The sequence below is a fragment of the Streptomyces sp. NBC_00878 genome, assembly GCF_026341515.1.
Lineage (GTDB): Bacteria > Actinomycetota > Actinomycetes > Streptomycetales > Streptomycetaceae > Streptomyces.
Map to the genome: position 1 here is coordinate 2,584,308 of NZ_JAPEOK010000001.1, position 461,373 is coordinate 3,045,680.

368 protein-coding genes, 1 tRNA gene, 3 rRNA genes, 14 pseudogenes and 2 riboswitches (2 of these 388 running past the window's edge) are annotated in these 461,373 nt (G+C 69.9%); of the genes and pseudogenes, 145 read left to right on the plus strand and 241 right to left on the minus strand.

Features of this window, described 5'->3' with window-relative positions; translation table 11 throughout:
- Positions 1-448, plus strand: the 3' portion of a protein-coding gene (locus OHA11_RS10555; RefSeq protein WP_323186546.1) for a transposase. Its footprint begins 155 nt before the window's first position; 448 of the gene's 603 nt are visible here — the last part of the coding sequence; its start codon lies off the left edge, out of view; it ends in the stop codon at positions 446-448.
- Between the two features lie 151 nt (positions 449-599).
- Here the strand turns inward: OHA11_RS10555 and OHA11_RS10560 are convergent.
- A pseudogene (locus OHA11_RS10560) lies at positions 600-1,523 on the minus strand (ISAzo13 family transposase); the annotation flags it as partial.
- Positions 1,524-1,666: 143 nt separating this feature from the next.
- On the opposite strand from OHA11_RS10560, the gene OHA11_RS10565 reads away from it, so the two are divergent.
- From OHA11_RS10565 to OHA11_RS10585, 5 genes are all read left to right on the plus strand, one after another.
- Positions 1,667-3,346, plus strand: a complete 1,680-nt coding sequence (locus OHA11_RS10565; RefSeq protein WP_266494512.1) for an ISAzo13 family transposase — start codon at positions 1,667-1,669, stop codon at positions 3,344-3,346.
- A gap of 546 nt (positions 3,347-3,892) precedes the next feature.
- Positions 3,893-4,489, plus strand: a complete 597-nt coding sequence (locus OHA11_RS10570; protein ID WP_266494514.1) for a TetR/AcrR family transcriptional regulator — start codon at positions 3,893-3,895, stop codon at positions 4,487-4,489.
- 109 nt (positions 4,490-4,598) lie between these two features.
- Positions 4,599-4,781 (plus strand): NAD(P)-binding domain-containing protein, encoded by a 183-nt coding sequence (locus OHA11_RS10575; RefSeq protein ID WP_266494516.1) that lies wholly within the window; start codon positions 4,599-4,601, stop codon positions 4,779-4,781.
- A gap of 32 nt (positions 4,782-4,813) precedes the next feature.
- A complete protein-coding gene (locus OHA11_RS10580) occupies positions 4,814-5,185 on the plus strand; it encodes a hypothetical protein (RefSeq protein ID WP_266494519.1) in 372 nt (123 codons plus the stop codon).
- A 235-nt stretch (positions 5,186-5,420) separates the two neighbouring features.
- Complete coding sequence (locus OHA11_RS10585) at positions 5,421-6,128, plus strand: nitroreductase (RefSeq protein WP_266494521.1); 708 nt, start codon at positions 5,421-5,423, stop codon at positions 6,126-6,128.
- A gap of 234 nt (positions 6,129-6,362) precedes the next feature.
- Here the strand turns inward: OHA11_RS10585 and OHA11_RS10590 are convergent, their stop codons facing one another.
- A complete protein-coding gene (locus OHA11_RS10590) occupies positions 6,363-6,641 on the minus strand; it encodes a hypothetical protein (RefSeq protein ID WP_266507876.1) in 279 nt (92 codons plus the stop codon).
- 33 nt (positions 6,642-6,674) lie between these two features.
- Between OHA11_RS10590 and OHA11_RS10595 the strand changes: the two are divergent.
- Positions 6,675-7,223, plus strand: a pseudogene (locus tag OHA11_RS10595) (transposase family protein); the annotation flags it as partial.
- 170 nt (positions 7,224-7,393) lie between these two features.
- Here the strand turns inward: OHA11_RS10595 and OHA11_RS10600 are convergent.
- From OHA11_RS10600 to OHA11_RS10630, 7 genes are all read right to left on the minus strand, one after another.
- On the minus strand, positions 7,394-8,665 hold the full coding sequence (locus OHA11_RS10600; protein WP_266494523.1) for an IS110 family transposase: 1,272 nt from the start codon (positions 8,663-8,665) through the stop codon (positions 7,394-7,396).
- A gap of 710 nt (positions 8,666-9,375) precedes the next feature.
- Positions 9,376-11,070 (minus strand): adenine deaminase C-terminal domain-containing protein, encoded by a 1,695-nt coding sequence (locus OHA11_RS10605; RefSeq protein WP_266494525.1) that lies wholly within the window; start codon positions 11,068-11,070, stop codon positions 9,376-9,378.
- A gap of 134 nt (positions 11,071-11,204) precedes the next feature.
- A complete protein-coding gene (locus OHA11_RS10610; RefSeq protein ID WP_266494527.1) occupies positions 11,205-12,254 on the minus strand; it encodes a nucleoside hydrolase in 1,050 nt (349 codons plus the stop codon).
- Positions 12,251-13,297 carry an ABC transporter substrate-binding protein gene (locus OHA11_RS10615; RefSeq protein ID WP_266494530.1) on the minus strand — a complete coding sequence of 349 codons (1,047 nt, stop codon included), beginning with the start codon at positions 13,295-13,297 and terminating at the stop codon, positions 12,251-12,253. The genes OHA11_RS10610 and OHA11_RS10615 overlap by 4 nt, the downstream gene beginning before the upstream one ends.
- A complete protein-coding gene (locus OHA11_RS10620) occupies positions 13,294-14,304 on the minus strand; it encodes an ABC transporter ATP-binding protein (RefSeq protein ID WP_266494531.1) in 1,011 nt (336 codons plus the stop codon). The genes OHA11_RS10615 and OHA11_RS10620 overlap by 4 nt, the downstream gene beginning before the upstream one ends.
- A gap of 118 nt (positions 14,305-14,422) precedes the next feature.
- Positions 14,423-15,211, minus strand: a complete 789-nt coding sequence (locus OHA11_RS10625) for an ABC transporter permease (RefSeq protein WP_266494533.1) — start codon at positions 15,209-15,211, stop codon at positions 14,423-14,425.
- The gene (locus OHA11_RS10630) at positions 15,208-16,032 is read right to left on the minus strand and encodes an ABC transporter permease (RefSeq protein WP_266494536.1); all 825 of its coding nucleotides are present in this window, start codon (positions 16,030-16,032) and stop codon (positions 15,208-15,210) included. The genes OHA11_RS10625 and OHA11_RS10630 overlap by 4 nt, the downstream gene beginning before the upstream one ends.
- Before the next feature lie 143 nt (positions 16,033-16,175).
- Here OHA11_RS10630 and OHA11_RS10635 point away from each other — a divergent pair, with 143 nt between their 5' ends.
- Positions 16,176-17,165: a LacI family DNA-binding transcriptional regulator gene (locus OHA11_RS10635; protein WP_266494546.1), complete on the plus strand. Its 990-nt coding sequence runs from the start codon at positions 16,176-16,178 to the stop codon at positions 17,163-17,165.
- A gap of 107 nt (positions 17,166-17,272) precedes the next feature.
- Here OHA11_RS10635 and OHA11_RS10640 read toward each other — a convergent pair whose 3' ends face one another.
- A complete protein-coding gene (locus tag OHA11_RS10640) occupies positions 17,273-18,256 on the minus strand; it encodes an SMP-30/gluconolactonase/LRE family protein (protein ID WP_266494548.1) in 984 nt (327 codons plus the stop codon).
- A 651-nt stretch (positions 18,257-18,907) separates the two neighbouring features.
- Between OHA11_RS10640 and OHA11_RS10645 the strand changes: the two genes are divergently transcribed.
- Complete coding sequence (locus tag OHA11_RS10645; RefSeq protein WP_266494550.1) at positions 18,908-20,752, plus strand: hypothetical protein; 1,845 nt, start codon at positions 18,908-18,910, stop codon at positions 20,750-20,752.
- A gap of 122 nt (positions 20,753-20,874) precedes the next feature.
- On the opposite strand, the pseudogene OHA11_RS48320 reads toward OHA11_RS10645, so the two are convergent.
- A pseudogene (locus OHA11_RS48320) lies at positions 20,875-21,012 on the minus strand (DUF6299 family protein); the annotation flags it as partial.
- Between the two features lie 169 nt (positions 21,013-21,181).
- Here OHA11_RS48320 and OHA11_RS10655 point away from each other — a divergent pair.
- The 8 genes and pseudogenes from OHA11_RS10655 to OHA11_RS10690 all read left to right on the plus strand — a co-directional run bounded on the left by OHA11_RS10655 (position 21,182) and on the right by OHA11_RS10690 (position 26,897).
- Entirely contained in the window at positions 21,182-21,394 is a 213-nt protein-coding gene (locus tag OHA11_RS10655; RefSeq protein ID WP_266494553.1) for a DUF5999 family protein, read from the plus strand.
- 174 nt (positions 21,395-21,568) lie between these two features.
- Positions 21,569-21,850 (plus strand): annotated as a pseudogene (locus OHA11_RS10660) (2-aminobenzoate-CoA ligase); the annotation flags it as partial.
- Positions 21,851-21,945: 95 nt separating this feature from the next.
- A complete protein-coding gene (locus tag OHA11_RS10665) occupies positions 21,946-22,788 on the plus strand; it encodes a PaaX family transcriptional regulator C-terminal domain-containing protein (RefSeq protein WP_266494554.1) in 843 nt (280 codons plus the stop codon).
- 83 nt (positions 22,789-22,871) lie between these two features.
- Positions 22,872-23,765, plus strand: a complete 894-nt coding sequence (locus OHA11_RS10670; protein WP_266494556.1) for a sulfotransferase — start codon at positions 22,872-22,874, stop codon at positions 23,763-23,765.
- Entirely contained in the window at positions 23,762-24,223 is a 462-nt protein-coding gene (locus tag OHA11_RS10675; RefSeq protein ID WP_266494558.1) for a hypothetical protein, read from the plus strand. Before OHA11_RS10670 ends, OHA11_RS10675 begins: the two co-directional genes overlap by 4 nt.
- Positions 24,220-25,494, plus strand: coding sequence for a glycosyltransferase family 4 protein (locus OHA11_RS10680; RefSeq protein WP_266494561.1), 1,275 nt, complete (start codon positions 24,220-24,222; stop codon positions 25,492-25,494). Before OHA11_RS10675 ends, OHA11_RS10680 begins: the two co-directional genes overlap by 4 nt.
- On the plus strand, positions 25,491-26,066 hold the full coding sequence (gene cysC / locus OHA11_RS10685) for an adenylyl-sulfate kinase (protein WP_266494564.1): 576 nt from the start codon (positions 25,491-25,493) through the stop codon (positions 26,064-26,066). The genes OHA11_RS10680 and cysC overlap by 4 nt, the downstream gene beginning before the upstream one ends.
- A gap of 378 nt (positions 26,067-26,444) precedes the next feature.
- Positions 26,445-26,897 carry an ATP-binding protein gene (locus OHA11_RS10690; RefSeq protein ID WP_266494566.1) on the plus strand — a complete coding sequence of 151 codons (453 nt, stop codon included), beginning with the start codon at positions 26,445-26,447 and terminating at the stop codon, positions 26,895-26,897.
- A 100-nt stretch (positions 26,898-26,997) separates the two neighbouring features.
- Here OHA11_RS10690 and argF read toward each other — a convergent pair whose 3' ends face one another.
- Both argF and OHA11_RS10700 read right to left on the minus strand, forming a co-directional pair.
- Positions 26,998-28,005 (minus strand): ornithine carbamoyltransferase, encoded by a 1,008-nt coding sequence (argF, locus tag OHA11_RS10695; protein WP_266494568.1) that lies wholly within the window; start codon positions 28,003-28,005, stop codon positions 26,998-27,000.
- Between the two features lie 236 nt (positions 28,006-28,241).
- A complete protein-coding gene (locus OHA11_RS10700; RefSeq protein WP_266494570.1) occupies positions 28,242-29,468 on the minus strand; it encodes an arginine deiminase in 1,227 nt (408 codons plus the stop codon).
- A 140-nt stretch (positions 29,469-29,608) separates the two neighbouring features.
- Here OHA11_RS10700 and OHA11_RS10705 point away from each other — a divergent pair, with 140 nt between their 5' ends.
- The gene (locus OHA11_RS10705; RefSeq protein ID WP_266494572.1) at positions 29,609-30,745 is read left to right on the plus strand and encodes an SPFH domain-containing protein; all 1,137 of its coding nucleotides are present in this window, start codon (positions 29,609-29,611) and stop codon (positions 30,743-30,745) included.
- Positions 30,742-31,635: a hypothetical protein gene (locus OHA11_RS10710; protein ID WP_266494574.1), complete on the plus strand. Its 894-nt coding sequence runs from the start codon at positions 30,742-30,744 to the stop codon at positions 31,633-31,635. The genes OHA11_RS10705 and OHA11_RS10710 overlap by 4 nt, the downstream gene beginning before the upstream one ends.
- Before the next feature lie 216 nt (positions 31,636-31,851).
- Here the strand turns inward: OHA11_RS10710 and OHA11_RS10715 are convergent, their stop codons facing one another.
- From OHA11_RS10715 to OHA11_RS10725, 3 genes are all read right to left on the minus strand, one after another.
- The gene (locus OHA11_RS10715; RefSeq protein ID WP_266494576.1) at positions 31,852-34,398 is read right to left on the minus strand and encodes a polynucleotide kinase-phosphatase; all 2,547 of its coding nucleotides are present in this window, start codon (positions 34,396-34,398) and stop codon (positions 31,852-31,854) included.
- The gene (locus OHA11_RS10720) at positions 34,395-35,993 is read right to left on the minus strand and encodes a 3' terminal RNA ribose 2'-O-methyltransferase Hen1 (RefSeq protein WP_266494577.1); all 1,599 of its coding nucleotides are present in this window, start codon (positions 35,991-35,993) and stop codon (positions 34,395-34,397) included. Before OHA11_RS10720 ends, OHA11_RS10715 begins: the two co-directional genes overlap by 4 nt.
- Before the next feature lie 516 nt (positions 35,994-36,509).
- Positions 36,510-37,259 (minus strand): IclR family transcriptional regulator, encoded by a 750-nt coding sequence (locus OHA11_RS10725; RefSeq protein WP_266494580.1) that lies wholly within the window; start codon positions 37,257-37,259, stop codon positions 36,510-36,512.
- A 49-nt stretch (positions 37,260-37,308) separates the two neighbouring features.
- On the opposite strand from OHA11_RS10725, the pseudogene OHA11_RS10730 reads away from it, so the two are divergent.
- From OHA11_RS10730 to OHA11_RS10760, 7 genes and pseudogenes are all read left to right on the plus strand, one after another.
- Positions 37,309-37,578, plus strand: a pseudogene (locus tag OHA11_RS10730) (cupin); the annotation flags it as partial.
- Between the two features lie 26 nt (positions 37,579-37,604).
- Positions 37,605-37,934: a hypothetical protein gene (locus OHA11_RS10735; protein WP_266507878.1), complete on the plus strand. Its 330-nt coding sequence runs from the start codon at positions 37,605-37,607 to the stop codon at positions 37,932-37,934.
- Between the two features lie 68 nt (positions 37,935-38,002).
- Complete coding sequence (locus OHA11_RS10740) at positions 38,003-38,569, plus strand: hypothetical protein (protein ID WP_266494583.1); 567 nt, start codon at positions 38,003-38,005, stop codon at positions 38,567-38,569.
- Entirely contained in the window at positions 38,566-39,693 is a 1,128-nt protein-coding gene (locus OHA11_RS10745) for an NAD(P)-dependent alcohol dehydrogenase (RefSeq protein ID WP_266494586.1), read from the plus strand. The genes OHA11_RS10740 and OHA11_RS10745 overlap by 4 nt, the downstream gene beginning before the upstream one ends.
- A 23-nt stretch (positions 39,694-39,716) precedes the next feature.
- Positions 39,717-41,174 (plus strand): aldehyde dehydrogenase family protein, encoded by a 1,458-nt coding sequence (locus OHA11_RS10750; RefSeq protein ID WP_266494589.1) that lies wholly within the window; start codon positions 39,717-39,719, stop codon positions 41,172-41,174.
- Positions 41,175-41,247: 73 nt separating this feature from the next.
- On the plus strand, positions 41,248-41,772 hold the full coding sequence (locus tag OHA11_RS10755) for an SgcJ/EcaC family oxidoreductase (RefSeq protein ID WP_266494591.1): 525 nt from the start codon (positions 41,248-41,250) through the stop codon (positions 41,770-41,772).
- A 508-nt stretch (positions 41,773-42,280) separates the two neighbouring features.
- On the plus strand, positions 42,281-42,592 hold the full coding sequence (locus OHA11_RS10760; protein WP_266494593.1) for a response regulator transcription factor: 312 nt from the start codon (positions 42,281-42,283) through the stop codon (positions 42,590-42,592).
- 210 nt (positions 42,593-42,802) lie between these two features.
- Here OHA11_RS10760 and OHA11_RS10765 read toward each other — a convergent pair whose 3' ends face one another.
- Positions 42,803-43,729, minus strand: a complete 927-nt coding sequence (locus tag OHA11_RS10765; protein WP_266494595.1) for an LLM class F420-dependent oxidoreductase — start codon at positions 43,727-43,729, stop codon at positions 42,803-42,805.
- Between the two features lie 236 nt (positions 43,730-43,965).
- On the opposite strand from OHA11_RS10765, the gene OHA11_RS10770 reads away from it, so the two are divergent.
- On the plus strand, positions 43,966-44,130 hold the full coding sequence (locus OHA11_RS10770; protein ID WP_266494597.1) for a hypothetical protein: 165 nt from the start codon (positions 43,966-43,968) through the stop codon (positions 44,128-44,130).
- A gap of 91 nt (positions 44,131-44,221) precedes the next feature.
- Here OHA11_RS10770 and OHA11_RS10775 read toward each other — a convergent pair whose 3' ends face one another.
- The 4 genes from OHA11_RS10775 to OHA11_RS10790 form a co-directional block, all read right to left on the minus strand.
- Entirely contained in the window at positions 44,222-44,683 is a 462-nt protein-coding gene (locus OHA11_RS10775) for a DUF6099 family protein (RefSeq protein ID WP_266494598.1), read from the minus strand.
- Positions 44,684-44,875: 192 nt separating this feature from the next.
- Complete coding sequence (locus tag OHA11_RS10780) at positions 44,876-45,208, minus strand: nucleotide pyrophosphohydrolase (protein ID WP_266494600.1); 333 nt, start codon at positions 45,206-45,208, stop codon at positions 44,876-44,878.
- Positions 45,205-46,398: an ATP-binding protein gene (locus OHA11_RS10785; RefSeq protein ID WP_266494602.1), complete on the minus strand. Its 1,194-nt coding sequence runs from the start codon at positions 46,396-46,398 to the stop codon at positions 45,205-45,207. Before OHA11_RS10785 ends, OHA11_RS10780 begins: the two co-directional genes overlap by 4 nt.
- 217 nt (positions 46,399-46,615) lie before the next feature.
- Positions 46,616-47,005 (minus strand): cell division protein SepF, encoded by a 390-nt coding sequence (locus OHA11_RS10790; RefSeq protein ID WP_266494604.1) that lies wholly within the window; start codon positions 47,003-47,005, stop codon positions 46,616-46,618.
- A gap of 277 nt (positions 47,006-47,282) precedes the next feature.
- Between OHA11_RS10790 and OHA11_RS10795 the strand changes: the two genes are divergently transcribed.
- Positions 47,283-51,491, plus strand: coding sequence for a bifunctional nitrate reductase/sulfite reductase flavoprotein subunit alpha (locus tag OHA11_RS10795; RefSeq protein WP_266494606.1), 4,209 nt, complete (start codon positions 47,283-47,285; stop codon positions 51,489-51,491).
- A 486-nt stretch (positions 51,492-51,977) separates the two neighbouring features.
- On the opposite strand, the gene OHA11_RS10800 is transcribed toward OHA11_RS10795, so the two are convergent.
- Positions 51,978-53,474 (minus strand): MFS transporter, encoded by a 1,497-nt coding sequence (locus OHA11_RS10800; protein WP_266494608.1) that lies wholly within the window; start codon positions 53,472-53,474, stop codon positions 51,978-51,980.
- A 198-nt stretch (positions 53,475-53,672) separates the two neighbouring features.
- Between OHA11_RS10800 and OHA11_RS10805 the strand changes: the two genes are divergently transcribed.
- From OHA11_RS10805 to OHA11_RS48505, 5 genes are all read left to right on the plus strand, one after another.
- Complete coding sequence (locus tag OHA11_RS10805; protein ID WP_266494610.1) at positions 53,673-54,128, plus strand: MarR family winged helix-turn-helix transcriptional regulator; 456 nt, start codon at positions 53,673-53,675, stop codon at positions 54,126-54,128.
- 252 nt (positions 54,129-54,380) lie between these two features.
- On the plus strand, positions 54,381-54,875 hold the full coding sequence (locus OHA11_RS10810; protein WP_266494612.1) for a hypothetical protein: 495 nt from the start codon (positions 54,381-54,383) through the stop codon (positions 54,873-54,875).
- Positions 54,876-55,028: 153 nt separating this feature from the next.
- Positions 55,029-55,229: a hypothetical protein gene (locus tag OHA11_RS10815; RefSeq protein WP_266494615.1), complete on the plus strand. Its 201-nt coding sequence runs from the start codon at positions 55,029-55,031 to the stop codon at positions 55,227-55,229.
- Between the two features lie 178 nt (positions 55,230-55,407).
- Positions 55,408-57,597 carry an ATP-binding protein gene (locus OHA11_RS10820; protein WP_266494616.1) on the plus strand — a complete coding sequence of 730 codons (2,190 nt, stop codon included), beginning with the start codon at positions 55,408-55,410 and terminating at the stop codon, positions 57,595-57,597.
- Positions 57,598-57,627: 30 nt separating this feature from the next.
- Positions 57,628-57,885 (plus strand): trypsin-like serine protease, encoded by a 258-nt coding sequence (locus OHA11_RS48505; protein WP_353962949.1) that lies wholly within the window; start codon positions 57,628-57,630, stop codon positions 57,883-57,885.
- Here the strand turns inward: OHA11_RS48505 and OHA11_RS10825 are convergent.
- Together OHA11_RS10825 and OHA11_RS10830 are read right to left on the minus strand one after the other, a co-directional pair.
- Positions 57,869-58,588 (minus strand): DinB family protein, encoded by a 720-nt coding sequence (locus OHA11_RS10825; RefSeq protein ID WP_266494619.1) that lies wholly within the window; start codon positions 58,586-58,588, stop codon positions 57,869-57,871. The genes OHA11_RS48505 and OHA11_RS10825 overlap by 17 nt on opposite strands.
- A 447-nt stretch (positions 58,589-59,035) precedes the next feature.
- On the minus strand, positions 59,036-59,329 hold the full coding sequence (locus OHA11_RS10830) for a putative quinol monooxygenase (RefSeq protein ID WP_266494622.1): 294 nt from the start codon (positions 59,327-59,329) through the stop codon (positions 59,036-59,038).
- 355 nt (positions 59,330-59,684) lie between these two features.
- Between OHA11_RS10830 and OHA11_RS10835 the strand changes: the two genes are divergently transcribed.
- The 4 genes from OHA11_RS10835 to OHA11_RS10850 all read left to right on the plus strand — a co-directional run bounded on the left by OHA11_RS10835 (position 59,685) and on the right by OHA11_RS10850 (position 63,888).
- Complete coding sequence (locus OHA11_RS10835) at positions 59,685-60,713, plus strand: sugar ABC transporter substrate-binding protein (RefSeq protein ID WP_266494624.1); 1,029 nt, start codon at positions 59,685-59,687, stop codon at positions 60,711-60,713.
- 144 nt (positions 60,714-60,857) lie between these two features.
- A complete protein-coding gene (locus OHA11_RS10840) occupies positions 60,858-61,853 on the plus strand; it encodes an ABC transporter permease (protein ID WP_266494627.1) in 996 nt (331 codons plus the stop codon).
- Positions 61,850-62,686 carry an ATP-binding cassette domain-containing protein gene (locus OHA11_RS10845; protein WP_266494629.1) on the plus strand — a complete coding sequence of 279 codons (837 nt, stop codon included), beginning with the start codon at positions 61,850-61,852 and terminating at the stop codon, positions 62,684-62,686. Before OHA11_RS10840 ends, OHA11_RS10845 begins: the two co-directional genes overlap by 4 nt.
- A 119-nt stretch (positions 62,687-62,805) precedes the next feature.
- Complete coding sequence (locus OHA11_RS10850) at positions 62,806-63,888, plus strand: LacI family DNA-binding transcriptional regulator (protein WP_266494631.1); 1,083 nt, start codon at positions 62,806-62,808, stop codon at positions 63,886-63,888.
- Positions 63,889-63,945: 57 nt separating this feature from the next.
- On the opposite strand, the gene OHA11_RS10855 is transcribed toward OHA11_RS10850, so the two are convergent.
- A complete protein-coding gene (locus OHA11_RS10855; RefSeq protein ID WP_266494632.1) occupies positions 63,946-64,881 on the minus strand; it encodes a LysR family transcriptional regulator in 936 nt (311 codons plus the stop codon).
- A gap of 87 nt (positions 64,882-64,968) precedes the next feature.
- On the opposite strand from OHA11_RS10855, the gene OHA11_RS10860 reads away from it, so the two are divergent.
- The gene (locus OHA11_RS10860) at positions 64,969-66,309 is read left to right on the plus strand and encodes an aspartate aminotransferase family protein (RefSeq protein WP_266494634.1); all 1,341 of its coding nucleotides are present in this window, start codon (positions 64,969-64,971) and stop codon (positions 66,307-66,309) included.
- A gap of 233 nt (positions 66,310-66,542) precedes the next feature.
- Positions 66,543-69,836, plus strand: coding sequence for a GH92 family glycosyl hydrolase (locus OHA11_RS10865; RefSeq protein ID WP_266494636.1), 3,294 nt, complete (start codon positions 66,543-66,545; stop codon positions 69,834-69,836).
- 189 nt (positions 69,837-70,025) lie between these two features.
- On the opposite strand, the gene OHA11_RS10870 is transcribed toward OHA11_RS10865, so the two are convergent.
- The 3 genes from OHA11_RS10870 to OHA11_RS10880 all read right to left on the minus strand — a co-directional run bounded on the left by OHA11_RS10870 (position 70,026) and on the right by OHA11_RS10880 (position 74,034).
- Positions 70,026-72,653 (minus strand): glycoside hydrolase family 97 catalytic domain-containing protein, encoded by a 2,628-nt coding sequence (locus tag OHA11_RS10870; protein ID WP_323186547.1) that lies wholly within the window; start codon positions 72,651-72,653, stop codon positions 70,026-70,028.
- Between the two features lie 272 nt (positions 72,654-72,925).
- Positions 72,926-73,171, minus strand: coding sequence for a DUF397 domain-containing protein (locus OHA11_RS10875; protein WP_266494642.1), 246 nt, complete (start codon positions 73,169-73,171; stop codon positions 72,926-72,928).
- Positions 73,168-74,034 (minus strand): helix-turn-helix transcriptional regulator, encoded by an 867-nt coding sequence (locus tag OHA11_RS10880; RefSeq protein ID WP_266507080.1) that lies wholly within the window; start codon positions 74,032-74,034, stop codon positions 73,168-73,170. The genes OHA11_RS10875 and OHA11_RS10880 overlap by 4 nt, the downstream gene beginning before the upstream one ends.
- Positions 74,035-74,181: 147 nt before the next feature.
- On the opposite strand from OHA11_RS10880, the gene OHA11_RS10885 reads away from it, so the two are divergent.
- The 5 genes from OHA11_RS10885 to OHA11_RS10905 all read left to right on the plus strand — a co-directional run bounded on the left by OHA11_RS10885 (position 74,182) and on the right by OHA11_RS10905 (position 80,108).
- Positions 74,182-74,742: an ATP-binding protein gene (locus OHA11_RS10885; RefSeq protein ID WP_323186548.1), complete on the plus strand. Its 561-nt coding sequence runs from the start codon at positions 74,182-74,184 to the stop codon at positions 74,740-74,742.
- Positions 74,743-75,089: 347 nt separating this feature from the next.
- Positions 75,090-75,335: a hypothetical protein gene (locus tag OHA11_RS10890; RefSeq protein ID WP_266494645.1), complete on the plus strand. Its 246-nt coding sequence runs from the start codon at positions 75,090-75,092 to the stop codon at positions 75,333-75,335.
- 192 nt (positions 75,336-75,527) lie between these two features.
- Positions 75,528-75,965, plus strand: coding sequence for a hypothetical protein (locus OHA11_RS10895; RefSeq protein WP_266507084.1), 438 nt, complete (start codon positions 75,528-75,530; stop codon positions 75,963-75,965).
- Positions 75,966-75,971: 6 nt separating this feature from the next.
- Positions 75,972-79,880, plus strand: coding sequence for an AAA domain-containing protein (locus OHA11_RS10900; RefSeq protein WP_266494647.1), 3,909 nt, complete (start codon positions 75,972-75,974; stop codon positions 79,878-79,880).
- A 27-nt stretch (positions 79,881-79,907) separates the two neighbouring features.
- Positions 79,908-80,108, plus strand: coding sequence for a hypothetical protein (locus tag OHA11_RS10905; RefSeq protein ID WP_266494650.1), 201 nt, complete (start codon positions 79,908-79,910; stop codon positions 80,106-80,108).
- Between the two features lie 399 nt (positions 80,109-80,507).
- On the opposite strand, the gene OHA11_RS10910 is transcribed toward OHA11_RS10905, so the two are convergent.
- The 3 genes from OHA11_RS10910 to OHA11_RS10920 form a co-directional block, all read right to left on the minus strand.
- On the minus strand, positions 80,508-81,254 hold the full coding sequence (locus OHA11_RS10910; protein WP_266494651.1) for a DJ-1/PfpI family protein: 747 nt from the start codon (positions 81,252-81,254) through the stop codon (positions 80,508-80,510).
- A gap of 225 nt (positions 81,255-81,479) precedes the next feature.
- Positions 81,480-81,911, minus strand: a complete 432-nt coding sequence (locus tag OHA11_RS10915) for a hypothetical protein (protein WP_266494652.1) — start codon at positions 81,909-81,911, stop codon at positions 81,480-81,482.
- Positions 81,912-82,109: 198 nt separating this feature from the next.
- Positions 82,110-82,289, minus strand: a complete 180-nt coding sequence (locus tag OHA11_RS10920) for a hypothetical protein (RefSeq protein ID WP_266494654.1) — start codon at positions 82,287-82,289, stop codon at positions 82,110-82,112.
- Between the two features lie 384 nt (positions 82,290-82,673).
- On the opposite strand from OHA11_RS10920, the gene OHA11_RS10925 reads away from it, so the two are divergent.
- Positions 82,674-83,129, plus strand: a complete 456-nt coding sequence (locus OHA11_RS10925; RefSeq protein ID WP_266494656.1) for a hypothetical protein — start codon at positions 82,674-82,676, stop codon at positions 83,127-83,129.
- A gap of 469 nt (positions 83,130-83,598) precedes the next feature.
- Here the strand turns inward: OHA11_RS10925 and OHA11_RS10930 are convergent, their stop codons facing one another.
- Positions 83,599-84,486 (minus strand): universal stress protein, encoded by an 888-nt coding sequence (locus OHA11_RS10930; RefSeq protein ID WP_266494659.1) that lies wholly within the window; start codon positions 84,484-84,486, stop codon positions 83,599-83,601.
- Between the two features lie 57 nt (positions 84,487-84,543).
- Here OHA11_RS10930 and OHA11_RS10935 point away from each other — a divergent pair, with 57 nt between their 5' ends.
- Positions 84,544-84,708: a hypothetical protein gene (locus OHA11_RS10935; RefSeq protein ID WP_266494660.1), complete on the plus strand. Its 165-nt coding sequence runs from the start codon at positions 84,544-84,546 to the stop codon at positions 84,706-84,708.
- 131 nt (positions 84,709-84,839) lie between these two features.
- Here OHA11_RS10935 and OHA11_RS10940 read toward each other — a convergent pair whose 3' ends face one another.
- Positions 84,840-86,180: a class I SAM-dependent RNA methyltransferase gene (locus OHA11_RS10940; RefSeq protein WP_266494663.1), complete on the minus strand. Its 1,341-nt coding sequence runs from the start codon at positions 86,178-86,180 to the stop codon at positions 84,840-84,842.
- Positions 86,181-86,382: 202 nt separating this feature from the next.
- Positions 86,383-88,437, minus strand: a complete 2,055-nt coding sequence (locus OHA11_RS10945) for an APC family permease (RefSeq protein ID WP_266494664.1) — start codon at positions 88,435-88,437, stop codon at positions 86,383-86,385.
- A 448-nt stretch (positions 88,438-88,885) separates the two neighbouring features.
- Between OHA11_RS10945 and OHA11_RS10950 the strand changes: the two genes are divergently transcribed.
- Together OHA11_RS10950 and OHA11_RS10955 are read left to right on the plus strand one after the other, a co-directional pair.
- The gene (locus tag OHA11_RS10950) at positions 88,886-89,557 is read left to right on the plus strand and encodes a TrkA family potassium uptake protein (RefSeq protein ID WP_266494666.1); all 672 of its coding nucleotides are present in this window, start codon (positions 88,886-88,888) and stop codon (positions 89,555-89,557) included.
- A complete protein-coding gene (locus OHA11_RS10955; protein WP_266494668.1) occupies positions 89,557-90,234 on the plus strand; it encodes a TrkA family potassium uptake protein in 678 nt (225 codons plus the stop codon). The genes OHA11_RS10950 and OHA11_RS10955 overlap by 1 nt, the downstream gene beginning before the upstream one ends.
- Before the next feature lie 164 nt (positions 90,235-90,398).
- Here OHA11_RS10955 and OHA11_RS10960 read toward each other — a convergent pair whose 3' ends face one another.
- From OHA11_RS10960 to OHA11_RS10990, 7 genes are all read right to left on the minus strand, one after another.
- Positions 90,399-91,118, minus strand: a complete 720-nt coding sequence (locus OHA11_RS10960; RefSeq protein ID WP_266494669.1) for a DUF3159 domain-containing protein — start codon at positions 91,116-91,118, stop codon at positions 90,399-90,401.
- Positions 91,119-91,121: 3 nt separating this feature from the next.
- Entirely contained in the window at positions 91,122-91,520 is a 399-nt protein-coding gene (locus tag OHA11_RS10965; protein WP_142192678.1) for an OB-fold nucleic acid binding domain-containing protein, read from the minus strand.
- Between the two features lie 157 nt (positions 91,521-91,677).
- Positions 91,678-92,361: a response regulator gene (locus tag OHA11_RS10970; protein WP_266494674.1), complete on the minus strand. Its 684-nt coding sequence runs from the start codon at positions 92,359-92,361 to the stop codon at positions 91,678-91,680.
- Entirely contained in the window at positions 92,358-94,916 is a 2,559-nt protein-coding gene (locus OHA11_RS10975; protein ID WP_266494677.1) for an ATP-binding protein, read from the minus strand. The genes OHA11_RS10970 and OHA11_RS10975 overlap by 4 nt, the downstream gene beginning before the upstream one ends.
- A 210-nt stretch (positions 94,917-95,126) precedes the next feature.
- Complete coding sequence (locus OHA11_RS10980; RefSeq protein ID WP_266494680.1) at positions 95,127-95,831, minus strand: ABC transporter ATP-binding protein; 705 nt, start codon at positions 95,829-95,831, stop codon at positions 95,127-95,129.
- A 59-nt stretch (positions 95,832-95,890) separates the two neighbouring features.
- Positions 95,891-97,105, minus strand: coding sequence for an alginate lyase family protein (locus OHA11_RS10985; RefSeq protein ID WP_266494682.1), 1,215 nt, complete (start codon positions 97,103-97,105; stop codon positions 95,891-95,893).
- Between the two features lie 141 nt (positions 97,106-97,246).
- Positions 97,247-97,900, minus strand: coding sequence for a hypothetical protein (locus OHA11_RS10990; RefSeq protein ID WP_266494685.1), 654 nt, complete (start codon positions 97,898-97,900; stop codon positions 97,247-97,249).
- Positions 97,901-98,119: 219 nt separating this feature from the next.
- Between OHA11_RS10990 and OHA11_RS10995 the strand changes: the two genes are divergently transcribed.
- On the plus strand, positions 98,120-98,686 hold the full coding sequence (locus OHA11_RS10995; RefSeq protein ID WP_266494687.1) for a TetR/AcrR family transcriptional regulator: 567 nt from the start codon (positions 98,120-98,122) through the stop codon (positions 98,684-98,686).
- Between the two features lie 186 nt (positions 98,687-98,872).
- Here OHA11_RS10995 and OHA11_RS11000 read toward each other — a convergent pair whose 3' ends face one another.
- Genes OHA11_RS11000 through OHA11_RS11010 form a run of 3 tightly spaced genes read right to left on the minus strand, consistent with a single transcriptional unit; the run spans position 98,873 to position 100,738 of the window.
- Positions 98,873-99,634: a DUF3710 domain-containing protein gene (locus OHA11_RS11000; protein ID WP_266494690.1), complete on the minus strand. Its 762-nt coding sequence runs from the start codon at positions 99,632-99,634 to the stop codon at positions 98,873-98,875.
- 1 nt (position 99,635) lies between these two features.
- Positions 99,636-100,157, minus strand: a complete 522-nt coding sequence (dut, locus tag OHA11_RS11005; RefSeq protein WP_266494691.1) for a dUTP diphosphatase — start codon at positions 100,155-100,157, stop codon at positions 99,636-99,638.
- Positions 100,154-100,738, minus strand: a complete 585-nt coding sequence (locus OHA11_RS11010; protein ID WP_266494697.1) for a PaaI family thioesterase — start codon at positions 100,736-100,738, stop codon at positions 100,154-100,156. The genes dut and OHA11_RS11010 overlap by 4 nt, the downstream gene beginning before the upstream one ends.
- A 58-nt stretch (positions 100,739-100,796) precedes the next feature.
- Between OHA11_RS11010 and OHA11_RS11015 the strand changes: the two genes are divergently transcribed.
- Entirely contained in the window at positions 100,797-101,261 is a 465-nt protein-coding gene (locus OHA11_RS11015) for a DUF3093 domain-containing protein (RefSeq protein WP_266494698.1), read from the plus strand.
- 185 nt (positions 101,262-101,446) lie between these two features.
- Here OHA11_RS11015 and OHA11_RS11020 read toward each other — a convergent pair whose 3' ends face one another.
- From OHA11_RS11020 to OHA11_RS11035, 4 genes are all read right to left on the minus strand, one after another.
- Entirely contained in the window at positions 101,447-102,343 is an 897-nt protein-coding gene (locus tag OHA11_RS11020) for a hypothetical protein (protein ID WP_266494700.1), read from the minus strand.
- Positions 102,344-102,356: 13 nt separating this feature from the next.
- Positions 102,357-102,653 (minus strand): DUF4193 domain-containing protein, encoded by a 297-nt coding sequence (locus OHA11_RS11025; RefSeq protein WP_005481602.1) that lies wholly within the window; start codon positions 102,651-102,653, stop codon positions 102,357-102,359.
- Positions 102,654-103,046: 393 nt separating this feature from the next.
- Complete coding sequence (locus OHA11_RS11030) at positions 103,047-104,288, minus strand: HAMP domain-containing sensor histidine kinase (RefSeq protein ID WP_266494702.1); 1,242 nt, start codon at positions 104,286-104,288, stop codon at positions 103,047-103,049.
- Positions 104,289-104,294: 6 nt separating this feature from the next.
- On the minus strand, positions 104,295-104,948 hold the full coding sequence (locus OHA11_RS11035) for a response regulator transcription factor (protein ID WP_266494705.1): 654 nt from the start codon (positions 104,946-104,948) through the stop codon (positions 104,295-104,297).
- Between the two features lie 390 nt (positions 104,949-105,338).
- Here OHA11_RS11035 and OHA11_RS11040 point away from each other — a divergent pair, with 390 nt between their 5' ends.
- Positions 105,339-105,512 carry a hypothetical protein gene (locus tag OHA11_RS11040; RefSeq protein WP_266494708.1) on the plus strand — a complete coding sequence of 58 codons (174 nt, stop codon included), beginning with the start codon at positions 105,339-105,341 and terminating at the stop codon, positions 105,510-105,512.
- Positions 105,513-105,766: 254 nt separating this feature from the next.
- Here the strand turns inward: OHA11_RS11040 and OHA11_RS11045 are convergent, their stop codons facing one another.
- Entirely contained in the window at positions 105,767-106,579 is an 813-nt protein-coding gene (locus OHA11_RS11045; protein ID WP_266494711.1) for an inositol monophosphatase family protein, read from the minus strand.
- Positions 106,580-106,587: 8 nt separating this feature from the next.
- Positions 106,588-107,715, minus strand: a complete 1,128-nt coding sequence (locus OHA11_RS11050) for a ferrochelatase (RefSeq protein WP_266494714.1) — start codon at positions 107,713-107,715, stop codon at positions 106,588-106,590.
- A gap of 162 nt (positions 107,716-107,877) precedes the next feature.
- Between OHA11_RS11050 and OHA11_RS11055 the strand changes: the two genes are divergently transcribed.
- From OHA11_RS11055 to sepH, 3 genes are all read left to right on the plus strand, one after another.
- The gene (locus OHA11_RS11055; RefSeq protein ID WP_266494716.1) at positions 107,878-109,119 is read left to right on the plus strand and encodes an MFS transporter; all 1,242 of its coding nucleotides are present in this window, start codon (positions 107,878-107,880) and stop codon (positions 109,117-109,119) included.
- Complete coding sequence (locus tag OHA11_RS11060) at positions 109,079-110,398, plus strand: D-arabinono-1,4-lactone oxidase (protein ID WP_266494718.1); 1,320 nt, start codon at positions 109,079-109,081, stop codon at positions 110,396-110,398. Before OHA11_RS11055 ends, OHA11_RS11060 begins: the two co-directional genes overlap by 41 nt.
- 411 nt (positions 110,399-110,809) lie before the next feature.
- A complete protein-coding gene (sepH, locus tag OHA11_RS11065; RefSeq protein WP_266494721.1) occupies positions 110,810-111,892 on the plus strand; it encodes a septation protein SepH in 1,083 nt (360 codons plus the stop codon).
- A gap of 155 nt (positions 111,893-112,047) precedes the next feature.
- Here the strand turns inward: sepH and OHA11_RS11070 are convergent, their stop codons facing one another.
- Positions 112,048-112,875 carry a sulfurtransferase gene (locus OHA11_RS11070; protein ID WP_266494725.1) on the minus strand — a complete coding sequence of 276 codons (828 nt, stop codon included), beginning with the start codon at positions 112,873-112,875 and terminating at the stop codon, positions 112,048-112,050.
- Between the two features lie 309 nt (positions 112,876-113,184).
- Here OHA11_RS11070 and OHA11_RS11075 point away from each other — a divergent pair, with 309 nt between their 5' ends.
- Positions 113,185-114,000 carry a VOC family protein gene (locus OHA11_RS11075; protein ID WP_266494728.1) on the plus strand — a complete coding sequence of 272 codons (816 nt, stop codon included), beginning with the start codon at positions 113,185-113,187 and terminating at the stop codon, positions 113,998-114,000.
- Positions 114,001-114,051: 51 nt separating this feature from the next.
- On the opposite strand, the gene OHA11_RS11080 is transcribed toward OHA11_RS11075, so the two are convergent.
- Genes OHA11_RS11080 through OHA11_RS11095 form a run of 4 tightly spaced genes read right to left on the minus strand, consistent with a single transcriptional unit; the run spans position 114,052 to position 119,418 of the window.
- Positions 114,052-114,708 carry a thymidine kinase gene (locus OHA11_RS11080; RefSeq protein WP_266494730.1) on the minus strand — a complete coding sequence of 219 codons (657 nt, stop codon included), beginning with the start codon at positions 114,706-114,708 and terminating at the stop codon, positions 114,052-114,054.
- 53 nt (positions 114,709-114,761) lie between these two features.
- Entirely contained in the window at positions 114,762-115,949 is a 1,188-nt protein-coding gene (locus OHA11_RS11085) for an alkaline phosphatase family protein (RefSeq protein ID WP_266494732.1), read from the minus strand.
- Positions 115,949-116,536, minus strand: a complete 588-nt coding sequence (locus OHA11_RS11090) for a DUF5998 family protein (RefSeq protein ID WP_143638176.1) — start codon at positions 116,534-116,536, stop codon at positions 115,949-115,951. Before OHA11_RS11090 ends, OHA11_RS11085 begins: the two co-directional genes overlap by 1 nt.
- A gap of 41 nt (positions 116,537-116,577) precedes the next feature.
- Positions 116,578-119,418 carry a bifunctional GNAT family N-acetyltransferase/acetate--CoA ligase family protein gene (locus OHA11_RS11095; RefSeq protein WP_266494737.1) on the minus strand — a complete coding sequence of 947 codons (2,841 nt, stop codon included), beginning with the start codon at positions 119,416-119,418 and terminating at the stop codon, positions 116,578-116,580.
- A gap of 214 nt (positions 119,419-119,632) precedes the next feature.
- Between OHA11_RS11095 and OHA11_RS11100 the strand changes: the two genes are divergently transcribed.
- A complete protein-coding gene (locus OHA11_RS11100) occupies positions 119,633-119,914 on the plus strand; it encodes an HPr family phosphocarrier protein (protein WP_266494739.1) in 282 nt (93 codons plus the stop codon).
- 217 nt (positions 119,915-120,131) lie between these two features.
- On the opposite strand, the gene OHA11_RS11105 is transcribed toward OHA11_RS11100, so the two are convergent.
- The 4 genes from OHA11_RS11105 to OHA11_RS11120 all read right to left on the minus strand — a co-directional run bounded on the left by OHA11_RS11105 (position 120,132) and on the right by OHA11_RS11120 (position 125,052).
- Positions 120,132-120,827 (minus strand): GntR family transcriptional regulator, encoded by a 696-nt coding sequence (locus OHA11_RS11105; protein ID WP_266494742.1) that lies wholly within the window; start codon positions 120,825-120,827, stop codon positions 120,132-120,134.
- Between the two features lie 284 nt (positions 120,828-121,111).
- The gene (locus tag OHA11_RS11110) at positions 121,112-121,885 is read right to left on the minus strand and encodes a M23 family metallopeptidase (RefSeq protein ID WP_266494745.1); all 774 of its coding nucleotides are present in this window, start codon (positions 121,883-121,885) and stop codon (positions 121,112-121,114) included.
- 12 nt (positions 121,886-121,897) lie between these two features.
- Positions 121,898-122,058, minus strand: a riboswitch (cyclic di-AMP (ydaO/yuaA leader).
- Positions 122,059-122,305: 247 nt separating this feature from the next.
- The gene (locus OHA11_RS11115; protein ID WP_266494747.1) at positions 122,306-123,694 is read right to left on the minus strand and encodes a pitrilysin family protein; all 1,389 of its coding nucleotides are present in this window, start codon (positions 123,692-123,694) and stop codon (positions 122,306-122,308) included.
- Positions 123,691-125,052, minus strand: a complete 1,362-nt coding sequence (locus tag OHA11_RS11120; protein ID WP_266494750.1) for a pitrilysin family protein — start codon at positions 125,050-125,052, stop codon at positions 123,691-123,693. Before OHA11_RS11120 ends, OHA11_RS11115 begins: the two co-directional genes overlap by 4 nt.
- Before the next feature lie 373 nt (positions 125,053-125,425).
- Here OHA11_RS11120 and OHA11_RS11125 point away from each other — a divergent pair, with 373 nt between their 5' ends.
- A complete protein-coding gene (locus tag OHA11_RS11125; RefSeq protein WP_266494753.1) occupies positions 125,426-127,885 on the plus strand; it encodes a DNA topoisomerase (ATP-hydrolyzing) subunit A in 2,460 nt (819 codons plus the stop codon).
- Here OHA11_RS11125 and OHA11_RS11130 read toward each other — a convergent pair.
- A complete protein-coding gene (locus OHA11_RS11130; protein WP_266494755.1) occupies positions 127,882-129,063 on the minus strand; it encodes a GTP-binding protein in 1,182 nt (393 codons plus the stop codon). The two genes, OHA11_RS11125 and OHA11_RS11130, sit on opposite strands and share 4 nt — an antisense overlap.
- A gap of 322 nt (positions 129,064-129,385) precedes the next feature.
- On the opposite strand from OHA11_RS11130, the gene OHA11_RS11135 reads away from it, so the two are divergent.
- Both OHA11_RS11135 and OHA11_RS11140 read left to right on the plus strand, forming a co-directional pair.
- Entirely contained in the window at positions 129,386-129,889 is a 504-nt protein-coding gene (locus tag OHA11_RS11135; protein WP_266494758.1) for a DUF6082 family protein, read from the plus strand.
- Between the two features lie 343 nt (positions 129,890-130,232).
- Complete coding sequence (locus OHA11_RS11140; RefSeq protein WP_266494761.1) at positions 130,233-130,469, plus strand: hypothetical protein; 237 nt, start codon at positions 130,233-130,235, stop codon at positions 130,467-130,469.
- Between the two features lie 243 nt (positions 130,470-130,712).
- Here OHA11_RS11140 and OHA11_RS11145 read toward each other — a convergent pair whose 3' ends face one another.
- A complete protein-coding gene (locus OHA11_RS11145) occupies positions 130,713-131,879 on the minus strand; it encodes a citrate synthase/methylcitrate synthase (RefSeq protein WP_266494763.1) in 1,167 nt (388 codons plus the stop codon).
- 106 nt (positions 131,880-131,985) lie between these two features.
- Here OHA11_RS11145 and OHA11_RS11150 point away from each other — a divergent pair, with 106 nt between their 5' ends.
- The 4 genes from OHA11_RS11150 (at position 131,986) to OHA11_RS11165 (ending at position 136,683) form a co-directional block, all read left to right on the plus strand.
- A complete protein-coding gene (locus OHA11_RS11150) occupies positions 131,986-133,245 on the plus strand; it encodes a citrate synthase (RefSeq protein ID WP_266494766.1) in 1,260 nt (419 codons plus the stop codon).
- Positions 133,246-133,297: 52 nt separating this feature from the next.
- Positions 133,298-134,248 carry a sucrase ferredoxin gene (locus OHA11_RS11155; RefSeq protein ID WP_266494770.1) on the plus strand — a complete coding sequence of 317 codons (951 nt, stop codon included), beginning with the start codon at positions 133,298-133,300 and terminating at the stop codon, positions 134,246-134,248.
- Between the two features lie 72 nt (positions 134,249-134,320).
- Positions 134,321-136,006 carry a sensor histidine kinase gene (locus tag OHA11_RS11160; protein ID WP_266494772.1) on the plus strand — a complete coding sequence of 562 codons (1,686 nt, stop codon included), beginning with the start codon at positions 134,321-134,323 and terminating at the stop codon, positions 136,004-136,006.
- Positions 136,003-136,683: a response regulator gene (locus OHA11_RS11165; protein WP_266494775.1), complete on the plus strand. Its 681-nt coding sequence runs from the start codon at positions 136,003-136,005 to the stop codon at positions 136,681-136,683. The genes OHA11_RS11160 and OHA11_RS11165 overlap by 4 nt, the downstream gene beginning before the upstream one ends.
- A 120-nt stretch (positions 136,684-136,803) precedes the next feature.
- On the opposite strand, the gene OHA11_RS11170 is transcribed toward OHA11_RS11165, so the two are convergent.
- Positions 136,804-137,859 carry an ABC transporter substrate-binding protein gene (locus OHA11_RS11170; protein ID WP_266494778.1) on the minus strand — a complete coding sequence of 352 codons (1,056 nt, stop codon included), beginning with the start codon at positions 137,857-137,859 and terminating at the stop codon, positions 136,804-136,806.
- A gap of 228 nt (positions 137,860-138,087) precedes the next feature.
- A complete protein-coding gene (locus OHA11_RS11175) occupies positions 138,088-138,861 on the minus strand; it encodes a hypothetical protein (RefSeq protein WP_266494781.1) in 774 nt (257 codons plus the stop codon).
- 160 nt (positions 138,862-139,021) lie between these two features.
- Between OHA11_RS11175 and OHA11_RS11180 the strand changes: the two genes are divergently transcribed.
- Entirely contained in the window at positions 139,022-139,714 is a 693-nt protein-coding gene (locus tag OHA11_RS11180) for a response regulator (RefSeq protein ID WP_266494784.1), read from the plus strand.
- A gap of 97 nt (positions 139,715-139,811) precedes the next feature.
- Here the strand turns inward: OHA11_RS11180 and OHA11_RS11185 are convergent, their stop codons facing one another.
- The 6 genes and pseudogenes from OHA11_RS11185 to OHA11_RS11210 form a co-directional block, all read right to left on the minus strand.
- Entirely contained in the window at positions 139,812-141,404 is a 1,593-nt protein-coding gene (locus tag OHA11_RS11185; RefSeq protein ID WP_266494787.1) for a cation acetate symporter, read from the minus strand.
- Positions 141,401-141,895, minus strand: a complete 495-nt coding sequence (locus tag OHA11_RS11190) for a DUF485 domain-containing protein (protein WP_266494790.1) — start codon at positions 141,893-141,895, stop codon at positions 141,401-141,403. Before OHA11_RS11190 ends, OHA11_RS11185 begins: the two co-directional genes overlap by 4 nt.
- A 104-nt stretch (positions 141,896-141,999) precedes the next feature.
- Positions 142,000-142,686, minus strand: a complete 687-nt coding sequence (locus OHA11_RS11195; RefSeq protein WP_266494793.1) for a response regulator transcription factor — start codon at positions 142,684-142,686, stop codon at positions 142,000-142,002.
- On the minus strand, positions 142,683-143,834 hold the full coding sequence (locus OHA11_RS11200; RefSeq protein WP_266494795.1) for a sensor histidine kinase: 1,152 nt from the start codon (positions 143,832-143,834) through the stop codon (positions 142,683-142,685). Before OHA11_RS11200 ends, OHA11_RS11195 begins: the two co-directional genes overlap by 4 nt.
- Before the next feature lie 12 nt (positions 143,835-143,846).
- Positions 143,847-143,939, minus strand: a pseudogene (locus OHA11_RS11205) (DUF1453 domain-containing protein); the annotation flags it as partial.
- Between the two features lie 252 nt (positions 143,940-144,191).
- Entirely contained in the window at positions 144,192-146,315 is a 2,124-nt protein-coding gene (locus tag OHA11_RS11210; RefSeq protein WP_266494797.1) for a type IIA DNA topoisomerase subunit B, read from the minus strand.
- Between the two features lie 439 nt (positions 146,316-146,754).
- Here OHA11_RS11210 and OHA11_RS11215 point away from each other — a divergent pair, with 439 nt between their 5' ends.
- Positions 146,755-146,985, plus strand: a complete 231-nt coding sequence (locus tag OHA11_RS11215) for a hypothetical protein (RefSeq protein ID WP_266494798.1) — start codon at positions 146,755-146,757, stop codon at positions 146,983-146,985.
- 111 nt (positions 146,986-147,096) lie between these two features.
- Here the strand turns inward: OHA11_RS11215 and OHA11_RS11220 are convergent, their stop codons facing one another.
- The 7 genes from OHA11_RS11220 to OHA11_RS11250 form a co-directional block, all read right to left on the minus strand.
- Positions 147,097-147,912: a serine protease gene (locus OHA11_RS11220; protein WP_266494801.1), complete on the minus strand. Its 816-nt coding sequence runs from the start codon at positions 147,910-147,912 to the stop codon at positions 147,097-147,099.
- Between the two features lie 132 nt (positions 147,913-148,044).
- A complete protein-coding gene (locus tag OHA11_RS11225; RefSeq protein ID WP_266494803.1) occupies positions 148,045-149,592 on the minus strand; it encodes an RNA polymerase sigma factor in 1,548 nt (515 codons plus the stop codon).
- Between the two features lie 400 nt (positions 149,593-149,992).
- Positions 149,993-150,880: a FadR/GntR family transcriptional regulator gene (locus tag OHA11_RS11230; protein ID WP_266494805.1), complete on the minus strand. Its 888-nt coding sequence runs from the start codon at positions 150,878-150,880 to the stop codon at positions 149,993-149,995.
- A 162-nt stretch (positions 150,881-151,042) separates the two neighbouring features.
- The gene (locus OHA11_RS11235; RefSeq protein WP_266494806.1) at positions 151,043-152,806 is read right to left on the minus strand and encodes an ATP-binding cassette domain-containing protein; all 1,764 of its coding nucleotides are present in this window, start codon (positions 152,804-152,806) and stop codon (positions 151,043-151,045) included.
- Positions 152,807-153,033: 227 nt separating this feature from the next.
- Complete coding sequence (locus tag OHA11_RS11240; RefSeq protein WP_266494808.1) at positions 153,034-153,792, minus strand: NUDIX hydrolase; 759 nt, start codon at positions 153,790-153,792, stop codon at positions 153,034-153,036.
- Between the two features lie 128 nt (positions 153,793-153,920).
- Positions 153,921-155,996 (minus strand): glycogen debranching N-terminal domain-containing protein, encoded by a 2,076-nt coding sequence (locus OHA11_RS11245; protein ID WP_266494810.1) that lies wholly within the window; start codon positions 155,994-155,996, stop codon positions 153,921-153,923.
- 607 nt (positions 155,997-156,603) lie between these two features.
- Complete coding sequence (locus OHA11_RS11250) at positions 156,604-158,190, minus strand: DUF4192 family protein (RefSeq protein ID WP_266494811.1); 1,587 nt, start codon at positions 158,188-158,190, stop codon at positions 156,604-156,606.
- Positions 158,191-158,691: 501 nt separating this feature from the next.
- Between OHA11_RS11250 and OHA11_RS11255 the strand changes: the two genes are divergently transcribed.
- Positions 158,692-159,780 (plus strand): M20 family metallopeptidase, encoded by a 1,089-nt coding sequence (locus OHA11_RS11255; protein WP_266494813.1) that lies wholly within the window; start codon positions 158,692-158,694, stop codon positions 159,778-159,780.
- Here OHA11_RS11255 and OHA11_RS11260 read toward each other — a convergent pair.
- The gene (locus OHA11_RS11260; protein WP_266494814.1) at positions 159,721-160,485 is read right to left on the minus strand and encodes a TetR/AcrR family transcriptional regulator; all 765 of its coding nucleotides are present in this window, start codon (positions 160,483-160,485) and stop codon (positions 159,721-159,723) included. The two genes, OHA11_RS11255 and OHA11_RS11260, sit on opposite strands and share 60 nt — an antisense overlap.
- 177 nt (positions 160,486-160,662) lie before the next feature.
- Between OHA11_RS11260 and OHA11_RS11265 the strand changes: the two genes are divergently transcribed.
- From OHA11_RS11265 to OHA11_RS11290, 6 genes are read left to right on the plus strand one after another with little or no spacing between them, the layout of a single operon-like run.
- Positions 160,663-162,333 carry an ABC transporter substrate-binding protein gene (locus tag OHA11_RS11265; RefSeq protein WP_266494815.1) on the plus strand — a complete coding sequence of 557 codons (1,671 nt, stop codon included), beginning with the start codon at positions 160,663-160,665 and terminating at the stop codon, positions 162,331-162,333.
- Between the two features lie 16 nt (positions 162,334-162,349).
- The gene (locus OHA11_RS11270) at positions 162,350-163,315 is read left to right on the plus strand and encodes an ABC transporter permease (protein WP_266494816.1); all 966 of its coding nucleotides are present in this window, start codon (positions 162,350-162,352) and stop codon (positions 163,313-163,315) included.
- Positions 163,312-164,196, plus strand: a complete 885-nt coding sequence (locus tag OHA11_RS11275; RefSeq protein WP_266494817.1) for an ABC transporter permease — start codon at positions 163,312-163,314, stop codon at positions 164,194-164,196. Before OHA11_RS11270 ends, OHA11_RS11275 begins: the two co-directional genes overlap by 4 nt.
- Positions 164,193-165,176 carry an ABC transporter ATP-binding protein gene (locus OHA11_RS11280; protein ID WP_266494818.1) on the plus strand — a complete coding sequence of 328 codons (984 nt, stop codon included), beginning with the start codon at positions 164,193-164,195 and terminating at the stop codon, positions 165,174-165,176. The genes OHA11_RS11275 and OHA11_RS11280 overlap by 4 nt, the downstream gene beginning before the upstream one ends.
- Complete coding sequence (locus tag OHA11_RS11285) at positions 165,173-166,153, plus strand: ABC transporter ATP-binding protein (RefSeq protein ID WP_266494819.1); 981 nt, start codon at positions 165,173-165,175, stop codon at positions 166,151-166,153. The genes OHA11_RS11280 and OHA11_RS11285 overlap by 4 nt, the downstream gene beginning before the upstream one ends.
- Positions 166,143-167,981 carry a prolyl oligopeptidase family serine peptidase gene (locus OHA11_RS11290; RefSeq protein ID WP_266494820.1) on the plus strand — a complete coding sequence of 613 codons (1,839 nt, stop codon included), beginning with the start codon at positions 166,143-166,145 and terminating at the stop codon, positions 167,979-167,981. The genes OHA11_RS11285 and OHA11_RS11290 overlap by 11 nt, the downstream gene beginning before the upstream one ends.
- A 234-nt stretch (positions 167,982-168,215) precedes the next feature.
- Here OHA11_RS11290 and OHA11_RS11295 read toward each other — a convergent pair whose 3' ends face one another.
- The 4 genes from OHA11_RS11295 to OHA11_RS11310 form a co-directional block, all read right to left on the minus strand.
- A complete protein-coding gene (locus OHA11_RS11295) occupies positions 168,216-169,115 on the minus strand; it encodes an alpha/beta fold hydrolase (protein WP_266494821.1) in 900 nt (299 codons plus the stop codon).
- 118 nt (positions 169,116-169,233) lie between these two features.
- Positions 169,234-170,283, minus strand: a complete 1,050-nt coding sequence (locus tag OHA11_RS11300; protein ID WP_266494822.1) for a tartrate dehydrogenase — start codon at positions 170,281-170,283, stop codon at positions 169,234-169,236.
- 70 nt (positions 170,284-170,353) lie between these two features.
- On the minus strand, positions 170,354-171,235 hold the full coding sequence (locus OHA11_RS11305) for a LysR family transcriptional regulator (protein WP_266494823.1): 882 nt from the start codon (positions 171,233-171,235) through the stop codon (positions 170,354-170,356).
- Positions 171,236-171,347: 112 nt separating this feature from the next.
- Positions 171,348-172,580: a cytosine permease gene (locus OHA11_RS11310; protein ID WP_266494824.1), complete on the minus strand. Its 1,233-nt coding sequence runs from the start codon at positions 172,578-172,580 to the stop codon at positions 171,348-171,350.
- Here OHA11_RS11310 and OHA11_RS11315 point away from each other — a divergent pair.
- Positions 172,574-173,610 (plus strand): annotated as a pseudogene (locus OHA11_RS11315) (SDR family oxidoreductase). The gene OHA11_RS11310 and the pseudogene OHA11_RS11315 overlap by 7 nt on opposite strands.
- 90 nt (positions 173,611-173,700) lie before the next feature.
- Here the strand turns inward: OHA11_RS11315 and OHA11_RS11320 are convergent.
- Entirely contained in the window at positions 173,701-175,860 is a 2,160-nt protein-coding gene (locus OHA11_RS11320; RefSeq protein ID WP_266494825.1) for a RecQ family ATP-dependent DNA helicase, read from the minus strand.
- A gap of 345 nt (positions 175,861-176,205) precedes the next feature.
- Here OHA11_RS11320 and OHA11_RS11325 point away from each other — a divergent pair, with 345 nt between their 5' ends.
- Positions 176,206-176,835 carry a hypothetical protein gene (locus OHA11_RS11325; protein ID WP_266494827.1) on the plus strand — a complete coding sequence of 210 codons (630 nt, stop codon included), beginning with the start codon at positions 176,206-176,208 and terminating at the stop codon, positions 176,833-176,835.
- Between the two features lie 311 nt (positions 176,836-177,146).
- Here the strand turns inward: OHA11_RS11325 and OHA11_RS11330 are convergent, their stop codons facing one another.
- From OHA11_RS11330 to OHA11_RS11340, 3 genes are all read right to left on the minus strand, one after another.
- Entirely contained in the window at positions 177,147-177,776 is a 630-nt protein-coding gene (locus OHA11_RS11330; RefSeq protein ID WP_266494829.1) for a hypothetical protein, read from the minus strand.
- A gap of 68 nt (positions 177,777-177,844) precedes the next feature.
- The gene (locus OHA11_RS11335) at positions 177,845-178,546 is read right to left on the minus strand and encodes a ribonuclease HII (protein ID WP_266494831.1); all 702 of its coding nucleotides are present in this window, start codon (positions 178,544-178,546) and stop codon (positions 177,845-177,847) included.
- Between the two features lie 95 nt (positions 178,547-178,641).
- Entirely contained in the window at positions 178,642-179,265 is a 624-nt protein-coding gene (locus OHA11_RS11340; protein WP_266494833.1) for a TetR/AcrR family transcriptional regulator, read from the minus strand.
- Between the two features lie 212 nt (positions 179,266-179,477).
- Between OHA11_RS11340 and OHA11_RS11345 the strand changes: the two genes are divergently transcribed.
- A complete protein-coding gene (locus OHA11_RS11345) occupies positions 179,478-181,025 on the plus strand; it encodes an MFS transporter (protein WP_266494835.1) in 1,548 nt (515 codons plus the stop codon).
- 134 nt (positions 181,026-181,159) lie between these two features.
- On the opposite strand, the gene OHA11_RS11350 is transcribed toward OHA11_RS11345, so the two are convergent.
- Positions 181,160-182,833, minus strand: coding sequence for a DUF4153 domain-containing protein (locus OHA11_RS11350; protein ID WP_266494836.1), 1,674 nt, complete (start codon positions 182,831-182,833; stop codon positions 181,160-181,162).
- Between the two features lie 251 nt (positions 182,834-183,084).
- Complete coding sequence (locus tag OHA11_RS11355) at positions 183,085-184,002, minus strand: ADP-ribosylglycohydrolase family protein (RefSeq protein ID WP_266494838.1); 918 nt, start codon at positions 184,000-184,002, stop codon at positions 183,085-183,087.
- A 72-nt stretch (positions 184,003-184,074) separates the two neighbouring features.
- On the opposite strand from OHA11_RS11355, the pseudogene OHA11_RS11360 reads away from it, so the two are divergent.
- Positions 184,075-184,474: pseudogene (locus OHA11_RS11360) on the plus strand (transposase); the annotation flags it as partial.
- A gap of 18 nt (positions 184,475-184,492) precedes the next feature.
- Here OHA11_RS11360 and OHA11_RS11365 read toward each other — a convergent pair.
- From OHA11_RS11365 to OHA11_RS11375, 3 genes are all read right to left on the minus strand, one after another.
- Positions 184,493-184,720 (minus strand): hypothetical protein, encoded by a 228-nt coding sequence (locus OHA11_RS11365; protein WP_266494839.1) that lies wholly within the window; start codon positions 184,718-184,720, stop codon positions 184,493-184,495.
- A gap of 88 nt (positions 184,721-184,808) precedes the next feature.
- Positions 184,809-185,468, minus strand: coding sequence for a histidine phosphatase family protein (locus tag OHA11_RS11370; protein ID WP_266494841.1), 660 nt, complete (start codon positions 185,466-185,468; stop codon positions 184,809-184,811).
- Positions 185,469-185,550: 82 nt separating this feature from the next.
- A complete protein-coding gene (locus OHA11_RS11375) occupies positions 185,551-186,156 on the minus strand; it encodes a YdbC family protein (RefSeq protein WP_266494843.1) in 606 nt (201 codons plus the stop codon).
- Between the two features lie 155 nt (positions 186,157-186,311).
- Here OHA11_RS11375 and OHA11_RS11380 point away from each other — a divergent pair, with 155 nt between their 5' ends.
- Positions 186,312-186,845: a TerD family protein gene (locus OHA11_RS11380; protein ID WP_266494845.1), complete on the plus strand. Its 534-nt coding sequence runs from the start codon at positions 186,312-186,314 to the stop codon at positions 186,843-186,845.
- Between the two features lie 82 nt (positions 186,846-186,927).
- On the opposite strand, the gene OHA11_RS11385 is transcribed toward OHA11_RS11380, so the two are convergent.
- Both OHA11_RS11385 and nrdR read right to left on the minus strand, forming a co-directional pair.
- A complete protein-coding gene (locus OHA11_RS11385) occupies positions 186,928-189,822 on the minus strand; it encodes a vitamin B12-dependent ribonucleotide reductase (protein WP_266494846.1) in 2,895 nt (964 codons plus the stop codon).
- Positions 189,823-189,970: 148 nt separating this feature from the next.
- Positions 189,971-190,522: a transcriptional regulator NrdR gene (nrdR, locus tag OHA11_RS11390; RefSeq protein WP_266494847.1), complete on the minus strand. Its 552-nt coding sequence runs from the start codon at positions 190,520-190,522 to the stop codon at positions 189,971-189,973.
- A 541-nt stretch (positions 190,523-191,063) separates the two neighbouring features.
- Here nrdR and lexA point away from each other — a divergent pair.
- A complete protein-coding gene (lexA, locus tag OHA11_RS11395; protein ID WP_266494848.1) occupies positions 191,064-191,843 on the plus strand; it encodes a transcriptional repressor LexA in 780 nt (259 codons plus the stop codon).
- 121 nt (positions 191,844-191,964) lie between these two features.
- Here lexA and OHA11_RS11400 read toward each other — a convergent pair whose 3' ends face one another.
- From OHA11_RS11400 to OHA11_RS11420, 5 genes are all read right to left on the minus strand, one after another.
- Entirely contained in the window at positions 191,965-193,995 is a 2,031-nt protein-coding gene (locus OHA11_RS11400; RefSeq protein WP_266494849.1) for an ATP-dependent DNA helicase, read from the minus strand.
- Between the two features lie 112 nt (positions 193,996-194,107).
- Complete coding sequence (locus OHA11_RS11405; protein ID WP_266494850.1) at positions 194,108-195,718, minus strand: IucA/IucC family siderophore biosynthesis protein; 1,611 nt, start codon at positions 195,716-195,718, stop codon at positions 194,108-194,110.
- Positions 195,719-196,363: 645 nt separating this feature from the next.
- Positions 196,364-197,242 carry a GNAT family N-acetyltransferase gene (locus tag OHA11_RS11410; RefSeq protein ID WP_266494853.1) on the minus strand — a complete coding sequence of 293 codons (879 nt, stop codon included), beginning with the start codon at positions 197,240-197,242 and terminating at the stop codon, positions 196,364-196,366.
- Between the two features lie 39 nt (positions 197,243-197,281).
- A complete protein-coding gene (locus tag OHA11_RS11415) occupies positions 197,282-199,411 on the minus strand; it encodes an IucA/IucC family siderophore biosynthesis protein (protein WP_266494856.1) in 2,130 nt (709 codons plus the stop codon).
- 233 nt (positions 199,412-199,644) lie between these two features.
- Positions 199,645-201,153, minus strand: coding sequence for a diaminobutyrate--2-oxoglutarate transaminase family protein (locus tag OHA11_RS11420; protein WP_266507086.1), 1,509 nt, complete (start codon positions 201,151-201,153; stop codon positions 199,645-199,647).
- A gap of 638 nt (positions 201,154-201,791) precedes the next feature.
- Between OHA11_RS11420 and OHA11_RS11425 the strand changes: the two genes are divergently transcribed.
- Positions 201,792-203,015 (plus strand): serine protease, encoded by a 1,224-nt coding sequence (locus tag OHA11_RS11425; protein WP_266494859.1) that lies wholly within the window; start codon positions 201,792-201,794, stop codon positions 203,013-203,015.
- A gap of 193 nt (positions 203,016-203,208) precedes the next feature.
- A complete protein-coding gene (locus OHA11_RS11430; RefSeq protein WP_266494862.1) occupies positions 203,209-204,429 on the plus strand; it encodes a serine protease in 1,221 nt (406 codons plus the stop codon).
- Between the two features lie 95 nt (positions 204,430-204,524).
- Here the strand turns inward: OHA11_RS11430 and hflX are convergent, their stop codons facing one another.
- The 6 genes from hflX to miaA all read right to left on the minus strand — a co-directional run bounded on the left by hflX (position 204,525) and on the right by miaA (position 212,716).
- Positions 204,525-206,018, minus strand: a complete 1,494-nt coding sequence (hflX, locus tag OHA11_RS11435; RefSeq protein WP_266494865.1) for a GTPase HflX — start codon at positions 206,016-206,018, stop codon at positions 204,525-204,527.
- A 184-nt stretch (positions 206,019-206,202) separates the two neighbouring features.
- Positions 206,203-207,720 carry a M1 family metallopeptidase gene (locus tag OHA11_RS11440; RefSeq protein ID WP_266494866.1) on the minus strand — a complete coding sequence of 506 codons (1,518 nt, stop codon included), beginning with the start codon at positions 207,718-207,720 and terminating at the stop codon, positions 206,203-206,205.
- Positions 207,721-207,882: 162 nt separating this feature from the next.
- Positions 207,883-210,015: a bifunctional (p)ppGpp synthetase/guanosine-3',5'-bis(diphosphate) 3'-pyrophosphohydrolase gene (locus OHA11_RS11445; RefSeq protein WP_266494868.1), complete on the minus strand. Its 2,133-nt coding sequence runs from the start codon at positions 210,013-210,015 to the stop codon at positions 207,883-207,885.
- Positions 210,016-210,187: 172 nt separating this feature from the next.
- Positions 210,188-211,057 carry a diaminopimelate epimerase gene (gene dapF, locus OHA11_RS11450; RefSeq protein WP_266494870.1) on the minus strand — a complete coding sequence of 290 codons (870 nt, stop codon included), beginning with the start codon at positions 211,055-211,057 and terminating at the stop codon, positions 210,188-210,190.
- A 90-nt stretch (positions 211,058-211,147) separates the two neighbouring features.
- Positions 211,148-211,669, minus strand: coding sequence for a hypothetical protein (locus OHA11_RS11455; RefSeq protein ID WP_266507087.1), 522 nt, complete (start codon positions 211,667-211,669; stop codon positions 211,148-211,150).
- Between the two features lie 108 nt (positions 211,670-211,777).
- Positions 211,778-212,716: a tRNA (adenosine(37)-N6)-dimethylallyltransferase MiaA gene (gene miaA / locus OHA11_RS11460; RefSeq protein ID WP_266494872.1), complete on the minus strand. Its 939-nt coding sequence runs from the start codon at positions 212,714-212,716 to the stop codon at positions 211,778-211,780.
- 272 nt (positions 212,717-212,988) lie between these two features.
- Here miaA and OHA11_RS11465 point away from each other — a divergent pair, with 272 nt between their 5' ends.
- Both OHA11_RS11465 and OHA11_RS11470 read left to right on the plus strand, forming a co-directional pair.
- Positions 212,989-213,183, plus strand: coding sequence for a gliding motility protein (locus OHA11_RS11465; RefSeq protein WP_323186549.1), 195 nt, complete (start codon positions 212,989-212,991; stop codon positions 213,181-213,183).
- Positions 213,184-213,207: 24 nt separating this feature from the next.
- Positions 213,208-213,498, plus strand: coding sequence for an antitoxin (locus OHA11_RS11470; RefSeq protein ID WP_266494878.1), 291 nt, complete (start codon positions 213,208-213,210; stop codon positions 213,496-213,498).
- Between the two features lie 318 nt (positions 213,499-213,816).
- Here the strand turns inward: OHA11_RS11470 and OHA11_RS11475 are convergent, their stop codons facing one another.
- Together OHA11_RS11475 and miaB are read right to left on the minus strand one after the other, a co-directional pair.
- Positions 213,817-214,572: a class III extradiol dioxygenase subunit B-like domain-containing protein gene (locus OHA11_RS11475; protein ID WP_266494880.1), complete on the minus strand. Its 756-nt coding sequence runs from the start codon at positions 214,570-214,572 to the stop codon at positions 213,817-213,819.
- Between the two features lie 211 nt (positions 214,573-214,783).
- Positions 214,784-216,304, minus strand: coding sequence for a tRNA (N6-isopentenyl adenosine(37)-C2)-methylthiotransferase MiaB (miaB, locus tag OHA11_RS11480; RefSeq protein ID WP_266494882.1), 1,521 nt, complete (start codon positions 216,302-216,304; stop codon positions 214,784-214,786).
- Between the two features lie 137 nt (positions 216,305-216,441).
- On the opposite strand from miaB, the gene OHA11_RS11485 reads away from it, so the two are divergent.
- Positions 216,442-217,440 (plus strand): TAXI family TRAP transporter solute-binding subunit, encoded by a 999-nt coding sequence (locus tag OHA11_RS11485; protein WP_266494885.1) that lies wholly within the window; start codon positions 216,442-216,444, stop codon positions 217,438-217,440.
- A 183-nt stretch (positions 217,441-217,623) separates the two neighbouring features.
- Here the strand turns inward: OHA11_RS11485 and OHA11_RS11490 are convergent, their stop codons facing one another.
- Entirely contained in the window at positions 217,624-219,027 is a 1,404-nt protein-coding gene (locus tag OHA11_RS11490) for a HAMP domain-containing sensor histidine kinase (protein ID WP_266494888.1), read from the minus strand.
- Between the two features lie 9 nt (positions 219,028-219,036).
- Positions 219,037-219,723, minus strand: a complete 687-nt coding sequence (locus OHA11_RS11495) for a response regulator transcription factor (protein WP_266494891.1) — start codon at positions 219,721-219,723, stop codon at positions 219,037-219,039.
- 278 nt (positions 219,724-220,001) lie between these two features.
- Between OHA11_RS11495 and OHA11_RS11500 the strand changes: the two genes are divergently transcribed.
- The 8 genes from OHA11_RS11500 (at position 220,002) to OHA11_RS11530 (ending at position 226,367) form a co-directional block, all read left to right on the plus strand.
- Positions 220,002-220,778 carry an amino acid ABC transporter ATP-binding protein gene (locus tag OHA11_RS11500; protein ID WP_266494894.1) on the plus strand — a complete coding sequence of 259 codons (777 nt, stop codon included), beginning with the start codon at positions 220,002-220,004 and terminating at the stop codon, positions 220,776-220,778.
- An 83-nt stretch (positions 220,779-220,861) separates the two neighbouring features.
- Entirely contained in the window at positions 220,862-221,710 is an 849-nt protein-coding gene (locus tag OHA11_RS11505; RefSeq protein ID WP_266494897.1) for a glutamate ABC transporter substrate-binding protein, read from the plus strand.
- 86 nt (positions 221,711-221,796) lie between these two features.
- Positions 221,797-222,465 (plus strand): amino acid ABC transporter permease, encoded by a 669-nt coding sequence (locus OHA11_RS11510; protein WP_266494899.1) that lies wholly within the window; start codon positions 221,797-221,799, stop codon positions 222,463-222,465.
- Positions 222,462-223,370 (plus strand): amino acid ABC transporter permease, encoded by a 909-nt coding sequence (locus OHA11_RS11515; RefSeq protein ID WP_266494902.1) that lies wholly within the window; start codon positions 222,462-222,464, stop codon positions 223,368-223,370. The genes OHA11_RS11510 and OHA11_RS11515 overlap by 4 nt, the downstream gene beginning before the upstream one ends.
- 175 nt (positions 223,371-223,545) lie before the next feature.
- Positions 223,546-225,141 carry an FAD-dependent monooxygenase gene (locus OHA11_RS11520; protein WP_266494905.1) on the plus strand — a complete coding sequence of 532 codons (1,596 nt, stop codon included), beginning with the start codon at positions 223,546-223,548 and terminating at the stop codon, positions 225,139-225,141.
- Between the two features lie 80 nt (positions 225,142-225,221).
- Entirely contained in the window at positions 225,222-225,293 is a 72-nt protein-coding gene (locus tag OHA11_RS48325) for a putative leader peptide (RefSeq protein WP_322747027.1), read from the plus strand.
- A gap of 79 nt (positions 225,294-225,372) precedes the next feature.
- Positions 225,373-225,912, plus strand: coding sequence for a cysteine dioxygenase (locus tag OHA11_RS11525; protein ID WP_266494908.1), 540 nt, complete (start codon positions 225,373-225,375; stop codon positions 225,910-225,912).
- A 41-nt stretch (positions 225,913-225,953) separates the two neighbouring features.
- A complete protein-coding gene (locus OHA11_RS11530) occupies positions 225,954-226,367 on the plus strand; it encodes a rhodanese-like domain-containing protein (RefSeq protein ID WP_266494911.1) in 414 nt (137 codons plus the stop codon).
- Positions 226,368-226,810: 443 nt separating this feature from the next.
- On the opposite strand, the gene recX is transcribed toward OHA11_RS11530, so the two are convergent.
- Together recX and recA are read right to left on the minus strand one after the other, a co-directional pair.
- A complete protein-coding gene (gene recX, locus OHA11_RS11535) occupies positions 226,811-227,839 on the minus strand; it encodes a recombination regulator RecX (protein ID WP_266494914.1) in 1,029 nt (342 codons plus the stop codon).
- A gap of 3 nt (positions 227,840-227,842) precedes the next feature.
- Complete coding sequence (gene recA / locus OHA11_RS11540) at positions 227,843-228,970, minus strand: recombinase RecA (RefSeq protein WP_266494917.1); 1,128 nt, start codon at positions 228,968-228,970, stop codon at positions 227,843-227,845.
- Positions 228,971-229,276: 306 nt separating this feature from the next.
- On the opposite strand from recA, the gene OHA11_RS11545 reads away from it, so the two are divergent.
- Positions 229,277-229,489, plus strand: a complete 213-nt coding sequence (locus OHA11_RS11545; protein ID WP_266494920.1) for a hypothetical protein — start codon at positions 229,277-229,279, stop codon at positions 229,487-229,489.
- Positions 229,490-229,644: 155 nt separating this feature from the next.
- Here OHA11_RS11545 and OHA11_RS11550 read toward each other — a convergent pair whose 3' ends face one another.
- Both OHA11_RS11550 and OHA11_RS11555 read right to left on the minus strand, forming a co-directional pair.
- Positions 229,645-230,904 carry an AI-2E family transporter gene (locus tag OHA11_RS11550; protein ID WP_266494928.1) on the minus strand — a complete coding sequence of 420 codons (1,260 nt, stop codon included), beginning with the start codon at positions 230,902-230,904 and terminating at the stop codon, positions 229,645-229,647.
- A 60-nt stretch (positions 230,905-230,964) separates the two neighbouring features.
- Positions 230,965-231,159 (minus strand): DUF3046 domain-containing protein, encoded by a 195-nt coding sequence (locus OHA11_RS11555; RefSeq protein ID WP_266494931.1) that lies wholly within the window; start codon positions 231,157-231,159, stop codon positions 230,965-230,967.
- An 80-nt stretch (positions 231,160-231,239) separates the two neighbouring features.
- On the opposite strand from OHA11_RS11555, the gene OHA11_RS11560 reads away from it, so the two are divergent.
- Positions 231,240-232,184 (plus strand): hypothetical protein, encoded by a 945-nt coding sequence (locus tag OHA11_RS11560; RefSeq protein ID WP_266494934.1) that lies wholly within the window; start codon positions 231,240-231,242, stop codon positions 232,182-232,184.
- A 190-nt stretch (positions 232,185-232,374) separates the two neighbouring features.
- Here the strand turns inward: OHA11_RS11560 and OHA11_RS11565 are convergent, their stop codons facing one another.
- From OHA11_RS11565 to OHA11_RS11575, 3 genes are read right to left on the minus strand one after another with little or no spacing between them, the layout of a single operon-like run.
- Positions 232,375-232,683, minus strand: a complete 309-nt coding sequence (locus OHA11_RS11565) for an AzlD domain-containing protein (protein WP_266494936.1) — start codon at positions 232,681-232,683, stop codon at positions 232,375-232,377.
- Positions 232,680-233,441 (minus strand): AzlC family ABC transporter permease, encoded by a 762-nt coding sequence (locus OHA11_RS11570; RefSeq protein ID WP_266494938.1) that lies wholly within the window; start codon positions 233,439-233,441, stop codon positions 232,680-232,682. The genes OHA11_RS11565 and OHA11_RS11570 overlap by 4 nt, the downstream gene beginning before the upstream one ends.
- Entirely contained in the window at positions 233,375-234,307 is a 933-nt protein-coding gene (locus tag OHA11_RS11575) for an AraC family transcriptional regulator (RefSeq protein ID WP_266494941.1), read from the minus strand. The genes OHA11_RS11570 and OHA11_RS11575 overlap by 67 nt, the downstream gene beginning before the upstream one ends.
- Positions 234,308-234,614: 307 nt before the next feature.
- On the opposite strand from OHA11_RS11575, the gene OHA11_RS11580 reads away from it, so the two are divergent.
- The 3 genes from OHA11_RS11580 to OHA11_RS11590 all read left to right on the plus strand — a co-directional run bounded on the left by OHA11_RS11580 (position 234,615) and on the right by OHA11_RS11590 (position 241,448).
- Positions 234,615-239,657, plus strand: coding sequence for an ATP-dependent helicase (locus tag OHA11_RS11580; protein WP_266494943.1), 5,043 nt, complete (start codon positions 234,615-234,617; stop codon positions 239,655-239,657).
- Positions 239,658-239,771: 114 nt separating this feature from the next.
- The gene (locus OHA11_RS11585; RefSeq protein WP_266494969.1) at positions 239,772-240,572 is read left to right on the plus strand and encodes an Fpg/Nei family DNA glycosylase; all 801 of its coding nucleotides are present in this window, start codon (positions 239,772-239,774) and stop codon (positions 240,570-240,572) included.
- Positions 240,573-240,683: 111 nt separating this feature from the next.
- Entirely contained in the window at positions 240,684-241,448 is a 765-nt protein-coding gene (locus OHA11_RS11590; protein ID WP_266494972.1) for an SDR family NAD(P)-dependent oxidoreductase, read from the plus strand.
- A 206-nt stretch (positions 241,449-241,654) separates the two neighbouring features.
- On the opposite strand, the gene OHA11_RS11595 is transcribed toward OHA11_RS11590, so the two are convergent.
- The 10 genes from OHA11_RS11595 to OHA11_RS11640 all read right to left on the minus strand — a co-directional run bounded on the left by OHA11_RS11595 (position 241,655) and on the right by OHA11_RS11640 (position 257,020).
- A complete protein-coding gene (locus tag OHA11_RS11595; protein ID WP_266507088.1) occupies positions 241,655-241,921 on the minus strand; it encodes a hypothetical protein in 267 nt (88 codons plus the stop codon).
- Between the two features lie 234 nt (positions 241,922-242,155).
- Complete coding sequence (locus OHA11_RS11600; protein ID WP_266494975.1) at positions 242,156-242,626, minus strand: Dps family protein; 471 nt, start codon at positions 242,624-242,626, stop codon at positions 242,156-242,158.
- A 337-nt stretch (positions 242,627-242,963) separates the two neighbouring features.
- Positions 242,964-243,338, minus strand: a complete 375-nt coding sequence (locus OHA11_RS11605; RefSeq protein ID WP_266494978.1) for a helix-turn-helix domain-containing protein — start codon at positions 243,336-243,338, stop codon at positions 242,964-242,966.
- Between the two features lie 109 nt (positions 243,339-243,447).
- Complete coding sequence (locus OHA11_RS11610; protein WP_266494980.1) at positions 243,448-243,993, minus strand: CinA family protein; 546 nt, start codon at positions 243,991-243,993, stop codon at positions 243,448-243,450.
- Positions 243,990-244,745 (minus strand): CDP-diacylglycerol--glycerol-3-phosphate 3-phosphatidyltransferase, encoded by a 756-nt coding sequence (pgsA, locus tag OHA11_RS11615; protein ID WP_266494982.1) that lies wholly within the window; start codon positions 244,743-244,745, stop codon positions 243,990-243,992. The genes OHA11_RS11610 and pgsA overlap by 4 nt, the downstream gene beginning before the upstream one ends.
- Positions 244,742-246,241, minus strand: coding sequence for a 30S ribosomal protein S12 methylthiotransferase RimO (gene rimO, locus OHA11_RS11620; RefSeq protein WP_266494984.1), 1,500 nt, complete (start codon positions 246,239-246,241; stop codon positions 244,742-244,744). The genes pgsA and rimO overlap by 4 nt, the downstream gene beginning before the upstream one ends.
- Before the next feature lie 112 nt (positions 246,242-246,353).
- Positions 246,354-247,202 carry a helix-turn-helix domain-containing protein gene (locus tag OHA11_RS11625; RefSeq protein WP_266494986.1) on the minus strand — a complete coding sequence of 283 codons (849 nt, stop codon included), beginning with the start codon at positions 247,200-247,202 and terminating at the stop codon, positions 246,354-246,356.
- A 289-nt stretch (positions 247,203-247,491) separates the two neighbouring features.
- Positions 247,492-250,263, minus strand: coding sequence for a DNA translocase FtsK (locus tag OHA11_RS11630; protein WP_266494989.1), 2,772 nt, complete (start codon positions 250,261-250,263; stop codon positions 247,492-247,494).
- Between the two features lie 286 nt (positions 250,264-250,549).
- Entirely contained in the window at positions 250,550-251,236 is a 687-nt protein-coding gene (locus OHA11_RS11635) for a two-component system response regulator (RefSeq protein ID WP_266494991.1), read from the minus strand.
- Positions 251,237-251,533: 297 nt separating this feature from the next.
- Positions 251,534-257,020, minus strand: coding sequence for a HAMP domain-containing protein (locus OHA11_RS11640; protein WP_266494994.1), 5,487 nt, complete (start codon positions 257,018-257,020; stop codon positions 251,534-251,536).
- Positions 257,021-257,341: 321 nt separating this feature from the next.
- Here OHA11_RS11640 and OHA11_RS11645 point away from each other — a divergent pair, with 321 nt between their 5' ends.
- Positions 257,342-260,089 (plus strand): SpoIIE family protein phosphatase, encoded by a 2,748-nt coding sequence (locus OHA11_RS11645; RefSeq protein ID WP_266507090.1) that lies wholly within the window; start codon positions 257,342-257,344, stop codon positions 260,087-260,089.
- A gap of 73 nt (positions 260,090-260,162) precedes the next feature.
- On the opposite strand, the gene OHA11_RS11650 is transcribed toward OHA11_RS11645, so the two are convergent.
- From OHA11_RS11650 to OHA11_RS11695, 10 genes and pseudogenes are all read right to left on the minus strand, one after another.
- Positions 260,163-260,235: transfer RNA gene (locus OHA11_RS11650), tRNA-Thr, on the minus strand.
- Between the two features lie 84 nt (positions 260,236-260,319).
- Entirely contained in the window at positions 260,320-260,982 is a 663-nt protein-coding gene (locus tag OHA11_RS11655) for a DegT/DnrJ/EryC1/StrS aminotransferase family protein (RefSeq protein WP_266507092.1), read from the minus strand.
- Between the two features lie 114 nt (positions 260,983-261,096).
- Positions 261,097-261,213 (minus strand): 5S ribosomal RNA (gene rrf, locus OHA11_RS11660).
- 94 nt (positions 261,214-261,307) lie between these two features.
- Positions 261,308-264,430, minus strand: a 23S ribosomal RNA gene (locus OHA11_RS11665).
- A gap of 322 nt (positions 264,431-264,752) precedes the next feature.
- Positions 264,753-266,280: ribosomal RNA gene (locus OHA11_RS11670) — 16S ribosomal RNA — on the minus strand.
- The 16S, 23S and 5S rRNA genes sit together here, the layout of an rRNA operon.
- 537 nt (positions 266,281-266,817) lie before the next feature.
- Complete coding sequence (locus tag OHA11_RS11675) at positions 266,818-268,503, minus strand: ribonuclease J (RefSeq protein WP_266494997.1); 1,686 nt, start codon at positions 268,501-268,503, stop codon at positions 266,818-266,820.
- 135 nt (positions 268,504-268,638) lie between these two features.
- Entirely contained in the window at positions 268,639-269,538 is a 900-nt protein-coding gene (dapA, locus tag OHA11_RS11680; RefSeq protein ID WP_266494999.1) for a 4-hydroxy-tetrahydrodipicolinate synthase, read from the minus strand.
- Between the two features lie 208 nt (positions 269,539-269,746).
- Positions 269,747-270,196, minus strand: a pseudogene (thyX, locus tag OHA11_RS11685) (FAD-dependent thymidylate synthase); the annotation flags it as partial.
- Positions 270,197-270,199: 3 nt separating this feature from the next.
- Positions 270,200-271,126, minus strand: a pseudogene (locus OHA11_RS11690) (HNH endonuclease); the annotation flags it as partial.
- Positions 271,106-271,396: pseudogene (locus OHA11_RS11695) on the minus strand (FAD-dependent thymidylate synthase); the annotation flags it as partial. The pseudogenes OHA11_RS11695 and OHA11_RS11690, both read right to left, overlap by 21 nt.
- A 230-nt stretch (positions 271,397-271,626) precedes the next feature.
- Here OHA11_RS11695 and OHA11_RS11700 point away from each other — a divergent pair.
- Positions 271,627-271,866: a hypothetical protein gene (locus OHA11_RS11700; protein WP_266495002.1), complete on the plus strand. Its 240-nt coding sequence runs from the start codon at positions 271,627-271,629 to the stop codon at positions 271,864-271,866.
- A gap of 151 nt (positions 271,867-272,017) precedes the next feature.
- Positions 272,018-272,578 carry a hypothetical protein gene (locus tag OHA11_RS11705; protein WP_266495005.1) on the plus strand — a complete coding sequence of 187 codons (561 nt, stop codon included), beginning with the start codon at positions 272,018-272,020 and terminating at the stop codon, positions 272,576-272,578.
- 81 nt (positions 272,579-272,659) lie between these two features.
- On the opposite strand, the gene OHA11_RS11710 is transcribed toward OHA11_RS11705, so the two are convergent.
- The 5 genes from OHA11_RS11710 to rpsO form a co-directional block, all read right to left on the minus strand.
- Positions 272,660-273,112 carry a hypothetical protein gene (locus tag OHA11_RS11710; protein WP_266495007.1) on the minus strand — a complete coding sequence of 151 codons (453 nt, stop codon included), beginning with the start codon at positions 273,110-273,112 and terminating at the stop codon, positions 272,660-272,662.
- Between the two features lie 5 nt (positions 273,113-273,117).
- Positions 273,118-273,870 carry a 4-hydroxy-tetrahydrodipicolinate reductase gene (gene dapB, locus OHA11_RS11715; RefSeq protein WP_266495009.1) on the minus strand — a complete coding sequence of 251 codons (753 nt, stop codon included), beginning with the start codon at positions 273,868-273,870 and terminating at the stop codon, positions 273,118-273,120.
- Between the two features lie 44 nt (positions 273,871-273,914).
- Entirely contained in the window at positions 273,915-275,294 is a 1,380-nt protein-coding gene (locus OHA11_RS11720; protein ID WP_266495012.1) for a pitrilysin family protein, read from the minus strand.
- Complete coding sequence (locus OHA11_RS11725; protein WP_266495015.1) at positions 275,291-277,516, minus strand: polyribonucleotide nucleotidyltransferase; 2,226 nt, start codon at positions 277,514-277,516, stop codon at positions 275,291-275,293. The genes OHA11_RS11720 and OHA11_RS11725 overlap by 4 nt, the downstream gene beginning before the upstream one ends.
- Before the next feature lie 279 nt (positions 277,517-277,795).
- Positions 277,796-278,083 (minus strand): 30S ribosomal protein S15, encoded by a 288-nt coding sequence (gene rpsO / locus OHA11_RS11730; RefSeq protein ID WP_217234539.1) that lies wholly within the window; start codon positions 278,081-278,083, stop codon positions 277,796-277,798.
- Positions 278,084-278,417: 334 nt separating this feature from the next.
- Here rpsO and OHA11_RS11735 point away from each other — a divergent pair, with 334 nt between their 5' ends.
- From OHA11_RS11735 to OHA11_RS11765, 7 genes are all read left to right on the plus strand, one after another.
- Entirely contained in the window at positions 278,418-278,714 is a 297-nt protein-coding gene (locus OHA11_RS11735) for a DUF397 domain-containing protein (RefSeq protein WP_266495019.1), read from the plus strand.
- A gap of 441 nt (positions 278,715-279,155) precedes the next feature.
- Complete coding sequence (locus OHA11_RS11740; RefSeq protein ID WP_266495021.1) at positions 279,156-283,403, plus strand: SCO5717 family growth-regulating ATPase; 4,248 nt, start codon at positions 279,156-279,158, stop codon at positions 283,401-283,403.
- Positions 283,404-283,783: 380 nt separating this feature from the next.
- Positions 283,784-285,637, plus strand: coding sequence for an ABC transporter substrate-binding protein (locus OHA11_RS11745; RefSeq protein WP_266495024.1), 1,854 nt, complete (start codon positions 283,784-283,786; stop codon positions 285,635-285,637).
- Positions 285,638-285,739: 102 nt separating this feature from the next.
- Positions 285,740-286,807, plus strand: coding sequence for an ABC transporter permease (locus OHA11_RS11750; RefSeq protein WP_266495026.1), 1,068 nt, complete (start codon positions 285,740-285,742; stop codon positions 286,805-286,807).
- Between the two features lie 23 nt (positions 286,808-286,830).
- Positions 286,831-287,778, plus strand: coding sequence for an ABC transporter permease (locus OHA11_RS11755; protein ID WP_266507094.1), 948 nt, complete (start codon positions 286,831-286,833; stop codon positions 287,776-287,778).
- Positions 287,775-288,782: an ABC transporter ATP-binding protein gene (locus OHA11_RS11760; protein ID WP_266495028.1), complete on the plus strand. Its 1,008-nt coding sequence runs from the start codon at positions 287,775-287,777 to the stop codon at positions 288,780-288,782. The genes OHA11_RS11755 and OHA11_RS11760 overlap by 4 nt, the downstream gene beginning before the upstream one ends.
- Entirely contained in the window at positions 288,782-289,831 is a 1,050-nt protein-coding gene (locus tag OHA11_RS11765) for an ABC transporter ATP-binding protein (RefSeq protein ID WP_266495030.1), read from the plus strand. The genes OHA11_RS11760 and OHA11_RS11765 overlap by 1 nt, the downstream gene beginning before the upstream one ends.
- Positions 289,832-289,880: 49 nt before the next feature.
- On the opposite strand, the gene OHA11_RS11770 is transcribed toward OHA11_RS11765, so the two are convergent.
- The 9 genes from OHA11_RS11770 to rimP form a co-directional block, all read right to left on the minus strand.
- Entirely contained in the window at positions 289,881-290,837 is a 957-nt protein-coding gene (locus tag OHA11_RS11770; RefSeq protein ID WP_266495033.1) for a bifunctional riboflavin kinase/FAD synthetase, read from the minus strand.
- A gap of 137 nt (positions 290,838-290,974) precedes the next feature.
- Positions 290,975-295,216, minus strand: coding sequence for a procyclic acidic repetitive family protein (locus OHA11_RS11775; RefSeq protein WP_266495036.1), 4,242 nt, complete (start codon positions 295,214-295,216; stop codon positions 290,975-290,977).
- Between the two features lie 246 nt (positions 295,217-295,462).
- Positions 295,463-296,368, minus strand: a complete 906-nt coding sequence (gene truB, locus OHA11_RS11780; protein ID WP_266495038.1) for a tRNA pseudouridine(55) synthase TruB — start codon at positions 296,366-296,368, stop codon at positions 295,463-295,465.
- Positions 296,365-296,820: a 30S ribosome-binding factor RbfA gene (gene rbfA / locus OHA11_RS11785; RefSeq protein WP_266495041.1), complete on the minus strand. Its 456-nt coding sequence runs from the start codon at positions 296,818-296,820 to the stop codon at positions 296,365-296,367. Before rbfA ends, truB begins: the two co-directional genes overlap by 4 nt.
- Positions 296,821-296,910: 90 nt before the next feature.
- Positions 296,911-297,207, minus strand: a complete 297-nt coding sequence (locus OHA11_RS11790) for a DUF503 domain-containing protein (protein WP_266495043.1) — start codon at positions 297,205-297,207, stop codon at positions 296,911-296,913.
- A 364-nt stretch (positions 297,208-297,571) separates the two neighbouring features.
- Complete coding sequence (infB, locus tag OHA11_RS11795) at positions 297,572-300,733, minus strand: translation initiation factor IF-2 (RefSeq protein ID WP_266495045.1); 3,162 nt, start codon at positions 300,731-300,733, stop codon at positions 297,572-297,574.
- 162 nt (positions 300,734-300,895) lie between these two features.
- The gene (locus OHA11_RS11800; protein WP_266495047.1) at positions 300,896-301,177 is read right to left on the minus strand and encodes a YlxR family protein; all 282 of its coding nucleotides are present in this window, start codon (positions 301,175-301,177) and stop codon (positions 300,896-300,898) included.
- 169 nt (positions 301,178-301,346) lie between these two features.
- On the minus strand, positions 301,347-302,342 hold the full coding sequence (nusA, locus tag OHA11_RS11805) for a transcription termination factor NusA (protein ID WP_266495049.1): 996 nt from the start codon (positions 302,340-302,342) through the stop codon (positions 301,347-301,349).
- A 2-nt stretch (positions 302,343-302,344) separates the two neighbouring features.
- On the minus strand, positions 302,345-302,863 hold the full coding sequence (gene rimP, locus OHA11_RS11810; RefSeq protein ID WP_266495052.1) for a ribosome maturation factor RimP: 519 nt from the start codon (positions 302,861-302,863) through the stop codon (positions 302,345-302,347).
- A gap of 206 nt (positions 302,864-303,069) precedes the next feature.
- On the opposite strand from rimP, the gene OHA11_RS11815 reads away from it, so the two are divergent.
- The 3 genes from OHA11_RS11815 to OHA11_RS11825 all read left to right on the plus strand — a co-directional run bounded on the left by OHA11_RS11815 (position 303,070) and on the right by OHA11_RS11825 (position 305,171).
- Positions 303,070-303,666: a hypothetical protein gene (locus tag OHA11_RS11815; protein ID WP_266495055.1), complete on the plus strand. Its 597-nt coding sequence runs from the start codon at positions 303,070-303,072 to the stop codon at positions 303,664-303,666.
- A complete protein-coding gene (locus OHA11_RS11820; protein WP_266495057.1) occupies positions 303,663-304,160 on the plus strand; it encodes a ferritin-like domain-containing protein in 498 nt (165 codons plus the stop codon). Before OHA11_RS11815 ends, OHA11_RS11820 begins: the two co-directional genes overlap by 4 nt.
- 117 nt (positions 304,161-304,277) lie before the next feature.
- Entirely contained in the window at positions 304,278-305,171 is an 894-nt protein-coding gene (locus tag OHA11_RS11825) for an aminoglycoside phosphotransferase family protein (protein ID WP_266495060.1), read from the plus strand.
- A 12-nt stretch (positions 305,172-305,183) separates the two neighbouring features.
- On the opposite strand, the gene OHA11_RS11830 is transcribed toward OHA11_RS11825, so the two are convergent.
- The 14 genes from OHA11_RS11830 to OHA11_RS11895 form a co-directional block, all read right to left on the minus strand.
- Entirely contained in the window at positions 305,184-305,393 is a 210-nt protein-coding gene (locus OHA11_RS11830) for a ferredoxin (RefSeq protein ID WP_266495063.1), read from the minus strand.
- 5 nt (positions 305,394-305,398) lie between these two features.
- Positions 305,399-306,643, minus strand: a complete 1,245-nt coding sequence (locus tag OHA11_RS11835; protein ID WP_266495065.1) for an NADH-ubiquinone oxidoreductase-F iron-sulfur binding region domain-containing protein — start codon at positions 306,641-306,643, stop codon at positions 305,399-305,401.
- Positions 306,640-307,221, minus strand: a complete 582-nt coding sequence (locus OHA11_RS11840) for a ferric reductase-like transmembrane domain-containing protein (protein WP_266495068.1) — start codon at positions 307,219-307,221, stop codon at positions 306,640-306,642. Before OHA11_RS11840 ends, OHA11_RS11835 begins: the two co-directional genes overlap by 4 nt.
- On the minus strand, positions 307,218-308,414 hold the full coding sequence (locus OHA11_RS11845) for an FAD:protein FMN transferase (protein ID WP_266495070.1): 1,197 nt from the start codon (positions 308,412-308,414) through the stop codon (positions 307,218-307,220). Before OHA11_RS11845 ends, OHA11_RS11840 begins: the two co-directional genes overlap by 4 nt.
- Complete coding sequence (locus OHA11_RS11850; protein ID WP_266495072.1) at positions 308,411-308,749, minus strand: hypothetical protein; 339 nt, start codon at positions 308,747-308,749, stop codon at positions 308,411-308,413. The genes OHA11_RS11845 and OHA11_RS11850 overlap by 4 nt, the downstream gene beginning before the upstream one ends.
- A gap of 144 nt (positions 308,750-308,893) precedes the next feature.
- Entirely contained in the window at positions 308,894-310,588 is a 1,695-nt protein-coding gene (locus OHA11_RS11855) for a proline--tRNA ligase (protein ID WP_266495074.1), read from the minus strand.
- A 155-nt stretch (positions 310,589-310,743) separates the two neighbouring features.
- A complete protein-coding gene (locus OHA11_RS11860; RefSeq protein ID WP_266495077.1) occupies positions 310,744-311,313 on the minus strand; it encodes a GNAT family N-acetyltransferase in 570 nt (189 codons plus the stop codon).
- A 161-nt stretch (positions 311,314-311,474) separates the two neighbouring features.
- Positions 311,475-312,323 (minus strand): GNAT family N-acetyltransferase, encoded by an 849-nt coding sequence (locus tag OHA11_RS11865; RefSeq protein WP_266495079.1) that lies wholly within the window; start codon positions 312,321-312,323, stop codon positions 311,475-311,477.
- A 310-nt stretch (positions 312,324-312,633) separates the two neighbouring features.
- The gene (gene ispG / locus OHA11_RS11870; RefSeq protein WP_266495082.1) at positions 312,634-313,791 is read right to left on the minus strand and encodes a flavodoxin-dependent (E)-4-hydroxy-3-methylbut-2-enyl-diphosphate synthase; all 1,158 of its coding nucleotides are present in this window, start codon (positions 313,789-313,791) and stop codon (positions 312,634-312,636) included.
- Between the two features lie 166 nt (positions 313,792-313,957).
- Positions 313,958-315,262: an RIP metalloprotease gene (locus tag OHA11_RS11875; protein ID WP_266495084.1), complete on the minus strand. Its 1,305-nt coding sequence runs from the start codon at positions 315,260-315,262 to the stop codon at positions 313,958-313,960.
- On the minus strand, positions 315,259-316,539 hold the full coding sequence (gene dxr, locus OHA11_RS11880; protein ID WP_266495087.1) for a 1-deoxy-D-xylulose-5-phosphate reductoisomerase: 1,281 nt from the start codon (positions 316,537-316,539) through the stop codon (positions 315,259-315,261). The genes OHA11_RS11875 and dxr overlap by 4 nt, the downstream gene beginning before the upstream one ends.
- Positions 316,540-316,709: 170 nt before the next feature.
- Positions 316,710-319,451 carry a preprotein translocase subunit SecA gene (gene secA / locus OHA11_RS11885; protein ID WP_266507096.1) on the minus strand — a complete coding sequence of 914 codons (2,742 nt, stop codon included), beginning with the start codon at positions 319,449-319,451 and terminating at the stop codon, positions 316,710-316,712.
- A 425-nt stretch (positions 319,452-319,876) separates the two neighbouring features.
- Positions 319,877-321,823 carry an acyl-CoA dehydrogenase family protein gene (locus OHA11_RS11890; protein ID WP_266495088.1) on the minus strand — a complete coding sequence of 649 codons (1,947 nt, stop codon included), beginning with the start codon at positions 321,821-321,823 and terminating at the stop codon, positions 319,877-319,879.
- Positions 321,824-321,968: 145 nt separating this feature from the next.
- The gene (locus OHA11_RS11895) at positions 321,969-322,775 is read right to left on the minus strand and encodes an endo-1,4-beta-glucanase (RefSeq protein ID WP_266495089.1); all 807 of its coding nucleotides are present in this window, start codon (positions 322,773-322,775) and stop codon (positions 321,969-321,971) included.
- Between the two features lie 325 nt (positions 322,776-323,100).
- Here OHA11_RS11895 and OHA11_RS11900 point away from each other — a divergent pair, with 325 nt between their 5' ends.
- Both OHA11_RS11900 and OHA11_RS11905 read left to right on the plus strand, forming a co-directional pair.
- Positions 323,101-324,108, plus strand: a complete 1,008-nt coding sequence (locus OHA11_RS11900; protein ID WP_266495091.1) for a LacI family DNA-binding transcriptional regulator — start codon at positions 323,101-323,103, stop codon at positions 324,106-324,108.
- A 119-nt stretch (positions 324,109-324,227) separates the two neighbouring features.
- A complete protein-coding gene (locus OHA11_RS11905; protein ID WP_323186550.1) occupies positions 324,228-326,324 on the plus strand; it encodes a TIM-barrel domain-containing protein in 2,097 nt (698 codons plus the stop codon).
- A 64-nt stretch (positions 326,325-326,388) separates the two neighbouring features.
- Here the strand turns inward: OHA11_RS11905 and OHA11_RS11910 are convergent, their stop codons facing one another.
- The 7 genes from OHA11_RS11910 to OHA11_RS11940 form a co-directional block, all read right to left on the minus strand.
- Positions 326,389-327,108, minus strand: a complete 720-nt coding sequence (locus OHA11_RS11910; RefSeq protein WP_266495093.1) for a hypothetical protein — start codon at positions 327,106-327,108, stop codon at positions 326,389-326,391.
- Between the two features lie 156 nt (positions 327,109-327,264).
- Positions 327,265-329,508 carry a glycoside hydrolase N-terminal domain-containing protein gene (locus OHA11_RS11915; RefSeq protein ID WP_266495095.1) on the minus strand — a complete coding sequence of 748 codons (2,244 nt, stop codon included), beginning with the start codon at positions 329,506-329,508 and terminating at the stop codon, positions 327,265-327,267.
- Positions 329,505-331,556 (minus strand): beta-galactosidase, encoded by a 2,052-nt coding sequence (locus tag OHA11_RS11920; protein ID WP_266495097.1) that lies wholly within the window; start codon positions 331,554-331,556, stop codon positions 329,505-329,507. The genes OHA11_RS11915 and OHA11_RS11920 overlap by 4 nt, the downstream gene beginning before the upstream one ends.
- Positions 331,553-333,784: an exo-alpha-sialidase gene (locus OHA11_RS11925; RefSeq protein ID WP_266495100.1), complete on the minus strand. Its 2,232-nt coding sequence runs from the start codon at positions 333,782-333,784 to the stop codon at positions 331,553-331,555. Before OHA11_RS11925 ends, OHA11_RS11920 begins: the two co-directional genes overlap by 4 nt.
- Positions 333,785-333,957: 173 nt before the next feature.
- On the minus strand, positions 333,958-334,899 hold the full coding sequence (locus tag OHA11_RS11930) for a carbohydrate ABC transporter permease (protein ID WP_266495102.1): 942 nt from the start codon (positions 334,897-334,899) through the stop codon (positions 333,958-333,960).
- Positions 334,900-334,904: 5 nt separating this feature from the next.
- Entirely contained in the window at positions 334,905-335,867 is a 963-nt protein-coding gene (locus tag OHA11_RS11935) for a sugar ABC transporter permease (RefSeq protein ID WP_266507100.1), read from the minus strand.
- Between the two features lie 208 nt (positions 335,868-336,075).
- Positions 336,076-337,758 (minus strand): extracellular solute-binding protein, encoded by a 1,683-nt coding sequence (locus OHA11_RS11940; protein WP_266495105.1) that lies wholly within the window; start codon positions 337,756-337,758, stop codon positions 336,076-336,078.
- 396 nt (positions 337,759-338,154) lie between these two features.
- On the opposite strand from OHA11_RS11940, the gene OHA11_RS11945 reads away from it, so the two are divergent.
- Positions 338,155-341,106, plus strand: a complete 2,952-nt coding sequence (locus OHA11_RS11945; protein WP_266495108.1) for a glycoside hydrolase family 3 C-terminal domain-containing protein — start codon at positions 338,155-338,157, stop codon at positions 341,104-341,106.
- 117 nt (positions 341,107-341,223) lie between these two features.
- Here OHA11_RS11945 and OHA11_RS11950 read toward each other — a convergent pair whose 3' ends face one another.
- The 3 genes from OHA11_RS11950 to OHA11_RS11960 form a co-directional block, all read right to left on the minus strand.
- Positions 341,224-342,669 carry an aldehyde dehydrogenase family protein gene (locus OHA11_RS11950; RefSeq protein ID WP_266495110.1) on the minus strand — a complete coding sequence of 482 codons (1,446 nt, stop codon included), beginning with the start codon at positions 342,667-342,669 and terminating at the stop codon, positions 341,224-341,226.
- Positions 342,670-342,945: 276 nt separating this feature from the next.
- Positions 342,946-344,682 (minus strand): PucR family transcriptional regulator, encoded by a 1,737-nt coding sequence (locus OHA11_RS11955; RefSeq protein WP_266495112.1) that lies wholly within the window; start codon positions 344,680-344,682, stop codon positions 342,946-342,948.
- A 275-nt stretch (positions 344,683-344,957) separates the two neighbouring features.
- Positions 344,958-347,072, minus strand: coding sequence for an ATP-binding protein (locus tag OHA11_RS11960; RefSeq protein ID WP_266507102.1), 2,115 nt, complete (start codon positions 347,070-347,072; stop codon positions 344,958-344,960).
- Positions 347,073-347,451: 379 nt separating this feature from the next.
- Between OHA11_RS11960 and gabT the strand changes: the two genes are divergently transcribed.
- The 3 genes from gabT to OHA11_RS11975 all read left to right on the plus strand — a co-directional run bounded on the left by gabT (position 347,452) and on the right by OHA11_RS11975 (position 350,390).
- Positions 347,452-348,786 carry a 4-aminobutyrate--2-oxoglutarate transaminase gene (gene gabT, locus OHA11_RS11965; RefSeq protein ID WP_266495115.1) on the plus strand — a complete coding sequence of 445 codons (1,335 nt, stop codon included), beginning with the start codon at positions 347,452-347,454 and terminating at the stop codon, positions 348,784-348,786.
- A gap of 584 nt (positions 348,787-349,370) precedes the next feature.
- Positions 349,371-349,994 (plus strand): phosphatase PAP2 family protein, encoded by a 624-nt coding sequence (locus tag OHA11_RS11970; protein WP_323186551.1) that lies wholly within the window; start codon positions 349,371-349,373, stop codon positions 349,992-349,994.
- 39 nt (positions 349,995-350,033) lie between these two features.
- Positions 350,034-350,390 carry a hypothetical protein gene (locus OHA11_RS11975; protein WP_266495121.1) on the plus strand — a complete coding sequence of 119 codons (357 nt, stop codon included), beginning with the start codon at positions 350,034-350,036 and terminating at the stop codon, positions 350,388-350,390.
- Positions 350,391-350,393: 3 nt separating this feature from the next.
- Here OHA11_RS11975 and tnpA read toward each other — a convergent pair whose 3' ends face one another.
- On the minus strand, positions 350,394-350,822 hold the full coding sequence (tnpA, locus tag OHA11_RS11980; RefSeq protein WP_266495124.1) for an IS200/IS605 family transposase: 429 nt from the start codon (positions 350,820-350,822) through the stop codon (positions 350,394-350,396).
- Between the two features lie 50 nt (positions 350,823-350,872).
- On the opposite strand from tnpA, the gene OHA11_RS11985 reads away from it, so the two are divergent.
- The 4 genes and pseudogenes from OHA11_RS11985 to OHA11_RS12000 all read left to right on the plus strand — a co-directional run bounded on the left by OHA11_RS11985 (position 350,873) and on the right by OHA11_RS12000 (position 355,973).
- Positions 350,873-351,934, plus strand: coding sequence for a transposase (locus OHA11_RS11985; RefSeq protein ID WP_266495127.1), 1,062 nt, complete (start codon positions 350,873-350,875; stop codon positions 351,932-351,934).
- A gap of 622 nt (positions 351,935-352,556) precedes the next feature.
- Positions 352,557-354,314: a group II intron reverse transcriptase/maturase gene (ltrA, locus tag OHA11_RS11990; RefSeq protein ID WP_266495129.1), complete on the plus strand. Its 1,758-nt coding sequence runs from the start codon at positions 352,557-352,559 to the stop codon at positions 354,312-354,314.
- A 92-nt stretch (positions 354,315-354,406) separates the two neighbouring features.
- Positions 354,407-354,601 (plus strand): annotated as a pseudogene (locus OHA11_RS11995) (zinc ribbon domain-containing protein); the annotation flags it as partial.
- A 205-nt stretch (positions 354,602-354,806) separates the two neighbouring features.
- Positions 354,807-355,973: an McrC family protein gene (locus OHA11_RS12000; RefSeq protein ID WP_266495132.1), complete on the plus strand. Its 1,167-nt coding sequence runs from the start codon at positions 354,807-354,809 to the stop codon at positions 355,971-355,973.
- 36 nt (positions 355,974-356,009) lie between these two features.
- Here the strand turns inward: OHA11_RS12000 and OHA11_RS12005 are convergent, their stop codons facing one another.
- The 8 genes and pseudogenes from OHA11_RS12005 to OHA11_RS12040 form a co-directional block, all read right to left on the minus strand.
- Positions 356,010-357,809, minus strand: a complete 1,800-nt coding sequence (locus tag OHA11_RS12005; protein WP_266495134.1) for a chitinase — start codon at positions 357,807-357,809, stop codon at positions 356,010-356,012.
- Positions 357,810-357,904: 95 nt separating this feature from the next.
- Positions 357,905-358,126: pseudogene (locus tag OHA11_RS12010) on the minus strand (hypothetical protein); the annotation flags it as partial.
- A 26-nt stretch (positions 358,127-358,152) separates the two neighbouring features.
- Complete coding sequence (locus tag OHA11_RS12015; RefSeq protein ID WP_266495137.1) at positions 358,153-359,580, minus strand: FAD-binding oxidoreductase; 1,428 nt, start codon at positions 359,578-359,580, stop codon at positions 358,153-358,155.
- A 66-nt stretch (positions 359,581-359,646) separates the two neighbouring features.
- Entirely contained in the window at positions 359,647-360,447 is an 801-nt protein-coding gene (locus OHA11_RS12020) for an ABC transporter permease (protein WP_266495139.1), read from the minus strand.
- On the minus strand, positions 360,448-361,377 hold the full coding sequence (locus OHA11_RS12025) for an ABC transporter permease (protein ID WP_266495142.1): 930 nt from the start codon (positions 361,375-361,377) through the stop codon (positions 360,448-360,450). It abuts the gene before it with no gap.
- On the minus strand, positions 361,377-362,537 hold the full coding sequence (locus tag OHA11_RS12030; RefSeq protein WP_266495149.1) for an ABC transporter ATP-binding protein: 1,161 nt from the start codon (positions 362,535-362,537) through the stop codon (positions 361,377-361,379). The genes OHA11_RS12025 and OHA11_RS12030 overlap by 1 nt, the downstream gene beginning before the upstream one ends.
- 158 nt (positions 362,538-362,695) lie before the next feature.
- The gene (locus tag OHA11_RS12035; RefSeq protein WP_266495152.1) at positions 362,696-363,940 is read right to left on the minus strand and encodes a spermidine/putrescine ABC transporter substrate-binding protein; all 1,245 of its coding nucleotides are present in this window, start codon (positions 363,938-363,940) and stop codon (positions 362,696-362,698) included.
- A gap of 50 nt (positions 363,941-363,990) precedes the next feature.
- Positions 363,991-365,529 carry a gamma-aminobutyraldehyde dehydrogenase gene (locus tag OHA11_RS12040; RefSeq protein WP_266495155.1) on the minus strand — a complete coding sequence of 513 codons (1,539 nt, stop codon included), beginning with the start codon at positions 365,527-365,529 and terminating at the stop codon, positions 363,991-363,993.
- A gap of 207 nt (positions 365,530-365,736) precedes the next feature.
- Here OHA11_RS12040 and OHA11_RS12045 point away from each other — a divergent pair, with 207 nt between their 5' ends.
- Positions 365,737-366,294, plus strand: a complete 558-nt coding sequence (locus OHA11_RS12045; protein WP_266495158.1) for an NADAR family protein — start codon at positions 365,737-365,739, stop codon at positions 366,292-366,294.
- A gap of 281 nt (positions 366,295-366,575) precedes the next feature.
- Here the strand turns inward: OHA11_RS12045 and OHA11_RS12050 are convergent, their stop codons facing one another.
- Complete coding sequence (locus tag OHA11_RS12050; RefSeq protein WP_266495159.1) at positions 366,576-367,334, minus strand: DUF4190 domain-containing protein; 759 nt, start codon at positions 367,332-367,334, stop codon at positions 366,576-366,578.
- Positions 367,335-367,434: 100 nt separating this feature from the next.
- Between OHA11_RS12050 and OHA11_RS12055 the strand changes: the two are divergent.
- Both OHA11_RS12055 and OHA11_RS12060 read left to right on the plus strand, forming a co-directional pair.
- Positions 367,435-368,528: pseudogene (locus tag OHA11_RS12055) on the plus strand (adenosine deaminase).
- A gap of 17 nt (positions 368,529-368,545) precedes the next feature.
- Positions 368,546-369,229: a glycerophosphodiester phosphodiesterase gene (locus tag OHA11_RS12060; protein ID WP_266495162.1), complete on the plus strand. Its 684-nt coding sequence runs from the start codon at positions 368,546-368,548 to the stop codon at positions 369,227-369,229.
- Between the two features lie 82 nt (positions 369,230-369,311).
- Here OHA11_RS12060 and OHA11_RS12065 read toward each other — a convergent pair whose 3' ends face one another.
- Together OHA11_RS12065 and OHA11_RS12070 are read right to left on the minus strand one after the other, a co-directional pair.
- Positions 369,312-370,982 carry an RNA polymerase sigma factor gene (locus OHA11_RS12065; RefSeq protein WP_266507104.1) on the minus strand — a complete coding sequence of 557 codons (1,671 nt, stop codon included), beginning with the start codon at positions 370,980-370,982 and terminating at the stop codon, positions 369,312-369,314.
- A 38-nt stretch (positions 370,983-371,020) separates the two neighbouring features.
- Complete coding sequence (locus OHA11_RS12070; RefSeq protein WP_266495164.1) at positions 371,021-372,295, minus strand: alginate lyase family protein; 1,275 nt, start codon at positions 372,293-372,295, stop codon at positions 371,021-371,023.
- Between the two features lie 277 nt (positions 372,296-372,572).
- Between OHA11_RS12070 and OHA11_RS12075 the strand changes: the two genes are divergently transcribed.
- Positions 372,573-373,751 carry a serine hydrolase gene (locus OHA11_RS12075; RefSeq protein ID WP_266495165.1) on the plus strand — a complete coding sequence of 393 codons (1,179 nt, stop codon included), beginning with the start codon at positions 372,573-372,575 and terminating at the stop codon, positions 373,749-373,751.
- 26 nt (positions 373,752-373,777) lie between these two features.
- On the opposite strand, the gene OHA11_RS12080 is transcribed toward OHA11_RS12075, so the two are convergent.
- The 3 genes from OHA11_RS12080 to OHA11_RS12090 form a co-directional block, all read right to left on the minus strand.
- Positions 373,778-374,401 (minus strand): hypothetical protein, encoded by a 624-nt coding sequence (locus OHA11_RS12080; RefSeq protein WP_266495167.1) that lies wholly within the window; start codon positions 374,399-374,401, stop codon positions 373,778-373,780.
- Positions 374,398-375,249, minus strand: coding sequence for a hypothetical protein (locus OHA11_RS12085; RefSeq protein WP_266495168.1), 852 nt, complete (start codon positions 375,247-375,249; stop codon positions 374,398-374,400). Before OHA11_RS12085 ends, OHA11_RS12080 begins: the two co-directional genes overlap by 4 nt.
- 129 nt (positions 375,250-375,378) lie before the next feature.
- Complete coding sequence (locus OHA11_RS12090) at positions 375,379-377,160, minus strand: substrate-binding domain-containing protein (RefSeq protein WP_266495170.1); 1,782 nt, start codon at positions 377,158-377,160, stop codon at positions 375,379-375,381.
- 807 nt (positions 377,161-377,967) lie between these two features.
- On the opposite strand from OHA11_RS12090, the gene OHA11_RS12095 reads away from it, so the two are divergent.
- The 5 genes from OHA11_RS12095 to OHA11_RS12115 all read left to right on the plus strand — a co-directional run bounded on the left by OHA11_RS12095 (position 377,968) and on the right by OHA11_RS12115 (position 383,075).
- On the plus strand, positions 377,968-378,729 hold the full coding sequence (locus tag OHA11_RS12095) for a DeoR/GlpR family DNA-binding transcription regulator (RefSeq protein WP_266495171.1): 762 nt from the start codon (positions 377,968-377,970) through the stop codon (positions 378,727-378,729).
- An 81-nt stretch (positions 378,730-378,810) separates the two neighbouring features.
- Positions 378,811-380,166: a sugar ABC transporter substrate-binding protein gene (locus OHA11_RS12100; RefSeq protein ID WP_266495173.1), complete on the plus strand. Its 1,356-nt coding sequence runs from the start codon at positions 378,811-378,813 to the stop codon at positions 380,164-380,166.
- A gap of 79 nt (positions 380,167-380,245) precedes the next feature.
- Entirely contained in the window at positions 380,246-381,208 is a 963-nt protein-coding gene (locus OHA11_RS12105; RefSeq protein WP_266495174.1) for a carbohydrate ABC transporter permease, read from the plus strand.
- The gene (locus OHA11_RS12110) at positions 381,205-382,089 is read left to right on the plus strand and encodes a carbohydrate ABC transporter permease (RefSeq protein WP_266495176.1); all 885 of its coding nucleotides are present in this window, start codon (positions 381,205-381,207) and stop codon (positions 382,087-382,089) included. The genes OHA11_RS12105 and OHA11_RS12110 overlap by 4 nt, the downstream gene beginning before the upstream one ends.
- Complete coding sequence (locus OHA11_RS12115; RefSeq protein ID WP_266495178.1) at positions 382,086-383,075, plus strand: zinc-dependent alcohol dehydrogenase family protein; 990 nt, start codon at positions 382,086-382,088, stop codon at positions 383,073-383,075. Before OHA11_RS12110 ends, OHA11_RS12115 begins: the two co-directional genes overlap by 4 nt.
- Positions 383,076-383,370: 295 nt before the next feature.
- Here the strand turns inward: OHA11_RS12115 and OHA11_RS12120 are convergent, their stop codons facing one another.
- From OHA11_RS12120 to OHA11_RS12130, 3 genes are all read right to left on the minus strand, one after another.
- Positions 383,371-384,534 carry a PotD/PotF family extracellular solute-binding protein gene (locus tag OHA11_RS12120; protein ID WP_266495180.1) on the minus strand — a complete coding sequence of 388 codons (1,164 nt, stop codon included), beginning with the start codon at positions 384,532-384,534 and terminating at the stop codon, positions 383,371-383,373.
- 207 nt (positions 384,535-384,741) lie between these two features.
- Positions 384,742-385,962, minus strand: coding sequence for a cell wall metabolism sensor histidine kinase WalK (locus OHA11_RS12125; protein WP_266495182.1), 1,221 nt, complete (start codon positions 385,960-385,962; stop codon positions 384,742-384,744).
- Positions 385,959-386,612, minus strand: coding sequence for a response regulator transcription factor (locus tag OHA11_RS12130; protein WP_266495184.1), 654 nt, complete (start codon positions 386,610-386,612; stop codon positions 385,959-385,961). Before OHA11_RS12130 ends, OHA11_RS12125 begins: the two co-directional genes overlap by 4 nt.
- Before the next feature lie 189 nt (positions 386,613-386,801).
- On the opposite strand from OHA11_RS12130, the gene OHA11_RS12135 reads away from it, so the two are divergent.
- Complete coding sequence (locus OHA11_RS12135) at positions 386,802-387,362, plus strand: hypothetical protein (RefSeq protein WP_266495186.1); 561 nt, start codon at positions 386,802-386,804, stop codon at positions 387,360-387,362.
- 119 nt (positions 387,363-387,481) lie between these two features.
- Here the strand turns inward: OHA11_RS12135 and OHA11_RS12140 are convergent, their stop codons facing one another.
- Positions 387,482-388,921, minus strand: a complete 1,440-nt coding sequence (locus OHA11_RS12140; RefSeq protein ID WP_266495188.1) for a gamma-aminobutyraldehyde dehydrogenase — start codon at positions 388,919-388,921, stop codon at positions 387,482-387,484.
- Between the two features lie 163 nt (positions 388,922-389,084).
- On the opposite strand from OHA11_RS12140, the gene OHA11_RS12145 reads away from it, so the two are divergent.
- The 7 genes from OHA11_RS12145 (at position 389,085) to OHA11_RS12175 (ending at position 396,395) form a co-directional block, all read left to right on the plus strand.
- Positions 389,085-389,606 (plus strand): Lrp/AsnC family transcriptional regulator, encoded by a 522-nt coding sequence (locus OHA11_RS12145; RefSeq protein WP_266495190.1) that lies wholly within the window; start codon positions 389,085-389,087, stop codon positions 389,604-389,606.
- Positions 389,591-390,985: an aspartate aminotransferase family protein gene (locus tag OHA11_RS12150; RefSeq protein ID WP_266495192.1), complete on the plus strand. Its 1,395-nt coding sequence runs from the start codon at positions 389,591-389,593 to the stop codon at positions 390,983-390,985. The genes OHA11_RS12145 and OHA11_RS12150 overlap by 16 nt, the downstream gene beginning before the upstream one ends.
- Positions 390,986-391,254: 269 nt before the next feature.
- Positions 391,255-391,995: an ABC transporter ATP-binding protein gene (locus tag OHA11_RS12155; protein ID WP_266495194.1), complete on the plus strand. Its 741-nt coding sequence runs from the start codon at positions 391,255-391,257 to the stop codon at positions 391,993-391,995.
- The gene (locus OHA11_RS12160) at positions 391,977-393,836 is read left to right on the plus strand and encodes a hypothetical protein (protein WP_266495196.1); all 1,860 of its coding nucleotides are present in this window, start codon (positions 391,977-391,979) and stop codon (positions 393,834-393,836) included. Before OHA11_RS12155 ends, OHA11_RS12160 begins: the two co-directional genes overlap by 19 nt.
- A gap of 155 nt (positions 393,837-393,991) precedes the next feature.
- Positions 393,992-394,399 (plus strand): VOC family protein, encoded by a 408-nt coding sequence (locus OHA11_RS12165; protein ID WP_266495199.1) that lies wholly within the window; start codon positions 393,992-393,994, stop codon positions 394,397-394,399.
- A 23-nt stretch (positions 394,400-394,422) separates the two neighbouring features.
- Positions 394,423-395,556 carry an LOG family protein gene (locus tag OHA11_RS12170; RefSeq protein ID WP_266495202.1) on the plus strand — a complete coding sequence of 378 codons (1,134 nt, stop codon included), beginning with the start codon at positions 394,423-394,425 and terminating at the stop codon, positions 395,554-395,556.
- A gap of 188 nt (positions 395,557-395,744) precedes the next feature.
- Positions 395,745-396,395 (plus strand): LAETG motif-containing sortase-dependent surface protein, encoded by a 651-nt coding sequence (locus OHA11_RS12175; RefSeq protein WP_266495204.1) that lies wholly within the window; start codon positions 395,745-395,747, stop codon positions 396,393-396,395.
- 209 nt (positions 396,396-396,604) lie between these two features.
- Here OHA11_RS12175 and OHA11_RS12180 read toward each other — a convergent pair whose 3' ends face one another.
- From OHA11_RS12180 to rpsB, 10 genes are all read right to left on the minus strand, one after another.
- Positions 396,605-397,396 carry a maleylpyruvate isomerase family mycothiol-dependent enzyme gene (locus tag OHA11_RS12180; RefSeq protein ID WP_266495207.1) on the minus strand — a complete coding sequence of 264 codons (792 nt, stop codon included), beginning with the start codon at positions 397,394-397,396 and terminating at the stop codon, positions 396,605-396,607.
- Positions 397,397-397,406: 10 nt separating this feature from the next.
- A complete protein-coding gene (locus tag OHA11_RS12185) occupies positions 397,407-398,438 on the minus strand; it encodes an ABC transporter ATP-binding protein (RefSeq protein WP_266507106.1) in 1,032 nt (343 codons plus the stop codon).
- A gap of 50 nt (positions 398,439-398,488) precedes the next feature.
- Entirely contained in the window at positions 398,489-400,090 is a 1,602-nt protein-coding gene (locus OHA11_RS12190; protein ID WP_266495209.1) for an iron ABC transporter permease, read from the minus strand.
- A 101-nt stretch (positions 400,091-400,191) separates the two neighbouring features.
- Positions 400,192-401,271 carry a thiamine ABC transporter substrate binding subunit gene (locus OHA11_RS12195; protein WP_266495212.1) on the minus strand — a complete coding sequence of 360 codons (1,080 nt, stop codon included), beginning with the start codon at positions 401,269-401,271 and terminating at the stop codon, positions 400,192-400,194.
- 79 nt (positions 401,272-401,350) lie between these two features.
- Positions 401,351-401,456: riboswitch (TPP riboswitch) on the minus strand.
- 102 nt (positions 401,457-401,558) lie between these two features.
- On the minus strand, positions 401,559-402,665 hold the full coding sequence (gene rlmN / locus OHA11_RS12200) for a 23S rRNA (adenine(2503)-C(2))-methyltransferase RlmN (RefSeq protein WP_266495215.1): 1,107 nt from the start codon (positions 402,663-402,665) through the stop codon (positions 401,559-401,561).
- A gap of 109 nt (positions 402,666-402,774) precedes the next feature.
- On the minus strand, positions 402,775-403,914 hold the full coding sequence (locus tag OHA11_RS12205; RefSeq protein WP_266495218.1) for a phosphatidate cytidylyltransferase: 1,140 nt from the start codon (positions 403,912-403,914) through the stop codon (positions 402,775-402,777).
- On the minus strand, positions 403,914-404,471 hold the full coding sequence (gene frr / locus OHA11_RS12210; RefSeq protein WP_266495220.1) for a ribosome recycling factor: 558 nt from the start codon (positions 404,469-404,471) through the stop codon (positions 403,914-403,916). Before frr ends, OHA11_RS12205 begins: the two co-directional genes overlap by 1 nt.
- A gap of 120 nt (positions 404,472-404,591) precedes the next feature.
- On the minus strand, positions 404,592-405,362 hold the full coding sequence (gene pyrH / locus OHA11_RS12215; protein WP_266495222.1) for a UMP kinase: 771 nt from the start codon (positions 405,360-405,362) through the stop codon (positions 404,592-404,594).
- 198 nt (positions 405,363-405,560) lie between these two features.
- Positions 405,561-406,397, minus strand: coding sequence for a translation elongation factor Ts (tsf, locus tag OHA11_RS12220; protein WP_266495225.1), 837 nt, complete (start codon positions 406,395-406,397; stop codon positions 405,561-405,563).
- A 152-nt stretch (positions 406,398-406,549) separates the two neighbouring features.
- Positions 406,550-407,503, minus strand: coding sequence for a 30S ribosomal protein S2 (gene rpsB, locus OHA11_RS12225; RefSeq protein WP_266495227.1), 954 nt, complete (start codon positions 407,501-407,503; stop codon positions 406,550-406,552).
- A gap of 280 nt (positions 407,504-407,783) precedes the next feature.
- On the opposite strand from rpsB, the gene OHA11_RS12230 reads away from it, so the two are divergent.
- On the plus strand, positions 407,784-408,443 hold the full coding sequence (locus OHA11_RS12230) for a M23 family metallopeptidase (protein ID WP_266495230.1): 660 nt from the start codon (positions 407,784-407,786) through the stop codon (positions 408,441-408,443).
- On the opposite strand, the gene OHA11_RS12235 is transcribed toward OHA11_RS12230, so the two are convergent.
- The 19 genes from OHA11_RS12235 to proS form a co-directional block, all read right to left on the minus strand.
- Entirely contained in the window at positions 408,440-408,886 is a 447-nt protein-coding gene (locus OHA11_RS12235) for a PPOX class F420-dependent oxidoreductase (RefSeq protein ID WP_266495232.1), read from the minus strand. The two genes, OHA11_RS12230 and OHA11_RS12235, sit on opposite strands and share 4 nt — an antisense overlap.
- Before the next feature lie 143 nt (positions 408,887-409,029).
- Entirely contained in the window at positions 409,030-409,587 is a 558-nt protein-coding gene (locus tag OHA11_RS12240; RefSeq protein ID WP_266507107.1) for a TetR/AcrR family transcriptional regulator, read from the minus strand.
- A 225-nt stretch (positions 409,588-409,812) separates the two neighbouring features.
- Positions 409,813-410,649, minus strand: a complete 837-nt coding sequence (whiG, locus tag OHA11_RS12245; RefSeq protein ID WP_266495235.1) for an RNA polymerase sigma factor WhiG — start codon at positions 410,647-410,649, stop codon at positions 409,813-409,815.
- A gap of 272 nt (positions 410,650-410,921) precedes the next feature.
- Positions 410,922-412,022, minus strand: coding sequence for a DNA-processing protein DprA (dprA, locus tag OHA11_RS12250; RefSeq protein ID WP_266507108.1), 1,101 nt, complete (start codon positions 412,020-412,022; stop codon positions 410,922-410,924).
- Between the two features lie 134 nt (positions 412,023-412,156).
- Positions 412,157-413,782: a YifB family Mg chelatase-like AAA ATPase gene (locus tag OHA11_RS12255; protein WP_266495237.1), complete on the minus strand. Its 1,626-nt coding sequence runs from the start codon at positions 413,780-413,782 to the stop codon at positions 412,157-412,159.
- Entirely contained in the window at positions 413,782-414,153 is a 372-nt protein-coding gene (locus OHA11_RS12260; protein ID WP_266495240.1) for a YraN family protein, read from the minus strand. The genes OHA11_RS12255 and OHA11_RS12260 overlap by 1 nt, the downstream gene beginning before the upstream one ends.
- A gap of 159 nt (positions 414,154-414,312) precedes the next feature.
- Positions 414,313-414,621: a DUF2469 domain-containing protein gene (locus OHA11_RS12265; RefSeq protein ID WP_055510545.1), complete on the minus strand. Its 309-nt coding sequence runs from the start codon at positions 414,619-414,621 to the stop codon at positions 414,313-414,315.
- A gap of 55 nt (positions 414,622-414,676) precedes the next feature.
- Positions 414,677-415,153 (minus strand): NUDIX hydrolase, encoded by a 477-nt coding sequence (locus OHA11_RS12270; protein ID WP_266507110.1) that lies wholly within the window; start codon positions 415,151-415,153, stop codon positions 414,677-414,679.
- Positions 415,154-415,256: 103 nt separating this feature from the next.
- Positions 415,257-416,003 carry a signal peptidase I gene (gene lepB, locus OHA11_RS12275; protein WP_266495248.1) on the minus strand — a complete coding sequence of 249 codons (747 nt, stop codon included), beginning with the start codon at positions 416,001-416,003 and terminating at the stop codon, positions 415,257-415,259.
- A gap of 80 nt (positions 416,004-416,083) precedes the next feature.
- Positions 416,084-417,037 carry a signal peptidase I gene (lepB, locus tag OHA11_RS12280; protein ID WP_266495256.1) on the minus strand — a complete coding sequence of 318 codons (954 nt, stop codon included), beginning with the start codon at positions 417,035-417,037 and terminating at the stop codon, positions 416,084-416,086.
- Entirely contained in the window at positions 416,922-418,007 is a 1,086-nt protein-coding gene (lepB, locus tag OHA11_RS12285) for a signal peptidase I (RefSeq protein WP_266495258.1), read from the minus strand. Before lepB (OHA11_RS12285) ends, lepB (OHA11_RS12280) begins: the two co-directional genes overlap by 116 nt.
- Positions 418,000-418,758 (minus strand): signal peptidase I, encoded by a 759-nt coding sequence (lepB, locus tag OHA11_RS12290; protein ID WP_266495260.1) that lies wholly within the window; start codon positions 418,756-418,758, stop codon positions 418,000-418,002. Before lepB (OHA11_RS12290) ends, lepB (OHA11_RS12285) begins: the two co-directional genes overlap by 8 nt.
- A 47-nt stretch (positions 418,759-418,805) precedes the next feature.
- A complete protein-coding gene (gene rplS / locus OHA11_RS12295; RefSeq protein ID WP_266495262.1) occupies positions 418,806-419,156 on the minus strand; it encodes a 50S ribosomal protein L19 in 351 nt (116 codons plus the stop codon).
- A gap of 135 nt (positions 419,157-419,291) precedes the next feature.
- A complete protein-coding gene (trmD, locus tag OHA11_RS12300; RefSeq protein WP_266495264.1) occupies positions 419,292-420,113 on the minus strand; it encodes a tRNA (guanosine(37)-N1)-methyltransferase TrmD in 822 nt (273 codons plus the stop codon).
- Complete coding sequence (rimM, locus tag OHA11_RS12305) at positions 420,113-420,727, minus strand: ribosome maturation factor RimM (protein WP_266495266.1); 615 nt, start codon at positions 420,725-420,727, stop codon at positions 420,113-420,115. Before rimM ends, trmD begins: the two co-directional genes overlap by 1 nt.
- A gap of 136 nt (positions 420,728-420,863) precedes the next feature.
- The gene (locus tag OHA11_RS12310) at positions 420,864-421,103 is read right to left on the minus strand and encodes an RNA-binding protein (protein ID WP_003973401.1); all 240 of its coding nucleotides are present in this window, start codon (positions 421,101-421,103) and stop codon (positions 420,864-420,866) included.
- A gap of 2 nt (positions 421,104-421,105) precedes the next feature.
- Positions 421,106-421,525 (minus strand): 30S ribosomal protein S16, encoded by a 420-nt coding sequence (rpsP, locus tag OHA11_RS12315; RefSeq protein WP_266495269.1) that lies wholly within the window; start codon positions 421,523-421,525, stop codon positions 421,106-421,108.
- 332 nt (positions 421,526-421,857) lie between these two features.
- Entirely contained in the window at positions 421,858-422,454 is a 597-nt protein-coding gene (locus OHA11_RS12320) for a hypothetical protein (protein ID WP_107021810.1), read from the minus strand.
- Between the two features lie 260 nt (positions 422,455-422,714).
- A complete protein-coding gene (gene proS, locus OHA11_RS12325) occupies positions 422,715-424,127 on the minus strand; it encodes a proline--tRNA ligase (protein ID WP_266495278.1) in 1,413 nt (470 codons plus the stop codon).
- 213 nt (positions 424,128-424,340) lie between these two features.
- Here proS and OHA11_RS12330 point away from each other — a divergent pair, with 213 nt between their 5' ends.
- Entirely contained in the window at positions 424,341-425,216 is an 876-nt protein-coding gene (locus OHA11_RS12330) for an SAM-dependent methyltransferase (RefSeq protein WP_266495280.1), read from the plus strand.
- A 228-nt stretch (positions 425,217-425,444) separates the two neighbouring features.
- Here OHA11_RS12330 and ffh read toward each other — a convergent pair whose 3' ends face one another.
- The 5 genes from ffh to OHA11_RS12355 all read right to left on the minus strand — a co-directional run bounded on the left by ffh (position 425,445) and on the right by OHA11_RS12355 (position 433,132).
- The gene (ffh, locus tag OHA11_RS12335) at positions 425,445-426,998 is read right to left on the minus strand and encodes a signal recognition particle protein (RefSeq protein WP_266495282.1); all 1,554 of its coding nucleotides are present in this window, start codon (positions 426,996-426,998) and stop codon (positions 425,445-425,447) included.
- A 198-nt stretch (positions 426,999-427,196) separates the two neighbouring features.
- Entirely contained in the window at positions 427,197-429,644 is a 2,448-nt protein-coding gene (locus tag OHA11_RS12340; RefSeq protein ID WP_266495284.1) for a [protein-PII] uridylyltransferase, read from the minus strand.
- 22 nt (positions 429,645-429,666) lie between these two features.
- Entirely contained in the window at positions 429,667-430,005 is a 339-nt protein-coding gene (locus OHA11_RS12345) for a P-II family nitrogen regulator (RefSeq protein WP_217457948.1), read from the minus strand.
- The gene (locus OHA11_RS12350; protein WP_266495289.1) at positions 430,002-431,342 is read right to left on the minus strand and encodes an ammonium transporter; all 1,341 of its coding nucleotides are present in this window, start codon (positions 431,340-431,342) and stop codon (positions 430,002-430,004) included. The genes OHA11_RS12345 and OHA11_RS12350 overlap by 4 nt, the downstream gene beginning before the upstream one ends.
- A gap of 314 nt (positions 431,343-431,656) precedes the next feature.
- Complete coding sequence (locus OHA11_RS12355) at positions 431,657-433,132, minus strand: hypothetical protein (protein ID WP_266495292.1); 1,476 nt, start codon at positions 433,130-433,132, stop codon at positions 431,657-431,659.
- A 438-nt stretch (positions 433,133-433,570) separates the two neighbouring features.
- On the opposite strand from OHA11_RS12355, the gene OHA11_RS12360 reads away from it, so the two are divergent.
- Positions 433,571-434,224 (plus strand): bifunctional DNA primase/polymerase, encoded by a 654-nt coding sequence (locus tag OHA11_RS12360; protein WP_266495294.1) that lies wholly within the window; start codon positions 433,571-433,573, stop codon positions 434,222-434,224.
- An 82-nt stretch (positions 434,225-434,306) separates the two neighbouring features.
- On the opposite strand, the gene ftsY is transcribed toward OHA11_RS12360, so the two are convergent.
- The gene (ftsY, locus tag OHA11_RS12365) at positions 434,307-435,518 is read right to left on the minus strand and encodes a signal recognition particle-docking protein FtsY (protein WP_266495296.1); all 1,212 of its coding nucleotides are present in this window, start codon (positions 435,516-435,518) and stop codon (positions 434,307-434,309) included.
- 434 nt (positions 435,519-435,952) lie between these two features.
- Between ftsY and OHA11_RS12370 the strand changes: the two genes are divergently transcribed.
- Complete coding sequence (locus tag OHA11_RS12370; protein ID WP_266495299.1) at positions 435,953-436,927, plus strand: LLM class flavin-dependent oxidoreductase; 975 nt, start codon at positions 435,953-435,955, stop codon at positions 436,925-436,927.
- On the opposite strand, the gene OHA11_RS12375 is transcribed toward OHA11_RS12370, so the two are convergent.
- From OHA11_RS12375 to OHA11_RS12390, 4 genes are all read right to left on the minus strand, one after another.
- A complete protein-coding gene (locus tag OHA11_RS12375; RefSeq protein WP_266495301.1) occupies positions 436,924-438,342 on the minus strand; it encodes a sugar porter family MFS transporter in 1,419 nt (472 codons plus the stop codon). The genes OHA11_RS12370 and OHA11_RS12375 overlap by 4 nt on opposite strands.
- 233 nt (positions 438,343-438,575) lie before the next feature.
- The gene (locus OHA11_RS12380) at positions 438,576-442,328 is read right to left on the minus strand and encodes an AAA family ATPase (RefSeq protein ID WP_266495304.1); all 3,753 of its coding nucleotides are present in this window, start codon (positions 442,326-442,328) and stop codon (positions 438,576-438,578) included.
- Positions 442,329-442,529: 201 nt separating this feature from the next.
- The gene (locus OHA11_RS12385) at positions 442,530-442,727 is read right to left on the minus strand and encodes a hypothetical protein (RefSeq protein WP_055616188.1); all 198 of its coding nucleotides are present in this window, start codon (positions 442,725-442,727) and stop codon (positions 442,530-442,532) included.
- A 392-nt stretch (positions 442,728-443,119) separates the two neighbouring features.
- Positions 443,120-443,401, minus strand: a complete 282-nt coding sequence (locus OHA11_RS12390) for an acylphosphatase (protein ID WP_266495307.1) — start codon at positions 443,399-443,401, stop codon at positions 443,120-443,122.
- Between the two features lie 254 nt (positions 443,402-443,655).
- Between OHA11_RS12390 and OHA11_RS12395 the strand changes: the two genes are divergently transcribed.
- Together OHA11_RS12395 and OHA11_RS12400 are read left to right on the plus strand one after the other, a co-directional pair.
- Positions 443,656-444,669 (plus strand): CAP domain-containing protein, encoded by a 1,014-nt coding sequence (locus tag OHA11_RS12395; RefSeq protein WP_323186552.1) that lies wholly within the window; start codon positions 443,656-443,658, stop codon positions 444,667-444,669.
- Positions 444,670-444,806: 137 nt separating this feature from the next.
- Entirely contained in the window at positions 444,807-445,196 is a 390-nt protein-coding gene (locus tag OHA11_RS12400) for a helix-turn-helix domain-containing protein (protein WP_266495311.1), read from the plus strand.
- On the opposite strand, the gene mutM is transcribed toward OHA11_RS12400, so the two are convergent.
- The 8 genes from mutM to recG all read right to left on the minus strand — a co-directional run bounded on the left by mutM (position 445,169) and on the right by recG (position 452,811).
- On the minus strand, positions 445,169-446,029 hold the full coding sequence (gene mutM / locus OHA11_RS12405) for a bifunctional DNA-formamidopyrimidine glycosylase/DNA-(apurinic or apyrimidinic site) lyase (protein WP_266495313.1): 861 nt from the start codon (positions 446,027-446,029) through the stop codon (positions 445,169-445,171). The genes OHA11_RS12400 and mutM overlap by 28 nt on opposite strands.
- Positions 446,030-446,189: 160 nt before the next feature.
- Positions 446,190-447,134, minus strand: a complete 945-nt coding sequence (gene rnc, locus OHA11_RS12410) for a ribonuclease III (RefSeq protein WP_266495315.1) — start codon at positions 447,132-447,134, stop codon at positions 446,190-446,192.
- Positions 447,135-447,153: 19 nt separating this feature from the next.
- On the minus strand, positions 447,154-447,327 hold the full coding sequence (gene rpmF / locus OHA11_RS12415; RefSeq protein ID WP_028802425.1) for a 50S ribosomal protein L32: 174 nt from the start codon (positions 447,325-447,327) through the stop codon (positions 447,154-447,156).
- A gap of 2 nt (positions 447,328-447,329) precedes the next feature.
- Positions 447,330-447,983, minus strand: coding sequence for a DUF177 domain-containing protein (locus tag OHA11_RS12420; RefSeq protein WP_266495318.1), 654 nt, complete (start codon positions 447,981-447,983; stop codon positions 447,330-447,332).
- 126 nt (positions 447,984-448,109) lie between these two features.
- A complete protein-coding gene (locus OHA11_RS12425; RefSeq protein WP_266495320.1) occupies positions 448,110-449,207 on the minus strand; it encodes a cell division initiation protein in 1,098 nt (365 codons plus the stop codon).
- A gap of 110 nt (positions 449,208-449,317) precedes the next feature.
- A complete protein-coding gene (gene coaD, locus OHA11_RS12430) occupies positions 449,318-449,797 on the minus strand; it encodes a pantetheine-phosphate adenylyltransferase (RefSeq protein ID WP_266495322.1) in 480 nt (159 codons plus the stop codon).
- Positions 449,798-449,826: 29 nt separating this feature from the next.
- Positions 449,827-450,444: a 16S rRNA (guanine(966)-N(2))-methyltransferase RsmD gene (gene rsmD / locus OHA11_RS12435; RefSeq protein ID WP_266507112.1), complete on the minus strand. Its 618-nt coding sequence runs from the start codon at positions 450,442-450,444 to the stop codon at positions 449,827-449,829.
- Positions 450,445-450,600: 156 nt separating this feature from the next.
- Entirely contained in the window at positions 450,601-452,811 is a 2,211-nt protein-coding gene (gene recG, locus OHA11_RS12440) for an ATP-dependent DNA helicase RecG (protein ID WP_266495325.1), read from the minus strand.
- Between the two features lie 163 nt (positions 452,812-452,974).
- Here recG and OHA11_RS12445 point away from each other — a divergent pair, with 163 nt between their 5' ends.
- Complete coding sequence (locus tag OHA11_RS12445) at positions 452,975-454,819, plus strand: HSP90 family protein (protein WP_266495328.1); 1,845 nt, start codon at positions 452,975-452,977, stop codon at positions 454,817-454,819.
- On the plus strand, positions 454,816-457,800 hold the full coding sequence (locus OHA11_RS12450; RefSeq protein ID WP_266495330.1) for a tetratricopeptide repeat protein: 2,985 nt from the start codon (positions 454,816-454,818) through the stop codon (positions 457,798-457,800). Before OHA11_RS12445 ends, OHA11_RS12450 begins: the two co-directional genes overlap by 4 nt.
- A 15-nt stretch (positions 457,801-457,815) precedes the next feature.
- On the opposite strand, the gene OHA11_RS12455 is transcribed toward OHA11_RS12450, so the two are convergent.
- Positions 457,816-459,642, minus strand: a complete 1,827-nt coding sequence (locus tag OHA11_RS12455) for a DAK2 domain-containing protein (RefSeq protein ID WP_266495332.1) — start codon at positions 459,640-459,642, stop codon at positions 457,816-457,818.
- Between the two features lie 248 nt (positions 459,643-459,890).
- Here OHA11_RS12455 and rpmB point away from each other — a divergent pair, with 248 nt between their 5' ends.
- Entirely contained in the window at positions 459,891-460,076 is a 186-nt protein-coding gene (rpmB, locus tag OHA11_RS12460) for a 50S ribosomal protein L28 (protein ID WP_004924906.1), read from the plus strand.
- Between the two features lie 180 nt (positions 460,077-460,256).
- Here rpmB and thiD read toward each other — a convergent pair whose 3' ends face one another.
- Positions 460,257-461,075 carry a bifunctional hydroxymethylpyrimidine kinase/phosphomethylpyrimidine kinase gene (gene thiD / locus OHA11_RS12465; RefSeq protein WP_266495335.1) on the minus strand — a complete coding sequence of 273 codons (819 nt, stop codon included), beginning with the start codon at positions 461,073-461,075 and terminating at the stop codon, positions 460,257-460,259.
- A protein-coding gene (locus tag OHA11_RS12470; RefSeq protein WP_266495337.1) for a thiamine-phosphate kinase crosses the window boundary here: on the minus strand, positions 461,072-461,373 show its end. The gene runs 664 nt beyond the window's last position; only the last 302 of its 966 coding nucleotides appear in the window; the start codon falls outside the window, past its right edge; it ends in the stop codon at positions 461,072-461,074. The genes thiD and OHA11_RS12470 overlap by 4 nt, the downstream gene beginning before the upstream one ends.

A 461,373-nucleotide genomic window follows, 5' to 3' on the forward strand; every position in this document is an offset into this window, starting at 1 on the left:
CTCTGTGGCGGGTGTGGTCTGCTTCAGGAGCGGCGAACGATCGCGTCTGATCTACCGGTTGCACGTGTACCGGGGACGGAAGGGCGAGGCGAAGAGCTTCGGATGGCAGGACTACCGCGACCTGATCGTCGTAGCGCACAACCAGCTCAAGGCCCCCGTGGTCTGGGTCTGGGACAATCTCAACGTCCACCTGGTCGACGAGCTCGCGCTGTTCTTCGTGGAGAACGAGGAGTGGCTGACGGTGTTCCAGTTGCCGTCGTACGCTCCCGAGCTCAATCCGCAGGAGGGCATCTGGTCGCTGGTCAAGCGCGGCCTGACCGACTTCGCCGCCGCCAACCTCGACCACCTGTCCCGCGTCATGAAGCGCAAGCTCAAGAAGATCCAGTACCGGTCAGACCTGATCGACGGCTGCCTCACCGAGACCGGACTGATCATGAGTGCCGGATGACCGACCGGCCCGCCACCACGAGTTCAACCTCAGTACTCCTCGAAGCTCTCCTACCGGATCAACACCCGGGACCGGCGGCCGACGCGACAGATCACAGCCAAGGTCATCACACTGCACCCCTCGATAGTTCAGTAGTCAAGCAACGGAATTGGGTCCCGGGCGGTAGGTGACAAACAGTGATCTGCAGGCCCGTCCGGGAGGCGAGAGCGGCCAGTTCACTCTTCCAGGCCCGGGTGCGGTAGCCGTTGGAGCCGCCCGCGTCCGCGGTGATCAGAAGACGGGTGGCGTGCGGGTAGTCGTGCCGGCCGCGGGCCGTCCACCAGCGGCGGATCGAGGCGACAGCGAATTCGGCGGTGTCATGGTCGGTGCCGACGCTGACCCAGCCGGTGTTCGCCGCGAGGTCATAAATGCCGTACGGAATGGCCTTGCCCGGTCCCTGCCGGTCCAGGAAGTCATGCGTCTTGACCAGCACCGGTTCGCCCGACGGCTGCCACTCACGCCCGGCATTCTTGTAGTCGCCGACCAACTCCTTCTTCTTGGTGTCCACGCTGATCACCGGATCCTCCGCGCCGATGTGGTTCTTGGCCTGGTCGTTGATGTAGCGGAACTGGGCATCACGGTCCGGGTGCTGTGCGCCCTCGATCGTCTTCGCGTTGGCCTGCAGACTGAAGCCCTCCTCCCGCAGCAGGTTCCCGACCGTGTCCGCGCTCACCTTGTGCCCCTGACGGGTGAGCGCGGCGGCGAGCTTCCTCGTCGACCTGGTCGTCCAGCGCAGCGGCGATACCGGATCCCCGCGCACATCCGGCTCAACCAGCGCCAGCAGGGCCGGGCGCAGCCCCGAGTCCACCTCGGCGGCCCTTTTGCGTCCACCGCCGGGACGGCGCACCCGCCCCAGCGGACTCTCGCCCGCTTCCAACTCACCCACGCCCTTGCGGACCGTGGTCTCGCTGACCTGAGCCGCCTGCGCGACCACCCGGACACCGCCGTGCCCCAGGACCCGGGCCTCGGCCCCCATCAGCAACCGACGCTGCCGTTCGTCCAAGTGCGGGAACAACACTCCGAACTTCACAGCCAGTTGGTCACAAGTCGGGTCAGGGATGCGCGCATACCACGTGAACGAGCCCAGATGCCGGAAGCAACAGGTTGATTCTCTGCAAGCCCTAAGGGCCCGTAAAGAATCAACACGTTGCTTCACGGTCTCACTGTCGTTGGTGTGGTATGCGCATACCGAGCGAGGTTCGTGACCAACTTGCCCTGAGATTCGGGGTGTTGTTCCCTCATCTGAATGAGCGGCAGCAGCGGCTGGCGCTGGCCGCCGAGGCCCGGCTGCTGGGGCACGGCGGGGTCCGGGCCGTCGCGCGTGCCGCGGGGGTGAGCGAGACGACGGTGCGGAAGGGGGTCTTCGAGCTGGAGGGCGGCGAGGGCCCGTTGCCCGATGGCCGGGTCCGCCGGGACGGCGGCGGTCGCAAGAACGCCGAGGAGCTTGACCCGCTGCTGGTTCCGGCATTGCTGGCGCTGGTCGAGCCGGACGAGCGGGGCGATCCGATGTCGCCGCTACGGTGGACGACGAAGTCGCTGCGGTCTCTGGCCGGGGAGCTCACCCGGCAGGGCCATGCCACGTCGGCGCCGACCGTGGGCAGGCTGCTGCGGGAGAACGGTTTCAGCCTGCAGGCCAATGCCAAGACTCTTGAGGGCGCTCAGCACCCCGACCGGGACACGCAGTTCCGGTACATCAACGACCAGGTCAAGGACCATCAGGCGGGTGGCGAGCCGGTGGTCAGCGTGGACACGAAAAAGAAGGAAGTCGTCGGGGAGTTCAAGAATGCCGGACGCGAGTGGCGGCCGGCCGGTGATCCGGTGCGGGTCGACGTCCATGACTTCCCCGGTGACGCACTGGGCAAGGCCCTGCCTTACGGCATCTACGATCTGGCGGCGAACACCGGCTGGGTCAGCGTCGGTACCGATCATGACACCGCGGCCTTCGCGGTCGAATCGATCCGCCGCTGGTGGAGCGGGCAAGGGCGCTTCGACTACCCGCGGGCCACCCGGCTCCTGATCACCGCCGATGCCGGCGGTTCTAACGGCTACCGCACCCGCGCCTGGAAGACCGAACTCGCATCATTCGCCGCCGAGACGGGCCTGGCCGTCACGGTCTGCCACATGCCTCCGGGCACATCGAAATGGAACCGGATCGAGCACCGGCTGTTCTCCGCGATCACGATGAACTGGCGCGGCCGCCCGCTGACCAGCTACGAAGTCATCGTGCAGACCATCACCGCGACCACCACACACACCGGCCTGAGCGTCCACGCCGAACTGGACCCCGGCAGCTACCCCACCGGGGTGAAGGTCAGCGACGTCGAGCTGAACGCGGTGCCGCTGACCGGCCATGCCTTCCACGGGGAATGGAACTACACCGTGCACCCCCGGACCGCCGAGTCGGCGCACTCCGACAGCCCTGCCGCCGGCCTCGACCGCGGGGCACTGTCGCACCCCGCCCTGACCGGCATGACCAGCACCGCACTGACCGCGCTGGCCGAGGCCCTGGCGACCGAATGGCAGGCGCTGCACGCACCGGACCGCACCACCCGGCGCGACGGCGGCGAACGGCGCCGGGCCCCGGGCGGCGGCCGCAGGGCCAAACTGGACCTGGCCGACCGAGTCCTGGCCACTGTGCTGCAACAGCACCTCGCCCTGCCGCCCACCGTGCTCGCCCGCCTGTTCACCGTCAGCAAGGACACCATCCGCGAGGCCACCGGCGAGATCAGACACCTCATGGACCAGCACGGACACACCCATGGCCCCGCAGCGGCACACCTGACCACCCTCACCGGCCTCTTCGTCTACGCCGCGACACACGGCGCCGCCCTCATACCACAGGCAAAACCCTCACCTTGATTCTTTACGGGCCCTAAGTCCGGGATCCCCAGCTTGGTGTCCGGACGGCAGAACGCGCACGCCCAGCAGTGCATCCTCGCTGGCCGCGTTCAGTCTCGCGAGCAGAATGCGGTGCAACCCGTCGAAGACCGCGGCACCGGTTTCGGCCCCGGCGACCGCTCGGGCCAGGGCGGCAGCAGTGATTCGATCGGCTCCCACAAGTCGTCGTCCACGATCCACGGCCGAGTCGTCACACCCACCCGAACGGTCAGATCGTCACAACAGTCACGCCCGAGCAGGGCACTTCAACAAGATCCTGTTACGAGCGCTACGTATCCATCCTGTTGGTGCGGGCGATCCGGCTCGCTGCCCTAGAGGTGTCGTTCGGTGAGGTATGTGACACCTCTGCGGTACATCCGCAGCGTGCAACCAGGGGACTCGGTCGCTCACGCCCTCCAAGTGGCATCGGCCGAGTTGACCGGATGCTGCCTCCGTTTTACACTCAATCCCGTACGGAGGCAGCCTCCGTTTTGTCATGCCGCGGCATCGCGTCAGGTAGGAGGGTGTGTGAACGTCGAAGGGCAGCAGGGGCGCAGGCCCCGTGCGGATGTCCAGCGCAATCGTGCGGCCCTCCTGGAGGCGGCGCAGCATCATTTCCTGCGATTCGGGGTCGGCGCCTCGCTGGAGGCGGTGGCCAAGGAGGCGGGCGTCGGTCCGGGCACGCTCTACCGGCACTTCCCCACCCGGGAGGCACTGCTGGCGGCCGTGTTGCAGACGCGCTCCGAGGAGTTGATGGCCCGCCGGGCGGACATCGCGCAGCTCGGCGACGCCTCGGAGGCGCTGCGACAATGGCTGCGGGCCATGGAGGAGTACTTCAGCGCCTTCAGTGGACTGCCGGAACCGCTCATGACCGCGGCCAGGGCACAGAAGCCGGACAATCCACTCACCCTGCCCTGCGACCTCCTCATCGGCACCACTGACGAATACGTGCGGGCCGCGCAGCTCGCGGGGCACGCGAGAGCGTCGGTGACGGGCTACGACCTCTTCCTCGCGGCCGTTTCCGTGGCCTGGATCAAAGGCACCGACGCCACCGACGAGGCGTCGCTGGACCGTCTGCGCGCACTCATCGAAAGCGGATACCGCGAGCGGGACAACCAGGCGTAGCCCCCGGCAGGGGAAGACAGGGCCGGGCCTGCCGATCAGTCGGCCAGGAGTCGCACGGTCAGCACCCTTCCCCCGCCAGGGGAGTGGCGCACTTCGAGAGGGACAAATCATGGGAATTGGCGTTATCGGCACTGGCGCGATCGGGAAGACGCCGGCGCGCACGTTCAGCGCGGGCGGCCGCGACGTACAGGTGGCGAACTCCCGAGGTCCGGAAACCATCGATGCTGAGGTGCTGGAGTTCGGGGCGCAAGCGGTACGGGCAGCCGACGCGGTGCAGGCAAGGACGTGGTGATCCTGTCTGTTCCCTTCGGGCGAATCCCGACGATGGCGGGACTCTTCGCCTCCGTGCCCGGTGAGACCGGGGTCATCGACACTTCCGACTACTACCCCCAACTGAGCGGCCCCATCGAGGCGGTGGAGGGCGGCCAGGTGGAGAGCCTGTGGGTGGCCCAGCAGCTGGGGCGGCCCGTGGTGAAGGCATGGAACGCCGTCCTGGCCGACACCTTGCAGACCAAGGGCCTACCGGCGGGCGCCCCGGACCGCATCGCGCTCCCGGTGGCCGCCGACATTGACGAGGCCCGGCGCGTGGCCATGGGCCTGGTGGACGAGAGCGGCTTCGCCCCCACCTCGACGCCGGCACCTTGGCCGACTCCTGGCGTCAGCAGCCGATGGCACCCGCCTACTGCACCGAGCTGAGCCTTGAGGACCTGGGGCCGGCCCTTCAGGCAGCCGACCGGGCCTTGGGCCCCGCGCAACCGTGATCGCCAGATGGAGCGTTTCGCCGCCCTCACCGCCACGCCCACGCTTCAGGAGGTCGTCGAACTCAACCGCTCCCTCCACCGCTGACACACCCGGCACTGCCGCCACATCCTGCTCCCCCTGTGAGCGAGTCGCGCTCACGGGAACCGAACACACCTTCAGAGGAATCGCCTTGCCCACCACAGCCATACCCTTCACCGACCTCGCCCGGTCCCGGCGCTCCGTGCGGAGGTTCCTGCCTGCTCCGGTGTCCCCTGCGGACATCCGCGGTGTGCTGGAAGACGCGCAAAGCGCCCCATCGAACTGCAACACCCAGCCGTGGACGGTGCACGTCGTCTCCGGTGCGGCCCGGGACGCCCTGAGCAAGGAACTGCTCCAGGCCGATGAGGAGGGGCGGTCCTCCTACGACTTCACCTTCGACTACGCCGACTTCGGCGAGGGCACCTACCTGGACCGAGCGCACGACCAAGCCGCGACCCTCTACCAGGCCATGGGCATACCACGCTCGGACCGGACGGCGAGGAAGGCCGCGGCCCGGGAGAACCTGAACTTCTACGGCGCACCTCACGTCGCCTTTCTCTTCATGCCAGCCTTCGGCGACGGGGTGCGGGCCGCCGGGGACATCGGCATGTACGCCCAGAACTTCCTGCTCTCGCTGACAGCCCGTGGCCACGACGGCATCCCGCAGACCATGCTCGGGTTCTACGCCGACACCATCCGCGAGGCCCTGGGGGTCCCCCAAGACCTCAAGCTGCTGTTCGGCATCTCCTTCGGCACCGCCGACCAGGCCGCACCTGCCAACAGCTTCCGCATGGGACGGGTTCCGCTGAAGCAGAGCGTCGTCCTGCACGAAACCCCAGGAGTCCTCGACGAGCAATAACTGCTCTCTGCCGACGGTAAGCGGGGTCACCTCCGAATCCCTGCGGCAGAAGCGCACTCCATCGTCCCGCCCCAAGCCCCTGGGTGACGTCAAAGCAAACCCATATCGCGAAACCCGTCAGGCGGTGACTCACACAGTCACCTCGAAACGACTCCCGCACTGAGATACAAAGTCAACTCCGCCATGGGGCGGTTCGACATGGTACGGACCCGATCAAGCATTTGGCCGTAGCCATCACGGAAGCGCGGTCACCACGAATGGGACAACCCATGGCTCGCTCGACGCCATGATCTGTTCGAGGTGGCGCTGGCGGACCCGGCCATCAATGTGCCGGGCATACAGGCAATGCAAGATCGCCTGCTGAGTTCTGGTCAGTGACCGTTGCCAGTCGGGCTCCGGCTCCTCGTTGAAGATCCGCGAGGGGATGGCAACGGTCTCTCCCTGCACCTCAACCTCGAAGGGCTGCACCGGCGTGAGCCTGGCGTCCGGCATGACCGCCAGGACGCTCTGCACGTCACCGGCAAGAGTAGGGGGCGAGCCCCTCGCTCCTCCTCCACCGTGTGCCGGGTCATCCAACGGCTGGGGCCGCTGCTCGCGATCGAGCCCGCCTCCCGCCCGGCCGATGCCCCAGAACGCATGTGGATCGTGGACGGCACGCTGATCCCGCTCCGCGACCGGACGGTGGCCGCATCCAGCCGCAATTACCGGTTCTCGGCGAACGTGCAGGTCATCGTGGACGCGGACACGCGGCCGGTGATCGCGGCAGCGCGTCCGGTGCCAGGCACCACGGCGGACGCTCACGCCTGGCGCGCGTCCGGGCTGAGCCGACACTGTGAGGGCGTGACGGTGCTCGGCGACGGCGCCTACCTCAACTGCGGCATGGCAGTGCCGCACCGAAAACGCCCGGGACGGGGTCTGCTTCCGGGCGAGGAGGACGACAATGCCGCCCACCGCAAGGTCCGCGCCCGCGTGGAACATGTCATCGGCCGCCTGAAGACCTACAAGATCCTCCGCGACTGCCGGCAGCGCGGCGACGGCCTCCACCACGCCGTCCAGGCCGTCGCCCACATGCACAACCTCGCCCGCGCAACATGAACGGACAACCCGCTTCCAGGCCCTGGCCTGCCCGAACACGGCCTTGTACAACACCCTTTAGTTGAAAGGCATGGTCTTCGGTTGGTCAACAGGACCGGCAGGTCCGTTCCGCGGAGAGCCCCGGAGTGCTTACGCGGATGCTGACACGAAAAGTTGAGTGAGTGTGCTGGTCAGGCCGTTGCTGCGATGGGCTCGAAGCGGACGGTGAGGCCGAGGCGGTTGGCTTCCTTGGTCATGCGGCGCATGGCGCGTTCGGGGTCGCGGCGGGTGAAGTAGTCGGCGCCGAGGTCCTGGTAGCGGGTCTTGTGGCGGAGGATGTGCCAGATCGCGACGGCGAGTTTGCGCATCACCGCGACCAGGGCCCGCTGCCGTCCGCGGCGGGCGGCGATGCGCCGGTAGTAGGCGCTGAGGTAGCAGTCTTTGTTCCGGGTCACCGACATCGCGGCGATGCCCAGCAGCCGTTTCAGGTTGCTGTTGCCGTTGCGGGTACGGGCGGACTTGGTGACGCCGGCGGATTCGTTCATACCCGGGCAGACCCCGATCCAGGAGGCGAGATGGCCGGCGGTCGCGAACTGGGCCATGTCCCCACCGGTCTCAGCGATGATGATCTCAGCCGCCGCGGGGCCGATGCCGGGGATGGTGTCCAGGTTCTCGACGTCCTTGTTGTGCTCCAGACGGGTCAGCAGCGCGGTGATCCGCTGGTCCAGCTGGCCGGCCGTGGCAGCGAGGTGGTCGATCTCGTCGAGGTAATGCCGGCACATGAACGCGTGGTGCTCGGTGAACGTGCCGTCCAGTGCCTCAACCAGGGCCGGGATCTTACTGCGGGCCCGCCGGATGGCCAGGTCGGCCAGCGCCCGGGGGTCACGCTCGCCGTCGATCAGCGCGTTGATGATGGCGCGTCCGCCGGCCCCGGTGATGTCGCTGAGCACCGAGGACAGCTTCATCCCGGTGTCCTCGAGTTCCTTCTCCAGCCGCTGGGCCTCCTGCCCGCGTGCCGTGATCAGCTGCGTGCGGCGGCGGGTCAGATCCCGCAGTTCGCGGATCTCCCGCTCGGGCACGAAGGAACCCATCACCATCCCCGAGGCGCCCGCCCGGGCCAGGAACGCGGCGTCGCTGGGGTCGCTCTTGCGCCCCCGGATGCCCTTGAGACGGGCCGGGTTGACCAGCATCAGGTTCAGGTGCGGCTGCAAGGTGTAGTAGGTGTGGCGCCAGTAGTCCGAGGTCGCCTCGAGCACCACCACCTCGCCCCGGCGCTCGAGCAGCCAGGCCAGCAGCCGCCGGATCTCGGCCGGGGTGGTGGCGAACCGCTCGGTCTCCAGCGTCCAGGTCCCGGGCCGCTTCACGCACGGCGTGCGTACGCACGCCAGCAGGAACCGCTTGCCCAGATCCAGCCCCGCCGCCCGCAGATAGAGGACCTCGTCCTTCACATCCTGTCTGGCCATCGCTGTGTCCCTCCCGCACGCGTGCCGATCGAACGGGCGCCCGGAGGGATCCGGGAAGCCGCTGAGTCTGACACACGCGCTGCCGGTCACCGCGGTGGCCGTGGCGCAAACCGAAGTCCGCTGGCGGATCCCCATCGCCATCCTGTTGGGCGAGCTGACCGGCATCACAGAATCTTCGGCTTACCGGGCGCCCGCCCCGATTTTCCCCTCACCGAGGAGGCCAGCGCAGCCGGCCTGGCGAACCTGTTGGCAAATCCGCGGGGCGAAGCAATTGTCGCGTGAGTCCCAGCGACACGCCGGGTTTACGGCGTGTCGCTGGGACTCACGGCCCACTTGCTGGAGGTCTGACGGGATTCGACAACAGCATCTGCTTACGCGCTTCGGGGCTTTGTGTGCGTGCCGGTGTTGTCGCCGCCCTGTTCCGCCGAGGCGTGCGCAGGGCGCCGTGAAGCAGGGCGTGTTGTTCCAAGCCGCAATTCCTTTGTGTCCCACGCTCCCTGCGGCGTCGAGGTCCCCGCGCCGGACATGGATGTCCACGAGGACAATGCGGCTCAGTGCCAGGGACCTTGTTCGTCCCGTCTCCCGAAGCGCCACCGCTCGCTCGGCCTGCGTCAACGCCTGACGTTGTTGCTCCAGGTCGCGCAGGATCAGCGCCGATTCACTGGCGAGGGCCGCAGCGTCAAAGGGACTCAGCCAGGGGTGCGCCGCATCTACCGAAGCGTCAGAACGGCCGGCTCCCAAGCCCGGTCGACCACCCGCACCAGCCCCAGGTCGGTCAGCTTCACCTGCGGGGAGACCGGGAGAGTCATGGTCGAGATGGACATGAACGCGTTCCGGTGCACCCAGCCCCAGCGGTGCAGGGCCTCGCGGATCGCGGCCGCGTCGTGGGCCACCTCGTCGGCGGGACGGTCGGACAGGACCCCGGCCACCGGCAGCGGCAGGTGTACCGGCTCATCGCCCTCCGCGATCACGCAGATCCCCCCGTGTGACGCGATGACACGGTTGGCGGCCTCGCGTAGCGCCGCGGCCGTCGTGGCGGTCACCGTCAGGTTGTGGCTGTCGTGCGCGTACGTGGTGGCGACCGCACCGTCGGACAGCTCGAAACCGACCACGGGAGCCATCGTGCGCCGCCCGCTGCGGTGGTGGCGTTCGAACACCGCCAGTACCGCGGTACGGCCCTCCCACTGCACGACACCGTCCCGCACCGGAAGGACGACCTCGGCGGGCTCGGTGAACGTGTCCACCGGATTGACCCGCAGGGCCCGGAAGACGTGCTCGCCGTCCGGCAGGTCCACCGTCCAGGCACAGCCGTCCGCGTCCAGCGGGTCGAGGTGGACGGAGTCGGCGAAGGGGTTGCCGGACAGGTGTGCGGGGGCGCTCTCCGCGACCCGCTCGCCGCCGCAGACGACCATGACCGGCGTGAAGTCGGTCAGGTCGCGCAGCAGCACCAGATCCGCACGCCGTCCGGGGGCCACCACCCCGCGGTCGTCCAGGCCGAGGCGGCGGGCCGGGTGCAGGGTCAGCGCGCGGAGCGCCGTGAGCGGGTCCATGCCTGCGCCGACGGCAACCCGCGCGATGTGGTCGAGGTGGCCGCGCTCGACGATGGCGTCCGCCGCGAGGTCATCGGTGACCAGGCAGAAGTCCGGCTGCACCGGCAGCGCGGCAAGCCGGCTCACCAACTCCGGGGTGAGGCACTTCTCCTGGAGCATCAGCAGCATGCCGAGCCGGGCCTTCTCGACCGCGACCTCCGGGGAGTTCTTGGTGTGGTCGGAGTCGATGCCCGCCCACAGGTACTCGCCCAGGTCGTCGCCGGAGAGATTGGGGCAGTGCCCGTCCAGCCGTACGCCCTTGGCACGCGCCACGGCGACGATCTCGCGCATCCGGCGGCTGCCGTCGACCACGGCCCGGTAGTCCATCACCTCGCCGAGCGTGGTGACACCCTCCCAGTCCAGCATGTCGGCGATGTCGTCGGCGCCGAGCACCGCACCCGCCGTCTCGAAGCCCTCCAGGGCCGGTACGCACGAGGGCACCGCCCAGTGCATGGACTGCCGGGCGCCGCGCCCCTGTTCGATCATCCAGGCCATGGCCTCGCGCCCGGCGACGTTGACGATCTCGTGCGGGTCGGCGAGGACCGTCGTGGTGCCGCGGGGCAGCGTGATCCGCGCGAACTCGCGCGGTGCGAGCAGCGAGCTCTCGATGTGCATGTGCGCGTCGACGTAACCGGGCGCCACCAAGAGGCCGTCGGCCTCGATGACTTGGCCGGCGTCGATCTGTGTGCCGGGGCGCAGCAGGGCGCGGATCAGGTCGCCGGTGATGGCGACATCGGCAGCGGTCTGTTCCCCGGTGTGTACGGAGACCACGCGGGCTCCGCGGATCAGCAGGTCACAGTGGCTGGGCGCAGGCATCGACGGTTCTCTCGTTCGGTCGTCAGCTTCGGTCGTCGGCTTCGGTGGTGAGCGCCGGTCGTCGGGTTCGCTGCGTCGGGTCGGCGGACGTGTCAGCGTCCGCGGATCGCGGCGGCGGAGGCCCGATGCCGGCCTCAGCGAATGGGCTCGTGGGCATCGGCGCCGTAGTGGCGCAGCAGGCGGGAGACGAGGAAGGCGCGGAAGGCGTCGGTGTCGACGCCGGTGGCCACCTTGGCGTTGTGCGGCTGCCCGGTGCGTCCGTGTACGTCGGCGATCAGCTTGCCGCGGGAGAACTCGCCGCCGCACTCCACCGTCACCCAGGCGTCGGTCCACTCGATCAGGTCGGCGCGTACCGTGGCGGCCACCGCCAGCGCGTCGTGGACCGCGCAGGCGGCGACGCCGTGGCGCTGCTCGTACCGGGTGGCGAGGTGGTCGAGCATCCGGCCCGCCGCACCGGTGGCGGGCGCGCCGTCGGCCAGCAGCTGTTCGATGTCGGCCCGGGTCGTCAGCGCCTTGCGGGTCACGTCGAGCCCGACGATCCGCAGCGGCACCCCGGCCTCGGTCACGAACCGGGCGGCCTCGGGATCGGCGAAGAAGTTGAACTCGGCCGACGGCGTGACATTGCCCGGCGCGAAGGCCGCCCCGCCCATCAGCACGATCTCCTTGATCGACGAAGCGGCCTCCGGGTGGGCGTGCAGCAGCGCGGCGATGTTGGTGAGCGGTGCCGTGGCGATCACGGTGGTGGCCGCGGGCCCTCGGTCCCCCAGCTGGGCGGCCAGCCAGGCGACGGCGTGCGCCGGGTGCGGCGTACGCGCCGACGCGGGGAGGTGTACGCCGCCGAGCCCGCCCTCGCCGTGCACGGGTTCGTCCGGGATGCGGACGGCGCGGGCGATGGGCCCCGCATGCCCGCGCACCACGGGCACCTGCGGGTCCACCCCGATCAGATCGCACAGTCGCAGCGCGTTGTCGACGACCTGCCCGATCCCGACGTTCCCGGCGACGGTGGTGATGCCGGTGACATCGAGCTCGGGCGATGCGAAGGCCAGCAGCAGCGCGACGGCGTCGTCGATACCGGGGTCGCAGTCGATGACGACCGGCTGCGCGACCGGCTGCTCAACAGGTTGCTCGACCAGCCGCGCGACCAGTGGCTCGACCGGTAGCTCGACCGGCTGCGGGTGTGTCACCCGGACACCTCGCGCTGGAAGCGGTCGACCCACTCGTCGTTGTTCTTCACGGCCAGTTCCAGGTCGGGGACGGTGAAGCCGGCCGCCGCGGGGTCGGTCGCCGCGTCGCCCACCACCTTGGTGATGTCCGAGGGAATCTTCGCGTCCTCGTTGACGGGCTTGTCGTGGAAGGTCGCCGCGGCCTTCTCCTGGACCTTCGCCGACAGCAGGTAGTTGATGAACTTCTCCGCGCCCTCCTTGTTGTGCGCGCCCTTCACCAGCTGCGCGGTGTTGGAGACCACGTACCGGCCCTTGTCGAGGGGCGCCCAGGCGATCGGCTTGCCCGCCTTGGCCGGGTCGATGGCGAACAGGTCGAGCGCCGGGGCCATCTCCACCTCGCCGCGGTCGAGCAGGCTGATGAGTTCGGTGCTGCGGCTGAAGTACTTCAGTACGTTCGGGGAGTTGGCGGCGAGCTTCTTGAACGCCGTGTCGGTGTCCTCGGGGCCCGAGCCGTAGGTCGCCGCGGTGGCGTAGAGGAAGGGCACTCCGGCGCTGGTCGAGATGTCGGGGATGGCGATCTTGCCCTTGTGCTCGGCGTTCCAGAGGTCCTTGATGCCGGGCGCCTTGTCGAACTTGTCGGTGCGGTAGAGCATGCCGAGCAGCTGGTACGTGTACGCGGGTGCGTAGCCGTCCTTGTCCTTGGCGAAGTCGTGGATCTTGTCGAGGTTGGGGAGGGCCGACGGGTCGATCTTGTCGAACAGGCCCTGCTCACGGCCCCGTTGGGCGAACAGGTCGGAGAGCATGGCGACGTCGACCGTCGGGTTGCTGCGGTTGATCTTGAGCTTGGTGAGGCGCTCGGCGTTGTCGCCGCTCTCGACCTCGACGTCGATGCCGGTCTCCTTCTCGAACGGCTTGACGATGTTCTTCTCGAACAGGTCGGCGCCGAAGCCGAAGGTGGAGACGGTCAGTTTCTTGGGGTCCTGTTCCCCCGCGGCCGATCCGGCGCAGCCGGCCAGCGGGAGGACCAGCGCGGTGGCGGCGGCAGTGGTGGCGAGTCGTCTCATGAGGTGGGCAGCTCCTGCTTCGTCCGGGGGAGGTCGATGGTGTGCGCGGCGGGGAGATGGAGGCGCACCTGCCGGCCGGTGTGCAGCTCGAAGTCGCTGCTGGTGGCCAGGACGGTGCGGCCCTCGGACACGGCGGTGACGACGCAGTCGGTGCCGCGGAACCGCACGGCGGTGAGCACGGCGTCGACCGTGGTACCGCCGGAGGGTGTGGAGTTGGCGGATTCGGGGGTGAGCACCTCGACGTGCTCCGGCCGGATGGTGACCGTACGGCCGTCCGGCAGTTCGACGAAGTTCTCGTAGCCGAGGAATTCGGCGACGAAGCGGTTGGCGGGGGCGCGGAACACCTCGCGCGGGGCGCCCTGTTGGGCGACCGTGCCCTGATCGAGGATGACCATGTCGTCGGCGAGCTCCAGGGCCTCCTCCTGGTCGTGGGTGACCAGGATCGCGGTGAGCCCGGTCTCCTTCTGGATACGGGCGAGTTCCTGGCGCATCTGGATGCGCAGCCGCGCGTCGAGGTTGGACAGGGGCTCGTCGAGGAGGAGTACCGAGGGGCGTACGGCGACGGCGCGGGCCAGTGCGATGCGCTGCTGTTGGCCGCCGGACAGCTGCTTGGGCTTGCGGCCGGAGAGGTGCGACAGGCCGACCAGCTCCAGCGCCTCGCCCGTGCGGGTGCGCAGTTCGCCGTCCGGGATGCCCCGCATCCTCAGTCCGAAGGCGACGTTCTTCTCCACGGTCATGTGCGGGAAGAGCGCGTACGACTGGAAGACCATGCCGATGTTGCGGCGCTCCGGGGGGAGCCTGGTGGCGTCCTCGCCCTCCAGCAGAATGCGGCCCGCGGTGGGCTCCAGGAACCCGGCGATCATGCGCAGGGTGGTGGTCTTGCCGCAGCCGCTGGGGCCGAGCAACGCGGTGAACTCCCCACGGCGCACGGTCAGATCGAGCTCCCGTACCGCTGGCGTGCCCGCGAACTCCCGGGAGACGGCGTCGAGTTGAACCACCGGCGTCATCGTCGTGCTCCTATCGCTTTTCTGCCGTTTCGTACTGTCGTTGCGTGCTGCCGTTTCGTACTGTCGTTGCGTGCTGCCGTTGCGTGCTGCCGTTGCGTACGGTCGTTGCGTGCTGTGCTCACCGACTGAAGACCTTGTTGAATCCGACGAGGCGCTCCGTCAGCAGGGCCGCGCCGACCGTGGCGGCGAGCAGCAGGGTGCTGACCGCGGCCACCATGGGGTCGTAGGAGAACTGGACGTAATTGAGCATCTCGACGGGCAGTGTGGAGATACCGGGCCCCTTGAGCAGCAGTGACAGCGGGACGTTGTTGAACGAGGTCAGGAAGGACAGGACGGCCGCCGATACGATGCCGGGCGCCATCACCGGCAGCGTGATCGCGAAGAACGTCCGCAGGGGTCCGGCGCCGAGGCCCCTGGCGGCCTCTTCCAGGGCGGGGTCCGACAGGGCGAGCGAGGCGCCCGTGACGCGTACCGCGTAGGGCAGCAGCAGGACGGTGTGGCCGATCAGCAGTGCGCCGAGCGCGGTGATCCGCATGGTCACCATGAGCTGCTGGAAGAGCGCGAAGCCCAGGACCAGTTCGGGGACGATCGCGGGTGAGAGGAAGAGCGTCTCGACCGCCTTGTGGCCGCGGAACGTGTGGCGTTGCACGGCCAGGGCCACCGGGATGCCCAGCACCAGCGCGAACAGGGTGGCCGCCGCGGCCACCAGCAGACTGGTCAACAGGCCCTGCTGGAACGTGGAGTTGGACAGCGCCTGGTCGAACCAGCGCAGCGAGAAGCCGGGCGGCGGGAACTCGACGGTGTCGCCGGACGAGAAGCCGATGGCGACGACCAGCAGGATGGGCCCGAGCAGAAAGGCCATGGCCAGGGCGGACAGGAGGGAGAGAACGGGGCGTCGGCGTATCACGACGTGGCCACCTTCACCGATATCCGGCCCGAGGCCCAGCCGACCACGAGCACCAGTACGGTCATGATCAGTGCGACGGCGCTGGCCCCGCCCCAGTCCAGCTTCACGTTCGCGTAGTCGTAGAGCAGCGTCGCCAGGGTGCGGTTGCGGGAGCCGCCGAGCAGCAGCGGTGTGGTGAAGGCGGTGACAGCTCCGGCGAACACCAGGGTCCCTCCCACCAGTACGCCGGGCAGGGCGAGCGGCAGCACGATCTGCCTAAAGGCCCGGCCGGGGCTCGCGCCGAGGCCGCGGGCGGCGTCTTCGAGGCCGGGGTCGATGTGCGACAGCGAGCTGTACGAGGTGAGGATCATCAGCGGCATGAACAGTTGGGTGAGACCGGCGACCAGGGCGAACTCCGTGTAGAGCAGCTCGGGCGGACGGTCGGTGACTCCGGTCGCCAGGACGGCATCGCTGATGAGGCCGTTGCGGCCGAGGATGACCAGCCAGGAGAAGGTCCGCACCACCGTGCTGAGCAGCAGCGGGAAGACCGCGAGCGCGAGCAGCAGGCCCTGGCGGCTCTTGGGAGCTCGGGCGATGAGATAGGCCGTCGGGAAGCCGAAGACCAGACAGACGAGGGTGACGGTGACGGCCACGCGTACGGTCCGGGCGAGCACGCCCAGTACGTAGCTGTCGGTGAGCATGGTGCCCAACTTGCCGAGCACGTCGGGGTGGTCGGCGGCGGGCGGCGCGAAGAGCGTCACGACGAAGGGGAACGCGAAGCCGAAGGCCAGCAGGGCCAGGCCGGGCGCGAGCAGCAGCCCCAAGGTGGCCTTCCGGGACATACTCACACCCCCTCTCAGAGATTCCTACAACCGGTTGCTGCAACCGGTTGCAACAACCGGTCGACGTGGACGATACTTTCGGCCGGATCGAGGCGTCAACGCGCTCGTGTAAAGATCCCGTTACGCACACACTGGGGGGCGAGATGGTGACGCTGGCTGACGTCGCGCGCGCGGCGGGGGTGTCCAAGGCGACCGCGTCACGCGCGCTGAGCCGGCCCGACATGGTCGCGGCGGACACCCGCGAACGGGTGCTGGTCGCCGCCGGGACCATGGGTTTCGAGTTCAACGCGAGCGCCCGGGCGCTGACCACCGGCCGGACCGGCCTGATCGGCGTTCTGGTCCCGAGCCTCGCCAACCCCTACTTCGCCCCGATCGTGACCGGCGTGCAGCGTGCGCTGTCCCAGCACGGCGACAACATCCTGCTCGCCGTCTCCGAGGGTTCGCAGAGCAGTGAGCACGAGCTGGCGGGGAAGCTCGCCTCACGCGTCGACGGGCTCGTCTTCATAGCGCCGGTGAGCCCGGACTCGGCGATCAGGGGGTTCACTTCGAAGCTGCCGGTCGTCACCGTGGACCGCACCGTGCCCGCGGTGCCCGGCGTCCTGATCGACACCCCCGGCGGCGTCGCGGACATCGTCACGCACCTGGCAGGCCTCGGTCACCGGGCCATCGCCCATGTGGGCGGCCCGGATGGCTCATGGATGGCCGCACAGCGCAACAGCGCGGTCGAGGAGGCCGCCCGCCGAAGCGGTGTCGACCTCACGGTGCTCGGTCCCGTCGCCCCCCGGATCGACGCGGGGCTGGCCGTCGCCGAGCGCATCGCCGCCGAACGGAGCGTCACCGCGGTGGTGGCGTACAGCAGTTACCTGCTGCTCGGCCTGCATCTGGGGCTGCGCGACGCCGGTGTGCGGGTCCCCGAGGACATCAGCCTGGCCGCGTCGGACGACCTGACCTCGATCAGCACGGACCGGCCCGACACCACGGCGCTACGGGTCCCGCTCGAAGAGGCGGGCATCGCGGCGGTCCGCCTGCTCCAGGAGACGAAACCTCCCAAGCGCGCCCGACGGCTGCGCATCGCCACCGAGTTGATCGTCGGCGGCTCCACCGCTCGCGCACCGGTCCGGAGCCCCGGGTAGGAGGACGGGTGCCGTTTCCCGGATGAGCGGTGGAGGGTGGGGCTCCGGTCGGCCGGAGCCCCACCCTCACCTCCGTGTCAGACACCTCTGTGTCAGACACCTCTGTGTCAGAGGGAAACCGCCACCCCGTTGTACGTCGTCTCCGGTGTCGGGGGCGTCGTGAAGCGTGCGTTGACCAGGTACAGGCGGTTGCCGAAGCGGGCCGCAGTGGTGGGCACGTCGAAGCGTGGGTCGGTGATCGTGGTGCGCAGCGTGGCGGTGGTGGCCCCGGCGTCGAGGTCCCACACGCTGATGAGGTTCAGGCGGTTCTGAACGACGTACAGGGTGCGGCCGATGCGGACCAGACCGTCGCCGTTGACGACGCTCGCCTGGCCGACCAGCGTGATCTTCGTGGCGTTGCCGGTCTTGAGGCTCACGTTGTACAGCTCGCCCGGCGTGCTCTTGACGACGATGAGGCCCTGCCCGTCGGGGGTGGCGACTATGCCGTTGGCGTTGTTCACGTCGGGGGTCTGCGTCCAGTCGCCGGTGAGCGGCAGGGCGCGGATCTCACCGGAGCGGCCGCGCGGGACACCGTGGAGCACGGCGTCGCGCGAGTCGGTGAACCAGGCGCGGTCCTTGTGCAGGATGACGTCGTTGATGAAGTGGCCGGTGGCCTCGGTGAGTTGGTGCGTGGCCACCAGCTCACCGGTACGGGAGTCGACAACCCGGGCCACCCCGGTGTTGCCCGCGATGTAGAGCAGGCCGTCGTCGTCCAGCTTCAGGCCGACGGAGACCTGGCCGGTGCCGCCCGCGTAGAGGACCTCGCCCTCGCCGGTGCGCAGGTCCGTGCGGAAGACGGCGCCGTTGGCACGCGAGCCCATGTAGGCGTACGGCTTGCTGCCGATGGTGATGCCCTCGGGGAGGAAGCCGTTCGGCAGCTGGAACTCCGTCGGCCAGGTGGCCTTCGCCCGTGCGGCGCTCGCGGTGCCGGCGCCGGCCGCCGCCAGACCGAAGGTGGCGAGTGCGGTGCCGCCGAGGAAGGTGCGGCGGGAGGGCTGGGGGTGCGGTCGGGGGTGGACAGGGGGTTGGGGGTGAGGGTGGTTCCGGGTCATGGTTTCCGGGCCTCCGTGGCGTGTGGGGACTAAGCCAACTCGGTCAACTCTGCTGATTCCACAAGGAGTTGAGAGATTCGTTGACGGTTGTGTTGACGGTTCCGTTCGCTCGTAACGGACTATCGCGCAACGGCGTTCCCGTGAACCCCCTATGTTTGCTGTCGATCCCCTGTCACTTTCGCCTCGCGGGCACCGCTCGTTCCGCCCGTACCGCGCGGCGGCTCCGCGCCCGGTGTTTTCTGGTTCCAAGGCACGATCGACGACCAGCTCCCTCGTCCGGGGCGGCGGCAGGCGCAGCACCCGCCGGTCCTGGGTGCGGGACGTCCCGTCTTCCTGGGTCACATATCGAAGGTGGACACCTGTCAAAAAAGCAGACAGGTGTCAAAAAGGATCAATGCGCGACGGTCGGGCCGGACGGTCGCGCGGCACGTGACGGCCCCGACCGCGGTTCGTTGGACCGGTCACTGAACCGGGCGGGCGGTTTCCGGCGTACGGCAGAAAGGCTGAGCGGGGTCACGTGTGTGGCCTGGTAGGGCTGTTCCTACTCACCGTCTGTGGACGTCGAGCAGTGAACGTCACCGGCGAGAACCGCATCTACCTCTCCAACAGCAACCCGTCCGCCCCGCCCGCACTGCCCCAGGAACCGACTCCATGCACGTACAGCCGTTCTCCGTGGTCGCCTCGGCACCCTCCGGACCGGACTGCGTCAGCGAAGCCCCCCGGAAGCCCGCGCACCGGCCCCTTCGGCTGCGGGCGGGCCGCGTCCCGGTGCTCGCGGTCCTCGCCGTCCTCCCGCTGTACGGGGTGTGGGCCACGCTTCTCGCGACGGGCGGCGGCGATCTCGCGGCCCAGTACGCCTGGGCGGGATTCTTCGCCCGGAACCCGGACACGGCGTACGGACTGTTCTGGTACGGCGGTACGCACACCGCCAACTACAGCGTGCTGTCACCTCCGTTGATGGCCGTGCTGGGCGTACGGACCGCCTCCGTGCTGGCCGGGGTGGCCGCCACCTGGCTGCTGGGCTCGCTACTGGAGCGGACCGTCACCAGGTCGCCGCGGTGGCCCGCGCTGCTCGGCGCTTTCGGGCTGTGGGCCAACGTCGCCTCGGGGCGCACCACGTTCGCCCTCGGGCTGGCCTTCGGACTCGTCGGCCTCCTGGCCGTGGCCGGGCGTCCGGAGCGGCCGGTGCGGCTGACCGCGGGCGCCCTGGGAGCGCTGCTGGCCACCCTGGCCAGTCCGGTGGCCGGGCTCTTCCTGCTCGTGGCCGGTGCCGGGTATCTGCTCGACCGGCAGTACGCCAAGTGCCTCGCCCTCTCCTTGCCGCCCGTCGCCGTCTGCGCTTCGACGGCACTGCTGTTTCCTTTCCAGGGCGAGCAGCCCATGCCCGCGTTCCGCACGGTGATGCCCCTGCTGCTGTCCGGCGCCGTGGTGTGGGCGGCTCCCCGCGCGTGGCGGGTCGTGCGGGGCGGGGCGGTCCTGTACGCCGTCGGGGTCGTGCTGACCTGTCTCGTGCCCTCACCGATCGGCACCAACGTGGAGCGGCTCGCGGCGCTCTTCGCTCCCGCAGTACTGCTCGCGTGTGTGCGGGGCGCGGCCGGGTCCGGTGACCACCCCCGGCCCTCCGCACGGCAGACCTCCTGGCGGCTGACCTCCGTGCGGCGGACCGTCGCACACTGGGCCGCCGCGCACCGGAACACGGCCCGCTGGACCGGCCCGCTCGCTCTCGCACTCGCCATGTCGGTCGCTTGGCCCGCCATAACGACCGCCATCGACCTGCGGGTCACCGCGTCCGTACCGGCCTGGGCCACGCACACCGACGGGGTGCTCGCCAAGCTCGACCGGCTCAACGCGAATCGCAACCGGGTCGAGGTGGTCCCCGCCCGTGATCACCGCGAAGCCGCACTCTTCGCACCGCACGCGCAGCTGATGCGGGGCTGGAACCGGCAGTTGGACGTCGAGCGGGGGCGGCTGTTCTACGAGGCCGCGCTCGACGCTCCGCGCTACCACGCCTGGCTGCGCCACTGGGCCGTGGGATACGTCGTCGTACCCGACGGAACACCCGACGGTCCCGCCAGGCACGAGGCCGCCCTCGTCGCCTCCGGGCAGGACTGGCTGGTGCCCGTGTGGCACGACGCGTACTGGAGGATCTACCGCGTCAGGGACGCGGAGCCGCTCGTCTCGGCGCCGGCCCGGGTGGTGCGGGCGGGTGAGGCGGCCGTGGTGCTGAGGGTGCCGCGGGCCGGGACGGTGACCGTCCGGGTCCGGTACTCGCCGTGGCTGCGGGCCGCAGGGGCCTGCGTACGGCCGGACGGACCCTGGACGCGGCTGACCGTGCGGCGGGCGGGGTTGTACCGGCTGGACTCCAGCTATGTGAACGGGCCCTCGGACGAGGGCGGTTGTCCACCGGCCGAGGGGAACGCCCGACAGGGGTCACGGTCGCATGTGGCGACACCGAGTTGGGCCCGCCCGCCGCGTCTCCTGGGACGCGGCGGGTAGGCGCGGCGGTGGTCAGGTGCGCCTCGACGGTCAGTCGACGAGCGTGACGTCCTGGCGCTGGCGCGCGTGGAACTGTGGTCCGGCAGCGGAAGCCCGCCGCCGGACCGCAGTTCCATCACCGTGGCCTCGACACGGGCCGCGCCCGGCTTGAACCGTCCCGGCCCCGTCCGGTCGGTGTTCGTCCAGGGGTGCTCGGCGCCGTCGCAGACCGCGGTGGTGCCCCCGACGTACCGGCCCGGTGTGCTCGTGCGCGTGATCATCACCCCATTGGTGGCGAGTCCGCACCATCCGTCCTGGGCGCGTCCGAGTGTTGTCCGCGTGTTGTCACGCTTCCCTCCCCGCTGTTCCGATGAGTTCGCGACGGGCGCATGGTCTATCCATACGGGCGACAACAACGCCGCCCCAACTCATCGCACGTGGAGGTACACCATGTGTTCCCACCAGTCTTCGTGCCCGTCCCCCGACCGCTCCGCGCGCGCCGACCAGGCCGAGGCGCACATCGTCTCCTCGCACCCCGAGCAGGGCTGGTACCTGCTGTGCGACGGCTCGATCGTCTTCGACGACACCGGCGCGCTGCTGCCCGACGGGCGGGTCGTCGCCCCGCATCGGGTGCCGGCCGAGCAGCTGACGATCGCGGCCTGACGCCCCCTCATCCGCTCTGACAGCCGCTCCGACAGCCGCTCCGACAGCTGCTCCGACAGCTGCTCCGAATAGAACAGCAAGGACGAAGCACCGCAGTATCGCGACGCATTGACTGCCGTCATGATGGCGATACGCTCCTGGTGCGACCCCACCACGACAAGGGGGCGGACCGCCATGAAGCCGAGGAATCCCCAGCCCGGAAACCCCCACCCCCAGGACGTCGACACCTTCGCGCGTGACCGTCTCCCGCCGCGCGACCAGTGGCCCGAGCTCCGCTTCGACCTCCCCGAGCCGCGCTGTCCCCAGCGCCTCAACTGCGCCGCCGAGCTCCTCGCCCTCCCGGCCGCGGACCGCCCGGTCTTCCGTACGGCCTCCGGTGACACCTGGATCTACGGCGAACCGCGCACCCGGGTCGACCGCGTAGCGCACGTCCTGACCGCCGCACCCGGTGTGGTGACGTCAACCCGGCACGCACGGAAGGCGATTCCGTACGAACGGAAAGTGATCTCCTGCCCTCGGATGGCGATGCGGCGTGACGGTGACGATCTAGAGTGATCAACGTGTCCGAGCAGCACACTCCCCGGTCCCTCATCGTCACCTTCTACGGCGCGTACGGCCGCTTCGCCCCTGGCCCCGTACCCGTGGCCGAACTGATCCGGCTTCTCGCCGCGGTCGGCGTGGACGCGCCCTCCGTGCGCTCGTCGGTGTCCCGGCTCAAACGCCGCGGGCTGCTCCTGCCGGCGCGCACGGCGTCGGGCGCGGCCGGGTACGTGCTGTCGCCGGACGCGCGGCAGCTCCTCGACGACGGCGACCGGCGGGTCTACGCGGCCTCGTCCCCCGAGGACGACGGCTGGGTGCTCGCCGTGTTCTCGGTGCCGGAATCCGAGCGGCAGAAACGTCACGTACTGCGCTCCCGTCTGTCCGGCCTCGGTTTCGGGACGGCCGCCCCCGGGGTGTGGCTCGCGCCGGCCCGCCTCTACGAAGAGACCCGCCACACGTTGGAACGGCTGCGTCTCGACGCGTACGTGGAGCTGTTCCGCGGCGAGCACCTGGGCTTCGCGGCGACGGCGGACGCGGTCGCCCGCTGGTGGGACCTGGCCGCGATCGCCAAGCAGCACGAGGCGTTTCTCGACACCCACGCGCGCGTGCTGCACGACTGGGAGGCGCGGGCGGACACCCCCGAGGAGGAGGCGTACCGCGACTACCTGCTCGCCCTGGACACCTGGCGCCACCTCCCGTACGCCGACCCCGGACTGCCTCCCGCCCTGCTGCCCGAGGACTGGCCGGGTGCCCGCTCGGCCGCCGTCTTCCGGGCGCTGCACGAGCGGCTGAGGGACGCGGGGGCGGCCTTCGCGGGCGTACCGGAGAACCACCCCAAACCGGAAACCACGTGACGCCAGTCACACTTTGGGCCGCTAAGGCAACGCTCAGGCTGCTCAGTCCCTCTTCTCATGTTTCTTACCTAGCGTCGTGACGCATGAGTCTGATGCGCAGTCTGAACCGGGCGCTGTCCGCCACCACCGGCCTCCAGGTGCGTAGGGCGGCACCCGTCGCACCGCCCCGGCGCAAGGAGGCCGCCGTGAAACCCGGGAAGCGGCCCACGCCGGTGTACCGATGTCCCGGGCCCGGGGACCTCGCGACGGACCGGCTGCTGCGGGAGCCGGTCTTCATCATGTCTCCCGTGCGTTCCGGCTCGACCCTGCTGCGGATGCTCCTGAACGCGCACTCACGGCTCCACTCCCCGCACGAGCTGCACATCCGCCGCCTGGAGGTCGACTTCGGCAGCAAGCTGTCGCAGCGCGCCATGAGCGCCCTCGACCTGGAGCGCGGCGATCTGGAGCACCTGCTCTGGGACCGGGTCATGCACCGCGAACTGGTCAGGTCCGGCAAGGACTTCATCGTCGAGAAGACACCCAGCAACGCGTTCGTGTACGGGCGCGTCCGGGACTGCTGGCCCGACGCCCGCTTCGTCTTCCTGCTCCGCCACCCGGTGTCCATCGCCCGGTCCTGGCACGAGGGCGACCCCGGCAAGCGCACCTTCGACGAGGCCGCGGCCGACGCCCTGCGCTACATGAAGGCCGTCGACAACGCCCGCAAGGGGATCACCGGCGGCCACACCCTGCGCTACGAGGACATCACCGCCGACCCCGAGAAGGAGCTGCGCCGGCTCTGTGCCTTCCTGGACGTGGACTTCGAGCCGTCGATGCTCGACTACGGGAAGAAGGACGACACACAGGTCGTGAAGGGCCTCGGCGACTGGCGGGACAAGATCCGCAGCGGCCAGGTGCAGAGCGGCCGGGCGCTGCCCGCCGAGGACGAGATACCGGAGATCCTGCGACCGATGTGCGAGGCCTGGGGCTACACCTCGTGAAGCCGCACGCCGAGATAGCGGAGGTCTGGCCGCGCGAGGGGCGCGTCAGACTCGTCGGACACATCCACGGGCGGCCCGCCGAGGGCGAGTGGCGGCTGCTGCTCACCCGCCGCGGCCACGCGGGCCGGCGCCTCGACTATCCCGCGCTGGTGAAGGGCGACCGCTTCGAGGGCGAGCTGCCCCTCGCCGACCTGGCGGCGGCGACCGACACCGCCGAGATCGGGGCCGGAGTCGAGGGCGGAGTCGGGTCCGGAGTCGGGGGCGAGGTCGAGGAGTGGGACATCCATCTCACGGACGGCGAGGTGGAGTTGCGGGCCGGACGGCGGCTCGACGACATCCACGGCAAGAAGCGGATCATGGTCTTTCCCGAACAGCGGGTAGCCGGTATCGGCGTGCGCCCGTACTACACAGTGAAGGACAACCTTTCGCTGGAGTGCCGCACGGGAGCCACGATATGACGGTCGATCAGCTCGGGAAGCGCCCGAAGGTCCGCTATCTGCTCCTGCACGCGTACGGCCGCGGCGGCACCATCCGCACGGTGATGAACCAGGCCAACTCCCTGGTGCGGGCGGGCTGGCAGGTCGAGCTGGTGAGCGCGCTGCGCCGCCGTGACGAGCTCCAGTTCCCGCTCGATCCGCGGGTGACGGTCACGACGGTCGTCGATCAGCGCGAGGAGACCCACACCCCGCCGTCGGGCATGGTCGGGCGCTGGCAGGACTGGCGCCGCGGGCGGCTCACCGAGCAGCCCGCGCGGCACGTCCCGCAGGGCGAGTTCGGCCACCGCTACTTCAACCGGTACGTGGAGCGGCGGCTGATCGCGTACCTCTCCTCGCTGCGTGACGGGATCCTGGTGACCACGCGGCCCGCGCTCAACTTCCTTGCCGCGGAGCACGCGACGGGCGGCGTGGTGCGCGTCGCGCAGGAACACATGAACCATGGCACGCACAAGCACGACGTACGGCAGCGCATCCGGGAGACGTACGGGCGCTTCGACGCGGTCGCCGTCCTGACGGAACGGGACCGCGAGGAGTACGAGCAGTTGCTGCCCTGCACCCGGGTCGTCCGCATCCCCAACGCCGTGCACTCCCTCGACCAGGTCCCCTCCGACCACCGCTCGAAGATCGCGGTGGCGGCGGGACGGCTCTTCCCGCAGAAGGGCTTCGACCTGCTGATCCCGGCATGGGCGAAGCTCGTCGAGGCGTACCCCGACTGGCAGTTGAGGATCTACGGCAGCGGCGAGAGGAAGGCCGAGCTGCGAGGACTCATCGAAGAACACCACCTCTACAACCACGTGTTCCTGATGGGCCACACGGACCGGCTCGACGACGAACTCGCCAAGGCCTCCTTCTACGTGCTCAGTTCGCGGTTCGAGGGACTGCCGATGGTGATGATCGAGGCCATGAGCCACTCGCTTCCGGTGGTGAGCTTCGACTGTCCGACCGGGCCCTCGGACGTGCTCACGCACGGAGTCGACGGTCTGCTGGTCGCCCCGGAGGACCCCGACGCGCTCGCCGACGCCATGGCCAAGCTGATGGGCGACCGGGCGTTGCGCGCGGACATGGGCGTCGCCGCCGTACTGACGGCAGCCTCGTACGGCCCGGACGCCGTGCACCCCCGCTGGGAGGCCCTCTTCAGCGAACTCCACGAAGTGCGCGAGCTGCGCAGGCTCCACGAACTTTCCGATCAACGACACCGCGTCACGGGTGCCTCGAAGGGACAGCGCGCATGATCACCACGGCCAGGGGCCACCGTCGGCAGCCCCCCGCGGCTCGGGGAGCCACGATCTGGCTCACCGGGCTGCCGAGCGCGGGCAAGACGACCATCGCCCGCCTCCTCGCCGGCCGGCTGCGGTCCGAGGGGCACCGCGTGGAGGTCCTCGACGGCGACGAGGTCCGCCGCTTCCTCTCCGCCGGCCTCGGCTTCTCCCGCGAGGACCGCAACACCAATGTGCAGCGCATCGGCCTGGTCGCCGAAGTCCTTGCACGCAACGGGGTGTTGGCGGTGGTACCGGTCATCGCGCCGTACGCCGACAGCCGCGAGGCGGTGCGCAAACGGCACGAGGCGAGCGGTACGCCGTACATCGAGGTGCACGTCGCCACACCGGTCGAGGTGTGCCGCGAGCGCGATGTGAAGGGCCTCTACGCGAGGCAGGCGGCGGGGCGGCTGACCGGGCTCACGGGGATCGACGACCCGTACGAGCCGCCGCCGGCCCCCGCGCTGTCCCTGGAGACACAGTCGCAGACACCCGAGGAGTCGGCGGACGCGGTGCACGCGGTCATGGCGGCGAGGGGGCTGGTGTAACGACGGGTGCGTGAGTAGGTACGAGTGCGTACGTACGGGCTGAGCTGTACGTACGAGTGCGTACGTACGGCTGAGTGCGGGCGCCCGCAGTCCGTCCAAGCAGGGCCGCTGGCGGCCGGGCACGTTGATGCCTGGCCTCCAGCGGCCCTGCTTGCCTTTTTGCCATCGAGACCGCCGTCATGGATGCGCAACAACGCGGGTCACGGAGTCACGACTCGTCGATAGGCGCGTAACGACGGGTGCCGAGCGCGGGAGGCGGACCGTTTCCCTGGGTAGACAGCCCGATACCAGGCCGAACGTCCCTAATAGGGGCTGCCGAACGCCTCTGTCCGGTTGCGTCGTACCATTCGTCAAGTTGAAAGCAGGACATCCTGCTCCATGAACGGACCCGCCTTGCACGAACCCCACGCTCCAGCCTCCTGGCGCATCGCACTGCCGCACACCGCCGCGGCAGTGCCCGTCGCCCGTGCCCTGGTCCGTACCGCACTCGCCGAGCTGGAACACGCCGCCGACAGCGACACCGCCGAGCTGCTCACCGCCGAGCTCGTGGCGAACGCCGTGGAGCACACCAAGGGCGACCGGCCCATAGAGCTGGTCGTGGAGCTGCTGCCGACCGGCTGTCAGGTGGAGGTGCACGACCCCGACCCGGCCCCGCCGGGCAATCTCACGGTCCCCGACCCGCCGGGCGAGCCCGACCCCTGGCAGGAGCACGGCCGCGGCCTGCTGCTGATCCGCACCCTCAGCTCGTCGTGCGGACACCGCCCCACGGACTCCGGGAAGGCGGTCTGGTTCCGGCTGCCGGTGATTCCGCACCAGCGGAATCCGCTGTAACGACAGCGTCACCGCCGCACCCCTCAGGCACTCGGGCACTCGGGCACTCGGGCACTCGGGCACTCGGGCACTCGGGCACTCGGGCGAGGGTCGCCACCGCTCAGGCGAGGGTCGCCACCAGCATTGCCTTGATCGTGTGCAGCCGGTTCTCCGCCTCGTCGAAGACGACCGAGCGGTCCGACTCGAAGACCTCGTCGGTGACCTCCAGCGAGTCCAGGCCGTGCCGCTCGTGGATCTCGCGGCCGACCTTGGTGCCCAGGTCATGGAAGGCCGGCAGGCAGTGCAGGAACTTGACGTCCGCGTTGCCGGTGGCCCGCAGGACGTCCATCGTCACGGCGTACGGGCCGAGGGCGACGATGCGCTCGTCCCAGACCTCCTTGGGCTCTCCCATGGACACCCAGACGTCGGTGGCGACGAAGTCGGCGCCCGCAACCCCCTCCGCGACGTCCTCGGTGAGCATGACCCGCGCCCCGCTGCGCACGGCCAGCTCGCGCGCCCGCTCGACGATCTCCTCGGCGGGCCAGTAGGCCTTCGGCGCGACGATCCGTACGTCCATGCCGAGCAGCGCGCCGGTGACCAGGTACGAATTGCCCATGTTGAAGCGCGCGTCGCCGAGGTAGGCGAAGGCGATCCCGTTCAGCGGCTTGCTGGTGTGCTCGGTCATCGTGAGGACGTCGGCGAGCATCTGGGTCGGGTGCCAGGCGTCGGTCAGACCGTTGTAGACGGGTACGCCCGCGTGGGCGGCCAGTTCCTCGACACCCTCCTGACTGTCCCCGCGGTACTGGATCGCGTGGAACATCCGGCCGAGCACCCGCGCGGTGTCCTTCACGGACTCCTTGTGCCCCATCTGCGAACCCGACGGGTCGAGATACGTGGTGGAGGCGCCCTGGTCCGCGGCCGCGACCTCGAACGCGCAGCGCGTGCGCGTCGAGGTCTTCTCGAAGATCAGCGCGATGTTCCGGCCCCGCAGGTACTGGGTCTCCGTCCCGGCCTTCTTCGCCGCCTTCAGCTCTGCGGCGAGCTCGATCAGACCGCGGAACTCCTCCTCCGTGAAGTCCAGCTCCTTCAGGAAGTGGCGGCCGGCGAGGGCGTACGGGACTGTCGCCATGGGGGCGCTCCAGGGTTACGTAAACAGGGACTCTTGGAATTCTATACGATGGTTCACATTTCTATACGTAATCATTTTCGAGACGTTGGCCTCATTTTCGAAGCGCCATGCCATGCGACCGCCGGGCAGCCAGCCACCGGCCGCCCGTCGCACCGATGCGACCACTGACCGACCACTGACCAACCGCCAGCTGACCGCTGACCACTGACCACTGACCACTGACCACTGACCGACCGCTAGCCGACCGAATCCCGTACCACCGGACAGCTCATACAGCGCGGCCCGCCCCTCCCCCGCCCCAGCTCGCTCCCAGGGATCTCGATCACCTCGATGCCCTGCTTGCGCAGATGCGTGTTCGTGGTCTGGTTCCGCTCGTACGCGACGACGACGCCCGGCTCGACCGCGAGGACGTTGCAGCCGTCGTCCCACTGCTCGCGCTCGGCGGCGTGGACGTCCTGCGTGGCGGTCAGCACCCGGATCCGGTCGAGCCCGAGCGCGGCGGCGATCGCGCGGTGCATGTGCTCCGGCGGATGGTCGGTGACCTTCAGCTCCTTGTCGCCGACGCCCGGTTCGATGGTGTACGAGCGGAGCATCCCGAGCCCCGCGTACTGGGTGAAGGTGTCGCCGTCGACCATCGTCATCACCGTGTCGAGGTGCATGAGGGCGCGCTTCTTGGGCATGTCGAGGGCCACGATCGTCTGCGCCGAGCCGGTGGCGAACAGCTTGTGCGCGAGCATCTCCACGGCCTGGGGCGTCGTCCGCTCGCTCATCCCGATCAGCACGGCGCCGTTGCCGATCACGAGCACGTCGCCGCCCTCGATGGTGGACGGGTAGTCGGCCTGGCCCTCGGACCACACGTGGAACGGCTCGTTCTGGAACAGCGGATGGTGCCGGTAGATCGCCTCGAAGTGCACGGTCTCGCGCTGCCGGGCGGGCCAGCGCATGGCGTTGATGGAGACGCCGTCGTAGATCCAGGCGGAGGTGTCGCGGGTGAAGAGGTGATTGGGGAGAGGACCGAGGAGGAAGTCGTCGAGGTCCATGACATGGAAGCGCACGGAGGTCGGCTCGGGGTGGGCCTCCAGGAACTCCCGCTTGGTCATCCCGCCGACCAGCGCCTCCGCCAGTTCGCCCGCGGGCAGGGCCTCGAAGGAGGCCCGGAGATGGTCGGTGGCCAGGGGCCCGTACTCCTTCTCGTCGAAGACCCTGTCCAGGACGAGCGATCTGGCCGCCGGGATCGCCAGGGCCTCGGTCAGCAGGTCACCGAAGAGGTGGACAGTGACCCCGCGGTCGCGGAGCACGTCGGCGAAACCGTCGTGCTCCGCGCGGGCCCTGCGCACCCACAGCACGTCGTCGAAGAGCAGGGCGTCCTTGTTGCTGGGGGTGAGCCTTTTGAGCTCAAGATCCGGCCGGTGCAGGATGACGCGGCGCAGCCGCCCGGCTTCGGAGTCGACGTGGAATCCCATGACTCCATCCTGACCACCGGTGACCGTCTTCACCCCCTGGTCGACCGTTTCCGCGATTTCTCGTTCTCGTCCTCTTGACGATTAGGAGTGGTGGCGATTATCGTCGTATTGACGAAAAACACGGAGGGGGTCGCACACACATGGCCGACATCACCCGGCGCCTGGGCTGGCGCCATCTGCGCGGTGCGCCGACGGCACACGTCCGGCACCACCGGGGCGGCAAGCTGCTGCACGACGGGCCGGGACTCAGCTTCTGGTTCCGCGCGCTCACCGCGGCGGTCTCCGAAGTGCCGGTCGACGACCGGGAGTTGGCGATGACCTTCCACGCCCGTACGTCCGACTTCCAGGACGTGGCGGTACAGGCGACGGTCACCTACCGGGTCAGCGACCCGGCACTCGCCGCCGCCCGGCTGGACTTCTCCATCGACCCGGACACCGGAGTGTGGCGGGGCGCGCCACTGGAACAGCTGGGCACGCTGCTCACGGAGACGGCCCAGCAGCACGCACTCGACGTGCTCGCCCGTACGACGCTGTCGGCGGCCCTGGTCGACGGGGTGGCGGCGGTCCGCGAGCGCGTCGCCGTCGGCCTGGGCGCGGAGCCCCGTCTGCCGGCCACCGGTATCGAGGTGGTCGCGGTGCGCGTGGTGGCGCTGCGCCCGGAACCCGAGGTGGAGCGCGCCCTGCGCACGCCGGCCCGGGAACTGATCCAGCAGGAGGCCGACCGGGCCACGTACGAGCGCCGGGCGGTGGCCGTCGAGCGGGAACGGGCCATCGCCGAGAACGAACTGGACAGCCAGATCGAACTCGCCCGCCGTGAGGAGCAGTTGGTCGACCAGCGCGGTACGAACGCCCGCCGCGAGGCGGAGGAGCACGCGGCGGCGGACGCGGTACGGGCGGGTGCGGAGGCGGCCCGGACGGTACGGCTGGCTCAGGCGGAGGCCGAGCGGTCGGTCAAGCTGGCGGAGGCGGAAGCGGAGCGGTCGGTCAGGCTCACCGACGCCAAGGCGGCGCGCACCGTGAAGCTCGCCGATGCCGAGGCCACCCGGTCCGTTCGGCTCGCTCGCGCGGAGGCCGAGGGTGCGCGCGAGGTGGGCGAGGCCCGGGCGCAGGCCCAGGCGGCGTGGCTGCGGGTGCACGGCGAGGTGGACGTCGCGACCCTGCACGCCCTCACCGGGACGCGGCTCGCGGAGAACCTGCCGAACATCGAGAGCGTGACGGTGTCGCCGGACGTACTCACGGGGCTGCTCGCCAGGTTCGGGACCGGAGAGCGGGCGTGAGTCTCGCACCACGGGTCGTGGTGGTCCATCGGACCACGGAGTACGCCGAGTTGGTGGCCCACCACGGCACGCACGGACAGGCCGCCTTCTTCCTCTCCTCCCGGGGCCGGGACATCGAGGAGGTCGCCGAGCGCCATCGCCGCACCCGGCGCGCGCTGACCGACGTGACCTCGGCGATTCCGCTGACCTGGCGTCAGACGCTGGTGGAACGGCGGGACTTGGACCGTTTCCTGTTCGCGCCGGAGGACGTGGTGGTCGTGGTCGGCCAGGACGGTCTGGTGGCGAACGTCGCCAAGTACCTCGTCGGCCAGCCGGTGTTGGGCATCGACGCCGACCCCGGCCGCAACCCGGGCGTCCTGGTCCGGCACCGGCCGGCGGACGCGCCGACGCTGCTCCCGGCGGCCCTCACCAGCACCGTCGACGAACTCACCATGGTCGAGGCCGTCGCCGACGACACGCAGCGGCTGGTCGCACTCAACGAGATCTATCTCGGCGCCGTCGGACATCAGACGGCCAGATACCGCCTGGACCTGGCGGGCGACGGGGGTGTCGTCGAGGCCCAGGCGTCCTCCGGGGTGCTGGTGGGAACCGGCACCGGGGCGACCGGATGGATCCGGTCGGTGTGGCAGGAGCGGGGCAGTTCCCTGCCGCTGCCACGCCCCACGGAGGACCGCCTGGTGTGGTTCGTCCGCGAGGCGTGGCCGTCACCGGCGACCGGCACGTCCCAGATCGCCGGCCAGCTCTCGGCCTCGTCCCACCTCAGCCTCACCGTCGAGTCCGAACGGCTGATCGCGTTCGGGGACGGGATGGAGGGGGATGCGGTGGAGTTGACCTGGGGACAGACCGTGCGGGTGGGGGTGTGCGGGGAACGGTTGCGGTTGGTGGGCTGAGACACCCACCCGCCGCGCGGTGGCTGGAGCAACTCACCCGCCGCGCGGCGGCTGGAGCAGTCCGGGCCGGGCCGGCATCCGGTGGGACGCCAGGCCCGAATCCGGGGACCAGTAATTCCGGTAGTGCCGGTAGTGCCGGTAGTGCCGGTAATTCCGATAGTGCCGGTAATTCCGGTGGGGAGGCCGCCACGCAGCCTCCCCACCATCGGCGGATGCCTACAACCGCGGGTCCACCGGCTCCGACTCCAGCGCCAGCACCCCGAACACCGCCTCGTGCACCCGCCACAGCGGCTCCCCCTCCGCGAGCCGGTCCAGGGCCTCCAGGCCCAGGGCGTACTCACGCAGGGCCAGCGAACGCTTGTGGTTGAGGAAGCGGCCGCGGAGGCGGTCGAGGTTCTCGGGACGGGTGTACTCCGGGCCGTAGATGATCCGCAGGTACTCCCGGCCCCGGCACTTGATACCGGGCTGGACCAGTCGGCCGTTGCCGCCGCGCACCACGGCCCGGTCGGGCTTGACGACCATGCCCTCGCCGCCGCGGCCGGTCATCTCCAGCCACCAGTCGACACCGGCCCGCACCGACTCGGGGTCGCCCGTGTCGACGAAGAGGCGCCGGGTGGTCTGCAGGAGCCCGGACGGGTCGCCCGCCACCAGCCGGTCGATCAGGCCGAGCTGCTCCTCGTGCGGCACGGCCGCGAGGCTCCGGCCCCGCACGGCGAGGATCTGGAAGGGCGCGAGGCGGACACCGTCGAGACCGGACGTGGGCCAGCAGTAGCGCCGGTACGCGTCGGTGAACGAGGCGGCGTCGACGGCCCGTTCGCGCTGCTTGGCCAGCAGGTCCTGGACCTCGACGCCACGCGCCGCCGCCCCTTCGAGCGCCGCCACGGCTCCCGGGAAGACCGCCCCCGCGGCAGCGCCCACCGCGGCGTACTGCGAGCGCAGCAGCCCGGACGCCTTGAGCGACCAGGGCAGCAGCTCGGCGTCGAGCAGCATCCAGTCCGTCTCCAGCTCCTCCCACAGACCGGCCTCCGTGACGGCGGCCCGTACCCGCCCGAGGATCTCCTCGGTGACGGCGGCGTCGTCGAAGAAGGGGCGCCCGGTACGGGTGTACAGCGAGCCCGACACGCCACCGCCTGCACCGAACCGCTCGCGCGCGGTCTCCTCGTCCCGGCAGACCAGCGCCACCGCCCGCGACCCCATGTGCTTCTCCTCGCACACGACCCGCGCGACCCCGTCGGCCTCGTACTGCGCGAAGGCCTCGACCGGGTGCTCCAAGTAGCCCTCCGCCTTGGAGGTCGCGGTGGGCGCCATCGTCGGCGGCAGGTACGGCATCAGCCGCGGGTCGACGGCGAAGCGGCTCATGACCTCCAGGGCCGCGGCCGCGTTCTCCTCGCGTACGGAGACACGTCCGGCGTGCCGGGTCTCGACGACCCGGCGGCCGTGCACGTCCGCGAGGTCCAGCGGACGCCCCTCGTGTCCGCCGGGTGCCTCGGAGGCCAGCGGCCTGGTCGGCTCGTACCAGACCCGCTCGGCCGGTACCTCGACGAGTTCACGCTCCGGCCAGCGCAGCGCGGTGAGCTTGCCGCCGAACACGGCACCGGTGTCCAGGCAGATGGTGTTGTTCAGCCAGGTGGCCTCCGGGACGGGAGTGTGGCCGTAGACCACGGCCGCCCGGCCCCGGTAGTCCTCGGCCCACGGGTAGCGCACCGGCAGCCCGAACTCGTCGGTCTCACCGGTGGTGTCGCCGTACAGCGCGTGCGAGCGCACCCGGCCCGACGTACGCCCGTGGTACTTCTCGGGCAGTCCGGCGTGGCAGACGACGAGCCGGCCGCCGTCGAGGACGTAGTGGCTGACCAGCCCGTCCACGAACTCCCGTACCCGCAGCTTGAATTCGTCGCTCTCGCCCGCCATCTGCTCGATGGTCTCGGCGAGGCCGTGGGTGTGCTGGACCTTGCGGCCCTTGAGGTAACGCCCGTACTTGTTCTCGTGGTTGCCCGGCACGCACAGCGCGGCGCCCGAGCCGACCATGGACATCACCCGGCGCAGGACGCCCGGGGTGTCCGGGCCGCGGTCGACGAGGTCGCCGACGAAGACGGCCGTACGGCCCTCGGGGTGGACGCCGTCCCCGTACCCCAACTTGCCGAGCAGCGACTCCAGTTCGGAGGCGCAGCCGTGGATGTCGCCGATGATGTCGAACGGACCGGTGAGGTGGGTCAGGTCGTTGTACCGCTTCTCGGTGCGGACCTCGGCGCTCTCGGCCTCCGCCACACCTCGCAGGATGTGCACCTTCCGGAACCCCTCGCGCTCCAGGTTCCGCAGGGAGCGCCGGAGTTCACGGGTGTGGCGGTGGATGACACGGCGCGGCATGTCGGCGCGGTCGGTGCGCGAGGCGTTGCGCTCGGCGCACACCTCCTCGGGCACGTCGAGCACGATGGCGATGGGCAGCACGTCGTGCTTCCTGGCGAGTTCGATCAGCTGCTTACGGCTCTCCTGCTGCACGTTGGTCGCGTCGACGACCGTGCGCCGGCCCGCCGCGAGGCGCTTGCCCGCGATGTAGTGCAGGACGTCGAAGGCGTCGCCGCTGGCGCTCTGGTCGTTCTCGTCGTCGGCAACGAGGCCGCGGCAGAAGTCCGACGAGATCACCTCGGTCGGCTTGAAGTGCTTGCGTGCGAAGGTGGACTTGCCCGAACCGGAGGCGCCGATCAGCACGACGAGGGACAGGTCGGTGACGGGCAGGGTACGAACCTTGTTGTCGGTGCTGGTCATGCGGCCTTCTCCTCCTTCGTGTTCTGGTCCTTCGTGTTCTGGGCGCTCACCGTGAAAACGGCCATCTGCGTGGGCGGTCCGACCTCGGGGTCGTCCGGTCCGACCGGCACGAACTCCACGCCGTACCCGTGCCGTTCGGCCACCGTCCCCGCCCAGCCGCGGAACTCCTCTCGCGTCCACTCGAAGCGGTGGTCGCCGTGCCGGACGTGGCCGGCGGGGAGGGTCTCCCAGCGGACGTTGTACTCGACGTTCGGCGTCGTCACGATCACGGTCCTGGGGCGCGCCGAACCGAACACCGCGTACTCCAGGGCGGGCAGCCGCGGCAGGTCGAGGTGCTCGATGACCTCGCTCAGCACGGCGGCGTCGTACCCCTTGAGCCGCTTGTCGGTGTAGGCGAGCGAGCCCTGGACGAGCTTGACGCGCTCGGACTGCCGCTCGCCCATCCGGTCCAGCTTGAGCCGCCGGGAGGCGATGGTGAGCGCCCGCATCGAGACGTCGACACCGACGATCTCGGTGAACCGCGTGTCCTTGAGCAGCTCCTGCACCAACTGGCCCTGCCCGCACCCCAGATCGAGCACCCGCGCGGCATCGGTGGTCTGCAGCGCGCCGACGATCGCGTCGCGTCGCTGGACGGCGAGCGGTACGGGCTTCTCCTCCGTGTCCGTCTGCTCGTCGACGGCGTTGTCGATCTCCTCGACCGCGCTGTCGTCCGTCTCGGCGAGCCGTACGAGTTCGAGGCGCTCCATGGCCTCCCGGGTCAGCGACCAACGGCGCGACAGATAACGGCTGGTGATCAGCTTCTGCTCCGGGTGGTCCGGCAGCCAGCCCTCCCCGGCCCGCAGCAGCTTGTCCACCTCGTCGGACGACACCCAGTAGTGCTTGGCGTCGTCGAGCACCGGCAGCAGGACGTACAGATGCCGCAGCGCGTCGGCGAGCCGCTGCTCACCCTCCAGTACGAGACTCACGTACCGCGAGTCGCCCCACTCGGGGAACTCGGCGTCCAGCGCCACGGGTTCGGCACTCACCGTCCAGCCGAGCGGCTCGAACAGCGCCCGTACGAGATCGGCGCCGCTGTGGCTTGTTTGCTCCGCCTCCGGGACGCTACAGCCGGAGGCGAGAGGACGACCGTGCTCACCCCTTCGGGCCTCCGCGCGCTCGTCCTCTCGCCTCCGGCGCACCCCTGCGGCTCCGCTGGCCGGCAGCGCGGGCACCTCGACGCGCAGGGGCAGCGGGCGCGCGGGCAGGTCGGGCTTCGCCTGGCAGGTGCCCTTCATCGCGCTGGAGAACACGCTGCTCAGCGCCACGGCGAGCAGGGACGAGGCGGCGTACGGCCGGTCGTTGACGTACTGCGCGAGAGCTGCGTCCGGGGCCCCGCCGCGGCCCTTGCCCTTGCCGCGCCGGACCAGTGCCACCGCGTCGACCTCCAGCAACAGCGCCGCCGTACAGCGCTCCACGCTCGCCTCGGGGTAGACGACATGCGCCTTGCCGTAGGAGGTGGAGAACGCCTGCGCCTTGTCGGGATGCTTGTGCAGCAAAAACCCGAGGTCGGTCGCGGGGTGCTCTGGGGTGCCGGTGGTACTGATCGTCAGGAACACTGTGGGTATGCCTCGAAACGTCTGCTGAGCTGCGGATACTTGTCGTACGGTCCACTACGGTGCACATTCCGTGCACACACGCCGAATACCAGGGAACCGCAACGATTGGGAGAGCGCGCCTCGGCGATCACTGCTCCGGAGCTGCCCTCGCCCTCGTAGTGACGCGCACGCCACGCAGCGATCAGCCGGCCACGCGGCGCCCCTTGTTCAGCGCGCCTCCACAACGTACAGCGAACATCCCTCACGTACTCAGGCATTTTCCCTCCCCCGCACACGCTCGGCCGCCGGCACCAGAGCCGCCTCCGGCAGGCCGGTCGGAGCCGTGAGGCCGTACAACTCCACGAACGAAGCAGGAGCATTCCCCCAGTCGACCTCCCACACCAGACAGCCGTAGGTGTCGCGCGCTGACCGCCCTGGCGCCGTGCGACATCGTGCAGATGACACGACTCCTCATCGATTCACACACGTAAATCACCTGTGGGGTGGAGTCGCGGACGTGGCCCGGCCGACGCGGTGTCAGCTCGGCAGGTGCTCGGCCAGTTCTCGGGTGAGAGCGGCGGCGGCGAGTTCCAGTTCGGAGCGCAGCTCTTCCAGGCGGACCCGGTTGAAGCGGACCGAGGGGACCGCCAGGGCGATAGCGGCCAACGGGTTCTGGTGCGGGGCGAGTACCACGCTGATTCCGACAACCCCGGTTTCTGTCTTCTGGTCGTTGACGGCGAATCCGCGCTTGCGGATGAGTGCGAACTGCTTGCCGAGTACGTCCAGGTCAGGGTGGTCGGGATCGTCCTCGTACAGCGCTCTGAGCGCATCCTTGTCAAGGGCCGCGAGGAGCGCCATTCCGCCCGACGCCTTGTGCGCGGGCAGGACGCGGCCCGTGCGGTCGCCGACACGGAGAACCTGGTCGCATTCCACCGAGGCGATGAAGCGGATCTCCGTCCCGGCCCGGACCTGGAGGTTGGCGGTCTCGTGCACCCGCGCGGCGAGCTCACGCAGGTGCGGGGTGCCGATCTGGCGCAGGAGACTGATCGGCCCATGGCTGATGAGGGTCGGCCGCAGCGTCTCGCCGGGCCGGTACCTGCGGTCGTCGCCCTGGACGGCGAAATCGCGGTAGACGAGCATCGCGAGCAGCCGGTGCGCGGTGGAACGCGACACGTTCAGACGCTCGGCGGCGTCGGTGACCCGCAGCGATCCCTCCTGCTGCAGGAGCTGCGCCAGTTGCAGGGCGTGGTCGACGGACTCGATCGCGTAGGCCGGTTTGTTCTTCACAGTAGAAAAACGTATCCCGACTGGCGGAATAGCTCCACCATCCTTGGCTATGAACGACTTCACGGGCAGCCCGGCGGGAGTGGCGGTGCCCCAAGGGCCCGGCCAGCCGGAACCGACCGCGGACCTCCGAGCGCTCTATCAGGGGTTCGAGCGCGAACTGCTGGTCCCGCTGTGGACCGAGATCGGTGAGCTGATGCCCGCCGAGCCGATGCCGAAGACCTCGGCGCACCTGTGGCGGTGGGATCGGCTGCCGCTCGCCGAGCAGGCCGGCGAGCTGGTACCGGTCGGCCGGGGCGGGGAGCGGCGCGCGATCAGCATCAGGTCGTCACCGCCCAGGGCCGCACCGTGCCCGCATCCGAGATCCCGTGGCTACGGGCACGGGAAGCCGGCATCCACGCGATCGACCTGCTCGCCGGGAGCGACTTCGAGGCCCTGCCACCCGGAATGCGCGAAGCACTGCTCCTGGACGTGACCACGCACCGCTCCGCCCGCCACGGCGGGCCCTCGGTCCTTCTGCTGTCCACCGACGGCGGTGGCCCGTGGAAGATCACCGGCACCGAACCAGAGGTCACGGTCAGCGCCGGCCGAGCGGACCTGACCCGCTGGGTCACCGGCCGAGGCGCCGACGGACCGACAGCCGAACGCCCGCTCCCGGAGCTGGGCCGATGGCTGTGACCGCAGCGGACACCCTCCGACATCACTGGACATCACCACGCAAATCCCCCGAACAGAAGGACAGCCCCATGACCATCACCGAGCCGCCCACCGCCCAGCGCGTCGACACCTCACATCCCAACCCCGCGCCATGGAGCGTCTGGGTGACCCACCACCGCCTCCCGGCCGCGCTGCTGGCGGGCCTGGTCGCCACCCAGATGGCCACGATCGTCGGCTACTTCCTGCCGGGGGTCGGACTGGCCAAGCTCGACTGGAACATGGTCAACGGCGCCGTCTACACCCCGGGCGCGTCCCCGATGGCGCAGTTCGTGTCCGGCGGCTTCTTCCACTACCTCGACGGCATCGTGTTCACGGTGCTGTTCGTCGTGGCCGTGCACCCCCGGCTGCCGTGGCGCGACACCGCGGCCGGCAACCTGGCCAAGGCCCTCGTCTTCGGCACGGCCTTGGCCCTCGTCAGCCTCGTCTTCATGACCCCCCGCGTCTACGGTCCCGCGCTCGGCGCCGACGCCGGGTTCTTCAGCCACCACTTCGGCTGGAAGTTCATCGTGTCCGTCTTCGTGTGGCATGCGGTCTACGCGGTCCACCTCGGCCTGATCTACAACCCGTCGGCGCAGTCCCCGGACACCGAACGATGAGCGTGGACCCGGTGACCAGGGCGACCGCGGCCGTGGTGGAGGGAACCGGCGCCCCGTTCACCGTCACCGACATCGTCCTGGACTCCCCCAGGTCGCACGAGGTCGTCGTCCGGGTCGAGGCGGTCGGCATGTGCCACACCGACCTGTCCGTGCGATCGGGTGCCACGCCGTTCCCGCTTCCCGGAGTGCTCGGGCACGAGGGCGCCGGCACGGTGGAGGCCGTGGGCCCGGAGGTCACCAAGGTGGCGCCCGGGGACAAGGTGCTGATGACGTTCAGCTCCTGCGGGTCGTGTATCGCCTGCGTGACGGGCCGCCCGGTGCAGTGCGCGCACTGGCCGGCGCTCAATCTCCTCGGCGGCAGCAGGCTCGACGGGTCCGCCACGATCCGGCGCGACGGGGACGACCGGCCGCTGCACGGGCACTTCTTCGGCCAGTCCTCGTTCGCCTCGCACGCGATGGCCCATGAACGCAACGTCGTCAAGGTCGCGCCGGACACGTCCCTGGACATCCTCGCCCCGCTGGGCTGCGGCGTGCAGACCGGGGCCGGCGCGGTGTTCAACGTGCTGCGCCCACGAGCCGGCGGCGCGCTCGTGGTCTTCGGCGCGGGCGCAGTCGGGCTGTCCGCCGTCATCGCCGCGAGGCTCACCCCGTTGACGAAGATCATCACGGTCGACCTGCACGACGCACGACTCGACCTGGCCCTACGACTTGGGGCCACCGACGTCGTCAATCCCCGCCGCGCCGATGCCGTCGAGGCAGTTCGTGACATCACCGGCGACGGAGCCGACTACACCCTGGAGACCACCGGCAACACTCAGGTTCTCCGCCAGGCCGTGGACGCGCTGGCCGTCGACGGCACGTGCGGTGTGATCGGAGCCCCGCCGTTCGGAAGCGAGGTGGGCCTGGACGTACCCCGGATGCTGGTGCGCAACCCGCACATAGTGGGCGTCAACCAGGGTTCCTCGGTACCGGACCAGTTCCTGCCCGCTCTCGTCGAACTGCACAGAGAAGGCCGGTTCCCCGTCGAGCAACTCGTCGAGCACTTCGCGTTCGACGACATCGAGAACGCCGCCAAGGCCGCGCACCACGGTGACGTCATCAAACCCGTACTACGACTGCCGTGATCCACGAAGAGGAAGGACCAACGATGTCCACTTCCGCACCGCACGCCAGAAACTTCATCGACGGCCGGTGGGTCGACTCCGCCACGGTCGGCGAGTCGAGAAATCCCGCGACCGGTGAAGTCCTGGGCACCTTCGCCGACGGCGGAGCCGACGAGGCGACGGCCGCGATCGCCGCCGCCCGCCGGGCCTTCGACACCGGGGACTGGTCACGCAACCGCGACCTGCGCGCCGCCACGCTCTTCGAGCTGGCCGACCGGATGGCTGCCCGCCGGGACGAACTGGTCGAACTCCTGGCCAGAGAGAACGGCAAGGTCCTCGGGGAGGCCGCGTTCGAGATCGACCTGACCATTCCGAAACTGCGCTACTACGCGGCCCTCGCCCTCACCGATCTCGGCAGCGCCGCCGAGAGCAAACCCGGCCTGTACTCGATGGCGCTGAAGGAGCCCGTCGGGGTCACGGGCGTCATCGCGCCCTGGAACTCCCCGGTCGTCCTCGCGGTGCGCTCCTTCGCCCCCGCCCTGGCCGCCGGCTGCACGGTCGCGCTCAAACTGCCCGGCCAGACCGGCCTGACCAACGGGCTGCTCTACGAGATCATCGCCGCCACCGAGAGCCTGCCCGCCGGCGTCCTCAACGCGTTCACCGAATCGGGCAACGACGGCGCACCCCTGCTGGTCTCCTCACCCGACGTCGACGTGGTCAGCTACACCGGCAGCACCAAGGTCGGCAGGCTGATCATGGCCGAGGCCGCGGCCACCCTCAAGCCGGTGTCACTGGAGCTCGGCGGCAAGAGCCCGATGATCGTCTTCGACGACGCCGACCTCGACGCCGTGGTCCCGGTACTGACCAAGGCCGTGACGACCTTCGCCGGCCAGTTCTGCATGACGGGCAGCCGGGTCCTCGCCCAGAGCGGGATCGCCGACGCGCTCCGCGAACGCCTGTCCGCCGCGCTGTCCGCCGTCAAAGCGGGCCCCGGCGACGACCCGACCAGCGAGATAGGTCCCATGATCGACCGCGCCAGTGCCGAGCGCGTCGACCGGTTCGTCCAGGACAGCGCCGCCTACGGGAAGACCTTGGTACGCGGCGGACTCGTCACCGAGGGTCCCCTGGCCGGTCAGGCGTTCTATCTGCCCAGTCTGGTCGAAGTCACCGACCCCACCGGCCCGATCGTGCAACAGGAAGTGTTCGGCCCGGTCGCCACCTTCGAGGTCTTCGAGACCGAGGCCGACGCCGTCACACTTGCCAACGCCACCGAGTACGGCCTCGCCGCCAGCATCTGGACCCGCGACGCCGACCGCCCCCTGCGGGTGGGACGCGAACTCAAGGCGGGCACCGTGTGGACGAACACCTGGGCCGTCGTCCTCGACCAGTTCGCGGAAGGCGGCTTCAAGCAGAGCGGCGTGGGCCGGCTCAACGGCCGCCGTGGACTGGAGGAATTCCAGGAGATCAAACACCTCGTCCACCTCGCACCCCGGACCGCCTGAAACCACCGCCGACCACAACCACCCCGCTCAGAGCCGAGCACGGCCCTGGGCGTCCTCCAGAAAGAGTCACGTCATGACAAGCCGTCGTACCGTACTCCGCAAGAGCGCCGCCGTGACCCTCGGCGCCGCCGCCCTCGGCACGTTCGTCCCCGCTGCCTCCGCAGAGGCCCAAACGTCGGATGCGCATCGGCAGAACCGACTCAAGACACAGCAGTGCGCCGAGATCGTGGAAGTACTGAAGAACTACGAGCGCTCACTCAACGCCAGTGATGTCGCAGGCGTGGTGCGGCTGTACACCGACGACGCCGTGTTCCTGCCGCCGCAGGCCCCGACCGCGGTCGGCATCGATGCCGTCCGGGCGACGTACGCGGGCCTGTTCCAGACGCTCCGCCTCAGCCTCACCTTCGAGGTCGCCGAGGTGAACGTCGTGTCTCCCGACTGGGCGTTCCTGCGAAGCTCCTCGACCGGCACCGCCACCGTCCTCGCCAACGGCACACAGCTCCCGAGCAGCAACCACGAACTGTTCGTCCTGCACAGGAATCACACCCACTGGAAGCTCGCCCGCTACAGCTTCTCGTCGGTCCTGCCGTCGGCATAGCCAACTACGGTTGCCGCTCCAACAGTTCGACGTTCACGTCGACAACTTGTGGGCTCCGACGCACCGGAGCCCACAAGGGTGGCCGGGCTGTACTGCGGCGGCGCTTGGCGAGGCGGCAGGCCCGACGCCATCAAGACGGCGTCCATGAAGTCGAGCAGGCGTCGGCAAGTGGTCGACTCGGGCAAAACAGGGTTCGCCCACGGTCGGTACGGTCCACCTGCTGGCCGCGCTGCTCGAAGCACTCGCGGTCGACTCGGAGGCGGGGGACGAGGGCCGGACGGTCGGACGGCTGCTGGCCGCCGCGCGGGTGGACACCGTCGCGTTGCGGGCGGAGCTGGGTCCGCGGCCGGGCGCGTGACATCGGGGGCCGCCGAACTGCGGCCCTCCCCGCCGCGGCTACCGTTCCTTCCGGCGGATCCGTGGTGCCGGGGCAGAGGCGAGCGCCCTGCGGGCCGGGGCGAGCGGCTTCCTCCTCAAGAACACCGGTCCCGCCGAACTGATCCGTGCCGTGCAGCTCGCGGCGAAGGGCGAACCGGTCCTCGCGCCCCGGATCACCCGTCAACTGCTCGAACGGCACGTGCGGTCGGGCCGTGACACCGAGGCCGCCCTGCGCAGGACCGAGGAACTGACCCCGGCCGAACGGGATGTCCTGCGGCTGCTCGGCACAGGCCTGTCCAACGCGGAGATCGCCGACCAGCTGTACATGAGCGCCGGTACGGTCAAGGCCCACATCAGCCGGATCCTGACCCGCACCGGCTGCGCCAACCGCGTCCAGGCAGCCGTCCTGGCCCACGACGCGGGTCTGCTCACCGGCTGTTGAGGCAGCCGCAACACAGGCACCGGCACCGGCACCGGCACCGGCACCGGGGACGCTCGCGGCGTCGGTCCCGTCTTCCGTCCCGGTCCCGGCCCGGTCGAGGAGTTCCGTCGGCCGGGACCGGGACGAAGTCGCGATGGGCACCGGTCGGCGGATGGCGGGGAGCGCGGCAACTCCGGTCACCTGCGGCTGGAACGGCAGCTGGGACCGCAGCTAGGACCGCAGCTGAGACTGCACCTGGGAGGAGATCAGGTCCAGGTGGTCCAGATCGTCGAGGTCGAGGATCTGGAAGTAGATCCGCTGGGCGCCCGCCGCCGCATACCGGCCGATCTTGTCGACGACCTCCGCCGGGGAGCCTGCCAGGCCGTTCGCCTTCAACTCCTCGACCTCGCGGCCGATCGCGGCGGCACGGCGGGCGACCTCCGCGTCGTCCTTGCCGACACAGGCGACGAGCGCGTTGGAGTAGACGAGGTCGGTGCCCTTGCGGCCGGCCTCCTCCGCGGCAGCCCGCACCCGGCCGAACTGGCGCTCGCTGTCCTCCACCGACGCGAACGGCATGTTGAACTCGTCGGCGTAGCGGCCCGCGAGGCGCGGCGTGCGGGTGGCGCCGTGGCCGCCGATGAGCACCGGCACCTTGGACTGTGCGGGCTTGGGCAGCGCGGGCGAGTCGGCGAGCTGGTAATACGTGCCGTCGAAGCTGAAGGTGTCGCCGACCTTCGTCTCCCACAACCCGGTGACGATCGCCAACTGCTCCTCCAGGCGGGCGATCTTCTCTTTCGGGAAGGGGATGCCGTATGCCTTGTGCTCCTCCTCGAACCAGCCCGCGCCCAGGCCCAGTTCGACGCGGCCGCCGGACATCTGGTCGACCTGGGCGACCTGGATCGCCAGGACGCCGGGCAGGCGGAACGTACCGGCGGTCATCAGTGTGCCCAGGCGGATGCGCTTGGTCTCGCGGGCGAGTCCGGCGAGGGTGATCCAGGCGTCCGTGGGGCCCGGGAGGCCGTCCACGGAACCCATGCGGAGGTAGTGGTCGGAGCGGAAGAAGGCGTCGAAGCCGAGGTCTTCGGTGGCCTTGGCGACAGCGAGAAGGGTGTCGTAGGTGGCGCCCTGCTGGGGCTCGGTGAAGATGCGAAGATCCATGCCTCCATCCTGCACGGTCGAACGTCGGTCAACCCCATCGGTCCCGCCGGTCCGCGTCGTCCCCGGTCGGGTGAAAATCCGTCAATCGCATGCCTGGGGCGGGCCTGGGCCAGTGACCCGCCTGTGCGGTGATCGTTGGCTCGGGCGGAGCCGGACCGCCCGGCACCCGTCGCCGGCGGTCGGCCGGTGCGTTGCTGGTTCTCCCTGTGGGGAGGGCGAAGGCCGAGGAGGCCGTCATGTCCCAGGAAGCTGTTCCCTCGTCGCAGCCCAAGGGGTTGCTGCAGCAGATGGAGGAGCTGATGGCGGCGCTCAACGCGGATCTGTCGCAACTCGACGCCGACTTCCAACAGTCGGCCGAGCGTCCGACTCCGGCCCCGGCCGAGGGGGCCGACCAGGCCTGACGATTTCGCCCCTGCCGCCCCTACCCTCTCCCGCTCGTGCGAAGCCGAGAGTGGGGGAGGGTAGGGGCGGCAGGGGCGAAACAAACGCCCCCTACCCCGCCGCCGCCCCCTGATCCCGTACCGCGAGTCTTCGGAGCATCTCCAACACCCGGTCCCGGGACTCGTCCGCCGCGTCGATGGCCTCCATGCACTGCCAGTACGTCCCCTCGTCGTCCGCCGCGCACGCGATCCCGACGAGGGCTATGCCGACCTCGCCGAGGAGCCCGCCGAGGTCGAGCAGCGCCAAGCGCGCATCGCCGAGCTCGGTGAGCTGGGCCGCCCGCAGCCTCCCCACATCGAGCACCGGCGCGTCCAGGACCCCGCATCCCCGACCCGCCAGTTCGGTCAATCCCAGTGCCTCGCCCCGTAATTCGGGCGGCCCGGACACCGCCAGCCGACTGCCTATCGCCTGGGCGAGGGCCTGTGCCTGCCAGGCCTCCGCCATGATCCCGGGAGCGTCCCCGCTCCCTATCAGGGCACACCTGCTCGCGCTGATGAGTCGCACCGCGTCCATGCGCTGACCCCGTCTGTCCCGACGCGCTATTCACACGCCTGCCCGAACTCCGCCTGTCCACTACCCAGAGTGAGGTGCCTCGGGACGAAAAGCCAGAGGAAGTCTGAAATCTGTGGACACTGAGTTGGATGTGGAGAGATCGATAACTCCGGAGTGTGACAAACAGGGTTTCGGAGTCCCCTCCGAGGGCGGTCAGGGCTCGTCCCCCACCGGAAACCTCCGTTCATTCCGGTCGATTTTCGCATCGAGCGCCGCAAGGACATCGATACCGAGCACCTCGCACACCTGCAGCAAGTACGCGAGCACGTCGGCGACTTCGTCCGTCACACGAGGAGCCCGCTCCGGGTCGTCCATCACCCGGGCCGACTCCTCGGGCGTCAACCACTGGAAGATCTCGACGAGTTCGGAGGCCTCCACACTGAGCGCGGCGACGAGGTTCTTGGGCGTGTGGTACTGCTGCCAGTTCCGCGCCGCCGCGAACTCGGCCAGCCTGCGCTGCAACGTCGCCACATCAAGTTCGGTCACGGTGCAAGGTCTACCACCGTCACCCCGTCCACCCCCGCCGCCCAGGACGCGTCGCTCACGGCTCCCACCAGCCGGATGTGCCCGCGCTCGCACATCCGCGCCGCCAGCCGTACGAGCCCCTCCCGCTGCCGTACGTCCAGATCGCGGTCGAACCCGTCGGCGAGCACGGTGAGCGTCTGCAGTGCCGCGGGCACCTCCCCCGCCGTGTCGACCTCCAGCACGCCCGGCCCGGTGAGCAGCACCAGGGCCAGCGCGAGGTATCTCAACTCCCCGTCCCCCAGCCGCCCGAGCGGCGTGCGCAGCCCGTCGCCCCGGTCCAGCAGTGCCTGGACCGTCCCATCAACCCCATCAACCCCATCAATCCCGCCGGTCCCGCCGGCCTGCCGCTCGGCCAACAGGTCGCGGACCGGTCCCGCGCATCCCGCGCGAACCGCGTCGACCAGCAGCCCGTGCCGCCGCCCGCACTCCGACCGCGTACGCCACAGCACTTCGGCGAGGTTGTCGCAGCCGCGCAGCAGCCGTCCCGCGCCGAGCGGTACCGCCGTACGCATCGAGCGGGGCAGCGGGTCACAGGCGAAGACCGACCGCAGCGCGACCACCATCTGCTCGGCGGCGGCGAGGACTTGACGCTGGCCATCCGTCTTTCCGGCGACGCGCAGCGGCAGGAGCGGCGTACCGAGACGGTCGTCGGGCAGCGGCGCCCGGGTCACCGGGGCCGAGCCCGCCGTGTACCAGGCCGCCTGCACGGCACGCCGGCTCGGGTCGCGCAGGGCGGTCTCCAGCAGGGTCAGCCCGCCGGCCGTCAACCGCTCGCCCACGATGCGCAGTTCGGGCTCTGCCTGCACGGCGACGTCGAGCCGTACGGGCCCCTCGGGGCCGTCCGCCGTACAGCCGATGCGGAAGCCGCGCCGCCGCTGGGCGTCGGGGCGGGCCCGCTCGGGCACGCACGCGACCGGGTCCGGGAACACCTCCTCCAGTTCGGCGCCGCCGCCGAGCCGGGCGAGGGCCTCGTACGCCCGCAGGGCACTCGACTTGCCGCTGCCGCTGGGTCCGGCGAAGAGGCTGAGCGGTCCGAGCGGGAATCCGGCGCGGCGGTGCGCGGCGAACGCGGAGAGCCGCAGTTCGGTGACGCTCGGCCGGTCTGGACGTACCTCGGCCTCCGCGGGGGATCCGAGAGATGACACGGTCATATCCGGACGGTAGGGCTCCGCCACCGGGCGGAACCGTTTCGTCCGGGAAACCTTCCTACGATCGGGGGACCGGTTCGAGGGGTGGCCGGTTCGAGGGGTGGCCGGATCGAGGGGTGGATCGAAGGCTTCCGCCCCGGACGCCAGAAATCGCACCCCCGGAATCGCACCCCCGGCATCACGCCCCGCCCGTCATACCCCGCCCGTCATACCCCTCACGTCACACCCCGGGAAGCCCCGCCCCCTCCATCAGCCCCCGCACCTCGGTTCCGGGTGGCGTGAGCAGGAACACGTTCCGGTCGACCCGGTGCATCCCGCTCGCGAGGCCGAAGACGACGCCCGTACTGAAGTCGAGTACGCGTTTGGCGACGTCCGTCTCGGCGCTGGTGAGGTCGAGGAGGACCGGAACTCCGGCCATCAAGGTCTCGGCGACCTCGCGGGCGTCCCCGAAGACGCTGACCCGGAGTACCACGAAACGGCGTCGCGGCTCTGTCTCCGCCTCCGGAATCGACCGGTGGTCGACCGCCGAGGGCCAGGCGTCGCGGCCGCGCAGCGGTACGACCTGGGCGAGCCCTTCCCACTGTTCATCGGTGACGTCATGGCTGTTCACCGGTTCACCCCGCCCTGACTCGCACTGATTCCCTGCACCGGTCAATTCTTGCGCATGATCACCCGTTCGGCCCAACGCGACACGGTCCGCAGCGGCCCGCGCTCCTATGGGTCCCCTCACACTCACGGGTCCCCCCACGTCACACCCATGGGTCCCCTCACACCTCGCCGACGGCGGTTGTGTGGCGTGTGTAACTCCTCATGATCGCGTCACGTGACACAGGCGTAACGGGCAATTCGTACGCTCGGGAGCCGAGTTTCCCGGCGAAAGGCAGCGTGTGAGCGCCACCACCCCCACGACGCAGGTGCGCACGGTCTGCTCGTACTGCGGTGTGGGCTGCGGCATGGTCCTCGACATCGGAATGGGCCCCGACGGACGGCGTACGGTTCTGAAGGCGTCCGGGGACAAGGCGCACCCGGCGAACCGCGGCCGGCTGTGCACGAAGGGCGCGACCACCGCCGACATGCTCGCCGCGCCGGGACGGCTGGCCACCGCCCTCGTACGGGACGACCGCGGGGCGGAGCCGGTCCTGGCGCCCGTGGACGCGGCGATCGCCGAGACCGCGCGGCGGCTGCGCGCGATCATCGACGAGCACGGTCCCGACGCCTTCGCCTTCTACGTCTCCGGGCAGCTGAGCCTGGAGGCCCAGTACCTGGCGAACAAGCTGGCCAAGGGCTTCGTACGGACGAACCAGATCGAGTCGAACTCGCGGCTGTGCATGGCGAGCGCGGGCACCGGCTACAAGCTGTCGCTCGGGGCCGACGGGCCGCCCGGCTCGTACCAGGACTTCGAGAAGGCGGACGTCTTCCTCGTCATCGGCTCGAACATGGCGGACTGCCATCCGATTCTGTTCCTGCGGATGATGGACCGGGTGAAGTCGGCGGGCGCGAAGGTGATCGTCGTCGATCCGCGGCGCACCGCCACCGCCGACAAGGCCGATCTCTTCCTGCGGATCAAGCCGGGGACCGATCTGGCCCTGCTGAACGGGCTGCTCCACCTCCTCCACGAGAACGGGCACACCGACCCCGACTTCATCGCGGCCCACACCGAGGGCTGGGAGGCCATGACCGGCTTCCTCGCCGACTACCCGCCCGCGGCCGTCGCGGAGACCACCGGCATCCCGGAGGCCGACATCCGCGAGGCCGCGCGGCTGATCGGCGAGGCGGGCGAGTGGATGAGCCTGTGGACCATGGGACTCAACCAGTCCACACATGGCACCTGGAACACGAACGCGCTGGTCAACCTGCATCTCGCCACCGGGGCGATCTGCCGCCCGGGATCCGGGCCCTTCTCGCTCACCGGGCAGCCCAACGCCATGGGCGGCCGCGAGATGGGGTACATGGGACCCGGTCTGCCGGGGCAGCGGTCCGTACTCGTCGACGACGAGCGCGCCTTCGTCGAGGAACTGTGGGAGCTGCCGCCCGACACCCTCCGCAAGGACGGGGTCGGCAAGGGCACGATCGAGATGTTCCAGAAGATGGCCGACGGCGAGATCAAGGCCTGCTGGATCATCTGCACCAACCCCGTCGCCTCGGTCGCCAACCGCCGGACCGTCATCGAGGGGCTGGAAGCCGCCGAGTTCGTCGTCACGCAGGACGTCTTCGCCGAGACCGAGACCAACGCGTACGCGGATGTCGTGCTCCCCGGCGCGATGTGGACCGAGACCGAGGGCGTCCTCATCAACAGCGAGCGCGATCTCACGCTCGCCCGGGCCGCCGTAAACCCGCCCGGCGAGGCACTCGCGGACTGGCGGCTCATCGCGCGGGTGGCCTGCGCGATGGGGTACGAGAAGGGGTTCTCGTACGAGAGCGCGGAGGAGATCTTCGAGGAGATCAAACGCGCGTGGAACCCGAAGACCGGGTGGGATCTGCGCGGTGTGACGTACGAGCGGCTGCGGGAGACGTCCGTGCAGTGGCCGGCCGCGCGGGAGGACGGGTCCGACCGGAACCCGATCCGGTACGTCGACTCCGGAAGCCCCGTTTTTCCCACGGCCAGTGGGCGGGCCGTGTTTCACGCGCGGCCTCATCTGCCCGCCGCCGAGATGCCGGACGACGACTTCCCCTTCGTGCTGAACACCGGGCGGCTTCAGCATCAGTGGCACACGCTCACCAAGACGGGGCGGGTGGCCAAGCTCAACAAGCTCAATCCCGGGCCGTTCGTGGAGGTGCACCCGGAGGATGCCGCGGTGCTCGATGTCGCCGACGGTGACCGGGTCGAGGTTGCCTCGCGGCGGGGGCGGGCCGTGTTGCCCGCGGTGGTGACGGACCGGGTGCAGAGGGGGTGTCTGTTCGCGCCGTTCCACTGGAACGATCTGTTCGGGGAGTACCTCAGCGTCAATGCCGTCACCAGTGACGCCGTTGATCCTTTGTCGTTTCAGCCGGAGTTGAAGGTGTGTGCGGTGTCGGTGGTGAGGGTTTCTTCCCCCACCCCACCCCTTCCCGAAAGCGGGGCGCTGCCCCGGACCCCGCTGGGGGCTCTGCCCCCAGGCCCCCGCTCCTCAAACACCGGAGGGGCTGAAAATTCCAGTGGCGCCGGAGGGGCTGACATTTCCGGGGCCGGCCTTGCCGGTGCTGCCCTCGGCCTCGCGCCCGCCCCTCCCCCCGTCCTCACCGCCCAGGAACGCCAGTACCTCACCGGCTTCCTCGCCGGGATTCCCGCGGGCGCCCCCGGTGTGCCCGTGCTCCCGCCGGACGCGCCCTTCAGCCCCGACCACGCCCTGTGGGTGAACGGCGTCCTCGCCGGGATGTACTCACGGACGGCGGACACCCCCCAAACCCCGGCCACTCCCCTCCGCGAGGTCGTCGTCCTCTGGGCCTCGCAGACCGGCAACGCCGAGGAGTTCGCGGTCGCGGCGGCCGAGCGGATCACCGCGACCGGGCACCGGGCGACGCTCCTCGGGATGGACGACGCCGACCCGGGCTCGCTGCCGCCGGGGGCGGATCTGCTGCTGATCACAAGCACGTTCGGCGACGGTGACGCGCCCGACAACGGCTCCGGTTTCTGGGCAGCACTGGCCACTCCCCAGTCGCCCCGCATGGACGGCGTGCGCTATGCCGTCCTGGCCCTCGGCGACTCCTCGTACGACGACTTCTGCGGGCACGGTCGCCGACTCGACCGGCGACTGGACGAGTTGGGCGGGGTACGGCTCGCTCCGCGCACGGACTGCGAGCCGGACTACGGGTCCTCCGCGCAGGCCTGGCTCGACCAGGTACTCACCGCGCTCGTGCCCGATCAGGGGCCGGGGCCAGGGCCGATGTCGGGGCCGGGGCCGGGGCCGGGGGGCCAAGTGTCCGCTCCTGCCCCGTCGGCTCCGAGCGCTCCGTCGGCGTCGACGTCGGCCTCGGCGTCAGCCTCGGCGTCGAGGAAGCCCGCCCCCGTCACCGCCCGCCTCACCGGCAACCGGCTGCTCAGTCTGCCCGGCGCGGGCAAGGAGGTACGTAGGTTCACCTTCGACACTCGGGACAGCGAGACCCCTCTGACGTACGAGGCCGGGGACGCGCTCGGCGTGCGGCCGGTCAACTCGCCCTCTCTGGTACGGGAATGGGTGAAGGTCACCGGGCTGGACGGCTCAACCACCGTGGAGGTGAACGGAGTTGGCCGTACCTCCCTCGCCGACGCGCTGGGCCGGCATCTCGACATCACCAGGATCACCCCGGACCTGCTGCGCTTCGTGGCCGAACGGACCGGTGACAACCGGGAGTTGAAGAAGCTGCTGCGTCCGGACAACAAGGACGGGCTGGCCAAGTGGAGTTGGGGGCGGCAGGCCGTCGACGTCGTCACCGAGCACCCCGTACGGGCGAGCGCCCAGGAGTGGGCCGGGATCCTGAAGCGGCTCCAGCCACGCCTGTACTCCATCTCGTCCAGCCCGCTCGTCGACCCGCACCTCGTGTCGCTGACGGTCTCGGTCGTGCGGTACGAGAACCTCGCCGGACAGGCCCGGGGCGGTGTCTGCTCGCCCTTCCTCGCCGACGCCGAAGTGGACACGCCGGTACCGGTGTTCGTGCAGCGCTCCCCGTACTTCAGGCCGCCGGCCGATCCGGCGACCCCGATGGTGATGGTCGGACCCGGCACCGGAGTCGCGCCGTTCGTCGGTTTCCTTCAGGAGCGGCGCGCCCTCGGCCACCGGGCGCCGAACTGGCTGGTCTTCGGCGAGCAGCACCGGGCCACCGACTTCTACTACGAGGACGAGCTGACGGCATTCCTCGACGACGGCACCCTCACCCGCCTGGACACGGCGTTCTCCCGCGACCAGCGCGCCAAGGTCTATGTCCAGGACCGGATGCGCGAGCACGGTCCGGAACTGTGGTCCTGGCTCCAGGGCGGCGCCCGCTTCTACGTCTGCGGGGACGCCTCCCGCATGGCCAAGGACGTCGACCAGGCCCTGCGGGACGTCGTCGTCACGCACGGCGGCCTGAGCGAGACCGAGGCCACCGCGTACGTGAAGCAACTCGCGGCGGACAAGCGGTACGTGCGGGATGTCTACTGACAGCTCTTGGCTTCCCGTGCCGTGTACGTGACAGAGACCAGGCCGTCGGCAGGCGGCCTGCGGACACCCTCGAAGGTGTCGTCGCCCGACGAGGCCCCCGCGCAGTGGCACCGGCTGCTGACCCTGCTCGCCGACATCAGCCTCTTCCTCGGTACGCGTCCGGTGTGGGCGCAGGCCGCGAGCCACCGCCCCCTCGTGGCCGCCGCCGTCGCGGCCTGCCACCAACCTCGGCGGCGCCGGCCCGCGGCCCCACTTCACCCTGACCACCGGTCAGGGACCACCGGTCAGGGCATGTCCCGCTACTGGTCGGTGGCACGGGGCCCGGCCGTCCTCGCCCGCCGTGCCTCGGCAACGTACGAACGCTCCGGATGTCAGGGGCGTACGGGGCGAGCCCCAACCTCGGAGTCGGGGCTCGATCTCCGTGGTCAGGGCTCGGCCTCAGTGGGCCTGACCAACCCCTCCGTGGTCAGGCCACTGGCTCTGCGGTCAGGCCTTGACCTCGGACTCGGACTCGGTCTCGGACTCGGCCGCTTCGGACGTTGCCTGCGGTGCCGTGCCGGGCTCCGGCTGGGCGGCCGTCTTCGGGACCGGGATGAAGAAGGCGAGGGCCGCGGCCGCGAGGGCCACACCGCAGCCGATCAGCATGGCGGCCCGGAACCCATCCTCGGACGGCAGGGCGAAACCGGCGAAGTCCGTGGTCATCTGGGCCAGGACGACCGCGATCACGGCGGCGGACACGGAGCTGCCGATCGAGCGCATCAGTGTGTTGAAGCTGTTGGCGGAGGCGGTCTCCGACTGGGGCACCGCGCTCATGATGAGGGCCGGCATCGCTCCGTACGCGAAGCCGACGCCCGTGTTGGCCACGATGGTCGCGGCGAGCAGCCCCCAGGGGGAGTCGGTGCCGATCATCGGCAGCGAGATGCCGTAGCCGAGGGAGATGATCAGGGCTCCGACGGTCAGGGTGACCTTGGGTCCCGAGGCGGCCGAGAGCTTGGCTCCGATCGGGGACATCACCATCATCATCAGGCCGGCGGGGGCCATCCACAGGCCCATGGCCAGCATCGACTGGCCGAGGCCGTAGCCGGTGGCCTCGGGCAGCTGCAGCAGCTGGGGCACGACCAGCGACTGGGCGTACATCGCGAACCCGACCAGGATCGAGGCGGCGTTCGTCATCAGCACCTGCGGGCGGGCGGTCACGCGAAGGTCGACCAGCGGCTCACGCGTCCGCAGCTCCCACCAGCCCCAGGCCAGCAGGACGACGACCGCGGTGCCGAGCAGTCCGAGGGTGGTGCCGCTGCCCCAGCCCCAGTCGGCGCCCTTGGAGACGCCGAGGAGCAGACAGACGAGTGCGACGCCGAGGCCGGCCGCGCCGAGCAGGTCGAAGCTGCCCGCGGCGGTGTTCTCCTTGCCCGCGGGCACGACGAACCAGATCAGGGTGGCGACCGCGAAGGCCAGGACGGCGACGACCCAGAACAGCACGCGCCAGCTGGCGTTCTCGGCGATCGCCGCGGAGAACGGCAGGCCGAGCGCACCGCCCACCCCCATGGACGCGCTCATGATCGCGATGGACGAGCCCAGCTTCTCCGCCGGCACGACGTCGCGCAGGAGGCTGATGCCCAGCGGTACGACGCCCATGCCCAGGCCCTGCAGACCGCGTCCCGTGATCATCGGGATCACCGAGGAGGACAGGGCGCAGACGACCGAGCCCACGATGAGCGGTATCAGCGAGATCAGCAGCATGCGGCGCTTGCCGTACATGTCGCCGAGGCGCCCGGCGACGGGCGTCGCGACCGCCGCGGCCAGCAGGGTGGCGGTGATGACCCACGACGCGTTCGAGGCGCTGGTGTCGAGCAGCGTCGGCAGTTCCCCGATCAGGGGCACGACCAGGGTCTGTGTGATCGCGGCCACGATGCCCGCGAAGGCGAGGATGCCGACCACACCGCCTGAGCGGGACTCGGCCTTGGAACTGTCAGGACTTTCCACTGGGGGTTCTCCCTCTTGCGCTTCCGGACCATGGCGGGCTCGACGCACCGGTCAGCCGGAATGCGACCTGCATGGGATGTGCACAATACACGCCTAGTGCATCATGCATATTTCGCGGTGGGTGCGGGGCGGACCGAGAGGGCCGCCTGCCCCCAGCGGGACGCCGATCCAGGAGCCGAGGAACCGAGGAAGCCACGCATGGACAAGCCCACCGCCCTGATCGAGTTCGAGGCCATGCTGCTCGGGCGCCACATGTACCTGCTCACCCCGCACGCACGCGGTCTCCATGGGCGGCTCGACCGCAGCGCCTATCTGCTGCTCAGCCGCATCCGGGCGGAGGGGCCGATGTCCATCGGCCGGCTCAGCGACGCCTTCGGCCTGGACGTCTCCACTCTCAACCGGCAGACCGCCGCCATGCTGCGGGTCGGCGTCGTCGAGCGCATCCCCGATCCGGACGGGGGCGTCGCCCGCAAGTTCGCCATCACCGCCGAGGGCGAGCGGCGTCTGAGCTCCGACCGCGCCGAGAACGTCGCCGGACTGGAGAAGGTGGTGGCCGACTGGACGCCCGAGGACGTCACGGAGTTCGCGGCCCTGCTCAGCCGCCTCAACCGCGACCTCGAACACCACGACGGGCGGCTCTGGCCGCGGAGTTGAGCCCGGGGCGCCCGATCAACCCTTCAACTCCCGCGGTTGAGCCGTGAAATCGGTTTCACGACGCCTCACACGTCCCATTCCGCCGTTCCAGGGGCAGGCCGTCCGCGCAGGTCACCGCACGTGCGGGCGTTCCAGCTTCCCGCGATCCGCGGCCGCCGTAGCCGCTGGGACGGTTCGTCGCGCAAGCTGCGGTCGTCGGACGAAGAGACCCCACAGAGTCGAACGAAGAGACCCCACAGAAAGGAACAATCCGTGTCCAGTGGACCGAACAGCGTGGATCGGCAACTCGACCCCAGGGCTCCCGCACGCGAACACTTCGAGGTGGTGTGGCGAACCTCACCCGGCGGCGCGCTGAAGAAGGCGGGGCTGCTGGCGCGCGAGATCTTCAGCATCACACTGGGCCTGCATTCCGCCAACGAGGTCCAGCCGAAGGGCATCGACATCCGCGTGCAACGGGGACCGCTCGTCGCGGAGTTCACCTATGGAGACGACCGGGAACTGGCGCGACGGCACACCGCGCTGGTGGAAAACCGGCTCTCCGCCTGCACCGTGGGGGAATTCCTCTCCTTCCTCCGCGAGACGGCCACCACCCTGTCAACACGATCCGGCAGAGTCGCACACACATCGACAGCCGACCCCGGACCGACTCCGCCTCCCGACCGCCGCGGAGAGACAGACCGGCCGACCGTCCTGGAAAGCACGTGCGCATCGGTCCGCACCAGGTCTGCCACTCCGAGCACTCCGTGAGCATCGGACCGACGAGGACGCAACCGGAATGGACGAATCACTCTCTCTTGGGTTGTAGGCCACCGGCCCACGACCCACCGCCCGAACCACCTGAAACGATCAAAACGCCTGTGCCGCTCTAAACGCCCGAACCAGCGTAGGAGACCTAGCCCTATGTCCGACACCTCGATTCCCGTGACCCGGCGCCTCAACCGCCGGATCATGGTGCTCGCCGTGGCCGACACGGCTCCCGCCCTCGCCTACTGGACCCCGGCCCGCATCAAGGCCGTCGGGAAGTCCGTGGGCCTCGGCCCGACCGGACCGACGACCACGCCGTGGCAGGGCATACCGACCGACGACGTGTCCCGCGGCTGACCTCTGTGCGCCGGGCAGAGCCCTCCTACGTTCGGCTTCGCCGCCGTCACCGAGATCCCGTGCCCACACACTGAACCAGTCCCAATTCGCCGGATCCGGGCAGCGCCTGGTGCTGGAAATGGTCCCGCAGCAAGCCGATCTGACGGTCGAATTGTGGTCGGAGGAAAGTGGAAAACCTGTGGCTGGAAGCGATGTGAATCTGATGCGGGAACGGGTCCAGCGGGCCCGCGACCGAGCCTTCGTGGGACGGTCGGCCGAACTGACCTCGTTCCGTTCGATGCTGTCGGGGGACGACCACGCACCTGCCGTGCTGTACGTGTACGGGCCCGGCGGGATCGGCAAGACGATGCTGCTGCGCCGGTTCGCGGCCGAGGCGCGCGCCGTCGGCCGGGAGGTACTGCAGATCGACGGCCGGATCACGCGCCCCACGTCGGAGGCGTTCGAGAAGGAGGCCCGTACGGTCCTCACCGGCGAGCACAGCGTGCTGCTCGTCGATACGTTCGAACGCTGTCAGGTGCTGGAGAACTGGCTCCGGGAGAGGTTCCTGCCGCAGATGCCGGCCGGTGTGGTGGTGGTGATCGCGGGTCGGCACGCACCCGATGCCGAGTGGACCTCCGACCCGGGGTGGGTGGACCTGGTCCGCCCCATGGCGCTGCGCAACCTCACTTCCGTGGAGGCCACCTACTTCCTGGTCTCCCGCGGGGTCCCCCACCACGCGCATGAGGCATTGCTGGCGTTCACCGGCGGTCATCCCCTTGCCCTGGCCCTCGCCGCCGCCGTACCGATGGAGGAGGGCGGCACCGCCCGCTGGGAGCCGGGACGGGACGTGATCGCCACGTTGCTCTCCCGTCTGGTCGGCGAGGTCCCCTCCCCGTTGCACCTCCGCGCCCTGGAGGTCTGCGCCCGTGTGTACACGACGACCGAGACATTGCTGCGGGCGGTGTTCGGTGAGGAGGCCGCGCCGATGTTCGCCTGGCTGCGCTCCCTTTCCTTCATCGAATCCGCCCAGAACGGCTTGTTCCCGCACGAGGTCGTCCGCGAGGCCTTGGAAGCGGATCTGCGCTGGCGTGACCCGGAGGGATACGCGGAACTGCACAGACGCCTCAGCCGCCATCTGTTCGACCGGATCCGTACGTCCCCCCAGAACGGGACGCTGTCCGCCGTCGGCTCGTTTCTCTACCTGTACCGGACCGAGCCGTACATGTCGGACTACAACAGCTGGCGCAGCCAGGGAGAGTTCCGGCTGACCACCTGCGAGCGGGCGGACCACACCGCCGTCCTGGCGCTGATGGCCGAGGTGGAGGAACCGGAGTCGGTGGACATCGCGCGGTACTGGCTGCATCGGCAGCCCGAGGCGTTCCGGGTGATCCGTACCATGAAGGACGACCGGATCGTCGGCGTCTCGGTCTGGCTGCGGCTGACCGACCCCTCGGACGGAGATGCCGACCCGGTGGTCGCCGCGGCCTGGGCGCATGCGCGAAGCAATGCTCCGCTGCGCGACGGAGAGCATCTGGCGGTGGCCCGCTTCGCGGTGACGGCACCGCAGTACCCCAAGATCTGTCCCGTGGAGAATCTCCACCAGTGGCGGGCGCTGGCCGAGATCGCGCAGGCCGAGGGCCGGGTGGCCTGGGCCTACGTCACCGTACGGTCCATGAATTTCTGGGCGCCCTACCTCAGCAGCCTCGGCATGGACCCCCTCGTCGAGCGACCGCGCATCGGGCACCTCACCTACACGCTGTTCACCTGCGACTGGCGCGCCCAGTCGGTATGGGCATGGGCGGAGGAGAAGACACGGCTGCTGTTGAACCGCGTCACCGGCGCGACAGGATCGACGGCACCCGAACCCCTCACGGAACGCGGAGGGACCAGCGAGTACATCGTGTTGTCCCGGCCGGACTTCAACACCGCCGTACGGGAAGCGCTGCGCACGGTGAACCGGCCGGCCGAAATAGCGGCGAACCCGCTGTGCCGCAGCCGGCTGACGGCCGGTCAGGACGGCCGAGCGCTGCCTGAGTTGCTGACGCAAGCCGTCGAGGATCTCCGCGCACAGCGCAACGGCGAGAAGTACTACGGAGCCGTGGCGACGACCTACCTGTGCGCCGGCATCCCCACCCAGCAAGCGGTCGCCCAGCGACTCGGACTCCCCTTCAGCACGTACCGCAGACACCTCGCCGCCGGAATCGAGGCGCTGTGCGACGCACTGTGGCACCAGGAGATCCACGGCCCGGGGGCGGCACCCCCACCGCGCCTCCGCTGCCCGCGACCGCCGACCACCAGAGGCAGTGAACCGAGAGACACGGCAGCGACGGTGAACGCGGCTCCCGCACTGCTGAAAGTGAGCAGGAGTGAGCAGCCATGGCCCTGTTGAGCGAGCGCCTGCGCGCATCAGCATGGCCGCGTGGTCGACAGGCGGCATGGCCGGTACCAGTGTTCCGGAACCGTGATCGGCAGCAATTGGGTTCTGACGGCCGCGCACTGCATCACCACCACCGGCGCCAACGTGGGCAACAGCTACATCGGACAACGGCTGGGGCGTAAGGGCCGACGGGAATCTTTCACTCGCGTTGATCCCGGCTCACTCCCGGTGGCCGGAGGCGTGTGGATCGGGAACGCTGTTGGACCCTCGCAGCGCTCCCGGCCTACCCGGGAGGGCTGAAGCGCGCCCGCCACAGGTCGCGGAGCAACGCGATCTCGGCCATGTGGTGGATGAATTCGAGGTTGTCCCCCGCCAGCACGTCGATGTAGGGGCACTCGGAGTCGTTGCTGTACGGGTACCGCGAGAAGCCGACCGTGTCGAGCTGCTCGTCGGTGACGGCGCCGACGCTGTCGCGCCAGCGGTCGATCACCGCCCAGAACCGCTCCAGTGTCAGGGCGGCGGAGGGCGTGAAGTCGACCATCAGCTTCGGGTCCTGCCGACGTTCGCCGAAGGTCCACTCCCATGCGCCCGCGAACTGGGAGTGCAGGTGTCCCAGCCGCCACGCGATGTTCGTGACCGGCACCGTGTCGGGCTCCGGCTCACCGGTGTGGGCGAGGACCCGCTCGACCCGCTCGACACTCACGCTCCAGTCATCGGCGATCTTGGCGACGGACATGCCGTCGGCGGCCTGCCGGGCAACCTCGGCGTACTCGTTCGCCGGGATGTCCGGGGCGCCCAGATCGAGCACCCACTCGCCGGGCCCGAACGCCCTGGGCGTCGCAACCTCACCCCGACGCCGCATCGACCAGCCACCGGGCACCGGCTCCCACAGGTGCTCCTCATCACTGAGCCCCGTCAGCCGCACCTGGGCCATCTCCCTGGCGCGGTCGAACTGGTCGAGCAGCAAGCCCAAGCGGTCGGGCCGCGCGTCCTCTGTCGCCATGCCTGGTTCCCTTCGCGGTCGCGTCTCGTCCCCCGTTGCTCCCAGGGGGAAGCTAACGGCTCGCCTCACGGGGCGCGACCGGATTTCCTCGCACCCCGCTGAAAGTGGGCACGAGTGAGCAGCCACAGGCCTGTTGAGCGAGCGGATGCCCGCATCAGCAGGGCGGCGTGGCCAATCGGTGACACGGCCCGGTACGGACACGGCAGAGGTCAGGTCCTTGGCCGCCAGCAACATCCCGCCGTACGCGCGTGACTGACGGTGTCACAACTCGCACCACCCCGAGTCCGCGCCGGACGACAGTGACAAGGTGACCGACGCCGGCGGCGGCGAGGTCGGCCGACAGCCCTCGCTCAAGGACCGCCCCGCTCTGCCCTCCACCGTGTTCTGCCTGTCGCTCGGAGCGTCGGCCGACAGCAGAACGCGGCCGGGTCGTCGGGACCGGGACCGTCACGTCAACGGATCGAGGAAGGTCAGCACCGAGGCGTCCTCCTTGATCAGCGGGGCGATCGCGGTGTTGAACGGGCCGCCGTAGGAGGCTTTCAGATGTGCCTGGAAGGCGTCCTCGTCCCGGTACGCCTCGAAGATCCAGTAGGCGCGCGGGTCGGACGCCTTGGTGTAGACGTCGAAGGCGAGGTTGCCGTCCTCCTCGCGCACCTTCCGGGCGTACTCCAGGATCAGGCGGGCGACCTCGTCCTCGGCACCCTCTCGGGCGGTGAACTCGGCGAGCAGGGTCTTGGGCACGGTGTGACGCCCTCCGTTGTCGGGACCATCCGTGTGACGGCACCGACAAGGGGTGTCATCGTTGACTTGTGTCATCGATGACACAAGGTGGGCCGATGATGAAGCCATCCGCCCCATGCGTCAACAGGCCCCGGAGAGCACGGCCGTCGGGCGGCCGCCGGCCCACGAGAGCCGCGTACGGACGAGGGCCGCGAGCGTTGCCGATTTGTGACGAGTTCAAGCCATTGACGTTCCGCGAGGCGGAGTCCATCATCCTGGCAACCCAGTGTCAACGATGACATAAGTCAACGATGACAGCTCAGAACGGCATGCTCCGATGTCGGCCGCGCCGCTCGCAATCCCGCAGGAGTCGTTCATGTCCAGCACCTTGCGTCCGCCCCTCTCCCTCCTCAGAGTCGCCGCGTGCACGGGAATCGCCGCGCTCACCCTCACGGCCTGCGGGTCCGGCTCCGGTTCCGGATCGGGTTCCTCCTCCTCCGGTTCGGGCGATGTCAAGGTCGGTCTGATCACCAAGACCGACACCAACCCGTTCTTCGTGAAGATGAAGGAGGGTGCCGAGAAGACGGCGAAGACCGAGGGCGTCGAACTCATGACCGCGGCCGGCAAGTTCGACGGCGACAACGCCGGTCAGGTCACGGCCATCGAGAACATGGTCGCCGCCGGCGTGAAGGGCATCCTGATCACCCCGAGCGACTCCAAGGCCATCGTGCCCGCGATCGCGAAGGCCCAGGCCAAGGGCGTCCTGGTCATCGCCCTGGACACGCCGACCGAGCCGGAGAGCGCGGTCGACGCCCTTTTCGCCACCGACAACGTCAAGGCCGGCGAGCTGATCGGCGAGTACGCCAAGGCCGCCATGAAGGGCAAGACCGCGAAGATAGCCACCCTCGACCTCGCGCCGGGCGTCTCCGTCGGCGTCCAGCGGCACGACGGCTTCCTGAAGGGCTTCGGGATCGCCGAGAAGGACCCGGCGGTGGTCTGTTCCCAGGACACCGCCGGCGACCAGGCCAAGGGCCAGACCGCGATGGAGAACTGCCTCCAGAAGGAGCCCGGCATCAACCTGGTCTACACGATCAACGAACCGGCTGCCCTGGGCGCGTACACCGCGCTCAAGGCCAAGGGCCGGGAGAAGGACGTCCTGATCGTCTCCGTCGACGGCGGCTGCACCGGAACCCAGGCCGTCAAGGACGGCAAGATCGCCGCCACGTCCCAGCAGTACCCGCTGAAGATGGCCGCCGAGGGCGTCAAGGCCGTCGTGACGTACGCCAAGGACGGCAAGAAGGCGTCCGGTTACACCGACACCGGCGTCACCCTGATCAGCGACAAGGCGCAGGACGGCGTCACGTCCGAGGACACCGTCTACGGCCTGGAGAACTGCTGGGGCTGAGTCGCCCGAGGGCCGTACGACAGCGACTCCCTCTGAGCGGGGCGGCCGCCCCCTCTCCTCCCCCGCCCGGGGGCGGCCGTCCCTCGTCCCCTCGTCCTCCGACCAGGGCGGACCAGGACTTGTGTCTTCCGACAAGGACTCCGTATGACAGCCACGACCACGCCGTACGCCGACCTCAAAGCACCGACCACGGCCCGCCGACTGCTCACGGCGCCGACCACCGGCCCCCTGGTCGCCCTCCTCCTGGCCTGCGCCTTCTTCTCCTTCTCGACCGACCAGTTCCTCACGGGCGGCAACTTCTCGCTGATCGTGCAGCAGGTGATGGTCGTCGGCACCCTCGCCATCGGACAGACCCTGATCATCCTCACCGCGGGCATCGACCTGTCGTGCGGTGCCGTGATGGCGTTCGGCAGCATCGTGATCGCCAAGATGGCCGCCGAGGGTTCCGTGCCCCCGCTCGTCGCCATCGCCCTGGGCCTGGCCGTCTGCGGCGGCTTCGGGCTGCTCAACGGGCTGCTGGTGCAGAAGATCCCGCTGCCGCCGTTCATCGTCACCCTAGGCATGCTCAACGTGGCGTTCGCCCTGACCCACATCTACTCCGAGGAGCAGACGGTCACCAGCCTGCCCGGCCCGCTGACGGCCCTCGGGCAGACCTTCCCGCTCGGCCGCACCGACATCACCTACGGCTCCCTGGTCACCATCGCCCTGTTCCTGCTCCTGGCCTACGCGCTGAGCAGCACCGGTTGGGGCCGGCACGTCTACGCGCTGGGCGACAGCCAGGAAGCGGCGCGGCTGAACGGCATCCGCACCTCCCGGCTGACCATCGGCGTCTACACCGTGGCCGGGATCCTCTACGGCATTGCCGCCCTGCTGCTCATCTCCCGCACCGGAGTCGGCGATCCTCAGGCGGGGCAGACCGACAACCTCGACAGCATCACCGCCGTGGTCCTCGGCGGCACCAGCCTCTTCGGCGGACGCGGATCGGTCCTGGGCACCTTCATCGGTGTCCTCATCGTCGGCGTCTTCCGCAACGGCCTGCAGCTGATGGGCGTCGCGTCCATCTACCAGACCCTGATCACCGGAGTCCTGGTCATCCTCGCGGTGACCGTCGACCAGCTCTCCCGGAAGAAGGCCCGATGACCGCCACCTCCTCCCCCGCCCCCGTGCTGCAGGCCCGCGGTCTGGTCAAGCGCTACGGTCACGTCACCGCCATCGACGGCGCCGACTTCGACCTGCTGCCCGGCGAGGTCCTCGCCGTCATCGGCGACAACGGAGCCGGCAAGACCAGTCTGATCAAGGCCCTGACCGGCGCGCTGATCCCCGACGCCGGCGAGATACGGCTGGGCGGTGAACCCATCCAGTTCTCCGGCCCGCAAAGTGCGCGCGCCCACGGCATCGAGACGGTCTATCAGGACCTCGCCGTGGCCGCCTCCATGGACATCGCCTCGAACATCTTCCTCGGGCGCGAACTTCGCCGCCCCGGCGTCCTCGGCACCGTCTTCCGCATGCTGGACAAGAAGCGCATGCGCCAGGAGGCCGCCGAGCACATGGCCGACCTGAAGATCGGCCTGCGCTCGCTGACGCAGTCGGTCGAGACGCTCTCCGGCGGACAGCGGCAGGCCGTCGCGGTCGCCCGTTCGGTTGCCTGGGCCCGCAGCGTCGTCGTCATGGACGAACCCACCGCCGCCCTCGGCGTCAAGGAATCCGGTCAGGTCCTGGACCTCATCCGGCACGTCCGGGACAAGGGCATGCCGGTCGTCCTGATCAGCCACAACATGCCGCACGTCTTCGAGATCGCCGACCGGATCCACGTCCACCGGCTGGGCCGCCGCGCTGCCGTGATCAAGCCCTCCGACTACTCCATGGCGGAGGTGGTCGCCATCATGACGGGCGCACTCACCGTCGACGAGGCCGGAGATACTGTCGTAGCGGATTCCAAGGCGGCGAAGGCCGCGGGCGTCCAGGCCAACTAGCGTCGACGTCCGGGCCAACCGATGTTGGCGTTCAGGCCAACCGACGTACGACTGAAGCACTCACGGGTTCCGGCCGAGGCCGCGGCCGGAACCGACGAGCACAGGAGACACCTTCCTCCATGGCAGCGAACCGCCGCCCCACCCTGGCCGACGTCGCCCGAGAAGTGGGCGTCAGCGCCAAGACCGTCTCCCGCGTCCTCAACGAGGACGGCCCCGCTTCGGCCCAGACCAGGGAACAGGTCCTCGCCGCCGTGGCCAAGCTCGGCTTCCAGCCGAACCTGATGGCCCGTAACATCCGCGTCGGCGGACCCGACACCACCATCGGACTGGTCATCCCGGACCTCGGCAACCCCTTCTTCGGAGCCGTGGCACGCAGCATCGAGGACACCGTCCGCGACCGCGGCCTGACCCTGCTCCTGGGCTCCTCCGCGGACGATCCGGACCGCGAACGCGCCCTGACGGACACGTTCCTGGCCCGCCGCATCAGCATCCTGATGGTCGTGCCGTCCGTCGGCGCCGACCACTCCCATCTCAAGACGGACCGCGCCGCCGGCCTGCCCGTCGTCTTCCTCGACCGTCCGGGGTCGGGCCTGTCCACGGACAACGTCGTCAGTTCCAACCGTGCGGGCGCCCACGGCGGCGTCGCCCACCTGATCGCCCACGGCCACCGCCGCATCGGCTTCGTCGGCGACCTGCCCACCAGGCTCTACACACGCCGGGAGCGACTGGCCGGTTACCGCGCCGCACTGCGGGAGGCCGGCATCCCCTACGACCGCTCCCTCGTCACCAACGCCCATGACCAGCACGGGGCTTCCGCCGCCACGTCCCAGCTGCTGGGCACGGAGGATCCCCCCACCGCTCTGTTCGCCGGCAACAACATCGTCGCGCTGGGCATAGTCACCGAACTCGCCCGCGGCAACCGGAAGGACGTCGCCGTCGTCGCCTTCGACGACGTGGCACTCGCCGAGGCGCTCGAACCGGCCCTGACCGTCGTCGCCCAGGACGCCGAGGAAATCGGCAGAACGGCGGCGAGCACGGCCCTGGCCCGCCTGGACGGCGACCGCACCCGGTCCCGCACCATCACCGTCCCCACCCGGCTGATCGTCCGGGGGTCGGGCGAGCGAACCGCCCAGGGGGTACTGCCGCATGCCGCGCCGACCACGTCGGTCCTACGGGTGTTGGACGAGCACATCGGTGCGTGAGGACATCGGTGCGTGAGGACATCGAGCCCCCGGCAGCCGCAGTTGTTCAGCACCACCTCACGGATCAGTCGGACCGGGGGTTCCAGTACCGGCCAGGGGCAGGGGCAGGTCCGGATGGTGGCGCAGCGCGTCCAGGACGACGCGTACCGCCGCGCGAGGTGGTGAGCCGCGGCGGACCGCGGCCGTGATCGTACGCGTCACGGGAGTCGCGAGTTCCCTGGTGGCGACGCGATAGCGGCGGTCGACCGCCAACCCGGGCAGCAGCGCGATCGACAGCCCGGCCTCGACGTGCTGCAGGGTCATCATGTAGTTGCCGAACCGGCACACCACCCGCGGCTCGAACCTCGCTTGACGGCACAGTCGCAGCGCGAGATTCGCCATGTACGACTGTGGCATGTCGAACGCCCACGGCTCGTCCGCCAAGGCCGCGAGGTCCGCGGCGCCGCGCCCGGCCGCGGGGTGCCCGGGCGGAACCACCAGCAGGACCGGGTCCGTTGCCAGCGGCACGAGGTCGATGTCCGGCCCCAGCGGCAGTTCGTCGAAGTCGGTCGTCGTGATGATGATGTCCGCGTCGCCGCCCCGCAGCGCGGGCAGGCTGGCGTGCGGCTCCAGTTCCAGCAGCTCGATGTCGAGGTGCGGATGCTCGCGCGCCAGACGGGTCGCCGCCGGCACGGCCATGGTGTGGATCGCGCTCTGGAACGCCCCCAGCCGTACCAGCCCGGCCGGTTCCTCGCCGAACCCGCGCAACTCCGCCTCGACGCTGTCCATGTGGTCGAGGATCTCCCGCGCCCGCCGCGCGAGGATCAGCCCGGCCGGAGTCAGCCGCACCCGGCGTCCTGTTCGTTCCAGCAGTTGAGTCCGCGTCTCGGCCTCCAGCACGGCGAGCTGCTGAGACACGCTCGACGGGCTGAGGTTGGCGGCTTGGGCGACCGCCCGGACGGTGCCCAGCGTGTCCAGCCGGCTCAGCAGCCGCAGTCTCCAGGGGTTGATCACATCCTCATTGTTGTGCGGTTCAGGCGAACAGGACAGCCGGAATTGTGTGATGGACGTGTCGCTCAACCGCGGCCTACCGTCGGGGACATGGCTGCTTCGACCACCGCTCCTCCGTCCACGGAAGCCTTCTGGGCCGACGCCGAGAGGCATCTCGTGCGCTACGGCGGCGAATTCACCCGTGAGATCATCGACCGCGCCGCCGGGAGTTTCCTGTTCACCGCGGACGGCCGGCGGATCCTCGACTTCACATCGGGCCAGATGAGCGCGATCCTCGGCCACTCGCACCCGGAGATCGTCGCCACCGTCCAGCGGCAGGCCGCGACCCTCGACCACCTCTTCAGCGGCATGCTCAGCCGCCCGGTGGTCGACCTGGCCCGGCGGCTGGCCGACACGCTGCCCGCGCCACTGGAGAAGGCACTGCTGCTGACGACCGGCGCCGAGTCGAACGAGGCGGCCCTTCGGATGGCGAAGCTCGTCACCGGCAGGCACGAGATCGTCTCGTTCGCGCGGTCCTGGCACGGCATGACCCAGGCCGCCGCATCCGCCACCTACAGCGCGGGGCGCAAGGGGTACGGCCCGGCCGCGCCCGGAAACTTCGCCATCCCCGTGCCGAACGCCTACCGGCCCGACTTCACCACGGCCGACGGCTCGCTGGACTGGCGCCGCCAGCTGGACTTCGCCTTCGACCTGATCGACGCCCAGTCGACCGGCAGCCTGGCCGCGTGCCTCGTAGAACCGATTCTTTCCTCAGGCGGAATCATCGAGCCACCGGTCGGGTATTTCGCGGCCTTGCACGAGAAGTGCCGGGAGCGCGGCATGCTGTTGATCCTCGACGAGGCCCAGACCGGCCTCTGCCGCACCGGGACCTGGTACGCGTTCGAGCGCGACGGAGTCGTCCCCGACATCCTCACGCTGTCCAAGACACTCGGTGCCGGACTCCCCCTCGCGGCCGTGGTCACCAGTGCCGAGATCGAGCAGGAGGCGTACGAGCGCGGTTTCCTGTTCTTCACCACGCACGTCGCCGACCCGCTGGTGGCAGCGGTCGGCAACACCGTCCTCGACGTCCTGATCGGCGAGAAGCTCGACGAGCGTGCGCGGTCGCTCGGCGCGTTCCTCCGCCGCGGTCTGGAGGACATCGCCGGGCGTCACTCGGTCGTCGGCGACATCCGGGGCCGGGGCCTGCTGGCCGGGCTCGAACTCGTCGTCGACCGCGAGACGAAGCGGAGCTCGGACGAGCTGGGTGCCCGGGTCACCCGGCGCTGCCTCGAACTCGGCCTGCACACGAACATCGTCCAACTGCCCGGCATGGGTGGAGTTTTCCGCATCGCCCCGCCGCTGACCGCGACCGAGGACGAGCTGTCACTCGGCCTGACCATTCTGGAAAAGGCGATCGCCGACACATGCGCCGCACTCCGCGTGGGCGTGTGATCCGGTAGCCCCCGGCCACGACCACCGGTCGCACCGGCGCCGAGTCATCTCGCCGCACGCCTTCCCGCCCTGCTCAGGAGGACGACGGCACCGCGCCCGAGCGCCCGCACGCGCCGCAGGTCGGCGAACTCAGCCGCGTACGACGACGTTTGGACCATTGACAGCGATCCGGCCGACATGGCAGGTTCTCGTTCTGCCCCACCTGAGACAACGTTGTCAAGGAGGTCTGCCCGATGCGGCTGCCCGTCAGACGGATCACGGCCCGCGCAATCGCCGTGGGCGTCGGCTTGCTCGTACCAGGTCTGCTGTTCGGGGGTGTACTTCCACCCCTCGCGGCCGCCGCCGAGCCGGTCTCCGACCCCGCCGCGCTGGTGAACCCCTTCATCGGCACCCAGAACTTCGGGAACACCTTCCCCGGGGCCGCCGCCCCGTTCGGCATGGTCCAGGTCAGCCCGGACACCGGCGGCCAGGGCGGATACGACTACCAGCAGGACAAGATCCACGGGTTCAGCCAGACCCACCTCTCCGGGGTCGGCTGCGGTGTCTCCGGAGAGCTGCCCATCATGCCGACCACCGGCGCGGTCGACAGCGTGAACCCGGACACGTACCGCTCCAAGTTCTCGCACGACGACGAGGAAGCCACCCCCGGCTACTACCGGGTGGGGCTGTCGACGTACGACATCGAGGCCGAGCTGACCGCCACGCAGCGCACCGGCTGGCAGCGGTACACCTTCCCGGCCACCGGCGCGGCGAACGTGCTGTTCAACACCGGCAAGGCCAACCAGAACGTGTTCGACTCCGAGGTGCACGTGGTCGGCGACCGCACGGTGGAGGGGCGGGTGCGGGCCGGCGGGTTCTGCGCCGGGAAGGACCGGCACACCGTCTACTTCACCGCCACCTTCGACCGGCCCTTCAAGGATCACGGCACCTGGCGCGGTTCAACACCCAAGCCGGGCACGCGCGATGCCGAAGGGGACGGCGCCAATGGTGCCTGGGTGACCTTCGACGCGACCGACGACCGGGACGCCGTCGTGAAGGTGGGCCTGTCGTACACCGGCATGGACGGTGCCCGGAAGAACCTCGCGGCGGAGACCGGCGACTCGTACGACTTCGACGCCACGCGCGCCGCACTGCGCACCACCTGGGAGAAGCAGCTCTCCTCGATCAAGATCGGCGGAGGGTCCCCAGAGCGGCAGAAGGTGTTCTACTCCGCCCTCTACCACGCCCAGTTGCACCCGAACCTGGCCGGTGACGTCGACGGCCGGTACCAGGGGTTCGACGGCGCGGTGCACACCGCCTCCGACTTCACGCCGTACCAGAACCTGTCGCTGTGGGACACCTACCGGCCGCAGAACCAGCTGCTGGAGATGCTGGAGCCAGGCGTCGCCCGGGACGTCGCGCTGTCCGTCCTCGCTATCGGCAAGGACGGCGGATGGCTGCCCCGGTGGGCCCTCGCCAACAGCGAGACCAACATCATGACCGGCGACCCCGTGACGCCGTTCCTCGTCGAGGCATGGTCGAAGGGCATGCTGGCGGGGCACGAGGACGAGGCGTACGCGCTGCTGAAGAAGAACGCGACCAGCACCCCGCCCGCCGACTCCCCGTACAACGGCCGTTCCGCCGTGGACCAGTACAGCGCGCGCGGCTACGTCCCCTCCGGCCTGAAGCTGGGCAAGGACTGCGCGGACAAGGGCGGCGACAACGACTGCACCCACCCGGCCTCGGCGACCCTGGAGTACGCGGCGGCGGACGCGTCACTCGCCCTGATGGCCAGGGCGCTCGGGCACGACTCCGACGCACGGACGTTCGCGTCCCGCGGCCAGTGGTACCGCAATCTGTGGGACTCCTCGATCGGCCAGTTCCGGCCCCGCACGACCGCGGGGACGTGGCTGACGCCGTACGACCCGGTCGAGGCGGGCCACCAGTTCCACGAGGGCGGCGCGTACCAGTACCAGTGGCTCGTGCCGCAGGACCCCGCCGGTCTCGTCGACCTGATGGGCGGCCGGAAGGCCACGGAGAAGCGGCTCGACTCCTTCTTCGCCTACGACAAGCTGCTCACCGACCCGGCGGGCACAGCGCGCAAGGACTGGATCTCCCAGCCGTACGACTACTACGGCAAGCCGACCTACAACCCGAACAACGAGCCCGACCTCCACGCGCCCTACATGTATCTGTGGGCGGGCGCCCCGGCGAAGACGGCGACCGTGGTGCGCGCCGCGATGACGCTGTTCACCAACGGCCCCGACGGCATGACCGGCAACGACGACCTGGGCACCATGTCGGCCTGGTACGTGTTCTCCTCGCTCGGCCTCTACCCGACGATGAGCGGCGGCGACTTCATGGCGCTGTCCAGCCCGCAGTTCGACTCGGCGGCCGTCACGATCGGCCGGTACGGGAAGCGGCAGGGCGGCACACTGACGATCAACGCGCCGGGGGCGAGCGACGCCAACCGCTACGTACAGCAGGTGTCGTTGGACGGCCGGGACGTCAAGCGCACCTGGCTGGACTGGGACAAGGTCGCGCACGGTGGCTCGCTGACGCACCGGCTCGGTACGACCCCGTCGGCCTGGGGCACCGGTGCGGGTGCCCAGCCACCGTCGGTCAACCAGGCGGACGCCGACGGCCGACGCCAACTGGACGCGTCCCTGCGGAGCTCCTCCGACGTCGTCCCGGTCGACGACCAGGCGCAAACCGCCCACCTGACCCTGGACGTCCTCGGCCAGGCCCCTGGCGAACTGCGGGCGTCGGTAACGGCGCAGGCGCCCACCGGCTGGCAGGTGAAGACAACTCCGCGCTCACCGCTGCGAATCCGGTCCGAGCACCTACCTGTGCAGAAGACGGTGTCCGTAGAGGTGACAGTGCCTCCCGGCACAGCCACCGGGTCCTACCCGGTGCGTTTCACGGTGGAGGCGAAGGGAGCGGGCCAGGTCACCCGGGAGGCCACCGTCGAGGTGCGCCCGGCGGCGAAGTGCGCGACGGCCACGGACGAACAGTGCGCGGTGGACCTGAGCAAGGACATGGCGCACGACGGGACGGCCACCGCGGAGGCGTCCGGCCAGGGTGACTTCGACGGTGGCGGCTGGAGTTACGACGCCGGCCTGCTGCCGGCCGCCGGTCCCGTCACCTGGGACGGCGTGAAGTACGAGGCTCCGGACCCGACCGGCACCGCCGCGAACTTCGTCGAGGCCCGCGGCCAGACGCTGCTCCTGCCCGCCCGCAGCCACGGCACCCTGCGCCTGGTGGCGGCATCGCACAACGGACCGGTGACAACCGCACTGACCGTCCGATATGCCGACGGCACCAGCGCCGAACTCCCGCTCAAGGTAGGCGACTGGGCCGGTTCGACCCCCGAGGGCAGCACCGTGGTCCTGGACATGCCCCACCGGATCAAGTCCGGCCAGGGCGTCGACGGGCCGCCGGTACGGCTGTTCGGCAGCTCCATCAAGGTGGACGACGCCAAGGTGATCCGCTCGTTGACACTGGCGGACGATCCGCGGGTGGAGGTGTACGCGATCACGCTGTCGTAGGCGGCGTAGGCGGCTTGGGCAGCGCAGGCGGCTTGGGCGGCTTGGGCGGCTTATGAAGGCAGCCGCCGGAAGCCGCCCCCAGCACCCCCATGCGCCTCCTCTCCAGCCGCCGGGCTGGAGAGGAGGCGGGGTGTTTCATGGCCGCACGGGAAGCGAAGGCGAAACGGCCCCGGTCAACCGGTCACTCGGTCACCCGGCCCGCTGGAGCCGGGTGTCGCCCCAGTCGGCGTGGTCGTAGTTGGCGCCGTCGCCGCCGTCGGTGACCCGCAACGTCAGCTTCTGTACGCCCGTGATGTCGACGTCGATCAGTACCGCGGCGTCCTCGCGGGTGAGCACTCCGGTCCTGGCCAGAACCTCGCCGTCGCCGAGCACCTCGAAGGCCACCGAGCCCGTACCGCTCGCCTCGTCGTCGATGCCGACCGACGCGGTGAAGCGGGTGTACGCACCGCCGGTGTCCACGGTGACCTCACTGGCGGCGTGGGTCCCCAGCCCCTTGTCGTACTCCTTCCCGCGGATGCGCAGCGGGCCGCCGTCGGTACCGCCGGTCTCCCCGTTGGAACGGTCGCGCTCCACGGGGCCCCAGCCGTTGCTCTGCTGGACGAACGGCAGATCACTGACGTAGTCGACGCCCGGCGGCTTGACGAAGATCCGTACGGTCCGCTCGGTGCGCAGCGCGGGCGCGTCGGATCCCTCGGCGGGGGCGCGGTAGGTGACGGCCACCACGACGTCGTGGTAGCCGGGCGCCGCGTCGGCGGGAACGCGGACCTTCCAGTCGGCGGCCAGCGGCCGGCCCGTCGGCAGCTCGGCGGCGTGCGCGTCCTCGCCCTCCAGGGTCCAGCCCGAAGGGGCGGTGGCGGCGACGGTGACGTCCCGCACCGGGCCGAACTGGTCGACGAGGAACCGGCCGGACAGGTCCACGGACCCGCCTGCCTCCGCCTGCGTCCGCTCCGGGGTGGCGCTGAACGTCGTCAGGGGCAGGCGGTCCACCGGCTTGTCGCAGGTCTGGCTGCCCGGTCTGGCCGGACAGACCAGGGCGGCGAACCCGCCGTTTCGGACCGTCGGCACGTCAAGGGTGTCGCCGCGGTCCACGATCCGGCTCTCCCGCACCAGTCCGTCCGACCCGTCGCGCACGACATCGACACGCCACCTCCCCCTGCCCAGGAAGTCCAGCGGGACCTGCTGGGTGCGCGGGTCTCCCGCGGTGACACCGCCGAGGAACCAGCGCTTCGCGCTGCGCCGGGCGAACGTCGCCCCCTCGCCGGGGCTCCCGGCCAGCAGCCGGGTCTCGTCCCAGACGGTGGGCACCTGGTCCAGGAACCGCTCCAGCTCCGGCCGCCGGCGATAGGCGTCGACCGATCCCGCGTAGTTCTGGAACCCGGACTCGTAGACCACGGACAGCGCGAGCTCGGCGGCCTCGGACGTGTTGCGCTGCCCGAACTGGAAGCCCATGGGGGTGTAGTCCATGGAGCCGACCACATTGCGGGTGAACGGGAGGGTCGTGACGTCGCCGATGGACACGTTGCCCTGTTCGGCTCCGTAGACCGCCTCCATCCCCATGACGTGGGGCCAGGTGCGCTGGATCCCGTGCGGGATGGTCGAGCCGTGGAAGTTGACGAGCAGGTGACGCTTCGCCGTGTCGGCGAGGATCTCGTCGTACCAGCGGTAGCGGTCCCGGGATTCGGAGTCCATGAAGTCGATCTTCAGTCCGGCCGCGCCCCACTCCTGTATGCGTGAGAGGTTCGTCTCCCGCTCCTCGGGCGTGTCCAGGTCCGTCCAGTGCATCCACAGCAGGATCTTGACGCCCCGTCGGTTGGCGTGCTCGATGAGCTTGGGCATCCAGTCGGTGGTCTTCCAGCCGTCATCGACCAGCGAGTACTCCCAGCCGTGGGCCGCGCTGTAGTCCACGAACCGCTTCTGCGTCTCCAGGCTGCGCTGCGCCTCACTGAATCCCGCGAGCCAGGACCAGGCGACCTTCCCCGGCCGGATCCAGGAGGTGTCACCGATCTTCGAGGGCGGCGCGAGGTCGTCCACCAGTGTCGACTCGGTGACCGTGTCCAGGCCGCCGACGACCGCGGTGCGCCACGGTGTCTCCAGCGGACCGTCGAAGGCGATCTCCTCATCGGCGAGCCGGACCTCGTAACGGCCGGTCCCTGTCTGGTGGGCGAGTCGGCTGCCCGCGTAGCGCCCGTCCACGTCCGACTCGGTGAGCAGCACGTAGGAGTCGTTCACCTGGAACAGCGAGGGACTGCCGAAGTCGCCGGTGGCGGCGCCCGCGGCGGTCGTCCGGGTGCGCGGCCGCTCGTAGTTGACGGTGTACGGCAGGAGCCAGGCGGGGGCGTCGGAAGGAAGCTGAAAGGCCGAGGCCTCGCGGCGCACCGTGCCTTGGCCCGCGTCGGGCAGCACGTAGCGGTAGGCGATCCCGTCGTCGGCGACCCGCACGACCAGGTCCATCCGGTGGCCTTCACGGTCGGCGAAGGCCAGCCGGGTCTCGTTCATCCGCGCGGTGCGTTCGCGGCGCTTGCCGGTCGTGGTCGAGTACCGCTCGGTCACCGCCCGGACGGTGCTGCCGACGTTGCGCAGCCCGGAAGAGAAGTCCGCGGAGTCCGTGACGATGCCGACGGGAGCCGGCTCCAGCACGGTCGTGGTGCCCCGGCGGACGGTCAGCGACAGGGCACCGCTTGCCCCGTCCAGGGTGACGGCGGCGGACAGGCCTCCGGCGCGGTGCGCCGTCGGCTGGGCCACCGTCCAGGCACTGTCCCGAGGCTCGGCGGCCTGTACCGGAGGTGAGAGCGCTCCCGCGCCCAGAACCGCGCTCAATACCGCAACAAACAACTTCAGCATCCAAAAAACCTCAGCTTCCATGTGAGTTGTTGGGGACCATTGGGGCCGAGGTGATGCTGGCAACGTTGTCAGTTGCTGTAAAGACCTCGCGTCAAAACAACCGACGCAGGCTTCGCCCGGAGATCGCCGCCGGCCGCTGGGCACCGCCTGCCCGCGAAGAGGTACACGCGTAGCCAGCAGGCCTGACGACAAAGAACCGCCCCTGCAACTTGTCAGGAGCGGTTCGTCAACGACCCGTCAGGTAAGCCCTATCGACCAGCGAAGCCGACGAACGCGGTCCAGGCCGCCGCGTCCACCGCAATGCCATGGCGGGCTATGTCCTTGGAGTCGCGCACGTGGACGACGTAAGGGCAGACGGCGACCTCGACGCACTCGCCGCCGCTGCCGGTGCTGAAGCTGGACTTGCGCCACTGCATGGCGACCTCAACGCACTCGCCTCCATCGCCCGTGCTGTAACTGCTCTTGAACCAAGCCAGTTCGGGCTCAACGCTCATGTCTCTCCCAGCAGCTTCTCTACGTATGCCAGTGACTCACTCGGCGTGAGGGCCTGTGCTCGGAGAATCCCGTAACGGGCCTCAAGCTCCCGAACCTTCGACTGCCCTGAGTAGAGTCGGCTGTCGCCTTGCACCTCTGCATAGGCGATCCTCCGCCCTTCAGGTGTATCGATCAAGGTGAACGGGCCACCCAGTGCGCCGTGGTCCTCGCGACTGACCGGCATGACCTGGATCTCGACGTTCCGCTTATGGCCGATGAGCAGTACCTGCTCCAACTGGCCCCGCAGTACTTCCTTACCCCCGAGGGGCCTCTGGAGCACGGACTCTTCCAAGACGAAGCTCATCAGCGGCGCGGGCTTGCGCGCATAGATCTCCTGCCTCGCCAGGCGTGCGCTCAGCCCTTGCTCGATCCGGTCCTCGTCAAGCAGCGGGCGGCGGATGGAGAACACCGCTCGGGCGTACTCCTCGGTCTGCAACAGGCCCGGCATGGCGTACATCGCGTACACGTGAAGCTCAACCGCCTCCCCCTCCAACCTCGCCGCATCCCGAAAGAAGGCCGGATACTGCGCCCGCGCAACCTCCTCCTTCATCTCCTGGAGGACACCGCCCGCGTCCAGGACCTCGTCCGCCTTGTCGATGAACTTCGGCGGCGGCACCCGGCGACCCTGCTCGTACGCGGCGATGGTCGACACCGAGTAGCCCGTCATCGCCCCGAACTCGGGCCGCTCCAGCCCCGCCCGTACCCGGAACCGCTTCAACTGGCGCCCGAAGACGCGCAGGATGCCAGACCCGGCCCCCGCCTCCCGCTCGCCCTCCTCCGCCCCGGGCTCCTCCTCGGCAGCCGATCCCACCGGCTCACTCATGTCCCGCACCGCCTCCCCGGCCAACGCGGCCCCGCGTCGACCGTCACGCTCCGCTCCGCCTACACCCGCACACCAGCCACGTACAGCGACCGTCCGTGTGCGCGTCGTATCTCGTCACCGTAAAACCGCCACGTCAGCGTGGACCACATGAACAACGAAACTTCCCCCTCCCCGGGGGTTCGACCGCATGCCCCGACGCAGACGGACACGAACCCGGCGCCGAAGCAGACCGTCGATCCGCCCCCCGCGTCGCACCACACCCACAAGGCACGCCAACACCCCAGCCCCATCCGCGAGTTCTCGATGCGCTTCACGTCCTCCACGCGTGGGGCGCGTCTCGCCCGGCGTCTCGTCTCGCACTGGCTGGACGCCTGGGGCCACCCGTACACCGGTGAGGCCAACCAGACGCTGACGCTGATCACTTCGGAGCTGGCCACCAACGCCGTACGGCACGGGAATGTCGCCGGGCGGGACTTCCATGTCCGGCTGACCGAGACCGGCGACGGACCGCGCCCGCGCGTCCTGCGTGTCGAGGTCACCGACACCCGCGCCGAACGCGTACCGCTGCTCAGTTCCCACGAGCCGCCCGGCGACGAGGAGTCCGGTCGCGGTCTGCTCATCGTGGCGCGCCTGGCGGCGCGTTGGGCGGTCGCCCCGCGCGTCGGTGCACCGGGAAAGACCGTGTGGGCGGAGCTGTACCCGTCTTGAGGGCCTGATCCGCGAAGGTGGGCGGATCGTGGTTCGCGGGGCGGGCCGAATCGGGAATATGCCTGGCATGGGGGTATCACGCACACGTAGGGCGGCCGTGGTCTTTCTCGCTCTGCAGACGGTGAGCGCGGGGCTGGCGCTGTGGCTGTCCGAGCAGTTCCAGGTGGCCCGGCCGGCCGCGACCGCCGTCGCGCTGGTTCCGGCCCTGCCCGGTGCGTTCCTGGCCTGGATCGCGTACCGGGACGATCGCGCCGAGGCCGCCGCGGACACGGACGCGAAGGCCAGGACGCTGGCCGCGGCGGTCACCGCGGCCGAGACCCGCCGGCGTGCCCAGCTGATCGGTCCCGGTGCCCACCGCATCGATCTGGATCGCCGGGTTCACGGGCGGGCTCGTGGGCGGACTGTACTTCGCCACCGGTGCCGGCCGTCGCTACGTGGTCTTCCTCTGCTGCTCCCGTGGCCGACTGCCCTGGCGGCTCGGTGCCTTCCTCCACTGGGCCTACGGGGCGGGCCTGTTGCGGATCTCCGGCACGGCGTACCAGTTCCGCCACCGGGAACTGCAGGACTGGCTCACCGCCCGCCCCCGCGGGTAGCGGTCCCGCCGCTCGGCCGGCCGCGCGCTCCCCGCCGAGAGACACCTGCCCCGCTCGCGGTCAAGCACTTTCCCGCCAACGCCTGACGGGTTTTCGGAACTCCCGCGCCGGGTGTCGGACCCGCCGACTAACGTCAGTCGCTCATGCCTCCGTCAGGAGCGCGGCACATCGAGGGGAAGCGCTGTGACCACCATGCCCGAGGACCGGACCGGGTACCGGATCTCGATCGTCGACGAGGACCCGTTGCGTGCGCGCCGGGAAGCGCGCGAGTTGCTCGCCGGGATCGCCGACGTCGATCCGGGGGCGGCCCTGGACGTTCCCCGGCAGCGCACGGCGCACGGCGCGATCGCGATGGACGAGATCGTGATGGAGAAGGGCGGGCTGTCGGCCGACACCATCGGGGTGGTGATCAGCGCGGGTTCACTGGTCGCCGCAGGGGTGCAGATCTGGCTGGCGCGTGTGCCGCAGCGGACGATTGTCGTGAAGCGGCCCGACGGCGCGACCCTGCAGATCACGGGCAAGGAGGCCCGCGAGGACGACGAGCGGATCGAGAGGTTCCTCGCGGGCGGCGACGAGACGCCCCGCCCCACGGGCGACGACGGCCTCGGCGACACCCCCGCGGCGGGCTGAGCGCGGATGACCGACAACGACCGGTTCGCCATGCTCGTCGGCGTGTCCACGTACGACAGCGACGCGTACCAGGATCTGCCGCCGGTGCGCGCCGATCTGCACTACATGCGGGCGGTGCTGCAGAACACCGAGATCGGTATGTACAACGACTGCGCGATGGTCTCCGAGCCGACCCGCGCGGAGATGCTGCACGCCGTCGAGACGTTCCTGAACGCGCGGCAGCCCAGCGAGACCGCCCTGCTGTACTTCAGCGGGCACGGGGAGTTCTGCGAGGACGACAACCAGCTGTACTTCCTGACCCGGGACGCCGACCCCGACGATCTGCCGGGTACGGCGGTCCCGGCGGAGTTCCTGGAACGGATGCTCCAGTCGTGCCGTGCCTCCTCGAAGCTGGTGCTGCTTGACTGCTGTTCCAGCGGCTCCGTCGTACAGGGCTGGACCGCGAAGGGGCCTGCGGAGGAACCCGCGCGGCCCGCGCCGAGCACCCTGCTGCGGCCGACCGGCGTGTACTTCATCACCGCCTCCGACGCCCTCCAGTCCGCGTCCGCGATGGCGCCGCCAGGGTCCAGCCTCGGCACGTCCCGGTTCACCGGGGAGATCGTGGAGGGGCTGCGCAACGGGCGGATCAAGGGCGGCGGCTGGATCACGCCGGACGACCTCTTCGACTACCTGACCACGCAGATGGTGCGCGACGGCGTACCGGAGGAGCAGCGCCCCACCAAGTCCACGTTCAGGGCCACGCGGAGCCTGCCCTTCGCCCGGTCGGTGGCGCGCCCGGTGCACATCCCGGCGCTGCCCCGCGACGCGGCCGAGATCGCCCAGCGCTCACCCGCCCTGCTGAAGGCCCGGGAACTGGCCGCGCTGGACGCGCGCGACGGCGTCGACCGGCAGCGGCTGCTGCGGTACTACGCGCACTGCCTCACCGCCCAGGCGGCGGCCGGCATGCGGCCGGACCGGGACAGCGGGCGCGACGAGAAGTACTTCCTGCTGAGCCAGGGCGAGGAGACCATCCAGTCGGGGCGGGGCTCCACCTTCCCCGCCCCCGGGAAGCTGCCGAAACCGCAGGGCAGGCCGGCCGGTGCGGGCGGCGGTGACTCCGGGGCGCGGCAGGAGTACTGGTACGGCTATCCGGCGATCACGCTGCCCGTGCGGGACGGCGGTGGCCGGGGGCGCCGTACGGCGGTGGAGCTGGCGCCGCTGCTCATCCAGCAGATGGAACTCGCGCCGGACGAGGAGGGCCGAGACGTGCTCCGGCCCAGCGGGGTGCCATCCCTGCACACCGGTGTCGTCTCGGAACTGCTGGACGCGGGGGACGCGGCCGACCTCGTCGCGCGCTGGCAGCCGGCCTGGCAGGAGGGCAACGACGCGCAGATGCTGCGCGCGGTAAGGGAGTTGCTGGAGGAGCTGGGGCTGCCGGAGCTGGAGCCGCTGGACCCGTCCGCGCTCAGCGAGCGGACGGTGATGCAGGCGCTGCGGCCCGGCGCGCACAACGCGGCCGTGCTGCTGGTGCCTTCGGGCGTGGAGGCCAAGGCCACCGAGGCCCTGGTGAGCAACCTGCTCGAGATGTCGACGCGGACCGGGCAGATCCCCGGCACCGCCCTGGACGCGCTGCTGAGCGGCGGGGAGGGCGGGGCGCGGGCCGCGTCCGCAGCCGTGGTGGCTCCGGGGCCGTGCAACGAGAGCCAGGAGCTGGTGATCTCGTCGGCGATGTCACGGCCACTGACGGTGGCGACCGGGCCGCCCGGTACAGGCAAGAGCGAGGTCGTCACGGCCGTCGTCACCACCTGTGTCGCCGCCGGACAGTCCGTACTGATCGCCTCCACGAACAACGAGGCCGTGAACGTCGTCGCCGAACGCTGCGACGACATCGCGCCGGGCCTGCTGATGCGCACGGGCAACGCCGAGGCTCTTGAGCGGGAGGCGGCGAAACTGGAGCGGCTGCTCGGTGAGCCCGCTCAGGCCCCGCGGCGCGGATCGGCCACCGTGGGCGGCGAGTTGCGCACCACCCGGGGGACGGCCGACGGGCTGCGGGCGGAGGCGGCCCGCCACGTCGGTGAGGAGGGGCGGCTGCTGGAGCTGCTCCGGGACCGGGAGGAGCGCGCGACGGCGCTGGAGCTGCCGCTGCCGCTCCTGGAAGGCGTCTGGTCGGCTGCGGACGAGGACGGCGTGGCCGTTCTGGGGCGCTGGGAGGACAGGGCGCGGAAGGTGGCCGGGGCTCCCTGGTGGCTGCTCGGTCCGTGGCGCCGAGGGCGGGCGCTCGCGTCACTGGTCTCGGCGGTGGCCGATCCCTCAGAGGCCGATCCCTCAGAGGAGGACCGACCGTCGTGGCCGGCGTGGGCGACCGGGCGGCCGGTGCCGGCCGAGCTGCTGGAGTCGCTGGCGGACGCGGTGGCCGTGGAACGGGAGGTGCGGAAGCTCGTCCCCCGGCACCTGGCATGGGACGAGGACGGGCTGAGGCAGTCGCGGCTTGCGGCGGCGGGCGCGCTGTCCGAACTGTCGGCCGAGCTGTCCCGGGCGGTGTCCACCGAGGCGCTGACGAGGGCGCGCGGGCTCATGGGCCAGCGTCTCCAGGCGCTCCGGGGCCGCTCGGGCTACCAACGGAGCCAGAAGAACCTGATGGCGCACATCAAGGGATGGGCCATCAGCACCCACTCGGTGCGGCAGTTGGAGCTCACCCCGAAGCTGTTCGACCTCGTCGTCATCGACGAGGCGAGCCAGTGCTCCATCCCCTCGGTGCTGCCGCTGCTGTTCCGGGCGCGCCGGGCACTGATCATCGGCGACCCGATGCAGCTGGGGCACATCCCCGGCGTGTCACCGCAGCAGGAGCAGCAGGCGCGGGTCAGGGCCGGGCTGAGCGCGGCGCAGCTGGAGGATCACCGGCTCACGTACCACGTGTACTCCTCGTACCACGCGGCCGAGCAGCACGGCGACTTTGCGCTGCTCCTCGACGAGCACTACCGGTGCCATCCGCGGATCGCCGATGTCGTCAACGGCTACTGCTACGCGGGCCAGTTGCGGGTACTCACCGACGTTCGGCGGCAGATCCCGGCCCTCGACCCGGTGGCTGCGGCCGATCCGGCGCCGGTGCTGGGCTGGGTCGACGTACCGCACGGCGAGTCGGCGCGGGGCGGGGAGGGCCGGTCCTGGCGCAACGCGGCGGAGGCGGAGGCCGTGCGGCGGGTGGTGGACGAACTGCTGGCGCGGCTGCCGCAGGACGCCACGGTGGGGGTGGTCACCCCGTTCCGGGCGCAGAAGGAGACCCTGGCGCGGGTGTGGCGCGACGACGACCGGGTCCGGGTCGGCACGGTGCACGCCTTCCAGGGCGGGCAGCGCGACGTGATGGTGCTGAGCCCGGTGGCCACGCACAACACACCGCCGAGGACCACACACTGGGTCGCCGGCCAGGTCAACCTGTGGAACGTGGCGGTGACTCGGGCGAAGTCGCAGCTGATCACCGTCGGCGGTCACGCGTTCTGGCAGGGGCAGAGCGGTCTGCCGACCCTGCTCGCGGGACGCTCGGTGCTACTGGGGGCGGACGCGCGCGAGGACGGCGGGCAGGTGGGCACGGCCACCCCGGTGACCGGCTTCCGGGAGGAACTCGCCGACCGGCTCCAGCAATACCTCGCCGAGCGCGGGATCGCCGACCTGGAACGGGCGGCGATGGTCGGCGGACACCCGGTGGACCTGCTGTTCACCGAGGCCGGACAGAACACGGCGGTACTGATCGACCCCGGCCCGCCGCCCGCCGCCGACCCGGCCCGGCACCTGCGGCTGACGCACGCGCGGGGCGACCTGCTGACCGGGCTGCCGTCCGGGGGCTACGGGGCGAAGGCGTGCCCGGTGGGCCGGACAGTGCGGGTTCCGGCGTGGCGGATCCTGGCGGGCGAGGAGGTGCTGGCGCCGTTGTTCGACTGAATGGACGTGTTCCCCAAAGGAGCGCCGATGTTCTCTGACAGGACGACGTCCGAACGACCGATGACCGCCGACGACGTGATGCTCTTCGACTTCGAAGCCCAGCGGTACTACCGGGAGGAAGGAAGGTTCACGATCGAGACCGACCGCGACCCCGACCACAAACGGCTCAAGCACCACGCGAAGGGCGTCGGGCTCTCCCTGGCCCTGAAGCACCTGCACCAGAGCTGAGTGGCGGTCCGGACATCGCGGCTCCCTTTCGGCACTGCCCGCGCGCTTTCCCTTCCCCATCAGGGTCCGCGAACGCCAATGCAGGTGAAAAGAGAGCCCTTTCGGTCCGAATGGCTGAAGTGCCCAAGTACCTGGTGACGGTGTGACGCAAGTTGCACGCTTCGTGATGCTCGGTGGTCGGACGCGCCAGGTGGACGGCACACATGGGGAACTGAGCGGCACTCAGCGAGCTGCCTCGGGACCGTCTGCCGTGCGCCGACCAGTTCGATGACCGGGTTGTTGTCGCCCGGCTGTTCCACGATGGGGCGCGAGGCTTGAACCACCGCATACTCGGTCTGACGGTGCGGTTCTCCGGAGTCCCCCGGCCGGGGCCGGGGATGATGGGTCACGGCCCGGTGCTCACGGGGAGGTGGCCGGCGTCCGGAGCACCGTTCCTCGGCGCTCGAACTCCAGGATCGACTCCGCGTGAGTGGCGGCAGCGCTTCCCAACTCGCGTTCCACCAGCCACAGGGCGCCGTCGATGCCGGAGGAGACTCCTCCGGCTGTCACCAGGTCACCGTCGTCGACAACTCTCTGATCCACGACCCGGGCTCCCTGCTGGCTGAGGTAGCTCCTGGCCAGGTGGTGCGTGGTGCATGTACGGCCCGTAGTCAGACCGGCGGCGGACAGCACGATCACTCCCGTGCAGATGCCGAGGATCGTCACTCCGGCTTCATGCGCCGCGCGCAGCGCGGACGGCAGCTCTCCTTTGCCGATCTCCGCCCAGACGCCGGGGCCGTCGCGCCGGCTGAAGCCACCGCCGGGTACGACGACCAGATCGGCGTCGTGCGGGGCCCAGGCCTCTGCTGCCACCTTCGTGCCGAAGCTGTAGGTCACCTCGGCCGCCTCCCCGCCGGTCACCAGCTTCACCGTCACCGGATGGGCCCGGGCGGCCAGGGAGAAGACCTCGAACGGGCCGAAGACATCCAGCTCTTCCACTCCGTCGAAGGTGACGATGTGGACGCGCAGTGCTTCACCGCTGTCGCCGCGAGCGCGCCCGGGGGCTGCCGCGTGGGCTACCGCGTGGGCTGCACCGGCTGCGAGCGGGGTCGTCGAGAGGGCACCGACCGCCGCCGCCGAGGACTGCAACAGACTTCTTCTTCTCACGCGTGCCGAACCACCTTCGTCCGAAGTTTTGTGCCCCGACCGGCCGACAACCTCACGTGGCGGTCAGCGGGTTTCGAGGTGCACTGTCGAACCAGTAGTCGGTCGCCGGCGGGTTCGAGTTCCCGCATCTTCGGGCCAATTTCCTTTGCTGCGGCGGAACTTGAGGGAACGCGGCAGGCGTCACACGGTCGCCGACGTCGGCGTACTCCTCCGTCACCCGGGCGTTCATGGCCTCCAGCAGCACGGGCATCGGGAGCGTCCGCGCGTCGTGTCCCCGGATCCTGCCGGGCGATGCTCCGGTGTCGCACGGCGCATCCGCGACGACTTGATGAGCGGTTCGCACAGCTGTTTGCACCGCACGGGGGCGCCCGCCTCTGCCACCTCCGCCGGCACCCGCTGGTAATCGGCCGACAGATCCCCAAGTCCGGCCGCGTCCTTGCGGTAGGGCAGCACCCGTCCCGGCTCCGCGCCGCCGACCATGGCCGGATTCTCCTCCCCGGCCGCCTCGTCCTCGGCGGGCAACTGCCCCACGACCTGCTCCGCCGAGACGACGCGGGCCAGCTCGGCCTCGGCGTCCGTCAGCTGCTTGCCCAGCAGTTCGACCTGGTCGGCGAGGTAGGCGCGGCGTGCACCGATCCGCTCCAGTATCGGGTCCACCGGTCCCCCTGCCGCTCGCGTGACGCCAGCGCTACGGATCGTAGGCGCACCCGAACCAAGCGGGCAGGAAGAACAGACATCCGCCCACGGACCCATAACAGATGATCAAGCCCGGCGATCATGCCGCTCTGCCAGCACGAGTACACCCAGCCATCACCACTCCAGACCCCTGACCAACCACTTCAGGATGAAACGGGCTCACTGTCGCATCGGGACGTCGTCCGTACGCTCGCCCTCCGCTTGAGATGGTTCGGTCCTGGGCACGTCCGGGTGCTGTTCCATGGCGCTGCGCTCGTCCGGCTCGTTGCGCTCCCCCTCGGCCTGCGACGGGGTACGCGCGTACAGCCAGCGGTCGTAATCCGAGGCTCCGGATTTCATGACGGGCCTCCTTCGCTTGTTAACCCCATGCTCCACCTTCGGCCGTGACACGGCGAGAGACACTCGAGAAACGGGGCACTACTGCCCACCGTCATCATCGGACGCTACGACGCCTTCTGCCGCCCCGGACTACGCCCATGCTGGCCGCGCCACGCACCTACACCGTCAGCGCCGACGAACAGGAAACCTGGGCCAGTGCCCTGCAGCGGCGCCGACTGCCTGGCTGGGCGGGTTCTCGCGGCCGCTGCCGCAAAGGCCGAAAGGCCTGCTCGTCGGATGGTCCGACCAGCCGCGTCCAGCCCTCAGCCTTGCGGGCCGAGGGAGACAAGGCCAGCGCGACATCCAGCCGCCTCCTGAACGAGGATGGGAGGGAGGAGCGGAGCGATGGCACGGATGTTCGTCGACGGTGATGACCTGGTCGTGCACCTGACGTGGCGGGAAAAGGCAGCCGCGCGCGGCGGCGACCTGCGCGTGCCGCTGACGGCGGTGTGCCGGGTGACGGTCGAACCCGACTGGTGGCGTGCCCTGCGTGGAGCCCCGCAGCGCGGCATCTCGATTCCCGGGACCCTGTGCATCGGCACGCGCAGCCACCACGCCGGGACGGACTTCGTGGCCATACGGTCCGGCAGACCCCTCGTGTGCGTCGAGCTCCGGCCCTCCGCTCCTTTCCGCCTCCTTGCCGTCTCCGTTCCCACCCGTGCCGAGGCGCAGGCCACAGCTCAATGGCTCGGCCGAACCGCACCGAAGATCGACACATCCACGCCCTGGCGGCAGCCGCTTCCCGTACCCGCGGAGAACTCTGCCCCGCGACGTCTTGCACCTCACACGTACGGGCCATAGCGGGCGAGTGGACCGTTGTGCGGCGCCGCTTGCAGGCGAGACCGTTTTCTCCGCCCAGGCGGCCTCCGCCACCACTGGATCGGGCGTCTTCGGGCAGCAATCCGCCGACGACGACGGCTGCGCTGTCCCGCTCGGATTCACTGATCCACACCTCGGCCTGGCAGGGTTGCCACAGCGAAGGGGCGCTGACCAGGCGTGCTTCCATGGTCGGCACTGCCCGCCTGGGCCCACTCGCCTGCGAGCGGTACGTCCACGTCATGAGTGCGCGACGCCCGCATCCGAACACAAGGCGTGATGTGTGGCCCATGGCGACCCGCCACGCGGCAACCGGCCCGCACGCGCCGCAGATCGTGCGGGCCCGGACACGCCCCACGGGGGCATGGCCGGAGCCAGCGGGGCGGCCGGCGCTACGCGGGATTCACCGAGTGACTCGGGCCCGCCTGGTGACGGCCACGGTCGGACCACCATGTCACTCCTGTTGCGGAACCACCGCCACCGGGCAGTCGGAGTGGTGCAGCACCGTGTGTCCCACCAGGCCGAGCTGAGGTCCGAGGTGGCCGCGAGGCCGACGGGCCCCGATGACCAGGAGATCGCCCGTCTTCGACCGGGCCACCAGCGCATGGCGTGCGGAGCCCTCAACCAGCGCACGGTGCACGATCACGCCGGGATACTCCTTGGCGAGGCCGTCCAACGCCTCGTCGAGCAGAGCCTCGGCACTGTCCTCCTCGGCATGGGCGGGCTCCCCGGTCAGCAGCGGGTGCGGCGCCGTCCGGTGCGCCGGGCGACGCCAGGCCCGTACGGCCTCGACCTCCCACCCGCGTACCGCGGCCTCCCGGAAGGCGTACCGGACCGCTGCCGGCGCTGTGGCACCGGTTCCGACACCCAGAACGATACGGCCGACGGCGGATTGTCTGTTCTGCGCCCGGCCGCGTACGACGACGACCGGGCAGGGAGCCCGGGCAGCGAGGGCGAGACTGACCGAGCCCAGCAGGAGTTCCCTGATCGGGCCCCGGCCTCGTACACCGGTCACGACGGCGCTGGCGCGCAGTGCCTCGCGCAGCAGCGCCGACACGGGATCCTCCGGTACCACGCCCGTGCTGATCTCCAGCATCGGCGCGCGCAGCCCGGCACGACGGGCTGCTCCCGCCACGACGCTCTCCACGAGATCATGTCCGGTCACCGCATCCGAGACAACCCCGGGTGTGTCCGCCAGGGACGCGCCCTCGTACCGCTCCCAGAGCGAGGCGTGGACGACCCGCAGCGGCACCCCGTGGCGGACCGCCTCGTCCACAGCCCAGTCGACGGCGCGGAGGCTGGACTCCGAGCCATCGACACCCACAACCAGGGGTAGCGCCATGGTTCCCACCGCCTTCAGAGCGCCGAGATGCCCTCTTAGTCTCCCTCCGCCAGGCCGATGCGTCTCGTGCACCGGCAGGGAGGCATCGAGCAGCCGGACAGCGTCGGCGTCATCACCGGGCCGGTTCGTTCACCAGGGCTGCCCGACCCCTTGACGCAGTCCCGGTGGTGGAACCACGACGGGCTCATCCGGGACGCGGCCCCCTATCCGCGCTGCTGGTGACAGCAACCGGGCGGCCCTCCAGTTCGGCCACCGCGACTCCGGTCACAATCGAGGGGTGACTGGTGAGATGATCGCCGCGCCGATGTCCCGTGGTCAGGTCCCAGACCCACCTGCTGGGCCCACTCGCCAGGTCAGGAGCCCTTCGCCACCGGCTCAAGAATCGCCACGCACTCCACATGATGCGTCATGGGAAACAAATCAAACGCCCGCAACGTCCGCACCCGATACCCCCCGTCCCGGAAGTACCCCAAGTCCCGTGCCAGCGCCGCCGGGTCGCAGGCCACGTACGCGATCTTGCGGGCTCCGAGTGACGCCAGGTGCTGGACCGTCTTCTTGCCGGCGCCGGCGCGGGGCGGGTCGAGGACGATGAGGTCTACCTCGGTGATGCCGGTGCGCGGGAGGACCGCCTCGACCTTGCCCTGTTCGATGCGGACGCGGTCGAACGCGGCGAGGTTGTGCTTGGCGTCCTCCACCGCGCGCTTGCCGGACTCGATGCCGAGGACCGCGCCCTTGTCGCCGATGCGGTCGGCGAGGGCGCCCGCGAAGAGGCCGACGCCGCAGTAGAGGTCGAGGGCCATGTCGCCCTTGCGCGGGAGCAGGCCCTGCATGACGGCCTTGACGAGCGTGTCGGCCGACTTCGGGTGGACCTGCCAGAAGCCGCCGCTGCCGACCCGGTACGTACGGTCGTCGGCGCGTTCGCGCACGAAGGCGCGGCCGTGGACGCGGTGGATTCCGCCGTCGTGCTCCTCGACGCGCATGACGGAGACGGGCTTGTCGAGTTCGACAAGGGGCAGGCGGGCGCCGGGCCGCGGTTCGAGGATCACCATCCGGTCCTGCGAACCGGTCGCCGCGATCGCCTCGACCGACTCCATGCCGGACCAGTCGCGCTCCTCGATGCCCAGCTCGGAGATCCCGGGCGCGGCGATCATGCAGTGCTCGATGGGCTCGATCTCGTGCGAACGGTGGCGGCGCAGACCGGCGTTGCCGTCCTCGTCGACCGCGTACTGCACGCGCGTACGCCACGCGGGCACCTCACCGGCGGGCAGCTTGTCGCCCTCGGCCGGCATCACCGTGCCGTCCCAGCCGGCCTCCTCCGGGGTGAGGCCCGCGAGCCGCTGGAGCTGCTCGGCGATGACCTCGCCCTTGAGGCGCCGCTGCGCACCCGGCTTGGCGTGCTGCCAGTCGCAGCCACCGCAGCGGCCGGGACCCGCGTACGGGCAGGGCGCCTCGACGCGGTCCTTGGACGCCTCCAGGACCGTCACCGCGTCCGCGCGCAGGAAGCGCGAGTCCTCCTCGCCCTCCGTCACCCGTGCGACGACCCGCTCACCGGGCAGCGCGTGCCGTACGAAGAGGACCTGACCGGCCTCGGTACGGGCGACGCAGTGCCCGCCGTGCGCGACGGGGCCGATCTCGACCTCGTACTCCTGACCCACGAGCGACCCCGCCGGCGATTTCTTCGGTTCTGCCTGCATGGCGGGGTGACTCCAGATGCGAAAGGGGGAACGGCCGGACAACAGCCCACCAGTCTACGTGGACGCCACCCGACCGCTCACCACGAGCCCGCGGGCCCGTCGGTCCGAGGGCCGATCGCGCCCCCGACCCTTGAGCCGTCGGCCTCTCAGCCCCTCGGCCCCCCGCCTTCCAAACCCCTGGGCCTCTCAGCCCCTCAGCCCCTCAGCTCTTAGTCGGAGACGACGGTTCCTTCGGCCGGTCCTCTGCCGGTCCACGCCGCACGGAACCCGGCGCGTTCCACTCCTGCCGCTTGCGGGCCCGCTTCTTGGCCACCTCGGAGGACTCCAGCTGATACGGCACCGACGTCACCATCACGCCCGGCGTGAACAGCAGGCGCCCCTTGAGCCGCAGCGCGCTCTGGTTGTGCAGCAGGTGCTCGTACCAGTGGCCGACGACGTACTCGGGGATGATCACCGACACGACGTCGCGCGGGGACTCCTGCCGCAGCCCCTTCACGTACTCGATGACCGGCCGGGTGATCTCGCGGTACGGGGAGTCGAGGACCTTCAGCGGCACGGTGATGCCGCGCCGCTCCCACTCCTCGCGCAGGGCCTTCGTCTCGGCCGGGTCGACGTTGACGCTGAGCGCCTCCAGGCTGTCGGAGCGCATCAGCTTGGCGTACGCGAGGGCCCGCAGCGTCGGCCGGTGGATCTTCGAGATCAGTACGACGGAGTGGACGCGGGAGGGGCGCACGCTGTCGTCGGAGGGGCCCTCGGGCGCGGCGATCTCCTCGGTGACGCGGTCGTAGTGCTTCCGGATCGCGGACATCGTCGCGTAGAAGATCACCATGCCGAGCAGTGCGACCCAGGCGCCGTGCGTGAACTTGGTGACGAGGACGACGACCAGCACCAGGCCCGTGAAGAAGGCGCCGAACGCGTTGATCGCCCGGGAGCGGATCATGTGGCGGCGCTTGGCCTGGTCCTTTTCGGTGGCCAGGTGACGGTTCCAGTGCCGGACCATGCCGGTCTGGCTCAGCGTGAAGGACACGAACACGCCGACGATGTAGAGCTGGATGAGGCGGGTCGAGTCGGCGCCGTAGATCCAGACCAGCATGATCGCCGCGCCCGCGAGCAGCACGATGCCGTTCGAGAAGGCGAGCCGGTCGCCGCGGGTGTGCAGCTGGCGCGGCAGGTAGCGGTCCTGCGCGAGGATCGAACCGAGCAGCGGGAAGCCGTTGTACGCGGTGTTCGCGGCCAGGAAGAGCACGAGGGCGGTGGCCGCGGCGAGCACGATGAACAGGAAGCTGCCGTCGCCGAACACGGCCTCGGCGACCTGGGAGATCACCGGGTTCTGGACGTAGTCGGCGCCGACGGCGACGCCGTTCTGCAGCAGGTCTTGGGCCGGGTACTCGGCCATGCGCACGTCGGTCGCCATGGCCAGGCCGATGATGCCGCAGAACATGGTGACGGCGAGCAGGCCCATGGCGGCGAGGGTGGTCGCCGCGTTCTTGGACTTGGGCTTGCGGAAGGCGGGGACGCCGTTGGAGATCGCCTCGACGCCGGTGAGCGCGGCACAGCCGGAGGAGAAGGCCCGCAGCAGCAGGAAGACGAGGGCGAAGCCCGCGAGTCCCTGGTGCTCGGCCTTGATCTCGAAGTCGGCGGTCGGCGCCTTCATGGTGTCGTCGAGGACGAACCCACGGAAGGCACCCCACGCGATCATCAGGAAGACGCCCACCACGAAGACGTACGTCGGGATCGCGAAGAGCTTCCCGGACTCCTTGACCCCGCGCAGGTTCATCAGCGTGAGCAGCACGATCACGGCGACCGCGCAGGGCACCTTGTGCTCGACGACGAACGGGATGGCCGAGCCGAGGTTCTCGATGCCGGACGCGATCGACACCGCGACGGTCAGGACGTAGTCGACGAGCAGCGCGCTGGCGACGGTGAGGCCGGCCTTGGGGCCGAGGTTGGTGTTGGCCACCTCGTAGTCGCCACCGCCGCTGGGGTAGGCGTGCACGTTCTGCCGGTACGAGGCCACGACGGTGAACATCAGCACGACGACCGCGACCGCGATCCAGGGGCTGAAGTGGTAGGCCGACACGCCCGCGATGGAAAGGACGAGCAGCACTTCTCCGGGGGCGTACGCCACGGAGGAGAGCGGGTCGGAAGCGAAGACGGGGAGTGCGATGCGCTTCGGCAGGAGCGTCTCTCCCAGCCGGTCACTGCGCAGTGCGCGCCCGATCAAGATCCGTTTGGGCACGTCGGTCAGTTTGGACACGCAGAGGATCGTAAGCGGTCGAACACGGCCACGCCCACCCTCCCCCACCCTCGGTGTCGTTCAAAGGACAGAACGCCCGTCCTTCGTCTGCCTTCGTCCGCCTTCATCTGCCCTACGAGTGAAATCCCGTACGGGCCCGGCGGAGGATTCCACGGCCGGGCAAACCTGCATGCCTATATGAAAAAAGCCAGAACTTTGCCGCCCTCTCCCCCTTCACGGAGGTTCCATGCATGCCACCGCGGAACTCATCGGCGCCGCCGCCGGACTCGTAGGTCTGGGGATCCTCACCCTCCTCAGCGTGCGCAGCATCAGCCGCCGTTGATCGTCGGGAACCTGCGGGCGAACGTGCACGGGGGTGCCCCCGGCGGACCGCGCGTGTGTAGCTTGGGCGTCGGTCTGAGACCCTGTTTCAGCCTGAGCAGTAACTTTTCACACCGGAAGGACGGTCGTGCACATCGTCATCATGGGTTGCGGGAGAGTGGGTTCCGCTCTTGCCCAGACCCTGGAGCAACAGGGGCATACGGTCGCCGTGATCGACCAGGACCCCACCGCCTTCCGACGACTGGGCTCCGGGTTCGGCGGCCGTCGTGTCACCGGCGTCGGCTACGACCAGGACACCCTGCGCGAGGCGGGCATCGAGGACGCCGGCGCCTTCGCCGCCGTGTCCAGCGGTGACAACTCGAACATCATCGCCGCCCGGGTGGCCCGCGAGATGTTCGGCATCGAGAACGTCGCGGCGCGTATCTACGACCCGCGCCGCGCCGAGGTCTACCAGCGGCTGGGCATCCCGACGGTCGCCACCGTGCGCTGGACCGCCGATCAGATGCTGCGCCGGCTGCTGCCGTCGGGCGCCGAGCCGCTGTGGCGCGACCCCACCGGCGGGGTGCAGCTCGCCGAGGTGCACGCGTCCACGACGTGGGTCGGCCAGCGGATCAGCCGGCTCCAGGAGGAGACCGGCGTACGCGTGGCCTTCCTCACCCGGCTGGGCGAGGCGGTCCTGCCCACCTCCCAGACGGTGCTGCAGGAGGGCGACCTGGTGCACGTGATGATGCGTACGGACGACGTCGAGAAGGTCGAGGCGTCGTTCGCCGAGGGCCCTGAAGAGGAAGGCGGTCACTGATGAGGGTCGCCATTGCCGGTGCCGGCGCGGTGGGCCGCTCGATCGCGGGCGAGCTCCTGGAGAACGGGCACGAGATCCTGCTGATCGACAAGGCGCCGACCGCCATCTCGGTGGAGCGCGTCCCGCAGGCGGAGTGGCTGCTCGCCGACGCCTGCGAGATCACTTCCCTGGACGAGGCCGCGCTGCAACGGTGCAACGTGGTCATCGCGGCGACGGGCGACGACAAGGTGAACCTGGTCGTCTCGCTCCTCGCCAAGACGGAGTACGGGGTTCCGCGGGTCGTGGCCCGCGTCAACAACCCGAAGAACGAATGGCTGTTCACCGAGGCGTGGGGCGTGGACGTGGCCGTCTCGACCCCGCGTCTGATGTCGGCCCTGGTCGAGGAGGCGGTGAGCGTCGGCGATCTGGTCCGCCTGCTGCGCTTCAGCCACGGCGACGCCAACCTCGTCGAACTGACCCTGCCCCCGGAGTCCGCCCTCGCCGGCACCCAGGTCGGCGAAGTGGCGTGGCCCGAGGACACGTCCCTCGTCACCATCATCCGCGGCACGCGCGTCCTCACCCCCACCCACGAGGACTCCCTGGAAGCGGGCGACGAACTCCTGTTCGTGGCGGCTCAGGCCCGCGAGGAACAGTTGGAGGACCTGTTGTCGGTACGCCGCCAGGACGCGACGGGCTGACGACCGGACATACGTGAAGGGGGGCGCCCGGAAATCTCCGGGCGCCCCCCTTCAGCCCGTCCGGCGTTTGAGGACGAGGCCGTTCAGGCCGATAGCGGGGGTCTGGGGGCGGTAGCCCCCAGCGGCCCACACAGGCACCGGGTGCCTAATCGGCAGGCCCGTGCCTAATCCGCAGACCGAGCGGCAGCTTCCCGCTCCTTCTCCGCGCGCTCCTCCGCCTCCATCTCCGCGAAGACATCGATCGGCGGCGGCGCCTTCGCCAGGAAGACCCAGGTCAGCCACACCGCGAGCAGGAAGGGCGGGATCTTCAGAGCGATCAGGACCCAGCCGAGCTGAGTCGTGTCGGCCCACCAGTACAGCGGAAACAGAATCGCGCACTTGGCGAGCAGAATGAGCCCCCAGGCCCAACTGGCCTTCGCGTACGCCTTCTTGCGGCCGGGGTTGCGCGTGCGCCAGGAGAGGTTCTCCTTGAAGACCGGCCCGAGAATCAGCCCGATCAGCGGCACCCCGGCGAGGGTCGTGATGATGTACGCGAGGGCGAGTCCGAGCGTGTAGAGCATGCCGGGCAGATAGAAGTCCTTCGCGTTGCCCGTCATCATCGCGAAGACCACGCCGAAGGCGACACCGAAGACACCGCTGAAGGCGTGCTTGACGGTGTCCTTCATGACGAGGCGGACCACGACGAGCAGGATCGACACACCGAGGGCCGCGATGGCCGCCGAGTGCAGGTCCTTGTTGATCGTGTAGATCGTGACGAAGAGCAGGCCCGGCAGGACCGTCTCGATCATGCCCCGCAGACCGCCGAACGCCTCGAAGAGCGCGGCCTCGGTCACTGCCCGCGAATCCCGCTGGGCGTCTTCGGTCGGCTTGTCGAGCGACGTCACCGGCTACTCCCGTCCGAGGGGTCTGAGTTCGTATTTGGGATTGAACAGCACCCGGCGGCCCCGGCTCATCGAGATCCGGCCCGATGCGATCAGCTTGCGCCCCGGTTCTATCCCCACTATGGAGCGCCTGCCGAGCCACACCACGTCCAGTGCGGCCGAACCGTCGAACAGCTCGGCCTCCAGGGCCGGGACACCGGCCCTCGGGCGCAGCGTGACCGTGCGCAAGGTACCAGTAACCGTGACCACCTGTCGGTCGCGGCAGTCACCGATGCGCGTACAGCCCGCGGTCTCGGCGTCCTCGCGCAGCTCCTCCGACTCCAGGTCCTCCTGGGACGAGGAGAGCCGGTCGAGCATCCGCCGGAACCGGCCCGCCGGCTTTTCGGAACGAGGCACAGCACTCATGCCTGAAAGCGTACCGGGGAGCGCTGACACGTACGTACCCGCACGACCCGGCACTCGAACACACACGCCCGAAGCCATCGCTCGCACGCCTGAAGCCATCGCTCGCACGCCCGAAGCCACCGCTCGCGTGCCCGGACACACCTGTCGGACTCGCGGCTCACCTCTCGAACCGATACCCCATCCCCGGCTCCGTAATGAAGTGCCGGGGATGCGAAGGATCCGACTCCAGTTTCCGGCGGAGCTGGGCCATGTAGACCCGCAGATAGTTCGTCTCCGTGCCGTAGGAGGGGCCCCAGACCTCCTGGAGCAGCTGTTTCTGGCCGACCAGGCGGCCGGTGTTGCGGACCAGCACCTCCAGGAGGTGCCACTCGGTCGGGGTGAGGCGCACGTCTCGGCCGTCCCGGTTGACCTTCTTGGCGGCCAGGTCGACGGTGAAGTCCTCGGTCTCGACGATCACGTCGTCCTCGCCGCCCCCGGTGGGCTCGGCACGGCGGACGGCGGCCCTCAGGCGGGCGAGCAGCTCGTCCATGCCGAAGGGCTTGGTCACGTAGTCGTCGGCGCCCGCGTCGAGGGCCTCGACCTTCTCGTCGGAGGTGTGCCGGGCGGACAGCACCAGGATCGGCACGCGGGTCCAGCCGCGCAGCCCCTTGATCACCTCGACGCCGTCCATGTCGGGCAGACCCAGGTCGAGCACGACGACATCGGGGTGCCGGGCGGCCGCGAGCTGGAGCGCGGTGGCGCCGTCGGGGGCCGCGTCGACCTCGTACTTGCGTGCCTTGAGGTTGATCACGAGGGCTCGGGTGATCTGCGGCTCGTCGTCGACCACGAGGACGCGGGTCATGAAGCCTGCCTTTCCGGTTGTACGAGTTCGGAGACGGCCGCGAGTGGTGCCGGGTGGGCCGGGCCCGCTCTGAGGGTGAGAACCATGGTGAGGCCGCCGCCTGGAGTGTCCTCGGCGTCGAGGGTGCCGCCCATGGCCTCGGCGAAGCCGCGGGCGACCGCGAGGCCGAGGCCGACACCGGCGCCGCGCGGGACGTCCCCGTAGCGCTGGAAGGGCGCGAAGATACGGTCCTTCGCCTCGTCCGGGACGCCGCGGCCACGGTCCACGACCCGGACCTCCACGCGGTCGCCGAGCGCGCTGGCGGAGACGAGGACCCGCTCGTCGGCGGGGCCGTACTTGACGGCGTTCTCGACGATGTTGGCGACGGAGCGCTCCAGGAGGCCCGGGTCGACGGCGACCATGGGCAGGGTCTCGGGGATCTCCAGCTCGACGCTGTTCTCCGGTACGCCGCCCAGCGCCATCGGCACGACCTCGTCGAGGTCGATCTCGCGGATCAGCGGCGTGACCGTGCCGGTCTGCAGTCGGGACATGTCCAGGAGGTTGCCGACCAGGTGGTCGAGCCGGTCGGCGCCCGCCTCGATGCCTTCCAGGAGCTCGGCCTCGTCCTCCTCGGACCAGGCCACGTCGTCGGACCTGAGGGACGACACGGCGGCCTTGATCGCGGCCAGCGGGGTGCGCAGGTCATGGCTGACGGCGGCCAGCAGCGCCGTACGGATGCGGTTGCCCTCGGCGAGTGCGCGGGCCCGCTCGGCCTCCTCCTGGAGGCGCTTGCGGTCCAGCACGACGACGGCCTGGGCGGCGAAGGCGGCGAGCACCCGGCGGTCCTCGGCGGGCAGGACCCGGCCGGAGAGGGCGAGGGCGGTGTGGTCGCCGACCGGCACGTCCACGTCCGCGTCGTCGGGGAGCGTCGGCGGGTGCGGGCCGACGCTGCCCGCGCAGGTCCACGGGTCGACGTCGCTCTTGCGCTCCAGCAGGGCGGCCGACTCCATGCCGAAGGTCTCGCGGACCCGCTCCAGCAGGGCGTCCAGGCTGGTCTCGCCGCGCAGGACGCTGCCTGCCAGGAAGGAGAGGATCTCGGACTCGGCACGCAGCCGGGCCGCCTGGTGGGTGCGGCGGGCCGCCAGGTCCACGACGGAGGCGACGGCCACCGCGACACCCACGAAGATCACGATGGCGACGACGTTCCTGGGGTCGGCGATGGTCAGCCGGTGCAGCGGCAGGGTGAAGTAGTAGTTCAGCAGCAGCGAGCCGAAGGCCGCCGAGGCGAGCGCCGGGAGCAGCCCGCCGAGCAGCGCCGCCGCGACGACCAGAGCCAGGAAGAGCAGCATGTCGTTGGCGAGCCCGAGGTCCGTGTCGCCGTGGGTCAGCAGCAGCGCGAGGAGGGCCGGGCCGACGATGCCGACCAGCCAGCCCGCGATGATCCGGGACCGGCCGAGCCGCGCTCCCCGGGCGACCGGCAGTCCGCGCCCCTTGCCGGCCTTGTCGTGCGTGACGATGTGTACGTCCAGGTCGGGCCCCGACTCCCGGGCGACCGTGGCGCCGACGCCGGGGCCGAACACGTACTGCCAGGCCTTGCGCCGCGAGGAGCCCAGGACGATCTGGGAGGCGTTGACGCCGCGTGCGAACTCCAGCAGCGCGGACGGGATGTCGTCGCCGATGACGTGGTGGAAGGTGCCGCCCAGGTCTTCGGCGAGGGTGCGCTGGACGGCGAGCTCCTTGGGCGAGGCGGCGGTCAGGCCGTCGCTGCGGGAGATGTAGACGGCGAGCACCTCGCCGCCCGCGCCCTTCTCCGCCAGCCGTGCCGCGCGGCGGATCAGCGTACGGCCCTCGGGTCCGCCGGTCAGTCCCACGACGATGCGTTCGCGGGCCTGCCAGGTGGAGCGGATGCCGTGCTCGCCGCGGTACTGCTGGAGGTATGCGTCGACACGGTCGGCGACCCAGAGGAGGGCCAGTTCGCGCAGGGCGGTGAGGTTGCCGGGGCGGAAGTAGTTGGACAGGGCCGCGTCGACCTTGTCGGGCTTGTAGATGTTGCCGTGCGCCATCCGGCGCCGCAGCGCCTGTGGCGACATGTCGACCAGCTCGATCTGGTCGGCCCGCCGTACGACCTCGTCCGGGACGGTCTCCTGTTGCCGCACACCGGTTATCGACTCGACGACGTCACCGAGGGACTCCAGGTGCTGGATGTTGACCGTCGAGACCACGTCGATTCCGGCGGCGAGGAGTTCCTCGACGTCCTGCCAGCGCTTGATGTTCCGTGAGCCGGGGATATTCGTGTGGGCCAGTTCGTCCACCAGGGCGACGGCCGGGGCGCGCTCCAGTACGGCGTCGACGTCCATCTCGGTGAAGACGGTGCCCCGGTAGGCCAGCTCCTGGCGCGGGATCTGCTCCAGACCGTGCAGCATCACCTCGGTGCGCGGCCGGTCGTAGTGCTCGACGAAGGCCACCACGCAGTCCGTACCCCGCTCGACACGGCGATGCGCCTCGGACAGCATCGCGTACGTCTTCCCGACGCCCGGTGCCGCACCGAGATGGATCCGAAGCTTGCCGCGTCCCATGGCCCCATTGTCTTCCCAAACGCACTGCGTACGCTGCGTCGACCTTACGGCCAGCAATCCGGGCGAATGGGGTACGGGGCGGGGTGCGGGGCGTCTTTGACAGAACCCTGACGCGTCGGGACAGCGCCCTACCCGCCTCAGCGGGCCCCTGTGCTTCCGGGCCCCTGTGCTTCCGGGCCTCTGTGCTTCCGGGCCTCTGCGCTTCTGGCCTCAGTGCTCCACGATCTCGCCGTCGCTCAGTTCCAGGACCCGGTCGGCCAGGTCCAGGAGGGCCGCGTCATGGGTCGCGACGAGCGCGGTGACCCGCTCACTGCGGACGACGGCCCGCAGCAGCTCCATCACCGCGATCCCGGTCTCGGCGTCGAGCTGGCCGGTGGGCTCGTCGGCGATGAGGAGCGCGGGCTCGTTCGCGAGAGCGCGGGCGATCGCCACGCGCTGCTGCTGGCCGCCGGAGAGCTCCCCGGGCCGCTGCGCGGCGTGGTCGGCCAGCCCGACCAGGGAGAGCAGCAGCTCGACGCGCTCCTCGCGCTCGCGGGGATCGGCCCGGCGCAGCCGCATCGGCACTCCCACGTTCTCGGCGGCCGTCAGGATCGGGATGAGTCCGAAGGACTGGAAGACGAAGCCGATACGGTCCCGGCGCAGCTCCAGCAGCCCGTTCTCCCCGAGCCCGGAGAGGTCGAGCCCGTCGACGGTGATCCGTCCCTCGTCGACCTCGTCGAGCCCGCCGACGAGGTTGAGCAGCGTCGTCTTGCCGGACCCCGACCGCCCCTTGAGGGCGACGAGTTCACCGCGAGGTATGTCGAACGAGACGCCGCGCAGGGCGTGTACGGCGGTGGCGCCGCTCCCGTACGAGCGGTGGACGTTCTCCACGCGCACCATCGTGTCCGTGCCGACCTGGCTGACGACCTGGCTCATGACCCTCCCCCGTGGACCGGGCGCCAGTATCACCGTCCGGCGCCCGGCCGGGCAACGGTTCAGCTCGGGTTGTCGCCGTGCGTGAGCGTCTCCCAGGCGACGAAGAGGTTGTTGCTCCCCGCCGGACGGTTCTGCTGCGTCAGCCGGTCGGTGTTGGTCATGGCGTGGCCGAGGCGGTTGCTCAGGGCGTTGTGGCCGACCTCCGTGATCGGCCCGAGCCCGAGGTGCAGCGAGCCGCCGCACAGCCAGCTCGGGGGCGCCTCGCCCAGCTGGTACTTGGCCTGGAAGCCGAGCGCGTGCCGCAGCCGCTCGCCGACGTCGGTGCCGTACAGGTCCTGGCCCTGGATGCGGCTGGTCTCGGCGACGTGCGAGATCGCGGAGATGCCGTATCCGGTGTGCGTGAGGTCGCGGCAGGTCTCCTGGGTGAGCCCGTTGACGAAGGTCGACTGCCCCTGCCAGTAGTTGATGATCTTCTGAGCGGTGTCGAGGTTCTGGCTCGGCACGGTCTTCGGCAGCGCGCCGTCGGAGGACAGGTACACGAACGCGGCCGTACGGGTCCTGAACTTCGCCATGGCCTTGTCGTACGACGCCTTGTCCTCCAGGAAGACGGAGATGCCGAGGGAGGCCTCCATCATCGACAGCTCCCAGTTGCCGTTGGAGTTCGAGCCGTTGATGATCTCCGGGAGGTACACGGTGCGCAGCATGGTCGCGAAGCGGCCCGAGTTCGCCCAGCCCCCGTCGTACGTGTACTTGATGATCTCGGCGGCCTTGGGCCACGACGAGCCCGCCCAGCCGGTCTGCAGCGGGGCGTTGCTGTTGGTGTGGTCCTGGATCGTGGCGGACCAGGCGTCCATCAGCTGGATCGCCTTCTGCGCGTAGCGCGCGTCCCGCGTGATGTACCAGGCGAGGGCCTGGGTGTACGCGGCGATCGCGTCCTCGCGCTCGTCGGTGCAGCCGTTGTTGGGGTTCGAGTACGAGCCGCACTCGACGACCGCGCGGGGTTTGGGTATGCGCGACAGCGAGGCGTACGGGCTCGCCATCATCTGGTCGTACGCGCCCTTCCAGGGCTGCGCGCCGGCGTTGACCTGCTGCCGGGCGAAGTCCAACTGGCCGCGGGAGACGGTGACTCCGGGGTGCGTGAAGGTGGCGGGCGCCGCCTCGGCGCGGTCGGCGGCGGGCCAGGCGAGGACTCCGGCCAGGAGGCCGGCAACGGTGGCGAGGAGTGCGAGGCGTGATCTGCGGCGGTGACGTGGAGGTACCGGGGTGTTCGGCATTGCGGGGGACATCCGTTCTCTTATGTGAACACGGAATGCCTTTATGAACACAGGCGTTGGCGGTGACCATAGGTACGGACCAATTTCACGTCAAGAGAAAAGGCAGAAGAAAAGAACCGACCGCGCCGCGTACTGCAGCGCTCAGTCCTTGACCGTGAAGCCGTACTCCCCGCCGAGCGCACCTTGCGGGTCCTGGTGGGTCATGCCGCCCGTCGCGGGCCTGCCGATCGGGGCCGCCTCGAAGAGGGCGGACTTGTCGATGTTGCCCGGGTCCCAGTGGTTGTTGCCCGGGATGTTCGCATGCCCGTAGTGACCGCCTTTGCTCATCCACACCGAGCGGGGGCGGTTGGTCGCGTCGGCGCCCGAGGTCGCGAGGCGGCCCGCCGGGAAGATGTCCGGGATCCGCCAGGAGCGGATCGCGGCCATCACCAGATCGAAGTTCGGCCCCGGCTTCCAGGTGGCCGTGAACGGCTTGGCCGCCCGCCCGAGTACCTCGATCTGGATGCAGACCTTCCCGACCCGGTTGGTCCTCGTCGAACCGTCGTTCCGCAGCGCACGGGCGCTGGAACCCAGCGGGCCGAACTGGCCCAGCCGGTCCGTGGTCGGGTCGTACAGCAGATGCGGCTCGGCGGACTTGCGGATCAGATCCGCCGCCACGGAACGGAACGCGTCGTCACCCGTGCCGCTCTCCGTGGTGTGCCAGACGACTCGGCCGGGGACCGACGGATGGTCCATCGCGCCTCCGATGCTGCCGTCGCCCAGCCGCTGCGCCTTCTCGATCCAGTTCGTACCCATTCCGGGTCCCCCGTGCTCCGTTGCCAAGATCGGTAAGTTGTCGGTGGTACACGCGAGTTGACGGTTCGGCGCCCGCTATGGACGGTTCAGCGCCCGCTCTGCCCTGGGTGACGCAGCGTAACCACCCGCAAGTTCCGGCCAGGGCGCTTCTTCACTCGTTCAGCGCAACGAATCAACCCCGCCTTGACGGCGGAAAACTGTAAGTGGCTAAGTACTCACATGCAGACCGAACGACGCCGCCACCTGTCCACCGCCGACGAACGCCGCGAGTCGGTCCTCCGCACCGCCATCGGGGCCTTCGCCTCGCGGGGGTACTTCGGCACGACGACCACGGAGGTGGCCAAGGCCGCCGGGATCTCCCAGGCGTACGTCTACCGGCTGTTCCCGAACAAGGAGTCCCTGTTCGCCGCGGTCGTCGAGCACTGCTTCGCCAAGGTGCGCGAGAGCCTGGAAGCGGGTGTGGCCCAGGCGGAGGGCAGCTCCCCGGAGGCGGTGCTCTCGTCGATGGGCGACGCCTACGCCTACTTGATCAGCGACAACGACCTCCTGCTCGTCCAGCTGCACGCCCAGGCGGCCGCGGTCTCCGTACCCGCGATCCGGGACACCGTACGAGCGGGGTACGCGCGCACCGTGGAGTACGTGCGCGGCGCCTCCGGGGGCGACGACCGGCAGGTCCAGGAGTTCTTCGCCGTCGGCATGCTCTGCCATCTCGTGGTGTCGCTGGGGGCGGAGGAAGTGGACGCCCCCTGGACGCGCACGCTCACGGCGGGCATCCGACACCACTGACGAGCCGGCCCCGGGCGGGACGAGGAACCAGGAACGAGTGATCGGCCACTCAAGCTCGCGCCGCGCGGGAACCAAGGACTGGCGCCGCGCAGGAACCGAAGCCTCGTGCCGCGCAGGAACGGCGTTGGGCCGCGCTCCCCGAGGGGAGTGCGGCCCAACGCCGTACTTCCGTGTACGCGGCTGCGGCTACCGGACCTCGGTGATCTCCGGTCCGCGCTGCAACTGCCCCATGCCGCCGGAGAAGCGGGAACCGGCCTGCTCCTCCTGCTGGACACCCTCGGCGACCATCTGCGCGTCGTCCGGCAGCTTCAGGACGATCGGGTCGCGCGGAGCCATCGGGCCCTCACCGCGGACCACCACGGTGTCCCGGAAGATCTGCTCCAGCAGACCGGCGGCCTGCGGCTGCACCGCGCCCTGCCCGGAGATCACTCCGCGCAGGAACCAGCGAGGACCGTCCACGCCGACGAACCGGACGACCTGGAAGCCACCCGTCCCGTCCGGCAGCTGCACCGGTACCTGGGCGCGCAGCTCCCAGCCCAGCGGGCCCTCGACCTCGTCGATGACACCGCCCTGCTGGGTGATGCCGGTGGCGATCTCCTCGCGCACCTCGCCCCAGATGCCCTCGCGCTTGGGAGCGGCGAAGGCCTGCAACTGGACGGCGCTGTCCTTCAGCACCACGGTCGCCGCGACGATGGCGTCACCCGCGACCTCCACCCGAAGCTCCATGCCGTCGACCCCGGGTACGAAGATGCCACCCAGGTCGACCCGGCCCTCGGCCGGATCACGGACCTCGGTGCTGTCCCAGGGACCGTCGGGGCGCGGCTCGGGCTCGAGCTTCACGCGCTCGCGCTCCGCACCGTCCGCCTCAGTGCCGACACTGTCGACGACCTGCTCGGCCTCGCCCGCCGCGTCCTCGGCGGCACTGCCCTTCTTGCGACGTCCGAACACGTCACTGTCCTTCCCGGTCGGATACGACCGATGCGTATCGATTCCCACCCGCTGTGCCGCCCACGGCGGCATGCCCGCCGGTGGACCCGAAGCCCCCCGCGGCCCGCGCCGAGTCGGGAAGCTCCGCCACCTCCTGGAAGCGCACCTTCTCGACCTGCTGGACGATCAGTTGGGCAATCCGGTCGAAGCGCTCGAACCGCACGGACTCGCGCGGGTCGAGATTCACCACGATCACCTTGATCTCCCCACGGTACCCGGCATCAACCGTCCCCGGGGCATTCACTAGGGCGACACCGCAGCGAGCGGCAAGCCCGGAACGGGGGTGCACGAAGGCCGCGTACCCCTCGGGCAGCGCGATGCACACACCCGTGGGCAGCACGGCCCTCTCACCTGGTTCCAGTACGTGGCTCTCCGTCGTCCGGAGGTCCGCGCCCGCGTCACCGGGGTGCGCGTATTCCGGAAGCGGTACGTCCGGATCGACGCGCTTGATCAGCACGCCCACGGGAGTCGGGGCCGGGGTCACGGGTTCACCTCGAAGGCACGGGCACGGCGGACCTGGTCGGGGTCATCCATAGCGGCACGGATCTCCTCCGGGCGGCCGTTGTCGATGAAGTGCTCGACCTTCACTTCGAGGAAGAGGGCGTCCGCGCGGACGGCGAGGGGTCCGTCCGGGCCGCCGATCCGTCCGGTGGCGGACGAGTAGATCTTGCGCCCCGCCACCGCCGTCACCTCGGCCTCCAGGTACAGCACGGTGCCGACGGGCACGGGCCGTACGAAGTCGGTCTCCAGCCGTCCGGTCACGGCGATGCTGCGCAGCAGCCAGTTCAGCGAGCCGAGGCTCTCGTCGAGGGCGCTCGCGAGCACTCCGCCGTGCGCGAGACCGGGAGCGCCCTGGTGGGCGGGCTTCACGGTGAACTCGGCGGTGATGCTCACCCCTTCGCCCGCGCGGGCCTCCAGGTGCAGTCCGTGCGGCTGCTCGCCGCCGCAGCCGAAACACTGGCCGTAGTGCGCGCCGAGCAGTTCGCCCGGGGCGGGCGCGTCGGGGTGCCGCACCGGCGCCACGGCGTCGGCCGGGGGCCGCAGAGCTGAAGATGTACCACTCACAGGCGCAGACCTTACCTCCGCGTCAGGGCCGCGCACGCACCGTGGCAGGCTAGGCCTTATGCAGCTTTCCGCCTCGCCGTACGAAGAACGTCTGACCGCTCCGCGTTCCTGGTGGTTCATCAGCCTGCTGGTGGGTCTCTCGATGGCCCTGATCCTGCTGCCGTTCGGCACGCTGCCCCTGCTGGGCGGCTTCGTCGGCGGCACGGCGGTCGCGGCCGTGATGGCGAGTTCGTACGGCTCCGTGCGGATCCGCGTGGTGGCCGGCTCCCTGATCGCGGGCGACGCGAAGATCCCGGTCTCGGCCCTCGGCGAGGCCCACGTCCTCGACCCCGAGGAGACCCGCGCCTGGCGCACGTTCAAGGCCGACACCCGCGCCTTCATGCTCCTGCGCTCCTACATCCCCACGGCGCTCCGCGTGGAGGTCACCGACCCGACGGACCCGACCCCGTACCTGTACCTGTCGACGCGCGAGCCGGAACGCCTGGCAGCGGCCCTCGAAGCGGCACGGACGACAACGCCATAGACGAGCCTGGACCCGGCTTCCGGCTTCCGGCTTCCGGCTTCCGGCTTCCGGCTTCCGGCTTCCGGCTTCCGGCTTCCGGCTTCCGGCTTCCGGGCGAGCCTTGGCCGTGCTCGCGCTCGCGTTCGTGTCCCGTACGGAAACTTTCCCTTCCGCGGGTCAGAACTTTGCCTGCCGCGGCCAGGAGGTCAGCGCCCCAGCTCCTTGGGGATCTCGCCGATGCGCAGGGGGTCGGTGGGCTTCTCCAGAGGCGGCAGCGACGGAAGCGCGTCCCACGGCACCTGGACCTTGCGGAGGTCCTTGCGGATGCGCTCCGCGAGCTTTCTCGTGTCACGGCGGTTCATGACCGCCCCGACCGCGGCGCCGACCATGAACGGCATCAGGTTCGGCAGGTTTCTGACCATGCGCTTCATGATCTGCTGGCGCAGCTCGCGCTTGAGCTGGCCCCCCAGGGCCGCGTTGATCGTCGACGGCTTGGTCACGTCGATTCCGCGCTCCTCCGACCACGAACTCAGATACGTGGTGCTGCGCTGCTTCAGACTGCCCGGCGGCCGCAGGCCATAGACCTCGTACAACTCGGCGATCAGCTTCATCTCGATCGCGGCGACGCCGGTGATCTCCGCGGCCAGCTCGGTGGGCATCGCCGGCGGTACGGGCATCATCGCGGCGGCGCCGATTCCCGCGCCGACCGTGGACGTCGCGTTGCACGCGCCCGCCACGAGCTTGTCCGCGAGCTGCTCGGGGCCGAGGCCCGGGAACTGCCTGCGGAGCGTCGCGAGGTCGCGTACGGGGATGCGCGGGGCGTTCTCGATGAGGCGGTCGGTGAGGTACGCCAGGCCCGCCCTGGCGCGGCTGCCGCCCTTGCGGACGCCTTCCTTGACCCCGTGGCCGACCGCGGCCGCCCTGCGTTTTGCGACAGACGCCTTCGGAACCGGCACCTCCAGGGCACCGGAGGCGCCTGTCGCGTCCACTGCTTCGAGCGAGGCCGGGTGGCCTCGCTCGTCGTCACGCATGCCGTCCGGAGACGGACCGGCCGCTCCCTGGTCACGAAAGCGGCGCTTCCAGGGCGGGGTCGAGCCTGTCACGGCCGACCCTGCCTCAGTCGCAGTCGCGGCAGATCGGCTGGCCGTTCTTCTCGCGGGCCAGCTGGCTGCGGTGGTGGACCAGGAAGCAGCTCATGCAGGTGAACTCGTCCTGCTGCTTCGGCAGGACCCGGACGGCCAACTCCTCGTTCGAGAGGTCCGCACCGGGCAGTTCCAGGCCTTCTGCGGCCTCGAACTCGTCCACATCGACCGCCGAAGTCGACTTGTCGTTCCGGCGAGCCTTCAGTTCTTCAAGGCTGTCCGAGTCGACGTCGTCGTCGGTCTTGCGTGGGGTGTCGTAATCCGTTGCCATGTCGCTCTCCCCCTCTGGGTATCTACGGTGTCTCCAGCGCACGTAACGCGTGAGAGGCCGGACTTGTGCCCGACCTGAGGCGGAGATTTTGCCTCACATCAAGGTCTGTTACTCAATCGACACCCAATCGGACCCCTCAAGAGTGATCGGCTTGGATGGCGAACGGGACCGTACACGGTCCGAATGCCGCACTTCAAAGGCGTCTCACCGTGTACTTCCCGTGATCTGGACCCCCGAAAACCCGGATTTTCCCGGCTTTACGACAGCCCTCTTGATCACGGAGAGTAGATGGCCGGAAATTCGCCCTTGTGATCGATCACACACGAGGCGACCCTCTGCAAGCCCAGAAAATTCCGCGCAAAGCGAACATCCTCGCGTGTCGGCGACATGGTCTCAGACAGGCAGGGTGACTCGCATCACCAGCCCACCTCCCTCGCGCGGTTCCGCGGCGATGTGACCGCCGTGTGCACGGGCCACCGACCTGGCGATCGACAGGCCCAGACCCACGCCCTTGTCACTGCCCGTCCGCTCCGTGCGCAGTCGCCGGAAAGGCTCGAAAAGATTGTCGATCTCGTACGCGGGGACCACGGGCCCCGTATTGGAGACCACGAGGACCGCCTGACCGTGCTGCACCTCTGTGGTCACCTCGACCCAGCCGTCCTCCGCCACGTTGTACCGCACGGCGTTCTGAACGAGGTTCAGGGCGATCCGCTCCAGGAGGACGCCGCTGCCCTGGACGACCGCGGCGGCCCGCTTCCCGCGGATCATGACGCCCTTCGCCTCGGCCTCACCGCGCACCTGGTCGATGGCCTGCGAGGCGACCTCGGCGAGATCGACCGGCTTGCGTTCGACGATCTGGTTGTCACTGCGGGCGAGCAGCAGCAGGCCCTCGACGAGCTGCTCGCTGCGCTCGTTCGTGGCGAGCAGCGTCTTGCCGAGCTGCTGGAGCTCCACGGGCGCACCCGGATCGGACAGGTGCACCTCCAGGAGCGTGCGGTTGATCGCGAGGGGCGTCCGCAGCTCGTGCGAGGCGTTCCCCACGAACCGCTGCTGGGCCGTGAAGGCCCGCTGCAGCCGCTCCAACATGTCGTCGAAGGTGTCCGCCAGCTCCTTGAACTCGTCGTCGGGACCGTCCAGTTCGATCCGCCGCGACAGGTCCGAGCCCGCCACCGCGCGCGCGGTGCGCGTGATCCGGCCGAGCGGGGACAGCACCCGGCCGGCCATCGCGTAGCCGAAGGCGAACGCGATGACGGCAAGGCCCAGCAGGGCGAGGAGCGAGCGGCTGAGGAGGCCGTCCAGGGCGTGCTGCTGCTGGATGGCGGTGCACTCCTTGAGGATCGCGTTCACCTCTTCGTTGCTCCTGGCGCCGCTCAGCTGGGGGCAGGTCTCGCTGTAGAGCTTGAGGTCGGTGCCAGTCACCTGGAAGGAGACGCCACTGCCCTGGCGGAGTGCCTGGGCCGCCAACAGGTAGATGATCGACAACAGCAGGATCCCGGCGATCAGGAACATCCCGCCGTACAGCAGCGTGAGCCGTATCCGGATGGTCGGACGCAGCCAGGGGAACGGCGGCTCCGGTTTCCTCGGGTCCCAGGTGGGCTTCGGGGGTGCCTTGGGAGGAGCGGGTGTCGTGGTCATCGAATATCAGATCCGGTAACCGGAACCGGGCACCGTGACGATGACCGCGGGCTCACCGAGCTTGCGGCGCAGGGTCATCACCGTGACGCGCACGACGTTGGTGAACGGGTCGGTGTTCTCGTCCCAGGCCTTCTCCAGGAGCTGTTCGGCGGAGACGACGGCGCCCTCGCTGCGCAGCAGCACCTCCAGGACGGCGAACTCCTTGGGCGCGAGCTGGACCTCCTTGCCGTCGCGGAAGACCTCGCGGCGGTTGGGGTCGAGCTTGATCCCGGCCCGCTCCAGCACCGGCGGCAGCGGCAGGCTCGTACGCCGGCCGAGGGCACGCACGCGTGCCGTCAGCTCGCTGAACGCGAAGGGCTTGGGGAGGTAGTCGTCGGCGCCGATCTCCAGGCCCTCCACCCGGTCGCTGACGTCTCCGGAGGCCGTGAGCATCAGCACGCGCGTGGGCAGGCCGAGCTCGACGATCTTGCGGCAGACGTCGTCGCCGTGCACGAGGGGGAGGTCGCGGTCGAGGACGACCACGTCATAGTCGTTGACGCCGATGCGCTCCAGGGCGGCCGCACCGTCATACACGACGTCGACGGCCATGGCCTCCCGGCGCAGTCCGGTGGCCACCGCATCGGCGAGCAGCTGCTCGTCCTCGACGACGAGTACGCGCACGTCGCTTGTCCTTCCTCTGTCCACCCGCGTAGCGCCTTCTCGGCGCACACGGGCAGGGTCTGTCGCGGGTTGAGTCTCCATCCTGCCCTTTTCGGCCATAAGTCGGCTGTAAGGCGGAGGCGGGGGCCGGGAATGCGAGATTTTCTCGCGCGGTTGAGGTTTCCGTGGAAGGGAGCGGGGGGAGGACGGCTTTACACCCCGCGATCACGCTCTGCTTGTGCCGCACCACCATGCGGTATGCCATGGTCCGCTTCCGCAGGGCGGGCGTGGGTGTCCGGCGCCGTCGCCGCCCAGCAGGGGCAGCGCTGGGCATCCTGGAGACGTGATCGCCCCTTCCGAACGGCACACCCCCGTGCCACCGACCCACGACCCAGGACGAGGGGGCGCAGCATGGACGCATTCACCGCAGGACTTCTGCAGCGCATAAGGGCGACCGAGTCCGACCTGACGATGGCTCGCGAGACCGGCGACGACTTCCTCGCGGAGGTCGAGCAGGCAGAGCTCGACGACCTGCACCGCCTCGCCGCCGAGCACGGTGTACAGCTCGGCGCGACACGCGTCTGATCAGCTCGCACGAGAGCGGGCCCCGGCATCGATCCAGTGCCGGGGCCCCTCTTTTTGGGGCTCGGTTCGCCTCCGGGGCGCTACAGCCTGTGTCGAGAGGGTGACCGTGCTCGACCCTCCTTCGTCGGGCCTCCGCGCGCTCACCCTCTCGACACAGGCGCGCCCCTTCGGCTCACTCGCCGCTGATGTGTACGCGGTTCACCTGTCGCCGTTGTTGTACTCGGTGTCAGCCGGGCATGGGCGATCACGCAGCGTCAGTCGTGCCAGGCGCCCAGCTCTTCCAGGCGGGCCTGGAGGGGCTCGAAGAGGCCGGGTGGGGCCGCGACGGTCAGGTCGGTCGAAAGGGGCTCTCCGGGGCGTCCACCGGTCAGCGCGCCCGCCTCGCGGGCGATCAGGTCACCGGCGGCGTAGTCCCAGGCGTTCAGCCCGCGCTCGTAGTACGCGTCCAGGCGGCCCGTCGCCACGTCGCACAGGTCGATCGCCGCCGAGCCGGCCCGTCGGATGTCCCGGACCTCGGGGATCAGGTGTGCGACCACCTCGGCCTGCCGGGCCCGCCGTTCGGCGCGGTAGCCGAAGCCGGTGCCGACGAGGGCCATCCCGAACGCGGGGGCGGGCCGCACGCGCGCGGGGCGGTCGTTCACGTACGCGCCCTCCCCCAGGACGGCTCGGTAGGTCTCCGCGCGCATCGGGGCCTGCACCACGCCGACGATGGTCTCGCCGTCCTTGCGGGCCGCGATGGAGACCGACCAGTTGGGCAGCCCGTACAGGTAGTTGACCGTCCCGTCGATCGGGTCGATCACCCACTGGACGCCGCTGCTGCCCTCGACACTGGCGCCCTCCTCGCCGAGCACGCCGTCGTCCGGCCGGCGGTCGGCCAGCAGACCGGTGATCAGCTTCTCGGACGCGATGTCCATCTCGGTGACGACGTCGACTGCGCTGGACTTGGTGGCGGCGACGCCGAGGTCGTCGGGGCGGGTGTCGCGCAGGAAGGCGCCCGCGCGGTGGGCCGCGTCGAGCGCGATCTCCAGCAGCTCGGCCTTCAGCTCGTCGTTGACTGTGGTGGTCACGTCGCTCCTCACGCGTACGGGCTGTCGGCGCCCGCGGCCGCGGGCTTGGGGGTGCGGGCCGGGCAGCAGCCCACGGGGCACAGCTGGTGGCTCGGGCCCAGGGCGCCGAGGGCGCAGGGCGTCACGTCCCGGCCGCTCTCGGCGTCGGCCCGCTCCAGGACGAGCTCGCGGATCGCGGCGGCGAACCGCGGGTCGGCACCCACGGTGGCCGAGCGGCGCACCGGCAGACCCAGCTCCTCGGCCTTCGCTGTGGCCTCCGTGTCGAGGTCGTAGAGGACCTCCATGTGGTCCGAGACGAACCCGATGGGCGCCATCACGACGGCCGGGACATCGGCGCCGTGCAGCTCTTCCAGGTGGTCGCAGATGTCCGGCTCCAGCCACGGGATGTGCGGGGCGCCAGAACGCGACTGGTAGACGAGCCGCCAGGGGTGGTCGATCCCGGTCCGCTCGCGCACGGCGTCGGCGACGAGCTGCGCGACGTCCAGGTGCTGCTTCACGTACGCCCCGCCGTCGCCGTGGCCCTCGGCCGGGCCCGACGTGTCCGCAGAGGCGTTCGGGATCGAGTGCGTCGTGAAGGCGATGTGCGCGCCCGCCCGGACCTCCTCGGGGAGCTCCGCGAGCGACGTCAGGAGGCCCTCGATCATGGGCTCCAGGAAGCCGGGGTGGTTGAAGTAGTGCCGCAGCTTGTCGATCCGCGGCGCCTGCAGACCCTCGCCCTCCAGGGTGGCCAGGGCCCCCGCGAGGTCCTCGCGGTACTGCCGGCAGCCCGAGTACGAGGCGTACGCGCTCGTGGCGAGGACCAGGACGCGGCGGTGGCCGTCGGTGACCATCTCGCGCAGGGTGTCGGTCAGATACGGGCCCCAGTTCCGATTGCCCCAGTACACGGGCAGGTCCAGGCCGTGGTCCGCGAAGTCCTTGCGGAGGGCGTCCAGGAGGGCGCGGTTCTGGTCGTTGATGGGGCTGACCCCGCCGAACAGGAAGTAGTGCTGCCCGACTTCCTTCAGGCGTTCCTTGGGGATACCCCGTCCACGCGTCACGTTCTCCAGGAACGGGACCACGTCGTCGGGGCCTTCGGGACCGCCGAACGAGAGCAGGAGCAGGGCGTCGTAAGGGGTGGCATCGAGCGCGTCTCGCATATCTCGATCCTGCCACCCGGCTCTGACAGCCGGACAACGGCGGGGTGCCGGACAACGGGCGGACGGGGTGCCGGGCGAAGTCCGCATATGCGTTAGGGTCGCCTGACTCGTCAGCTGTCTCAGTCGCAATCACCCCTTACCGGATCGTCACCGGAGATCCTCGTGCCCAGCCCCTACCGTGCCCTGTTCGCCGCCCCCGGCTCCAAGGGCTTCACCACCGCGGGCCTCCTCGGCCGGATGCCGCTGTCGATGATGGGCATCGGCGTGGTCACGATGATCTCGCAGCTCACCGGGCGGTACGGGCTCGCGGGCGCGCTCTCGGCGACCATCGCGCTGTCCGCCGCGGTGCTCGGCCCGCAGATATCCCGCCTGGTGGACCGGCACGGGCAGCGGCGCGTACTGCGGCCCGCCACACTGTGCGCGCTCGCCGCGTCCGCCGGGTTGCTGCTGGCCGCACACTTCGACTGGCCGGACTGGGTGCTGTTCCTCTGCTCGGCCGGCATCGGCTGCGTACCGAGCGTCGGCGCGATGACCAGGGCACGCTGGTCGCTCCTCTACCGGGACAGGCCCGAACTGCACACCGCGTACGCCTTCGAGTCCGTCGTCGACGAGATCTGCTTCATCTTCGGGCCGATCATCTCCATCGGTCTGTCCACCGTGTGGTTCCCGGAGGCCGGGCCGCTGCTCGCGGCCTGCTTCCTGGCGGTCGGCGTCTTCTGGCTGACCTCCCAGCGCGCCACCGAGCCCCCGCCGCATCCGCGCGAGCAGCACACGGGCGGCTCGGCCCTGCGCTCCGCCGGGCTGCAGGTCCTGGTGGGCACCTTCGTGGCGACGGGGGCGATCTTCGGGGCGGTCGATGTGGTCACCGTGGCCTTCGCCGACGAGCGAGGTCACAAGGGGGCCGCGAGCGTCGTCCTGGCCGTGTACGCGGCGGGCTCCTGTGTGGCGGGGGCCGTGTTCGGACTGCTGCGCCTCGGCGGAGCGCCCGCCCGCAAGTGGGTGCTGGGCGTATGCACCATGGCCGTGAGTATGATCCCCCTCCTACTGGTCGGAAACTTGCCGTTCCTGGCCGTGGCGCTGTTCGTTGCGGGCCTGTCCATCGCGCCGACGATGATCACGACGATGGCCCTCGTCGAACTGCACGTACCACGCGCGAAACTGACCGAGGGCATGACGTGGGTGAGCACCGGGCTCGCGGTCGGGGTCGCGCTCGGCTCCTCCCTGTCCGGCTGGGTGATCGACACAGCCGGGGCGCGGGCCGGGTACGGGGTTCCGGTCGCCGCCGGTGCCGTCGCGGTCGCGGTCGGTTTCCTCGGGTACCGCCGGCTCAGCAGACCGGCGCCGGGTCGGGGAGGCACCCTTGTTGAGCACCATAACGAGCGCGAAGAACGGCACGTGGCGTAACTGGGGCGGAACGGTCACGGCCCGCCCCGCGCGGGAGGTCACGCCGGCCTCGGTCGAGGAACTGACCGCGGCCATACGCGAGGCCGCCGAGGAAGGGCTGACGGTGAAGGCCGTCGGCAGCGGACACTCCTTCACGTCGATCGCCGCCACCAACGGCGTGTTGATCCGCCCTCAACTGTTGACCGGCATCCGCAACATTGATCGCGACGCCATGACGGTCACGGTCGAGGCCGGCACCCCGCTCAAGAGACTCAACATGGCCCTCGCGCGCGAGGGCATGTCGCTCACCAACATGGGCGACATCATGGAGCAGACGGTCTCCGGCGCCACCAGCACCGGCACCCACGGCAGCGGCCGAGAGTCGGCCTCGATCGCCGCCCAGATCAGGGGACTTGAACTGGTCACGGCGGACGGTTCGGTGCTGACCTGCTCCGAGAAGGAGAATCCGGACGTCTTCGCGGCGGCCCGCATCGGCCTCGGCGCCCTGGGCATCGTCACCGCGATCACCTTTGCAGTGGAGCCCGTCTTCCTGCTCACGGCCCGCGAGGAGCCGATGCCCTTCGACGAGGTCACCGGCCGCTTCGACGAACTCTGGGCCGAGAACGAGCACTTCGAGTTCTACTGGTTCCCGCACACGGCGTCCACCAACACCAAGCGCAACAACCGCAGCGCGGGCCCGGAGCAGCCCGTGAAGCCGCTGGCGGGCTGGTTCGACGACGAGTTCGTGGCCAACGGCCTCTGGCAGGTGGCCAACATGGTCGGCCGTGCGGTGCCCGCGACCGTTCCGACCATCGCCCAGATATCCACCCGGGCCTGGTCCTCGCGGAGGTACACGGACATCCCTTACAAGGTCTTCACCTCGCCCCGCCGGGTGCGGTTCGTGGAGATGGAGTACGCCGTCCCGCGCGCCGCTCTGGTGGACACGCTGCGGGAACTCAAGGCGATGGTCGACCGATCGAGGTTCAGGATCAGCTACCCGGTCGAGGTCCGCACCGCCCCGGCGGACGACATCACCCTGTCCACCGCCTCCGGTCGGGACAGTGCCTACATCGCCGTGCACATGTTCCGGGGCACGCCCTACCAGGCGTACTTCACCGAGGCCGAGCGCATCTTCACCGCGCACGAGGGCCGGCCGCACTGGGGCAAGGTGCACACGCGCGACGCGGAGTACTTCGCCGGCGTCTACCCGCACTTCGGCGAATTCACCGAGCTGCGGGACCGACTCGACCCGCAACGGCTGTTCGCGAACGACTACTTGCGCCGGGTGCTGGGCGAGTAAGCACGAAACGACCAGTTCCGTTTGCGGTGAACTCGTGAAGCACGCCACGCCTCATGGTCACCGGGACGTCGCCATCGGTGGCCAACTCCCGCCCCCGGACACAAGTTCGGTGGCGTGCCGATCCACGCAAGTGGCCCGAATGGAGTACTGTTGCGAGCCCTGGGTCCGGACACTCGCCAGGGCGTCCGGGGCCTTCCAGGACCGCCGGGAGGGGGCTCGTTGCACAGGGTGATGGAGTTCGTCACTTAGCGTTGCGAATAGGTAACCGTGCCATAACGGCGATCCCGGGCCACCGCCCGACACGCCGGGCAACTCGGCAAGGTTGTGGCAGGCTGCACCCGGGCAGGCCACACTCGACTAGCGGAAGCAGCGACGCACGTGACGTCGGCAGGCACCACCCGGGAGGTCCCCATGCCCGAACTGCGTGTCGTGGCCGTCTCTAACGACGGCACACGGCTGGTGCTGAAGGCTGCGGACAGCACGGAGTACACGCTTCCGATCGATGAGCGTCTGCGCGCCGCCGTACGCGGCGACCGTCCCCGCCTCGGCCAGATCGAGATCGAGGTGGAGAGCCATCTCCGCCCCCGAGACATCCAGGCGCGTATACGTGCGGGAGCGTCCGCCGAAGAGGTCGCCCAGCTCGCGGGTATCCCCGTCGACCGGGTACGCCGCTTCGAGGGGCCCGTACTCGCCGAGCGCGCCTTCATGGCGGAGCGAGCCCGGAAGACCCCTGTCCGCCGCCCAGGCGAAACCACCGGTCCCCAGCTCGGCGAGGCGGTGCAGGAGCGGCTCCTGCTGCGCGGCGCCGACAAGGAGACCGTCCAATGGGACTCCTGGCGCCGTGACGACGGCACCTGGGAAGTCCTGCTGGTCTACTTGGTGGCGGGCGAACCGCACTCGGCGAGCTGGACGTACGACCCGCCCCGGCGGCTCGTCCAGGCCGTGGACGACGAGGCGCGCTCGCTGATCGGCGAGTCCGACGACCTCGCCGCGGCCGAGCCCAGCTTCCCGTTCGTGCCACGCATCGCCCGGCTGCCGCGCGACCGTCCGATGGACCGCGCCCTGGACCGGCAGACGGAACGGCCGAGCCTGCCCCCGCCGATGCCCGAGCTGGAGTCGGAGGAGACCGCCGGCGAGCGGGACTCTCTCACCAGCCTCCTGGAGGCCGTGCCCAGCTTCCGCGGCGACATGGTGGTGCCCGAGCGTCCCTCGACCGCTCCCGCCGCCTCGACCACCTCCACCACGGAGCGTCCCGAGGCGGAGGAACCACTCGACCCGGAGCCCGAGGCGGAGGAGCCCCCGGCTCCCGCGGCCTCGGCGGGTTCCGCCTACGCGGACGTCCTCATGCCGCGTTCGGTGAGCAGTCACCGCGACCGGCTCGTCGGCGCCACCGACCGGCAGGCGGAGGCGGACGGCGTCCGTCCGGGACGTAGAGCGGCCGTACCGAGCTGGGACGAGATCGTCTTCGGGACCCGCAGGAAGAAGCAGGACTAGGAATGCCGGAAAGGGCTCGCACCACCTCGGTGCGAGCCCTTTCCGCTGCCGTGCGCCGTTCCCGACGGACCCGTACCGCGTCCGTATCCGCCACCGCTTCCGCTTCCGCTTCCGCCGAGCCGATGGCGATGGCGATGGCGATGGCCTCCATGGGGCTACTGCGGGTCCGGGCCCGTCGCCACCGGGCGGCCGTCGTCCTGGGACCACTCCGACCAGGAGCCCACGTACAGCGCGGCCGGGATGCCCGCGACCGCCAGCGCGAGGACCTCGTGCGCGCCGGAGACGCCCGAGCCGCAGTAGACGCCGACCTCGGAAGTGCCGGTCGCGCCCAGCGACTTGAAGCGGTCGGCGAGGTCCGCGGCGGGGTGGAAGCGGCCGGATTCCGCCACGTTCTCCGTGGTGGGCGCGGAGACCGCTCCGGGAATGTGCCCACCGACGCGGTCGATCGGCTCGACGTCGCCCCGGTAGCGCTCGGCGGCCCGGGCGTCGAGGAGCAGACCGGTGCGGGCCAGCGCCGCCGCACCGTCGGCGTCGAGGAGGGGCAGCGCGCCGGGGGCGGGTACGAAGGTGCCGGCGGCCGGAGTCGGGCTGCCGGACTCGACCGGGCCACCCCAGGCCGCGAGGCCGCCGTCAAGCACACGCACCGACGGATGACCCGTCCAGCGCAGCAGCCACCAAGCTCGCGCGGCGGCCCAGCCGAGCCCTCCGTCGTACACGATCACATCACGGTCCTCGGACACCCCGGCCGCCCGCACAGCCGCTCCGAAGGCCTCCATGTCGGGCAGCGGATGGCGGCCCGCCGATCCGGCCGGAGCGGCGAGTTCCGAGTCCAGGTCCACGTAGACGGCCCCCGGAATGTGCGCCTCCTCGTAGGCGGAGCGCAGGTTCGGACCGCCGAGCTGCCAGCGGATGTCCAGGACGACCGGCGGGTTCGGGCCCGCCAGGTCGCTCGCGAGTTCGGGTGCGGAGATGATGGCGTTCATGGCCACCATCCTTGCGCACGGGGTGGCCGCATCGTCCAGGTCCGGCTACTCTGCTCGGCCGGACCGACCACGCGGTGTGCGGGCTCGGCCACGCGCTGTATGCCTGATGGACACCGGCAGGCAATGGCACGGAAACGGATGGGAACCAGCAATTCGGGCATCCTGCCGCAATAGGCCACTCGGCCGAGGCGCGCCGTGCCCCTGGTGGTGCGAACATCGGCACCGGGCGCGGAAAGCGCGCGGCGGCGGAACGCGCGGTTCGGAAGCGGAAGTGAAGCGGCCCCACGAGGCGCCGAGGAGAGGTTGACGATGACCGAGGCACGGGGGTCGGCCGGCCTGAACGGCACTGCGTACGCGCCCGGCACACCCTGCTGGGTGAGCCTGATGGTGCACGGGATGGCCGCGACCCAGGAGTTCTACGAGGAGCTGTTCGGCTGGGAGTTCCAGCCGGGCCCGCAGCACCTCGGCTCGTACGTGCGGGCGCAGCTCGACGGCCAGGAAGTGGCGGGCATCGGTCAGCTCCCGCCCGACCGCCAACTGCCCATCGCCTGGACGCCCTACTTCGCCTCGGACGACGTCGACCTGACGGCGGAAACGGTCCGGCACTGCGGCGGCACCGTCGGCGTCGGCCCGCTCGACGCCGAGGACGCCGGCCGACTGGCGATCGCCTCGGACCCGGCGGGCGCCGTCTTCGGCGTCTGGCAGGCCGCGGCCCATCTCGGTACGGGCATCACCGGCGTCCCCGGCACCCCCACCTGGAACGAGCTCATGACCCGCGACTCCGCCGGTGTCGCCAAGTTCTACGAGACGGTCTTCGGCTTCGAGGAGGAGCCCGTCGTCTCCGCCGACTTCGACTACATCACCCTCCACATCGAGGGGCGCCCGGTGGCCGGCATCCACGGCGTCGGCAACGCCCTGCCGCGTGACCGGGGACCCCACTGGATGACGTACTTCGAGGTCGCCGACGTGGACGTCTCCCTCGTCCGCCTCCTCGACCTGGGCGGCCACGTCCTCAAACCGGCCAGGGACACCCCGCACGGCCGTATCGCCAGGGTGGCGGACCCGGAGGGTGCGGTGTTCTCGGTGGTGCGGACGAGCGATGGGAGCGGCGTCGGCGCTCTTTGAGATTTGAGAGCGGGGCAGTCCCCTGATGCCTTGAGGGGGGTGCGCAGTCCCTCAGGTCCGGGACACCGCGTCCACCGGCAGCACGTCCGGGGACAGCACGCCCGCGCAGGCGGTGGCCGCGGTCATCCGCTTGCGGTGGTGTCTGCGGCACAGGACCTCGTAGCCGATGTCCTCCGACTGGTCGACGTCCCCGACGACGACCTGGGCGCCCTCGACGACCATGTGGCCGCCTATGGTGCGGGCGTTGTGGGTGGCGCGGGCGCCGCACCAGCAGAGCGCCTCGACCTGGAGGACCTCGACCCGGTCGGCGAGTTCGACAAGGCGCTGGGAGCCGGGGAAGAGCTTGGAGCGGAAGTCCGTCGTGATGCCGAAGGCGAAGACGTCGATGCCCAGGTCGTCGACCACGCGGGCGAGTTGGTCGATCTGCTCGGGGGCGAGGAACTGCGCCTCGTCCGCGATGACGTAGTCCGCGCGGCCGCCCCGCGAGAGGTGGTCCACCAGGTACGCGTACACGTCCTGGTCGTCCTCGACCTCCACCGCGTCCGTGACCAGGCCGAGGCGGGAGGACAGCTTGCCCTCGCCCGCACGGTCGTCACGGGTGAAGATCATGCCCTGCAGGCCCCGGGCCGAGCGGTTGTGCTCGATCTGGAGAGCCAGTGTCGACTTCCCGCAGTCCATGGTTCCGGAGAAGAACACCAGCTCGGGCATGGGAAGTTGAGCACCTTTCGGCATGAAGGATTCACTGGAGGGGACGGGGAGGGTCAGGAACGTATTTCCAGAAGCGGGATGTGCTGCTCCACCGATGTCATCGAGCCGTGGTTGCCGACCATCGCCGACTCCTTCGGCTCCCGCTCGGACGCGATGATCAGTACGTCGTCGCGGGCGGCCGCGACCACGTCGCCGATGCGCGCGTACACCCGCTCGTCGATCTGCGGGCCGAACCAGCCCGCCGCGATCGCCTCGTCCCGCGACGCCACCCAGAACTGCTCGCCGAGCACCTCGCGCCAGCAGGTCAGGACGTCCGACTCGGCGCCCGGGACCGCGTAGACGTGCCGGGCGCGGCCCTCGCCCCCGAGCAGGGCGACTCCGGCGCGCAGCTCCCAGTCCTCGTCGAAGTCGATGCGGTGCTGCTCGTCGAAGGGGATGTCGATCATGCCGTGGTCCGCGGTGACGTACAGGGCCGTGCGCGGGGGAAGTTGCTCGGCCAGCCGCTGGACCAGCCGGTCCACGTACATGAGTTGTCCGCGCCAGGGGTCCGAGTCGACGCCGAAGCGGTGGCCCTTGCCGTCGACCTCCGCGTAGTACGTGTAGACCAGCGAGCGGTCACCGGCGGCCAGTTGCTCGGCCGCGAGGTCCATACGGTCCTCGCCGGTCAGCCGCCCGTGGAACGTGCCGCCGCTGAGGGCGACCTTGGTCAGCGGGGTGTTCTGGAAGTGTGGTGACGACACCTGGGCCGTGTGCACACCCGCCGCGTCGGCCAACTGGAACACGGTGGGGTACGGCTGCCAGGTGCGCGGCTGCGTCCACGGCTGCCAGCGGAGCTGGTTCATCAGCTCGCCGGTCTCCGGGTTGCGCGCGGTGTAGCCGGGCAGGCCGTGCGCGCCCGGCGGCAGTCCCGTACCGACCGAGGCCAGGGAGGTCGCGGTGGTGGCGGGGTAGCCCGCTGTGATCGGGCGGCCGGTGCCGCCGCGCGAGCTGCCCAGGAGAGAGCTCATGAACGGGGCCTCGTCCGGGTGCGTCTTGAGCTGCTCCCAGCCGAGGCCGTCGATCAGGAAGACGCAGTTCCGGTCGGCCGGGCTCAGTTCCGTGAGCGAGGCGGTGACGTCCGGGACGTCCATGCCCGCGGCCAGAGTGGGCAGCAGGTCGGCGAGCGAACCGGCCCCGTACTCGGGTACGGGAGCGGAGTCGAGGGAGAGCGGTTCCGGGAGGTCCCAGACTTGCTGGGACATCAGCGGGTGACGTCCGCGGTCGCCTCGGAGAGCGACTGCGCGAAGGCGAGCGTCTGCCGCACGGCGTCCGGGCCGTCCCCGGCCTCGCTGACGCGCAGGCTCAGGTCGTCCGCCGTCGAACTGCCCGTGTACCCGTGGTCCGCCTCGCAGTTGGGGTCGCCGCAGGCGGCGGGCTCCAGGTCGATACGGGCGACCGCGCCCCAGCCGATGGTGAGAACGACCTCGCGGGGCAGCGTCCCCGGAACGTACTTCTCCGGATTGGCGACGACCCGGCTGAGCACGACCGACGAGATTCGGCCAAGCTTCACGGACTCGGTCGACGTGGTCGCGTAGGGAGTCGGGGACGTGCTGTCCGCCGCCTGCTCGTCGGTGTGGCTCACGATGAATCGGTTTCCCGTGAGGACCAGCACCGTCACATGCCGACGCACCTCGTTGGCGTCGAAGGTCGTCTCCTGATGGACCAGATACGACCGGATGGGCTCGCCGCCCACAGCGGCCTCCACCGCCTCGGCCACGAGGGCCGGGTAGTAGCCGCTGCGCTCGATCGCCGCTCGCAGCCCCTGGGTCGTCGTACTGGTCTTGGCCATAGCGTCCATCCTACGGGGGCGCACTGACTGCGAGGCACCGCTCAGTACACAGGAAGCCTGCGCGGACCGAAGTCGTCGCGGGCGGGCGGCGGTGCGAGCCGCACGGAGGCGCCGAGCGCGCTCAGCCCGCGCGGGGCGACGACGACGGGCTCCAGGGACACGGAGACGACCTCCGGGTGGTCGTCCACAAGGCGTGACAGGCGCAGCAGCAGTTCCTCCAGGGCCGCCGTGTCCGCCGGTGCCGAGCCCCGCCAGCCGAAGAGGAGCGGCGCGGTCCGGATCGACCGGACCAGCGAGGCCGCGTCCCGGTCGGTGACCGGAATCAGTCGGTGCGCGGTGTCCCCGAGCAGCTCGGACGGGGCCCCCGCGAGCCCGAAGGAGAGCACCGCTCCGGCCGCCGGGTCGATGACCGCCCGTACGACCGTGTCGACCCCGCGCGGTGCCATCGCCTGCACCACCGGGCGCAGTTCCTCGGGCTTCCCGAAGAGGCTGGTCAACTCGGTGTACGCCCTGCGCAGTTGCTCCTCGTCCGCCAGATCCAGCCGTACGCCGCCCAGGTCGGCGCGGTGGCGCAGGTGCGGGGCGGTGGTCTTGAGGGCCACGGGGTAGCCGAGGCGCTGCGCCGCGGCGACGGCCTCGTCGGGCGTGGGCGCGGGCAGGGCGCGGCGTACGTCGATGCCGTACCGCCCGAGGAGGGTGCGGGTGTCGTCGGGGCCGAGGGTGAGGCCGCCCATGGCCCCGTTCCCCAGCAGGGCGTCGATCTGCTCGGCCGCTCCCTTCTCGTCGATGTCCTCGTACTCGGGCACGCGTCCGGGGTCGGCGGCCTCGCGGCGCCACTGGCCGTACCGCACGGCTTCGGCGAGGGCGCGGACGGCTCGCTCGGTGGCGGGGTAGGCGGGGATGAGACGGGAGTCGGCCTCGGGCTCGGGTGCTTCCGCCGCTGTCGGCGGGCGGTCCGCCGGGCGGATGGGGTGGGTGCTGCCCGAGAAGGCGGGGGCGGGACGAGCGGCCCGGGGCGCGGTGCCGGCCGCCGCGGACAGCGCCTGAGCGATCCCGCCCAGCTCGACGTGGACCACGAGGACCGGCTTGGCCGGAGCCGCGGCGGAGGCCGAGCGCAGCGCCTCCGCCAGGGCCGCTTCGGCCGCCGGCGTCTCCCCCACCGCCGGAATCACGGTGACCACGACGGCGTCACAGGCGTCGTCGGCCAGCGCGTGCGCCAGCGCGGCGCGGAAGTCCCCGGCCGAGGCGGCCGTGGTCAGGTCCACCAGGGGCAACGGCCGCAGCCCCTCGGAGAGGCACGCGTCGTACGTCAGCAGCCCGAGCGACTCGGAGTTCCCGAGGATCGCCACCCGGGGCCCGGCAGGCAGCGGCTGGCGGGCGAGCAGCAGTCCCGCGTCGACCAGCTCCGTGATCGTGTCCACCCGGATGACCCCGGCCTGCCGGAGCAGCGCCGACACCGTCGTGTGCGGCAGGCGGGTGGCCCGTACGGCATGTCCCTGGGGCGCGGCCCCGCCGTGCCGTGCGCCCTGGACGACGACCAGGGGCTTGGCCGCCGCCGTGCGCCGCGCGAGGCGGGTGAACTTCCTCGGGTTCCCGATGGATTCGAGGTACATGAGGGCGACATCGGTGTCGGGGTCGTCGTACCAGTACTGAAGGACGTCGTTGCCGGACACATCCGCGCGGTTGCCCGAAGAGACGAACGTCGAAACGCCGGTCACGCCCGTGACCCCGCCGCCGCGCCGCTCCAGCCGGGAGAGCAGGGCGATACCGATGGCACCGGACTGGGCGAACAGGCCGATCCGACCGGCGCGCGGCATCTCGGGGGCGAGCGAGGCGTTGAGCCGCACCTCCGGGGAGGTATTGATGACTCCGAAGGCGTTCGGTCCGATGATGCGCATCCCGTACGTGCGCGCCTGGCGCACGAGCTCGCGCTGGCGCTCCCTGCCCTCGGGGCCGCTCTCTGCGTATCCCGCGGCGACCACGACGAGCCCCTGCACCTGGTGTTCGCCGCACTCGGCCACGACTTCGGGGACGCGGTCGGCCTGGACCGCGACGACGGCGAGGTCGACGGGCTCGGGGATGTCGCGGACGGAGCGGTACGCCGGAACTCCGTCGAGCTCCTTCTCCTGAAGTGCCCCGTTCACCGCGTACAGGCGCCCGGTGAATCCCGCGTCGCGGAGGTTCTCCAGGACGCTGCGGCCCACTCCCCCGGGTGCGCGGCCCGCGCCGATGACGGCGACCGAACGGGGAGCGAGGAGCCGGGCCACTGAGCGCGCCTCCGCCCGCTGCTCCCGCGCGCGCTGCACGGCGAGCGAGCGGTCGGTGGGTTCGAGGTCGAACTCCAGGCGTACGACGCCGTCTTCGAAGTGGCGCTTCTGCTGGTACCCGGCGTCCGTGAACACCTTGATCATCTTGGTGTTCGCGGGCAGCACCTCGGCGGCGAAGCGGCGGATGTCGCGCTCGCGGGCGACGGCCGCGATGTGCTCCAGCAGGGCCGACGCCACGCCCCGGCCCTGGTGGGCGTCCTGCACGAGGAAGGCGACCTCGGCCTCGTCCGCGGGGGACGACGAGGGGAGACCGTCGGCGTTGATGCGGTCGTAGCGTACGGTGGCGATGAACTCGCCGCCCACCGTGGCCGCGAGTCCCACCCGGTCCACAAAGTCGTGGTGGGTGAAGCGATGGACGTCCTTGGCGGACAGGCGCGGGTACGGCGCGAAGAAGCGGTAGTACTTCGACTCGTCGGACACCTGCTCGTAGAAGCTGACCAGGCGGTCGGCGTCGTCGGCCGTGATGGGCCGGATGCGCGCGGTCCCACCGTCGCGCAGCACGACATCGGCCTCCCAGTGAGCTGGGTACTCGTGCCGGTCCGGCGAGGTCTGCATGGGCCCCAGAGTACGGCTCGGGTCCGACAACGGCGGGTCCTCGTCCCGGGGGTTCAGGTCCCGACGACGACGGGCTCGCGTCCGGCAAGGGCGCGAGGCAGTCTTGGGGGCTGAAGCCGCCTCGGGCCCCGGTCCCGCACCCGCTCGGGGCGCGCTTCGCACCATATGGAACAATGGTCTAGACAACCGTGAGACATCTGAAGGGCAGCATCACATGGCTGAGCGCCGCGTCAACGTCGGCTGGGCCGAGGGCCTTCACGCCCGTCCCGCCTCCATCTTCGTCCGGGCCGCCACGGCCTCCGGCGTCCCCGTGACGATCGCCAAGGCCGACGGCAACCCCGTCAACGCCGCCTCCATGCTCGCGGTTCTCGGCCTGGGCGCGCAGGGCGGCGAGGAGATCGTCCTCGCCTCCGACGCCGAGGGGGCGGACACCGCGCTCGACCGCCTGGCGAAGCTGGTCGCCGAGGGTCTTGAGGAGCTCCCCGAGACCGTCTGAGTGTGGCCCTCCGCGCCCGAGCCGGCGGCACTTTCGCGGACCTGGTGACCAAGCGGGGTTCCACAATTGACGTGACGGTGTTCTTCGTTTCAAGACCCGTCCCACTCACACAACGAAGGGCCCGCCTCACAAATGAGGCGGGCCCTTTGCTATTCCTGATTATGGGCAGCGGAAATAATCTCCCGCGAATTACATCTCTTTGTATACGGCGCCACTGTTAATGCCGCAGGCCTGCCGTGTTTACAGGATGTTGCGAAGTCCTCACACGCTCCACGCGGTCACCGCCGCCGGGAAAGCGCAGCCGATGAGCGGCCGTCGCCCGCTCGGTGTGCAGCGCCGTGATCGACCTGGCCCGGTCGCTGTCGCCGCGCGCGACGGCGTCCACGATGGCGCCGTGCTCGCCCCAGGACTCGGCGGGGTGGGCCGGCGCCTCGACCGAGTACATCCAGGCGATCTTGTGCCGCAGCTGGGCGAGCGTGGAGGTCAGCGCGGGGCTTCCGGAGGCCTGGGCGAGCGTCTCGTGGAACCAGGCACCGAGCGAGCGCAGATCCTCGCTGTTGCCTCTCCTGGCCCTCTCCTGCCCCAGCCTGACCAGGCCGCGCAGCACCTTGAGGTGCGCCTCGGTGCGGCGCTGGGCGGCGCGCGCGGCACCCAGCGGCTCCAGCAGCATGCGCATCTCCAGGAGGTCGGAGGCCTCCTGTTCGGTGGGCTCCGCGACGCACGCGCCCGCGTGCCGACGCGTGACGACGAAGCCTTCCGCCTCCAGGGTGCGCAGCGCCTCACGCACGGGGACCCGCGAGACGCCGTACCGGCGCGCGAGCAGTTCTTCGGTGAGCCGGCCGCCGCGCTCGTAGACACCCGCGACGATGTCGTCACGGATCGCCGTGCATACCGAGTGCGCGGGAATACGCATGACCGGACCTCCGCCTTAACCCCCGCGAAACGCGGTCGATTGACGCCTGTTCGGTGACTCTATTGCAGAGAACGGGAAATTCCGATGGGAGGCCGGAATCCATGGATATTTTTTGGACACACTTCGCTTCTGAACAGGCAGTCGTCCGGTGGCGAGTCGGGCGGAGAGTTCGGAAAGTGGCGAGAAGCGGTCGGGCCGCGACGGGATGCCGTCAGGACGCGGTCTGGATGCCCGAAGGCCCCGGCTAGGTGAGCCGGGGCCTTCGGGAGGTATGCCGCGCGTCGTCAGACGTTCACGCCATGCTGGCGGAGGTACCCGAGGGGGTCGATGTCCGAGCCGTACTCCGCGGTCGTCCGCGCCTCGAAGTGCAGGTGCGCCCCGGTGACGTTGCCGGTCGCCCCGGAGAGGCCTATCTGCTGGCCCGGGGTGACCGTCTGGCCGACCGAGACACCGAGGGACGACATGTGCCCGTACTGGGTGTAGGTACCGTCGTTCATCTTGATGACGACCTGGTTGCCGTACGAGCCGCCCCAGCCGGCCTCCACGACGGTGCCGGAGCCCACCGCGTGCACGGTGGTACCGCTCGCGGCGTGGAAGTCGATACCGGTGTGGCTGCCGGAGGACCAGACCGCGCCACCCGCCTGGTAGCCGGTGGAGACGTACGAACCGGCGATGGGCGAGGTGTAGGTGTTCAGCAGGCGCTTGCGCTCGGCCTCGCGGGCGGCGCGGGCCTTGGCCTCGCGCTCCTTCTTGAGCTTCTCCGCCGCCTCCTTGGCGCGCTCCTTCGCGGCGGCCTCGGCCTTCTCGCGGGCCGCGGCCTCGTCGGCGGCCTGCTGCTGGGCGGCAGCCTGCGCGTCGATCTCATCGGCGAGCGAGTCGCCGATGGTGATCGCCTGGGTGAGGGTCTGCTCGGCCGGGCTCTCGGCGGCGAACGAGGGAGCAGCCAGGGTGCCGACGACACCGGTGGTGGCGAGTGCGGCGACGCCAACGGTCCTGTTGGTGTTGTGCTTCATGCGGCTGGGACGACGGTGCTTCCCGGTGGCGCGGGTGAACGCCATGAAGTGGCTGGTCCTTTCCTTCCTTCTCGCCTACCGGGTTAGCTGACGGGTTCGGAGCAGGAAGGTCTCCTACGGACCCCCTTCGGGAAGGGCGTCCGATTCACCCCAGGGACTACGTATGGGTCCCCGGCTCCCCTGGCTCGCGCCGTACGGGGACTCGGCGATGACTGTCCGGTGCCGCGGACGCGGCGCACTGCCTGACGAACAGCCGGACCGACGCTAAGCGGGGTGTCTTTCAATCAACAAACGGATCAAGACTTTTGTAGCGCACGCCACAGGGCAGACAGGCAACCTCCCTATCAATACGGACAACTTGCGGGTCGAGGTCGAAGTCCGGGCAAGTCGGGGCCGAGGTCCGGGCGAAAGAGAGAACCCAGGAGACTCTCCGGTCTCCTGGGTTCTCCACGGACGGTCGCTGTCCTACTCCGCTGTCACCACGCTGACTTCACCGATTCCGAGGGCCCTGACCGGCTCCTCGATCTGCGCGGCGTCCCCGACGAGGACGGTCACCAGCCGGTCCACCGGGAAGGCGCTCACGGCCGCCGCGGTGGCCTCCACGGTGCCGGTCGCGGCGAGCTGCTGGTACAGCGTCGCCTGGTAGTCGTCCGGCAGGTGCTGCTCGACCTGGTCGGCGAGGGTGCCCGCGACGACGCCCGCCGTCTCGTACTTCAGGGGCGCCACACCCACGAGGTTCTGCACGGCGACGTCCCGCTCGGCGTCGGTGAGGCCCTCGGCCGCGAGGGTGCGCAGCACCTTCCAGAGGTCGTCGAGCGCCGGGCCGGTGTTCGGGGTGTCCACGGAGCCGCTGATGGCGAGCATCGCGGCGCCCGTCCCGTCCGGCGCGGAGCGCAGGACCTGACCGAACGCCCGCACACCGTAGGTGTATCCCTTTTCCTCGCGCAGGACGCGGTCCAGGCGGGAGGTGAGGGTGCCGCCGAGGCAGTACGTGCCGAGCACCTGGGCGGGCCACACACGGTCGTGCCGGTCGGCGCCGACGCGGCCGATGAGCAGCTGCGTCTGGACGGCTCCGGGACGGTCGACGATGACCACGCGGCCCGTGTCGTCGGCGGTCACCGGCGGAATGGGCCGGGCCACGGCCGGCGAACCGGTCCAGGTGCCGAGCGTGTCCCCGAGCAGCGCGTCGAGGTCGACACCGGTGAGGTCGCCGACGACGACGGCGGTCGCCGTGGCGGGGCGTACGTGCCTTTCGTAGAAGGCGCGTACGGCCCCCGAGTCGATCTTGGCGACCGTCTCTTCGGTGCCCTGGCGCGGGCGCGACATGCGCGAGGTCGCCGGGAACAGCTGCCGGGAGAGCTCCTTGGCGGCGCGGCGCCCCGGGTTGGCGGTCTCGTGCGGGATCTCGTCGAGCCGGTTGCGCACCAGCCGCTCGACCTCGCTGTCCTCGAAGGCGGGTGCCCTGAGGGCGTCGGCGAGCAGGCCGAGCGCCTTGGGGAGCCGTGAGACGGGGACTTCGAGGCTGAGCCGTACGCCGGGGTGGTCGGCGTGCGCGTCGAGGGTGGCGCCGCAGCGCTCCAGCTCGGCGGCGAACTCCTCGGCGGAGTGCTTGTCGGTGCCTTCGGAGAAGGCACGCGCCATGATCGTGGCGATGCCGTCCAGGCCCTGCGGCTCGGCCTCCAGCGGTGCTGCCAGGAGGATTTCGACGGCGACGACCTGCTGGCCGGGGCGGTGGCAGCGCAGCAGGGTCAGGCCGTTGTCGAGCGCGCCGCGCCCGGGTGCCGGGAAGGCCCAGGGCCGGGCCTCGCCGGCCTGGGGCTGCGGGTGGAAGTCCATCGTGGCGAGCTCGGTCACTTGGCCGCCTCCTCGTCGGTGTCGTCAGCGGCGTCGGTGTCCTGGGCCTCTTCGGCGACGGTCGGTTCGTAGACCAGCACCGCGCGGTTGTCGGGGCGCAGGCGGGCCTTGGCGACCTCCTGGACCTCCTCGGCCGTGACGTCGAGGACGCGCTGGACGGCCGTCAGGGCGAGCTGCGGGTCGCCGAACAGCACCGCGTACCGGCACAGTTCGTCGGCGCGGCCCGCGACCGTGCCGAGACGGTCCAGCCACTCGCGCTCCAACTGGGCCTGGGCGCGCTCCATCTCCTCGGCCGTGGGGCCCTCCTCGGCGAACCGGGCGAGCTCCTCGTCGACGGCGGTCTCGATCACCGGGACCTCGACGTCGCCGGACGTCTTCACGTCGAGCCACCCCAGGGAGGGTGCTCCCGCGAGGCGCAGCAGGCCGAACCCGGCGGCCACGGCGGTGCGGTCGCGGCGTACGAGCCGGTTGTAGAGCCGGGACGACTCGCCGCCGCCGAGCACGGTCAGGGCAAGGTCCGCCGCGTCGCACGCGCGCGTGCCGTCCTCCGGCAGCCGGTAGGCGGCCATCAACGCGCGGGCCGGGACCTCCTCCTCGACGACCTCGCGCAGTTGCCCGCCGATGGTCTCGGGCAGGGAACCGTCGCGCGGGGCGGGCTTGCCGTCGTGGCCCGCGATGGAGCCGAAATACTTCTCGACCCAGGCGAGCGTCTGCTCCGGGTCGATGTCTCCGACGATCGACAGAACGGCGTTGTTGGGCGCGTAGTAGGTGCGGAAGAACGCGCGCGCGTCCTCCAGGGTGGCCGCGTCCAGGTCCGTCATCGACCCGATCGGTGTGTGGTGATAAGGGTGGCCCTCCGGGTAGGCGAGGGCGGTCAGCTTCTCGAAAGCGGTGCCATAGGGGACGTTGTCGTAACGCTGCCGGCGCTCGTTCTTGACGACGTCCCGCTGGTTCTCCATGGACTCGTCGTCGAGCGCGGCGAGCAGCGAGCCCATGCGGTCGGCCTCCAGCCAGAGCGCGAGCTCCAGCTGGTGCGTGGGCATGGTCTCGAAGTAGTTGGTGCGCTCGAAACTGGTCGTGCCGTTGAGCGAACCGCCCGCGCCCTGCACCAGTTCGAAGTGGCCGTTGCCCTTCACCTGGCCCGAGCCCTGGAACATCAGGTGCTCGAAGAGGTGGGCAAGTCCGGTGCGGCCCTTGACCTCGTGGCGCGAACCGACGTCGTACCAGAGGCACACCGCCGCGACCGGGGTCAGGTGGTCCTCGGAGAGCACCACACGCAGGCCGTTGGCCAGGCGGTGCTCGGTCGCTGTCAGGCCGCCGGAACCGGCCTCAGCTGTGGCCGTGTGACCCATGGGCATGTACGTCCCTTCGATCGCGGAAAACTGCTGAATTCCTGCTAGTCGTGCCACTGTATGCAAGCGCGCGGACAGCTGGCGAAGTTCCCGCGACGCGTACGCCGAGAGCGAGCACGCGGGCGCCGCCGCAAGGACGTACGGTCGTGCGGCCGCACGGCCTCCGAAGCCCTGTGCGGGCACGCGGATTCACCGCTTCCGAGGCCTGTGGAAACGGCCGAGGACGCGGCCCGCGACGCCTGTTGGGGCAGCCCTGCAAGCGGCCCTGGAGGTCCGTACGGACGGGTCGTGGTCCGCGTTGTCAGTACGCCGGTCCACAATGGAGCCCGTCAGAACCCGTTCATGCCCCGGCAGAGACTGTGAAGGAGTCGCAGCAGCGATGGCCCGCCGCAGCACGAAGACCCCGCGACCCGATGACGACGCCGACTTCGAGGAGCGCATCCTCGACATCGACGTCGTCGACGAAATGCAGGGCTCCTTCCTCGAGTACGCGTACTCGGTCATCTACTCCCGAGCCCTGCCGGACGCCCGCGACGGCCTCAAGCCGGTGCACCGCCGCATCGTCTACCAGATGAACGAGATGGGGCTGCGCCCCGACCGCGGCTATGTGAAGTGCGCCCGCGTCGTCGGCGAGGTCATGGGTAAGCTCCACCCCCACGGCGACGCGTCGATCTACGACGCCCTGGTCCGCCTGGCCCAGCCGTTCTCCATGCGCCTGCCCCTGGTCGACGGCCACGGCAACTTCGGTTCGCTGGGCAACGACGATCCGCCGGCCGCCATGCGGTACACCGAGGCGCGGATGGCCGACGCGACCTCCCTGATGACGGAGTCGATCGACGAGAACACGGTCGACTTCAGTCCGAACTACGACGGCCAGGAGCAGGAGCCGACGGTCCTCCCGGCCGCGTACCCGAACCTTCTGGTCAACGGCTCGTCGGGTATCGCGGTCGGCATGGCGACGAACATGCCGCCGCACAACCTCGGCGAGGTCATCGCCGCCGCCCGTCACCTGATCCGCCACCCCGGCGCCGATCTCGAGACGCTCATGAAGCACGTCCCGGGCCCCGACCTGCCCACGGGCGGCCGCATCGTGGGCCTCACCGGCATCAGGGACGCGTACGAGACGGGCCGGGGCACGTTCAAGATCCGCGCGACGGTGTCCGTGGAGAACGTGACGGCGCGCCGCAAGGGCCTCGTCGTCACCGAGCTGCCGTTCACCGTCGGCCCGGAGAAGGTGATCGCCAAGATCAAGGACCTGGTCGGCGCGAAGAAACTGCAGGGCATCGCGGACGTCAAGGACCTCACCGACCGTGCGCACGGCCTGCGCCTGGTCATCGAGGTCAAGAACGGCTTCGTGCCGGAAGCCGTCCTGGAGCAGCTCTACAAACTGACGCCGATGGAGGAGTCCTTCGGCATCAACAACGTGGCGCTGGTGGACGGCCAGCCGCTCACGCTGGGCCTCAAGGAGCTCCTGGAGGTGTACCTCGACCACCGCTTCGAGGTCGTGCGCCGCCGCAGTGAGTTCCGCCGCGGCAAGAAGCGGGACCGGCTGCACCTGGTCGAGGGCCTGCTGGTGGCCCTGATCGACATCGACGAGGTCATCCGCCTCATCCGCTCCAGCGAGAACTCCGCGCAGGCCAAGGAGCGCCTGATCGAGCGCTTCTCACTGAGCGATGTCCAGACGCAGTACATCCTGGACACGCCGCTGCGCCGCCTCACCAAGTTCGACCGCATCGAGCTGGAGACCGAGCGCGACCGGCTCAACGGCGAGATCGACGAGCTGACCGGCATCCTGGAGTCGGACACCGAGCTGCGCAAGCTGGTGTCGTCCGAACTGGCCGCGGCGGCCAAGAAGTTCGCCACCGGGCGGCGTACGGTTCTGCTGGAGTCCGCCGGTTCCACCGCCACGACCGTGCCGCTCCAGGTGGCCGACGACCCGTGCCGCGTACTCCTGTCGTCGACGGGACTTCTCGCGCGTACGGCCAACGGTGACCCCTTCGGGGAGAGCGACGGCAAGCGCGCCAAGCACGACCTGATCGTCTCCGCCGTCCCGGCGACGGCCCAGGGCGAGATCGGTGCGGTCACGTCGGCCGGCCGGCTGCTGCGGATCAACGTCATCGACCTGCCACGGCTGCCCGAGACCGCGGCGGCGCCCAACCTCTCCGGGGGCGCGCCGATCTCGGAGTTCCTGACCCTGGAGGGCGACGAGGGCGTCGTCTGTCTGACCACGCTCGACGAGTCGTCGCCGGGACTCGCGATCGGCACGCAGCAGGGTGTCGTCAAGCGGGTGGTCCCGGACTATCCCTCCAACAAGGAGGAGCTGGAGGTCATCACGCTCAAGGACGGTGACCGGATCGTCGGCGCGGCCGAACTGCGCACGGGCGAGGAGGACCTGATCTTCATCACCGACGACGCCCAGCTGCTGCGCTACCAGGCCTCCCAGGTCCGCCCCCAGGGCCGGCCCGCGGGCGGTATGACGGGCATCAAGCTCGCCGACGGCACCAAGGTGATCTCGTTCACGGCGGTGGACCCGGCCGTGGACGCGGTGGTGTTCACGGTGGCGGGCTCGCGCGGCACGCTTGACGATTCGGTCCAGACGACAGCCAAGCTGACGCCCTTCGACCAGTACCCGCGCAAGGGCCGTGCCACGGGCGGCGTGCGCTGCCAGCGGTTCCTGAAGGGCGAGGACTGCCTGAGCCTCGCGTGGACGGGCCCCGCGCCGGCCCGGGCCGCGCAGAAGGACGGAACGCCCGCGGAGCTGCCGGAGATGGACCCGCGGCGGGACGGCTCGGGCGTCTCACTGGCGAAGACGGTTTCGGTGGTGGCGGGGCCGGTCTAGGTGACGGCGGGCCCGGTCCAGCCGAAGGGACCCGGCAGGCTGGAATCCTGGGCCCACTCGTCCGGCTCCGACTCTTGCCCCGGCTCCGGATCCGGCTCCTGTCCGGGCTCCCGTACAGGCTGCTGCACGTAGCGGAGGACGCCCCACATGCTGTGCTCGTCGGCGTGTGGGGCGTCTTCTTTGCACGCCTCCAGCTCCTTGCCGAGGGCGAGGGTGTCGATGCCGGAGCCGATGAGGACGAGCTGGGTGAGGCGCTCGCCCGGTGCCCAGGGCTCCGGGTAGAAGCGCAGGAAGCGGCCGACGGCGTGCACGGCGTACCGGTTGTGGGGGTCGGCGGCGCCGAAGTCGACGTACCCCTTGATTCGGTAGAGGCCTTCGGGCCTGCTGTCGAGGAAGTCCATCAACCGCCGGGGGCTGAAGGGCACTTCGGAGGTGAAGGCGACGGACTCGTAGGCGGAGTGCAAATGGCTGTGATGGCCGTGTTGCTCGCGGGGGCCGTGGGGGCTGTCATGCGCACCCTCGTCGTGCCGGTGAAGGTCGTCGAAGGAGAGCTGCCCGATGCGCTCCTCCGTAGGCCTGCGGTCGAAGAGGAACTCCGGGTCGATGCGTCCGTAGGAGGCGGGCACGACGGCGGCGGCGCGGTCGGTGAGCGACCGGACGACGCGGATCACACGGTCGGGATCCGTCGCACGGTCCGCCTTGTTGACGACGACCAGATCGGCGAGGGCGAGGTGCCGGTCGATCTCGGGATGCTTCTGGCGGGTGGCGTCGAACTCGGCGGCGTCGACGACCTCCACGAGCCCGCCGTAGACGACGCGCGGGTTCTCGCTGGCGAGGAGCATCTTCACCAGCTCCTGGGGCTCGGCCAGCCCACTCGCCTCGATGACGATGACGTCGATACGGGCCGACGGGTGGGTGAGCCGGTCGAGGAAGAGATCGAGCTCACTGGCGTCCACGGCGCAGCACAGGCACCCGTTGCCCAGAGAGACGGTGGAGTCGCCGAGTGCCCCGGCCACGGCCATCGCGTCGATCTCGATAGCACCGAAGTCATTGACGATCGCCCCGACTCGGCTGCCTCCGCTGCGGTGCAGGAGGTGGTTGAGCAGGGTGGTCTTGCCGGAGCCCAGGAACCCGGCAAGGACGATGACCGGGATCTGCCGGGGGCTCGACTGACTCAACGCGCGACCTCTCTCACACCAATGCGTGCACCGGCTCGCGGACCGGCTCTCACGGCGGGGAACCAATGCCGAACCAGGATACGAGCCGGTGGAAAGCCCTCGCGGTGAACGGTTGTTAGCGGCGCTCGCGGGGCACACGTCTGGCATGGCGCCGAGTTGCGCGACCCGCGCTTCCCTCTGTGCGCCTCCTCTCCGCCTCCCTGCCGATCAGAGCCGCTCGGCACCCTGGGAGACGGCAAGCGCGCCGCCCACCGCTCGCCGGTCCGCTCCCTGGCGACCCACACCGACGACCGGCGGACGGTCGCCTGATTCGGGGGTTGGCATGGCCACACAGAGTTTGTGGAAGGGGCGGCTCTCCGCCGCCCGGGCGAGGCTCGCGTCTGCGGCGGGCGCCGTCGCGGTCGCGGGGAACCGGCACAGAAAGCGCGCTGCCCTAACGGAACAGCACCGGCTCCATTTCGACCTGCTCTGCAAAGCCATGGACGATCCCGCCCTCGCCGCCGTCCTCAACACGTACGACAGCGATGTCTCCCCCGAAAAGCAACGGCAGTACCTGTTCGCGAACGCCCTCTACGTCAACGCTCTTTACTTCCACCGGATCGGAGCGATGACCCAGCGAGAGCTCCACGGGCATTTCCGGATTATGTGCCAGAACAGGATATTCCAGGAATACTGGGCAGCCACCCAGCACCACCGGGAGAGCCTGCCGGACTCGTCGGAAGAGGCCGAACTGGGCCAGATGATGGACGACTTGATACAGGAGCAGGCCGACTCGGACACCGACGAGTGGTGGGTTGTGGGGGAGCCACCCGAAGGATCCTCCTGACCCTGTCGGCGCGCGGTGACCTCACATGTCGTAAGGAAACCGCGCACACCACCCGCGCATGCCACGCGCCAAGGTCTAGTCGATGCACACCTATCACCCCAACGCCATCTCCGGTCAAGCGAAGCAGGAGAGATTCACCCGCCTCATATGCGTTTCGGGCCCCACGAGCACCAGGAGACCGAATACTATGTCGCCTGCCCACTCTGGGCGCTCCGACGAACACCCCCGCGCTCGGAGATACACCGCCTCCGACGACCACCGATCTCGGAGTCAAACACGCTCCGGGAACACCCCATTCAGCTCGGAGGACGCCCATCACCGAGCTAAAGGCTGGTATCTATCCGTGAAGATCGTGCGACGTGTCGGGGCTTCACCACGCGAGCGCGGAAGCGCTACTGGGCAGTCGTGCCCCGACATCTTCGAGCTCAGCGATGGCAGCTTCGCTGTCATCGGGCGAGAGGCCACCAAGGAACTCGACCCCGAGCTCCCGCCCGACGCCGCACGAGCAGACTATGAGCGGATCGTGATCATCACCCGCGACACCCTGGTGCGCGCGAAGGCGGACATTCCCGACGCTTGAGTTCCTTGAAGATCGGGGATCTGCAGCGGCTCCACTCCACTCGACGCGAAAGTCGCTGAGAACGTCGAGAGGCAAGCTCCACCTCGCATCCCAACTCATGTGGTTGAGACGCTCCCGGCCCGGCATCGAAACGATGCCGGGCCCGTCACGTGTCACGGCTGGCGCCCCGCCCACATATGCAACCCGGTCTTCGAGCATGTGCTCGCCGGCCTTCGCCGCAACCGACCGCCCTCCACACCACGCCTAAGCCACCGCGGGCACCGCAACCGGCGCCCCCGGCCCCACATACCGCGCCGCCGGGCGAATGATCTTCGGGTCCTCCGCCTGCTCAAGGATGTTGGCGCTCCAGCCGACGACGCGGGCCGCGGCGAACGTCGGAGTGAACATTGTGCGGGGCAGGCCGCAGAGTTCCATGACGACCCCCGCGTAGAACTCCACGTTCGTGTGGAGTTCCCGGCCGGGCTTGAGCTCCGCGAGGATCGCTTCCACGCGGCGTTCGACCTCGACCGCGAAGTCGACCAAGGGGCCGCCGAACTGCTGGGCGATGCCGCGGAGCATGCGCGAGCGGGGGTCCTCCGTGCGGTAGACGGGGTGACCGAAGCCCATGATGCGTTCGCCCGCGAGGACGCGTTCGCGGATCCAGGAGTCGATGCGGTCGGGAGTTCCGATCGCGTCGAGGGTGTCCAGAGCCCGGCTCGGGGCACCCCCGTGGAGCGGACCGGAGAGGGCTCCCACCGCGCCGACGAGACAGGCCGCCACATCCGCCCCTGTCGACGTGATCACCCGCGCCGTGAATGTTGATGCATTGAATCCATGGTCAATGGTCGAGATCAAGTATTGCTCGATCGCCCTCGCCCGGCCCTCGTCCGGTTCCGAACCCGTCAACATGTAGAGGTAGTTGGCGGCGTAGGGCAGATCGTCACGCGGCTCGATCGGTTCGAGGCCCCGCCCGAGCCGGTGGAGCGCCGTCAACAGGGTCGGCACGGCCGCCGACGCCGCGAGCGCATCCGCTCGACGCTGCTCGGCGTCAATGTCGTACACCGGCCGGAACCCCCGCGCCGCACCGAGCAGTGACAAAGCGGTCCGCATCCCGGCGAGCGCCCCGGACCCCCCGCTGGCCGCGGCGATCGCGGGCAGTACGGCCCGCACTTCCACCGGCAACCGCCGCAGTTCCGCGGTCCGCGCGGCGAAGGCGGAACGCTGTGCCGCGTCCGGCAGTTCACCGTGTACCAGCAGATGCCACACGTCCTCGAAGCCACGGGTCCGCGCGAGGTCGACGGCGGAGTACTGGCGGTAGTGGTAGAACCCCTCGAGCCCTCTGACGTCACCCAGCACAGTGTTGGTGACGACGACGCCCGCGAGTCCTCGCGGTACGTCGACAGAGGCGGTCGCGGCCCGGTTGATCGACATGTTTTCCTCCCTGGACTTGATTCAACTGTCCATGCTTGACTCAATGCCCGTCAATATTGATTGAATCAACACTAAGCTGTACGGATACACGGATACGGTGACGCTCATGACGGATCAAGAACTGGCCCCCGCGCTCGAAGGACGGCGGATCAGCACCAAGCAAGCCGCCGAACTGCTCGGAGTGAAGTCCGAGACGGTGTACGCGTACGTGAGCCGCGGCCAGCTCAGCAGCCGACGCAGTCCGGGCAGCCGGGGCAGCACCTTCGATGCCAAGGAGGTGGAGGCGCTCGCGCGTCGCAACAGGCGTGAGCCGGCCGAGAGTTCACCGGGCGCGGGCAAGCTCTCCGTGCGCACCCGGATCACCTTGATCGACAAGGACCGGTACTACTTCCGGGGAGTCGACGCGACCGAACTGGCCGCGCGCCACTCCTACGAAGAGGTCGCCGAGTGGCTCTGGACCGGCGTCCTGCGCCCCGGCGCCACGTTCACGGCGCCCGAGGCCTCCGTCGCCGTCGCCCGCCGCGCCGTCGACGCGCTGCCCGAGCACACCGGGCCGACCGACCGGCTCCGCGTTGCGGCCATCGCCGCGGCGACCGCCGACCCGCTGCGCTTCGACCTCTCCGAGGAGACCGTGCTCGGCACGGCCCGCACGCTGATCCCCACGCTTGTCGCCGCCCTGCCGCCCAAGCGGCACGACCATCGGGACGGGAGCTCACTCGCGCACCGCCTGTGGGGACGGCTCAGCGGCCGCGAAGCCGACGAGGCATCCCTGCGCACCCTGGACACGGCCCTCGCGCTGCTCGTCGACCACGACCTGGCCGCCTCGACACTGGCGGTCCGGGTCGCCGCCTCGGCCCGCGCCCACGCGTACGCCGCGGTCTCGGCGGGCCTCGGCGTCCTCGAAGGCCCTCTGCACGGCGCGGCCAGCGGCCTGGCGCACCGGATGCTCCTCGACGTCCTGGACCGCGGTACGGCGGCCCCGGTGGTCGCCGACGAACTGCGCGCCCGACGCCGCGTCCCGGGGCTCGGCCACCGCCTCTACCCGGGCGAGGACCCACGCGCGCGCGTGCTGTTCGCCCTCCTGGAGGACATCCCAGACGCCGCCCCCGCCCTGGCGGCGGCCCGCGACATCGTGGACACCACGGCCCGCCACGTCCCCCTGCACGCCAACGTCGACCTGGCCCTCGCCGTCCTCACGGCCACGTCCGGCATGCACGCCTCGGCGGGCGAGACGATCTTCGCCGTGGCCCGCACGGCCGGCTGGATCGCGCACACACTGGAGGAGTACGAGGAGGCCCCCCTGCGCATGCGCCCGAGCGGACACTACGTAGGCGCGCGACCGCCTCAGCCACTTCCGGAGCAGTGACACCACTCGCCCCGGAAGTCACCCCCTGCCAAGTCAGGTTAGGCTCACCTCTGTGAGTACGTGCGCGAAGGTCTCACGGGATCTGGAGGAGCCCCTCGCGGGGACTGCCGCCACCGCGAGGACGTGGCTGCTGGTCGAACAGCCCGGCCCCTGGGGTGCCAGAGCGCTGACATCGAGCCACCTGGACCCCGCACTCGGCCGAGCGCTGGAGCAGGCCGCAGAGGGCACCGGCGTACGCATCGCGCTGATCCGCCGCCCGGGCCGCCACGCCGACTGCCACACGGCCGCCGAGCGCCAGGTGTACGCGGCCCACACAACTCCGGGAAAAGTATGGCTGCACAGGGCCACCACGTCGGACCCCGAGCGACTACTCGAACTCGACTTCGCCGAGCTCGGTGACGGCCTGCCGCGGACCTTCGACGCAGCCCTCGACGGCGGCCCGCACACCGGCGACCCGCTCGCGCTCGTGTGCACCAACGGCAAGCGCGACCGCTGCTGCGCCCTCCTCGGCCGCCCTCTCGCCGCCGAACTCGCCGCCTCCGGAGCGGACGGCATATGGGAGGTCACGCATCTGGGGGGCCACCGCTTCTCCCCCACCCTGCTGGTGCTGCCGTTCGGATACGCGTACGGGCGAGCCGAGGCCCACGCCGTCAAGGAGATCCTCCAGGGCGTACGGGAAGGCCGTGTCGTGACCGAAGGGTGCCGTGGGAGCTCTGCCTGGGAGCGGCCCGGGCAGGCCGCCGAACTGGCCGTGCGCACGGCGGCGCACGAGGACGCCGCGGGCGCGCTGAGCGTCGTCCGTACGGAGGGTTCGGCGCCCCGCTGGGAGGTGACGGTCGCCCACACCGACGGCCGCCGCTGGCTCGTCACCGTCGCCCAGGGCGCGGCGCTGCCGCCCCGCCCCGAGAGCTGCGGCTCGGCTCTCGGCTCTCCGGCCCGGATGGACGTGCTGGCAGTGCGCGAGCTGTCCCGTACGGCTGTCGCACAGCCCGCGGCCCACTGACCACCACTCCCAAACAAGATCCACGCCACACCCCCTTAGGCACCGCGCACCCCTCCCCGTACCGTCATAGGCATGAGCCCCACTCCCCCTGCACGACGACTCCGCCTGGGCATGCCGAAGCGGATGTTCTCGCAGGTGCTGCTGATGCAGGTGGCGATCGCCGCCGGAGTCGCTGTCCTCGCGACCGGCTTGTTCCTGGCTCCGCTGAGCGAACAGCTGGACGACCAGGCGATGCGCCGCGCTCTCGCGATCGCGCAGACCACGGCGGCGCAGCCGCGGCTCGCCGAGGAGATGCTGTCCACGCCGGCCTCTGCCGACGGGCCCGTGCAGACCGAGGCGGAACGGATCCGCAAGGCCAGCGGAGCCGAGTACGTCGTGGTGATGAACGTCCGGGGCACGCGCTGGTCGCACACGAACCCCGCCGAGATCGGCGGGCACGTCTCGACCGACCCGAGGTCCGCTCTGGCCGGCCGGGAGGTCATGGAGATCGACAGCGGCACCCTGGGCCGCTCGGCGCGCGGCAAGGTGCCGTTGCGGGACGGCGACGGCCGCATCGTGGGTGCGGTCTCGGTCGGCATCGAGTACGACAGCGTGCGCGCCCGCCTCATCCACGCGATCCCCGGGCTCTTCGCGTACGCGGGAGGAGCCATGGCCGTCGGCGCGCTGGCCGCCTATCTGATCTCACGGCGGGTGCAACGGCAGACCCGTGACCTGGCCTTCTCGGACATCGCCGGGCTTCTGGCGGAGCGCGAGGCGATGCTGCACGGCATCAGGGAGGGCGTCGTCGCGCTGGACCGCGGAGGCAGGATCCGGCTCCTCAACGACGAGGCCCGGCGCCTGCTCGGAATCGGCGACGAGGCCGTCGGACAGCCCCTCGACACAGCGCTCGGAGAGGGCCGTACGACCGATGTGCTGGCCGGGACCGTCACCGGAACCGATCTGCTCACCGTCCGCGGCCAGCGTGTCCTGGTCGCCAACCGCATGCCCACCGACGACGGCGGTGCCGTCGCCACCCTGCGCGACCGCACCGAACTGGAGCAGCTGGGCCGCGAACTCGACTCCACACGCGGCCTGATCGACGCCCTGCGCGCCCAGGACCACGAACACGCCAACCGCATGCACACCCTGCTCGGGCTGCTGGAACTGGAGATGTTCGACGACGCCGTGGAATTCGTCGGCGAGGTGGTCGGTGACCACAGGGCGACCGCGGAACAGGTCACGGAAAAGATCCATGACCCGTTGCTCGCCGCCCTGCTGGTGGGCAAGGCCACCGTCGCGGCGGAGCGCGGAGTGGCCCTGTGGATCTCGGACACGACGCTGTTCCCTGACCGGTTGATCGACCCGAGAGGGCTGGTCACCATCGTCGGGAACCTCGTCGACAACGCACTCGACGCCGCCGCGGGCACCCTCCACGCGCGCGTGGAGGTCGAATTGCGTGCGGAAGGGCGCACGGCCGTCCTCAGGGTGCGGGACACAGGGCCCGGAATCCCCGCCGAACAGCGCGAGTTGATCTTCACGGACGGGTGGTCCACCAAGAAGCCCCCGGCCCACCGGAAGCGCGGAATCGGCCTCTCCCTTGTGCGCAGGCTCGCCGAACGGCAAGGGGGCAGCGCCCGGGTCTCGGAGGCGGACGGCGGAGGCGCCGAGTTCACCATCGTGCTCCCGGAGGCACTGGCCGAGCCGGGACTCGCACCGGAACCCACGCCCGGCCTCGTGCTGGAGAGTGCCACCACGACCATCAACGAGGAGTCGCGATGATCGAGGTACTGGTCGTGGACGACGACATCCGGGTCGCCCGGGTCAACGCCGCCTATGTGGAGAAGGTCGCGGGCTTCCATGTCGCGGGCGAGGCGCATTCCGCGGCGGAGGCACTGCGGCAGCTGGAGGCACTGCCCCGGCTGGATCTGGTGCTCCTCGACCACTATCTGCCGGACGAGACGGGCCTCGCGGTCGTCCAGGAGATGCGCAGACGTGGTCACCAGACCGACGTGATCATGGTGACCGCGGCCCGTGACGTCTCCACGGTCCAGGCGGCGATGCGGCAGGGCGCGCTCCAGTACCTGGTGAAACCATTCGCCTTCGCCGGACTGCGCGCCAAGCTGGAGGCGTACGCGGACCTGCGCCGCACCCTCGACGGCGGCGGCGAGGCCGAACAGGCCGAGGTCGACCGGATCTTCGGCGCTCTGTCAGCGGGCTCGGAGCCCGGACTGCCCAAAGGGCACTCCCCCACCACCGCGGAGGCCGTACGGCGGGCCCTGGTGACCGCGGAAGGCCCTCTGTCGGCCCAGGAGATCGCCGACCGGACGGGGCTGAGCCGCCAGACCGCCCAGCGCTATCTGAAGCTCCTGGAGCGCACGGGACGGGCCACGCTGACCCTGAAATACGGTGACGCGGGCCGCCCGGAGCACCGTTACATCTGGGCGACCCGCGCCTGAGGACACGGCCACAGAAGGGGGGAAGGGACCGCGCCCCGCCTCAGTACGGCTGTCAGGGGAGTACAGCCGTACGAGGAGCTGTCCGGCGGTTCGCGAGGAGTCGGTCGGCGGTTGAGGAGCTCAGTCCACGACCTTCTCGACGAACTCGGTGGTGTACGTCTTGCCGAGGTCCACGTCCGCTTTCTTGACGGCGGGGTTGAACGCCTTGAGCACCTTCTCGACGGTCTCGGGACCGTCCTCGGGCATCACGCCGTCCTGGGTGAACATCGGCAGGGTGCTCTGGATCGCGCCCGCGTAGAGCGTCTCGTTGCCCCCCGAGTAGTCGTCCGGCATCTCGTCGGCGATCTCTCTGGCGCTGTGCGCGGCCATCCACTTGAGGGTCTTCACGAAGGCGTTGGCCAGCTTCTGGACCGTCTCCTTGTTGTCGTTCACCCACTCCGTCTGCATGTAGAGGCTGGACGACGGGTACGCGCCGCCGAGCGCCTCGTCCGAACCCGCCGGCGTGCGCATGTCGAGGATCACCTTGCCGGTGTTGGCGGCCAGGATCGTGGCGACGGTCGGGTCGGTCGTCATGCCGCCGTCGATGGTGCCCTTCTTGAGCGCCGAGATGAAACTCTCTCCCGCGCCGACCGGAACGGTCTTGAACTCGCTGACGGGCACACCGTTCTTGACGGCGAGGTACTTGGTGAGGAAGTCGGTCGAGGAGCCGACGCCGGTGACACCGAGCTTCTTGCCCTTGAAGTCCTCCGGTGAAGCGATCTCGGTCGCCGCCTTGTTGGAGACGATCTGGACCTCGCCGGGCGCGTGCGAGAACTGCACGACCGACTGGACGTCCTCGCCCTTGACCTGCAGATCGAGGGTGTGGTCGTAGAAACCGACGGCTCCCTGGACCTCCCCGGAGACGAGCGCGGTCTCGGCGTCCACACCGGCCGGCTCGCCCAGCAGTTCCACGTCGAGGCCCTCGTCGTCGAAGTGGCCGAGCCGCTCGGTCAGCATCGCCGGCAGGTAGATGACCTTGTCCAGGCCGCCGACCATGATCTTGACCTTCTCCCCCTTGCCGCCCCCTTGGCCTGCGGCGGACGCCGATCCGGCCCCGTCATTGACACAGGCGGTAAGCGTGGAGAGGACAAGCAGGCCGGCGGCTGCCAGCACCCCGTGTCTGGGGGTCTTGGGCATGTTCGTTCACGTCCTTGTGAAGAAGGCGGTGCGGGGAAAACAGGTGCCCTGGAGAGGCCGGTGACGGGGGACCGGTGCTCTGCCGGAAAGGCCGGTGAGGAAGGCAAACCGGTGTCCAGGAGAGGGCTGTCGGCGAAATGGGCCTCTTGGGGAGGCGCTTTACAAATCAGGCTCCTAGGAGGGGCGTTCGGCCCATGTGTGCCCTCAGGAGGGCGATCAGCTCTCGGACTACGACGGCTCCCGCCGGAAGGTGCGGCGCAGCGCGATGCCCTTGGCCATACCGATGGACTCGCCCGGGATCGCGCCGATCAGGGCGAAGCCGAAGCCGGCCTGGCGGCTCGTGAAGGTCCGTGGCGTGGCGGACCCGATGACCACCTGGCGCGTCACCCGACGGTCGCTCGCTTCCAGGCCCCGCACGCGGGAGACCGTAGGAGCCCGCTTGGTGATCGCGGCGGCGGCCGGCGCGGTGAGCGTCCCGGGGGTGACGTCAGGCCGCATCGGCGGCATCCCTCTCGCGGGTGATGCGGACCTCTTCGTCGGGGTCCTCCCAACGCTCGCGGTAGACGGTGATGACCGTGGCCGCAGACTCACCGACCCGTCTTCGCGCGCTCGCGGCAGATCGTTGTCGAGGACCCGTTGCACGGTGATAGGACCCGCCGTCAACACGACACACTCGTCCGAGAGGGGCATGAAGTCCCTGGGGGTGTGGGTGACGAAGACGACCGAGTCACGCGGGCCCTGCCCCTCCCTCTGGTCGAGCGATTCGTCCGGCACGAGGGCCTCGCGCTCCAGGGGGTCTTCGAGGCCGCTGACGAGGGTCGGGGCGGCCGAAGTCGGGGTGGCCGGCCTGCCGCAGCCCGTGGGATCCACCACGGCCACGAACCCGCCACGTCCCACGGTCGGACCGAGCCCGCTGACGGCCGTGTGCATTTCCTTCGCCAGAGTTGTGAAGACCTTGCGCACGCCTCGCGGTGCGAGGGCGGGGCCGGTGTCTGCGCTCATGCCCCGCGACCGTAGCCGTGGCCTGCGTCGTGGCATCAGTCTTGTGTGCGCAAGGCGCTCTTCTGCCTGCAGAAGGGTGTTGTGCTCTTTCTGCTCGCTCCACAACACTGGGGCCGACAGCACGAGCTCACCGCTCGCCCGGGCTCGGAGAGAGAGGCCGATGATTGACGTCCTGGTCGTGGACGACGACTTCCGTGTCGCCGAAATCAACGCCAAGTTCGTGGGAAAGGTTCCCGGCTTCCGGGTGGCCGCCCACGCGCACAGCGCTGCCCAGGCCCTGGATGCGGTGGGCCGCGAGCCCGTCGACCTGATCCTGCTCGACCACTATCTGCCCGACCAGACTGGCCTCGAACTCGTCCAGCGGATGCGGGAGCTGGGCATTGGCGCGGACGTCATCATGATCACCGCAGCCGGTGACGTGGAGACCGTACGGGCCGCGATGCGGCTGGGTGCCCTGCACTACCTGGTCAAGCCGTTCACGTTCGCCGCGCTGCGCACGCGGCTCGAGTCGTACGCCGCGCTGCGCCGCACCGTCGACAGAGTCAGCGACCAGGGCGTGGCAGGACAGGAGCAGGTGGACCGCATGTTCGGCGCACTGCGCACTGCGCCCGCCCCGTCCTCGCCGGGCCTGCCCAGCGGTCATTCGGAGCCGACCACGGACCTGATCTGCACCGTCCTCCACCAGGCCGGCCACCCGCTCTCGGCCCACGAGGTCGCCGCCGAGACAGGCCTCAGCCGCTCCACCGCCCAGCGCTACCTGCGCTACCTGGAACAGGCCGGCCGTCTCCGTCTCTCACTCAAGTACGGGGACACGGGGCGTCCGGAACACCGCTACGCGTGGGTAGCGCCCTGAGGCGGTGCCCCCTGCCGGAGCGCCTTGCGGGAAGGCATCCCGCCGGTCGGCCTCGCCAGCCGGACCGCCTCGCCCGCAGGTTCATCCTTCCCGTCGGTCAAACCGCCCCTGCCCCCGTGAGCGCCCGCACCTCGGTTTCGGCATGCTTGGCCTCGTCCGGCGGCTCCGCCGAGGTGACCGTGCCGAGCCAGCCCGCGAGGAAACCCAGCGGGATCGACACCAGGCCCGGGTTCTCCAGCGGGAAGTACTGGAGGTCGGCACCGGGGAACAGCGACGCGGGACTGCCCGACACCACAGGCGACAGCACCACGAGCACCAGGGCCGGCACCAGTCCCCCGTACACGGACCACACCGCGCCGCGCGTCGTGAAGTTCCGCCAGAACAGCGAGTACAGCAGCACCGGCAGATTCGCCGACGCGGCGACGGCGAAGGCGAGTCCCACCAGGAAGGCCACATTGAGGTCGCGCGCGAGCAGACCCAACGCGATGGCGATGACACCGACACCGACCGCCGCGGTCCGGGCCACGGCCACCTCGCTGTGCGGCTTAGCACGCCGCCGTCGCAGCGACGCGTACAGGTCGTGGGCCACAGACGCGGAGGAGGCGAGCGTGATCCCCGCGACCACCGCGAGGATCGTGGCGAAGGCGATCGCGGCGACGATCGCGAACAGAACCGTTCCTCCGGTGGAACCCGCGCCGCCGCCCAGATCGAGCGCCAACAGCGGAACCGCCGTGTTCCCGGCCGCGTTCGACCCACGGACGGCATCCGGACCGACGATCGCCGCCGCCCCGAACCCCAGCACGATCGTCATCAGGTAGAACCCGCCGATCAGGCCGATCGACCAGACGACCGAACGGCGCGCGGCGCGCGCGGTCGGCACGGTGTAGAAGCGCGACAGGATGTGCGGCAGCCCGGCCGTGCCCAGCACGAGCGCCAGTCCCAGGCTGATGAAATCGAGGCGCGCGGTCCAGTCCCCGCCGTACTTCAAACCCGGCGCGAGAAACGACGTCCCGTGCCCGCTCCGCTCCGCCGCCGTACGCAGCAACTGGTCGAAGTCCCCGTGGAACCGCACCAGGACGAGCACGGTCAGCGCGATCGCTCCGCCCATCAGCAGGACCGCCTTGACGATCTGGATCCAGGTGGTGGCCCGCATCCCTCCCATCGACACATAGACGACCATGAGCGCCCCGACACCGATGACCGTCCAGGCCTGGGCCGCCTCGCTCGTGCCCCCGAGCAGCAGCGCGACCAGGCTGCCCGCGCCCACCATCTGCGCCACCAGGTACAGCACGGACACGGTCACCGAGGACGTTCCCGCCGCGATCCGCACCGGCCGCTCGCTCATACGGGCCGCGACGACGTCCGCGAGCGTGAACCGCCCGCAGTTGCGCACCAGTTCAGCGACGAGGAACAGCACGACCAGCCAGGCGACGAGAAAGCCCACCGAATACAGCAACCCGTCATAGCCGAAGAGCGCGATCAGACCCGAGATGCCGAGGAAGGAGGCGGCGGACATATAGTCACCGGCGATGGCAAAACCATTCTCCATGGGCGAGAAAAGCCGTCCGCCCGCGTAGAACTCCTCCGCCGAACCATGCCGGTGGCGGCTCACCCAGGTCGTGATTCCCAGGGTGACCGCGACGAACGCGCTGAACAGCAGCAGCGCCAGCGTCTGATGGTTCCCGGTCACCGCTCACCACCCGCGACGCTTCGCGTCAGCTCCTGTGTGTCCCAGCGCAGATCGAGCGCGGCCCGGTCTCTGCGCAGCCGGGCATGCCGCGCGTACGCCCAGGTGAACAGGAACGTCGTGAGGAACTGTCCGAACCCCGCGAGCATCGCCACGTTCACCGCGCCGACGACGGGCCGCGCCATGAAGTCCGGAGCCGTCGTCGCCGTCACCACATAGCCCACGTACCAGGCGAAGAAGACGGCTACGGCCGGGACCACGAACCTCCGGTACCGGCTGCGCACCTCCTGGAAGGCCGCGCTGCGCTGCACCTCCAGATAGATGTCGGCCGTGCGGGCGGTTCGGTCCTCGTGCTCCCCTCGCGCGGGCGGCACGGCAGGAGCGGGCGCACCCGTACTGTCCAACTCGCCCCAGCCGGAGGCGAGCGCGTCGTACCAGGGGTCGTCGAACCGGACCTTTCCGGAGCCGGAGTCGGGACCGTCGTACTTCTCCACCGAACTCTCCTTGTCCGCTGCCCGTTTCGGCCGCGTGCCCAAGGATGGACAGAACGGGAAGATCCCAGACTCTTCTCTCCGCGCTCTTCACCCCATCAGGTGACTCACCCCCCTGGTGGCCGCACAAGTCCCTTCCCGAAGGCGTAACGGACCGCCTGCGCACGGTCCTTGAGCCCCGTCTTGGCGAACAGGTTGTTGATGTGCGTCTTCACGGTGGCCGTCGAGACATGGAGCTTGCGGGCGATCTCCTGGTTGGTCAGACCGTCGGCGATCAGCACGAGCACCTCCGTCTCCCGCCCGGTGAGCCCGTCCGGTGCCTCGGTGCCCTCCTCGGGAACCGTGGGCTCCGGCTCGGACAGCCGTTCCAGCAACCGCCGTTGAATGCTCGGCGAGAGCCCGGCGTCCCCGGACAGCACGCTGCGCACGGCCCGTACGATCTCGTCGCCGCCCGCGTCCTTGGTGAGATACCCACGGGCCCCCGCTCTGAGCGCGGGAAACAGCGACGCGTCGTCCGCGTACGTGGTGAGCACCACGACCTGCGTGCGGGGGTGCTCGGCCCGGATGCGTCTGGTTGCCTCCACTCCGTCGCAGCGGGGCATGCGCAGGTCCATCAGCACGACGTCGGGATCGAGCTCGGCCACCAGTCGTACGGCCTCGTCTCCGTCGGCGGCGGCCCCGACGACCTCGACCCCCGGCAGCAGCCCGAGCAGCATCACGATGCCCTCGCGGACCACGGTCTGGTCGTCCGCCACGACGACACGGGCCGGTGCCCCGCCTCCCTCCTCCGTCATACAGGCACCTTCAGCATCACCACGAACCCCTCCTCGTACGGCCCGGCCTCCAGCGAGCCGCCCAGCAACTCGGCCCGCTCCCGCATTCCGAGCAGACCGTATCCGGCACCGGAGTGCGTGAATTCACCCGGCGGCGCTCCCGAATCCCTGACGTTCAAGGTCACTTCGTGCTCGCCATAGTCCAGCCGTATGCGGGTCTTGGCGCCCGGCGCGTGCTTCCGGACGTTCGTCAGGGCCTCCTGGGCAACCCTGCGCAGTGCCTGCGACGCCTCGGCCGGCAACGGCCGCCGTTCACCCGTGACAGTGACGTCGGCGCCGCCGGTGTCGGCGACCAGTTCACTCAGGAACTCCTCCAGCGGTGACAACTCACCACGCAGCGCGGAGAGCGCTTGCCGGGTCTCGGCGAGGCCCTCCCGGGCCATTCCCCGTGCCGCCACGACCCGATCGAGGACCTGGTCCCTCTCCGCGCCTCTCTCGATCAACAGCCGTGCCGCCTCCAGGTGAACGAGCTGGGCCGAGAGGCTGTGGGCCAGGACGTCGTGGATCTCCCGCGCGATCCGGGCCCGCTCCGCGAGCGCCGCCGACTCCGCCTCGGCCGCCCGTGCGGCCCGCTCCTGGACGAGAAGCCGCTGGGCACTGCCCCGGGCCTCCGCGTCCAGCCGCAGCACGTATCCGGCCAGAGCAAGCCCCGTGGTCATGGCCAAGGTGGTCAGCCAGGCATCGTTGTTCACTGCCGCGTACGTACCCAGAGCCACGGCGCTTGCGGGCAGTGCCGCCGCGAGCGGCAGCCGTTCCATGGCGCTGACGGCGCAGGCGCACCACACGACGAGGGCAGGAACCCGCAACCCCGCGCCCTCTGCCACCGTCGCGATGGCGAAGAGCAGCACGAGCAACCCCAAGGAGGGAAGCAGGCGATGCTCGAGCGTGACCCTCCAGAAGCCCCAGACCCCGAGTCCACCGACAAGGACTCCGAGGACAGCCCCTGCGACACCCCAGCCGTGCAGGTCGCTGTCCATGAAAGTCGTCGCCAGGAGGATGCCTACGGCGAAGATGCGCCCGGCCCCGGCGAGCGTACGCCGGGCCCTGTGCACTCCCGCTCGGGAGAGCGCCTCGCGGGAGGGCCAGAGCATCCAGACGTTCTCCGTCATACACGCTCAGCTCCTGTCCGTCGTTATCCGACGGGTGCGGAACTGGCGAGTGATCACCAGGACGGCAACGGCGAGGATCACCAATGCGTCGACGAGCCCGGACATCGCGGCCTCCGTGTGCGAGGAAGTGCGGGTGCCGACAGCGGGCACTGCCGACGCCTTCGACGCTACGGAAACGGGCAGGTCGGCAGATCGGAGCCAGGGTGGATCATGGGTGGATCCCGGGAGTGCCCCGTCTCCACCCGCGGGTGGAGACGCCCTCACGGACGCCTCTTGGCCCGATGTCCGACGGGACGACGCCCGACAGGACAGCGCCCGCCGCGACCCCTCGCGGTCCCGGCGGGCTCACCGCACCGACTACGCGTCGATGCGCGAACGGTCCAGCGTCGCCGCGGAGCTGGAGATGAACTCCTTGCGCGGGGCGACGTCGTTGCCCATCAGCAGGTCGAACACCTGCTCAGAGGCCTCCAGATCGGAGATGTTGATCCGGCGCAGCGTACGGAAGCGCGGGTCCATGGTGGTCTCGGCCAGCTGGTCGGCGTCCATCTCGCCGAGGCCCTTGTAGCGCTGGATCGAGTCCTTGTACCGCACGTTCTTGCGCTGGAGCTCCAGCGCGGTCTCTCGCAGCTCGCGGTCCGAGTACGTGTAGATGTACTTGTCCTGGCCCTTCTTGGGCTGGCTGAGCTCGATGCGGTGCAGCGGCGGGACCGCCGCGAACACCCGCCCGGCCTCGACCATCGGCCGCATGTAGCGCTGGAAGAGTGTCAGCAGCAGGATGCGGATGTGCGCGCCGTCGACATCGGCGTCGACGAGAAGAATGATCTTTCCGTAGCGCGCCGCGTCGATGTCGAAGGTCCGGCCGGACCCGGCTCCTATGACCTGGATGATCGCGCCGCACTCGGCGTTCTTCAGCATGTCCGTGACGGACGCCTTCTGGACGTTGAGGATCTTTCCGCGGATCGGCAGCAGCGCCTGGAACTCCGAGTTCCGGGCGAGCTTGGCGGTGCCGAGCGCGGAGTCTCCCTCGACGATGAACAGCTCGCTGCGGTCCACGTCGTCGCTGCGGCAGTCGGCGAGCTTGGCGGGCAGCGAGGAGGACTCCAGGGCCGTCTTCCTGCGCTGCGCGTCCTTGTGCTGACGGGCCGCGATGCGCGTACGGGCGGCGGAGACGGCCTTCTCCATGACGACTCGGGCCTGCGCGGCCGCATCCCGCTTCGTGGAGGTCAGGAAGTCCTTGAGCTCCTTGGAGACCACGTTCGTCACGATCCGGCGGGCCGCCGAGGTGCCGAGGACTTCCTTGGTCTGGCCCTCGAACTGCGGTTCGGCAAGGCGGACCGTGACGACAGCCGTGAGGCCCTCCAGGGCGTCGTCCTTGACGATGTCGTCCTCGGCGACGCGCAGCAGCTTCTTGGTGCGCAGTACCTCGTTCATCGTCTTCGCGACGGCCTGCTCGAAGCCCGCTACGTGGGTGCCGCCCTTGGGCGTGGCGATGATGTTCACGAACGACTTCAGGGTCGTGTCATAGCCGGTGCCCCAGCGCATCGCCACGTCGACGCCCAGTTCGCGGGTGACCTCGGTGGGCGTCATCTGCCCGTGGTCGTCCAGGACCGGGACCGTCTCCTTGAAGGTGCCCTGCCCGGAGAAGCGGAGGACGTCGCAGACGGGCTTGTCGGTGGCCAGGTACTCGCAGAACTCACTGATGCCGCCGTCGAAGCGGAAGGACTCCTCGCCCTTGCTGCCGCCCTCCCCCAGCCCGAACTCGTCGCGGACGACGATGGTCAGGCCGGGCACCAGGAAGGCGGTCTGCCGGGCGCGCTGGTGCAGGTGGTCCAGGGAGAGCTTCGCGTCCTTGAGGAAGATCTGCCGGTCGGCCCAGTAGCGCACGCGCGTGCCGGTGCGAGTCTTGGGGATCCTCTTGAGCTTGCGCAGCCCGCTCGACGCGTCGAACGCGGCCTCGGCCCCGTCCCCCTTGAACGCTCCGGGGGTCCCTCGGCGGAAGCTCACCTCGTGGGTGTGACCTCCGCGGTCCACCTGGACGTCCAGACGGGCCGAGAGGGCGTTCACCACTGAGGCGCCCACGCCGTGCAGGCCGCCGGAGGCGGCGTACGAGCCGCCGCCGAACTTGCCGCCGGCGTGCAGCTTGGTCATCACGACCTCGACGCCGGACATGCCGGTCTTGGGCTCGACGTCGACCGGGATGCCTCGGCCGTTGTCCCGCACCTCGACCGAGCCGTCGTCGTGAAGGGTCACGTCGATGTGGTCGCAGTAGCCTCCGAGGGCCTCGTCCACGGAGTTGTCGATGATCTCCCACAGGCAGTGCATCAGACCGCGGCTGTCGGTCGACCCGATGTACATGCCCGGGCGCTTCCGCACGGCCTCGAGCCCCTCGAGGACGAGCAGGTGCCGCGCGGTGTAGTTGGAACCGTCCCGGTCTGCTCCGGTCAGCAGCGCTGTGGACGGCACGGACGTCTCGGCGGTCACGCGGTTCGCTCCTCGCTGAATTTCAGATGTGGCCCTTTTGGGTAAGGGCCCGGCTTCGGTCGCCGCTCCGAGGGTACCGAGGCCTGGTAGAGCCGTTGTAACGCCACCCTCGTCCGAAACTCAGACTAGACCAGAGTCGCATGCGTGTTCGATCCCTCGTTGGAGTGAAGTACATATCACGTTCCCTTCCAGGCATGAACCATTTAGGCTCCGGGCACGTCCTCAAGAACAACCGGCAAGCCAGCCGGGAGGACTGAACCTGACAGAGCGCGAACCCGTAAGACACGAAGACACGCAATACGGCTCATTCGCCGCCAACCGGCAGCAGACAGCCGACTCGGAAAGATTTTTTCGAGGAAGAGCCACGAGCGGGAACGTTTTCGGCCTGGTTGGATGTTGACCCTGGTACGACAGCTCGTCGAGCTAGAGAAGAGGCGACGTGACTACTGTTCTGACCCCCGCGAGCCCGCTGACGGCCGCTGACCGCTGCGACCGTTGCGGCGCCCAGGCATATCTGCGCGTCGTCCTCCTCAGCGGTGGTGAACTGCTCTTCTGTGCCCACCACGGGCGCAAGTTCGAGCCGGAACTCAAGAAGATCGCCGCTGAGATACAGGACGAGACGGAGCGGCTGACGACCGCCCCGGCAAGCGCCAACGACGAAGAGCACTGACACTTCGCGCAGACGACGAGCCATCTCCGGCACAGGCCGGTTCGGGCGGTCGCCCCTGAGTCTCAGGGGCGACCGCCCGTGCTCGTGCTCCCCGACACCGCCAGACGGCTCTCAGCGGGTCTCTCCGAGCGTTGTCACGACCTCCGAGACTCGCGTGTAGACACCGGGGCTGCCGGCCCGCCCACAGCCGCTCCCCCACGACACAAGGCCGATCAGTTCCCCCTGAGCGACCAGGGGCCCGCCACTGTCCCCCTGACAGGCGTCCCGGCCGCCGGCCCGCTCTCCCGCGCACAGCATGGAACCGGCGAGGTACCTTCCGTCCGCGTTCCCCGGATAGGCCTTCTCGCAGAGCGCGTCGGGCAGCACCTGCACACGCGCTGCCCGCAGAGAGGTCGCGTAGTCGCCGCCCCCCGTGGTGTCGCCCCAGCCGTAGACCACAGCGCCCGTACCGGGCTCGTACGCGGCACTGCCGGGGCCCGCCATGCGGATGACCGAGCTCGCGGCGAGCGGTTCCGCGAGGGTGAGAACGGCGAAGTCCCCGGCGTTCGTGTAGCTGTCGTAGCGCGGGTTGATCCAGGTGTCGCGTACGGCGATCTCCGTGCCCCCGTCCGACAGGAGATCCCCGCGTCCCGCGATGACCCTCAGATCGCGGACCTGCCCAGGAGGTGCGCCCAACACCTCCTCACTCAGGCAGTGGGCCGCGGTCAGCACCGTCGACGGGCCGATCACCACACCCCCGCAGAACTGCCCCGCACGCGTACCCCCGAACCGGTCACGGCTGGACAGGGCGACGGTCCAGGGGCTCTCGGAGATCTCGACCGGATAGCCACCGATGACGACATCGGCCGTCGCGGGGGCAGGACAAGCCAGCGGTATCGCGGCCACCGTGGCCGCGACGGCCAGCGCTCGGGCGAAGGGACGACGCATGCGCGCTCCTCACTCTGGGGTTGCCATGAGACACCCAGCGTGATCCAGCCGGCGGCGGTCCGCACTCCGCACAGACTGAGGGCCCGGCTCCCTGGGCGGGAAACCGGGCCCTCGGTGACGTACTGCCGAGACCTAGTCGAGGTAGTCGCGCAGGACCTGCGAGCGCGACGGGTGACGCAGCTTCGACATCGTCTTGGACTCGATCTGGCGGATGCGCTCGCGCGTCACGCCGTACACCTTGCCGATCTCGTCGAGGGTCTTCGGCTGACCGTCGGTGAGACCGAAGCGCATCGAGACCACGCCGGCCTCGCGCTCGGACAGGGTGTCCAGGACCGAGTGCAGCTGCTCCTGGAGAAGCGTGAAGCTGACCGCGTCGGCCGGGACGACCGCCTCGGAGTCCTCGATGAGGTCACCGAACTCGCTGTCGCCGTCCTCGCCCAGGGGCGTGTGGAGGGAGATCGGCTCACGGCCGTACTTCTGGACCTCGATGACCTTCTCCGGGGTCATGTCGAGTTCCTTGGCCAGTTCCTCCGGGGTGGGCTCACGGCCCAGGTCCTGGAGCATCTGGCGCTGCACGCGCGCGAGCTTGTTGATGACCTCGACCATGTGCACCGGGATACGGATGGTGCGGGCCTGGTCGGCCATGGCCCGGGTGATCGCCTGACGAATCCACCAGGTGGCATACGTCGAGAACTTGTAGCCCTTGGTGTAGTCGAACTTCTCCACCGCGCGGATCAGACCGAGGTTGCCCTCCTGGATGAGGTCCAGGAAGAGCATGCCGCGGCCGGTGTAACGCTTGGCCAGGGAGACCACCAGGCGGAGGTTGGCCTCCAGGAGGTGGTTCTTGGCGCGGCGGCCGTCCTCGGCGATGATCTCCAGCTCGCGCTTGAGCTTCGGCGCCAGCTTGTCGGCGTTGGCCAGCTTGTCCTCGGCGAACAGACCGGCCTCGATGCGCTTGGCGAGCTCGACCTCCTGCTCGGCGTTGAGCAGCGGGACCTTGCCGATCTGCTTGAGGTAGTCCTTGACCGGGTCGGCCGTGGCGCCGGCCGCCGCGACCTGCTGCGCGGGCGCGTCGTCCTCGTCCTCGTCGGACAGGACGAAGCCCTGGGCGCCGTCCTCGGTGGGCTCCTCGGCGCCGGCCTTGACCGCGCCCGGAGTCTCCTCGGCCGCCTCGTCGTCGACGAGCTCGGCGTCGTCCTTCTTGGCAGTGGTCTTCTTGGCCGTCGTCTTCTTGGCTACGGCCTTCTTCGCGACGGTCTTCTTGGCTGTCGCCTTCTTGGCGGCGACCTTCTTCTCGGACGCGTCCTCGGCGGGAGCGTCTGCGGCAGGCATCGCCGGGGCAGCGGTGGCGGTCGCCTTCTTGGCCGTCGCCGTCTTCGCCGCGACGGTCTTGGTGGCGGTGCGCTTGGCCGGACTCTTCGCTGCGACGCTCTTTCGGGTGCGCTTGGGCTCCGCGGCACTGACCATCAGCGTCACACCCTCTTCCTCGAGGATCTGGTTGAGGCTGCGCAGTACGTTCTTCCACTGAGTGGCCGGAATCTGGTCAGCTTCGAAGGCCCGACGCACGTCATCGCCGGCGATCTGCCCCTCAGCCTTTCCCCGCTCGATGAGCGCCATGACAGAGACGGACTCGGCGATCTCCGGCGGGAGCGTACGGGATGTGCTGGCCGACACGAACAACCTCTCGGAACGTTGGAAAACGGCTTCCGGCCCCGTCCACAACGGACAGGAACCGACGACCGCCGACTTGGGGATGGGCCGACGGCGCGGGCGGGGGCCGGGAAGAGTCACAGCGCCTCGAACGGCGTCTGTATTCCCTACTCGGCTGCCACCTCTTAGGTCATCGCGCTGCTCCCAGGAGCGTTACGCCCAATCTGCGTGGCCCGAGTCACACCCCGTAAGTGATCAAAAGCTCCCAGATGCGGTCAGAGGTGGTCAGCCGATGGTCTCAGTACCCCATCGCACCGCCGGACCCCGCCGGATTTGAGAAGCATCCATTGGGGTCCGGCGGCAGATGGTTCGCCGGCCAAGCGATGCCACTCGGGCACCCGCCACCGACCGCTCCACCCTCGGTGCGCGGTCAGTGCTCACGCGGCGCGGGCACGACGCGCTCCACCTCGGGGTGGACGGTGAGCAGTTGACGCATGGCCGCCTCGGCGCCCGACCCGTCACCGGCGGCGAGGGCGTCGACGATGCGGGCGTGGTGCCCGAGAGAGGCCTCGGTCGGCCGGTCGCAGCCCGTGACCGGGTTGCCGGAGACCTGGAGCGCGGCGGACACGATCCCGGAGAGGTGCTCCAGCATGCGGTTGCCGGAGACCTGGATGAGCAGGGAGTGGAACTCCGCGTCGGCGCGCGAGAAGGTGAGCGCGTCACCCTGCCCCATGGCGTGCACCATGATCTCGACCATGTCGCCGAGCCGCTGCTGCACCTCCTCTCGCCCGTGTCCGGCGGCGAGGCGGGCGGCGAGGGGCTCGATCGTCCAGCGCAGCTCGCTCAGCTCGCGCCGCTGGTCGTCGCGCTGCGGCCCGAAGGCCCGCCACTCGATGATGTCCGGGTCAAGGAGGTTCCAGTCGCTGACCGGGCGCACGCGCGTGCCGACATTGGGGCGGGCACTGACCAGGCCCTTCGCCTCAAGAACGCGGAGTGACTCACGGACGACGGTACGGGACACCTCGAAGCGCTGGCCGATCTCCTCGGGCACGAGCGGGCGGTCCGCACCCAGGTCGCCGGAGACGATCATCTGCCCCAGTTGCTGGACCAGTTGGCCATGCAGGCCGCGGCCGCGGCTGCCGGCGGTACGCCGACCCATGCGGCCCAGCTCCGGGTCCGTGCCGTCCCACACGGAGGCACTGAGGCGGTCTACGCCGGGGACCTCCCCGTAGGGATAGCGGTCGAGTTCGCCCGGGCCGGCGAGACCGGAGTCTGCGGTGCGGGCGGTGGTCATCATGGTGTGCGCAAGGGTACTCACGGATCCTTTGTCGGCGCCGTCTCCAACTCCCTTGAGGTCTTTGGTGAAAAGCACACGAAAGGGTGATCGCTCACCCCATCGCAATTGACGCCTTATCGGAAAGAAATGGGCGTTCTGTGTGGAGTTGCGCGCACGAGGGGAACGCATGTGCACGGACGGTCGTCATCGGACCCTGCTCCGCAGGGTGGTGAGCAGATATGCGCAGAGCAGTGCGCTGAGCGACAACGTCAGTGCGCCACCGACGGGTTGGACGATCACCCGCGCCACGGCGGCCAGGTAGCGCTCGCCCCCGAACGGCCACTGGATCAGCACGAGCTCGCGCAGCCGGGTCGAGAGCCCGGCGGCGGTCCGCACGGACGGCCCCTCGAAGACCTTCTGCACCAGCGGTACGACGAGGACCGGTACGGCGAGTACCGCCGCCAGTCCGGCGGTCGCCGACCGGAAGATCCCGGCCGCCAGGACGCCCGCCCAGGCGCAGCCCACCACGAGGCCGATCCAACTCGCGCTCAGCGAAAGCCAGTCCTCGGGAACTCCGGCGAGCTCCCGTCCGTAGACGAGGTAGAGCAGTTCGGCGTCCACACCCACCGCGAGGAGGGCCAGCATCAGCGCGGTGGCGGCGGCGACGAGGAGTTTGGCGGCGAGCATCCCCAGGCGGCGGGGGACGGTCCCGCGATCGGCGGCCAGGGCGGGATGGCGGAACTCGTCGCCGAAGGCGATGGCGCCGAGCAGTCCCGCCCCGAGCGCCGCGGGCGGCAGCGGGAATTCCCGCGGCCACGCGGCGAGCAGACGCGGCTGCGGCGTGTGTCCCGCTCTGGCCAGGAGCATGGAGACGAGGGCGGAAGTGACGAGCACGGCGGCGGCGGTGAGATAGCCGGTGGCGACCCCGGCCGCGCGGCGCAGTTCGTAGCGCAGCGGCCGCAAGGGGCTGGCGCCCGGCCTGACGGTGATGGGCGGCGGAAGGAGCGACAGTTCGTCGGCGCGCGCCACCTCCACGGTTCGCGCGGGCTGCTCGGCCTCCTGAGCGTCGCTCGCGGGATGCTGCGCGGGGACAGGTCCCATGTCGCCGATCTCGTCCGCGAGTTGGTGTACGAGGATGCTGTGGCGGTACGCGGTTTCGCCGACGTCGGCGCACGTGCTGCCGTACACGGAGAGCCGGTTGCCTGCCTCCCGTACGACTTCCACGGAGCGGCGAGTGGTACGGGCCTCCTTGGCGAGCAGGCCGCCGAGCCGGGCGGCGTGCGGGCTGCGGACGGCGACGCGGGGCCGGAGACGGGTGCGGGCGAAGTCGGCGACCTCCTGGTCGGCGACCAGCCTGCCCCCTTCCAGCGTGACGACCCGGTCGGCGGTCCGCGCGGCCTCCTTGGGGTCGTCCGTGGTGAGCAGCACGGTGCCGCCCCCGGCGGCGTGGGCTCGCAGAATCCCGTGCAGCCAGCGGCCCTCGCGGGCGGAGAGCCCGTCGGCGGCGGCGTCGAGCACGAGCGTGTGCGGGTCGGACAGCAGGGCACAGGCCAGGCCGAGGCGACGGTCCATGCCGCGCGAGAGTGTGCTCAGACGCTGGTCGCGCAGGCTGACCAGGCCAACCACCTCAAGGACGTCGTCGGCGCGCTGGGCCGGTACGCCCGCCGCCGCGCACAGCATCCGGAGTTGACCGCGGACCGTGCGGGCGGGATGGCCGGGCACCTCTCCGAGGAGCACGCCGACCTCGCGCAAGGGATGGGCGATGCGGTGCAGCGGGCGGCCTCTGAAGTAGGTGATTCCACGGCCCTGTTGAAGTTCGAGCATGAGCCTGAGCGCCGTAGTCTTGCCCGCGCCCGGGGCTCCGAGGAGCACAGTGACGCGGCCCGCGGGCACCTCGAAGGAGACATCGTCGACGGCGGGGGGAAGCTCCTTGCGGGCGTTGCTGGTCAGTCCGATGGCCTGGATCACCCAAAGCAAGATAGCGCGATATGTACGGTTTCTCGGTGATCTCGGGTGTGCTGAACGGGCCGCCCCATGCCCGTCGGACCACTTGGCCGGACCGCGGATCTCCGGGGCATCAGGTCGTGACGCGGCTCCCGGAGCGGTGACTGGTCCCGGCACGGTTCCAGGGCGGTGACCGATCTCGGCTCGGTTCCAGGGTGGTGACCGGTCTCGGCTCGGCTCCCAGGGCCGTGTCAGACCTCGGGACGGAGCATCGGCGGGTTGAGCAGCGTGGCGCCGCCCGCGCGGAACAGCTGGGCCGGGCGACCGCCCTGGCGGGTCGTCGTACCGCCCGTGGGCACGAGGAAGCCCGGTGTGCCGGTGACCTTGCGGTGGAAGTTGCGGGGGTCCAGCGCCACGCCCCACACCGCCTCGTACACCCGGCGCAGTTCGCCGACCGTGAACTCCGTCGGGCAGAAGGCGGTGGCCAGCGACGAGTACTCGATCTTCGAACGGGCGCGCTCCACTCCGTCCGCCAGGATCTGCGCGTGATCGAAAGCGAGGGGCACGGCCTGTTCACCGTCGCGGCCGTAACCGCCCTGCTGAAGCAGTTCCTGGACGGGCGCCCAGCGCGCGCTGTTCGCGTCTCCGCCTGCCCTGGGCGCGGGCAGATCGGGGGCGAGCGCGAGATGCGCGACGCTGACGACCCTCATGCGCGGGTCGCGCTTCGGATCGCCGTAGGTCGCGAGCTGCTCCAGGTGCGCGCCGTTGGCCTGCGCGGGGGCCGTCTGGTCATGGGCGCACAGCCCGGTCTCCTCGCTCAGTTCCCGCGCCGCTGCCTGTGCCAGGTCCTCGTCCGGCCGTACGAAGCCGCCGGGCAGCGCCCACCGCCCCTGAAAGGGCGGCTCACCCCTCCGCACCGCCAGTGCGCACAGGGCATGGCGACGCACGGTCAGCACGACGAGGTCAACGGTGACGGCGAACGGCGGGAAGGCTGACGGGTCGTAGGGCATGCCGAGATCATAGTCGTCTGCCTGACGATAAACACTCCCTTCGTCGGCCGCTTCAGTGGCTGATCCACTGCCCTCCGGTACGGGCGTCGTGGTCGCCACCGGCCCGATCCTTGTCGACTTCCACTCGCTCACACTCCCAGTTGAAGCCCGTCGGCGGCCTCCTCGACCATGGCGAGGCCGAGCCTGCTGACGCGTACGGAGAAGGGGGCGCCCGCGACGCGCAGGCCGGTCAGCCCGATCTCGCCGAGGGGGGCGCCGCGGACCGGTCGCAGCGTCACCGTTCCCGCGGGGGCGTCGGGACGGATTCCGGCGAGGGTGGTGAGCAGGAGGATGCCCGCGGCCGCGGCCGTTGCCGCGGGCCGACAGGCCGCCGGATGCGGCAGCGGGGCGCCACCTTCCGTGCGCCGCTCCCCCGCGTACATCTCCGGCAGCCGGTGGCCGAACGCCTCGGCCGCCGACAACATGCCCCGCAGCAGTGAAGTCGCCTCCTTTTCGTAGCCCGCGGCGGCCAGTCCCGCGACGGCGACGGCCGTCTCGTGGGCCCGGACGGCCCCGCTTCGGTGCCCGAACGGGTTGTACGCCGCCTCCTTCGCACCGAGGCTGCGCAGTCCCCAGCCCGAGTCCATGGCGGGCCCGCCGAGCAGCCGCGCCAACTGTTCTGTCTGCACCTTGTCGAGCAGGCCCGGGGCCGGAGTGCCCTCGCCGAGCAGCCCGGTGTCGAGCAGGTGGGCACTGGCCGCGCCGAGGTGTGGCACGACCCGCCCGTCGGGCAGACGGGCCGCGGCCGGCCTGCCGCCTCCCCTGTCCTCGATCCAGAAGTCCTCCTGGAAAGCGGTCCTCATCCCACGAGCCCACCTCCGCAACTCGGGACCGCCTCCCCTGCCGTACGCGTCGAGCAGGTCGGCGCCCAGCAGCGCGGCCCGGTGGGCGTGCGCCTGGGTCTCGCAGCGCGACGGTCCGCCGGGGCGCGGGTCGGACAGATACGTACCGTCGCCGACCGCGGTCCGCAGCCACTTGAGGCAGCGCTCGGCCACGGGCAGCAGTTCCTCGGTCTCCTGCTCGGGGAGCCCCCAGCGCCTGGCTTCCGCGAGGACGACGGGGAACAGCAGGGTCGCCTCTTCGCCCGTGCAGCTCGGCGGCAGATGCGTACCGGCATGCCGTCGCGGCCCGGGGAGCAGTCCGGATCGCGGCCCCGCGCCCACGAGTTGGGTGCGCGCGAGGGTGCGCAGGGTGCCCGCGGCCAGCCGGGTGCCCAGCGGCAGGGTCATACGGGCCGCCGCGAGCGCCTCGGCCGGCGCCATACCGCAGCGCCAAGGTGCGCCGGCCGCGAGGTGGGTGTCGGACGGTTGCACGGAGTCACGCAGCAGCAGGGCCTGGAGGTCATCGATGCTCGTGCGCAGGAGTGCCTGAACCCTTGGGTCGTCGCTCACGGCCCGTGCCGGGGCGAGCGGGCTGGTGGCGCCGCGCGCGACGGCTCGGATGGGCCCCGCGCCCGTCGGCCCCACCCTCAGTTCCACGCTTCGGGTGCCGCCGGGCGGCAGGTCGAGCTCCCAGCGCAGCAATCCGGCGGAGGCCAGCGCGTCCGAAGGCGGCGGGCTGGCCGTGACGACGGAGTGCCCGGTGGCGCAGGACCATCGCATGCCCGAGTCGTGAACGCTGGCGGGCAGGTCGGGACCGGCCCGCCCGGAGGCGACCGCGCCCAGTTCCGCCAGGTCCGTGCCGAGCGACACCTCGACGGGCAGGCGCAGATGGCGGTGGGCCGCGCTGCGCAGGGTGATCCGCTCCGTGCCGTCCGCGTATCGCGTCCGTTCGACGACGACGTCGGGGTCGGGGCCTCCGTCGGCGGACAGGCTCAGGGTCGCCACGAAACGGGCCTGGTCGGCCGCGACCATCCGGGCCTGGGCCGCGAGCGGTTCGCGCCCCGCGACGCGCAGTCGGCAACGGGAGAGCATGCGTCGGCCCGCGCGGTAGAAACCCTCCAGTCCCTGGCCGGTCAGCTGGCCGTGCTCTGTGGAAATCGCGAGCCCTGGCAGGGCTACACAGATCAGCGCGTGGTGCGCGGGTGGCAGATGCACGGTCGCGTGTGTCAGGGACGGCGGCGTCTGCGGGGTTGTGGCTCCGCCGGGGCCTATGGAGGGCTGTACGGGCCCGCGGAGCAGAGGGGGACTGCCGAGCGGAGTGGAGGACGGGGTGGGCAGAGGCATGGGCGGCTTCTTCTGTGCTGCGTGCGCTGAGAGCGCGCTCAGCGGCGTGGGGGGCTCCGGAGGGGCGGGCGATCGATGGCACGGCCCGGCCGCGGGCTGCGCCACTCAGGTGAACGGAGCGGGGCGGGCCCGGGTCACGCCCCGGTTCACGGAAGCCGACGGATTGACAGATTGATGGATTGGCTGTGAGCCGGGGGCTCGGGGTGCGCCCTCCGACGGTTGGCCGGGGCGGGGCCCGGGAACGGGGCGGGGCCCGGGCGAGGCGGGGCGGGGAACGGGGCGGGGCCCGGGAACGGATGAGGCTTCCGCCCAGTCAGCCCTTCTTGGAGTGTCCGCAGAAGTCCAGCCCTTCCCGGGCAAAGCCACTGCCAGGGCCCGCGCACAAGCCTTACGCGCCCCACGCCTCCCGCCTCCCGCCTCCCGCCTCCCGCCTCAGCGCCCTATCACCCCATCGTCCCGAGTGCGACCGGCCGCCACACCGACCCGAGCCCCGCCAACCCCCACGTCATCGCCCGAAGCGGCCGGGCCGACCATCCAGGCTCAGTTGGCCTGGGCACAGTCGCCCTCGGCCCAGGCGACCACCACCCCCGATACCGCTCCCCCGCCCTCACGTCTTGCCCTTCTTCGTCCCATGTCGGCCGGCTCCTCGGCGGGACCGGGCGGCGCCGCCCGTACCCTCCGCGGCCCGAGCGGGTCCTTCCGTCGCCGGGGAGCCGTCGGCGGTGGAACGGGGATGGCGCGTGCCCGCGGTCCCGGATGGCCGGGAACCCGGACGGCTCGCCCCGCTCCCCGTGGACCGCGGCTTGCGTCGAGGACGGGAAGCCACCGAGGTCGACCGCTTCGGGGCGGGCCCCGAGCGTCCGTCGACGTCGACCGGCGATGTCGAGGACGAGGTCGAGGTCGAGGAGGCATTCACCTCCGTGTCGCAACGATCCGTGTCGGGACGATCGGCGTCGGGACGATCCGCCCGCTCCCTGCGGAGGCAGCGGCGAATCGACTCCGGATCCAAGCCCTCGTTGCACGCCTGGTGGAGAAGGTGGGCGAACAGGTATCCCGGATCCGCTCCGAGCGCCATCGACAGGGCTTCGCGGGCCTCCAGTTCGTCACCGGAGGACCAGGCAACCCATCCCGCGAGCGTGAGTGGTGCCGCGGCATGCTCGCCGTACGGGCCGACACATCGGCGGGCCAGGGCCCTCCAGAGGCGGAGGGCCGGGCCGGCCTCGTCGCCCTCCATCCACTCCGTCGCCCGGTCACGCGTCGTGCGGTCCTGGAGGCCGAGGATCAAGGTGGCTGCCTCGTCGTGGCCAAGGAGTTCGTCGTCGCGAAGATCCGCCGACAGGGCGCCGGACACACCGGACACATGAGGTACTGCCGGTGCACCGGATGGGCCCGAAGGACCCGAAGGATCCGAAGGCCCCGATGCGGCGGATACACCAGATGCCCCCGACGCACCGGACCCAGGCGTGCAGTCAGCGAACCGGCCCATGACCCGATGAGCGAGGTCCAAGGTCTCGGTCGCCACGACCGCCCGGCTTTCGTCGTCCAGGATCCGGGGGACCAGCGCCATGCTCACCGCATCGAGCGCGGACTCCTGCTCCAGCGCGGCCGCGGTCTCCCACGGGACCAGCCTCGCCCTGAACTCCTTCAGGGATCCCCGGACTTGGAGGCCGGCGTACGTCGCCGCGGCGGCCAGCACGGACGTCCCGGGCAGCCCCATGGCCGTACCGTCGGGCGGGCAGCACTGCTCACTGGGGCAGCAGTACGACCAGAAACGGCCGTCCGAGATGCACAGGGCCTCGATCACGGGAACGTCCAGGGCGCCGCAGGCCGTGCGCAGCAACTGCGCGAGTGGGCGCAGACGTTCCATGACTTCCCGGCCCGACTCGCCGTCCCTGGGGTCCTGGCAGAGGAAGGCCACGATGCTCTCGGGCAGCGCGCCCCTGCGTTCGCTGCCCTTCACGAGTCCGTGGGTCAACTGTCCGGCCACGGACGGCCAGTCGTCCGCGTTGGCCGGGATGCCGAGCCGGGCCCGTCCACCGAACCTGCCGCGCCCGTCCCTGTCGTGCAGGGCGGCGAGCACGATGCTGTCCTCGGGCCGGTACCCGAGCAGGTACGGCAGGGCGTCCGCCAGTTCGGCCGGAGTGCGGAGGGTTACCTGGTGCTCGGCGCACGGGATGCCGGACGTGCCGTGCACCGGGTCGACACGGCTGTCGCCTCCAGGCCTCTCGCTTTGCTCGCCTCCATGCCTCTCACTCAGTTCGCTTCGTTCACCTCCATGCCTCTCGCCCAGTTCGCCCGGTCCCGAACCATGTCCCCAACCATGTCCCCCGTGGCCTGAACTGTGCCCGTCACGCCCTCCAAACCCATCGCGTTCGCCACGCCTTCCAAACTCCCCGCGTTCGCCACGCCCTCCATGCTCGCCGCACCCGCTGATGTCACCGTCGCCGTGGTTCCCGGCCGCTTCGCTGTGATTCGTCATGCCGTGACCATCCCGCGGATCCCAGAATTCCGCTTTGCCCTGTGGATAACCACGACCATGGTCACGTCAGAACTTGTCCACAGCCTGACGGGCTCCTGCGCGTGATGTCCGACCCATCGGGTCCCATGGGGTCATGAGCAACGAAGCGCCACACACCGCATCTGGTCATACTCATAGCCCTTGTTGTAGTCATTCCTCCTGACTACAGTGCTGACCATGGATCATGCCTTGTTGCGCGAGCGCCTTGACGCCCTCGTCTCCATCGAGTCACCGTCCGGGCACACCGAGGGCCTGGAGCGCTGTTACGCGCTGATGCGGACCTGGGGGGAGCCGATACTCGGCAGAGAGGCCGAGATCGTCACCGAAGGAGGGACGCCGCATCTGCTGTGGCGGGCGCGAGGCGCGGGAGAGGTGCTGCTCCTCGGCCATGTCGACACGGTGTGGCCCCTGGCGACGATCGACCGGCGCCCGTTCCGCGTCGAGGACGGCCGCGCGTACGGGCCTGGCGTCTTCGACATGAAGGCCGGGCTGGTCACGGCCTTCGCCGCGCTCGCCGAGTGTCGCGATCCGTCGGCGGTGAGCGTGCTGATCACCGGCGACGAGGAGATCGGCTCTCCGACCTCACGGGCACTGATCGAATCCGTCGCCGGTGCGAGCGGCGCCGTGCTGGTGCTGGAGCCCAGTCAGGCGGGAGCGGTGAAGACTGCCCGCAAGGGCGGCTCGTTCTACAGCGTCGACATCACCGGCAGGGCGGCGCACGCCGGGTTGGAGCCCGAACGCGGAGTGAACGCCCTGCTCGAACTCGCGGCGCAGGTCGTCGCCGTGTCGGCGCTGGCAGCCCCCGAGCGGGGGACGACCGTCACCCCCACCGTCGCGCGCGCGGGCACGACCACGAACACCGTGCCCGCGGAAGCACACCTGCGCGTGGACGTACGCGCCTGGGAGCTTGCCGAGCTGACCCGAGTCGACCGGGCGATGCACGCCCTGTCGGCCAGCATCCCGGGGTCGGCCGTCCGGGTCGACGGCACGATCAACCGGCCGCCGCTGGAGCCGGCGAGTTCCCGGAAGCTCTACGCGACGGCGCGCAGGGTCGCGGCCGAGTCCGGGTTGCCCGAACCGGACGAGGTGGGCGTCGGTGGAGCGTCCGACGCCAACTTCACCGGCGCGCTGGGGATACCCACGCTCGACGGACTCGGCCCGCTGGGTGACGGCGCGCACGCCGAGCACGAATGGGTCGATCTGACCTCACTCGGCGAGCGGGTCCGGCTCGTCTCCGGACTGATCGACCGACTGACGCGCCCGTGACCGCTGGGCACGCATCTCGATCGCGTCGAGCATCATCTCCAGGCCGACATCGAAGGCGACCGGCCCGCCGACGTTCGGCAGGCGCTCGGCGTAGTGCGCGATGGTCGGGTACTTTTCCGGGTCGAGCTGGCGGTATTCCACCTGCCATGCCAGCTCGTCCCTGCGCTGGACGTCGGGGTCGAGCGCGTGGAAGGACGCCTCCAGGCTAGCCACGGCCCGCACGAAGTTGCCGAGCGCGCGCTGCACCGACGCCACCTCGTCGTCGGGGACTCCGGCACGCCGCACGGCGTCCAGAGTGAACTCGACGTTGGAGAACTCCATGGGTCGTCGCGTCGTGCGCATGACCATCTGCTGGGCGAACGGCGCGTACCGCAGGTAGTGCTCGCGCACCCGCTCGGCGATCGTCCGGAGGTCGGCGCGCCAGTCGTCGGTGGGCGCGACGCTGCCGCCGTAGGAGCGAGCCCGGAGGCTGTCGACGAGTTCCAGAAGCAGCTCGTCCTTGTCCCTGAAGTGACGATAGATCGACGTCGGATGCGCCTCAAGGGCGGCTCCGATCTCCTGGAACGTCAACGCGTCGAGGCCATCCCGCAGGGCGATCTTCTCGGCCGCCGCGAGGATCGTCTCCCGGTTGAGGCTGTCGCGGGCGCGGCGGGGCTTGGTCTCCCCGTTCGAACGCTTCTCCTTCGACTGGCGTGCGGCTGCCACCAAAGCCTCCCCTTGTCGACCCATGAGCCATCACTGCTGTCGGCATTTTCGCACCAGCCGACCGATCTTCTGGACTACAGCTTAGTCAACGCTCCTGACTACAAACCTGCCTAAGACCCTTGCTTGCGCCCTGACTGGCGCATAATCTCCCCTCATCCCTTCCAGAAAGGCCAGCGCATGAGCACTCGGATCAGACTCGGAGCCTTGGGGCTCATGGCCCTCCCACTGCTCACGACCGCGTGCACGAGCGGAGGTGCCGGCCCGAATCCCCGTACGTCCCCCAGCACGGCCGTGCCCGTACGGCAGGGCGGGAGCATCGTCATCGGCGCCGAGCAGGAACCGGACTGCACGGACTGGATCGCGAGTTGTGCGACCTCGATCTGGGGCACGTACATCATGGACGTCCCGACCATTCCGCGAGTGTTCGAGCCGAAGAAGGTGGACGGCAAGTGGGCGCCGGTGGCCACGAACGTCCTGGCCTCGGAGCCCGAGGTCGCCGCGGGCCCGCCGCAGAAGGTCACCTACCGGATCAACCCCGCCGCGGTGTGGTCGGACAAGAAGCCGATCACCTCGGCGGACTTCCGGTACACGGCTCTGGCGATCCGCGACGGCAAGGACGTACTGGACCGGACCGGATACAGCCACATCACCAAGGTCGACACGCCCGATCCGAAGACGGCGGTCGTCACCTTCGACACCCCGTACGCCAACTGGAAGCACCTGTTCAGCGGCCTGCTCCCCCAGCACCTGCTCGACGGCAAGGACCGCGGTGCGCTGATGAAGGACGGCTACTCATGGAGCGGAGGCCCCTGGAAGATCGAGTCCTGGAAGAAGGGGGTCTCGGTCGTCCTGGTGCCGAACAAGAACTACTGGGGGGACAAGCCCAAGCTGGACAAGGTCACCTTCCAGTTCACCGCTGACACCGCCGCGGCGTTCCAGGCGTTCAAAACCGGCCAGCTCGACGCGCTCTACCCCACGCCGCAGCTCGACTCGATCGACCAGATCAAGAACGGCCTTCCCAACGCCAATTCGGTCGTCGATCCCGAGTCGGGCAACCTGGAGGGGCTCTGGTTCAACAACGCCAAGGCGCCCTTCGACTCCGTGGACTTCCGCAAGGCGGTGTCCTACGCGCTGGACCGCAAGGCCATCGTGACCCGCCTGTACGGCGCGCTCGGTGTCACGAAGCCCGCCCAGAGTGTGCACACCCCGCTCGTCGGCAAGTACGGGGGCACCGACTTCGCGCGGTACACCCTCGACCAGGCCAAGGTCGACTCCCTGATGAAGGGCGACGGCTGGGCCAAGGGATCCGGGGGTATCTGGGAGAAGGCAGGCAAGAAGGCGACCTTCACGGTCAGCACGATGACCGGCAACAAGCGCCGCGAGCTGACCGAGCAGATCCTCCAGGAACAGCTGCGTACCGCCGGTTTCGAGGTGACGATCGACAACACCTCGGCCGCGGACCTGTTCGCCAACAAGGTACCCAAGGGCAATTTCCAGCTGGGCCTGTGGACCCTCGTCGACACGTTCCCGCTGCCGTCGCTGGAAGCATCGTTCTCCTCCAGCGCGATTCCCACCGCGAAGAACGGTTACGCCGGGCTCAACATGTCCCGCATCGACCTGCCCGGTCTCGACAAGGCTCTCAACACCGCGGCATCCTCTCTCGACGACAGCACACGCGTCGAGGCGTCGCGGAAGGCCGACAAGCTCCTGGCCGACTCCGCCGCCACTCTGCCGCTCGACGTGATCCCCAACGTCCTGCTGTGGAACAAGAAGATCGGCGGGCCGTTGGCCGTCGACCCCGCTCGTGGGCCGTTCTGGAACCTCGCCCAGTGGGGCCTCGCTCGCTGAGAGGCGGTCGGCGACCATGTTCACCTACATCGCCCGAAGGTTGCTCTACTCGATACCCGTCGTTTTCGTCGCGTCGTTCCTGCTGTTCTGGGCGGTCAGGACCGTGTTCGACCCGCTGGCGAAGCTGCGCGGCGGCCCTGACCCGGGCGCCATCGCCCGCGTGACGGAACGCCTCGGACTCGACAGGTCGATTCCCGAACAGTACTGGCGATGGCTCGCGAGCTTCGCCACCGGTGACTGGGGAGTCAGCTCGCGGACCACAGGCCCGGTCCTGAGGCTGATCCTTCCCGCGCTCGGCACCACCCTGCAGCTGATCGTCTGGGGTGTGCTCCTCGCGGCGGTGATCGCGCTCGCGGTCGGCGTCTACTCGGCGGTGCGGCAGTACTCCGCGGGTGACCTCGCCTTCACCGGGCTCTCCTACCTCGGCATCGCGATGCCGCCGTTCTGGCTCGGGCTGATCCTGATCCAGTTCCTCGCGGCCTGGCCGCAGGAACTCCTCGGCCTGACCGACCCCCCGCTGTACTTCGTGGGCCTGCACTCGCCCGACGGTGGCGGTCCACTCGACTATCTGCGCCACCTCGTGCTGCCCGTACTGACCCTGACCATCGGTCTGGTGGCGAGCTGGAGCCGGTTCACCCGGGCGACGATGCTCGAAGCCCTCACCAGCGAGTACGTACGGACCGCACGGGCCAAGGGGGTGCCCAGGCGCCGGATCGTCGTACGGCACGCCCTGCGGACGGCGCTCGGCCCGTTCGTCAGCGTCACCGCCGTGGACGCCGGTCTGCTGTTCGGCGGGCTCGTCGTCACCGAGCAGATCTTCGCCATCCAGGGCATGGGCAGGCTGTTCCTCGACTCTCTGCTCGCGGGCGACGTGTTCGTCCTCGTGCCGTGGACGCTCGTGATCGCGGTGGTCGTCATCGTGTTCAACCTGCTCGCCGACCTCGCGTACGCCGTACTCGACCCGAGAGTGAGACTCCGATGACAGCGGTCACCGCCGCGGCGGTCTCTGTGCCCGAACGAACCCAGTGGCAACTGGCCCGTCGGCGGTTTCTGCGCCACCGGCTCGCGGTCGTGGGGCTCACCGTGCTCACGGTGCTGATCATCGGCTGCTTCGGCGCGGACCTGATCGCCCCGTACAACCGGGGCGTCCAGGACCTGGCGGTCGGGCCGACGCCGCCGTCGGCGGCGCACTGGTTCGGCACCGACGAACTGGGCCGCGACTACTTCACCGAGCTCCTCTACGCCGGGCGGATCTCGCTCGCGATCGGCCTGTCCGTCGCCGTGCTCGCGACCGCGGTGGGCACGGCGCTCGGCGCGGCGGCGGGCTTCTTCGGCGGCTGGGTGGACGAGGTCATCATGCGGGTGACGGACCTGTTCATCGTCCTGCCCGCGATCGTGGTCCTCGCGGTCGTGCTGCAGGGAGCCGGCCGCTCCCCGGTCGTGATCGTGCCGGTGCTGGCGGCCATCGGCTGGACCACGGTGGCCAGGGTCGTCCGCAGCCAGGTCCTCTCGCTGCGGGAGAAGGAGTACATCGCCGCGGCGACGGTGCTGGGCGTGACCAGGCGGCGGATCATCGTGCGGCACATCCTGCCCAACCTCACCGGCGTCATCGCCGTGAGCACCTCGCTCGGTGCGGCGAACGCGGTGATCATCGAATCGACGCTCTCCTTCCTCGGCTACGGCGTGCAGCCACCGGAGTCGAGCTGGGGCAACATGCTGAGCCAGGCGGCCGGTCTGATCGGTACGGGCAAGGTGTACCTCCTGTACTTTCCCGGTCTCTTCATCCTGCTCACCACCCTGGCCATCAACTTTCTCGGCGACGGCCTCAGGGACGCGCTCGACCCGAAGGGAACGCGCCCGTGAGCGCCCTGCTGGAGGTCGCTGACCTCACCGTCGAACTCCCCACGGACGGCGGCCCGGTCACGGCCGTCAGCGGACTCTCGTTCGCCGTCGCCCCCGGCGAGACACTCGGAATCGTCGGGGAGTCGGGCTCCGGCAAGAGCGTCACGGCGATGGCCGTGCTCGGGATCCTGCCGGGCCGGGCCCGCGTCACGGGGTCGATCCGGTTCGGCGGCGAGGAACTGCTCGGCCGGCCGGAGGCGGAGCTGCGCACCCTGCGCGGCCGCCGCATCGCGATGATCTTCCAGGACGCGCTGACCGCGCTCACTCCGGTGCACACGGTCGGCGCGCAGATCGCGGAGGCCATCACCGTGCACGACCCCTCGGTCTCGCGGTCGGCGGTGCGTGACCGCGTCGTCGAACTGCTCGACCTGGTCGGCATCCCCTCACCCGCCCGACGTGCGGACCAGTACCCGCACGAGCTCTCCGGCGGTATGCGGCAGCGCGTCATGATCGCGATGAGCATCGCCAACGAACCGGATCTGCTCATCGCCGACGAGCCGACAACCGCGCTCGACGTGACCGTGCAGGCCCAGATCCTGGACGTCATCAGAAGGATCCAGCAGCGCACGTCGACCGCCCTCATGCTGATCACCCACGACCTGGGTGTGGTGGCCGGCGTCGCCGATCGCGTGATGGTCATGTACGCGGGCACGAAGGCCGAGGAAGCCGCCGTCGAGCCGATCTTCTACGAGCCCGCTCACCCCTACACCAGGGGCCTGCTGGCCTCGTTGCCCCGGCTCGACGCACGCCACGGCGAACGGCTCTACCAGATCCCCGGCCAGCCCTCGTACGCCGCGGGGTGCCCCTTCCACCCCCGCTGCGAACACGCCCGGGCGGGCCTCTGCGACACGACGGTCCCCTCACCGGTCCGGATCGGCGAGGGCCACAGCGCGTCGTGCCTGCGAGTGGGCGAGCTGACGAAGGAGGTCCCCTCGGTATGACGGCTCTTCAGGTCACCGACCTCATCAAGACCTATCCCGTACGCGGCGGGGCGTTCCGCCGCCGGACCGGCACCGTCCAGGCCGTCTCGGGGGTGACGCTCCGGGTGGCACAGGGCACCACGCTCGGGCTCGTCGGGGAGAGCGGCTGCGGCAAGTCGACACTGGCCGCGTGCCTGGTCCGGCTCGTCGAGCCGACCTCGGGTGAAGTACTCCTCGACGCGACGGACTTCACGGCGTTGTCGGCGGCGCGGTTGCGCGCCGCGCGACGGCGTATCCAGCTGGTCTTCCAGGATCCGTACGCGTCCCTCAATCCGCGCATGACGGTCCGCGCCATCATCGTGGAGGCGCTCGACGTCCATGGCCTGCATCGCGGGCGCGAATCCGAGCGGGTCGCCGAACTGCTCGAACTCGTCGGGCTCGACCCGCGGCACGCCGGCCGGTTCCCGCACGAGTTCTCCGGCGGGCAGCGCCAGCGGGTCGGCATCGCTCGCGCGCTCGCCGTCGAGCCCGAGGTGATCGTGCTGGACGAGCCGGTCAGCGCGCTGGACGTGAGCATCCAGGCCGGCGTGATCAACCTGCTGGAGGACCTCCAGGACCGGCTCGGGCTGACCTACCTCCTGATCGCCCACGACCTGTCCGTGGTACGGCACGCCAGCGACGAGGTGGCCGTCATGTATCTCGGCCGGATCGTCGAGCAGGGGCCGCCGGACGAGCTCTACCCGCGTCCTCTGCACCCGTACACCCAGGCGCTGCTGTCGGCCGTGCCGATCCCGGACCCGCGGGCCGAGCGTGCCCGCCGCCGGATCATCCTGACCGGCGACGCCCCGAGCCCGACGGATCCGCCGTCGGGCTGCCGGTTCCGGACCCTCTGCCCGAAGGCAAGCTCGATCTGCGCCGCCGAGGTCCCCGCGCTCGTCACCGACGCGCGGGGCCACAGCGTCGCCTGTCACAAACCGGAGTTGATCGATGTCCTCTGACGCCCGTAGCTGGCGCGACCGTTTCGCCACCTCCATCGTGAGGTCGGTACGCCCCTGTCCCGGCGCTCTCGACCTCTCGATGGTGTTCTCGGCCGGCCTCGGCGACGCCGAGGTGTCGGTCTGGGACGCGTCCACCGGCACGACCGAGCAACTCCCGGACCTGCCACCCCACGTGGCGGACCCGGTGCCGGCCGCGGACGGACGCGCGATCCTCGTACTGCACGACGCCGACGGCAGCGAGGTCGGCCACCTGTGGTCCTACCCGGTCGACGGCAAACCCGTCGACCTCACCCCCGACCTGCCCGCCTACACGCTGCGCGGCATCGACGTCGCGCGCGACGGGTCGGCCGTCGTCATCTCCGCGGTCACCGACGAGGGATTCACGCTCTACCACCTGTCCGACGAAGGAGCCGTCCGGCGGCTGTTCCGCAGCAGGAACGAGGCGTGGAACAGCCTGGTCTCCGCCGACGGAACGCTGGCGAGCATCGACACCACCGACCACAACCCCGGCATCCGCCGCTTCGCCGTCACGGTGTTCGACGCCTCCGACGGCGCCGTCCTCGCGTCCCTCTCGGACGGTCCCCTGGCGCCGGTGCGCGGGGTCCGGTTCTCGCCGGTCGCGGGAGATCCGCGCCTGCTGGTGAACACCGAACGCACGGGCTTCGCGCGGCCGGCCGTGTGGAACCCGCTCACCGGTGAGCGGATCGACGTGGACGCGCCCGAGCTCTCGGGTGACCTCGTCCCGCTCGACTGGTCGGACGACTGCTGCCGACTGCTGCTCGTCCACGTCGACCAGGGCATCCACCGGGTGTACGAGTACGACATCCCGGACGGCAGGCTGCTGCGGGTCCCGCATCCCGACGGCGCCTACTTCTCCCCCGAGGTGGCCTGCGCGGTGAACCACACGTGGGCGTCCCACTACGGGCCGGGCGGCCAGATCCGGCTGCTGCGGGAGCGCACCGACCTGCCCCTTGAAGTACTGGCGCTCGACCGCGACGAGTCCGAACCGCGCGGCATCCTCGCCCCCGCGGAGGTCGTGCCGGGCATCCCGCTGCGTTCGGTGTCCGTCACGTCGGCGGACGGGACCGCGTTGCAGCTGTGGGTCGCGGCACCCGCCGGCGCGAGCGGTCCGACGCCGCTCGTCCTGAACGTGCACGGCGGCCCGAACCTCGCGGAGGTGGGCGGATACGACCCCGTCGCGCAGGCGTGGCTCGCCGAGGGTTTCGCCTACGCGTCGCTGAACTACCGGGGCTCCGTCACGTTCGGCAGGGCGTTCCGCGAGGGCTTCTGGGGTGCTGTCGGCGACCGCGAACTGGAGGACGTCGAGGCGGCCTGGCGATGGCTGGTGGACGAGGACATCGCCGACCCGTCGGCCGTCTTCATCAGCGGAGCCTCGTACGGCGGCTTCCTGACCCTGCTTTCCATGGGCCGGCTGCCCGAACTCTTCGCAGGCGGATTCGCGTTCATCGCACTCGCCGACTGGAAACTCGCCTACGAGGACATGCACCCCGCGCTGCAGGCGGCCTGGCGGGGTTTCCTGGGCGGCAGGCCCGAGAACATGGAAGAGCGGTTCCGGCTGAGCTCGCCCATGACCTACGTGGAAGGCGTGCGGGCGCCCGTGATGATCAATCAGGGACGCTACGACACCCGTACGCCCGCCCGGCAGGCCGAGGAGTACGCGCGGCGGCTCCGTGCCGTCGGGGGCGACGTGTTGCTGGAGTTCTTCGAGGGCGGTCACGGACCCGTCGGGAACGACGGGGTCGTCGCCAATTTCGAACGGGAACTGGAGCTGGCCCGCAAGGCGCTGCGCGGGGAACGCTGGTCCTGAGAACCGATGGTCCGGGCCGGCCTGTTTCCCCGGTCGGCCCCGGGCCGGACCGCTCACCAGCACGCCCGGGCCGACCCGTTTCACCACTCGGTCCCGGGCCGATCCGTTCATCAGCCGGTCCGGACCGATGGGTTCACCACTCGGCCCCGGGCCTACCCGTTCGCCAATCGGCCCAGCCGACCCGTTCACCATGCGGCCCGGCCTACCCGTTCACCATGCGGCGGGTCGACCCGTTCACCAGCCTGCCCCGGCCAGGAACCTCTCCAGTTGCTCGGTGACGAGCGCCGGTACCTCCTCCGGCAGGTAGTGGTCGCTCGGCAGCGCGGTTCCGGTGACGTGTTCCGCGTACGCGCGCCAGACCTCCAGGACGTCGTAGCTGCGGCCGACGAAACTGTGCTCGCCCCAGAGCGCCAGTACGGGGCAGCGCACACGCCTGCCCGCCGCCGCGTCGGCCTCGTCGTGCTCCAGGTCCACGCCCGCCGCGGCCCGGTAGTCGGCGCAGGACGCGGCGATCGCGGCAGGGTCGGAGAAGCAGCGGACGTACTCCCGCACCGCGGCCTCGTCGTACGCGGCGCCGCCCGAGTGCCGGGCCGTCATCCGGCTGCGAATCCAGAACTCGGGGTCGTGGCCGATCAGCCGCTCCGGGATGCCGTGGCCTGCCGCGAGGAAGAACCAGTGGTAGTACCCGAGGCCGAACTCGGCGTCGGCATGGGCGAAGGTGTGACGCGTGGGCACGATGTCCAGCACCGCGAGGGCGGAGACGGCATCGGGGTGGTCGAGGGCCAGCCGGTGCCCGACCCTGGCCCCGCGGTCGTGCCCGGCCACCGCGAACCGGTCGAATCCCAGCGCCCGCATCGCCAGCAACTGGTCGTGCGCCATGGCCCGCTTGGCGTAGACGTCGTCGGTCACGGGGGCGGGCTTGGCACTGTCGCCGTAGCCGCGCAGATCGGTCAGCACGACCGTACGGCCTGCGGCGGCCAGCGCGGGCGCGACCTCGTGCCAGATCAGATGCGTCTGCGGATAGCCGTGCAGGAGCAGCACGGGCGGGCCCTCGCCCCCGACAACCGTGTGCACCGCGAGGCCGTCCGCGTCGACGGTGCGGTGCCGGAACGAACTGGGCAGCGGGACGGCCATGGCAGGCGCCTCCTTCAGAGGAATTCGACGATCGCGTGGGTCGGAGGGCTTCGGTGATCGCGTACTTGAGAGGACTTCGGTGATCGCGTGGGTCAGACAGCTTCAGTGATCGCGTGGCTCAGAGGGCTTCGATGATCGCGTGCGTCAGGTCGGCGGTGGTCGCGGTGCCACCGAGATCGGGCGTACGCAGGGAGGTCGTGGCGAAGACCTGGGTGATCGCCGTCAGGACGTCGGCCGCGGCCTCGGGATGGCCCAGGTGGTCAAGCATCATCGAGGCGGTCCAGATCGCGCCGACCGGGTTCGCGATCCCCCGGCCCACGATGTCCGGCGCCGATCCGTGGACGGGCTCGAACATCGACGGGTACGTACGCGTCGGGTCGATGTTCGCGGCGGGCGCCAGGCCTATGCTGCCGGCGACGGCGGCGGCGAGATCCGACAGGATGTCGCCGAACAGGTTCGACGCGACGATCACGTCGAACCCCTCCGGGCCGAGCACCAACTTGGCGCACAGCGCGTCGATGTGCTCCGCGCGCGTGATCACGCCGGGATGGGTGGCGGACCGCTCGGCGACGATCTCGTCCCAGAAGGGCATCGTGTGGATGATGCCGTTCGACTTCGTCGCCGAGGTCAGCCGACCGCCACGCCGCTCGGCCAGTTCGAGGGCGTAGTCGACGATGCGGGTGACCCCGGCCCGGGTGAACACCGCCTCCTGTACGGCCATGTCGGCCGCTGTTCCGCGGTACAGACGGCCTCCGACCTCGCTGTACTCGCCCTCGACGTTCTCCCGTACCACCACGAGGTCGACCGCGCCGGAGGTTCGCAACGGGCCCGGCACTCCGTCGAACACGCGGATCGGCCGCAGGTTCACGAACTGCTGGAAGCCTCGGCGGATCGGGATGAGCAACCCCCACAGGGACACGTGATCGGGCACCGCCGGAGCGCCCACGGCACCCAGGAAGATCGCGTCGTGGTGGCGTACCAGGTCAAGGCCGTCGTCGGGCATCATCGAGCCCTCGGCCAGATAGCGTGCGCAGGACCAGTCGAACTCGTCGTAGGTGAAGGCGATGGCGTGCTTGCGGCCGATGGCGTCGAGTACGGCGCGGGCGGCGGCGCAGACCTCGGTGCCGATCCCGTCTCCGGGAATCACTGCGATTCGGTGTGATCTCATGACATCGATTCCAGCAGTCGGGTGTGTTCGCGGTCCAAGATCGACCGCCGACCCCACCGATCGGCGCCTTCTATCGTTCCTGGTCGGAGGCGAGGTCCAGGAACGCGCGGGCCGCGGGACCGATCCCGGCCAAGTGACTCACGTACGCGACGTCGAGGTGGACGGGCGGATCGAGGTCGACGACGACGGCCCCCGACCGCTCGGCGAGCTCCCGCCATGAGTCGGCCAGTACGGCGATGCCGCTGCCCGCGAGCACCAGCGGCAGGATCGCCTCGCGATGCTCGATCTCCACGGCGATCGTCAGCTCGACACCGGAGTGGATCAGGTCGTCGACGACCGCGCGCATCCCCGTGCCCGGCTGGCCCGCGATCACCCGTACGCCCGACAGATCAGCGGCACGCACCCGCTCCCCGGCGGGCAGCGGTCCCTCGGCCGAGGCCACCACGACGAATCGCTGCCTCGCGACCGGATGCAGCCCGACGCCGGGCCACCGCGGCAGCCCCACGTCTGCCAGCAGGCCGAGTTCCGTGCGACCGGTGCGTACGGCCTCCATTACCTGCTCCGCGGTCGCCGCCGCGCGGACCACCACGCGCACCCCTGGGTACCGCGCCGTGAAGCGGGAGATCGCACCGGCGAGCGGGTCGATCGCCTGGGACGGCATGGCGGTGATCTCCAGTCGCCCCGTCCGCAGTCCCTGGACCGCCTCGACGGACTGGACGGCGAGGCCGAGCGCGTGGACGGCCGTACGCGCCGGTTCGACGAGCGCCCGCCCCGCCTCCGTCAGCACCACGCCACGGCCGACCCGGCGAAACAGCGCATCGCCCAACTCACGTTCGAGCTGCTTGATCGACTGCGACAACGACGGCTGTGCGACATAGAGCACTTCGGCCGCCCGATGGAACCCGCCGTGGTCAACAACCGCGAGAAACCGCTCCAGCTGCCGGAAGTCCACCACTGGATCATCCCGCGCACGTCGACGCAGGTCCAGGAGGGTGCGGGCGCCGATCGCCGTGGCACCGGAACAACCGGCCTGGCGACGCCCCGCCGGGCCGTACCTCACCTGATCAGACCGGGTCCGCGACGGCGGCCGTGGCAGCGGGCACGCCGCTGTTGAGAGCCGTCAACCGGCCCTGGTCGAGGGCGATCAGGTCGCGTTCCGCGGTGAGGTCGGCTCCTCGCATGAGCAGCCAGTAGCACAGCGACGACACGGGGAGCCCGATCAGGGCGGAGATATCGGCGCCGTGGAGAGCGTGAGCGGCCGGACCGGTGAACAGGGCGGTGGAGAAGAACGGCACCATGGTCGCGAGTCCGACGGCATACGCCGTCAGTCCCCGTGCGCCCCAGCGGCCGTAGACACCGCCGCGCGGAGCGAGGATCTCGGCGATGGCGTACGAGCTGTGGCGGACGAGGTAGAAGTCGACGAGGTTCACGGCGGTCCACGGAATCAGCAGGTAGGACAGCAGGGCCAGGAAGCCTGCGAAGCTGCCCAGGTAGTGGTCGGGAATACCGACGGTGGCGAGATAGGTCAGCGCCGTCAGGGCGGCGACCACCACCACGCGGGACCGTACCGATGGACGGATCACCCGGAACGCGTCGATGGCACTGAGCGCGTTGATCGCGGCGCTGTAGAAGGACGTCGGCAGGACACCGATGATGGAGAGGACGGTGACGGCGAGGGTGACCCAGCCCAGCCCGCTGATGAAGCCGTCGCCGTACTGCTGAAGGGCGGTGAGCGTGTCGGTGCCCGGCCGCGCCGTGGCCACCGTGGCCCCCAGCAGTTCGAGCCAGGTGGCGGAGGTGAGGGAGCCCAGGAAGACCATGCCCACGACCCGCTTCGTTCCGGTCTTCTTCGGCAGATAGCGGGTGTAGTCCGACACCATTGGGGCGATCGCGATCTGATAGGCGGCCGAGGCGCCGAACTGCGCGAGGAACGCGGTCCATTGGAAGCCTCCGGTGGACAGGAGGCTCGCAAGATGGACCTCGGCGACCACTCCCACGGTCACCAGCCCGAAGCTGACGAGGACCAGGATCGCGAGCCAGCGCTGGATCCGATGGACCAGTCCACGGCTGCCGAACTGGACGCGTGACTGGATCATCTGGGGCAGCCCCAGTTGGGGTCCCTGCGCGGCGTGGAACGCGGTGAAGAAGGTGCCGAACAGGCCGCCGGCCAAGATGGCCACCAGGCTCCAGCTGATGCTCAGGCCCAGGCTGGCCCCACCACGCCGGTGAGCGCGGTGACGACGTTCGCGTTGATCACGAACCAGAACGGTGCCTGCTGCCTGACGGTGCCATGGCATTCCGACTCGGGGATGTAGTCCGTGGAGTGTGCTTCGACGCGAGATCTGGCGGGGTCCGAGAAGTTCGCACTCCGCGACCACTACCTCACCCGCGCCGCCCAACAGTCCGATCCCGAACCCGAACCGCAGCCCCAGCCCCAGCCCCAGCCCCAGCCCCAGCCCCAGCCGGACCGTACCGATCGGAGCGACGCGTGAGGACCTTGAAGGACAAGACGCTCTTCATCACCGGCGGGAGCCGCGGGATCGGCCGTGCGATCGCGCTCAACGCTGCCTCGGAGGGTGCCAACGTCGTCATCGCGGCCAAGACGGCCGAACCGCACCCCAAGCTCCCGGGAACCATCCACTCGGTGGCGGCCGAGATCGAGGAGGCAGGCGGGAGCGCGCTTCCCCTGCTTCTCGACGTGCGCGACGAAGACCGGATCGCGGAGGCCGTCGCATCGGCCGCACGGCACTCGGTGGCATCGACGTGCTGGTGAACAACGCGAGTGCGGTGTTCCTGGCGAAGACCGCGGACACGCCTCTCAAGCGATTCGACTTGATGTTCGACATCAATGTGCGGGGGACATTCGCCGCGTCGCAGGCATGCATCCCGTACCTCGAACGTTCCGGGAACGGACACATCCTGACCTTGTCGCCACCCATCGATCTGCACCCCGGCTGGTTCGCGGACCGAACCGCCTACACCATGTCGAAGTACGCGATGAGCATGACGGTTCTGGGGCTGGACGAAGAACTCCGGGCCGGCTCTGTGGCCGTCAACGCGCTGTGGCCCAGGACGATGATCCACACCGCCGCCTCCGAGATCTTGGGTCTCGGCCGGGCGGGCTGCCGCTCGACCGACATCATGGCCGATGCGGCTCACGCCATCCTCACGCGCCCGAGCGCCGAGTGCACCGGCCGCTTCTTCCTTGACGAGGAGGTGCTCCGCGAAGAAGGCGTCACCGACTTCACGAAGTACGAACTCGTCCCGGGCTCCCCCCTCGAAATCGACCTCTTCGTGTCGCCCGGACAAGCTGACACGCCCCTCTGACGGCTCGCTGCCCGCTGCCGGCCCCGGCCACTCAGCTACCCAGCTCCCCAGCTCCCCAGCTACCTACTGTCGGCGGTCAGCGAGGCCCACTCACCCCGCCAGCGCGAGGGTGAGTGGCAGTACCTGGACCGCTCCGGTCTGACGCAGAAGGCGTGCGCCCACCGCCAGGGTCCAGCCGGAGTCGGTGTAGTCGTCGACGAGCAGTACGGGACCGGGGTTGTCGGCCAGGGCGGCGGCGAGTTCGTCGGGCACCGTGAACGAGGCCGCCAGCGCGCGCAGCCGCTGGGCGGAGTTGCTGCGGTGTGCCGCGTGCTCGCCGGCCTGCGGGGTGTAGGCCAGGCTGCCCAGCAGCGGGAGCCTGCCGACCCGGGCCAGGCCCCCGGCCAGGGAGGAGACCAGCTGCGGTCGGGTGCGGGAGGGCATGGCGACGATCCCCACCGGCCGCGCCACCGCGTCGGGGGCGCCGCTGGCCCAGCCGCCCGACGAGCGCGCCCAGTCGGCCACGACCGTCACGACAGCGGCCAGCACGTCCTCCGGAACCGGACCGTCCGGGGCCTGTGCCGACAGGAGCGGACGCAGGCGGTTGCCCCAGCCGATGTCCGACAGCCTGCCCAGCGCACGCCCCGTGGCCGACTGCTGGCCCACGGGGATACGGCCCTTGAGGTCGACCCCGACGGCGGGCAGGCCCGAGGGCCACATGCGGCGCGGCTCGACCTCGACGCCCGGGCGGTCCAGCTCGCCGGTCGCCGCGCCGAGGGCCGCGGGCGAGACGGCGGGATCGACCCAGAGCCCGGCGCAGGAGTCGCAGCGACCGCACGGGGCGGCCTTTTCGTCGTCGAGTTGCCTCTGCAGGAACTCCATCCGGCACGCCGTGGTCGATACGTAGTCGCGCATGGCCTGCTGCTCGGCCTCCCGCTGCCGGGCCACCCAGGCATAGCGCTGCGCGTCGTACGCCCACGGCTGCCCCGTGGCGGTCCAGCCCCCCTTGACGCGCTTGACCGCCCCGTCCACGTCCAGGACCTTCAGCATCGTCTCCAGCCGCGAACGCCGAAGATCCACCAACGGCTCCAGCGCCGGCAGCGACAACGGACGACCCGCCTCCGCCAGAACCGTCAGAGTGCGCCGCACCTGCTCCTCGGGCGGGAAGCCCACCGAGGCGAAGTACGCCCAGATCGCCTCGTCCTCCCGCCCCGGCAGCAGCAGCACATCCGCATGGTCCACACCGCGCCCCGCACGCCCCACCTGCTGGTAGTAGGCGATCGGGGACGAGGGCGAGCCGAGGTGGACGACGAAGCCCAGGTCGGGTTTGTCGAAGCCCATCCCGAGCGCGGAGGTGGCCACCAGCGCCTTCACCCGGTTGGCCAGCAGATCCTCCTCCGCCTGCAGCCGATCGGCGTTCTCCGTCTTGCCCGTGTACGAGGTGACGGTGTGCCCGCGCTGCCGCAGGAAGGCCGCGACCTCCTCCGCCGCCGCCACCGTCAGCGTGTAGATGATCCCCGAACCCGGCAGATCCCCCAGCCGCTCCCCCAGCCAGGCCAGCCGATGAGCCGCGTCCGGCAACGTCAGAACCCCCAGCCGCAGACTCTCCCGGTCCAGCGGCCCCCGCAGCACGAGAGCGTCCCCGCCTCCCGTGCCCAGTTGCTCCGCCACATCCGCGGTCACCCGCGCGTTCGCGGTCGCCGTCGTGGCCAGTACCGGCACACCCGCCGGCAGCTCGGCCAGCATCGTGCGCAGCCGGCGGTAGTCGGGGCGGAAGTCGTGGCCCCAGTCGGAAATACAGTGCGCCTCGTCGACCACCAGGAGACCGGTCGTGGCCGCGAGCTTGGGCAGCACCTGATCGCGGAAATCGACGGAATTGAGACGCTCAGGACTGACGAGGAGCACGTCGGTCTCGCCGCGCTCGACCTCCCCGTAGATGGTGTCCCACTCCTCCGGGTTGGCCGAGTTGATGGTGCGCGCCCGGATTCCGGCCCGCGCCGCCGACTCGACCTGGTTGCGCATGAGCGCCAGCAGCGGCGAAATGATCACCGTGGGGCCCGAGCCGCGCCGGCGCAGCAGAGCGGTGGCCACGAAGTACACGGCCGACTTGCCCCAGCCGGTCCGCTGCACCACCAGGGCTCGCCGGCGCTCCTCCACCAGCGCCGACACCGCCTGCCACTGGTCCTCCCGCAGCCGCGCCGAGCCTCCGGCGTCGCCGACGAGCTCAGCGAGGATGGCGTCGGCTTCGGTGCGGAGCTCCAGGTTGTCCATGCCCCCATGCAACCCGATGGCACTGACAATCGGCGAATCCAGCCAGCGCGGCAAAGAGCTCTCGAAGAGCCCAGACGTCCGGGCCCAGGGGTGTTGCCGCTGGTCCTCGCCGTGCAAGGGTGATCCAAGCGCGCCGGCGAGAATATCCGGCAAGGATATATACGGCGGATCACCTGATAACGGTCGGTGGCCCCAATTGCTCGTTGCCGCAACCAAGTTCGCCAGGAAGAATTGGTCTCGCGCCCCGCGTGGTCCTTCCCGGGCCCCCCGTTCGGGCTGTGCCGCGGTGCGCTCCCCACGTCCGACCCTCGCCCGCAGTGTGGGCGCGTACCCGAAGGGAAGACCGTGACCTTCGGATTCGCTCCGTCCTCGTCGACATCGATGTCGACTTCCGCCGCTTCCGCCAACCCCCTCGCCCGGATGCTCGAACCGGCCGAATGGGCTGCCGCGGGGATTCCGCTGCTGCGCAATCCCCGCGAGGTCGTGAGCGGACTGCACTCCCGGCACCGGCCCCGGCCCGACACCGCGATCGTCGCCGTCCTCGATCCGGAGGAACGGCTGAGGGCGAGTGCCTCCTTCATCCGACGGCCGGTCCCGCCGGACGGCTGGATGTTCCGCAACGCGTTGCTCGCGCAGCTCCGCCGGGTCATCCCGCACGACCTGCGGCGCCGCACACCGGTGCGTACGGCCGTCCTGCTCTACTGCCGTGAGGGCGACGGGCGATGGACGGAGGAGGACGGGGCATGGATGTGGGGATTGCGAGACGCCTGCACCCTGCACGGACTGCGGTGCGGTGCGTACATCACGCTGACGCGTGAGGGCTGGCAGGTGCTCGGCGAGGGACGCGGCGGACGTCGGCCCAACGCGGACTCGCAACCGGAGCCCCTGGACGCCCTCACCGCGGCCGAGACCGTCCAGCCGCGCATCGGCGGCGGCGCCGCCTCGGAGGTACTGCGCCGCGCGGCGGCCCGCTGAGGCGGACCACGCGACGGGGCGCGTACGACACCGGACTCCCGCCCGAATGCCCCACGCCCGGTCCGCCGCCCCTCAGCGCCCGGCCCACCGGCGCCCACCGCCCGCCACGCGGCCACGGACACCGGCCCCACTGAGGCGGGACGGGAAGACACACTCACGCCACGCACGCGAGGGCGAGCACGAACCGGCGCCCTCCCGACGGGCACGCGTCTGTACGGGCGCACGTCACACCGCCCACCGTGCTCATGCCACCGCAGCCTGGGCCGCAGTGGCACTCCACCCCCCAAGTACCCCCAGGAAAACGGGGGTCCTCAGACCCCCGCGCCCAGCATCGAGTTGATCTGCTGCGGGTCCCCGCAGACGATCAACAGGGTGCCGGCTCGGCCGAGGGCCAACGGCAGGGCGGTGGCGGCAGTCGCGTCGGGCCCGCCATTGACGGCGACGACGACCACGGGACGGGACGCGGCACGGCCGAGGGCGGACGCGTCGGCGTAGAAGACGTCGTCTCCCACGTCGTGCTGGGCCCAGTACGCGGCCTCGCCGAACGACAGTTCGTGCGCGGCCCACGGGTGCGGTTCGCCGGTGGTGATCACCAGAACCTCACCAGGGGCGCGGCCCGAGTCAAGGAGCAGGTCGACCGCTTCCTCGGCGGCGTCCAGCGCACCCTCGACCGAGGCCGGGATCAGCTGGATCTGCGGAGTCGAGGGGGCGGTGGGGGCCGCCGGGGCGGAGGGCCCCGGCTTGGCCACGGCCGTGTCGCGCGGCGTGCGTTGCACCGGCGGCGTCGGTCGGACAGGACCCGGACGGCCGGGCCGCGGCGGAGCCACGGGACGGGGGCCGGGTACAGGACGGGGGGTCGGCGCGGTACGGCCGGCGGCCGGAGTGGCGCGGGGACCCTGGGCACTCTCGTGAATCTGAGGCTCCTCGGGAATGAGAGGCATGAGCTGATTTTTATCAAACGCCGGTGCGACCCGCGTCGGCGGGTGGCACATGAGTGCGGATGGAACCGTCAGAAATCGAAGCCGAGCTGCCCCTCGATCTCCGGAACGCTTCCGTCCGCCCAACTGCGGACCTTCTTGAGGTGCCGCCACTGGGGCAGCGCATCAAGATACGCCCACGTCATCCGGTGGTACGGGGTGGGCCCCCGCATCTCCAGCGCGGCCTTGTGCACGGGTGACGGATACCCGGCGTTGGCCGCAAAACCGAAGTCTGCATGGTCGATACCCAGTTCGGCCATCATTTTGTCGCGCTGGACCTTGGCGATCACCGAGGCCGCCGCGACGGCCACGCAGGACTGGTCGCCCTTGATCACCGTACGGACCCGCCACGGGGCGCCGAGGTAGTCGTGTTTCCCGTCGAGGATGACCGCGTCGGGCCGCACCGGCAGGGCTTCCAGAGCCCGGCAGGCGGCCAGCCGCAGCGCGGCCGTCATCCCCATGTCGTCGATCTCCTCCGGAGAGGCGTGACCGAGGGCGTACGACGTCACCCACGTCGCCAGTATCTCGGCGAGCGCGGTACGTCGCTTGACGGTCAGGAGCTTGGAGTCGGTGAGGCCTTCGGGCGGGCGACGCAGGCCCGTGACCGCCGCGCAGACGGTGACCGGGCCGGCCCACGCGCCTCGCCCCACCTCGTCGACACCGGCAATGACCTTGGCCCCGGTCGTGGCGCGCAGGGAGCGCTCGACAGTGTGGGTAGGTGGTTCGTACGGCATGGCGTCCTCAGCCTACGCCGCCCGGAACCCCGCGCGACACTCCGGTTTCCCCGGGCAACCTCGACACCACCTGCCGCACCACCCCAGAAGCCCCCTCAGGCGCCCGTCGGCCGCAGCAGCGGAACCATGAACTGGTCGACCATCTCCTCGATGTCACGCGCGTTCCATTCACTCGCGCACACCTTGGTGCGGTACATCATCATCGCCGGAATCGCGTCGAAGACATACGAGTTCGCCGCGTCGGGCCGCACGTCTCCCCGCCGGATTCCGCGGCTGACGATCTCACCGAGCAGCCGGATGGTCGGTTCCACGACGCCTCCGAAAATCAGCTCCTGGAAGCGCTGGGCCTGGGACGCGTCGCACTCGTGAATCACCGAACGCAGCGCGAATCCGGGGCGCGAGAACATCGCCTCGCGCGCCTTCCGGCACAGTTCCAGCAGGTCCTCCCGGATACTCCCCAGATCGGGCACACATTCAAGTGGCGGCAGCCCCGCCTGGAGCGCGTCCGCGACCAGGTCCTCCTTCGACGGCCAGCGGCGGTAGACCGCGGCCTTGCCGGTCTGGGCGCCGGCGGCGACGCCCTCCATCGTGAGTCCGTTCCAGCCGACCGTGCTGAGCTGTTCCAGCGCGGCTTCGAGGATCGCACGTTCGAGTACGGCACCACGGCGGCGCGGGGAGACCGCCTGAGCGGGGGCGGCCGTCCAACTCGAAGTAACCATGAGCGTGTCTCCGTCTGAGCGGGCAAGCGGCACGCACGCGCGTGCATACGTGCCGTGCGGACTGGGGGGTCCGCGAGCGGTCAAGAGGCGCAAAACGGTAGCAACTTCAGTGAACGCTTGCGTTCACTGACGGGGACTCACTACCTTTTGACGCGGCAGTGAACGCAAGCGTTCACTAACGCACTTGTGGGGCACTTAGGGGGACCCGAATAGTGACAACCTCTCCATTGATCAAGGATCAAAAGCCAGGAGCGGCCCGCCGGGAGGGGCATCCCGGCATCGCGCTCACCGTTATCGCGGCCTGCCAACTCATGGTGGTCCTCGACGCGACGATTGTGAACATCGCCCTCCCGCACATTCAAGACGCGCTCAAGTTCTCCACCACCGACCTCACCTGGGTGGTCAGCGCGTACACGCTCACCTTCGGTGGCCTGCTGCTTCTCGGCGGCAGGGCCGGTGACATCCTCGGCCGTCGCCGGGTCTTCATGACCGGCATCCTGCTCTTCACGGCCGCCTCGCTGCTCGGCGGATTCGCCCAGGAACCCTGGCAGTTGCTGGCCGCACGCGCCCTCCAGGGCGTCGGTGGCGCGATCGCGTCACCCACCTCGCTGGCGCTGATCACCACCACGTTCCCCGAAGGGCCCGAGCGCAACAGGGCGTTCGGAGTCTTCGCCGCGGTCTCGGCCGGCGGCGGCGCGATCGGGCTGCTGGCCGGCGGCATGCTCACCGAGTGGCTCGACTGGCGCTGGGTGCTCTTCGTCAACGTACCCATCGGTGTGGTGATCGCCGTGGTCACGCCGCTCTACATCAGCGAGTCCGAGCGCCATCCGGGGCGCTTCGACATAGCGGGCGCACTGACCTCGACGGCCGGTATGGCGTCGCTCGTCTACGGCTTCATCCGGGCCTCGGAGGAGGGCTGGAAGGACAGCCTCACCATCGGGTCCTTCGGCGCGGCGGTGGTCCTGCTGGTGGCCTTCGCGCTGGTCGAGTCGCGGGCGAAGGAACCGATCACACCACTGCGGATGTTCGCCGACCGCAACCGCTCCGGTACGTACGTGATCATGCTGAGCCTGGCCGCGGCGATGTTCGGCATGTTCTTCTTCATCGTTCTCTTCGTACAGAACGTGCTGCAGTACACCCCGATCGAGGCAGGCCTCGCCTTCCTCCCTGTGACGGTGGCGATCGCGGCCGGTGCGGGTCTGTCGCAGCGGTTCCTTCCGGTGCTCGGCCCGAAGCCGTTCATGCTGGTCGGCTCGGCGCTCGTCGCGCTCGGACTCACCTGGCAGACGTTCATCACCCCCGAGAGTTCGTACGTCGGCGGGGTGCTCGGTCCGATGCTGCTGTTCGCGTTCGGCATGGGCCTGAACTTCGTGACGCTGACCCTGACCGCGGTCTCCGGAGTCGCCGCGCACGAGGCGGGCGCGGCGTCCGGCCTGCTCAACGCCACACAACAGGTGGGCGGTTCGCTCGGCCTCTCCATCCTGACGACGGTCTTCGGCACGGCCAGCCGTGACGAGGCGGAGAAGCAGGTCGCGGACTTCATGACCAACGGCACGGCCGAGCAGAAGGCGGAGTTCGCCAGGACCCAGCAGCTGCCGGCTCCCTGGAGTCACGAGGTGCTGGCCGAGGGGATCTCCACGGCCTTCATCCCGGCCATCGCGATGGCCGTACTCGCCCTGGTCGTCGCCGCGTTGGTGGTCCGGGTCCGCAAGAGCGACCTCGACGCCCTGGCGGGCACGGCCGGACCCGCCGGGGGCTGAAGAACAGCGAGGCCGGACCGCCGCACCGGGGACGGCGGCCCGGCCTCGCCGCTTCGGCCCGGCCTTGTGGGTCGTACGCGTCAGTTGCCTTGGATCTCCCACAGGCGCGTACGCGGCCGGCGCGCGCCCCCGCCTCAGCGGTACGCCAGCTCGGTGCCCAGCCGGCTGCACACGCTCCAGTCGGCGTCAGGGGACAGCGGCCGTCCGTCGAGGATGTCCCGGGCACGCGCCTCGCCCAGACTCGTGGCGTACCAGGGCTCGCCCTCCCCCTCCAGGTCCCGCGCGATGGACCGCAGCGCACAGGAACGCAGTGGCTCCTTGAGCGCGTCGAGAGCCGGTACGGCGTCGGCGGACAGCCCGCGCGCGTAGTCGAGGTCGAACGTGCCCTTCTCCTCGTACCGCTGGACGTTGCGCTCGGCGATCAGACCGTCCGGCGATACGAGCCCGAAGGCGAGCACCCCGGCGGCGGCAGCAGCCAGGACCGCGCGCGGCAGCCAGCGGGCGCCCCAGACCCCTGCCGCCATGATGAGCACGAGCACCAGGCCGAGCCAGAGCTCCACGGTCACCACCGAGATCCTCAGTCGCGTCAGACCGTACGCCTCCACGTACATGTCCATCCGCCGCACCGCCGCTGCCACGACAACGAGCGCGAGCGCACACAGAGTTCCGAGGACGGCACGCACCAGCGTCCGGTCGCGCGCATCGTCGCGCGGCGCCCAGCGCAGGGCGAACACGATGACGAGCAGAGTGAGGAGCGTGACCAGGAGCAGCTGCCAGAAGCCCTGGCGCGCGTACTCGGCGTACGTCTGGCCGGTCTTCTCCAGTACGGCGTCGTAGCCGCCGAACAGCACGGCGAGCTGGACCGAGTTGAAGGCCGCGAAGAGCAGGGCGAGCACGATCAGGGGCAGCGCCCACTCGACACGTCCGCGAGCGCGGCCCTCGGGCACCTCGACAAGGTCCCACTGAACGGGTGCGGCGGCCGTGTGCGCGGCCACGAGCGCTCCGACCAGGCCGATCACGAACAGGACGGCGTGCCAGGGTCCGCCGGAGACCGACGCGTCCGGCACAAGACCGCCGAGGAGGTCCGCGAAGGCGGCGTCCGCCCCGGCGAAGAGCGTGCCGAAGACCACCACCAGGACCGCGGCCACCGCGAGCGCGCGCAGTACCGGGCCCAGGTTGCCCCGGGCGCCACCCGTCCGCTTCCGCAGCCCCTGCCAGCCCCACAGGGGGCCGGTGACCAGCGAGGTGTAGAGCCCGATCGGGCCGAACAGCACCCCGGTCCAGGTGCGGCCGCCGTGCAGGGCGAGCGAGCCCACCGCCACGGCGGCCACGACGGCGAGGAACGAGGGCCAGTCGGCGTCGCGGAGCGCGGGCACGGTCAGCAGCGCGAGTCCTCCGATGCCCCACACCAGCGTCCAGCGGTTCGGGCGCCGACCCGCTGCCTGAGCCGCGAAGTACGCGCAGAGCGCGACCGGTATCGCCACGAGCAGGAGGTTGAGGGCCAGGCCGTCGCCGAGCAGCAGCATGCTGACCACGCCGGTGGCCAGGGCGGACCAGAGCGTGGCGGTACGGACGGGCGCCGGGGGCGCGGCCTGGACGCCGTCGAACCAGGACTCGACGAGGGGACCGCCCCGGCCCTCGCCCTCGTCGACGTCATGCGCGTCACTGCCCCGCTTCCCGCCGGAATCACCCCGCGTGGAATCCCCCGGCGCGGAGTCGTCCTTCAAGGACGCGTCACCGGTACGGGCCGCGGGAACCGCGTCCTCGGGCCCCTCTCGCTGCTCCGCCTCGGACGGCGTGTCGGACACGGGACCCCTCCCCCGACCGGTCCGGGCAGCACGCAGCTCGTAACCCGCTGCGGAAACCCATGGACCGGTGTCTCGTCGGCGCACGCCCGTGATGATCAACGAGCGGCGTGGCGGAAAGGGTAACCGCGGGAAACCCGACGCAGCCGGTCACCGGCTCTCTGTGGCAGGTCTGTGACAGTGACAGCCGCTTGGGCCAGGAGAAAACGGGCAAGCACGGTGCCGGAGCCGACAGCCCTAAGCCCCAGTCAGCCCTAGCCCTGCCCCACAGCCCTCGCAGACAGCCACTCCGGCAGCGCCTCGGTCCACTCCACCCACTCCGCAGGGGGCGCCCCGGCCTTCCCTGCGGCCACGACGCCTCCGACGATGGCGCAGGTGGTATCCATGTCGCCGCCGACCTGGGCGGTCGCCCAGAAGCCCGCTTCGTAGTCACCGAGGGCCCGTGCCGCCGACCAGAGCGCGAACGGCACGGTGTCGTGCGCGGTCGTACGCCGCCCGCAGCCGAGGACCGCGGCGACGGTCGCCGTGTCTCCGTAGTCGAGCATGTCCCGGGCACGCCGCAGCCCGGCCCCCACGGCGCTGCGCGGCACCAGGTCGATGACGCCGTCGAGCAGCGCCCCGGGGCTCGGCGGGCCGCCCGGTGCGGCGGTCAACGCGGCCGCCGCGGCCACCGCCATGGCACCGGCCACGGCTTCGCGGTGCTGGTGCGTGGGGTAGGCCGAGATCTCGGCCTGATGCGTGGCCTGCTCAGGGTCGTCCGCGTACCAGGCACCCAGGGGGGCGATCCGCATCGCCGCGCCGTTCCCCCACGAGCCCTGCCCCTTGAAGAGGGCCGAGGCCAGCTCGCGCCAGTCGCCGCCCTCCCGGACCTGCCGCAGTAGCCGGTTGACCGCGGGGCCGTAGCCGCGGTCGAAGTCGTGGCGCTCGGCGAAGGAGCGGGCCAGCGCGTCCTGGTCAATGCGGTGGTGGACGGCCAAAGTGGCCACTACGGAGGAGGCCATTTCCGTGTCGTCGGTCCACTGCCAGGGGCTGGGCGGCAGCCCGCGGCGCTTGAGCAGTGGATGGTTCGCAGGCACGAAGAACTGCGAGCCCAGCGCATCCCCCACCGCGAGTCCACGCAAGCTGGCCAGGGCGCGGTCCAGGCGCCCGTCGGGAGAGGAGTCAGCGGTCATCGCCCTGCCACTCTAATTCGTTGCCAAGGGACCCAGCACCACCGAGATGGATCTGCTGGGCCCGTTCGAGTCCCGGGACTCGGCGTCCAGCTCGGCGCCCGGGTGCTGGCCGAGATCGGCTACGACCACACGAGGTTCACCGACGCCCGCGACCTGAAGGCCTGTGCAGGCTCTTCGCCGATCACCCGAGCCCCCCGGCAAGAAGTCCAGCATCACCCGCCGACGGGTGAAGAACGACCGACTCAACCACGCCGGCTTCCTCTGGGCCTTCGCCGCACTTACCCCGTCACTCGGGGCCAAAGCCCACTACCGCCGACGACGCGACAAGCACGGCGACTGGCACGCCTGGGCCTTGCGTAACCTGCTCAACCGCATGATCGGCCAGCTCTATCGCTGCCTGCAGCACGGTCATCTCTACAACGAGGCACTGGCTTTCCCAGCCTCGCTAGGACTTGAGGCGACCGCCGCATAGCCGTGGCAGCCTCAGCCCTTACGCCGGGACGATCAGGCCGAACTCGCGCAGCTGGGGCAAGCAAACAGCCAGGCATGCCTCCACGGACGCGGCGTCGGTGCGCACTAGGAGATCCTCGTGGAACGGGGCTCCACTCGCGACGAACGTCCACGGTGTCACGCCCTCGCGCATGCGCTCGGCATCAGCCTTGAACAGCACCGTGACCCCTTGCTCGGCCAACGACTCCATGACCCGCACCACGTCCACCGAAGCTCCCTTGCGCCCGTAATCGAACAGGCAGCAAAGCTACACAGACATCTACGCTGCCCCTTGACGGCTTGGGACCGTGAGACGTCTATCCGGTGACTCCGTACGGATCCGGATCACGCCAGCGTTCGAAAGGACGGTCGAGCGTGTACCTGCCGTCCTCCCCGAGAACGAGCATCCGCACCTCCGCGTTCCCCGGGTTCGACAGCGACTCGAACTCCGCGACCGTCCAGTGGAACCAGCGCATACAGAACAGCCGCATGGCGAGGCCATGGGTCACGATCAGCACATTCGGCGGGTGATCGGGTGCCTCGAAACTGCGGAAGAGACTCTCCAGGAAGCCGCCGACCCGGTCGTACACATCGGCACCGGACTCACCCTGCGCGAAGCGATAGAAGAAGTGCCCGTACGCGTCCCGGTACTCCTTCTGCAGTCGTACGTCGTCCCGGTCCTGCCAGTTCCCCCAGTCCTGTTCGCGCAGCCGCGGCTCCTCGCGCACGCGTACCTGTCCGGGGTCGAGATGGAAGGCCCGGAAGGTCTCGTGCGTACGGCGGTACGGGGACACGTAAGCGCTTACGCGCTCACTGCCGAAGGCCTCTCGCAGCCGTTTACCCGTCTCCTCCGCCTGCCGCCACCCCTTCTCGGTGAGCGCCAGGGCGTGGTCGGGTTCACGCTCGTACACCGAGTCATCGGCATTGCCCACCGACTCGCCGTGCCGGACAAGGACGATGCGCCGTGGACGTGCCATACCGGAACCCTAGATCGAGTTACGGCCGATCGAGCACTCGTACGGTCTTTGTACGGCGCACGTCACATAAATCGGGGTTGTCTCAGACCGTCCAGGACGGTTCCAGCTGGACTATGTCGCCCGTGAGCGCCGCTACGTCCGCCTCCAGCTGGGCCCGCAGGGCGAGCCGCTCCACACGCTCGGCGCGGTACTTGCCGTGCTCAGCGGCCGACTGCCACATGGACAGGACCAGGAACTCATGGCCGGGCGCCTCGCCGAACATGCCCCGCACCATGCCGGGCGAGCCGGCCATCGCCGGGTTCCAGACCTTCTCCTGCATCAGCGCGAAGTGCTCGGCGCGCTCCTCGTGGACGCGACAATGCGCCACGCGCACCAGATCGGTTTCGGTGAAGCGCGGTTCGAAGCCGGTCTTCACATCGAAGCGGTGATCGAACAGTGTGGTGTGCGCGTCCTTGAAGGTGCCCGACTGGGATGCGGCCAGCCGGTCATGGGACCGCGCCATGAAGGAGTCGTAGAAGGCACGGCTCTCCCAGAAGGCGAAGATGTGGGCCACTCCGGGCCTTCCCCGGCTCCAGCCCCCGCCCTGCCCCCGGAAACCCGGCTCCCCCAGAAGTCCCGCCCATTTCCGCTGCCCCCGTTCGAAACCGCGGCGGTCCACCACGGTGCAGCGAATCCACTTGACCAGCACCGCGCCATCGTACGGCCCAGGAACGTGGCGTCGGTCACGCTCCGGCGTACTGCCACCGCGCAAGCGCCCCCGTGTGCGTGGCACGATGGACAACACGCCTCACCTGCCAGGCAGTTGAGGCGCCCAACGCAGGGGGACCACGAGGGGAGAAGTCGGTGAACGGCCTCAACAAGGGCATCAGCAAAGTCGAGATCTCGGTGAAATGGGATCCCAGTCCCGCCGGCGAACCGGCCACCGATCTCGACATCGTCGCCGCCACCTACCTCGCGACCGACACACACAAAAGCCCTGACTACGTAGTGCACTTCGACAGCCGCTCACCGGACGGCACGATCTACCTCAACCGGGACAGCAAGGACGGCAAGGGCTTCGGCTGGGACGAGGTGATGACCCTGGAGCTCACCCGTCTCGACAAGCGGTACGCGCGCGTGGTCGTCGGCGTCGCCATCCAACAGCGCACCGGCCACCGGACCTTCGTCGGCGTGCACAACCCGGCCCTGCGGATCCGCGAGGGCTACACCACCCTGGCCGAGGGCGATTTCGGCAGCGTTCTGGGGTCGACGGCCACGACGGTCGCGGACTTCGTACGCGACGACTCCGGAGAGTGGACGTTCCAGGCGGACATCCGCGGCTTCGATGCCGACCCGGCGACCTTCGCCAGGATCATGGGCGGCGCCCAGGAGTCCTGACCCGACGCACGCACACCGAAGGGGCGGTACGGCCGGTGGCCGTACCGCCCCTCACGGTGTGTGGATCAACTGCCGGTGCGGATCAGCTGCAGCCGCTGGTAGAGCCGCAGCCCTCGCAGATGTAGCAGGAGCCGGCCCGCTGCATCTTCGTGCCGCAGGAGAAGCACAGAGGGGCGTCCGCCTGGATGCCCAGCTGCATCTCCACCAGCTCGGCGCTGGTGTGGGCCTGCTGCGGGGCGGGCTTGGCCGCCTCGACCACGGCCTTCGGGGTGGCGACGGCCTTCAGTTCCTGCGCGCGGGGCGCGGACTGGGCAAGGCCCTCGACGTCCACCTCGTCGTCGGACGGCTCGTACGACCCGGTCTCCAGGTGACGCTGACGCTCGTCGATGGAGTGGATGCCGAGCGCGGAGCGCGTCTCGAAAGGCAGGAAGTCGAGCGCCAGGCGACGGAAGATGTAGTCGACGATCGACTGCGCCATCCGCACGTCCGGGTCGTCCGTCATACCGGCCGGCTCGAAGCGCATGTTGGTGAACTTCGAGACGTACGTCTCCAGGGGCACGCCGTACTGCAGGCCTACGGAGACGGCGATCGAGAAGGCGTCCATCATGCCCGCGAGAGTGGAGCCCTGCTTGGACATCTTCAGGAAGACCTCGCCGAGACCGTCGTCCGGGTAGGAGTTGGCGGTCATGTAGCCCTCGGCGCCGCCCACCGTGAAGGAGGTGGTGATGCCGGGACGTCCCTTGGGGAGGCGCTTGCGGACCGGACGGTACTCGACGACCTTCTCGACCGCGGTGCGGATGGTCTCCTCGGCCTTGGCGGTGACCTCGGCCTTCTCCTTGTCCTTGGTCTTCGCCGAGAGGGGCTGGCCGACCTTGCAGTTGTCGCGGTAGATCGCGAGCGCCTTGACGCCCATCTTCCACGCCTCGAAGTAGACCTCTTCGACGTCCTCGACGGTCGCCGTCTCCGGCAGGTTGACCGTCTTGGAGAGCGCGCCGGAGATCCACGGCTGGATCGCGGCCATCATGCGGACGTGCCCCATCGCGGAGATGGAACGCTCGCCCATGGCGCAGTCGAAGACCTCGTAGTGCTCGTGCTTGAGGCTCGGGGCGTCGATCACATTGCCGTGGTCGGCGATGTGGGCGACGATCGCCTCGATCTGCTCCTCCTGGTAGCCCAGGCGGCGCAGGGCCTGCGGGACCGTGCCGTTGACGATCTGCATCGAGCCGCCGCCGACCAGCTTCTTGAACTTGACCAGCGCGAGGTCGGGCTCGAGACCGGTGGTGTCGCAGGACATCGCGAGACCGATGGTGCCGGTCGGGGCGATGACCGAGGCCTGCGCGTTGCGGAATCCGTTCTTCTCTCCGAGGCGCAGCACGTCCTGCCAGGACTCCGTGGCGGCAGCCCAGACCGGCGTGTCCAAGTCGTCCACACGGACGGCCACGGCGTTGGCGTCGGAGTGCTGCTTCATGACGCGCAGGTGCGGCTGCGCGTTGCGGGCGTAGCCGTCGTACGGGCCGACGACCGCGGCGAGTTCGGCGGAGCGCCGGTACGAGGTACCGGTCATCAGCGAGGTGATGGCCCCGGCGAGGGAACGGCCGCCGTCGGAGTCGTACGCGTGGCCGGTCGCCATCAGGAGGGCGCCGAGGTTGGCGTAGCCGATGCCCAGCTGGCGGAAGGCGCGGGTGTTCTCGCCGATCTTCTGCGTCGGGAAGTCCGCGAAGCAGATGGAGATGTCCATCGCGGTGATGACGAGCTCGACGACCTTCGCGAAGCGCTCGACCTCGAAGGACTGGCGGCCCAGGCCGTCGTCCTTCAGGAACTTCATCAGGTTCAGCGAGGCGAGGTTGCAGGACGTGTTGTCCAGGTGCATGTACTCGCTGCACGGGTTCGAGCCGTTGATACGGCCGGACTCCGGGCACGTGTGCCAGCGGTTGATGGTGTCGTCGTACTGGATGCCGGGGTCGGCACAGGCCCAGGCCGCCTCGGCCATCTTGCGGAAGAGCTCCTTGGCCTCGACCTCCTCGATGACCTCACCGGTCATCCGGGCACGCAGGCCGAACTTCTCGCCGTTCTCCACGGCCTTCATGAACTCGTCGTTCACGCGGACCGAGTTGTTGGCGTTCTGGTACTGGACGGACGTGATGTCGTCGCCGCCCAGGTCCATGTCGAAGCCCGCGTCGCGAAGGGCGCGGATCTTCTCCTCTTCCTTGACCTTGGTCTGGATGAAGTCCTCGATGTCGGGGTGGTCGACGTCGAGGATGACCATCTTGGCCGCGCGGCGGGTGGCGCCGCCCGACTTGATCGTTCCTGCGGAGGCGTCCGCACCCCGCATGAAGGAGACCGGACCCGAGGCGTTGCCGCCCGAGGAGAGCAGTTCCTTGGAGGAGCGGATCCGGGAGAGGTTCAGACCGGCGCCCGAGCCGCCCTTGAAGATCATGCCCTCTTCCTTGTACCAGTCGAGGATCGACTCCATGGAGTCGTCGACGGCCAGGATGAAGCAGGCGGAGACCTGCTGGGGCTGGGGCGTACCGACGTTGAACCACACCGGGCTGTTGAAGCTGAAGATCTGGTGCAGGAGGGCGTACGCCAGCTCGTGCTCGAAGATCTCGGCGTCGGCGGGCGAGGCGAAGTACTTGTAGTCCTCACCGGCCTTCCGGTACGTCTTCACAATGCGGTCGATGAGCTGCTTGAGGCTCACCTCGCGCTGCGGGGTGCCCACGGCACCGCGGAAGTACTTGCTGGTGACGATGTTGACCGCGTTCACCGACCAGGAGTCGGGGAACTCGACGCCACGCTGCTCGAAGTTGACCGAGCCGTCGCGCCAATTGGTCATGACGACGTCACGGCTCGCCCACTCGACCTCGTCGTACGGGTGCACGCCCGGGGTCGTGTGGATCCGCTCGATGCGCAGTCCCTTGCTCGCCTTCGTCCCCTTGGCTCGGGAACTCCGCGCCGGACCGCTCGCCGTCTCTGTCATGCCGCCTCCCTGTATCGGGCTAAAACGCCCAGAAGTGCCTCGTTCTTCCCGTGGCACGGTGTGTGTCTGGATGCCACGAGCTCCGCGTACGCGTCCGCTCGCAACAGGTCTGTGGTCGCCGCCGTCCGGGCCGGTCCGGCCCCTCTCGTCAGTCGGCGGCGCTGGCGGGCACAGGGACTTCTACAGTCCCTCCGGACCCGCGGTCGGTTCCCTGACACCCCTCGCCCGCGTCTTCGTCGGCCGCGGCGGGGTGCTGCGTCTCTTCCCTGAGTTCCGTGATGGCGGCCTCGAAGTCCTCCAGCGAGTCGAACGCCCGGTACACGGACGCGAAGCGCAGATAGGCGACGAGGTCGAGCTCCTGCAAGGGGCCGAGTATGGCCAGTCCCACGTCGTGGGTGGTCAGTTCGGCGCTTCCGGTGGCCCGCACCGCCTCCTCGACCCGCTGGCCGAGCTGAGCGAGCGCGTCCTCCGTGACAGGCCGCCCCTGGCATGCCTTGCGCACGCCGTTGATGACCTTGGTACGACTGAAGGGCTCGGTGACTCCGGACCGCTTGACCACCATGAGAGAGCACGTCTCCACGGTCGTGAACCGACGGGAGCAGTCGGGACACTGGCGGCGCCTGCGGATCGACGTACCGTCGTCCGTCGTACGGCTGTCGACGACGCGGCTGTCGGGGTGCCTGCAGAAGGGGCAGTGCATGGGACTCCAACCCTCCTTACACAGCACGACTCAATAGCCTCAACAGACCCTTGGGCCCCTCGAAGCAGCCCCCAGCATAGGCGATGACCATGGGTCCGGAAGACCGGGGGACCACAACTTCTGGGCTGCTACTGCAATCCAACCACTAGATGTGGGGCTTGGCCCAGAAATTCACACACTGCGCGCGTGTCGCACCCGTATTGGCATGTGCCGCATGGCCATACCCGTGAGAGGCGTACGAGGATACGGTGGGCGCCACAGGGGCAGGGGGCCGGTTCCCGGCTGACGGAACACCTGCTGGCAGACTGATCCTCGCCCCGCTCCGGCCCACAAGGCCATCACCTTGGCGGCCAAGGTCATCACCTTGGCAGTGAAGAGTGCAGCAATGAGCGCTTTTGTCCGCCCAGTGCGGCGGTATCTATACACCCAGACGCATGATCACGTCAGGCCATCCATACTTTTTCACTCGAACGTGTGTTTGGCGCAACCTTTCGAAAGCAACTACCGTTGTCCAGCAGGGAGACGAACGAGAGGGGCCGACGTGACCACCACCGCAGACAGTGCCACCATCACTGCCCAGGACCGCTCCCAGGGCCGATTTGAGCCGGTGCATGCAATGAATGAAGTGAACCAGGAGGGGCCCAAGCCCACACGCTCCCTGCCGGGCCGACCTCCAGGCATCCGGGCGGACAGCTCCGGACTCACCGACCGGCAACGCCGGGTGATCGAGGTCATCAGGGACTCTGTGCAGCGGCGCGGATACCCGCCGTCGATGCGGGAGATCGGACAGGCCGTCGGCCTCTCCAGCACCTCCTCGGTCGCACACCAGCTGATGGCACTGGAGCGCAAGGGCTTCCTGCGCCGCGACCCGCACCGCCCGCGGGCCTACGAGGTCCGGGGATCCGACCAGTCCACCGCACAGCCCACCGACACGGCGGGCAAGCCGGCCGCGTCGTACGTCCCGCTGGTCGGCCGGATCGCCGCCGGTGGCCCGATCCTCGCCGAGGAGTCGGTCGAGGACGTGTTCCCGCTGCCCCGCCAACTGGTCGGTGACGGCGAGCTGTTCGTCCTGAAGGTCGTCGGAGACTCGATGATCGAGGCCGCGATCTGTGACGGCGACTGGGTGACGGTCCGCCGCCAGCCGGTCGCGGAGAACGGCGACATCGTGGCAGCCATGCTGGACGGCGAGGCCACGGTCAAGCGCTTCAAGCGCGAGGACGGTCACGTGTGGCTGCTCCCGCACAACTCCGCGTACCAGCCGATCCCCGGCGACGAGGCGACCATCCTCGGCAAGGTCGTGGCGGTGCTACGGCGAGTCTGAGACTCCGCCCCTGACCGGGCCCCGGGACCCCTGCGCCGGTTCCGGGGCCCTGTGCTGTTCCCATGTGCGCATGTCAGTGGGCTGCCCCGGCCTGAGCCAGGCCGGGGCAGCCCACTGTCGTCTACACCTCTTCGGCGCTCGCCTCTTCCGCCTGTACCTGTTCTGTCGTCTGCTCGATCTTCTTCTCGGTCTGCTTCGCCACCTCGTCGATCGCGGCCAGCGACCTGCGCACCTGGTTACGGTCCGTCGTGAACCAGAATTCGGGCAGTGACGCCTTCAGATAGCTGCCGTACCGAGCCGTGGCGAGCCGCTGGTCCAGCACGGCGACCACACCGCGGTCCCCCGTCGCCCGTACGAGACGGCCGGCGCCCTGTGCCATCAGCAGGGCCGCGTGGGTGGCCGCGACGGCCATGAAGCCGTTGCCCCCGGCGTCCTCGACGGCCTTCTGGCGGGCGCTCATCAGCGGGTCGTCGGGGCGTGGGAAGGGGATCTTGTCGATGACGACCAGCTGGCAGCTGGGGCCCGGGACGTCCACGCCCTGCCAGAGCGAGAGCGTGCCGAAGAGACAGGTCTTCGGGTCCGCCGCGAAGTTCTTGATCAGCTCGCCGAGTGTCTCCTCGCCCTGGAGCAGGATGGGGAACTCCGGGATGCGGGAGCGCAGTTCCTCCGCGGCGAGCTGGGCTGCGCGCATCGAGGAGAACAGGCCGAGCGTGCGGCCGCCGGCCGCCTGGATCAACTCGGTGAGCTCGTCGAGCATGTCGCCGCGGTCGCTGTCGCGCGCGGGCCGCGCGAGGTGCTTCGCGACGTACAGGATGCCCTGCTTGCCGTAGTCGAAGGGCGAACCGACGTCCAGGCCCTTCCACGGCGGGATGTCCTCGCCCTCGATGCCTTCGGGAGCCAGGCCCAGTGAGGCACCCACGCCGTTGAAGTCGCCGCCGAGCTTGAGCGTGGCCGAGGCCAGGATGACGGAGCGGTCGGCGAAGAGCTTCTCGCGCAGCAGGCCCGACACGGACATCGGGGCGACCCGCAGGGAGGCGCCGAAGCGGTCGTGCCGCTCGTACCAGACGACGTCCCACTCCGAGCCGTTCGTGATGCGCTCCGCCACGTCGTGGACGGTCTCCACGGAGGCGAGAGCCTGTTTGCGGACCGCGTCCTCGTCCGCGACGGACTTGTCCCGGGTCGCGCCGACCGCCGAGATCACCGTACGCGCGGCGTCCCGCAGGGCCATCAGCGCGTACCCGAGGTCCTCCGGGATCTCCTCCAGGCGGCCGGGCAGAGCGAGCTCCATCAGTCGCTCGAAGCCCTCGGCCGCTGTCTGGAGCTGGTCGGCCGCCTTCTCGTTCACGAGCTTCGCGACACGGCGCACCGCGCGGTTGACCTGGCCCGGGGTGAGCTCGCCGGTCGCGACCCCGGTGACGCGGGAGACCAGCTCGTGCGCCTCGTCCACGATCAGCACCTCGTGCTGCGGGAGGACCGGGGCGCCCTCGATGGCGTCGATCGCGAGGAGGGCGTGGTTGGTGACGACGACCTCGGCGAGCTTGGCGCGCTCGCGGGCCATCTCGGCGAAGCACTCCGCCCCATAGGCGCACTTCGAGGCGCCGAGGCACTCCCTGGAGGACACCGAGATCTGTGACCAGGCCCGGTCCGAGACACCGGGGGTGAGATCGTCGCGGTCGCCCGTCTCGGTCTCGTCCGCCCAGTCCCGCAGTCGCAGCAGGTCCTGGCCCAGCTTGCTGGTGGGCGCGGCCGCCTCGAACTGGTCGAAGAGGCCCTCTTCCTCGTCCTGCGGGACGCCTTCGTGGAGGCGGTGCAGGCACATGTAGTTCGACCGGCCCTTGAGCATCGCGAACTCGGGGCGGCGGCGCAGCAGCGGATGCAGCGCGTCCACCGTGCGCGGCAGGTCCCGCTCCACGAGCTGCCGCTGGAGCGCCAGGGTGGCCGTCGCCACGACGACCCGCTCGCCGTGCGCGAGCGCGGGCACCAGGTAACCGAGCGACTTTCCGGTGCCCGTGCCTGCCTGGACCAGCAGATGGGAACCGTCGTCGATGGCCTGCGCGACGGATTCGGCCATGGTCACCTGGCCAGGGCGCTCCGTACCGCCGACGGCTGTGACGGCGGCATGCAGGAGTTCGGGGAGTGAGGGCTCTGTCATAGCGCGACCACCCTACGGGGCCGCACTGACAACCGGGCGATCAAGGCCGGGGCGAGGGACGCGATCAAGACGCGTGCACGGTCGGTGACGAGGTCGGTCACGTCGTCGGTGATCACGGCTGGTGCAGCGGGTTCGGAACGGTGCCGTGCACGGCGGCGTGCGGGCGCTGGGGGCGGTCGCGGTAGCCGTCCAGGAGCAGTCGGTTGCGGTTGAGGCACAGCCGCTCGATACGCGGAGTGAGCAGATCGAACGTTTCGTAACGCTCCTTGAACTCCGGGAAGAGCCGGTGGTGGCGGAGGATCTCGGCCCGGACGAGTGACCAGAATTGGGCCTCCGGAACGCCGAGTTGTTCCTCGCAGAGCGGGGCGAGATAGCGGAAGACGCCGACGAAGAGCCCGGAGTGGATGAACTGGGTGAGGAAAGCGGCCGGTTCCGTGAGCAGCACGGCTCGTACGTCGTCCGGCATGGAGGCGTGTTCGGGAAGCCGCCCGGCACTGACGTTCACATCGTCCACGAAGTCCTTCACCGCGAGTCGTACGGGAACGTCGTGGTCGTCGAAGACAACGATCGCGTTCTCGCCATGTGGGCTGAACACAGTGCCGTAGCGGTAGAGAAAGTGCAGCAGGGGCGGCAGCAGCGCGGCGAAGAGTCGGCACAGCCAGATCCGCGGAGCCAGGCCCGAGCGCTCGACGAGCTCCGCCGTGAAGGCACGGCCGTCCGGGTCGGTGTGCAGGAGCGCGGCCAGCGTACGGGCGCGTTCACCGGGCGCCAGATGGCGGGAGAGCGGCTCGCGCCAGATCGCCCCCAGCAACTCCTTGTACTGGTACGGGACTTCCGGCAGCGCGTCGTACACGGGGTGTCCGACCGAGACGGACGCGACCTCGCCGAGGAGGATGACCCCGCAGGTGTCGCGCAGAAAGGTGTCGGCATCGCGCAGGCCGTGCATCCAGGCGGTGACGGCGGGGGCCGCGAGCGTGCGTTCCGTCGGCAGGCCGCGCCACACCAGGGTGTTGAGGACGGACAGCGGCAGTTTGACGGTGTGCCGGTCCGGGCGTGAGGTGTTGAGGAAGGTACGGATCGACTGCTGGGGCAGGCGCAGATCCTTGTCCGGAGGCAACGGAACGATGGCGCCGGCGGCGACAGAGGGCGCGAAGAGCGGCAGCACGACGTCGTTCCACTGCCAGGGATGCACGGGCAGGTAGAGATACGACTTCGGCGTGAGCCCACGCGCGCGTAGTGCGGCGTCGTAGGACTGCCTGGTGGTGGGGTCCAGCTCGCGCGCGTAGAGCTCGTCGGCGGTCTCCAGGCCCGCGACGCCCCGATATGTGGCGAGGGAGGTGTGCACCGCGATCCACGGCAGGGCTGTCGCTCTGCGGCCCTCGGGGGCCCAGTGGGCGGCGTCCGTCGCGGAGAAGCCGAGGCGGCCCTTGTTGAGAACGATCCAGGGGTGGCCCGTCTGATGGCCCTCCAGTTCGGCGTATCCGAGGTCGGCGAGCCGGGCGGCGGGCAGTGCGGTGTGGTCGAGGCGGGCGTCCGCGGCGAGTGTGGTGGTCAGCTCCCGGATGACGTGCCCGAGGGTGGCACCGTCGAGGCCGAGTGTGGCGCGGGCGCGGGTGAGGAAGTCGAGGGGGTCGGTGTAGGGGCGTGAGGGTTGCGGCTCTGCGGACTCGGCGGTGCCTTTTGCGGGTGCCGCTGCTTTCGTGCGGCGCGCTTCGTCCGTCACTCGCGCTGCGTCTGTCACTCGTGCTTCGTCTGCCAGGCGCGCTGCGTCTGTGGCTTCCAGTTCGCCTGTGACTTCCGGTTCGTCTGTGGCATCCGCCGTGTCTGTGACTTCCGCTGCGCCTTTGGCTCGCGCTTCGTCCGTGTCTCCAGTCGTTCTCGTTGTCGCCGCCCTGCTCGATCCGGTCGCCACGGTTAATTCGGTTGTCTCGATCAAGGTGAGCGACGACGGATCGACCTGCCAGCTGTCGTATGCGCCACGGCGGGCGCGGAAAGCGACGATGCCGCCGGCGTCGAGGCGAAGGGTGTACGACCGCTCGCCATCGGCGCCCGCGGCGGGCGGCGAATCGTCTCCTCTGGGGGCTGAGGCTCCGGCCGGTGCCGCGGCCTCGGGAGGAGAGGTCGCTGCTGCCGCCGTACCGAGGCGGTTCCCGTCCGCCTCCGGTACCAGGATCTCCTCGTGTGCGAACTCCCCGATCATCTTGGCGAGCAGGCGGCGGCCCGCTCCTTCCCATCGCTCCGGGTTCAGTTCGGGCGGGTCGTAGAGCCACGACGGCTCTCCGGGAGTCGGGGCGGCGGACGGGTTCGGCACGGGGACTCCTCGACTGGGAACCTGATCGGGGCGAGCGGTGTACTAAAAGTGACGGCGCTACAACAGATCGCGCAGGGCCCGGTCCCGGACCATGAGGGCTGCCTTCTTCTCGGGCAGATCGACCTCGGCGGAGAACCGGAAGCCGGCACTGAGGAAGGCGGACACGGAGGGGATGTTGCGGAGGTCGGGTTCAGCGATGACACGTGCGCATGAGGGCCGCCGGTCGAGGACGAGATCGGAGACGGCTCTGAGCAGAGTCGTGCCGAGTCCACGCCCGCGATTGGCGACACCGCCGATGAGGAGGTGGATTCCGGTGTCGTGGAGGCGGGCGGGATAGTGGCGGGCCAGGGGGTCGAGGTCCGCTCGGTAGATCTCCCAGTAGCTCATGGGCGTGCCGTCCAGGACGCCGAGGCAGGGGACGCTGCGCCCGTCACCGCCGAGCTGGGCGCGCAGGTGGTCCTCGGTCGCCGTCCCGGGTCCGGAGAGCTCCCAGAAAGCGGCCACGGCGGGGTCGTTCATCCAGCGGCTGATGAGCGGGAGATCCTGGTCGAGGCATACGGGTACGAGCTGGAAGACGCCTGCGGCAGTGGCGGTCGGCCCCCAGTCACCGACGCGGTCGAGCAGGTCGTCGCCTGCCGGGGTGACGGGGGCGGGCCACGCTGCCCCCTGCGCAGAGACCGGCGCCGAAACCGGCGCTGAGACCTGCATCGTGCCCCGACCCCCGGCCCCACCCCCACCGTTCCGGTCTGCCCGTTCCACGGCTCCCCCGGCCGCGGCGGCTCCCCTTTGCCCGCTCCTCTCGGCGAAGAACGCGAGGAATTCGTCGGGCAGGCGCAGATCGAGGGTGTCCTCGGTGTCCGCACTGGGACCCGTGTCGCTGCCGACGGCGGTGTAGGGGGCGGTACCGGCGTCGGTGCTCGCATCGGTGGGAGGCACGGCGACGCTCCTCTCAGGAGACGGGGTGGGTCATGTTCCTCAGGAATGAAGGGGGTTGGCGATGGTGACGTAGACGGACTGGGTGTCGACCGGACCGACGAGTTCGTCGAGGCCGTGCAGTCGGGTCAGCAGGTTGGCCTTGCAGCGCAGAACGGGTGAGTCGAGCAGATGGGCGGGCAGGGAGGTACGGAGCCGGGAGGGACCCGAGGCGACGTCGGTGAGGAATCGGCGGAAGGCGGCGAGCAGCAGCCGTTCGTCGGCGAGGCGCTGGGAGCCGAAGGCCCCGATGAGGCCGAACACGTTGTTGATGGCGAGGTAGTAGGCGAACCGTTCGTCGGTGACCTCGTCGGAGACGAAGGTGTCGCTGTGGTCGCCGATGCCGGGGAGTCGTTCGTTCAGCTCCGCGCGTCGGGACTCGCGGAAGTAGTAGCCCTGGTTGTCGCGGTAGCGGCCGCCCGTGGGCCACCCTTCCTGGTCCAGCAGGAGCAGGGTGTTCTGCTGGTGGGCCTCCAGCGCGATGCCCGCCTCGCTGTCCAGCCACAGGACCGGGCGGACGACATGCTCCAGGTAGCGCAGGAACCACTCGGCGGCGACGGCGCCGCGCGGCCGGCCTGTGCGGCAAGCGAGCCGGGTGACGATCTCGGTGAGCCTGGCCCGTGCGGTGGTCCTGCTCTGCTCGGGGTGCTGCTGCCCGGGGGGCTGCTCTCCGGTGGAGTGGGCCTGAACCCTGGGTGAAACGAGTCCGGCGATGCAGGAGACGTCGTCCGTCGGCGTGAACGGATTGTGGCGGATCATCACGTCGAGGCCGGGCACGGGGTTGCCGTCCAGGTCGTTCACCGCGAGCCAGGCCGGGTCGCGAACGATGTCGAAGCCCGGGTGGACCGCCTGCCACTGTTCGGCGAGGCCGCCGCGCAGCAGCCGGTGGACCTCGACACCCCGGTGGAGTTCCTTGCGGAGGTTCTCCCGGCGGGAGTTGGTGATGCGCAGGCCCAGCGAAAGCTTCAGCATCGCGGGTGCGCCGGAGCGGTAGAGGGTGCGTACGGAGGACGTGGGGTACCACGGGGAGCCATGGGGGCCGAGGTCCTGGAGCAGCCCAGCGTCCAGAAGTTTCGCCGTTTCCGGGCGGTGGCGGACCTCGCGGATCTGCCAGGGGTGCATCGGCAACGCGGCGTATCCGTCGGGCAACCGCAGTCCGGCACCGGCGAGACGGGGGGTGAGCTGCTCTGCGGGCACGAGGCGGCCTCGCTCGGTCCAGGCCGAGTCGGTGGTGAGCAGGGAGGGGGCGACAGCCATCCAGTGGAGGGGGAAGGAGCCGCGCAACTCGGGTGAGTAGAGCCGGGTTTCGGCCCCAGAGAGTCCCTCGCGGCTCTTCGGGGTGGGGTGCAGCGGGTGACCGAGCAGGAGTGCCTGCTCGGCCGAGAGGAAGAGGTCGGGGCCGTCGGCGGGGTTCGCCCTGCGGTCCGCGATGAAGAGGACGGTCTGTCGTACGGAGTCGGCGACCCGGCCGACCAGGTCACCGTCGTCGGCCGAGGCATGGGGCTGGGCGGGAGCATCCGTCATGGCGGAGGCGCTCGACTGGGCGGGAGCGTCCGTCATAGCGGAGGCGGTCGGCTGGCCGAGACCGTCCGTGATGGCGAAGGCGGTCCGCTCAGTGGGAGCCTCCGTCGCGACGGAGGTGTTCGGCCCCGTAGGCTCCTCCGGGTCGGTGGAAGCGGTCGGACGGGCGGGAGCCCCGGTCGTCCGCGTCTCGCGCCCCAGTAGGGCCGCGAGCGTGACCGCGTCTGTGGGAGGTGCCTGGTCAGGGGCGTCGGAGAGGTGGGGAGGGCCGAGGCGGTGCCATCCCGTGGCGGACCAGTAGTGAACGGGAACGACGAGGGCTGTGCCGCTGGCAGGGAGGGGGATGCGGAGGGTGCCGCCGTCGGGAGCGGCGAGGTCGTGCTCGCGTACCCAGCAGCGCAGCAGGTTCTCGATGGCGGCGGACTGGGCCGCGGTGTGTGGATCGGGGTGTTCCAGCAGGTCGGTGGTGGCGCCGCGCAGCCGTTCGGACTCCCGGGGCCCTCCTTTCTGCCTGGGGACCGATTCGGCACCCGGCCCGAGCGGGGTCTGCGTGCCGCGCCCTCCTCGCTCATGGGTGTGGGGGCGGCCGTCGGGTGCGGGGGTGGCGTTCAAGAGGCTTCCTCGGGGGTGGTTCAGGTTCGTGCGGCGACGAACCGGGGCTGTTCCGGCGTGCGTTGAATCCGTGCTTTTCCTGGTCGAAGCGGGCTCGGATGCGGATGTCGTCCGATTTCAGGAGGGGCGGGGAGGGAGGGGAGGGCGCAGTTCCGGTGATGCCGCCCTGCGAGGCTCACCGGAGGACGACATCTCCGGAGCCCCACGGCACAGCCGTCCACTGAGCCGACTGGCTATCCGGAGTGCTCGGTCCGTTGGGGGTGCTCGGTCCGTTGGGGGTGCTCGGTCCGTGGGGCGGGCTCGGCCGTTTGGTCGGGCTCGGCCTTTCGGGCGTGCTCGGTCGCCGTCCGCCTGATGCTGCCCTCGGCTGCCGAGCCGTTGGACGTCCTCGCGACCTCCGCCACCGCGTCCGCCAGCCGGGTGAGCACCGCGCTCGCCTGCTCGTCGCTGATCGTGAGCGGGGGAAGCAGGCGCACGACACTGGAGTTCCGTCCGCCGAGTTCCACGATCAGGCCGCGGCGCAGGCACTCCCGCTGGACGGCGGCCGCCACTTCGGGTGCCGCGGGAGGCGGTCCGCCGGGGGACGACGGCGGCCTTTCGGGGTCCACGAGCTCGACGCCGATCATCAGCCCCCGGCCGCGGACGTCACCGACGCAGTCGAAATCGGTGGCGAGAGCCTGGAGTTGGGCCATCATGCGGGTGCCCAGAACCGCGGCTCGCTCGGCGAGGCCGTACTCACGAACGTACGCGAGCGTCGCGGCGCCCGCGGCCATGGCGAGCTGGTTGCCGCGGAACGTGCCCGCGTGGGCGCCCGGTTCCCACACATCGAGGCTGTCGCGGTAGACCACGACCGCCAGCGGCAGGCTGCCGCCGATGGCCTTGGAGAGGACCATCACGTCGGGAGCGATGCCGCTGTGCTCCACCGCCCAGAAGGCGCCAGTTCGCCCGACTCCTGTCTGGACCTCGTCGGCGATCAGCGGGATGGAGCGCGCCGAAGTGATCTCCCGCATCCGCCGCATCCAGTCGTCGCGTGCCGGAATCACTCCGCCCTCGCCCTGCACCGGTTCCAGGATCATCCCGGCGGGGTTCGGCACCCCGGACCTGGTGTCGTCGAGGATGGACTCGGTCCAGCGGGCGGCGAGTTCGGCGCCCGGCTGGCCTCCGACGCCGAACGGGCAGCGGTAGTCCTGCGGATAGGGCAGGCGCGTGACACGTACGTCGGACGCGCCCCCGGATGCCGCGAGCGCCCCCGCGGTCATCCCGTGGTACGCGCCGGCGAAGGCGACGATCCCGCTGCGGCCGGTCGCGGTGCGCACCAGTTTCAGCGCGGCCTCCACTGCGTCCGTGCCGGCGGGCCCGCAGAACTGCACGCGCGCGTGGTCGGCGAGCCCGGGCGGCAGCGTGCGGAACAGCTCGGTGATGAAGGCGTCCTTGACGGGTGTGGCCAGGTCGAGGACCTGCAACGGCGCCCCGGAGTCGAGGACTTTTCTGATGGCTTCCAGTACGACGGGGTGGTTGTGGCCGAGGGCCAGTGTCCCGGCGCCCGAAAGGCAGTCGAGGTATCGGCGCCCGTCGGCGCCCTCGATCGTCAGGCCTCGCGCACGGACGGGAACGATCGGAAGGGCGCGCGCGTAGGTGCGTGCCGCGGATTCACGCGCCGACTGCCGCCGCAGGATCCCCTCGTGCGTCGCGCGCGCCCCCACATTGTCCTGCGTCGCGTGCGCCCCCTCGGCCCCGGGCATCGCGGGCGCCACCTCGGGCGCAGACTCGGTCACAGCCACGTCTGTCGGTCCTCCCGCTGTCCAGAGGCGAGTTGCTCGGCCGCCCGGTGGGAGGCGGCAGGGGGATGAACGCAGCAGGAACGTCCCCCGTGCGTACCAACGACGAGGACCGCGAGGGGCAACGGTGGGATGAAGATCGTTGCCGCGACGAACCGTTGCCGCTCCGGCCCGCCAGGTCCTGACGGAGGTTGCCCGCGTGCCCGCTCACCCGTTTCCCGTGCTCGCACAGAGCCTCCGGGAACCGGGACATCAGGGACCGGGGCCCCGGGAACCTGGGCCTGAGGGGCTGGTGTCAACACAGGTTCCGACACCAGTTGTTGGCGTCACCTCGTTGACGTCAACGAGGTCCGAAAGGATCAGATCCGCAAGACCTCACGCCGGAAAATCTTCGGATGTTGCCGGGGCGGACGGCTTGTATCCGAACCGTTGCAGGTCCGTCGGAAGCGGCCCACAGCGACGGCATAGTCTGTGGTGCCGTTCAGCGATCCCCGCTGATCAGCACCCATGGTCCGCGTCGGACACATCCGGGCAACCGGATCCGTACGAAGTCCCATGTGGCAGCACTGAGTTGTTCGTTCACCTCCAGGGGGAGTCACACCATGCGACCCATACGCCCGCCCTTCGCCGCCCGTCGAGGGAGGAGCCCGCGCCGCAGGACCTCCCCCGTGCTGGCCGCGGTCGGTCTGGCCACCGCACTGGCACTGACCGCCACCGCCTGCGGTTCGGAGGACACCAATGCGAGCGCAGAGGCGTCGGCCTCCGCGGCGGGCGACGGCAAGATCAAGATCCCGGACGACATCAAGGACAGGCTCAAAGAACACGGGATCGACATCGACCAGTGGAAGGGCGGAGCCTGGAAGAACTGGGACAAGGACGACTGGCTGCGCGAGGCCGGTGACTACATCAACCCGATCATCAAGGACCTGTGGGACCCGGACCGTATGCGCGAGGCCGAGGACCCGGACCAGGGCAAGGGCATCGACGAGAACGACCTCTCGGGTGACCAGGGCGTGACCGACCCGGAGCCGGAGCCCGTGGAGGCGCAGGCCGTCCCGGCGGGGTACCACGAGAACGCGCCCGAGGCGGGCAAGGTGTTCTTCGACTCTCCCGAAGGCACGATGGTCTGTTCGGCGACCGTGGTCGAGGACCCGGCCCACCCGGGCAAGTCCAACCTCGTGTGGACCGCGGGCCACTGCGTACACGCCGGCAAGAAGGGCGGCTGGTACCGCAACATCGCCTTCGTGCCCTCGTACAACAACGACGCCATGTCGGCGGCGGAGCTCCCGACCGCCACCAAGGAGGAGGTCGCTCCGTACGGTGTCTGGTGGGCAGACTGGGCGCAGACCTCGGACCAGTGGATCGAGCGGGGCGGCGCGACGGGCGGCGACGGTGCCTCGTACGACTTCGCGGTCATTCATGTGACGCCGGAGAAGGGCAGCGGGGGCAAGTCCCTTGAGGAGACCCTCGGTTCGGCGCTCCCGGTGGACTTCAACGCTCCGGCCGTGGCGCAGGTCGGGGACATCACCGCGACCGGTTACCCGGCGGCGAAGCCGTTCGACGGGGAGACCATGTACCAGTGCGCGGACAAGCCGGGCAGGCTGTCGATCGCCAAGTCCGAGCCGACGATGTACCGCATCGGGTGCACCATGACCGGTGGTTCGTCGGGCGGTGGCTGGGTCGCGACGGGTTCGGACGGCAAGCCCGCGCTGGTGTCCAACACCTCGATCGGCCCGGTGACCGCGGGCTGGCTGGCGGGCCCGCACCTGGGCACCGAGGCCAAGGGAGTCTACGACGGGGTGAGCAAGAAGTTCGCGACGCAGTAGTAGCGGCATGAGGACGGACGGCGGCAAGGTGGCCTCACGGAAACCTTCACCGCCCGCCCGCCGTTCGTCCTCGACTCCCCCGGCATAGTGGGGTGTCGCGGTGGCACGGGCTCCGCGGAGAGCCTGCTTCGCGTTCTTCGCGCCTGCCCCGCAGAGGAATAAAGACGCACGTTTTTTCGGGGGTAACAACACCATGCGTTCCACACGTCCGTCCTTCGCGGGGAGTCGTCCGTCCTTCGCGAGCAGTCGTGGGCGGCGCCGCATCCTCGCCGCCACCGGACTCGTAGCGGCTCTGGCGCTCACCGCCACCGCCTGCGACTCGGGCGACGACAACGCCGTCGACAAGCCGGCCGCCACGGGCTCCGGGGCCTCCGGCGGCGACAAGCTGGAAATTCCCGCCGACATCGCCGACAAGCTCAAGGAGCACGGCATCGATGTCGACGACTGGAAGGACGGCGCATGGAAGAACTGGGACAAGGACGAGTGGCTCAGTGAGGCCCAGGACTTCGTCAACCCGGTGATCGAGGACCTCTGGAAGCCCGAGCGGATGAAGTCCGCCAAGGACCCGGACAAGACGATCTCCGCGAAGGACGCCTCGGCCGACCAGGGAGTGAGCGATCCGGCGCCGGCCCCGGTCACGGCGACGCGGGAGAACACCCCGTACCACGACAACGCCGCCCCGGTCGGGAAGGTGTTCTTCGACTCCCCCGAGGGCTCGATGGTCTGCTCCGGCACGGTCGTCAAGGACCCGCGCAACCCGGGCAGGTCCAACCTCGTGTGGACCGCGGGCCATTGCGTGCACGCGGGCGGTGGCGGCGGCTGGTACCGCAACATCGCGTTCGCGCCCGCCTACAACGACCTCGGCAAGTCCGAGGCCGAGCTGGCCGACGCGACACAGCAGGAGATCACCCCGTACGGCCAGTTCTGGGCTGACTGGGCGTCGACGTCGAACGAGTGGATCCAGGGCGGCTCGGATTCGGGCGGCGCGGGTGCCGCGTACGACTACGCGGTGCTGCACGTGAAGCCGGAGTCCGGCTCCAAGTCCCTTGAGGAGACCGTCGGTACGGCGCTGGACGTGGACTTCTCCACCCCCGCCGCGGCGGACGCGGGCACGATGGGCGCCTGGGGTTACCCGGCCGCGCCGCCCTACAACGGTCTGATCATGCACAAGTGCGTCGACCGGCCGGGCCGGCTCTCGCTCGGCTCGACCCTGCCGACGATGTACCGCATCGGCTGCACCATGACGGGCGGTTCGTCGGGCGGCGGCTGGTTCCGCGTCATCGACGGCAAGACCGTACTCGTCTCGAACACGTCGATCGGCCCGGCCGACAACACCTGGCTCGCGGGACCCCAGCTGGGCCAGGGCGCCGAGACGATCTACGACAACATGAGCAAGGAGTACGGCGACAAGTAGGCGCCCGTACGTCCTCGGCGCCCGCCCCGCATACGGCGAAGGCCCGCCCCGTCTGGCAGGGGGCGGGCCTTCGTCGTATGCGATCAGAGCAGAGATCAGGCGGCCGGCACCGGAACGTACGGCATCAGCTCCGCCGCCAGTTCCTCGTGCACCCGCACCTTCAGCAGGGTGCCCTCCGGGGTGTGCTCCTCGGAGATCACCTCGCCCTCGGAGTGGGCGCGCGCGACCAGTCGGCCGAGCGTGTACGGCACGAGGACCTCGATCTCGACCGAGGGGCGCGGCAGTTCGATGTCGACGAGCGCGAGCAGCTCGTCGATGCCCTGGCCCGTACGGGCCGAGACGGCGATGGAGCGCTTCTCGTTCCGCATCAGCCGCTGGAGCACCAGCGGGTCGGCCGTGTCCGCCTTGTTGATCACCACGATCTCGGGCACCTTGGTCGCGCCCACGTCGCGGATGACCTCGCGCACGGCGGCCAGCTGCTCCTCCGGCGCCGGGTGCGAACCGTCCACCACGTGCAGGATCAGGTCGGCGTCGCCGACCTCCTCCATTGTGGAGCGGAACGCCTCGACGAGGTGGTGCGGCAGGTGCCGGACGAATCCGACGGTGTCCGCGAGTGTGTAGATCCGCCCGCTGGGCGTCTCGGCACGGCGCACGGTCGGGTCGAGGGTGGCGAACAGTTCGTTCTGCACCAGCACGCCCGCGCCCGTGAGGCGGTTGAGCAGCGAGGACTTGCCTGCGTTGGTGTAACCGGCGATCGCCACCGAGGGCACCTTGTTGCGACGGCGCTCCTGGCGCTTGATCTCGCGGCCGGTCTTCATGTCCGCGATCTCCCGGCGCATCTTCGCCATCTTCTCGCGGATGCGGCGCCGGTCGGTCTCGATCTTGGTCTCACCGGGACCACGGGTGGCGAGTCCGCCGCCCTTGCCGCCGCCCATCTGACGGGACAGCGACTGACCCCAGCCTCGCAGCCTCGGCAGCATGTACTGCATCTGCGCGAGCGCGACCTGCGCCTTGCCCTCCCGGGACTTGGCGTGCTGGGCGAAGATGTCGAGGATCAGGGCCGTACGGTCGATGACCTTGACCTTGACGACGTCTTCGAGGTGGATGAGCTGGCCCGGCGAGAGCTCACCGTCGCAGATGACGGTGTCCGCGCCGGTCTCGAGCACGATGTCCCGCAGTTCGTTGGCCTTGCCGGAGCCGATGTACGTGGCCGCGTCGGGCTTGTCGCGGCGCTGGACCACGCCGTCGAGCACGAGCGCGCCCGCGGTCTCGGCGAGGGCGGCCAGCTCCGCGAGGGAGTTCTCAGAGTCGGTCACGGTCCCCGTGGTCCACACACCGACGAGTACCACGCGCTCCAGACGGAGCTGTCGGTACTCGACCTCGGTGACGTCCTCGAGCTCGGTGGAGAGGCCCGCGACACGGCGCAGGGCCGCACGGTCGGAGCGGTCGAACTGGTCGCCGTCCCGGTCTCCGTCGACCTCGTGGCTCCAGGCGACGTCCTCTTCCATCAGGGCATCGGCCCGAAGACCGTCGGGGTAGTTCTGCGCGAGGCTCTGCGTGTCCTGGGAAGGGGAAGAAGAGGAGGTCATTGGGTCCTTACGTCGATGGGGATACCTGTCGGACGACGGACTTCCGTCCGACACTCACGACAACGTCCGGGGCCGCCGGGAGATTCCCGCCCGGGGTCCGGAGGGCCGTGCCGTCGACCCGGAATGGCGTCGATGTGAAGATGTTCGCACGGCACGGCCCGTCTCGTCATCAGGGTTTTGGCGGCTATCGCGTGCGCTTGGCGTGCTTCTTGGCGGGCACGGTGCTGCGCCAGTCGGGGTGGCCCGGCATGGGCGGGGTCTTCTCCCCGTAGAGCCATGCCTCGAAGAAGCCGCTCAGCTCGCGGCCCGCGACGGCCGAGGCGAGCTGCTCGAAGTCCGCGGTGTCCGCGACACCGTCGTGGTGGGTGCTCACCCAGGTGCGCTCCAGCTGCTCGAAGGCGGGGCGGCCGATCTCCTCGCGGAGCGCGTACAGGAACAGGGCGCTGCCGTCGTAGACGTTCGGCCGGAAGATGCTGAGCTTCTCGCCGGGCGCGGCCCCCTTGGGCGCGGCGGGCGGGCCGCCGGCGGCCCGCCAGGTGTCGGACGCCCGGTAGGCGGCACGCATCCGCGCCTCCATGGGCTTGTCGGCCTTCTCCTCTGCGTAGAGGGCCTCGTACCAGGTGGCGTGTCCTTCGTTGAGCCACAGGTCGGACCAGGTGCGCGGGGAGACGCTGTCGCCGAACCACTGGTGTGCCAGTTCGTGCACCATGATCGACTCGACATACCACTTCGGGTACTCGGGGCGCGTGAAGAGCTCTCTCTCGAAGAGAGAGAGCGTCTGTGTCTCCAGTTCGAACCCGGTGCTCGCCTCGGCGATGAGCAGCCCGTACGTCTCGAAGGGGTAGTCGCCGACCTTCTCCTGCATCCAGGCGATCTGGTCGGGTGTCTTCTTGAGCCACGGTTCCAGCAGCTCGCGGTCCTTGGTGGGCACCACATCGCGTACGGGCAGGCCGTCGGGCCCGCTTCGGTGCAGCACGGAGGAGCGGCCGATGGACACCTGGGCCAGCTCGGTGGCCATGGGGTGCTCGGTCCGGTACGTCCAGGTGGTGGCCTCGGCCCCGCGGGTCGCGCCCGCGGGCAGCCCGTTGGCTACGGCCGTGTAGCCGTTGGGCGCGGTGACCCGGATGGTGAACATCGCCTTGTCCGAGGGGTGGTCGTTGCCCGGGAAAACCCGGTGGCCGGCGTCGGCCTGGTTGGCCATGGCGAGGCCGTCCGCGGTCGGCACCCAGCCGCTCTCCTGGTCCTTGCTCGACACCGGGTTGCTGTCGTGGCGCACGGTGATCCTCATCCGGAAGCCGGGAGGCAGGGGCTCCGCGGGCGTGACCACCAGGTCCTCTCCGGCGCTCCGGAACTCCGCGGGCGCGCCGTCGACCTCGACGGATCGCACTGTTCCATGCGAGTAGTCAAGATTGAACTGCTCCAGCCAGTCCGTCGTCCGGGCCTCGATCGTGGTGACGGCGGGCAGCGGCTTGCTGTTGCTGCCGGGATAGGTGAACGCGAGGTCGTACGCCGTGACGTCGTACCCGGGGTTGCCCAGGTACGGGAAGAGCCGGTCGCCGATGCCGAGCGGGGCCGGAGCAGGCGCGCTCGCGGCGATGAGGCAGACGGAGGCGGCGGAGGCGAGGAACGCCGTACGGAGCCGTCGGGGGGCCTTCGGGCGTGCGGTCCCGGTACGGGGGGCGGTCTTGTGGGTGCGCAGCATGGATCACGGCTATCAGCGACAGCCCTCCCCATGGCGACGACTCGCGCCGAGCCCACCCGAACGGGCGCTTTCCGCTGCCGTGCCGCTCTACGTAGTCGTGTGTCTCGCCGCTCTACGTAGTCGTGTGTCTCGCCGCTCTACGTAGTCGTGTGTCTCGCCGCTCTACGTAGTCGTCGTCTGGTGCTGTGCGCGGCCCACGTCGAAGACGCCCGGAACGTTGCGCATCGCCCGCATCAGCGCGGGAAGGTGGGCGGCGTCCGGGAGTTGGAGCGTGTAGGTGTGGCGTACGCGCTGCTGGCTGGGCGGTTCGACGGTCGCCGAGACGATGTCGACGCCCTCCAGGGCGATGGCCTCGGTGAGGTCGGCGAGCAGGTGAGGCCTTCCGAAGGACTCGACGAAGAGCGTGACACGGCACCCCGCGGTGTCCCCCCAGCGCACACCGACCTCCGTGCGCCCGAGGCCCTTCATGCGGGCCACCGCGGAGCACGCGACGCGGTGCACGGTCACGACTCCGCCGCGCACGGCGAAGCCGGTGACGTCGTCGGGCGGCACGGGCGTACAACAGCCCGCGAGGCGTACCGTCGCGCCGGGCTGGTCGACGACGACGTCCACGGCGGCCGGACGCGCGGCGGGCGCGTCCGCGGACGGGCGAGGAGTCGCGGCGGGAGCTTCGGGCTGTGTCGCGGGCGAGGGGTGCGCGGCCAGCCAGCGGGTGATGGCGATCCGCGCGACGGGCGTGTGCGCGTGCTCCAGCCACTCTCTGGAGGGCTCCGAGGTCGGGTCCTGGCCCATGAGCAGTTGCACGGTGTCGCCGTCGCTCAGGACCGTACTGAGCCTCACCAGGCGGCCGTTGACACGCGCGCCGATGCAGGCGTGCGCGTCCTCGCCGTACTGGGCGTACGCGGCGTCGACGCAACTGGCGCCCGCGGGCAGCCCGAGCGTGCCGCCGTCGGGCCGGTAGACGGTGATCTCCCGGTCCTGGGCGAGGTCTTCGCGAAGCGTGGACCAGAACGTGTCGGGGTCCGGGGCCGCCTCCTGCCAGTCGAGGAGGCGGGAGAGCCAGCCGGGACGGGTGGGGTCGGCGCGCTCGCCGTCCACGGAGCCCGCCCCTGCGCCGTCCGTCTGCTCCTCCGAAGGAGGAGCGTAGGGATTGCCGAGCGCGATGACGCCGGCCTCGGCGACGTTGTGCATCTGGTGCGTACGGATGAGGACTTCGGCGACCTGGCCGTCGGTGCGGGCGACCGCGGTGTGCAGCGACTGGTACAGGTTGAACTTGGGGACGGCGATGAAGTCCTTGAACTCCGAGACCACCGGCGTGAGACAGGTGTGCAGTTCGCCGAGGACTCCGTAGCAGTCGGCGTCCTCGTTCACGAGCACCAGGACGCGCCCGAAGTCGGAGCCGCGCAGCTCGCCGCGCTTGCGCGAGACGCGGTGCACGGAGACGAAGTGCCGTGGCCGGATGAGGACTTCGGCCTGCAGACCCGCCTCGCGCAGGACCACGCGCACCTCTTCGGCGATCTCGGCGAGGGGATCGTCGGCGCGCGAGGCGTTGTTGAGGATGAGTTCGCGGGTGTGGGCGTATTCCTCGGGGTGCAGGATCGCGAAGACGAGGTCCTCCAGCTCCGTCTTCAGGGCCTGCACGCCCAGGCGTTCGGCGAGCGGGATCAGCACGTCTCTGGTCACCTTGGCGATGCGTGCCTGTTTCTCGGGGCGCATCACGCCGAGGGTGCGCATGTTGTGCAGCCGGTCGGCGAGCTTGATCGACATCACGCGTACGTCGCTGCCGGTGGCGACGAGCATCTTGCGGAACGTCTCGGGCTCGGCGGCCGCCCCGTAGTCGACCTTCTCCAACTTCGTTACGCCGTCGACGAGATAGCGGACCTCTTCGCCGAACTCCTCACGCACCTGATCGAGGGTCACTTCCGTGTCCTCGACGGTGTCGTGGAGCAGAGACGCCGTCAAAGTCGTGGTCTCGGCGCCGAGTTCGGCGAGGATCAGCGTCACGGCGAGCGGGTGCGTGATGTACGGCTCGCCGCTCTTGCGCATCTGGCCGCGGTGCGAGGACTCGGCGAGGACGTACGCGCGGCGCAGCGGGTCGAGGTCGGCGTCGGGGTGGTGGGCGCGATGGGCCTCGACCACGTGGCCGATCGCGTCGGGCAGCCGGTCGCGGGCTGTGGGCCCCAGGAGCGCGGCCCGGCCGAGGCGTCGCAGGTCGATCCGGGGGCGGCCCCTCCTGCGCTGTGCTCCGGGCGTCATGGGGCCGGGCGTCGCGGGGTTCGTGGCCTCCGCACTCATGGGCACCTCCGGCTGCGTGGACCGGCGGACGGGGTGCCCCATGGCGTACTGCGCGGCTCTGGGGATGGCGTCGTTCCCCCGTCCGGGCCGGTGCTTGATGCTACCGAGCCCACCACGCCCGGCTGACCGCCTCTCGCCGAGCGTGAAACGGATCACCCATTCGAGCGAAGGTTCAGGGGGTCACCGTTTCGAGCCACGCGGTGTCGATCTCACCCTCTGCGACGATCACCGCGGGCCCGGTCATCTCGATCTCGCCGTCGGGCCGCTCGGTGATCACCAGGCGCCCGCCGGGCACATCGACCGTGTATGTCACCGGTGCACCGGTCACGGCGGGGTCGGCGCCGTCCCTGCGCGCCGCCGCCACGGCCACGGCGCACGCGCCCGTGCCGCACGAGCGGGTCTCGCCGGAGCCACGCTCGTGGACACGCAGAGCGACGTGACGAAGACCACGGTCGACGACGAACTCGACGTTCACGCCGTCCGGGTACGCGGCGGCGGGGCTGAACGGCGGCGGGTCGAACAGATTTCCGGCGTGGCCGAGGTCCTCCACGAAGGCGACCGCGTGAGGGTTGCCCATGTTGACGTTGCGCGCGGGCCAGCTGCGCTCGCCGACGCTCACGGTGACGTCCCCTTCGGGGAGGAGCGCCTTGCCCATGCCGACGGTGATGTCGCCCTCCTTGGCGATGTGCACCGTCTTGACGCCTCCGCGCGTGGCGACGGCGAGGTCGCCTTCGGCCACATGTCCGGCGCGCTGGAGATAGTGGGCGAACACACGCACTCCGTTGCCGCACATCTCCGCGATCGAGCCGTCGCCGTTGCGGTAGTCCATGAACCATTCCGCTTCGTCCGCCATCGCCCGGGCCTCGGGGTGCGCCGCGGACCGTACGACATGCAGCAGACCGTCCCCGCCGATGCCCGCGCGGCGGTCGCACAGGGCGGCGACGGCGGCCGGGGGCAGGTCGATGGCGTTCTCGGGGTCGGGGATGATCACGAAGTCGTTCTCGGTCCCGTGCCCCTTGAGGAAGGCGATCCGCGTGCTCATTCCTCGATCGTAAGGGGTCGGTATGACACGCCCCACCGAACAGTCCGTACCCACGGACCGAACGCCGGCGAGCATGCCGCCCGGGAACGCTCAGCGCAGGCGGGCCACGCGCCACACGGCGAGCACCACGACCGCGGCGACGACCACGGTGTACGCGATCACGACCCGCCAGTCCGGGCGGCGGCCGGAGCCGCGCTGCGGGAGACCGGGCCACGTGTAGCCCACGCGGCGGGCGGCCGTCATGCCCCAGCCGGCGGCACAGGAGCAGATCAGCAGTCCGAGCATGGCGATCATGGCCCCGCTGTCGCCGAAGTCGAAGGCGAGCGGGAAGGCGAACATCAGGGAGCCGAGTGCGGCGAGGCTCACGATGGGCGCGAGCTGCCAGATGCGCATCCGGCGCTGCGGGCGCAGCTCGACCTCGACCTCGGGCCCCGGGAACATCTCGTCGGGCTCGGGTCCGTCGGCCGTCACACCGCCGGTGGTTTCGTCGGGCCCGTCCGGGCTCAGCCGGTCCTCATCGGGGTCCTGCTGATCCTGTGCGATGTCGTACGCCCCGCCAGTGGCAGTGCCTTGCTCCGCGCCATGTGCGGTGTCGCGAGGGCCGGCCTCCATCGCCACGCGCCCTCCCAACTCGGACTCCACTTGGTCGATCGAAGCTCGATGATGGCACGGCCTCAGAGACCGGGATGACGGCCGGAGCGTCCCGATGCCAGGACGTGATCAGGCTGTAACCGGTCGTTCGACCAACGCCAGCGCGAGCCGCGGAAGTTCTGTGAGATCCGCCGCAGCCCCACTCAGCCAATGCACCCGTGGGTCGCGTCTGAACCAGGAATCCTGACGGCGCGCGAAGCGCTTGGTCGCACGTACGGTCTCGGCGCGCGCCTCGTCGTCCGTGCACTCTCCGGAGAGTGCCGCGAGCACCTGCTGGTAGCCGAGGGCACGCGACGCCGTACGCCCCTCGCGCAACCCTTGCGCCTCCAGTGCGCGCACTTCGTCGACGAGGCCGGCGTCCCACATGCGGTCGACTCGGCGGGCGATGCGGTCGTCGAGCTCGGGGCGCGCCACATCGACACCGATCTGCACGGTGTCGTAGACCGAGTCGTGGCCGGGGAGGTTGGCGGTGAAGGGCTTGCCGGTGATCTCGATGACCTCCAGGGCCCGGACGATACGGCGGCCGTTGCTGGGCAGGATCGCCTGGGCGGCCTCGGGATCGGCGACGGCCAGCCGGGCGTGCAGGGCACCGGAGCCGCGCAGGATGAGCTCCTCCTCCAGACGGGCCCGTACGTCGGAGTCGGTCCCGGGAAACTCCAGGTTGTCGACGGCCCCTCGGACGTACAGCCCGGAGCCGCCGACGAGGATCGGCCAGCGGCCCTCGGTGAGGAGTGCGTCGATGCGGTCACGCGCGAGACGCTGGTACTCGGCGACGCTCGCCGTGACCGTCACGTCCCAGATGTCCAGGAGGTGGTGCGGGATGCCTTCGCGCTCCCCGGGCGTCAGCTTGGCGGTACCGACGTCCATCCCCCGGTAGAGCTGCATCGAGTCGGCGTTGACGACCTCGCCCCCCAGTCGCTGGGCCAGATGGACTCCGAGATCGGACTTTCCCGCCGCGGTGGGACCGACGACGGCGATGACCCGCGGGGCGGGAGCTGCACTACTCACCGCCACAGTCTCGCAAACCTCGGGGCCTCTTCTCGAACGAGCGACGTGACGGCACGGGGCCGGGGTCGTTGCCTGTTGCGAGGTTCCAGCCGCCGGTCGTGAGGGCCGGTGACCCGGGCGACGCAATGGGACGCACCGGGCAACGCGGAATTTCGCCCACATGAGTAGGGTATGGAGATGATATGGGCGTTTTTGCACGGCTCCTTCGTAAAGATGGGCCTAAGTCCAAGGGTTCGGATGAGGCGTCAACCGCCGAGGCGCAGGCCGACACCGTGACGGCCGAGTCCGGGGCGGATGCGGAGGAAGCGGCGAAGGGGTCGGCGACGGCCGAGACCGAGACCTCTTCCGCAGCGGCGACGGAGTCGGCGGAGTCCGACGAGTCCGCGGCGGAGGGCGTCGAGATCCCCAAGCAGCAGTCCGCCGACGAGGCGGCCGACAGCGAGGCCGGCGAGGGCGCCCGCAAGTAGCTGTCCCGCGAGGGAAGGTGAGCCATGGGTCTCCTGGACAACGTGAAGGCCTGGCTCGCGCCTGCCAAGGAGAAGGTCTCCGACTTCGCGCAGCAGCATGGGGAAAAGATCGACAAGATCGAACAGGGTCTCGACAAGGCCGCGAAGCTGGCCGACGAGAAGACCAAGGGCAAGTACAGCGACAAGATCCAGACGGGCACGGGCAAGGGCAAGGCCAAGGACGCCCTGGACCGACTCGCGCACAAGGAGAGTGACGGCACGGACGGCGGCGTGACGCCCCCGTCTCCCCCGACACCCCCACCCTCGGCATCCTGAGCGACACCACATCGGCGGACGGCCTCGGAGCGCGGTGAGCTCCGTGCCGTCCGCCGTGTTCGTGTCCGTGGCACCCTGACGGGCCTCGCCTGACACGTCTGGCCCTCGCCGACGCCCCGCTCCCACCCTTGGCTGCCTCACGCCGAGCACTCGACAGGGGGCAGCCCGCGAGCCGCCTGCCGGCGCGGATGCCGCTCGGCGCCGCGCACCCAACGCGCAGGCGTCACGACCAGCACGCGGGGGCGCCACGATCAGCGCGGGTGCTACGACCAACGCGGGGCCCCACGACCCGCGCAGGCCCCACGGCCCACGCGGGCGCTACGACCAGGCCGCCACCACGTACCCCACCCCGTAGGGCGCGTCCTCGTACAGGAGCGCGCCTGCGAGCCCCGCGCCCTCGGCCGCGCCCGCGAGCACCTGCCAGGGCGCGCGGCCGGAGGCCTTCAGTTCGTACGCCAGTTCCGCGTCCAGCGTCTTGAGGGCGGCCACGTCAGCCGCTCCGAGCGCATGTGCCACCTCCATGTCGAAGCCTGCCGCGCGGTCGTCCAGATAGCCGGGCGCCTTGAGCGTGCGGCACGCGCTGGCGTCGCCCATCACCAGCAGTGCCACCCGCCCGGCCCGCGCGGCGATTTCCCTTCCGACTTGGATACACCGCTCGGCCGCGAGAGGTTCCCCCACGCCGAGCCCCTCGACGGGGGCGTCCGACCAGCCCGTACGACCGAGCAGCCAGGCCGCGACCGCGAGCGAGGGCGGCAGCGGACGGTCACCACCCTCGACGGGTTCGGACCCGGCCGTGCCTTCCCGCATCCGCGTCCGGGCCCCGTTGCCGCCCAGCCGCACGTCGAGATGCACGCCGAAGCCGCGGAACGTGCCCCGGGCGCCCTCCGGATGGGGTCCACGTCCGCTCCGCTCGGCGGGGCCCGCGACCACCAGCAGGTCGGGCCGCGCGGCGGCCAGCACTCCCAGCGCATCCGTGCAGGCGGCACGCGCGGCGTCCAGTTCGGGCGCGGCGCCCGCGGCGACGTCGGGCACGAGAAGAGGCGGGCAGGGACAGACGGCGGCGGCGACAAGCATGGTCGGCAGCGTAGCCCCGTGCGACGGCCGGACGGCACTCCTCGGCGGCCGGATGTCACTCCTCCAGGAGCACGTCGGTCAGGTCGATGACCGTGAGTACGAGCACCACCAGCTTGCCCTCACTGATCACGTACTCAAGCCGCCTGCTCGGTGAACGCGACGGTGTACGGCAACATGTGATGCTCCTTCCCGTCCGTATCGCGGCAGGCCCTCAGTCGCAGCCGCAGCCACTGGCCGTGGAAACCGGCAGCGGGGCGGGCGCACCGATCTTCGGCAGCCCCAGCATGACGCCCGCCGGCTTGGCGGCCTCGGCGGCGTTGCGCTTGTCCCAGGCGTCCCCCGCGCCCGTGCGGCGCACTTCGAGGACGGCGCCCTCGGCGAGCAGGTGGTGCGGAGCGGCGTACGTGATCTCGACGGTGACGACATCACCGGGGCGGACCTCGGCGTCGGGCTTGGTGAAGTGCACCAGTCGGTTGTCGGGCGCGCGCCCGGAGAGGCGGTGCGTGGCGCCGTCCTTGCGACCCTCGCCCTCGGCGACCATCAGCTCCAGCGTGCGACCGACCTGCTTCTTGTTCTCGTCCCAGGAGATCTCCTCCTGGAGGGCGACGAGACGCTCGTAGCGCGCCTGCACGACCTCCTTGGGGATCTGCCCGTCCATGGTGGCCGCCGGGGTGCCGGGGCGCTTGGAGTACTGGAACGTGAACGCTTGCGCGAAGCGGGCCTCGCGGACCGCGTGCAGGGTCTGGTCGAAATCCTCCTCGGTCTCACCGGGGAAGCCGACGATGATGTCGGTGGTGATCGCGGCGTGCGGGATCGAGGCGCGCACCTTGTCGATGATCCCGAGGTACCGCTCCTGCCGGTACGAGCGGCGCATCGCCTTCAGGACGGTGTCCGAACCGGACTGCATCGGCATGTGCAGCTGCGGCATGACGTTCGGTGTCTCGGCCATCGCGGCGATGACGTCGTCCGTGAAGTCGCGCGGGTGCGGCGAGGTGAAGCGGACGCGCTCCAGGCCCTCGATCTTCCCGCAGGCCCGCAGCAGCTTGCTGAAGGCCTCACGGTCGCCGATGTCGGAACCGTAAGCGTTTACGTTCTGTCCGAGCAGCGTGATCTCGGAGACGCCCTCGCCGACGAGCGCCTCGATCTCGGCGAGGATGTCGCCGGTCCTGCGGTCCTTCTCCTTGCCGCGCAGCGCCGGGACGATGCAGAAGGTGCACGTGTTGTTGCACCCGACGGAGATGGAGACCCAGGCCGCGTACGCGCTCTCGCGGCGGGTCGGCAGCGTCGAGGGGAACGCTTCGAGCGACTCGGCGATCTCGACCTGTGCCTCTTCCTGTACGCGGGCGCGCTCCAGGAGGACGGGCAGCTTGCCGATGTTGTGCGTACCGAAGACGACGTCCACCCAGGGCGCCTTCTTCACGATGGTGTCGCGGTCCTTCTGCGCGAGGCAGCCGCCGACGGCGATCTGCATGCCGGGCCGCTTCGTCTTCATGGGCGCGAGCCTGCCGAGGTTCCCGTAGAGGCGGTTGTCGGCGTTCTCCCGCACCGCGCAGGTGTTGAAGACGACGACGTCGGCGTCACCATCGGAGCCCTCGGGTGCGCGTACGTAGCCTGCGTTCTCGAGCAGTCCGGAGAGCCGTTCCGAGTCGTGGACGTTCATCTGACATCCGTAAGTGCGCACTTCATACGTTCTCGTCAGGTCCACTGCCGGGCTCCGGTCGCTGCTGCTCATGTGACAAGGGTAGGCGGTGCCCGGAGTGCGTCCGGCCCTGGCGCCTGTCGCGCGGGGGCGGGCTTCCGGACCGCGGCGCTCGCCTCGTGGCGCCCGGCCCTGGTCATCGTGGGCGGTGAGCTGACAGGATCGCGCGCATGTTCCAGCCACTCCCCCGTATCGGCAGACGCCGGGCTCTGCAGGGTTCGGCCGCCGCCTTCGTGGCCTTCGGGCTGCTGCTGTGGTGGCTGCTGCCCCTGGGCAAGAGCTCACCGGGCGGGACCGTGTCCTTCAGTACGGGGTCGCCGTCCGGCGTGTACCAGCTGTACGGGACGCTGCTGCAGGAAGCGCTCGCCAAGGACATGCCACGCCTGGACGTGGAGCTGCGGGAGAGCGTGGGCTCGCAGGAGAATGTACGGCGGGTGGCCACCGGGCAGGCCGACTTCACCATCGCGGCTGCCGACGCGGTGGCGAAGTACAAGCGGGAGGGCGGCAGGGGCGCGGACCAGCTGCGCGGCTGCGCCCGGCTGTACGACGACTACGTGCACGTGGTCGTCCCCCAGACGTCCTCCGTGGAATCCATCGGGGAGCTGAAGGGCAAGAAGGTCGCGGTGGGGCCGACCGGCTCCGGGGTGCGGCTCATCGCCGAGCATGTACTGAGAGCGGCCGGCCTGGATCTGGACAAGGACATCCAGCCGGTGTCCGTCGGCATACGAGAAATGCCGGAGCTGCTCGAATCGAAGAAGATCGACGCCTTCTTCTGGTCCGGCGGGCTCCCGACGAGTGCCGTGAGTGAGCTCTCGGGCAGGTTCCCTATCCAGTTTGTCCCGATCAAGGCCGACCTCGTGGAGAAGCTGCACGAGCAAGGCCAGGAAGCCGAGTACTACCGGTCCGCGGCCATGCCGGCGGAGGCCTACCCGCGTGCCCAGGACAGTGAGTCCGTGCCGACGTTGGCCGTGGCGAATCTGCTCGTGACCCGGGCCGACACGGACGCGGCGCTGACCGAGGGGATGACCCGCACGGTGATCAGAAGTCGCGACCGCATCGGCGACCAGGTCCACGCGGCACAGAGAGTGGACCTGCGGACGGCCATCTACACCGATCCGCTGGACCTGCACGAGGGCGCGCGGCGCTACTACCGCTCGGTCAAGCCGTAGCGATCCGCACGGCGGCGGCAACGGGCAACCCGGGCACCGGTACCCACTCGCGGCCTGGCCACCTGCTGGCACCCGCTTTCGGGCCCCGACCGGCCCGCCTGCCCCGTCCTTGGCCCCTCTTCGCGTCTCCTAGCCCCTCCTAGCCCCGACGATCGGTCTCGTGAGCGCCATGTGGGGCCCCTGTCAGGTTCCCGGCACCGCCCGAGGCACGCTCACCGTCACCTTCAGACCGTGCGGCTCGTGGTGCGCGTACGCGATGGAGCCGCCGCCCGCCGCGAGCAGGGCCCGGGAGATGGACAGGCCGAGGCCCGAGCCCTTGACGTTCTGGTGGCCGGGGCTGCGCCAGAAGCGGTCGCCGACGCGGGTGAGTTCCTCGTCGCTGAGGCCGGGTCCGAGGTCGGTGACGACGATGGTCGAGACCTCGCCGTTGGAGGCCACCTCGACCTCGACGGACGCCCCCTCGGGGGTGAACTTCAGCGCGTTGTCGATCACCGCGTCCAGGGCGCTGGAGAGGGCGACAGGGTCGGCCCAGGCGGTCGTGGCGGGGCAGGTCCCGACGAGTCGTACGCCCTTGTCGTCGGCGAACGGCGCCCAGGACGCCACGCGCTCGGCGGTCAGTTCGCCGATGTCGGTGAGCCGCAGGTCCGCCTCGACGTGCTCAGCGAGGGCGAGGTCCAGGAGGTCGTCGAGGACCTGCGCGAGGCGCTTGCCCTCGGTGCGGACGGAGGCGATCTCCTCGTTGCCCTTGGGGAGTTCCAGAGCGAGCAGTTCGATGCGCAGCAGCAGCGCGGACAGGGGGTTGCGCAGCTGGTGCGAGGCGTCGGCGACGAAGGCGCGCTGCTGTTCCAGCACGTCCTCGACGTTGTCGGCCATCTCGTTGAACGACCGGGCCAGGCGTCTGAGTTCCGGCGGCCCGCCCGCGGCCGCGACTCGGGACTTCAGGCGGCCGGTCGCGATGTCGTGCGTGGTGGCGTCGAGGACGCGTACGGGCCGCAGCACCCAGCCGGTCAGACGCAGCGCGGCGCTGAGCGCGAGGAGCATCGCGGCGATCTCGCCGGCGCCGATGACCAGCCAGCCGCGCAGGATCTTCGAGCGCATCGGCCCGGTGGGCGAGTCGGTGACCACGACGGCGATGACGTCACCGTCCAGGATAACGGGGGACGCGACGACGAGACGTTCCTGTTGCCACGGCCAGACCTGTTCCGGGTCGTGGCTGCGGCGGCTCTGGAAGGCCTCGTCGAACGCGTCGCGGACCTCGCCCTTCCTGGGGACGTACCAGTCCTCGGGCGCCTTGGCCATGTCGGTTTCGCGGTAGAAGACGCCGGCCTTGATGCCGTACAGCCCGTTGTACTTGGTCAGTTCCCTGCTGAGGGTGTTGAGGCGCTCGTTCGGGGTGTTGACCCGTGAGCCCTTCGGCGGGTCGGTGACGAACTGTGCGAGGGACGCGAAACGTGCCGTGTCGTCGATCCGGTCGACGACCACCTTCTGCTGCTGGGCGGCCGCCAGGCTGGCGGCGAGGGGGATACCGAGTGCGAGCAGTACGGCCGCCATCAGGACGATGAGCAGCGGGAGGAGACGTGTGCGCACCCTGCCCCGCTACGCGGCGGGGGCGACGAGCCGGTACCCGACGCCGCGCACGGTCTCGATCAGGGCCGGCATGCGCAGCTTGGAACGCAGGGACGCGACGTGCACCTCCAGGGTGCGACCGGTCCCCTCCCAGCTGGTGCGCCAGACCTCACTGATGATCTGTTCCCGCCGGAACACGACGCCGGGTCGCTGGGCGAGGAGCGCGAGAAGGTCGAACTCCTTGCGGGTCAGTTGGACAACCAAACCGTCGACGCTGACCTGGCGGGTGGGCAGTTCGATGCGCACGGGCCCGAGGTGCAGCGCGGTCTCGCCGGGGGCCGCGGCTTCGTCGGCGACGGTACGTCGGCTGACGGCGTGGATACGGGCGAGGAGTTCCCCTGTGTCGTACGGCTTCACTACGTAGTCGTCGGCGCCGAGGTTGAGGCCGTGGATCCGGGAGCGTACGTCGGCGCGCGCGGTGACCATGATCACCGGGATGCTGGTGCGCTTGCGGATCTTGCCGCAGACCTCGTAGCCGTCCTGGTCGGGCAGGCCAAGGTCGAGGAGCACCACTCCGAAGCCGGCGCCTTCGGGGACGAGCGCCTGGAGGGCCTCCTCGCCGCTGCGGGCGTGCGTGACGTCGAAGCCGTGACGTGCGAGAACCGCGGACAGAGCGGCGGCTACGTGGTTGTCGTCCTCGACGAGGAGCAGTCTCACCCCGGCCCCCTTCGGTTCATCGGTCGTATGTCTTCGGCGGATACACGTGGGCGCGCGCGTTCCTTCTGGAAGTCAGTCCGATGACGCTGACGGCGTCAAGTGCCTTCGGGGCGCGCCCCATTTCCGTTACGCAGCCGGTACGCGCCCAGCGCGGCCTTCACGAAGAGTGTCCAGTTGCTACCAGATCGTTATGCTCAATTTCCCCTCAGATGTAATGACGCTGGTCGTGCGGCATCACTACTGTCCTCCGCAACCGAGGAGGACGGAGCAAGAGGCCGATGACCGAAGTATCGGTGACCAAGGACGCCATACCAGCGGCCGACGATCTGGTCGTACTGAAGAACGTCAACAAGCACTTCGGTGCGTTGCACGTGCTTCAGGACATCGACCTGACGATCGCGCGCGGTGAGGTCGTCGTGGTCATCGGGCCCTCCGGGTCCGGAAAGTCCACCCTGTGCCGCGCCATCAACCGCCTGGAGATGATCGACTCGGGAGACATCTCGATCGACGGCAAGCCGCTGCCCGACGAGGGCAAGGAACTGGCCCGGCTGCGGGCCGATGTCGGCATGGTCTTCCAGTCCTTCAACCTCTTCGCGCACAAGACGGTGCTCGAGAACGTGATGCTGGGCCAGCTCAAGGTCCGCAAGGCGGACAAGAAGGCCGCCGAGGAGAAGGCCCGCGGGCTGCTCGACCGGGTGGGTGTCGCCACGCAGGCGGACAAGTACCCCGCGCAGCTCTCCGGCGGCCAGCAGCAGCGAGTCGCGATCGCGCGGGCGCTGGCGATGGACCCCAAGGTCATGCTGTTCGACGAGCCGACGTCGGCCCTCGACCCGGAGATGATCAACGAGGTCCTGGAAGTCATGCAGCAGCTTGCGCGTGACGGGATGACGATGGTTGTAGTCACACACGAGATGGGTTTCGCCCGTTCAGCCGCGAACCGCGTCGTCTTCATGGCGGACGGACGCATCGTCGAAGAGGCTGTGCCGGATCAGTTCTTCAGCAACCCGCGCAGCGACCGGGCGAAGGACTTCCTGTCGAAGATCCTGCACCACTGACGCGCCACGGTGATCCACCACGGCGTGCTACGCGTAGAGGTTATCGACAGCTCTCCTCACTTCACGATCAAAGGATGTTCATCATGAAGCTCCGCAAGGTCACCGCCGCATCGGCCGCGGTCCTCGCGCTCGCCCTCACCGCCACGGCGTGCGGCTCCGACGACGACAAGGACTCGGGCAGCTCCTCCACCGGGGGCGGCGACAGCAAGATCAAGATCGGCATCAAGTACGACCAGCCGGGTCTGGGCCTGAAGGAGCCCGACGGCTCCTTCGCCGGCTTCGACGTGGACGTGGCGACCTACGTGGCCAAGGAGCTCGGCTACGAGCCCGACCAGATCGAGTGGGTCGAGACGAAGAGCGCCGACCGTGAGAACGCGCTCGCGCGTGGCGACGTGAAGCTCATCGCCGCCACCTACTCGATCAATGACGAGCGCAAGCAGAAGGTCGACTTCGCCGGCCCCTACCTGCTGGCCCACCAGGACCTGCTGGTCAAGTCGGACTCCGACATCACCAAGGCCACGGACCTCAACGGCAAGAAGCTGTGCTCCGTGGTCGGTTCCACCTCGGCGCAGAACGTCCAGAAGGACATTGCCCCGAAGGCCCAGCTGAAGGAGTTGGGCGGCTACTCGGAGTGCATCGCTGCTCTGCAGAGCGGCGCCGTGGACGCGGTGACCACCGACGACTCGATCCTCGCGGGCTTCGCCGCGCAGGACAAGTACAAGGGCCAGTTCAAGCTCGCCGGCCTCAAGCTGAGCAACGAGAACTACGGCATCGGTGTCAAGAAGGGCGACACCGCGACCGTGGACAAGGTCAACACCGCCCTGGAGAAGATGGTCACCGACAAGGCCTGGCAGAAGGCGGTCGACGACAACTTCGGTCCGGCCGAGTACAAGAACGAGGTCGCCCCGAAGATCGGCAACATCGTCAAGTAGCGCAGGAACCCACAGGCGCGCCGCCGCGATCGCGGCGGCGCGCTGCGCCCTCCACATAGGCCACACACCCGGAAGCGCGGGAGATTGTGTTCGACTTTCTTGAAGGCTACGACGTCCTAGGGGCGTTTTGGATGACGGTGAAGCTCACCGCCGTCTCCGCCATCGGCTCCCTCATCTGGGGCACCCTGCTGGCCGCGATGCGGGTCAGTCCGGTTCCGCTCATGCGCGGGTTCGGCACCGCCTACGTGAACATCGTCCGGAACATCCCCCTGACCGTCATCATCGTCTTCGCCTCTCTCGGCCTCGCCGACATCTTCGGCGTGACGATGGGCGCCTCCGACAACTTCGATGTGCAGGGCTTCCGGCTGGCCGTGCTCGGTTTCGTCGCCTACACCGCGGCCTTCGTCTGCGAGGCGATCCGCTCCGGCATCAACACCGTGCCCGTCGGGCAGGCCGAAGCGGCACGCGCCATCGGGCTGAGCTTCAGCCAGGTCCTCAGGCTCATCGTGCTGCCGCAAGCCTTCCGCTCGGTCATCGGCCCTCTGGCCAACGTGCTGATCGCGCTCACCAAGAACACCACCGTGGCGGCCGCGATCGGCGTGGCCGAGGCCGCCACCCTGATGAAGACAATGATCGAGAACGAAGCGCAGACGCTGGCCATCGGTGCGGTCTTCGCCCTCGGCTTCGTGGTACTGACCCTTCCCACCGGCCTCTTCCTCGGCTGGCTGAGCAAGCGACTGGCGGTGAAGCGGTGACCTCCGTCCTCTACGACGCTCCCGGTCCCCGCGCCAAACGGCGCAATGTGATCCTCTCAGTGGTCTTCTTCATCCTGCTTGCCCTGTTCCTGTGGTGGATCTGGCGGGCGATGGACGACAAGGGACAGCTGAAGTGGGCCCTGTGGGAGCCGTTCACCACGTCGCAGGCATGGACGACGTACCTGCTGCCGGGCCTCAGCAACACGCTGAAGGCCGCAGCGCTCGCCATGGTGATCGGCCTTCCGCTGGGCGCGCTCTTCGGCATCTCACGCCTCTCCGACCACCGGTGGCTACGGGCGTCGGCCGGCACGGTGGTCGAGTTCTTCCGGGCGATCCCGGTACTGCTGCTGATGCTGTTCGCCAACGAGTTCTACGTCCGCTACACGGACGTCAGCAGTGAACAGCGACCCCTGTACGCGGTCGTCACCGGCCTCGTGCTCTACAACGCGTCAGTACTCGCCGAGATCGTCCGGGCCGGCATCCTCTCTCTTCCCAGAGGGCAGTCGGAGGCCGCCATGGCGATCGGGCTGCGCAAGGGCCAGGTGATGACCAACGTCCTGCTGCCACAGGCCGTCACCGTCATGCTGCCGGCCATCGTCAGCCAGCTCGTCGTCATCGTGAAGGACACCGCACTGGGTGGCGTGATGCTCGGGTTCACCGAGCTACTCAACTCACGCAGCACGCTGGCGGCCAACTACGCCAACGTCATCCCCAGCTTCATCGTGGTGGCGGTCATCTACATTGTGCTGAACTTCATCCTCACCAGCTTCGCGAGCTGGCTGGAGGGCAAGCTGCGGCGCAGCAAGAGGAGCACGGGTGCGGTCCTCGGGGCCGACGACGTGGACGACATCAACGCCGGCGAGGTGGGGGGCACGGCGGCGACCGATGCCGGCGGCACCACCTGATGGGCAGTCAAACAGCATGACCCGTACGGAGGCAGTGGCATGATCGCCACTGCCTCCGTCACTTGACGCAAGCACCCGCAATAGGTTGCATACGTTCTGTGATCGTGCACCCTGCTCCACCGCCCAATCCCGGTAAGACCCTCAGCACACCTCTCCGGGCAGGGGGCGCCGCGCCGTGGACCCGGTGATCATCGTCGGCGCGGGGCCCGTCGGACTCACGCTCGCCCTGGCGCTGGCCCGCCAGGAGGTCCCGTCCATCGTTCTGGACGAGGGTCCCGGCAAGGACGAACAGCGGCTCGCGCGGACCGTCGTACTGCGTGAGGACACCGCCGCGCTGATCGAGCGACTGTCGGGCTTCCCCGTCACCGAGGCAGGTTTCCGTTGGGCCGGATGGCGGTCGATGCGGCGCAAGCAGGTGATGCGGCAGATCACGTTCGGCGACGACGAGCCCGCACCTCTGCACGTCCCCCAGCACGTACTGACCGCTGCGCTCAGGGCGGCGATCGCGACCGAGCGTCTGGTCAAGGTCGCCGTGGACAGCCGCCTCGACTCGATCGAGCAGGAGACCTCGGGCGTCACGGCGCACACCCGCGAGCCCAAGGGCACCTGGTGGCGCGGCAGCTATCTGATCGGCTGCGACGGCCCGCGCTCGACGGTACGCAAGCTCCAGGACATCCGCTTCCCGGGACGCACTGCCGTGGAGCGACACGCCGTCGCCGCGCTGCGTACGGAACTTCCGTGGCCCGGCGAGGCGTTGCTGCACCGGATGCCGCCGTGGCGGACGTCGGTTCCGTCGGCCGGGGAGGTGACCGCACGCCCGCTCGCCGACGACGTGTGGCGCCTGGACTGGCTGCTGCCGCCGGGCAAGGACCTGGTCACGCCGGACCTGCTGGTGGCGCGCGTGCGCGAGACCCTCGCGGGCTGGAGCGGGAGCACCACACCGCCGTACGAGCTGCTCGACACCGGGGTCCACATCGTCCATCACCGACTGGCGCGCCGGTGGCGGGCCGGCCGTGTCTTCCTGGCCGGGGATGCCGCGCATCTGCTCGGCGCGCTCGGCACACAGGGCCTCGACGAGGGGCTGCGGGATGCCGACAACCTCGCGTGGAAGCTGTCCCTCGCCTGGCACCACGGCCCGCACGAGGCGCTGCTCGACAGCTACCAGGTGGAGCGGCGCGCGGTCGTCGCCGCGCGCCTGCGCGCCGCGGACCAGACGCTGCCGGTGCTGCGCGCCGGGGGCCTGCGCGCCGCGGTGCCGGGGTCGGCTCGCGGCCATGACTCGCTGCTCACGGACGGCCACTTGGGGCGCGGTGCACTGGGCGCGCCGGGGGCGTACGCCGATTCGCCGCTCGCGGCTCCACGCTCCGAGTCCTCGGTCGAGATCGGCACGGCCGTGGGCGACCAGATCGCCGATGTACGGGTGACGGCGGAGGACGGTTCCTTCGTGCGGCTGCGGGACCGGCTGGGCCACGGGGCGCTGCTGGTCCTGCTGATCGCGCCGGGGACCGGGGTGTGGGAGCGCAAGCACTGGGTGTCGGCCGGGATCATGCCGCGGCTCGCGGCCGCTGTGACCGCGCTGCCGCACCACGCCGAGTTGCTGGTCGCCGAGAGCTACCCGGGTGCGGCCGCGCACACGGTGCTGCTGATCCGTCCGGACGGGCACCTGGTCACGGCGTTGAGCGGGGTGCGCCCGGCGGATCTGTACGAGGCCGCGGAGGCAGCGGTGGGCGGCCCCCGGGCCACGGCGGAGGCCGCGGCAGGGAGGTCCTGAGGGCCCTCTGTCCAGTCGGTGACACTGAGTTGACCGGTCCGGACCGTCATGGTGTACTCCGGATCGTGACCGACACCTGTGTGCGCCTGTGGCGGAGGGTCCACATGGACCTCATCCGCTATGCGGGCTGCGTGTGTCGCCCGTCCTGCTGAATTCGCATCCCTCCACTCGCGCGCGCTGCCGACATCGTTCCCGCGCGCTCCCCCGCGAACGCTGATCAGGACGGTACCCGTGTCTGTCTCCCCTTCCCTGACCTCCTCTGTCGCTGCTCCGGCGCATGGCCCCACGCAGGCGGAGCTCCTCGACTTCGTCCGGCGCACCGCCGGCGACGCCGAGCTGATCGCTTCCCTCCCGCTCGATCCCGAGGGCCGTACTTGGGTACGCCTCGAAGGGCCCGGTGGCAGCGAGGCCTGGCTCATCGGCTGGCCGCCCGGCACGGGCACGGGCTGGCACGACCACGCCGAGTCGGTCGGCGCCTTTCTCACCGCGTCGGGCGAGCTCAAGGAGCACTCGCTCACCGCCCGGCTGCCCACCGACGGCTGGAAAACCCTCGAACTGACCGAGGGCATCGACCGGGAACGGCGGCTGTCGGCCGGCAAGGGCCGTTCCTTCGGCCGTCACCATGTGCACGAGGTACTCAACGAATCCACGGAGGAGCACGCGATCTCCGTCCACGCGTACTACCCGCCGCTGCCGCAGATCCGCCGCTACAGCCGCAGCGGCCAGGTGCTGCGCCTTGAGCAGGTCGAGCGCCCGGCGGACTGGCAGTGACCGCCGAAGGTCTCGCGGGAGCCGAACGTCCTGTCGGGCTCGTGCGAGCCGAACGTCCCGTCGGAATCGACGAGTTGCCGGACCGGGTTCGTGAAGGCCTCGACCGGGTCGAGGCCGACGCCGCCCACGATGCCGCGCGGGCGGGCGATGCTCTGCTCGTCGACATCCGGTACGCGGCGCTGCGCGAGCGCGACGGGCTGATCCCCGGCGCCGTCGTCGTCGAGCGCAACGAACTGGAGTGGCGGCTCGACCCGCAGGGCAGCCATCGCGCCCCTGAAGCCACGAGCTACGACCTGCGTGTCGTGGTCGTCTGCAACGAGGGCTACGCGTCGAGCCTCGCGGCCGCGTCCCTGCGGCAGTTGGGCCTGCACCGGGCTACAGACCTGGTGGGCGGCTTCCAGGCTTGGCGGGCGGCTGGACTGCCGGTGGCTCCGGTGGCTCCGGTGGCTTCTTAACCGCGGGGCGTCGGGGGCGGAGCGGACGCATGTGGCCCTGTTGGGAGTTCGCGACAGCGGTACCTGGAAGCCGGAAGCCGGAAACTGGTCGTACACAAAACATGCCCTCCCGGCGTATCCCAGCGGCTTCTTGGGCATAGGTAGCGGTGGGGGCCCCTTCATGTAAGGGGCCCCCACCATTGCGTACCGACCCTTACTCCCTGGTCGTTCCTTGGTCGTTCCTTGGCCGTCGGCGGTCCTGCCCTGGCCGTTGCTCCGAGGATCGGGCCCACCCGGACCACCCGACGACGGCCAGCACGCTCGTGCCTGTGCACCACCCCGGTCCCGGACGCGATGGGCGCCCCCGCGCGTCCACCGTGTCCAGGACCGGAACCGGCCGGCCCGGAGGCTGCCTCGTGCCTCCTCAAGGGCCCGTCGTCACCGGGGCAGTCCCGACCCCGACGTCAGAACCCCTCGCCGTCGTCGAGGAACTCCGTGTCCTCGCCCTCTTCCTCCAACGCCTGCCGGACCACTCTGAGGGCCATGCCTTCGCCGTAGCCCTTGCGGGCGAGCATGCCCGCGAGGCGTCGTATCCGCTTGTCGCGGTCGAGGCCGCTCGTAGAGCGCAACTTGCGGGCGACGAGTTCGCGCGCGGTCGCCTCTTCCTGCTCGGAGTCGAGCTGTCCGACGGCCTCGTCGATCAGCGCGGAGTCCACGCCCTTGGTCCGCAGCTCCCGGGCGAGCGCCCGCCGGGCCAGGCCCCGGCCGTGATGCCGGGACTCCACCCAGGCGTCCGCGAAGGCGCTGTCGTTGATCAGCCCGACCTCTTCGAAGCGGGAGAGCACCTCGTCCGCCACGTCGTCCGGGATCTCGCGTTTGCGCAACGCGTCCGCGAGCTGTTTCCGCGTACGCGGGGTCCCGGTGAGCAGGCGCAGACAGATCCCCCGCGCCCGCTCAGCCGGGTCCCCTGGGGGCTCCCCCTTCTCGGCCCTCGACGAGGAAGAGGGGCCTCCGTCCTGTGGGTCTCCGTCGGTCGACGATTCACCGAACCCACGCCGCCGACCGCGACCCCGTGCACCCCGGCCGCCACCGCGCGGGGCTCGGTCGCCCCGCTCGCCCGTATCTTGTGGCCCGTCGTCCCCGTACGGCCAGCCACCGTCACCGCCGCGGCCGCCACCGCGCCGACCGACGCCGCGACGCGAGCCGCCGCTCGACGAGGCGTCGCCGTCCCGCAGCCCCTCCCGCAGACCGTCGCCGCGGTACGAACCGTCATCGCGGCGCGGACCCCCGTCCGGCCGACCGTCCCCCTCCAGATCGCCGTACGTACCCTCGGCGTCCCAGGCCCCGAGACCGTACGCCCCGCCATCGTCGTGCGCCGTGTGCGCTGTGTCCGCCCTGTCGCTGTCTCCGGCCGAGCCGCTGTCGCCCCCGCGCCTCTTCCCTTCGGAGGCGACGGGGTGGGCGTACTCGGCCCAGTCGGTTCGTCGTGTCATGGACTAGCTCTTGGCCGCCGCGGCCTTGGGCTTGACAGCCTTGGCGGCGGGAGCGGGAACCGTCTTCGCGGCCTCGCCCGAGGCCGCCGACACCGCCGCGTCCGCGCCCGGCTCGGCGGTGGGCTTCTCCGGCTTCACACCGACGCCCAGCTTCTCCAGGATCTTCTTCTCGATCTCGTTGGCGAGGTCGGGGTTGTCCTTCAGGAAGTTGCGCGCGTTCTCCTTGCCCTGGCCGAGCTGGTCGCCCTCGTACGTGTACCAGGCGCCGGCCTTGCGGACGAAGCCGTTCTCCACGCCCATGTCGATCAGGCCGCCCTCGCGGCTGATGCCATGCCCGTAGAGGATGTCGAACTCGGCCTGCTTGAAGGGCGGCGCGACCTTGTTCTTGACGACCTTGACGCGGGTGCGGTTGCCGACCGCGTCCGTGCCGTCCTTCAGTGTCTCGATACGGCGGATGTCGAGCCGCACCGAGGCGTAGAACTTCAGCGCCCGGCCACCGGTTGTGGTCTCCGGGGAGCCGAACATCACGCCGATCTTCTCGCGCAGCTGGTTGATGAAGATCGCCGTGGTCTTCGACTGGTTGAGCGCGCTGGTGATCTTCCGCAGGGCCTGGCTCATCAGACGGGCCTGCAGACCCACGTGCGAGTCGCCCATCTCGCCCTCGATCTCCGCGCGCGGCACGAGGGCGGCGACGGAGTCGATGACGATGAGGTCGAGGGCGCCGGAGCGGACCAGCATGTCCACGATTTCCAGAGCCTGCTCGCCGTTGTCCGGCTGCGACAGGATCAGGTTGTCGATGTCGACGCCGAGCTTCTTCGCGTACTCGGGGTCGAGGGCGTGCTCCGCGTCCACGAAGGCCACCTGGCCGCCGGCCCGCTGCGCGTTCGCCACCGCGTGCAGGGTCAGGGTCGTCTTGCCGGAGGACTCCGGGCCGTACACCTCGACCACTCGGCCGCGCGGCAGACCGCCGACACCGAGGGCGACGTCCAGTGCGGTCGAGCCGGTGGGGATGACCTCGATGGGCTCGTTCGGCCGCTCGCCGAGGCGCATCACCGCGCCCTTGCCGAATTGCCGTTCAATCTGTGCGAGAGCGGCGTCGAGCGCCTTCTCGCGATCAGTACCTGCTGCCATGGGTTCCACCCGATTTGCTTGAGTCGATCGCTTCACGTCAAAGACGCTAACGCCTGCCACTGACAATGCGCCCCGACGCCCGTCCGGCCTGTGGATAACTCGGGCGCTTCTCCACGAAATCGCCGTCGACATCCCGTCTTGGGCTTCACCGGCGCCTCCATGAGAATGGATGTTCGATTTTGATGTCAAGCGCACCACTCGCCTCGACGAGAGCGTGTCGTCCTGAGCCCAGGTCGTTCTGGCGCCGGTCCCGCCGAGAGCGACCGAGCTGGTTTGGCCGCTGGCGGGCACAAGGTGGGCAATGGGATGATGCGGCGCGCCTGTTGGTCGCGCCGGGTGCGACTCGACCTGATGATCCAAGGCCAGCCGGTCGCCCGGCACGTGCGCGTTCCGTTCAACCACTCTGCCGAGGTCCGGCCCGGCAAGAACCTGCCGGTACGAACCGATCCCGCCGACATGGGCGCGATGATCGTCGAGTGGGAACGCCCCACTGACCGTCGAACCTGGCCCGCTTGCTGACCGTCGAACCTGAAGGCATCGGTACCACTGGAGTCGGCCGATCGTCACCCCGGCGGCCTTCAATGCCACAAGCTCGACAATCGCTGTCACAGGACACGTGCGCGAGCCGTACCACCCGGCCGCTTCCAGGGCCGTACGGACGTCGAGCCGGTGCCCTACGAGGCGTCGCGGGGTTCGTCGTCCTCCGCCGTCCGAGCCCCCGGGGATCCCTTCAGCGCACGTCGTATGCGTGCGAGGAGCGTGCTCGCGGCCCGCTCGCGGCGCCCGTGGACCCGGGGGTCGTCCGTGACGTCGTACCGCTTCACGTAGGCCCCCAGGAAGGCCTGCAGCGTGGCGACCGCCGGGATCGCGATCAGCGCGCCGACGGCGCCGAGGAGCGCGGTGCCCGCGATGACCGACCCGAAGGCGACCGCCGGGTGGATGTCCACGGTCTTCGCGGTCAGCTTGGGCTGCAACACGTAGTTCTCGAACTGCTGGTAGACGACAACAAAGATCAGCACCCACAGCGCGTACCAGGGGTCGACCGTGAAGGCGATCAGCATCGGCAGGGCACCCGCGAGGTACGTACCGATGGTGGGGATGAACTGCGAGACCAGGCCCACCCAGACGGCGAGCACGGGCGCGTAGTTCACGCCGAGGGACTCCAGCAGGATGTAGTGCGCGATGCCGGAGATCAGTGCCATCAGCCCGCGCGAGTACAGGTAGCCGCCGGTCTTGTTGACGGCGATCTCCCACGCGCGCAGCACCTCGGCCTGCCGGGCGGGCGGCAGTACGGAGCACAGGGCGCGCCGCAGCCGCGGGCCGTCGGCCGCGAAGTAGAAGGCGAACAGCGTGATCGTCAGGAGCTGGAAGAGCCCGCCCAGCACCTGCGTGGACACGTCCAGGACACCGCTCGCGCCGTTCTGCACGTACTTCCGCAGCCAGTCGGAGCGCAGCAGGCCCTCCTGGATGTCGACGCGGCTGAGCTCCGTGTTGAAGGTCGTGTTGATCCAGTTGATCACCGAGTCGACGTACTTCGGGAAGTCCTCGACCATGTCGATGATCTGTCCCGCGAGCATCGAGCCGAGCAGCGTGACGAAACCCGCGCTCGCGATCATCACGAAGAGGAACACGACCCCGGTGGCCAGGCCCCTGCGCATGCCGTACGACGCCATCCAGCTCACCGCGGGCTCGATGGCGAGTGCCAGGAAGAACGCGATCAGGATGTTGATCAGCAGCCCGGTCAGCTGGTGGAAGGCCCAACTGCCCAACTGGAAACAGGCGACGAGGGTGAGGGCGAGCACCATGGCACGCGGCAGCCAGCGCGGCATGCGGGCGCCCGTCTCGGCCGCACCCCCGGCCGGAGGCCTGGGGGGTGTCGTGCCGAGCGGGGATGCCTGCTGTCCGACCTGCGCGGTCTCATCTGTCGATGCCACGGACCAAGTCTCGCCCACACCACCGACAATCGACCCCCGCCCCCGGATCTTCGTGGCTCATCAGCGGTTTTCGTACGGAACGTTCACCGCCGTACACACCGCGCGCCACACGTCCTTCGTCTCCCAGCCCGCGTCCAGCGCCTGCCGCACCGTGCGTCCGCCGAGCTCCGACATCACGTGGTCGCGCGCGAAGGTCTCGGCGTACCCCGAGCCGAAGTGATCCACCATCCGCTGCCAGAAGACCGTCAACCGCATGACTCCATTATCCCGCCCCTGAGAGTGGGCCCGAGCCGGGACCGCTCGCCGAGAACGCTTTCCGTCCTACGGTCTGACTCATGGCCGAAACAGGAGCATCCCCACTCCCCCCGACGCCCCCGGCGCACACCCCCCTCGCCCGCGCCGAGCACTTCGTCTGGCTCACCGCGCGCGTGCTGGAGCAGCGCCGTTTCGCGTACCACTTCCTGGGCGGCGGTGCCGACGCGGTCGAGACCGCGCTGTCCGCCTACCGCAACGAGGACGACGGGTACGGTCACGGGCTGGAACCCGATCTCCGCGGCCCGGTCAGCCAGCCTCTGCACACTGGGCAGGCGCTACGCGTCCTGGACTCGATCGGGCGCTGTGGCGGGCAGCGGGTGGAGCGCATGTGCCGCTATCTGACGTCCGTGTCGACGCAGGACGGCGCACTACCGGCGATCCATCCCAGCCAGCGCGGCTACCCGGCGGCACCCTTCATGCCGATCGTCGACGACCCGCCCAGCGAACTCCTCGCCACCGGCCCCGTGGTGGGCCTGCTGCACCGCAACGAGGTGTGGCACGCCTGGCTGTTCAGAGCCACCGACTTCTGCTGGCAGGCGGTGGATTCCCTGGAGAAGTCGCATCCGTACGAGGTCGAGGCCGCCGTGACCTTCCTGGACTCCGCGCCCGACCGCCCGCGCGCGGAGGCCGCCGCCGACCGGCTCGGCCGCCTGGTGCGCGAGCAACGGCTCGCGGCGCTGGATCCTGAACGCCTTGAGGCGTTCCCCGTGGCACCCGGCTACGCGCCAGGAGAGCACCACTTCCCGTACGACTACGCGAAGACACCGGGCTCACTCGCGCGCGCGTGGTTCACCGACGACGAGATGACACGCTCCCTGGAGTTCCTGGTGAGCCGGCAGCAGGAAGACGGCGGCTGGCCGATCCGCTGGCGCCAGTGGGCACCGACTACCGCCCTGGAGGCACGCCCCATCGTGACGATCGAGGCACTGCGCACCCTGCGGGCCTATGGGCGGCCTGTCGACTGACGCTCCCCAAACGCCCGGGAGAAGCAGCGGGACGATCACGCGAATCGCCCCAGGGACAACAACAGGCCGACGCCCACCCAGCAAACCCGATTGCCGACTACAGGCTGCCGACAGTGTGGGACGGACGCGACCTGGACAGGGGGCACGCGCACGCGTGCCCCCTCCACTCCTCACCCCGTCGTCCCTCTCCTCAACCCGTCATCGCCCGCACCCCCGCCGTGACCAGCACAGCCGCGGCCACGACCACCAGGAACGGGGCGCGCAGCAGCAGGACCACAGCGGCCGCGGCAAGCCCCGCGGCCTTCGCGTCCAGTACCAGGACGCGGCCGTCGGCGAAGGTCTGCTGGGCCGTGAGGGCGGCCAGGAGGGCGACGGGCAGCAGTGCGGCCAGCCGCTGGACGAGCGGCCGCTCCAAAAGGCCCGCCGGAATCAGCAGCCCTATGAGCTTGACGGCATAGCAGCCGATGGCGGTCAGCCCGATCGCGATCCAGATGTTCAAGCCCCCTCCCCCGCATCGTCACCAGAGCCCGTCCCTGCCCCCGTGCGCGCCCTACGACGGCCTTCCGCCCACAGAACGGCAGGCGCGGCGAGCGCGGCCACCAGAACGGGCACACCGGCAGGCAGTAGGGGCAGCAGCCCGAGCCCCAGGACGACCGCGAGCCCCGCGACCACCCGCTCCATGGTGGTCCTGAGCATCGGCGCGAGCAGCGCCAGGAAGACGGCGGGCCCGGCCGCGTCCAGGCCCCAGGCGTCGGTGTCGCCGATGGCTTCGGCGCCCAGCGCGCCGAGCAACGTGGTGAGGTTCCACAGCACGTAGAGGGTGAGCCCGGTGACGGTGAAGCCGATCCGCACGCTGCGCCGCGTGGGCTGGGCGAGCGCCACGGCCGTGGTCTCGTCGATGACCCACTGGGCCGCGAACGGGCGCACCGCGCGCGGGAGGGCCAGCAACTGCGACAGACGCAGTCCGTAGAAGGCGTTGCGCACCCCCAGGAAGAACGCGCCCGCCGCGGCCGTGAACGGGTTGCCCCCGCCGGCCAGCGCACCCACGAGGGCGAACTGAGAAGCACCCGTGAACACCAGGAGACTGAGTGCGCAGGTCTGCAGCAGCGTGAGCCCACTGCCCGCCGAGGTCACCCCGAAGGCGAACCCGGACAGTCCGACGGCCACCCCGACCCCGAGGGCGTCCCGTACTACCGCGGCGTCGGTTTTTCCGCCGCCTTCACTGCGTATGTCTGCGAGAGACGTCTGTTCTGCCACGCCTCGGACGGTACGAGCGGCTCTTGCCGCGGGTCTTGTACGTTCTTGCGCTCGCGCTGGTACGCGCCCGGCGGCACGCCCACGATCCGCGTGAAGTGCCGATTGAGGTGCGGTTGGTCCGTGAACCCCACCGCGATCGCCACCTCCGCGGGCGCGACACCCGAGTCCAGCAGCCGACGCGCACGCCGTACCCGGACATCGGTCAGCCACGCGTGCGGAGGCATCCCGTACGCCTCCCGGAAGGCGCGCAACAACGCGAAGGGACTGGTCCCGAGATCGCCGGCGAGCCGCTCCAAGGTGGGCGGTTCCACGATGTGCTCCTCAAGAACGGCACGCGCGCGTGCCGCGACCCGGCCTCCCGCCGTCCGCAGGACCCGCTGGGGCAACGGCCCGCCATTCACCCGCAGCAACCGACTCACGGCAACCCGCAGCAACGTGTCAGCGGCAAGCGCGTTGCCCTCGTCGGCGGCACGCAGCACCTGATGAACCAGCCCCACGGCATACGGATCATCGAGAACCGGGCTCACGAACCCCGGACTGCCACGCAGAGCGGTGGTCTCAGCGGCGATCTCCGCAACCAGTTCCGGCGACGGATAGACGGCCCCGTACCGCCAGCCCTCAGGAATCCCGGCGCGCCCCGTGTGCGACGTATCGGGATTGACCAACGCCAGAGACCCGACCCCCACGTACTGATCCGCCCCACCATGACGGAAGACCTCGAGACCATCGGTGATGGCGGCGATGACGAAGTTCTCATGCGTATGCCGGACAAAGGTCTTCTGGACATACCGAGCCCGCAGCAGATCAACACCGGGCAGCTCCGCATACTGCCAGTGCCGAGCCCGCTCCTTCCCCGTCCCAGCCATGCCCCCATTCTCCGCCATCGCGGCAAACAAGAGACGGTCACACCCCACGCCCCGCAGCCGCCGAACGACCGAAGGGGACGGTCCGGGGGTGTCCGCCCGCAGCGGATGGCGCGTCGACTGGAGCCCCTTCGAAGGCAAACCGATTCCGCGCCAGACCGAGCACGGATACCCCCGGGCCGGCCCCGACCGCACAACGACGGCAGGCGCGCGACCCACCGACCGCAGCCGATCCCTCGTAGCCGATCCCCCGCAGCCCATCCCTTCGCAGGTCAGCGCCATTGTCAGTGCCCGGGTGCAGGATGGACGCATGGTCAGCTCCGCACACCGAGCCCTGGACGGCTTCTCACAAGCGACCCGTGCCTGGTTCACGGGTGCCTTCGACGCGCCCACCGCCGCCCAGGCCGGAGCGTGGCGAGCCATCGGCGAGGGCTCGGACGTACTGGTCGTCGCCCCCACCGGCTCCGGCAAGACCCTGGCCGCGTTCCTGGCCGCCCTCGACCAGCTGGCCTCGACCCCGCCCCCGGCCGACCCGAAGAAGCGCTGCCGGGTCCTGTACGTGTCACCGCTCAAGGCCCTCGCTGTCGACGTGGAGCGAAACCTGCGGAGCCCGCTGACCGGCATCCGGCAGGAGTCGGTGCGCCTGCGCCTGCCCGAGCCCGAGGTGAAGGTCGGCATCCGCTCCGGAGACACCCCGCCGGCCGAGCGCCGCGCGCTGTCCACCCGCCCGCCGGACATCCTGATCACGACCCCGGAGTCGCTGTTCCTGATGCTCACGTCGGCCACGCGCGACGCACTGACGGGCATCGAGACAGTGATCCTGGACGAGGTACACGCGGTCGCGGGCACGAAGCGCGGCGCCCACCTCGCCCTCACCCTGGAGCGCCTGGACGAGCTGCTCCCGAAGCCGGCGCGCCGCATCGGCCTCTCCGCCACCGTCCGCCCGGTGGACGAGGTCGCCCGCTACCTCTCCCCCCGCCGCAAGGTCGAGATCGTCCAGCCCCCGTCGGGCAAGGAATTCGACCTCTCCGTAGTCGTGCCCGTCGAGGACCTGGGCGAGCTCGGCGGCTCCCCCGTCGCGGACTCCGACACGGGAGCCGAGCGCCCCTCGATCTGGCCGCACGTCGAGGAGAGGATCGCCGACCTCGTCCAGTCCCACCGCTCGACGATCGTCTTCGCCAACTCCCGCCGCCTGGCGGAGCGCCTCTGCAACCGGCTCAACGAGATCGCGTACGAGAGGGCGACGGGCGAGCCCCTGGAGGAGCACCACGCACCGGCCGAGCTGATGGGCGGCTCGGGCGCGGCCCAAGGAGCCCCACCGGTCATCGCCCGCGCCCACCACGGCTCGGTCTCCAAGGAGCAGCGCGCCCTCGTCGAGGAGGACCTGAAGGCTGGCCGCCTGCCCGCGGTGGTCGCCACGTCCAGCCTGGAGCTCGGCATCGACATGGGCGCGGTGGACCTCGTCGTCCAGGTCGAGTCACCCCCGTCCGTGGCATCCGGCCTCCAGCGCGTGGGCCGCGCGGGCCACCAGGTCGGGGCGGTCTCCACAGGCGTGGTCTTCCCCAAGTACCGGGGCGACCTCGTACAGGCCGCCGTGGTCACCGAGCGGATGCGCACCGGCTCCATCGAGTCCCTCCGTGTCCCCGCCAACCCCCTGGACGTGCTGGCCCAGCAGCTCGTCGCCATGACCGCGCTCGACACCTGGCAGGTCGACGACCTGCTCACCACGGTCCGCCGCGCGGCGCCCTTCGCGTCACTTCCGGAGTCGGCGTTCACGGCGGTGCTCGACATGCTCGCGGGCCGCTATCCCTCCGACGCCTTCGCCGAGTTGCGGCCCCGCGTGGTGTGGGACCGCGTCGCCGGTACGGTCACGGGCCGCCCCGGCGCGCAGCGCCTCGCCGTCACCTCCGGCGGCACCATCCCCGACCGCGGCCTCTTCGGGGTCTTTCTCGCGGGCTCCGACCCCAAGAAGGGCGGCGGCCGGGTCGGCGAGCTCGACGAGGAGATGGTCTACGAGTCCCGGGTGGGAGACGTCTTCACGCTCGGCACCAGCTCCTGGCGCATCGAGGACATCACCCGCGACCGCGTCCTGGTGTCTCCCGCCCCCGGTGTGCCGGGCAGGCTGCCGTTCTGGAAGGGCGACCAGCTCGGGCGTCCGCTCGAACTGGGCCGCGCGGTGGGCGCGTTCCTGCGCGAGGTCGGATCGCTGCCCAAGGACGACGCCCGGCTCCGCCTCCTCGCGGCGGGCCTCGACGCCTGGGCCGCCGACAACGTCCTGTCTTACCTGGCCGAACAACGCGAGGCCTGCGGACACATCCCGGACGACCGCACCATCGTCGTCGAGCGTTTCCGTGACGAGCTGGGCGACTGGCGGGTCGTCGTGCACTCCCCCTTCGGCGCCCAGGTCCACGCCCCGTGGGCCCTCGCGCTCGGCGCCCGCCTCTCCGAGCGGTACGGCATGGACGCCCAGGTCATGCACGCCGACGACGGCATCGTCCTGCGTCTCCCGGACGCCGACCTGATGAGCCTGGACCTGCTCGACCAGGAGCCCATGAAGCTGGGTACGGAGTACGACTCCGAGCAGGCCCCCGTAGGCGCGGCCGACGTCGCGTTCGACAAGGGCGAGGTCAATCAGATCGTCACCGACCAGGTCGGCGGCTCCGCCCTGTTCGCGTCCCGCTTCCGCGAATGCGCGGCCCGCGCCCTGCTCCTGCCACGGCGCAGCCCCGGCAAGCGCACCCCGCTGTGGCAGCAGCGCCAGCGCGCCGCCCAACTGCTCCAGGTGGCGAGCGAGTACGGCTCCTTCCCCATCGTTCTGGAAGCGGTCCGCGAATGCCTCCAGGACGTCTTCGACGTACCCGGCCTCACAGAGCTGATGGGCGACTTGGAGTCCCGCAAGGTGCGGCTCGTCGAGGTCACGACACCGGAACCATCTCCGTTCGCCCGATCACTGCTGTTCGGCTACGTCGCCCAGTTCCTGTACGAGGGTGACTCCCCGCTCGCCGAGCGGCGCGCCGCGGCCCTGTCGCTGGACTCGCGCCTGCTCGCCGAGCTCCTCGGCCAGGCCGAGCTGCGCGAGCTCCTGGACGCCGACGTCCTGACGGAACTGGAGAGCGAGCTCCAGTGGCTCACGGAAGACCGCCGCGCCAAGGACGCCGAAAGCGTCGCGGACCTGCTGCGGATGCTCGGCCCGCTCACCGACGCCGAACTGGCCGAGCGCGGCGCCGAGCCGGAGTGGGCCCAAGACCTGGCTTCGGCCCGCCGCGCCATCCGGGTCCGGATCGGCGGGGCCGACCACTGGGCGGCGATCGAGGACGCGGGCCGGCTGCGCGACGCGCTCGGCACGGCGCTGCCCGTGGGCGTCCCGGAGGCCTTCACCGAACCGGTCAAGGATCCGCTGGGCGACCTCCTCGCCCGGTACGCGCGCACGCACGGCCCGTTCACCTCGACCACGGCGGCGGCCCGCTTCGGCCTGGGTACGGCCGTCACCGACGGGGCTCTGCAGAGGCTCGCCGCGGCCGGCCGCGTCGTACAAGGGGAGTTCCATCCGGCGGGGATCGGCCAGGAGTGGTGCGACGCGGCGGTGCTGCGCCGGCTTCGGCGCCGTTCGCTGGCCGCACTGCGCCATGAGCTGGAGCCGGTGCCGCCCGCCGCGCTGGCACAGTTCCTGCCGCAGTGGCAGCACCTCGGCAGCGGGCACGGGCTGCGCGGCATCGACGGGCTCGTGCGCGCCATCGAGCAGTTGCAGGGCGCTTCGGTACCCGCGTCCGCGCTGGAGAAGCTGGTGCTGCCGTCCCGTGTCGCGCACTACGCCCCCGCGATGCTCGACGAGCTGACCGCCGCCGGAGAGGTCGTCTGGGCTGGAGCCGGCGCGCTGCCCGGCAAGGACGGCTGGGTGTCCGTCTACCTGGCGGACGCCGCCCCCCTGCTCCTGCCGCCCCCGCATCCCCTGGAGCTGACCGCGCTCCACCAGTCGGTCCTGGACGCCCTCTCCGGGGGCTACGGCCTGTTCTTCCGCCAGATCACCGACCAGATCCGTGCCACCACGCACCCCGATGCCACCGATCCCCAACTCGCGGACGCCATCTGGGACCTGGCCTGGTCGGGCCGCCTGACGAACGACACGCTCGGCCCGATGCGCTCTCTCCTCGGCTCAGGCCGCACCGCGGGTTCCACCGCCCACCGCGCGAAGCGCGCGATGCCCCGCGGACGGTACGGAAGCCTGACGTCCGCCGCGCGCCCCGCATCCCGGACGGGCCCGCCGACCGTCGCCGGCCGCTGGTCGCTGCTTCCCAGCCTTGAGCCCGACGCCACCGTGCGTGCCCACGCCCTGGCCCGTACTCTGCTCGACCGGCACGGCGTGGTCACCCGGGGCGCGGTCGCCGCGGAGGGCGTGCAAGGCGGCTTCTCCGCCGTCTATCGCGTCCTGTCCGTCTTCGAGGAGAGCGGCCAGGCCCGCCGCGGCTATGTGGTGGAGGGGCTCGGCGCCGCGCAGTTCGCGATGGACGGCGCGGTGGACCGACTGCGCGCGACGGCCAACGCACGCGAGCGGGGCGAGGCCCTGCCCGAGCCCGGGTTCCCGGGCATGCCCCCGTCCGACCACCCGAGCGCACGCACCCCGGGCCACGCCGACGGTCCCACCGAACACCCGGACCTCTTCGGCGACGACGCGGGCTTCCCCGCCCTCGACGCGCTCCGGTCGGACAGCGATCCGTACTCCTTGGGCCACGGTTCCGACTCCTTGGGCCAGGGCTTCGACTCCTTGGGCCAGGATTCCGAACCGCCCTTCCCCGGGCCGACGCCCGGCTCCGACCGGCGTTTTCCGCCCCCCTTCCCCGACACCCCTCGTACGGCCCGCACGGCCCCGCACGCCTTCCCAGGAGGCCCCGCCGCCCGTACACGCGCGGGCAACGGCAACGGCAACGGCAACGGCAACCGCGCGATCGTGCTGGCCGCCGCCGATCCCGCGAACGCCTACGGAGCGGCCCTGCCCTGGCCCGATCCCCCCACCGGCGCCGGTCACAAGCCCGGACGCAAGGCGGGCTCCCTGGTCGTGCTGGTGGACGGCGAGCTGGCCCTCTACATGGAGCGCGGCGGCAAGACACTCCTGGCCTGGCCCTCCACCCCTGGCGGCTCGCCCTCCGACGGCTCACCTCCCGACGACTCGCTCCTGCACGACCCACGCCTGCGCACAGCCGCCGAGGCGCTCGCCGAGGCGGCCCGCGCGGGATCCCTCGGCACGGTCACGGTCGAGCGGGTCAACGGCGCCTCCGCCCTGACGTCCCTCTTCGGCACCCTCCTGGAAGGAGCAGGTTTCCACGCGACCCCACGAGGGCTCCGCCTCCGCGCGTAAGGCAAGCCACCCAACGCCCGCCCACCTCCACCCTGCCCCTCTTCCTCCCCTTGCCCACTCCTCTCGTCCCCACCACACAAGACACCCCGCCCGCCCCATGCCACCCTGGACCCCATGCCCGAAGGAGACACCGTCTGGCAGACCGCCCGGCGCCTGCACACCGCTCTCGCGGGCCACGTACTCACCCGCTCCGACCTCCGGGTGCCCAAGTACGCCACGGCCGACCTCACCGGACGCACAGTCCTGGACGTCACCCCGCGCGGGAAGCACCTGCTCACGCGGATCGAGGGCGGCCTGACCCTGCACTCGCATCTCCGGATGGACGGTTCCTGGAAGGTGTACGCCCCGGGCGAGCGCTGGAGCGGCGGCCCGGGCCACCAGATCCGGGTGATTCTCGGCACCGCGGACCGTACGGCCGTGGGCTACCGGCTGCCCGTACTGGATCTGCTCCGCACCACCGACGAAGGCCGAGCCGTGGGCCACCTCGGTCCCGACCTCCTGGGCCCGGACTGGGACCCCGACAAGGCCCTGGCGAACCTCCTGCGCGACCCGGCCCGCCCCCTCGGTGAGGCGCTCCTCGACCAGCGCGATCTCGCCGGCATCGGCAACGTCTACAAGTGCGAGCTCTGCTTCCTTCTCCGCGCGACCCCCTGGCTCCCCATCGGCGACCTCCCCGCCGAACAGGCCGCCCGCCTGCCCGCCCTCGCCAAGAAGCTCCTCGAAGCCAACCGCGACCGCCCGGCCCGCACCACCACAGGCCGCCGCGACCAGAACCTGTACGTGTACGGCCGCGCGTCCCGCCCTTGCCTGCGCTGCCGCACCCCGATCCGCGCGGCGAACCAGGGCGACGGCTCCCGAGACCGCCCTACGTACTGGTGCCCGACCTGCCAGCAAGGCCCGTCCCCACGTCCCTGACCGCAGCCCTGCCGTACGCCTCCCACCTCACTACGTACAACCCGCCGCCGCTTGAAGCCCATCACGCACGACTAATTGACGACCCGTCAGAAATCCTCGTACCGTCCCCTCATGCCCGTCACGGCGTACGACCTCACCGGACGCACCGCATTCGTCACCGGCGCGGCGAGCGGTATCGGCCGCGCCTGCGCCGTACTGCTCGCGGAGGCGGGTGCCACCGTCCACTGCGCGGACCGCGACGCCCCGGGCTTGGACGAAACAGCGGCCCTCATCAAGAACACGGGCGGTACGGCACACTCGCACCCCCTCGACGTCACTGACCGCACCCAGCTCAAGGAGGCGGTCGCGGCCTGCGAGCGCCTGGACGTCATGGCCGCCGTCGCCGGGATCATGCACAGCAGCCCGGTCCTGGAGACCCGCGACGAGGACCTCGACCGCGTACTCGGCGTCAACTTCAAGGGCGTTCTGTACGCCTGCCAGGAGGCTGCCCGCGCGATGATCGCGTCCGGTACGCGCGGCAGCATAGTCACGATGGCCTCGGGAGCCGTCGACACCGGCGGCCCGGGCCTGCTCTGCTACGGAGCGGCGAAGGCGGCCGTCGTCCAGCTGACGAAGACCCTGGCATCCGAGATGGGCCCGCACGGTATCCGCGTCAACGCGGTGGCGCCGGGCTGGATCCGAACGCCGATGACCGACCGCCACGACGCCGAGGCCCAGGCGCGGACCGAAGGGTTCATGGCCCGGATGTCACCGCTGGGCCGAGTCGGCGAGCCGGAGGACATCGCCCACGCGGTCCTGCACCTCGCCTCCGACGCCTCCTCATTCACAACGGGCCAGATCCTCCGCCCCAACGGGGGCGTGGCCATGCCGTGGTAGCGAGGCAGCAACACGCGCCACCCCCCACACCAACGCAACCAACCGCACCGCGAGACAACGCCCAGCACCGGCCCCCGCCCCCACACACGCGACACCCCAGCGGGTAGTGGATGTCTCAGGAACGGCAGGAGCGGCGGGAGCGGCGCGAGCCGCGGTACCTGCAACCGACCCGCACCCACACTCACGTACCTTCCCCGGAAAGCCGTTCAGGAAGACCCGCCCCGCCCCACCAGCGGCCCCCGCCTCCTCCGCCAAGCCTCCGAAGCGCGCCGTATCCATTGATCCGACCCGACCGCCCCCACAGCGCGCCCCTTCGGCACGCAGTGCACCGGAAGCAGGCTCAGCCCCCACCCGCCGGCCGCGACCGCCCCCTCCAGCACGCCGGCGTCCGGCGCGAACGCCAGCCGTATCGCGGCCCACCACCACAGCCCCCCAATGACCAGGGCCAGCCCCCACCTGCCTATTCGCCCCATCCGCCCAGCCATGGCACCACCTCCAGCCCGACGTCCGACGTTAGACCGCCGCGTTCACCCATCGACAGGGCGCACCAACACAAACAGGGCGCCCGGTGCACACCACCAGCTCCCGCCCCACACCCGCACACCCGGCGCCGAACCCGAATCCGCAGCCGCAGCCGCAGCCGCAGCCGCAAAAACCGCCCCGCCCCCAGCCACAACCCACGCAACCCAGCAGCGCCAACGGGAACGTCACCCGTTCTCCGCCTGGAACATCCAGTGATGCTTCTCAAGATCCGCGGTGATGCCGATGAAGATGTCCTGGCTCACCGGATCCGCCTCCCCGGTCGCCGCGACCCGCCCCCGCATCCGCCCGATGACGGCCCCGAGGGCGTCCACGAGCGCCCCCACAGCGTCGGTGTCCTTCACCCACCCGTCCGGTACGGCCCCGATACCGCTACTGCTCGCGACGGTCGCGGCACGTCCGTCCGGCGAGACCCCGAGCGTGGAGGCACGCTCGGCCACGGTGTCGGAGTGCAGCCGGGCGGTGTCCACGACCTCGTCGAGCTGGAGATGGATGGACCGGAAGCGAGGTCCGACCACGTTCCAGTGAATCTGCTTCGCCACGAGCGACAGATCCACCAGATCGACCAGCGCACCCTGCAGCGCCTCGGACACGGTCTTCAGATCAGCATCGGACAACGAGCTCTTCACGACGTACATGAACATCCTCCGGTCAGCAACGACCCCCGGCTTCCGCCCCCGCTCCTCCACCATGGCGGCCCCAACCAATACCGGCAAACGCTGACAAAACGCACCACACCCGCAAGCCGATGCCCAAGCCGGACCCTCCGACCAGCCCAGACACACGCCCCCCACGCCCCCACACCCGGGCCACACCCCTCCCCGAAGCCCACCCCACTCCAGCCACTTCAGCCCAGCCCACCCCACCCACGCAAAAGCCCCGACCGCCCCCCTCCGGGTCTCCCCGGAGAGGGCCCCGGCCGGGGCTCTCACACAGTTCTTCTCATCTCAGGTCGCGGGCGCGAGCCCGTGAGCGTCAGGCGGCGACGACGTCGACCGCCTCTGCAGGCGCCTTGATGGTCACCCGTTCCGGTGGCACACCACGCACCGAGACGGAGTTCAGCCTTGGGCGTACCGGCGTGGGCACAGGCTCGGTGGCCGCTGCCGACTGGGCCAGCTCGGCGAGTGCCAGCTCGTCGCTCACTTCCCGCATGAGCTCGGACATCCGTACGTCCAGCGCGTCGCAGATCGCGGAGAGCAGCTCGGAAGAAGCCTCCTTCTGCCCCCGCTCCACCTCGGAAAGATAGCCGAGTGAGACTCGGGCGGACGAGGAGACTTCGCGCAGAGTACGGCCCTGGCGCTGGCGCTGCCGACGCAGCACGTCACCAAGCAGGCGACGGAGCAGAATCATCGGTGGCTCCCTCCTCGGACCGCGTAGCCGCATCCTTCTCGCCCCACCGTACCGCCTTGCGCCGCGGCCGTGCGGGGAGCGATGTCGTGTTCACTCAGGGCTGCAAACATCAAAACCCCCCGTTCTGTTCCGTATCCTGTGCCCGCTCATTCTCAGTGAGTTCGCCCACAAGCTGCTCCAAAAGCAGTGCGAGCACGCTCCGTACACTCTCCATACGGATTTCCGTCCGGGAGCCGTTCAACCGCAACGCCACCACTTTCCCGCCAAGAACGTCCTCGCCGGACGCTCCGCGCGGGCCGTCCACGGCCACGAAAACCGTGCCGACGGGCTGTCCGTCCTGGGGCTCGGGACCGGCGACACCGGTCGTCGCGATCCCCCAGTCCGCGCCGAGCACCTTGCGTACACCGGCCGCCATCTGGGCCGCGACCTGCGGATTCACCGCTCCGCGCCGATCAAGCAGGGTGGCGTCGACGCCGAGTACGTCACGCTTGAGATCGGTGGCATACGCGGTCACCGAGCCACGGAAGGCCTTGGAGGCTCCGGGCACCGCCGCGAGGTCCGCCGCCACCAGACCGCCGGTCAGCGACTCAGCGACAGCGAGCGTCTCGCCCCTCACTGTGAGTAGTCGCAGCACTTCGGCGGCCCTGGAGGTCACGCTTCCGCCTCCTCGGCGGCTGCTTCCCGCTCGGCCAGTCCCTGGCGCCGCAGCACAATGGCCTGTCTCACATAGTCGAGCCCGGTGACGACGGTCAGCGCGACCGCCACAGCCATCACCCAGAACCTCAGGGTCGCCAGTGGCCCCGTCAGCGCCAGGACGTACATCCCGACGGCCACGCCCTGTGCCAGCGTCTTTATCTTGCCGCCGCGGCTGGCGGGGATCACGCCGTAGCGGATCACGACGAAGCGCATCAGGGTGATCCCGAGCTCACGCCCGAGGATCACGCCCGTCACCCACCACGGCAGATCCCCGAGCGAGGAGAGACAGATCAGCGCCGCTCCCATGATCGCCTTGTCGGCGATCGGGTCGGCGATCTTCCCGAAGTCGGTGACGAGGTTGTACGTACGCGCGAGGTGGCCGTCGAAGACGTCCGTGATCATGGCGACGGCGAAGGCGGCCCAGGCCCAGGCCCGCCATACCGGGTCGTATCCGCCGTCGGCCAGCATCAGCGCCACGAAGCCCGGCACGAGCACGAGCCGGAGCATGGTGAGGAGGTTGGCGACGTTCCACAGGCTGGCCTGGTTGACGGCCGCCGCGCTCAGCTTCCCGCCGCGCGGAGTCTTCGAGCCCTGGGCGCCGGAGGCACCCGTACCAGAGGTTCCCTTGCCGGAGGCGCCGGAAGGGCCGGCAGCTCCACGCGTACCGGGCGCACCGGGCCCGCCCGCCGCGGATGCCGGGACTCCGGTCATCTGGCCGCCTCCTCAGTACACACGAGCGAGCCCGGGAGCGGCTCGGCCACCAGGTCGACACCTTCCGTACCGACCACCTTCGCCTCGACCATACGGCCGACGGTGAGACCCTCGCCGCTTGTGAACAGCACCTGGCCGTCCGTCTCGGGGGCCTGGTGCGCGGCACGGCCGTACGCGGCCTCCTCCTCGCCCGCGGAACCGGCGGAGCCGACCGAGCCGACGGACTCGACCAGCACCTGCAGGGTCTCCCCCACGCGCTCCTCCGCCCGCTGGGAGACCAGCTCCTCGGCGAGCCGGGACACGCGCGCGAGGCGCTCGGCGACCACGTCCTCGTCCAGCTTGTTCTCGTACGTCGCCGCTTCGGTGCCGTCCTCGTCGGAGTACCCGAAGACGCCGATGGCGTCCAGCCGCGCGCCCGTCAGGAAGCGCTCCAGCTCCGCCAGGTCGTCCGCGGTCTCGCCGGGGAAGCCCACGATGAAGTTGGACCGCACACCGGCCTGCGGGGCCTTGGAACGGATGGTGTCGAGCAGCTGCAGGAACTGGTCGGTGTTCCCGAAGCGCCGCATCGCGCGCAGCACCCCGGGGGCGGAGTGCTGGAAGGACAGGTCGAAGTAGGGCGCGATCTTCGGTGTCGAGGTCAGTACGTCGATGAGCCCGGGCCGCATCTCGGCGGGCTGGAGGTAGCTGACCCGCACCCGCTCGATCCCGTCGACGTCGGCGAGCTCGGGCAGCAGCGTCTCCAGGAGGCGGATGTCGCCGAGGTCCTTGCCGTACGAGGTGTTGTTCTCGGAGACAAGCATGACCTCCTTGACGCCCTGCTCGGCCAGCCAGCGCGTCTCGCCCAGGACGTCGGACGGCCGCCGCGAGATGAAGGAGCCGCGGAAGGACGGGATGGCGCAGAAGGAGCAGCGCCGGTCGCAGCCGGAGGCCAGCTTCACCGAGGCGACGGGGGAACCGTCGAGCCGGCGGCGCAAAGGGGCGCGGGGGCCCGACTCCGGAGCGAGGCCCTCCGGGAGATCGACGGGAGCGTGCCCCGGAAGGGCGACGTCCGCGCCGGCGCTCTGCCGCTCGGCCGGGCTGATCGGCAGCAGCTTGCGCCGGTCGCGCGGGGTGTGGGCGGCGTGGATTCCGCCGTTCAGGATCGTCTGGAGCCGGTCGGAGATGTCGGCGTAGTCGTCGAAGCCGAGCACACCGTCGGCCTCGGGCAGGGCCTCGGCGAGCTCCTTGCCGTACCGCTCGGCCATGCAGCCGACGGCCACCACGGCCTGCGTTCTCCCGTGGCCCTTGAGGTCGTTGGCCTCCAGGAGGGCGTCGACGGAGTCCTTCTTGGCGGCCTCGACGAAGCCACAGGTGTTGACGACCGCGACGTCCGCGTTCTCGGCGTCCTCCACGAGGTGCCAGCCGTCCGCCTCCAAGCGGCCTGCGAGCTCCTCCGAGTCCACCTCGTTACGGGCGCAGCCAAGAGTGACGAGTGCGACGGTACGGCGTTCAGGCATGGGCTCAAGACTACTTCGTCCCACTGACAGCCCACGTCGACGGGGTTGGCCGATCTTGGCCAACCCCGTACCTGCATGCCCCTTGAGGTCGCTTGTCCGACCTCTCGGTCGCTCATCCGACCTCGGGGTCGCCCTTCGTGTACGAGAGGCGCTCGACCTGGCCGGGCTGGAACTCGTCCGCGATCTTCTTGCCGTTGACGTAGAGCTGAAGCGCTCCCGCGTCACCGAGGACGAGGTCGATCTTCTCCTTGTCCTGGAAGGTCTTGGAGTCGCCCTTCTTCAGGAAGCCGTCGAAGAGCAGCCGCCCGTTGTGGTCCTTGGCCGAGATCCAGCTGCGCCCGTCGGGGGCGGTCACCTGGACGGTCACCTTGTCCTGCGGCGCGGCCGCGATGGCGCTGTCCGACGGGTCGGGCTTGGGATCGGCGGGCTTGGTCGGGGTCGGCTTGGTCTTGACGGGCTTGCTGGCGTCGGGCGTGGATCCCTCGGCGACCTGCGTCTTGTTGCCGCCGTCTTCGTCGTTGACCAGCGTGAACCCGACGAAGCCGATCACCGCGACGATCGCGGCGACCATGGCCGCGGTCCAGTTCGGACCCCGGCGCTCCGGACGGATCCGCTCGGCCTCGAACATCGGTGCGGCGGGGGTCGGCGCGGGCCGCCCGCCGTGCTCGTCGTCGTACTGGGCGAGCAGCGGCGCCGGATCGAGGTGGACGGCGCGCGCCAGCGTCTTGAGGTGACCGCGCGCGTAGACGTCGCCGCCGCAGGGCGTGAAGTCGTCCTGTTCGATCGCGTGCACGATGGCGATGCGGACCCTGGTGGCGTTGGTGACGTCGTCGACGGTCAGCCCGGCAGCAATGCGCGCCTGCTGCAGAGCATGGCCGATCGAAGGGCGATCACCCTTTTCGATTTCGATGGGAGGCTCGTCCTGAGGTGAGTTGTCGTCAGGGGAGTTGCCGATGGACACGGGGGCGCCTTTCGAGCGTGTAGCCACCTGTGCTGGAGGTTCAGTCTAGGGGGGTTACGAAAGGGTGGGGCAACCGGGCGGTGGGACTTTGTACGCCATCAGAACAGCCGGTCATCCTGATGGTGGGACACGTGCCTGTCCCTTCCCTCAACTTGACGTGCGACGAAGGGAAACGGTTGCTCACGTTTCCCTTACGGGTGAGTCACGTTCGAATCACCCACGTGGCCCTGACGTGCTCACCCACGTGGTCGTGGCCCTTCCGCAAGAGGAAACGGACTTCCCCGTTTCTCTACGGTTGAGCCTCCCCACGGATCACCGCGAGCACTCCGTCCAGCTCATCAGGTTTCACAAGAACATCACGTGCCTTGGAACCCTCGCTCGGACCGACGATGTTGCGGGACTCCATGAGGTCCATCAGGCGGCCGGCCTTGGCGAACCCGACGCGCAGCTTGCGCTGGAGCATCGAGGTCGACCCGAACTGTGTGGAGACGACCAGTTCGGCGGCCTGACACAGCAGGTCGAGGTCGTCGCCGATGTCCTCGTCGATCTCCTTCTTCTGCTTGGTGCCCACGGTGACGTCGTCCCGGAAGACCGGCGCCATCTGGTCCTTGCAGTGCTGGACGACGGCCGCGACCTCGTCCTCGGTGACGAAGGCGCCCTGCATACGGGTCGGTTTGTTCGCCCCCATGGGCAGGAAGAGTCCGTCGCCCTTGCCGATCAGTTTCTCGGCGCCGGGCTGGTCGAGGATGACCCGTGAGTCGGCGAGCGACGACGTGGCGAAGGCGAGCCGCGACGGCACGTTCGCCTTGATCAGACCGGTGACGACGTCCACGGACGGCCGCTGCGTGGCGAGCACCAGGTGGATACCTGCCGCGCGCGCGAGCTGAGTGATACGCACGATCGAGTCCTCGACGTCCCGCGGCGCGACCATCATCAGGTCGGCGAGCTCATCGACGATCACCAGCAGATACGGATAGGTCTTGAGCTCCCGCTCACTGCCTTCCGGCGTCTTGAGCTTGCCGTCGCGGATGGCCTGGTTGAAGTCGTCGATGTGCCGGTAACCGAACGCCGCCAGGTCGTCGTACCGCAGATCCATCTCCCGTACGACCCACTGCAGCGCCTCGGCGGCCCGCTTCGGGTTGGTGATGATCGGCGTGATCAGGTGCGGGATGCCTTCGTACGCGGTCAGCTCGACGCGCTTGGGGTCGACGAGGACCATGCGTACGTCCTCGGGGGTCGCGCGCACCATGACCGACGTGATCAGGCAGTTAATGCACGAGGATTTACCGGAACCGGTCGCTCCGGCCACCAGGACGTGTGGCATCTTCGCGAGGTTGGCCATCACATAGCCGCCCTCGACGTCCTTGCCGAGCGCGACCAGCATCGGGTGGTCGTCCTCCGCGGCGTCCGCGAGGCGCAGCACATCGCCGAGGTTGACCATCTCGCGGTCGGTGTTGGGGATCTCGATGCCGACCGCGGACTTGCCGGGAATCGGGCTGATGATCCGCACGTCCGGGCTGGCGACGGCGTACGCGATGTTCTTGGCGAGCGCCGTGATCCGCTCGACCTTCACGGCGGGGCCGAGTTCGACCTCGTAGCGCGTGACCGTCGGGCCGCGGGTGAAGCCGGTGACGGCGGCGTCGACCTTGAACTCCATGAAGACGTTCGTGAGCGAGGCGACCACGATGTCGTTGGCGGCGCTGCGCGACTTGCCGGGGCCGCCGCGCTCCAGAAGATCGAGCGACGGCAGGGAGTAGGTGATGTCGCCGGAGAGCTGGAGCTGCTCGGCGCGCGGCGGCAGGTCGCGCGGTGCCTCGGGGGCGGGCTTGGTCCGGTCGGCGACCTCGGCCTTCAGCATCTCCTGCTTGGGCCTGGCGCCCTTGGCCCGCGCGCCGGGCACCGGCGTCGGCTCCTGGCGCCCGCCTGTGACCTGCCCGCCCGTGTCCTGCCCACCGGTGTCCTGGCGGTCGCCGCGATCCGCACCGACGCCCTGCGTCAGATCGGCCACCAGCGCGCTGGGAGGCATCCCGTGCATCACGGCACCGTCGAGCGCCGCCGCGGCGGCCGCGGCCACGTCCACGGCGTCCATGGGCCGGTCCAGCGCGGGCTGCTGCACGGCGGGCCGCCTACGGCGGCTCCGGCGCGCGGAGAGCGCCTCCTGCTCGGCCCCGTCCGGGTCGTACGCCTCGGGTGCCTCCCGGCGCCGCCGGGGGCTCGCGGGCAGCGCTTCGCGCCACTGGTCGTCGTACCGCTCGTCGTCCTCAGCGAAGCCGTCGTCCGTCACCGGAGGGTGTGCGAGGCCGAGCCTGGCGCCCAGCAGCCGCAGCCGCTGCGGAATGGCGTTGACCGGCGTCGCGGTGACCACCAGCAGCCCGAAGACCGTGACCAGCCCAAGGAGCGGTACGGCGAGGACTTCGCCCATCGTGTAGGTCAACGGAGTCGCCGCGCCCCAGCCGATGAGCCCGCCGGCGTCCCTTATCGCCTGCATGCCGTCGCTGCGCGCGGGCGCCCCGCAGGCCATGTGGACCTGGCCGAGCACACCGATGAGAAGGGCGGACAGACCGATCACGATGCGGCCGTTGGCCTCGGGCTGCTCGGGGTGCCGGATGAGGCGTGCGGCGATGACCCCGAGCAGTATCGGCACCAGCAGGTCGAGGCGGCCGAAGGCACCGGTCACCAGCATCTCGACGAGGTCACCCACGGGACCGCGGAGGTTGGACCAGGTCCCGGCCGCGACGATCAGCGCCAGCCCGAGCAGCAGCAGCGCGAGACCGTCCTTTCGATGCGCCGGGTCGAGCCCCTTCGCGCCCCGCCCTATGCCCCGGAACACGGCGCCGACGGCGTGCGCGACACCCAGCCACACGGCGCGCACCAACTTGTACACGCCGCTGGTCGGGTTGGGCGCCGGCTTCGGAGGCGCGGCTTTCTTGGCCGCGGCCTTTTTCGCGGGCGCCCTTTTCGCGGGAGCCTTCTTGGCGGGGGCCTTCTTCGCCGCAGCCTTCCTGGGCGCTGCCGCCTTCTTCGCGGGCGCCTTCTTGGCTGCGGACTGACGTGAGGCCATGGGTGTGAGGTTACCGGGGGAGACCACAACGGACACGTGTGCACCCTGCTTCACCCGTTCGTGTCGCCCCCGCGAAGCACCGAACTGACGCCGCCTCAACGCCGATCCCGGCCCGGGACAACGGCGTTCGCCTCGCCAACGGCTCGTAGAGGCGCGGGAATTCACCCGGACCGGCCCACCAAACAGCCAGGTCCACACCTCCTGCTGGACGCCCGCACGCCCAGCAGGTGACACACCGGCCTCTGCGAACCCGGAGCCGAACTCAGTTTCTGTGCCCGAGCCGGGCTCAGTTCTGCGAGGGCAGCGAAGCAGCCCCGTTCCCCGTCCCCGGTTCCAGCGCGTCCAGCGCTCGGCGCAACCCCGTGAGTTTGCGTTCGAGATGGGCCGCGGTGGCTACCGCGGCCGCGTCCGCCGAGTCGTCGTCGAGCTGTTTGGAGAGGGCCTCGGCCTGCTCCTCGACAGCCGCGAGCCGCGCGGAGAGTTCGGCGAGCAGCCCGGCCGGCTCCTTGGTCGCGCCGAGCGCCGCCTTGCCGCCACCGCCCTCCAGCTGGAGCCGCAGCAGCGCGGCCTGCTCCCGGAGTTGGCAGTTCTTCATGTAGAGCTCGACGAAGACCGAGACCTTCGCGCGCAGCACCCACGGGTCGAACGGCTTCGAGATGTAGTCCACCGCACCCGCCGCGTATCCCCGGAAGGTGTGGTGCGGGCCGTGATTGATCGCCGTGAGGAAGATGATCGGGATGTCCCGCGTCCGTTCTCGCCTCTTGATGTGCGCGGCGGTTTCGAAACCGTCCATGCCCGGCATCTGGACGTCCAGCAGAATGACCGCGAAATCGTCCGTGAGCAGCGCTTTGAGCGCTTCCTCCCCGGAAGATGCCCGAACCAGTGTCTGATCGAGCGCGGAGAGGATCGCCTCCAGCGCCAGCAGATTCTCCGGCCGGTCATCGACCAGAAGGATCTTGGCCTTCTGCACCATGGCCCGCCCTCCTCGCCCCGGCAGTGCACCGGGCGCCGCCCCAGGGGACGACTCCCTTGCGTCGCCCGTCCTTGTGCCGGTCATGGTAGCCGCACCCCGCCTGTCGCCACACCCTGTCACCGCGATGTCACTGTGCACGAAGCAGAAACGTAGCGGGAGACCAGAAGGTTCCCCGAATCCCGGGTTTCTACACGGCCTCGGGCACACTCAGTCAACAGCCGGGCGCGCCCGGGCCGTCGCCCAAGCGCCCCTGGCCATCTGGCCTCTCCCGGCCGCCCGGTCATCCCCGCCGACCTGTCACTGTTCGCGCATCCACTGCTGCATGACCGCGAGCAGGTGATCGGGATCGACCGGCTTCGTGACGTAGTCGGAGGCTCCCGACTCGATCGCCTTCTCCCGGTCGCCCTTCATCGCCTTCGCGGTGAGCGCGATGATCGGCAGCCCGGCGAACTGGGGCATCCGGCGGATCGCCGTCGTGGTCGCGTATCCGTCCATCTCGGGCATCATGATGTCCATCAGAACGACCGTCACATCGTCGTGCTGTTCCAGCACTTCGATGCCCTCGCGGCCGTTCTCGGCGTACAGCACCGACAGTCCGTGCTGTTCCAGGACGCTGGTGAGCGCGAACACGTTGCGGATGTCGTCGTCGACGATCAGCACCTTCTCGCCCTCGAAGCGGATGACGGCGCGCGTGTGCCCGGCCGCCTCCTCGCCCCCGAGGGTCCAGGAGTCCCGGGCCTGCGGGTGCGGCCCCGAAAGGGCGGGCCGCGGCTGGGCCGTGGGCATCGCCCTGCGACGCCGCCTGAAGAGCGCGGCGGCCCCGTTCTGGGTCTCCTGGTACGACCTGACCTCGGCGGGCGTATCCACGTAGCCCCCGTTCCCGTCCTCCGAGCCCGCCGGAAGCTCCGCGCTCTCCATGGCCGGACCGAGCTGCGGATAGCCCTGGGGCGGCAGTTCGCTCGGGTGCAGCGGCAAATACAGCGTGAAGGTCGAGCCGCGTCCCGGCTCGCTCTGCGCGTGGATCTCGCCGCCCAGCAGTCGCGCGATCTCCCGCGAGATGGACAACCCCAGTCCCGTACCGCCGTACTTGCGGCTCGTCGTGCCGTCCGCCTGCTTGAACGCCTCGAAGATCACCCGCATCTTGCTCGCCGCGATACCGATGCCGGTGTCCGCCACGGAGAACGCGATCAGATCGGCGTCCGCGTCCCGCAACGAGCCCGCCTCCAGGAGCTGTTCCCGGATGGCGACCGGCACCTCCGCGCCCGCGGGCCTGATGACCAGTTCGACCGCTCCGGAGTCGGTGAACTTCACCGCGTTGGAGAGCAGGTTGCGCAGCACCTGAAGAAGCCGCTGCTCGTCCGTGTGCAGCGTGGCCGGCAGCTCCGGAGACACCCGTACGGAGAAATCGAGGCCCTTCTCCGCCGTCAGCGGACGGAAAGTGGCCTCTACGTAGTCGACGAGTTGGACCAGCGCGATCCGTGTCGGTGACACGTCCATCTTGCCCGCCTCGACCTTGGACAGGTCGAGGATGTCGTTGATCAGCTGCAGCAGGTCGGAGCCCGCGCCGTGGATCGTCTCGGCGAACTCGACCTGCTTCGGGGTGAGGTTGGAGTCCGCGTTGTCGGCGAGCAGCTTGGCCAGGATCAGCAGCGAGTTGAGCGGCGTACGCAGCTCGTGCGACATGTTGGCGAGGAACTCGCTCTTGTAGCGCATGGAGACCGCGAGTTGCTCGGCGCGCTCCTCCAGGACCTGCCGCGCCTCCTCGATCTCGGTGTTCTTGACCTCGATGTCGCGGTTCTGCTGGGCCAGCAGCTCGGCCTTCTCCTCCAGCTCGGCGTTGGACGCCTGGAGGGCCTTCTGCCGGTTCTCCAGCTCCGCCGACCGCTCCCGCAGCTGCTCGGTCAACTCCTGCGACTGCTTGAGCAGTACCTCGGTCTTCGTGTTGACCGCGATCGTGTTGACGCTCGTCGCGATCATCTCGGCGATCTGGTTGAGAAAGTCCTTCTGGATGTGGGTGAACGGCTGGAACGACGCCAGCTCGATCACGCCCAGAACGGTCGCTTCGAAGAGCACCGGCAGCACGATGACATGCGCCGGGGGCGCCTCACCGAGCCCGGACGCGATCTTCAGATACCCCGGCGGCACGTTCTCCACGAGAATCGTCCGCTTCTCCTTGGCGGCCGTCCCGATCAGCGTCTCCCCCGGCCGGAACGACGTCGGCATCGAGCCCATGGAGTACCCGTACGACCCGAGCATGCGCAGCTCGTACGAGTCGTCGTGCGCGGCGCCCACGTCCTTGCCGTCGTCCAGCGGCATCGCCAGGAAGAACGCGCCGTGCTGCGCCGAGACCACCGGAGTGAGCTCGCTCATGATGAGCGAGGCCACGTCGGCGAGGTCGCGCCTGCCCTGCATCAGACCGGAGATCCGGGCGAGGTTGCCCTTCAGCCAGTCCTGTTCCTTGTTGGCGATGGTGGTGTCGCGGAGGTTGGCGATCATCTTGTTGATGTAGTCCTGAAGTTCCTGGATCTCGCCGGAGGCGTCCACGTCGATCTTCAGGTTGAGGTCGCCACGCGTCACCGCGGTCGCCACGCGCGCGATGGCACGCACCTGCCGGGTGAGGTTCCCGGCCATCTCGTTCACCGACTCGGTGAGGTCGCGCCAGGTGCCGTCGACATCGCGTACCCGCGCCTGGCCGCCCAACTGGCCCTCCGTGCCCACCTCGCGGGCGACTCGGGTGACCTCCTCGGCGAACGACGACAGCTGGTCGACCATCGTGTTGATGGTGGTCTTCAGCTCCAGGATCTCGCCGCGCGCGTCGATGTCGATCTTCTTGGTCAGGTCGCCCTTGGCGATGGCCGTGGTGACCATCGCGATGTTGCGCACCTGGCCGGTCAGGTTGGACGCCATGCCGTTCACGGACTCGGTGAGGTCCTTCCACGTACCGGACACGCCCGGTACGTGCGCCTGGCCGCCGAGGATGCCGTCCGTGCCCACCTCGCGGGCCACCTTCGTGACCTGGTCGGCGAACGAACTCAGCGTCTTCACCATGGTGTTGAAGGTGTCGGCGAGCTGCGCGACCTCGCCGCGCGCCTCGATCGTCACCGTCCTCGTCAGGTCGCCGTTGGCGACGGCCGCCGCGACCTGCGAGATGTTCCGCACCTGCATGGTGAGGTTGTAGGCCATCAGGTTGACGTTGTCGCTGAGGTCCTTCCAGATGCCCGTGATCCCGGGCACCCGCGCCTGGCCGCCCAACTGGCCCTCGGTGCCCACCTCGCGGGCCACCCGGGTCACCTGCTCGGCGAACGACGACAGCTGGTCGACCATCGTGTTGACCGTCGTGACCAGTTCGAGGATCTCGCCCCTGGCGTCGACGGTGATCTTCTTGGACAGGTCTCCCATGGCGACCGCGGTCGTGACCTCGGCGATGTTGCGCACCTGGATGGTCAGGTTGTTCGCCATGAAGTTCACGGACTGCGTGAGGTCCTTCCAGGTGCCGGAGACACCCTGCACCTCGGCCTGTCCGCCGAGGATGCCCTCCGTGCCCACCTCGCGGGCCACCCGCGTGACCTGCTCCGCGAAGTTCGAGAGCTGGTCGACCATCGTGTTGAGGGTGTTCTTGAGCTCCAGGATCTCGCCACGCGCGTCCACGTCGATCTTCTGCGACAGGTCACCCCGGGCCACCGCCGTCGCGACCTGCGCGATGTTGCGCACCTGGGCGGTGAGGTTGCCGGCCATGCCGTTCACCGAGTCGGTCAGATCGCGCCACACGCCGGCGACGCCGGGCACCTGCGCCTGACCGCCCAGCCGGCCGTCCGTACCCACCTCACGGGCGACCCGGGTCACCTGCTCCGCGAAGGCGCTGAGCTGGTCGACCATCGTGTTGATGGTGTTCTTGAGCTCCAGGATCTCGCCACGCGCGTCGACCTCGATCTTCTGCGACAGGTCACCCCGGGCGACCGCCGTCGTCACCTGCGCGATGTTCCGCACCTGGGACGTCAGGTTCCCCGCCATGAAGTTGACGGAGTCCGTGAGGTCCTTCCACGTACCGGACACACCGTCCACGCGCGCCTGACCGCCCAGGCGGCCCTCCGTACCCACGTCACGCGCCATGCGCGTCACCTGGTCGGCGAAGGACGACAGCTGATCCACCATCGTGTTCACGGTGTTCTTCAGCTGAAGCATCTCGCCGGAGACGTCCACGGTGACCTTCTGCGACAGATCGCCGTTGGCCACCGCCGTCGTCACCTGCGCGATGTTCCTCACCTGTCCGGTGAGATTCCGGAACGCCGTGTTGACGGAGTCCGTCAGGTCCTTCCACGTACCGGCCACACCCGGTACCTGCGCCTGGCCGCCCAGTTCACCCTCGACACCGACCTCGCGGGCCACGCGCGTGACCTCGACACCGAACGAGGACAGCTGGTCGACCATCGTGTTGACGGTGTTCTTCAGTTCCAGCATCTCGCCGGCGACCTCGACGCTGACCTTCTGCGACAGGTCACCGTTGGCCACGGCCGTCGTCACCGCGGCGATGTCCCGCACCTGAGTGGTGAGATTCCGGAAGACCGTGTTCACCGAATCGGTGAGGTCCTTCCACGTTCCCGCCGCACCCGGCACGTTCGCCTGCCCGCCGAGCCGCCCCTCGCCACCGACCTCGTTGGCCACGCGGGTGACCTCGTCCGCGAACGTACGCAGCGTCTCGGTCATCTGGTTGATCGTCTCGGCGAGCTGCGCGACCTCGCCGCGCGCCGACACGGTCACCTTCTGCGACAGATCACCGTTGGCGACCGCCGTCGTCACCTGGGCAATGCCGCGCACCTGCGCGGTCAGATTGCCGGCCATAAGATTCACCGAATCGGTGAGGTCCTTCCACACACCGGCCACACCCGGCACCTGTGCCTGGCCGCCGAGCTCGCCCTCGGTGCCCACCTCGCGCGCGACTCGCGTCACCTCGGAGGAGAAAGAGGACAGCTGATCCACCATCGTGTTGACGGTGTTCTTGAGCTCCAGCATCTCGCCGGCCACGTGAACCGTGACCTTCCGGGACAAGTCACCCTTGGCGACCGCCGTCGTCACGAGCGCGATGTCCCGCACCTGAGCCGTCAGCCGGTACGCCATGGTGTTGACCGAGTCCGTGAGGTCCTTCCACGAACCGGACATCCCGCGCACCCGCGCCTGCCCGCCCAGCTTGCCCTCCGTGCCCACCTCGCTGGCCACGCGCGTGACCTCGTCGGTGAACGTGGACAGCTGGTCGACCAGGTTGTTCACCGTGCGCCCGACCTTCAGGAACTCCCCGCGCAGCGGATGCCCGTTGCCGTCCGCGGCCTGCGCCCGCAGCTCCATACGCGGCGACAGATCGCCCTCCGCCACGGCGGACAGCACCCGTCCGACCTCGGAGACAGGGCGTACGAGGTCGTCGACCAGCGCGTTGGAGTTGTCGATCGCGGTGGCCCAGGAACCCTCGCAAGCGCCCGACTCCAGCCGCTCCGTCAACTTGCCCTCACGGCCGACCATGCGCCGCACGCGCGCCAACTCGCCCGTCAGATGCAGATTCCGGTCGGCCACCTCATTGAAAACCGCCGCGATCTCGGACATCACGCCATCGCCCGAGACCGTGAGCCGCTTACGGAAGTTGCCGTCCCGCATCGACACCAGGGCCGCGAGCATCCTGTTCAGGGCGGCCGTGTCCACCTCAGTGGTGCCATTGCGCGGTTTGCGCTGATTGCTCGGGGACTGTCCGCCTTTCGCGCGCGTTTTAGTGCCCCGCGTCGCTGCGCCAGACTCCACTGTGTCCCTCCCGCAAGGGTCGACCATCTACTGCTCGGCGTACTCGGGTACTACTGCTCGACGTACAGGAAGGCACGCGGCCTGCCCGGACCTTCCTTAGAAGCTTGCCCAGTGTTTCACCATGGCTGAACCAGGCCATAACAGTTCGGCAGCTTCGCACATGGTCCGCACACACCCTCCGGAGTGGAAACAGTGGTGACCGGCATCCGCATGGACGGCGAAGGTAAGTAACCTTGCATGCGGCTGTCCAGCCACGCCGGTCCGTCCGGCCTGGGCGGTGGCACGAACACGAGCGGGCAGGCATCGGAGGGGCACCGCACCATGACCACCGAACTGCATCCCGGGGGACAACCCCAGGATCCCCGGCCGACGGGAAACCAGCCCCTGCCCCGGCAGGAGCGGGTCGGCCACGCGGCGCTGCCCCCCGACAACCGGACAAGGAGTTCTGTGATCACCGCGCGCGCGGCCGCCAGCTTCGATCCTGTCGGGCGGTCCGTCGCGACCGCTCGGTCCTTCGTCCGTGACACCCTCCAGGGTTGGGGCTTCGCCGACATCGTCGACGACGCCGTTGTCCTCACCAGCGAGCTTGTCACCAACGCCGTGGTGCACGCGGGCACGTCCGCCGACGTCCTCTGCCTGCGCAGCGACGACGGCGTACGGATCGAGGTGGGGGACCGTTACCCGGAACGGGAGATTCCACTCCAGGCGACCGCCATCAACATGGGCAGCCCCGACCGCGAGGGAGGCCGCGGACTCCAGCTCTGCGCCGCCCTGGCCGGCCGCTGGGGCGTCGAGTACACGCCCACGCACAAGCAGGTCTGGTTCCAACTGGAACTCCCGGAACGCTCGGTGGGCACCCGCACGGCCGGCCCCGCCCTCCCGGCCAACCTGCTCCCCCTCGCCGACGGCCGCGTACGCGTGGCGGTCGTCCAGATCGACCGCGTCGGCGCCATCAACGCCTGGAACGAGGACGCGGAGGAACTCTTCGGCTACGCGGCCGAACAGGTCATCGGCAAACCCCTCACCGACCTCGCGGCCTGGCCGCACACGCCCGGCACCAGCACCGGCATCGTCGAGGCGCTCCAACTCTCCCGCTGGGAGGGCAGCTACGGCCTCCGAGCCGCCGACGGCCGCGTGACCCCCGTCTACGCCTCGCACCTGCGCGTACGGGACACGAACGGCGAACCCTCGACGGTCTGCCTGCTCGTACGCAACCACGAACGCGCCGTCCTGCAGACCCCGTTGCGCGTCAACGCCTCCGACACGACCACCAGCTCCGAGGGCCAGGCGTCGGACCCCTTCGAGGTCTTCATCGGCTCACCGGCCCCCGACGACCTGGACGGCCTCCTCCAGCGCACGGTGGAGCGCGCCCGCGACATGCTCGACGGCGACTCCGCGTTCCTCCTCCTGGCGACCGACGACGAAACGGAGTTGGAGGTCCGCGCCTCCACCGGGCTCCCCTCCGCCCGCCAGCGCTTCGCCCGCGTCCCCGTGGAGGCCGGCCCCGGCCGCTACGGCTCCGCCCGCATGCCCGCCGTGCACGAGGACCTGACGGTCGTTCCCGGCGCCGTACCGCTGCTCAGCGGCACCGGCATGCGCTCGGTCGTGACGGTCCCCCTCAAGGTGGAGGGCCGCCTCACCGGTTCACTCGGCGTCGCGGCCGAGGCCCAGGGACGCTACTCGAACGAGGAGGCGCTGCGCCTCCAGTTCGCCGCCGACCGCATCGCGCTCGCCGTGGAGTCGGCGCGCCTGGGCGAGCTGGAGCGCCTGCGCCGCGGCTCCCTGTCCTTCCTCGTCGAGGCCTCGGACCTCCTCGCGGGCACGCTGGACCGCGACCAGACGCTGGCCCTGATGGCCCAGATGACGGTCCCGACCCTGGCCACCTGGTGCGCCGTCTACACGATTGCCGACCAGGCATCGGATCCCTATCTTTCGTATGTCCTGCACGAGGACGAGGAGCGCATCGACGGCCTCAAGGCCCTTCTGTCGAAGATCGCCCCTCCGGACCCCGTCCCGACCCCGGGCGCCCGCGTCTGGGGCGCCCCGGCGGAGGCCGCCCACCAGGCCGCCCTGCGCACCTCCATGCGCAGCCTCGGCCTCGGCGAGCCCGCCACGGTGAGCTCCGGCATCGGTACGACGCTGCAGACGGCCGCAGCGGTCGGCGGCGAGACGGTCGTACTCCCCCTGGTGGCCCGCAACCGCGTCATCGGCATGCTGACGCTCGGCAAGCCCTCGGACGAACACTTCCGCCAGGAAATCCTGGAACTCGCCGAGGACTTGAGCCGCCGGGCCGCCCTCGCCCTGGACAACGCCCGCCTGTACTCGGAGCGCATGGCCATCAGCCAGTCCCTCCAGCGCAGCCTGCTGCCCCCGGAACTCCCCCACATCGAAGGCGTGGAGGTCGAGGTCATCTACCGCGCGGCAGGCGAGGGCAACGAAGTCGGCGGCGACTTCTACGACCTCTTCCCCATCCGCGACGGCGCCTACGGCTTCGCCATCGGAGACGTCTGCGGTACGGGCCCGGAGGCGGCCGCGGTCACGGGCCTGGCCCGGCACGCGCTGCGCCTGCTGGCCCGCGAGGGCTTCGGCGGCCCGGCGGTCCTGGAGCGCCTGAACTCCGCGATCCTCGACGAGGGCGCCCGTAGCCGCTTCCTGACGCTCCTGTACGGGGAGTTGTGGCCCCAGGAGGACGGCTCGGCGCTCCTCAAGGTCGTCTGCGCCGGCCACCCGCTCCCGCTCCGTCTCCGCCAGGACGGCACGGTCGAACCGGCCGCCGAACCGCAGCCGCTCCTCGGCGTCATGGACGACCTGGAGCTGTACGAGCAGACGATCACGCTCGACCCGGGCGACGTCCTGCTGTGCGTGACGGACGGCGTCACCGAACGCCGCGAGGGCACCCGCATGTTGGGCGACGACGGCCTCATCGATGTCCTCACCACCTGCACGGGCCTGACGGCCGGAGCCGTGGCCGCCCGCATCATGCGCGCGGTGGAACGCTTCGCGTCGGACGCCCCGTCGGACGACATGGCCATTCTCGCGATGCGCGTACCCGGCCTTCACAACGACTGATCCCTGCCCCGGAAGAACCGACCCCGGACACACGAAAGGCCCCCGCCCATCAGGGCGGAGGCCTTTTTGTCTGAGCCCCCAAACGGAATCGAACCGTTGACCTTCTCCTTACCATGGAGACGCTCTACCGACTGAGCTATAGGGGCCTGTCGCCTTCGAGTTGTGTCCCTCGCGGCAACGGAATAGATCATACCCCGAACGGCGGCGTGCCCCCAACCCTGTTCGACCGCCTAGAAGGCAGGCTGCAAGAGCCCACCGAGCGCATTGCACGCGGACACCATCCGCTGCATCTGCCGCTTCGTCAAAGACGCGTCGACAGGCAGAGCCAGCGTCTCGTCGGCGGCCCGCTCGGTCTCCGGCAGACAAACGTCCCGCCGGAATACGGGCATCCGGTGCACGGGGGTCTTCACCGGCACCCGGCACTCAACTCCCTTGGCCCGCAGGGCCCGCGCAAAGGCGTCCCGGTCCGGCCGCCCATTTCCGGGCACCCGGACGACGTACTGCTGGTAGGTGTGTCCGGCACCGCGCTCCGGCGTCCGCACACCCCTCAACCGCCCGTCGAGGAACGCCGCATGCGCCCTGCGCTCCTCGATCTCGCTGTACGGCGTCTCGGACTCGCCCTGCTCCAGCACCAGTAGCCCGTGCCGTTGCCCGACATCCCTGAGCCGCGCGATGTCAGCGGGCCGGCCGAAGCGGTGCACGGCGACGACAGCGACCGTGCGCGGCCCGACGGCCGCGTTCGCGTCGGCGACGTCCAGGCAGTACGTGGCCGGGTCTATGTCGGCGAACACCGGCGTCGCACCGGCCATGACCACGGCCTCGGCGACCTCGGCATTGCCGAACGCCGGCACGATGACCTCGTCACCGATCCCCACACCCGCGGCCTTGAGCATTGCAGCAGTACCCATGTCGCGGATGTTGGTCGTGCAACGTGAACTCCAAGTGGCGCACAACAAAAAAGAGCTGGTCCCTGAACCGAAGTTCAGGGACCAGCTCTATTAATAATAGTTCGGCGGCGTCCTACTCTCCCACAGGGTCCCCCCTGCAGTACCATCGGCGCTGTAAGGCTTAGCTTCCGGGTTCGGAATGTAACCGGGCGTTTCCCTCACGCTATGACCACCGAAACACTATGAAACTGTCAACTACCGCACCATCCCCGTGGCCATGGGAATGGGGTTGTTCGTGGTTTCAGAACCAACACAGTGGACGCGAGCAACTGAGGACAAGCCCTCGGCCTATTAGTACCGGTCAGCTTCACCCCTTACGAGGCTTCCACATCCGGCCTATCAACCCAGTCGTCTACTGGGAGCCTTAACCCATCAAGTGGGTGGGAGCCCTCATCTCGAAGCAGGCTTCCCGCTTAGATGCTTTCAGCGGTTATCCCTCCCGAACGTAGCCAACCAGCCATGCCCTTGGCAGGACAACTGGCACACCAGAGGTTCGTCCGTCCCGGTCCTCTCGTACTAGGGACAGCCCTTCTCAAGACTCCTACGCGCACAGCGGATAGGGACCGAACTGTCTCACGACGTTCTAAACCCAGCTCGCGTACCGCTTTAATGGGCGAACAGCCCAACCCTTGGGACCGACTCCAGCCCCAGGATGCGACGAGCCGACATCGAGGTGCCAAACCATCCCGTCGATATGGACTCTTGGGGAAGATCAGCCTGTTATCCCCGGGGTACCTTTTATCCGTTGAGCGACGGCGCTTCCACAAGCCACCGCCGGATCACTAGTCCCGACTTTCGTCCCTGCTCGACCCGTCGGTCTCACAGTCAAGCTCCCTTGTGCACTTACACTCAACACCTGATTACCAACCAGGCTGAGGGAACCTTTGGGCGCCTCCGTTACCCTTTGGGAGGCAACCGCCCCAGTTAAACTACCCATCAGACACTGTCCCTGATCCGGATCACGGACCCAGGTTAGACATCCAGCACGACCAGACTGGTATTTCAACGACGACTCCACAGACACTGGCGTGCCCGCTTCACAGTCTCCCAGCTATCCTACACAAGCCGAACCGAACACCAATATCAAACTGTAGTAAAGGTCCCGGGGTCTTTCCGTCCTGCTGCGCGAAACGAGCATCTTTACTCGTAGTGCAATTTCACCGGGCCTATGGTTGAGACAGTCGAGAAGTCGTTACGCCATTCGTGCAGGTCGGAACTTACCCGACAAGGAATTTCGCTACCTTAGGATGGTTATAGTTACCACCGCCGTTTACTGGCGCTTAAGTTCTCAGCTTCGCCACACCGAAATGTGACTAACCGGTCCCCTTAACGTTCCAGCACCGGGCAGGCGTCAGTCCGTATACATCGCCTTACGGCTTCGCACGGACCTGTGTTTTTAGTAAACAGTCGCTTCTCGCTGGTCTCTGCGGCCACCCCCAGCTCAAGCAGCAAGTGCTATCACCAGTGATGGCCCCCCTTCTCCCGAAGTTACGGGGGCATTTTGCCGAGTTCCTTAACCATAGTTCACCCGAACGCCTCGGTATTCTCTACCTGACCACCTGAGTCGGTTTAGGGTACGGGCCGCCATGAAACTCGCTAGAGGCTTTTCTCGACAGCATAGGATCATCCACTTCACCACAATCGGCTCGGCATCAGGTCTCAGCCTCAATGTGTGACGGATTTACCTGCCACACGGCCTACACCCTTACCCCGGGACAACCACCGCCCGGGCTGGACTACCTTCCTGCGTCACCCCATCACTCACCTACTACCACCTTGGGCCGACGGCTCCACCACTTTCCTTTCCCCGAAGGGTCCGGAACGGCTTCACGGTCTTAGCATCAGAAGGTTCGATGTTTGACGCTTCACAGCGGGTACCGGAATATCAACCGGTTATCCATCGACTACGCCTGTCGGCCTCGCCTTAGGTCCCGACTTACCCTGGGCAGATCAGCTTGACCCAGGAACCCTTAGTCAATCGGCGCACACGTTTCTCACGTGTGTATCGCTACTCATGCCTGCATTCTCACTCGTGAACCGTCCACCACTAGCTTCCGCTGCGGCTTCACCCGGCACACGACGCTCCCCTACCCAACCCAGCGGGCGTTGGCCCTCATGCTGGATTGACACGACTTCGGCGGTACGCTTGAGCCCCGCTACATTGTCGGCGCGGAATCACTAGACCAGTGAGCTATTACGCACTCTTTCAAGGGTGGCTGCTTCTAAGCCAACCTCCTGGTTGTCTCTGCGACTCCACATCCTTTCCCACTTAGCGTACGCTTAGGGGCCTTAGTCGATGCTCTGGGCTGTTTCCCTCTCGACCATGGAGCTTATCCCCCACAGTCTCACTGCCGCGCTCTCACTTACCGGCATTCGGAGTTTGGCTAAGGTCAGTAACCCGGTAGGGCCCATCGCCTATCCAGTGCTCTACCTCCGGCAAGAAACACACGACGCTGCACCTAAATGCATTTCGGGGAGAACCAGCTATCACGGAGTTTGATTGGCCTTTCACCCCTAACCACAGGTCATCCCCCAGGTTTTCAACCCTGGTGGGTTCGGTCCTCCACGACCTCTTACAGCCGCTTCAACCTGCCCATGGCTAGATCACTCCGCTTCGGGTCTTGAGCGCGCTACTATACCGCCCTATTCGGACTCGCTTTCGCTACGGCTTCCCCACACGGGTTAACCTCGCAACACACCGCAAACTCGCAGGCTCATTCTTCAAAAGGCACGCAGTCACGAGAGTGCATGCAAGCATGCACTCCGACGCTCCCACGGCTTGTAGGCACACGGTTTCAGGTACTATTTCACTCCGCTCCCGCGGTACTTTTCACCATTCCCTCACGGTACTATCCGCTATCGGTCACCAGGGAATATTTAGGCTTAGCGGGTGGTCCCGCCAGATTCACACGGGATTTCTCGGGCCCCGTGCTACTTGGGTGTCTCTCAAACGAGCCGTTGATGTTTCGACTACGGGGGTCTTACCCTCTACGCCGGACCTTTCGCATGTCCTTCGCCTACATCAACGGTTTCTGACTCGTCCTGTCGCCGGCAGACGACAGAAGAGAGATCCCACAACCCCGCATACGCAACCCCTGCCGGGTCTCACACGTATACGGTTTGGCCTCATCCGGTTTCGCTCGCCACTACTCCCGGAATCACGGTTGTTTTCTCTTCCTGCGGGTACTGAGATGTTTCACTTCCCCGCGTTCCCTCCACACACCCTATGTGTTCAGATGTGGGTGACAGCCCATGACGACTGCCGGGTTTCCCCATTCGGAAACCCCCGGATCAAAGCCTGGTTGACGACTCCCCGGGGACTATCGTGGCCTCCCACGTCCTTCATCGGTTCCTGGTACCAAGGCATCCACCGTGCGCCCTTAAAAACTTGGCCACAGATGCTCGCGTCCACTGTGCAGTTCTCAAACAACGACCAACCACCCACCACCCCACCCTCACGGGCGAGTTCACTGGGGCCGGCACTGAAGGCAGCCGATCAACCGGCCGTACCCTCAGACACCCAACAGCGTGCCCGGCCCGGTCCCGTCCGGAGATCATGCGTTCCACACTCTCTTGCGAGAGCAGTACTTGCAGCCTCCGACCCGTGAACCCGGCCGAATAATCAACGTTCCACCCATGAGCAACCACCGTCGGACGTGTGCCGACGTAATGGCCCTGGACCACCAAGTGAACCCGGCGGCCTAGACGCTCCTTAGAAAGGAGGTGATCCAGCCGCACCTTCCGGTACGGCTACCTTGTTACGACTTCGTCCCAATCGCCAGTCCCACCTTCGACAGCTCCCTCCCCACAAGGGGGTTGGGCCACCGGCTTCGGGTGTTACCGACTTTCGTGACGTGACGGGCGGTGTGTACAAGGCCCGGGAACGTATTCACCGCAGCAATGCTGATCTGCGATTACTAGCAACTCCGACTTCATGGGGTCGAGTTGCAGACCCCAATCCGAACTGAGACAGGCTTTTTGAGATTCGCTCCGCCTTGCGACATCGCAGCTCATTGTACCTGCCATTGTAGCACGTGTGCAGCCCAAGACATAAGGGGCATGATGACTTGACGTCGTCCCCACCTTCCTCCGAGTTGACCCCGGCAGTCTCCTGTGAGTCCCCAACCTCCCGAAGGAGTTGCTGGCAACACAGAACAAGGGTTGCGCTCGTTGCGGGACTTAACCCAACATCTCACGACACGAGCTGACGACAGCCATGCACCACCTGTCACCCGACCACAAGGGGGGCACCATCTCTGATGCTTTCCGGGCGATGTCAAGCCTTGGTAAGGTTCTTCGCGTTGCGTCGAATTAAGCCACATGCTCCGCTGCTTGTGCGGGCCCCCGTCAATTCCTTTGAGTTTTAGCCTTGCGGCCGTACTCCCCAGGCGGGGAACTTAATGCGTTAGCTGCGGCACCGACGACGTGGAATGTCGCCAACACCTAGTTCCCACCGTTTACGGCGTGGACTACCAGGGTATCTAATCCTGTTCGCTCCCCACGCTTTCGCTCCTCAGCGTCAGTAATGGCCCAGAGATCCGCCTTCGCCACCGGTGTTCCTCCTGATATCTGCGCATTTCACCGCTACACCAGGAATTCCGATCTCCCCTACCACACTCTAGTCTGCCCGTATCGAATGCAGACCCGGGGTTAAGCCCCGGGCTTTCACATCCGACGCGACAGACCGCCTACGAGCTCTTTACGCCCAATAATTCCGGACAACGCTTGCGCCCTACGTATTACCGCGGCTGCTGGCACGTAGTTAGCCGGCGCTTCTTCTGCAGGTACCGTCACTTGCGCTTCTTCCCTGCTGAAAGAGGTTTACAACCCGAAGGCCGTCATCCCTCACGCGGCGTCGCTGCATCAGGCTTCCGCCCATTGTGCAATATTCCCCACTGCTGCCTCCCGTAGGAGTCTGGGCCGTGTCTCAGTCCCAGTGTGGCCGGTCGCCCTCTCAGGCCGGCTACCCGTCGTCGCCTTGGTGAGCTTCTACCTCACCAACAAGCTGATAGGCCGCGGGCTCATCCCTCACCGCCGGAGCTTTCAACCCACCGAGATGCCTCGGCGAGTGTTATCCGGTATTAGACCCCGTTTCCAGGGCTTGTCCCAGAGTGAAGGGCAGATTGCCCACGTGTTACTCACCCGTTCGCCACTAATCCACCCCGAAGGGCTTCATCGTTCGACTTGCATGTGTTAAGCACGCCGCCAGCGTTCGTCCTGAGCCAGGATCAAACTCTCCGTGAATGTATTCCCGTAATCGGGACAACACCACGAGAGCGGAACAGTCGGACGGAATAAGCCCGGCTGTTCACAACGTCCTCGCTGTGCGCCTGCCGGGACCATGCCCGGCAGGACTTTTTCAAAGGAACCTCCACCCACCACATAATGCGGTGGACGGGGTATCAACATATCTGGCGTTGATTTTTGGCACGCTGTTGAGTTCTCAAGGAACGGACGCTTCCTTCGTACTCACCCGAGATAATCTCTCGCGGCTTTCCTCCGGGCGCTTCCCTTCGGTCTTGCGGTCTTGCGTTTCCGACTCTATCAGACCGTTTTCCGATCCGATTTCCTCGGTGCTTTCCAGGTTTTCGCTTTCGCGTTTCCCTTTCCGGCGACTCCGACTTTATCAGAGGTTCTGAGTCGGAATTCCCGCCCCGCTCGGGGTGGTCCGGACGCACAGTTGCGCCGGGTTCCCGTTCAGGCGGAGCCGTAAACCTACTGGAGCGGGGCTCCTCGATGCAAATCGAGGAGCCCCGCTCCGAGTTCACGCGTGTGAGGTGCTCAAACCTCGACCACGACCGGCAGGATCATCGGCCGGCGACGGTAGGTGTCCGACACCCATTTGCCCAGCGTGCGGCGGATCAGCTGCTGCATCTGGTGGGGTTCGACCACGCCGTCCTGGGCCGAGCGCTCCAGGACCTCGACGATCTTCGGGAGGACGTCGCTGAAGGCGGAGTCGTCGATGCCCGAGCCGCGAGCCTGGATGTGGGGACCACCAGTGATCTTGCCGGTACTGGAGTCCATCACCATGAAGACCGAGATGATGCCCTCGTCGCCGAGGATCCTGCGGTCCTTGAGCGCGGGCTCGCCGACATCGCCGACCGAGAGGCCGTCGACGTACACGTATCCCGCCTGGACCTTGCCGGAGATCTTGGCCTTGCCCTCGATGAGGTCGACGACGACGCCGTCCTCGGCGATGACGATCCGGTCGTGCGGGACGCCGGTGAGGGCACCCAGCTCGGCGTTGGCGCGCAGGTGGCGCCATTCGCCGTGGACCGGCATCAGGTTGCGCGGCTTGCAGATGTTGTAGAAGTACAGGAGCTCACCGGCGGAGGCGTGGCCCGAGACGTGCACCTTGGCGTTGCCCTTGTGGACGACGTTGGCACCCCAACGGGTGAGGCCGTTGATGACGCGGTAGACCGCGTTCTCGTTGCCGGGGATGAGCGACGACGCGAGGATCACGGTGTCGCCCTGGACGATGCGGATCTGGTGGTCGCGGTTCGCCATGCGGGACAGCGCGGCCATCGGTTCGCCCTGCGAGCCCGTACAGACCAGGACGATCTCGTGTTCCGGGAGGTCGTCCAGCGTCTTGACGTCGACGACCAGGCCCGGCGGGACCTTCAGATAGCCCAGGTCTCTCGCGATGCCCATGTTGCGGACCATCGAGCGGCCGACGAAAGCGACCCGGCGGCCGTACTCGTGGGCCGCGTCCAGGATCTGCTGGATGCGGTGGACGTGGCTGGCGAAGCTCGCCACGATGATCCGCTTGCTGGCGCCGGCGAAGACCTGCCGCAGGACGTTCGAGATGTCGCGCTCGGGCGGCACGAAGCCCGGAACCTCGGCGTTCGTCGAGTCCGAGAGGAGGAGGTCGATGCCCTCTTCGCTCAGACGCGCGAACGCGTGTAGATCCGTGAGACGGCCGTCGAGCGGGAGCTGGTCCATCTTGAAGTCGCCCGTGTGGACGGCCATGCCCGCGGGGGTGCGGATGGCGACCGCGAGGGCGTCCGGGATGGAGTGGTTGACCGCGATGAACTCGCAGTCGAAGGGGCCGATGCGCTCGCGGTGGCCCTCCGCGACTTCGAGCGTGTACGGGCGGATGCGGTGCTCCTGGAGCTTCGCCTCGATGAGGGCGAGGGTCAGCTTGGAGCCGATGAGCGGGATGTCCGGCTTCTCGCGCAGGAGAAAGGGGACACCGCCGATGTGGTCCTCGTGGCCGTGCGTGAGCACGATGCCGTCGATGTCGTCGAGGCGGTCCCTGACGGAACTGAAGTCCGGCAGGATCAGGTCGATGCCGGGCTGCTCCTCCTCGGGGAAGAGCACGCCGCAGTCGACGATGAGAAGACGGCCGCCGTACTCGAAGACCGTCATGTTTCGGCCGATTTCACCGAGGCCGCCGAGCGGGGTGACCCGCAGGCCGCCCTTCGGGAGCTTCGGCGGAGCGCCGAGTTCAGGATGCGGATGACTCAAAAGACTCTCCTCACCACACGCGCCACGTACCTGGCAGGGCACGTGGCGCGCGTGACGTTCGTGCAGTAGCAGTTGTCTGGTGGAGCAGGCTCTCCGGCCTGCGTGGTCGTACGTATTCAGTTGTGAAGTCTGTGGTTAGAGCTGTACCCCGCCGGCGGCAAGATCGATCTTGAGCTGGGCGGTCTCCTCGGGTGACAGGCCGACCATGGGCAGCCGCAGTGGCCCGGCGGGCAGGCCCTGGAGGGCGAGCGCGGCCTTGGTCGTCATGACGCCCTGGGTGCGGAACATGCCGGTGAAGACCGGGAGCAGCTTCTGGTGGATCTCGGTGGCCTTCTGGACGTCGCCGCTGGCGTACGCGTCGATCATGGCGCGCAGCTCGGGGGTGACGACGTGACCGACGACGGAGACGAAGCCGACCGCGCCCACGGAGAGGAGCGGCAGGTTCAGCATGTCGTCGCCCGAGTACCAGGCGAGGTCGGAGCTGGCGATGGCCCAGCTGGCGCGGCCGAGGTCGCCCTTGGCGTCCTTGTTGGCGACGATACGCGGGTGCTCGGCCAGACGCACCAGCGTTTCCGTGTTGATCGGGACACCGCTGCGGCCGGGAATGTCGTACAGCATCACCGGGAGCCCGGTCGTGTCGGCGATGGCCTTGAAGTGCTGGTACAGGCCTTCCTGTGGGGGCTTGTTGTAGTACGGCGTGACGGTCAGGAGGCCGTGTGCGCCGACCCCCTCGGCGGCCCGGGCCAGTTCGATGCTGTGGTGCGTGTCGTTCGTTCCGACGCCCGCGACGACGTGGGCGCGGTCGCCGACCGCCTCCAGTACGGCTCGTACGAGATCCGCTTTCTCCGCGTTGCTGGTGGTCGGGGACTCGCCCGTGGTGCCGTTGACGATCAGGCCGTCGTTGCCTGCGTCCACCAGGTGGGTGGCGAGCCGCTGAGCGCCGTCGAGGTCGAGTGCGCCGTCCGCCGTGAAGGGCGTGACCATGGCGGTGAGGACCCGCCCGAAGGGGGTCTGCGGAGTGGAGGTCGGAGCCATGGGTAACACGCTACTCGCTGCTCAAGGTGCGGTCTGCCCTCGGGGGAGGCGACAAGTCGCGACAAAGGTGGAGCCCGGCACTGCCTGCTCGGGGGTTCAAGCAGTGCCGGGTCCGTTTGATCAGGCTAGATGAACTTCTCGAAATGCCGCAATACGGACACTTCGCGCGGTTGCCCCGTACACATGTGCCCGACGGGGTGGAGGTGCGCTACGGCGCCACGCGCCCGTTGCCGTTGAAGGCCGCGTACGTGAGGGGCATGAGCCGGGCCCATTCCTCCTCCATCTTCTCGCCGACCATCTCGATCTCCCGCTGGGGGAAGGAGGGGACCTTGGCGAGCTCGTGCTGCGTGCGCAGGCCGAGGAAGTGCATCAGCGAGCGGGCGTTGCACGTCGCGTACATCGACGAGAAGAGACCGACCGGGAGGACCGCACGGGCGACCTCTCGGGCGACGCCGGCGGCGAGCATCTCCTGGTACGCCTCGTACGAGTGGCGGTACGAGTCCTCCATGACACGGCCCGTGAGCTCCTGCTGGGCCTGGGTGCCCTCCACGAAGACGTACTTGCCGGGGCGACCCTCCTGGACCAGCTTGCGGGACTCGCCCGGGACGTAGAAGACCGACTGGAGCTCCCGGTAGCGCCCGCTCTCCTCGTTGTACGAATTGTGTACGACGATCCCGCCTGCCAGGAAGTTGTGCCAGGGGCCTTCGACGGAGAGGTCGTACGTCATCTCCTCCCCGTCGTCCTCGATGGAGACGATGAGGTCCGGAACGGCCTTGGCGATCTTTCCGCCACGCTGGGCCAGTGCCTGCTCTCCGGCGCTCTTGACGGCATGGCAGGGCTCGCAGGCGGGAGCGAGGTTCTTCTCGTCGAGGGCCTGAGTCAGGTCACCTGCAACGGGGACAACATGGTCCAGCGCAAGCTGGTCACGGGGGAAGTCCTGCCCGCAGATATGGCAGGTGTCGGTCTCCTTGACCAACCGCTGTCGCTGCATGGAGGTCCATACTCCGATGCCGCGACGCAGACTCGGCGGGACAAGGGCCTGTGAGGGGCGGGGTGCAGTGCCCGCCGCCATGACGGCGTCCCCAACGGCAAGTTCTCCTGCCTTGCGCCAGCCTTCAGGAGTGAGCACGGCGTGATCGACCGTGGAGCGCAGCGCTTTCCCCGAGGCAGTGGTGATCTTGATCAGCGGCTTGACACCCGACTGGATCACGTCGACGATCCGGGCCCTCTGGGCGAGCAGGGTCTCCTCGTCATAGCAGCGCACATGGTTACGACGCACTGATTCCAGCTTGCGGAGACGGGTGCTCGGGTGCTGCTCACGGAATTCCGCGACGGCGGAATCGGCGGCCTCACGGCTCTCATAGAGGCCGAGGTAGTGGTTCGTTTCACCGCGCCGGACCTGGGCCATCCACTTCCCGGCACGGTTGTGCCAGGTCACTCCGCCGGCGGAGTGCGGAAGCCGGTCCTCGACGCCCCGGTGCCAGAGCTTGTAGAACTCTGCAATGCTGCGCCGTCGCAGATTGCCCGCCTCGCTCTCCAGCGTGATCTCCGTGTCGCCCGCGAGACACCAGCCCACGCGGTGGCGCATGAACTCGCGGAAGACGAAGATCGGGGCGTTGATGAAGAACGTCATCGAGTTGTGCTCGAAGGGGCTGCCGTGCCGGTCCCGCATCAGGTAGTTGATCAGGCCCTTTGAGCGCTCGGGGTCCTTCTGCAGCTCCTCCAGGGACTGCTCCCCGAGCGTCGAGACGCGGGCGGCGAACAGCACGTCGGAGTCGGAGGCGGTGTGCTTGACCAGCTCGACGGTGACATCGCTGCGGAAGCTGGGCTTGAGGTCGTCGGCGGGTGTGTCGGTCACGGCTTGGAGGGTCCTTCCCATCACTGGCTCGGGCGGCGTCCACTCTACGGCTCGGCACTGACAACGGGGCGTTCGGTGGCGTGCCGCGACATTCGTTGGCGAACTTCGGCGAAGTCGGTGAAACAGGGCACCATTTGGGGCATTCGCTCGTCTGTATTGGTGACAGCGATTCGTTCGAGTCGCTTGTTGCATCAGATCCCCTTCGAGCCTCCAGAGGAGAAGCGCACTTCATGTTTCGTCGGCGCGAGCCCGTTCCGTTCGCCTTCATCGCCGAAGCCGACAAGTTCCGCAGCAATGTCGCTCCCCCACCGCGTCAGCGAGCCTCCGCCAGTGAGCTGGTCGGCCGATGGCTCATAGGTCTCACCGTGGTCGCGGGCCTCGGCGGCTCCCTGTTCCTCGGACTGCCGGCCATGTCGGCCGACATCTCACCCACGCACACGCAACAGTCGGACGCGTCACAGGGCCGTTGACTCTCCCCCAGGGCCAAATGGCGTGATGGCACCCCCAGGGACCTCCCATGGGCCCCATCGGCCTCCCACGGACCCCGAGGGTGGTGACCGGTGGTCCCGCTAGGTAGCCTCACCGGGCATAGTCCATGCGTGGATTGAGTGAGGATCAGTCGTGCCCCTGCCCTTTCTGACCGCCGATCGCGCCTTCGACGAGGCGGGCGAGGATCTCGCGCTGCCGTTCGACGATCGCGACCAGTGGCGGCGCCCGTACCGGCCCGGACCGTGGCGCGTCGCCGCGGCCGCGCTTCTGCTGCTGCTCGCGTCGTACGTGCTGTTCGCGGCGGTCGTCACCGCGGCGGCCGGCAATCGCTCCGGCGGGGCGGTGTGTCTGGGGATCGCGGCGCTCATCATCATCTGCGCCCTGCGGCTGCTGCGCATGGGCACGTGGGTGAGCGCGCAGGGGTTGCGCCGGGTCCGTTTCCTGATCACGAGCACGGCTCCCTGGACGAAGGTCCAGGCCGTCCGGACGGTCCAGCAGCCGGTGCGCTGGCTCGGGCTGCCTCGCACGGTGCAGGGGCAGGCGCTCGTCCTCGTCAGCGGCGACCGCGCGGGTGCCGAGCCGACGCCGCTGCTGACCACGCACAACGCGGACTTCCTCGGGCGCCCCGAGGCGTTCGACCGGGCGGCGGACGGCATCGAGGTGTGGGCGGACGAGTACCGCACGCCTGCCTGACGGACCGGCAGGCAGGCAGTACGGCGAAGGGGGCTGGTCCGCGGGTGCGGGCCGGCCCCCTTCCCCATGAGTGGGCGTGCCTCAGGCCCGTACGGGTTTCCCGTCGTGCAAGGCGATCGCGTGCTGCATCGCCTTGCGGGCCCGCGGGGTGTCGCGGGCGTCGTGGTAGGCGATGGCCAGGCGGAACCAGCTGCGCCAGTCGTCGGGGGCGTCCTCGGTCTCGGCCTTGCGCCGGGCGAAGACCTCGTCGGCCGAGTCGCGGTCGATCCGGCCGCCCGGGGTGCGCTTCAACTCGTCGACGGGCAGGCCGCCTTCGGCGTTGAGCTCGGCGGCGAGCCGGTTGGCCTTCTTGACGAACTGGGTGTTCTTCCAGAGGAACCAGACGCCGATCACCGGCAGGATGAGCACGGCGACGCCGAAGGTGACGGTGAGCAGGGTGCCGTTCCCAATGAGCATCACCCCGCGGCTGCCGGCCAGGACGAAGTAGACGACCAGGACGGCGGCCGTGACGGCGTACGTGATCTTCGCGCCCATGGCGGTTACTTCAGGTCCAGGAAGTGTTCCAGGCCGAAGGTGAGGCCCGGGGTGTCCACGACGCGGCGTACGCCGAGCAGGATGCCCGGCATGAAGCTGCTGTGGTGGAGGGAGTCGTGGCGGACGGTGAGGGTCTCGCCCTCGGCGCCGAGCAGCACCTCCTGGTGGGCCAGCAGACCGCGCAGACGTACCGAGTGCACCGGGACGCCGTCGACGTCCGCGCCGCGGGCGCCGTCCAGGGCCGTGACCGTGGCGTCGGGCTGCGGGGCGCTGTCCGCCCGCTGCCGGGCGGCGGCGATGAGCTGGGCCGTGCGCTGGGCGGTACCGCTCGGGGCGTCCACCTTGTTCGGGTGGTGCAGCTCGATGACCTCGACGGACTCGAAGTACGGCGCGGCCACCTCCGCGAACTTCATGGTGAGGACGGCGCCGATGGAGAAGTTCGGGGCGATGAGCACGCCCGTCTCCGGTGACGCGGCGAGCCAGGTGTTCAGCTGCGCGAGGCGCTCGTCGGTCCAGCCCGTCGTCCCGACCACGGCGTGGATGCCGTGGCGTACACAGAAGTCGAGGTTGCCCATGACCGAGGCGGGCGTGGTCAGTTCGACGGCGACCTGGGCGCCGGCGTCCGCCAGTGTCTCCAGTTTGTCGCCGCGGCCGAGGGCGGCCACCAGCTCCATGTCCTCGGCGGCCTCGACGGCCCGTACCGCCTCGGATCCGATACGGCCCTTGGCACCGAGGACCGCCACGCGCAGCTTGCTCATGTTCTTGCTTCCTTAGTCGAGGACTTACGCGACCCGTCGAGGACCTACGCGACCGCTTCGTGCAGACGGGACGCCTGTTTGTCCTTCAACGGGCCGATGACCGACAGCGAGGGCCGCTGTCCCAGGATGTCGCGGGCCACGTCCCGTACGTCGTCCGGGGTGACCGACGCGATGCGGGCCAGCATGTCGTCGACCGACATCTGCTCGCCCCAGCACAGCTCGCTCTTGCCGATACGGTTCATCAGCGCGCCCGTGTCCTCCAGGCCGAGGACGGTGGAGCCGCGGAGCTGGCCGATGGCGCGGCCGATCTCGTCGTCGGACAGGCCGTGCTCGGCGACCTGGTCGAGTTCGTCGCGGCAGATCTTCAGCACGTCGTGGACCTGGCTGGGCCTACAGCCCGCGTACACGCCGAAGAGGCCGCAGTCGGCGAAGCCCGAGGTGTACGAGTACACGCTGTAGGCCAGGCCGCGCTTCTCCCTGACCTCCTGGAAGAGGCGGGAGGACATGCCGCCGCCCAGCGCGGTGTTCATGACGCCCAGGGCCCAGCGACGCTCGTCCGTGCGGGCCAGGCCCGGCATGCCGAGGACGACGTGGGCCTGCTCGGTCTTGCGGCCGAGGAGTTCGACGCGGCCCGCCGTACGGATGGCCCGGGAGCCGTCGCGCGGGGCGATCGGGGTCGCGTCCGGTTGCTTGAGGGCGCCCGCCTTCTCGAAGGCCGCGCGGACCTGGCGTACGACCTTGTTGTGGTCGACGTTGCCGGCGGCGGCGACCACGAGGTGGGTCGGGTCGTAGTGCTTCTTGTAGAAGCGGCGGATGCGGTCCGCGGTGAGGGCGTTGACCGTGTCGACCGTGCCGAGGACCGGGCGGCCGAGGGGGGTGTCGCCGAGCATGGTGTGCGCGAACAGGTCGTGCACGCAGTCGCCCGGGTCGTCCTCCGTCATCGCGATCTCTTCGAGGATCGCTCCCCGCTCGACGTTCACGTCCTCTTCGACGATGAGCGAGCCCGTGAGCATGTCGCAGACGACGTCGATGGCGAGCGGGAGGTCGGTGTCGAGCACGCGCGCGTAGTAGCACGTGTACTCCTTCGCCGTGAAGGCGTTCATCTCGCCGCCGACCGCGTCGATGGCGGAGGAGATGTCCAGGGCACTGCGCTTCTGGGTGCCCTTGAAGAGGAGGTGTTCGAGGTAGTGCGTGGCGCCGTTCAGAGCCGGCGTCTCGTCGCGCGAGCCGACGTGCGCCCAGATGCCGAAGGTGGCGGAGCGCACGGAGGGCAGGGTCTCGGTGACGATGCGCAGGCCTCCGGGGAGGGTGGTCTTGCGGACCGTACCGATACCGTTCACGCCCTTGATCAAGGTTTGGGTACGGGCGACGGCCCGCGCCTCCGAGGAGGTGCGGGCCGTCGCCGTCGAGCTGCTGGACGTCACTTGTCGGTGTCGTCCTTCTTCTCGTCCTTCTCGTCGTCGCCTTCGCCCTCGATCACGGGGATGAGGGAGAGCTTGCCGCGGGAGTCGATCTCGGCGATCTCGACCTGGACCTTGGCGCCCACGCCGACGACGTCCTCGACGTTCTCCACGCGCTTGCCGCCGGCGAGCTTGCGGATCTGCGAGATGTGCAGCAGACCGTCCTTGCCCGGGAGCAGCGACACGAACGCACCGAAGGTCGTGGTCTTGACGACCGTGCCCAGGTAGCGCTCGCCGACCTCCGGCATGGTCGGGTTGGCGATGCCGTTGATCGTGGCGCGGGCGGCCTCGGCCTGCGAGCCGACCTGGGCACCGATGTAGATGGTGCCGTCGTCCTCGATCGTGATCTCGGCGCCGGTGTCCTCCTGGATCTGGTTGATCATCTTGCCCTTCGGGCCGATGACCTCGCCGATCTTGTCCACGGGGATCTTGACGGTGATGATCCGCGGGGCGTTCGGGGACATCTCGTCCGGCGTGTCGATCGCTTCCATCATCACGTCGAGGATGTGGAGGCGGGCGTCACGGGCCTGCTTGAGAGCCGCGGCCAGGACGGAGGCCGGGATGCCGTCCAGCTTGGTGTCGAGCTGGAGGGCGGTCACGAACTCCTTGGTGCCGGCGACCTTGAAGTCCATGTCGCCGAAGGCGTCCTCCGCACCGAGGATGTCGGTGAGGGCGACGTAGTGCGTCTCGCCGTTGATCTCCTGGGAGATCAGGCCCATGGCGATACCGGCGACGGGGGCCTTGAGCGGCACACCGGCGTTAAGGAGCGACATGGTGCTGGCACACACCGAGCCCATGGACGTCGAGCCGTTGGAGCCGAGGGCCTCGGACACCTGACGGATCGCGTACGGGAACTCCTCGCGGGTCGGGAGAACCGGCACGATGGCGCGCTCGGCGAGGGCGCCATGGCCGATCTCGCGACGCTTCGGGGAGCCGACGCGGCCGGTCTCGCCCACCGAGTAGGGCGGGAAGTTGTAGTTGTGCATGTAGCGCTTGCGGGTCACCGGGGAAAGGGTGTCCAGCTGCTGCTCCATCCGGAGCATGTTGAGGGTGGTGACGCCCAGGATCTGGGTCTCGCCACGCTCGAACAGCGCCGAGCCGTGCACGCGCGGGATGGCCTCGACCTCGGCGGCGAGCGTACGGATGTCCGTGACGCCGCGGCCGTCGATGCGGACCTTGTCCTTGATGACGCGCTCACGGACCAGGGACTTGGTCAGCGAGCGGTAGGCCGCGCTGATCTCCTTCTCGCGGCCCTCGAACTGCGGGAGCAGCTTCTCGGCGGCGAGACCCTTGACGCGGTCCAGCTCGGCCTCGCGGTCCTGCTTGCCCGCGATGGTGAGCGCCTGGGAGAGCTCGTCCTTGACGGCGGCGGTGAGCGCCTCCAGGACGTCGTCCTGGTAGTCGAGGAAGACCGGGAACTCGCCGGTGGGCTTGGCGGCCTTGGCGGCGAGGTCGGCCTGGGCCTTGCAGAGCACCTTGATGAAGGGCTTTGCGGCGTCCAGACCGGAGGCGACGATCTCCTCGGTGGGCGCCTCGGCGCCGCCCGCGACCAGCTGGATGGTCTTCTCGGTGGCCTCGGCCTCGACCATCATGATCGCGACGTCGCCGTCCTCCAGGGCGCGACCGGCGACGACCATGTCGAAGACGGCGTCCTCGAGCTCGGTGTGCGTCGGGAACGCGACCCACTGGCCGTTGATCAGCGCGACGCGGACGCCGCCGATCGGGCCGGAGAAGGGCAGACCGGCCAGCTGCGTGGACGCGGAGGCGGCGTTGATCGCCACGACGTCGTACAGGTGGTCGGGGTTGAGGGCCATGATCGTGGCGACGACCTGGATCTCGTTGCGCAGGCCCTTCTTGAAGGACGGGCGCAGCGGGCGGTCGATGAGGCGACAGGTGAGGATCGCGTCCTCGGAGGGCCGGCCCTCACGGCGGAAGAAGCTGCCGGGGATCTTGCCGGCGGCGTACATCCGCTCCTCGACGTCCACCGTGAGGGGGAAGAAGTCGAGCTGGTCCTTGGGGTTCTTGGACGCGGTGGTGGCCGACAGCACCATGGTGTCGTCGTCCAGATACGCCACGGCGGAGCCGGCGGCCTGCTTGGCCAGGCGGCCCGTCTCGAAGCGGATGGTGCGGGTGCCGAAGGATCCGTTGTCGATAACGGCCTCGGCGTAGTGGGTCTCGTTCTCCACTAGCGTTTTCTCCGATACTTTTCGTCTTTTGTCCCGATCCGCCCGTGTGGCGGGGGGACGTGAGCGGAGAAGCGCGCCTTCTGGTGCGGGCCGGTCTTCGATCGAAGCACCCGGGGTTCGCATCGCCCGGGGGCCACTACCGAGGACCGGCGGCGGCGAGGTGCACTTCTCCTCGTGGTACTGCGTCGTGCTACCACACTACAAAGGGGCAGTGACACTCCGCACGTACAGCAAAGGGAGCGGCCCCCTAAGAGTGGGAACCGCTCCCTTCACGGCGTCTTACTTGGCGCCCGCCGCACCGCGGCGGATGCCCAGGCGGTCGACCAGCGCACGGAAGCGCTGGATGTCCTTCTTCGCCAGGTACTGCAGCAGGCGACGGCGCTGACCGACCAGGATCAGCAGACCACGACGGGAGTGGTGGTCGTGCTTGTGGGTCTTGAGGTGCTCGGTCAGGTCCGAGATACGGCGCGAGAGCATCGCGACCTGAACCTCGGGCGAGCCGGTGTCGCCCTCCTTGGTACCGAACTCGGTGATGAGCTGCTTCTTCGTTGCGGCGTCGAGCGACACGCGTACTCCTCGTAGTCTTCGTCCATGGCCACCGAGTGCCCCTGGTCCACTTCTCAGGGGAGCTTCCGTTACTCGGGAGGCGGGGATCCGCTGGGCGCGTCCTCCAGGGCCCCTGAGGGGGCGGTCCGGGGGTGCGTACACATACGGCCGTCACACAGCGTACCAGGAGGTAGGGGTCCCCTTTACCGGGGTTCCGGGAGTCCGGGGAGGCCAGGGCCGGTCCCAGTAGGGTGACGCGACAGGTCGTTCGCTCGAGGCTTCGCCCGAGGGTTCGCTTGTCGGAGTTCTTGTTTCGTATGTCGGGGTTCGCATGTCGGGAAGGGGTCGCTTGGCCATGGCCGAGTCAGATGACAAGGACGTCAAGGCGCGCAAGGAGCGGGAGAAGAACGAGCTCTACGCCCTCGACATCTCGGGCGTCGAATGGCAGAGCGCGCCGGGTACGGAGGAACACGAGGAGCGGGTCGAGATCGCGTACCTCCCCGGGGGCGCGGTGGCCATGCGGTCGTCCCTCGACCCGGACACGGTCCTTCGGTACACGGAGGCGGAGTGGCGGGCCTTCGTGCTGGGCGCGCGGGACGGCGAGTTCGACCTGGAGCCGGCGCCGCACAATGGCGGGCTTTCGGCGGAGTAGCGGAGTAGTGGCGTAGCTCGGTAGTAGCGGAGTAGCTCAGTAGTAATGGAACAGCTCAGCGGGTGAACGGCTGAGTGGTCGCGTTCGAGGACGCGTGGAGGGGCCGGTGGCTTGTATGCCACTGGTCCCTCTTGTTGTGTCGGGTGGCGCGCAGTGAGCCGGAAACGCGCTTCTTAAGCGCTCTTTTGTCCACTTTGCCGTCCGTACAAGGCCGTTCGTACGTCCCTTCTGGGCAGGGCGTGACGCAGTGGGTGGGACCGGAGGGGTGGACGGGCCTGCCGTGGGGGTGGTTGTGGTGATTAGGCTGGGGTGGGCGCGGTAGCGGACCTGTGGACGGGACCGCCGCGTCGAAGGGGGAGCCGGGGCGCATCGAAAGCCCCGGACGACGAGAACGGTCGCCCCAGTTCGCCATGAGGGTGCTCGACCACACCAGGAGGAATTGTGAACAGCGATCGGGACGGGATCCGCGGGGGCTGGGCCACACCCGGCGATGACCAGTCCGACGCGGAGTCCGCCGTCGAGACGACGGGCGAGTTCACCATCGATTACGCGCCTCCAGCCTGGTATACACAGAACGCGTCGGGGAGTTCGGGGAGTTCTGAAGGGGTTTCGTCGGCTCCTGTCGAGGAGGAGTCGGACGAGGCGGAGGGCTCGGACGGGAGCGGCTCGGCGAACGAGGCGGACGTTGCGGGGGCGGGTGCGCCCGCAACTCCTGCCGTATCGGCCGGACCCGTGCCCAATTTCGCTCCTGGGGCGCCTTTCAATCCGCCCGCGCCTGTTCCTCACTCCTCCGCTCCGGTTCCTCCTTCAGTTCCTGGTGGTGGTCCGGCCGGTGTTCCGGGGTTGCCTGTGGGGAGTGGGTTCGAGCCTCATGCGTCGGCTCCCGAGGCACCCACCGCGGGACCTGCCGCTGTGCCGAATCTGCCGAGCCTTCAGGGACAGTGGGCTCAGCCGGTGGCACCTCCGGCTCCGGACGACAACGACGACAGCGGGGACATCGAGAGCGGCACCACCCTGCGGATCTCCCCTGTCGTTGTGAAGCGGGAGATCTCGGAGCGGGCGTCGGCCTCGGACGAGGTTGCCGCCGACTCCGACGACACCGAAGCCGATGTCGACGCCGATGTCGATGTCGATGTCGATGTCGATGTCGACGCCAGTGCCGACGCCGCGAACTCCGACGAGGCCTCTGTTGCCGATGTCGACGCGCAGGTCGTCGAGGTGGCGTTCGGGCGCGAGTCCGATGACGACGATGGCGTAGACGTAGGCGTAGACGACGTTGTTGATGGCCTTGATGGCGTTGATGGCGTTGATGGCGTTGATGGCGTTGGCGAGGATGAGACCGACAAGGACGCCGTCGCGGACGATTCCGCGGACGTCGTCGAGGTGCACCAAGTTGACGTCGACGCCGAGGATTCCGTTGATGTCAGCGACGTCGTGCCCGTCGCGGACGCCGAGCCTCAGGACGCTGAGCCAGAGCCGGAGGACGCTGCGCCCGCGAGCCAGGCCGAGCCTCAGGACGCCGAGCCCGCGAGCCAGGCCGAGCCTCAGGATGTAGTGCCCGAGCCCGCCGCGGACCTGGCCGACGCCGTGCAGGACACGCCTCCCGCGTGGGCTCCGCCGCCGATGCCGCAGGGTGGGCTTCCGCCGTTGCCGCCCTCGTACCAGCCGGCCGCGCCCGCTTCGGCCGCTCAGTGGCCCGCGTCGGCGGAGCGTGCGGACGAGCAGCCGCCGACGGAGGCTCCGGCTCAGCCGTCCGTACCGCCGCAGGGGCAGCAGCCGTTCCAGCCTCAGGCGCCGCAGCCTTCACCGCCGGCCTGGCCCGCCGTTCCCACCGCGCCTGGTACGCCTGCGGTGACCGGTACGTCTTCCGCGCCCGTATCGTCCGCGTCGCCCGCCGCCGACGTACCCACTCCGGCGGCGGCCTCCGGTGCTCCGGCGGCTCCCGGGCAGCCGGGGGGTTACGGATTCCCGCAGTTCAGCGCTCCGGGTACGGTTCCGGCGGCGCAGGACAGCGGTCCCAGTACGGCTCCGGAGCCCCAGGACAGCGTTCCGGGTACGGCCCCGGCGGCGCAGGCAGCTCCCGGCCTCCCGCAGCCCGCAGCTTCGACCGCGCCTCCGGCTCAGGCCCCTGCGCAGCAGGTTCCCGCCCCGGCTCCCCAAGGCGGCTACGGGTTCCCGCAGTCCGGTCCCGCCCCCGCCCAGCCCACTCCCCCGGCGCCCCAGGACGGCTACGGTCTCCAGCAGCCGGGCCCGCCCACGCCGCCCCAGCAGCCCGCTCCGACCCAGCCAGCCCCCGTCCAGCCCGCTCCGGCGGCGCCGAACACCCCCGCAGAGGCCCCCGGTTACGGGTTCCCGCAGCCCGGCGGCGCTCCGGCTCAGAGCGAGCCCCACGCACCTGCGCAGCCGCCCGCGGGTTACGGGTTTCCCCAGCCTGGCTACGGGTTCCCGCAGCCGGGTGCCCCTGCCCCGAGCGCGCCCAACGGGCCTGGCCCGCAGCCCGGTTACGGGTTCCCGCCGCCCAGCGGCGCTCCCGTCGCGAACCCCGCGGCACCGCAGGTGCCCCACCAGTCGGCCGGGGCCGCAGATGGACCCGGTTACGGATTCCCCCAGCCCGGGACGCCCAACTCGCCCGCCCAGCCGGGGGGTTATGGCTTCCCGCCGCAGGCGGCCGCCCAGGCCCCAGCCCCAGCCCCCGCTCCTGCTCCTGCTCCTGCTCCTCAAGCCCCGGCCCCGCAAGCTCCGGCCCCGCAGGCCCCCATCCCACAGCAGGCAGTCGCTCCCCAGCAGCCCACCGCTCAGCCGCCCACCGCTCAGCCGTTCCCCCAGCAGGGACAGCCGCACCAGCAGCCCGTACCGCATCAGCCGAACTCAGGTGCCGGTGTCGGCCAGCCCGGCGTACCCCTGCCGCAGGCACATCAGCCGCAGCCGCAGGAACAGCCGCAGGGGCAGCAGCCACACCAGCCCCAGGGCCAGCGCCCGCAGCCCCAGCCGCCCCAGCCCGGCCAGCAGCCTCCCGTCGACCCCCGTACCGGCTCCGCCTGGCCGCAGGCCGTTCAGCACGATCAGCGGCAGCCGACCAACCCGGGGGCGCCGCTCGGCTACACGGCGGCCGTGGAGTTGTCGTCGGACCGGCTGCTCAACAACAAGAAGCAGAAGGCGAAGAGCGGTCGGCCCAACGCCGGTTCCTCCCGGTTCAAGCTCGGTGGGAAGAAGGAGGAGGCCGAGCGGCAGCGGAAGCTGGAGCTGATCCGTACGCCGGTGTTGTCGTGCTATCGGATCGCCGTCATCAGCCTCAAGGGCGGTGTGGGCAAGACGACCACGACCACCGCGCTCGGCGCCACGCTCGCCACCGAGCGGCAGGACAAGATCCTCGCCATCGACGCCAACCCGGACGCCGGTACGCTCGGCCGCCGCGTCCGCCGGGAGACCGGGGCCACCATCCGTGACCTCGTCCAGGCGATCCCGTACCTCAACTCGTACATGGACATCCGGCGGTTCACGTCCCAGGCGCCCTCCGGCCTTGAGATCATCGCCAACGACGTCGACCCGGCCGTCTCCACGACGTTCAACGACGAGGACTACCGGCGCGCGATCGACGTGCTCGGCAAGCAGTATCCGATCATCCTCACCGACTCGGGTACGGGTCTGCTGTACAGCGCCATGCGCGGCGTACTGGACCTCGCCGACCAGCTCATCATCATCTCGACGCCGTCGGTGGACGGTGCCAGCAGCGCCAGTACGACGCTGGACTGGCTGTCGGCGCACGGGTACGCGGATCTCGTCTCGCGGTCGCTCACCGTCATCTCGGGGGTGCGCGAGACCGGCAAGATGATCAAGGTGAACGACATCGTCAGCCACTTCGAGACGCGCTGCCGGGGCGTCATCGTCGTGCCGTTCGACGAGCATCTGGCGGCGGGTGCCGAGGTCAACCTCGACATGATGCGGCCGAAGGTGCGCGAGGCGTACTTCAACCTCTCGGCGCTGGTCGCCGAGGACATCGCGCGCCACCAGCAGTCGCAGGGCCTGTGGACGTCGGACGGCAACCCGCCGCCGGTCGCCGCCCCGCCGATGCCGGGCCAGCCCCTGCCCGGTCAGCCCCTGCCCGGTCAGTCCATGCCTGGCCAGCCGATGCCCGGCCAGCCGTATCCGGGCCAGACCCCCCAGCAGGGCCAGCCCGCACAGCCGGGTCAGCCCTACCCTCAGCAGCCACAGCCGCACCCGGGCCAGGCGTACCCGCAGCCCGGGGCCCAGCCCCAGCCCCAACACGGCGCCCCGCCGCACTCCGGCGGCTATCCGCAGCCGCCTCAGCAGCACCCCGGCCAGCCGGGGCAACCAGGTCAGCCCGGCCAGCAGGCCTACCCCGGCGCCGCCCCCCAGGGCTGGCAGCCCCAGTCCGCCCCGCCTCAGCCGGGCCAGCAGCCGGGTCAGCCCGCGCAGCCCCAGCCGGGCGCCCCCTTCCAGCAGCGCCCGGCTCCGGCCGCCCCGGGCCAGGCGTTCAGCCCCAACCCCAACGCCCCCGCGCCCGCCCCGGGCCAGGCGTTCCAGCCGGGCCAGCCCTACCAACCCCCACAGGGAGACCAAGGTGCCCAGGGCACCCAGGACCCGCAGGCACCTCCGGCGCCCCACACTCCCCAGACCCCCCCGACCCCCCAGGGTCAGACCCCGCCATCCCCGCCGCCCCACCAGTAACCGGCGTCACCCGTAACCCATACGGCCGAACTCGCCGCTCCCGTTCCAGCCCGAAGGGCCCGCCCCGAATCCCACGGTGCGGGCCCTTCGCGCGCCCCCTGTCACCTCCCCGACGCGCCCCGCCCGCCTCGGCCCAAAACGCCCCCACACCAGCCGCGTTCCCCGTCGCCACCCTCCGACCAGGGGCCCTTCACCGGTCTGAACCAATGGCCATGAAATCCGCGTCAACTCGTTATTTCCGCAGGCCACACGGGGTTCATCGGCCGTTGACTCGTGCCGACCAGCGCTGGTAGACACGCACATCGACCCGGCCGCCGGCACCGGGTCGAGCAGCGCAACAACCCATCTCCGTGCGAGTGATGACGCGAGGTCAGCGACCCATGGACACACACGACCAGTTCGGCGCGAGGGGCGGCACGAAGGGCACCGTCCTCCGCCTCCTCGCGGCTGCCGGCGCCGCCGCCCTCACCCTCACCGTCGGCCTGGTGACCCCGCTCAACCCGGCGCCCCAGCAGGCCGAGGCGAAGGCCGGCAAGAAGGTGCTCACGGTCGCGGTGGCGCAGAGCGTGGACTCGCTGAGCCCGTTCGTCGCGGCACGGCTGGTCAGTACGAGCGTCCACCGGCTCATGTACGAGTACCTGACCAACTACGACCCGAAGGACAACCACGCGATCCCGGGTCTGGCCACCAAATGGGAACCCTCCGCGGACAAGCTCACCTGGACCTACACGATCCGCGAGAACTCCAAGTGGTCCGACGGCGAGCGGGTCACCGCCGAGGACGCGGCGTGGACGTTCAACACGATGATGACCGACGAGGGCGCGGGCACCGCGAACGGCAGCTTCGTCGCGAACTTCGGGAAGGTCACCGCTCCGAGCCCCAACAAGCTCGTCATCGAGCTGAAGAAGCCGCAGGCCACCATGGCCGCGCTGGACGTGCCGATCGTGCCGAAGCACGTCTGGGAGAAGGTCGACGACTTCTCGAAGTTCAACAACGACAAGTCCTTCCCCGTCGTCGGCAACGGCCCGTTCGTCCTCACGGGCTACAAGGCCGACAGCTACGTACGGCTGAAACCCAACAAGTCCTTCTGGCGCGGGGCGCCGAAGTTCGACGAGCTGGTGTTCAAGTACTACAAGGACGGTGACGCGGCGGTCGCGGCCCTGCAGAAGGGCGAGGTGTCGTTCGTCTCCGGGCTCACGCCCGCCCAGGCGGCGGCGCTGAAGGGCCAGGAGAGCGTCACGGTGAACGACGCGCCGGGCCGCCGCTTCTACGCGCTCGCCACCAACCCGGGCGCACGGGCGAAGGACGGCGCGAAGTTCGGCGACGGCCACGCGTCGCTGCTCGACCAGAGGGTCCGCCAGGCCCTGTTCATGGCCGTGGACCGCAATACCGTCATCGACAAGGTGTTCCAGGGCCACGCGGCCGAGGGCGAGGGCTACATCCCGCCGCGCTTCTCCACGTACCACTGGCAGCCGACGGACGGTCAGAAGATCGCGTACGACCCGGGCGAGGCGGCCAGGATCCTCAGGGACGCGGGCTACCTGAAGAACGGTGACGGCAAGCTCGTCGGCAAGAACGGCAAGCCGATCACCTACCGCGTCCTCTGCCACGCCACCGACCCGCAGGACAAGGCCGTCGGGAAGTACCTGGAGGAGTGGTGGGGCGAGCTCGGCATCGGAGTGAACCTCGACTGCCGGGACAACGTGAGCGACCCCTGGCTCGCGGGTGAGTACGACCTCGCGTTCGACGGCTGGGCCGTCAATCCCGACCCCGACTTCGTCCTCGCCATCCACACCTGCTCCGCGCTCCCGGCGACGGCCAAGGACATCGGCGCGACCGACAACTTCATCTGCGACAAGAAGTACGACGAGCTGTACGCGCAACAGCTCGCCGAGTACGACCCCGCCAAGCGGGCGGAGATCGTCAAACGGATGGAGTCCCGGCTGTACGACACCGGGTACATGAACGTCATGGCGTACCCGAACGCTGTCGAGGCCTACCGCACCGACCAGATCGCGTCGATCACGACCATGCCGGAGGCCGCGGGCAACATCTACGGCCAGGACGGCTACTGGAGCTGGTGGTCGGCGACTCCGGCCGCCGCCAGCGAGTCCTCCGACGACTCCAGCCAGACAGGCGTCATCATCGGCATCGTCGCGGGTGTGATCGTCCTGGCGGGCCTCGGGGTGTTCCTCGGGATGCGCCACCGTGCCACCGCCGAGGACCGCGAGTAGCGGCCCCGGCCGTGAGTAGCGGCCCCGCACCGCGCGACAGCCAGAAGACGGCAGCGTGCACGAGCCAGAGAGCCGGGAGTGGTCGAGTAGTGAGAGCCGTTCATGACCGCTGATGCGACACCCTCGCTGGTCGCGAAGACCGACGGACCGGCCTCGGCCGGACCCTCGGCCCGCGTACCACGGGCGCGCGCCTCCGCCGCGTATCCGCGGTACGTGGCGGGCAAGCTGGGCGGCGCGGCCGTCTCGCTGCTCGCCGTCCTCGTCACGAGTTTCTTCCTCTTCCGGCTGATCCCCGGCGACCCGGTGAAGTTCATGACCGGTGGGCGCCAGGTCTCGGCCGAGCAACTCGCCGCGTACCGGCGGGAGTTCGGGCTCGATCTGCCCATGTGGGAACAGTTCACGGATTACTGCGGCAAGGCGCTGACCGGCGATCTCGGCACGTCGTACCAGTTCCGGGCACCCGTCCTCGACAAGATCACCGAGGCGCTGCCGAACACGCTGCTGCTCACCGGCACGTCGTTCGTGCTCTACACCGTGCTCGGCATCCTTCTCGGCACGCGGGCGGCCTGGCGCAACGGCGGTCTCGGCGACCGGCTCAACACCGGTCTGGCGCTGACCCTCTACTCGATCCCGTCGTTCTGGCTGGGGCTGCTGCTGATCATCGTCTTCGCGGTGGGCATCGGGCCGATCCCCGGTCTCTTCCCCACGGGCGGCATGGAGTCCGGCGGCGAGGAGGGTTTCGCGTACGTCCTCGATGTCGCCCATCATCTGGTCCTGCCCGTCGTGACGCTGGTCGCGGTCGAATACGGGCAGACCCTGCTCGTCACGCGCTCGGCACTGCTCGACGAGATGGGCAGCGACTATCTGACGACCGCGCGGGCCAAGGGCCTGCGGGACGATCTCGTACGCCGCCGCCATGCCGTTCCGAACGCGCTGCTGCCAACGATGACGCTGATCTTCATCAACCTCGGCCGGACCGTCGCGGGCGTGATCCTGGTCGAGACGGTCTTCTCCTGGCCGGGCCTCGGCGGGCTCTTCTACCAGGCGCTGAGCGTGCCCGATCTGCCGCTGGTGCAGGGGCTGTTCTTCGTATTCGCCGCCGCGGTGATCGTGATGAACACGCTCGCCGACCTGATCTATCCGCTGCTCGACCCCAGGGTGGGCCGATGACGACGACGGACCCGGACGAGTCGATGACCACCGAGGCGACTCCCCCGGTGGCTCCCTCCGAAGTCCCCTCACCCCCGAAGGCCGGTCCCCGCGCACTCGCGTGGCAGCGCCGACGGCGCTCCGCCGCGCGCTTCTGGCGGCGGTACCGCACCCACCGCGCAGGCGTCCTCGGTCTGGCCTCCCTCGCTCTCTTCGCGCTGATCGCGATCACCGCGCCGCTGACCGTCGGCTCCGACGTGCAGAGCGTGACGGACGCGCCGGGGCGGCCCATGGAGAGCCCGAGCGCCGAATTCCCGCTGGGTACCGACCAGTTCGGGCGCAGTCTGCTCGGGCTCGTGGTGTGGGGATCGCGGGTGTCACTGCTGGTCGGGCTGCTGGCGGCCGTTCTCTCGGTCGCGATCGGCGCGCTCATCGGTATCACCGCCGGGCACTTCCGCGGCTGGTTCGCGACGGTGATGATGCGGATCACGGACTGGTTCCTGGTCATGCCGACGCTGGTGCTGGCGATCGCGCTCGCGACCGTGATGTCCCGCTCGCTCGGCACGATCATCCTGGCGATCGGCGTCACGACCTGGCCGACGACGGCACGGCTGGTGCGCGCGCAGACCCTCGCCGTGGAGTCCCGGCCGTACATCGAGCGCGCCAAGGCGCTCGGCGGCGGCCACTGGCACGTCATGTCCCGGCACGTGCTGCCCAACGTCATGCCCCTTGTCCTGGCGCAGACGACCCTGATCATCTCCTCCGCGATCCTCGCCGAGGCGACGCTCGCCTTCCTCGGTCTCGGCGACCCGACGGTCGTCTCCTGGGGCGGTCTGCTCCAGGACGCGCGCGAGGCGGGCGCGGTCAGCGCCGGGAAGTGGTGGTACCTCGTGCCGCCGGGTATCGCCATCGCCGTCGTGGCCCTCGCGTTCACCCTGTGCGGGCGCGCGGTCGAGTCCGTTCTCAACCCCAGGCTGGGGGCAACCCGTTGAAGACGTCGCGTACGCCGACCGCGCAACCCCTGCTGGACGTACGGGACCTGGAGGTGACGTACGCCGGAGGAGTGGCCGCCGTGCGCGGTGTGAACCTCGCCGTGCACGCGGGCCAGAAGCTCGGTATCGCGGGCGAGTCGGGCTGCGGCAAGTCCACCCTGGCGCTCGCGCTGCTGCGGTTGCTGCCGGCCGGGACCCGGGTGACAGGCGAGATCCTCCTGGACGGCGAGGACGTACTGACCATGAAGTGGGGGCGGGTGCGGGCGGTCCGGTGGGCCGGTGCCTCGATCGTGTTCCAGGGCGCGATGCACTCCCTCAACGCCGTGCACCGCGTCGGTGACCAGATCACCGAGCCGATCCTGTTGCACAGGAAGGCGACCCCGGCGGGCGCGCGCAAGAAGGCGAGCGAACTCCTGGAGCAGGTGGGGCTTCCGGCGGCGCGGGCGTCCGCGTATCCGCACGAACTGTCCGGCGGCCAGCGCCAGCGCGTGATGATCGCCATGGCCCTGGCCTGCGACCCCCGCCTGGTCATCGCCGACGAGCCGACCACCGCGCTCGACGTGATGATCCAGGCACAGATCCTGCGGCTCATCCAACAGCTCGTCTCCGAGCAGGAGTTGGGGCTCGTCATGATCAGCCACGATCTGGCGGTCCTGTCCGACACCTGCGACCGGCTCGCGGTGATGTACGCCGGGCGGGTGGTGGAGGAGGGCCCGGCCCGGCAGGTGTACGAGGACGCCCGGCACCCGTACGGGCAGGCGCTGTCGGCGGCGTTCCCGCGGATCGGGGACGCGGGATCGCGGTTCGCGCCGCGCGGGCTGCCCGGCGACCCGCCGGATCCGGCGGCGCTCCCGGCCGGCTGCGCGTTCCATCCGCGGTGCGCGGTGGCGCTGGACTCGTGTGCCGCGGAGGACCAGACGCTGCGGCCGGCGGCACCGGACCGCCGGGCGGCCTGCGTACATGTGGGACCCGTGGCCGTGCCGGAAGAAGCGAGGAGCACCTGATGACGACGACCGCGGCGGTCCCTCCGCTCCCCCCAGCTCCCTCCGGTCCCCTGCTGAGCGCCGAAGGCCTGCACGTCACGTTCCCCGCCCGGCGCGGCGACGCCGACCGGGCCCGTGCCGTCGACGGAGTGGATCTCGACATCCTGCCCGGCGAGATCGTCGCGCTCGTCGGCGAGTCGGGCTGCGGCAAGACGACCCTGGCGCGCTCGCTCCTCGGACTCGTTCCGCCGACCGCCGGCCGCGTCACCTTCGCGGGCCGGCCCCTCGACTACTCCTCGCGGGCTCTCAAGGCGTACCGCAAGCGCGTGCAGCTGGTCCTCCAGGACCCGAGCGGCTCGCTCAACCCCCGGCACACGGTGTACGACGCGGTGGCGGAGGGCCTGCGCATCCACCGGTACGGGGGCGACGAACGCGAGGCGGTCGGGGCAGCCCTGTCCCGAGCGGGGCTTCGTCCCCCGGAACGCTTCTTCCTCCGCTATCCGCACGAGCTCTCGGGCGGCCAGCGCCAGCGTGTCGTCATCGCGGGGGCGCTCGTCCTGGAGCCCGAACTCATCGTCGCCGACGAGCCGGTGGCCTCGCTCGACGCGTCCGTACGCGGCGAGATCCTGGCCCTGCTCCTACGGCTGCGCTCCGAACTCGGCCTGTCCGCCCTGGTGGTGACGCACGACCTGGGTCTCGCGTGGAACATCGCGGACCGGGTCGCGGTGATGTACCTGGGCCGGATCGTCGAGACCGGAGCGGTCGAGGACATCCTGACGGCGCCTCAACACCCGTACACCCAGGCCCTGTTGTCGGTCCTGCCCGAGGCTCCCGGCGATCCGGTCGTCCTCACCGGTGAGCCCCCGGACCCGTCCCGCATCCCCTCCGGCTGCCGCTTCCACGCCCGCTGCCAGATCCTGGCGACCGGCGAGGCAGAACGCGCGGGCGTCGCGGACGCGTGCCGCGGGGAGGACCTACCGGTACTGGACGGAGGAGGCGGGGCGCAGGTGGCATGCCACTGGGCCCGGGCATCCGCGGTGCGCCAGTGGTCCAGCAGGGGCGCCCCTTAGGGGCGCGGGGAACTGCGCGACCAGCAACGACGAACCCGCAGCCGGAAACCTACCGCCCGTCGTCATACGCCTCGATCAACTCCCGCGACCGCTTGACGTCGTCGGAAATCGCTTCCAGCAACGCCTCGATGGACTCGAACTTCGCCTGCCCCCGCACAAAGGCGAGAAAGTCCACGGCCACGTGCAGACCGTACAGATCGAGGCCCACCCGATCGATGGCGTACGCCTCCACCGTGCGCTCGGTCCCGTCGAACTGGGGATTCGTGCCGACGGAGATCGCGGCCGGCATCGCCTCGCCCTGCGCGTGCAGCCAGCCGGCGTAGACGCCGTCGGCGGGGATCGCGGTGTGCGGGAGGGTCTCGACGTTGGCGGTGGGGAAGCCGAGCTCGCGACCGCGCTGGGCGCCGCGGACGACGATGCCCTCGACGCGGTGCGGACGGCCCAGGATCTCGCGCGCCCCTTCGACATCGCCCTCGGCGATCAGCCGCCGGGTCATGGTCGAGGAGAAGGGCTCGCCGCCGCCGGCCTCACCGGTCACGTAGAGGTCCACCACCTCGACCTCGAAGTCGTACGTCTTGCCCTGCTCGGCGAGGAAGGCGACATTGCCGGCGGCCTTGTGGCCGAAGCGGAAGTTGGGGCCCTCGACGACAGCCTTGGCGTGCAGCTTGTCGACCAGGACCTTCACCACGAAGTCGGCGGGCGACAGCTTCGAGAACTCGGTCGTGAAGGGCAGGATGAGCAGCGCGTCGACACCCAGTTCGGCCATGAGCTCGGCGCGGCGGTGGTGCGGGGCGAGCAGGGGCGGGTGGCTGCCGGGGCGCACCACCTCGCTGGGGTGCGGGTCGAAGGTGACGACCACGGACGGGACGCCCAGCTCACGCGCCCGCTCCACGGCATGCCTGATGATCAGCTGGTGCCCGCGGTGGACGCCGTCGTACGAGCCGATGGTGACGACGCTGCGCCCCCAGTCCTGGGGGATGTCCTCCAAGCCACGCCAGCGCTGCACTGTGACCGCTCCTCGTCGAACCTGTGTCCGTGTCTGCCTCATACGCAGCTCTAAGGGTGCCATGCCGGGTCCGCTCGGCCCGCATCGGCATGGGGCGCTGTGACCGGGGGCACGTGGCGGGCGCGGAGCGCGGACGGTCACACCGGAACCCGGGCCCCCGTCAGGTTCTCGATCATGCGGCGGGTGCTGGGACCGACCACGGTGGACCAGTCCTCGGGAGCGTCGGTGAGCCAGCGGGCGACCAGGGCGGCGAACCCGGGAATCCGGCGGCTCTGGTCGAGAAGGGCGCCGTCGAACACGGTGGCGCCGTCCGGGGTACGGACGAGCAGCAGGCCTGCGCTGTGGACCAGCGCGCGGGTGTGCTCCTCACCGCTGCGGGCCGCGCCCTCGGCGGCAGCCCGTACGAGCGCGTTCAGCACCACCGGGTCGTGCTCGTGCGTCAGCAGCAGATCCAGGAACTCGCATCGCAGCGGGTGGGCCCCGGGCGTGCCGGGCGCCGCGATCACCTTGGCGAGCGCGGCCCGCAGCTGCGGCCTGCCCCCGTCGAGCAGCCCGGTGACCAGGGGATACAGCACGGAACGGGCGGCGGGACCGTGATCGAGCCGCCGGTCGACGTACGCCGCCACATGCCCGGCCGCCTCCGGACGCCGCTCCACGACCTCACGTACGAGTACGGCGACGCGGCGGGCCAGCGCGGGTGTGCTGACCTCGGCGAGCGTACGCAGCGCCTCCCCCGTGTCCGGCTCGCGCAGGCGGTCGCCGAACGCGGCGAGGACCGGTTCCGGATGCGTCGCCAGCGCCGCCACCAGCGCGCTCGCGGGCAGACGCGGATCGCCCGCCCTGAAGCGCGCGAGGGCCGCCGGCAGGTGGCGGGCCCGGGTCTGCGGATCGCGGACAAGGAGCGCCAGAGCGGCTCCGTGCAGCGTGCAGTCGCCGGGGCGGTCGAGCAGGAAGAGCGCGGCGTAGCGCAGCAGTTCGCGGTCGGTGTCGGTGCGTACGTGCGGTGCGGCCCGCAGTCCGTGGGCCATCGCCACCGCCCGGCGGGCCGGCCGTTCGTCGTGCGTCCAGCGGTCGACCGCCCGGCACACCGCGGACGGTTCCTCCTCCGCGAGGACGGCCAGCAGCTCGTCGGCACGCGGGTGCGCACTCTCCGCCAGTGCCTCCGTGAGGTCGTCCAGGGCGCGGTGCCGATGGGTGTGGAGAAGGACCTGAGCGGCGGTCGAGACGGTGGCGTCGGGGGTCGCGGGCAACCGGCGCTCGTCGTCGAACCAGTGGGTCAGATGGGGCTGCACGGCGACCGGGTCGGCGGCGAGAAGCCCGGACACGGCGTCCAGGTAACGGAGTTCGGTGGCCGGCGGCGCCTGGTCCGCGACAACGAGCCGCCTCAGCAGATCGAAGCGGTGCGCCTCCGGCAGCGGCAGCCGGGTCCAGAAAACGGGCCCGAACTCCTCCGGCACGGCCCGCCCCTCGCCCCGCCACGTCACCACCCGCTCGGCGAGATGCCGCAGCACTCCCACGTACGGGGTCGCGTCGGGCACCCGGAGCAGTACGTCCCTGAGGAGGCGGGTGGCCCACCAGGACCCGGGGTCCGTCGGCGCCATTTCGTCGACCGCGCGAAGCAGTTCACGCAGCCGGAGGGTGAGATCGGCAGCACCTTGTTGACGCGGCAGGAGGAGCAGGGCCTGGAGGACGGGGCCGATGCGGTGGCGGGGTACGGGGAGAGGCTCGGGCTCGCTCCAGGGCTCTGACTCACTGGAGGCCCCAGGACCGAGCTCAGGACCGTACTCAGGCCTGTACTCAGGCCCGGACTCAGCCCCGGACGCAGGCGCGGGCTCAGGCTCGGCACTCCCGTGGTGCACCAACGCCTGGAGTGCCCTGTCCAGGTCGAGGTGCATGCCCTGGATCCAGTCGGCCAGCTCCTCGTGGGCGAAGCGGTAGCCGTTCCCGGCAGGCACCAGCAGGCCCTCCGTGAGGACCGCGGAGGCCCACCCGGTGCATCCGCCGAGCCTCCGGTCGGGCACCGGCCCCCACGGGAACACGGACTCGAACGCCGCCCGGTCCAGCTCCCCCTGCCCGGGCCCCAGACAGCGCCGCGCCGCCGCGTGCACCTGCCCGGAGACCCTGGCCGCGAGCCGCCGCACGGCCGTGCCACGCAGCCCGTTCGCCGCCGCGAGGCGCACGGCCACCCGCAGACACATCAGATCGAGATACGCGGCAAAGACCTCGTCCCGCCCGACCTGTGCGACCTGTCCGACCTGTCCGACCTGGTCAACTTGCCCGACGGACCCGGCCTGCCCGACCTGCACGGCCGGGACAACCTGCATGACTGGGTCAACCTGCCCGATCGACTCGACGATTCCACCCGGCCCGACCGGCCCGAACCGCTCGACCCGCGCGGCCGAGGCACCGGGCAGCGCCATCGCGGCCCGTACCTCCGAGAGGAGCCGCAGCATCAGCGGGTGCCGCGCGTCGGCCCCGCACAGGGCGCCCTCCGGCACCCCGTACCGCGCCCGGGCCTGCCGCGCCTCGCCCTCGTCCAGATCGCCGAGCCGTACACAGGCGGGAAGCCCGGCGGGCACCTCGCCTCCGCCCCCCTCGTACCCGTACAGCAGCTCTCGGGGGAACTCCGCTCCCGCCCGCTCCCAGTACTCGGCCCGGCAGGCCACGACCAGCCGTGCCCCGTGCGCCCGCAACCACTCGGCGGTGCCCTCGGTCCACTCGGTCAGCCGGTGTGCGAGAGCGGGCGGCATCTCCTCGGGGCTGTCGAGGAGGAGCAGCAGAGGGCGTCCGGCCTCCCGGGCGAGCCGGGCCAGCCGCTCGGGACCGATGTCACCGAGTCGGCCGTCCGCGGGGCCGGGCTCCGACCAGGGCACGGTTGGCAGAGGGTTGGTGGGCAAGGGGTTGATGGCCAAAGGGCTGGCGGACAAGGGGGCGGCTGGCCCGCAACCGACCGACAGCGGTTCCGCCGACAACGGTTCCGCCGGCATCTGCCCCGAACCCACGCCCCCGCACTCAGCCACGCCGCTGGAGACCGAAGCCACAGTGCCGAAAGCCGAGGCCCCACCGCCGAAAGCCGAAGCCGCCACCGCACTCTCGGCGACCGAGCCCGAAGCCCAAGTCGAGCCCGAGCCGGAACCCGAGCGCGAGCCAGAGCCAGAACCCGAGCCCGAGCCGGAACCCGAGCCGGAACCCTGGCCCGACGCCGCCACGATCCGCCCCGCCCTCTCCAGCGCCCTCCTCGCCGCGTCGGCCACCGACCAGTCCGTCTCCAGCAGATCCGCACCGCGCAACCACAGGGTCGGAGCCGGTTCAGCACCCCGGTCGCGCCGGGCGGCGAGGGCCGCCAGTTCCGTCGTACGACCGCTTCCCGGAGCCCCGACGAGCCCGAGAACGGCGTACGGACCTTCACCGAAGGCCGTGAACTCCCGTACCGCATCAGCTCGTTCGACTGGATCGACGCCGCCGGAGCCTGGCGGGGACGCGACAGTGGCCGCCAGTTCCAGCACACCCGCCAGATTCAGGTCGTCCCCGTAAGCGGGGACCGTCGCCGCGTTGCGGGCCAGCAGATCGGCGAGCACGCCACTGGACACTGCCGGTCCGGCGGACAGCGGTACGGCAAAGCCCCCCACCCGTCGCCCGGAGTGAAGTGCCGTGCCCAGGACGGCGACGACCGCACCAGTGGCCGCGTCGATCACCGGTCCCCCCGCCGCGCCTCCCCCGAGCCGCAGCGCATCCCTGCCCGCCGTGCCGATCGCCAACTCCAGGGCGTCGTCGAGGAGATGGAATCGGTCGGTCGCCGTGTACGTCACGGCGGCCCTGCCCAGCACCCGGGCCTCGCGCCAGCCGCCCGCGGCGATACGGATGTACGCGCCGCTCTCCACGGAGTCCCGGACCGTGATCGGGAGGGGGTCGAGGCCGAGACCGTCCGTACCGGTACGGACTGTTCCAGTACGGTCCGTACCGGGACCGTCCGTACCGAGGCCCCCCGTGTGGATCAGGGCGAGGTCCAGGAACGGCAGGGGGGTGACCGATTCAGCCTCGACCAGGCAGGTGCGGTCCCCGGGAGCGTGCAGGACGAGGCGGGCGAGCCCGTCGACCGCCTCGTGGCTGGTGATCACCGTCCCCTGGTGGTCGGCGGCGAATCCCGTACCGCGCGGTCGCCCGGCCAGGTCGCAGATCCGCACGAGGGCCCGGTCCGACGCTTCAACCACCTCGACCACCTGCGCGGCTTCAACTCCGTGCGCCGCTGCGGTGACCCGCGCCGCTCCCGCGACCCGCACCGCATCTGTCGCCCGCGGGCCCCGTCCCGCCATGCTCGAATCCTCCCCGCCGCGCGCGGCGCACCGTTCCACCGACGCCTCGTCTTCGACGGTAGGCACGGGTTGATCGGGCGCGACAGATCGCGAGACGAACGAGCCCCCTTCCGCTCCCCCGGTTCACTCCGAGCGCCTGCCCGGACGGGTGAATAGACCAGGTCGGATGGATACACCTTTGGGTGGGGGAACCGAGGGGGACAGTGGAGCGGCGCACACAGAAATCCCCGTGAACGCCGCTCCACGACGAATCGAGCCGACCTGCCAAGGAGGACAGAGGACAGGCGAGGAGGCCGACGGCCGACAAGAGGGTCAGCCGAACACGGCCAGGCTCTTCGCCCTGCCCTTCTGCTCCTCCACCAGTGCCAGGAACCGCCCCTCGGGATCGAACACCCCGACGGCTCCGGCCCCGGCGTACTCCTCGGGCATCTCCAGCCGCATGCCGTTCATCAGCTGCGCTCCGCGCCTCACGTCCACGTCCCAGCGGGGAAACGCGGCCGCGGCGGCCTCCGCCAGCGGCATCACGGTCAGCTCCTTCTGGAGCTCGTCGAGAGTACGGGCGGAGTCGAGCTTGTACGGGCCGACGCGGGTGCGCCGCAGTGCCGTCAGATGGCCGCCGACGCCCAGGTCGGCGCCCAGGTCACGGGCGAGCGCGCGGATGTACGTACCGGACGAGCACACGACCGAGACGACCAGGTCCAGGACGGGCGTACCGTCCTCGGCGACCGCGTCCCGGATGTCGTACACGGCGAACGACGAGATCCGCACCGGACGGGCCGGGATCTCGAAGTCCTCGCCGTCGCGCGCCCGCTTGTACGAGCGCACGCCGTTGATCTTGATGGCGCTGACCTTGGACGGCACCTGCATGATCTCGCCGCTGAGCTTGGCGATACCGGCGTCGACGGCGTCCCTGGCCACCTTGGAGGCGTCCGTGGACGAGGTGATGTCACCCTCGGCGTCGTCGGTCAGGGTGTTCTGCCCGAGCCGGACGGTGCCGAGGTATTCCTTCTCGGTCAGCGCGAGGTGCCCGAGGAGCTTGGTCGCCCGCTCGACGCCGAGGACGAGCACGCCCGTCGCCATGGGGTCGAGGGTGCCCGCGTGTCCGACGCGGCGGGTCTTCGCGATCCCGCGCATCTTGGCGACCACGTCGTGCGAAGTGAAGCCCGACGGCTTGTCGACGATGACAAGGCCGTCGGGCGTCTTCTGCTTCTGCGTCATTCCGCGGCGTCGCCGTCCGTCTCGTCGTCCTCGCCCGGCTTCTTGTACGGGTCGGCGTCACCGGCGAAGGCGGCGCCGGCCGAGACCTCGCGCACCTTCGCGTCCGAGGCCCGTGCCTTGTCGAGCAGGTCCTCGATGGTCTTGGCGGTGTCCGGCAGGGCGTCCGCCACGAAGGTGAGGCTCGGCGTGAACTTCACGCCCGCCGCCGCGCCGACGGCCGAGCGGAGTACGCCCTTGGCGCTCTCCAGCCCGGCGGCGGCTGCCGCGCGCTCCTCGTCGTCCCCGTACACCGTGTAGAAGACGGTCGCCTCCCGGAGGTCCCCGGTGACCCGGGTGTCCGTGATGGTCACATGTGAACCGAGCCGCGGGTCCTTGATCCCGCGCTGCAGCTTCTGGGCCACCACCTCTCGGATGAGGTCCGCCAGCCTCTTCGCCCGCGCGTTGTCGGCCACTGGTCCGTCTCCCTCTTTCTTACTGTTCTGTGTACGGCCAATCCTCGTCGCCGCACGCTCACTACGCTCAGTCGCCGCTCACGTCGTCGCTCAGTCGTCGTCCTCGCCGTGGAACCGCCTCCGCACGGACAGCAGCTCCACCTCGGGACGCCCGGCGACCAGACGCTCGCAGTGGTCCAGTACGTCGGTCAGGTGCCCCGCGTCCCCGGAGACCGCCGCCAGGCCGATGACGGCCCTGCGGTGGAGGTCCATGTGGTCCACCTCCGCCGCGCTCACCGCGTACCTGCGTTGGAGCTCGGCCACGATCGGGCGGACGACGGAGCGTTTCTCCTTCAGCGACCGTACGTCGCCGAGGAGCAGATCGAAGGACAGAGTCCCCACGTACATGTGTGTATCCGGATGTCCCGCCGGTACGGGGTAGATGGCCCGGCCAAGCTCTTGGCGGGACATCAGAACCGTACATCGAACCCCCGGGGCCGCTCGACGGGGTTTTCGCCCCCGCCGCCCCTACCCGTCCCGTACTTGGGGGCTCCGCCCCCAGACCCCCGCTGAAACTCAGCGCCTCCGGCGTTTGAGGAGCGGGGGTTCGGGGGCTGGCCCCCGAGGCAGGGACGGTGGGGGTCCCCCCGCTCGAGCGAAGCCGAGAGTGGGGGAGGGAAGGGGCGGCGGGGGCGAAAAACCCCGCGGGGGCCGACCGACAAGGACATGTCCTCGTCGGCCAACCCCACACGGTTCAAGCCCGCCGCGGGCACTACGACCGCGGCTTCTCGCGCATCTCGTACGTCGCGATGACGTCGTCGATCTTGATGTCGTTGAAGTTTCCGAGGTTGATACCGCCCTCGAAGCCTTCGCGGATCTCGGTGACGTCGTCCTTGAAGCGGCGCAGACCGGAGATGGTGAGGTTCTCCGCGATGACCTTGCCATCGCGCAGCAACCGCGCCTTGGTGTTGCGCTTGACCTCGCCGGAGCGGACCAGCACACCGGCGATGTTGCCCAGCTTGGACGAGCGGAAGACCTCGCGGATCTCCGCCGTACCGAGCTCGACCTCTTCGTACTCCGGCTTGAGCATGCCCTTGAGGGCCGCTTCGATCTCCTCGATGGCCTGGTAGATCACCGAGTAGTAGCGGACGTCGACGCCCTCGCGCTCCGCCATCTGCGCCGCGCGGCCCGCAGCGCGGACGTTGAAGCCGATGACGATCGCGTCGGAGCCGGTCGCCAGGTCGATGTCCGACTCGGTGACCGCACCCACGCCGCGGTGCAGGACGCGGATGTCGACCTCTTCGCCGACGTCGAGCTGGAGCAGCGAGGACTCGAGAGCCTCCACCGAACCGGACGCGTCGCCCTTGATGATGAGGTTGAGTTCCTGCACCAGACCGGCCTTGAGGGCCTCGTCCAGGTTCTCCAGGGAGAACCGGACGCCACGCCGGGCGAAGTTGGCGTTGCGCTCGCGCGCCGCCCGCTTCTCGGCGATCTGACGGGCTGTGCGGTCCTCGTCGACAACCAGGAAGTTGTCGCCGGCGCCCGGGACGTTGGTGAGACCGAGGACGAGGACCGGGGTCGAGGGACCCGCCTCTTCCACGTTCTCGCCCTTGTCGTCGAGCATCGCGCGGACACGGCCGTACGCGTCGCCGACCACCATGGTGTCGCCGACCCGCAGGGTGCCTCGCTGGACCAGGACGGTCGCGACGGCGCCGCGGCCACGGTCCAGGTGGGACTCGATCGCGATGCCCTGCGCGTCCTGCTCCGGGTTGGCCCGCAGGTCGAGCGAGGCGTCCGCGGTGAGGACCACGGCCTCCAGCAGGCTCTCGATGTTGAGGCCCTGCTTGGCGGAGATGTCGACGAACATCGTGTCGCCGCCGTACTCCTCGGCCACCAGACCGAACTCGGTGAGCTGACCGCGCACCTTGGTCGGGTCCGCGCCCTCGACGTCGATCTTGTTGACCGCGACCACGATCGGCACGTCGGCCGCCTTGGCGTGGTTCAGCGCCTCGATCGTCTGGGGCATCACACCGTCGTTGGCCGCCACCACGAGGATCGCGATGTCGGTCGACTTCGCACCACGGGCACGCATGGCGGTGAACGCCTCGTGACCCGGGGTGTCGATGAAGGTGATCTTGCGCTCTTCGTCGTTGACCTGGGTCGTGACCTGGTACGCACCGATGTGCTGCGTGATTCCGCCGGCCTCGCCCGCGACGACGTTCGTCTTGCGGATGGTGTCGAGGAGGCGGGTCTTACCGTGGTCGACGTGACCCATGACGGTCACGACCGGCGGACGCGCGACGAGGAACTCCTCGCCACCCTCGTCCTCGCCGAACTCGATGTCGAAGGACTCGAGCAGCTCGCGGTCCTCCTCCTCGGGGCTGACGATCTCGAGGATGTAGTTCATCTCGTCCGCGAGGAGCTTCAGCGTCTCGTCGGAGACGGACTGCGTGGCAGTGACCATCTCGCCGAGGTTCATCATCACGGCGACGAGCGACGCCGGATTGGCGTTGATCTTCTCCGCGAAGTCGGTGAGGGACGCACCGCGCGACAGGCGGACGGACTGTCCGTTGCCGCGAGGCAGCATGACGCCGCCGACCGACGGGGCCTGCATGGCCTCGTACTCCTGGCGCCTCTGCCGCTTCGACTTGCGGCCACGACGCGCGGGACCGCCGGGACGGCCGAAGGCGCCCTGCGTGCCACCACGGCCACCCGGACCACCGGGACGACCACCGAAGCCGGGACGACCGCCGCCGCCACCGCCGGGACCGCCCGGACGACCGGCGAAACCGCCACCGCCGCCACCAGGTCCACCCGGACGACCGGCGAAACCGCCGCCACCGCCACCGGGACCGCCGGGACGACCGGCGAAACCGCCGCCGCCACCGGGACGACCGCCGCCGCCACCGCCACCGGGACGGCCACCGCCGCCACCGCCGGGACCACGGCCGCCGGGGCCACCGCCACCGGGACGCGGGCTACCGGCAGCGGGACGCTGCGGCATCATGCCGGGGTTCGGACGGTTGCCACCGGGGCCGCCACCGGGACGCGGAGCGCCACCGGGACCACCCTGCGGACGGGGCATGCCGCCCGGAGACGGACGGTTGCCACCGGGGCCGCCACCGGGACGCGGAGCGCCACCGGGACCGCCCTGCGGACGGGGACCACGGTCCTGACCGGCGCCCTGGGGACGCGAGCCGCCCGGGGCAGCGGGGCCACCGGGTCCGCCGGGGCCGGGACGTGCGCCGCCCGGACGGGGCGCCTGCGGGCGCGCCATGCCGGTGGAGCCGCCGGAGGTGAACGGGTTGTTGCCCGGACGGGGACCGGCGGGACGACCACCGGGACGCGTGCCCTGGCCGCCGGGACGCGGGGCGCCCTGACGGTCGCCACGGTCACCGCGCTCGCCACGGCCCTGACCCGGACCACCCTGACCGCCCTGTGCGGGACCGGCCGGACGGGCACCGGGCTTCGGGGCGCCGGGACGGGCACCGCTCGGACGGGGACCTGCGGCCGGAGCCGCGGGAGCCGCCGGGGGTGCCGTGAACTCGGGCGCGACCGGAGCCGGAGACGCCGGAGCGGGCTTCGGCGCGGGGGGCTTGGGACCCGGCGTCGGGCGCGGGCCGGAGGCCGGAGCGACCGGGGACACGGGCTTCTCCGCGGCGGCCGGCTTCGGGGCCGGCGGACGCGGGGCGGCCGGACGTGCGGCCTGCGCCGGAGAGGGCGCGGCCGGCCTGGCCGGCGCGGCCTTGCGCGGGGCGGGCTTGCCGCCGCCGTTGCCCTGCTGCAGGGCATCGGTCAGCTTGCGTACTACGGGCGCCTCGATCGTCGAGGACGCCGAACGGACAAATTCACCGAGTTCTTGGAGCTTGGCCATGACGACCTTGCTCTCCACCCCGAACTCCTTGGCGAGTTCGTATACCCGGACCTTAGCCACTTCGCTCCTTTTAGGTCCGGGTTGCGTCCGGACCGTCGCTACTTCATGGGCGTACTCATCGCGTGCTCATCGAGTGCTCATCGCAATCTCGACCTACTTCCAACTCGCGGGGTACCAGGGCCGCACGGGGTTCCGTGCGACACGTTTTACGGTGTTGCCTGCTCAGCAACTGTCTGTCTGCTCGACGTACAGGCGCAACGCCTTTGTTTCGAGCGGACCCGGGGCACGCAGCGCCCTCGTGAACGCCCGGCGGCGGACCGCCAGGTCGAGACAGACCAGGGCGGGGTGTACATACGCACCCCGGCCGGGCAGCGTACCGCGAGGATCGGGGACGCATTCGCCCTCGGTCGCCACGGTGCGCAGCAGATCGATCTTGGCCGCTCGCTCCCGGCACCCCACGCAGGTGCGCTCAGGGCATGCGCGGGCATGCGTCCGGCCAGACACTCTTAAGTCTACCTCCCCGCACCGACCTCACCCCTTTGGGGCAAGAACCGAACGGTTGTTGTCGTAATCCAAGCGTCACACGGCGTGATCTATTCCCGATCATGCCCTTGACGCCCCGGACCAGGCCATGTTTCGGCTCGATCCCGCTGCGATCCGTCCCCGGTGCCGTTCAGTCCTGCGTCTCGGCGGGCTGCTCGGTGTCCGGGCGGATGTCGATGCGCCAGCCGGTCAGGCGGGCGGCGAGCCGGGCGTTCTGCCCTTCCTTGCCGATCGCCAGGGACAGCTGGTAGTCGGGGACCGTCACCCGCGCGGAGCGGGCCGCGAGGTCGACGACCTCGACCTTGGAGACCCGGGCCGGGGACAGCGCGTTCGCCACCATCTCGGCCGGGTCGTCCGACCAGTCGACGATGTCGATCTTCTCGCCGTTCAGCTCGGCCATCACGTTGCGCACGCGACCGCCCATGGGACCGATACAGGCGCCCTTGGCGTTCAGCCCCGACCGGGTGGACCGGACGGCGATCTTCGTGCGGTGACCGGCCTCGCGGGCGATCGCGGCGATCTCGACGGACCCGTCGGCGATCTCCGGCACCTCGAGCGCGAAGAGCTTCTTCACCAGACCGGGATGCGTACGGGAGAGGGTCACGGAGGGACCGCGGACGCCCTTCGCTACCCGTACGACGTACGACCGCAGCCGCACGCCGTGCTGGTACGACTCACCGGGGACCTGCTCCTGCACCGGCAGGATGGCCTCCAGCTTGCCGATGTCGACGAGCACGTTCTTCGGGTCGCGGCCCTGCTGGACGACGCCGGTGACGATGTCGCCGTCGCGGCCCGCGTACTCGCCGAGCGTCGCGTCGTCCTCCGCGTCCCGCAGGCGCTGCAGGATGACCTGCTTGGCAGTGGTGGCGGCGATCCGGCCGAAGTCGGACGGGGTGTCGTCGAACTCGCGCGCCTCCTGCCCCTCCTCCAGGTCCTCGGGGTCCTCCTTCGCCCACACGGTCACATGGCCGGTCTCCCGGTCGAGCTTGACGCGCGCGTGGCGGCGGCTTCCCTCGGTGCGGTGATAGGCGATGAGGAGGGCCGCCTCGATCGCCTCGACCAGCAGGTCGAAGGAGATCTCCTTCTCCCGTACCAAGCCCCGCAGGGCACTCATGTCGATGTCCACGGCTACGCCTCCTCCTCTTCCTTCATGTCTGTGTCGTTCTCGTTGGCCTTGCGGTTGAACTCGACCTGGACGCGCGCCTTGGCGATGTCCTCGAAGACGAGCCTGCGGGCGGTGGCCTTGCGTCCCTTGACGCCGGGCACCTCCAGGTCGATCCCGTCCTCGTCCACCGTCAGGATCCGGGCGACCAGTTCGTCGCCGCTCGTCAGCTGGAATCTCACCAGGCGGTCCGTGGCGCGTACGTAGTGACGGTGTTCCTTGAGTTCGCGCTCGGCACCGGGGGTTCCCACTTCGAGGGTGTACTCGCCCTGGCCCATCGCGTCGGTCTCGTCGAGCTTCGCCGAGAGCGCGCGGCTCACATCGGCGATCGCGTCCAGATCGGCTCCTTCGTCGGAGTCGACGACGACCCGCAGCACACGCTTCCGGCCGACCGAGTCCACTTCGATCTCCTCGAGATCGAGTCCCTGGGAGCTGACGAGCGGTTCCAGGAGCTCTCGAAGCCTCTCGCTCTGGGTGGTGCTCATCCGGGTGACTCCTCGGCCGCGTGTGCTGTTGTGGGTAGGTCGCGTGTCAGGTCAAAGGGTATCCGGTCCCAAGGGGTGTTGCCGTCCACCGTGGCGCGCCCGACGACGGGCCCGGCGCCGCTGGTGAGTCCGGGCGGGGTACGCGGGTACCGTGATCACGGGCCTGCCGCCCTTCCGTTCGTACGAGCCCTCCGAGGACGTCTGCCGTGCCGTTCACCCTGCCGTCGCGCATCCCCTCGGGGCCGCGCCGAAGGAGCCTGCTCGCCGGGGCCGCCGGCGCCGGCACCGCGCTGCTCGCGGGCTGCTCCTCCTCCGACTCCTCCGCCGAGACCACCAAGGGGAGCACGTCCGCCGCCGAGCGGGCACGCGCGCGTGCGGCCCGCGACAGCGAGCGGCTCGCGGAGCGGTACGAGGCCGTGCTCGCCGCACATCCCGCGCTGGCGGGGCGTCTGTCACCGCTGCGGGCGGAGGTCGTACGGCACGTGGAGGCGTTCGGGGGCGGGAAGCGGACGTCGGCGACAGCGACCGCGTCGCCCTCTGCGTCGGCGACAGCGACTGGGACTGGGACTGCATCGGCGTCGGCGTCCTTGGGCGCTTCCGTGGCGCCTTCGTCTGCCCCGTCCACCGGCACACCGCTCACGGAGAAGGCCGCTCTCGCCGAGCTCGTCGCGGCCGAGCGGGCGCTGGTGGACCGGCGCGCGAAGGCGATTCTCGACGTGCCGGGAGAGCTGGCGCGGCTGTTCGCCTCGGTGGCGGCGTCCGGTGCGGTGCACGTGTTTCTGCTGACGGAGGGCGAGAAGTGAGCGGTTCCGGAAAGGCGGGCGAGGCCGGGGAGGCCGAAAAGGTGTCGGCGGAGCTGACGGCCGTGCAGGCCGCGCTCGGGGCCGAGCATGCCGCCGTGTACGGCTACGGGGTCGTGGGCGGGAACATCGGCGAGGCCCGGCGGAGCGAGGCGCGGGCGGCGTACGACGCGCACCGGGCCCGGCGGGACGCGCTGACGCGGGCCGTGCGCGATCTGCGCGGGAAGCCCGGGCCGTCGGCGGCCGCGTACGCGCTGCCGTTCCCGGTGACCGACCCCGAGTCGGCCGTGCGGCTCGCCGCCGAACTGGAGGACCGGGTGGCCGGGGTCTACTCCGACCTGGTCAGGGCCACTGAGGGCGAGCGGCGGCGTGCCGCGGCGGACGCTCTGCGGGAAGCGGCGGTCCGGGCGGTGCGCTGGCGGGGCGAGAGCGTAGCCTTCCCTGGGCTCGCCGAGCGGTCGGCCCCGTCGACCGCGTCGGCGGCACCGACGTCGTAGCGGGAACGGGAAGTCGTAGCGGGAGCGGGAACTGGAACGTCGTCGTCACCGACGCAGGGGCGTCGTATCGGGCACAGGTCGGGCACAGGTCGGGCTCAGGAAGGAAGCGACTCACGCATGGCTTTCGAACCGCCGCGGCGTCTCGTCAAGGCGCTCGGCGAGGCGGCACCAAGCGGTGACGACTGGCTGGAGAAGCTGCCTCAGGCGGCTCAACAGGCCGTCAATCTACGCGAGTTGACCGTGGAGCGCGTTCAGGTGCCCGGTGGGCGCAGCAGTCTGGTGGTCCTGGTGCGACTGCCGGACGGCACCCCCGCCGTCCTGAAGCTCGCGCCGCGCCGAGCCCGCCCGGAGAGCGAGCGGGCCGCGCTCGCCCACTGGGACGGCCTGGGTGCGGTACGGCTCCTGGAGCCGGCCGGCGCCGAGGGCGTCCTGTTGCTTGAGCGGCTGCATCCCGATGTGTCGGTGCGTTCGCTGCCCGAGGCAAAGTCGATGCTGGAGGCGGCGGGGACACTGCGCCGCCTGTGGGTCGAGCCACCGGCCGGCCCGGTCTTCGAGACAGTGGCCGAGCGGACCGGACGGCAGGCCGGGGCGATGCGGGCGGGCGCCGACAAGGAGGCGGCACCGCTGGTCGACGCGGCCCTGGCGGTACGCGAGGAACTGCTGGCCTCGGCGCCCGAGGCACGCCTGCTGCACGGCACGTTCCGGCAGAGCAAGGTCCTGGCCGGCGAGCGGGGACCCTGGCTGGCCGTGGGGCCCGATCCCGTCGTCGGCGAGTGCGCCTTCGACCTGGCCCGGCTGGTCCGCGACCGCGTAGAGGACCTGATCGCCTCCACCTCCGGTGCCGCCGCCACCCGCCGTCGGGTGAAGCGCCTCGCGGAGTCCCTGGACCTGGACCAGGAGCGGCTGCGCGGCTGGACCCTGTTCCGGGCCGTGGAGTCGGGCGTACGGGCTCGGCGGGTGAGCCGGCCGCGGGACGCCGAGCTGTTGCTGGAGTTCGCGAGCTGGCTGTAGGGGCGACGGTACTCAGGCCGCCGCGAGTCTGAGGGCCAGGACCGGGCAGTCCGCCGCCGCTCTGCGGGCCCGTTTCAGGGTTCGGGCGGGGAGCGGGGCCGCGTCGACGAGGGGGTAGCCCCATTCGTCGAGGGTGATGTGGTCGGGGAGGAGTTCGGCGCAGAGGCCGTGGGCCTGGCAGGACGTCCAGTCGATGTCGAGGTGCTGGGGCGGCTGGTCCATGTCTGTCAGCTCCTGTGGTCGGGGACGGGCAGCAAGGGGGTGCGGTCGGTCGCGGTGCACAAGCCCCGGGCGTGGACGTCGAGTTCGGCGGCGAAGGTGGTCAGGGCGCTGCGGACCAGTCGGACCGTGCCGTCGGGGTGGTGGCAGGCGCCACGGCCCTCGACGAGTCCGGCCCAGCGGGCGACGTCGTCGCGGGCGGTGCCCTGGGGACCGGGGACGGCCAGGGTGCGGAAGGCCGCGGCGATACGCGGCAGGCCGTTGAGGCAGGGACCGCACTGACCGGCCGATTCCAGGGCCAAGTAGCGCAGGACGCGGGCGGTTTCGGCGAGGCCACAGCGGTCGGTGGGGAGAGCGGCGAGGACGCCCGCGCCCAAGTTCGCGGCGGACAGGCGGAGTTGAGCCGCTTCGGCGACCGGGAGCCAGGTGCCGTGGTAGCCGCCCAGCAGAATCGCGGCGGTGCCCTCCAGCGGGAGCAGGCGGTGCAGGGGCATGCCGAAGGGGGCCTCCACGACCCGGACCTCGCGGCCGGGCACGTGCACCGTGCACAGGGTGCTGCCCGGTTCCGACGGTGTGCCGGCCGAGCGGAACCAGTCGGCTCCGTAGCGGGCGATCAGTGCGAGGTGCGCGAGCGTCTCGACGTTCTGGACGAGGGTGGGCGCCCGGCGGACGCCCTGTTCACGTACCGGAGGGTCCTGGTGGCGGGGCAGGGCGGCGTGGCCGGAGAGGTGCTGGGCGAGGGCGGAGGACTGGCCGGACAGGAAGCGTTTGGGTACGCGGACGACGCGTACGGGGATGGGGTCGTCGCGCTCGGCCACGGCCGTTTCGAGGCGTGTGGCCACGGCCGTTTCGAGGTGTGTGGCCCCGTCCTCCGCGGCGAGGTACGCCGCCCCCGCTCCGGTCGCGTGCGCCGCCAACCGCAGCCCGTCCAGGACCAGATGGGGCGAGTGGCTCAGCAGGGTCTTGTCCTTGGCGCTCGCCGGTTCGCCCTCGGCGCCGTTCGCTACGACGACGGGGGCGCGGCCGGTGCGGCGGGCCGCGTCGACGACCGAGACGAACTTGCGGTACGTGGGGAAGGCGGCGCCGCCCCGGCCAGTGAGGCCGGACTCCGCGAGGGTGCGCAGGAGGGCCGCCGGGTCGCCGTGGGCGAGGGGGCCGTAGCGGGTCTCGTGCGTGGCGCGGTCGGCGGGGGCGCCGCCGGGGGCGAGGAGGCGTGGGGCCATGAGGATGTCCGTGAACGTGCTGCTGGTCATGGTCGCGCCCCTTCGGCGGTGAGGAGGGTGGCGGGGGTGCGGTGGGCGGCTCGTACGGCCTGGGTGACGCGGATCGTGAAGGCGGCGAGGACCGCTGCGACGCAGGTGACGGTCAGCCAGAGCATCCAGTCGGTGCCGGTGTCCGTGCCGATGCCGATGCCGTGGACCAGGGCCACCGGCCAGGACGCGTAGGCCAGCCAGTGGACGGCTCGCCAGGTGCGGTGGCCGAGTCTCGTGCGGAAGAGGCTGGTGAGCAGGACGGCGAGCATCAGGTCCAGGGCGACCGTGCCGAGGCCCAGCCAGAGGGGCTGGTAGTCGGAGGCGAACGGGACGAGGACGTCGAGGGCGGTGATGTCGACGTAGCCGTCGACGACCGCGGTGGCGATGTGGATGGCCAGGAAGGCGGTCGCGGAGAGGGAGAGGGTGCGGTGGAGGGAGACCGTGCCGAAGCGGGGGAGGCCGGGGAGGCGGGTTCTCAGGCGTACGGCGATGCCCAGGAGGACCACGACGGTGAAGAGGACCAGGCAGACGGCGCCGGTGGCGCGGTTGGCGTACCAGAGGATGGAGGCGTCGGTCATGGGGCGGGCTCCGTGGCCGGCTCCGTGGCCGGCTCCGTGGCCGGCTCCGTGGCCGGCTCGGTGATCGGCTCGGTGATCGGCTCGGTGATCGGCTCGGTGATCGGCTCGGTGGTGGGTGCCGCGGGGGTTTCTCCGCCCCCGCCGCCCCTTCCCGTCCCGACCCTGGGGGCTGCGCCCCCAGACCCCCCTTCGGCCTGAACGGCCTCGTCCTCAAGCGCCGGACGGGCTGAATACGTCGGCCAGCCCGCCGTCGTCACCACCGTGCCGTCCCTTGCCACCAGTCGGGCCGGGAGGCCCAGGGCGGACAGCCAGCGTTCCGCGCCCGCGCCCTTGATCAGGGCCGCCGTGCTGGCCGCGTTGGCGTCGGCGCAGGTGGCCGCGGAGACGGAGACCGTGCGCCAGGGACTCTCGGTCGGGAGGCCCGTGTTCGGGTCGAGGATGTGGTGGAGGGTGTGCGGGCCCGAGCGCCAGGTGCGGGCCGTCGTGCCCGACGTGGCGAGCCCGCCGCCGCGCAGGCCGACCGTCGTGTACGGGCCCTGCGGGGGCGTCTCGTCGACCGGGCCAGTGACGTCCTGGACGCGGATCCGCCAGCCGCCGGCCGGGGGTTCGCCCGCGACGGCCGTGTCGCCGCCGAGGCTGACCAGGACTCCGCAGCCCGCCGCCCGCGCGAGCGTCGCCGCGGCCCTGTCCGCCGCCCATGCCTTGGCGGTGGCGCCCAGGTCGAGGCGGACCCCGGCCGGGACGGTGACCGTGCCGGTCGCGCGGTCCAGGCGTATCAGGCGCCAGCCCGGGACGGGGCGCACGGTCAGCTTCACCGGGCGCCCGTCCTCCTGGACGAGCCGGAAATCGCGGTCGTAGCCGATGGCGTTCATCGCCGAGCCGACTGTCGGGTCGACGGCTCCGTCCGTCGCGGCGGCGGCACGCAGCGCGACCGCCAGCGCCTCCGCGAGCAACGGGCTGACCTTGACCGGTCGCCCTTCGGCGCTGTCGAGCGCGACCAGCTCGGAGTCCTCGCGGAACCTGCTGCACGCCGCGTCGACCTCGGCCAGCTGCCGGACGAGCAGCAGGCTGCACGAGTCCAGCAGGGCCGGGTCCGTCGTGACGAGCCGGACGTTCGTACCGAGGGCACGCCAGTTCGCGGCGGCCGTGGGGCGGACGGTGGTGTCGACGACCGTGTCGGTGGTGGTCGTCATGACGCACCCGAAGTGGAGTCGGCGGTGCCGCTGTCGTCGGAGGAGGTCAGGTCGTCGGACGAGCCCTGCAGGGACGAGGACGAGTCGCTGGAGGAGTCCGTCGCCGAAGAGTCCGACGACGAGGATGAAGACGAGTCGGTCGGCGACGAAGACGTCGTCGATGACGACGACGAGTCCGTGCTTCCGCTCGCCGTCGTCGTAGCCGTCGACTCCATCGTGCCTATGAGCGCGAAGACACCTGCCGCTGCCGCCAGTGTCACCGCCGCTGCCGCGGCCGCCGTACGCCGTGCGCCTCTGCGAACCGCTGCCGCGGCACCGCGTTCCGTGCCTCGCATGACTGCTCCCCTTCGAATGACGCTGTGTCACGTCCTACGGTCGGGGAGCAGCCTGGGAGAAACCTGTGCGGTGCCCATACGCCCGGAAAGAAGTCTCTGAGAGGCTTCTTAACAGCGCGGGGGTCAGCCGCTCGGGGCCAAACGTCAGTTGCTCAGGCGGGCGATCGCCTCGTCCACCGTCAGCTCCTCGCGCTCGCCGGTGCGGCGGTCCTTCAGTTCCAGGACGCCTTCGGCCGAACGTCGCCCGGCCACCAGGATCTTCGGTACGCCGATGAGTTCGGCGTCCGTGAACTTCACGCCCGGCGAGACACCCGCCCGGTCGTCCACGAGCACACGGACGCCCGCCGCGCCCAGCTTCTCCGAGACGTCGAGGGCCAGTTCGGTCTGCAGCGCCTTGCCCGCGGCGACGACGTGGACGTCGGCCGGGGCGATCTCGGCGGGCCAGACCAGGCCCTGCTCGTCCGCGTGCTGCTCGGCGAGCGCCGCGACCGCACGCGAGACACCGATGCCGTACGAGCCCATCGTCACGCGGACCGGCTTGCCCTGCTGGCCGAGCACGTCCAGTTGGAGGGCGTCGGCGTACTTGCGGCCGAGCTGGAAGATGTGGCCGATCTCGATGGCGCGGTCCAGCGTGAGGCCGGTGCCGCAGACGGGGCAGGGGTCGCCCTCCTGCACGACCACCGCGTCCACATACGTGTCGACCTCGAAGTCACGGCCCGCGACGACGTTCTTCGCGTGCAGGCCCTCCTTGTTGGCGCCGGTGATCCAGGCGGTGCCGGGGGCGACGCGCGGGTCGGCGAGGTAACGGACCTTCTCCAGGCCCTGCGGGCCGACGTACCCGCGTACGAGGTCGTCGCGGCCCGAGAAGTCCTCGGCCGTGACGAGTTCGACGGCGGCGGGGGCGAAGTGCGCCTCCACCTTGTCCATGTCGACCTCGCGGTCGCCGGGCACGCCGATGGCCACGATCTCGCCGTCCACCTTGACGAGCAGGTTCTTCAGGGTGGCGGAGGCGGGGACCTCCAAGTACGCGGCGAGCGTCTCGATGGTCGGGGTGTCGGGGGTCGGGATCTCTTCGAGCGCGGGGACGGCCGACCCGTCCACCGGCTTCAGCGCGTACGTGATCGCCTCGGTGTTGGCCGCGTAGTCGCAGTTCGGACAGTCGGCGAAGGTGTCCTCGCCGGCCGCGGCCGGGGCAAGGAACTCCTCGGACTTGGAGCCGCCCATGGCGCCCGCGGTGGCCGCGCAGATGCGGTAGTCCAGGCCGAGACGCGTGAAGATCTTCTGGTACGCCTCGCGGTGCAGGGCGTACGACTTGGCCAGGCCCTCGTCCTCCGTGTCGAAGGAGTACGAGTCCTTCATCAGGAACTCACGGCCGCGCAGGATGCCGGCGCGCGGGCGGGCCTCGTCGCGGTACTTGTTCTGGATCTGGTAGAGGATCACCGGCAGGTCCTTGTAGGACGAGCACTGGTCCTTGACCAGGAGGGTGAAGATCTCCTCGTGGGTCGGGCCGAGGAGGTAGTCGCCGCCCTTGCGGTCGTTCAGGCGGAACAGCTCGGGGCCGTACTCCTCCCAGCGGCCGGTCGCCTCGTAGGGCTCCTTCGGCAGCAGGGCGGGCAGCGCGACCTCCTGGGCGCCGATGGCGTCCATCTCCTCGCGGACGACCCGCTCCACGTTGTTCAGGACCTTCTTGCCCAGCGGCAGCCAGGACCACAGACCGGCGGCGGTACGGCGCACATAGCCTGCGCGCACCAGCAGCTTGTGGCTGAGCACCTCGGCGTCCGCCGGGTCGTCACGCAGTGTCTTGACCATCAAACGGGACATGCGCTGGACCTGGGCCATGATTCTCGACTCCTGCTGCGTAAGGGTGATGGCTAGGAGGTTAGCCGGGGGCCCGCCGTCGCCGGAAATCGATTCTGGGCAACGGGGGCATCGTCAGCGGCGCCGGAAGGATCGTCACCGGTGGCCGAGGTGTCGTCAGCGGTGACGGGGAATCGTCAGCGGTGACGCAGGGGCAGCGGGGCGCCCATCACCGCGTACGGCTTCGGTGCGCTGGGGAACAGGACCTGTCTGGCCAGGTCCTGGTAGCCGAGTGAGCGGTACAGCCCGCGGGCCGGGCTCTCCGTGTCGATGGCGGAGAGGATCGAGCGGGGTTCGGTGGCGCTGTCCGTGATGGTGGTGATCAGGGCACGGCCGATGCCCCGGTTCTGGAAACCGGGGTGGACGTGCAGCTCGGTGATCACGAAGGAGTCGTCCAGCCACTCGTCGTACCCCTGGCTCCGCAGATAGGGCTCGACGACGGTCGACCACCAGTGCGTACGGTCGTTGGGCATGCCGTAGACGAAGCCGACGAGGCGTCCGTCGGCGGTGGTCGCGCCGAGTGCGCGGGCGCCTGGGTAGGAGAGGTGCCGCAGCACGATCTGCCGTCGTACGGCGATCTCGTCCGAGCCGAGTCCGAACGCCACGGCTTGGACGGCCAGTGCCTCGTCGATCCGGGCGGCCAGATCCAGCGGGCCGATGACGACGTCGTCGGGCGTGACGGGGCCCTGACCGGGGAAACGCAGCATGCCCGGGAGACTACCCGGGCGTTTCGTCGGAGTGCGCCGGGGACGGAGGGTTGTCTTGTTGGTGCGGGTGCGTTGTGGCTGGTCGCGCCCAGGCGGCGGAGCCATAGATGTCACAGCCCCGCGCCCCTGAGGGGCGCGCCACTTGCGGGGCTCGGCGTCCCTCAGAACAGGATGCTCATGAAAGCGCCGACCTCTTGGAAGCCCACTCTGCGGTAGGTGGCTCGGGCGGCTGTGTTGTAGTCGTTGACGTAGAGGCTGACGATCGGGGCCACGTCCGCGAGGGCGTAGCGGAGGACCGCTGCCATGCCGGGGGCCGCGAGGCCCTGACCACGGTATTCGGGGGCCACCCAGACGCCCTGGATCTGGCAGGCCTGGGTCGTGGCGGCGCCGATCTCCGCCTTGAAGACGACCCGGCCGTTGTGGTCGAGGCGGGCGAACGAGCGGCCGGAGCCGACGAGTTCGGCGACCCTGGCCTGGTAGAGCAGGCCGCCGTCACCGGCGAGCGGGGAGACGCCGACCTCCTCGGTGAACATCGCCACGCACGCCGGCATGATCGTCTCCATCTCGTCCTTGCGGATGCGGCGGACGTACGGATCCGGGGCGATGTCGGCGGGGAGCCGGTCGGTGACCATCAGGGGCTGGTGCGGACGGACCTCGCGGGCCGGGCCCCAGTTGGGTTCGAGGAGGCGCCAGAGCTGGGTGGTGGCCTCGGCGGGGCCGACGATGGAGGAGCAGCGGCGGCCTGCTCTGCGGGCGCGGTCCGCGAAGGCGCGTACGGCTCGGGGGGTGGCGCAGATCGGGACGAGGTTGGCGCCCGCGTAGCAGAGGGACGTCAGCATGCCGTCCTCGTACCAGCCCCACATCTCACCGCCGAGGCGCCAGGGGTCGAGGCCCGCGACCTGTACGCGTGACGTCACGAAGGCGTTCGCCACCGGCTCGCGGTCGAGGACGGCGAGCGCGGCGTCCAGGTCGCTCGGTTCGAGGACCCTGGTGGTCGTCTGCGTCAACACGTGCGGGGCCTTCACCATCAGGTCTGCTGATCCCCGCACTGTACCTGGCGGAATTGTGCGGCGCCGCCGGGTGGGTCTGGGCGTAGGTGCCCGCCCCATCTCTGGGGGCTCCGCCCCCAGACCCCCGTATCGCGCTGAACGCGCTCGTCCTCAATCGCCGGACGGGCTGGAAGCAGGGGCGCAGCCCCGCCTTCCAGGGGCGCGGGGCTGTGACACTTGCGGCTCCTCCCCCACTCTCGGCTTCGCTCGAGCGGGGGGGGGACCCCCATCGTGGGCGCGACAAGCCCCCGCCGACCCGCACCCGACGTCGTCAGCCGGCCACCGATACCGAAGGCTCGCCGGAGGCGATTCCGTCCGCCTCCATCTGCTCCGCGATCTTCATCGCCTCCTCGATCAAGGTCTCGACGATCTTCGACTCCGGGACCGTCTTGATGACCTCGCCCTTGACGAAGATCTGACCCTTGCCGTTGCCGGAAGCGACGCCGAGGTCGGCCTCGCGGGCCTCACCCGGGCCGTTGACGACACAGCCCATGACCGCGACACGGAGCGGGACCTCCATGCCCTCCAGGCCGGCGGTCACCTCCTCCGCCAGCTTGTACACGTCGACCTGGGCCCGCCCGCAGGACGGGCAGGAGACGATCTCCAGGCGGCGCTGCTTGAGGTTCAGCGACTCCAGGATCTGCATGCCGACCTTGATCTCCTCGACCGGCGGGGCCGAGAGGGAGACCCGGATCGTGTCGCCGATGCCCTCGGCGAGCAGCGCTCCGAAGGCCACCGCGGACTTGATCGTGCCCTGGAAGGCGGGGCCGGCCTCCGTGACACCCAGGTGCAGCGGGTAGTCGCAGGCAGCCGCCAGCTGCCGGTAGGCGTTGACCATGACCACCGGGTCGTTGTGCTTGACCGAGATCTTGATGTCCCGGAAGTCGTGCTCCTCGAAGAGCGACGCCTCCCAGAGGGCCGACTCGACGAGCGCCTCGGGGGTGGCCTTGCCGTACTTCTGGAGCAGGCGCTTGTCGAGCGAACCGGCGTTGACCCCGATCCGGATCGGGGTGCCGGTGTCCTTGGCGGCCCGCGCGATCTCCCTGACCTGGTCGTCGAACTGCTTGATGTTGCCGGGGTTCACCCGGACCGCGGCGCAGCCGGCGTTGATCGCGGCGAACACGTACTTCGGCTGGAAGTGGATGTCCGCGATCACCGGGATCTGCGACTTGCGGGCGATGGTGGCGAGCGCGTCCGCGTCGTCCTGTGTGGGGCACGCGACGCGCACGATCTGGCAGCCGGACGCGGTCAGTTCGGCGATCTGCTGGAGCGTGGCCCCGATGTCCGACGTACGCGTCGTCGTCATCGACTGCACCGAGACGGGTGCGTCTCCGCCCACCGCCACGCTTCCGACCTGGATCTGCCGGCTCTTCCGGCGCTCGGCGAGCTTGGTCGGAACGGACGGCATGCCGAGTGAAATCGCAGTCATCTGCTGTGCAACCCCAAGGTAAGGATCGGTCGGTCCCGAAAGCGGACGGGCTCCAGTCTTCGAGATTACGGCACCCCCGCGGACGGGAGCACATTCCACCAGCAGGTCCACTCATAGGTGGGCGGCCGTGCACAAAGTGTGCCCGGCCGCCGCGAACTCCGTATGACTAGGAGATTCTCACCGGGTTAACCACGTCCGCGATCAGCACCAGGATCGTGAAGCAGATGAAGATCCCGGCCACCACGTACGCGACGGGCATGAGCTTCGCCACGTCGAACGGGCCGGGGTCCGGCCGCCGCAGCACCTTCGCCATGTTGCGGCGCAGGGCCTCCCACAGGGCGCCCGCGATGTGCCCGCCGTCGAGCGGCAGCAGCGGGAGCATGTTGAACAGGAACAGGGAGAGGTTGAAGCCCGCGACGAGGAACAGCATCATCGCGATCTGGTTCTCCGGCGGGATGTCCAGCGTGAACACCTCGCCGCCGACCCGGGCCGCGCCGACCACGCCCATCGGGGAATCCGCCTCGCGCTCGCCGTCGCCGAAGGCCGCGTCCCACAGGGCGGGGACCTTGGACGGCAGGGCCAGGAGCGACTCGACGCCGTTCTGCATCATGTCGCCCATACGGTCCACGGACTGCCCGAACGACTGCTGGACGATGCCGGAGGCGGGGGTGAAGCCGAGGAAGCCGGCGTACACGTACTTGCCCTCGACGTAGCCGCCGTCGCCGTCGGTCTGGCTGACCTGGTTGCGGATCAGATGGGCGGTCAGGTCGAGTTGCTTGCCGTCGCGCTCGACGGTGAGCGTGACGTCCTTGCCGGGGTTGGCGCGGATGTCGGCCTGGAGCGTGGACCAGTCGGTGATCTTCTCGCCGTTGAACGCGAGGATCTTGTCGCCGCCCTTGAGCCCGGCGGCCTTGGCGGGCGCGGCCGTGTCGCTCTTCTGGCACTCCGACCGGTTCTCGCTCTGCTCGATGACGCAGTCCGACACCTTGCCGACCGTGGTGGTCTGGGTCTGGATGCCGAAGCTCATCATCACGCCGAGGAAGATCGCGACGGCGAGGATCAGGTTCATGAAGGGGCCGGCGAACATCACGATCACGCGCTTCCACGGCTTGCGCGTGTAGAAGAGGCGGTTCTCGTCACCCGGCAGGAGTTCTTCGAAGGACTGCGCTCTGGCGTCCTCTATCATGCCGCGCCACGGTGAGGTGGAGCGTGCCTCGATCCGGCCGTCGGGACCGGGCGGGAACATCCCGATCATGCGGATGTAGCCGCCGAGTGGAATCGCCTTGACCCCGTACTCCGTGTCGCCCTTCTTGCGCGACCAGATGGTCGGGCCGAAGCCGACCATGTACTGCGGCACGCGAATGCCGAACAGCTTGGCCGTGGAGAGATGTCCCAGCTCGTGCCAGGCGATCGAGAAGAGCAGGCCGACCGCGAAGACGACTATGCCGAGGATCATCATCAGGGTCGTCATGCACGAGCCTCCGCCGTTGTCGTGGCTGTCGTCTGAGCCGTTGTCGTTCGGGCTGTCAGTTCACGGGCCCGGGCGCGCGCCCAGGACTCCGCTTCGAGGACGTCCGGGACGGTGAGCGAGGTTCCCGTACGGGGCGTGCCGTGCTCGGCGACGACCCTCGTGACGGTCTCCATGATGCCGTTGAACGGCAGCGAACCGTTCAGGAACGCGTCCACGCACTCCTCGTTGGCCGCATTGAACACCGCCGGGGCCGTGCCCGCGAGCTCCCCCACGTGCCGGGCGAGCCCCACCGACGGAAACGCGTCGGTGTCGAGCGGGAAGAACTCCCAGCTCGACGCCTTCGACCAGTCGAAGGCGGGCGCGGCGTCGGGGATCCGCTGGGGCCAGCCGAGGCCGATGGCGATCGGCCCGCGCATGTCGGGGGGCGTCGCCTGCGCCATTGTCGATCCGTCCGTGAACTCCACCATCGAGTGGACATACGACTGCGGGTGCACGACCACCTCAATCCGCTCGAAGGGAATGTCGTAGAGGAGGTGTGCCTCGATGACTTCGAGCCCCTTGTTGACCAGGGTCGCGGAGTTGATCGTGATGACCGGGCCCATGGCCCAGGTGGGGTGCGCGAGCGCGGCCTCGGGGGTGACGTCGGCCAGCTCGGACTTCGTACGTCCTCTGAAGGGGCCGCCGGACGCGGTGACGACGAGCTTGCGTACGTCGGCCCTGGTGCCGGAGGCGAGCGCCTGGAAGAGGGCGGCGTGCTCGGAGTCGACCGGGATGATCTGGCCCGGCTTGGCCAACGCCTTCACCAGCGGGCCGCCGACGATGAGCGACTCCTTGTTGGCTAGCGCGAGGGTGCGGCCCGCCTCCAGGGCGGCGAGGGTCGGGGCGAGGCCGATCGAGCCGGTGATGCCGTTCAGGACGGTGTGGCACTCGGAGGCGGCGAGGTGGGTGGCGGCGTCCGCCCCCGCGAGGATCTCGGGGAGGGGCTCCCCCGCTCCGTACTGCGCGGACAGGGCCTCGCGCAGTGCCGGTACGACGTCCTCGCGCGCGACGGCGACGGTCCGGACGCGGAGCCGGTGTGCCTGCTCGGCGAGCAGTCCGACCCGCCCGCCCGCCGCGGAGAGCCCGGTGACCCGGAAGCGGTCGGGGTTGCGCTGCACGAGATCGATGGCCTGGGTCCCGATCGACCCGGTGGACCCGAGGATCACCACATCCCGGACTCCGTCCACAGGATCGAAGACAAGATGCGGATCGGCGAGGGGGGCTGGACTGTCACTCATCCCTCCATTGTTGCCGCAACGCCGAGGGGAGAGGACAGGGGCTGCCACGAGTGCCTCGTAAGAGGGCCTCGCGCTCACTTGCAAGGGGCGCGGGATGCCCCTTCAGGGGCGCGGGGAACTGCGCGACAAGCCCCACACAGCCCGCACCCGCCCACCGAACCGCAGGCCCTCTACCGCCGGCGCTTCCGACGGTTCCTGGACTTGGCCGCACGCCTCTGCTGCCTGGGCTTCACATCGGTCACGCCCTCCGCCGGACGCGACGGAACCGCGTCGGCCGGTTCGAAGTTCCCTTCGACAACTCCCTCCGCCGTATCCAACGTGGGCGCACTGAAATGCAGCCCATCCGTACGCCGCCCGGACTCCAAGGTGTCCTGACCCCCCGTCGGCTTCCCGGACGCGTCCAGATTGAAGACGTACCCGACCGACTCCTCCTTGATCGCCTCGTTCATCGCGGCGAACATGTCGTACCCCTCGCGCTCGTACTCGATGATCGGCTCCCGGCCGAGGGTCCACCGCAGGCCGATTCCGTCGCGGAGGTAGTCCATCTCGTACAGGTGCTCGCGCCATTTGCGGTCGAGGACCGACAGCACGACGAGGCGTTCCAGGTCGCGCAGAGTGTCCGCGCCGAGCTCGGTCTCGCGCTCCTCGTAGCGGGCGTGGATGTCGGCGGTGACGGCCTCGATGAGCTCGTCGGCGGTGAGGTCCGCACGCTGGCCCGCCGCGTCCTCCAGGTCCTCGATGGTGATCCCGACCGGGTAGAGCTGTTTGAAGGCGGCCCACAGCCGCTCCAGGTTCCACTCCTCGGGGAAGCCCTCGGCGGTCTCCTCGGTGACGTACGCGCGGATGGTGTCGTCCATGAAGTGGAGGATCTGTTCGCGCAGGTCCTCCCCGGCCAGGACCCGGCGGCGTTCCTCGTAGATGAGGGTGCGCTGCCGGTTGAGCACCTCGTCGAACTTCAGGACGTCCTTGCGGGACTCGAAGTGCTGCTGCTCCAGCTGGGACTGGGCGGAGGCGATGGCACGCGTGACCATCTTGTTCTCGATGGGTACGTCGTCGGGGACGTTCGCCATCGACATCACGCGCTCGACGACCTGGGCGCGGAACAGCCGCATCAGGTCGTCGCCGAGGGAGAGGTAGAAGCGGGAGGCGCCGGGATCGCCCTGGCGGCCTGAGCGCCCGCGCAGCTGGTTGTCGATGCGGCGCGACTCGTGGCGCTCGGTGCCGAGGACGTAAAGACCGCCGAGGTCCTTGACCTCGTCGTGCTCGGCCGCGACCGACTCCTTGATCCGGTCGAGGGCCGCCCGGTGCTCGTCGGGGCTCTCCTCCGGTGTGAGGCCGCGCCGGTCGAGCTCGGCGAGGGCCATCGCCTCGGGGTTGCCGCCGAGCATGATGTCGGTGCCGCGGCCGGCCATGTTGGTGGCCACGGTGACCGCGCCCTTGCGGCCGGCCTGCGCCACGATCTGTGCCTCGCGCTCGTGGTTCTTCGCGTTGAGCACCTCGTGGCGGATGCCCCGCTTCTTCAGGCGGGCGGCGAGCGTCTCGGACTTCTCGACGGAGGTGGTGCCGACGAGGATCGGCTGGCCCTTCTCGTGCTTCTCGGCGATGTCGTCGAGGATCGCGGTGTACTTGGCCTCCACCGTCCGGTAGATCTGATCGGGGTCGTCCTCGCGGGCGTTGGGCTGGTTGGTGGGGATCGGCACCACGTGGAGCTTGTAGATCTGGTGGAACTCGGCGGCCTCCGTCATCGCGGTGCCGGTCATCCCGCCGAGCTTCTCGTAGAGGCGGAAGAAGTTCTGGAGGGTGATGGTGGCGAGGGTCTGGTTCTCGTCCTTGACCGTCACCGCCTCCTTCGCCTCGATCGCCTGGTGCAGGCCCTCGTTGTAGCGGCGGCCGGCGAGGATGCGGCCGGTGTGCTCGTCGACGATGAGGACCTCGCCGTTCACGACGACGTAGTCCTTGTCCTTCTTGAAGTGCTCCTTGGCCTTGAGGGCGTTGTTCAGGTGGCCGATGAGGGGCGTGTGGTCGGACTCGTAGAGGCTCTCGATGCCGAGCTGGTCCTGGAGGAACTCCACTCCGCTGTCCAGGATCGAGACCGTGCGTTTCTTCGGGTCGTACTCGTAGTCGTGGGTGGCCCGCAGTTCGGCGAGGCGCTCCTTGTCCTGCGGCGAGGTGAAGTTCTCGTCCTGGACGGCGACGCCCCGCATCCGCGTGACCATCGTGGCGAAGGCCGCGTACCAGTGGGTGGGCTGGTCGGCGGGGCCGGAGATGATCAGGGGCGTCCGGGCCTCGTCGATGAGGATCGAGTCGGCCTCGTCGACGATCGCGAAGTGGTGGCCGCGCTGGACGAGTTCGTCCTTCGACCAGGCCATGTTGTCGCGCAGGTAGTCGAAGCCGAACTCGGTGTTGGTGCCGTACGTGATGTCGCAGGCGTACTGTGCGCGGCGCTCGGCGGGGGTCGACTGCGTCTTGATGACGCCGACGGTCAGGCCCAGGAAGCGGTAGGCGCGGCCCATCCAGTCGGCGTCGCGCTGGGCGAGGTAGTCGTTGACCGTGACGAGGTGGACTCCCTTGCCGGTCAGGGCGTTCAGGTAGACGGGCAGGGTCGCGACCAGGGTCTTGCCCTCGCCGGTCTGCATCTCGGCGATGTTGCCGAGGTGGAGGGCCGCGCCGCCCATGATCTGTACGTCGAAGTGGCGCATCCCGAGCGTGCGGCGGGCGGCCTCGCGCATGGCGGCGAAAGCCTCCGGCAACAGGTCGTCGAGGCTCTCGCCGGCCTCGTACCGCTCCTGGAACTCCGGTGTGAGCGCCTGGAGTTCCTCGTCGGTGAGCTGCTCGAATTCCTCTTCCAGGGAACCCACCTGTTCCGCGATGCGTTGCAGCCTGCGCAGGATTCTTCCCTCGCCGGCCCGCATGATCCTGCCGGTGATGTTGTCGAAGCCGAGAGCCGGCACTGGAATTACCCCCAATACATCGCGTCCACCAGCATGTGTATGCGTCGATCGGCTATGCGTCGATCGACGAGCTGGGGAATGCGGACGCCTTGTTGGTTCGCTTTGATCGCCTCACGCAGTACGGGGTCCTGCGCATACCCCACCGTACTGCGGAACAGCTGCCGGATCACGGGCTGCTCGCCCGGAGGCCGTGGAAGGGCAGGGAAGGTCGCGGTTCTCCGCGTGCCCGTGTCAGCTGGACAGAATTTCCCCGACTGTATTCTTCACCCACACCGTGGCGCATATTTTATCCCCGTTCGCCATTCCGCTCATTGTTGACGCACACCTTTCTGTGCGGCAAGCAGCGGAATGACGACGGGGACGGCTGTGCATTCCTGGGGAAAAGGTCAGCGAATGGGACGGTGGAGGTTCTCCCTTTCGGACGGTCCCGGCGTCGCGTCGGCGATCCAGGGGCCTTCGCCGGACGGGTCGACGACTCCCTCCTCCAGCCAGGTGTAGGCGCCGCCGAGGACGCCCTTGACGACCTTGCGGTCGAGGTCGTCGGTGTTGGACCACAGCCGGCCGAAGAGTTCCTCGACGCGGACCCGGGACTGGCTGCAGAAGGCGTCGGCGAGCTGGTACGCCTCGCGGCCGTGCTCCCCGGTGGTGCGCAGGAGTTCGGCGCGGACGCAGGCGGCACTCATCGCGAAGAGTTCGGCACCGATGTCGACGATCCGGCCGAGGAAGCCCTGCTTGGTCTCCATCCGGCCCTGCCAGCGGGACATGGCGTAGAAGGTGGACCGCGCGAGCTTGCGGGCCGACCGCTCCACGTACCGCAGGTGGCCGGACAGGTCGACGTGGCCCGCCGGGTGGAAGTCCCCGTACGAGCGCGGGAGTTGGCCTGCGCCCGCGACCAGTTTCGGGAGCCACTTGGCGTAGAAGACTCCGGCGTTCGCGCCCGCCTTCGCCTTGTCCGAGAGGGACTTGTCCGGATCGATGAGGTCACCGGCCACGGACAGGTGGGCGTCGACCGCCTCGCGGGCGATCAGCAGGTGCATGATCTCGGTCGAGCCCTCGAAGATGCGGTTGATGCGCAGATCGCGCAGCACCTGCTCGGCGGGGACGGCCCGTTCGCCGCGGGCGGCCAGCGAGTCGGCGGTCTCGAAGCCGCGTCCGCCGCGGATCTGGACCAGCTCGTCGGCCATCAGGCAGGCCATCTCGGAGCCGTACAGCTTGGCGAGGGCGGCCTCGATGCGGATGTCGTTGCGGTTCTCGTCGGCCATCTGGGACGACAGGTCGAGGACGGCTTCCAGGGCGAAGGTCGTCGCCGCGATGAAGGAGATCTTGGCGCCCACGGCCTCGTGGAAGGCCACCGGCTTGCCCCACTGCTCGCGCACGGACGTCCACTCGCGGGCGATCTTCAGACACCACTTGCCCGCGCCGACACACATGGCGGGCAGCGAGAGCCGTCCGGTGTTGAGCGTGGTCAGGGCGATCTTGAGGCCCGCGCCCTCCGGCCCGATCCGGTTCGCGGCCGGGACCCGGACCTGGTGGAAGCGCGTGACACCGTTCTCCAGACCGCGCAACCCCATGAAGGCGTTGCGGTTCTCGACGGTGACGCCCTCGGACGCCGTCTCCACGACGAACGCCGTGATGCCGCCCTTGTGCCCCTCGGACTTCGGTACGCGCGCCATCACGACGAGCAGATCGGCGACGACGCCGTTCGTCGTCCAGAGCTTCACCCCGTCGAGGACGTAGTCGTCGCCGTCCGGCACCGCGCTGGTCGCGAGGCGGGCCGGGTCGGAGCCCACGTCCGGCTCGGTGAGCAGGAAGGCGGAGATGTCCGTACGGGCGCAGCGCGGCAGGAAGATGTCCTTCTGCTCCTGCGTGCCGAAGAGTTTCAGTGGCTGCGGTACGCCGATCGACTGGTGCGCGGAGAGCAGCGCGCCGAGCGCCGGGTTCGCCGAGCCGACCAGGGCGAGCGCCTTGTTGTAGTAGACCTGCGTCAGGCCGAGGCCGCCGTACTTGGTGTCGATCTTCATGCCGAGGGCGCCGAGCTCCTTGAGCCCGTTGATCACCTCGTCCGGGATCCGCGCCTCCCGCTCGATGAGGGCCGAGTCGACCCTCGTCTCGCAGAAGTCGCGCAGCTTGGTGAGGAACGCCTCGCCGCGCTGCGCGTCCTCGTCGGGCGGCATCGGGTGCGGATGGATCAGGTCGAGCCGGAAGCGACCGAGGAACAGCTCCTTGGCGAAGCTGGGCTTGCGCCAGTCCTGCTCCCGTGCGGCCTCGGCGACCTGCCGGGCCTCACGTTCGGTGACTGCGGGCTGGTGGGGTGTTGCGGACAAGAGACTCACCTCGCCGCGAATAGGGATCTTGGTCCGTTACGTTACTGATCGGTTCTACTCGATCGTATGTACCCGATTCCGGGCGACCCCACCAGTCCTCGCGCGGCGTTCGGCCGATGCCGTTACGCCCCCACGGTTACGCCGATCGGTCGTTTCAGCCGATGTCCACCGAGTACGACGTGGTGTCGAGCCGCCCCTTGCCGCGGAAGACCTCGGTGCCCGACTCGATGCCGGAGACGTACTTGTCGTCGCTCAGCAGTTTCCGCCGTACGAGTGCCTGGGTGAAGTCGTCGAGGTTGAGGGTGGCCCTGGTGGTGTTGGCCTGCCGGACGAAGGAGTGCACCTTCCAGCCGATGTCGCCCTCGTAGATGTCCCACATGGCGCCGCCGAGGCTGACGCTGCCGACCTTCGAGCCGAGGGGCCCGGCCCCGCCCTGCCGGTTGAGCCAGACCATGATCTCGTCGGTGGGCTGGTCCTGCCAGTCCGCGGTGTTCTTGCTGTGCAGCCACAGGTCGTAGGCGACGTTCATGACACCGGGACCGGAGCTGACGGAGAACTCCCAGCTGGTCCGCACGGGCTTGCGGTCACCGACCCGGATCGGCAGCTCGGTGGCCGCCTTGTCGGCCTTCCACCCCCAGTGCCAGCCGAGCACGGTACTGGAGTACGACTTGACGGCGTTCTCCTTGCCGGGCTTGCTCGTCCAGTCGTAGTCCGTGCCCCACGAAATGGTGTCCCCGCTGCGGGAGTTGTCCCAGACGCACTGGGTGCCGGTGCCGTCGTCCTGCCCCCAGAGGTTGTTGTTCACGTAGTACTTGCCCATCGCGACCGTGTCGAAGGCCCCGCACTTCTTCGCCTCCTCCCCCGCCATGGCGACGGTGACGGACCCGCCGACCGCGAACGCGGCGACAACAGAGCCGACAACCTTCGCCCGCCGAGAAAGACGTGGACGCCTGTGCTGCATCGGTGTTTCCTTCCAGGGACAACACGTACGGCTCCTGGTCGCCACGAGGAGGCCAAAGGTTGCCGCCGCCCCTGGACGGGTGGGGCGCAGCCCCCACCCGTCCAGGGGCGCGGGGAACTGCGCGCCCAGCCACAACCAACCCGCACCCGCCCAATCACCACACCCCCCACCCCCATAGGCGCCCCAAGAAAACCGACGGAGTCGAAGCGCTTCGACAACCTATGGACACCCCACCCACCGTCAAGCTACTGTCGAGCCACCCTCACTCGCCCGTTATCCGCAACGCGCACTGTCGAAGCGCTTCACACAATGCTTGGAGAGCTGGATGGTCACCCTCGCCGAGGTCGCCCAGCACGCCGGAGTCTCGGCGAGCACGGTGAGCTATGTCCTCAGCGGCAAGCGGTCCATCTCCGCAGGCACCCGCGAGCGGGTCGAGCAGAGCATCCAGCAGCTCGGGTACCACCCCAACGCGGGAGCCCGGGCGCTGGCAAGCAACAGGTCCAACATCATCGCGCTGATGATCCCGCTCCGTACGGACATGTACGTACCCGTGATGATGGAGATCGCCATCGCCGTGGCGACCTCGGCCCGCACGCACGGGTACGACGTGCTGCTGCTGACCGGTGAGGAGGGTCCCGACGCCGTGCGCCGGGTCACCGGCAGCGGGCTCGCCGACGCGATGATCCTGATGGACGTCGAGCTCGACGACGAGCGGCTGCCGCTGCTGCGCGGCACGGACCAGCCGTCCGTTCTCATCGGGCTGCCCGCCGACACCAGCGGGCTGACCTGCGTCGATCTCGACTTCGGTGCGACGGGCGCGCTGTGCGCCGAGCATCTCGCGCTGCTCGGTCACCGTGATATCGCCGTCATCGGCGAGGCGCCCGCGGTCTACGAACGGCACACGGGCTTCGCCGAGCGCACGCTCGACGGACTCCGGTCCCGGTCACGGGAGTTGGGCCTGCGGGTACTGCACCGCCCGTGCGAGGGCGGCTACGACGCGATGTCGTTGACGCTCTCCCGGATCCTCGACGAGCGCCCGGGCACCTCGGGCTTCGTCGTGCAGAACGAGTCCGCGGTCGAGCCGCTGCTCGCGCTGCTGCGCCAGCAGGGCCGGGCCGTGCCCGAGGACGTGTCGGTGATCGCGATCTGCCCGGACCAGGTCGCCATACAGGCCTCGGTACGGCTGACCTCGGTCGCCATCCCCGCACAGGAGATGGGCCGGCACGCCGTGGAACTGCTGATCGCCAAGCTCGAAGGGCACGGCAAGGACGAAGTCATGCTCCTCGCACCCGAGTTGACGGTACGGGCCAGCACGGGCCCGGCCGCTTCCTGAACCGCCCTGCCCCAACCACCCCGCGCCTCTTGGGCGTTGGGGCGTCCCAACCTGTTCCCGGTCCGCCAGAGCCGCGTCACCGGGTCCTGTCGCCACTCCTTCCTTCAGGAGCACCCCACGTGAATCAGCCTGCCGTAAACCAGCCCGGACAGCACGGACAGCAGGGTCCGTCCGGTAGCCCAGGACAGCCCGGCCAGGGTTCCGCCAGCCTCGCCCAGTCCTCACCCACCGTCGGCACGTTCCGCGAGCGCGACGGCGCCCTGGAGTGGAGCGGCCGCCAGGAGACCGTACGCGTCGAGCCGTGGGGCCCCGACGCGGTCCGGGTCCGGGCCAGGCTCGGCGGGCCGGTCCTGGAGGATCTGCCGGGCGCGCTGCTCGACGAGGCGCCCGCGACCGAGGCCACCATCAAGATCGAGGACGGGCACGCACAGGTGACCGTCGGCGCGCTGACCGTCGAGGTCGACGCCGAGGGCCTCGTCCGCTTCCTCCGCACCGACGACTCGGCGGAACTCCTCACCGAGGAGCGCGCCCACTTCTGGTGGCCCGGACCACGCCTCTACACCCCGGTCGGCAACGGCCACCACCGCCTGGAGCAGCGCTTCGCCGCGTACGAGGGCGAGAAGCTGTACGGCCTGGGCCAGCACCAGCACGGTCTGCTGGACCAGAAGGGCGCGGTCCTCGACCTGGTCCAGCGCAACGCCGAGGTGACCATCCCGGTGCTCACCTCCAGCCGCGGCTACACCCTGCTGTGGAACAGCCCGGCGATCGGCCGCGTCGAGCTCGCGGGCAACGGCACGCGCTGGGTGGCGGACTCGGCCCGGCAGATCGACTACTGGATCACCGCCGGCCGGCCTGCCGACGCGCAGCGCCGCTACAGCGCGGTGACCGGCCGTACGCCGATGCTGCCCGAGTGGGCGGCGGGCTTCTGGCAGTGCAAGCTGCGCTACCGCACCCAGGACGAACTACTGGGCGTGGCACGGGAGTACAAGCGCCGGGGCCTGCCCATCGACGCCATCGTCTGCGACTTCTTCCACTGGACGCACCTGGGCGAGTGGAAGTTCGACCCGGCCGAATGGCCGGACCCGGCGGCGATGCAGCGGGAGCTCACGGAGCTCGGCATCAAGCTCGTCGTGTCCGTCTGGCCGTCCGTCTCCCCGCTCTCCGAGAACCACCAACTCATGGAGCAGCGCGGCTACTTCATCGGCACGCAGTACGGTCCGATGGCGCACGCCGACTGGCCGGACAAGGAGGTCGCCTCCACGGTCCAGGTCGCCTTCTACGACGCGACGAACCCCGAGGCGCGCGAGTTCCTGTGGTCGCGGATCAAGGCGAACTATCTTGACCCGTACGGGATCACGGCCTTCTGGCTCGACGCCTGCGAGCCGGAACTGAAGCCGGGCTTCCAGGAGAACCTGCGCTACTGGACGGGCCCGGGCCTCGAAGTCGGCAACATGTACCCGAGCGAGAACGCCCGCACCTTCTACGAGGGCATGCTGGCGGCCGGCGAGACCGAGATCGTCACCCTCAACCGCTCGGCGTGGGCGGGCAGTCAGCGCTACGGCGCCGCCCTGTGGTCCGGCGACATCGGCACGGACTTCGCGACGCTGCGCCGCCAGATCGCGGCGGGCCTCAACACGTCGCTGTCCGGCATCCCCTGGTGGAACACCGACATCGGCGGCTTCCACGGCGGCGACCCGGACGACCCGGCGTACCGCGAGGTGATGATCCGCTGGTTCCAGTTCGGCGCGCTCTCCCCGCTGATGCGGCTGCACGGCTTCCGGGACCCGGGCATGCCGCTCGGCCCGGACATGACCGGCGGCCCGAACGAGGTCTGGTCGTACGGCGAGGAGGCCGGCACGATCATGGAGAAGTACCTCCGGCTGCGTGAGCGCCTGAAGCCGTACGTCCTCGATGTGATGCGGGCCGCGCACGAGGAGGGGCTGCCGGTGATGCGGCCGCTGTTCCTGGAGTTCCCGGACGACCAGGCGACCTGGTCGGTGGCCGACGCGTACCTCTTCGGCCCGGATCTGCTGGTCGCGCCCGTCCTGACGGCGGGGGCGAGCGTGCGGACGGCCTATCTCCCGGCCGGGGCGCGGTGGACGGACGCCTGGACGGGCGCCTCGTACGAAGGCGGTACGACGGTCACGGTCGACGCGCCGCTGGACCGGATCCCGCTCTTCCTGCGGGACGACGCGAGGCTGCCCGTGGCGGAGTGAGAGCCCGACGACACGAACCCCGCCGCCCTTGTCCGGGCGGCGGGGTTCGGTTCGTTCGGGTCGGTCAACTGCTGGACACCGTGAGGTTGTTGGTGACGAAGTCCAGGCCGCCGGAGGACGAGGTGATCTCGTAGCCGAACTGCACGTCGCCGATGGTCTCGTTGCCCATCCAGCCCTTGGTGTCCTTGATCCACTTGAGGATCGGCAGGATGTTCACGGAGCCGGAGTTCGAGTCCGAGGTGCGCAGGAACGAGAAGACCTCGTTGGCGCCGTTGTTGCCCTTGTAGACGGTCCAGGTGTGGCCGCCGAGCGTGACGTTGCCCTGCGAGGTGCCGAGCGGACCGACGGCTCCGTTGTAGTTGACCCAGAGCATGATCTCGTAGTCGTAGTCGGTGTCCCAGATGTCGTACGAGGTGTTGTACGCGCCCGAGGACGGGACCGTGACGTTGTAGTTGCTGCTGAGCGAACCGAGCGAGGTGATCGTCTTGTTGACCACCTTCTTGGAGTTCGGGTACGACTTGATGCCGCCGGTGTTGGGGTGGTTGGCCCAAGCGCCCCAGTTGGTACCGGAGTTGGCCCAGACGCACTGGCTGCCGGCGCCGGAGCCCCAGATGTTGTTGTAGAGCGTGTAGCCGTTCAGGCTGGTGTTGCCCCACTGGTCGCAGGAGTTCCAGACGGCCGCCGAGGCGGGGGCGGAGGCGAGGCCGATGGTGGCGCCGAGCGCGAGGGCGGGGGCTAAGAGTGCCTTGGTGATCCGGCCAAGGGTGCGGGTGCGTGCTGCCATGAGGATCCTTTCCTTGTGGTAATTTCCTTTTGTCCTGCAAGGGATCGGTTCGGGCTGGACCGCGACCTCCGGGTTGGAAGCCCCCCTGTTTGCAGGGGGAGCGGAGTCACGGTGTCCCTTCCATGGATGAAGGGACGAAGGGGGAATAGCGGGAAGTCACCACGTCCCCAATGTGAGGACGTGGTCTTCTCCGGCGACCAGGTCGAGCGGTCGCGCTCCGGAGGAAGTCCTGAGATCGATGCGCAGGGTCCGGGCGGGGCGGATGACGGCCGTGCACTCCCGGGGGCCCCATGTCAGGTCGACCTCGGCGCCGAACCGGGTGCGGATACCGCGCAGTCGGCCCGTCGGGTACACCGCGGGGAGCGCCGGGAAGAGGACCAGCCGCTCGGGCGTCGACTGGATCAGCGTCTCGACGATCACAGCGGGGAGGGTGTGGGCGGCATCGGCGTTGTAGACGTCGCGGCCGGGGTAGTGCGCGCTCATCAGCGAGGCGTGGAAGAAGTCGCCCGCCAGCACCTGGCCCAGCGCGTGCGCGACCCGCTCGCCGTCGCGCAGGCGGGCCGCGACGAGCGCGTGGTGCAGATGGCCGTGCGCGGAGTCGTTCTCGGCGCCCCGCAGTTCGAGCGCGCGGTGCGCGGCGGCCGCGAGGTCCGGGGTGTCGTACGGGTTGATCTCGTCGAGGGGCCACACGCCGTACAGATGGCTGAGGTGCCGGTGGTCGTACGTGTCGCCGAGGCCGGGCCACGCCCACTCGGCGAGCGCGCCGTCGTCGTTGACGCGGTGCGGGGGCAGCCGCTCGGCGAGCGCGCGCCAGCGGTCCCCGTCGGGTCCCGGGTGGTACGCGGACGCCGTGAGCAGGGCGTGCCGGGCCGCCGAGAGGTCCATGGCGGCGTTGACCGCGCCCCAGCTCGCGTTCGCCGGACGGTTCTCGGGTGAGTAGGAGGGGACGACGACAAGCCGGCCGTGCTCGTCGGTCCGGGTGAGGAAGTCCTCGTAGAACAGGGCGAGTTCGGCGAGTGCGGCCGTCAGCCGGGGGTCGTGCTCCCCGCGTGTCTCGTCGTGGTCGACGAGCGGCTTGAACAGCCAGTCGGCACCCGCCGTCCACAGGTGCAGGGGGTATTCGCGGCTGAAGTGGTACGTGTGCCCGGACTCGCCGTCCGTGTGCGGTGGGGCGACGATGCCCCGCGTGCCGAAGACGGCCCGGGCGTTGTCCCGCCAGTGGGGCAACTGCCCGTGCACCAGGGCGGCGTGGGCCTCGACGACCTCGGGCAGCGCGCCCGCGACGGCCGACGCGGTCTGGAGATTGAGGTTGGCGTCCGTGGTGAACGCCCCGGACCACGCCGTGTCCCAGTCGCCGGTCCACAACCCTGTGAGCCTCGGCGGCAGCATCCCTGCGGAGGACAGCAGGTGGTAGCGGCCGGCCGCGAAGAGCCGTTCGAGCAGCGCGGGGCTCTCGGGCAGCTTGAGCAACTCCGAGCCGGGCAGGGCGCGTTCGGCGTCGTCGGCGTCGAGGGTGAGGAAGGCGCGGGCGTACGCGGTGCGGTGGAGGTCCAGATGACGGTCCAGGAGGCCGCCGTACGACGCCTCGCCGCCGCCGTCCGTCAACAGCTCGCGCAGCGCCTGCGCCTCCACGACTGTGTCCAGTTCCCCGGTGTGCCGTCGCACCCGCGTCAACAGCAGGACGGACGCGGCCCCGGCCACGCGCACGCCGGGCGGGGTCAGCGTCGTACGGCCGCCGGTGATCACGGCCAGGGTCACTCCGGTGTACGCGCGGTCGCTGCCGGGGTAGCGGGCGCGCAGGGTGAGCGCGGCGCCCTCGGGGGTGAGGATCACCCCGTTGCTGATGCCCAGCCCGTCGGGGGCGCCGGGGAGCCGGTGGTCCAGCGTGATGTCCAGCGTCGGTCCCGGAGAGGTGACGTGCTGGACGATCACGTCGTCCGCGCGCGAGACGAAGACGCGGCTGCTCCAGCCCGCGTGGGCCGCCTCGGCGACGCCCCTGGTGAAGTCGACCGAGCGGCGGTAGCCGGGCTCCCCGTCGGCGGGCCGCCGCAGCCGCACCTGGAAGGCGGGGTGGAAGGGCTGCACCCATTGAAGGGGGCGCCCGTCCGTGAACTCCTCGGCCGCCGTCAGGTCCCCCGCGAGCAACCGGTCCTGGAGTCCGGACAGTTGGGCCGCCAGGGCCGGAGGTCCGGCGCACTCGCCGCCGTTGGGGCGGACCAGGGTGTGGTGCGTGACGATGACGCGGTCGTCGTTCGGATCACCGAACACCATGGCGCCATGGCGGCCGTTGCCGCTGAGGAAGGCGTCCTCCCAGCGGCCGGCCGGGCACGGCTCCCAGGTGCCGTGCGGCGAGGGCGGGTCACCGGTGTCGTGCGGCGGGGACGGGGCGCTGGCGCTCACGACGAGAGCACCGCCACGCCGTAGCGCTCCAACTCCAGGCATTCCGTGACCTGTTGACCGCTGAGCAGGTCCCGATGCGTCCCCGGCACCTCCACCGTGACCGCCTCACGCCCGTGGTTGAGGACGAAGAGCAGGTCTCCCCGGCGGACGGCCTCGACCTGCGGGGGCAGCCCGTCGAGCACCGGCCGCACACCCGCCCCGGCCGCCACGCCCGTCAACAGCTCGCGCAGCGCGGTGGGTTCGGGCAGCGTGGAGACGTACCAGGCACGCTCCTTGCGCAGCACCGCCGGGAGCCCGTCGAGTTCGCCGCCCTTGTACAGGACCTCCGCGACTCCGTCCCCGCTCTCGATCTCCTCGGACCACAACGTGCCCCGGAATCCGTCGCATTCGGCGGTCTCGTCCGCGTCCAGCGGCCACCACTCGTGGAGTGTGTGGATGCCGAAGAGGTCCCGCAGCCGCTGGTCCATGCCGCCGGGCCGTACCCGGTCGTCCTCGTCGGCGACTCCGGTGAGGAAGCCGCTGACGAGGGTGCCTCCGCCGCGTACGTACGCGACGAGGTTGTCGATCGCCGCGTCGGTGAGCAGGTAGAGCTGTGGCACGACGACCAGCCGGTACGCGGACAGGTCGTGCTCCGGGTGCGCGAAGTCCGTGGCGATGTGCGCCTCCCACAGGGCACGGTGCCAGGCGCTCACGACCTGCGGATGGTCGAACTCGGAGGAGAGGCGGCCGTCCTGCGCACCGGCCCACCAGGCGTTCCACTCGTGCAGGATCGCGACGTCCGATGGTGAGTGACTGCCCGTCACTTCCACACCGATACGGGCGAGTTCGGCGCCGAGCCGCTTGACCTCCTGGTAGGTACGGCCCCGCGGCCCCGCGTGACTGACCATGCCGGAGTGGAACTTCTCCGCGCCCTGGCGGGACTGCCGCCACTGGAAGTAGCAGACGGCGTCGGCGCCCCGGGCGACGGCCTGGAGGGACCAGAGCCGGTTGAGGCCGCGCGGCTTGGGATGGTTGACGCCCCGCCAGTTCACGGGCCCCGCGGCCTGCTCCATCAGCATCCACGGTCCGCGGGCCTGAGACCGCGTCAGGTCCTGGATGAGCGCGCCCTGCTGGGCGCCGAAGGGGTCGCGCGGGTCGGGATAGATGTCGACGGAGACGACGTCCTCTTCCCCTGCCCACTTCCAGGCGTCCTGGCCGACCCATATCGGCATGAAGTTGGTGGTCACCGGGGCGTGCGGGGAGTGTCGGCGGACGATGTCGCGCTCGGCGGCGAAACACTCCAGGAGCATGTCGGAGGTGTAGCGCTTGAAGTCCAGTACCTGCGTGGGGTTCTTCATGTAGTGGGCGTGCCGCGGCGGAAGGATCTCCTCCCAGTTGCCGTAGCCCTGGCTCCAGAAGGCCGTTCCCCAGGCGGTGTTGAGGGCGTCGAGCGTGCCGTACCTGTCCCGGAGCCAGCGGCGGAAGGTGGCGGCGGCCTCGTCGCCCCAGTCGTAGGTGCAGTACTCGTTGTTGATGTGCCACATCGTGAGGGCGGGGTGGCGGCCATAGCGGGCGGCCAGGTCCTCGGTGATGGCGGCGGCGTAGCGGCGGTAGGTGGCGCTGGAGTGCGAGAAGTGCTGGCGGCCGCCCCACCACTCGGTGCGGCCGTCCTCGTCGCGAGGCAGGGTGTCCGGGTGGAGGCGGCCCATCCAGGGCGGGGGCGAGGTGGTGGGCGTGGCAAGGACGACCCCGATGCCGTTCTCGTACATGAGGTCCATCAGCCGGTCGAGCCAGCCGAACTCCCGTGCCCCGGGATACGGTTCGAGCTTGGCCCAGGAGAAGACGCCGAGCGTGACGGAGTTGACGCCGGCCTCCTTCATCAGGCGTACGTCCTCGTGCCAGGTCTCCTCGGGCCACTGCTCGGGGTTGTAGTCGCCGCCGAAGAGGATGCGGCCGCGGGTGGCGTCGGCGAGACCGGGAGAGCCTGGGGGCGGGGTCGAGGTGGAGGGCCGGTTCGGGTTCGGGGTCGGGTTCGGGGTCGGGTTCGGGGTCGGGTTCGGGTGGCTCATCGGAGGGGCTCCCCGTACTGGATGCCGCGCCCGTTGGTGGCCAGGTACACGCGGCCGTACACCCGTGGGTCACCGACGACGACCTCGCCGGTCCAGCCCCATTGATGGGCGTCGTCGTTGATCCGCGTCCAGGTCTTCGCCTCGTCGTCGGAGCGGTACACGGCGGTGATGGTGTCCGTCGAGCCGACCTGGTAGATCGCCGGATACTCGGCGCCGTCGGCGGCCTTGCCGAAGCCGAGGGTGTAGGAGGCCCAGCAGCTGGCCACCTTCGTGAAGCTCACCCCGCCGTCGGTCGACCGGTAGAGCCCGTTCCCCTTGACGGAGAGCCACAGGTCACCGCTCCGCCCGGGCGCGGCGACGAGCTTGAACTGGGCGTCCCCGGAGGGCAGTCCGCCCGCACGGGCCGTGAACGAGCGGCCACTGTCAGTGCTGGCGTATAGCGTTCCTGTGTCGGTGTCGTATGCGTAGAAGTGCGTCGGGTCGGCCGGGTCGGCGACCGGCGTGGCGCCCTTCGGGAAGGAGGAGATCTCGGTCCAGGTCGTGCCGTTGTCGGTGGAGCGGTGGGCTGCGTACTTCGTGCCGTCCCAGTGCACGAAGGACCACAGCAGCGCGCTGCCGTCGGCGTTGACGGCGATCGGCCCCGGTGCGTTCTTGGCGATGTCGGGCTGGGACTCGAAGGGCGCCCAGGTCCTGCCCCCGTCGTTCGAGTAGGCGCCGTTGCCGTGGTCGCCCCACCCGCTGCGCACCACGTACGACGGCTTGGCCGCGGCCTGCGCGAGTCCCGTCGCCGACCCGAACACGGGGTTCGCCGCCATGCCGCGCGACGGAGACGCCGTGAGCCGCTCGTGGTACATCACGCCGATGTCCCCGAGTCCGCTGATCAGGTGCGCCTCCCCGACCGGGGGCGAGATCAGCTGGCGCACGGCCGTCTCCTCCAGCCCGCGGATCTGCGGCGCCCAGCGCAACAGATCGCGGGTGCCGTAGAGGGTCGCCCCGGTCCCGTACACGACGTGCTTCGAGTCGTACGGGTCCACGGCCAGGGCCTGGATCCACCAGCCGAACTTCGGCTTGTCCTCGCCCCACTTGAGGAAAGGAGTCTCGGACACGTCGAACACGGCCGCGTCCTTGAGGGACGTCCAGGTACGGCCACCGTTCGTGGTGCGGTACACGGTGTCGATGTCGGCCCAGCGGTTGTTGGTGGAGACGACGAGGGTGCCTGGGCAGCGGGCGTCCACGGCGACTCCGCCGTAGCCGAAGGAGTCGGCGGAGCCGTCGGACGTGGTGCCCCCGGGCTTCACGGGGGTCACGTCGACCCACGTGCCGGTAGCGGTGCGCAGCTTGTGGACACTGCCGTCGGACTGGCCGTTGGGCCCGGGCGCGTTGGCGTAGGTCACGTAGAGCTCGCGGGTGTGCGTGTCGTACGCGGCTCGGATCGGCACCTTGGCAGCGGTACCGGACGGCTGCCCGGGAACGGCCTCCCACGCGGTCCCGTCGACCGTGCGGTAGAGATTCGCCGTGCCCGGGGTGCCGTCACCGTCACCCCACCCGGCGTAGACGGCCCGCCCGGCGGCGACGAGGAACACGACGCCCTGCCCGGAAGCGCTCGCCGTCGCCGGAAAGCCGCTCACAGCTGCCCAACTGACCCCACGATCGGTGGACTTGAGCAACCCGTCGTGCCGCGTCCCCAACCACAGGGTGTCGCTGTCCCGCGGGTCGACGAGCAGCCGCTCCCCGGCGCCCCGCCCGTCCTCGTTGGCCCCGAGCTTCACGTCGAGGTCGGTCCGGCGCCAGGTCGCGCCCCGGTCCTCGGACCGCAGCACCGCACCATTCCCGGCCCACGACTGCGCGTACGTACCGAGCGCGAGATAGACCCGGCCGGGATGCGCGGGGTCGACGGCGATCGCCTCCACACCGAGCAGATTCCAGTCGTCCCACCCGAGATGATCGGTGAGCGGGGTCCACCGTGCGGCACGGTCGTCCCAGCGGTAGGCGCCGCCGATATCGGTACGGGCGTAGGCGAGACCGCGTACGGAGGGGTGGAACAGCACGCCGGTGACGAATCCGGTGCCGCCGATTACGGCGTTGCGCCAGCGGTAGGGGGGTGTGTCCGCGTCCGCTTTTGTGGCGGCCAGCGCGGGGCTGACGGCCGCCCCGGAGACAGCAGTAGCGGCAACCACGGCAGCACTACCGGCAAGAGCGGCTCGTCTACTGAGGCGGGGCGTGCGCATTACATACCTCGTTCCAAGAAAGGGAGAACTTCGAAAGGAGGAGTGGCCGGGCTCTGCTAAGGGGCGCGGGGCTGTGACATTTTGCGGCTCCGCCGTGTGGGCGCGATCAGCCACAACGGACCCGCAGCCGACAAACAACCGCAGTTGCCCGCCCAACCCAGCGGAGCGAACCGTCAGCCTTTTACCGCTCCGGTGAGCATCCCCTTCTTGAAGTGCTTCTGGACGAAGGGCGAGAGGAAGGCGACAGGGAGCAGCGCCAGCACCATGACCGCCATCTGGACGGCGAGCGCGGAGAGCTGGCCCGTCTTGATGGCCTGGCCCAGGCCGACCGGGGGCTCCTGCTTCTGGACGAGCTGGATCATGACGTTCTGCAGCGGCATCATGTCCTGATCGCTCAGGTAGATCGACGCGTTGAACCAGGCACTCCAGTAGCCGACGGCGTAGAAGAGCGTGATCACCGCGATGACGGCGCGGGACAGCGGCAGCACGATCCGCCAGAGGATCCGCCAGTCCCCCGCCCCGTCGATCCGCGCGCTGTCGATGAGCTCCGGCGAGATGCCCATGAAGAACGCCCGCAGCACCAGGATGTTGAAGACACTGATCGCGCTCGGCAGGATCAGCGCGAGATACGTGTCCGTCAGCCCCAGGGACTGCACCAGCAGATAGGTGGGGATGAGGCCCGCGCCGAAGAACATCGTCGCGAGCAGGATCATCAGGAACCAGCGATGCCCGACCGACCCGATGCGCGAGAGCCCGTACGCCGCGAGGATCGACACCGCCATCGAGAACAGCGTGCCGACGAGCGTGACCCCCAGACTGACCAGGGTGGCGCGAGTGACCTGGCCGCCGCTCAGCAGCTCCTGGTAGGCGATGAAGGTGATGTCCTTCGGGACCACCACCAGGCCACCGGCCTCGCTGATGGTCTGCTTCGAGGACAGACTGGTGACGATGACGATCCACAGCGGGAACAGGACGCCGAGGCAGGCGATGGTCAGGACGATGCCTTTGCCCGCTACCCCGGCCTTGCTGGGTTCCTCCTCCCAGACGGGCCTCGGCGGGGCCGCCCAGCGGCCTGGAATTTCGGGGCCGGGGGCCTTTTGCCGTTCCTCTGTCACGGCACTCACTTCTTGTACACCCCCTGCTCGCCCATGAGATGGGCGACCTTGTTCGCGGCGAGGACAAGGCCGAGACTGACCACGCCCTTGATCAGGCCCGCGGCGGCCGCGTAGCTGAAGTCCTGGTTGCGGACACCGTTCCACCACACGAAGGTGTCGAGCACTTCCGACGCGCCCGGCCCGACCGCACTGCGTTGCAACAGGATCTGCTCGAAGCCGACCGTGAGCGCGTCACCGACGCGCAGCACCAGGAGCAGGGCGATCACCGGACGCAGCGCGGGCAGCGTGACGTGCCACATCCGGCGCCACCGCCCGGCCCCGTCCATCGCCGAGGCCTCGTACAGATCGGGACTCACGGAGGCCAGCGCCGCGAGGAAAACGATGATGCCCCAGCCGGCGTCCTTCCAGACGCCCTCCGCCGTCACCAGGAACTTGAAGATCCCCGGGTCGGTCATGAGGTCGAAGCCCTCGTAGCCGTGCTGGCGCAGGGTCTGCGCGATGATGCCGGCGCCGCCGAAGATCTGCTGGAAGACGGTGATGACCAGCACCCAGGAGAAGAAGTGCGGCAGGTAGAGGATCGCCTGCGACACCGCCCGCACCCGGGGCCTGATCACGCTGTTGATGAGCAGCGCGAGCAGGATCGGGATCGGGAAGAAGAGCACCAGCTGAAGCACGAACAGGACCAGCGTGTTCTGGACGGCGTTCCAGAACTCCGAGTCCTCGAAGATCCGCGTGAATTGCTCGAAGCCCACCCAGGGGCTGTGGAAGACGGCGACGAAACCGTTGTCGCTGATGTACGGGTCGTACTCCTGGAAGGCGACGACGTTGCCCAGGATCGGTATGTAGTTGAAGACCAGGAGCAGCAGGACGGCCGGCAGAGTCATCAGGATCAGCGTGCGGTCCCGCTTCAGACGGGTCCTGAACGTGCCGTTCTTGGAGGCCGTGCCGTTCCTCGAAGCCGTCTTCAAAGCCTTCTTCTCGGCCTTCGATACCCCGGTGACCTTCAATACCCCGGCGTCCTTGACGCCTTTGACATCTTTGGCGTCTTTGGCGCCCTTGGTCGCCGCCTTGTCCCCTCCGTCGGAGGGTTCGGCGGTGTCGTCCGCCGCCTGCGTCGACGACGCAGGCGAAGACGACGGCACGGCGGCGCCCGGCGTGGTGCTCTGTGCCACGTCGTCACCCCTGCGCTGATCCGCTGTCGTCCAGCAGCTTCTTGTACCAGTCCCGCAGCTTGTCGCCGCCCTGGCTCTTCCAGTCCGACGCCGCCTGCTGCACGTCGCTGATCTTCTTGCGACCGCGTACGACGTCGTCCTCCAGGTTCTCGAAGTCGCTGGAGAGGTTGGTCCAGCGGGCCGGTTCGGTGACCTGGAGGCCGAAGAAGGTGGACTTCGTGGTGAAGGCACCCATCCGCTGCTGCCACTCCACCTGGTCCTTCGCGATGTCCGGGAAGTCCGGGTGCGCGACGGTCGGAGCGGGGCTGGCGATCATCACATAGGCGTTGACGACCTCGATGTTGCCCTTGTCGGTCTTGACGGGCATGCCGTCCTTGACCGTGTAGTGCGTACCCTCCACCCCGTAGTTGGTGAGCATGTACTCCTTGGTTCCGTACGGCGCCGCGGTGACGTTCGCGGCGGCCAGCACGTCGTGGATCACGGCCTTGGACGCCTTCCTGTTGATGAAGGCGAAGATGCCCGCGGACGATGCGGCCCACAGGTGGGGGTCTCCCCCGGCATGGCCGAAGATGTCCATGCCCGCGATGCGGAAGTCCTTGTTCTGGCCGGCCTGTTCGGCCATCTTGCCCCACCAGTCCGAGATGTTCTGGTTGTACATCAGGACCTCACCGTCGGTGAAGCGCTGACCCGCGTTGCCCTGGTTCACCGCCCTGGCGTCGGGGTGGACGACGCCCGCCGCGTACAGCTTGCGTGTCCACTCCAGCGCTTCGAGGTACTCGTCGAACTCGACCCGGTACTTCAGCTTGCCGTCGACGAGGTTCCAGCCGAGCGGCTTCTCGCTTCCGGACAGCACGCCGAAGCTGTTGAAGGCGGTCCACTTCATGTCGTCGCAGGCCCACACCTTCGCCTTGGCGTTGGTGATCTCCTTGGCGAGGGCCAGGAACTCGGCGGCGGAGGTGGGGAGTTCGTACCCCTTCTCGTCGAAGACGTCCTTGCGGTAGAAGGGCACGATGCCCGGGACGATGGGGGCGGGCATGGGCAGGCCGCGCAGCTTGCCGCCGAAGATGGAGTACTTCCACGCGTCGGTCGGGATGGCCGCGAGGTTCGGATAGTCCTTCACCTTGTCGCCGGAGAGGTACGGGCCGAGGTCGGCCATCTTGCTGATGATGGCGCTGGGTATCTTGCCGCCCATGTTCCAGCTGGGGATCACCACGACGTCCGGCATGTCACTGGAGGCGAGGACCGCGCCCAGCTTCTCGTCGTAGGTGTTGCCGTCCTGGTTCTGCCAGACGATGTCGGTGCCGATCTGCTCGTTCATCGCCGAGTAGTAGGCGTTGTTGCTCTTCGGCGGCGAGCCCCAGAACGGTGACATGATCTTGACGGTGCTGCCCTTGCCGAGCTTCTTGGGCACCGAGGTCTTCAGGTCGGCGAGCGAGAGCCTGCCGGTGAAACCGACGGCGGAGCCGTTCTTCGACGCGATGTCCGGCGTCACCACGCTCTGCGCCACGAAGGCGGGAAGGATCTTCTGCGCGTCCTTGCCCGAGGTCGTGCCGTCCTTGGAGCCGCCGCCGGAACCACCACAGGCGGCCAACAACGGCATTCCGCCGGCCACCGCGGCGGTGGCGACCGCCGTGGAGGCTAGGAAGCTTCTCCGGCTGGGAGCGGAGGCGGAGGTGTTCGGCGTCATTGCGTCAACCCTTCGTGGCGCACAGCAGGACACCCGGCGGTGGGGCCGTCGGCTGCGGTGTCTTGAGTGGATCTGGCTGAGCCGAAGCGGACCTCGGAGGTATCCGCACCCCCGGGGCTACGTCTTCGGGCGACATCTTCGACCATCGACGACAGTCGAAGCGCTTCGATGTTGCTGCGAGGTTAAGTGAACACCTGGGGGTACACAAGAGCCGATTCCAAGATTCCTCGGAGGTATATAGGTCTGAACCGGTCTCTTCCGACCCCTGCCGTGGCGGTGAGGATGCGGAGTTGTTGCGCCGAGGTGTCTTGACACCCACCCCACGGTCGAATCAGCATCGAAGCGCTTCGAAAGACCTTCACCGCTCTTCCGCACCTTCCACAGAGGGATCCTCGCGTGACCGCACAAACGCCGCCTTTCCGCGACTCGCAGCTGCCGTTCGCGAAGCGCATCGACGATCTTCTGTCGCGGCTCACCCTGGAGGAACGGGTCGCGATGCTGCACCAGTTCGGGCCCGCGGTGGAGCGCCTCGGCATCGCCGCGTTCCGCACCGGCCAGGAAGCACTGCACGGGGTCGCCTGGATGGGCCCGGCGACGGTGTTCCCGCAGGCGGTCGGCCTCGGCGCGACCTGGAACGGCGAGCTCGTACGCCGGGTCGGCGAGGCCGTCTCCGCCGAGACCCGCGCGATGCGCTCGCGCGACGACCGCGTGGGCCTCAACGTCTGGGCGCCCACCGTCAACCTCCTGCGCCACCCCCTGTGGGGCCGCAACGAGGAGGGCTACTCGGAGGACCCGAAACTGACCTCGGCCATCGCCACCGCCTACACCCGGGGCCTGCGCGGCGACCACCCCGCGTACTGGCGGACGGCTCCGGTCCTCAAGCACTGGCTCGCGCACAACAACGAGACGGACCGGGCGACCGCGTCGAGCTCCGTCCGCCCGCGCGTGCTGCACGAGTACGACCTGCGCGCCTTCCGCGAGACGGTCGAGGCGGGCACGGTGGCCGGCGTGATGCCCGCGTACAACCTGGTCAACGGTCGCCCCAACCACGTCTCGCCGTATCTGCGCGAGCACCTGCGCGCCTGGACGGACCAGGATCTGCTGGTCTGCTCGGACGCGGGTGCGCCCTCGAACCTGGTCGACCACGAGCACTACTTCGACACGCACGAGGAGGCCACAGCGGCCTCCCTGATCGCGGGCGTCGACAGCTTCACGGACCACGGCACGGACAGCTCGAAGATCGTCGAACGCGTCCAGGGAGCCCTGGACCAGGGCCTGTTGACCGAGTCCGACATCGACACGGCGGTCCGCCGCCAGCTCGCGATCCGCTTCCGCCTCGGCGAGTTCGACCCCCGCCTGGACCCGTACGCGGTCGCGTTGGACTTCGACACCCCCGCGCACCGCACCCTCGCGCGGGAGGCCGCGGAACAGGCGATCGTCCTGCTCAAGAACGACAACCTGCTCCCCCTCACCGACCAGGGCACCCGCATCGCGGTGGTGGGCCTCCTCGCCGACGAGTGCAAGCTCGACTGGTACAGCGGCACCCTCATCCACCGCTCCACTCCGCTCGAAGGCCTCTACGAGCGCTTCGGCGCCGACCGCGTGGACTTCGCCGAGGGCGTGGACCGCGTACGTCTGAAGACCTCCGCCGGTACGTACCTGAGCGTCCCGACCGCGGACGACGCGACCGACGAGGTCCGGGGCGCCGAGGGTGCGCTGGACCCGGCCCTCCTCGCGGGCCGCACGGACCTGCCCCCGCTCACCACCGACACCGTCGGCACCGAGTTCGCGCTGATCGACTGGGGCGAGGGCGTCCTCACCCTGCGCGCCCCCGACGGCCGCTACCTCTCGGTCGCCGACGACGGCTTCGTACGCGCCTCCGCCGACCAGCCCGGCGGCTGGGTCGTCCAGGAGACATTCCGCCTGGAGCCTCATGAATCCCATGCATCCCATGAGTCCCACGATTCCCATGAGGGCGGTCACCTCCTGAAGCACGTCGGTACGGGGCGGTACGTCTCTGTCGCCGCCGACGGCGTAAAGGTTGCCGCGGAAAATCAGGAGAACCCGGACCACTCGGAGCACCCGGAGCACCGGGAGCACCGGGAGCACCCAGGGAACCCGGAAATCCTCCAGCTGGAGATCGTGGAACGCGGCGAGGACGCGGTGGCCCGCGCGGCGGCCTCGGCCGACGTGGTCCTCGTGGTCGCGGGCAACGACCCGCACATCAACGGCCGCGAGACGGAGGACCGCACCACCCTCACCCTCCCCGCCCACCAGCAGCGCCTCCTGGCCGCGGCCAGGACCGCGAACCCCCGTACGGCCCTGGTGATCACGTCCTCGTACCCGTACGCGATCGACCCCACGGACCTCCCCGCCGTCCTCTGGACGGCCCACGGCGGCCAGGCCGCCGGCACCGCCCTGGCCCGCGTCCTGGCGGGCGACGTCTCCCCGGCGGGCCGCCTCCCCCAGACCTGGTACGCCTCGGACGCGGACCTCCCCGACCTGCTCGACTACGACGTGATCGGCAGCCGTCAGACGTACCTGTACTTCGAGGGCACCCCGCTCTTCCCCTTCGGCCACGGCCTGTCGTACGCGTCCTTCGCGTACACGGACCTCGTGACGCACGTGGGCAAGACCTCCGTGCACGTCACGTTCACGGTCACCAACACGGGCAGCACGGTGGCCGACGAGGTGGCCCAGCTCTACACCCGCGCCGTGCACCCATCGGTCCCGCGCCCCCGCCGCGAACTGCTGGCCCACCACCGCGTCCGCGTACTCCCGGGCGCCTCCGCCGAGCTGACCTTCGAACTACCGCTGTACGCTTTCGAGTTCTGGGACGTGGCCCATGGCACCCCGCGCCTGGAGCCGGGCCCGTACGAACTCCTCGTGGGCGCGTCCAGCGAGGACATCCGGCTGCGCGGGACGATCGAGCTGGGCGGCGCGCCCGCCGTCCCGCGTCCGGTCCTCGAACACGGCCTGAACGCGGCCGACTTCGACGAGCAGCGGAGCACGGAGATCGTCGACCGCGCGAAGGCGTCGGGCAACTCGGTGACACCCGCACACGAGAACGACGCCGAACTGGTCTACCGCGGCTGCGACTTCGGCCCGGGCACCAGGGCCGTCGCCGTCGAGGTGTCGGGCGAGGGCGCAATCGAACTGGCCCTGGACGGCGGCCCGGTGATCGCCCGGCTCGACGTCCCGGCCACGCCGGGACCGTACGACTACCTCACCGTCGTCGCCCCGTTCCGGGCCACCGGGATGCACGACCTGCACGTCGGGCTGCGCGGCCCACTGCGGCTCGCGCACGTCGGCTTCTCCGGCGGAGGGGGAGGCGGAGAGGCCGACTGAGTCTCCGGGTCAGGGCCCGGGTCACACGGCAACGGCCGGAGCCCCCGCACAGCGGGCTCCGGCCGTACGCCGATCGGACGGGCAACAAGCAGCGGGCAACAGGCAGCGGGCAACGGGTCAGAGAGCCAGTCCCGTCAGGACGAGCACCCGCTCGTACGTGTAGTCGTCCATCGCGAACTTCACGCCTTCGCGCCCGACGCCGGACTGCTTCACCCCGCCGTAGGGCATCTGGTCGGCGCGGTAGGAAGGCACGTCACCGACCACGACCCCGCCCACTTCGAGCGCGCGGTGGGCACGGAAGGCGGTCTGCAGATCATGGGTGAACACACCTGCCTGCAGCCCGTACTTGGACTCGTTGACGGCGGCGAAGGCGGCGGCCTCCCCCGTCACCTTCTGGAGGGTGAGAACGGGCCCGAAGACCTCTTCGCAGGAGAGAGTCGCGTCCGCGGGCACATCGGCCAGCACGGTGGGGGCATACGTGGCGCCGTCCCGCTTGCCACCGGTGAGCAGTGTGGCGCCGGAGTTCACGGCCTCGTCCACCCATGACTCGACCCGCTTGGCGGCATCCTCGTTCACCAGCGGTCCGACATCGGTCGCGTCGTCGGCCGGATCACCGGTGACCTGCGCCTCGACAGCGGCGACCACGCGGGGCAACAGCCGCTCGTACACGGAGGCGTCCGCGAACGCCCGCTGCACGGAGACGCAGGACTGCCCGCCCTGGTAGTTGGCGAAGGTGGCGATCCGCGAGGCCGCCCGGTCCAGGTCCTCGTCACTCGCCCAGTCGGCGAGCACGACGGCCGCGCCGTTTCCGCCCAGCTCCAGGGTGAGGTGCTTGCGCGGTACGGAGTCCATGATCGCGTAGCCGACCTTGTCGGACCCGGTGAACGAGATGACGGGCAGCCGGTCGTCCTGCACGAGGGCGGGCATCTTGTCGTTGGCGACGGGCAGTACGGACCAGGACCCGGCCGGCAGGTCGGTCTCGGCGAGCAGCTCACCGATGAGCAGCCCGGACAGGGGCGTCGCGGGTGCGGGCTTGAGGATGATCGGGGCGCCTGCCGCGATGGCGGGGGCGATCTTGTGAGCGCAGAGGTTCAGCGGGAAGTTGAAGGGCGCGATGCCGAGCACGACCCCCTTCGGGAACCGCCGGGTGAGGGCGAGCCGCCCCTGCCCCCCGAGGTCCGTGTCCAGCCGCTGGGCCTCGCCCCCGTTGAACCGGCGGGCCTCCTCGGCCGCGAACCGGAACACGGACACGGCCCGGCCGACCTCGCCGCGGGCCCACTTGATCGGCTTGCCGTTCTCGGCGGAGATGAGCCGGGCGATCTCCTCGGTCCGCTCCACCAGGCGGCGGCTGACGTGATCGAGGGCGGCGGCGCGTATGTGGGCCGGGGTGGCGGCGAACTCGTCCCGTACGGCGTACGCGGCGGCCACGGCCTCCTCGACCTGGGCGTCGGTCGGTACGGCGACCGTGCCGACGGGGCGGCCGTCCCACGGGGAGGTGACGTCGAAGGTGGACTCGCCGGTGGCCTGACGGCCGGCGAGCCAGAAGGCGTGGGTGGAGGTCATGTGCGAGTCCGTGCCCTTCCGCGTTCGGGGTGTGCCTGGTGTTTCCCGTCCTACGGTAGAGCCGGGGTGGCGACGGGGGGCATGTCCGGGCCGGAGCACTCGTGGGGTGGGGTGCGCCGGTTTGGCCTAGTCGGTGGCTTGGTTCTCGCCCCCGCCGCCCCAACCCATTCCCATCACTACTCGGGTGCTCCGCCCCCGAACCCCCGCTCCCCAAACGCCGGAGGGGCTGATTTTCAGCGGGGGTCCGGGGGCGTCAGCCCCAGAAAGGGGAGCCCCCTACTCCGCCGCCGCAGTCGTCTTCAGCGCCAGCCACAGCTCCATCCGCACATCCGCATCGTCCAGCGACCGCCCGAGGATCTCCTCGACCCGCCGCATCCGGTACCGCAACGTATGCCGATGCACCCCAAGATCCACCGCGGCCGCGTCCCACTGCCCGTGCCGCGACAACCACGCCCGCAGCGAGGCGACAAGATCCCCCCGCCCCGTCGCGTCATGCTCGTACAGCGGCCTCAACAACCCGTCCGCGAACGCCCGCACGGCATCATCCGCCAGCAACGGCACCACAGACCCCGCGGCCAGCTCCTCGTGCTCGACCAGCACCCGCCCCCGCCGCCGAGCCACGGACAACGCCTGCTCGGCCTGCTTGTAGGCCGCCCCCGCGGCGATCGGCCCGGCGGGAGCCGAGATCCCCACCACGAGCTCGTCCTCCTCGCCCGCCTGCTCGCCGCCGGTTCGCGCGGCCCCGACGGCCTCCGCGTACTGGGCGCAGGCGGAAACGACCGCGCCCCCGTCCGCGGCCAGCACCACGAGCCGCTCCCCGTCGGGCACCACGAGCACGGCTTCACCGGACCGCGCGGCGGCGGACTCCGCGACCTCGCCGAGCCCACCCACGAGATCACCCCCGGCATCGGCAAGGGCGGCAGCGGCCTCGGCTCTCACCGCGGCCCCGCCGCCATCGCCCACTCCGTCCCCCTCCACATCCGGATCCCCGGCGCGAGCCCGAGCACCCGCCCGAGCCCGCCCGGCGGAAGCCGACGCGGCCTCGGCCAGGATCATCCGGTAGGGCGCGTCCAGCAGCCCCCCGTACAAGTGCCCGGCGACCCCCCGCGCATGATCCGGCTGCCCCGCCAGCAACATCCGCAACACGGCCGCGCCGATCCGCTGCTCGGCGGCGTACAACGACCGGGACCGCTCCGTGGTCAGCGTCAGCAGCGCGATGGCCGAGTGCACGGCATACCGCTCGGCCGTACCCAACGCGGCCGCCGTCCCCACGGCCAGCGCGGCCCGGGCCCGCCGCCCCGACCCGAGCGAATGCAGCTCGACCCGGTCCTCCCCGCCCCCGCCCTCGCCGTCCTCGTCTTCGCCGTCACCCTCGCCGCCTCCGACGACGGAACTCGCGGGCGCCGGCCGCTCCCGCAACCGCTCCACGTCCCCGGTGAGCCGGGCGGCCCGCCGCCCCGCCCACTCGGGCGCGGTGGCGACGACGGCCCCGGACGCGTCGTACAACGCCGCCCATCCGTCCACCTGCGAGGCGAGCGCGGTCAGCAGCCCTTCGGGGCCGTCGCTCAGCGCCTGCCTGGTCAGTTCCCGCTGCGCCGCGAAACCGGCCGTGACCGCCCGGTACTGGTCGGCGGCGATGGCGGCCGACACGGCCTTGCTGATGGCGAGGAACGGCGTACGCCGGGGCACCTCCAACAGCGGCAGCCCCTCCCCCTCCGCCGCGTCGACCAGCGCCTTGGGGGTCTCGTCGTAGTGCACCCCGACGGCGAAACCGAGCCCGGCCACCCCCGCCCCCACCAGCCGTTTCACATACCGCCGCATGGCGTCGGCGTCCTCCACGTCCAGCTTGAGCGCGGTGATGAGCAGCAGCTCCCCGCCCTCCATGTACGGCACGGGGTCGGTGAGCTCGCTGGCGTGCACCCAGCGAACGGGGGTGTCCAGACGATCCCCGCCCGCGCGCACGGTGAGCTTGAGCGCCGAGTGATGTACGAGCGAGGCGAGCGTGGGGGGCATGGGGCCTTCAGGTCTTCAGTCGTCAGATCGTCGTCAGGTCATCGTCAGGTCGTCAGGTCGCCGAATCGGCAAATTCGTCACAGGTTCTTCGATGGTCACGCGCCATGTGATCCTTTTGATCCTTTGGCCGCAACGTATGAACAACCTGTGTCGATTCTGCCTCACCGTACGGTCGACCCGTGACCCCATGTCCGGACGGTCACACTCGTCGCACCCCTCAAAAGTCCCTCAGAGGCCCCTCGCGCCCAGCCCCTCACCCCAACCCCCGGCCCGCCTCAGCTCCGCAGATCCACCAGCAACGGCGGCGCGTGCTCCCCGCGCACGCTGGTGAGCGAAAGCACCGCGTACCCCGGCGGCACCCCGTGCGCCAGCTCGGACGCGGACCAGCGCTCACGCTCGACCTGCCGTACGGTCACGGCCCGGGCGGTCGGCGCATTGCCGGTGATCACCCGTCGCAGCATGTGGACGGCCTTGCCGGCCGGGGTCTCCGCGATGATCTGCCGGTCGGTGACGTCCCGTGCCTCGGTCCACTCCTTGCCCCACACCTCGGCGAAGTCCTGCCCGTCCCACGGCGTGAGCCCGGACAGCGCCATCCGGCACCCGATGGCACCGAGCAGCGGCGACCGCAGCGGGCGGGGTACGTCGTCGAGGGTGCGCAGGGTCATGACGACCCCGGCGTTGGCGGACCGCAACCGCTGAATACCCCGTACGGCCTCGGGCGTGATGACTCCCGTGGCGTCGTCGAGTACGAGGCAGGCGAACAGCGACCGGTCCTCCCGTACGGCGACGCTCGCCGCGAACTGGGCGAGTACGAGCCGCGCGAGCATGCGGGAGGCGTCGGCATGCCCGCGCTCGGGCAGGTCGATCCGCACGCGTACGGGATGGTCGAGGGCGCGGAGGGAGAAGGGCCGGGACTGGCCCGACGTGTCGAAGAAGGTGGCGAACGCGGGCCGGTCGAGCAGTGCCACCCGGTCGGCGAGCACGCTCCCCACATCCCCGGGCTGCCCCAACTGCCGCTCCCGCGCGTCGAGTTCCCGCAGCAGGGATTCCTTGCCGCCCTCCGTGAGCGCCTTGCGCAGGGCGCCGAGCGGTCCGGGCGCGCCGTCGAGCAGCTGCCTCAGCTCGGGCACGGACGGGAAACGGCCGTGCACGGCCCGGTACGGTCCGAGCAGCTGGGCCAGCACGGTGGTGGACCGTCGGCTGTCCGCGCCGGGATGCGGATCGGCCAGGTCCCCGACGAGCGCCTCGGCGAGCACGGCCGCCGCCTCGTCGGGGTCGGTGGTCCCGCCGTACAGATCGAGGTCGTACACGGACTCGGGATTGCCCACCCGCACCACGACGTCGTACGCGTCCACCGGCCCGAGCCCCGCCCCCGCGGCACCGACGACGACCACGGCGGCCCGCCCCGCGAGCGCGTGCAGGCACAGCGATTCGGCGAGCGGCCAGACGACACCGCCGGTCTTGCCGGACCCGGCGGGCCCGACGGCGAGCAGCGAGGTGCCCAGCAGGTCCGGCCCGAGCGCCAGGCCGGTCCCACGGTAGGAGTACGGATTCCGCGGGTCGTCGGCGGTCGTGCCGAGCCGTACCTGTCCGGTGACAAGGTCGTGCCGCGCGAGGCGTCCCGGCAGGTCCCGCTCCCCGGAGGGGTGCAGACAGGCGGCGGCTCCGTCCCGCAGGACGGCACCGCTGAAGGTGGCGAGACTGTGCTGCCCGCTCCGCACGCCCTGCCAGGCCCGGGCGATCCTGGCCTGGTCGACGTCGCGCATGTGTCCGGCCCGGGCCTCGGCACCGAGCCGCTCGGCGGCGTCGGCGGCTCCGGCGGCGCGCAGTTGGTTCCACTGGGCGGGGTCTTCCTCGGGCGTCGGCGGAGCCTGCTGGGGCACGACTCGTCGCAGACGGGGAGCCACGAAGCGGCGCCAGACCTCGCTCCAGCGGCCGAGACGTCCCACGCCGATCATGATCGCGAACACGACGAGGACGGTGTAGCCCTCAAATACGAGGAACCTGACGATCCTACTGTCGCTGTTGCGCCAGGAATCCGGGGTGAACAGTTCGAGCGGCAGGATCCACCAACCGCCGAGATAGCCGTTGGACAGCAAAGACCAGATCAGCCACCCCACAAGAAAGGCGATCAGCGCCCCACTCAGCAACTGCCGGGCCGGAGTCTCCTCCGGCTCCTCCTCCGGCCGAGGCACATGCCCGAAGCGCCACACGCCCGGCGCGGCCTCGGGCCGAGGCGTCCGCAGCCAGGTGAGAAAGGTGGGCCCGTCCGGCGCCGACGGCATCCCGGGCGCCCGTGCGGGCCGCGGCGGCACCTGGGGCGGCCCCGCCGGCCGCGGCACACGATCGGCGTGCGTGCCCCGTGCGTCCTGCGTGCCGTCGCTGTCCATCGCCTCTGCCACCCCTGACCAGCCGCTCCGTACGTCGTTTGCGAGTCAATCTAACGCCCCCACAAGGGGAGTTCACCGCTTACCGGGCCGGGTGAGCGGCGATACGGAAACCTCGCCGCCCCATCGCTCCCCACCCACGCCATGTCCACGGCGGACAACCGAATCTCCCGACAACGCCCGGATGGAGCATGCCCACCCCCTGTTCCCGGGCCTAGCCTGCGAGGAAAGAAGGAAGCCGAGCGTCCGAAGATCCCGTCCGCAAGCCGCCCGCAAGCCGCCCGCAAGCCCTTCCCTCCCCGATGTCCTTCCCGATGTCCTTCCTAATGCCCTTCCCAATGTCCTTCCCCAAGCCGTTCGCAAGACCCCCAGGGAGCCCCTCATGAGCACACTTCCGCAGGAGCGCCGCGTCGTCACCGCCATTCCCGGTCCGAAGTCGCAGGAGCTGCAGGCCCGCCGTACCGCCGCGGTCGCGGCCGGTGTGGGGTCCGTGCTGCCCGTCTTCACCGCGCGCGCGAGCGGCGGCATCATCGAGGACGTCGACGGCAACCGCCTGATCGACTTCGGCTCCGGTATCGCCGTGACGTCCGTCGGCGCGTCCGCCGAGGCCGTCGTACGCCGGGCCTCCGCCCAGCTCCAGGACTTCACCCACACCTGTTTCATGGTCACGCCGTACGAGGGTTACGTCGCCGTCGCCGAGGCGCTGGCCGAGCTGACCCCGGGCGACCACGCCAAGAAGAGCGCCCTGTTCAACTCAGGCGCCGAGGCCGTCGAGAACGCCGTAAAGATCGCGCGGGCGTACACCAAGCGGCAGGCCGTCGTCGTCTTCGACCACGGCTACCACGGGCGCACCAACCTCACGATGGCACTGACCGCGAAGAACATGCCGTACAAGCACGGCTTCGGCCCGTTCGCGCCCGAGGTCTACCGTGTGCCGGTGGCGTACGGGTACCGCTGGCCGACCGGTCCGGAGAACGCGGGCCCCGAGGCCGCCGCGCAGGCCATCGACCAGATCACCAAGCAGGTCGGGCCGGAGAACGTGGCCGCGATCATCATCGAGCCGTTGCTCGGCGAGGGCGGCTTCATCGAGCCCGCCAAGGGATTCCTGCCGGCGCTCAGCCGGTTCGCGTCCGAGCACGGGATCGTGTTCGTCGCGGACGAGATCCAGTCCGGTTTCTGCCGTACGGGCCAGTGGTTCGCGTGCGAGGACGAAGGCGTCGTCCCGGACCTGATCACGACGGCCAAGGGCATCGCGGGCGGTCTGCCGCTCGCCGCCGTCACGGGCCGCGCCGAGATCATGGACGCCCCGCACGCGGGCGGGCTGGGCGGCACCTACGGCGGCAACCCGGTGGCCTGCGCGGGCGCGCTCGGCGCGATCGAGACGATGAAGGAGCTCGACCTCAACGCCAGGGCGAAGAACATCGAGGCCGTCATGAAGGCCCGGCTGGGTGCCATGGCCGAGAAGTTCGACATCATCGGCGACGTCCGGGGCCGCGGCGCGATGATCGCCATCGAACTGGTCAAGGACCGTACGACGAAGGAGCCGAACGCGGAGGCGACCGCCGCGCTCGCCAAGGCGTGCCACCAGGAGGGCCTGCTGGTCCTGACCTGTGGGACCTACGGCAACGTGCTGCGCTTCCTGCCGCCGCTGGTCATCGGAGAGGACCTGCTGGCCGAGGGTCTCGACATCATCGAGCACGCTTTTGCCCGTATCTGAGCGGAGTCTGCCGAATCACTTCCGGTGTCGCGGCGACGAGGAGCGGGGCGTGTGAAGAACGTGTGCGAGGTGCATGAGGGGACGCGAATCCACCTGTCGGAGGCCTCGCCCCTGACGTAGGTTCTACCCAGATGAGAGATACACCCCGTCCACAGGGGACTGTGGACGGTACCGGGTCGGGGCCTCCCCAGCTTCGCCCTGGGCGTGCCTCGCGCACACAACCGGAGCCTTGGCTCCGGGTCTCCTCACCGATCGGACAGTCGCCCGCCCCAAACCCCCCGGGGCGTGCGACAACCGATCTGATCGGTTCCACCGAAGGGCTTGCACCTACCCCCCCTGGTGCAAGCCTTTCGGCGTTTTTGCGGGTGCGCGTCTGCGTGGCTTGTGTTGTGGTGTGGCTGCGGGTTGGTGGGGGCTTGTCGCGCCCCGCGGCGGAGCCGCATATGTAACCGCCCCGCGCCCCTATGGGGGCGCCCTCGGCACCCGGAGCGATCACACCTGGCAGGGTGTGTGGCATGGTCAGCGTTCCGGATCCGCACCCATCGCAGCATGCACCTGCCCATGTAGACGGTGAGCGGCGTGCTGTGGTGCGGCCGGTCTGGGTCCTCGGCCCGCTCGTCCTCCTCTTCACCTTCCTGACCTGGCAGGCCGCCGTCGAGAACCCCCTTCGCCGCGCGGACGAGCGGCTCGCCGGGACGATCAGGGGCAGTCGTCTCCCGGCCGGCGCCGCCGATTTTCTCGCGGACCTCGGGAATCTCACAGTGGCCGTGCCGATCCTGCTCGCCGTTGTCGCCCACGTGTCCTGCCGGGCCCGGCGCGCGGATCTCCCCCGCTGGTGGGTGCCGCCTCTTGCGGCCCTGTCCGCCATGGTCGCCGTACCACTCCTGGTCGTTCCCCTCAAGGAAGCCATCGGCCGTACCGGTCCGCCCGGTATGGCCGGTGACGGCTATTACCCCTCGGGTCACACCGCCACGGCCGCCGTCGCCTACGGGGCGGCCGTCCTCCTCCTGCTCCCCTGGCTCCGGAGCCGCTATCGCCGCCGCGAACTCGCCATCGGCTGCCTGATGCTGGTGGCGGCGGTGAGTTTCGGTCTGGTCCGCCGCGGCTACCACTGGCCGCTGGATGTGGCGGGGAGCTGGTGTCTGTCTCTGGTGCTCCTTCAGCTGATGGTCCTAGCCGTCGCGCGATACGGTCGGGGGTCGGCGTAGGACCGGCTGGTCGGCGACGGGCACAACCAGGGGAGCACGGTGGCGGACGAGGGCGAGCGGGAACAGGTGGCTGTCACCTTCGAGCGCCGCGACTACGCGCTCACCCCGTCACCGGGCGAGGTGATCCTCCCCGCACACGGCCGCATGATCCACCACGATCCGGCCTGCCTGCACCTGACCGATTCCCAGGAGCTGGGCCGTTTCGCGGATGCGGAACGAGTGCTGTGGCGTCGACTGATCGATTCGGCTCCGTCGGACGACACCGCGGGGCGTGCGAAGTTCGCCCGGTCCATCACCTGTTCTTCGCAGGGAATCCGGGCCTTCAGGCCGGGCGGGAATGCGATCCTCGATCCGGAGGCGCGCGAAGCGCCGGAGTTCTCTGCGTCTCCGGGGTGACGGTCAGACTGGGCGCTTCTGGTTCTCGATGTAGTCCGTGACGATGCTCAGCGGTGCGCCGCCGCAGGACCCTGCAAAGTAGGACGGGGACCAGAACACGGACCCCGTGCCGATCCGGTTGATCTGGCCGGTGTACTCCGCCCGTAGGTATCGGGAGCTGACGCCCTTGAGGGAGTTGACGAGCTTGGACAGGGCGATTTTCGGCGGGTAGTGCACGAGCAGGTGGACGTGATCGCCTTCGCCGTTGAACTCGTGCAGCTGGGCGCCGAAGCTCTCGCACACCTCCCGCATGATCGCCTCGCAGCGTGTCAGCATCTCGTCGTTGAAGATCTCACGCCGGTACCTGGTGATAAACACCAAATGGACATGCAGGTTGTGGATGACATGGTTTCCCCTTCGGATATCGGGATCTGGTTCCCAGCGTGGTGACATACGCCAAGTGTAGTAGGATCAAGCGAACCTGACCGGAGGGGGTGGGCTGGATGATCCGTGCGTACAAGTTCCTCATGCGGCCCACCTTCCGTCAGGAGCGGGCGCTGGGCGAGATGCTGCGGGATCACTGCTCCCTCTACAACGGGGCCCTGCAGGAACGCCGCGACGCCTGGCGGCACGTGTCGAAGACGAGCGTCAAGTACGGGCAGCAGTCCGCTCAGTTGAAGGAGATCCGGGCGTTCGACCCGGAGCGTCAGGGCCGGTGGTCGTTCTCCTCGCAGCAGGCGACGCTGCGCCGGCTGGACAAGGCGTTCGCCGCGTTCTTCCGCCGTATCAAAGCGGGCGACAAGCCCGGCTACCCGCGCTTTCGTGGGGTGAACTGGTTCGACACGGTCGAGTTCCCCAAGGACGGCGACGGCTGCCGGTGGGACTCCGCCCCGCACGACCCCATCACCCGCGTCCGTCTCCAGGGCGTCGGCCACGTCAAGGTCAACCGGCATCGCACCGTGGTCGGCAAGGTCAAGACGGTGTCCGTGAAGCGCGAGGGCCGTAAGTGGTTCGTCGTGGTCACTGCCGAGCAGGGCCAGCCCGAACCGCTGCCCGCGACCGGCTCCGTGGTCGGCATCGATCTGGGCATCGCGAACTTCCTCGCCGACTCGAACGGCGATTTCGTGCCCAGCCCGCGCCACGGCCGCCGTGCGGCCGCGAAACTGGAGGCGGCGCAGCAGGCCGTGTCCCGGTTCCCGCGCCGCAAGGCGAAGGACCGAACCGCCAACCACCGGCGCGCGGTGGAGAAGGTAGCCCACATGCGTGGCAAGGTGCGGCGCCAGCGGCTCGACCACGCGCACAAGACCGCACTCGGCCTGGTCCGCGCACACGACTTCATCGCGCACGAAGACCTCAAGATCCGCAACATGAGCAAGGCCCCCGCGCCGAAACCCGACCCCAGCCGGCCTGGCGCCTTCCTGCCCAACGGGGCCGCTGCGAAGGCCGGACTCAACAAGTCGATCAACGATGCCGGATGGGGGGTGTTCCTGACGATCCTGCACGCCAAGGCTGAAAGCGCCGGAGTGCGACACGAAGTCGCACTAAACAAGTGGAAGCCTTTCTGAAAGGAGAGTGCGACCCAGGCCTGTGTCCGGGCCTGTTCCCCGCGCCCACATGCGTTGCTGGTAACGGCAGGGTGTGAAGCTGGGCGCTCACGCTCAAGAGCATCCCGGCCATCGGGAAGCCACAAGCAAGGGGAAAGACTGGACGGGTGAACGAAAGTGAATCTCCGACTATGCCTCGTGATTTCAAAGCTGCGCGATGGTGATGCAAACGGCAGTTGTAGGACCCGGCGTGGAAGAACGCCAGGTGATCCCCGCAGAATCGGCAGCGGGGGCAGGACACCACCGGTCCCGGGGTAGAGGAGGCACCCACCCCAGTCGCATCTTGTTGGTGCGGAACGTGGAAACCCCGTCGGGGTCCGGAGAGATCCGGTAAGCCGACCGTAAGGGAAGCAGAAGTCCCCGGCGGGAACAGGATGACCCAAGAAGCGAATGCCGACAAGCCGAAAGGCCAGGGGAAAGCGGGAACGTCCCGTATAACCCGTCGGATACGGGCCCAGGTGGCCCGGCCCGAAAGGGAGCCCACGTGGGTCGGGTGAGCCCATGAAGAACCTACGTCAAGAGACCAGAGCCAAAGGGCAAGTTGGATGCGGGGAGGGGAATCATGTGAGCGCAGGCAGCTGCCTTGAACTCGTCCGTCCCGGCGAACGGACCGGAGGGCGTTTTTTTCGACTGGCACAGCATCGACTGGGCCGAGTGCGAGGAAAGCGTACGGCGACTGAGGCGCAGAATCTTCAAGGCGACGCAGGAAGGTGACCTGAAGAAGGTCCGCAATCTGCAAAAGCTCATGCTGCGCAGCCTCTCGAACACTTTGGTAAGCGTGAAGAGGGTTACGCAGCAGAGCGCGGGACGCAAGACCGCCGGCATCGACGGGAAAGTGGCCTTGACTCCGAAGGAGCGGGGCCAACTGGCGGCTGAAATCCAACAGTCGGCAACCCCGTGGAAGGCGCAGCCGGTCAAGCGTGTGTACATCCCGAAGAGCAACGGGAAACAGCGGCCACTCGGCATCCCGGTCATTCGTGACCGGGCACTCCAGGCGCGTGTGAAAAACGCGCTGGAGCCCGAATGGGAAGCCCGGTTCGAGCCGAGGTCGTACGGCTTCCGGCCTGGCCGGGGCTGCCACGACGCGATCGAGGCCATCTACAAGGCGATGGCCCGTAAGGGCTCCACGCGATTGTGGGTGCTCGACGCGGACCTGGCGGCGGCGTTCGACCGAATCAATCACGATCGGCTCATGGGCGTACTCGGGCAGTTCCCTGGCAGGGATCTGGTACGGGGATGGCTCAAGTCTGGGGTGATGGAGAAAGGCCGGTTCGCTCCGACCGAGGAGGGGACTCCTCAAGGCGGAGTGATCAGCCCCTTGCTGATGAATGTTGCCCTGCACGGAATGGAAGAAGCTGCGGGGTGCCGCTACGTAGGGAACGGGTCTCTCCCGGAACCGCGTACGGCGCGAGACTCCCCGGTCCTGGTGCGTTATGCAGACGATTTTGTGGCCCTGTGCCACAGCGAATCGGATGCGTATCAAGTCAAGGACAGGCTGGAGCAGTGGCTCGAACCGCGAGGGCTGAGGTTCAACGGGGACAAGACCCGGATCGTTCACGCGACTCAGGGCTTTGACTTCCTTGGCTTCAACCTTCGACGCTACGGGTCAAAGCTGCTGGTAAAGCCCAGCAAATCCGCCATCAAGAGAGTCCGGGAACGGCTCAGAGTCGAGGTCAAGGCCCTGTACGGGGCCAACGCCGAGGCTGTACGCAGAAAGCTCTCCCCGATCATCCGGGGATGGGCCGCCTACTACCGGACGGTGGTCGCGTCCGAGGTCTTCACAGCCCTCGACGACTACGTGTGGAAGCTCGTCTATAAATGGGCCAAGCACACCCATCCGAAGAAACCGAAGTACTGGATCATCAAGAGCTACTTCGGCCAGTTCAACAAGTCCAGGCAGGACCAATGGGTGTTCGGCGACCGCACCAGCGGGGCCTTCCTCGTGAAGTTCGCCTGGACCAAGATTGTCCGCCACGTCCTGATCAAGGCCGGAGCGTCTCCGGATGACCCGTCCCTGACCGAGTACTGGGAAAGTCGCCGCCGCAAGAAGGCGCCACCGCCGATGGACAAGACCAGTCTTCTCCTCGCGGTCCGGCAGAAGGGGCTATGCCCCCTGTGCCGTCAAGCGCTGATCGTCGGAGCCGAATACGAACCGGACAGCCCACGCGAGTGGATCGAATGGTTCGCGGCCTCGAAGAAGATGCTCAACAAGCATCACTTCGTTTACCGGCGCGACGGCGGAGCGGACAACAGAACGAACCTTCGTCTCGTACACGCCGACTGCCATCGCCAGCACCATGCCAGCGACGGTAAACGGCCTCGTGAGCAGGAACCCGCGTAGTCCATAGGGGCTTGCTTGAGCCGGATGCGGTTAACGTCGCACGTCCGGTTCTGAGGGGGCCGGGGCACAGCAATGTGCTCCGGCTACCCGACCGGGAAGTGATCGCCGTGGACCCCCGCAACACCTCCCGCACCTGCCCCGAATGCGGGCGCACTGCGAAGGAGAACCGGCCCACACAGGAGAAGTTCCACTGCGTCTCGTGCGGCCACCACGCGCACGCCGACACGGTAGGCGCTCTCAACGTTCTACGGGCCGGGCTGGTCCGTCGCGACGCCGACCCAGCGTAACGAGAAGCCCCCGGCTTCAGCCGGGGGAGGAGTCACGTGGAACAGCTGCACCTGGCGGACCTGCTCGACTCGCTCAACCAGCGCATCCGTACGCATCTCGACCGCGAGAAGCAGATCGGCCAGGCCTTCTTCCTGCCGAACGGCGCTCCCGTCGGCCGGGGCCGGGCGTCTCCGTGTCCGCGAACTCGCCGGAGGAAGGCTGGAGTTGACCGCGGGGCCGTGTGTCGGGGTCGTCCGCCTCGACGCCTGCGAGGTCCGCGTCCTGCCCAAGTACCTGGGCGAGGAGCTGGACGTCCTGCGGATGCTGGAGTACGCGGCCGGGCGCGCACTGCCCGTGCTCGACGCGGCCCGCACGGTGCGCGAGGGAGCTCCCCATCTCCGGGACCTGGTCGCACTCCTGGTGACGGAGCACTGCGAACGGCTGCTGGCGCGCGGGGTGCGCCGCGACTATGTGACGGTCGAGGACGAACTGCCCGCGGTCCGGGGCCGGTTGCTGGCCGACCGTCAGGTCCTGCGGCACTACGGGCGGCTGGACCGGCTGGCCTGCCGCTTCGACGAGCACGACGCGGACATCGTGGACAACCGGCTGTGCGCCGCCGCACTCGATCTCGCGGCGCGTACGGCGCGCTCCCCCGCGGTACGCGCCAGGGCCCGGCGAGCCGCCGCTCAGTTCGCCCAGGTGGCCCCGACACCGCTCGGTGATCTGCGCACGGCCCTGGCGGGGCTCGACTACCACCGGCACAACAGCCACTACGAGACCGCGCATCGCTGGGCGGCGCTGCTCCTGTCCGGCGGCGGCATCACGGACCTGTTCGCCGGAGGGTCGCTCTCCTCCCGGGCGTTCCTCATCGACATGAACGTGCTGTTCGAGTCGTTCGCCACCCAGCTGCTGCGGGAGGCCGCGGCCGGTACGGGCTATGTCGTCCGGGGCCAGTCCCGGCACGCCGGGGTGCTGCACGACGAGCGAACGGGCCGCTCCTACACCGAGGTTCGGCCCGACGTCCTGCTCTCCGGCAGTGTCGACGGGGCACCACTGACGCGCCCCGTCGACATCAAGTACAAGCTGTACGAGGGCAGCGGGCTCGCGACCGCCGACCTCTACCAGGCGTTTCTCTACGCCCATGCGCTGGGCCGGCAGCCCGGTGGCGGGCCGCCCACCTGTGTCCTGCTGCATCCCGGCGGGACGGGCGGGTCGTCGGTGTCACGCGAGAGCGTTGCCGTGCGCCGCTGGGACGGCAGCACTTCGGCCCGCGTACGGTCCGTGTCCCTCGACCTGCCGTCGGTGCTCGGCGCCCTGGGAGGCGCCGAGCGGAAGACGACACTACGGAAGACGGCAACGCTCACGAGGCTGCTCGCGGCAGTGCTGGAGTGACTCCGCCACCACCGCGAAGCCGCCCCCTCAGCCCCCTCAGCCGAAGTAGCTGTCGAAGTTCTTCGAGAACTCCCACCCCCCGTACCGGTCCCAGTTGATCGACCAGGTCATCAGGCCGCGGAGGGCGGGCCAGGTGCCGTGGGTCGTGTACGAGCCGCAGTTGGTCTTCTTGGTCAGGCAGTCGAGGGCCTTGTTGGTCTCGGACGACGGTACGTGGCCGTTGCCCGCGTTCGTGGTCGCCGGCATGCCGATCGCGACCTGGTCGGCGCGCAGCGGCGGGAAGACGTTGTTGGCGTCGCCCGCGACCGGGAAGCCCGTGAGGAGCATGTCGGTCATGGCGATGTGGAAGTCGGCGCCGCCCATGGTGTGGTACTGGTTGTCGAGGCCCATGATCGGGCCCGAGTTGTAGTCCTGGACGTGCAGGAGCGTCAGGTCGTCGCGCAGGGCGTGGATGACCGGGAGGTAGGCGCCGGCGCGCGGGTCCTGGCCGCCCCACTTGCCGGTTCCGTAGTACTGGTAGCCGAGTTGGACGAAGAACGTCTCCGGCGCCATCGACAGGACGAAGCCGGCGCCGTACTTGGCCTTGAGGGTCTTCACGGCCGAGATGAGGTTCACGATCACCGGCGTCTTCGGGTTCTTGAAGTCCGTGTCGTCGGCGTTCAGGGAGAGCGAGTGGCCCTCGAAGTCGATGTCCAGGCCGTCCAGACCGTAGGTGTCGATGATCTTCGAGACCGAGGAGACGAACGCGTCACGGGCCGCCGTCGTCGTCAGTTGTACCTGGCCGTTCTGGCCGCCGATGGATATCAGGACCTTCTTGCCCGCGGCCTGCTTCGCCTTGACGGCCGCCTTGAAGTCGGCCTCGCTCTCGACGTTCGGGCACTCGGTGGCCGGGCAGAGGCTGAAGCGGATGTCCCCCGAGGTGGTCGAGGTGGGTTCACCGAAGGCCAGGTTGATGACGTCCCAGCTGTCGGGGACGTCGGCCATCCGCGTATAGCCCGAGCCGTTGGCGAAGCTCGCGTGGAGGTAGCCGACCAGGGCGTGGGCGGGGATGTCCGAAGGATTGCCGCCGCCCGTACCCGCCTTCGTCGTCGCCGTGACGGCGGGGGACTTGGCGGACTCGCCGGCCGCGTTCACGGCGGTGACCTGGAAGGAGTACGCGGTGGAGGGGGACAGCCCGGAGACGGTGGCCGAAGTGCCGCTCACCGACTGGATCTTCGTACCGTTGCGGTGGATCGCGTAGCCCGTCGCGCCGGGGACCGACGGCCAGGAGAGGCCGACGCTGGTGGACGTGACCGTGCCGACCGTGGGGGCGGTCGGGGCGGCCGGGGGTTGTGCGGCGTCGGCGCCCGGACCGACCAGGGAGATGTCGTCGGCGTGGTACGCGGCGGTGCCGTACCAGCCGTTGGTGTAGATGGTGACGCTGGTGGTGGACGGGCCGGTGCGGAAGGTCGTGGTGAGCCGCTGCCAGTCCGGCGCGGACTGGGTCCACGTGGAGACGTCGGTGGTACCGGTGCCGCTCGCGCCGAGGTAGGCGTAGTCGCCCCGGACGTATCCGGCGAGGGTGTACTGGGAGTCGGGCTTGACGGTCACGGTCTGCGCGCAGCGCGCGTTGTCACTGCCGGCCGGGGTCGCCTTCAGTGCTGAACCGCCGCTCCGCACGGGTGTGGTGACCACGCTGCCCGCCGTGCAGGTCCAGCCGTCGAGGCCCGCCTCGAACCCGCCGTTCCTGGCGAGGTCCGCGTCGGCCGCACGGGCGGGCGACGAGAGCGCGGTGATGCCGGGTACGGCCAGGACGGTGGCCGCACAGAGGGCTAGGACTGATCTGACGCGATCCACAAGTACCTCCTGGCGTGGGGGAATTGGAGGGTGGAGCGCGCCCAATTTGGTCCAGACCAATCCAGGTTGTCAAGACCTCCGGCGACTGGCCGCGGTCATCGGCGACTGGCCGCGGTCATCAGCCGCTGTCCGCGATCATCAGCGACCGTCCGCCGCCGTCGACGGCTGGCTGGGGTCGTCGACGGCTGGCTGGGGTCGTCGGTCGCCAGACGCACCGCCGCCTCGTGCATGGCCAGTTCCAGCAGCGTCGGGTCGGTGAGCGTGCCGGAGCCGTCCGGCGGGACCAGCCGGCGGACTCCGCCGGTCGACCTCCCCGGTTCAGACAGAGGCGGGTCAGGCGGTCTCAGCTGTCGAAGCCGAGCCCCAGTCTGTCCATGGTCCTGAGCCACAGATTGCGTCGGCCGCCGTGCGCGTCCGCCCGCGCCAGGGACCATTTGGTGAGCGCGATCCCCGTCCACGCGAACGGCTCCGGCGGGAAGGGCAGCGGCTTCTTGCGGACCATCTCCAGCGACGTACGCTCCGTGCGCTCCCCCGACAGCAGGTCGAGCATCACGTCCGCGCCGAAGCGGGTGGCGCCGACGCCGAGGCCCGTGAAGCCCGCCGCGTAGGACACGCGGCCCTGGTGGGCGGTGCCGAAGAAGGCCGAGAAGCGGGAGCAGGTGTCGATCGCGCCGCCCCACGCGTGGCTGAAGCGGACGCCCTCCAGCTGCGGGAAGCAGGTGAAGAAGTGCCCGGCGAGCTTCGCGTACGTCTCCGGCCGGTCGTCGTACTCGGCGCGCACTCGGCCCCCGTACGGATAGACCGCGTCGTAGCCTCCCCACAGGATCCGGTTGTCGGCGGACAGGCGGAAGTAGTGGAACTGGTTCGCCGAGTCCCCGAGGCCCTGCCGGTTCCGCCAGCCGATCGACGCGAGCTGGTCGGCGGTCAGCGGCTCGGTCATCAGGGCGTAGTCGTAGACCGGGACGGTGTACGAGCGCACGCGTCTGACCAGGTTCGGGAAGATGTTGGTGCCGAGGGCGACCCGGCGGGCGCGGATGCTGCCGTACGGCGTGCGTACGGCCATTCCGGCGCCGTACGGCTTGAGGGTGAGCGCGGGCGTGTGCTCGTACACGCGGACGCCGAGTTCGACGCAGGCGCGCTTGAGGCCCCAGGCGAGCTTGGCGGGGTGCAGCAGGGCGACGCCGCGGCGGTCGTGGAGGCCGGCCAGGAAGGTCGGTGAGTCGACTTGTCCCCGTACGGCGTCGGTGTCCAGGTACTCGACGTCGTCCGCCAGGCCCTCGCGCTCCAACTCCTCGTACCAGTCCCGGAGTTCGGCCGCCTGGTACGGCTCGGTGGCGACGTCGATCTCGCCGGTGCGCTCGAAGTCGCAGTCGAGGGAGTAGCGGGCGACGGTCGCCTCGATGCCGTCGAGGTTGCGGGCGCCCAGCTCCTCCAGCTGGTGGATCTCGTCGGGCCAGCGGGTCAGGCCGTTGGCCAGGCCGTGGGTGAGGGAGGCGGCGCAGAAGCCGCCGTTGCGGCCCGAGGCGGCCCAGCCCGCCTCGCGGCCCTCGACCAGGACCACCTCGCGACCGGGGTCGCGCTCCTTGGCGAGGAGCGCGGTCCACAGCCCGCTGTAGCCGCCGCCGACGACGAGCAGGTCGCAGGTCTCGACGGTGGTGAGGGCGGGTTCGGGGCGGGGCCTGCCGGGGTCGTCCAGCCAGTACGAGACCGGCTGGGCGTCGGAGAGGGACTTCGCCCAGTTCTTGTCACGGCTCATGGCGCTTGGGGCCATGATTTCAACTCCCTACGACTGCTGCTTTCTTGAAGTTTCCTGATGTTCTTGAAGCCTCTTGAAGCGCTATGCCTTTTGGCGGTTTCGGCGGTTGCCGATGACCATTCCGGCCAGCACGAACAGTACGGCGACGATGAACATGGCCGTACCGATGACATTGATCTGAACGGGTGTGCCGCGCTGGGCCGAGCCCCAGACGAACATGGGGAAGGTGACGGTCGAGCCCGCGTTGAAATTGGTGATGATGAAGTCGTCGAAGGAGAGCGCGAAGGCGAGCAGCGCTCCCGCGGCGATTCCGGGGGCGGCGATGGGCAGGGTGACGCGGACGAAGGTCTGCACGGGACCCGCGTACAGGTCCTGGGCGGCCTGCTCCAGCCTCGGGTCCATCGACATGACTCGGGCCTTGACGGCGGTGACCACGAAGCTCAGACAGAACATGATGTGGGCGATCAGGATGGTCCAGAAGCCCAGTTCGGCGCCCAGGTTGAGGAAGAGCGTGAGCAGCGAGGCGGCCATCACGACCTCGGGCATCGCCATCGGCAGGAAGATCAGCGAGTTCACGGCGCCGCGCGCGCGGAAGCGGTAGCGGACGAGCGCGAAGGCGATCATCGTGCCGAGGACGGTGGCGCCGAGGGTCGCCCAGGCCGCGATCTGCAGGCTCAGCGAGAGCGAGCCGCACAGGTCGGCGACCCCGCAGGGATCGGTCCATGCCTCCGTGGAGAACTGCTGCCATTCGTAGTTGAAGCGCCCCTTCGGATTGTTGAAGGAGAACACCGTGACGACGATGTTCGGCAGCAGCAGATAACCGAGGGTCAGCAGACCCGCGATGACGACGAGACGGCGCTTCAGCCAGCGTACGAGGGCCATTTAAACCAGATCCTCCGTCCCGGACTTGCGAATGTAGAGGGTGACGATGGCGAGGATCCCGGCCATGAGAATGAACGAGAGCGCCGCGGCCGTCGGATAGTCGAGAATCCGCAGGAACTGGGTCTGGATGACGTTTCCGACCATGCGGGTGTCGGTGGAGCCGAGCAGATCGGCGTTCACGTAGTCGCCGCTCGCCGGGATGAACGTGAGCAGCGTCCCGGAGACGACACCGGGCATCGACAGCGGGAACGTCACCTTGCGGAAGGTGGTGAAGGGCTTCGCGTACAGGTCGCCCGCCGCCTCGTGCAGCCGCCCGTCGATCCGCTCAAGGGAGGTGTAGAGCGGCAGGATCATGAACGGCAGGAAGTTGTACGTGAGACCGCAGACCACGGCGAGCGGCGTGGCGAGGACCCGGTCCCCGGCCGTGATGCCGAGCCAGCTGGTGACGTCCAGGACGTGCAGCGAGTTGAGGGCGCCGACGACCGGGCCGCCGTCCGCGAGGATCGTCTTCCAGGCGAGCGTACGGATCAGGAAGCTGGTGAAGAACGGGGCGATCACCAGGATCAGGATCAGGTTGCGCCAGCGGCCCGCGCGGAACGCGATCAGATACGCGAGCGGGTAGCCGAGCAGCAGACAAAGGATCGTGGCGGTACCGGCGTACGCGATGGAGCGCAGGAACTGCGGCCAGTACTCGGACACCGCGTCCCAGTACGTCGCGAAGTGCCAGGTGACCTTGTAGCCCTCCTCCAGGGAGCCCGTCTGCACGGACGTGGAGGCCTGGTAGACCATCGGCAGAGCGAAGAAGACGAGCAGCCAGAGGATGCCGGGGAGCAGCAGCCAGTACGGGGTGAGGCGGCCGCGCTTTCCGGGCGGGCGTTCCTTCGGTGCGGGGGTCGGCGCCAGGGGTGGCGCCTCGGTGACAGTGGTCATCAGGCCGCCACCCCCTCTTCTTGCCCCACCGTCTCCACGCCCGCGTCGATGTCCTGAGCGGCGTCCAGGCCGAACGTGTGGGCCGGGTTCCAGTGCAGGACGACCTCGGCACCGCGCACGAGCCGGGAGTCGCGGTCGATGTTCTGGGCGTAGACCTCGAACTCGGGGCAGACCGGGCTGTCGATGACGTACTGCGTGGAGACGCCGATGAAGCTGGAGTCGGCGATCGTGCCGGTGATGCGGTTGCGGCCGACGGGTATCTCGCCCGCGTCGTCGGCGTGCGTGAGCGAGATCTTCTCGGGGCGGACGCCGACGAGAACCTTGCCGCCGGTCGCCGTGGGCGCGGAACATCGCGCCTCGGGCAGGACGAGCTTGCCGCCGCCCGCCTTGAGGACGATCTCGGCGCCGCTCCTGGTGTCGACCTCGGCCTCGATGAGGTTCGAGGTGCCGAGGAAGTTGGCGACGAAGGTGGTCTGCGGGTTCTCGTAGAGGTCGGCGGGCGAGCCGAGCTGTTCGACACGGCCCGCGTTCATCACGGCGACCGTGTCGGCCATCGTCATGGCCTCCTCCTGGTCGTGTGTGACGTGCACGAAGGTGATGCCGACCTCGGTCTGGATGCGCTTGAGCTCCAGCTGCATCTGGCGGCGCAGCTTGAGGTCGAGGGCGCCTAGGGGTTCGTCGAGAAGGAGGACCTTGGGGGTGTTGATCAGCGCGCGGGCCACGGCGACGCGCTGCTGCTGGCCGCCGGAGAGCTGGTGCGGCTTCTTGCGGGCCTGCTCGCCGAGCTGGACGAGGTCGAGCATGTCCTCGACCTGCTTCTTCACCGACTTGATGCCGCGCCGGCGCAGACCGAAGGCGACGTTCTCGAAGATGTCGAGGTGCGGGAAGAGCGCGTACGACTGGAAGACGGTGTTCACAGGCCGCTTGTACGGCGGCAGGTTCGTCACGTCCTGGTCGCCGAGCGCGACGGAGCCGGAGGAAGGTTCCTCCAGACCGGCGATCATCCGCAGGGTGGTGGTCTTGCCGCAGCCTGAGGCGCCGAGCAGGGCGAAGAACGAGCCCTGGGGGACGGTCAGGTCGAGCGGGTGGACGGCGGTGAAGGAGCCGTAGGTCTTGCTGATTCCGGAGAGGCGGACGTCGCCGCCGGTGTCTTTCGTCATGGTGTGGTCCCTGGGTGTCGGGGTCGTCTGTGGTCCGGGGGCGGGACACGGAAGCCGTGCCGCACGGGCAGGTCCGAGGCGGAGCCGGCACTGCCGCCCGGAACGCCGGGCACCCGCCCTCGCGACCCGAACCACCGATTCCGCACCCGCCGGAGGCGTTACGCCCCGGTCAGCTTCGCGAACTTCTCTTCGTAGGCCGTCTCTTCCTTCGCGCTCAGGGAGCGGAAGGAGTGGGACTTGGCCGCCATGGCGGCGTCCGGAATGATCAGCGGGTTGTCGGCCGCCGACTCGTCGATCTTCGCCAGCTCGGCCTTCACTCCGTCGACGGGACAGACGTAGTTGATGTACGCGGCGAGCTGGGCGGCCGGAGCGGGCTCGTAGTAGTAGTCGATGAGCCGTTCGGCGTTGGTCTTGTGCCGGGCCTTGTTGGGGACCAGCAGGTTGTCCGTGGACGTCAGATAGCCGCTGTCCGGGATGACGAAGTCGACGTCCGGGCTGTCCGCCTTGAGCTGGACGACGTCACCGGCCCAGGCGACACAGGCCGCGAGGTCGCCCTTGGTGAGGTCGGAGGTGTAGTCGTTGCCGGTGAAGCGGCGGATCTGGCCCTGGTCGACGGCCTTCTGGAGGCGGGCGATCGCCGCGTCGAAGTCGTCGTCGGTGAACTTCGCCGGGTCCTTGCCCAGGTCGAGCAGCGTCATGCCGATGCTGTCGCGCATCTCGGACAGGAAGCCGATGCGCCCCTTGAGCTTGGGATTGTCGAGCATGTCGGAGAGGGACTTCACCTCCACGCCGTCCAGCGCCTTCTTGTTGTAGGCGATGACCGTGGAGATACCGGTCCAGGGGTACGAGTACGCGCGTCCCGGGTCCCAGTCCGGCGTACGGAACTGCTGGGACAGGTTGGCGTACGCGTGCGGCAGGTTGGACGCGTCCAGCTTCTGCACCCAGCCGAAGCGGATGAGCCGGGCGGCCAGCCAGTCGGTGACACAGATCAGGTCGCGTCCGGTGGCCTGGCCCGCCGCGAGCTGCGGCTTGATCTTCCCGAAGAACTCGACGTTGTCGTTGATGTCCTCGGTGTACTTGACCTTGATGCCGGTGCGCTTGGTGAACGCGTCGAGCGTGGGGTGGTGCTTCTCGCTGTCGTCGACGTCCATGTACTCGGTCCAGTTGGAGAAGGTGATCTGCTTCTCCTTGGCCGAGTGGTCCTCGGACGAGACGCCCGCGGTGTTCTTCGCCGCGGGTATCCCGCAGGCGCTCAGCGTCCCGAGCCCGCCCAGGGCGAGCGCGCCGCCGGTGGACGCGCGCAGCAGCGAACGGCGGGTGAGGGAGGCCCTGCCGTTGCTGAGGCCGCGCCGCATGGCGGCGAGTCGGGCCGGGGACAGGCGGTCGGGCTCGTACTGCTCCATGCTCGTGGTGCCCTTTCGGGAGGGTGCGGCCTGGTCTGGGCCGGTGGCGACTAACGGTCCCCGAAGATCGTGCGGTGCCAGTCCTTCCTGGCCACCGCGGTGTTGTCGAACATGACGTGCTTGATCTGGGTGTACTCCTCGAACGAGTACGAGGACATGTCCTTGCCGAAGCCGGACGCCTTGTATCCGCCGTGCGGCATCTCGCTGATGATCGGGATGTGGTCGTTGACCCACACACAGCCCGCCTTGATCTCGCGCGTGGCACGGTTCGCGCGGTACACGTCACGGCTCCACGCGGAAGCGGCGAGACCGTACGGCGAATCGTTGGCGAGCCGGATGCCTTCGTCGTCGCTGTCGAAGGGGAGCACGACGAGAACAGGGCCGAAGAGCTCGGACTGCACGATCTCGCTGTCCTGGGCGGCGTCCGCGACGAGGGTGGGCCGGTAGTACGCGCCGTGCTTGAGGTCCTGCGGGATCTCGCCGCCGGTGACCACGCGCGCGTAGGACCGTGCCCGGTCGACGAATCCGGCGACGCGGTCGCGCTGGGCGACCGAGATGAGCGGCCCGAGGTCGGTGTCGGGTGCGAAGGGATCGCCGAGCCGGACGGTCCCCATCAGCTCCGCCGTCCGGGAAACGAACTCTTCGTAGAGGGGCCTTTGGACGTACGCGCGCGTGGCGGCCGTGCAGTCCTGTCCCGTGTTGATGAGCGCGCCCGCCACCGCGCCGTGCACGGCGGCCTCCAGGTCCGCGTCGTCGAAGACCACGAAGGGGGCCTTGCCGCCGAGCTCCAGGTGAAGGCGCGTGACGGTGGCGGTAGCGATCTCGGCGACGCGCTTACCGACGGCGGTGGAGCCGGTGAACGAAGTCATCGCGACGTCGGGATGCCCGACGAGATGCTCACCGGCGTCCTTGCCCGCCCCGGTGACGATATTGACGACACCGTCCGGGATGCCCGCTTGGGTGGCCGCCTCGGCGAACAGCAGCGAGGTGAGCGGGGTGAGCTCGGCGGGCTTCAGGACGATGGTGTTGCCCGCGGCGATCGCCGGGAGGATCTTCCAGGCGGCCATCTGGAGGGGATAGTTCCAGGGGGCGATGGAGCCGACGACACCGATGGGTTCACGGCGTACGTACGAGGTGTGGTCGCCGGAGTACTCGCCCGCGGACTGCCCCTGCAGATGCCGGGCGGCGCCCGCGAAGAAGGCGGTGTTGTCGATCGTGCCCGGGACGTCGAACTCCCGGGTCAGCTTGATCGGCTTGCCGCACTGGAGGGACTCCGCCTGCGCGAACTCCTCGGCGCGGTCGGCCAGCACGGCGGCGAAGCGGTGCATGGCGTCGGAGCGCTCGCCCGGGGTGGTGGCGGCCCAGCCCGGGAACGCCTCGCGGGCGGCGGCGACGGCCGCGTCCACGTCCGCCGTACCGGCCAGCTCGTACGTGTAGACCTCGTCGCCGGTGGCCGGGTCGACGACCGCGTGCGTGCGGCCGGACGTGCCCTTGGTCAGCCGCCCCGCGATGTACTGCGCGCCCGCCTCGAAGCGGTCCTGCGCCGGGAAGCGGTCCTGTGCCTGGAAGCGATGGCCCGGATTGTGCATGTCGCTCTCCTCCGCCGTCCTCCCCGTGCACCGGGGGTGGGCGTAGCTCCAGCTCGATTTGAGTGCCGATCCTGACAGAGCAACCGTCCTCCAACAAGTGATTCCGTTGTTGCCTTTTGGTTACGCGACGGAATCTGTCGGCCAGGTGTCGAGTTCCCCGGGAAAAGGAGGGACGGACTGTCAGTGGTGCCTGCCAGACTCGCGTGCATGGGGAAGATCGATTCCTGGGACGCGCTGATCAGTGCGGTCCAGTCCGGGGCGAGAGTCAAGTACCTGCACTTCTGGGGGCACCGGGCGCGGGCGGACGGGCAGGTGGGGGCGGGCTGTCTGAGTCAGTGGTGGCCGTCGCCGTTCACGGTGGACGGAGTGGAGTACCGGACGGCCGAGCACTGGATGATGGCGCGGAAAGCGCGGCTGTTCGGTGACGAGAGGGCGGAGCGGCTCGCGCTCGACGCCCCGAATCCCGCGCTCGCCAAGAAGGCGGGGCGGCTGGTGCGGGGCTTCGACGAGGCCGTGTGGGAGCGGGAGCGGTTCGGGATCGTGGTGGAGGGCAGCGTGCGGAAGTTCGCCGCGGACGGTTCGCTGGGGGCGTTCTTGCTGGGCACGGGTGAGCGGGTGCTTGTTGAGGCCAGCCCTGTTGATCGGGTGTGGGGGATCGGGTTGGCGGCGAGCGATGAGCGGGCGGCTGATCCGGAGCGGTGGAGGGGGGCGAACCTGCTCGGGTTCGCGTTGATGGAGGCGCGGGATCGGTTGCGGTCTGTTTGATGGCTGCGGGTGGGTGGGGGCTGGTCGCGCCCACGATGGGGGTCCCCCCGCTCGAGCGAAGCCGAGAGTGGGGGAGAAGCCGCAAATGAACACAGCCCCGCGCCCCTGACGGGGCGCCCCGTCAGGGGCGCGGGGAACTGCGCGCTCAGCCAAGGACGGCCAACGCCCGATACGCGGCATTGAGCCCCAACCACCCCAGGGGCGCGGGGAACTGCGCGACCAGCCCCCACCCACCCGCACCCGCACCCGCACCCGCACCCGCACCCGTAAGCCGTGGCAGATCAACTGTCGACGGTCAGCGACGTGCTGAAGCCGTCATCCGTCGTCTCCGAGTCTCCACTGCCCGATTCCTCGGGCATGACGAGGAAGAGCACCACGAAGGCGATGGCCAGGGCTATGCCCACGGCCCCGCAGATGATGCCGGCCAGGGCCTGGCCGGGGTTGGTCGCCTCCCCGCGGCGCGCCTTGCCGCGGCCGATCGCGCCGAAGATCACCGCGAGGATGCCGCAGGCGAGGGCAACCGGCCAGAGGCAGAAGCCGATCGCCGCGATGATGCCGAGTACGAGCCCGGCCGTGCCCAGCCCGTTGCTGGGCGCCATGGGCATTCCGGGCCAGCCGTAGCCCGGGCCGCCGACGGGACCTCCGTATCCGGGATACCCCGGATAGCCGTATCCGTACGGCATCTGGCCGGGACCGTCGGGAGCGATGGGAGGCGGAGGGACGGAGGAGCCGGGAGTGGGATGGGGGTGAGCGTGGGAGTGGGGGTGCGGGCCGACCGGAGGTGCGTACGGATAGCCCGGCTGAGGACCGCCGGGAGGCGCGAAGGGGTTTCCCGGGGCAGGGGCGGGGGCCGACGCGGTCGGCGGAGCCCAGGAGTCCGGCTCGGCGGCGGGCTTGGTCAGCGGGACCTTCGCCACGGGAGCCGCATCACCAGGAGCTGCATGACCGGGAGCTGCATGACCGGGCCCCGCGTCCTCCGGGCCGCGGTCCCGCGGCCCGTCGTGCTCCGGCGCATCCGGTGTCTGCGCGTCGTCGGACATGCGCGGAGTCCCCTCTGTTGTACGTAGCGTCATGCTACGGCCCGGACCTCTCCCCGCACGGGCCGCGTCCTACGATGATCCCTGAACCACCGATCAGCCGATCACCCGCGCCCGCCGGACACACGGCCGGGCGCCGTTCCCGGGGAGGAACCCTTGACCGACCACCGCGACCTGCACGCCTTCATCGCCGGACTGCCCAAGGCCGAACTGCACGTGCACCACGTCGGCTCAGCCTCCCCCCGCATCGTCTCCGAACTGGCCGCCCGCCACCCCGACTCCAAGGTGCCGTCGGACCCCGAGGCCCTGGTCGACTACTTCACGTTCACGGACTTCGCCCACTTCATCGACGTGTACCTGTCCGTCGTCGACCTCATCCGCACCCCCGAGGACGTACGTCTGCTGACGTACGAGGTCGCGCGCGACATGGCCCGCCAGCAGATCCGCTACGCCGAGCTGACGATCACGCCGTTCTCGTCGACCCGTCGCGGTATCGACGAGGGTGCCTTCATGGAGGCGATCGAGGACGCGCGCACGTCCGCCGAGGCCGACTTCGGGACCGTACTGCGCTGGTGCTTCGACATTCCGGGCGAGGCGGGAATCGAGTCCGCGGAGGAGACGGTCCGGCTGGCCACCACCGACAAGCTCCGCCCGGAGGGCCTGGTCTCCTTCGGGCTCGGCGGACCCGAGGTCGGCGTGCCCCGGCCGCAGTTCAAGCCGTACTTCGACCGCGCGATCGCGGCCGGCCTGCACTCCGTACCGCACGCGGGCGAGACGACGGGACCGGAGACCGTCTGGGACGCGCTGACCGTTCTGCGCGCCGAGCGCATCGGGCACGGCACCAGCTCAGCCCGGGACCCTAAGCTCCTCGCGCACCTCGCCGAGCACCGGATCCCGCTGGAGGTCTGCCCCACCTCCAACATCGCCACCCGCGCGGTCCGCACCCTCGACGAGCACCCCATGAAGGAGTTCGTACGGGCAGGCGTCGTCGTCACCGTCAACTCCGACGACCCGCCGATGTTCGGCACCGACCTCAACAACGAGTACGCGGTCGCCGCCCGCCTCCTCGACCTCGACGAGCGGGGTCTCGCCGGGCTCGCGAAGAACGCCGTCGAGGTCTCCTTCCTCGACGACACCGGCAAGGCGAAGCTCGCCGCGGAGATCGACACGTACACCACTGCCTGGCTCGCTCCCTGACCCAGCACAATGGGCCCATGCGTACCGTGACAGCCGTGGCCCACCGCGGCGACCCCTACCGCGTCCGCGAGAACACGATCGACTCGCTGCGTTCCGCACTCCAACGGGGCGCGGACGCCGTGGAGTTCGACGTCCGGCTCACCCGTGACGGCGTGCCCGTGCTGCTGCACGACGACTCGCTGAAGCGGCTGTGGGAGCAGGACCGGCCGCTGCGGTCGCTCTCCTGGGACGAGGTGCGGGGCCTCACTTCCGGCGGTGTTCCCACGCTGGAGGAGGCCCTGAAGGCGACGGACGACGGCCGGCTCATGATCGATCTGCCGGGTCCGGCGGACGCGCGTGCCGTCCGCCGGATCGTCGGCGTCATCCGTGACTTCGGTGCCGAGGAGCGCGTGTACTACTGCGCCGGCGCCGACACCTTGCTCGCCGTCCGCGCCGCCGACCCCGCCGCGGAGATCGCCCTCACCTGGACGACCCTCGCGCCCCCGCGGCCCGCACTGCTGGACGCGGTGCGGCCGCGGTGGCTCAACTACCGCTTCGGGCTTGCCAACCGCGACGTGGTCGCCCGCACGCACCGCGACGGATACCTGGTGTCGGTGTGGACGCCCGACACCCGCCGCTCCATGCGGCGCCTCCTCGACGCGGGCGTCGACTCGATCACGACGAACCGCATCGACACCCTGTGCGCCCTGCGCAAGGGCTGATGCCCTGCGCAAGGGCTGATGGTCCGAGGTCCGGAACCAGGCACCAGGCACCGGGCACCGGGCACCAGGCACCAGGCACCAACTAGGCCTTCACCCGCGACGCCTGACGCACCGTCGCCGCGTCCGCCGGGGTCTCGCGCGTGACGTACTGGGGGACGGGCGTCGTGTCCTTTCCGGTGTCGCGGACCAGGCCGTAGCGGATGGCGCCCTGGGCGGGGCCGGTCATGATGTCCTTGGTCACGGCCTCCCGGTTCGACGGGAAGACGATCAGCCCGTAGTCGGCGCCCCGCTCGTTCTGGACGAGGGTGACGGTGCCGTCGACGTAGAAGTACTCGTTCTGCCACATCTGCTGGGTGCCGGTGGGCAGGACGGCGTATCCGACGCCCGGCCCGCCCATGCCGGAGGTGTAGCCGTCGGCGTTCGCCGCGAAGGTGTCGTCCATCCGGCGGCCGCCGCCCGAGGCCACGTGGAACACCTTTCCCTTGAGGCCGGTCCAGGCGGGCATGACCACGGCGCCGGGCCGCGACTTCGGGGAGATCTGCCAGCGCACCAGCACATAGCCCCGGCCGCTGAGCGTCACGCTGTCCCCGCGGTGCTGCATCACGGCCTTGGGGCCGCCGGTGCTGGTGATCCCGGTTTCCGGGCGGCGCGGCAGGTCCGCGGGCCGGGCGTCCGGGTCCGGGGCCTGGTCCACGGCGTCGACGACCGTGCCGTACAAGCTCTTCGGGGTGCTGCCGGCAGACGGTGACGGGCTCGGTGGCGCGGAAGGGCTCGGCGGCCTCGGCCGTGAGGTGCTCGACGCGGTGGGCGGCGCGGCGGCCTTCGGCGGTGCCGCGTCGGGCTGGGTGACGACGTACGCGCCGCCCGCGACGATGGTCGCCCCGGCCGTCATGGCGACGGCGGGCTTGGTGAGCGCGGCGACGACCTTGGCGGACCAGCCGACGCCCGTGGCGGCGGTCGTCGCGGCGACCGCCGTCTTGCCGCCGAGGGCGAGCGAGAGCGTGAAGCCGACCGGGATCGGGACGAGCGCGAGCCCGACGAGCAGCCGTTCGGCCGGTACGACGGCCTCGCCCGGCGCGGCGCAGTGGCGGCAGCCCCGGATGTGCCGGGCCAGCCGTTTGCGCCACACCGAGTCGGGACGTCCGTCCCAGCGGGCGGTCAGCTCGCGCCGGTCGGGGCAGGCCGAGTCGAGCGCCCGCACGATGCCGCGCGCGGCCTCCAGGCGGGCCTTCATCCGCTGGACGCGTACGGCGGCGTGCTGGCGGCTGATGCCGACGGCCGCCGCCAGTTCGCGTCGGCTGAGTTCCCCGGCGACCTCCAGCCACCACAGCGACAGCAGCTGCCGGTCCTCGTCGTCGAGCCAGCGCACCGCCTCCGCGACCTCGCGCCGCTGGCCCTCCAACTGAAGCCGCAGCACGGTGAGTTCGGCGAAGTCGGTGACCTCCTGGGCTGCATCGTCGGTGGCGGAGGCCAGCGACTCGGAGGTCCGCCGCCGGGCCCGGTCGCGTATCTGCCGCATGGCGATGGCGACCAGCCAGGAACGGAAGCTGTCCGGATCGCGCAGTGTCCCGAGGTTGTCGACGGCTCGCAGCATCGTCTCCTGCACGACGTCGTCGACGTCCGCGTGACCGTTCAGCGCGCGGCCGACGATGTTGTAGACCAGCGGCAGCCAGCCCTCCACGAGCTCGTCGAGCGCGCGCCGGTCGCCGGACTGTGCCGCCGCGATCGTCGTACGCCACTGCCGCCCGTCCACGTACGCCCCTTTCACGTACGCCCCTTCCCGAAGAGGTGTCACTTGGCGTAGAGCAGCGTCCCGAAGCCGAGTTGGTCGTAGCCGCCGCTGTTCGGCCCGTAATCGCCGCCTCCGCCTTCCGCACGCACCTTCTCAGCCATCGCCGTGACGTACGGAACGGAGAGCCGACGGCGGCGCGCGTAGTGGTAGTGCAGGACCTCCCAAACAGGACGAAGCTCCCCGCGGGCTATGTGGGAAATCACAGCCTGCTCGTTGTACTTGCCGTTCCCGGTGCCGCTGCGCCAGGCGTACTTGGTGAAGGGCACGTCACCGCCGAGGTTGTACTTGGCGACGTACTCGGCGGCCTTCATGAACCGGCTGTCGTCGTAGCCGTAGAGGTCGACGCCCTGGTTCCAGGCCATCTCACAGATCGCGCCCATCTGGCCCACGCCCATCGCGGTGTGCCCCTGGTCGCGGCCGGACTCCTGCCACTGGGCGAGACCGTCGGACTCGTGGACGAAGGGGACGGCGTTCCCGATCGAGCCGTTGCCCGCGCCCTTCTTGAAGTAGTCCACCGCGCGGTCGAACAGGGCCCTGTCGTCGCAGAGGATGCCGATCGCCATGACCGAAGCCACGTTGCACAGATCCCAGTTGGCCCAGTAGTTGGTGATGACGGCGCCGTTGTGGTGGGTGAGGAAGTCCTCGTTCATGGGGTGGAAGACCTTGAGCATCATCTTCTGGAAGCGGGCCAGGTCGAAGCCGGAGTAGTCGCGCACCAGCTCGGCGGCGTTGGCGAACTGGTAGCCGTAGAGCCCGGCGGCCAGGAACCGGTCGGCGTTGCCGTTGACCGTGGTGAGCGTGGCCGACCAGGCGTTGAGGATCGCGACGGCCGCCTCGGCGTTCTCCTTCGTGCCCGCGATCTTCCAGCGCAGGGCGTTCTGGTAGGCGGCGTGGATGTCGTTGTAGAGAGACACGTAGTTCTGGCCGGTGCCGCCGCGGACGACGGTGGCCTGCGGCCTGGGGGTCCAGGTGCTCGCGGAGTGCCGGTTGGCGGTCAGCCGCTGCCAGCCCGCGGCCCAGGGCTCGCGGCCCGCGGCGACGCGCACCTTGGCCCGGTTGAGGTCACCGGCGTTGTGCAGCATCCCGGGGTGCGCGAAGACCGGCTTCGCGGCGGACTCACTGGGCGACGGGGAGGCACCGCTCTGCGCCGCGTCGGCCGAGTCACCTCCGCTTAACGAGATCGCGACCCCGCCGACGGTTCCCGCGGCGGCGACACCGCCGGCGATCTGGAGGACGCTGCGACGGCTGAAGCGGTGCTTGTTGTGCTCTGCCACGAGTAACTCCTGTGCGGATGGAGAGGCGTGTGTGGTGTATGTGGTGTATGTGGTGTGTGTGGTGCGTGTGCACAGGAGACGGACGAAGGGCTTCCGGGATAACAGTTTTTTCCGTGAAGGCGCGAGTCGCCCTACGGGAAACCCCTGACAACACCCTTGCTCCGCACGGCAGTTACTCGGGGTCGGGGCCAGGGTCGGTCCCCTCCGCGAAGAGGATCCGCGACAACGGCGTACGCCCGGAGGATGAAGGTCACCGATCACCCCTGGGAGTCAGCCGATGGATATCCGTATCCGTGTCCGTACCGCCTGCGCCGCCCTCGTGGCCCTGGGCCTTACCGCGGGACCCCTGGCCGGGACCGCCCTCGCCGCCTCCTCCCCCACGGCCGTCGTACAGGAGACCCCGGGTCCGAAGACGGTGAGCCCGGAGACCGCCAAGGCCCTGCGTGCCGCGCTCAAGGGGCTTCCGGACAAGGACGCGACGGCCGCGCTCCTACGCGTCGGGGGCAAGGCCGGCAGTTGGCGGGGCAGCGCCGGGGTGCACGACCTGACGAGTGGTCGCAAGGCTCTGGAACACGGCCGCTTCAGGGCCGGTTCGACCACCAAGGTGGTCACCGCGGCCGTCGTGCTCCAGCTGGCCGCCGAAGGCAGGATCGACCTGGACGGCCACGTCCAGACCTATCTCCCCGGCCTCCTCTCGAAGGCCTTCGAGCCCATCACCGTACGGCAGTTGCTGACCTTCACCAGCGGGCTGAAGCCGGGAGCGACGCTGGGTGACGTGAACGGTGAGGGGTACGAGCGGCGGTTCGAGACGCTGACCCCCGAGGCGGTCGTGGCCTCGTCCGTCGCCGCCGGCCCCGCCTTCTCCCCGGGCAAGCGGCAGCAGTACAGCAACATCGACTACACGGTGCTCGGCCTGCTCATCGAGAAGGTCACCGACGACTCGTACGAGCACCAGGCGGCCGTGCGGGTCCTGCGGCCGGCCGGGATGCGTCACACGTCCTTCCCCGGCGGGCCCGACCCGCGCATCCACGGCCCGCACAACCGCGGCTACCAACTCCTCGCGGACGGCAGGCTGGTGGACGCCACCGAGTGGAACATGTCGGACCGGTGGGCCGCGGGCGACATGATCTCCACGACGGAGGACCTGGAGCGCCTGCTCTTCGCGCTGTTCCGCGGCCGGCTGGTGCCCCAACCCCTGCTGGAGCAGGAGATGTTCACGCTCCCGGACGTACCGAACGCGACGATGAGCGCGGGCCTCCAGCGGTACGAGGTCGACGAGGACACCGTCCTCTGGGTCAAGTCCGGTGCCAGGCCCGGCTACGGCACGGCGATCGCCGCCACCCGCGATCTGTCTCGCACGCTCGTGTACTCGGTGAACGCGACCGACGCGAAGAGCGAAGCGATGAATCCGGTGGCCGAGCGGATCATACGGGCGGCGTTCGGAACCGGAAGCTGAGGATCCTGTCGGAGCGGCCGAGGCACTCAGCTCTGGGGCTTGCGCGGCCATGCCGCCGCTGTGACGGCGCAGGCAAGGACGTGGACGGTGACGAGGACAGCGAATGTGGTGACGAAGGCGTCGGCGTCCTTCAGACGTTCGGTGGCGACGGGCGGCGACCAGCCGTCCGGGATCACGGAGACGGAGATGACGGCGCCGACGGGTACGCGTGTGCGTGGGCCGAACCACATCCGGCCGAGGTCACGCTCGGTCGCCGCGTCCGCGATGCGGTAGTGGGTGAGCCCGGTGTCCTCGCCCTGGCTGTCGACGGCCGGCTCGACCTCGATGACGCGGACCTGGGTCGGCTGCCCGGCCAGCTCGTGGAAGGCCCAAGGAGCCAGCCCCGGTGCCGTGAAGAGCAGAGCGGCTGCCGTGAGCCAGGGCGCCGTCGAGGGATCTCGCGGCGCGCGGCCCGCGCTGTACGCGTAGACCCAGGAATCACCGATCGCCAGGCTCATGGCGCCGGAGAGGCACGCGAGGCAGACGAAGACCGCCACCCATGGCGTTCCGTAGCTGCGGGAGGCCAGGAAGACCAGGATCGGTACGACGACCAGCGACCACGTCATCGTGCCCGCGAGGAGGCCTCGTCCGCGCCGGCGCGGCCTCCTCATTCCGGCCGGTCCTCGGCCGTGCCGTGCAGGGAGCGGGTGATCTCGTCGAGTGTGTCGAGTCCGGCCTGTACGGCGTCGAGTTCGTGGTCGAGGGCGGTGAGGTCCGGAGGGACGGCGGAGGCGTCCGTCGCGGCCTGGAGGGACAGCAGCATGGCGCCACGCTCCGCCGCGGCTTCCAGGCGCAGCGCGGTGGCCTCCATGGTGGTGATCAGGAGTTGGCGCAGCTCGGCCAGGCGCTTCAGGGTGGCGGCGCGTTCGCCCGTGGCGCGGGCGGCGTCCTCTTTGGCCCGCCGCAGCGGGCCGTCGGGGAGGGCTCGGGCCTCAGCCTCCAGGCGCCCCTGGTCACGCCGCAGAACCTCGTGGTCGGCGGGTGTGCCGCTGGTGTCGATGACGCGGACCGCCTCGGCCGCCGCCCTCAGCCGGTCGGCCGCGGCCCGTACGGACGTCGCCGCCGTTGCCAGCGTCGGCCAGAGCGAGGCGTTGGGGCTCTGCCGGCACTGGTTCTGCAGCCGGTCGGCTGCCGCCGACGCGCGGGTCAGCCATCGGACGGCGTCGGCGGGCGGTTCGGACGACGGGTCGGACATTGAGTCGAAGAGCGGGTCGGACGTCGTGTCCGTCGGCCGATCCGCGTCCCAGGCGTCCGCCCGGCCGGTCGAGAGCCTCGCGGATGCCGACGCCGCGGGACGGGTGAGACGGCCGGTGAGGGCGTGCGTCCCCCACACGAGACCGCCGACGCCCGCGCCGACGGGCAGCGCGGCGGCGGCCGGGGCACCGGCGAGGAGAGCCGTGACGCTCCCCGCGACGGCGAACAGCGCGACCGCGGCGCCGGGAAGGAAACGGCTGCCCATCGTGTCCTCTCTCCCTGTACTGCTCTATCTGCACTGCTCTATCTGCACTGGTCTGTCCGTCCTGCCCATGGGGTTCGGTCTGTCGGTACTGCCCATGGGGTTGAGCCCGTCCTCACGTGCTGTGCCGGGTCAGAAGTTGCTGATGACGGAGACCATCACCTTGTCGATGACCGCCGGGTCGCGGGCGTCGTAGGAGGTGGCCTTGGTGGCGGCGGCGATCTTCGTGAGCGTGCCGAAGTCGGCCTGGTCGCTGAAGGCGACGGTGAAGACGCGTACGGAGCGCTCCAGTTGACTGGCGTCGAGGTCGCTCAGAAGTGCGTCGAGGTCGTTGTCGGCCGGGTACTCGTTCCGGCCGTCGGTCAGGACGACGACGGCGTTGATGCGGTCGGTGTCCAGGTCGGCCAGCATCTCCTTCTGCGCGGCGCGCACGGTCGTGTAGAGGGCGGTGCCGCCTTCGGCGTTGAGCCCGTTGATGGCCTCGGTGAGCCGCTGTTCGTTCTCGCGGACGGGGCGCGGCGGCACGATCTCCCGGTACGGCTGGGGATGGTCATCGGTCTCGGTGGAGAACGCCCACAGGCCGACCTCGTCGTCGGGATGGTAGAGGTCGAGTGTGTCGGCGGCGGCCTTCTTGGCCGCCTCCATCCGGCTCTGTCCGCCGCCCGCGCTCTGGTTCATCGACCCGGAGACGTCCATGACGAGCAGCACCCGGGCCTTCTTGCGCAGTTCGTCCCAGCTGTCCAGGACCGCCGCCAGCACATCGGCCGCGGGCGGGTCGATCAGTGACAGGTTCCCCTGGCTCTGCTCGGACAGGCTGACCGAGCGGGCGAGTTCGCTGCCGGCGTTGCCCTCGTGGTCGCGGAATCCGGTCTGCTGGAAGCGGCGCTGCTGAGCGTCCTCCAGCAGGAAGGCACGGAAGTCGGCGGCCGCGGCCCGCTGGTCCTTGGACGCCGTGGGCAGCACCGCGAAGGGGTGGTCGAACATGAGCGTGCCGTCGGCCGGATGCACGGCCACCAGAGGCACCTGCGGCTTCTTCCCCTTGCCGATCCGCTCGGTCTCGCCCGTGGGGCTGCCCTGGTTGTAGAGGTGGATCAGCTGTTCCTGTACGGCGATGGCGCTGGTGTACGACAGAGCGCGCCCGTCGGCGTCGGCCTCGGCGAGGTTGGCCATGTACGCGGTCGCGTCGGAGGCGTAGTGCAGGACGCCCGACTCGACCCCGGCCACGAACTGCCGGGTCTTCGCGTCCTTGACCTCGTCCACGGTCAGGTCGCTGGAGCGGCCGGTGGCGGCGTAGAAGGTGGCCACGGTCGCGCCCAGGCCCGAGGTGGAGGTGTGCGGGTTGTCCTTGCCCAGGCTGAAGCGGCCCCACTCCGGCCGGCCCTTCGAGGCCCAGCCCTTCTGCGTCAGCGACAGCACGTCCCGCCAGCCGATCTTCTTCTCCGGCCAGCCGAGCGCCTCCGCCATGGGCCGGGGCATGGCGATGGCCAGCGGGCTGGTGGCGAGCGAGCGCGGCTTCTCGTCGGTGAGCAGCTTGCGGTCGGCGGCGGTCGCGTCGCGCTGGAGCAGTGTCAGCCACAGCGAGGAGGACGGCGTCCACACCTGTGGTTCGGGCGCGCCGTCGCGCCGCTCGTCCCACCCCTGGGCGAGTGCGTCCTTGGCGACGCCGGAACTCGTCTCCTCCACCGCCACCTGGGCGCACTTCCCGCCCGCGAGCTCACGCCCGGAGTCGTTGTAGTCCTCGGCGAGGTCGGCGAGCAGATCGCCCTTCTCCGTCGAGGAGTTCACTTCAAGCCGTACGTCGCAGTCGTCGCCCGAGCCACCGACGGCCGCGCTCACGACCAAGCCGACGGCCGCGAGCAGCGCCAGCCCCACCACGACCGCCACCAGCATGGGCAGCCTGCGTGCGTTCCCCATGACACCCCCCGTGTCCATGCCTCACCCGAGGCGGGCTCTTCCCGGATCGCCGGATCGCGGTCGTCCAGCCGGTTGCGCTGGTGGAAGAGGCGGTATCGACCGGCCGGCGGGTTCAGCGCCCCCTTCGGGTACGTGCCCGAACCGGCCGTACGGACCCGGCTCCCGGCGTCCATGCCACTGATCACCAGGAGAATCCGGCTTCCGTCCGCCGTCCCCGCTCCCCGAGGCCCCTCACGCCGCCTCCACCATCTCCGGAACTCTCACACAATGAGATGCCCGTCTTCACACGGTCTACACGGCACATGGTGGTGCCAATGGCCTTTTGAACAAAGGAAGTTGGGGCGACTGCGATCCCGGCTCGGCGCCACCTGCCGGACGCGTCCGATCGCTCCAGCCCGGGGGCGGGAGCTGGACCGCCAGCCCCGCCCTTGTGGCTGAATTCCTTGCAGACCCCGCGGTTGACGGCAGGGATCCCCACCGCACGCACCCATAACGCGGCGGTGACCGGATTTCCGCGTCGGAATCCGGCCCACATGTCCTGATCCATCCGGAAAACGGGCCCGGAACGGGCGCACTCCAGCCCGTAAGCAGACATCGACTTCCCCGCCCCGGGCTCCTCCACCGCATCAGCCAGGGGCCCCGCACTCCAGCAAACGGGCACATTCGGTCATGAACTGCTCGACGACGAACCTGGTCAGTAGCCGCTATCAGCTTGTACAAATTGGCCACCAGAGTCCGACCGGGCCGGGCTCCGGAGAGCAGCCCACTCGGGCACAGCTTGTGGAGCCGTGAAACGGAGGTGTCGCCGTGGACACCGAGGAACGAAGACGCGCAATCCTGGAAACGGCGCGCCGTGACGGATCCGTTGACGTCGGAGAGCTCGCCGCCGGTCTCACGGTCTCCAAGGAGACCGTGAGACGAGATCTCAACATGCTGGAGAGGCACGGACTGGTCCGGCGTACCCATGGCGGTGCCCATCCCGTGGAGAGCGCGGGCTTCGAAACCACGCTCGCCTTCCGTACCACCATGCACGTCCCCGAGAAGTCCCGGATCGCGGCCGCCGCGGCCGAGCTGCTCGGAGACGCCGAGACCGTCTTCATCGACGAGGGCTACACCCCGCAGCTCATCGCCGCCGCCCTCCCCCGCGACCGGCCGCTGACCGTGGTCACCTCCTCGCTGGCCACAGCGGGCGCGCTGGCCTCCGCCGAGAACATCACCGTGTTACTGCTCGGCGGCCGGGTACGAGGCGGCACCCTTGCCACGGTCGACCACTGGGCCACCCGTATGCTGTCCGGCTTCGTCATCGACCTGGCGTATGTCGGCGCGAACGGCATCTCCCGCGAGTACGGACTCACCACGCCCGATCCCTCGGTGAGTGAGGTCAAGGCCCAGGTCATCAGGGCCGCCAGGCGCCGGGTGTTCTCCGGGGTCCATACGAAGTTCGGTGCATCGAGCTTCTGCCGCTTCGCGGACGTCACAGAGTTCGAGGCGATCGTCACCGACGCCGGACTGCCCGCCTCCGAGGCCCATCGCTACTCACTACTGGGCCCCGAGGTCATCCGGGCCTGAGCCGCTTCATCTCCCTGTCCCACCCTCGTAAAGCCGGGGGCCTGGTTCTCCATGCCCTCGAAAGATCCCCTGGAGTCAGTCATGCGCGCACGAAGAATGACCCACGTCCTCATCACGGCCACGGCCGCAGGCTCGCTGCTGGCCGCATGCAGCGGGGCGGGCGGCTCCTCATCCGACGGCGGTGACGGGAAGAGCATCAATGTGCTGATGGTCGGCAATCCGCAGATGGAGGACATCGCGAAGCTGACGAAGAGCACGTTCACGAAGGACACCGGCATCAAGGTCAACTTCACGATCCTTCCCGAGAACGAGCTGCGCGACAAGGTCACCCAGGACATCGCCACCCAGGCCGGGCAGTACGACGTCGCCACCGTCGGTGCGTACGAAGTCCCTGTCTGGCAGGAGAACGGCTGGCTGCACGAGATGGGCACCTATGCGGACAAGGACTCGGCCTTCGACAAGGGCGACCTGCTCAAGCCCATGGTGCAGTCCCTGTCGGCGGCGGACGGCAAGCTGTACGCCCTGCCGTTCTACGGCGAGTCCTCCATGCTCATGTACAACAAGGACGTCATGACGGCCAAGGGCATCACGGTGCCCGAGCGGCCGACCTGGCAGGAGATCGCCGACATCGCGGCCAAGGTCGACGGCGCCAAGCCCGGCATGAAGGGCATCTGCCTGCGCGGCCTGCCCGGCTGGGGCGAGCTCGGCGCACCCCTGACGACGATGGTCAACACCTTCGGCGGCACCTGGTTCACCAAGGACTGGAAGGCCCAGGTCAACAGCCCCGAGTTCAAGAAGGCCACCAACTTCTACGTCGACCTGGTCAAGAACCACGGTGAGGTGGGCGCTCCGCAGGCCGGGTTCACCGAGTGCCTCAACGCGATGAGCCAGGAGAAGGTCGCGATGTGGTACGACGCGACCAGCGCCGCCGGGTCGCTGGAGGACGCCAAGTCCAGCAAGATCGCCGGCAAGGTCGGCTACGCCTACGCACCGGTCGTCGAGACCAAGAGCAGCGGCTGGCTGTGGACGTGGGCGTGGGCCATGCCCAAGACCACGAAGAACGCCGACGCCGCCTCGAAGTTCATGCTGTGGGCCTCCAGCAAGAAGTACGAGCAACTGGTCGGCGAGAAGCTCGGCTGGGCGCGGGTTCCCTCCGGCAAGCGGGCCAGCACCTACGAGATCCCCGAGTACAAGACGGCCGCCGCGGCCTTCGGTGACATCACCCTGAACTCCATCCAGGAGGCCAATCCGACCAACCCGGGTGTGCAGCCCAGGCCCACGGTGGGCGTCCAGTTCGTGGCCGTCCCCGAGTTCCAGGACCTCGGGACCAAGGTGACCCAGGAGATCTCCGCCGCCATCGCCGGCCAGACCAGCGTGGACAAGGCGCTGAACGACGGCCAGAAGCTCGCCGAGGAAGTCGCCAAGAAGCACCAGTGACCCGAAAGTGCCCGGCCGGCCTCACCCGCCGGCCGGGCACCCGACCACCACCCGGTTGTCACCGGCCCAAGGAAGCCTCATGACCGCGCTCACCGAAAGACCCAAGAAAGGGGCGCCACCCTCTGTGCGCCCACAACCGCCCACCGGCGTCAGCAAGTGGCGGCGACGCGTTCCGCTGCTGCCCGCGCTGATCTTCACCATCATCGTCACGCAACTGCCCTTCGTGGCCACGCTCGTGATCTCCACGTTCCAGTGGAACATCCTCAAGCCGGGCGAGAGGCACTTCGTCGGCCTGTCCAACTTCTCGTTCGTCTTCACCGACGAACGGCTGCGCACGGCGGTGCTCAACACCATCGTGCTCACCGCGTCGGTGGTGCTCATCAGCGTGGTCCTCGGGCTCGGCCTGGCGATGCTGCTCGACCGCCGGTTCGTGGGCCGCGGGCTGGCGCGCACCCTGCTCATCGCGCCGTTCCTGGTGATGCCGGTCGCGGCGGCGCTGCTGTGGAAGCACGCCATCTACAACCCCGACTACGGCCTGCTCAACGGCACCCTCAACGCCGTATACCGGTTCTTCGGCGCGGACAACGGCCCCACGGTCGACTGGATCTCCTCCTACCCCATGTCCGCCGTGGTCCTCTCGCTGGTCTGGCAGTGGACCCCGTTCATGATGCTGATCCTGCTGGCCGGCCTGCAGGCGCAGCCCGGCGACGTTCTGGAGGCGGCCCGCATGGACGGGGCTTCGGCCCTGGCGACCTTCCGCTTCATCACCCTGCCGCACCTGCGCCAGTACCTCGAACTGGGCATTCTGCTCGGCACGATCTACGTCGTGCAGACCTTCGACGCCGTCTACACCATCACCCAGGGCGGCCCCGGCAAGCAGACGACCAACCTGCCCTACGAGATCTACCTGACCATGTTCCGCAAGTACGAGTACGGCGAGGCGGCCGCCGCCGGTGTCGTCGTCGTACTCGGCTCGATCGTGATCGCGACCTTCGCGCTGCGCACCATCGCGTCGCTGTTCCGCGAGGAGGTATCCCGATGACCCACGCAGCTCTCGCCGCCCCCGGGGCCAGGTTCAAGAAACTCCTGCGCCGAGGCGACGACCCCGGCGGTGCGCCCCGGCTCTCCCCGCTGTGGACGTTCGTCGCCTGGCTCGCCACGCTGGCGTTCTTCGCGCCCGTGGCGTGGATGGTGCTCACCTCCTTCCACCAGGAGGCGGACGCGGCCACCAACCCGCCGACCCCCTTCGCGCCGGTCAGCTTCGACCAGTACGAACTGCTGTTCAGCCGGGACATCACCCCCTTCCTCCTCAACTCGGCCATGGCCAGCGTCATTTCGACGCTGCTCGTGCTCGCTCTGGCGGTGCCGACGGCCTACGCGCTGTCCATCAAGCCGGTCGAGAAGTGGACCGACGTGATGTTCTTCTTCCTGTCCACCAAGTTCCTCCCCGCCATCGCGGCCCTGCTGCCGGTGTACCTGATCGTCAAGGACGCCGGGATGCTGGACAACGTGTGGACGCTGATCGTCCTCTACACCGCCATGAACCTGCCGATCGCGGTGTGGATGATGCGTTCATTCCTCGCCGAGGTACCCAAGGAGATCCTGGAGGCGGCCGAGGTCGACGGGGCGGGCCTGCTCACCGTGCTGTGGCGGGTCGTCGCCCCGGTCGCCATGCCCGGACTCGCCGCCACCTCGCTGATCTGCTTCATCTTCAGCTGGAACGAGTTCATGTTCGCCGTCAACCTCACCGCCACCCAGGCCTCCACCGCACCGGTCTTCCTCGTCGGCTTCATCACCAACGAAGGCCTCTTCCTCGCCCGGCTCTGCGCGGCGGCCACGCTGGTCTCCCTGCCCGTCCTCATCGCCGGCTTCGCCGCCCAGGACAAGCTCGTCCGCGGCCTTTCCCTAGGAGCAGTCAAGTGAAGGCCGCTGTCATCGAAGCCCCCGGCAAGGTCACCGTCACCACGGTGCCCGACCCCACTCCGGGGCCGCGCCAGGTCGTCGTCGAGGTGGCGGCCTGCGGACTGTGCGGGACCGATCTGCACATCCTCCAGGGCGAGTTCGCACCGACGCTGCCGGTCGTGCCGGGCCACGAGTTCGCCGGGGAGGTCGTGGGCCTCGGCCGCGAGGTGACCGAACTCGCGATCGGCGACCGGGTCGCCGTGGACCCCTCGCTGTACTGCAATGAGTGCCGCTACTGCCGGGTGGGACGCAACAACCTCTGCGACCGGTGGCAGGCGATCGGAGTGACCGTGGCCGGTGGCGCCGCCGAGTACGCCGTGGCGCCCGTCGCCAACTGCGTACGGCTGCCGGACCACGTGAACCTCCAGGACGCGGCGTTGATCGAGCCACTGTCCTGCGCCGTGCGCGGCTATGACGTGCTCAACAGCAGGCTCGGCTCCCATGTGCTGATCTACGGCAGCGGGACGATGGGCCTGATGATGCTGGAGCTGGCCAAGCGCACCGGAGCCGCCTCGGTCGACATCGTCGACGTCAACCCCGAGCGGCTGGCGACGGCAGAGAAGCTGGGTTGCTCCCAGTCGGCGCTCTCGGCCGACGATCTGAGGCGGCCGACCGGCTGGGACGTGGTGATCGACGCGACCGGCAACGCCGCCGCCATCCAGGACGGCCTGGAACGGGTCGCCAAGGCCGGAACGTTCCTGCAGTTCGGGGTCTCCGACTACGCGACGACAGCGACCATCTCGCCGTACCGCATCTACAACCAGGAGATCACCATCACCGGATCCATGGCCGTCCTGCACAGCTACGAGCGCGCCGCGGAGCTGTTCGCCACCGGGGTACTCGACCCCCAGGTCTTCATCAGCCACCGGCTGCCGCTTGCGCAGTACCCGCAGGCACTGGACCAGTTCGCCGCCGGCCAAGGACGCAAAATCGTCGTACTGCCCTGACCCCGGCCCACGCCCGGCCATGCGGCCCGACCTGCGAAGGAGCGGCTGAACTCCTGTTCCTGCCCGGACGCTGCCACACCGCGCACGCTCGTACCGGTTGGGCACCTGTGCCACCCCTTGCCCGTGGAGGCACTGGACATACCCTCCGGCCCTGCGGCGAGCTGCGCCACCAGAACCTGGTGCGCGACCGGAACACACCCCTGGGGCGAGCGGGGGTGGCCGTCGGCGACCCGGAATTCGCCCACTACTCTTCCTGTGCCAACCAAAATCCTCGTCATTCTGATCGCGCGTCCGTCTACAGCCCCGCGATCGCGTTCCACCGCTTCGCGAACTCCGTGCGTTCGTTCGCCGTGACGTCCCGTGCGATCGTGAGGCGCTCGCGCATGGCGGTGTCGGGGAAGATGAGCGGGTCCTCGGCGAGGGCGGCGGTGTCCTTGTCCTTGGCGGAGGCGAGGATGTCCTGGGCCGCCGGGACGGGACAGACGTAGTTGACCCAGGCCGCGAGCTCGGCGGCCACGGTCGGCTCGTAGTAGTAGTCGACGAGGGTCTCCGCGTTCGCCTTGTGGCGGGCGAGGTTCGGGATCATCAGGGACTCGGACCAGAGCTCGGCGCCCTCCTCCGGGACGACGAACTCGATGTCGGGGTCGTCGGCCTGGAGCTGGATCACGTCACCGCTGTACGCCTGGCAGGCCAGTACGTCGCCGCTCGACAGATCCTTGATGTAGTCGTTGCCGGTGAAGCGGCGGATGTGGTCCGTACGGACGAGCTTCTCGACCTGCTCGCACATGGTGTGGAAGTCGTCCGCGGTCCACTTGGTGATGTCGACGCCGTTGCCCTGCATGAGCAGCGCGAATGCCTCGTCGAGACCGGAGAGGAGCGTGACGCGCCCCTTGAGGTCGCCCGCCCACAGGTCGGAGACGTGCCGGATCTCGCGACCGACCGTGCGTCGGTTGTACGCGATGCCGGTGATCCCCGACTGCCACGGCACGGTGTGCCCCCGGCCCGGGTCGAAGGCCGGTGAACGCAGTTGCGGGTCAAGGTACTTGGTGACGTTCGGCTGCCGGGAACGGTCCATCTCCTGTACCCAGCCCAGGCGTACGAACCGGGCGCACATCCAGTCGCTGATCACCATCAGGTCCCGGCCGGTCTCCTGATGGTTCATCAGGGAGGGGCTGATCTTCCCGAAGAACTCGTCGTTGTCGTTGATCTCCTCGGTGTACGTGACCGCGATCCCGGTGCGCTTCCCGAAGGCGTCCAGCGTGGGGCGCCTCGACTCGTCCTCGTCGTCCGTGTCGATGTAGAGGGGCCAGTTGGCCCAGGTCAGGCGCTTGTCGGTGGCCGACAGGTCACTTCTCGACCGGTCGCCCGGGGCGACGTACGCCGCCGGTACTCCGCATCCCGCGGCCAGGGCGGCGACCGCGCCCGTGCCGAGGGTGCGCAGCAGGGAGCGGCGGGACATTCGGCTTCTCGGGTTCGCTGGCACCTCCGCAGCATGCCGTTTGCCCTGCCGGGCGGGCAATGGACGGTGCGTCGAACCGTCCGGCCAGGGGGCGACACCTTGTCGCTCCTCAAACGCCGGACAGGCTAAGGATCAGCCCCTGAGGCGTTTGAGGAGCGGGGGTTCGGGGGCGGGGCCCCGAGGAAGTGACGATGGGGGTCCCCCCGCTCATGGGGGTCCCCCCGCTCGAGCGAAGCCGAGAGTGGGGGAGAAGCCGAGAGTGGGGGAGGGCAGGGGCGGCGGGGGCGGAAACCCCACCTCCACCCACAACCCGCCCTCCCCCCGAGCCCGCGCCTCCACCACACCCCCGTGCGCCTCCGCGATCGCCGCCACGATCGACAACCCCAGCCCCGCCCCCTCCCGAGCCCGCACCCGCTCGACGCCCAACCTCCGGAACGGCTCGAAAAGAACACCCACCTGATCCCCCGGCACCACCGGCCCGCTGTTCACGACCCGCAAGCAGGCCCGCCCACCGACGACCCCGGTCCAGACCGTGACCCAACCGTCCTCCCCCGACGGCACGTTGTGCCGCACGGCGTTCCCGACGAGGTTGCCCACCAGCCGCCCGATCAACTGCGGATCCCCGAGCAAGGGCGCGGGCGCGAGCTCCACGGACACCCGAACCGGCCCACCGTCGAGCACCCGCATCTGCTCGGCCGCCACCACCGCGAGGTCAATGAACTCCCGCTCCGGCACCCCCCGTTGGCTGCACGCCAACGTCAACAACGCCTCGATCAACCGCTCCTGCTCCTGCCCGGCGGCCCGCACCCGAAGACAGGCCGACCGCAGAGCGGCGACATCGGCCCCGGGATCGGCGAGCGCGACATCGATGACGGCCTGCTGAAGGGTGAGCGGCGTACGCAACTCGTGCGACGCGTTGGCGACGAACCGGCGCTGCGCCTCGAAGGCACCTTCGAGCCGGGCGAGCAGATCGTCGAACGTGTCGGCGAGGTCCTTGAGTTCGTCGGCCGGTCCGGCCACCGCGAGCCGCCGGTGCAGGGCGTCCGCGGAGATCCGCCGCACCGCCCCGGTCATGGTCCTGAGCGGCGCGAGCACCCGCCCGGCCACCAGCCACCCCAGTACGAGCGAGGCCACCGCCATGACGCCGAGCGCGATCCCCGACTCGACGAGGAGCTGGTGGAGCTGGTCGCTGCGCTGGGCGACCAGCTGCTCGCGTACGTATCCCTGGACGGCGGGCGCCCCCGGTTCCCACTCCCCCACAGGAACATCGGGCCTGCTCACCGACACCTTCTCGTTCTCACCGCGCTCGGCCACGAGGGCGTACGTGAGAGCCAGCAGCACCGCTCCCGCCACCACGAACAGCCCGCTGTAGAGCACGGTCAGCCGCCACCGAATGCTCTGCGCCGGCCGCGTGAGACGCGCCCTCACACCCGGTACCCGGCCTGCGCCACCGTCTCGATCAACGGCGGATCCCCGAGCTTGCGCCGCAGCCGGCTGACCGTCACCTTCACGGTCTGCGTGAACGGATCCGCGGCCTCGTCCCAGGCCCTCTCCAACAGCTCCTCGGCGGACACCACCGCCCCGCCCGCGCCCATCAGCAGCTCCAGGACCGCGAACTCCTTCGGACTGAGCGGGAGTTGACGCCCCTCGCGCGACACCACCCGCCGCGCGGGGTCGAGCCGCAGATCGCCGTGGACCAGCACCGGAGGCAGCGCGGGCTGCGCGCGTCGCCCCAACGCCCGTATCCGCGCGACGAGTTCGGTGAAGGCGAACGGCTTCGGCAGATAGTCGTCGGCACCCATCCCGAGACCCGCGACCCGGTCGGCGACCGTGCCGGACGCGGTCAGCATCAGTACCCGCGCCCGGCTGCCCCCCTCGGCCAGGGCCCGGCAGACCCGGTCTCCGTGCAGTCCGGGCAGATCACGGTCGAGTACGACGACGTCGTAGCCGTTGACCATGGCCCGCTCCAGCGCCGCATGGCCGTCCAGCGCGATGTCGACGGCCATCCCCTCTCTGCGCAGTCCCGCCGCGACGGTCTCGGCGAGCTCCTCGTGGTCCTCGACCACCAATACGCGCATCGGCATCTCCGGCTGCGTCTCCGGTTGCTGCGAACCCTGCGGCCAGCGTGCCCGCCGGCCGGTAACAGGGCGGTAAGAGCACCCGTTCCCGTGTCGTAACCGCCCGCGCGCTGAGGTGACTTCGAGAACACGAAGTCACAGAACACCGAGTCACCGAGCACCGAGTCACAGAGCACCAGGAGGAACCTCATGCGAAGTACGACCAAGCGGCACCGCCGACTGACCGTGGGCTGCGCCCTGATCACCGCCGTCGCGCTGGGCGGGGTGTACGCCGGGCAGTCCACGGCGGCCGGCTCGCCCTCACCCCTGAAGGACGACGACTCGACCTCGACCTCGGCCTCGACCACCTGGGAGCGTCAGGACGAGGCATCCCGCGAGTTCACCGAGTGCGTGCGCGACAACGGCCTGAAGGACTTCCCCGACATCGTCATCCACACGGCGGACGACGGCCGCGGCGTACGCGTACGGATCGACGCGGGCGAGCGGGCGAAGCGCCCGGATCCGGTCTCGAAGGAGTTCCGGAAGGCCGTGAAGGCCTGCCGCCACATCCTGAAGGACATCGGCGTCGACCTCCCGGTCCCGCCCGACGGCCCGCCCGGCAAGGGCGACCGGCCCTCGCCCCCGGACTGCGGCGGCCGTGAGGAGCACAAGAACGAGCAGGGCAACAAGAACGAGAAGAGCGACGAGAGCGAGCTGGGGTCCGACGCAGGGCAGAGTGCCGCCGGACTCGTCCTCACCGGGACCGCCTGACACGTACGCGCCAGAGCCATCTGACGCCTGCTCACCTGGCCCATCTGGCGCACACCACGGCCCCGGGCGGATCAACTCCCGCCCGGGGCCTCGTCATTCACACCATCAGCGACGAACCGTCATCCCTCGATGGACGTCATCACGTGCTTGATCCGCGTGTAGTCGTCGAACCCGTACGCTGACAGGTCCTTGCCGTAGCCGGACTTCTTGAAGCCGCCGTGCGGCATCTCCGCGACCAGCGCGATGTGCGTGTTGATCCAGACGCACCCGAAGTCGAGGACCTTGGCCATGCGCATCGCGCGCGCGTGGTCCTTGGTCCAGACGGAGGAGGCGAGGGCGTACTCGACGCCGTTCGCGTACGTCACGGCCTGGGCCTCGGCCGAGAAGGTCTGGACGGTGATGACCGGGCCGAAGACCTCGTTCTGGATGATCTCGTCGTCCTGCTTGACGCCGGAGACGACGGTCGGGGCGTAGAAGAAGCCCTTCTCGCCGACCCGGTGGCCGCCCGCCTCGACCTTGGCGTGGGCGGGCAGGCGCTCGATGAATCCGGAGACCTGCTTGAGCTGGTTGGGGTTGTTGAGCGGGCCGTACAGCACGTCCTCGTCGTCCGGCTGGCCGGTCTTCGTGTCGGCGGCGGCCTTGGCGAGCGCGGCCACGAACTCGTCGTGGATGGACTCCTGGACGAGGACGCGGGTGGCGGCCGTACAGTCCTGCCCGGCGTTGAAGAAGCCCGCGACCGAAATGTCCTCGACGGCCTTGGCGATGTCGGCGTCCTCGAAGACGACGACCGGCGCCTTGCCGCCCAGCTCCAGGTGGACGCGCTTGACGTCCTTGGCGGCGGACTCGGCGACGGAGATGCCCGCGCGTACGGAACCGGTGATCGACGCCATGGCGGGCACGGGGTGCTCGACCATCGCGCGGCCGGTGTCGCGGTCGCCGCAGATGACGTTGAAGACGCCCTTGGGGACGATCGAGCCGATGATCTCGGCGATCAGGACCGTGGAGGCGGGAGTGGTGTCCGAGGGCTTGAGCACGACCGTGTTGCCGGCCGCGAGCGCCGGGGCGAACTTCCACACGGCCATCATCATCGGGTAGTTCCACGGCGCGACCTGTGCGCAGACGCCGACCGGCTCGCGCCGGATGATCGAGGTCATGCCCTCCATGTACTCACCGGCCGCGCGGCCCTCCAGCATGCGCGCCGCACCCGCGAAGAAGCGGATCTGGTCGACCATGGGCGGGATTTCCTCGGACCGGGTGAGACCGATGGGCTTGCCCGTGTTCTCGACCTCGGCCGCGATCAGCTCCTCGGCCCGCTCCTCGAAGGCGTCCGCGATCTTGAGGAGGGCCTTCTGGCGCTCGGCCGGGGTCTGGTCGCGCCAGCCCGGGAAAGCCGCGGCAGCGGCGGCCATCGCGGCGTCGACGTCGGCCTGGCCGGACAGCGGCGCGGTGGCGTAGGCCTCGCCCGTCGCGGGGTTGACCACGTCCGTGGTCCGTCCATCGGCGGCATCGCGGAACTCTCCGTCGATGTAATTGCGCAGACGACGCAGCTCGGTGCTCACTGCCGGCCCTCCTGTCAGGTGTCCAATCGCTGAGACTCCCACCCTAGTCCGACCCGCCACGTTTTCAACACCCCCGATCGGCCCAGAACTACGAAATCCGCACATGCCAGCCGCGTAAACAACGAATTTCATCAATCCACTCTTGCGGAACTGCTGAGGCCTCATGCACAGTGAGCACGTGGCCAGTCGCAGCGCAGAGCCAAAGGGCTCACGAGAGACCCGGGCGGGGAACGGCACTCCTCCGCTGGACGCCGTCTCCCTCGGCATCATCGAGCAGCTCCAGGAGGACGGCCGAAGGCCGTACGCCGCGATCGGCAAGGCCGTCGGCCTCTCCGAGGCGGCCGTGCGCCAGCGCGTCCAGAAGCTGCTCGACCAGGGTGTGATGCAGATCGTCGCCGTCACGGACCCCCTCACGGTGGGTTTCCGCAGACAGGCGATGGTGGGCGTGAACGTCGACGGCGACCTCGAACCCGTGGCGGACGCGCTGACCGCCATGGGAGAAGTCGAGTACGTGGTGATGACCGCGGGTTCGTTCGACATCCTCGCCGAGATCGTCTGCGAGGACGACGACCACCTGCTGGACGTCATCAACAAACGCATACGGGCCCTGCCCGGTGTGCGCTCCACCGAGAGCTTCGTCTACCTCAAGCTAAAGAAGCAGACCTACATGTGGGGAACCCGATAGCCGTGACCAAGGACCTCAGCCGAACCGCGTACGACCACCTGTGGATGCACTTCACCCGCATGTCCTCGTACGAGAACGCTCCCGTCCCCACGATCGTCCGTGGCGAGGGCACCTACATCTACGACGACCAGGGCAAGCGCTACCTTGACGGCCTCGCGGGGCTGTTCGTGGTCCAGGCGGGCCACGGCCGCCGGGAGCTGGCCGAGACGGCGTTCAAGCAGGCGCAGGAGCTGGCCTTCTTCCCGATCTGGTCCTACGCCCACCCCAAGGCGATCGAGCTCGCGGAGCGCCTCGCGAACTACGCGCCGGGCGACCTCAACAAGGTCTTCTTCACCACGGGTGGCGGCGAGGCCGTCGAGACCGCGTGGAAGCTCGCCAAGCAGTACTTCAAGCTCCAGGGCAAGCCGACGAAGTACAAGGTCATCTCGCGCGCGGTCGCCTACCACGGCACCCCGCAGGGCGCCCTGTCCATCACGGGCCTGCCCGCCCTGAAGGCCCCCTTCGAGCCGCTGGTCCCGGGCGCCCACAAGGTCCCGAACACCAACATCTACCGTGCCCCCTCCTTCCTCGACCAGGGGTCCGGCGTCTCCCCCGAGGCCTTCGGCCGCTGGGCCGCCGACCAGATCGAGGAGCAGATCCTCTTCGAGGGCCCGGAGACGGTCGCCGCGGTCTTCCTGGAGCCCGTGCAGAACGCCGGCGGCTGCTTCCCGCCGCCGCCCGGCTACTTCCAGCGGGTGCGCGAGATCTGCGACCAGTACGACGTGCTGCTCGTCTCGGACGAGGTCATCTGCGCCTTCGGCCGCCTCGGCACGATGTTCGCCTGCGACAAGTTCGACTACGTACCGGACATGATCACCTGCGCCAAGGGCATGACCTCGGGCTACTCCCCGATCGGCGCCTGCATCGTCTCCGACCGCCTGGCCGAGCCGTTCTACCAGGGCGACAACACCTTCCTGCACGGCTACACCTTCGGCGGTCACCCGGTGTCGGCGGCCGTGGGCCTCGCGAACCTCGACCTGTTCGAGCGCGAGAACCTCAACCAGCACGTGCTGGACAACGAGGGGGCGTTCCTCTCCACCCTCCAGAAGCTGCACGACCTGCCGATCGTCGGCGACGTCCGCGGCAACGGCTTCTTCTACGGCATCGAGCTGGTGAAGGACAAGGCCACCAAGGAGACCTTCACGGACGAGGAGTCGGAGCGCGTGCTCTACGGCTTCGTCTCCAAGAAGCTCTTCGAGTACGGCCTCTACTGCCGCGCCGACGACCGCGGTGACCCGGTCATCCAGCTGTCGCCGCCGCTCATCTCCGACCAGTCGACCTTCGACGAGATCGAGGGGATCGTCCGCCAGGTACTGACGGAGGCGTGGGCGAAGCTCTGATCCCGCCGAAAACCTCGGTGACTCCGACCGCTGCACGGCTCCGATACACGGCTCAGATGAATCGTGGCCCGGCCCCGATGGGCTGAAGCCGCGATCAACACCGGCCCCGGTGCCGCCCGTTCGAGTGAGAATGGGCGCCCCGGGGCCGCGTGCTGTCCGGCCTCCTGGCCCCGACTCCCTAGCGTGCGCAGTGACCGATCGGCCCTGCCTTCGTTCCCCCGGACGGGGGACAAGGCAGCGGAAATCAGATCTGAACCGAGGTGTACGCGATGGTGGCTCCGCCGGACAACGACGTGCTGTGGGCACGCGCCCTGCACGTCAAGCACAACGGCTCACCCGCGCTCACCGGCGTCTCACTCGGAGTTCGCGAAGGTGAGATCCTCGCCGTCGGCGGCCCGCGCGGCAGCGGCAAGACGACCCTGCTCCAGTGCCTGTCGGGGCAACTGCGGGCGCAACAGGGCGAGGTCTGGTTCAACAGCACGCCCGTGCACACCATGGGCCCGCTGTCCCGCGAGCGGTTGCGCCGCAACCGCTTCACCTGGATCGACCCGGCGCCGGTCCTGGTCCCCGAGCTGAACGCCTGGGAGAACGCGGCCCTGCCCCTCATGCTGCGCGGCGTCTCCCGCCGCCGCGCCAAGACCACCGCCCTCGAGTGGCTGGATCGCCTCGACATCGGCGGCTGCGCCCGCAAACGCCCGTACGCGCTCACGCAGGCAGAGCGACAGCGCGTGGCCATCGCCCGCGCCCTGGTCCCCGCGCCGACCGTGCTCTTCGCCGACGAGCCCACCGCCCCGCTGCACCGCGCCGACCGGACGCAGGTGCTGCGTACGCTCACGACGGCGGCCCGTTCGCACGGGATCACCGTCGTCCTGGCCACGCACGACGCCGACACCGCGGCGCTCGCCGACCGCACGGTGTCACTGCTCGACGGACGGCGCGTGAACACCGTCCATCTGCCGCCGGTGGCCGACAGCACGGAAGGCCGGACCGCGTGCTCGCTCTCCGTCTAGCGCGCGGGGCCCGTCCCGCCGTCCAGCTCCGCAGGCTCCTGGTCGCGGCCGCGTCGGCGGGTACCGGCTTCCTTCTCCTGTGCACCCTGGGGTACGCGATGGGGCACCCGGACGCGTCCGGCGCGGCCCTGCTGCGGCTCGCCTGGTGCGTCGCGCCGCTCGCCGCGACCGTGCAGTTCGCGGTGGCGGTCGCCCGGACCGATCCGGCCACCCGTCCCCGGCAGGGGCTGTCGGCGATCGGCCTCGGTCCCGCCCGTCTGACGGTCCTGGCGGCGGTCTCCACCGCCGTGTCCTGCACGCTCGGTTCGCTGGTCGCCCTGCTCCTCTTCCTCCACCTGCGCGGCGACCTGACCGGCCTCCCCTTCGACGGCGACGCCAGCGGCCTCCTCGCCGCGGACGAGCCACTGCCCCTCCCGGCCGCGCTCACCCTGCTGACCCTCGTACCGATCTTCGCCTCGGCGGCCAGCGCGGCGGTGCTCCGGCCGCGGGGCCCGAGGCCGAGCGGCTTCATGGCGGGCGGGCGCCCGGGGCGCCCGGGGCGCCTGAGCGGCTTCGGCGGCTACGGACGCTCCGCCGAGCGCGTCGGCTTCGGCGCGTACGGTCGCTTCGGGGCGCGCGCTGGTACGAGAGAGGGCGCGGGGGCGGGCGCCCGCCCTGAGGGTCAGGACGGCCCCGGGGGTCAGGACGCCGCTGATGGTCGGGGCGGTGCCGCGGACCGAGACGGCGCCGAGGGCCGGGACGGTCACGGCCTCCGCCCCGGCGGCCCCGGGCAGGACACGCCCCGCCGCTCCGGACGGAACGGTGCTTCCGGCGCGAAAGGCTCGCGCGGCAGGGCTCGCGACGATCACGCCGACAACGCCACACAGACGGGACAGGCGGCACAGGCGGCACAGGCCGAGAACGCCGGGCAAGGCAGCCCGGGGGCGCCCCTCATCATCGCGGCGCTCGACGTGCCTCGCCGCTCCGGCGCGCGTGCCCGCGCCCGGGTCGACAACCGCTCCCACGGCACGGACCCCTCCGGCACCCGAGCCGCCACCGACTCACCCGCGCACGACGACCGTGATGGCCACAAGGGCCACGCCAGCCACAACGCACCCGGCCACCCCGCCACCCCGCATCATCCCGACAGCCCCGGTAACCCCGGCAGCCCCGGCAGCCCCGGGCTCGGCCAACCTGACCACCCCGGCCACCCCGGCCACCTGCTGGACCCCCAACACCCTCCCGCCCCCCTCCCCACCCCCGGCGGCCTCCCCTGGGGTGCCGCCGTCCTCGCGGCCGGGCTCGCCGTGGAGACGTACGCCGGTCGTGCCGCCTCCTCCCTCGCAGGGCCCGCGCTGCCCGGCGGGTTCACGGGCGGGCCCATCGGTGTGCTCGTCGGCTGGGCGCTCACCGCGTTCGGTCTCGCGCTGGCCGGGCCCGCGATCACGCACCTCTGCGGCAGGCTGCTCCAGGCCGTGCGGCCGGGCGCCCTGCGGCTGCTCGCCGGACGCGTGCTGATGGAGGAGGCGGCCCGCATCGGGCAACCGCTCGGTGTGCTGTGTGCGGTGGCGTCGGGGGTGTACGCCATGGCCGTGCTCTACGGCAGCGCGCGCCCCGATGTCGGGCCGCTCACCACGCTGGGCGCGCTGCTCGTCGCGGGGTGCGCCGTCGCGACGCTCCTGACCGCCGCGGTGGAGGCGAGGCACGCGCGCGCCGACACCGCTGCCGCCCTGCTGCGGCTCGGGGCGCCCGCCACCACGCTGCGTGTCGTCGCCGCCCTCCGCGCCGGCGCCCTGCTCGCCGTCTTCGGGCCGCTGACCTGGGCGGTCGCGGAGCTGGCCGCGGCTCCACTGACCCGCTGACGGCTCGTACGGGAATCCCTTGATTCCCGTACGGGATCGGAATCGGGGTCGGGACCGGCTCGGTGTTCGAAAAAGTTCGCGGGCGCCGATGATTTTCCGGCGGCCCGCCGGTCTACCCCTGCGAACAGCACATCACCGACGGGAGAGACCTCACCATGTACCAGCAGATGATCTTCGTGAACCTGGCCGTGAACGACCTCGACGCCTCGAAGAAGTTCTTCACGGAGCTCGGCTACCCGCTGAACGCGCAGTTCTCGGACGAGAACTGCGCGTCCGTCGTGATCAGCGACACGATCGTCGTGATGCTGCTGAGCAAGCAGCGCTACGCGGACTTCACGAAGAAGGAGATCGCGGACTCGACGAAGACCAGCGAGGTGCTGCTGTGTCTGAGCGCCGAGAGCCGCGCGAAGGTGGACGAGCTGGTCGACAAGGCGATCGCGGCGGGCGGTTCGGCTAGCGGCGAGACCCAGGACTACGGCCAGATGTACGGCCGCGCCTTCGACGACCCGGACGGCCACACCTTCGAGGTCATGTGGATGGACCCGGCGGCCGTCCAGGGCTGAACCGCCGCGCTTAGCATGGGCGGGTGCAGACGAGCCCCGCCCATGTGGCCCACCACAACGACCGTGAGATCGAGACGCTGGAGGAGTTCGACGCCGTCGTCTCGGCCCGCGGCACCCTCACCGGCTTTCGCGTTCAGGCCGTCGATCTGACGGACCGTACAAGGGAGTTGCTGGCCAGCAGCGCCACCGACGCCGTCTTCCTCGGCTGCCCGATGCGGGAGAACGCCGCGGCGAAGGTGCGTGCCGACGGCGCCCTCGTCTTCCCGCCCCTCCCCGGCCTGCCCTTCGACCCGTACCGCGGTCATCTCTACCGCCCCGACGAGCTGTTCGCCTCGCTCGACAAGGGGTACGAGGAGACACCGGACGCCCTCGCGTACACCTGGTTCCAGCGGACCAAGGCCGACGGCGACATCTACGCGTCGATGCTGCGCTCGGTCCACGACGACGCCGTCTCCGACGCTCTCGACGAACTCCTGCGCGGCACACGGGTGGTGGGCGTGATGGGCGGCCACGCGATCGCACGCGGCACGGAGGCATACGGCGGCGCGGCCCGGCTCGGCCGCGCGCTCGCGCGCGCCGGGTTCACGGTGGCGACGGGCGGCGGCCCCGGCGCGATGGAGGCGGCGAACCTCGGCGCGTACGCGGCCCCGTACGACGACACCATGCTGGACGAGGCGTGCGAACTCCTCGCGGAGGCACCGTCGTTCGTCCCGTCGGTGACCGACTGGGCGCGCGCCGCCTTCGAGGTACGCACGCGCTGGCCGAAAGGCAACACCTCCGTCGGCATCCCCACCTGGTTCTACGGGCACGAGCCGCCGAACGCCTTCGCCTCCCACATCGCCAAGTACTTCGCCAACGCCACCCGCGAGGACGGCCTGCTGGCGCGCTCGAACGCGGGCGTCGTGTTCCTGCCCGGCGCCGCCGGCACGGTCCAGGAGATCTTCGACAACACGACCCCCAACTACTACGAGTCCCGCGGCGAACCGACCCCGATGGTGCTGGTGAACCGCGCCCACTGGACAGAGCGCCTGCCCGCCTGGCCTCTGCTCCAGGCGCTCGCCCGCGACCGCTCGATGGAGTCCCGGATCGCCCTCGTCGACCGGTTCGAGGAGGCACCGGAGGCGCTCATACGGTTGGCCGATGTAAGTGAAAGTTAAGCCCTCATGTAAATGAAAGCTAAAGCCAAGGGTCAAGACGGACACACAGATTGACAACCCGAGAGGCGGCCCAATAAACCTGTGTGGCGTCTGGGATTGCTGTTTCTTCACAGCCGCTCCCACCACCCCCCTCGTTGTGCATCCCGTGAAGGGCAATCGTGTCCATATCTCGCCGTACCGCACGTTCTGTGCGCATTCTCGGAGTTGCCTCCGGTTCGGTCGCGCTCACGCTCGGCCTGGCCGGCAACGCGCTCGCCTGCAACATCAGTGAGTTCTCGGCCGTCGCCAAGTGCGACGGCGCCAAGGGCGTCATCAGCGTCACCGACAAGGACCCCACCGGCGTCCCGGCCACGGTGACGGTCTACCTGGAGAACAAGGGTGCCGACGAGAAGCTCGTCGACACCCAGGAGGTCAAGGGCTCCCGCGAGGGCGTGACCATCGACTTCTCGGAGGACTGGAAGCCGAACGCGGAGTACCGGATCCACGTCAAGGCCGGCAACCAGGTCGACGAGGACATCAAGCCGAACCTCGTCACCCCGTCCGAGGCCTGCAAGTCCTCGGAGCCGTCGACGCCTCCGGCCACCCCGTCCCCGTCCGAGGAGCCCTCCTCGCCGGTGACCCCGAAGCCGGAATCCCCGGAGCCCTCGGAGTCGGACAGCACCCCGCCCGCGTCGGGCGGCGGCAGCACGCCGTCTCCCGCGGGCGGCGACTCGAACCTCGCCGAGACCGGCTCCAGCTCCAACACCGGTGCGATCGCCGGGATAGCGGCCGCGCTCGTGGCCGCCGGCGCCGGCGTGATGTTCGCCCTGCGCCGCCGCGGCGCGACGAACGGCCGCTGAGTACGACCTGGTTCACCCGGTTCCACCAGGCGTGGCCCGCCCCTCGTGAGGGGGGCGGGCCACCGCCGCGTTTCGCGCCCCTGAAAGCGAGGGCGCAGCCCCGCTTTTCAGGGGCGCGGGGCTGTATCGATATGCGGCTCCGCCGCGCGGGCGCGACCAGCCCCCACCGAACCCGCAGACGAACCCCGCGGCAAGCGCAACGCACTCACTCAGCCGAACGTGGCCCGCTCCAGCCAGAAGTCCAACAACTCCCGCTCCCCCAGCACCTCCAACCGCCCACCGTCCGGCGCCATTCGGCGATAGAAGGCGAGCATCACCTCGGTGAGCGGCCCCCGCAGCGCGACGGTCGCCTTCTCGTGACCACGCCGCCAGTCGATGCCCTCGTCCTCGAACTCGATGAGCCACTCGGCGTCCAGGCCGGGCTCGGTGTCGGTGGCGTGGAGGTGGATACTGCGGCCCGCGCCGCGCAGTTCCGTCGCGGCATCGCTCGGATACTTCTCCTGCGCGAACCGCACGATCTGCAGCCACTCGTCGATCGCGTCGGCGGCGACCTCCGGCGCCACCTGGTACGTCACGCCCGCGGCGATCGCCGCGTCGGCCCGGTGGATCACCGTCTCGTGGGTCATGCGCCGCGCCCAGAACCCGGCCGTGTGCTCCCAGGCCCAGGACCAGGCGGCGGTGTCGGCCCCGGCGGAGCGAAAGGTCTCCGCGGCCTTCTCGGCGCCCTCCGCGAGCCAGGCGTCAAGGGCGGCGGGGCCGTCGTCCTCCGGTCCCCCGACGGCGGCCACGTGCTCGGCCGACACGTCCTTCGTCACCCTCGTCCGCACGATGTACTCGGTCCCGCGGTGCGCCTCGCCCACATGCACGGCGAGCTGCCGCAGCGTCCAGTCGGGACAGGTCGGTACGGTCGCACCGAGATCGACTCCGGCGAGGTGCGACCTCAACAGCGCGGTCTGCCCGACGATTTCGCCGCAGTAGCGGTCGTGCCCAAGTAGCGTCATGAGCCGCACCCTAGGCTCCGCGGGCACCCCCGAGTACGACAATTTCCGCCGCGTCGAACGCCACCCCGACCTCTTCCCCCGGCTCCGGCGCATCCCGCAGCGCACACGCCGCCTCCAGCCGCGGCGCGTCCTCGGGCTGCAGGCGTACGGCCACATGCGTGCCCCGGAACGTCCGCGCGGCCACCGTGCAGCGCAGCCCGTCGGCCGCCGGTACGAGCCGGACGCCCGCGGGCCTGACGAGCAGAGTGACGTCGCCCTGCGGGGCGTCCGGGGGCACCGGCAGCTTGCCCCACGGCGTGTCCGCGGCTTCCCCGGCGACGGTCGCCCCGGTCACGTTCTCGAATCCGAGGAAGCGGGCCACGAAGGCGTCGGCCGGGCGCTGCCAGACCTCAAGTGGCGTACCGGACTGGGCGATCCGGCCGTCCCGCATGACGACGACCCGGTCGGCGAGCGCGAACGCCTCGCCCTGGTCGTGGGTGACCGCGAGCACGGTGGTCCCCAACTCGCCGAAGAGTTCGCGGAGTTCGACCACCAGCCGCTCCCGCAGCGAGCGGTCCAGCTGGCCGAGGGGTTCGTCGAGCATGAGCAGCCGGGGGCGGGGCGCGAGGGCCCGGGCGAGCGCGACGCGCTGCTGTTCCCCACCGGAGAGGGAGGCGACGGCCCGCTCATGGGCGCCGGGCAACCCCACGAGATCCAGCAACTCACCCACACGTACCGCCTGTTGGTCCCTCGACTCGCCGTGCATCCGCAGCCCGAAGGCCACGTTGCCGCCGACGTCGCGCTGCGGGAACAGCTGGTGGTCCTGGAACATCAGGCCCACACCACGCTTGTGCGCGGGCACGCCGTGGAGGTCGCGGCCGTCCAGGAACACCCGTCCTTCGTCCAGGAGTTGGAGCCCGGCGACCGCCCGCAGCAGGGTCGACTTGCCGCTGCCGCTGGGCCCGAGCACGCACACGATCTCGTGCTCGGCGACATCGAGTCCGACGGAGTCGAGCACGGCCCGCCCGCCGAACCGTACGGTCGCCCCGTCGAGCTTCAGCATGGGCCCCGGCGCCGGCCCGGTCATGGCATCGCTCATGGCATCGCGCATGGTCAGAACTCCCCGGTCCGGTCGGTGCGAAGGCGTTCGAGAACCAGCAGCGCCACCGCGCACACCACCATCAAGATCGTCGAAAGGGCCATGGCCTGCCCGTAGTTGAGCTCCCCGGCCCGCCCGAGCAGCCGTGCCACGGCGACCGGCAGCGTCGGGTTGTCGGGCCGCGCGATGAAGACGGTCGCGCCGAACTCGCCCAGCGACACGGCGAAGGCGAACCCGGCCGCGATCAGCAGCGCCCGCCGCACCATCGGCAGATCGACCTCGCGCCACACCCGCCACGGCGAGGCCCCGAGCACGGCCGCCGCCTCGCGCAGCCGTCCGTCCACCGCCCGCAGCACGGGCAGCATGGTCCGTACGACGAAGGGGACGCCCACCAGCGCCTGCGCGAGCGGCACGAGGATCCAGGTGCTCCGGAGGTCCAGCGGAGGCTCGTCGAGCGCGATGAGGAAGCCGAACCCGACCGTCACGGCGGATACGCCGAGCGGCAGCATCAGCAGGGCGTCGAAGCCCCGTACGAGACGGCCGGCGTCCCGGCGGGTGAGGGCGGCGGCCGCGAGTCCGCCGATCAGCAGGGCGATGGCGGTGGCGGCGAGGGCGTACCGCAGCGAGTTGCCGATGGCCTCGATCGGCGGCACGAGGAAGATGCCGCCTTCGTCGCTGGTCAGCGCCTTGTAGTAGCCGAATCCGGGGGCGTCGAGGGATCGCTCGACGAGCACGGCCAGCGGCAGCACCAGCAGGACGGCGATGGTGCCGAGGACGGCGGCGAGCAGCGCCCACTGCCCGGCGCCGCGCGGCCGTCGTGCCGTCGCGGACGCGTCGACCAGGCGCAGGGCGGTCTCCCGCCGCCGTACCGTCCACGCATGGACGGCGAGGATCGCGCCGACCGCCACGAACTGGACGAGCGTCAGGACGGCGGCCGTCGAGAGGTCGAAGATCTCCGAGGTCTGCCGGTAGATCTCGACTTCGAGCGTCGAGAAGGTCGGGCCGCCGAGAATCTGCACCACACCGAACGAGGTGAAGGTGAAGAGGAAGACCATCAGCGCGGCCGCGGCGACCGCCGGGCCGAGCGCCGGCAGCGTCACCCTGCGCCAGGCGGCGAACCGTGAGGCGCCGAGCACCCGCGCGGCCTCCTCCTGACGCGGATCGAGCTGCGACCAGAGGCCGCCGACCGTGCGGACGACGACCGCGTAGTTGAAGAAGACGTGCGCGAGCAGGATCGCCCACACCGTCGTGTCGAGCCGTACGCCCCACAGCTCGTCCAGGAGCCCACCACGGCCGAGCAGCGCCAGGAAGGCCGTTCCGACGACCACGGTCGGCAAGACGAACGGCACGGTCACGACGGCCCGCAGGATCTGCTTGCCCCTGAAATCGAAGCGTGCGAAGACGTACGCGCCGGGGAGCGCGATCAGCAGGGTGAGCGCGGTCGACGCGAGCGCCTGCCACGTCGTGAACCACAGCACATGCCGGATGTCCGACTGCGCGAGCACCTCCCCGATGCGCCCGAACCGCCAGACCCCGTCGACCTTGAGCCCGCGGGCCGTGATCGCCGCGACCGGGTAGGCGAAGAAGAGCCCGAAGAACGCGACGGGCACGGCCATGAGACCGAGCCGGGCCGCGCTCCCCGTATGCGGGCGCGTGCGAGGGCGCGTACGGGGGCGTGGCCGTCGGCGCGCGGGCGGCTCCGCCTCGGCGCGACGCTCTACTTCAGTACGAGCGAGGTCCATGACTTGACCCACTCGTCACGGTTGTCGGCGATCTTGGCGGGGTCGAGGGTCTCGGGGTTCTGGGCGGCCGGGCCGAACTTCGTGAACTCGGCGGGGACCTTCGCACCCTCGACGACGGGATACACGAACATGTTCAGCGGCATGTCCTCCTGGAACGCCTTGCCGACCAGGAAGTCGATGAACGCCTTGCCGCCCTCGGTGTTCTTGGCGTTGCTGAGCAGGCCCGCGTACTCGACCTGGCGGAAGCAGGTGCCGTCCGCGACACCGGTCGGCGCGGTCTTCGGGATCGGGTCGGCGTAGATGACCTCGGCGGGCGGGGACGAGGCGTACGAGACGACGAGCGGCCGGTCGCCCTTGGCCTTCTTGCCACCGGCGGACCCGGAGAACTCCACGTTGTAGGCCTGCTCCCAGCCGTCGACGACCTTCACGCCGTTGGCCTTGAGCTTCTTCCAATACCCCTGCCAACCGTCGTCGCCATACTTCGCGGCGGTCCCGAGCAGGAAGCCGAGACCGGGCGAGGACGTCGAGGCGTTCTCGGTGACGAGCAGGTTCTTGTACGCGGGCTTGATCAGATCGTCGAAGGACGTCGGCGGGGCCAGCTTGTGCTCGCTGAAGTAGGCCTTGTCGTAGTTGACGCAGATGTCACCGGAGTCGATGGGCGTGACCCGGTGCTTGTCCTGGTCGACCCGGTACTCGGCCTTGATGCCACCGGCGCCCTTGGCCTCGTACGACTGGAACAGCCCGTTGTCGAGCGCCCGCGAGAGCAGCGTGTTGTCGACGCCGAAGAAGACGTCGCCCTGCGGGTTGTCCTTGGTGAGGATGGCCTTGTTGACGGCCGTCCCGGCGTCGCCGTCCTTCAGAACCCTGACCTTGTACCCGGACTCCTTCTCGAACGTCTTCAGTACGTCCTTGGTGTAGGCGAAGGAGTCATGGCTGACGAGGGTGACGGTCTTGGATCCGGAGCCCTCGTCGCCGGAGTCGGACGACCCGCACGCGGCGAGCGTGACAAGGCCGAGCCCCACGGCCACGGCCGTGAACTTCCTGGTGGTGCTCACTGAATTCCTCCTGGGGGTGACCAGGAAGAGACGCGGCCCTGCCCGGGACCTCGGTCGGTTCCCGGGCAGGGCGCAACAGCTTGAGTAGTGACCGAACTTCCTACCCAGAATGACCTGGGCAAGGTTCAGAGGGTCTGCGGGCTGTCCCGCACTCTCAGCGCTGTGGCGCTCCCCTGTCGGAATATGAAGATTTGACTGGCGATGTGCTTACGGAGGCCAGACTACCTCCCGGCCACCGGCCGAAACCCACCGCTCGGGACTACCGCTCGGTACCCACCGCTCGGCGCCTACCGCTCGGTCGCCGCGAGCTGCCCGCAGGCTCCGTCGATCTCCTGGCCACGGGTGTCCCGGACGGTGACGGGCACTCCATGGGCGGCGATCGCCTCGACGAACGCCTTCTCGTCCTCGGGCCGCGAGGCCGTCCACTTGGAGCCGGGTGTCGGGTTCAGCGGAATCAGGTTCACATGCACGGGCTTGCCCTTGAGCATCCGCCCGAGCCGGTCGCCGCGCCACGCCTGGTCATTGATGTCGCGGATGAGCGCGTACTCGATGGAGAGCCGGCGCCCGGACCTGGCCGCGTACTCCCAGCCGGCGTCCAGCACTTCCCGTACCTTCCACCGCGTGTTGACCGGGACGAGGGTGTCGCGCAGTTCGTCGTCCGGTGCGTGCAGGGAGATGGCGAGTCGGCACTTGAAGCCCTCGTCGGCGAACCGGTGGATGGCGGGGACGAGGCCCACCGTGGAGACGGTGATCCCTCGCTGCGACAGCCCGAGCCCGTCCGGCTCCGGGTCGGTGAGGGCCCGGATGGACTGCACGACCCGCTTGTAGTTGGCCAGCGGCTCGCCCATCCCCATGAAGACGATGTTGCTGAGCCGCGCGGGCCCACCGGGAATCTCCCCGTCCCGCAGCGCCCGCATCCCGTCCACGATCTGGTGCACGATCTCACCGGTGGAGAGATTCCGGTCGAGGCCGGCCTGTCCGGTCGCGCAGAACGGGCAGTTCATCCCGCAGCCCGCCTGCGAGCTGATGCACATGGTGACCCGGTCCGGGTAGCGCATCAGCACAGACTCGACGAGCGTGCCGTCGAAGAGCCGCCAGAGGGTCTTGCGGGTGGTGTCCTCGTCGGTGGAGAGATGCCGCACGACCGTCATCAGCTCGGGCAGCAGCGCCTCCTGGAGCTTGGCGCGCGACCCCGCGGGGATGTCGGTCCACTGCTCCGGATCGTGCGCGTACCGCGCGAAGTAGTGCTGCGAGAGCTGCTTGGCGCGAAACGGTTTCTCACCGATCGCGGCAACGGCCTCTTTCCGCTCGGCGGGCGTGAGATCGGCAAGGTGCCGCGGCGGCTTCTTGGCTCCGCGCGGGGCGACGAAAGTGAGTTCTCCGGGCTTAGGCATGGCCGTACCAGTGTCGCAGACGTACGAAGAGGGGCTCGCCACCCTGTGGACAACGAGCCCCTCGTGCACATCTCTGCAGGTCAGCCAGCCAGGCCTTCGGCGGACAGTCTCAGCCCGACCCGACGAAGATCACCATCAGCAGCCATACCACCGGAGCCGTAGGCAGCAAGGAGTCCAGGCGGTCCATGATCCCGCCGTGTCCCGGCAGCAAGGTGCCCATGTCCTTGATGCCCAGGTCCCGCTTGATCATCGACTCGCCGAGGTCGCCGAGGGTGGCGCTGGCCGCGACCGCGAGGCCGAGGAGCAGGCCCTGCCACCAGGTGCCGTCGTCGACGAGGAACTGCATGCACACCGCGCCCGCCGCCATGGCGAAGGCGACCGCGCCGAGCAGGCCCTCGCGGGTCTTGCCGGGGCTGATGCGCGGGGCGAGCTTGTGCCTGCCGAAGCGCCAGCCGACCGCGTACGCGCCCGTGTCGCTGACCACGGCCAGCAGCAGGAACGTGAGGACCCGCCGCGCACCGTCGTCCGCGGTGAGCATCATCGCCACGAACGTGGCCAGGAACGGGATGTAGAAGGCCGCGAAGACCCCCGCGGTGACGTCCTTGAGGTAGCCCTCGGGCGGTTCCGTCATCCGCCAGACCAGGACCGCGAGCGCGGTGAGCGCCATGGCGACCCAGGCACCCTCGGCGCCCCGGACGTATCCGGAGATCACCAACGCGGCACCGCCGACCGCCAGCGGCACGAGCGGCGCCTTGATGCCCTTCTGCTCCGCGAGCCGCGACGTGAGCTCCCACAGGCCGACCACGACGGCGACCGTTATCACTCCGACGAACGCGGCCTTGACGACGAACAGCGACGCGACGATCACCGCGGCGAGCCCGACCCCGACTCCTATGGCAGCGCCCAGGTCGCGGCCCGCGCTCTTCTTCTGCGGCGCGGGTGCGGGGTGTGCGGCGCTGGACATGGGCTCCTGCGGATTCTGCGCCTGGTGGGACGAAGCCTGGTGGGACGAGGCCTGCGGCGATGTCGGCGGTGTCTCGTCGCCGAACAGGGGGCCGCCCGTCCGAGCAGCCCCCCGGTCGTCATCCTGGTCTCCGCCATGCGCGGGTACGTCGGGCATGGGGCGAGTCTGCTGCGCGTGGTGCGCATCGTAGGCGGGACCCGCCGGGGCAGCCCCCTGGACAGGCCCCTGGTCGGACGGCGCCCAGTACCCGGCTTGTGGAGGCGCCCCCCAGGAAGAGTCGTTCATCAGACCTCGAGCAGCTCTGCTTCCTTGTGCTTGAGCAGCTCGTCCACCTGAGCGACGTACTTCGCGGTGGTGTCGTCGAGCTCCTTCTCCGCACGGCGGCCCTCGTCCTCGCCGACCTCGCCATCCTTGATCAGCTTGTCGATGGCGTCCTTGGCCTTGCGGCGGACGGAGCGGATCGAGATCTTGGAGTCCTCGGCCTTGGTGCGGGCCACCTTGATGTAGTCCTTGCGGCGCTCCTCGGTCAGCTCGGGGAACACCACCCGGATGATATTGCCGTCGTTGCTCGGGTTGACGCCGAGGTCGGAGTCACGGATCGCCTGCTCGATGTTGCGCATCGCGCTCTTGTCGAACGGGGTCACCACGGCCATGCGCGGCTCGGGCACCGAGAACGAGGCCAGCTGGTTGATCGGCGTCAGCGCGCCGTAGTAGTCCGCCACGATCTTGTTGAACATCGCCGGGTGCGCACGGCCGGTGCGGATTGCGGCGAAGTCCTCCTTGGCGACCACGACGGCCTTCTCCATCTTCTCCTCGGCCTCGAGGAGGGTCTCTTCGATCACCACTTGCTCCTGCGTGTCTTGAGTAGGCCCGGCTGCGGTTCCTTGGCGGGTAGGCGGCCGGCTGCGTCGCGTCTTATTCCTGCACGGTTCCCGACCGGCAGGACATTGTCCATCCCCCGGTCAGGCCCGACTGCCCTGGTCGCCCACAAGCGTGCCGATCTTCTCACCCTTGACGGCCCGCGCGATATTGCCCTCGGCCAGAAGCTCGAAGACGAGGATCGGGAGCTTGTTGTCGCGGCACAGGGTGATCGCGGTCATGTCGGCGACCTTGAGGTCTCGGGTGATGACCTCGCCATAGCTCAGCGAGTCGAACTTGACCGCTGCGGGGTTGGTCTTCGGGTCGGAGTCGTAGACCCCGTCCACACCGTTCTTGCCCATCAGCAGGGCCTCGGCGTCGATCTCCAGGGCACGCTGCGCGGCGGTGGTGTCGGTCGAGAAGTACGGCATGCCCATGCCCGCGCCGAAGATGACCACACGGCCCTTCTCCAGGTGCCGTACGGCCCGCAGCGGGATGTACGGCTCGGCGACCTGCCCCATGGTGATGGCGGTCTGCACGCGCGAGTCGATGCCCTCCTTCTCCAGGAAGTCCTGGAGGGCGAGGCAGTTCATGACCGTGCCGAGCATGCCCATGTAGTCGGAGCGGGCCCGGTCCATGCCGCGCTGCTGGAGTTCGGCTCCACGGAAGAAGTTGCCGCCGCCGATGACGACGGCGATCTGGGCACCGCCGCGGACCACCGCGGCGATCTCCCGGGCCATCTTGTGCACCACGTCGGGGTCGACGCCGAGTGCCCCGCCACCGGCGAAAGCCTCACCGGAAAGCTTCAGCAGGAAGCGGCCGGCGCCCTTGCCGGTGTCGCTCTTTTCGTCCTTGTCGGCCTTGGTGGTGGTCATGGAGATCTCGCCTCTTCTACGTGTCGCACATACAAAGAAGGCCATTGCCGGTGGGGTGTTGGTGGCAACCCATGCGCGGCAATGGCCTCCTCGTCAGATCTGCTGTCGACCGTCACGCGCACGCGTGGCGGCATACGCAACCAACACGGACGACTGCTGTCGACCCTATAGGGGTCGCGCGTCGATCGCGGTACGGACTCAGATGCCGACCTTGATGCGCACGAAACGCTTCAGGGTGACACCGGCCTCGTCCAGGACCTTCTGGACGGACTTCTTCTGGTCGAGCGCGTACGGCTGGCCCAGGAGGGTGGCCTCCTTGAAGAAGCCGTTGACGCGGCCCTCGACGATCTTCGGGAGGGCGGCCTCGGGCTTGCCCTCGGCGCGGGTGGTCTCCTCGGCGACGCGACGCTCGGACTCGACGACGTCGGCCGGAACGTCCTCACGGGAGAGGTACTTCGGCGCGAAGGCGGCGATGTGCTGCGCGATGCCCTTGGCGAGGTCGGCGTCCGGCTTGTCCAGCTCGACCAGGACACCGATCTGCGGGGGCAGGTCGGGCATGGTGCGGTGCATGTACGCGCTGACGAAGGCGCCGGAGAACTGCGCGAAGCGGTCCAGGACGATCTTCTCGCCCAGGTTGGCGTTGGCCTCGTCGACGTACGCCTGGACCGTCTTGCCGTCCACGATCTCGGACGCGAGCAGCGCGTCGAGGTCGGCCGGGGAGGTCTTGGTGACGTGCTCGGCGATCGTGTTGGCGACGGCCTGGAACTTCTCGCCCTTGGCGACGAAGTCCGTCTCGCACTTCAGCTCGACCAGGACACCGGAGGAGTTGTCGTCGGCGATGATGGAGACCACGGCGCCGTTCTCGGCGGAGCGGCCCTCGCGCTTGGCGACGCCCTTCTGGCCCTTGATGCGCAGCGCTTCGACGGCCTTGTCGACGTTGCCGTCGGCCTCGTCCAGCGCCTTCTTGCAGTCCATCATGCCGGCGCCGGTGAGCTCGCGGAGCTTCTTGACGTCAGCGGCGGTGTAGTTCGCCATGATCTGTGAATCTCTTCTCGGAGTTCGAAGTCTCGAAGTCGGCGTCCGCCGCTGATCGGGCGGGCGTCCACCGAAGATCTACGGGTCTGGGGGTGAACGGCGGGCGGCGCGTTCGGCGCCGCCCGCTGTCACTCAACCGTGACGCTGGTTCGTCAGGCCTGCTCGGCGTCGGCCGGCTTCTCGGCCTCGGCAGCGGCGACCTCGGCAACGGGGGCCTCGGGCGCGGGGGCCTCGGTGGCGGCCGGAGCCTCGGTCTCGGCGGCAGCCGGGACCTCGGCCTCGGGGGCGGCGGCCTCGGCGGCGGGCGCCTCGACAGCGGCCTCGTCGGCCTTCTTCTCGCCACCTTCGAGCAGGTCGCGCTCCCAGGCGGCGAGCGGCTCGCCCGCGGCCTTGTCACCCTCGGCCTTACCGGCACCGGAGCGGGCGATGAGGCCCTCGGCGACGGCGTCGGCGATCACGCGGGTGAGCAGGGTGACGGAGCGGATCGCGTCGTCGTTGCCCGGGATCTTGTAGTCGACCTCGTCGGGGTCGCAGTTGGTGTCGAGGATGGCGACGACCGGGATGTTGAGCTTCCGGGCCTCGCCGACCGCGATGTGCTCCTTCTTGGTGTCCACGATCCAGACGGCGCTGGGCACCTTCTGCATCTCGCGGATACCGCCGAGGGTCTTCTCCAGCTTGGCCTTCTCGCGCGAGAGCACGAGAAGCTCCTTCTTGGTGAGACCCGAGGCCGCGACGTCCTCGAAGTCGATCTGCTCAAGCTCCTTGAGGCGCTGCAGACGCTTGTAGACGGTGGAGAAGTTGGTGAGCATGCCGCCCAGCCAGCGCTGGTTGACGTAGGGCATGCCGACGCGGGTGGCCTGCTCGGCGATGGCCTCCTGCGCCTGCTTCTTCGTGCCGACGAACATGACCGTGCCGCCGTGGGCGACGGTCTCCTTGACGAACTCGTAGGCGCGGTCGATGTACGACAGCGACTGGAGCAGGTCGATGATGTAGATGCCGTTGCGCTCCGTGAAGATGAACCGCTTCATCTTCGGGTTCCAACGACGGGTCTGGTGACCGAAGTGGACGCCGCTTTCCAGCAGCTCCCGCATCGTGACGACGGCCATGGCCGTTCTCCTTGAATTTCTCGGTTGTGCCGCGCGTGCCGGACGGCACTCGCGCCTGACGCCCACTTGCGCCTTGCCACTGGGGACCGAGAGGCGCTGACACCGGCTGTTTGATGGCCTGATGTCGGGGCGTGCGAAGTCGACCCGGTGACCCGGATCGCCACATGAAGTGTACGGGACCCGCGAGGTGCCGGGTGACGCCGCTGTCCACAACCGGCCGGTACTCCACAGATCCCGGCCATGATCCACTTTTTCCCGCCGCGCACGGGACCGTTCTCGCATGCGAGCAGAACGATGTCCTGGTACGTGGCTGGCGCTGCTGTCGGCCCTGATGGTGGCCGCGTTGTGCGCGGCCCTACCCGCGGCGACCGCCCTCGACGGCGACCCCGGCGGCGACTCCAGCGGCGGTGCGCTCCCGCCACCGAGCGCCGACTCACCGGTGCCCGCGGTCGGCCGCACCTGGCCCGTGGGCCTGCGGCCGGCGGTGATACGAGGCTGGGAACCCCCCGCCACCACCTTCGGCCGGGGCCACCGCGGCGTGGACCTCACCGCGACCCCCGGCACGCCGGTCCGCGCCGTCGCCCCCGGCCGCGTCTCCTTCGCGGGCCGGGTCGCGGGCCGGGGAGTCGTCTCAGTGGAACTGACCGGCACGGGAGACCCACCCCTGCGCACGACGTACGAGCCGGTGCGGGCGACGGTGAAGAAGGGAGCGGAGGTGTCGGCGGGCGAGGTGGTCGGCGTACTGGAACCGCCGGCTTCCCACTGCCCGCAGTTCTGCCTGCATTGGGGCCTGCGCCGGGCCGACGCGTACCTGGACCCGCTGTCCTTGCTCCCACCATGGCTGCTCAGCCGGGGTCCGTCACGGCTGTTGCCGGTCATCGGGGTGCCCAAGGTCGGGGTACGGGTCGTGCCCGAGGCCGGTTTACGGGTCGTGCCCTAGCTCTGGTCCGGCCGGCTGTGCGACGGCGTCTCATGGACCGAGCGCCGCGAGGGGTACCACTCCGCGCCCACCGGACGGCCCGCCATGTTCCAGCTCCAGGAGACGGTCGGCGTGATGCGGGTATAGAGCCCGGGCCCGACCATCCCCACACGCTCGACCGGTTCCTCGGCAGTGCCGTAGATCCGTACGCCTCGTGCGATGAACGGATCGAGGGACACCAGATCGTCGATGACGAGGGCCACCTCGTGGTGGCCGGCCCGGATGTTGCGGAACTTGCGGGTCCCGGCGACCGACGAGCCACTGCCCCCGACCCAGAAGTGCGTGCCGTCGTATTCGAAGGCGAGCGGGACCACGTCGGGCTGCCGGCCGTCGGGCGACAGCGTCGCGACGCGGGCGAGCGGCTGTGACCGCATGTAGGCGATCTCTTCGTCGGTGAACGACATGACAACAACCTCCGGGCGTACGTGCGAAGGCGGCGTCCACCCTCCACAAGGGGTCCCTCACTCCGAGTACGAACGACATCCTGCCGGATCGGCACCGACCGACACGCCTAAGAAGTTGCCCTGCTCGGTGGACGCCGCCGGACTCAGCCCTGCACGCCCCGCAGAGCCATCGCCACGGCCGCATCGGTGATCACGCCGGGCTCCTCGGCCGCGCCGATCTCGATCCTGCGCACGGCCGCGTCCACGATCCCCTGAAGGAGCATCGCGGCCATCCGGGGCTGCTCGTGCCCCATGTCCCGCAACGCCTCCACGATCATCGCGACAAGTCCCCCATGAGCCGCGCGGATCTTTTCGCGCGCGCCCGCGTCGAGCTCGCTCGCGGAGATCGCCACGACGGCACGGTGGCGTCGGTCCCCGACGAGGCCGAGCTGCTGGCGGACATACGCCTCGACCTTGCCCTCGGGCGTCCCGGCCAGCGACATCGCCGTCTCGACCTCGGCAGCCCACACCGGGAAGTCGACCTCGCAGAGCTCTTCGACGACGGCCGCCCGCGACCGGAAGTACTCATATACGGAGGACCGCGCGAGTCCCGTCCGCTCGGCGAGTGCCGGGAACGTCAGCGCCTCCGTCCCGCCCTCGGACAGCAGGGACCGTGCCGCGTCCAGCAGGGCGGCTCGCTGCATCGACCGGTGCTCGGCCACGGAGGCCGCTCGAATCCTTGGCACGCTCCCACTTTACGGATGCCCCGCCCAAGACGGGAGACTCTCGTCCGTCAGGGCTTGATCCAAGGTGCCCCGGCCGAAAGAAGCCCCACGTCAGAGGCGTCACGAGCGGCAGCATCCGTCTTCGGCGCGCACGCCCCGCCACAGGGCCGCCGATGGATCCGCGCGCCGTCGCACGCCGGAGGCAGGGACGATTCAGCGAGGTCAGCGCCCAAAACTCGCCAGCTTGGCCCGCAACTGGAGGACGGACTTGGTGTGGATCTGGCTGACCCGGCTCTCCGTCACACCGAGGACATTGCCGATCTCGGCGAGCGTGAGGCCCTCGTAGTAGTAGAGCGTGACGACGGTCTTCTCGCGCTCGGGGAGCGTGTTGATGGCCCGCGCCAGGAAGCGTCGCAGTTCCCGGTCCTCGGCGACCTCCACGGGATTGTCTGCCGCGGTGTCCTCAAGGGTGTCCATCAGGCTCAGCCGGTCGCCGCCCTCGCCGCCGACATGCAGCAGCTCCTCCAGGGCAACCACGTTCGCCAGCGACAACTGGCTGAACACCGCGTGCAGTTCGTCGACCGCGATGCCCAGCTCGGCGGCCACCTCGCACTCCGACGGTGAACGCCGCAGCCGTGCCTCCAGCGTCGCGTAGGCCCGCTCGACATTGCGCGCCTTCTGCCGCACGGACCGCGGGATCCAGTCCAGCGCCCGCAGTTCGTCGATCATCGCGCCCCGGATCCGCGTGATCGCGTACGTCTCGAACTTGATCTCCCGCTCGATGTCGAACTTCTCGATGGCGTCGATCAGCCCGAACACTCCCGACGAGACGAAGTCAGCCTGCTCCACATTGGGCGGCAGCCCCACGCTCACCCGGCCCGCAACATACTTCACCAGCGGCGAGTAGTGCAGGATCAGCTGCTCGCGCAGTCGCTCGTCGCCCGTGGTCTTGTACGACCTCCACAGCTCGTCGAGCGTCGAGGGGGCGGGCGGCCGCACGCCGCTGCGGGCAGCGGGTGGAACAGCCGCCCGGTCAGACCCGGAGGTGTGCTGGGGCATTCGTCGCCTTGTGCCGTTCTGCCGTGAACTGTGAGTGTCCGAGTGAGCTGTCGGTCTGATGTCGAGTTGCCTGTCTGAGTCGGAATCCTTGTGAGCGTAGCGTGACTGCACCGTCGCAGTGCGCGAAGGTCGAGGGATCCACCGTGCGCAGATACGTTCCGCTGGGCGCTCCTCAGGGTCACGGTCGTCGCCATGCGTAACCACCGAGGAGCGCCAACTATGCGAACTGCCAAGGGTTTCGGGGGGTCGCCCGGACGGCCGAACACTCTCAGTCAGCATCGCCCCCGATCCGTACCGACGGAGAAAGTGGCCTGGCGTGTCAACTTCCAGCCGTCGCCGTGTCGTTCGACGAAGCCAAGTGAGCGGAGTTCGTACAGCCTCGCGACCGCGTCGTCCGCCGTCGTCCCGGCGCCCCTGGCAATCTCCTCGGACGACGCGGTCCGGCGGGCCGGCAGCTCGGCGAGCACACGGGCGGCGGCCGGGTCGAGGAGGTCGCGCGGCAGCACCGGCCCACGCCGGTCCGGCGCCAGCTCGCCCATGTCGCCGACCAGCTCCGCGACTTCCGCGGCGTCGGTGACCAGCGTCGCGTCCCCGCGCAGCAGTTCGTGCACCCCCGCCGAGAGCGCGCTGGTGGCCGGACCAGGTACTCCTATCGCATACCGGCCCAACCGCTGAGCCGCCCGGGCGGTCACCAGAGCGCCGCTCCGGTAGGCCGCCTCGACGACCACCGTGCCACGGGTCAACGCCGCGATGACTCTGTTGCGGAGGATGAATCTGCTCGGTGTCGGATGGTCGCCGGGCGGCAACTCGCCCACGACCAGTCCCTGTTCGGCGATCCTGGTGATCAACTGTGTGTGCCCGCGCGGGTAGGGCCGGTCGACCCCGCAGGCGAGTACGGCGACGGTGGCCCCGCCCGCGCCGAGCGCGCCACGGTGCGTCGCGCCGTCCACCCCGTAGGCACCCCCGGACACCACGACCCAGCCCCGCTCGGCGAGCCCCGCACCGAGTACGGACGCCATGTACGCCCCGTACTCGGTGCAGGCCCGTGCCCCCACGACGGCGACGGAGCGCAGCGCCCATATCCGCAGGCTGGGCCTCCCCCGCACCCATAGACCGGTGGGCCGTGCGTCCCCGAGGTCGTCCAGTTGCGCGGGCCACTCGGCGTCCCCGGGGCACACGAACCGCGTCCCGGCGTCCCGTGCCACGGCGAGGTCCCGCTCCGGGTCCGCCCGCTCGGCCCGGGCCCGCAAGCCCGCCCATCTCTTGTCCGTCACGCCCGGCAGCTGTTGCCCGCCTCCGAGGAGCCGCCGGACGACCTCCGCCGCCCCGATCTCGCGGAGCCACCGTCCGCAGACCTCGTCCCCCGGTTCGATGACGCGGGCGAGGAAGGCCCGGTGAAGCCGCGCTTCGTAACTGCCGTCCCCACAGTCCCTGCTATCCCTGCTGTCTCCTCTGCCCTTGCTGTCTCTGCTATCCCTGCTGTCTTCTCGGTCCCTGGTGTCCCCGCTCACGACAGCGCCCCGATCGCCATCGGCACACCCCGAGGGACCCCGGTGCGCAGTTGCAGCGCGAGGGCGACGTCCGTCACGTCGGGCCTGTCGTGTCCCACCAGGTCCGCGACGGTCCAGGCGACACGCAGGACACGGTCGAGACCGCGTGCGGTGAGCACACCCCGCTCCAGACTTCGCTCCGCGTCGTCCATGGCTCCCACGGAGGCGTACCAACGACTGCGCAGCTCGCGCCCCGGTACTTCGCTGTTGGTCCGCCAGGGAGTGTCCGTCAGACGCGCGGCGGCCCGCTCCCTGGCCGCCCGCACCCGCTCTGCGACCGTCTCGGTCGATTCGCCGCGCGCACCCCGCTCCGTGAGTTCGGAACGGGTGACGCGGTCCACCTCGACCCTCAGATCGACCCGGTCGAGCAGGGGTCCGGAGAGCCGGGCCTGGTAGCGGCGGATCGCGGAGGACGGGCACTCGCACAGGCTGTCCCGCTGCGAGAAACGGCCGCACGGGCAGGGGTTCGCCGCGAGCACCATCAGGAACCGGGCCGGAAAGCGCACGACACCGGCGCTGCGCGCGATCACCACATGCCCCGACTCCAGGGGCTGGCGCAGGGCGTCGAGGGCGTGGCTGCTGAATTCGGGTGTCTCGTCGAGGAAGAGCACTCCCCGGTGAGCGAGCGACACCGCGCCCGGCCGTGCGATTCCCTGGCCGCCTCCGACGAGCGCCTGCAAGGTCGCCGAGTGGTGCGGTGCGCAGTAGGGCGCGACATCGACCAGGGGTTTGCCCGGTGGCAGCAGACCCGCGACCGAATGGACGGCGGTGACCTCCAGGGACTCGCCGCGGCTGAGCGTCGGCAGAATGGCCGGCAGCCGCTCGGCGAGCATCGTCTTGCCCGCCCCCGGCGGGCCTTCCAGGAACAGGTGGTGGCCGCCGGCCGCGGCGACCTCCACCGCGGTCCGTGCCGAGTGCTGGCCGACGACGTCGGAGAGGTCGTGTCCGTGATCGTGCTGTGTGGCGCCCATGCTGTGCATGCCCGTGGCCGCGCCCGTCCCCGGCATGCGCAGGCCCGCGAGCAGCGGATCGGGCCGACCCTGGTCGTCGGGATCCTCGTCGGGCACCGCTTCGTCCGTGAGGACGGCGATCAGCTGCCGAAGGCTGCGGACTCCGAGCACGGACACCCCGGGCACCAGCGAGGCCTCGGCGGCGGCGCAACCCGGCACGACCACCTGCTCGTATCCCGCGTCCGCCGCGGCCAGCACGGCCGGCAGCACTCCCCGTACGGGCCGGACGCGGCCGTCCAGGCCCAGCTCTCCGACCATCACGATGTCGGAGAGCACCCGTGGGTCGATGCGCTCGGAGGCCCCCAGGGCCGCGCAGGCGATCGCGAGATCGAATCCGCTTCCGCTCTTCGGCACCGAGGCCGGGCTGAGTCCCACCGTGAGCTTCTTCTGCGGCCACTCCCCGCCGGAGTTGACCACGGCCGCCCGCACCCGGTCCTTGCTCTCCGTCAGGCTCTTGTCGGGCAGGCCGACCAGCGTGAACGCCGCGACCCCCGGCTCCAGGTCCGCCTGGACCTCGACGACGACGCCCTCCACGCCGACGAGGGCCACCGAGCACGTACGCGCGAATCCCATCAGGCCACCCCCCGCACGTGCTCCACGACGGGGGCGCCGCGGTCGGGCAGGAGGACGCCGACGACGTCGATGCGGACGCCGCCGGGTGGCGCTCCTCCGTGTTCCTGCAGCCAGCGCTCGGCGAGGCCGCGCAGCCGCTGTGCCTTGGCGGGGGTCACGGCGGCCATCGGGTGCTCGAAGGCACCCGTGCGGCGGGTCTTGACCTCGCAGACGACCAGCGCGTCGCCGTCCCGGGCCACGATGTCGATCTCACCGGTCCTGCCGGAGCGCCAGTTGCGCCGCAGGACCGTCATTCCCGACTCGGTCAGCCGCCGCGCGGCCAGATCCTCGCCGTACTTTCCCAGTGCGTTGCGTGCCTTGGACGTCTTCATGTGGGCACCACCTCCGGCACCCACAGTGAGCCCACCGCGATCCGCTAGTGGATCTTGGTGGACGGCCACTCGGTTGTGGACAACTCGGTCACCCACACGAGCGGCCGCCCCAGCCGAGCAGCCACGTCCAGCCGGTCAGCCGGTCAGCCGATGTGACCCTCAGCTGCTCGGCAATTCGAGGTCGCTCTTGTTCAGCTCCTCGATATTCACGTCCTTGAACGTGAGGACACGCACCTGCTTCACGAACCGAGCAGGCCGGTACATGTCCCACACCCAGGCATCCGCCATGGACACCTCGAAAAACACCTCACCCTGAACCGAGTGCACCTGCATCTCGTAGTCGTTGGTGAGATAGAAGCGCCGTTCGGTCTCGATCACATATTTGAACAGACCGACGACATCGCGGTACTCCCGGTAGAGCTTCAGCTCCATCTCGGTCTCGTACTTCTCGAGGTCCTCGGCGCTCATGGCATGTTCCCCTTCAGCCGTGCGTCCCCCTATTGTGCGCCAGCCCCGCGAGCCCCTAGACGATTTCCGTGTCGAGGGTCTCGGGCCTGGCCGGGGGCCCTTCGTCGAGCAGCCTGCGCAGCAGCTCGGCGAGTCTGGTCGGATACACCGTCTCATGTGCCTGGTTAAGTTCCTGGCACGTCCACCAGCGCGCTCCGGCGACACTGCGCCGTTCCAGCTCGGTCAGTCCCCTGGGCTCGGTCGCCGTCTGCGTCGTACGGGCCAGGTAGTACCACTCCTCCTGGTCCCAGCGGCGCCCTGCGAACGGGAACGAACAGGTCCGCCGCCACAGCACCGGGCCCAGCTCGATCTCGGTGATGCCGGTCTCCTCCACGAGTTCCCGCCGCGCGGCCTCTTCCCGTGTCTCGTCGCCCTCGACGCCGCCGCCCGGTGTGAACCACCAGCTGTCCGACGGGTTCTCGGGTTCGTGGCCGTGGAGCAGCAGGATGCGGTCCCGCGGATCGAGGAGCACCACCCGGGCGACCTTCCGCAGTTCCCCGAGCCCGTCGGGCCCCGGGACCGGCTGCTCGCCGGTGCTTCCGGACTCCGGACTTCCGGACTCCGCGGCCGAGTGCTCGCCCGCCCCCTGAGGCGCCTCAGCCTGCAAGGGCCTGCTCCCTCGTGCCCGTGCGGCCTCGCCGACGCCCAGCCCGTTTGGCGATCGGACCGTACGCCCCTCCGCCGAGGACGAATACCGCGCCCACCACGATCGCCGTGAGGACCAGGCGCAGGGGCCCCGGCTCGGAGATGCCGCCGAGGGCCTCGAAGTTCGTGGGACGGGCCAGCATGCCGTCCATGGGCCAGGCCACGGCGTCGACGCGGGCGTTCACCGCGCTGCGCGGCACCGAACCACTGCCTGCTTCCGTGAGGTGGGCGGTGGAGTCGAGGGAGCCGCTGCGCTCGTCGCCGAGCAGGAAGAGCCTGCCCTCGGGGACCTCGATGGCCGGGATCGTGGCCCCCTCGGCCACGCTGCCCTTGGGGAGATACGGCTCGTCGATCTTCTTGCCGTTGACGGTCAGCTTGCCGTCCGTGCAGCAGGCGACCGTGTCACCGCCGACCGCGACAACCCGCTTGACCAGGGGCATGTTGCCCCAGCTGGCCTCTTTGAAGACGACGACGTCACCGCGCTCGACGTCCGAGCCGTCGATCCGCTCGGCGAGCACCCGGTCACCGGCCGCGATGGTGGGGGACATCGAGTCGGTCGGCACGGTGTAGGGCTGGTAGACGACCGCGCCCCAGGCGAAGCCGCCCAGGAACAGCACACAGCCGAGGGCCATGACCAGTCCCGACAGCATGCTGCCGAGCCGACCATGACCCTCGTCCGTACGACTTGTCCGGCTCATCCCAGTGCTCCCCCACATCGGAGAATCGACCCCGCGGCCCCCGTACGGGCCGCGGAAGATCGGCGATCTGGGATCGCACCCTACCCGGCGGTACCCGGCCCAGAAACCCTGGTGTTCCCGACGGTAAGGCGGCGCCTGCGCCACAGCACCAGCGGCACCGCGCCCGCGAGCCCGAGCACACCGGGAGCCGCGGCGCTGAGGTCCTGGTCGAAGGTGTCCGGCACCGGCAGCGTGGACCAGCGGGTGGGCGGCCAGGCGACCACGATGGCGCGGCCCACGACGTTGTCCACGGGCACGAAGCCCTTGTACTTGTCCTGCTGGTGGTAGCGGGAGTCCAGCGAGTTCTGCCGGTGGTCACCCATGACCCAGATTTTGCCTTCGGGTACCTTCACCTTGAACTGGCCGCCGATGTCGTCCACGGTGCACGGCGTGTTCCCCGGATACACGTAGGAAGCCTCGTTCAACGCCTTGCCGTTGACCTTCAGCGGGCCGGTGCCCTTGCACTCGACCGTGTCGCCGGCGACGCCGATGACACGCTTGATGAGGTCCTTCTCCTCGGCGGAGGGCATCAGACCGATCCAGCTGAGGCCCTTCTGGATCGCGTTCGGAGTCGGGGTCGGCTCGCCCGCCAGCCACTCGGCGGGGTCGTGGAAGACGACGACCTCGCCGCGCTCGGGCTCCGAGCCGAACCACGGGGTCAGCTTGTCGACCAGGACCCGGTCACCCTGCTGGAGGGTGTTCTGCATCGAGTCCGAGGGGATCGAGAACGCCTGGACCAGGAAGGTCTTGATCAGCAGCGCGAGAACCAGCGCGATGCCGATGAGCAGCGGGAGTTCCTTCCAGAAGGACCGCGGCTTCTTCGGCTGCGGAGCGGCCCCGTCGCCGTCCTGGGCGTCTCTGCCCCCGTCGTCACCGGAGTCACTTCCGGCGGTCACGTCGTCCTCTTCGGCCGGGGGGAGCGACTCTTCCGGTCGTTCCGGTCGCTCCTCGGGACCCTCGTGTCCGGACCGTGCGCCGACCGCCAATTCCCCCACATCCACTCCTCACTCCGTGCCGCCGCCTGCGACGGATACGACGCAGGCCCACCACTCCCATAACGAGCGGGAGTTCCGCAGGAGTCGGGAGCGGGATCAATCCGTATCGATCCGCGGTGGCCACCCTATGCGACGCGCCGAGCACAACGCCCGCCCCACCGGGCGCGTCGGGCACGGAAGCGTACGTATCCGGCTCCTCGAGTTGACTCCAGTGACCGATCGGCCAGGCGATGACCATGGCGCGGCCCACGACATCCTCGGAGATGGTGCCGCCGTACTTCTCGGTGCGGTGGTAGCGGGAGTCGGCGGAGTTGGAGCGGTGGTCGCCCATGACCCAGAGGCGTCCCGCGGGCACGTTCACCTCGAAGGTGAGCGACGAGGGTTTGTCGCCGGGGTTGATGTAGGGCTCGGTGAGCGGCATGCCGTTGACGGTGACGCGGCCCTGGGTGTCGCAGCACTTGACGGTGTCGCCGCCGACCGCCACGACCCGCTTGATCAGGTCCCGTTCGTTGTCGGAGGGCAGCAGGCCGATGAAGGTCAGCAGCTCCTTGGCCTGCTTGACGACGATGGGGTCGTCCGACTTCGCCACCGGCTGCTCGTCCTCCAGCCAGCCGCCGGGGTCCTTGAACACGACGACATCTCCGCGCTCGGGCTTCGAGCCGAACCACGGCGTGAGCTTGTCGACCAGGACGCGGTCACCGATCCGGATCGTCTGCTCCATGGAGCCCGACGGGATCACGAAGGCCTGGACGAGGAAGGTCTTCAGGACGAGCGCTATGAGCAGGGCGACCCCTATCAGGAGGGGTATCTCCTTGATCGCCGAACGCTGTCTGCGCCGCTTGACCTTGCGGGCGAGCTTGCGCCGCTCGGCCCGGCCGGGCATGACGGGGCCTCCGGTACGCCGGCTGCCGGTGGGCAGGAGGTCCTCGGCGGCACTGCGGGCGCTGCGGGGCTTGCCGCGGTTACCCATGGACACCGTCCGCGGTGCTCGGCTCGCTCGTCCGCGGGGCGCCCCGGCCCGTGGCAGCAGGCACGCGCGCGTAGCCGTCGGCGCGCTCCAGAGAGGTCCAGTGGCCGACCGGCCAGGCGATCCAGCCCGCTCTGCCGATCACGTCGTCGACGGGGATCATGCCGCCGCCCGGGGAGCCCAGGTGGTCGCGGGAGTCGCTGGAGTCGCCGCGGTGGTCGCCGAGGACGAACAGAGAGCCGTCGGGCACGACGACGTCGAAGGACACCTCTGACGGCTTGTCGCCCGGGTACAGAAACGTCGATTCGTCGACCGACCGGCCGTTCACTCCGATCCTCCCCTGCCTGTCGCAGCAGACCACATGGTCTCCCCCCACACCGACGACACGCTTGATGTAGTCGGCGTCGCCGAAGTAACCGGTGCCGTCGAACACGACGACGTCACCGCGCCTCGGCTCAGCACCGAAACGGTACGCCAACTTATTTACGAGAACGCGGTCCCCAATCCTCAATCCAGGCTCCATCGAGCCACTGGGAATCTGGAACGGCTGGATCACGAAGCGGCTGAGGAGCAGGAGGAAAACCAGACAGAACAGCACGGTCAGGCTGATCCGGCCACCCGGCAGCCAGTCGGCGGCCCGGGCCACCAACGCGAAACGCGACCGTCCCTCCGTCCCCTCTGTGTCCGAGATCTCTTCGGATCCGGCGGGGTGGGAGGAGCGGTCGCGCTCCGTCTGCTGTGCTTCGGCGTCCATCGGGGCCAGATGCTATCCGGCCGTCATGTGGAGCCCGGCGCGGCTGCTCAGCTCTCGCGCTTCTCCTTGATCTTCGCGGCCTTGCCGCGCAGCTCGCGGAGGTAGTACAGCTTGGCGCGACGCACGTCACCGCGGGTGACGAGCTCGATCTTCTCGACGATCGGGGTGTGCACCGGGAAGGTGCGCTCGACGCCTACGGAGAACGAGACCTTGCGGACCGTGAAGGTCTCGCGGACACCGGCGCCCTGGCGGCGGATGACTACGCCCTTGAACTGCTGCACACGGGAGCGGTTGCCCTCGATGACGCGGACGTGGACGTTGACGGTGTCACCCGGGCGGAAGGCCGGGACGTCGCTGCGCAGCGACGCGGAGTCGACGGTGTCGAGCAGGTGGGCCATGATCGTCTGCTTTCTTCGCCGATGCCACAGGTCATCAACGGAAGTCGGTGTTCCAGAAGGGGGGCCGTGCGAGTCGGGGCGGGCGTCGTGTCCCCCTGTGGCAGGGGCGCACGCCGGACGACGTACAGCAGCCGCCTATTCTTCCACGGCCTGTGGCCTGCGCCAAAATCGGCCGTCGGGGCCGGGCTGCCAGCCGAGGATGGAGAGCATTTCGCGGTCCTTCTTGTCGAAGGCGGCCGGATCGCAACGCTCGATGAGGTCCGGCCTGTTGGCCGTCGTGCGCTTCAGTGCCTCGTCCCTGCGCCAGCGGGCGATCTTCCCGTGGTGGCCGCTGACCAGTACTCCTGGGATCTCGCGCCCGCGCCACTGGGGCGGCTTCGTGTAGACGGGGCCCTCCAGGAGGTTGGCCATGGCTCCCGGCGCGAAGGAGTCGTCCCGGTGGGACTCGGCGTTGCCGAGGACACCGGGCAGCAGCCGGGCCACGGCCTCCGTGACGACGAGGACGGCCGCCTCACCGCCGGCCAACACGTAGTCGCCGATCGACACCTCGTAGACGGGCATACGGGTCGCGTACTCGTCGATGACCCGCCGGTCGATGCCCTCGTAACGGGCGGGCGTGAAGACCAGCCAGGGGCGCTCGGAGAGCTCGACGGCGAGCTCCTGGTCGAAGGGACGGCCGCTGGGCGTGGGCACGACCAGGACGGGCCCGCGGGAGCCCGTCTCGTAGCCGTCCGCGAGGACGGAGTCCAGTGCGTCGCCCCAGGGCTCGGTCTTCATGACCATGCCGGGGCCGCCGCCGTACGGGGTGTCGTCGACCGTGTTGTGCCGGTCGTACGTCCACTCCCGCAGATCATGCACGTGCACATTCAGCTGTCCACGCGCGCGTGCCTTGCCGACGAGCGAGACGTTCAGCGGTTCCAGGTACTCGGGGAAGATCGTGAGGACGTCGAGCCGCATTACGCCTCGTCTCCGGAGGAGGCGTTTTCGGCATCCCCGGAGGGGGCGTCTTCGGCATCCCTGGAAGAGGAGTCGTCCGCATCCCTGGAGGAGGCGATTTCGGCCAGGTCGTCGATCAGTCCGGGCGGCGGGTCGATGACCGCCCGCTGCTCCTCCAGGTCGATCTCTACGACGATCTCCTCGACGAACGGGATCAGCACCTCGCTCCCGTCGGCCCGCTCCACCACGAAGAGGTCCTGGGACGGCAGGTGCGAGATCTCGGTGATGCGCCCGACCTCGGCGCCGTCCTTGGTGACGACGTCCAGGTCCATGAGCTGGTGGTCGTAGTACTCGTCCGGGTCCTCGGGCTTGTCGTCCGGGTCGACCTCGGCGATGAGCAGGGTGTTGCGCAGCGCCTCGGCGCCGTTGCGGTCGCGTACGCCCGCGAAGCGCAGCAGGAGGCGGCCGCTGTGCACCCGCCCTGTCTCGATGGTCAGCGGACCGGCCGAGGCGGGGTCCGTGGCCAGGACGGCACCGGGCGCGAGCCTGAGCTCCGGCTCGTCGGTACGTACCTCGACGGTGACCTCGCCCTTGATGCCATGGGCGCGGCCCACCCGCGCGACTACCAGCTGCACTTGCCTGATCTCCTGTTCGTGTGCCTACGGCATGGCCGCCCGACCGACCACGGGGTGGACGGCTGCGACGCAGACGACTACGGGCCGGGGACGACCCGAAGGCCCTCCCCGGCCCGAGCCGGTGCTGCGTGTTACGTCAGCGGACGTGGTCCACGTCGACGAGGTCGACACGGACACCGCGGCCGCCGATGGCGCCCACGACGGTCCGCAGGGCGCGTGCGGTGCGGCCGTTGCGACCGATCACCTTACCGAGGTCGTCGGGGTGCACCCGGACCTCCAGAACGCGTCCACGGCGCAGGTTGCGCGAAGCGACCTGCACGTCGTCCGGGTTGTCGACGATGCCCTTCACGAGGTGCTCGAGAGCCTCCTCGAGCATGCTCAGGCCTCGGTCGACGCGGACTCGGCGGCGGCCTCGTCCTTCTTCTCAGTCTTCTTCTTCTGGGTGATGGCCTCACCCTTGCCCTCGTCGTCGCCGCCCAGGGCGTCGAACAGCGGGCGCGCGGCCTTCGGCTCGGCCACGAGCAGCGGCGCCGGGGCGGGCAGGCCCTTGTGCTTCTGCCAGTCACCGGTCAGCTTGAGAATGGCGAGAACGGGCTCGGTCGGCTGCGCGCCGACACCCAGCCAGTACTGCGCACGCTCGGAGTCGACCTCGATGCGCGAGGGGTTCTGCACCGGGTGGTACAGACCGATCTCCTCGATGGCCCGGCCGTCACGGCGGGTACGGGAGTCGGCGACGACAATGCGGTAGTGAGGCGAACGGATCTTGCCCAGACGCTTCAGCTTGATCTTGACTGCCACGGGAGTGGTGTCTCCTGGTCTTGACGTGGTTGGGCACGGCGAGATTGCCGCGTGGGGTTGCGGTACCCGAGTGCCCGATGGACGCGTCAGCCGGAGGAGAGAGGGGTCCTGTGCGGCTGTCGAGTACAGCTGGCCATTCTGCCACACCCTGACGGGCGCCTCGACCCGGGCAGGAGGTGACCGCCCGCGGCACGGTTTCGGGTCCCGCGCGGGTGTCGCCGTCGAGGTAGGGCGCTGCGCAACCCGGCACCCACGAGATGCCACTGCGCTCTCCCGCTCCACCCCGGCGGCACGACGGCCCGCCGCTACGGCAACTGTCCGCGACTACCCGCTCAGCCCGCTGCCGCGCCGACCACCTCCGGGATACGGAACGGCTTCCCGCACCCTCCGCACACGATCGGTGCCTGGGCGAGGACCGACGGGACGACGCGGACGTTGCGCCCGCAGTCGCACACCGCCTTCACGCGCACGCCTCCTCCGGAGGAACCGTGCCGGGCGGCCGGGCCCCGGAAGCTGCGGGCCGTGTCCGCGGCGGTCGCGACCGTGTGCGCCTTGAGGGCGCGCTGCAGCCGCTCGATCGTCGGGCGGTAGCGCCGCTTCGCCTCGGGGTTGAGCGTGACCAGAGAGAAGCCGCTGCTGGGATGCGGCTCCTCCGGGTGGTCCAGGCCCAGCTCCTCGGCGATCGCGAGGAATCTGCGGTTGTGGTATCGGCCGGCGCGGGAGGTGTCACGGACTCCTCGGGCGGCGGCGATGCCGTGGACTGCTTCGTGAAGCAGTCGCTCGAAGGAGAGCTCGTGTCCGCAGGCGGACGACGACTCTCCGATCAGGGACTCTGGCGCGGCAAGATCGGGCAGCTCGGGGTGGTGCCGCTGAATGTCGGCCCACGCCCCTGCCAGCTCTGCGGCGAGAACAGGTGGTGTCGTGCTCACGTAATGAGAACGAGCCGGGGTGCCTCTGTGTTCCTATTCCGGGGCATCCCAAATAATTTGCACGTACCCGTCAGTTGCCCCTGATGCGTCCGGACGAGGGCGGGTGCGCTGATCTGCGGAGAAGCCTCACAGTTCGCACCTAGCCGGTACGTAGCGACCCGTACGCCCCGGCATGTAGACGGTGTCCGCACGCCGGGACACCTGCGGTCATCAGATGCGCAAGAGGCGTTTCGGTCCTTCTCGCCGCGGAATGCCGGGGCTCAGTAGGCGCGGGCCACGACTGCGACGTTACCGGGTGCGTCGTCGGTCCCGGGCACCGACCCGTCCTCGGCGACCAGACACCGTACGGTCACGGCATGCGCGGCGAGCTCGGCTTCGCCCTCTTCACCGAGCGCGGCCCAGGGGATACGCGCCCAGCCGGTGCCGGCGGCCTCGACGGCCTCCTCGATCGTCGACACCTCGGACGTCCGGGACTCCCGCCGCTCGCGCGACTGCGTCAGCAACAGCGCCTGGTCCTCTTCGAGAACGGTGGGCAGCAGTTGTACGAGGGCGTCGACCGCCACCGGCTCCTTCCCGCCGGGGATGCGGCGGGCCAGCATCACGGTGCCGTTCTCCAGGTCACGGGGGCCGACCTCGATGCGTACGGGGATGCCCTTGAGTTCCCAGTCGACGGCACGGCGGCCGAACGGGATGTCCGTACGGTCGTCGACCTGGACGCGTACGCCCGCCGCCTTCAGCCGATCGGCGAGCTCGCGGACCTTGGCCAGAACCGCATCGTCGCCCTTGATCGCGAGGACGACGACCTGTACGGGGGCGAGGCGCGGCGGCACCCGCAACCCACTGTCGTCGCCGTGCGACATAATCAGGCCACCCACCATGCGGGTCGAGGACCCCCAGGAGGTCTGCCAGACGAGCTCCTCCCGGCCCTCCCTGGACAGGTACCGGGTATTGAAGGCCTTGGCGAAGTTCTGGCCCAACTCATGACTGGTGCCCATCTGCAGGGCCTTGCCGTCGCCCATCATCGCTTCGAGCGTGAGGGTGTTGACGGCCCCGGCGAACCGCTCGCCCGGAGTCTTCCGCCCCAGCACCACGTCGATCCCGAGGACGTTCACCATGAAGTCCGCGTACACCTTCTCGTGGATGTACGCGGCGTAGTCCCGGGCGTCCTCGTACGTGGCGTGGGCCGTGTGTCCCTCCTGCCACAGGAATTCGGTCGTACGAAGGAACACGCGCGGGCGCATCTCCCAACGGACCACGTTCGCCCACTGGTTGACCAGCAGGGGCAGGTCGCGGTAGCTCTGCACCCACTTGGCGAAGGAGGCGTTGACGATCGTCTCGGAGGTGGGGCGGACGACGACCGGCTCCTCCAGTTCCTTGCCCCCGCCGTGCGTGACGACGGCGAGCTCGGGCGCGAAACCCTCGACGTGCTCCGCCTCCCTCGTCAGATACGACTGCGGGATGAGTAGCGGGAAGTACGCGTTCTGGGCACCCGCCTCCTTGATACGGGCGTCCATCTCCCGCTGCATCCGCTCCCACAGCCCGTAGCCGTAGGGCCGGATCACCATCGTGCCGCGCACCGGACCGTTGTCGGCCAGTTCGGCCTTGTTGATCAGATCCTGGTACCAGCGCGGGAAATCGTCCGCCCTGGGCGTGAGCACGGGTGCCTTTGCCATGGCGCGATGGTACGGGCCCAGGTTGCCGGGATGTGAAATCTCGCGGCGTACGCCGGTGGCGGACAAGCCGGGCGCCGTAACCCCTGGACGACACGACGAGCGCGGAGTTACCTGGCATACGGGGGGAGTGCTCGCGCACTGCACGGGGGTGGAGAAACGGGGCGTGAAGAAACGGGGCACAGAGGCAACTCTCGGCGGATTGGGGCGCTTTCGATGACACCTACGCTCGTGCGGCATCACCTACCTCACGCGGGGGCTGCGCCCCGGGTGGATCCGTGGGCACGCGCGCGTGACTGGGCCGAGATTCAGGAGCGGATGCTCGTCCCGCTCTACGAGGCCGTGTACGAGCGACTCGAAGTGGGCTCTGCCACCCGGCTGTTGGGGCTCGGCTGCGGTTCCGGTCTCGCGCTGCTGATGGCGGCGTCGCGGGGTGCCGGGGTCACCGGTGCCGACGCTTCGGCGCCCGAGCGGCTGGCTCTCGCGCGGGAGCGTTTACTGCCCGAGGCGTGGGGCACGCGTGCGCGTGCCGGGACGCGGCTGGTCGACGGAGGGCCGGCGGAGCTGGCGGGCGGTGCGGGCACGGCCGCGTACAACCTGGTGACGGCCTTCGAGCCGATCGGGTGTGTGGCCGGGGACTCCGAAGGGCTGGGCGAGTCGCTGGCGGAGGCGACTCCGCTCGTGGGGCGGGGCGTTCCTGTCGTGCTCACGGGGTGGGGGCCGCCGGAGCGGTGTGCGACGTCCTCGGTTCTGCGGGTCGCCACGAAGCTGGCGGATCCGCTGCGGGCAACGGATCCGCATGGTGCGGGGAGTTGGCGGCCCGCACTCCGGGACGATCTGGAGGAGGTCGCCCAGCGGGCCGGGCTTCGGCCCGACGGGTCGGGGCGGGTCGCTTGTCCCTTCGGGTACGCCGATGTGGACAACGCGGTGCGGGGGCTGCTGTCCACCGGGCTCTTCGACGCGGCTGTCGCGGCCACGGATCAGGCGCAGGTCGACAAGGAGGTGCGGGAGGCGCTTCACCCGCACCAACGGCGGGACGGGACGGTGTGGATGCCGAACGTGTTTCGGTATCTGATCACACGGACGGCTTGAGGGGTGCGGGGTGAGGCGGGGGTGTTTTTCGCCCCCGCCGCCCCTACCCGTCCCATCCCCTGGGGGCTCCGCCCCCAGACCCCCGTATCGCGCTCAACGCGCTCGTCCTCAAACGCCGGACAGGCTGGTAATTAGCCCCTCCGGCGTTTGAGGAGCGGGGGTTCGGGGGCAGCGCCCCCGAGGAAGTGACGGGAATGGGTAGGGGCGGCGGGGCGAGAAAAGAGCTCGTCAGCCCATGAACTTCTTGAACTCGTCCGGGAGTTCGAACTCCTGGGGCTGCTGGCCGCCCGGCAGGCCGAAGGCTCCGCCGGCCTGACCCGCCGCCTCGCGACGCGCCGCCGCCTCTTCCTCCTGCTGCTTGCGCTTCATCGGGTTGCCCGAACGCTGCTTGCCCTTGGCCTTCTTGGGCTGCTTCTTCGAGCGGCCGGCGCCGCCACCCGTGCCCGGCATCCCGGGCATCCCCGGCATACCGCCACCCTGCGCCATGCGGGACATCATCTTGCGGGCCTCGAAGAACCGCTCGACCAGACCCTTGACCGCGCTGACCTCGACACCGGAACCCTTGGCGATACGCGCACGGCGCGAGCCGTTGATGATCGTCGGCTCCTGGCGCTCGCCCGGCGTCATCGACTTGATGATGGCGGCCGTACGGTCGACGTCGCGCTCGTCGAGGTTGTTGATCTGGTCCTTGATCTGGCCCATGCCGGGAAGCATGCCGAGCAGCTTGGAGATGGAGCCCATCTTCCTGACCTGCTCCATCTGGGCCAGGAAGTCGTCGAGCGTGAAGTCCTGGCCCTTCTTGGAGGCCAGCTTCTCGGCCATCTGCTCGGCCTCTTGCTGCGAGAAGGTCTGCTCGGCCTTCTCGATCAGCGTGAGCATGTCGCCCATGCCGAGGATGCGGGACGCCATGCGGTCCGGGTGGAACGCGTCGAAGTCGTCCAGCTTCTCGCCGTTCGAGGCGAACATGACCTGGCGGCCGGTGACGTGCGCGATGGAGAGCGCGGCACCACCACGGGCGTCGCCGTCGAGCTTCGAGAGGACCACGCCGTCGAAGCCGACGCCGTCACGGAAGGCCTCGGCGGTGTTCACCGCGTCCTGACCGACCATCGCGTCGACGACGAAGAGGATCTCGTCCGGCGAGACGGCGTCGCGGATGTCCGCGGCCTGCTGCATCAGCTCCTGGTCGATACCGAGGCGGCCCGCGGTGTCGACGATGACGACGTCGTGCTGCTTCTGCTTCGCGTACTCGATGGAGTCCTTGGCGACCTGGACCGGGTCACCGACGCCGTTGCCCGGCTGGGGGGCGTAGACGCCGACTCCGGCACGCTCGGCGACGACGCTCAGCTGGGTCACGGCGTTCGGGCGCTGGAGGTCGCAGGCGACCAGCAGCGGGGCGTGCCCCTGGCCCTGGAGCCACTTGCCGAGCTTTCCGGCGAGCGTGGTCTTACCGGCACCCTGCAGACCCGCGAGCATGATCACGGTCGGCGGCTGCTTGGCGAACCGCAGCCGACGGGTCTCGCCACCGAGGATGCCGACGAGTTCCTCGTTGACGATCTTGATGACCTGCTGGGCGGGGTTCAGCGCCTGCGATACCTCGGCCCCGAGGGCCCTCTCCTTGACCTGCTTGATGAAGGCCCGCACGACCGGCAGCGCGACATCCGCTTCCAGCAGGGCGATGCGGATCTCGCGCGCGGTGGCGTCGATGTCCGCCTCGGACAGGCGCCCCTTGCCGCGAAGGTTCTTGAATGTCGCTGCGAGGCGATCGGAGAGAGTGTCGAACACGGCGGTCGCGAATCCTCAAGTAGGGGGCAGGGGGGCAGGTCCGCCCTCCAGGGTATCTGCACGCGCCAGAAAGGGTCTCCACCCCGTCACAGGGTTCCGCCCCGTAAGGGGCGCGGGGCTGTGACATCATGCGGCTCCGCCGCGTGGGCGCGCCCAGCCACAGCCGACCCGCAGACGAAGAAGCGACCCGAGCGGAACTCACTGGCGCAACGTGTCCTCCAGCGCCCGCGCCACCGAAGCCGCCTGCTCCCCCGGCAACGGCGCCCCGTCAGGCCCCGTCACATAAAAGGCGTCCACCGCGTTCGCGCCCAGCGTGGAGACATGGGCGCTGCGGACCCGTACGTGGGCCTTCTCCAGGGCGCGCCCGATCCTGTGCAGCAGCCCAGGCGCGTCATGGGCCCGCACCTCGATGACCGTGGCGAGCCGGGATCCGGCGGAGGCCACGGTCACCCGGGCCGGCGGCGCCACGATGCCCCGCCGACGCGGGTACGCGGCGTCCCGCTCGGCGAGCTTCGCGGCGATGTCGAGCGAGCCGTCGAGGGCGCGTACGAGATCGGCGCGCAGGCGGGCGGCCTGTGGCAGCGAGCCGTACTCGGCGGCGACCCGCCAGTCGAGGAGCAGGACGGAGCCCTGGACGTCGTCGGGCAGCTCCAGGGCGCGCAGTTCCGCCGCGCGCACGGTGAGCCGGTGCATGGCGAGGACGCCCGCGACCGCGGGCAGGACACCCTCCTGGTCGGGCACCGCGATGAGCAGTTCCACGCCGAGGGGCTCCGGGTCGCCGGACGGCTCCTCGGTGGGCGGTTCGGTCTGGGCGCGCAGCGCGAGTACGGGTCCGCCGGTGCGGAACGCCTCGATGGCGAGCCGCTCCTGCTCGGCGGTGGGCGCGGCTGCCTCGGGCTCCTCGGGGGTGTCCCCGGCGAGCACGGCGGAGACCCGCTTGACCAGGTCGGCGACGAGGGAAGCGCGCCACGACGACCAGGCGGCGGGCCCGGTGGCCAGCGCGTCGGCCTCGGTCAGCGCGTGCAGCAGCTCCAGCGTGCCCTGCGAGCCGACCGCCTCGGCCACCGAGCGCACGGTCGCCGGGTCCTCCAGGTCGCGCCGGGTGGCTGTCTCGATGAGCAGCAGATGATGGCGTACGAGGGTGGCGAGCACCGCCACGTCCGTGCGGTCGAAGCCGATCCGGGCCGCCACGTCCCGCGCGATGATCTCGCCGGCCACGGAGTGGTCGCCGGGCCAGCCCTTGCCGATGTCGTGCAGCAGGGCGGAGACCAGCAGCAGGTCGGGGCGGTGGACGCGGCGGGTGAACTCCGCGGCGCGGACGGCCGTCTCGATCAGGTGGCGGTCGACGGTCCAGATGTGGACGGCGTTGCGCTGGGGGCGGCAGCGGACGCGCTCCCAGTCGGGCAGCAGCCGGGTGATGAGGCCTTCGGCCTCCAGAGCCTCCCAGACCTCGATGGTCGAGGGGCCCGAGCCGAGCAGCGTGACGAGCTGCTCGCGGGCCTCGGCGGGCCAGGGCGTGGGCAGCGGGCGAACCCCGGCGGCCATGCGGCGGACCGCGTGCAGGGAGAGGGGCAGGCCCGCCTGGGCGGCCGCGGCGGCGGCGCGCAGCGGCAGTACGGGGTCGCGGTCGGGGCGGGCGGCGCGGGCGAGGACGACCTCGCCGTCCTGCTCGACGACGCCCTCGGCCAGCGGTGAGCGCTCGGCGGTCGGCTTGCCGCCGCCCAGCATGGCGCGCAGCCGCGGCCGGACGGCGCGCGACCGCAACACGCGCCCCACCTCGCGCCAGGTGACATCACTGGCGTACGAGACGACGCGGGCGGCCTCGTACACCTGGCGCAGCAGTGTGTCGGCGTCGAGCAGTCCGAGTTCGGCGGCGACCTGGTCCTGTTCCTGGAGGGAGAGGCGGTCGGTGGCACGGCCGGTGGCGAGGTGCAGGGCGTCACGGACGTCGAGGAGGCGCCTGCGGGCGTCGGCGAGGCCCTCGCGCGGGGCGTCGGCGAGCCAGGAGGCGGCGACGGCGCGCAGTGCGGTGGCGTCGCGCAGGCCGCCGCGCGCTTCCTTGAGGTCGGGTTCGAGGAGGAACTGCAGCTCGCCCTGGCGTTCGGCGCGTTCGGCGCACAGCTCCTGGAGTTCGGGGAGACGTTTCGGCGCCTGGTTGCGCCAGTCGGCGAGGACGGCCGTGCGCAGCCCGGCGGTGAGGCCGAGGTCGCCGGCGATGTGCCGGGCGTCGAGCAGTCCGAGCTGGACCTTGAGGTCCTCGCCCGCGGTCTTGCGTGCCTCGGCGGGCGTACGGACGGAGTGGTCGAGGTCGAGGCCGAGGTCCCAGACCGGGTACCAGATGCGGTCGGCGAGCGAGGCCACCGTGCCGGGGTCGGCGCTGCCATCGTGCAGGAGGAGCAGGTCGAGGTCGCTGCGTGGGGAGAGTTCGCCGCGGCCGTAGCCGCCGACGGCGACGAGCGAGATGCCGCGCAGCTGGTCGGCGCCCGCGTCGAACAGGCCGGACAGCCAGTCGTCGGTCAGTTCGGCGAGGGCCGAACGGCGCGGCGGCCCGGACTGCGCCTCCTCCTGGAGAAGGCGCAGCCGGGCCGCCGCATAGCCGCTGGGTCCCGAGTCCTCTGCTTCCGTGCGCACGTCCGTGCTCGTCACCCAGTGGCTCCTGTTCTTCTGTTTACAGCGCGTCGGGTCCGCGCTCGCCGGTCCGGACCCGGACCGCCGTCTCGACCGGGACGGACCAGACCTTGCCGTCACCGATCTTGCCCGTACGGGCTGCCTTCACGATGACGTCGAGCAGCTGCTCGGCGTCGTCGTCCTCGGCCAGTACCTCGATACGGATCTTGGGGACGAGGTCGACGGTGTACTCGGCACCGCGGTAGACCTCGGTGTGGCCCCGCTGACGACCGTAGCCGCTCGCCTCGGTGACCGTCAGGCCGTGCACGCCGAAGGCCTGGAGGGCCTCCTTGATCTCGTCGAGCCGGTGGGGCTTCACGACGGCGGTGATGAGCTTCATGCGTCCACCTTCTTGCTCGCGGCGCCGGCTGCCGGGGTCGGGACGGCGGTCCGGGCGGCACCGCCGCCGGCGCCGCTGAAGTCGTATGCGGTCTCGGCGTGCTCGGCCTGGTCGATGCCCGCGATCTCGTCGTCCTCGGAGACCCGCATCCCGATCGTCTTGTCGATCAGGAAGGCGAGGACCGCGGAGGCCACGAGGGAGTAGGCGAGGACGGCGAAGACACCGGCGCACTGCTTCCAGAACTGGTCGAGGCCGCCGCCGTAGAAGAGACCCGCGACGTCGGACTGACCGCCGCCGGTGGCGAAGAAGCCGATCAGCAGGGAGCCGACGACACCGCCGACGAGGTGGACGCCGACGACGTCGAGCGAGTCGTCGTAGCCGAACTTGTACTTGAGACCGACGGCCATGGCGCAGAGCACACCGGCGATGGCGCCGACGGCGATCGCGCCGAGCGGGGAGACCGCACCGCCGGACGGGGTGATGGCGACCAGACCCGCGACCGCGCCGGAGGCGGCACCGAGCGTGGTGAACGCGCCGTGGCGGACCTTCTCGTAGGCGAGCCAGGCCAGCATGGCGGCGGCGGTGGCGATCTGCGTGTTGATGAACATCAGCGCGCCGACGCCGTCGTCGTTGCCCAGCCAGGAGCCGGCGTTGAATCCGAACCAGCCGAACCACAGCAGACCGGCGCCGAGCATGACCAGCGGCAGGCTGTGCGGGCGCATCGGGTCCTTCTTGAAGCCGACGCGCTTGCCGATCACGAGGATCACACCGAGTGCCGCGGCACCCGCGTTGATGTGGACCGCCGTACCACCGGCGAAGTCGATGACGCCGAGCTCGAAGGCCCAGCCGCCGGCGCCCCAGACCCAGTGCGCGACCGGGAAGTAGACGACCGTGGCCCACAGGGCGACGAACAGCGCCCAGCCCGTGAACTTCACACGGTCCGCGACGGCACCGCTGATCAGGGCGGGCGTGATGATCGCGAACATCAGCTGGAAGACGGCGAAGACGTAGATCGGGATCGTGTAGCCGTCCCAGAGCTGCGTGATGCCGATGCCGCTCAGACCCACGTAGTCCGAGGACCAGCCGATGATGCTGCCCGAGTCGGTACCGAACGTGAGCGAGAAGCCGTAGAGCACCCACAGGATGGTGACGATCCCGATGCTGATGAAGCTCATCATCAACATGTTCAGGGTGCTCTTGACCCGGACCATGCCTCCGTAGAAGAAGGCGAGACCGGGCGTCATGATCAGCACCAGGGCGGAACAGATGAGCATGAACCCGGTGTTGGCGGCAGACAGCGTGGGAGCGTCTGCGGCAAGCGTGATGGCTGGTGCCATCGGCGTCTCCTCGTCGTTTGGTACGGCCCCGTGCGGGCGAAGCCATGAGCGGTCATGAGGGGTGGGCCGGTTATGGGCCAGAGATTGGCGCAGCGCGGTTTCGACCGGCGCCCCTCGATGTTTCGCCGCAGTGACGAAGAGGTCCTGTGTGTTACGGGTCGATGAACTGGCTGATGTCGGTCCGCGCGATCGTTATCGTGGCGCAACCTTCGGCGGAGGTATGGAACCGGCCGCGGTCGACCGTCCGATGACCTGGCATATGGGGGAGCCGAGTCGGGCTGTTATGGACGGCGGCCGCGGCCGGGGCACTGGGGTCAGACCGCCTCGGCGGTCTCTGGCAGATCGACGGCGAGCTGCTCGGTCAGGTCCACGACCGCGGCGAGATCCCCGAAATCGCGTACAGCCGTGTCGACGGTTTTTCGGATACGAGTGTTGACGCGCTCGGAGCGCACCTTCTTGGCGACCTTGAGGGCCTGGCGCACCAGGACCGTGCTCTGCTCGGCCTCCTGTCGGAGCAGGTGCACCGTGCCCATTCCGACGAGGTTGAGCGCGAGCGAACGCTGGTGCTCGGTGTCCTTCTCGAAGAGGTCGACGGCCTGCTGCATGACGGGCTCGGCCAGCGAGGCGTACGTGGGGCTGCGGCCCGCTACGTAGGCGAGGTCGCGGAAGGAGTGGGCGTTCTCGCCGTGCAGCTCGGCCTCGGAGAAGAAGCGGATCCAGTCGGGCTCGGGCTCGTCGAACTCGACGGCTTCGGCGAAGACGTCCTCGGCCATCCGGACGGCCCGCTTGCACTTGCCGGGCTGCCCCATGTTGGCGTAGGCCCGGGCCTCCATCGCATACAGCATGGACTGGGTGCGCGGGCTCGCGCAGTCCCGGCTTCCGTACTGTGCGAGGTGGATCAGTTCCAGTGCGTCGTCGGGCCGGCCGAGGTGGATCATCTGGCGGCTCATGCTGGAGAGGATGTACGAGCCGAGGGGCTTGTCGACGGCTTCCTTGGCGGCGTGCAGGGCGAGGACGAAGTACTTCTGGGCGGTGGGCTGGAGCCCGACGTCGTAGCTCATCCAGCCGGCCAGCTCGGCCAGCTCGGCGGCGACCTTGAACAGACGCCTGGTGGTGACCTCGGGCTGGGGCTCCTGGAGGAGGTCGGTCACCTCGTGCAGCTGGCCGACGACCGCCTTGCGGCGCAGACCGCCGCCGCACTGGGCGTCCCACTGGCGGAACATCACCGTGGTGGATTCGAGGAGGTCCAGCTCGGGCAGGGAGAGCCGGCCGGGGCGGCGCGAGGCGGCGGCGGACTCGGGCTGCTCTCGGGGGGCGACGGGGCTGGGCACCAGCCAGCGCTGCATGGGCTCGATCAGCGAGGGTCCCGCGGACAGGGCCAGTGACGTGCCGAGGAAGCCGCGCCGCGCCAGCATCAGGTCGCTGCGCGAGAACTCACCGATCAGGGCGACGGTCTGCGGACCGGTCCAGGGCAGGTCGACGCCGGACACGGACGGTGACTGGTGCGGGGCGCGCAGGCCCAGGTCCTCGACGGCGACGACACAGCCGAAGCGCTCGGAGAACAGCTCGGAGAGGATGCGCGGGATCGGCTCGCGAGGGTTCTCCCCGTCCAGCCAGCGGCGGACGCGCGAGGTGTCCGTCGAGATGTGGTTGGCTCCCAACTGGCGTGCTCGGCGGTTCACTTGACGCGCCAGCTCACCCTTGGACCAACCGCTGCGCACGAACCACGAGCCCAGCAGCTCATTGGGGCGCTTCTCAGCGTTCGTCCCGCCTCCGCCGTTGCCGCCCACTGGAACGCCCCCATCCCTGAACCCACTTGTGCGCTGTGTGCGCCAAGCCCTACCAGAATGCCGGTACATATGGTCGTCCGTCCGGCGGTTCCCACCCATCGAACGAGGAGCCGAGTTGCCTCCGGCATACCCACGAGTGCATGCGTCCCCAGGCCTCGTGCACACACGGTAATCCTACGATCACCCGTCCAGCCATGGCGATCCCGGAAACGCCACCATTCGCCACCCCTTCGAATGAACTCCCGGTGGCCTGTTCGCGATTCACTTGACACATGACGGCCGGGAGTGGGCGGAGCGATGCACGCCGGGGCGCGCGAAGCCGCACGCACCACCCGTGACACCACCGGGCGCCGCATGGACCGCGCAGCGACGGGAACAGAGAGTTACGTTGCCATTCCGTCACGTAACCACCGGCGCGCTGGACCCGTTGGAGGGGGCATGGGCTTCACGATCGGCGGCATCCGCGAAATCCGGTCCGGCACGCGTCGCCGCGGCCGCTCCTCGGAGTGCACGGCCGTGGCCGAGTTCACCGGACTGTGGGGCTGGGACGTGGTGCCCGGCGCCCGGGCGGCCGCGGGTACGTGCTCGTGCGGCCGGACCGACTGCCCGGCACCCGGCGCGCACCCCCTGGACTTCGCCCCCGTCGTCCCGGCCGGCGCCACGCTCGACGAGGCGACGCGGGCCTGGGGCGAGTTCCCCGGCGCCGCGGTGATGCTCCCCGTGGGCCGCGCCTTCGACGTCATCGAGGTCGCCGAGCCGGCCGGCCGCCGCGCTTTGGTCCGCCTCGAACGCATGGGGCTCCCGCTGGGCCCCGTCGCCGCCACCCCGGACGGCCGTGTCCACTTCTTCGTCGCCCCCGGCGCCGCGGCCGAACTGCCCGAGCTGCTCTACCGCATGGGCTGGGACGACGCCGCGCTCGACCTGCACGGCCTGGGCCCCGGTGCGTACATCACGGCCCCGCCCTCCGACCGCGCGGGCCTCGGCCCGGTCCACTGGCTCCGCTCCCCCGCCCTCGACTCGGCCACGAAGCCGCCGACGGCACGGCTGTTGCTGGGGACACTGGCGTACGTGGCACACCGGTCGCGTGCATAGACCAACCCAGACGGAAAGGTCCCACTCCATCTGCACCATGGAATGGGACCTTTCCTCGCGTACGCACCTCTCGTACGGGACGTCACTCTCCGATAAGGGCATCCACGAACGCTTCCGGCTCGAACGGGGCCAGGTCGTCCGCGCCCTCGCCGAGACCGACGAGCTTGACGGGTACGCCCAGTTCGCGCTGGACGGCGATGACGATGCCGCCCTTGGCCGTGCCGTCGAGCTTGGTCAGGACGATGCCGGTGATGTCGACGACCTCGGCGAAGACCCGGGCCTGGACCAGACCGTTCTGACCGGTCGTGGCGTCCAGGACGAGCAGCACCTCGTCCAGCGGGGCGTGCTTCTCGACGACGCGCTTGACCTTGCCGAGCTCGTCCATGAGACCGGTCTTTGTGTGCAGCCGGCCCGCGGTGTCGATGAGCACGACGTCCGCGCCCTCCTGGATGCCTTCCTTCACGGCGTCGAAGGCGATGGACGCGGGGTCGCCGCCCTCGGGACCGCGTACGGTACGGGCGCCGACGCGCTCGCCCCAGGTCTGCAGCTGGTCGGCGGCGGCGGCACGGAAGGTGTCGGCCGCGCCGAGCACCACGTGCTTGCCGTCGGCGACGAGCACGCGCGCGAGCTTGCCGGTGGTGGTGGTCTTGCCGGTGCCGTTGACCCCGACGACCATCACGATGCCCGGGGTGTCCAGACCGGACTCGGTGTTCACCGTGCGGTCGAAGTCGGGCACGAGGAGGGTGAGCAGCTCCTCGCGCAGCAGGGCTCGCAGCTCGTCGGGCGTCCGCGTGCCGAGCACCCTCACCCGCTCGCGCAGCCGCTCGACCAGCTCCTGGGTGGGCTGCACGCCGACGTCGGCGGTGAGCAGCGTGTCCTCGATCTCCTCCCAGGTGTCCTCGTCGAGGTGCTCGCGCGAGAGGAGCGTGAGCAGCCCCTTGCCGAGCGCGTTCTGCGAGCGGGAGAGGCGGGCGCGCAGGCGCACCAGGCGGCCGGCGGTCGGCTCCGGGACCTCGACCGGGGGCGCTTCGACGACCGGCGCGGGTTCGTCGACGGCGACCGGCGCGGCCGCCGAGGTGTCCGGAAGATCCACCTCCTCAATCGTGCGGCGCGGTTCGTCGCGCGGCGTCTCGGCCTCGTCGCCGATATGCGGCTCGGCCGGCGGGGCGGTGATGTCGGGGGCGGCGGGGGGCGACGGGGGCGGCTGCTTCCGCTTGCGGCTGCCGATGACGAGCCCGCCGAGCGCGCCGATCACGACCACGGCGATGACTACAGCAAGGATGACGATGTCCATAACAGCTCCAGTATGGCGTGACCTCCCGCCCGGCCGTTCGTTGCCGGCGCGGGGCCGCGTGCCCCACGGGGCCGGGCCGGCCCGCCGCCCGACCTTACGTCCCTACGTCACCCGGAAGCCCCTCAGGGGCTCCAGTCACCACGCGCCGGCAGCCGGATGCACGCCACCGCACACCTTCGCCACCGACAGGCCGCCGCTCACCATGAGCGCGAGTGCCCGGCCGTGACGACGACCGGGAATCCGCCGCCCGGTCTCCTGATCCGGGTGCACCGATCCGGACGACTGATCCGATCCACTCATCCGGTCCACCGATCCCGTCGCCCACTCTGGCCGTCTGACGCTCCGTCAGCTACCGTCCCCTGCACCGGAACCACGGAACCACCACATCACGAAGCCACCGACACCCCACCCGCTCGGCGAAGGGGGAATCTCCCATGCCCGCAACGGTCGTACGTTTCAACCTCGTTGAGCCCGACGCCACACCCGCCTCGCTCAGCGCCCGCTACAAGGCCGCCCTGGAGATGGCGACTTACGCCGACGACCGCGGGATGACCACCGTGCAGACCGAGGAGCACCACGGCGTCGCCAACAACTGGCTGCCGTCGCCGTTCGCCTTCGCGGGCGCGGTCTTCGGCGCGACCCGCCGCATCGCGGTCACCGTCTCGGCGATCATCGGCCCGCTGCACGATCCGCTGCGGCTGGCCGAGGACATCGCCGTACTGGACCTGCTGAGCGGCGGCCGGCTGATCACGGTCGCGGGGATCGGCTACCGGCCCGAGGAGTACGCGCTGTTCGACGTGGAGTGGAAGCGGCGCGGCCGTCTCCAGGACGAGCTCCTGGAGACGCTGCTGAAGGCGTGGACCGGCGAGGAGTTCGAGTACCGCGGCCGTACGGTACGGGTCACCCCGCGCCCCTTCTCGGATCCGCACCCCCTGCTGCTGGTCGGCGGCTCCTCCAGGGCGGCGGCCCGGCGCGCGGCGCGGCTCGGACTGCCGTTCTTCCCGAGCGCGCATCTGCCGGAGCTGGAGGCCTACTACAAGGAGCGGCTGGTCGAGTACGGCACACAGGGCTGGACCATGATGCCCTCGGCGGTCACCCCGCTCCTGCACCTCGCCGAGGATCCGGACCGGGCCTGGGCCGACCACGGCGAGCACTTCCTGCACGAGGCGAGGACGTACGCCTCCTGGCAGTCGTCCGACATCCGCTCGGCGGTGCGGTCGGCGGCCACGACGGTCGACGAACTGCGCGCCGAGGGCGTCTACCGGATCGTGACGCCGGACGAGTGCCTGTCGGAGGGCCTCGACAGCTACGTACTGCATCCGCTGTCCGGCGGGATGCCGCTCGACGAGGGCTGGCGCAGCATGCACCTGTTCTGCGAGAACGTGCTGCCCCGGCTCAAGGGGCGCTAGCCCATCTCCTCCAGGGTCTTGCCCTTCGTCTCCGTCACGAACTTGAGCACGAACGGGATGGAGAGCGCGGCGAAGACCGTGTAGATCACGTAGGTCATGGAGAGGTTCCAGTCGGCCAGCGACGGGAAGCTCGCGGTGATGGCCCAGTTGGCTATCCACTGCGCGGAGGCGGCGACACCGAGGGCGGCGGCGCGGAGCCTGTTCGGGAACATCTCGCCGAGGAAGACCCAGACGACGACACCCCAGGAGAGGGCGAAGAAGAGGACGAAGACGTGGGCGGCGATCAGGGCGACCCAGCCCTGGGTGGCCGGCAGCTTTCCGTCGACGAGGTCGAAGGAGAAGGCCCAGGCTTCCAGGGCGAGCCCGACGACCATGCCCACGGAGCCGATGAGCGCGAGCGGCCTGCGACCGATCCGGTCGACGAAGATCATGGCGATGACGGTGCCGACGATGTTGATGATCGACGTCGTGAACGAGTAGAAGAACGACTCGGAGGGGTCGACGCCGACCGACTGCCACAGCGTCGAGGAGTAGTAGAAGGCGACGTTGATGCCGACGAACTGCTGGAAGACCGAGAGGCCGATGCCGATCCAGACGATCGGCTTGAAGAAGAAGCTGCCGCCGAGCAGGTCCCTGAAGACCGACTTGTGCTCGCTCTTCATGGCGTGCTCGATCTCGGCGACGCGGGCATCGAGGTCGATCTTGTCGCCCTCGACCTCCTTGAGCACCTCACGGGCGCGCTCGTCCCGGCCCGCGGAGATCAGGAAGCGCGGCGACTCGGGGATCGCGAAGGAGAGCAGCCCGTACAGCACGGCCGGGATGACCATGACACCGAGCATGACCTGCCACGCCTCCAGGCCCATGATCTCGCCGCGCTGGTCGCCGTCGGCGGCGTTCAGGATGCCCCAGTTGACCAGCTGCGAGATGGCGATGCCGATGACGATGGCGGCCTGCTGGAAGGAGCCGAGCCGTCCGCGGTACGCGGCGGGGGCGACCTCGGCGATGTAGGCCGGGCCGATGACCGAGGCCATACCGATGGCGAATCCGCCGATGACCCGCCAGAAGGCCAGGTCGTACAGGGCGAAGGGAAGCGCGGACCCGACGGCGCTGGCAGTGAACAGCGCGGCCGAGATCTGCATGCAGCGGATCCGGCCGATGCGGTCGGCGATCCGGCCCGCGGTGGCGGCGCCGATCGCACAGCCGATCAGCGCGATGGCGATGACCTGGGCCAGGGCCGCGGAGCCGATGTCGTAGCGGTCCCGGATGGCCTCGACGGCGCCGTTGATCACGGCACTGTCGTAGCCGAAGAGGAAACCGCCCATCGCGGCCGCCGCCGCGATGAAGATGACGTGCCCGAGATGTTCGGGTTGAGCCTCACGGGCTCCTGACGTGAGTGCCTGTGCTGAGCTGGTCACATGAACTCCTCGGGCCCCGGCAACGCTGCCGGGGCGAAAGTAAGCCCTTCCAGATGGTCATACCAATGGCATGGTGGCACGCCACCGATCACCTGAAGGTAAAAGCAACGCTCCAGAGAATATTCCTTCAAGTTCCGAAGTCAATACGGCGAGTTGTGGGCCAGGGATGAGCCAAGTGAGGAGATTGCGTTCGACTCTTGAAGGAATGGAAACCGTGCGGAGCGCCCCGCACGTCAACGCAGTCGCTGGCTGATCACCTTCGACACGCCATCCCCTTGCATGGACACGCCATACAGCGCGTCAGCGATTTCCATCGTCCGCTTCTGGTGCGTGATCACGATCAGCTGCGACGCCTCCTGCAGCTCCTGCATGATCCGGATCAGCCGCTGCAGATTCGTGTCGTCCAGCGCCGCCTCGACCTCGTCCATCACATAGAACGGACTGGGCCGCGCCTTGAAGATCGACACGAGCATGCCCACGGCGGTCAGCGACCGCTCCCCGCCGGACAGCAACGACAGCCGCTTGACCTTCTTCCCCGGCGGTCGCGCCTCCACATCGACACCCGTGGTGAGCATGTTGTCGGGATCGGTGAGGATCAGCCGCCCCTCCCCGCCCGGGAACAACCGGCTGAAGACCCCTTCGAACTCCCGCGCCGTGTCCCAGAACGCCTCGGTGAAGACCTGCTCGACCCGCTCGTCGACCTCCTTCACCACCTGGAGAAGATCGGCGCGCGTCTTCTTCAGGTCCTCCAGCTGCTCACTGAGGAACTTGTGGCGTTCCTCCAGCGCGGCGAACTCCTCCAGGGCGAGCGGGTTGACCTTGCCCAGCTGCTGATAAGCCCGTTCGGCGGACCTGAGCCGCTTCTCCTGCTCGGCACGGTGGAAGCGACGGGGCTGGTTGCGCGGGTGCTCCGGGTCCTCCGGCAGCTCCTCGCCCTCGGCCGGCAGCGAGGGCGGCACGAGCTGGTCGGGCCCGAAGTCCGCGATCAGTCCCGCGGGTTCGACGCCCAGCTCCTCCAGCGCCTTCGCCTCCAACTGCTCGATCCGCATCCGCTTCTCGGCCCCGAGGACCTCGCCGCGGTGCACCGAGTCCGTGAGCTTGTCGAGCTCGGACTTGAGGTCGCGGCCCTCGTTGCGGGCGACGACGAGCTCCTGCTCCCGCCGTGCCTTGGCGCGCTCCGCGGCCGTACGCTCCTCGTCCGCCCGGGTGAGCGAGACCTCGACGTGCGCGAGCAACTGCCGCGCGCCGAAGGCGACGGCCTCGGCGACGGCGGCCTCGTGCCGCAACCGCGCCCTGCGCTCCTCGGCACGCGCGCGTGCCTCGCGTTCGCCGCGCGCGGCCCGGTCGAGCGAATCGGCCCGCCCGGCAAGCGCCTTGACCCGCTCCTCGTGCGTACGCGTCTGGAGCCGGGCCTCCATCTCGGTCTGCCGCGCGTTGGCCCCGTCGGCCGCGAGCCGGTCCCGTACGGAGGTGTCGGGCTCCTCCTCGAACGGCATCTCCTCGGCGACGGCGAGCCGTTCGGCCAGCTCCTCCGCCTCCTGTACGGCCCGGTCGAGGGCTTCCTGTGCGCGGGTGGCCGCCGCGGTGCTCCGCTCGGCCTCTCCGGCGGCGCCCCGCGCCTGCCCGGCCAGCCGCCCGAGCTGCTGGGCGACCCGGGACTTCTCCCGCTCACCGGCCCGCCGCCGCTCGCCCAACTCCTCGACGAAAGCGGTCCGTTCCTTGCGCAGCTCAACCGCCCGGTGCTGCTTCTCGGTCAACTCCTCGCACAGCACGCCCAGTTCTTCCAGCTCGGCCGCCGCCTCGTCGACGGACGCCTGTACTTCGAGCAGACTCGGCGCCCCGGCGGAACCGCCCTGCGCGAAATGCGCCCCGAGCAGGTCGCCTTCGGCCGTCACCGCGGTCATCCCTGGCCGGGAGTAGACGAGATCCTCGGCGTCCTCAAGCGTCTCGACCACGACAATGCCCCGCAGCAGCCGCCGTACGGCAGGCATGAGGTCGGCGGGCCCACGCACGAAATCGGCGGCGAACGGCGGCCCGGTGCGCTCCGGGCCTCCCCCGGAGGACGGTTCTCCGACGCCTCCGGAAGGCGGCTGGCCGACGTCTCCGGAGGGTGGTTCGCCGCCACCTCTGCCGAACTGACCAAATCGCCCCGATTCACCGAACTGCCCGAACCGCCCGGACCGCCCGGACTGTTCTCCGTAGGCGTCCCCGAGGACACCGGAGTCGCCGGACGCACCCCCGGCGGGCGCCCCGGCAGGAGCCTCCGGCGCCCCCGCGAGCAGCAGCGCCGCCCGCCCCCCGTCCTGCTTGCGCAGGAGGCGGATGGCGTCCGCCGCCGCGGCGGGACTGGTCACCGCGATCGCGTCCGCCGCCGCGCCGAAGGCGGCCGCGACCGGGACCTCGTGGCCGGGGGTGACGGAGAGCAGTTCCGCCGCCGGGCCCAGCAGACCCGTCAGCCGGTCCTTGGCCATGAGCAGCGCCCCCGTGCCGTCCTTGCGGCGCAGCCCCAGGGCGAGGGCCTCGTGTCGGGCCTGCGTGGCCGCGCGCCTGCGTTCGGCCGCGGTGGCCGCCTCGCGGGCCTCGGTCAGGGCGGACTCGGCGTCGGCGAGGGCGCGCTTGGCCGTGTCGTGCCGCTCGGCGAGTTCCTCGTCGCCCGCGTCCAGGCCGTCGACCTCGGCCTTGAGCTGCTCGTACTCCTCCTGGGCGGCGACGGCACGTTCCTGCGCCTCGTCGCGGGCGGCGGCGAGCCGGTCGATCTCCGCCTGGGCGGAGGCGGCGCGCGAACGGGCCGCGTTGACCTGCCCGTTCAACCGGGCCAGGCCTTCGCGGCGGTCCGCGATGGCGCGGGCCACGTCCTTCAGGCGCCGCTCCTCCACCGCCAGCTCGCGCTCCAGATCGGCCCGGTGGGAAACCGTGTCCTCCAGGGCTCGCTCGGCCGCCTCCAGGGCCGCTTCGAGCTCGGCCTCCTGCTCACGGATCCGGGCGGCCTCGCGCTCCATGTCCTCGGGGTCGCGCCCACGCCGCTCCTCCGGCGGCTGGGCGGTCGCGCTCTTGACCCTTGCGTCCGCCAGGGAGACCGTGCCGCGCACCCGCTCGGCCAGCTGCGACAGCTCGTACCAGGTCTGCTGGGCTCGCTGCAGACGCGGGGTGAGCCGCCGTACCTCGTCCTCCAGCATCGCCTCCCGCTGAAGCGCCTTCTTCAGCTCGGCCTCGGCCGACTCCTTGCGCTCCTTGAGCGCGGCCTCGTCGGCGACCTCGGCCCGGAGCGCCCCCCGGAGCCGTACGAGATCGTCGGCGAGCAGCCGGAGGCGGGCGTCCCGGAGGTCGGCCTGGATCACGGCGGCCCGGCGGGCGACGGCGGCCTGCCGGCCCAGCGGCTTCAACTGGCGCCGCAGTTCGTCCGTGAGGTCCTGCACGCGCGCGAGGTTGGCCTGCATCGCGTCCAGCTTCCGCAGCGCCTTCTCCTTGCGCTTGCGGTGCTTGAGGACGCCCGCGGCCTCCTCGATGAAGGCGCGGCGGCCCATCGGATCGGCGTGCAGGACGGAGTCGAGCTGGCCCTGTCCGACAATGACGTGCATCTCGCGGCCGATGCCGGAGTCGGACAGCAGTTCCTGGATGTCGAGGAGGCGACACGTGTCGCCATTGATCTGGTACTCGCTGCCACCGTTGCGGAACATGATCCGCGTGATGGTGACCTCGGCGTACTCGATGGGCAGCGCGCCGTCGGAGTTGTCGATGGTCAGGGAGACCTCGGCGCGGCCGAGCGGGGGCCGCCCGGTGGTGCCGGCGAAGATGACGTCCTCCATCTTGCCGCCGCGCAGCGACTTCGCGCCCTGCTCGCCCATGACCCAGCTGAGGGCGTCCACGACATTGGACTTGCCCGAGCCGTTGGGGCCCACGACACACGTGATGCCCGGCTCGAACCGCAGCGTGGTCGCCGAGGCGAACGATTTGAACCCGCGCAGGGTCAGGGCCTTGAGGTGCACGCAGCCGGACTCTACCTTCCGGGTCGGTCTCTCTCCATGAACGCGCGGTTTCACCCTTGAACGTGCAGGGCACACCAAACGTTAAAGACAGTGAAGAGTGCGCGGAGGCAAGAAAGAAGGGACGCCGAAGCGTCCCTTGCAACTCTGTTAGCGGCTGACACGGGCAGCCTGTTCACTGGTGGCGACGTTGCGATTCAGTGATCAGGTGAGCGCAGGCTCCGCCTGGGGTACGTCGATGCTGTCGAAGTCGTGAGAAGCGGCAGCCGCGAGCGCGTCGTTCTCGGCCTGGATCCGTCCGAGCTCGGATTCCAGATCCTGGACGCGCTGCTGGAGCCGTCGCATCTCGGCAATGAGTCGCGGGTCGGAACCGCCGACGTAACCGAGAAGCGCCTTTGCCATGATGGATGGTCCTCCACACTGAGTGACCGACCGAAGCGGTGTGGGTCGTGAGGGAATCGCACCCGCGATGTTTGGCACTGTGGAGTTCTGACTGCCGCTCTTACATGCCAAACAGCTAAGGTGCGCGGGGACTTTCAGCGTCTCACCAAAAAGTTTGACGGTCAACACGATCACGCCCGGTATTGGGGGCCAACCCGGGGTGCGCGGCCTGAGAACGGGCGGCGCTGCCTCTCCTGCGGGGCCCTGGGGGCGTGGAGATCATCCTTCCTCGCGGAGCCTGCCACGACACGGGTTTCTTGGCAACCACCAGGCGGTTTCCGCCCAGGGCGGGTGCCCGGCGCACGCCCCGCGCCCGCTGCCCGGGGTGTCGCTACCGGTCCGGCGGAGCGATCTCACCGGATGGCGAAGCCCTCGTAGCCGCCGCGGGGCGTGTCCCAGATCTCAGTGACTCCGTCGACGCGGCCCGGCGTGTCGTCCCCCTGGAGCCAGTCGAGGAGTCCCTGGCACTCGCGCCGGGCGCCCTCGGCGACCACCTGGACCCGTCCGTCGCCCAAATTGAGAGCAAAGCCACTCAGGCCGCCGATCTCCAGCGCCTTGGCCCGCGTGTACCAGCGGAAACCCACGCCTTGGACCCGTCCGCGCACCCAGGCGACCAGCCTTACGTCCTCGCTCATGGCTGCACGCTAACCGGCCAATTGCCGTCTAAACACTTCCGCCCCTTGCGCCATGCGGTACCGTCCCGACCCAATGAGCCTCACTCGTTCGGGTGAGGAACGTTGACCGCAAGGATGAGGAAGGCCAGGAGATGGGACGCCACCGACGCTCCGCCGCCGGCCGCGCCGCCACAGGCCGCGCCACCGGGGTCACACAAACGTACGATACACACACGAACGGTTACGCGTCTGCGGATTCCGGTGATCACGCGGGCGTGGACGACCACGCGACCGCGGGTGACGGTCTGACCGCCGGGCACTACCTGAACGGCAGCCCCTACGCGACCGCGGGCATGTACGACTCTCCGGGTGGCATTCACGAGACGGGCGACCTCTATTCGAAGAGCGACACCCATCTCTTCGCCGCGGATCCGGCCGCCCACGCCTCGACCGGCTACGCGCCCGACGGCGGCGCCGGCCGCGGCCACCGCCGCCGCAAGAAGAACGTGACGCCCGTACGCACCGGTCTGCTCGGTGTCTCCGCCGCCGTCGCGATGGGTGCCGTCGCGGTCGCCTCCGGGCTGATCCCGGGTGCCGACAACTACTCGATCGGCGGCGGCGACTCGGACAAGGTGCGCGCCCAGAACTCGCCGAGCGACGTGCAGACCCAGGGCGGTACGGACGGCACCGCGGACGACCGCGCGGACTCGGGCACCAGTCGTGACCTGGAACGCACCGTGACTCCTTCGGTCTCGCCGACGAAGGCCCCGGAGAAGACCGAGGAGAAGGAAACTCCCTCCGCGAAGCCGTCGACCAAGGCTCCGGTCAAGGAGAAGCCGAAGACCGAGCCGACCACGAAGGCACCGGAGAAGAAGGCACCCTCGACGACGCCGTCCAAGACGGGGTCCACCACGTCCACGGCCGAGGCCGAGGTGTTGTCGCTGGTCAACGAGGAGCGGGCCAAGGCCGGCTGCAGCCCGGTGACCGCGTCGAACTCACTGGCGGCGCTGGCCGAGGCATTCAGCGAGGACATGGCCGCGCGGGGCTTCTTCGACCACACGGACCCGAGCGGGGCCTCCCCCTGGGACCGCGCGGAGAAGGCCGGCGTCACCAACCTCGGCGGGGAGAACATCGCCCGCGGCCAGGCCGACGCCGCCGCGGTGATGGAGGCCTGGATGAACAGCCCCGGCCACCGCGCGAACATCCTGAACTGCGACTTCAAGACCCTGGGCGTCGGCGCGCACTTCGCGTCGGGCGGCCCGTGGTGGACGCAGGACTTCGGCTACTAGCCGCGCGGGACCGCGGAGGAACGCGGAGAAACACGCACGGACAGGCACACGCACGGACACGCACGGACACCAGAGGGGACGCTAACGGAAAGTTAGCGCCCCCTCTCTGGTGTGCGCTGCGCGGGTACGCTGGGAGCATGGACCTCACGGAACGGCCGGACCTCGCCTTCGACGTGTTCTCCCGTGGCTGCCCGTCCCGGGGCACCCTGGAGCACGTCACGGGGCGCTGGGGCACGCTCACGCTGGGGGCGCTGCACGAGGGCTCGTTCCGCTTCAACGAACTGCGCCGGCGCGTCGACGGCGTCAGCGAGAAGATGCTGTCCCAGACCCTGCACGCGCTGGAGCGCGACGGCCTGGTGCACCGCGAGGCCCAGCCGACGAACCCGCCGCGGGTGGACTACGAACTGACACCGCTGGGCCGCGAGGTCGCCGAGCGGCTGCTGTCCCTCATCCACTTCGTGGAGGGGCGCATGGACGACGTACTGGGAGCGCGCGAGCGTTACGACGCGGCGCGCGGCGGACGCTGACAGCGCGGGCAGAAGTAGCTGGACCGGTTCATCCAGGGTCTGCGCCGCATCACGGTTCCGCAGCGCCGGCACGGCTCGCCCTCTCGGCCGTACGCGTCGAGCGAGCGGTCGAAGTAGCCCGACTCCCCGTTCACGTTGACGTAGAGGCTGTCGAAGCTGGTGCCGCCGACGGCGAGGGCGGCGTTCATCACATCCCGTACGTGGCCCAGGAGTTCGGCCGTGCGCGGGCGCGTGAATCCGGTGGTGGAGCGCTCGTAGTGCAGCCGCGCGCGCCAAAGCGCCTCGTCGGCATAGATGTTGCCGACGCCGCTGATCAACGACTGGTCCAGCAGGGCGCGTTTGATGGTCGTGCGTCGGCGTCGCAGCGCCTCGTGGAACGCCTCGTCGTCGAACAGCGGGTCGAGCGGGTCGCGGGCGATGTGCGCGATGACGTCGGGCAGCCCGTCGGGCGATGTCTCGTGCAACGAGAGCCCGCCGAAGGTCCGTTGGTCGACGAAGCGGAGCTCGGTGTGCAGAGCGTCCTCGAACCGGACGCGGATGCGCAGATGCTTCTCGTCGGCGGCGTCCTGCGGCTGGACGAGGAGCTGTCCGCTCATCCCGAGGTGCGCGAGGACGGCACTCGGGGAGTCCGCGAGCGGCAACCACAGGTACTTGCCGCGACGCTGGGCCAGTCCGATGCGGTGCCCCTTGAGCCGGGCCCCGAAGTCCTCGCCGCCCGCGATGTGCCGACGCACCGCGCGCGGATGCAGCACCTGCACGTCGGCGACGATCCGTCCGCTGACCCAGCGTTCGAGGCCCCGTCGTACGACCTCGACCTCGGGCAGTTCGGGCACGGCGTCTCCTCCGGATGCGTGGGCCGATGACTCGGGAGCCCCGGGGCCGGGGCCGCGCGCCCGCAGCGTACCGCCGACACGCCGGAACACGATCGCCCGCCCCCTCGAACGGGGGACGGGCGATCGGTCACAGTGCCGGACTGTGGATCGTTCGGATCGGTCAGGCGGAAGCGGTATCGGATGCCGCCGGTGAGGGGGCCTCGACGGCCTCCTTGGCAGCTTCCTCGACCGCCTCGGCCGCCTCAGCCACTTCGGCTGTTGCCTCCGACGCCGCGGTCACTTCGGCCGCTGCCGCGGTCACTTCGGCGACTGCCGCGGATGCCTCGGCGTCCGCGGCGGCCTTCGCCGCCTTCGCTCGTTCGTCCGAGGCGGAGCGGATGGCACGCCACGCGGACTCCGCGGCCTGCTGCTCCGCCTCCTTCTTGCTGCGGCCGGTGCCGGTGCCGTACGAGACGCCTCCGACGCGGGCAGCAGCAGTAAAGGTCTTCTCGTGGTCCGGGCCGGTCTCGGAGACCAGGTACTCGGGCACGCCGAGCCCCTCGGTCGCCGTGAGTTCCTGGAGACTGGTCTTCCAGTCCAGGCCCGCGCCCAGATTCGATGATTTCTCGATCAGCGGGTCGAAGAGGCGGTGGACGAGTTCGCCCGCCGCGTCGAGACCCTGGTCGAGATAGACAGCGCCGATCACCGCTTCAAGGGTGTCGGCGAGAATGGACGCCTTGTCCCGGCCGCCCGTGCCCTCTTCGCCCCGGCCGAGCCGGATGAAGGAGCCGAGTTCGAGCCCGCGGCCCACCTCCGCCAGCGCACGCGAGTTGACCACCGCGGCCCGCAGCTTGGCCAGTTGGCCTTCTGGGAGGTCGGGGTGGGTGGTGTACAGCGTGTCCGTGACGACGAGGCCCAGCACGGAGTCCCCGAGGAACTCCAGGCGCTCGTTGGTCGGCAGACCGCCGTTCTCGTACGCGTACGAACGGTGGGTCAGTGCACGCACCAGAAGGGCGGACTCGAGCTTGTACCCGAGCCGCCCTTCCAGAAGCGTGTGGGACGAGGCCGTGTTGTCCGCCGGGCCGCCTCCGTTTGCACGGAGAGGATGCTTCTTGGCGTCAGACATGGAGCCTCTCACCAGCCGCTCAGACCTCGAGGACCTGGCGCTTGTTGTAGGTGCCGCAAGCAGGGCAGGCGATGTGCTGCTGCTTGGGCTCGTGGCAGCGCTCGCACGCAACCAGGGTGGGGACCGCAGCCTTCCACTGCGACCGGCGGTGGCGCGTGTTGCTGCGCGACATCTTCCGCTTCGGAACAGCCACGGCTACTTCTCCTGCTTCTCGTTGGCGCGCGCCGATAGAGGCGCTTCGCCACCCATCTCGTCCTTCTCGCCATCTTCGAGTGAACCGGCGAGTCCCTGCAGTGCCGCCCAACGGATGTCGACGGCGTCGTGGTGGTGGTCCGGGTCGTCCGCGAGCCGGGCTCCGCACTGGGAGCACAGGCCGGGGCAGTCGTCCTGGCACACCGGCTGCATCGGCAGTGCGAGCACCACCGCATCCCGCAGCACGGGTTCGAGGTCGAACAATCCGTCCTCGATGAAGAGCGTGTCCTCGTCGTCCTCGGCGTCGTCGGCCGGCTCCGCTTTCACGCGGCCCCGGTCGTCGGCGTCAGGGTACGAGAACATCTCCTGGAATTCCGCTTCGAGCTGCTGCTCGATCGGCTCCAGACACCTTACGCACTCCCCCTTGGCCTGTGCACGGGCGGTGCCTGTGACGAGCACACCTTCCATGACCGACTCAAGTCGGAGGTCGAGCTTCACCGGGGCGCCTTCCGGCACTCCGATGACTCCCTGGATACCGAAGTCCTTGGGAGCGTCGATCTCACGGGTCAGGCGCTGCAGCGCGCCAGGACGCCGCCCCAGCTCGTGTGTGTCGAACACGAGAGGGTTGCGGTGGTCGAGGCGGGCGTTCAGGGCCATTCCTGCTTTCGATCTTGAAACTCTGGGGCGCCGCCCTTCGGTGTTTCCCGGGCAGCGTTGATCGCGGACGTACACGCGACCGAAGAGCCAGGATACTGGACCTTTCGCTCTCGGCCCAATCCGGTGTCAACGCCCCTGTTCGTACGCCCGCAGCTGCTCCGCGCTGATCATGGTGGTGTCGAAGAGACTGGTCTCGTCGAGGGCGTTCGCCTGCGCCTGCTGCGACTGGGGAGCCTCTGGGGACTGGCCGTACGCCTGCTGCGGGTTCGGGTCGTACGCGGCCTGCTGGTCGTAGCCCTGCTGGGGGTAGGCGGCGTACGGATCGGCGGTCTGCTGCTGGTAGCCGTACCCGTCCTGCTGCGCGTACTGCTGCTGGTACCCGTACGGATCCGCGGTCTGCTGGTAGGCGTACGCGTCCTGTTGGCCGTACTGCTGCTGGGCCGGGACCGCCGGGGCCTCGGGCCGGCCGGCGGATGGGGCGGCGGGCCGGTCGGGACGCTCGGAGAGGTCCGCGAGGCCGTCCAGGTACTCGGCGTCGGTGGTGTGCTGCGCGTTGTCGTCCTCGGCGAAGCCGCCCAGGTTGCCGAGGTCGTCGCTGGCGATCCGGCCGTGCAGCTTCTGGCGGCCGCGGCCGACGGCGTCCAGGGTCTTGGCCAGGACGGCCTCGAAGGCGCCGAGCTTGACGTCGACGTATTCGTCGGCGTTGCGGCGCAGGGTCTCCGGGTCGTGGCTGCGCTCGGGAGCGTCCTCGTCCTCGTAGCCCTGCTCGTCGGTGCCGGGGCCCGTGCCGAGGAGCTTCTCGCGGCCGCGGCCGACGGAGCCGAGGGTCTTGGTGAGGACGACCTCGAAGTTGGCGAGCTTGGAGTCGACGTACTCGTCGGCCTCGGCGCGGACGTCCTCGGCCTCCTTGCGGGCCTCGGAGAGGATGCGGTCAGCCTCGTTCTGCGAGCGGCGGGCGACCTCCGTGTCGGAGATCAGGCTGCCACGCTCGGCGTGCGCGGACTCGATGATCCGCTCAGCCTCCAGGCGGGCCTGCTCGACCATCTGCTCGCGGCCGCCGATCAGCTCCTGGGCCTGGGCGAGGGAGCCCGGCAGGGCTTGGCGCACCTCTTCGAGCAGGGAGAGGAGCTCGGCGCGGTTGACCACGCACGAAGCCGACATGGGCATGGATCGGGCGCTGCCGACCGCCGAGACGATCTCATCGATCTTCTTCTGCACGTCCACCGTGTGCTCGCCACTCTCTACAGCTGTGATGGAGACGGACGGATCGACTGTACGACCACTCCCGCCCCTCCCGACACCGAGTGACGGACTGTCAGGTACCCGAGGGCCCCTCAGTCCCTCTTGAGGCGCTCCTTGAGGGCTTCCAGGACCACCGGCGGGACCAGGTGGGCGACGTCGCCGCCCCAGGTCGCGACCTCCTTGACCAGCGAGGAGGAGAGGAAGCTGTAGGTGGGGTTGGTCGGGACGAAGAGGGTCTCGACGCCGGAGAGGCCGTTGTTCATCTGGGCCATCTGCAACTCGTAGTCGAAGTCGCTGACCGCGCGCAGGCCCTTGACGATGGCCGGGATGTCCCGCTCCTTGCAGAAGTCGACGAGGAGGCCGTGGAAGGCCTCCACCTCGACGTTGCCGAACTCCGCGGTGACCTGGCGGATCAGGTCGATCCGCTCCTCGATCTCGAAGAGGCCCCTCTTGGACTGGTTGATCATCACCGCGACGTGCACGACGTCGTACAGCCTGGAGGCTCGGGCGATGATGTCGAGATGTCCGTTGGTAATCGGGTCGAACGACCCGGGACAGACGGCGCGGCGCACTTGAGATCCCTCGCTCTCCGGTCCGGTCATCATGCGTCTTCGCACGTAGAGGCGGCGCGACCGTACCAAAACGTTCCCTCGCCGTAGCGACGGGAGCGCAGTGCTCCGAAACCGTCGGGCCACCGGAATTCGCCACCTCTAGTACTGCGTTCAACGGTGACGAGCGCATGGCCCGCGAGCCAGCCCCCAGCCCATAGTGTGAGCAGGATCTCCCGAAGATCGTCGTCCGTGACGGCGTACGGCGGATCAAGAAAAACGAGGTCGTACGGGGCTGCCGGCGCCGCCGTGCGAATGATCTGTTCCGCTTTGCCGGACCTGACCTCGGCGCCGGGAAGGCCCAGCGCCTTCGCGTTCTCCCGGATCACGCGGGCCGCACGGGCGTCGGCCTCCACGAGGAGGGTGTGCCCGGCGCCACGGCTCAGCGCCTCCAGGCCGACGGCGCCGGAACCGGCGTACAGGTCGAGTACGCGCTCCCCTTCCAGCGGGCCGCCGAGGAGGGACTGCCACGTGGAGAAGAGGCCCTCGCGGGCGCGGTCGGAGGTGGGGCGGGTGCCGTTTCCCGGCGGGACGGCCAGGCGGCGCCCGCCGGCTGTGCCGGCGATCACGCGGGTCATCTGGGGTCCTTGTTCGAGGGGGTGGTCACGGATCCCAGTCTGGCAGGCGGGGGTGGCGGGTGCGTTTTCTGGGCTGCGGGGGTGGGACTCCGCGTTGGGGGCGGCTGCGGGTTTGTGGCGCTGGTCGCGCCCACCCGGCGGAGCCGCACATCGACTCAGCCCCGCGCCCCCAAAGGGGCGCACCGGTCCTCAGCCCTTTTCCAAATACTGCTCCCTCTCCTCGTCCAGCAGAGCCTGGAGTGCCGTGCGCAGGCCGGGCAGGTGCGCCAGGTCCGGGTCGGCCGCGACCACCGCCGCCGCCTCCTCGCGGGCCTCGGCGATGATCTCCTCGTCCTCGATGACGGCGAGCATCCGCAGTGACGTACGGGCGCCGGACTGGGCCTGGCCGAGGACATCGCCCTCGCGGCGCTGTTCGAGGTCGATGCGGGAGAGCTCGAAGCCGTCGAGAGTGGAGGCGACCGCGGTCAGCCGCTGGCGGGCCGGGCTCGCCTCCGGCATCTCGGTGACCAGGAGGCACAGGCCCGCGGCCGAGCCTCGGCCGACGCGGCCGCGCAGTTGGTGGAGCTGGGAGACGCCGAACCGGTCGGCGTCCATGATCACCATTGCCGTGGCGTTCGGCACGTTCACCCCGACCTCGATCACCGTCGTGGCGACCAGGACGTCCGTCTCCCCGGCGGCGAAGCGGCGCATCACGGCGTCCTTGTCGTCCGGGGGCATACGGCCGTGCAGGACCTCCACCCTCAGCCCCTGGAGCGGGCCCTTGGTGAGCTGGCCGGCGATGTCGAGGACGGCGAGGGGCGGGCGCTTCTCGGCCTCGTCCTCCGGCGACGGCTTCTTCTTGGACTTCTTCGGGTCGTCGTCCTCGTCGCCGATGCGTGGGCAGACCACGTACGCCTGATGACCGTTGGACACCTCCTCGCGCACGCGCTCCCACGCGCGTGAGAGGAAGTGGGGCTTGTCGGCGGCCGGGACGACATGGCTGGCGATGGGCGAGCGCCCGGCGGGGAGCTGGTCCAGGACGGACGTCTCCAGGTCGCCGAAGACGGTCATGGCGACCGTGCGCGGGATCGGGGTGGCGGTCATCACGAGGAGGTGCGGAGGCTGCTTGCCCTTGCCGCGCAGGGCGTCGCGCTGCTCGACCCCGAACCGGTGCTGCTCGTCCACCACGACCAGGCCCAGGTCGTGGAACTGCACCTTGTCCTCGATCAGCGCATGCGTCCCGATGACGATCCCGGCCTCGCCGGTGACCAGGTGGAGCAGTGCCTGTCGCCGCGCCGCCGCCCCCATGGACCCGGTGAGCAGCACCACCTTGGTGGAGTGCTCGACACCACCGAGCATGCCGCCCTCGGCCAGCTCCCCCATCATCTCCGTGATCGACCGGTGGTGCTGCTGGGCGAGCACCTCGGTGGGCGCGAGCATGGCTGCCTGGCCGCCCGCGTCGACGACGGCGAGCATGGCGCGCAGGGCCACCAGCGTCTTGCCACTGCCGACCTCCCCCTGCAACAGGCGGTGCATCGGATGCTCCGTGGCCAGGTCGTCGAAGATCTCCTTGGAGACCTTCTGCTGGCCTTCGGTGAGGGTGAAGGGGAGCTTGGCGTCGAAGGCGGAGAGCAGGCCGTCCTTCTTGGGCTTCCTTGCCACTGCGGGCAGTTGGGCGTCCGCGTGACGGCGGCGGGCCAGGGCCACCTGGAGGACGAAGGCCTCGTCCCACTTGAGGCGGGAGCGGGCGTCCTCGATGTCCGCCTTGGTGTGCGGGCGGTGGATCTTCAGCAGGGCCTCGGGGAGGGGCACCAGACCCCGGCCCGCCCGCAGGGAGTCGGGCAGCGGATCAACGGCCTCCTGGGCGCTCGGCAGCACCGTCTGGACCGACTTGGCGATCTTCCAGGACTCCAGCTTGGCGGTGGCGGGATAGAGCGGGATGAGGGCGCCCGCCCAGGTGTCCACCGTCTCGGACACGTCCTCGCCGCGCAGCAGCTCGTATGCCGGATGGGCCAGCTGGAGGCGGCGGTTGAAGACGGAGACCTTGCCCGCGAACAGCGCGCGTGTGCCGGGCAAAAGCTCCTTGTGCGGTTTGTGCACGCCGTTGCCGAAGAAGACCAGCGTGAGCCGGCCGCTGCCGTCCGTGATGGTCACTTCGAGGCGCTGGCCCTTGCCGCGGGGGGCCTTGGACGAGGAGAAGGTGAGCAGGCGGGCGTCGGCGACCTGGGCGACCACCGTCACGTGCTCGTCCATGGGCAGGTCGGCGAGGTGGGTGAGCTGTCCGCGCTCCTCGTACCTGCGGGGATAGTGGTGCAGGAGGTCGCCGACGGTGTGCAGGCCGAGGTGCTCGGCCATCACCTTCGCGGTGGCGGGTCCGAGCACCTTCTTCAGTGGTTCTTCGAGCACGGGCACGAGATCCATTGCACACCACGCCACTGACATTGCCGTATACGTCCCGGAAATCCGCTGGTCAGACGGCTGGTTCCGGGCCTAGGATGTCCGGCTCCGGCCCTGTTCGCGGTCGCCACCTCCCGGGACCGCCCGACCCCGCGCCGTCGCACGTCCCCCCACCGGCGCAGCGACGATGGACTCCCAGATCTCACAGTCAGCTCAGGCATCCCAGTCACCTCATACGTTCCAGGTCGACCTGCGCGGCCTCGTGGACCTTCTCTCCCACCACCTCTACTCCAGCCCCAAGGTCTATCTGCGCGAGTTGCTGCAGAACGCCGTGGACGCGATCACCGCCCGCCGCGCCGAGCAGCCGGACGCGCCTGCCCTGGTACGGCTGTTCGTCGAGGGCGGCGGCGGCACCCTTCGGGTGGAGGACTCCGGGATCGGGCTCACCGAGACGGATGTGCACAGCCTCCTGGCGACCATCGGCCGCAGCTCCAAGCGGGCCGAGGGCCTGGAGTCGGCGCGCTCCGACTTCCTCGGGCAGTTCGGCATCGGCCTGCTCGCCTGCTTCGTGGTCGCCGAGCGCATCCGGGTGGTCAGCCGCAGCGCCCGTACGCCCGACGCACCCCCCGTGGAGTGGACGGCGGCCGACGACGGCTCGTACACGGTCCGTACGCTGCCTCACGAGGCCCGCGTGGAACCGGGTACGACCGTGTACCTGGTGTCCCGCCCGGGCGCCGGCGACTGGCTGGCCGAGGAGCGGGTCCTCTCGCTGGCCCGGGACTTCGGTTCGCTGCTTCCGTACGACGTACGGGTGGGCGACGAGGCCGTCACGGACCTCCCCGCGCCCTGGGACCGCGCGTACCCGAGTCCCGCCACCCGAAGGGTGGCCCTGGGACGGCACTGCCACGAGCTGTTCGGGTTCACACCGCTGGACTCGATCGACCTGGACGTGCCGCTCGCAGGGATACGCGGAGTGGCGTACGTACTGCCGTCCGCGGTCAGCCCCGCCCAGCGCGCCGGTCATCGCGTGCACCTGAAGGGCATGCTCCTCACCGAGCGGGCCGAACAGCTGCTGCCCGACTGGGCGTTCTTCGTGCGCTGCGTCCTCGACACGGACAGCCTGCGGCCCACCGCGTCCCGGGAGGCGCTGTACGAGGACGAGGCCCTGGCGGGCGTACGGGAGGCGCTGGGCGAGCGGATCAGGGCCTGGCTGACGGGGCTCGCGGCCGGTGATCCCGAGCGGCTCGCGGCCTTCCTGTCGGTGCACCACCTGGGCGTGAAGTCCCTCGCGCGGCACGACGGCGAGATGCTGCGCACGATGCTGCCGTGGCTGCCCTTCGAGACGACCGACGGGCGGCTGTCCCTGGAGGAGTTCGCCCAGCGGCACCCGGTGGTGCACTTCACGCGGACCGTCGAGGAGTTCCGCCAGGTCGCGCCGATCGCATCCGCGCAGGGCGTGGGGGTCGTCAACGGCGGCTACACGTACGACAGCGAGCTGGTCGAGGCGCTGCCCTCGGTGCGGCCCGGGACGGTCGTGGCGGAGCTGGACGCCGACACGGTGACCGCGCATCTGGACTCGGTCGACCCGGCGGTGGAGCTTGCTCTGTCGGCCTTCCTGGGGGCCGCGCGGGCCAAACTCGACCCCCTGGGGTGCGATGTCGTGCTGCGCGCCTTCCATCCCCTCTCCGTGCCCGCCCTGCACCTGGACGACCGGGCGACCCGCCACGAGCAGGCGCGCGCGGACGCCGAGGAGCAGGCCGACGACCTGTGGGCGGGCATCCTCGGCTCGCTGCGCGGCAGCGCCCCACGCGCGCGGCTGGTGCTCAACCACCTCAACCCGCTGATCCGGAGGATCAGTTCACTCGACGACCGGGAGCTGATCGGGACGGCGACGGAGTCCCTCTACGGGCAGGCCCTGCTGATGGCGCAGCGCCCGCTGCGACCGGCGGACTCGGCACTCCTGAACCGGTCGTTCATCGGCCTCCTGGAGTGGGCCACCCACAGCGACTCCCCGGAGGGGGGCCACCGATGAGCCGGACCGGTGAGAACATGGACTTCGACGCGCTGCGCCGGGCGATGCAGGAGAACTACGAGCAGCCGGAGGGCCCGGCCCGCAACGCGCGCGCGGAGCTGCTGCTCGCCGAGGCGGAGAAGCTGGCCATCCCGCTCGCCGTGATCGAGGCGCTCGGCCACCAGCTGAAGGTCTACAACTACAGCTCCGAGAAGGACAGGATGTTCGTCCCCTTCGCGCGCCTGCTGCGCATGTGGGACGAACGGCCCGAGGACTTCGACGAGTACGAGACCCACTCCCTGCACTGGGTCTTCAAGTGGGTGTCCTCCGGAATGGTCGGCCAGCCGCACGTGCCGCTCGCCTCCATCGAGAAGTGGCTCGGCGAGATGGAGCACCGCTACCGGCTCGCCGGGCACTCCGAACGGGCGGTCCGCAGCACCGAGTTCACGGTCGCGCGGTCCATCGGGGATCTGGCGCGGGCGGAGCGGGCGTACACCGCGTGGCTGGCCGCGGACCGGGACAGCATGGCCGACTGCCATGCCTGCGAACTGCACGACCAGGGCTGGTGGCGGGCCGAGCGGGGCTCCGACGCCGAGGCCCTGGAGCTGTGGCGGCCCGTCCTGGAGGGTGAGTACACCTGCGCCCACGAGCCGCACGCGGTCCTCGCGTCCTCGCTGGTGCCCCTGCTGCGGCTGGGGCGTCTGGACGAGGCGCGGGCCCACCATCTGCGCGGCTTCCGGCTCGTACGCCCCATGGAGAGCATGCGGGGCGCGTACGCGGACCACGTGGAGTTCTGCGTGCTCACCGGCAACGAGGCGCGGGCCCTGGAGCTGCTGGCGGAACGTCCCGCCTACTTCACGGACGCCGGGGAACCGCGCAGCCGGATGGACTTCCTGGCCGTGGTCGCCCTGCTGATGGACCGGCTGGCCTCGCTCGGGCTCGGCGCGCGGACCGTGCCGGGACCGGCCGGCCGCACCTGGACCGCGGGCGAACTCGCCGCCCACGCGCGCGTGGAGGCCCTTTCGCTGGCGGACCGCTTCGACGAGCGCAACGGCACGGCGTATGTGAGCGGGCGCGTCCGGGAGCGCATGGATCAGCTGCCGCTGGTGGAGCGGCTGACCCTGGGCATACGCGCGACACCGACCGTGGCGGCTGCCGTGACGCCCGCGCCCGCCCCGTCCGCGGATGCCCCTGCCGGCGACGAGCCGGACCTGGCCGCGCTGCTCGCCGAGGCCCGCCGGCTCTCGGCCGCCCTGCACCCGGACTCCGTCGCGGCGTGGGCCGCGGTCGCGGAGGCGGCCGGTGACGAGGACCTGTCGCCCCGCGACCGCGCGGAGCTGACCGACCACGAGGCGATGGGCCTCGGCCCCGAGGGCGTGGAGCTGTTCGCCCGCGCCGCCGAGTTGTACGTGGCGGCGGGCGACCCGGGCGAGGCCCTGGCGGCACGCGCGCGTGGAGCGTACGTACTGGCCCTCTCCGGCCGGACCGCCGAGGCGCTGGCCGCGGTCTCGGAGCCGTACGAGCAGGTGCTCGCCCTCTTCGCGGAGGGCGGGACCGGGGTCCAGCAGGCGGCCTCCGTGCTGGTGGGACGGGCGCGGATCCTGCTCCAGCGCGTGCACGAGGCGGCGGAGGTGAACGGGGCGGGGCACGGCTCCAAGGCACCGGCCGCCGCGGAGACCGCCGCGCGGGAGCTGCTGGCCCTCGCCGGGCCGGAAGCCGGGAACGACCTCCTGGTCGCTTCCCGGGCCGCGGAGGCGCAGGCCATGCTCGGGGAGCTCGCGGCGCACGCCGGGGACGCGGAGCGGGCCTCGGAGCTGCTCACGCGGGCCGTGGAGGCGTTCGTGGCGGCCGGGCTGCCGTGGTTCGCCGTGGAGTACGAGGCGCGGCTCACCGGAATCGCGCGCCACCTGGGCGACGCCGAAGCGGCCGAGCGCGCGGCCCGGGCCGCGCTGGAGCACGGCGCGCCCTTCATGGAGGCGACCGGCCACGCCCAACTGCACCTCCAACTGGCCGAGATACTCGGCGCCACCGGACAGCTCGTGCCCGCCGCCGACCATGCCCTGGAGGCGTCGCACTGGGCGGACGAGGGCGGCGAGGGGGCCACGCTCGGCGCCTGGGCCAGGCATCAGCTCGGCGGCTTCCTGCTGCGTCAGGAGCGCTGGGCCGAGGCCGCGGAGGTCCTGGAGTCGGCGCTGCCGGAGCTGAGCGCGCAGACGCACGGCGACGGTGCCATCGTGCAGACCCACTGGTGGCTCGGCGACTGTCTCACCGAGCTCGGCGAACACCGCGAGGCCGCCGAACACTGGCTCCGGGCCGCCGAGTTCGCCCGGCACTGGCCCGAGCAGCGCGACCACGCGACGCTCGCCCATCTCGCCGCGGAGGCCCTCGGCCACGCGGGGCTGCTCCCGCAGGCGGAGCAGGCCTACGCGCGCGCCGGTGACCTCTGGCTGTCCCTCGGCAACGTCCACGGGCTGATCCGCTCCCTGCGGGCGCGCGCGTGGCTCGCGGTACGCGAGGAGGGCTCGGGGCTCGACACGGCACGGGAGTTGATGGGCAGGGCGGTCCGGGCGTGCGAGGACGCCGCTCCGGAGGACGCCGAGGCGCGCGAGCAACTCGTGGCCGAACTCGCCCAGACACACCGCCAGTTCGGCGACCTGGTCGCCAGGTCCGTGCCCGACGACGCCGAGGACGAGGCGATCTACGCCCTGTTCGAGGAGGCCCTGGCCCACGTCTCACTGGCCGTCGCGGGCTTCCTCTCCCTCGGCGAGGACGCCCTGCACAGCCGCACCGGCGCCCAACTCGCCGCCGGCTGGCTGGAGGCCGACCTGGAACACCCCGACTGGGCGGCCGCACGCGCGCGTGAGGTTCTCGCGGCGTACGCCGAGGGGGAAGTCGGGGAATTCGGGGAATTCGGGGACGAGACGGTAGCGGCTCGACGTGCCGAGGCGGAGCGGTTGCTGCGGGCGACGGAGACCGAGTCCGAGACCGAGTCCGGGGCCTAGAAGCAGGTCCTCGCGCTACTCCACGCCGATCAGCAGCAGAGCCCCCTGGCGTCCGCCCCGGTACACCACCGTGTCCACGGCGAGGTACGACTCCCGGACGCGGGCTTCGAGGTGGGCCGCGATCGTGTCGGGGGCGTCGTCGCCGAGGACCAGAGTGACCATCTCGCCGCCCGCCGCGAGCATGCGGTTCAGGACCGCCTCGGCGGTCGCCGTGATGTCGGAGCCGATCACGGCGACATCGCCCTCGATGAGGCCGAGGATGTCGCCGGCCTGGCAGATGCCGGCCATGGTCCAGGACTGCCGTTCCGCGACCTCCACCTCGGCGTACCGGGTGGCGCCCGCGGCCGACGTCATCGCGACGACGTCCTCGTCGAAGCGCCGCCCTGGCTCGTGCACGGCGAGCGCCGCGATCCCCTGCACCGCGGAACGCGTGGGGATCAGCGCGACCCTGACGCCCTCGGCGCGGGCCTGTTCGGCCGCCGCGGCCGCGGTGTGGCGCAGCTCGGCGTCGTTCGGCAACAGCACCACCTCGCGCGCGTGGGCCCGCCGTACCGCCTCGACGAGCTCCCCGCTCGCGGGCGGCTCCCCCGGGCGCGCGAGGACGGTGGTGGCCCCCGCCTCGGTGTAGAGCCCCGCGAGGCCTTCGCCGGGGACGACGGCCACGACCGCGCGCTGGGCGGGCTCCCGGACCGGCCGCCCCCCGGCGCCCGCCGTGTGCGCGTCGTCGAGCCCGAAGTGGGTGATCCGGATCCGGTACGGCCGCCCGGCCTCGACGCCCGCCTCCACGGCCGCGCCGGCGTCGTCGACGTGCACATGGACGTTCCACAGGCCGTCCCCGCCGACCACGACGAGCGAGTCGCCGAGCGCGTCGAGCCGGTCCCGCAGCCGCGCCACCGCCGCGTCCTCCGCCTCCAGGAGGTAGATCACCTCGAAGGCCGGCCCACCCTCTTCCTGAGCGGGCGTTCCGTCAGCGCACTCCCCCGGGTCACTCGGATCTCCCGGCCACTCCGTCACAGCGGTATCCGCCGTATCCGCGTCCACATCCGCGCGCGCGGAGGGCTCCGTCACCTCCACGCGCGCGTGGGGCTCCGTCGCGTCCGAAGCCGCCCGCACGCGCGCGTGCCCCGCGAGAACCGGCACCGCCGTCGCGGCGGGCGCCTCGCCCGTGAACGTCTCCACCAGCGCCGCCAGCACGGCCACCAGCCCGCGCCCGCCCGCGTCGACCACCCCGGCCCGCTCCAGGACCGCCAGCTGCCCGGGAGTCGCCGCGAGCGCCGCCCGCGCGCCCTCGTACGCCGCCCGCGCGACCGTCCCGCAGTCGCCCTCGGCGCCGGAGGCCGCGTCGGCGGCGGCCGAGGCGACCGTCAGGACGGTGCCCTCGACCGGGTGCGCGACGGCCTCCCGGGCCGCGTCGGCCGCGTGCCGGAGGGCGAGCCGCAGGCCCGGCCCGTCGGTGTGTCCGTTGCCACTGTCGGCGGCAAGCACCTGGGCCATGCCCCTCAGGAGCTGCGCGAGGATCGTCCCGGAGTTCCCCCGGGCCCCTATGAGCGCGCCGTGCGCCATCGCGCCCACCGCCTCGGCGAGCGCGGGCCGCTCGGCCGCCCGCGCCCCGGAGCCGGGGTCGGGCTCCGCGGAAACGGTGGCATGCGCCGCGAAGACCGCCTCGACGGCGGCGGCGGCCGACTCCACGGTCAGATACAGATTGGTGCCGGTGTCCCCGTCCGCCACGGGATAGACGTTGATCGCGTCGATCTCCTCGCGCGCGCGGCCGAGGGCCTCCAGCGCGAGACCGCACCAGGCGCGTACCGCGGATGCGTCCAATCTCTGCGACACCTGCGGCACCTGCGCCTCCTTGAGCAGCCGAACGTCCGACGCAGCGTAGACCCCGGTCAGGTCTCCGCCGGAAGAGGGCCGGGACAGGTCCCCGGGCCAGCCATGGTAGTTTCGTTGTACGGATGCAGTCGTTGTATGCTGCTCCGGTTGCCCGATCTCATCGGGCCTTTCCCCTGGCACCGCCACTCAGATCCTAGATCTTGATCCCGGCATGCCGGGATCAACCGTAAGAGCATCTGAAGTCTTTGGAGTGACCGGTGGCTGCCAACTGCGACGTCTGCGGCAAGGGGCCGGGCTTCGGCAACAACATCTCGCACTCTCACCGCCGTACGCCCCGTCGCTGGAACCCGAACATCCAGCGCGTTCGTACCGTGGTGGGCGGGACGCCGAAGCGCGTGAACGCTTGCACCTCGTGCATCAAGGCCGGCAAGGTCTCGCGCTGACGCTCTGCTAGCGCGCGGCCACTGCTGGTTCGCTGCTCAGAGCCGGTCCACCTCACAGTGGACCGGCTTTTTGCTGTGCCCGGAAACGGACGCCCACCTACTCAACCTGCCACACCGGTCCGAGCAGTCAGAGCGGTCAGAGCGGTCACGCCCTGCCCACGTAAACGCTTGCGCATGCGTTTACGCGTCGCCCGCCCCGAACCGCCAGCCATGATCCACCGGCCCGATCCCGCCCCCGAGCGCGAAGCCGCCCGCGATCGCCCCGGTGACGTACTCCTTCGCCGCCGCGACCGCCGTCGGCACCGGCTCCCCCTTCGCGAGCCCCGAAGCGATGGCGCTCGCGAGGGTGCACCCCGTGCCGTGCGTGTGCCGGTTGTCGAGCCGGGGAGCCCGCAGCCAGTGCTCCGCCGAGCCGTCCGTGAGGAAGTCGACGGCGTCGCCGCTGAGGTGACCGCCCTTGATCAGCACCCACGTCGGCCCGTACGACAGGACGGCCGCCGCCGCGCGCCGCATCCCGTCCTCCGACTCGACCCGCAGACCCGTCAACTGGGCCACCTCGTCGAGGTTCGGCGTCGCCACCGTGGCGACGGGCAGCAGCTTCGTGCGTACGGAGTCCAGCGCGGACGCGGCGAGCAGCGGGTCGCCGTGCTTGGAGACGCCGACCGGGTCGACGACCGAGGGCACGGCCGTGCCGCCGATCAACTCGGCGACGGCCTCGACGAGTTCGGCGGAGGCGAGCATGCCGGTCTTCACGGCGTCGACGCCGATGTCGTCGACCACGCTGCGGTACTGCGCGCGCACCGCCTCCACCGGCAGTTCCCAAGCGCCTTGTACGCCCAGGGAGTTCTGCGCGGTGACGGCGGTGAGCACGCTCATGCCGTGCACGCCGAACGCCAGCATCGTCTTCAAGTCGGCCTGGATCCCGGCGCCGCCACCGGAGTCGGAGCCCGCGACGGTCAGTACACGCGGCGGGGCACCCGCACGGGACGAGGCACTCACGACTCGATGTCCCCGAAGTGGTCCCAGCCGCCCTTGCTGGTCCACGGCGCCCCGTCGACCGTGACCTGCGGCAGCGCCGACGGGTTGAGGACCTCGCCGATCACCTTCCAGCGCGCGGGCAGTTTCACGTCCGCCGGGAAGGTCGCCACGATCGCGTGGTCCTCGCCCCCAGTGAGCACCCACTGGATGGGGTCGACGCCGACGGCCTGACCGATGTCGTTCATCTGCGAGGGGATGTCGACGGCGCCGGAGCGGACGTCGATACGCACCTTGCTGGCCTCGGCGATGTGCCCGAGGT

What these genes read in the sequence shown, in the direction of transcription:
- OHA11_RS11085 (WP_266494732.1), bottom strand. Translation starts at nt 115,949, where the DNA reads ATGTCCCAGCAAGTCTGGGACCTCCCGGAACCGCTCTCCCTCGACTCC.
- OHA11_RS10775 (WP_266494598.1), bottom strand. Translation starts at nt 44,683, where the DNA reads ATGGACGCGGTGCGACTCATCAGCGCGAGCAGGTGTGCCCTGATAGGG.
- OHA11_RS10850 (WP_266494631.1), top strand. Translation starts at nt 62,806, where the DNA reads ATGGCAGCGAACCGCCGCCCCACCCTGGCCGACGTCGCCCGAGAAGTG.
- OHA11_RS11860 (WP_266495077.1), bottom strand. Translation starts at nt 311,313, where the DNA reads ATGCTGCGTTTCCCCGGTCAGGGCCCCGTCACGCCCGACGACGTCGTC.
- gabT (WP_266495115.1), top strand. Translation starts at nt 347,452, where the DNA reads ATGAGCACACTTCCGCAGGAGCGCCGCGTCGTCACCGCCATTCCCGGT.
- OHA11_RS11180 (WP_266494784.1), top strand. Translation starts at nt 139,022, where the DNA reads ATGATTGACGTCCTGGTCGTGGACGACGACTTCCGTGTCGCCGAAATC.
- OHA11_RS12075 (WP_266495165.1), top strand. Translation starts at nt 372,573, where the DNA reads ATGGATATCCGTATCCGTGTCCGTACCGCCTGCGCCGCCCTCGTGGCC.
- OHA11_RS10755 (WP_266494591.1), top strand. Translation starts at nt 41,248, where the DNA reads ATGACAAGCCGTCGTACCGTACTCCGCAAGAGCGCCGCCGTGACCCTC.
- nrdR (WP_266494847.1), bottom strand. Translation starts at nt 190,522, where the DNA reads ATGCACTGCCCCTTCTGCAGGCACCCCGACAGCCGCGTCGTCGACAGC.
- OHA11_RS10895 (WP_266507084.1), top strand. Translation starts at nt 75,528, where the DNA reads ATGCCCGAGGACCGGACCGGGTACCGGATCTCGATCGTCGACGAGGAC.
- OHA11_RS12310 (WP_003973401.1), bottom strand. Translation starts at nt 421,103, where the DNA reads ATGCTCGAGGAGGCTCTCGAGCACCTCGTGAAGGGCATCGTCGACAAC.
- OHA11_RS10635 (WP_266494546.1), top strand. Translation starts at nt 16,176, where the DNA reads ATGGTGACGCTGGCTGACGTCGCGCGCGCGGCGGGGGTGTCCAAGGCG.
- OHA11_RS10705 (WP_266494572.1), top strand. Translation starts at nt 29,609, where the DNA reads ATGGCCGACATCACCCGGCGCCTGGGCTGGCGCCATCTGCGCGGTGCG.
- OHA11_RS12040 (WP_266495155.1), bottom strand. Translation starts at nt 365,529, where the DNA reads ATGCACAATCCGGGCCATCGCTTCCAGGCACAGGACCGCTTCCCGGCG.
- OHA11_RS11310 (WP_266494824.1), bottom strand. Translation starts at nt 172,580, where the DNA reads ATGCCATGGCACCGTCAGGCAGCAGGCACCGTTCTGGTTCGTGATCAA.
- OHA11_RS11025 (WP_005481602.1), bottom strand. Translation starts at nt 102,653, where the DNA reads ATGGCAACGGATTACGACACCCCACGCAAGACCGACGACGACGTCGAC.
- OHA11_RS10750 (WP_266494589.1), top strand. Translation starts at nt 39,717, where the DNA reads ATGTCCACTTCCGCACCGCACGCCAGAAACTTCATCGACGGCCGGTGG.
- OHA11_RS12360 (WP_266495294.1), top strand. Translation starts at nt 433,571, where the DNA reads ATGGGCTTCACGATCGGCGGCATCCGCGAAATCCGGTCCGGCACGCGT.
- OHA11_RS12130 (WP_266495184.1), bottom strand. Translation starts at nt 386,612, where the DNA reads ATGCGCGTATTGGTGGTCGAGGACCACGAGGAGCTCGCCGAGACCGTC.
- lepB (WP_266495258.1), bottom strand. Translation starts at nt 418,007, where the DNA reads ATGGGTAACCGCGGCAAGCCCCGCAGCGCCCGCAGTGCCGCCGAGGAC.
- OHA11_RS11285 (WP_266494819.1), top strand. Translation starts at nt 165,173, where the DNA reads ATGACGGCTCTTCAGGTCACCGACCTCATCAAGACCTATCCCGTACGC.
- OHA11_RS12045 (WP_266495158.1), top strand. Translation starts at nt 365,737, where the DNA reads ATGGGGAAGATCGATTCCTGGGACGCGCTGATCAGTGCGGTCCAGTCC.
- OHA11_RS10715 (WP_266494576.1), bottom strand. Translation starts at nt 34,398, where the DNA reads ATGACCAGCACCGACAACAAGGTTCGTACCCTGCCCGTCACCGACCTG.
- recA (WP_266494917.1), bottom strand. Translation starts at nt 228,970, where the DNA reads ATGGCAGCAGGTACTGATCGCGAGAAGGCGCTCGACGCCGCTCTCGCA.
- OHA11_RS11195 (WP_266494793.1), bottom strand. Translation starts at nt 142,686, where the DNA reads ATGACGGAGGAGGGAGGCGGGGCACCGGCCCGTGTCGTCGTGGCGGAC.
- OHA11_RS10615 (WP_266494530.1), bottom strand. Translation starts at nt 13,297, where the DNA reads ATGAGACGACTCGCCACCACTGCCGCCGCCACCGCGCTGGTCCTCCCG.
- OHA11_RS11080 (WP_266494730.1), bottom strand. Translation starts at nt 114,708, where the DNA reads ATGCCCGAGCTGGTGTTCTTCTCCGGAACCATGGACTGCGGGAAGTCG.
- OHA11_RS11755 (WP_266507094.1), top strand. Translation starts at nt 286,831, where the DNA reads ATGACCACCGAGGCGACTCCCCCGGTGGCTCCCTCCGAAGTCCCCTCA.
- OHA11_RS11835 (WP_266495065.1), bottom strand. Translation starts at nt 306,643, where the DNA reads ATGACCAGCAGCACGTTCACGGACATCCTCATGGCCCCACGCCTCCTC.
- OHA11_RS12020 (WP_266495139.1), bottom strand. Translation starts at nt 360,447, where the DNA reads ATGGCCCTCGTACGCTGGCTGAAGCGCCGTCTCGTCGTCATCGCGGGT.
- OHA11_RS10600 (WP_266494523.1), bottom strand. Translation starts at nt 8,665, where the DNA reads ATGGCCAGACAGGATGTGAAGGACGAGGTCCTCTATCTGCGGGCGGCG.
- OHA11_RS10840 (WP_266494627.1), top strand. Translation starts at nt 60,858, where the DNA reads ATGACAGCCACGACCACGCCGTACGCCGACCTCAAAGCACCGACCACG.
- OHA11_RS11505 (WP_266494897.1), top strand. Translation starts at nt 220,862, where the DNA reads ATGAAGCTCCGCAAGGTCACCGCCGCATCGGCCGCGGTCCTCGCGCTC.
- OHA11_RS11245 (WP_266494810.1), bottom strand. Translation starts at nt 155,996, where the DNA reads ATGCCTCTGCCCACCCCGTCCTCCACTCCGCTCGGCAGTCCCCCTCTG.
- OHA11_RS11955 (WP_266495112.1), bottom strand. Translation starts at nt 344,682, where the DNA reads ATGCCCCCCACGCTCGCCTCGCTCGTACATCACTCGGCGCTCAAGCTC.
- OHA11_RS12085 (WP_266495168.1), bottom strand. Translation starts at nt 375,249, where the DNA reads ATGGGCAGCCGTTTCCTTCCCGGCGCCGCGGTCGCGCTGTTCGCCGTC.
- tsf (WP_266495225.1), bottom strand. Translation starts at nt 406,397, where the DNA reads ATGGCGAACTACACCGCCGCTGACGTCAAGAAGCTCCGCGAGCTCACC.
- OHA11_RS11585 (WP_266494969.1), top strand. Translation starts at nt 239,772, where the DNA reads ATGCCCGAAGGAGACACCGTCTGGCAGACCGCCCGGCGCCTGCACACC.
- OHA11_RS12080 (WP_266495167.1), bottom strand. Translation starts at nt 374,401, where the DNA reads ATGAGGAGGCCGCGCCGGCGCGGACGAGGCCTCCTCGCGGGCACGATG.
- OHA11_RS11960 (WP_266507102.1), bottom strand. Translation starts at nt 347,072, where the DNA reads ATGGACAGCGACGGCACGCAGGACGCACGGGGCACGCACGCCGATCGT.
- OHA11_RS12370 (WP_266495299.1), top strand. Translation starts at nt 435,953, where the DNA reads ATGCCCGCAACGGTCGTACGTTTCAACCTCGTTGAGCCCGACGCCACA.
- OHA11_RS11850 (WP_266495072.1), bottom strand. Translation starts at nt 308,749, where the DNA reads ATGCGAGGCACGGAACGCGGTGCCGCGGCAGCGGTTCGCAGAGGCGCA.
- OHA11_RS11710 (WP_266495007.1), bottom strand. Translation starts at nt 273,112, where the DNA reads ATGGGCGCGAAGATCACGTACGCCGTCACGGCCGCCGTCCTGGTCGTC.
- OHA11_RS11430 (WP_266494862.1), top strand. Translation starts at nt 203,209, where the DNA reads ATGCGTTCCACACGTCCGTCCTTCGCGGGGAGTCGTCCGTCCTTCGCG.
- OHA11_RS11655 (WP_266507092.1), bottom strand. Translation starts at nt 260,982, where the DNA reads ATGCTCAAGGCCGCGGGTGTGGGGATCGGTGACGAGGTCATCGTGCCG.
- OHA11_RS12015 (WP_266495137.1), bottom strand. Translation starts at nt 359,580, where the DNA reads ATGGCCCCAAGCGCCATGAGCCGTGACAAGAACTGGGCGAAGTCCCTC.
- OHA11_RS11290 (WP_266494820.1), top strand. Translation starts at nt 166,143, where the DNA reads ATGTCCTCTGACGCCCGTAGCTGGCGCGACCGTTTCGCCACCTCCATC.
- OHA11_RS10920 (WP_266494654.1), bottom strand. Translation starts at nt 82,289, where the DNA reads ATGAAATCCGGAGCCTCGGATTACGACCGCTGGCTGTACGCGCGTACC.
- OHA11_RS12190 (WP_266495209.1), bottom strand. Translation starts at nt 400,090, where the DNA reads ATGGCCGTGCCCGTCGCGTTCTTCGGGCTCTTCTTCGCCTACCCGGTC.
- OHA11_RS11110 (WP_266494745.1), bottom strand. Translation starts at nt 121,885, where the DNA reads ATGGCGTTCACCCGCGCCACCGGGAAGCACCGTCGTCCCAGCCGCATG.
- OHA11_RS12090 (WP_266495170.1), bottom strand. Translation starts at nt 377,160, where the DNA reads ATGGGGAACGCACGCAGGCTGCCCATGCTGGTGGCGGTCGTGGTGGGG.
- OHA11_RS10965 (WP_142192678.1), bottom strand. Translation starts at nt 91,520, where the DNA reads ATGAGTGCTGTGCCTCGTTCCGAAAAGCCGGCGGGCCGGTTCCGGCGG.
- OHA11_RS12390 (WP_266495307.1), bottom strand. Translation starts at nt 443,401, where the DNA reads ATGAGCGAGGACGTAAGGCTGGTCGCCTGGGTGCGCGGACGGGTCCAA.
- OHA11_RS11090 (WP_143638176.1), bottom strand. Translation starts at nt 116,536, where the DNA reads ATGGCCAAGACCAGTACGACGACCCAGGGGCTGCGAGCGGCGATCGAG.
- OHA11_RS10865 (WP_266494636.1), top strand. Translation starts at nt 66,543, where the DNA reads ATGCGGCTGCCCGTCAGACGGATCACGGCCCGCGCAATCGCCGTGGGC.
- OHA11_RS11645 (WP_266507090.1), top strand. Translation starts at nt 257,342, where the DNA reads ATGACCACCGAACTGCATCCCGGGGGACAACCCCAGGATCCCCGGCCG.
- OHA11_RS10935 (WP_266494660.1), top strand. Translation starts at nt 84,544, where the DNA reads ATGCGTCTCGTGCACCGGCAGGGAGGCATCGAGCAGCCGGACAGCGTC.
- OHA11_RS12205 (WP_266495218.1), bottom strand. Translation starts at nt 403,914, where the DNA reads ATGAACGACTCTTCCTGGGGGGCGCCTCCACAAGCCGGGTACTGGGCG.
- OHA11_RS12060 (WP_266495162.1), top strand. Translation starts at nt 368,546, where the DNA reads ATGCGTACCGTGACAGCCGTGGCCCACCGCGGCGACCCCTACCGCGTC.
- OHA11_RS11300 (WP_266494822.1), bottom strand. Translation starts at nt 170,283, where the DNA reads ATGAGATCACACCGAATCGCAGTGATTCCCGGAGACGGGATCGGCACC.
- OHA11_RS10785 (WP_266494602.1), bottom strand. Translation starts at nt 46,398, where the DNA reads ATGACCGTGTCATCTCTCGGATCCCCCGCGGAGGCCGAGGTACGTCCA.
- OHA11_RS11555 (WP_266494931.1), bottom strand. Translation starts at nt 231,159, where the DNA reads ATGCGGTTGACGGTCTTCTGGCAGCGGATGGTGGATCACTTCGGCTCG.
- OHA11_RS11265 (WP_266494815.1), top strand. Translation starts at nt 160,663, where the DNA reads ATGAGCACTCGGATCAGACTCGGAGCCTTGGGGCTCATGGCCCTCCCA.
- OHA11_RS12025 (WP_266495142.1), bottom strand. Translation starts at nt 361,377, where the DNA reads ATGACCACTGTCACCGAGGCGCCACCCCTGGCGCCGACCCCCGCACCG.
- miaB (WP_266494882.1), bottom strand. Translation starts at nt 216,304, where the DNA reads ATGAGCAGCAGCGACCGGAGCCCGGCAGTGGACCTGACGAGAACGTAT.
- OHA11_RS10970 (WP_266494674.1), bottom strand. Translation starts at nt 92,361, where the DNA reads ATGACCCGCGTCCTCGTGGTCGACGACGAGCCGCAGATCACCCGAGCC.
- OHA11_RS11255 (WP_266494813.1), top strand. Translation starts at nt 158,692, where the DNA reads ATGGATCATGCCTTGTTGCGCGAGCGCCTTGACGCCCTCGTCTCCATC.
- OHA11_RS11545 (WP_266494920.1), top strand. Translation starts at nt 229,277, where the DNA reads ATGATGCGGCGCGCCTGTTGGTCGCGCCGGGTGCGACTCGACCTGATG.
- OHA11_RS11580 (WP_266494943.1), top strand. Translation starts at nt 234,615, where the DNA reads ATGGTCAGCTCCGCACACCGAGCCCTGGACGGCTTCTCACAAGCGACC.
- OHA11_RS10815 (WP_266494615.1), top strand. Translation starts at nt 55,029, where the DNA reads ATGTCCGACACCTCGATTCCCGTGACCCGGCGCCTCAACCGCCGGATC.
- OHA11_RS11700 (WP_266495002.1), top strand. Translation starts at nt 271,627, where the DNA reads ATGTTTCGTCGGCGCGAGCCCGTTCCGTTCGCCTTCATCGCCGAAGCC.
- OHA11_RS10825 (WP_266494619.1), bottom strand. Translation starts at nt 58,588, where the DNA reads ATGGCGACAGAGGACGCGCGGCCCGACCGCTTGGGCTTGCTGCTCGAC.
- OHA11_RS12050 (WP_266495159.1), bottom strand. Translation starts at nt 367,334, where the DNA reads ATGTCCGACGACGCGCAGACACCGGATGCGCCGGAGCACGACGGGCCG.
- whiG (WP_266495235.1), bottom strand. Translation starts at nt 410,649, where the DNA reads ATGCCCCAGCACACCTCCGGGTCTGACCGGGCGGCTGTTCCACCCGCT.
- ispG (WP_266495082.1), bottom strand. Translation starts at nt 313,791, where the DNA reads ATGACTGCGATTTCACTCGGCATGCCGTCCGTTCCGACCAAGCTCGCC.
- OHA11_RS11100 (WP_266494739.1), top strand. Translation starts at nt 119,633, where the DNA reads ATGGCTGAGCGCCGCGTCAACGTCGGCTGGGCCGAGGGCCTTCACGCC.
- OHA11_RS10605 (WP_266494525.1), bottom strand. Translation starts at nt 11,070, where the DNA reads ATGCCTGCGCCCAGCCACTGTGACCTGCTGATCCGCGGAGCCCGCGTG.
- OHA11_RS10835 (WP_266494624.1), top strand. Translation starts at nt 59,685, where the DNA reads ATGTCCAGCACCTTGCGTCCGCCCCTCTCCCTCCTCAGAGTCGCCGCG.
- OHA11_RS11895 (WP_266495089.1), bottom strand. Translation starts at nt 322,775, where the DNA reads ATGCAGCACAGGCGTCCACGTCTTTCTCGGCGGGCGAAGGTTGTCGGC.
- OHA11_RS11855 (WP_266495074.1), bottom strand. Translation starts at nt 310,588, where the DNA reads ATGGCCCAGGTCCAGCGCATGTCCCGTTTGATGGTCAAGACACTGCGT.
- OHA11_RS12180 (WP_266495207.1), bottom strand. Translation starts at nt 397,396, where the DNA reads ATGACGCTACTTGGGCACGACCGCTACTGCGGCGAAATCGTCGGGCAG.
- OHA11_RS11400 (WP_266494849.1), bottom strand. Translation starts at nt 193,995, where the DNA reads ATGACAGAGCCCTCACTCCCCGAACTCCTGCATGCCGCCGTCACAGCC.
- sepH (WP_266494721.1), top strand. Translation starts at nt 110,810, where the DNA reads ATGCCCGAACTGCGTGTCGTGGCCGTCTCTAACGACGGCACACGGCTG.
- trmD (WP_266495264.1), bottom strand. Translation starts at nt 420,113, where the DNA reads ATGCGGCTCGACGTCCTCACGATCTTCCCCGAGTACCTGGAACCGCTG.
- OHA11_RS11175 (WP_266494781.1), bottom strand. Translation starts at nt 138,861, where the DNA reads ATGAGCGCAGACACCGGCCCCGCCCTCGCACCGCGAGGCGTGCGCAAG.
- OHA11_RS10930 (WP_266494659.1), bottom strand. Translation starts at nt 84,486, where the DNA reads ATGGCGCTACCCCTGGTTGTGGGTGTCGATGGCTCGGAGTCCAGCCTC.
- OHA11_RS10700 (WP_266494570.1), bottom strand. Translation starts at nt 29,468, where the DNA reads ATGGGATTCCACGTCGACTCCGAAGCCGGGCGGCTGCGCCGCGTCATC.
- OHA11_RS10805 (WP_266494610.1), top strand. Translation starts at nt 53,673, where the DNA reads ATGGACAAGCCCACCGCCCTGATCGAGTTCGAGGCCATGCTGCTCGGG.
- OHA11_RS10770 (WP_266494597.1), top strand. Translation starts at nt 43,966, where the DNA reads ATGTCCCAGGAAGCTGTTCCCTCGTCGCAGCCCAAGGGGTTGCTGCAG.
- OHA11_RS11445 (WP_266494868.1), bottom strand. Translation starts at nt 210,015, where the DNA reads ATGAGTGCGGAGGCCACGAACCCCGCGACGCCCGGCCCCATGACGCCC.
- OHA11_RS11920 (WP_266495097.1), bottom strand. Translation starts at nt 331,556, where the DNA reads ATGAGCCACCCGAACCCGACCCCGAACCCGACCCCGAACCCGACCCCG.
- OHA11_RS11420 (WP_266507086.1), bottom strand. Translation starts at nt 201,153, where the DNA reads ATGCCCGGGGCCGAGGGGGCGCACGCGACGCAGGACAATGTGGGGGCG.
- OHA11_RS11150 (WP_266494766.1), top strand. Translation starts at nt 131,986, where the DNA reads ATGACGGATCAAGAACTGGCCCCCGCGCTCGAAGGACGGCGGATCAGC.
- OHA11_RS12035 (WP_266495152.1), bottom strand. Translation starts at nt 363,940, where the DNA reads ATGGAGCAGTACGAGCCCGACCGCCTGTCCCCGGCCCGACTCGCCGCC.
- OHA11_RS10740 (WP_266494583.1), top strand. Translation starts at nt 38,003, where the DNA reads ATGACCATCACCGAGCCGCCCACCGCCCAGCGCGTCGACACCTCACAT.
- OHA11_RS11105 (WP_266494742.1), bottom strand. Translation starts at nt 120,827, where the DNA reads ATGCGTATTCCCGCGCACTCGGTATGCACGGCGATCCGTGACGACATC.
- OHA11_RS11135 (WP_266494758.1), top strand. Translation starts at nt 129,386, where the DNA reads ATGGCCACACAGAGTTTGTGGAAGGGGCGGCTCTCCGCCGCCCGGGCG.
- OHA11_RS11470 (WP_266494878.1), top strand. Translation starts at nt 213,208, where the DNA reads ATGGGTCTCCTGGACAACGTGAAGGCCTGGCTCGCGCCTGCCAAGGAG.
- pgsA (WP_266494982.1), bottom strand. Translation starts at nt 244,745, where the DNA reads ATGACCGGAGTCCCGGCATCCGCGGCGGGCGGGCCCGGTGCGCCCGGT.
- OHA11_RS11630 (WP_266494989.1), bottom strand. Translation starts at nt 250,263, where the DNA reads ATGGCCTCACGTCAGTCCGCAGCCAAGAAGGCGCCCGCGAAGAAGGCG.
- OHA11_RS11040 (WP_266494708.1), top strand. Translation starts at nt 105,339, where the DNA reads ATGGACGCATTCACCGCAGGACTTCTGCAGCGCATAAGGGCGACCGAG.
- OHA11_RS11240 (WP_266494808.1), bottom strand. Translation starts at nt 153,792, where the DNA reads ATGCCCTACGACCCGTCAGCCTTCCCGCCGTTCGCCGTCACCGTTGAC.
- OHA11_RS12235 (WP_266495232.1), bottom strand. Translation starts at nt 408,886, where the DNA reads ATGTCGTTCACCGACGAAGAGATCGCCTACATGCGGTCACAGCCGCTC.
- OHA11_RS11605 (WP_266494978.1), bottom strand. Translation starts at nt 243,338, where the DNA reads ATGATTCTGCTCCGTCGCCTGCTTGGTGACGTGCTGCGTCGGCAGCGC.
- OHA11_RS10670 (WP_266494556.1), top strand. Translation starts at nt 22,872, where the DNA reads ATGAGTCTGATGCGCAGTCTGAACCGGGCGCTGTCCGCCACCACCGGC.
- pyrH (WP_266495222.1), bottom strand. Translation starts at nt 405,362, where the DNA reads ATGACCACCACCAAGGCCGACAAGGACGAAAAGAGCGACACCGGCAAG.
- OHA11_RS11075 (WP_266494728.1), top strand. Translation starts at nt 113,185, where the DNA reads ATGACCGAGGCACGGGGGTCGGCCGGCCTGAACGGCACTGCGTACGCG.
- OHA11_RS10990 (WP_266494685.1), bottom strand. Translation starts at nt 97,900, where the DNA reads ATGGGTACGAACTGGATCGAGAAGGCGCAGCGGCTGGGCGACGGCAGC.
- OHA11_RS11335 (WP_266494831.1), bottom strand. Translation starts at nt 178,546, where the DNA reads ATGCCGTACGAACCACCTACCCACACTGTCGAGCGCTCCCTGCGCGCC.
- OHA11_RS11030 (WP_266494702.1), bottom strand. Translation starts at nt 104,288, where the DNA reads ATGACCACGACACCCGCTCCTCCCAAGGCACCCCCGAAGCCCACCTGG.
- OHA11_RS12110 (WP_266495176.1), top strand. Translation starts at nt 381,205, where the DNA reads ATGACCCACGCAGCTCTCGCCGCCCCCGGGGCCAGGTTCAAGAAACTC.
- OHA11_RS11370 (WP_266494841.1), bottom strand. Translation starts at nt 185,468, where the DNA reads ATGGCACGTCCACGGCGCATCGTCCTTGTCCGGCACGGCGAGTCGGTG.
- OHA11_RS12230 (WP_266495230.1), top strand. Translation starts at nt 407,784, where the DNA reads ATGCGAGCAGAACGATGTCCTGGTACGTGGCTGGCGCTGCTGTCGGCC.
- OHA11_RS11320 (WP_266494825.1), bottom strand. Translation starts at nt 175,860, where the DNA reads ATGGACAACCTGGAGCTCCGCACCGAAGCCGACGCCATCCTCGCTGAG.
- dapB (WP_266495009.1), bottom strand. Translation starts at nt 273,870, where the DNA reads ATGAGCAAGCTGCGCGTGGCGGTCCTCGGTGCCAAGGGCCGTATCGGA.
- rlmN (WP_266495215.1), bottom strand. Translation starts at nt 402,665, where the DNA reads ATGCCTAAGCCCGGAGAACTCACTTTCGTCGCCCCGCGCGGAGCCAAG.
- OHA11_RS12350 (WP_266495289.1), bottom strand. Translation starts at nt 431,342, where the DNA reads ATGGCACCAGCCATCACGCTTGCCGCAGACGCTCCCACGCTGTCTGCC.
- OHA11_RS11475 (WP_266494880.1), bottom strand. Translation starts at nt 214,572, where the DNA reads ATGCTTGTCGCCGCCGCCGTCTGTCCCTGCCCGCCTCTTCTCGTGCCC.
- OHA11_RS12030 (WP_266495149.1), bottom strand. Translation starts at nt 362,537, where the DNA reads ATGACGAAAGACACCGGCGGCGACGTCCGCCTCTCCGGAATCAGCAAG.
- OHA11_RS11330 (WP_266494829.1), bottom strand. Translation starts at nt 177,776, where the DNA reads ATGCCTCTCATTCCCGAGGAGCCTCAGATTCACGAGAGTGCCCAGGGT.
- OHA11_RS11590 (WP_266494972.1), top strand. Translation starts at nt 240,684, where the DNA reads ATGCCCGTCACGGCGTACGACCTCACCGGACGCACCGCATTCGTCACC.
- tnpA (WP_266495124.1), bottom strand. Translation starts at nt 350,822, where the DNA reads ATGTCACCACGCTGGGAACCAGATCCCGATATCCGAAGGGGAAACCAT.
- OHA11_RS10880 (WP_266507080.1), bottom strand. Translation starts at nt 74,034, where the DNA reads ATGAGTGAGCCGGTGGGATCGGCTGCCGAGGAGGAGCCCGGGGCGGAG.
- OHA11_RS12155 (WP_266495194.1), top strand. Translation starts at nt 391,255, where the DNA reads ATGGTGGCTCCGCCGGACAACGACGTGCTGTGGGCACGCGCCCTGCAC.
- OHA11_RS12450 (WP_266495330.1), top strand. Translation starts at nt 454,816, where the DNA reads ATGAGCCGGACCGGTGAGAACATGGACTTCGACGCGCTGCGCCGGGCG.
- OHA11_RS11735 (WP_266495019.1), top strand. Translation starts at nt 278,418, where the DNA reads ATGGCCGAGTCAGATGACAAGGACGTCAAGGCGCGCAAGGAGCGGGAG.
- OHA11_RS10875 (WP_266494642.1), bottom strand. Translation starts at nt 73,171, where the DNA reads ATGAGCGTTGAGCCCGAACTGGCTTGGTTCAAGAGCAGTTACAGCACG.
- OHA11_RS10645 (WP_266494550.1), top strand. Translation starts at nt 18,908, where the DNA reads ATGCACGTACAGCCGTTCTCCGTGGTCGCCTCGGCACCCTCCGGACCG.
- OHA11_RS11840 (WP_266495068.1), bottom strand. Translation starts at nt 307,221, where the DNA reads ATGACCGACGCCTCCATCCTCTGGTACGCCAACCGCGCCACCGGCGCC.
- OHA11_RS11200 (WP_266494795.1), bottom strand. Translation starts at nt 143,834, where the DNA reads ATGACGGAGAACGTCTGGATGCTCTGGCCCTCCCGCGAGGCGCTCTCC.
- OHA11_RS12185 (WP_266507106.1), bottom strand. Translation starts at nt 398,438, where the DNA reads ATGCTGAAGCTCGACGGGGCGACCGTACGGTTCGGCGGGCGGGCCGTG.
- cysC (WP_266494564.1), top strand. Translation starts at nt 25,491, where the DNA reads ATGATCACCACGGCCAGGGGCCACCGTCGGCAGCCCCCCGCGGCTCGG.
- OHA11_RS11165 (WP_266494775.1), top strand. Translation starts at nt 136,003, where the DNA reads ATGATCGAGGTACTGGTCGTGGACGACGACATCCGGGTCGCCCGGGTC.
- OHA11_RS10575 (WP_266494516.1), top strand. Translation starts at nt 4,599, where the DNA reads ATGGGAATTGGCGTTATCGGCACTGGCGCGATCGGGAAGACGCCGGCG.
- OHA11_RS12400 (WP_266495311.1), top strand. Translation starts at nt 444,807, where the DNA reads ATGGACCTCACGGAACGGCCGGACCTCGCCTTCGACGTGTTCTCCCGT.
- OHA11_RS12135 (WP_266495186.1), top strand. Translation starts at nt 386,802, where the DNA reads ATGCGAAGTACGACCAAGCGGCACCGCCGACTGACCGTGGGCTGCGCC.
- OHA11_RS11910 (WP_266495093.1), bottom strand. Translation starts at nt 327,108, where the DNA reads ATGGCAGCACGCACCCGCACCCTTGGCCGGATCACCAAGGCACTCTTA.
- rimO (WP_266494984.1), bottom strand. Translation starts at nt 246,241, where the DNA reads ATGCCTGAACGCCGTACCGTCGCACTCGTCACTCTTGGCTGCGCCCGT.
- recX (WP_266494914.1), bottom strand. Translation starts at nt 227,839, where the DNA reads ATGACACGACGAACCGACTGGGCCGAGTACGCCCACCCCGTCGCCTCC.
- OHA11_RS11160 (WP_266494772.1), top strand. Translation starts at nt 134,321, where the DNA reads ATGAGCCCCACTCCCCCTGCACGACGACTCCGCCTGGGCATGCCGAAG.
- OHA11_RS11560 (WP_266494934.1), top strand. Translation starts at nt 231,240, where the DNA reads ATGGCCGAAACAGGAGCATCCCCACTCCCCCCGACGCCCCCGGCGCAC.
- OHA11_RS11985 (WP_266495127.1), top strand. Translation starts at nt 350,873, where the DNA reads ATGATCCGTGCGTACAAGTTCCTCATGCGGCCCACCTTCCGTCAGGAG.
- OHA11_RS11790 (WP_266495043.1), bottom strand. Translation starts at nt 297,207, where the DNA reads ATGTACGTGGGGACTCTGTCCTTCGATCTGCTCCTCGGCGACGTACGG.
- OHA11_RS12165 (WP_266495199.1), top strand. Translation starts at nt 393,992, where the DNA reads ATGTACCAGCAGATGATCTTCGTGAACCTGGCCGTGAACGACCTCGAC.
- OHA11_RS10655 (WP_266494553.1), top strand. Translation starts at nt 21,182, where the DNA reads ATGTGTTCCCACCAGTCTTCGTGCCCGTCCCCCGACCGCTCCGCGCGC.
- OHA11_RS10620 (WP_266494531.1), bottom strand. Translation starts at nt 14,304, where the DNA reads ATGACGCCGGTGGTTCAACTCGACGCCGTCTCCCGGGAGTTCGCGGGC.
- OHA11_RS10565 (WP_266494512.1), top strand. Translation starts at nt 1,667, where the DNA reads ATGCGCATACCGAGCGAGGTTCGTGACCAACTTGCCCTGAGATTCGGG.
- OHA11_RS11485 (WP_266494885.1), top strand. Translation starts at nt 216,442, where the DNA reads ATGTTCCAGCCACTCCCCCGTATCGGCAGACGCCGGGCTCTGCAGGGT.
- OHA11_RS11145 (WP_266494763.1), bottom strand. Translation starts at nt 131,879, where the DNA reads ATGTCGATCAACCGGGCCGCGACCGCCTCTGTCGACGTACCGCGAGGA.
- OHA11_RS11050 (WP_266494714.1), bottom strand. Translation starts at nt 107,715, where the DNA reads ATGCGAGACGCGCTCGATGCCACCCCTTACGACGCCCTGCTCCTGCTC.
- OHA11_RS11600 (WP_266494975.1), bottom strand. Translation starts at nt 242,626, where the DNA reads ATGTACGTCGTGAAGAGCTCGTTGTCCGATGCTGATCTGAAGACCGTG.
- OHA11_RS10925 (WP_266494656.1), top strand. Translation starts at nt 82,674, where the DNA reads ATGGCACGGATGTTCGTCGACGGTGATGACCTGGTCGTGCACCTGACG.
- OHA11_RS11900 (WP_266495091.1), top strand. Translation starts at nt 323,101, where the DNA reads ATGGTCACCCTCGCCGAGGTCGCCCAGCACGCCGGAGTCTCGGCGAGC.
- OHA11_RS11845 (WP_266495070.1), bottom strand. Translation starts at nt 308,414, where the DNA reads ATGACGACCACCACCGACACGGTCGTCGACACCACCGTCCGCCCCACG.
- OHA11_RS10630 (WP_266494536.1), bottom strand. Translation starts at nt 16,032, where the DNA reads ATGTCCCGGAAGGCCACCTTGGGGCTGCTGCTCGCGCCCGGCCTGGCC.
- OHA11_RS10885 (WP_323186548.1), top strand. Translation starts at nt 74,182, where the DNA reads ATGAACAACGAAACTTCCCCCTCCCCGGGGGTTCGACCGCATGCCCCG.
- lepB (WP_266495260.1), bottom strand. Translation starts at nt 418,758, where the DNA reads ATGGACGCCGAAGCACAGCAGACGGAGCGCGACCGCTCCTCCCACCCC.
- OHA11_RS12445 (WP_266495328.1), top strand. Translation starts at nt 452,975, where the DNA reads ATGGACTCCCAGATCTCACAGTCAGCTCAGGCATCCCAGTCACCTCAT.
- OHA11_RS10900 (WP_266494647.1), top strand. Translation starts at nt 75,972, where the DNA reads ATGACCGACAACGACCGGTTCGCCATGCTCGTCGGCGTGTCCACGTAC.
- OHA11_RS12265 (WP_055510545.1), bottom strand. Translation starts at nt 414,621, where the DNA reads ATGAGCGCCGAGGACCTCGAGAAGTACGAGACCGAGATGGAGCTGAAG.
- OHA11_RS12260 (WP_266495240.1), bottom strand. Translation starts at nt 414,153, where the DNA reads ATGAAGACGTCCAAGGCACGCAACGCACTGGGAAAGTACGGCGAGGAT.
- OHA11_RS11950 (WP_266495110.1), bottom strand. Translation starts at nt 342,669, where the DNA reads ATGACCTCCACCCACGCCTTCTGGCTCGCCGGCCGTCAGGCCACCGGC.
- OHA11_RS11095 (WP_266494737.1), bottom strand. Translation starts at nt 119,418, where the DNA reads ATGCAGACCTCGCCGGACCGGCACGAGTACCCAGCTCACTGGGAGGCC.
- OHA11_RS11455 (WP_266507087.1), bottom strand. Translation starts at nt 211,669, where the DNA reads ATGGAGGCCGGCCCTCGCGACACCGCACATGGCGCGGAGCAAGGCACT.
- truB (WP_266495038.1), bottom strand. Translation starts at nt 296,368, where the DNA reads ATGACGCAGAAGCAGAAGACGCCCGACGGCCTTGTCATCGTCGACAAG.
- OHA11_RS12420 (WP_266495318.1), bottom strand. Translation starts at nt 447,983, where the DNA reads ATGGCCCTGAACGCCCGCCTCGACCACCGCAACCCTCTCGTGTTCGAC.
- OHA11_RS11170 (WP_266494778.1), bottom strand. Translation starts at nt 137,859, where the DNA reads ATGCCCAAGACCCCCAGACACGGGGTGCTGGCAGCCGCCGGCCTGCTT.
- OHA11_RS11295 (WP_266494821.1), bottom strand. Translation starts at nt 169,115, where the DNA reads ATGGCCGTCCCGCTGCCCAGTTCGTTCCGGCACCGCACCGTCGACGCG.
- proS (WP_266495278.1), bottom strand. Translation starts at nt 424,127, where the DNA reads ATGGCAAAGGCACCCGTGCTCACGCCCAGGGCGGACGATTTCCCGCGC.
- OHA11_RS12385 (WP_055616188.1), bottom strand. Translation starts at nt 442,727, where the DNA reads ATGGCAAAGGCGCTTCTCGGTTACGTCGGCGGTTCCGACCCGCGACTC.
- OHA11_RS11070 (WP_266494725.1), bottom strand. Translation starts at nt 112,875, where the DNA reads ATGAACGCCATCATCTCCGCACCCGAACTCGCGAGCGACCTGGCGGGC.
- OHA11_RS12145 (WP_266495190.1), top strand. Translation starts at nt 389,085, where the DNA reads ATGCACAGTGAGCACGTGGCCAGTCGCAGCGCAGAGCCAAAGGGCTCA.
- OHA11_RS11125 (WP_266494753.1), top strand. Translation starts at nt 125,426, where the DNA reads ATGGCCCGCCGCAGCACGAAGACCCCGCGACCCGATGACGACGCCGAC.
- rpsB (WP_266495227.1), bottom strand. Translation starts at nt 407,503, where the DNA reads ATGGCCGTCGTCACGATGCGGGAGCTGCTGGAAAGCGGCGTCCACTTC.
- rplS (WP_266495262.1), bottom strand. Translation starts at nt 419,156, where the DNA reads ATGGCCCACCTGCTCGACACCGTCGACTCCGCGTCGCTGCGCAGCGAC.
- OHA11_RS10985 (WP_266494682.1), bottom strand. Translation starts at nt 97,105, where the DNA reads ATGCCGAACACCCCGGTACCTCCACGTCACCGCCGCAGATCACGCCTC.
- OHA11_RS10690 (WP_266494566.1), top strand. Translation starts at nt 26,445, where the DNA reads ATGAACGGACCCGCCTTGCACGAACCCCACGCTCCAGCCTCCTGGCGC.
- OHA11_RS11425 (WP_266494859.1), top strand. Translation starts at nt 201,792, where the DNA reads ATGCGACCCATACGCCCGCCCTTCGCCGCCCGTCGAGGGAGGAGCCCG.
- OHA11_RS11015 (WP_266494698.1), top strand. Translation starts at nt 100,797, where the DNA reads ATGCAGCTTTCCGCCTCGCCGTACGAAGAACGTCTGACCGCTCCGCGT.
- OHA11_RS11635 (WP_266494991.1), bottom strand. Translation starts at nt 251,236, where the DNA reads ATGGTGCAGAAGGCCAAGATCCTTCTGGTCGATGACCGGCCGGAGAAT.
- ftsY (WP_266495296.1), bottom strand. Translation starts at nt 435,518, where the DNA reads ATGGACATCGTCATCCTTGCTGTAGTCATCGCCGTGGTCGTGATCGGC.
- hflX (WP_266494865.1), bottom strand. Translation starts at nt 206,018, where the DNA reads ATGACCTCCTCTTCTTCCCCTTCCCAGGACACGCAGAGCCTCGCGCAG.
- OHA11_RS11270 (WP_266494816.1), top strand. Translation starts at nt 162,350, where the DNA reads ATGTTCACCTACATCGCCCGAAGGTTGCTCTACTCGATACCCGTCGTT.
- OHA11_RS12120 (WP_266495180.1), bottom strand. Translation starts at nt 384,534, where the DNA reads ATGTCCCGCCGCTCCCTGCTGCGCACCCTCGGCACGGGCGCGGTCGCC.
- OHA11_RS10680 (WP_266494561.1), top strand. Translation starts at nt 24,220, where the DNA reads ATGACGGTCGATCAGCTCGGGAAGCGCCCGAAGGTCCGCTATCTGCTC.
- OHA11_RS11940 (WP_266495105.1), bottom strand. Translation starts at nt 337,758, where the DNA reads ATGACGCCGAACACCTCCGCCTCCGCTCCCAGCCGGAGAAGCTTCCTA.
- OHA11_RS10975 (WP_266494677.1), bottom strand. Translation starts at nt 94,916, where the DNA reads ATGGGACGCGGCAAGCTTCGGATCCATCTCGGTGCGGCACCGGGCGTC.
- OHA11_RS10940 (WP_266494663.1), bottom strand. Translation starts at nt 86,180, where the DNA reads ATGCAGGCAGAACCGAAGAAATCGCCGGCGGGGTCGCTCGTGGGTCAG.
- recG (WP_266495325.1), bottom strand. Translation starts at nt 452,811, where the DNA reads ATGGATCTCGTGCCCGTGCTCGAAGAACCACTGAAGAAGGTGCTCGGA.
- OHA11_RS10980 (WP_266494680.1), bottom strand. Translation starts at nt 95,831, where the DNA reads ATGAGCCAGGTCGTCAGCCAGGTCGGCACGGACACGATGGTGCGCGTG.
- OHA11_RS11385 (WP_266494846.1), bottom strand. Translation starts at nt 189,822, where the DNA reads ATGACAGAGACGGCGAGCGGTCCGGCGCGGAGTTCCCGAGCCAAGGGG.
- OHA11_RS12330 (WP_266495280.1), top strand. Translation starts at nt 424,341, where the DNA reads ATGACACCTACGCTCGTGCGGCATCACCTACCTCACGCGGGGGCTGCG.
- OHA11_RS11340 (WP_266494833.1), bottom strand. Translation starts at nt 179,265, where the DNA reads ATGGTTACTTCGAGTTGGACGGCCGCCCCCGCTCAGGCGGTCTCCCCG.
- OHA11_RS11750 (WP_266495026.1), top strand. Translation starts at nt 285,740, where the DNA reads ATGACCGCTGATGCGACACCCTCGCTGGTCGCGAAGACCGACGGACCG.
- OHA11_RS10640 (WP_266494548.1), bottom strand. Translation starts at nt 18,256, where the DNA reads ATGACCCGGAACCACCCTCACCCCCAACCCCCTGTCCACCCCCGACCG.
- argF (WP_266494568.1), bottom strand. Translation starts at nt 28,005, where the DNA reads ATGGCGACAGTCCCGTACGCCCTCGCCGGCCGCCACTTCCTGAAGGAG.
- OHA11_RS11825 (WP_266495060.1), top strand. Translation starts at nt 304,278, where the DNA reads ATGGCTTTCGAACCGCCGCGGCGTCTCGTCAAGGCGCTCGGCGAGGCG.
- OHA11_RS12255 (WP_266495237.1), bottom strand. Translation starts at nt 413,782, where the DNA reads ATGGGATTCGCGCGTACGTGCTCGGTGGCCCTCGTCGGCGTGGAGGGC.
- OHA11_RS11875 (WP_266495084.1), bottom strand. Translation starts at nt 315,262, where the DNA reads ATGACGACCCTGATGATGATCCTCGGCATAGTCGTCTTCGCGGTCGGC.
- secA (WP_266507096.1), bottom strand. Translation starts at nt 319,451, where the DNA reads ATGCGGGCCGGCGAGGGAAGAATCCTGCGCAGGCTGCAACGCATCGCG.
- OHA11_RS12345 (WP_217457948.1), bottom strand. Translation starts at nt 430,005, where the DNA reads ATGAAGCTCATCACCGCCGTCGTGAAGCCCCACCGGCTCGACGAGATC.
- OHA11_RS10955 (WP_266494668.1), top strand. Translation starts at nt 89,557, where the DNA reads ATGAGGGTCGCCATTGCCGGTGCCGGCGCGGTGGGCCGCTCGATCGCG.
- OHA11_RS11275 (WP_266494817.1), top strand. Translation starts at nt 163,312, where the DNA reads ATGACAGCGGTCACCGCCGCGGCGGTCTCTGTGCCCGAACGAACCCAG.
- OHA11_RS10860 (WP_266494634.1), top strand. Translation starts at nt 64,969, where the DNA reads ATGGCTGCTTCGACCACCGCTCCTCCGTCCACGGAAGCCTTCTGGGCC.
- OHA11_RS11575 (WP_266494941.1), bottom strand. Translation starts at nt 234,307, where the DNA reads ATGGCTGGGACGGGGAAGGAGCGGGCTCGGCACTGGCAGTATGCGGAG.
- OHA11_RS10765 (WP_266494595.1), bottom strand. Translation starts at nt 43,729, where the DNA reads ATGGATCTTCGCATCTTCACCGAGCCCCAGCAGGGCGCCACCTACGAC.
- OHA11_RS11925 (WP_266495100.1), bottom strand. Translation starts at nt 333,784, where the DNA reads ATGCGCACGCCCCGCCTCAGTAGACGAGCCGCTCTTGCCGGTAGTGCT.
- OHA11_RS12100 (WP_266495173.1), top strand. Translation starts at nt 378,811, where the DNA reads ATGCGCGCACGAAGAATGACCCACGTCCTCATCACGGCCACGGCCGCA.
- OHA11_RS11440 (WP_266494866.1), bottom strand. Translation starts at nt 207,720, where the DNA reads ATGCTGCGCACCCACAAGACCGCCCCCCGTACCGGGACCGCACGCCCG.
- OHA11_RS10905 (WP_266494650.1), top strand. Translation starts at nt 79,908, where the DNA reads ATGTTCTCTGACAGGACGACGTCCGAACGACCGATGACCGCCGACGAC.
- dapF (WP_266494870.1), bottom strand. Translation starts at nt 211,057, where the DNA reads ATGAGCACGCGGATCGCCTTCCTCAAGGGGCACGGGACCGAGAACGAC.
- OHA11_RS11120 (WP_266494750.1), bottom strand. Translation starts at nt 125,052, where the DNA reads ATGCCCATGGGTCACACGGCCACAGCTGAGGCCGGTTCCGGCGGCCTG.
- OHA11_RS10580 (WP_266494519.1), top strand. Translation starts at nt 4,814, where the DNA reads ATGGCGGGACTCTTCGCCTCCGTGCCCGGTGAGACCGGGGTCATCGAC.
- OHA11_RS11595 (WP_266507088.1), bottom strand. Translation starts at nt 241,921, where the DNA reads ATGGGGCGAATAGGCAGGTGGGGGCTGGCCCTGGTCATTGGGGGGCTG.
- OHA11_RS11500 (WP_266494894.1), top strand. Translation starts at nt 220,002, where the DNA reads ATGACCGAAGTATCGGTGACCAAGGACGCCATACCAGCGGCCGACGAT.
- rnc (WP_266495315.1), bottom strand. Translation starts at nt 447,134, where the DNA reads ATGTCTGACGCCAAGAAGCATCCTCTCCGTGCAAACGGAGGCGGCCCG.
- dapA (WP_266494999.1), bottom strand. Translation starts at nt 269,538, where the DNA reads ATGGCTCCGACCTCCACTCCGCAGACCCCCTTCGGGCGGGTCCTCACC.
- OHA11_RS12105 (WP_266495174.1), top strand. Translation starts at nt 380,246, where the DNA reads ATGACCGCGCTCACCGAAAGACCCAAGAAAGGGGCGCCACCCTCTGTG.
- dxr (WP_266495087.1), bottom strand. Translation starts at nt 316,539, where the DNA reads ATGAGTGACAGTCCAGCCCCCCTCGCCGATCCGCATCTTGTCTTCGAT.
- OHA11_RS11745 (WP_266495024.1), top strand. Translation starts at nt 283,784, where the DNA reads ATGGACACACACGACCAGTTCGGCGCGAGGGGCGGCACGAAGGGCACC.
- lepB (WP_266495248.1), bottom strand. Translation starts at nt 416,003, where the DNA reads ATGAGCCGGACAAGTCGTACGGACGAGGGTCATGGTCGGCTCGGCAGC.
- OHA11_RS11765 (WP_266495030.1), top strand. Translation starts at nt 288,782, where the DNA reads ATGACGACGACCGCGGCGGTCCCTCCGCTCCCCCCAGCTCCCTCCGGT.
- rimP (WP_266495052.1), bottom strand. Translation starts at nt 302,863, where the DNA reads ATGAGCACCACCCAGAGCGAGAGGCTTCGAGAGCTCCTGGAACCGCTC.
- OHA11_RS10995 (WP_266494687.1), top strand. Translation starts at nt 98,120, where the DNA reads ATGCAGACCGAACGACGCCGCCACCTGTCCACCGCCGACGAACGCCGC.
- OHA11_RS11355 (WP_266494838.1), bottom strand. Translation starts at nt 184,002, where the DNA reads ATGACCGCTGACTCCTCTCCCGACGGGCGCCTGGACCGCGCCCTGGCC.
- OHA11_RS10745 (WP_266494586.1), top strand. Translation starts at nt 38,566, where the DNA reads ATGAGCGTGGACCCGGTGACCAGGGCGACCGCGGCCGTGGTGGAGGGA.
- OHA11_RS11830 (WP_266495063.1), bottom strand. Translation starts at nt 305,393, where the DNA reads ATGGACCAGCCGCCCCAGCACCTCGACATCGACTGGACGTCCTGCCAG.
- OHA11_RS10845 (WP_266494629.1), top strand. Translation starts at nt 61,850, where the DNA reads ATGACCGCCACCTCCTCCCCCGCCCCCGTGCTGCAGGCCCGCGGTCTG.
- OHA11_RS11220 (WP_266494801.1), bottom strand. Translation starts at nt 147,912, where the DNA reads ATGCGTCGTCCCTTCGCCCGAGCGCTGGCCGTCGCGGCCACGGTGGCC.